Origin of the sequence: Ensifer oleiphilus, from assembly GCF_013371465.1 — a bacterium.
Classification (GTDB): Bacteria; Pseudomonadota; Alphaproteobacteria; order Rhizobiales; family Rhizobiaceae; genus Ensifer; species Ensifer oleiphilus.
This window is the reverse complement of the sequence record NZ_JABWDU010000002.1, coordinates 586,930-1,037,877: the sequence shown is the minus strand read 5'-3', so window position 1 is coordinate 1,037,877 and position 450,948 is coordinate 586,930. Positions and strand designations below refer to the sequence as shown.

Annotated in this window: 427 protein-coding genes, 1 tRNA gene, 2 other RNA genes, 1 pseudogene and 2 riboswitches (2 of these 433 cut by a window edge); of the genes and pseudogenes, 227 read left to right on the top strand and 204 right to left on the bottom strand. The window is 62.9% G+C overall.

From position 1 onward, the window contains the following. Window positions 1-114, top strand: the 3' portion of a protein-coding gene (locus HT585_RS11740) for a dienelactone hydrolase family protein (protein WP_176353047.1). The gene continues 888 nt to the left of window position 1, outside the view; the window shows 114 of its 1,002 coding nt (coding positions 889-1,002); the start codon falls outside the window, past its left edge; its stop codon occupies window positions 112-114. 132 nt (window positions 115-246) lie between these two features. Here the strand turns inward: HT585_RS11740 and HT585_RS11735 are convergent, their stop codons facing one another. From HT585_RS11735 to HT585_RS11720, 4 genes are all read right to left on the bottom strand, one after another. After that, window positions 247-1,383, bottom strand: a complete 1,137-nt coding sequence (locus tag HT585_RS11735; protein ID WP_176353046.1) for an alpha-hydroxy acid oxidase — start codon at window positions 1,381-1,383, stop codon at window positions 247-249. A gap of 169 nt (window positions 1,384-1,552) precedes the next feature. Then, window positions 1,553-2,869: a guanine deaminase gene (gene guaD, locus HT585_RS11730; RefSeq protein ID WP_176353045.1), complete on the bottom strand. Its 1,317-nt coding sequence runs from the start codon at window positions 2,867-2,869 to the stop codon at window positions 1,553-1,555. Beyond that, complete coding sequence (gene puuD, locus HT585_RS11725; protein ID WP_176353044.1) at window positions 2,866-4,104, bottom strand: urate hydroxylase PuuD; 1,239 nt, start codon at window positions 4,102-4,104, stop codon at window positions 2,866-2,868. The genes guaD and puuD overlap by 4 nt, the downstream gene beginning before the upstream one ends. A 158-nt stretch (window positions 4,105-4,262) precedes the next feature. Continuing rightward, entirely contained in the window at window positions 4,263-5,204 is a 942-nt protein-coding gene (locus HT585_RS11720; RefSeq protein ID WP_176353043.1) for a LysR substrate-binding domain-containing protein, read from the bottom strand. Window positions 5,205-5,306: 102 nt separating this feature from the next. On the opposite strand from HT585_RS11720, the gene HT585_RS11715 reads away from it, so the two are divergent. After that, on the top strand, window positions 5,307-5,555 hold the full coding sequence (locus HT585_RS11715; RefSeq protein ID WP_176353042.1) for a hypothetical protein: 249 nt from the start codon (window positions 5,307-5,309) through the stop codon (window positions 5,553-5,555). A gap of 54 nt (window positions 5,556-5,609) precedes the next feature. Here the strand turns inward: HT585_RS11715 and xdhB are convergent, their stop codons facing one another. The 3 genes from xdhB to HT585_RS11700 form a co-directional block, all read right to left on the bottom strand. Then, window positions 5,610-7,949, bottom strand: coding sequence for a xanthine dehydrogenase molybdopterin binding subunit (gene xdhB, locus HT585_RS11710; protein ID WP_176353041.1), 2,340 nt, complete (start codon window positions 7,947-7,949; stop codon window positions 5,610-5,612). A 163-nt stretch (window positions 7,950-8,112) separates the two neighbouring features. Further along, window positions 8,113-9,597: a xanthine dehydrogenase small subunit gene (xdhA, locus tag HT585_RS11705; RefSeq protein ID WP_176353040.1), complete on the bottom strand. Its 1,485-nt coding sequence runs from the start codon at window positions 9,595-9,597 to the stop codon at window positions 8,113-8,115. Between the two features lie 119 nt (window positions 9,598-9,716). Next, window positions 9,717-10,493, bottom strand: coding sequence for a 3-hydroxybutyrate dehydrogenase (locus tag HT585_RS11700; RefSeq protein ID WP_176353039.1), 777 nt, complete (start codon window positions 10,491-10,493; stop codon window positions 9,717-9,719). A 264-nt stretch (window positions 10,494-10,757) separates the two neighbouring features. Between HT585_RS11700 and glpK the strand changes: the two genes are divergently transcribed. The 5 genes from glpK to sbmA all read left to right on the top strand — a co-directional run bounded on the left by glpK (window position 10,758) and on the right by sbmA (window position 16,977). Next, on the top strand, window positions 10,758-12,251 hold the full coding sequence (glpK, locus tag HT585_RS11695) for a glycerol kinase GlpK (protein WP_176353038.1): 1,494 nt from the start codon (window positions 10,758-10,760) through the stop codon (window positions 12,249-12,251). A 109-nt stretch (window positions 12,252-12,360) separates the two neighbouring features. After that, window positions 12,361-13,419, top strand: a complete 1,059-nt coding sequence (locus HT585_RS11690) for an LLM class flavin-dependent oxidoreductase (protein WP_176353037.1) — start codon at window positions 12,361-12,363, stop codon at window positions 13,417-13,419. A gap of 87 nt (window positions 13,420-13,506) precedes the next feature. Further along, window positions 13,507-14,259 carry a type I methionyl aminopeptidase gene (gene map, locus HT585_RS11685; protein WP_176353036.1) on the top strand — a complete coding sequence of 251 codons (753 nt, stop codon included), beginning with the start codon at window positions 13,507-13,509 and terminating at the stop codon, window positions 14,257-14,259. A gap of 79 nt (window positions 14,260-14,338) precedes the next feature. Next, complete coding sequence (locus HT585_RS11680) at window positions 14,339-15,538, top strand: MFS transporter (RefSeq protein WP_176353035.1); 1,200 nt, start codon at window positions 14,339-14,341, stop codon at window positions 15,536-15,538. A gap of 179 nt (window positions 15,539-15,717) precedes the next feature. Continuing rightward, the gene (gene sbmA, locus HT585_RS11675; RefSeq protein WP_176353034.1) at window positions 15,718-16,977 is read left to right on the top strand and encodes a peptide antibiotic transporter SbmA; all 1,260 of its coding nucleotides are present in this window, start codon (window positions 15,718-15,720) and stop codon (window positions 16,975-16,977) included. Between the two features lie 21 nt (window positions 16,978-16,998). On the opposite strand, the gene HT585_RS11670 is transcribed toward sbmA, so the two are convergent. Further along, the gene (locus HT585_RS11670; RefSeq protein WP_176353033.1) at window positions 16,999-18,018 is read right to left on the bottom strand and encodes a polysaccharide deacetylase family protein; all 1,020 of its coding nucleotides are present in this window, start codon (window positions 18,016-18,018) and stop codon (window positions 16,999-17,001) included. A gap of 132 nt (window positions 18,019-18,150) precedes the next feature. Here HT585_RS11670 and HT585_RS11665 point away from each other — a divergent pair, with 132 nt between their 5' ends. The 3 genes from HT585_RS11665 to der all read left to right on the top strand — a co-directional run bounded on the left by HT585_RS11665 (window position 18,151) and on the right by der (window position 21,048). After that, window positions 18,151-18,738, top strand: a complete 588-nt coding sequence (locus tag HT585_RS11665) for an NnrU family protein (protein ID WP_176353032.1) — start codon at window positions 18,151-18,153, stop codon at window positions 18,736-18,738. A 93-nt stretch (window positions 18,739-18,831) separates the two neighbouring features. Continuing rightward, a complete protein-coding gene (locus tag HT585_RS11660) occupies window positions 18,832-19,500 on the top strand; it encodes a tetratricopeptide repeat protein (protein WP_176353031.1) in 669 nt (222 codons plus the stop codon). A 117-nt stretch (window positions 19,501-19,617) separates the two neighbouring features. Continuing rightward, on the top strand, window positions 19,618-21,048 hold the full coding sequence (der, locus tag HT585_RS11655) for a ribosome biogenesis GTPase Der (protein WP_176353030.1): 1,431 nt from the start codon (window positions 19,618-19,620) through the stop codon (window positions 21,046-21,048). A gap of 10 nt (window positions 21,049-21,058) precedes the next feature. On the opposite strand, the gene HT585_RS32175 is transcribed toward der, so the two are convergent. From HT585_RS32175 to HT585_RS11640, 3 genes are all read right to left on the bottom strand, one after another. Then, window positions 21,059-21,862, bottom strand: coding sequence for a helix-turn-helix domain-containing protein (locus HT585_RS32175; protein ID WP_176353029.1), 804 nt, complete (start codon window positions 21,860-21,862; stop codon window positions 21,059-21,061). Between the two features lie 104 nt (window positions 21,863-21,966). Beyond that, window positions 21,967-22,512, bottom strand: coding sequence for a YbhB/YbcL family Raf kinase inhibitor-like protein (locus HT585_RS11645; protein ID WP_210270373.1), 546 nt, complete (start codon window positions 22,510-22,512; stop codon window positions 21,967-21,969). A 127-nt stretch (window positions 22,513-22,639) separates the two neighbouring features. Next, window positions 22,640-23,554 carry a sugar kinase gene (locus HT585_RS11640; protein ID WP_176353028.1) on the bottom strand — a complete coding sequence of 305 codons (915 nt, stop codon included), beginning with the start codon at window positions 23,552-23,554 and terminating at the stop codon, window positions 22,640-22,642. Between the two features lie 178 nt (window positions 23,555-23,732). On the opposite strand from HT585_RS11640, the gene bglA reads away from it, so the two are divergent. Together bglA and aac(6') are read left to right on the top strand one after the other, a co-directional pair. Further along, entirely contained in the window at window positions 23,733-25,370 is a 1,638-nt protein-coding gene (bglA, locus tag HT585_RS11635; protein WP_176353027.1) for a beta-galactosidase BglA, read from the top strand. Beyond that, window positions 25,370-25,834, top strand: a complete 465-nt coding sequence (gene aac(6') / locus HT585_RS11630) for an aminoglycoside 6'-N-acetyltransferase (RefSeq protein ID WP_176353026.1) — start codon at window positions 25,370-25,372, stop codon at window positions 25,832-25,834. Before bglA ends, aac(6') begins: the two co-directional genes overlap by 1 nt. Before the next feature lie 15 nt (window positions 25,835-25,849). On the opposite strand, the gene ade is transcribed toward aac(6'), so the two are convergent. Beyond that, the gene (ade, locus tag HT585_RS11625) at window positions 25,850-27,547 is read right to left on the bottom strand and encodes an adenine deaminase (protein ID WP_176353025.1); all 1,698 of its coding nucleotides are present in this window, start codon (window positions 27,545-27,547) and stop codon (window positions 25,850-25,852) included. 85 nt (window positions 27,548-27,632) lie between these two features. Next, window positions 27,633-28,961, bottom strand: a complete 1,329-nt coding sequence (gene aptA, locus HT585_RS11620) for an omega-aminotransferase AptA (RefSeq protein ID WP_176353024.1) — start codon at window positions 28,959-28,961, stop codon at window positions 27,633-27,635. Between the two features lie 378 nt (window positions 28,962-29,339). Between aptA and HT585_RS11615 the strand changes: the two genes are divergently transcribed. Together HT585_RS11615 and HT585_RS11610 are read left to right on the top strand one after the other, a co-directional pair. Next, a complete protein-coding gene (locus tag HT585_RS11615; protein ID WP_246707626.1) occupies window positions 29,340-31,568 on the top strand; it encodes a glycoside hydrolase family 9 protein in 2,229 nt (742 codons plus the stop codon). Between the two features lie 12 nt (window positions 31,569-31,580). Beyond that, window positions 31,581-32,717: a Gfo/Idh/MocA family protein gene (locus HT585_RS11610; protein ID WP_176353022.1), complete on the top strand. Its 1,137-nt coding sequence runs from the start codon at window positions 31,581-31,583 to the stop codon at window positions 32,715-32,717. Here HT585_RS11610 and HT585_RS11605 read toward each other — a convergent pair. The 6 genes from HT585_RS11605 to HT585_RS11580 all read right to left on the bottom strand — a co-directional run bounded on the left by HT585_RS11605 (window position 32,712) and on the right by HT585_RS11580 (window position 38,329). Beyond that, window positions 32,712-33,758, bottom strand: coding sequence for a Gfo/Idh/MocA family protein (locus tag HT585_RS11605; protein ID WP_176353021.1), 1,047 nt, complete (start codon window positions 33,756-33,758; stop codon window positions 32,712-32,714). The two genes, HT585_RS11610 and HT585_RS11605, sit on opposite strands and share 6 nt — an antisense overlap. Before the next feature lie 343 nt (window positions 33,759-34,101). Beyond that, window positions 34,102-34,446 (bottom strand): ArsR/SmtB family transcription factor, encoded by a 345-nt coding sequence (locus tag HT585_RS11600; RefSeq protein WP_173420857.1) that lies wholly within the window; start codon window positions 34,444-34,446, stop codon window positions 34,102-34,104. Window positions 34,447-34,565: 119 nt separating this feature from the next. Further along, complete coding sequence (locus tag HT585_RS11595) at window positions 34,566-35,309, bottom strand: HugZ family pyridoxamine 5'-phosphate oxidase (protein WP_176353020.1); 744 nt, start codon at window positions 35,307-35,309, stop codon at window positions 34,566-34,568. An 88-nt stretch (window positions 35,310-35,397) separates the two neighbouring features. Next, window positions 35,398-36,447: a choline ABC transporter ATP-binding protein gene (choV, locus tag HT585_RS11590; RefSeq protein WP_176353019.1), complete on the bottom strand. Its 1,050-nt coding sequence runs from the start codon at window positions 36,445-36,447 to the stop codon at window positions 35,398-35,400. Then, window positions 36,444-37,289 carry a choline ABC transporter permease subunit gene (gene choW, locus HT585_RS11585; protein ID WP_176353018.1) on the bottom strand — a complete coding sequence of 282 codons (846 nt, stop codon included), beginning with the start codon at window positions 37,287-37,289 and terminating at the stop codon, window positions 36,444-36,446. Before choW ends, choV begins: the two co-directional genes overlap by 4 nt. Window positions 37,290-37,372: 83 nt before the next feature. Then, window positions 37,373-38,329 (bottom strand): choline ABC transporter substrate-binding protein, encoded by a 957-nt coding sequence (locus HT585_RS11580; RefSeq protein WP_176353017.1) that lies wholly within the window; start codon window positions 38,327-38,329, stop codon window positions 37,373-37,375. A gap of 269 nt (window positions 38,330-38,598) precedes the next feature. Here HT585_RS11580 and HT585_RS11575 point away from each other — a divergent pair, with 269 nt between their 5' ends. The 9 genes from HT585_RS11575 (at window position 38,599) to HT585_RS11535 (ending at window position 49,101) form a co-directional block, all read left to right on the top strand. Beyond that, on the top strand, window positions 38,599-39,192 hold the full coding sequence (locus HT585_RS11575) for a thymidine kinase (protein ID WP_176353016.1): 594 nt from the start codon (window positions 38,599-38,601) through the stop codon (window positions 39,190-39,192). Between the two features lie 169 nt (window positions 39,193-39,361). Further along, window positions 39,362-39,748 (top strand): c-type cytochrome, encoded by a 387-nt coding sequence (locus tag HT585_RS11570; RefSeq protein WP_176353015.1) that lies wholly within the window; start codon window positions 39,362-39,364, stop codon window positions 39,746-39,748. A 165-nt stretch (window positions 39,749-39,913) separates the two neighbouring features. Next, window positions 39,914-41,002 (top strand): hypothetical protein, encoded by a 1,089-nt coding sequence (locus HT585_RS11565; protein WP_176353014.1) that lies wholly within the window; start codon window positions 39,914-39,916, stop codon window positions 41,000-41,002. A 72-nt stretch (window positions 41,003-41,074) separates the two neighbouring features. Next, window positions 41,075-42,223: a hypothetical protein gene (locus HT585_RS11560; protein WP_176353013.1), complete on the top strand. Its 1,149-nt coding sequence runs from the start codon at window positions 41,075-41,077 to the stop codon at window positions 42,221-42,223. 2 nt (window positions 42,224-42,225) lie between these two features. Further along, a complete protein-coding gene (locus HT585_RS11555) occupies window positions 42,226-44,142 on the top strand; it encodes an AAA family ATPase (RefSeq protein WP_176353012.1) in 1,917 nt (638 codons plus the stop codon). Window positions 44,143-44,257: 115 nt separating this feature from the next. Further along, entirely contained in the window at window positions 44,258-44,665 is a 408-nt protein-coding gene (locus HT585_RS11550; protein WP_176353011.1) for an endonuclease domain-containing protein, read from the top strand. A 132-nt stretch (window positions 44,666-44,797) separates the two neighbouring features. Further along, complete coding sequence (locus tag HT585_RS11545) at window positions 44,798-46,087, top strand: DUF6638 family protein (RefSeq protein ID WP_176353010.1); 1,290 nt, start codon at window positions 44,798-44,800, stop codon at window positions 46,085-46,087. A gap of 3 nt (window positions 46,088-46,090) precedes the next feature. Next, window positions 46,091-47,314 (top strand): DUF2333 family protein, encoded by a 1,224-nt coding sequence (locus HT585_RS11540; RefSeq protein ID WP_176353009.1) that lies wholly within the window; start codon window positions 46,091-46,093, stop codon window positions 47,312-47,314. Between the two features lie 107 nt (window positions 47,315-47,421). Then, entirely contained in the window at window positions 47,422-49,101 is a 1,680-nt protein-coding gene (locus HT585_RS11535; protein ID WP_176353008.1) for a formate--tetrahydrofolate ligase, read from the top strand. 82 nt (window positions 49,102-49,183) lie between these two features. Here HT585_RS11535 and HT585_RS11530 read toward each other — a convergent pair whose 3' ends face one another. After that, window positions 49,184-49,690, bottom strand: a complete 507-nt coding sequence (locus HT585_RS11530; RefSeq protein WP_176353007.1) for a DUF1993 domain-containing protein — start codon at window positions 49,688-49,690, stop codon at window positions 49,184-49,186. A 230-nt stretch (window positions 49,691-49,920) separates the two neighbouring features. On the opposite strand from HT585_RS11530, the gene HT585_RS11525 reads away from it, so the two are divergent. Next, complete coding sequence (locus tag HT585_RS11525) at window positions 49,921-50,373, top strand: thioesterase domain-containing protein (protein ID WP_176353006.1); 453 nt, start codon at window positions 49,921-49,923, stop codon at window positions 50,371-50,373. Here HT585_RS11525 and HT585_RS11520 read toward each other — a convergent pair. Continuing rightward, window positions 50,370-51,308: an extensin-like domain-containing protein gene (locus HT585_RS11520; RefSeq protein ID WP_176353005.1), complete on the bottom strand. Its 939-nt coding sequence runs from the start codon at window positions 51,306-51,308 to the stop codon at window positions 50,370-50,372. The two genes, HT585_RS11525 and HT585_RS11520, sit on opposite strands and share 4 nt — an antisense overlap. A gap of 293 nt (window positions 51,309-51,601) precedes the next feature. Between HT585_RS11520 and HT585_RS11515 the strand changes: the two genes are divergently transcribed. From HT585_RS11515 to HT585_RS11510, 3 genes are all read left to right on the top strand, one after another. Continuing rightward, window positions 51,602-53,707 (top strand): TonB-dependent receptor domain-containing protein, encoded by a 2,106-nt coding sequence (locus HT585_RS11515; RefSeq protein ID WP_176353004.1) that lies wholly within the window; start codon window positions 51,602-51,604, stop codon window positions 53,705-53,707. 119 nt (window positions 53,708-53,826) lie between these two features. Next, window positions 53,827-53,871, top strand: coding sequence for a trpE operon leader peptide TrpLE (trpLE, locus tag HT585_RS31585; RefSeq protein WP_178385073.1), 45 nt, complete (start codon window positions 53,827-53,829; stop codon window positions 53,869-53,871). A gap of 113 nt (window positions 53,872-53,984) precedes the next feature. Next, a complete protein-coding gene (locus HT585_RS11510) occupies window positions 53,985-56,174 on the top strand; it encodes an anthranilate synthase (protein WP_176353003.1) in 2,190 nt (729 codons plus the stop codon). Between the two features lie 76 nt (window positions 56,175-56,250). Here the strand turns inward: HT585_RS11510 and HT585_RS11505 are convergent, their stop codons facing one another. Beyond that, window positions 56,251-57,174 (bottom strand): LysR family transcriptional regulator, encoded by a 924-nt coding sequence (locus HT585_RS11505; RefSeq protein ID WP_176353002.1) that lies wholly within the window; start codon window positions 57,172-57,174, stop codon window positions 56,251-56,253. Window positions 57,175-57,356: 182 nt separating this feature from the next. Between HT585_RS11505 and HT585_RS11500 the strand changes: the two genes are divergently transcribed. The 3 genes from HT585_RS11500 (at window position 57,357) to queF (ending at window position 60,440) form a co-directional block, all read left to right on the top strand. Beyond that, the gene (locus tag HT585_RS11500; RefSeq protein WP_176353001.1) at window positions 57,357-58,907 is read left to right on the top strand and encodes an MFS transporter; all 1,551 of its coding nucleotides are present in this window, start codon (window positions 57,357-57,359) and stop codon (window positions 58,905-58,907) included. Between the two features lie 154 nt (window positions 58,908-59,061). Beyond that, window positions 59,062-59,979, top strand: a complete 918-nt coding sequence (locus HT585_RS11495; protein ID WP_176353000.1) for a cation diffusion facilitator family transporter — start codon at window positions 59,062-59,064, stop codon at window positions 59,977-59,979. After that, the gene (queF, locus tag HT585_RS11490; RefSeq protein ID WP_176352999.1) at window positions 59,976-60,440 is read left to right on the top strand and encodes a preQ(1) synthase; all 465 of its coding nucleotides are present in this window, start codon (window positions 59,976-59,978) and stop codon (window positions 60,438-60,440) included. Before HT585_RS11495 ends, queF begins: the two co-directional genes overlap by 4 nt. 50 nt (window positions 60,441-60,490) lie before the next feature. Here queF and HT585_RS11485 read toward each other — a convergent pair whose 3' ends face one another. Further along, window positions 60,491-61,069 carry a HupE/UreJ family protein gene (locus HT585_RS11485; RefSeq protein ID WP_176352998.1) on the bottom strand — a complete coding sequence of 193 codons (579 nt, stop codon included), beginning with the start codon at window positions 61,067-61,069 and terminating at the stop codon, window positions 60,491-60,493. Window positions 61,070-61,309: 240 nt separating this feature from the next. On the opposite strand from HT585_RS11485, the gene HT585_RS11480 reads away from it, so the two are divergent. After that, a complete protein-coding gene (locus HT585_RS11480; protein WP_176352997.1) occupies window positions 61,310-61,888 on the top strand; it encodes an ATP-dependent Clp protease proteolytic subunit in 579 nt (192 codons plus the stop codon). Window positions 61,889-62,342: 454 nt separating this feature from the next. Then, window positions 62,343-64,052: a 2-isopropylmalate synthase gene (gene leuA, locus HT585_RS11475; RefSeq protein WP_176352996.1), complete on the top strand. Its 1,710-nt coding sequence runs from the start codon at window positions 62,343-62,345 to the stop codon at window positions 64,050-64,052. Between the two features lie 118 nt (window positions 64,053-64,170). Here the strand turns inward: leuA and HT585_RS11470 are convergent, their stop codons facing one another. The 5 genes from HT585_RS11470 to HT585_RS11450 form a co-directional block, all read right to left on the bottom strand. Continuing rightward, the gene (locus tag HT585_RS11470) at window positions 64,171-64,551 is read right to left on the bottom strand and encodes a DUF6481 family protein (protein WP_176352995.1); all 381 of its coding nucleotides are present in this window, start codon (window positions 64,549-64,551) and stop codon (window positions 64,171-64,173) included. A 37-nt stretch (window positions 64,552-64,588) separates the two neighbouring features. After that, window positions 64,589-64,813, bottom strand: coding sequence for a hypothetical protein (locus HT585_RS11465; RefSeq protein WP_077503415.1), 225 nt, complete (start codon window positions 64,811-64,813; stop codon window positions 64,589-64,591). A gap of 239 nt (window positions 64,814-65,052) precedes the next feature. Beyond that, complete coding sequence (locus HT585_RS11460) at window positions 65,053-65,262, bottom strand: cold-shock protein (protein WP_077503416.1); 210 nt, start codon at window positions 65,260-65,262, stop codon at window positions 65,053-65,055. 456 nt (window positions 65,263-65,718) lie between these two features. Further along, on the bottom strand, window positions 65,719-66,546 hold the full coding sequence (locus tag HT585_RS11455; protein ID WP_176352994.1) for an anti-sigma factor family protein: 828 nt from the start codon (window positions 66,544-66,546) through the stop codon (window positions 65,719-65,721). A gap of 3 nt (window positions 66,547-66,549) precedes the next feature. Then, a complete protein-coding gene (locus tag HT585_RS11450; RefSeq protein ID WP_176352993.1) occupies window positions 66,550-67,068 on the bottom strand; it encodes an RNA polymerase sigma factor in 519 nt (172 codons plus the stop codon). A 289-nt stretch (window positions 67,069-67,357) separates the two neighbouring features. Between HT585_RS11450 and HT585_RS11445 the strand changes: the two genes are divergently transcribed. Further along, a complete protein-coding gene (locus HT585_RS11445) occupies window positions 67,358-68,257 on the top strand; it encodes a DUF3313 domain-containing protein (protein WP_176352992.1) in 900 nt (299 codons plus the stop codon). A 63-nt stretch (window positions 68,258-68,320) separates the two neighbouring features. On the opposite strand, the gene HT585_RS11440 is transcribed toward HT585_RS11445, so the two are convergent. Then, the gene (locus HT585_RS11440) at window positions 68,321-68,869 is read right to left on the bottom strand and encodes a tetratricopeptide repeat protein (RefSeq protein ID WP_176353283.1); all 549 of its coding nucleotides are present in this window, start codon (window positions 68,867-68,869) and stop codon (window positions 68,321-68,323) included. 182 nt (window positions 68,870-69,051) lie between these two features. Further along, window positions 69,052-69,954 (bottom strand): metallophosphoesterase family protein, encoded by a 903-nt coding sequence (locus HT585_RS11435; protein WP_173420828.1) that lies wholly within the window; start codon window positions 69,952-69,954, stop codon window positions 69,052-69,054. A 137-nt stretch (window positions 69,955-70,091) separates the two neighbouring features. Here HT585_RS11435 and HT585_RS11430 point away from each other — a divergent pair, with 137 nt between their 5' ends. After that, window positions 70,092-70,532, top strand: coding sequence for an NUDIX domain-containing protein (locus tag HT585_RS11430; protein WP_176353282.1), 441 nt, complete (start codon window positions 70,092-70,094; stop codon window positions 70,530-70,532). Between the two features lie 50 nt (window positions 70,533-70,582). Here the strand turns inward: HT585_RS11430 and HT585_RS11425 are convergent, their stop codons facing one another. Beyond that, on the bottom strand, window positions 70,583-71,560 hold the full coding sequence (locus HT585_RS11425; RefSeq protein WP_176352991.1) for a glutathione S-transferase family protein: 978 nt from the start codon (window positions 71,558-71,560) through the stop codon (window positions 70,583-70,585). A 257-nt stretch (window positions 71,561-71,817) separates the two neighbouring features. Here HT585_RS11425 and HT585_RS11420 point away from each other — a divergent pair, with 257 nt between their 5' ends. After that, window positions 71,818-72,375, top strand: coding sequence for a GNAT family N-acetyltransferase (locus tag HT585_RS11420; protein WP_176352990.1), 558 nt, complete (start codon window positions 71,818-71,820; stop codon window positions 72,373-72,375). Between the two features lie 9 nt (window positions 72,376-72,384). On the opposite strand, the gene HT585_RS11415 is transcribed toward HT585_RS11420, so the two are convergent. The 7 genes from HT585_RS11415 to HT585_RS11385 are packed head-to-tail and all read right to left on the bottom strand — an operon-like array spanning window position 72,385 to window position 81,348. Beyond that, the gene (locus tag HT585_RS11415; RefSeq protein WP_176352989.1) at window positions 72,385-72,801 is read right to left on the bottom strand and encodes a GNAT family N-acetyltransferase; all 417 of its coding nucleotides are present in this window, start codon (window positions 72,799-72,801) and stop codon (window positions 72,385-72,387) included. Window positions 72,802-72,809: 8 nt separating this feature from the next. Further along, a complete protein-coding gene (locus tag HT585_RS11410; RefSeq protein ID WP_176352988.1) occupies window positions 72,810-74,003 on the bottom strand; it encodes a glycoside hydrolase family 5 protein in 1,194 nt (397 codons plus the stop codon). Window positions 74,004-74,056: 53 nt separating this feature from the next. Then, the gene (locus HT585_RS11405) at window positions 74,057-74,530 is read right to left on the bottom strand and encodes a GNAT family N-acetyltransferase (protein ID WP_246707624.1); all 474 of its coding nucleotides are present in this window, start codon (window positions 74,528-74,530) and stop codon (window positions 74,057-74,059) included. Further along, window positions 74,527-76,596: a hypothetical protein gene (locus tag HT585_RS11400; protein ID WP_176352987.1), complete on the bottom strand. Its 2,070-nt coding sequence runs from the start codon at window positions 76,594-76,596 to the stop codon at window positions 74,527-74,529. Before HT585_RS11400 ends, HT585_RS11405 begins: the two co-directional genes overlap by 4 nt. A 10-nt stretch (window positions 76,597-76,606) precedes the next feature. After that, entirely contained in the window at window positions 76,607-79,414 is a 2,808-nt protein-coding gene (locus HT585_RS11395; protein ID WP_176352986.1) for a DUF4159 domain-containing protein, read from the bottom strand. Beyond that, window positions 79,411-80,331 carry a DUF58 domain-containing protein gene (locus tag HT585_RS11390; protein WP_173420820.1) on the bottom strand — a complete coding sequence of 307 codons (921 nt, stop codon included), beginning with the start codon at window positions 80,329-80,331 and terminating at the stop codon, window positions 79,411-79,413. The genes HT585_RS11395 and HT585_RS11390 overlap by 4 nt, the downstream gene beginning before the upstream one ends. 3 nt (window positions 80,332-80,334) lie before the next feature. Then, window positions 80,335-81,348 carry an AAA family ATPase gene (locus tag HT585_RS11385; protein ID WP_176352985.1) on the bottom strand — a complete coding sequence of 338 codons (1,014 nt, stop codon included), beginning with the start codon at window positions 81,346-81,348 and terminating at the stop codon, window positions 80,335-80,337. Window positions 81,349-81,543: 195 nt separating this feature from the next. On the opposite strand from HT585_RS11385, the gene HT585_RS11380 reads away from it, so the two are divergent. The 3 genes from HT585_RS11380 to HT585_RS11370 are packed head-to-tail and all read left to right on the top strand — an operon-like array spanning window position 81,544 to window position 84,052. Next, window positions 81,544-82,167 carry a DUF1285 domain-containing protein gene (locus HT585_RS11380; RefSeq protein WP_176352984.1) on the top strand — a complete coding sequence of 208 codons (624 nt, stop codon included), beginning with the start codon at window positions 81,544-81,546 and terminating at the stop codon, window positions 82,165-82,167. Continuing rightward, on the top strand, window positions 82,164-82,796 hold the full coding sequence (locus tag HT585_RS11375; protein ID WP_176352983.1) for a CoA pyrophosphatase: 633 nt from the start codon (window positions 82,164-82,166) through the stop codon (window positions 82,794-82,796). The genes HT585_RS11380 and HT585_RS11375 overlap by 4 nt, the downstream gene beginning before the upstream one ends. Continuing rightward, the gene (locus tag HT585_RS11370; RefSeq protein ID WP_176352982.1) at window positions 82,793-84,052 is read left to right on the top strand and encodes a CCA tRNA nucleotidyltransferase; all 1,260 of its coding nucleotides are present in this window, start codon (window positions 82,793-82,795) and stop codon (window positions 84,050-84,052) included. Before HT585_RS11375 ends, HT585_RS11370 begins: the two co-directional genes overlap by 4 nt. A 148-nt stretch (window positions 84,053-84,200) precedes the next feature. On the opposite strand, the gene HT585_RS11365 is transcribed toward HT585_RS11370, so the two are convergent. Together HT585_RS11365 and HT585_RS11360 are read right to left on the bottom strand one after the other, a co-directional pair. Next, window positions 84,201-84,506, bottom strand: coding sequence for a hypothetical protein (locus tag HT585_RS11365; RefSeq protein ID WP_176352981.1), 306 nt, complete (start codon window positions 84,504-84,506; stop codon window positions 84,201-84,203). Window positions 84,507-84,880: 374 nt separating this feature from the next. After that, window positions 84,881-85,066: a DUF1059 domain-containing protein gene (locus tag HT585_RS11360; protein WP_173420814.1), complete on the bottom strand. Its 186-nt coding sequence runs from the start codon at window positions 85,064-85,066 to the stop codon at window positions 84,881-84,883. A 203-nt stretch (window positions 85,067-85,269) separates the two neighbouring features. Between HT585_RS11360 and HT585_RS11355 the strand changes: the two genes are divergently transcribed. Next, on the top strand, window positions 85,270-85,815 hold the full coding sequence (locus HT585_RS11355) for an adenine phosphoribosyltransferase (RefSeq protein ID WP_176352980.1): 546 nt from the start codon (window positions 85,270-85,272) through the stop codon (window positions 85,813-85,815). Between the two features lie 12 nt (window positions 85,816-85,827). Here HT585_RS11355 and HT585_RS11350 read toward each other — a convergent pair whose 3' ends face one another. From HT585_RS11350 to HT585_RS11340, 3 genes are all read right to left on the bottom strand, one after another. Then, window positions 85,828-86,040, bottom strand: a complete 213-nt coding sequence (locus HT585_RS11350; RefSeq protein WP_025427942.1) for a hypothetical protein — start codon at window positions 86,038-86,040, stop codon at window positions 85,828-85,830. A gap of 224 nt (window positions 86,041-86,264) precedes the next feature. Next, the gene (locus HT585_RS11345) at window positions 86,265-86,735 is read right to left on the bottom strand and encodes a MaoC family dehydratase (RefSeq protein WP_176352979.1); all 471 of its coding nucleotides are present in this window, start codon (window positions 86,733-86,735) and stop codon (window positions 86,265-86,267) included. Beyond that, window positions 86,735-87,187 (bottom strand): MaoC family dehydratase, encoded by a 453-nt coding sequence (locus HT585_RS11340; RefSeq protein ID WP_176352978.1) that lies wholly within the window; start codon window positions 87,185-87,187, stop codon window positions 86,735-86,737. The genes HT585_RS11345 and HT585_RS11340 overlap by 1 nt, the downstream gene beginning before the upstream one ends. 201 nt (window positions 87,188-87,388) lie before the next feature. Between HT585_RS11340 and HT585_RS11335 the strand changes: the two genes are divergently transcribed. Then, window positions 87,389-88,495 carry a hypothetical protein gene (locus HT585_RS11335; RefSeq protein ID WP_176352977.1) on the top strand — a complete coding sequence of 369 codons (1,107 nt, stop codon included), beginning with the start codon at window positions 87,389-87,391 and terminating at the stop codon, window positions 88,493-88,495. Between the two features lie 52 nt (window positions 88,496-88,547). Here HT585_RS11335 and ychF read toward each other — a convergent pair whose 3' ends face one another. Beyond that, the gene (gene ychF / locus HT585_RS11330; RefSeq protein WP_077503441.1) at window positions 88,548-89,651 is read right to left on the bottom strand and encodes a redox-regulated ATPase YchF; all 1,104 of its coding nucleotides are present in this window, start codon (window positions 89,649-89,651) and stop codon (window positions 88,548-88,550) included. A 202-nt stretch (window positions 89,652-89,853) separates the two neighbouring features. Here ychF and clpS point away from each other — a divergent pair, with 202 nt between their 5' ends. After that, a complete protein-coding gene (clpS, locus tag HT585_RS11325; RefSeq protein WP_176352976.1) occupies window positions 89,854-90,165 on the top strand; it encodes an ATP-dependent Clp protease adapter ClpS in 312 nt (103 codons plus the stop codon). Between the two features lie 16 nt (window positions 90,166-90,181). Here the strand turns inward: clpS and HT585_RS11320 are convergent, their stop codons facing one another. The 6 genes from HT585_RS11320 to HT585_RS11295 all read right to left on the bottom strand — a co-directional run bounded on the left by HT585_RS11320 (window position 90,182) and on the right by HT585_RS11295 (window position 96,821). Next, window positions 90,182-90,634, bottom strand: a complete 453-nt coding sequence (locus HT585_RS11320; RefSeq protein WP_343213956.1) for a GNAT family N-acetyltransferase — start codon at window positions 90,632-90,634, stop codon at window positions 90,182-90,184. Between the two features lie 3 nt (window positions 90,635-90,637). Next, window positions 90,638-91,357, bottom strand: coding sequence for an aminoacyl-tRNA hydrolase (gene pth, locus HT585_RS11315; RefSeq protein WP_176352975.1), 720 nt, complete (start codon window positions 91,355-91,357; stop codon window positions 90,638-90,640). A gap of 62 nt (window positions 91,358-91,419) precedes the next feature. Beyond that, complete coding sequence (locus HT585_RS11310; RefSeq protein WP_176352974.1) at window positions 91,420-92,154, bottom strand: transporter substrate-binding domain-containing protein; 735 nt, start codon at window positions 92,152-92,154, stop codon at window positions 91,420-91,422. Between the two features lie 30 nt (window positions 92,155-92,184). Beyond that, window positions 92,185-94,557 carry a putative bifunctional diguanylate cyclase/phosphodiesterase gene (locus HT585_RS11305; protein ID WP_176352973.1) on the bottom strand — a complete coding sequence of 791 codons (2,373 nt, stop codon included), beginning with the start codon at window positions 94,555-94,557 and terminating at the stop codon, window positions 92,185-92,187. A 276-nt stretch (window positions 94,558-94,833) separates the two neighbouring features. Next, entirely contained in the window at window positions 94,834-95,439 is a 606-nt protein-coding gene (locus tag HT585_RS11300) for a 50S ribosomal protein L25/general stress protein Ctc (protein ID WP_176352972.1), read from the bottom strand. A gap of 200 nt (window positions 95,440-95,639) precedes the next feature. Further along, complete coding sequence (locus HT585_RS11295; protein ID WP_176352971.1) at window positions 95,640-96,821, bottom strand: benzoate/H(+) symporter BenE family transporter; 1,182 nt, start codon at window positions 96,819-96,821, stop codon at window positions 95,640-95,642. 250 nt (window positions 96,822-97,071) lie between these two features. On the opposite strand from HT585_RS11295, the gene HT585_RS11290 reads away from it, so the two are divergent. The 3 genes from HT585_RS11290 to HT585_RS11280 all read left to right on the top strand — a co-directional run bounded on the left by HT585_RS11290 (window position 97,072) and on the right by HT585_RS11280 (window position 100,469). After that, window positions 97,072-98,028, top strand: a complete 957-nt coding sequence (locus tag HT585_RS11290; protein WP_176352970.1) for a helix-turn-helix domain-containing protein — start codon at window positions 97,072-97,074, stop codon at window positions 98,026-98,028. A gap of 361 nt (window positions 98,029-98,389) precedes the next feature. After that, the gene (gene adh / locus HT585_RS11285; RefSeq protein ID WP_176352969.1) at window positions 98,390-99,898 is read left to right on the top strand and encodes an aldehyde dehydrogenase; all 1,509 of its coding nucleotides are present in this window, start codon (window positions 98,390-98,392) and stop codon (window positions 99,896-99,898) included. A 184-nt stretch (window positions 99,899-100,082) separates the two neighbouring features. After that, the gene (locus tag HT585_RS11280) at window positions 100,083-100,469 is read left to right on the top strand and encodes a DUF779 domain-containing protein (RefSeq protein WP_176352968.1); all 387 of its coding nucleotides are present in this window, start codon (window positions 100,083-100,085) and stop codon (window positions 100,467-100,469) included. An 84-nt stretch (window positions 100,470-100,553) separates the two neighbouring features. Here HT585_RS11280 and HT585_RS11275 read toward each other — a convergent pair whose 3' ends face one another. The 8 genes from HT585_RS11275 to lgt form a co-directional block, all read right to left on the bottom strand. Then, window positions 100,554-100,907, bottom strand: coding sequence for an EF-hand domain-containing protein (locus HT585_RS11275; RefSeq protein ID WP_176353279.1), 354 nt, complete (start codon window positions 100,905-100,907; stop codon window positions 100,554-100,556). Window positions 100,908-100,924: 17 nt separating this feature from the next. Beyond that, entirely contained in the window at window positions 100,925-101,164 is a 240-nt protein-coding gene (locus HT585_RS11270) for a hypothetical protein (RefSeq protein ID WP_173420798.1), read from the bottom strand. Window positions 101,165-101,679: 515 nt separating this feature from the next. Further along, the gene (locus HT585_RS11265) at window positions 101,680-102,612 is read right to left on the bottom strand and encodes a ribose-phosphate pyrophosphokinase (protein ID WP_025427925.1); all 933 of its coding nucleotides are present in this window, start codon (window positions 102,610-102,612) and stop codon (window positions 101,680-101,682) included. A 207-nt stretch (window positions 102,613-102,819) separates the two neighbouring features. Continuing rightward, entirely contained in the window at window positions 102,820-103,644 is an 825-nt protein-coding gene (locus HT585_RS11260; protein WP_176352967.1) for a hypothetical protein, read from the bottom strand. Between the two features lie 89 nt (window positions 103,645-103,733). Then, the gene (locus tag HT585_RS11255) at window positions 103,734-104,885 is read right to left on the bottom strand and encodes a M24 family metallopeptidase (protein ID WP_176352966.1); all 1,152 of its coding nucleotides are present in this window, start codon (window positions 104,883-104,885) and stop codon (window positions 103,734-103,736) included. A gap of 1 nt (window position 104,886) precedes the next feature. Next, window positions 104,887-105,681 carry a peptidoglycan editing factor PgeF gene (pgeF, locus tag HT585_RS11250; RefSeq protein ID WP_176352965.1) on the bottom strand — a complete coding sequence of 265 codons (795 nt, stop codon included), beginning with the start codon at window positions 105,679-105,681 and terminating at the stop codon, window positions 104,887-104,889. 253 nt (window positions 105,682-105,934) lie between these two features. Further along, window positions 105,935-107,038 (bottom strand): class I SAM-dependent methyltransferase, encoded by a 1,104-nt coding sequence (locus HT585_RS11245; protein ID WP_176352964.1) that lies wholly within the window; start codon window positions 107,036-107,038, stop codon window positions 105,935-105,937. 12 nt (window positions 107,039-107,050) lie between these two features. Beyond that, window positions 107,051-107,896 (bottom strand): prolipoprotein diacylglyceryl transferase, encoded by an 846-nt coding sequence (gene lgt / locus HT585_RS11240; protein WP_176352963.1) that lies wholly within the window; start codon window positions 107,894-107,896, stop codon window positions 107,051-107,053. Between the two features lie 191 nt (window positions 107,897-108,087). On the opposite strand from lgt, the gene HT585_RS11235 reads away from it, so the two are divergent. From HT585_RS11235 to HT585_RS11215, 5 genes are all read left to right on the top strand, one after another. Further along, window positions 108,088-108,348: an accessory factor UbiK family protein gene (locus tag HT585_RS11235; RefSeq protein ID WP_176352962.1), complete on the top strand. Its 261-nt coding sequence runs from the start codon at window positions 108,088-108,090 to the stop codon at window positions 108,346-108,348. A gap of 446 nt (window positions 108,349-108,794) precedes the next feature. Then, window positions 108,795-109,295 carry a type III secretion system chaperone family protein gene (locus HT585_RS11230; protein WP_025427918.1) on the top strand — a complete coding sequence of 167 codons (501 nt, stop codon included), beginning with the start codon at window positions 108,795-108,797 and terminating at the stop codon, window positions 109,293-109,295. A 1-nt stretch (window position 109,296) separates the two neighbouring features. Continuing rightward, entirely contained in the window at window positions 109,297-110,115 is an 819-nt protein-coding gene (proC, locus tag HT585_RS11225; RefSeq protein ID WP_176352961.1) for a pyrroline-5-carboxylate reductase, read from the top strand. Between the two features lie 16 nt (window positions 110,116-110,131). Then, entirely contained in the window at window positions 110,132-110,473 is a 342-nt protein-coding gene (locus HT585_RS11220; protein ID WP_176352960.1) for a tRNA-binding protein, read from the top strand. A 4-nt stretch (window positions 110,474-110,477) separates the two neighbouring features. After that, window positions 110,478-111,041 (top strand): dual specificity protein phosphatase family protein, encoded by a 564-nt coding sequence (locus HT585_RS11215; protein WP_176352959.1) that lies wholly within the window; start codon window positions 110,478-110,480, stop codon window positions 111,039-111,041. Window positions 111,042-111,051: 10 nt separating this feature from the next. Here HT585_RS11215 and HT585_RS11210 read toward each other — a convergent pair whose 3' ends face one another. The 4 genes from HT585_RS11210 to HT585_RS11195 form a co-directional block, all read right to left on the bottom strand. Beyond that, window positions 111,052-111,564 (bottom strand): tetratricopeptide repeat protein, encoded by a 513-nt coding sequence (locus tag HT585_RS11210; RefSeq protein WP_176352958.1) that lies wholly within the window; start codon window positions 111,562-111,564, stop codon window positions 111,052-111,054. A gap of 60 nt (window positions 111,565-111,624) precedes the next feature. Beyond that, window positions 111,625-113,007, bottom strand: a complete 1,383-nt coding sequence (locus tag HT585_RS11205) for an ATP-binding protein (protein ID WP_176352957.1) — start codon at window positions 113,005-113,007, stop codon at window positions 111,625-111,627. Between the two features lie 113 nt (window positions 113,008-113,120). Continuing rightward, window positions 113,121-113,822, bottom strand: coding sequence for a response regulator (locus tag HT585_RS11200; RefSeq protein WP_065786378.1), 702 nt, complete (start codon window positions 113,820-113,822; stop codon window positions 113,121-113,123). Between the two features lie 45 nt (window positions 113,823-113,867). After that, complete coding sequence (locus HT585_RS11195; RefSeq protein WP_176352956.1) at window positions 113,868-114,350, bottom strand: MarR family transcriptional regulator; 483 nt, start codon at window positions 114,348-114,350, stop codon at window positions 113,868-113,870. A gap of 271 nt (window positions 114,351-114,621) precedes the next feature. On the opposite strand from HT585_RS11195, the gene HT585_RS11190 reads away from it, so the two are divergent. Continuing rightward, a complete protein-coding gene (locus HT585_RS11190) occupies window positions 114,622-115,512 on the top strand; it encodes a branched-chain amino acid aminotransferase (protein WP_176352955.1) in 891 nt (296 codons plus the stop codon). A 75-nt stretch (window positions 115,513-115,587) separates the two neighbouring features. On the opposite strand, the gene HT585_RS11185 is transcribed toward HT585_RS11190, so the two are convergent. Further along, entirely contained in the window at window positions 115,588-115,854 is a 267-nt protein-coding gene (locus tag HT585_RS11185) for a hypothetical protein (protein WP_025427909.1), read from the bottom strand. 334 nt (window positions 115,855-116,188) lie between these two features. Further along, window positions 116,189-116,809 carry a DUF1236 domain-containing protein gene (locus HT585_RS11180; protein WP_176352954.1) on the bottom strand — a complete coding sequence of 207 codons (621 nt, stop codon included), beginning with the start codon at window positions 116,807-116,809 and terminating at the stop codon, window positions 116,189-116,191. 243 nt (window positions 116,810-117,052) lie between these two features. Here HT585_RS11180 and HT585_RS11175 point away from each other — a divergent pair, with 243 nt between their 5' ends. Together HT585_RS11175 and HT585_RS11170 are read left to right on the top strand one after the other, a co-directional pair. After that, window positions 117,053-117,217: a hypothetical protein gene (locus HT585_RS11175; RefSeq protein ID WP_176352953.1), complete on the top strand. Its 165-nt coding sequence runs from the start codon at window positions 117,053-117,055 to the stop codon at window positions 117,215-117,217. Between the two features lie 69 nt (window positions 117,218-117,286). Then, window positions 117,287-117,928 (top strand): MBL fold metallo-hydrolase, encoded by a 642-nt coding sequence (locus tag HT585_RS11170; protein ID WP_176353278.1) that lies wholly within the window; start codon window positions 117,287-117,289, stop codon window positions 117,926-117,928. Between the two features lie 109 nt (window positions 117,929-118,037). On the opposite strand, the gene HT585_RS11165 is transcribed toward HT585_RS11170, so the two are convergent. From HT585_RS11165 to HT585_RS11155, 3 genes are all read right to left on the bottom strand, one after another. Next, window positions 118,038-118,475, bottom strand: coding sequence for a BA14K family protein (locus tag HT585_RS11165; RefSeq protein WP_176352952.1), 438 nt, complete (start codon window positions 118,473-118,475; stop codon window positions 118,038-118,040). A gap of 142 nt (window positions 118,476-118,617) precedes the next feature. Further along, window positions 118,618-118,833 (bottom strand): cold-shock protein, encoded by a 216-nt coding sequence (locus tag HT585_RS11160; RefSeq protein ID WP_025427905.1) that lies wholly within the window; start codon window positions 118,831-118,833, stop codon window positions 118,618-118,620. Between the two features lie 704 nt (window positions 118,834-119,537). Further along, on the bottom strand, window positions 119,538-120,434 hold the full coding sequence (locus HT585_RS11155; protein ID WP_176352951.1) for a DMT family transporter: 897 nt from the start codon (window positions 120,432-120,434) through the stop codon (window positions 119,538-119,540). A gap of 120 nt (window positions 120,435-120,554) precedes the next feature. Between HT585_RS11155 and HT585_RS11150 the strand changes: the two genes are divergently transcribed. Then, window positions 120,555-120,983 (top strand): hypothetical protein, encoded by a 429-nt coding sequence (locus HT585_RS11150; protein ID WP_176352950.1) that lies wholly within the window; start codon window positions 120,555-120,557, stop codon window positions 120,981-120,983. An 11-nt stretch (window positions 120,984-120,994) separates the two neighbouring features. Here HT585_RS11150 and HT585_RS11145 read toward each other — a convergent pair whose 3' ends face one another. The 3 genes from HT585_RS11145 to HT585_RS11135 form a co-directional block, all read right to left on the bottom strand. Beyond that, window positions 120,995-122,137 (bottom strand): PQQ-dependent sugar dehydrogenase, encoded by a 1,143-nt coding sequence (locus HT585_RS11145; RefSeq protein WP_246707623.1) that lies wholly within the window; start codon window positions 122,135-122,137, stop codon window positions 120,995-120,997. 136 nt (window positions 122,138-122,273) lie between these two features. Further along, complete coding sequence (locus HT585_RS11140; protein ID WP_176352948.1) at window positions 122,274-122,942, bottom strand: class GN sortase; 669 nt, start codon at window positions 122,940-122,942, stop codon at window positions 122,274-122,276. After that, on the bottom strand, window positions 122,932-125,277 hold the full coding sequence (locus tag HT585_RS11135) for a marine proteobacterial sortase target protein (protein WP_176352947.1): 2,346 nt from the start codon (window positions 125,275-125,277) through the stop codon (window positions 122,932-122,934). Before HT585_RS11135 ends, HT585_RS11140 begins: the two co-directional genes overlap by 11 nt. Before the next feature lie 480 nt (window positions 125,278-125,757). Between HT585_RS11135 and HT585_RS11130 the strand changes: the two genes are divergently transcribed. Further along, the gene (locus HT585_RS11130; protein ID WP_176352946.1) at window positions 125,758-126,960 is read left to right on the top strand and encodes a pyridoxal phosphate-dependent aminotransferase; all 1,203 of its coding nucleotides are present in this window, start codon (window positions 125,758-125,760) and stop codon (window positions 126,958-126,960) included. Window positions 126,961-127,098: 138 nt separating this feature from the next. Here the strand turns inward: HT585_RS11130 and HT585_RS11125 are convergent, their stop codons facing one another. The 3 genes from HT585_RS11125 to HT585_RS11115 all read right to left on the bottom strand — a co-directional run bounded on the left by HT585_RS11125 (window position 127,099) and on the right by HT585_RS11115 (window position 129,228). Beyond that, window positions 127,099-127,404: an XRE family transcriptional regulator gene (locus HT585_RS11125; RefSeq protein ID WP_176352945.1), complete on the bottom strand. Its 306-nt coding sequence runs from the start codon at window positions 127,402-127,404 to the stop codon at window positions 127,099-127,101. 171 nt (window positions 127,405-127,575) lie between these two features. Next, window positions 127,576-128,442 carry an NAD(P)-dependent oxidoreductase gene (locus HT585_RS11120; protein WP_176352944.1) on the bottom strand — a complete coding sequence of 289 codons (867 nt, stop codon included), beginning with the start codon at window positions 128,440-128,442 and terminating at the stop codon, window positions 127,576-127,578. Window positions 128,443-128,466: 24 nt separating this feature from the next. Beyond that, a complete protein-coding gene (locus HT585_RS11115) occupies window positions 128,467-129,228 on the bottom strand; it encodes an SDR family oxidoreductase (RefSeq protein ID WP_176352943.1) in 762 nt (253 codons plus the stop codon). Between the two features lie 115 nt (window positions 129,229-129,343). Between HT585_RS11115 and HT585_RS11110 the strand changes: the two genes are divergently transcribed. Then, window positions 129,344-130,234 (top strand): LysR substrate-binding domain-containing protein, encoded by an 891-nt coding sequence (locus tag HT585_RS11110; protein WP_176352942.1) that lies wholly within the window; start codon window positions 129,344-129,346, stop codon window positions 130,232-130,234. A gap of 81 nt (window positions 130,235-130,315) precedes the next feature. Here the strand turns inward: HT585_RS11110 and carA are convergent, their stop codons facing one another. Continuing rightward, window positions 130,316-131,521 (bottom strand): glutamine-hydrolyzing carbamoyl-phosphate synthase small subunit, encoded by a 1,206-nt coding sequence (gene carA, locus HT585_RS11105; protein ID WP_176352941.1) that lies wholly within the window; start codon window positions 131,519-131,521, stop codon window positions 130,316-130,318. A 326-nt stretch (window positions 131,522-131,847) separates the two neighbouring features. Between carA and HT585_RS11100 the strand changes: the two genes are divergently transcribed. Beyond that, complete coding sequence (locus HT585_RS11100; RefSeq protein ID WP_176352940.1) at window positions 131,848-132,297, top strand: GatB/YqeY domain-containing protein; 450 nt, start codon at window positions 131,848-131,850, stop codon at window positions 132,295-132,297. Here the strand turns inward: HT585_RS11100 and HT585_RS11095 are convergent. Next, a complete protein-coding gene (locus HT585_RS11095) occupies window positions 132,278-133,195 on the bottom strand; it encodes a hypothetical protein (protein ID WP_176352939.1) in 918 nt (305 codons plus the stop codon). The genes HT585_RS11100 and HT585_RS11095 overlap by 20 nt on opposite strands. Before the next feature lie 236 nt (window positions 133,196-133,431). Between HT585_RS11095 and dnaG the strand changes: the two genes are divergently transcribed. Then, window positions 133,432-135,450 carry a DNA primase gene (gene dnaG / locus HT585_RS11090; protein ID WP_176352938.1) on the top strand — a complete coding sequence of 673 codons (2,019 nt, stop codon included), beginning with the start codon at window positions 133,432-133,434 and terminating at the stop codon, window positions 135,448-135,450. A gap of 57 nt (window positions 135,451-135,507) precedes the next feature. On the opposite strand, the gene HT585_RS11085 is transcribed toward dnaG, so the two are convergent. Further along, window positions 135,508-136,347, bottom strand: a complete 840-nt coding sequence (locus tag HT585_RS11085) for a glycosyl transferase (protein ID WP_210270372.1) — start codon at window positions 136,345-136,347, stop codon at window positions 135,508-135,510. Between the two features lie 199 nt (window positions 136,348-136,546). Here HT585_RS11085 and recQ point away from each other — a divergent pair, with 199 nt between their 5' ends. The 3 genes from recQ (at window position 136,547) to tdh (ending at window position 140,981) form a co-directional block, all read left to right on the top strand. Further along, a complete protein-coding gene (gene recQ, locus HT585_RS11080; RefSeq protein WP_176352937.1) occupies window positions 136,547-138,424 on the top strand; it encodes a DNA helicase RecQ in 1,878 nt (625 codons plus the stop codon). A gap of 323 nt (window positions 138,425-138,747) precedes the next feature. Further along, complete coding sequence (locus tag HT585_RS11075; protein WP_176352936.1) at window positions 138,748-139,935, top strand: glycine C-acetyltransferase; 1,188 nt, start codon at window positions 138,748-138,750, stop codon at window positions 139,933-139,935. 11 nt (window positions 139,936-139,946) lie between these two features. Beyond that, window positions 139,947-140,981, top strand: coding sequence for an L-threonine 3-dehydrogenase (gene tdh, locus HT585_RS11070; RefSeq protein ID WP_115419638.1), 1,035 nt, complete (start codon window positions 139,947-139,949; stop codon window positions 140,979-140,981). A gap of 81 nt (window positions 140,982-141,062) precedes the next feature. On the opposite strand, the gene HT585_RS11065 is transcribed toward tdh, so the two are convergent. Next, window positions 141,063-141,521 carry a GyrI-like domain-containing protein gene (locus HT585_RS11065; protein WP_176352935.1) on the bottom strand — a complete coding sequence of 153 codons (459 nt, stop codon included), beginning with the start codon at window positions 141,519-141,521 and terminating at the stop codon, window positions 141,063-141,065. A 229-nt stretch (window positions 141,522-141,750) separates the two neighbouring features. Here HT585_RS11065 and HT585_RS11060 point away from each other — a divergent pair, with 229 nt between their 5' ends. From HT585_RS11060 to HT585_RS11050, 3 genes are all read left to right on the top strand, one after another. Continuing rightward, window positions 141,751-142,095, top strand: a complete 345-nt coding sequence (locus HT585_RS11060) for a GFA family protein (RefSeq protein WP_176352934.1) — start codon at window positions 141,751-141,753, stop codon at window positions 142,093-142,095. A 460-nt stretch (window positions 142,096-142,555) separates the two neighbouring features. Next, window positions 142,556-144,616 (top strand): RNA polymerase sigma factor RpoD, encoded by a 2,061-nt coding sequence (rpoD, locus tag HT585_RS11055; RefSeq protein ID WP_176352933.1) that lies wholly within the window; start codon window positions 142,556-142,558, stop codon window positions 144,614-144,616. 230 nt (window positions 144,617-144,846) lie between these two features. Then, window positions 144,847-145,140, top strand: a complete 294-nt coding sequence (locus HT585_RS11050; RefSeq protein WP_077499587.1) for a GYD domain-containing protein — start codon at window positions 144,847-144,849, stop codon at window positions 145,138-145,140. A gap of 44 nt (window positions 145,141-145,184) precedes the next feature. Here HT585_RS11050 and HT585_RS11045 read toward each other — a convergent pair whose 3' ends face one another. Then, window positions 145,185-146,042 (bottom strand): DUF2066 domain-containing protein, encoded by an 858-nt coding sequence (locus HT585_RS11045; protein WP_176352932.1) that lies wholly within the window; start codon window positions 146,040-146,042, stop codon window positions 145,185-145,187. Next, the gene (locus HT585_RS11040; RefSeq protein WP_246707622.1) at window positions 146,018-146,431 is read right to left on the bottom strand and encodes a lysozyme inhibitor LprI family protein; all 414 of its coding nucleotides are present in this window, start codon (window positions 146,429-146,431) and stop codon (window positions 146,018-146,020) included. Before HT585_RS11040 ends, HT585_RS11045 begins: the two co-directional genes overlap by 25 nt. A 353-nt stretch (window positions 146,432-146,784) precedes the next feature. Here HT585_RS11040 and HT585_RS11035 point away from each other — a divergent pair, with 353 nt between their 5' ends. Further along, window positions 146,785-147,354 carry a transglycosylase SLT domain-containing protein gene (locus HT585_RS11035; RefSeq protein ID WP_077499593.1) on the top strand — a complete coding sequence of 190 codons (570 nt, stop codon included), beginning with the start codon at window positions 146,785-146,787 and terminating at the stop codon, window positions 147,352-147,354. Between the two features lie 111 nt (window positions 147,355-147,465). Here HT585_RS11035 and HT585_RS11030 read toward each other — a convergent pair whose 3' ends face one another. Next, the gene (locus HT585_RS11030) at window positions 147,466-147,918 is read right to left on the bottom strand and encodes a VOC family protein (RefSeq protein WP_176352931.1); all 453 of its coding nucleotides are present in this window, start codon (window positions 147,916-147,918) and stop codon (window positions 147,466-147,468) included. A 217-nt stretch (window positions 147,919-148,135) separates the two neighbouring features. On the opposite strand from HT585_RS11030, the gene HT585_RS11025 reads away from it, so the two are divergent. From HT585_RS11025 to HT585_RS11010, 4 genes are all read left to right on the top strand, one after another. Beyond that, window positions 148,136-148,489 carry a DUF1428 domain-containing protein gene (locus HT585_RS11025; protein ID WP_176353275.1) on the top strand — a complete coding sequence of 118 codons (354 nt, stop codon included), beginning with the start codon at window positions 148,136-148,138 and terminating at the stop codon, window positions 148,487-148,489. 141 nt (window positions 148,490-148,630) lie between these two features. Then, window positions 148,631-149,053 carry a secondary thiamine-phosphate synthase enzyme YjbQ gene (locus tag HT585_RS11020; RefSeq protein WP_176352930.1) on the top strand — a complete coding sequence of 141 codons (423 nt, stop codon included), beginning with the start codon at window positions 148,631-148,633 and terminating at the stop codon, window positions 149,051-149,053. Window positions 149,054-149,217: 164 nt separating this feature from the next. After that, window positions 149,218-149,622, top strand: coding sequence for a ketosteroid isomerase-related protein (locus tag HT585_RS11015; RefSeq protein ID WP_176352929.1), 405 nt, complete (start codon window positions 149,218-149,220; stop codon window positions 149,620-149,622). A gap of 335 nt (window positions 149,623-149,957) precedes the next feature. Continuing rightward, window positions 149,958-150,356: a hypothetical protein gene (locus HT585_RS11010; protein WP_077499599.1), complete on the top strand. Its 399-nt coding sequence runs from the start codon at window positions 149,958-149,960 to the stop codon at window positions 150,354-150,356. A 259-nt stretch (window positions 150,357-150,615) separates the two neighbouring features. On the opposite strand, the gene HT585_RS11005 is transcribed toward HT585_RS11010, so the two are convergent. Beyond that, window positions 150,616-151,365: an SIMPL domain-containing protein gene (locus tag HT585_RS11005; protein WP_077499601.1), complete on the bottom strand. Its 750-nt coding sequence runs from the start codon at window positions 151,363-151,365 to the stop codon at window positions 150,616-150,618. A gap of 159 nt (window positions 151,366-151,524) precedes the next feature. Between HT585_RS11005 and HT585_RS11000 the strand changes: the two genes are divergently transcribed. Then, window positions 151,525-151,600, top strand: a tRNA-Ile gene (locus HT585_RS11000). A gap of 192 nt (window positions 151,601-151,792) precedes the next feature. Here the strand turns inward: HT585_RS11000 and HT585_RS10995 are convergent. Next, window positions 151,793-152,140: a hypothetical protein gene (locus tag HT585_RS10995; protein ID WP_176352928.1), complete on the bottom strand. Its 348-nt coding sequence runs from the start codon at window positions 152,138-152,140 to the stop codon at window positions 151,793-151,795. Beyond that, complete coding sequence (locus tag HT585_RS10990; protein WP_176352927.1) at window positions 152,137-152,643, bottom strand: hypothetical protein; 507 nt, start codon at window positions 152,641-152,643, stop codon at window positions 152,137-152,139. The genes HT585_RS10995 and HT585_RS10990 overlap by 4 nt, the downstream gene beginning before the upstream one ends. Here HT585_RS10990 and HT585_RS10985 point away from each other — a divergent pair. The 3 genes from HT585_RS10985 to HT585_RS10975 all read left to right on the top strand — a co-directional run bounded on the left by HT585_RS10985 (window position 152,632) and on the right by HT585_RS10975 (window position 154,978). After that, entirely contained in the window at window positions 152,632-153,621 is a 990-nt protein-coding gene (locus tag HT585_RS10985; protein ID WP_176352926.1) for a transposase domain-containing protein, read from the top strand. The two genes, HT585_RS10990 and HT585_RS10985, sit on opposite strands and share 12 nt — an antisense overlap. A gap of 77 nt (window positions 153,622-153,698) precedes the next feature. Continuing rightward, window positions 153,699-154,721 (top strand): AAA family ATPase, encoded by a 1,023-nt coding sequence (locus HT585_RS10980; protein ID WP_176352925.1) that lies wholly within the window; start codon window positions 153,699-153,701, stop codon window positions 154,719-154,721. Further along, the gene (locus HT585_RS10975) at window positions 154,721-154,978 is read left to right on the top strand and encodes a hypothetical protein (protein WP_176352924.1); all 258 of its coding nucleotides are present in this window, start codon (window positions 154,721-154,723) and stop codon (window positions 154,976-154,978) included. The genes HT585_RS10980 and HT585_RS10975 overlap by 1 nt, the downstream gene beginning before the upstream one ends. 173 nt (window positions 154,979-155,151) lie before the next feature. Here the strand turns inward: HT585_RS10975 and HT585_RS10970 are convergent, their stop codons facing one another. From HT585_RS10970 to HT585_RS10960, 3 genes are read right to left on the bottom strand one after another with little or no spacing between them, the layout of a single operon-like run. Next, entirely contained in the window at window positions 155,152-155,610 is a 459-nt protein-coding gene (locus tag HT585_RS10970) for a hypothetical protein (protein WP_176352923.1), read from the bottom strand. Next, a complete protein-coding gene (locus HT585_RS10965; RefSeq protein ID WP_176352922.1) occupies window positions 155,607-156,443 on the bottom strand; it encodes a ParB N-terminal domain-containing protein in 837 nt (278 codons plus the stop codon). The genes HT585_RS10970 and HT585_RS10965 overlap by 4 nt, the downstream gene beginning before the upstream one ends. A 3-nt stretch (window positions 156,444-156,446) precedes the next feature. Continuing rightward, window positions 156,447-156,803, bottom strand: a complete 357-nt coding sequence (locus tag HT585_RS10960) for a hypothetical protein (RefSeq protein ID WP_065786536.1) — start codon at window positions 156,801-156,803, stop codon at window positions 156,447-156,449. Between the two features lie 108 nt (window positions 156,804-156,911). Between HT585_RS10960 and HT585_RS10955 the strand changes: the two genes are divergently transcribed. Further along, the gene (locus tag HT585_RS10955; RefSeq protein WP_176352921.1) at window positions 156,912-157,616 is read left to right on the top strand and encodes a hypothetical protein; all 705 of its coding nucleotides are present in this window, start codon (window positions 156,912-156,914) and stop codon (window positions 157,614-157,616) included. Between the two features lie 63 nt (window positions 157,617-157,679). Here the strand turns inward: HT585_RS10955 and HT585_RS10950 are convergent, their stop codons facing one another. Next, a complete protein-coding gene (locus tag HT585_RS10950; RefSeq protein WP_176352920.1) occupies window positions 157,680-158,003 on the bottom strand; it encodes a helix-turn-helix domain-containing protein in 324 nt (107 codons plus the stop codon). Between the two features lie 129 nt (window positions 158,004-158,132). On the opposite strand from HT585_RS10950, the gene HT585_RS10945 reads away from it, so the two are divergent. From HT585_RS10945 to HT585_RS10930, 4 genes are all read left to right on the top strand, one after another. After that, entirely contained in the window at window positions 158,133-158,654 is a 522-nt protein-coding gene (locus HT585_RS10945) for a helix-turn-helix domain-containing protein (protein WP_176352919.1), read from the top strand. 1,460 nt (window positions 158,655-160,114) lie between these two features. Continuing rightward, the gene (locus HT585_RS10940; RefSeq protein WP_176352918.1) at window positions 160,115-161,821 is read left to right on the top strand and encodes an arylsulfatase; all 1,707 of its coding nucleotides are present in this window, start codon (window positions 160,115-160,117) and stop codon (window positions 161,819-161,821) included. Window positions 161,822-162,583: 762 nt separating this feature from the next. Next, a complete protein-coding gene (locus HT585_RS10935) occupies window positions 162,584-162,895 on the top strand; it encodes a hypothetical protein (RefSeq protein ID WP_176352917.1) in 312 nt (103 codons plus the stop codon). Window positions 162,896-163,077: 182 nt separating this feature from the next. Continuing rightward, the gene (locus HT585_RS10930; protein ID WP_176352916.1) at window positions 163,078-164,100 is read left to right on the top strand and encodes a glycoside hydrolase family 26 protein; all 1,023 of its coding nucleotides are present in this window, start codon (window positions 163,078-163,080) and stop codon (window positions 164,098-164,100) included. Between the two features lie 50 nt (window positions 164,101-164,150). Here the strand turns inward: HT585_RS10930 and HT585_RS10925 are convergent, their stop codons facing one another. The 3 genes from HT585_RS10925 to HT585_RS10915 form a co-directional block, all read right to left on the bottom strand. Beyond that, entirely contained in the window at window positions 164,151-164,390 is a 240-nt protein-coding gene (locus tag HT585_RS10925) for a DUF982 domain-containing protein (protein ID WP_176352915.1), read from the bottom strand. Window positions 164,391-164,632: 242 nt separating this feature from the next. Then, on the bottom strand, window positions 164,633-165,343 hold the full coding sequence (locus HT585_RS10920) for a GntR family transcriptional regulator (RefSeq protein ID WP_176352914.1): 711 nt from the start codon (window positions 165,341-165,343) through the stop codon (window positions 164,633-164,635). A gap of 92 nt (window positions 165,344-165,435) precedes the next feature. Further along, the gene (locus HT585_RS10915) at window positions 165,436-166,230 is read right to left on the bottom strand and encodes a DUF1194 domain-containing protein (protein WP_176352913.1); all 795 of its coding nucleotides are present in this window, start codon (window positions 166,228-166,230) and stop codon (window positions 165,436-165,438) included. A 160-nt stretch (window positions 166,231-166,390) separates the two neighbouring features. Between HT585_RS10915 and HT585_RS10910 the strand changes: the two genes are divergently transcribed. Then, window positions 166,391-167,701: a glucoamylase family protein gene (locus HT585_RS10910; RefSeq protein ID WP_176352912.1), complete on the top strand. Its 1,311-nt coding sequence runs from the start codon at window positions 166,391-166,393 to the stop codon at window positions 167,699-167,701. Further along, window positions 167,698-168,564 (top strand): (2Fe-2S)-binding protein, encoded by an 867-nt coding sequence (locus HT585_RS10905; protein ID WP_246707621.1) that lies wholly within the window; start codon window positions 167,698-167,700, stop codon window positions 168,562-168,564. Before HT585_RS10910 ends, HT585_RS10905 begins: the two co-directional genes overlap by 4 nt. Window positions 168,565-168,634: 70 nt before the next feature. Here the strand turns inward: HT585_RS10905 and HT585_RS10900 are convergent, their stop codons facing one another. The 3 genes from HT585_RS10900 to HT585_RS10890 all read right to left on the bottom strand — a co-directional run bounded on the left by HT585_RS10900 (window position 168,635) and on the right by HT585_RS10890 (window position 170,807). Continuing rightward, window positions 168,635-169,429 (bottom strand): CbtA family protein, encoded by a 795-nt coding sequence (locus HT585_RS10900; protein ID WP_176352911.1) that lies wholly within the window; start codon window positions 169,427-169,429, stop codon window positions 168,635-168,637. 196 nt (window positions 169,430-169,625) lie between these two features. Beyond that, complete coding sequence (locus HT585_RS10895; RefSeq protein ID WP_025427862.1) at window positions 169,626-169,802, bottom strand: CbtB domain-containing protein; 177 nt, start codon at window positions 169,800-169,802, stop codon at window positions 169,626-169,628. A gap of 43 nt (window positions 169,803-169,845) precedes the next feature. Further along, a riboswitch (cobalamin riboswitch) is annotated at window positions 169,846-170,115 on the bottom strand. Further along, entirely contained in the window at window positions 170,115-170,807 is a 693-nt protein-coding gene (locus HT585_RS10890) for a TetR/AcrR family transcriptional regulator (protein ID WP_176352910.1), read from the bottom strand. Its footprint overlaps the riboswitch before it by 1 nt. Before the next feature lie 103 nt (window positions 170,808-170,910). On the opposite strand from HT585_RS10890, the gene HT585_RS10885 reads away from it, so the two are divergent. Together HT585_RS10885 and HT585_RS10880 are read left to right on the top strand one after the other, a co-directional pair. Next, window positions 170,911-171,741: an NAD(P)H-binding protein gene (locus tag HT585_RS10885; protein ID WP_176352909.1), complete on the top strand. Its 831-nt coding sequence runs from the start codon at window positions 170,911-170,913 to the stop codon at window positions 171,739-171,741. Then, window positions 171,738-172,217, top strand: a complete 480-nt coding sequence (locus tag HT585_RS10880) for an anthrone oxygenase family protein (protein ID WP_176352908.1) — start codon at window positions 171,738-171,740, stop codon at window positions 172,215-172,217. Before HT585_RS10885 ends, HT585_RS10880 begins: the two co-directional genes overlap by 4 nt. Before the next feature lie 48 nt (window positions 172,218-172,265). On the opposite strand, the gene HT585_RS10875 is transcribed toward HT585_RS10880, so the two are convergent. The 4 genes from HT585_RS10875 to HT585_RS10860 all read right to left on the bottom strand — a co-directional run bounded on the left by HT585_RS10875 (window position 172,266) and on the right by HT585_RS10860 (window position 174,979). Continuing rightward, on the bottom strand, window positions 172,266-173,063 hold the full coding sequence (locus HT585_RS10875) for an SDR family NAD(P)-dependent oxidoreductase (RefSeq protein WP_176352907.1): 798 nt from the start codon (window positions 173,061-173,063) through the stop codon (window positions 172,266-172,268). Between the two features lie 112 nt (window positions 173,064-173,175). Further along, window positions 173,176-173,736 carry an SRPBCC family protein gene (locus tag HT585_RS10870; RefSeq protein WP_176352906.1) on the bottom strand — a complete coding sequence of 187 codons (561 nt, stop codon included), beginning with the start codon at window positions 173,734-173,736 and terminating at the stop codon, window positions 173,176-173,178. Beyond that, a complete protein-coding gene (locus HT585_RS10865; RefSeq protein ID WP_176352905.1) occupies window positions 173,733-174,113 on the bottom strand; it encodes an ArsR/SmtB family transcription factor in 381 nt (126 codons plus the stop codon). Before HT585_RS10865 ends, HT585_RS10870 begins: the two co-directional genes overlap by 4 nt. A gap of 50 nt (window positions 174,114-174,163) precedes the next feature. Further along, entirely contained in the window at window positions 174,164-174,979 is an 816-nt protein-coding gene (locus HT585_RS10860) for a crotonase/enoyl-CoA hydratase family protein (protein ID WP_176352904.1), read from the bottom strand. Window positions 174,980-175,061: 82 nt separating this feature from the next. Between HT585_RS10860 and HT585_RS10855 the strand changes: the two genes are divergently transcribed. Next, the gene (locus HT585_RS10855; protein WP_176352903.1) at window positions 175,062-175,643 is read left to right on the top strand and encodes a TetR/AcrR family transcriptional regulator; all 582 of its coding nucleotides are present in this window, start codon (window positions 175,062-175,064) and stop codon (window positions 175,641-175,643) included. Here HT585_RS10855 and HT585_RS10850 read toward each other — a convergent pair whose 3' ends face one another. Further along, window positions 175,644-176,033 (bottom strand): hypothetical protein, encoded by a 390-nt coding sequence (locus HT585_RS10850; RefSeq protein WP_176352902.1) that lies wholly within the window; start codon window positions 176,031-176,033, stop codon window positions 175,644-175,646. A 90-nt stretch (window positions 176,034-176,123) separates the two neighbouring features. Here HT585_RS10850 and HT585_RS10845 point away from each other — a divergent pair, with 90 nt between their 5' ends. Beyond that, entirely contained in the window at window positions 176,124-177,071 is a 948-nt protein-coding gene (locus HT585_RS10845) for a LysR family transcriptional regulator (protein WP_176352901.1), read from the top strand. Window positions 177,072-177,179: 108 nt separating this feature from the next. Further along, window positions 177,180-177,530: a VOC family protein gene (locus HT585_RS10840; protein ID WP_176352900.1), complete on the top strand. Its 351-nt coding sequence runs from the start codon at window positions 177,180-177,182 to the stop codon at window positions 177,528-177,530. Between the two features lie 41 nt (window positions 177,531-177,571). Here HT585_RS10840 and HT585_RS10835 read toward each other — a convergent pair whose 3' ends face one another. Continuing rightward, window positions 177,572-178,855, bottom strand: coding sequence for a cystathionine gamma-synthase family protein (locus HT585_RS10835; protein WP_176352899.1), 1,284 nt, complete (start codon window positions 178,853-178,855; stop codon window positions 177,572-177,574). A gap of 124 nt (window positions 178,856-178,979) precedes the next feature. Here HT585_RS10835 and HT585_RS10830 point away from each other — a divergent pair, with 124 nt between their 5' ends. The 3 genes from HT585_RS10830 (at window position 178,980) to HT585_RS10820 (ending at window position 182,028) form a co-directional block, all read left to right on the top strand. Then, window positions 178,980-179,438 (top strand): Lrp/AsnC family transcriptional regulator, encoded by a 459-nt coding sequence (locus HT585_RS10830; RefSeq protein WP_176352898.1) that lies wholly within the window; start codon window positions 178,980-178,982, stop codon window positions 179,436-179,438. Window positions 179,439-179,605: 167 nt separating this feature from the next. Continuing rightward, window positions 179,606-180,238: a LysE family translocator gene (locus HT585_RS10825; protein WP_176352897.1), complete on the top strand. Its 633-nt coding sequence runs from the start codon at window positions 179,606-179,608 to the stop codon at window positions 180,236-180,238. Window positions 180,239-180,336: 98 nt separating this feature from the next. Beyond that, the gene (locus HT585_RS10820) at window positions 180,337-182,028 is read left to right on the top strand and encodes an alpha/beta-hydrolase family protein (protein ID WP_176352896.1); all 1,692 of its coding nucleotides are present in this window, start codon (window positions 180,337-180,339) and stop codon (window positions 182,026-182,028) included. 30 nt (window positions 182,029-182,058) lie between these two features. Here HT585_RS10820 and HT585_RS10815 read toward each other — a convergent pair whose 3' ends face one another. After that, window positions 182,059-182,949 carry a LysR substrate-binding domain-containing protein gene (locus HT585_RS10815; RefSeq protein WP_176352895.1) on the bottom strand — a complete coding sequence of 297 codons (891 nt, stop codon included), beginning with the start codon at window positions 182,947-182,949 and terminating at the stop codon, window positions 182,059-182,061. 149 nt (window positions 182,950-183,098) lie between these two features. On the opposite strand from HT585_RS10815, the gene HT585_RS10810 reads away from it, so the two are divergent. From HT585_RS10810 to HT585_RS10795, 4 genes are all read left to right on the top strand, one after another. Next, on the top strand, window positions 183,099-183,764 hold the full coding sequence (locus HT585_RS10810) for a cysteine hydrolase family protein (protein WP_176352894.1): 666 nt from the start codon (window positions 183,099-183,101) through the stop codon (window positions 183,762-183,764). 61 nt (window positions 183,765-183,825) lie between these two features. Further along, window positions 183,826-184,125, top strand: a complete 300-nt coding sequence (locus HT585_RS10805) for a GYD domain-containing protein (RefSeq protein WP_112810378.1) — start codon at window positions 183,826-183,828, stop codon at window positions 184,123-184,125. Window positions 184,126-184,140: 15 nt separating this feature from the next. Beyond that, entirely contained in the window at window positions 184,141-184,956 is an 816-nt protein-coding gene (locus HT585_RS10800) for a transporter substrate-binding domain-containing protein (protein ID WP_176352893.1), read from the top strand. Between the two features lie 84 nt (window positions 184,957-185,040). Then, a complete protein-coding gene (locus HT585_RS10795) occupies window positions 185,041-185,712 on the top strand; it encodes an amino acid ABC transporter permease (protein ID WP_246707620.1) in 672 nt (223 codons plus the stop codon). Here the strand turns inward: HT585_RS10795 and HT585_RS10790 are convergent. Continuing rightward, a complete protein-coding gene (locus HT585_RS10790; protein WP_176352892.1) occupies window positions 185,709-186,581 on the bottom strand; it encodes a LysR family transcriptional regulator in 873 nt (290 codons plus the stop codon). The genes HT585_RS10795 and HT585_RS10790 overlap by 4 nt on opposite strands. Window positions 186,582-186,709: 128 nt before the next feature. On the opposite strand from HT585_RS10790, the gene HT585_RS10785 reads away from it, so the two are divergent. From HT585_RS10785 to HT585_RS10775, 3 genes are all read left to right on the top strand, one after another. Next, window positions 186,710-189,157 (top strand): GcvT family protein, encoded by a 2,448-nt coding sequence (locus tag HT585_RS10785; protein ID WP_176352891.1) that lies wholly within the window; start codon window positions 186,710-186,712, stop codon window positions 189,155-189,157. Next, window positions 189,154-191,601, top strand: coding sequence for a GcvT family protein (locus tag HT585_RS10780; RefSeq protein ID WP_176352890.1), 2,448 nt, complete (start codon window positions 189,154-189,156; stop codon window positions 191,599-191,601). The genes HT585_RS10785 and HT585_RS10780 overlap by 4 nt, the downstream gene beginning before the upstream one ends. Before the next feature lie 268 nt (window positions 191,602-191,869). Continuing rightward, the gene (locus HT585_RS10775; RefSeq protein ID WP_176352889.1) at window positions 191,870-193,153 is read left to right on the top strand and encodes an aromatic ring-hydroxylating oxygenase subunit alpha; all 1,284 of its coding nucleotides are present in this window, start codon (window positions 191,870-191,872) and stop codon (window positions 193,151-193,153) included. A gap of 159 nt (window positions 193,154-193,312) precedes the next feature. On the opposite strand, the gene HT585_RS10770 is transcribed toward HT585_RS10775, so the two are convergent. Next, window positions 193,313-193,807, bottom strand: coding sequence for an Lrp/AsnC family transcriptional regulator (locus HT585_RS10770; protein WP_176352888.1), 495 nt, complete (start codon window positions 193,805-193,807; stop codon window positions 193,313-193,315). Window positions 193,808-193,870: 63 nt separating this feature from the next. Between HT585_RS10770 and HT585_RS10765 the strand changes: the two genes are divergently transcribed. Beyond that, window positions 193,871-194,455 carry a cysteine hydrolase family protein gene (locus HT585_RS10765; RefSeq protein ID WP_176352887.1) on the top strand — a complete coding sequence of 195 codons (585 nt, stop codon included), beginning with the start codon at window positions 193,871-193,873 and terminating at the stop codon, window positions 194,453-194,455. Window positions 194,456-194,479: 24 nt separating this feature from the next. Here HT585_RS10765 and HT585_RS10760 read toward each other — a convergent pair whose 3' ends face one another. The 10 genes from HT585_RS10760 to HT585_RS10715 all read right to left on the bottom strand — a co-directional run bounded on the left by HT585_RS10760 (window position 194,480) and on the right by HT585_RS10715 (window position 204,659). Further along, window positions 194,480-195,001, bottom strand: coding sequence for a hypothetical protein (locus HT585_RS10760; protein ID WP_176352886.1), 522 nt, complete (start codon window positions 194,999-195,001; stop codon window positions 194,480-194,482). A gap of 159 nt (window positions 195,002-195,160) precedes the next feature. Next, a complete protein-coding gene (locus HT585_RS10755) occupies window positions 195,161-196,315 on the bottom strand; it encodes an ABC transporter substrate-binding protein (RefSeq protein WP_425513736.1) in 1,155 nt (384 codons plus the stop codon). Further along, the gene (gene fhuF / locus HT585_RS10750; protein WP_176352884.1) at window positions 196,308-197,060 is read right to left on the bottom strand and encodes a siderophore-iron reductase FhuF; all 753 of its coding nucleotides are present in this window, start codon (window positions 197,058-197,060) and stop codon (window positions 196,308-196,310) included. The genes HT585_RS10755 and fhuF overlap by 8 nt, the downstream gene beginning before the upstream one ends. A 278-nt stretch (window positions 197,061-197,338) precedes the next feature. Beyond that, window positions 197,339-197,833: an ester cyclase gene (locus HT585_RS10745; protein ID WP_246707619.1), complete on the bottom strand. Its 495-nt coding sequence runs from the start codon at window positions 197,831-197,833 to the stop codon at window positions 197,339-197,341. 72 nt (window positions 197,834-197,905) lie between these two features. Next, a complete protein-coding gene (locus tag HT585_RS10740; RefSeq protein WP_176352883.1) occupies window positions 197,906-199,333 on the bottom strand; it encodes a gamma-aminobutyraldehyde dehydrogenase in 1,428 nt (475 codons plus the stop codon). A 25-nt stretch (window positions 199,334-199,358) separates the two neighbouring features. After that, complete coding sequence (locus HT585_RS10735) at window positions 199,359-200,174, bottom strand: ABC transporter permease (RefSeq protein WP_176352882.1); 816 nt, start codon at window positions 200,172-200,174, stop codon at window positions 199,359-199,361. Then, window positions 200,164-201,114, bottom strand: a complete 951-nt coding sequence (locus HT585_RS10730) for an ABC transporter permease (RefSeq protein WP_176352881.1) — start codon at window positions 201,112-201,114, stop codon at window positions 200,164-200,166. The genes HT585_RS10735 and HT585_RS10730 overlap by 11 nt, the downstream gene beginning before the upstream one ends. Next, window positions 201,111-202,106: an ABC transporter ATP-binding protein gene (locus HT585_RS10725; protein WP_176352880.1), complete on the bottom strand. Its 996-nt coding sequence runs from the start codon at window positions 202,104-202,106 to the stop codon at window positions 201,111-201,113. The genes HT585_RS10730 and HT585_RS10725 overlap by 4 nt, the downstream gene beginning before the upstream one ends. A gap of 280 nt (window positions 202,107-202,386) precedes the next feature. After that, the gene (locus HT585_RS10720) at window positions 202,387-203,547 is read right to left on the bottom strand and encodes an ABC transporter substrate-binding protein (RefSeq protein ID WP_176352879.1); all 1,161 of its coding nucleotides are present in this window, start codon (window positions 203,545-203,547) and stop codon (window positions 202,387-202,389) included. A 203-nt stretch (window positions 203,548-203,750) separates the two neighbouring features. After that, a complete protein-coding gene (locus HT585_RS10715; RefSeq protein WP_176352878.1) occupies window positions 203,751-204,659 on the bottom strand; it encodes a LysR family transcriptional regulator in 909 nt (302 codons plus the stop codon). A gap of 160 nt (window positions 204,660-204,819) precedes the next feature. Between HT585_RS10715 and HT585_RS10710 the strand changes: the two genes are divergently transcribed. Beyond that, complete coding sequence (locus tag HT585_RS10710; RefSeq protein WP_425513732.1) at window positions 204,820-205,743, top strand: alpha/beta hydrolase; 924 nt, start codon at window positions 204,820-204,822, stop codon at window positions 205,741-205,743. Window positions 205,744-205,806: 63 nt separating this feature from the next. Here HT585_RS10710 and msrA read toward each other — a convergent pair whose 3' ends face one another. Next, a complete protein-coding gene (gene msrA, locus HT585_RS10705) occupies window positions 205,807-206,544 on the bottom strand; it encodes a peptide-methionine (S)-S-oxide reductase MsrA (protein WP_176352877.1) in 738 nt (245 codons plus the stop codon). Between the two features lie 178 nt (window positions 206,545-206,722). Between msrA and HT585_RS10700 the strand changes: the two genes are divergently transcribed. Then, window positions 206,723-207,124 carry an ACT domain-containing protein gene (locus HT585_RS10700; RefSeq protein ID WP_176352876.1) on the top strand — a complete coding sequence of 134 codons (402 nt, stop codon included), beginning with the start codon at window positions 206,723-206,725 and terminating at the stop codon, window positions 207,122-207,124. Between the two features lie 56 nt (window positions 207,125-207,180). On the opposite strand, the gene HT585_RS10695 is transcribed toward HT585_RS10700, so the two are convergent. From HT585_RS10695 to HT585_RS10665, 7 genes are all read right to left on the bottom strand, one after another. After that, a complete protein-coding gene (locus HT585_RS10695) occupies window positions 207,181-207,600 on the bottom strand; it encodes a GFA family protein (RefSeq protein WP_176352875.1) in 420 nt (139 codons plus the stop codon). Between the two features lie 123 nt (window positions 207,601-207,723). Next, entirely contained in the window at window positions 207,724-209,319 is a 1,596-nt protein-coding gene (locus HT585_RS10690) for an MFS transporter (RefSeq protein ID WP_176352874.1), read from the bottom strand. Further along, entirely contained in the window at window positions 209,312-209,779 is a 468-nt protein-coding gene (locus tag HT585_RS10685) for an SRPBCC domain-containing protein (protein ID WP_425513731.1), read from the bottom strand. The genes HT585_RS10690 and HT585_RS10685 overlap by 8 nt, the downstream gene beginning before the upstream one ends. Window positions 209,780-209,912: 133 nt before the next feature. Further along, entirely contained in the window at window positions 209,913-210,479 is a 567-nt protein-coding gene (locus tag HT585_RS10680; protein ID WP_176352873.1) for a TetR/AcrR family transcriptional regulator, read from the bottom strand. Then, window positions 210,476-210,970 (bottom strand): HPP family protein, encoded by a 495-nt coding sequence (locus tag HT585_RS10675; RefSeq protein WP_176352872.1) that lies wholly within the window; start codon window positions 210,968-210,970, stop codon window positions 210,476-210,478. The genes HT585_RS10680 and HT585_RS10675 overlap by 4 nt, the downstream gene beginning before the upstream one ends. A 66-nt stretch (window positions 210,971-211,036) precedes the next feature. Then, the gene (locus tag HT585_RS10670; RefSeq protein ID WP_176352871.1) at window positions 211,037-213,031 is read right to left on the bottom strand and encodes a CocE/NonD family hydrolase; all 1,995 of its coding nucleotides are present in this window, start codon (window positions 213,029-213,031) and stop codon (window positions 211,037-211,039) included. Window positions 213,032-213,133: 102 nt separating this feature from the next. Further along, entirely contained in the window at window positions 213,134-214,723 is a 1,590-nt protein-coding gene (locus HT585_RS10665; RefSeq protein WP_176352870.1) for an ABC transporter substrate-binding protein, read from the bottom strand. Window positions 214,724-214,851: 128 nt separating this feature from the next. Here HT585_RS10665 and HT585_RS10660 point away from each other — a divergent pair, with 128 nt between their 5' ends. Further along, a complete protein-coding gene (locus HT585_RS10660; protein WP_176352869.1) occupies window positions 214,852-215,646 on the top strand; it encodes a helix-turn-helix domain-containing protein in 795 nt (264 codons plus the stop codon). 71 nt (window positions 215,647-215,717) lie between these two features. Next, complete coding sequence (locus tag HT585_RS10655) at window positions 215,718-216,059, top strand: PAAR domain-containing protein (RefSeq protein ID WP_176352868.1); 342 nt, start codon at window positions 215,718-215,720, stop codon at window positions 216,057-216,059. Between the two features lie 83 nt (window positions 216,060-216,142). Here the strand turns inward: HT585_RS10655 and HT585_RS10650 are convergent, their stop codons facing one another. The 9 genes from HT585_RS10650 to bcoG form a co-directional block, all read right to left on the bottom strand. Then, window positions 216,143-217,774, bottom strand: coding sequence for an ABC transporter ATP-binding protein (locus HT585_RS10650; protein WP_176352867.1), 1,632 nt, complete (start codon window positions 217,772-217,774; stop codon window positions 216,143-216,145). Further along, the gene (locus HT585_RS10645; RefSeq protein WP_176352866.1) at window positions 217,767-218,594 is read right to left on the bottom strand and encodes an ABC transporter permease; all 828 of its coding nucleotides are present in this window, start codon (window positions 218,592-218,594) and stop codon (window positions 217,767-217,769) included. The genes HT585_RS10650 and HT585_RS10645 overlap by 8 nt, the downstream gene beginning before the upstream one ends. Further along, a complete protein-coding gene (locus tag HT585_RS10640) occupies window positions 218,591-219,706 on the bottom strand; it encodes an ABC transporter permease (RefSeq protein WP_176352865.1) in 1,116 nt (371 codons plus the stop codon). Before HT585_RS10640 ends, HT585_RS10645 begins: the two co-directional genes overlap by 4 nt. Then, window positions 219,706-221,295, bottom strand: a complete 1,590-nt coding sequence (locus HT585_RS10635) for an ABC transporter substrate-binding protein (protein WP_176352864.1) — start codon at window positions 221,293-221,295, stop codon at window positions 219,706-219,708. Before HT585_RS10635 ends, HT585_RS10640 begins: the two co-directional genes overlap by 1 nt. A gap of 337 nt (window positions 221,296-221,632) precedes the next feature. Continuing rightward, window positions 221,633-222,415, bottom strand: coding sequence for a carnitinyl-CoA dehydratase (locus HT585_RS10630; RefSeq protein ID WP_176352863.1), 783 nt, complete (start codon window positions 222,413-222,415; stop codon window positions 221,633-221,635). A 4-nt stretch (window positions 222,416-222,419) separates the two neighbouring features. Then, window positions 222,420-224,489, bottom strand: coding sequence for an acetate--CoA ligase family protein (locus HT585_RS10625; RefSeq protein ID WP_176352862.1), 2,070 nt, complete (start codon window positions 224,487-224,489; stop codon window positions 222,420-222,422). A 195-nt stretch (window positions 224,490-224,684) separates the two neighbouring features. After that, on the bottom strand, window positions 224,685-225,845 hold the full coding sequence (locus HT585_RS10620) for an acyl-CoA dehydrogenase family protein (protein ID WP_176352861.1): 1,161 nt from the start codon (window positions 225,843-225,845) through the stop codon (window positions 224,685-224,687). A gap of 267 nt (window positions 225,846-226,112) precedes the next feature. Next, window positions 226,113-227,603 carry a carnitine 3-dehydrogenase gene (locus tag HT585_RS10615; RefSeq protein WP_176352860.1) on the bottom strand — a complete coding sequence of 497 codons (1,491 nt, stop codon included), beginning with the start codon at window positions 227,601-227,603 and terminating at the stop codon, window positions 226,113-226,115. Window positions 227,604-227,614: 11 nt separating this feature from the next. Continuing rightward, window positions 227,615-228,517, bottom strand: a complete 903-nt coding sequence (gene bcoG, locus HT585_RS10610; protein ID WP_176352859.1) for a 3-dehydrocarnitine:acetyl-CoA trimethylamine transferase BcoG — start codon at window positions 228,515-228,517, stop codon at window positions 227,615-227,617. Between the two features lie 108 nt (window positions 228,518-228,625). Here bcoG and HT585_RS10605 point away from each other — a divergent pair, with 108 nt between their 5' ends. Beyond that, entirely contained in the window at window positions 228,626-229,663 is a 1,038-nt protein-coding gene (locus tag HT585_RS10605) for a GlxA family transcriptional regulator (protein ID WP_176352858.1), read from the top strand. A 132-nt stretch (window positions 229,664-229,795) separates the two neighbouring features. Here HT585_RS10605 and HT585_RS10600 read toward each other — a convergent pair whose 3' ends face one another. Beyond that, the gene (locus tag HT585_RS10600) at window positions 229,796-230,992 is read right to left on the bottom strand and encodes a LysR family transcriptional regulator (protein ID WP_176352857.1); all 1,197 of its coding nucleotides are present in this window, start codon (window positions 230,990-230,992) and stop codon (window positions 229,796-229,798) included. Window positions 230,993-231,201: 209 nt separating this feature from the next. On the opposite strand from HT585_RS10600, the gene HT585_RS10595 reads away from it, so the two are divergent. The 6 genes from HT585_RS10595 (at window position 231,202) to HT585_RS10570 (ending at window position 238,767) form a co-directional block, all read left to right on the top strand. Beyond that, window positions 231,202-232,740 carry an aromatic amino acid lyase gene (locus HT585_RS10595; protein ID WP_176352856.1) on the top strand — a complete coding sequence of 513 codons (1,539 nt, stop codon included), beginning with the start codon at window positions 231,202-231,204 and terminating at the stop codon, window positions 232,738-232,740. A 42-nt stretch (window positions 232,741-232,782) separates the two neighbouring features. Continuing rightward, window positions 232,783-234,162 carry a dihydroorotase gene (locus HT585_RS10590; protein ID WP_176352855.1) on the top strand — a complete coding sequence of 460 codons (1,380 nt, stop codon included), beginning with the start codon at window positions 232,783-232,785 and terminating at the stop codon, window positions 234,160-234,162. Continuing rightward, on the top strand, window positions 234,159-235,430 hold the full coding sequence (locus HT585_RS10585) for a Zn-dependent hydrolase (RefSeq protein WP_176352854.1): 1,272 nt from the start codon (window positions 234,159-234,161) through the stop codon (window positions 235,428-235,430). The genes HT585_RS10590 and HT585_RS10585 overlap by 4 nt, the downstream gene beginning before the upstream one ends. Window position 235,431: 1 nt before the next feature. After that, window positions 235,432-236,526 carry a thiohydantoin desulfurase gene (locus HT585_RS10580; RefSeq protein ID WP_176352853.1) on the top strand — a complete coding sequence of 365 codons (1,095 nt, stop codon included), beginning with the start codon at window positions 235,432-235,434 and terminating at the stop codon, window positions 236,524-236,526. A 15-nt stretch (window positions 236,527-236,541) separates the two neighbouring features. Further along, the gene (locus HT585_RS10575) at window positions 236,542-236,871 is read left to right on the top strand and encodes a TfoX/Sxy family protein (protein WP_176352852.1); all 330 of its coding nucleotides are present in this window, start codon (window positions 236,542-236,544) and stop codon (window positions 236,869-236,871) included. A 234-nt stretch (window positions 236,872-237,105) separates the two neighbouring features. Continuing rightward, on the top strand, window positions 237,106-238,767 hold the full coding sequence (locus tag HT585_RS10570; RefSeq protein ID WP_176352851.1) for a thiourocanate hydratase: 1,662 nt from the start codon (window positions 237,106-237,108) through the stop codon (window positions 238,765-238,767). Here HT585_RS10570 and HT585_RS10565 read toward each other — a convergent pair whose 3' ends face one another. The 5 genes from HT585_RS10565 to HT585_RS10545 all read right to left on the bottom strand — a co-directional run bounded on the left by HT585_RS10565 (window position 238,768) and on the right by HT585_RS10545 (window position 243,803). Next, window positions 238,768-239,529 carry an SDR family NAD(P)-dependent oxidoreductase gene (locus HT585_RS10565; protein WP_176352850.1) on the bottom strand — a complete coding sequence of 254 codons (762 nt, stop codon included), beginning with the start codon at window positions 239,527-239,529 and terminating at the stop codon, window positions 238,768-238,770. A gap of 4 nt (window positions 239,530-239,533) precedes the next feature. Beyond that, window positions 239,534-240,352, bottom strand: coding sequence for an ABC transporter permease (locus HT585_RS10560; protein WP_176352849.1), 819 nt, complete (start codon window positions 240,350-240,352; stop codon window positions 239,534-239,536). Next, complete coding sequence (locus tag HT585_RS10555; protein ID WP_176352848.1) at window positions 240,352-241,218, bottom strand: ABC transporter permease; 867 nt, start codon at window positions 241,216-241,218, stop codon at window positions 240,352-240,354. The genes HT585_RS10560 and HT585_RS10555 overlap by 1 nt, the downstream gene beginning before the upstream one ends. Before the next feature lie 283 nt (window positions 241,219-241,501). Then, window positions 241,502-242,662, bottom strand: a complete 1,161-nt coding sequence (locus tag HT585_RS10550; protein ID WP_176352847.1) for a polyamine ABC transporter substrate-binding protein — start codon at window positions 242,660-242,662, stop codon at window positions 241,502-241,504. A 52-nt stretch (window positions 242,663-242,714) separates the two neighbouring features. Further along, window positions 242,715-243,803 (bottom strand): polyamine ABC transporter ATP-binding protein, encoded by a 1,089-nt coding sequence (locus tag HT585_RS10545; RefSeq protein ID WP_176352846.1) that lies wholly within the window; start codon window positions 243,801-243,803, stop codon window positions 242,715-242,717. A gap of 186 nt (window positions 243,804-243,989) precedes the next feature. On the opposite strand from HT585_RS10545, the gene HT585_RS10540 reads away from it, so the two are divergent. The 18 genes from HT585_RS10540 to HT585_RS10455 all read left to right on the top strand — a co-directional run bounded on the left by HT585_RS10540 (window position 243,990) and on the right by HT585_RS10455 (window position 263,775). Continuing rightward, a complete protein-coding gene (locus HT585_RS10540) occupies window positions 243,990-244,793 on the top strand; it encodes a helix-turn-helix transcriptional regulator (protein WP_176352845.1) in 804 nt (267 codons plus the stop codon). Window positions 244,794-245,124: 331 nt separating this feature from the next. After that, entirely contained in the window at window positions 245,125-246,093 is a 969-nt protein-coding gene (locus HT585_RS10535; protein WP_176352844.1) for a sugar-binding transcriptional regulator, read from the top strand. 127 nt (window positions 246,094-246,220) lie between these two features. Then, a complete protein-coding gene (locus HT585_RS10530) occupies window positions 246,221-247,666 on the top strand; it encodes an ABC transporter substrate-binding protein (RefSeq protein WP_176352843.1) in 1,446 nt (481 codons plus the stop codon). Window positions 247,667-247,861: 195 nt separating this feature from the next. Next, on the top strand, window positions 247,862-248,785 hold the full coding sequence (locus tag HT585_RS10525) for a carbohydrate ABC transporter permease (protein WP_176352842.1): 924 nt from the start codon (window positions 247,862-247,864) through the stop codon (window positions 248,783-248,785). 10 nt (window positions 248,786-248,795) lie between these two features. Then, window positions 248,796-249,653, top strand: coding sequence for a carbohydrate ABC transporter permease (locus HT585_RS10520; protein WP_176352841.1), 858 nt, complete (start codon window positions 248,796-248,798; stop codon window positions 249,651-249,653). A 3-nt stretch (window positions 249,654-249,656) separates the two neighbouring features. Then, window positions 249,657-250,775: an ABC transporter ATP-binding protein gene (locus tag HT585_RS10515; RefSeq protein WP_176352840.1), complete on the top strand. Its 1,119-nt coding sequence runs from the start codon at window positions 249,657-249,659 to the stop codon at window positions 250,773-250,775. Beyond that, on the top strand, window positions 250,772-251,896 hold the full coding sequence (locus HT585_RS10510) for an ABC transporter ATP-binding protein (protein ID WP_176352839.1): 1,125 nt from the start codon (window positions 250,772-250,774) through the stop codon (window positions 251,894-251,896). The genes HT585_RS10515 and HT585_RS10510 overlap by 4 nt, the downstream gene beginning before the upstream one ends. Continuing rightward, a complete protein-coding gene (locus tag HT585_RS10505; RefSeq protein ID WP_176352838.1) occupies window positions 251,896-253,473 on the top strand; it encodes an FGGY-family carbohydrate kinase in 1,578 nt (525 codons plus the stop codon). Before HT585_RS10510 ends, HT585_RS10505 begins: the two co-directional genes overlap by 1 nt. Beyond that, window positions 253,470-254,507, top strand: coding sequence for a 2-hydroxyacid dehydrogenase (locus tag HT585_RS10500; RefSeq protein WP_176352837.1), 1,038 nt, complete (start codon window positions 253,470-253,472; stop codon window positions 254,505-254,507). The genes HT585_RS10505 and HT585_RS10500 overlap by 4 nt, the downstream gene beginning before the upstream one ends. Further along, window positions 254,507-256,039 carry a glycerol-3-phosphate dehydrogenase gene (locus HT585_RS10495; RefSeq protein ID WP_176353269.1) on the top strand — a complete coding sequence of 511 codons (1,533 nt, stop codon included), beginning with the start codon at window positions 254,507-254,509 and terminating at the stop codon, window positions 256,037-256,039. Before HT585_RS10500 ends, HT585_RS10495 begins: the two co-directional genes overlap by 1 nt. A 12-nt stretch (window positions 256,040-256,051) precedes the next feature. Then, window positions 256,052-257,104 carry a class II aldolase/adducin family protein gene (locus HT585_RS10490; RefSeq protein WP_176352836.1) on the top strand — a complete coding sequence of 351 codons (1,053 nt, stop codon included), beginning with the start codon at window positions 256,052-256,054 and terminating at the stop codon, window positions 257,102-257,104. Further along, window positions 257,101-258,387 carry an FGGY-family carbohydrate kinase gene (locus HT585_RS10485; RefSeq protein ID WP_176352835.1) on the top strand — a complete coding sequence of 429 codons (1,287 nt, stop codon included), beginning with the start codon at window positions 257,101-257,103 and terminating at the stop codon, window positions 258,385-258,387. Before HT585_RS10490 ends, HT585_RS10485 begins: the two co-directional genes overlap by 4 nt. Further along, complete coding sequence (locus HT585_RS10480; protein WP_176352834.1) at window positions 258,384-259,223, top strand: TIGR01459 family HAD-type hydrolase; 840 nt, start codon at window positions 258,384-258,386, stop codon at window positions 259,221-259,223. The genes HT585_RS10485 and HT585_RS10480 overlap by 4 nt, the downstream gene beginning before the upstream one ends. Before the next feature lie 14 nt (window positions 259,224-259,237). After that, window positions 259,238-260,176 (top strand): sugar phosphate isomerase/epimerase family protein, encoded by a 939-nt coding sequence (locus HT585_RS10475; protein ID WP_176352833.1) that lies wholly within the window; start codon window positions 259,238-259,240, stop codon window positions 260,174-260,176. A 103-nt stretch (window positions 260,177-260,279) separates the two neighbouring features. After that, window positions 260,280-261,065: a DeoR/GlpR family DNA-binding transcription regulator gene (locus HT585_RS10470; RefSeq protein ID WP_176353268.1), complete on the top strand. Its 786-nt coding sequence runs from the start codon at window positions 260,280-260,282 to the stop codon at window positions 261,063-261,065. Then, window positions 261,062-261,829: a triose-phosphate isomerase gene (locus HT585_RS10465; protein WP_176352832.1), complete on the top strand. Its 768-nt coding sequence runs from the start codon at window positions 261,062-261,064 to the stop codon at window positions 261,827-261,829. The genes HT585_RS10470 and HT585_RS10465 overlap by 4 nt, the downstream gene beginning before the upstream one ends. Before the next feature lie 40 nt (window positions 261,830-261,869). Beyond that, complete coding sequence (gene derI, locus HT585_RS10460; protein ID WP_176352831.1) at window positions 261,870-262,307, top strand: D-erythrulose-4-phosphate isomerase; 438 nt, start codon at window positions 261,870-261,872, stop codon at window positions 262,305-262,307. 190 nt (window positions 262,308-262,497) lie between these two features. After that, a complete protein-coding gene (locus HT585_RS10455) occupies window positions 262,498-263,775 on the top strand; it encodes a low temperature requirement protein A (protein ID WP_176352830.1) in 1,278 nt (425 codons plus the stop codon). 354 nt (window positions 263,776-264,129) lie between these two features. Here the strand turns inward: HT585_RS10455 and HT585_RS10450 are convergent, their stop codons facing one another. From HT585_RS10450 to HT585_RS10425, 6 genes are all read right to left on the bottom strand, one after another. Then, complete coding sequence (locus tag HT585_RS10450; RefSeq protein WP_176352829.1) at window positions 264,130-264,603, bottom strand: 6,7-dimethyl-8-ribityllumazine synthase; 474 nt, start codon at window positions 264,601-264,603, stop codon at window positions 264,130-264,132. Window positions 264,604-264,694: 91 nt separating this feature from the next. Continuing rightward, window positions 264,695-264,944: riboswitch (FMN riboswitch) on the bottom strand. 136 nt (window positions 264,945-265,080) lie between these two features. Continuing rightward, a complete protein-coding gene (locus tag HT585_RS10445) occupies window positions 265,081-266,142 on the bottom strand; it encodes an ABC transporter ATP-binding protein (RefSeq protein WP_176352828.1) in 1,062 nt (353 codons plus the stop codon). Between the two features lie 12 nt (window positions 266,143-266,154). Beyond that, window positions 266,155-266,937 carry an ABC transporter permease gene (locus HT585_RS10440; RefSeq protein WP_115419716.1) on the bottom strand — a complete coding sequence of 261 codons (783 nt, stop codon included), beginning with the start codon at window positions 266,935-266,937 and terminating at the stop codon, window positions 266,155-266,157. Further along, entirely contained in the window at window positions 266,934-267,815 is an 882-nt protein-coding gene (locus tag HT585_RS10435) for an ABC transporter permease (RefSeq protein WP_176352827.1), read from the bottom strand. Before HT585_RS10435 ends, HT585_RS10440 begins: the two co-directional genes overlap by 4 nt. 113 nt (window positions 267,816-267,928) lie before the next feature. Further along, window positions 267,929-269,035 carry an ABC transporter substrate-binding protein gene (locus tag HT585_RS10430; protein ID WP_173420647.1) on the bottom strand — a complete coding sequence of 369 codons (1,107 nt, stop codon included), beginning with the start codon at window positions 269,033-269,035 and terminating at the stop codon, window positions 267,929-267,931. A gap of 187 nt (window positions 269,036-269,222) precedes the next feature. Next, window positions 269,223-270,101 carry a MurR/RpiR family transcriptional regulator gene (locus HT585_RS10425; protein WP_176352826.1) on the bottom strand — a complete coding sequence of 293 codons (879 nt, stop codon included), beginning with the start codon at window positions 270,099-270,101 and terminating at the stop codon, window positions 269,223-269,225. A 175-nt stretch (window positions 270,102-270,276) separates the two neighbouring features. Between HT585_RS10425 and HT585_RS10420 the strand changes: the two genes are divergently transcribed. The 7 genes from HT585_RS10420 to HT585_RS10390 all read left to right on the top strand — a co-directional run bounded on the left by HT585_RS10420 (window position 270,277) and on the right by HT585_RS10390 (window position 279,653). Next, a complete protein-coding gene (locus tag HT585_RS10420) occupies window positions 270,277-271,050 on the top strand; it encodes an N-formylglutamate amidohydrolase (RefSeq protein ID WP_173421056.1) in 774 nt (257 codons plus the stop codon). A 112-nt stretch (window positions 271,051-271,162) separates the two neighbouring features. Next, complete coding sequence (locus HT585_RS10415; protein WP_176352825.1) at window positions 271,163-272,710, top strand: amino acid permease; 1,548 nt, start codon at window positions 271,163-271,165, stop codon at window positions 272,708-272,710. 94 nt (window positions 272,711-272,804) lie between these two features. Next, entirely contained in the window at window positions 272,805-274,169 is a 1,365-nt protein-coding gene (locus HT585_RS10410) for a glutamine synthetase family protein (RefSeq protein WP_176352824.1), read from the top strand. Between the two features lie 205 nt (window positions 274,170-274,374). Further along, a complete protein-coding gene (locus tag HT585_RS10405; protein ID WP_176352823.1) occupies window positions 274,375-275,760 on the top strand; it encodes an aldehyde dehydrogenase family protein in 1,386 nt (461 codons plus the stop codon). Further along, on the top strand, window positions 275,757-276,902 hold the full coding sequence (locus HT585_RS10400) for an iron-containing alcohol dehydrogenase (protein WP_176352822.1): 1,146 nt from the start codon (window positions 275,757-275,759) through the stop codon (window positions 276,900-276,902). The genes HT585_RS10405 and HT585_RS10400 overlap by 4 nt, the downstream gene beginning before the upstream one ends. Window positions 276,903-277,136: 234 nt before the next feature. Beyond that, complete coding sequence (locus tag HT585_RS10395) at window positions 277,137-277,856, top strand: ParA family protein (RefSeq protein ID WP_176352821.1); 720 nt, start codon at window positions 277,137-277,139, stop codon at window positions 277,854-277,856. Between the two features lie 276 nt (window positions 277,857-278,132). Further along, complete coding sequence (locus tag HT585_RS10390; RefSeq protein ID WP_176352820.1) at window positions 278,133-279,653, top strand: globin-coupled sensor protein; 1,521 nt, start codon at window positions 278,133-278,135, stop codon at window positions 279,651-279,653. Window positions 279,654-280,107: 454 nt separating this feature from the next. Here HT585_RS10390 and HT585_RS10385 read toward each other — a convergent pair whose 3' ends face one another. After that, window positions 280,108-281,397 (bottom strand): NAD(P)/FAD-dependent oxidoreductase, encoded by a 1,290-nt coding sequence (locus tag HT585_RS10385; protein ID WP_176352819.1) that lies wholly within the window; start codon window positions 281,395-281,397, stop codon window positions 280,108-280,110. A 776-nt stretch (window positions 281,398-282,173) separates the two neighbouring features. Further along, window positions 282,174-283,601: a L,D-transpeptidase family protein gene (locus HT585_RS10380; RefSeq protein ID WP_176352818.1), complete on the bottom strand. Its 1,428-nt coding sequence runs from the start codon at window positions 283,599-283,601 to the stop codon at window positions 282,174-282,176. Window positions 283,602-283,768: 167 nt separating this feature from the next. On the opposite strand from HT585_RS10380, the gene HT585_RS10375 reads away from it, so the two are divergent. The 3 genes from HT585_RS10375 (at window position 283,769) to HT585_RS10365 (ending at window position 285,505) form a co-directional block, all read left to right on the top strand. Next, on the top strand, window positions 283,769-284,608 hold the full coding sequence (locus HT585_RS10375) for a DUF4432 family protein (protein WP_176352817.1): 840 nt from the start codon (window positions 283,769-283,771) through the stop codon (window positions 284,606-284,608). Window positions 284,609-284,687: 79 nt separating this feature from the next. Continuing rightward, window positions 284,688-285,026, top strand: coding sequence for a protein tyrosine phosphatase family protein (locus tag HT585_RS10370; protein WP_176352816.1), 339 nt, complete (start codon window positions 284,688-284,690; stop codon window positions 285,024-285,026). Between the two features lie 125 nt (window positions 285,027-285,151). Beyond that, entirely contained in the window at window positions 285,152-285,505 is a 354-nt protein-coding gene (locus tag HT585_RS10365) for a cupin domain-containing protein (protein ID WP_176352815.1), read from the top strand. A gap of 194 nt (window positions 285,506-285,699) precedes the next feature. Here the strand turns inward: HT585_RS10365 and HT585_RS10360 are convergent, their stop codons facing one another. Genes HT585_RS10360 through HT585_RS10350 form a run of 3 tightly spaced genes read right to left on the bottom strand, consistent with a single transcriptional unit; the run spans window position 285,700 to window position 289,336 of the window. Beyond that, window positions 285,700-287,346: a thiamine pyrophosphate-binding protein gene (locus tag HT585_RS10360; protein WP_176352814.1), complete on the bottom strand. Its 1,647-nt coding sequence runs from the start codon at window positions 287,344-287,346 to the stop codon at window positions 285,700-285,702. Between the two features lie 43 nt (window positions 287,347-287,389). Continuing rightward, the gene (locus tag HT585_RS10355) at window positions 287,390-288,343 is read right to left on the bottom strand and encodes a DMT family transporter (RefSeq protein ID WP_176352813.1); all 954 of its coding nucleotides are present in this window, start codon (window positions 288,341-288,343) and stop codon (window positions 287,390-287,392) included. 12 nt (window positions 288,344-288,355) lie between these two features. Next, window positions 288,356-289,336 carry an alpha/beta fold hydrolase gene (locus HT585_RS10350; RefSeq protein ID WP_176353267.1) on the bottom strand — a complete coding sequence of 327 codons (981 nt, stop codon included), beginning with the start codon at window positions 289,334-289,336 and terminating at the stop codon, window positions 288,356-288,358. Window positions 289,337-289,551: 215 nt separating this feature from the next. Here HT585_RS10350 and HT585_RS10345 point away from each other — a divergent pair, with 215 nt between their 5' ends. After that, window positions 289,552-290,298 (top strand): ribonuclease T2, encoded by a 747-nt coding sequence (locus HT585_RS10345; protein ID WP_176352812.1) that lies wholly within the window; start codon window positions 289,552-289,554, stop codon window positions 290,296-290,298. Window positions 290,299-290,416: 118 nt separating this feature from the next. After that, entirely contained in the window at window positions 290,417-292,066 is a 1,650-nt protein-coding gene (gene ettA, locus HT585_RS10340) for an energy-dependent translational throttle protein EttA (RefSeq protein ID WP_176352811.1), read from the top strand. 342 nt (window positions 292,067-292,408) lie between these two features. Here the strand turns inward: ettA and HT585_RS10335 are convergent, their stop codons facing one another. Then, window positions 292,409-293,341, bottom strand: a complete 933-nt coding sequence (locus HT585_RS10335) for a ribose-phosphate pyrophosphokinase (protein ID WP_210270371.1) — start codon at window positions 293,339-293,341, stop codon at window positions 292,409-292,411. Window positions 293,342-293,839: 498 nt separating this feature from the next. On the opposite strand from HT585_RS10335, the gene HT585_RS10330 reads away from it, so the two are divergent. Continuing rightward, entirely contained in the window at window positions 293,840-294,859 is a 1,020-nt protein-coding gene (locus tag HT585_RS10330; protein WP_176352810.1) for an ArsR/SmtB family transcription factor, read from the top strand. Between the two features lie 2 nt (window positions 294,860-294,861). Then, window positions 294,862-295,803, top strand: coding sequence for a methylenetetrahydrofolate reductase [NAD(P)H] (metF, locus tag HT585_RS10325; RefSeq protein ID WP_176352809.1), 942 nt, complete (start codon window positions 294,862-294,864; stop codon window positions 295,801-295,803). A gap of 574 nt (window positions 295,804-296,377) precedes the next feature. Here metF and HT585_RS10320 read toward each other — a convergent pair. From HT585_RS10320 to HT585_RS10300, 5 genes and pseudogenes are all read right to left on the bottom strand, one after another. Then, on the bottom strand, window positions 296,378-297,316 hold the full coding sequence (locus tag HT585_RS10320; RefSeq protein ID WP_176352808.1) for a DMT family transporter: 939 nt from the start codon (window positions 297,314-297,316) through the stop codon (window positions 296,378-296,380). 384 nt (window positions 297,317-297,700) lie between these two features. Further along, window positions 297,701-298,897, bottom strand: coding sequence for a lytic murein transglycosylase (locus tag HT585_RS10315; RefSeq protein WP_176352807.1), 1,197 nt, complete (start codon window positions 298,895-298,897; stop codon window positions 297,701-297,703). 153 nt (window positions 298,898-299,050) lie between these two features. Further along, window positions 299,051-299,836, bottom strand: coding sequence for a glycoside hydrolase family 25 protein (locus tag HT585_RS10310; RefSeq protein ID WP_176352806.1), 786 nt, complete (start codon window positions 299,834-299,836; stop codon window positions 299,051-299,053). 186 nt (window positions 299,837-300,022) lie between these two features. Continuing rightward, window positions 300,023-300,691 (bottom strand): annotated as a pseudogene (locus HT585_RS10305) (class I SAM-dependent methyltransferase); the annotation flags it as partial. Continuing rightward, complete coding sequence (locus tag HT585_RS10300) at window positions 300,688-301,938, bottom strand: BtaA family protein (RefSeq protein ID WP_176352804.1); 1,251 nt, start codon at window positions 301,936-301,938, stop codon at window positions 300,688-300,690. The pseudogene HT585_RS10305 and the gene HT585_RS10300, both read right to left, overlap by 4 nt. Before the next feature lie 178 nt (window positions 301,939-302,116). Between HT585_RS10300 and HT585_RS10295 the strand changes: the two genes are divergently transcribed. Together HT585_RS10295 and HT585_RS10290 are read left to right on the top strand one after the other, a co-directional pair. After that, window positions 302,117-303,679, top strand: a complete 1,563-nt coding sequence (locus HT585_RS10295; RefSeq protein WP_176352803.1) for an EAL domain-containing protein — start codon at window positions 302,117-302,119, stop codon at window positions 303,677-303,679. A gap of 82 nt (window positions 303,680-303,761) precedes the next feature. Beyond that, window positions 303,762-305,114 (top strand): serine hydrolase domain-containing protein, encoded by a 1,353-nt coding sequence (locus tag HT585_RS10290; protein ID WP_176352802.1) that lies wholly within the window; start codon window positions 303,762-303,764, stop codon window positions 305,112-305,114. Between the two features lie 38 nt (window positions 305,115-305,152). Here the strand turns inward: HT585_RS10290 and HT585_RS10285 are convergent, their stop codons facing one another. The 3 genes from HT585_RS10285 to HT585_RS10275 form a co-directional block, all read right to left on the bottom strand. Then, window positions 305,153-306,145 (bottom strand): lytic transglycosylase domain-containing protein, encoded by a 993-nt coding sequence (locus HT585_RS10285; RefSeq protein ID WP_176352801.1) that lies wholly within the window; start codon window positions 306,143-306,145, stop codon window positions 305,153-305,155. 116 nt (window positions 306,146-306,261) lie between these two features. Then, window positions 306,262-306,897, bottom strand: a complete 636-nt coding sequence (locus HT585_RS10280) for a LysE family translocator (RefSeq protein ID WP_176352800.1) — start codon at window positions 306,895-306,897, stop codon at window positions 306,262-306,264. A 143-nt stretch (window positions 306,898-307,040) separates the two neighbouring features. Continuing rightward, the gene (locus HT585_RS10275; protein WP_176352799.1) at window positions 307,041-308,255 is read right to left on the bottom strand and encodes a pyrophosphate--fructose-6-phosphate 1-phosphotransferase; all 1,215 of its coding nucleotides are present in this window, start codon (window positions 308,253-308,255) and stop codon (window positions 307,041-307,043) included. A 407-nt stretch (window positions 308,256-308,662) separates the two neighbouring features. On the opposite strand from HT585_RS10275, the gene HT585_RS10270 reads away from it, so the two are divergent. The 18 genes from HT585_RS10270 (at window position 308,663) to HT585_RS10185 (ending at window position 328,158) form a co-directional block, all read left to right on the top strand. After that, window positions 308,663-309,370 (top strand): J domain-containing protein, encoded by a 708-nt coding sequence (locus HT585_RS10270; RefSeq protein WP_077499940.1) that lies wholly within the window; start codon window positions 308,663-308,665, stop codon window positions 309,368-309,370. Continuing rightward, window positions 309,367-310,131 carry an N-acetylmuramoyl-L-alanine amidase gene (locus HT585_RS10265; protein WP_176352798.1) on the top strand — a complete coding sequence of 255 codons (765 nt, stop codon included), beginning with the start codon at window positions 309,367-309,369 and terminating at the stop codon, window positions 310,129-310,131. The genes HT585_RS10270 and HT585_RS10265 overlap by 4 nt, the downstream gene beginning before the upstream one ends. A 226-nt stretch (window positions 310,132-310,357) precedes the next feature. Further along, on the top strand, window positions 310,358-310,885 hold the full coding sequence (locus HT585_RS10260) for a lytic transglycosylase domain-containing protein (protein ID WP_176352797.1): 528 nt from the start codon (window positions 310,358-310,360) through the stop codon (window positions 310,883-310,885). 314 nt (window positions 310,886-311,199) lie between these two features. Further along, window positions 311,200-312,390 (top strand): NAD(P)/FAD-dependent oxidoreductase, encoded by a 1,191-nt coding sequence (locus tag HT585_RS10255; protein ID WP_176352796.1) that lies wholly within the window; start codon window positions 311,200-311,202, stop codon window positions 312,388-312,390. 89 nt (window positions 312,391-312,479) lie between these two features. Further along, an RNA gene (rnpB, locus tag HT585_RS10250) (RNase P RNA component class A) lies at window positions 312,480-312,879 on the top strand. Window positions 312,880-313,369: 490 nt separating this feature from the next. After that, entirely contained in the window at window positions 313,370-313,810 is a 441-nt protein-coding gene (mraZ, locus tag HT585_RS10245) for a division/cell wall cluster transcriptional repressor MraZ (RefSeq protein ID WP_025427736.1), read from the top strand. A gap of 14 nt (window positions 313,811-313,824) precedes the next feature. After that, entirely contained in the window at window positions 313,825-314,850 is a 1,026-nt protein-coding gene (rsmH, locus tag HT585_RS10240; protein WP_176352795.1) for a 16S rRNA (cytosine(1402)-N(4))-methyltransferase RsmH, read from the top strand. Between the two features lie 7 nt (window positions 314,851-314,857). Beyond that, window positions 314,858-315,241: a cell division protein FtsL gene (ftsL, locus tag HT585_RS10235; protein WP_173420613.1), complete on the top strand. Its 384-nt coding sequence runs from the start codon at window positions 314,858-314,860 to the stop codon at window positions 315,239-315,241. Further along, window positions 315,241-316,989 carry a peptidoglycan D,D-transpeptidase FtsI family protein gene (locus tag HT585_RS10230; protein ID WP_176352794.1) on the top strand — a complete coding sequence of 583 codons (1,749 nt, stop codon included), beginning with the start codon at window positions 315,241-315,243 and terminating at the stop codon, window positions 316,987-316,989. The genes ftsL and HT585_RS10230 overlap by 1 nt, the downstream gene beginning before the upstream one ends. 68 nt (window positions 316,990-317,057) lie before the next feature. Next, window positions 317,058-318,521 (top strand): UDP-N-acetylmuramoyl-L-alanyl-D-glutamate--2,6-diaminopimelate ligase, encoded by a 1,464-nt coding sequence (locus HT585_RS10225; protein ID WP_176352793.1) that lies wholly within the window; start codon window positions 317,058-317,060, stop codon window positions 318,519-318,521. A gap of 1 nt (window position 318,522) precedes the next feature. Next, the gene (locus HT585_RS10220) at window positions 318,523-319,962 is read left to right on the top strand and encodes a UDP-N-acetylmuramoylalanyl-D-glutamyl-2,6-diaminopimelate--D-alanyl-D-alanine ligase (protein ID WP_176352792.1); all 1,440 of its coding nucleotides are present in this window, start codon (window positions 318,523-318,525) and stop codon (window positions 319,960-319,962) included. 238 nt (window positions 319,963-320,200) lie between these two features. Beyond that, complete coding sequence (gene mraY / locus HT585_RS10215; protein ID WP_176352791.1) at window positions 320,201-321,301, top strand: phospho-N-acetylmuramoyl-pentapeptide-transferase; 1,101 nt, start codon at window positions 320,201-320,203, stop codon at window positions 321,299-321,301. A gap of 7 nt (window positions 321,302-321,308) precedes the next feature. Beyond that, window positions 321,309-322,700, top strand: coding sequence for a UDP-N-acetylmuramoyl-L-alanine--D-glutamate ligase (gene murD, locus HT585_RS10210; protein ID WP_176352790.1), 1,392 nt, complete (start codon window positions 321,309-321,311; stop codon window positions 322,698-322,700). Window positions 322,701-322,800: 100 nt separating this feature from the next. Further along, entirely contained in the window at window positions 322,801-323,955 is a 1,155-nt protein-coding gene (gene ftsW / locus HT585_RS10205; protein WP_112810274.1) for a putative lipid II flippase FtsW, read from the top strand. A gap of 3 nt (window positions 323,956-323,958) precedes the next feature. Continuing rightward, a complete protein-coding gene (gene murG, locus HT585_RS10200; RefSeq protein WP_176352789.1) occupies window positions 323,959-325,083 on the top strand; it encodes an undecaprenyldiphospho-muramoylpentapeptide beta-N-acetylglucosaminyltransferase in 1,125 nt (374 codons plus the stop codon). Next, on the top strand, window positions 325,080-326,489 hold the full coding sequence (gene murC / locus HT585_RS10195) for a UDP-N-acetylmuramate--L-alanine ligase (RefSeq protein WP_176352788.1): 1,410 nt from the start codon (window positions 325,080-325,082) through the stop codon (window positions 326,487-326,489). Before murG ends, murC begins: the two co-directional genes overlap by 4 nt. A gap of 2 nt (window positions 326,490-326,491) precedes the next feature. Then, window positions 326,492-327,466 (top strand): UDP-N-acetylmuramate dehydrogenase, encoded by a 975-nt coding sequence (murB, locus tag HT585_RS10190; protein WP_176352787.1) that lies wholly within the window; start codon window positions 326,492-326,494, stop codon window positions 327,464-327,466. A 149-nt stretch (window positions 327,467-327,615) separates the two neighbouring features. Then, entirely contained in the window at window positions 327,616-328,158 is a 543-nt protein-coding gene (locus tag HT585_RS10185; RefSeq protein ID WP_343213955.1) for a hypothetical protein, read from the top strand. A gap of 162 nt (window positions 328,159-328,320) precedes the next feature. Here the strand turns inward: HT585_RS10185 and HT585_RS10180 are convergent, their stop codons facing one another. Next, window positions 328,321-329,631: an MFS transporter gene (locus HT585_RS10180; RefSeq protein ID WP_176352786.1), complete on the bottom strand. Its 1,311-nt coding sequence runs from the start codon at window positions 329,629-329,631 to the stop codon at window positions 328,321-328,323. Between the two features lie 324 nt (window positions 329,632-329,955). Between HT585_RS10180 and aqpZ the strand changes: the two genes are divergently transcribed. The 10 genes from aqpZ (at window position 329,956) to ligA (ending at window position 343,374) form a co-directional block, all read left to right on the top strand. Continuing rightward, window positions 329,956-330,642 (top strand): aquaporin Z, encoded by a 687-nt coding sequence (gene aqpZ, locus HT585_RS10175; protein ID WP_176352785.1) that lies wholly within the window; start codon window positions 329,956-329,958, stop codon window positions 330,640-330,642. A gap of 354 nt (window positions 330,643-330,996) precedes the next feature. Then, window positions 330,997-331,923: a D-alanine--D-alanine ligase gene (locus tag HT585_RS10170; protein ID WP_176352784.1), complete on the top strand. Its 927-nt coding sequence runs from the start codon at window positions 330,997-330,999 to the stop codon at window positions 331,921-331,923. Window positions 331,924-331,955: 32 nt separating this feature from the next. Then, window positions 331,956-332,861 carry a cell division protein FtsQ gene (ftsQ, locus tag HT585_RS10165; RefSeq protein ID WP_234941881.1) on the top strand — a complete coding sequence of 302 codons (906 nt, stop codon included), beginning with the start codon at window positions 331,956-331,958 and terminating at the stop codon, window positions 332,859-332,861. Next, window positions 332,858-334,189 carry a cell division protein FtsA gene (ftsA, locus tag HT585_RS10160; RefSeq protein ID WP_173420600.1) on the top strand — a complete coding sequence of 444 codons (1,332 nt, stop codon included), beginning with the start codon at window positions 332,858-332,860 and terminating at the stop codon, window positions 334,187-334,189. Before ftsQ ends, ftsA begins: the two co-directional genes overlap by 4 nt. A 105-nt stretch (window positions 334,190-334,294) precedes the next feature. Beyond that, window positions 334,295-336,064: a cell division protein FtsZ gene (gene ftsZ / locus HT585_RS10155; protein ID WP_176352782.1), complete on the top strand. Its 1,770-nt coding sequence runs from the start codon at window positions 334,295-334,297 to the stop codon at window positions 336,062-336,064. A gap of 338 nt (window positions 336,065-336,402) precedes the next feature. Beyond that, complete coding sequence (lpxC, locus tag HT585_RS10150; RefSeq protein ID WP_176352781.1) at window positions 336,403-337,356, top strand: UDP-3-O-acyl-N-acetylglucosamine deacetylase; 954 nt, start codon at window positions 336,403-336,405, stop codon at window positions 337,354-337,356. A gap of 172 nt (window positions 337,357-337,528) precedes the next feature. Continuing rightward, window positions 337,529-338,395, top strand: coding sequence for an outer membrane protein assembly factor BamD (locus HT585_RS10145; protein ID WP_176352780.1), 867 nt, complete (start codon window positions 337,529-337,531; stop codon window positions 338,393-338,395). A gap of 20 nt (window positions 338,396-338,415) precedes the next feature. After that, window positions 338,416-340,089 (top strand): DNA repair protein RecN, encoded by a 1,674-nt coding sequence (gene recN / locus HT585_RS10140; protein ID WP_176352779.1) that lies wholly within the window; start codon window positions 338,416-338,418, stop codon window positions 340,087-340,089. Between the two features lie 87 nt (window positions 340,090-340,176). After that, complete coding sequence (locus tag HT585_RS10135; RefSeq protein ID WP_176352778.1) at window positions 340,177-341,139, top strand: hypothetical protein; 963 nt, start codon at window positions 340,177-340,179, stop codon at window positions 341,137-341,139. Window positions 341,140-341,220: 81 nt separating this feature from the next. After that, the gene (gene ligA / locus HT585_RS10130) at window positions 341,221-343,374 is read left to right on the top strand and encodes an NAD-dependent DNA ligase LigA (protein ID WP_176352777.1); all 2,154 of its coding nucleotides are present in this window, start codon (window positions 341,221-341,223) and stop codon (window positions 343,372-343,374) included. A gap of 88 nt (window positions 343,375-343,462) precedes the next feature. On the opposite strand, the gene HT585_RS10125 is transcribed toward ligA, so the two are convergent. The 3 genes from HT585_RS10125 to HT585_RS10115 form a co-directional block, all read right to left on the bottom strand. Beyond that, window positions 343,463-344,116 (bottom strand): CatB-related O-acetyltransferase, encoded by a 654-nt coding sequence (locus HT585_RS10125; protein WP_176352776.1) that lies wholly within the window; start codon window positions 344,114-344,116, stop codon window positions 343,463-343,465. 207 nt (window positions 344,117-344,323) lie between these two features. Next, a complete protein-coding gene (locus HT585_RS10120; RefSeq protein WP_176352775.1) occupies window positions 344,324-344,731 on the bottom strand; it encodes a VOC family protein in 408 nt (135 codons plus the stop codon). Between the two features lie 151 nt (window positions 344,732-344,882). Next, the gene (locus HT585_RS10115) at window positions 344,883-345,812 is read right to left on the bottom strand and encodes a LysR family transcriptional regulator (RefSeq protein WP_176352774.1); all 930 of its coding nucleotides are present in this window, start codon (window positions 345,810-345,812) and stop codon (window positions 344,883-344,885) included. A gap of 109 nt (window positions 345,813-345,921) precedes the next feature. On the opposite strand from HT585_RS10115, the gene HT585_RS10110 reads away from it, so the two are divergent. The 7 genes from HT585_RS10110 (at window position 345,922) to HT585_RS10080 (ending at window position 351,441) form a co-directional block, all read left to right on the top strand. Further along, a complete protein-coding gene (locus HT585_RS10110; protein WP_176352773.1) occupies window positions 345,922-346,674 on the top strand; it encodes a 3-oxoacyl-ACP reductase family protein in 753 nt (250 codons plus the stop codon). 130 nt (window positions 346,675-346,804) lie between these two features. After that, window positions 346,805-347,404 carry an NADPH-dependent F420 reductase gene (locus tag HT585_RS10105; protein ID WP_176352772.1) on the top strand — a complete coding sequence of 200 codons (600 nt, stop codon included), beginning with the start codon at window positions 346,805-346,807 and terminating at the stop codon, window positions 347,402-347,404. Window positions 347,405-347,641: 237 nt separating this feature from the next. Further along, the gene (locus tag HT585_RS10100) at window positions 347,642-348,028 is read left to right on the top strand and encodes a VOC family protein (protein ID WP_176352771.1); all 387 of its coding nucleotides are present in this window, start codon (window positions 347,642-347,644) and stop codon (window positions 348,026-348,028) included. A gap of 246 nt (window positions 348,029-348,274) precedes the next feature. After that, the gene (gene panC / locus HT585_RS10095; protein WP_176352770.1) at window positions 348,275-349,150 is read left to right on the top strand and encodes a pantoate--beta-alanine ligase; all 876 of its coding nucleotides are present in this window, start codon (window positions 348,275-348,277) and stop codon (window positions 349,148-349,150) included. A 2-nt stretch (window positions 349,151-349,152) separates the two neighbouring features. Next, window positions 349,153-349,974 carry a 3-methyl-2-oxobutanoate hydroxymethyltransferase gene (gene panB / locus HT585_RS10090; RefSeq protein ID WP_176352769.1) on the top strand — a complete coding sequence of 274 codons (822 nt, stop codon included), beginning with the start codon at window positions 349,153-349,155 and terminating at the stop codon, window positions 349,972-349,974. 429 nt (window positions 349,975-350,403) lie between these two features. Beyond that, complete coding sequence (locus tag HT585_RS10085) at window positions 350,404-351,123, top strand: AzlC family ABC transporter permease (protein ID WP_176352768.1); 720 nt, start codon at window positions 350,404-350,406, stop codon at window positions 351,121-351,123. 3 nt (window positions 351,124-351,126) lie between these two features. Beyond that, window positions 351,127-351,441: an AzlD family protein gene (locus HT585_RS10080; protein ID WP_077500059.1), complete on the top strand. Its 315-nt coding sequence runs from the start codon at window positions 351,127-351,129 to the stop codon at window positions 351,439-351,441. Between the two features lie 84 nt (window positions 351,442-351,525). Here the strand turns inward: HT585_RS10080 and HT585_RS10075 are convergent, their stop codons facing one another. Beyond that, window positions 351,526-353,361, bottom strand: coding sequence for an aminopeptidase P family protein (locus tag HT585_RS10075; RefSeq protein ID WP_176352767.1), 1,836 nt, complete (start codon window positions 353,359-353,361; stop codon window positions 351,526-351,528). Window positions 353,362-354,005: 644 nt separating this feature from the next. Between HT585_RS10075 and HT585_RS10070 the strand changes: the two genes are divergently transcribed. Further along, window positions 354,006-354,461 carry a hypothetical protein gene (locus HT585_RS10070; protein ID WP_176352766.1) on the top strand — a complete coding sequence of 152 codons (456 nt, stop codon included), beginning with the start codon at window positions 354,006-354,008 and terminating at the stop codon, window positions 354,459-354,461. A 55-nt stretch (window positions 354,462-354,516) separates the two neighbouring features. Here the strand turns inward: HT585_RS10070 and HT585_RS10065 are convergent, their stop codons facing one another. The 3 genes from HT585_RS10065 to HT585_RS10055 form a co-directional block, all read right to left on the bottom strand. Continuing rightward, window positions 354,517-355,392: a 50S ribosomal protein L11 methyltransferase gene (locus HT585_RS10065; RefSeq protein ID WP_176352765.1), complete on the bottom strand. Its 876-nt coding sequence runs from the start codon at window positions 355,390-355,392 to the stop codon at window positions 354,517-354,519. A 155-nt stretch (window positions 355,393-355,547) separates the two neighbouring features. Then, the gene (locus HT585_RS10060) at window positions 355,548-356,147 is read right to left on the bottom strand and encodes an SCO family protein (protein WP_176352764.1); all 600 of its coding nucleotides are present in this window, start codon (window positions 356,145-356,147) and stop codon (window positions 355,548-355,550) included. 131 nt (window positions 356,148-356,278) lie between these two features. After that, on the bottom strand, window positions 356,279-356,437 hold the full coding sequence (locus tag HT585_RS10055) for a hypothetical protein (protein WP_176352763.1): 159 nt from the start codon (window positions 356,435-356,437) through the stop codon (window positions 356,279-356,281). Between the two features lie 243 nt (window positions 356,438-356,680). Between HT585_RS10055 and HT585_RS10050 the strand changes: the two genes are divergently transcribed. From HT585_RS10050 to HT585_RS10040, 3 genes are all read left to right on the top strand, one after another. Beyond that, a complete protein-coding gene (locus HT585_RS10050) occupies window positions 356,681-358,801 on the top strand; it encodes a methyl-accepting chemotaxis protein (protein WP_246707618.1) in 2,121 nt (706 codons plus the stop codon). A 2-nt stretch (window positions 358,802-358,803) separates the two neighbouring features. Beyond that, window positions 358,804-359,268 carry a chemotaxis protein CheW gene (locus HT585_RS10045; protein WP_018326507.1) on the top strand — a complete coding sequence of 155 codons (465 nt, stop codon included), beginning with the start codon at window positions 358,804-358,806 and terminating at the stop codon, window positions 359,266-359,268. Between the two features lie 391 nt (window positions 359,269-359,659). Then, a complete protein-coding gene (locus HT585_RS10040) occupies window positions 359,660-359,962 on the top strand; it encodes a hypothetical protein (protein ID WP_176352762.1) in 303 nt (100 codons plus the stop codon). A gap of 118 nt (window positions 359,963-360,080) precedes the next feature. Here the strand turns inward: HT585_RS10040 and HT585_RS10035 are convergent, their stop codons facing one another. Both HT585_RS10035 and HT585_RS10030 read right to left on the bottom strand, forming a co-directional pair. Then, a complete protein-coding gene (locus HT585_RS10035; protein WP_425513735.1) occupies window positions 360,081-360,557 on the bottom strand; it encodes a CreA family protein in 477 nt (158 codons plus the stop codon). Window positions 360,558-360,689: 132 nt separating this feature from the next. Beyond that, window positions 360,690-361,934: a GGDEF domain-containing protein gene (locus HT585_RS10030; protein WP_176352760.1), complete on the bottom strand. Its 1,245-nt coding sequence runs from the start codon at window positions 361,932-361,934 to the stop codon at window positions 360,690-360,692. Between the two features lie 247 nt (window positions 361,935-362,181). On the opposite strand from HT585_RS10030, the gene HT585_RS10025 reads away from it, so the two are divergent. The 3 genes from HT585_RS10025 to HT585_RS10015 all read left to right on the top strand — a co-directional run bounded on the left by HT585_RS10025 (window position 362,182) and on the right by HT585_RS10015 (window position 364,076). Further along, window positions 362,182-362,856 (top strand): phosphoribosyltransferase, encoded by a 675-nt coding sequence (locus HT585_RS10025; RefSeq protein WP_176352759.1) that lies wholly within the window; start codon window positions 362,182-362,184, stop codon window positions 362,854-362,856. A gap of 273 nt (window positions 362,857-363,129) precedes the next feature. Then, complete coding sequence (locus tag HT585_RS10020) at window positions 363,130-363,591, top strand: GNAT family N-acetyltransferase (protein WP_176352758.1); 462 nt, start codon at window positions 363,130-363,132, stop codon at window positions 363,589-363,591. A gap of 38 nt (window positions 363,592-363,629) precedes the next feature. Then, complete coding sequence (locus HT585_RS10015) at window positions 363,630-364,076, top strand: DUF488 domain-containing protein (protein ID WP_176352757.1); 447 nt, start codon at window positions 363,630-363,632, stop codon at window positions 364,074-364,076. Window positions 364,077-364,154: 78 nt separating this feature from the next. On the opposite strand, the gene HT585_RS10010 is transcribed toward HT585_RS10015, so the two are convergent. The 4 genes from HT585_RS10010 to HT585_RS09995 form a co-directional block, all read right to left on the bottom strand. Continuing rightward, window positions 364,155-364,679, bottom strand: coding sequence for an STM3941 family protein (locus HT585_RS10010; protein WP_176352756.1), 525 nt, complete (start codon window positions 364,677-364,679; stop codon window positions 364,155-364,157). Window positions 364,680-364,793: 114 nt separating this feature from the next. Further along, window positions 364,794-367,241 carry an ATP-dependent helicase gene (locus tag HT585_RS10005; RefSeq protein WP_176353263.1) on the bottom strand — a complete coding sequence of 816 codons (2,448 nt, stop codon included), beginning with the start codon at window positions 367,239-367,241 and terminating at the stop codon, window positions 364,794-364,796. Window positions 367,242-367,374: 133 nt separating this feature from the next. Beyond that, the gene (locus HT585_RS10000; protein WP_176352755.1) at window positions 367,375-367,779 is read right to left on the bottom strand and encodes a carboxymuconolactone decarboxylase family protein; all 405 of its coding nucleotides are present in this window, start codon (window positions 367,777-367,779) and stop codon (window positions 367,375-367,377) included. A gap of 56 nt (window positions 367,780-367,835) precedes the next feature. Further along, complete coding sequence (locus HT585_RS09995; protein WP_176352754.1) at window positions 367,836-368,657, bottom strand: cyclase family protein; 822 nt, start codon at window positions 368,655-368,657, stop codon at window positions 367,836-367,838. A gap of 314 nt (window positions 368,658-368,971) precedes the next feature. On the opposite strand from HT585_RS09995, the gene HT585_RS09990 reads away from it, so the two are divergent. Further along, entirely contained in the window at window positions 368,972-370,156 is a 1,185-nt protein-coding gene (locus tag HT585_RS09990; protein ID WP_176352753.1) for an efflux RND transporter periplasmic adaptor subunit, read from the top strand. Continuing rightward, complete coding sequence (locus tag HT585_RS09985; protein WP_176352752.1) at window positions 370,153-373,290, top strand: efflux RND transporter permease subunit; 3,138 nt, start codon at window positions 370,153-370,155, stop codon at window positions 373,288-373,290. The genes HT585_RS09990 and HT585_RS09985 overlap by 4 nt, the downstream gene beginning before the upstream one ends. A gap of 99 nt (window positions 373,291-373,389) precedes the next feature. Here the strand turns inward: HT585_RS09985 and HT585_RS09980 are convergent, their stop codons facing one another. Continuing rightward, the gene (locus HT585_RS09980) at window positions 373,390-373,830 is read right to left on the bottom strand and encodes an anthrone oxygenase family protein (RefSeq protein WP_176352751.1); all 441 of its coding nucleotides are present in this window, start codon (window positions 373,828-373,830) and stop codon (window positions 373,390-373,392) included. A 380-nt stretch (window positions 373,831-374,210) separates the two neighbouring features. On the opposite strand from HT585_RS09980, the gene HT585_RS09975 reads away from it, so the two are divergent. Then, window positions 374,211-375,617 (top strand): FAD-linked oxidase C-terminal domain-containing protein, encoded by a 1,407-nt coding sequence (locus tag HT585_RS09975; protein ID WP_176352750.1) that lies wholly within the window; start codon window positions 374,211-374,213, stop codon window positions 375,615-375,617. 182 nt (window positions 375,618-375,799) lie between these two features. Next, the gene (locus HT585_RS09970) at window positions 375,800-379,555 is read left to right on the top strand and encodes an AsmA family protein (protein WP_343213954.1); all 3,756 of its coding nucleotides are present in this window, start codon (window positions 375,800-375,802) and stop codon (window positions 379,553-379,555) included. A gap of 430 nt (window positions 379,556-379,985) precedes the next feature. Here the strand turns inward: HT585_RS09970 and HT585_RS09965 are convergent, their stop codons facing one another. Further along, the gene (locus HT585_RS09965) at window positions 379,986-380,777 is read right to left on the bottom strand and encodes a hypothetical protein (protein ID WP_176352748.1); all 792 of its coding nucleotides are present in this window, start codon (window positions 380,775-380,777) and stop codon (window positions 379,986-379,988) included. A gap of 402 nt (window positions 380,778-381,179) precedes the next feature. On the opposite strand from HT585_RS09965, the gene HT585_RS09960 reads away from it, so the two are divergent. Continuing rightward, on the top strand, window positions 381,180-382,052 hold the full coding sequence (locus HT585_RS09960) for a GGDEF domain-containing protein (RefSeq protein WP_176352747.1): 873 nt from the start codon (window positions 381,180-381,182) through the stop codon (window positions 382,050-382,052). Here HT585_RS09960 and HT585_RS09955 read toward each other — a convergent pair. From HT585_RS09955 to ssrA, 4 genes are all read right to left on the bottom strand, one after another. Further along, window positions 382,032-382,268, bottom strand: a complete 237-nt coding sequence (locus tag HT585_RS09955) for a ribbon-helix-helix domain-containing protein (RefSeq protein ID WP_176352746.1) — start codon at window positions 382,266-382,268, stop codon at window positions 382,032-382,034. The genes HT585_RS09960 and HT585_RS09955 overlap by 21 nt on opposite strands. 197 nt (window positions 382,269-382,465) lie before the next feature. Further along, a complete protein-coding gene (locus HT585_RS09950; protein WP_176352745.1) occupies window positions 382,466-382,675 on the bottom strand; it encodes a DUF4169 family protein in 210 nt (69 codons plus the stop codon). Between the two features lie 20 nt (window positions 382,676-382,695). Continuing rightward, window positions 382,696-383,211: an SspB family protein gene (locus HT585_RS09945; protein WP_176352744.1), complete on the bottom strand. Its 516-nt coding sequence runs from the start codon at window positions 383,209-383,211 to the stop codon at window positions 382,696-382,698. A gap of 111 nt (window positions 383,212-383,322) precedes the next feature. Then, window positions 383,323-383,686, bottom strand: a transfer-messenger RNA (tmRNA) gene (gene ssrA / locus HT585_RS09940). 137 nt (window positions 383,687-383,823) lie between these two features. Here ssrA and HT585_RS09935 point away from each other — a divergent pair. The 10 genes from HT585_RS09935 (at window position 383,824) to HT585_RS09890 (ending at window position 392,536) form a co-directional block, all read left to right on the top strand. Beyond that, window positions 383,824-384,132, top strand: a complete 309-nt coding sequence (locus HT585_RS09935) for a DUF2853 family protein (protein WP_176352743.1) — start codon at window positions 383,824-383,826, stop codon at window positions 384,130-384,132. Window positions 384,133-384,333: 201 nt separating this feature from the next. Beyond that, window positions 384,334-385,128, top strand: coding sequence for a thymidylate synthase (locus tag HT585_RS09930; protein ID WP_176352742.1), 795 nt, complete (start codon window positions 384,334-384,336; stop codon window positions 385,126-385,128). 153 nt (window positions 385,129-385,281) lie between these two features. Continuing rightward, window positions 385,282-385,887 (top strand): glutathione S-transferase, encoded by a 606-nt coding sequence (locus HT585_RS09925; RefSeq protein WP_176352741.1) that lies wholly within the window; start codon window positions 385,282-385,284, stop codon window positions 385,885-385,887. Beyond that, window positions 385,880-386,416 (top strand): dihydrofolate reductase, encoded by a 537-nt coding sequence (locus tag HT585_RS09920; protein ID WP_176352740.1) that lies wholly within the window; start codon window positions 385,880-385,882, stop codon window positions 386,414-386,416. Before HT585_RS09925 ends, HT585_RS09920 begins: the two co-directional genes overlap by 8 nt. Window positions 386,417-386,671: 255 nt before the next feature. Continuing rightward, complete coding sequence (hflK, locus tag HT585_RS09915) at window positions 386,672-387,772, top strand: FtsH protease activity modulator HflK (RefSeq protein ID WP_176352739.1); 1,101 nt, start codon at window positions 386,672-386,674, stop codon at window positions 387,770-387,772. Next, complete coding sequence (gene hflC / locus HT585_RS09910; RefSeq protein ID WP_173420556.1) at window positions 387,769-388,692, top strand: protease modulator HflC; 924 nt, start codon at window positions 387,769-387,771, stop codon at window positions 388,690-388,692. Before hflK ends, hflC begins: the two co-directional genes overlap by 4 nt. Before the next feature lie 7 nt (window positions 388,693-388,699). Continuing rightward, on the top strand, window positions 388,700-388,885 hold the full coding sequence (locus tag HT585_RS09905; protein WP_025427670.1) for a DUF2065 domain-containing protein: 186 nt from the start codon (window positions 388,700-388,702) through the stop codon (window positions 388,883-388,885). Between the two features lie 6 nt (window positions 388,886-388,891). Beyond that, window positions 388,892-389,278, top strand: coding sequence for an ACT domain-containing protein (locus HT585_RS09900; RefSeq protein WP_025427669.1), 387 nt, complete (start codon window positions 388,892-388,894; stop codon window positions 389,276-389,278). A 293-nt stretch (window positions 389,279-389,571) separates the two neighbouring features. Next, a complete protein-coding gene (locus tag HT585_RS09895; protein WP_425513730.1) occupies window positions 389,572-391,080 on the top strand; it encodes a DegQ family serine endoprotease in 1,509 nt (502 codons plus the stop codon). A gap of 553 nt (window positions 391,081-391,633) precedes the next feature. Continuing rightward, the gene (locus HT585_RS09890; RefSeq protein WP_176352738.1) at window positions 391,634-392,536 is read left to right on the top strand and encodes a LysR substrate-binding domain-containing protein; all 903 of its coding nucleotides are present in this window, start codon (window positions 391,634-391,636) and stop codon (window positions 392,534-392,536) included. A gap of 97 nt (window positions 392,537-392,633) precedes the next feature. Here the strand turns inward: HT585_RS09890 and HT585_RS09885 are convergent, their stop codons facing one another. Then, window positions 392,634-393,203, bottom strand: a complete 570-nt coding sequence (locus HT585_RS09885; RefSeq protein ID WP_176352737.1) for a GNAT family N-acetyltransferase — start codon at window positions 393,201-393,203, stop codon at window positions 392,634-392,636. Next, entirely contained in the window at window positions 393,200-394,087 is an 888-nt protein-coding gene (serB, locus tag HT585_RS09880) for a phosphoserine phosphatase SerB (RefSeq protein WP_176352736.1), read from the bottom strand. The genes HT585_RS09885 and serB overlap by 4 nt, the downstream gene beginning before the upstream one ends. Here serB and miaA point away from each other — a divergent pair. Further along, window positions 394,086-394,997, top strand: coding sequence for a tRNA (adenosine(37)-N6)-dimethylallyltransferase MiaA (gene miaA / locus HT585_RS09875; protein ID WP_176352735.1), 912 nt, complete (start codon window positions 394,086-394,088; stop codon window positions 394,995-394,997). The genes serB and miaA overlap by 2 nt on opposite strands. A gap of 283 nt (window positions 394,998-395,280) precedes the next feature. Here miaA and HT585_RS09870 read toward each other — a convergent pair whose 3' ends face one another. After that, window positions 395,281-396,834 carry an arylsulfatase gene (locus tag HT585_RS09870; protein ID WP_246707657.1) on the bottom strand — a complete coding sequence of 518 codons (1,554 nt, stop codon included), beginning with the start codon at window positions 396,832-396,834 and terminating at the stop codon, window positions 395,281-395,283. Between the two features lie 573 nt (window positions 396,835-397,407). Here HT585_RS09870 and HT585_RS09865 point away from each other — a divergent pair. Beyond that, entirely contained in the window at window positions 397,408-397,749 is a 342-nt protein-coding gene (locus HT585_RS09865) for a potassium channel family protein (protein ID WP_176352733.1), read from the top strand. A 63-nt stretch (window positions 397,750-397,812) separates the two neighbouring features. Next, window positions 397,813-398,913 carry a calcium/proton exchanger gene (gene cax / locus HT585_RS09860; protein ID WP_176352732.1) on the top strand — a complete coding sequence of 367 codons (1,101 nt, stop codon included), beginning with the start codon at window positions 397,813-397,815 and terminating at the stop codon, window positions 398,911-398,913. 63 nt (window positions 398,914-398,976) lie between these two features. On the opposite strand, the gene HT585_RS09855 is transcribed toward cax, so the two are convergent. Both HT585_RS09855 and HT585_RS09850 read right to left on the bottom strand, forming a co-directional pair. Beyond that, window positions 398,977-399,777, bottom strand: a complete 801-nt coding sequence (locus tag HT585_RS09855) for a transporter (protein WP_210270369.1) — start codon at window positions 399,775-399,777, stop codon at window positions 398,977-398,979. Between the two features lie 298 nt (window positions 399,778-400,075). Continuing rightward, window positions 400,076-402,124: an ATP-binding protein gene (locus tag HT585_RS09850; protein ID WP_176352731.1), complete on the bottom strand. Its 2,049-nt coding sequence runs from the start codon at window positions 402,122-402,124 to the stop codon at window positions 400,076-400,078. 171 nt (window positions 402,125-402,295) lie between these two features. Here HT585_RS09850 and HT585_RS09845 point away from each other — a divergent pair, with 171 nt between their 5' ends. The 7 genes from HT585_RS09845 (at window position 402,296) to HT585_RS09815 (ending at window position 411,451) form a co-directional block, all read left to right on the top strand. Then, window positions 402,296-404,719 (top strand): arylsulfatase, encoded by a 2,424-nt coding sequence (locus HT585_RS09845; RefSeq protein ID WP_176352730.1) that lies wholly within the window; start codon window positions 402,296-402,298, stop codon window positions 404,717-404,719. 62 nt (window positions 404,720-404,781) lie between these two features. Continuing rightward, window positions 404,782-405,144 (top strand): hypothetical protein, encoded by a 363-nt coding sequence (locus HT585_RS09840; RefSeq protein WP_246707617.1) that lies wholly within the window; start codon window positions 404,782-404,784, stop codon window positions 405,142-405,144. Between the two features lie 492 nt (window positions 405,145-405,636). After that, window positions 405,637-406,170, top strand: coding sequence for an SRPBCC family protein (locus tag HT585_RS09835; RefSeq protein ID WP_176352729.1), 534 nt, complete (start codon window positions 405,637-405,639; stop codon window positions 406,168-406,170). Between the two features lie 236 nt (window positions 406,171-406,406). Continuing rightward, window positions 406,407-407,624: an MFS transporter gene (locus tag HT585_RS09830; RefSeq protein WP_176352728.1), complete on the top strand. Its 1,218-nt coding sequence runs from the start codon at window positions 406,407-406,409 to the stop codon at window positions 407,622-407,624. A gap of 593 nt (window positions 407,625-408,217) precedes the next feature. Beyond that, window positions 408,218-409,996: an acetolactate synthase 3 large subunit gene (locus HT585_RS09825; RefSeq protein ID WP_176352727.1), complete on the top strand. Its 1,779-nt coding sequence runs from the start codon at window positions 408,218-408,220 to the stop codon at window positions 409,994-409,996. A gap of 22 nt (window positions 409,997-410,018) precedes the next feature. Then, window positions 410,019-410,591, top strand: a complete 573-nt coding sequence (ilvN, locus tag HT585_RS09820; protein WP_176352726.1) for an acetolactate synthase small subunit — start codon at window positions 410,019-410,021, stop codon at window positions 410,589-410,591. A 365-nt stretch (window positions 410,592-410,956) separates the two neighbouring features. Beyond that, a complete protein-coding gene (locus HT585_RS09815; protein WP_176352725.1) occupies window positions 410,957-411,451 on the top strand; it encodes a nucleoside deaminase in 495 nt (164 codons plus the stop codon). A 146-nt stretch (window positions 411,452-411,597) separates the two neighbouring features. On the opposite strand, the gene HT585_RS09810 is transcribed toward HT585_RS09815, so the two are convergent. Next, window positions 411,598-412,443, bottom strand: a complete 846-nt coding sequence (locus tag HT585_RS09810) for an aldo/keto reductase (RefSeq protein WP_176352724.1) — start codon at window positions 412,441-412,443, stop codon at window positions 411,598-411,600. Window positions 412,444-412,558: 115 nt separating this feature from the next. Continuing rightward, window positions 412,559-413,467, bottom strand: coding sequence for a LysR family transcriptional regulator (locus HT585_RS09805; protein WP_176352723.1), 909 nt, complete (start codon window positions 413,465-413,467; stop codon window positions 412,559-412,561). Between the two features lie 131 nt (window positions 413,468-413,598). On the opposite strand from HT585_RS09805, the gene HT585_RS09800 reads away from it, so the two are divergent. Further along, window positions 413,599-414,501, top strand: coding sequence for an MBL fold metallo-hydrolase (locus HT585_RS09800; RefSeq protein WP_176353259.1), 903 nt, complete (start codon window positions 413,599-413,601; stop codon window positions 414,499-414,501). Between the two features lie 110 nt (window positions 414,502-414,611). Here the strand turns inward: HT585_RS09800 and HT585_RS09795 are convergent, their stop codons facing one another. Further along, window positions 414,612-415,010 carry a GFA family protein gene (locus HT585_RS09795; RefSeq protein ID WP_176352722.1) on the bottom strand — a complete coding sequence of 133 codons (399 nt, stop codon included), beginning with the start codon at window positions 415,008-415,010 and terminating at the stop codon, window positions 414,612-414,614. A gap of 185 nt (window positions 415,011-415,195) precedes the next feature. Here HT585_RS09795 and HT585_RS09790 point away from each other — a divergent pair, with 185 nt between their 5' ends. Continuing rightward, entirely contained in the window at window positions 415,196-415,789 is a 594-nt protein-coding gene (locus HT585_RS09790) for a LysE family translocator (RefSeq protein WP_176352721.1), read from the top strand. On the opposite strand, the gene HT585_RS09785 is transcribed toward HT585_RS09790, so the two are convergent. Both HT585_RS09785 and HT585_RS09780 read right to left on the bottom strand, forming a co-directional pair. Next, window positions 415,781-416,260: a DUF2269 family protein gene (locus HT585_RS09785; protein WP_425513729.1), complete on the bottom strand. Its 480-nt coding sequence runs from the start codon at window positions 416,258-416,260 to the stop codon at window positions 415,781-415,783. The genes HT585_RS09790 and HT585_RS09785 overlap by 9 nt on opposite strands. Next, window positions 416,260-417,540: an SDR family oxidoreductase gene (locus HT585_RS09780; RefSeq protein ID WP_176352720.1), complete on the bottom strand. Its 1,281-nt coding sequence runs from the start codon at window positions 417,538-417,540 to the stop codon at window positions 416,260-416,262. Before HT585_RS09780 ends, HT585_RS09785 begins: the two co-directional genes overlap by 1 nt. Window positions 417,541-418,084: 544 nt before the next feature. On the opposite strand from HT585_RS09780, the gene nthA reads away from it, so the two are divergent. The 5 genes from nthA (at window position 418,085) to HT585_RS09755 (ending at window position 421,240) form a co-directional block, all read left to right on the top strand. Beyond that, on the top strand, window positions 418,085-418,729 hold the full coding sequence (gene nthA, locus HT585_RS09775) for a nitrile hydratase subunit alpha (protein ID WP_176352719.1): 645 nt from the start codon (window positions 418,085-418,087) through the stop codon (window positions 418,727-418,729). After that, a complete protein-coding gene (gene nthB / locus HT585_RS09770) occupies window positions 418,726-419,385 on the top strand; it encodes a nitrile hydratase subunit beta (protein WP_176352718.1) in 660 nt (219 codons plus the stop codon). The genes nthA and nthB overlap by 4 nt, the downstream gene beginning before the upstream one ends. Continuing rightward, the gene (locus tag HT585_RS09765; RefSeq protein WP_425513728.1) at window positions 419,372-419,743 is read left to right on the top strand and encodes a nitrile hydratase accessory protein; all 372 of its coding nucleotides are present in this window, start codon (window positions 419,372-419,374) and stop codon (window positions 419,741-419,743) included. Before nthB ends, HT585_RS09765 begins: the two co-directional genes overlap by 14 nt. Window positions 419,744-420,266: 523 nt before the next feature. Continuing rightward, window positions 420,267-420,974 (top strand): DUF2092 domain-containing protein, encoded by a 708-nt coding sequence (locus tag HT585_RS09760; RefSeq protein ID WP_246707616.1) that lies wholly within the window; start codon window positions 420,267-420,269, stop codon window positions 420,972-420,974. Next, window positions 420,971-421,240 carry a hypothetical protein gene (locus HT585_RS09755; protein WP_176352715.1) on the top strand — a complete coding sequence of 90 codons (270 nt, stop codon included), beginning with the start codon at window positions 420,971-420,973 and terminating at the stop codon, window positions 421,238-421,240. The genes HT585_RS09760 and HT585_RS09755 overlap by 4 nt, the downstream gene beginning before the upstream one ends. Before the next feature lie 194 nt (window positions 421,241-421,434). On the opposite strand, the gene HT585_RS09750 is transcribed toward HT585_RS09755, so the two are convergent. The 4 genes from HT585_RS09750 to HT585_RS09735 all read right to left on the bottom strand — a co-directional run bounded on the left by HT585_RS09750 (window position 421,435) and on the right by HT585_RS09735 (window position 424,378). Next, window positions 421,435-422,253 (bottom strand): anti-sigma factor family protein, encoded by an 819-nt coding sequence (locus HT585_RS09750; RefSeq protein ID WP_176352714.1) that lies wholly within the window; start codon window positions 422,251-422,253, stop codon window positions 421,435-421,437. Beyond that, window positions 422,250-422,804, bottom strand: a complete 555-nt coding sequence (locus HT585_RS09745; RefSeq protein WP_176352713.1) for an RNA polymerase sigma factor — start codon at window positions 422,802-422,804, stop codon at window positions 422,250-422,252. The genes HT585_RS09750 and HT585_RS09745 overlap by 4 nt, the downstream gene beginning before the upstream one ends. Beyond that, window positions 422,788-423,159, bottom strand: a complete 372-nt coding sequence (locus HT585_RS09740) for a COG4315 family predicted lipoprotein (RefSeq protein ID WP_176352712.1) — start codon at window positions 423,157-423,159, stop codon at window positions 422,788-422,790. The genes HT585_RS09745 and HT585_RS09740 overlap by 17 nt, the downstream gene beginning before the upstream one ends. A gap of 136 nt (window positions 423,160-423,295) precedes the next feature. Then, window positions 423,296-424,378: an AbrB family transcriptional regulator gene (locus HT585_RS09735; protein ID WP_176352711.1), complete on the bottom strand. Its 1,083-nt coding sequence runs from the start codon at window positions 424,376-424,378 to the stop codon at window positions 423,296-423,298. Window positions 424,379-424,763: 385 nt separating this feature from the next. On the opposite strand from HT585_RS09735, the gene HT585_RS09730 reads away from it, so the two are divergent. Both HT585_RS09730 and HT585_RS09725 read left to right on the top strand, forming a co-directional pair. After that, window positions 424,764-425,891, top strand: coding sequence for an ATP-dependent DNA helicase (locus HT585_RS09730; protein WP_077500164.1), 1,128 nt, complete (start codon window positions 424,764-424,766; stop codon window positions 425,889-425,891). Between the two features lie 42 nt (window positions 425,892-425,933). Then, window positions 425,934-426,293: a VOC family protein gene (locus tag HT585_RS09725; RefSeq protein WP_176352710.1), complete on the top strand. Its 360-nt coding sequence runs from the start codon at window positions 425,934-425,936 to the stop codon at window positions 426,291-426,293. A gap of 44 nt (window positions 426,294-426,337) precedes the next feature. Here HT585_RS09725 and HT585_RS09720 read toward each other — a convergent pair whose 3' ends face one another. From HT585_RS09720 to HT585_RS09710, 3 genes are all read right to left on the bottom strand, one after another. Next, on the bottom strand, window positions 426,338-427,012 hold the full coding sequence (locus HT585_RS09720) for a spermine/spermidine synthase domain-containing protein (protein WP_176352709.1): 675 nt from the start codon (window positions 427,010-427,012) through the stop codon (window positions 426,338-426,340). 206 nt (window positions 427,013-427,218) lie between these two features. Continuing rightward, window positions 427,219-427,899, bottom strand: a complete 681-nt coding sequence (locus HT585_RS09715; protein WP_176352708.1) for a MerR family transcriptional regulator — start codon at window positions 427,897-427,899, stop codon at window positions 427,219-427,221. A 416-nt stretch (window positions 427,900-428,315) separates the two neighbouring features. Next, window positions 428,316-429,428, bottom strand: coding sequence for a hypothetical protein (locus HT585_RS09710; RefSeq protein ID WP_176352707.1), 1,113 nt, complete (start codon window positions 429,426-429,428; stop codon window positions 428,316-428,318). 461 nt (window positions 429,429-429,889) lie between these two features. On the opposite strand from HT585_RS09710, the gene HT585_RS09705 reads away from it, so the two are divergent. The 3 genes from HT585_RS09705 (at window position 429,890) to HT585_RS09695 (ending at window position 432,674) form a co-directional block, all read left to right on the top strand. After that, the gene (locus HT585_RS09705) at window positions 429,890-430,642 is read left to right on the top strand and encodes a pyridoxine 5'-phosphate synthase (protein WP_176352706.1); all 753 of its coding nucleotides are present in this window, start codon (window positions 429,890-429,892) and stop codon (window positions 430,640-430,642) included. A 101-nt stretch (window positions 430,643-430,743) separates the two neighbouring features. Then, window positions 430,744-431,367: a histidine phosphatase family protein gene (locus tag HT585_RS09700; protein ID WP_176352705.1), complete on the top strand. Its 624-nt coding sequence runs from the start codon at window positions 430,744-430,746 to the stop codon at window positions 431,365-431,367. A 92-nt stretch (window positions 431,368-431,459) separates the two neighbouring features. After that, entirely contained in the window at window positions 431,460-432,674 is a 1,215-nt protein-coding gene (locus tag HT585_RS09695; RefSeq protein WP_176352704.1) for a multidrug effflux MFS transporter, read from the top strand. A gap of 206 nt (window positions 432,675-432,880) precedes the next feature. On the opposite strand, the gene HT585_RS09690 is transcribed toward HT585_RS09695, so the two are convergent. Both HT585_RS09690 and HT585_RS09685 read right to left on the bottom strand, forming a co-directional pair. After that, window positions 432,881-433,264, bottom strand: a complete 384-nt coding sequence (locus tag HT585_RS09690) for a VOC family protein (RefSeq protein ID WP_176352703.1) — start codon at window positions 433,262-433,264, stop codon at window positions 432,881-432,883. Window positions 433,265-433,476: 212 nt separating this feature from the next. Next, window positions 433,477-434,364: an SDR family oxidoreductase gene (locus HT585_RS09685; RefSeq protein WP_176352702.1), complete on the bottom strand. Its 888-nt coding sequence runs from the start codon at window positions 434,362-434,364 to the stop codon at window positions 433,477-433,479. A 162-nt stretch (window positions 434,365-434,526) separates the two neighbouring features. On the opposite strand from HT585_RS09685, the gene HT585_RS09680 reads away from it, so the two are divergent. From HT585_RS09680 to HT585_RS09670, 3 genes are all read left to right on the top strand, one after another. Then, window positions 434,527-434,931: a winged helix-turn-helix transcriptional regulator gene (locus HT585_RS09680; RefSeq protein ID WP_176352701.1), complete on the top strand. Its 405-nt coding sequence runs from the start codon at window positions 434,527-434,529 to the stop codon at window positions 434,929-434,931. Window positions 434,932-435,322: 391 nt separating this feature from the next. Continuing rightward, complete coding sequence (locus HT585_RS09675) at window positions 435,323-436,603, top strand: FAD-dependent oxidoreductase (protein ID WP_176352700.1); 1,281 nt, start codon at window positions 435,323-435,325, stop codon at window positions 436,601-436,603. Between the two features lie 205 nt (window positions 436,604-436,808). Beyond that, complete coding sequence (locus tag HT585_RS09670; protein WP_176352699.1) at window positions 436,809-437,183, top strand: VOC family protein; 375 nt, start codon at window positions 436,809-436,811, stop codon at window positions 437,181-437,183. A gap of 74 nt (window positions 437,184-437,257) precedes the next feature. Here HT585_RS09670 and HT585_RS09665 read toward each other — a convergent pair whose 3' ends face one another. Together HT585_RS09665 and HT585_RS09660 are read right to left on the bottom strand one after the other, a co-directional pair. Next, entirely contained in the window at window positions 437,258-438,631 is a 1,374-nt protein-coding gene (locus tag HT585_RS09665; RefSeq protein ID WP_176352698.1) for an HD-GYP domain-containing protein, read from the bottom strand. 112 nt (window positions 438,632-438,743) lie between these two features. Next, window positions 438,744-439,463 carry an aspartate/glutamate racemase family protein gene (locus tag HT585_RS09660; protein ID WP_176352697.1) on the bottom strand — a complete coding sequence of 240 codons (720 nt, stop codon included), beginning with the start codon at window positions 439,461-439,463 and terminating at the stop codon, window positions 438,744-438,746. Window positions 439,464-439,663: 200 nt separating this feature from the next. On the opposite strand from HT585_RS09660, the gene HT585_RS09655 reads away from it, so the two are divergent. Next, window positions 439,664-440,128 (top strand): winged helix-turn-helix transcriptional regulator, encoded by a 465-nt coding sequence (locus HT585_RS09655; protein WP_176353257.1) that lies wholly within the window; start codon window positions 439,664-439,666, stop codon window positions 440,126-440,128. 26 nt (window positions 440,129-440,154) lie between these two features. Here HT585_RS09655 and HT585_RS09650 read toward each other — a convergent pair whose 3' ends face one another. Both HT585_RS09650 and HT585_RS09645 read right to left on the bottom strand, forming a co-directional pair. After that, complete coding sequence (locus HT585_RS09650; protein ID WP_176352696.1) at window positions 440,155-440,418, bottom strand: hypothetical protein; 264 nt, start codon at window positions 440,416-440,418, stop codon at window positions 440,155-440,157. A 446-nt stretch (window positions 440,419-440,864) separates the two neighbouring features. Next, window positions 440,865-441,260, bottom strand: a complete 396-nt coding sequence (locus tag HT585_RS09645) for an Ohr family peroxiredoxin (RefSeq protein ID WP_176352695.1) — start codon at window positions 441,258-441,260, stop codon at window positions 440,865-440,867. Between the two features lie 154 nt (window positions 441,261-441,414). Here HT585_RS09645 and HT585_RS09640 point away from each other — a divergent pair, with 154 nt between their 5' ends. After that, a complete protein-coding gene (locus HT585_RS09640) occupies window positions 441,415-441,921 on the top strand; it encodes a MarR family winged helix-turn-helix transcriptional regulator (RefSeq protein ID WP_176352694.1) in 507 nt (168 codons plus the stop codon). Between the two features lie 419 nt (window positions 441,922-442,340). On the opposite strand, the gene HT585_RS09635 is transcribed toward HT585_RS09640, so the two are convergent. From HT585_RS09635 to HT585_RS09625, 3 genes are all read right to left on the bottom strand, one after another. Next, window positions 442,341-443,369 (bottom strand): DUF3095 family protein, encoded by a 1,029-nt coding sequence (locus tag HT585_RS09635; RefSeq protein WP_176352693.1) that lies wholly within the window; start codon window positions 443,367-443,369, stop codon window positions 442,341-442,343. Between the two features lie 69 nt (window positions 443,370-443,438). Continuing rightward, window positions 443,439-443,834: an Ohr family peroxiredoxin gene (locus HT585_RS09630; RefSeq protein WP_176352692.1), complete on the bottom strand. Its 396-nt coding sequence runs from the start codon at window positions 443,832-443,834 to the stop codon at window positions 443,439-443,441. Between the two features lie 380 nt (window positions 443,835-444,214). Continuing rightward, entirely contained in the window at window positions 444,215-445,564 is a 1,350-nt protein-coding gene (locus HT585_RS09625) for a sensor histidine kinase (protein WP_176352691.1), read from the bottom strand. A 339-nt stretch (window positions 445,565-445,903) separates the two neighbouring features. On the opposite strand from HT585_RS09625, the gene HT585_RS09620 reads away from it, so the two are divergent. The 3 genes from HT585_RS09620 to HT585_RS09610 all read left to right on the top strand — a co-directional run bounded on the left by HT585_RS09620 (window position 445,904) and on the right by HT585_RS09610 (window position 449,223). Then, window positions 445,904-447,172 (top strand): NAD(P)/FAD-dependent oxidoreductase, encoded by a 1,269-nt coding sequence (locus tag HT585_RS09620; protein ID WP_176352690.1) that lies wholly within the window; start codon window positions 445,904-445,906, stop codon window positions 447,170-447,172. Window positions 447,173-447,522: 350 nt separating this feature from the next. Then, window positions 447,523-447,987 carry a hypothetical protein gene (locus tag HT585_RS09615; protein WP_176352689.1) on the top strand — a complete coding sequence of 155 codons (465 nt, stop codon included), beginning with the start codon at window positions 447,523-447,525 and terminating at the stop codon, window positions 447,985-447,987. Between the two features lie 3 nt (window positions 447,988-447,990). Then, window positions 447,991-449,223 carry an HlyD family secretion protein gene (locus HT585_RS09610; protein ID WP_176352688.1) on the top strand — a complete coding sequence of 411 codons (1,233 nt, stop codon included), beginning with the start codon at window positions 447,991-447,993 and terminating at the stop codon, window positions 449,221-449,223. 114 nt (window positions 449,224-449,337) lie between these two features. Here the strand turns inward: HT585_RS09610 and HT585_RS09605 are convergent, their stop codons facing one another. From HT585_RS09605 to HT585_RS09595, 3 genes are all read right to left on the bottom strand, one after another. After that, complete coding sequence (locus HT585_RS09605; RefSeq protein WP_176352687.1) at window positions 449,338-449,760, bottom strand: DUF1801 domain-containing protein; 423 nt, start codon at window positions 449,758-449,760, stop codon at window positions 449,338-449,340. Window positions 449,761-450,027: 267 nt separating this feature from the next. Beyond that, window positions 450,028-450,504 carry a GNAT family N-acetyltransferase gene (locus HT585_RS09600; protein WP_176352686.1) on the bottom strand — a complete coding sequence of 159 codons (477 nt, stop codon included), beginning with the start codon at window positions 450,502-450,504 and terminating at the stop codon, window positions 450,028-450,030. 110 nt (window positions 450,505-450,614) lie between these two features. Continuing rightward, on the bottom strand, window positions 450,615-450,948 hold the 3' portion of the coding sequence (locus HT585_RS09595; protein WP_176352685.1) for a rhodanese-like domain-containing protein. The gene runs 98 nt beyond the window's last position; 334 of the gene's 432 nt are visible here — the last part of the coding sequence; its start codon lies off the right edge, out of view; the stop codon is at window positions 450,615-450,617.

Below are 450,948 nucleotides of genomic sequence, written 5' to 3'. Positions count from 1 at the left end.
ATGCCAGCGCTGTGCACCGATCCTCCGGGGATCGATCGGGCAGCACTTCATCGCGTCATCAATGCCGACATCGCAACCTTTTTCACCAAGACCCTGGACGTGCAGGTTCGGTAAGCAATCTCCGTTGCGAACACCGTTCGCCCGACGCCGAGCTTCAAGGCGGCAAACCGGGCAGATCGGATTGAGAGAAGACCCTGAAGCCTTCCCTCAATCCGGGCGATAAATGCAGATTGCTTGGGCTGGCGATCAATCCGCAAGGATGTCGCGGTTGACATTGTTGATATCGCGCTTGCCGCAGAGCGCCATGGTGATGTCCATCTCCTTACGGATGATTTCCAGCGTCTTGGTCACGCCTTCCTTGCCCATGGCGCCGAGGCCATAGAGGAAGGGGCGGCCGATATAGGTGCCTTTGGCGCCCATGGCCACAGCCTTCAGCACGTCCTGGCCGGAGCGGATGCCGCCGTCGATGTGCACCTCGATCTGGTGGCCGACCGCATCGACGATGCGCGGCAGCATGCTGATCGAGGAATGGGCGCCGTCGAGCTGGCGGCCGCCGTGGTTGGAGACGATGATCGCGTCGGCGCCGGTCGCAGCCGCCATCTTGGCGTCTTCCGCATCGAGAATGCCCTTGAGGATCAGCGGACCGCCCCAGCGCTCCTTGATCCACTCGACGTCCTTCCAGGAAAGCTGCGGATCGAACTGTTCGGCCGTCCAGGCGCCGAGCGAGGAGAGGTCGGTGACGCTTTTGGCGTGGCCCACGATGTTGCGGAAGGTGCGGCGATTGGTGCCGAGCATCTTCATGCACCAGCCGGGACGCGTCGCCATCTGCCAGAGATGCTTGGGGGTCAGCTTCGGCGGGGCCGACAGGCTGTTGCGCAGGTCCTTGTGGCGCTGGCCGAGGATCTGCAGGTCGAGCGTCAGCACCAGCGCCGAGCACTTGGCCGCCTTGGCGCGGTCGATCAGGTTGAGCACGAATTCGCGCTCGCGCATGACGTAGAGCTGGAACCAGAAGGGCTTGGTCGTGACCGAGGCGACATCCTCGATCGAGCAGATGCTCATGGTCGACAGCGTGAAGGGAACGCCGAAGGCTTCCGCCGCCTGGGCTGCCAGCATCTCGCCGTCGGCGTGTTGCATGCCGGTCAGACCCGTCGGCGCCAACGCCACAGGCATTGACACCTTCTGGCCGATCATCGTCGTTTCGAGCGAGCGGTTGGTCATGTCGACCAGCACCCGCTGGCGCAGCTTCACTTTTGCAAAATCTGCCTCGTTGGCGCGATAGGTGCCCTCGGTCCAGGCGCCGCTGTCGGCATAATCGAAGAAGAGCTTCGGGACGCGGCGCTTGGCGAGCGCCTTGAGGTCGCTGATTTCGAGGATTTGCGTCATGGAAACGGCCTTCATCTGAAACTCAGGGGTCAGAGCAGGTCGTCGATAAAAACCGCGCATGCCTGCTCCAGGACTGACTTCACAGCCCTTACCATGTTTGCCGAAGGCTTGTTAATAGCGCTGGAGCAAAGAGGTCAATTTTTTTTACCTCTTTTGTTTTGCCCGGAAATCAGGCGGCGGCGAGCGCCGACTTGGCCGGTTTTCCCGCGACATAAGTCTCGACGATAGAACGGTCGTCGCCCATGGTCTGCAAGAGGAAAAGCTCGTCGGCAAGCGAGGTGACCACTTCGGCGCGTAGCGCCATTGCCGGCGTTGCCGCCATGTCGAGCACGATGAAATCGGCATCGGTGCCGGCCTCGAGCGTGCCGATCTTGTCGACAAGGGAGAGCGCCTCGGCATTGCCGCGGGTCATCATGAAGAAGCTGTCGAATGGGTTCAGCCGCTCGCCCTGCAGCTGCAGGATCTTGTAGGCCTCGTCGAGCGTCTTCAGCATGGAATAGCTGGTGCCGCCGCCGATATCGGAGGCGACCGAAGTGCGCACCGGCTTGTCGCGCCGGTTGAGCGCCCGCAACGGGAAGAGGCCGGAGCCGAGGAAAAGATTGGACGTTGGGCAGAAGACCGCGACCGAGCCGGTCTCGCTCATCGCATCTGCCTCGCGCTCGGACAGATGAATGCAATGGCCGAACAGGCTTTTGGGGCCGAGCAGGCCATAACGGGCGTAGACATCGGTGTAGTCGACGGCTTCCGGGTAGAGTTCGCAGGTGAAGGCGATCTCGTCGCGGTTTTCGGAAAGATGCGTCTGGACGTGCAGGTCGGGGAACTCGTGCACCAGCGACCTGGCAACGTCCATCTGCTCGGGCGTCGAGGTAATGGCAAAACGCGGGGTGATGGCCACATGGTTGCGGCCCTTTCCGTGCCACTCCCGGATCACCGCGCGGGTCTCGTCATAGCTCATCTCAGGCGTGTCGAGCAGGCCTTGCGGGGCATTGCGGTCCATCATCACCTTGCCGGCGATCATGCGCATGTCGCGGCGCAGTGCTTCGGCGAAGAAGGCATCGACCGATGCCTTGTGGACCGAGCAATAGGCTGCCGCCGTGGTCGTGCCGTGGCGAACCATCTCGTCGAAGAAGCGGCTGGCAATCCGCTCGGCATGGGCGGTCTCGACGAAGCGGCATTCCTCCGGGAAGGTGTAGGTGTTCAGCCATTCCAGGAGGTTGGCGGCATAGGAGGCCATCACCTGCATCTGCGGGAAATGCAGGTGCGTGTCGATGAAACCGGGCACGATCAGATGCGGACGGTGATCGATCTCGACGACATCATCCGCAGCCCCGGCCTTGATGGCCGCATAGGTACCCGACGCCACGATCACGCCGTTCTCGACCAGCAATGCGCCATCCGTCTCATAAGCATAGGCGGCGCTGTCGTCGATGGCGAAGGGCGCGCGATGAAAGCTCAGGAGGCGGCCGCGGATGAGCGTCGATGTCATTGTGTCTTGCCTTCCTCGACGGCGCTTTCGAACCAGGCTGCCAGCAGCTGGCGCTCGTCCGTCGTCATGTCTGTTATGTTGCCGGGCGGCATGGCATGGCTGCGCCCCGCCTGGATATAGATTTCTCGCGCGTGGGCGGCAATCTCCTGATCGCTTTCCAGCACCACGCCCTTTGGGGCACGCACGATGCCTTCATAGACCGGCTCGGCCGCATGGCACATGGAGCATCGGGTCGAGATCGCGTCCTTGACGGCGGGGAAGTGCGCATTCTGCGCAAACCGGGCAAAGACCGGTGCGACCTCGGCCTTCTCCTCGCCGGTCAGCACCTTCGGCACCGTCGACAGCCACATGATCAGGATGAAGATCAGCACGGTGGCGAGCCAGGTCCAGGTGGGCCTGCCCTTGCGCGCATGGGTGGTGTTGAACCAGTGGCGGATGGTGACGCCCATCAGGAAGACGAGTGCTGCGATGATCCAGTTGAAGGCGGTGGCAAAGGCCAGCGGATAGTGGTTCGACAGCATGAAGAAGATGACCGGCAGGGTCAGGTAGTTGTTGTGCAGCGAGCGCTGCTTGGCCTGGGCGCCGAGCTTCGGGTCCGGCGTGCGGCCGGCGATCAGGTCGGCAACGACGATCTTCTGGTTGGGGATGATGAGGAAGAAGACGTTGGCCGACATCATCGTGGCCGTGAAGGCGCCCAGATGCAGGAAGGCGGCGCGGCCGGTGAAGACCTGCGTATAGCCCCAGGCCATGATCACCAGCGCCACGTAGAGAAGCGCCATCAGGCCCCAGGTGTTCTTGCCGAGCGGCGACTTGCACAGCAGGTCATAGAAGATCCAGCCGATGCCGAGCGAGGCGAGCGAGATCAGGATTGCCGTAGTCGCGGAGATGTCGAGCACATGGCGGTCGATCAGGAAAAGATCGGCGCCGCCGTAATAGACCAGACAGAGCATGGCGAAGCCCGACAGCCACGTGACGTAGGATTCCCATTTGAACCAGGTGAGATGCTCCGGCATCGACGCGGGGGCCACCAGATATTTCCGGATGTGGTAGAAACCGCCGCCATGCACCTGCCATTCCTCGCCATAGGCGCCAACGGGCAGATGATCACGCTTGACCAGGCCGAGGTCGAGCGCGATGAAATAGAACGATGAGCCGATCCAGGCGATGGCGGTGATGACGTGCAACCAGCGCACGGCAAAGGCCAGCCATTCCCAGGCGATGGCGAACTCGTACATTCGGGGTCCCCTTTATTCTCTCCGTCGGCGCACCTTGCGCAAAAACCGGGAGTTGGGAAAGGGGGAGCATGCACCTGTGGGCGTGTTTTGCAGGGATCGGGACGATTTCGCGATGAAATCTGCCTGATGATAAACCTGATGGATTCTAAGGGGTTACGTCAGCTCGCGGAAGCCGCCTTGCGCTCTTTGACCCAATCAGCCCCGAACTGAACCGACGGGCAGAGTTCGCCGAGGATCCAGTCGCGGAAAATGCGGATCTTCGGCGTGTTGCGGCGCGCATGCGGGTATGCCAGCCAGTAGTCGCAGCCGTCGCTGCAACGCAGGTCGAAAGGCTGGTAGAGCCGGCCAAGCGCCACGTCGTCGCCGTAGAATTCCGGTGTCAGGATCGCCACGCCCTGGCCGGCAATGGCCGCGCGCGCCTCGAAGGATTGTGCGCCGAGCCGGCTCGTCGGGCGGCCTTCGAGATCCGGATCTTTGACGCCGGCTGCGGAAAACCAGAGCCGCCACCAGGGGTCGCCGGCATCGATGATCCTGAGCTTGAGGAGATCGCGCGGCTCGCGGATGCCGCCGATGGTTTCGGCGAGCGCCGGGCTCAGCATCGGGCTGAACTCGACGCGCATCAGCGGATGCGTGTCGAGACCGGGCCAGACGCCGGCGCCGGAGCGGATGGCGAGATCCGTCGATTCCTTGGCAAAATCGACGAGGTTGTCGTTGGTGTCCAGGCGCACGGCGATGGTGGGGTGGGCGAGCTGAAACGAGCCGATGTTGCGGGCGAGCCACTGCGAGGCGAAGGTCGGGGTCGAGCTGATCAGCAGCGTGCTGTCGATATCGCCGCGTGCCGAGGAGACGGCCTCCTGCAGCATCTCGAAGGCTTCGGTGACCCGTGGCGCCAGCCGCTGGCCGACATCGGTGAGAGCGATCTGGCGTGGGCGGCGCAGGAACAGGGGCTCGCCGACGCTCTCCTCGATCAGCTTGACCTGGTAGCTGACGGCGGTCTGGGTCATGCCCAGCTCTTCGCCGGCCCTGGTAAAACTGCCGAGCCGGGCCACGGCTTCGAAGACCCGGAGCGCATTCAGCGGAAACTGCTTGGACATCTTCATGGATAAGTTCTCTTGATGCATGCAGACGGATGTTCGATTGGATTTCAATCCTCCTCCACGTCATTCTGCAAGTCAACTTCCCAAGACGAACAGGTGATCAAAATGACTTGCGACGTTATCGAACATACTGAAAGAAAACAGGTTCTTTCGCTGGATGCGGTCGTGCGGTTCACGTCCTCCCTGTTTCGCGGCACTGTCGCCGCCAAGCCGGTGCTCGACGTCAATGCGCTGTCCGACTACATCAAAAGAGACATGGGTTTCATGGATGGCAGGGGTCCCTACGGGGACGATGCCGAGGCGCAGAAGGATGCGCACCGTGTCTTCAACAGCGCTGACTTGCCCCGGTTCTGACCGGAGTTCCAGAAAGCGCCGCGCGTCGAACAGGATGCGCGGCGCTATCATTTTTTAACGGGTTTGGCGCAGGCGCTCGACGGCCATCAGCACACGCTCCGGCGTCGCCGGCGCATCAAGGCGCGGGCATTCGCGATAATCGGCGACGCTTGCAACCGCCATCGACAGGGCCTCGAGCACCGAGATCGGCAGCATGAAGGGCGGTTCGCCCACCGCCTTCGACCGGCCGATGGTTTTTTCCGCATTTTCCGCCCACTCGGCCAGTTTGACGTTGAAGATCTTCGGTCGGTCGGAGGCGAGCGGGATCTTGTAGGTCGAAGGCGCATGGGTGCGCAGCCGGCCCTTGTCGTCCCACCACAGTTCCTCCGTCGTCAGCCACCCCATGCCCTGCACGAAGCCGCCTTCGATCTGGCCAAGGTCGATTGCCGGATTGAGCGAGCGGCCGACATCGTGCAGCACGTCGACCCGGTCGACCATGTATTCGCCGGTCAGCGTGTCGATCGAGACTTCCGATACCGAGGCACCGTAGGCGAAGTAATAGAACGGCGTTCCGCGGCCGGTAGCGCGATCCCAATGGATCTTCGGCGTCTTGTAGAAGCCGGCGGCAGACAGCTGCACACGCGCCATATAGGCAAGCTTGATGAATTCCGGGAAGGCCACCCGTTCCTCGCCGATCTTCACGTGATCGGGAACGAAGCTGACGTTTTCCGCCGTCGTCTGCCACCGTTCGCAGGCAAAGGCGACGAGCCGCTCCTTGATCTGGCGCGCGGCATCGAAGGCGGCCATGCCGTTCAGATCCGTGCCGGAGGAGGCGGCGGTCGCCGACGTGTTCGGAACCTTGCCTGTCGTGGTTGCGGTGATGCGCACGCGGTCGAGATCGACTTGGAAGCTGTCGGCAATGACCTGGGCGACCTTCACGTAGAGGCCCTGGCCCATCTCGGTGCCGCCATGGTTCAGATGGATCGACCCGTCCTGATAGACATGCACCAGCGCGCCCGCCTGGTTGAAGGCGGTAAGCGTGAAGGAGATGCCGAACTTCACCGGGGTCAGCGCGATGCCCTTGCGGATGACCCGGCTCGTGCGGTTGAAGTCGATGATCGCCTTGCGGCGCGCCTGATAGTCGGCATCGGCTTCAAGCTCGGCGACGACGCGGGCGATGATGTTGTCTTCGACGTGCTGGTGGTAGGGCGTGATATCCCGGCCCGAACCAGTCTCGCCATAGAAGTTGAGCTTGCGGATTTCGAGCGGATCTTTGCCGAGCGCGTAGGCGATCTCCTCGATCATGCGCTCGCCGCCGACCATGCCTTGAGGCCCGCCGAAGCCGCGATAGGCGGTGTTGGAGACGGTGTTGGTCTTCAGCGGTTGCGACGTCAGTTTCACATGCGGATAGAAATAGGAGCTGTCGGCATGGAACAGGGCGCGATCGGTGACGGGGCCCGAGAGATCCGATGAGTAGCCGCAGCGCGCCGCGTAGTTGGCGTGCACCGCGTGGATGCGGCCATCATCGTCGAAGCCGACGTCATAGTCGACGAGGAAGTCGTGGCGCTTGCCCGTGGCGGTCATGTCCTCGTCGCGGTCGGGGCGGAACTTGACGGCGCGATTGAGCTTCTTCGCCGCAACGGCCGCGAGCGCCGCGAACTGGTTGCCCTGCGTTTCCTTGCCGCCGAAGCCACCGCCCATGCGGCGCACATTGACGGTCACCGCATTGGAGGGAACGCCGAGCACATGCGAGACCATGTGCTGGATTTCACTCGGGTGCTGGGTCGACGACCAGACGGTGACCTCGTCGTCCTCACCGGGAATGGCTAGAGCGATATGGCCCTCGAGGTAGAAATGCTCCTGGCCGCCGATGCGCATCTGGCCCCGCAGCCGGCGTGGTGCCTTTTCCAGTTCGGCTTCGGCATCGCCGCGCTGCAGGGTCAGCGGCTGTGTCACGAGCTGCCCACCGTGGGCGACGGCGTCGGTGATATCGGTGAAATGCGGCAGGTCGCGATAGCTGATCTTTGCCAGCCGGGCGGCGCGGCGGGCGATGTCGCGTGTCTCGGCGATGACGGCAAAGGCCGGCTGGCCATGGAACTGCACGATGCCGTCGGCAAGCACCGGCTCGTCATGCAGGTGGCTGGGGCTGATGTCGTTGGAATGTGGCATGTCGCGCGCCGTCAGCACGCAGATCACGCCGGGCGCCGCGATGACGGCCGAGAGATCCATCTCGGTGATTTCGGCGTGGGCGCGATCGGTCATTCCCAATGCGCCATGCAGGGTGCCCGCCGGCTCAGGCATGTCGTCGATATAGTCGGCGGTGCCGGCGACGTGCTTGTGGGCGCTGTCGTGGCGCTGGCGCGAATGCATCTGGCCGTTGATCGCCTTGCGTTCCTCGAAGGTCGACTTATCCATCTTACTCAATCCTTTCGAAGGACATGCCCCTCATCCGGCCTGCCGGCTGCCTTCTCCCCCCTCACAACGGGGAGGAGGGGCATCGCCGCGACCTGTGCGTTCCCTCTCCCCGCCTGCGGGGAGAGGGCTAGGGTCAGGGGCAGGCCCCAATCGCTGCTCGCTCTCATATCGCCGGCTCGAAGCGGTGGAGTTGTGCCGCCTCGCCGCTGCTTTCGAGGAAGAAGCGTATCAGCAGGTTCTTCGCCGCCAGCATGCGATAGGTGCTGGTGGCGCGCCAGTCGCTCAAGGGCTGATAGTCGGTCTCGAAGGCACCTTGAGCGGTGCGCACGGTTTCTTCGGTCCAGGGCTTGCCTATGAGGGCAGCTTCCACGCTTGCGGCGCGCTTTGGCGTACCGGCCATGCCGCCGAAAGCGATGCGGGCGGACCTTACCCTGCCGTCTTCAATCGAAATGCGGAAGGCTCCGAGCAATGCGGAAATGTCCTCGTCGCGGCGCTTGGAAATCTTGTAGGCGGCAAAGAGGTCATCTGCCGGCAGTTTCGGCACGAAGATGCTCTCGACGAATTCGCCTGTCTTTCGGTCCTGCTTGCCATAGGCGATGAAGAAATCTTCGAGCGGCAGGGTGCGGGTTCCTTCCGTCGATCGCAGCGTCAAAGTTGCCCCAAGCACGATCAGCGGCGGTGGGCTGTCACCGATCGGCGAGCCGTTGGCGATGTTGCCGCCGATCGTGCCCATGTTGCGCACCTGCTCGCCGCCGATGCGGTCGATCAGCCGGCCGAAGGCCGGATAGGCCTTGCTGAGGGCTGCGAAGGCCGCTGAATAGCTGACGCCGGCGCCAATGGTCAGGCCGGTTTCGCTTTCCGTGATCTGTTGAAGTTCGGCGATGCCGTTGATGAAGATGACCGGATTGATCGGCCGCATCTGCTTGGTGACCCAGAGGCCGACATCGGTGGAGCCGGCGACCACCGTTGCGCCCTCGTGTTCGGCAAGGGCCGTCGCGAGGCCGGGGGTATCCGCCGGCACGATCAGACAGTGTTCGCCATGGCGGATGGTGATCGTCTTTGCCGGCTGAAGCGCCCTGAGGCGGGCGATCGTTTCATCGCGCACAGCTGTGATCGGATCGAAGATGGCGGAGGGCCGCGCGCTGGCGGCGGCTTCGGCCGCCTTGACAATCGGCTCGTAGCCGGTGCAGCGACAGAGATTGCCTTGCAGCGCCTTTTCGATGTCGGCGCGGCTGGGATCGTCGTTCGACAGCCACAGGCCGTAAAGCGACATGACGAAGCCGGGAGTACAGAAGCCGCATTGCGAACCGTGGAAATCGACCATGGCCTGCTGCACGGGATGCAGCGTTCCGTCGCGGGCGGCCAGATGTTCGACGGTTACCACATGGGTCGCATGCAGCGATCCGACGAAACGGATGCAGGCGTTGATGCTTTCATAGACAAGCTTTTCGCCGGCAAGCCTGCCGACGAGCACGGTGCAGGCGCCGCAATCGCCCTCGGCGCAGCCTTCCTTGGTGCCCGTCAGTCGGCACTCAAGCCGGAGATAATCGAGCAGCGTGGCGGTCGGCGCAACGTCGGAAAGCGCCACCTCGCTGTCGTTGAGGATGAAGCGAATGCTGTCGTCCTTGCGTTCCCTGACCTGCGGCATACCATCCATTCCTGCTGATGCGGGGCCGCGAAAGCCTGACACGGTTCCGGCGGCTGACCCTTGCGCATATTGATAAAGTTAGGGCGTCGTCCGCCTCGTCTCAATGGAGGGACGGCGCTCTATTGCGCCGTCCAGCCGCCGTCCATGGAAACATGGGTGCCGGTGATCTGTGCCGCGTCGTCGCCGGCAAGGTAGACGGCGAGCGATGCCACCTGTTCGACGGTGATGAATTTCTTGGTCGGCTGCCCCTTGAGCATCACGTCGTTGATCACCTGCTGTTCGGTGATGCCGCGGGTGCGGGCCTGGTCGGGGATCTGCTTTTCAACCAGCGGCGTCAGCACATAGCCCGGGCAGATCGAATTGGCGGTGATGCCATCCTCGGCGACTTCGAGTGCTACGGTCTTCGTCAACCCCATGACGCCATGCTTGGCGGCGACATAGGCCGATTTGAACGGCGATGCGACGAGCCCGTGCGCCGAGGCGATGTTGATGATGCGGCCCCAACCCTTGGCCTTCATGCCGGGCAGGGCGGCGCGAACTGTGTGGAAGGAGGAGGAGAGATTGATGGCGATGATCCGGTCCCATTGCTCGACCGGGAAGTCCTCGACCTTTTCGACATATTGAACGCCGGCATTGTTGACGAGAATGTCGACGCTGCCGAAGCGCTTTTCAGCCGTTGCCATCAGGTCCGTGATCTCGTCCGGCTTCGTCATGTCGGCCGGGTGGTAGATGACAGTTCCGGTGGCAAGTGCGGCGACTTCCTCCGTCGCAGCCTTGATATCGTCCGGCGCGCCGAAACCGTTGAGCACGATGTTGGCGCCGCCCTTGGCGAAAGCCTTGGCAATGGCAAGGCCGATGCCGCTTGTCGAACCGGTGATGACCGCAGTTCTCGTCATTCCTCAACTCTCCCTTTGCAGCGTCGCCCAATCTTGCCGGTTTTTGCGACGCAACAGCGCCAACCTACGCGTAAAACCGCTGAGGTGACAATTGTGTTTTTCAGGCCGCCGACGCAGAGTTGCGGCGGGAAACTTCGTCACGGTTTCTTGCGTTTTGTTTTCGTTTGACATTCGTTTTGCCATCGTATTGAAGTTTTTCGAAATGGACGCCGCGTGCTTGAGGAAGTGCGTGGAAATACGTGATGTGAGGCCGGGGAGGGGCATATGGGCGGATATATTCTCGCGATCGATCAGGGCACGACATCGAGCCGGGCGATCGTCTTCGACGGCAAGCAGCAGGTGGCGGGCGTCGGCCAGAAGGAATTCAAGCAGCATTTTCCGAAATCCGGCTGGGTCGAGCACGATCCGGAGGAAATCTGGGAGACGGTCCTCTTCACCGTCAACGAGGCGATCAAGAAGGCGGGGATCTCGGCCAGCGATCTCGCCGGCATCGGCATCACCAACCAGCGCGAAACCGTCGTCGTCTGGGATCGGCAGACCGGCAAGCCGATCCATAATGCCATCGTCTGGCAGGACCGCCGCACCGCTGCCTATTGCGACAAGCTGAAGAAGCAGGGTCTGGAAAAGACCTTCACCAAGAAAACCGGGCTGCTGCTCGACCCGTATTTCTCCGGCACCAAGCTTCAGTGGTTGCTGTCGAACGTAAAGGGCGCCCATGCGCGCGCCGCCAAGGGCGAACTTTGTTTCGGCACCATCGATACGTTTCTCATTTGGCGGCTGACGGGCGGAAAGTCCTTCGTCACCGATGCGACCAACGCCTCGCGCACCCTGATCTACAACATTGCCGACAATGCCTGGGACGACGAGCTGCTTGACATCCTGCGCGTGCCCCGCGCCATGCTGCCGGAGGTCAAGGACTGCGCCGCCGATTTCGGCGTCACCGACAAAGCGCTGTTCGGTGCCGCGATCCCAATCCTCGGCGTTGCCGGCGACCAGCAGGCAGCGACCATCGGCCAGGCCTGCTTCAAGCCGGGCATGCTGAAATCGACCTATGGCACCGGTTGCTTCGCGCTGCTCAACACCGGCAAGGACATGGTGCGCTCGAAGAACCGGCTGCTCACCACAATTGCCTATCGGCTGGATGGCGAAACCACCTATGCGCTCGAAGGCTCGATCTTCGTTGCCGGTGCTGCCGTGCAATGGCTGCGTGATGGCCTGAAGGTGATCAAGGCGGCGCCCGACACCGGCACGCTCGCCGAAAGCGCCGACCCGTCGCAGGAGGTCTATCTGGTTCCTGCCTTCACCGGTCTCGGCGCGCCGCACTGGGATCCCGATGCTCGCGGCGCGATCTTCGGCATGACCCGCAACACCGGGCCGGCCGAGTTTGCCCGTGCCGCACTCGAGGCCGTCTGCTACCAGACGCGCGATCTGCTCGAGGCCATGCACAAGGACTGGCGCAGCCACGGCAAGGAAACGGTGCTGCGCGTCGATGGCGGCATGGTCGCCTCCGACTGGACGATGCAGCGGCTCTCCGACCTTCTCGACGCGCCCGTCGATCGGCCGACCATCCTCGAGACGACCGCGCTTGGCGTTGCCTGGCTTGCCGGCAGCCGCGCCGGCGTCTGGCCGAAGCAGGATGACTTTGCCAAGTCCTGGGCGCGCGACCGCCGCTTCGAGCCCGTCATGGACGAGGCGACGCGCAAGGCGAAGCTCAAGGGCTGGCGCAATGCGGTCAGGCGCACGCTGACCCAGGTCTGATCAAAGCGCCGTTTGGATCCATCCGGGAAACACAGTGTTTCCCGGATGCGCATTTGCCGCTTGTCCCCGCGCCAACTATCTGTCGGTAAACAAGGACAGGATGGGCATCATGGAACTCGGGCTCTACACATTTGCGGATGTCGATCCGAACGCGGCCGACAAGGGCCGGGAAGGCCAGCGGCGGCTTGCCAATCTATTGGAAGAGATCGAACTTGCCGATCAGGTCGGTCTCGATGTCTTCGGGCTTGGCGAACATCACCGCCCGGATTATGCGGCTTCAGCGCCGGCCGTGATCCTTGCCGCCGCCGCTGCTAGAACCAAGACAATCCGGCTGACGAGCGCTGTCACGGTTTTGAGCTCGGACGACCCGGTGCGGGTATTCCAGCAGTTTTCGACGCTCGACCTCATCTCCAACGGCCGGGCCGAAATCATGGCGGGGCGCGGCTCGTTCATCGAATCCTTCCCGCTCTTCGGCCAGTCGCTCGACGATTACGACCAGCTCTTTGCCGAAAAGCTCGACTTGCTCATGGCATTGCGCGAAACGGAAAAGGTCTCATGGTCGGGCGAGATGCGTCCTGACATCAGCGACCGCGGCGTCTATCCGCGCCCGTTGCAGGCGGTGCTGCCGCTGTGGATCGCCGTCGGCGGTACGCCGCAGTCGGTTGCCCGGGCAGGCGCCCTCGGGCTGCCGGTGGCGCTCGCCATCATCGGCGGCGAGCCGCGCCGGTTTGCGCCGCTGTTCGACCTCTATCGCGAGGCTGCCCGCCGTGCCGGCCAGGATCCGGCAAAGCTGAAGACCAGCATCAACGTCCATGGCTTCATCGCCGATACCACCGATCTTGCCGCCGACCAGTTTTATGGGCCGCAGGCCGAAGTGATGAACCGCATCGGCCGCGAGCGTGGCTGGGGGCCGACGAACCGGGCGCATTTCGACCAGGCGCGAAGCCCCGCCGGCAATCTCTTCCTCGGCGATCCCGAAACCGTCGCCGAGAAGATCGTCGAGAACTGGAAGCTCTTCCGCAACGACCGCTTCCTGTTGCAGATGGCGATCGGCCCGATGCCCCACGACCAGATCATGCGCGGCATCGAGCTCTACGGCACCAAGGTGGCACCGCTGGTGCGCAAGGCGCTCGCTGAAGAGAAGGCCGGACAGGCCGTTTCGGCCTAAGCCGCCGCAGGCCGTTCATGTCTCGACTGTCGGCGCTGGAAAATCCGGCGCCGGCAGGCTACATGTGGGCACGAAAGCGAGACACGGATGACCCTCAACAACGAAGAAGATCTGCTGCGGCTGAAGGAAATCGGCCGCATCTGCGCCAATGCGCTGCAGGCAATGGGCGAAGCGCTCGAGCCGGGCATCACCACGGCGGAACTGGATGCGATTGGCCGCAAGGTGCTGGAGGAATCGGGTGCGCGCTCAGCACCTGAGCTCTGCTACCAGTTTCCAGGCGCCACCTGCATCAGCGTCAATGAGGAAATCGCCCACGGCATTCCCGGCAGCCGCATCATCCGCGCAGGCGATCTCGTCAACATCGACGTTTCGGCGGAGAAAGACGGCATCTTCGCCGATACCGGCGCATCCTTCCCGGTGCCACCAGTCTCGGCTGCGATCGACCGGCTCTGCCGCGACGGCAAGCGGGCGATGTGGGTCGGCCTGAAACAGGTGCGTCCCGATCAGCCGCTCGCCGCGATCGGCAATGCCATCGGCGATTTCGCCCGCAAGAACCGCTATTCGCTGGTCACCAACCTTGCCAGCCACGGCATCGGCCGCTCCCTGCACGAGGAGCCGAAGGAGATTGCCACCTGGCCGGATCCGAGCGAGCGGCGGCGCATGACCGACGGCATGGTCTTTACCGTCGAGCCGTTCCTGTCGATGGGGGCGGACTGGGCCGAAAGCGGCGACAAGGACGACTGGACGCTCTACAGCGAACCGCGGGCACCGACCGTGCAGTATGAGCATACGGTCGTCGTCACGCGGGGCGGCCCGCTGGTGGTGACGCTGCCCAGCTGACGGGCATCGTTCGATTCCTTCAATAGGACATTCAATTATAGTGATTTGTGGTGGCCGTTTTGCAGTGCGATAAACTGCTATGACTACGCTCGATCGATCGCATTCGCCAAGTCTCGCCTCGACCGCTGCCGCCGGCGCCATCGCCATGGCGGTGGCCATGGGCTTCGGCCGCTTCTCCTACACGCCGATCCTGCCGGCGATGATGGCGGACCTCGGCCTGAGGCCGGCCGATGCCGGTGTCATCGCCTCGGCGAACTTCGTCGGCTATCTCGCCGGTGCCGTGCTCGGCGCCTATGGTTGGGCGCATGGGCATGAACGCCGCATCGGGCTCGCTTCGCTTTTGGCGACCACGCTGCTGCTTGCGGCGATGGGGCTGTCATCCTCTGTCGTTGTTCTGAGCCTCATCCGCTTTCTGGCCGGTCTTGCGAGCGCGTTTTCGATGATCTTCATCTCCGGCATCGTGCTTGGCCACGGGCTGCTGGCACGGTCCGAACATGTGCCGGCGGTGCATTTCGGTGGCGTCGGGCTCGGTATCGCTTTCTCCTCGCTCTGCGTCTGGGCCGCACCTCTTGCCGGTGCTGCGGGGCTTTCGGCGTCGCAAGCCGACTGGTTCACCGGGGCACTCGTCGGCCTGGTCGGCACGATCCTCGTCGCGCTCATGCTGCCGGCCGGTGCCGTCTCGGGCAACGGCGCCGTGCGCGAAAAGCCGCTTATCTGGACGCGGCCCTTGACGGTGGTGACGCTGACCTATGGCCTGTTCGGCTTCGGCTACGTGATCACCGCCACCTTCCTCGTTGCCATGGCCCGGGACGCCAGCGGCGGCCACAGCATCGAGTTCCTCGCCTGGCTGATCACGGGCCTGAGCGCTGCATTGTCAGTCTATCTCTGGCGCTTTGCCGTGCCGCGGTTCGGCCTTGCCGGGGTCTATGCGATCGGCCTCCTGGTCGAGGCGGTGGGTCTTGTGCTGACCGTCAGCCTACCGCTGCCCTATGCGCCGCTCGCTGGCGGCCTGATGCTGGGCGCCACCTTCATGATGATCACCGCCTACGGCCTGCAGATCGGCCGGCATCTCGCGCCTGAAAGCCCGCGCAAGGCACTCGCCTTGATGACGGCGGCGTTCGGCATCGGCCAGATTGTCGGCCCGGTGGTCGCAGGCTGGCTCGCACAGCGCACCGGCAGCTTTTCCGCACCGACCTTGATTGCGGCTGCCGTGCTGTTTGTCTGCGGCGGCATCATATTGGTGGAGTTGAGGCGAATTTCGGCCGCCTTGCCCCGTTGAAATGCGACCATCGATGATGGCCTCGAGGCGACGATTGAATGTCGCAAGGCATTCCCTTCCGGCATGATGAAATAACGGTAAGGTTCATATTACCGGATTGTTGAAAATGGCGGTTTGCCCTAGTTTCGGCGCTTCGGGAGGCGAGTTGTTCTCCTCCCCCGAAACGAGAGTGCCGTCCTTTGTTCCTATCCTTCTTTCCGAAGCCGAAGCTCTTTTTCACTTCCTTTGTGGTCTGGTCGCTGGTCGCCATTGCCTTCTGGTATGGCGGGGGCGAACAGTTGGGTGCCGTCTTCGGAATGCCGCCTTTGCCGGCCGATGCGCCGCCGATCACCGGCATTTCTGCCTTCTGGTCGCCTGCCTTCCTCTGGTTCTACCTGTACTTCGCGCTGGTCGTCGGGTTGTTCGCCGCATTCTGGTATGTCTACTCGCCACACCCCTGGCAGAACTGGTCGATCCTCGGATCGGCCCTCATTCTGTTCGTCACCTATTTTCAGGTGCAGGTGAGCGTCGCGATCAACAACTGGTACGGGCCGTTCTGGGATCTGATCCAGGCAATCGTATCGAAGACGAAGGTGGTGACCGCGGCGGAGTTCTATGGGGAAATTGCCGTCTTCCTCGGCATCGCCATGGTCGCAGTCGCAGTGGCGGTCATGACCCGCTTCTTCGTCAGCCACTATATCTTCCGCTGGCGCACAGCGATGAACGAATATTACATGGCCCACTGGGGCAAGCTGCGTCATATCGAAGGTGCTTCGCAGCGCGTGCAGGAAGATACGATGCGCTTTTCCACGACCGTGGAAGGCCTCGGTGTCAGCCTGATCGACAGCGTGATGACGCTGATCGCGTTTACGCCGGTGTTGATCCGGCTTTCGGCCAATGTCACCGAACTGCCGATCGTCGGCGCCATTCCGTATCCACTGGTCACGGCCGCCGTGCTTTGGTCGCTGTTCGGTACGGTGTTCCTGGCGATCGTCGGTATCAAGCTGCCGGGCCTCGAGTTCCGTAACCAGCGTGTGGAAGCTGCCTACCGCAAGGAACTGGTTTATGGCGAGGACCACGCCGATCGCGCCCAGCCGCCGACCGTCGCCGATCTCTTCGAAAACGTTCGCCGGAACTATTTCCGGCTCTATTTCCACTATCTCTACTTCAACATCGCCCGTATTTTCTATCTGCAGATCAACGGCATCTTCTCGCTGCTGATTCTGGCGCCGTCGATCATCGCCGGCAAGATCACGCTTGGTGCGTTGAATCAGATTTCGGGCGCCTTCGGACAGGTGACGTCGTCGTTCCAATACCTGGTTTCGTCCTGGCCGACCATTGTCGAGCTTTTGTCGATCTACAAGCGTCTGCGCGCCTTCGAAGCGGCAATCGACGACGAACCTCTGCCGCAAATCGAGCAGAAGTTCATCGCGGTGGGTGGCGAAGAAGAGCTGGCCTGATCCGGGCCGGATGCAAACCAATCAGAAGGCGGAGCGATCCGCCTTCTTTTTTGCCTGCTCAATCATCGGTAGCGCCTGAGCGTAGTTGACGCAGGCAACATCCGGCTTGCCGCAGACCTCGGTCAAGAGCCGGTCAAGCGCGCGCCAATAGGCGCCGCCGTTCATTTCGACGAAATGGAAGCCGAGCTGCAGCGGGATGCGGTCGCCGGCATATTCCTTGTCGAAGGCTTTCCTGTAGGCCTCGTAGGTGCGGGCTTCGAAGGTGGCGCTGTCCTTCTTGTTTTCCACACCCATGGAATGGCGCACGAACAGATTGTAGTCCATGCCAATGACCGGGCGCTTGGATGGTCCCTCGGGGATCAGCGGCAGGCCGAAGCGCGGCAGGCCGTCCTTCTCCGTCGGCCATCCCGGTCCCTTGGTCACCAGACTTGCGTCATAGGTGAAGCCGGAGGCCTTGAGCGCGGGCAACAACCCGTCGCTCAGCGAAAGGTAGGGCGCGCGGAAACCCTTGATGCCGGTGCGGGCAAATTCCGCCCAGCCTTCCGGTTCGGCGTCCGGCTTGTCAGCCTTCTTCCAGGCATCGCGCAAGGCCGCGTCGAAGGTCGTAAATTCGCTCTGCCAGTCGGCCTTCGTCCAGCCCTTTCCGTCGAAGTGGCCGCAGGCGTGGCTGGCAATGTCGTGGCCGTCGAGATGGGCCTGCCAGATATGACCGGCGCGGGTGGCGATCTCATCACGGCTCTGGGCAAAGCCGACATTGGAGCGGCCCGGTTTCATTCCTGGCGGCTTGTAGATCTCTCTGCCGTCGGCGCGCGTCATCAGGAAGGTGCAGGAAAGGAAATAGGTGAAATGCGCATTGGTGCGCTTGGCCATATCAAGGCTCTTTTCCCACAGCGCGTTGTCATGCGCTCCATCGAAGGAGACGATGACGAGCTGCTTGTCCTTGGCCGGAACAGTAGCCACGGCACTTTCGGCCGCAGGTTCGTTGGCCGAAGCGAGGGCAGGGGTAAGGGCGAGGGAAAGGGCAATAAATGTTCGGATCATGATATCTGCGACGATTTGCGTATGCCGTCCCTTTATCCAGGAATGCGGCAATCCTTTGATCTGTCTGGAAATTTCTGTGTACTCCGGCTATGTCGATAGCCGACAGAACAACAATGAAGGACGGGTGACGACATGGCGCTGCTGATATTGGGTATCGTGATCTTCCTGGGCATCCACCTCGTTCGCAGTTTTGCGCCCGGCCTGCGCGCATCTGTGATTGCACGCAGTGGTACCGGTGCCTGGCATACGATCCACGGCATCTCGGCGCTCGCCGGTCTCGGCCTGATCGCCTATGGCTTCGACCAGGCACGCGCCACCACCGGCATGCTCTACACGCCTCCAGTCTTCCTCGCTCATATCGCGCTGACGCTGATGTTGATTGCCAGCATCTGTCTCGTCGCCGCCTATCTGCCCCCGGGCAAGATCAGGACGGCCACCAAGCATCCCGCTATCCTTGCAATCAAGATCTGGGCGCTCGCCCACCTGCTTGCCAATGGCGAGACGTCGTCGGTGCTGTTGTTCGGCACCTTCCTCGTGTGGGCGGTGATCCTGCGCATCTCGATGAAGAAGCGCTGGCGCGCCGGTGAAATCACTTATCCGGCCTTCGCTTCCTATCGTTATGACCTCATTGCCATCGTGCTTGGTGCCGCCCTTTACGGCGTGATCGTCTGGAAATTGCACGAACTGGTGATCGGGGTTTCGCCCATCGTTGTCGGCTAAATAACGCGCGCCCCCTTACAACTGCCGCAAAATCGGGTAGAAGGCGCAAAATCCTATTAGCGTGCAGGGAAGGCCGAGAGGCCGGGGCAATTGATGGCGAACCAAGACGACAGCTTTATCCGCGAGGTGAATGAAGAACTGCGTTCGGACCAGATGAAGAACATCTGGGCTCGTTTCGGCGGCGTCATCGTGGCGATCGCCGTGCTGATCGTTGTGGGAACCATCGGCAAGGTCGGCTACGACTACTGGAGCGACAACGCGTCGTCGAAGTCCGGCGACGAGTTCCTGCAGGCGCTGAACCTTGCCAAGGAAAACAAGGCCGACGAGGCGCTGACCGCTCTCGACGCCCTGCAGAAGGATGGCTACGGCGCCTATCCGGTGCTGGCTCGTCTTCGTGCAGCGACGCTGCAGGCGGAAAAGGGCGAGACCGATGCCGCCGTCAAGGCCTTCTCCGAAATCGGCAAGGATACAAGCCTGCCCGAGGCGCTGCGCGATGCAGCCCGTCTGCGTGCGGCCTACCTGCTGGTCGACGCAGGCACCTATGATCAGGTTTCGGCGGAGGTCGAGCAACTCGCCGTACCGCAGAACAACATGCGCCACTCGGCGCGCGAGGCGCTCGGCCTGTCTGCCTACAAGGCCGGCGATGTCGCCAAGGCGAAGAGCTGGTTCCAACAGATCGTCGATGACGCCCAGAGCCCGCGCAATGTCGCAGGCCGGGCGCAGATGCTGCTCGACGTCATTGCCGCGAGCGGCAAAGCCTAAGCGCATATCCCTGGAGACCGGATCCGGTCTCTGGAAAGGATATGTTGATTTTCAAAGTGTTGGGGCGCTGTATGTCTTGAGGACGTGCAGCGCTTTCAGTCGGAAACGGATACGTTCATGAGTTTCACCGTCGCCATCGTCGGGCGCCCCAATGTCGGCAAGTCCACCTTGTTCAATCGTCTGGTTGGCAAGAAGCTGGCGCTCGTCGACGATACGCCGGGTGTGACCCGCGACCGCCGCCCTGGAGATGCCAAGCTCATCGACCTGCGCTTCCGCATCATCGATACCGCCGGTCTCGAACAGTCGGCGCCCGACAGCCTGCAGGGCCGGATGTGGGCGCAGACGGAAGCTGCGATCGACGAGGCAGACCTGTCGCTGTTCGTGGTCGATGCCAAGGCGGGCCTGACGCCGGCCGACGAGACGCTGGCCGAGATGCTGCGCCGGCGCGGCAAACCGGTGGTGCTCGTCGCCAACAAGTCCGAAGCGCGCGGTTCCGACGGCGGCTTTTATGATGCCTTCACGCTCGGGCTCGGTGATCCGTGCCCGATTTCGGCCGAGCATGGCCAGGGCATGCTCGATCTGCGCGACGCGATCGTCGCCGCGATCGGCGAGGAGCGGGCCTATCCGCCGGAAGACGACGTCGCCGAGACCGACATCGACCTGCGCCCGACCACCGGCGAGACGGGGGAAGAGGACGACGAGGCCGAGCCCGCCTATGACGAAACCAAGCCGCTGCGCGTGGCGATCGTCGGCCGCCCGAATGCCGGCAAATCGACGCTGATCAACCGCTTTCTCGGCGAAGACCGGCTTTTGACCGGACCGGAAGCCGGCATTACCCGCGATTCGATCTCAGTCGAATGGGACTGGCGCGGCCGCACCATCAAGATGTTCGACACGGCCGGCATGCGCCGCAAGGCCAAGGTGCAGGAGAAGCTGGAAAAGCTCTCGGTTGCCGATGCGCTGCGCGCCATCCGCTTTGCGGAAACGGTGGTCATCGTCTTCGACGCGACCATTCCGTTCGAAAAGCAGGATCTGCAGATCGTCGACCTGATCATTCGCGAAGGTCGTGCCGCCGTCATCGCCTTCAACAAGTGGGATCTGGTTGAAGACTGGCAGGCGGTGCTTGCCGACCTGCGCGAAAAGACCGAGCGGCTGCTGCCGCAGGCGCGCGGCATTCGCGCCATCCCGATATCCGGCCATACCGGCTACGGTCTCGACCGCCTGATGCAGGCGATCATCGACACCGACAGAACCTGGAACCGTCGCATTTCGACGGCGCGTCTCAACCGTTGGCTCGATTCCCAGCAGGTGCAGCATCCGCCACCGGCCGTCTCCGGCCGCCGGCTGAAGCTGAAATACATGACACAGGTGAAGGCCCGCCCGCCGGGCTTCATGATCTCGTGCACGCGCCCCGACGCGCTGCCGGAATCCTATACGCGCTACCTGATCAACGGCTTGCGCAATGATTTCGATCTGCCGGGCGTGCCGATCCGCATCCACTATCGCGCGTCGGAGAACCCCTTCGAAAACAAGCGCAAGAAGCGCTAAGCCCAAGGCGTCAGCGCCTGTGGCCGCGGATCGCGCTCGGCGGAAAGCCAAAGCGCTGGCGGAAGCGGGCGGCGAAACGCGACTGCGATTCGTAACCGACCTGCTGGGCGATATGCAGCACGGGCACGTCAGATGACTGCAGCATCTGCATGGCAGCGGACATGCGCACGTCGGTCAAGAGCTGCTGAAACGACCAGCCTTCGGCGGAAAGCTTGCGCCGCAAGGTCGCCTCGCTGACGCCGAGCCGCTTGCCAAGGGCGCTGCCCGTCCATGGCGTGCCCGGATCGCCCATGAGGTTCTGCCGAGCCCTCTCGGCAAAGCTTGTGGTGTTGACGGGACGAAAGAAGCCGCCTGAAACATTCAGCCAGATGAGCAACTCGCCGACCCGGTGTCGGGCGACAGGCAAGGGGATGCACTCGGGCTCTGCGACGGCCCTTGCCGCCGCACTGAAGGCGTCGAGAAAGGCTGGCTGCAGACCCGTGAGGAGATGCGCCTTGTCGATCGGTGTGCCGATATCCTTCGTTGGATGGAAGGCCGCGATGATCTGCGGATCGAAGGCGACCCATCGGGCGAGATAGGCGGCGTCGTTTTCTGCCGCGTTGACCACATCGAACACCTGGCCCTGTTGGAGGGCAACGGCCTCGCCGGGCGCGATCACACATTCGAAATCACCTTGGCGCAGGATCTTCGTGCCGCGTTCGACGACAATGATGACCGGCTGCTCGATGAGGATGTTCGAGTAGCGCAGCCGGTTGTACTGAACGATTTGGGCCGCAGCGCCAGCGCCTGGCCGAACGGAGATCTTGTGGTTCACGCGGCTTCATTCCCTCGGCGAGCGGCCCGGAGATCGGTGGTAGCGCGGAAACGCCGCTGCGGGCAAGCCGAGCGGCGTTCGATCACCGTGGCGGGCGGGCGGGGCTATCGGCTTCCCCTGGCGGATATCGTCGCTGAGGCGAGCGTGTTCATGTTGCTGACGAAGCCGACCAGAGCGGGCGATGCCTCTGGCGGCACCGGCAGTTTCTCGACGCTCAGCGCCTTGACGGTGATGGTGTAGTCGTGGACTTCGCCTTCTGGTGGGCAGGCGCCGCCAAAACCGCGCTGACCGGCGTCATTGGCGATCGTCACCGCACCTGCCGGCATTTTCGAGATGTCGCTGCCGGCGCCGCCATCGAGTGCGGTGACGTCGGCCGGGATGTCGATCGCCACCCAATGCCACCAGCCCGAGCCGGTCGGCGCATCCTTGTCGTAGAGGGTGACGACGAAGCTCTTGGTGCCCTCAGGCGCATTGGCCCAGGTGATCGCTGGCGACAGATTCTTGCCGATGCAGCCCATGCCCGCGGCAAACTGCGCCTGCTGCACCTGGCCCCCGGCAAAGTCTGGGCTGGTCACGGTGAAATCGGCTGCTTCCGCGGCGCCGGCGGTAAGCATCGAGGCGGCAAACGCCAGAGTGTGAAAACGGTTCATTTCCTGCATCTCCTTCAAGTAGATGCGGGAAAATTAGCGCAAACGGCGATCCCTTCGGCGCCGAACGGATCAAACTTGGCGCCGAACCGATCAATGCGTGCGGCGATGGCAACGCCGAAGCGGCGCGTCAGCCGACGAGCTTGGCCTTATCGACGAGCGCGCCGTGATGGCCGATGACGCCCGCAGCAATGCGAGCCGCAAAGGCTGCAGCCTCGCTCGGCGTGTCGCCCGTGACAAGGCGGGAAAGGAAGGCGCCGTTGAAGCTGTCGCCGGCACTTGTGGTATCGACCACGCGCTCGACAGGCGTTGCCGGGACGTGGCTTATGTCTGGTCCCTCGAAAGCCAGGGTCACACCCTTTTCCCCGTCCTTGACGACCACGTCCGCCACACCCAGCGCCTTGTAGCGCGCGATCGTGGCTGCGATCGAGGTGTCGCCGAAATGCGTGACTTCATCATCGAAGCTCGGCATCACCAGGCTGGCGGCGCGGGCGCCGTCGGTCAGCGTCCGGCGCATTCGCTCGGCATCGTCCCACAGGCGTGGGCGGATATTGGGATCGAAAACGACGCGTTTGCCCGCCGCCTTGGCGCGGCGCAGTTCGGCAAGCAGGGTTTCCACGGCGTCGGGCGAAAGGATCGCGAGCGTAATGCCGGAAAACAGGATGAGGTCGGCGCTCTCGGTGGCGCGGCGCAGATGGTCGGGGTCGTCGGCCAAGAGCCGTGCGGCTGAAGCCGAGCGCCAATAGGAGAAGCTGCGCTCGCCGTCTTTCAGGTGGATCATGTAAAGGCCTGGCGTGCGGCCCTCGATCTTGCGCACGGAGGCCGTCTCGATGCCTTTCTCGGCCATGAAGGCGAGCATTTCGTCGGAGATCGTGTCGGTGCCGACGGCAGAGCAATAGCCGACCGTCCAGTCGGTCGGCAGGAACAGGCGAGCGTAATAGGCGGCGTTGAAGGTATCGCCAGCATAGCCTTTGCGCAGCAGGCCGCCCTCGGCCTGCATCAATTCGACCATGCACTCCCCGATCGACAGCATCGTTCCGGCCAACGTCTTCTCTCCCTTTGGTTTTCCCCGTGCTGACGGGATAAGGTTCAAGGCTGGTCTCGGCAAGAGATTGTTTTTCTATGTAACGCAATTGCGCGACATTGCGCCCGCAGTCGGCGTTTACTCCCACGCCGGGCGCGGCTACATCTTGGTGTACAGATCGGTTTCACGGGGGCAGGGCATGGCGTCTCAGCAGGGTTCGGGTGACGATTGGTGGCGCGGCGCGGTGATCTATCAGGTCTATCCGCGCTCGTTTCAGGATACCGATGACGATGGCATCGGCGACCTGAAAGGCGTAACCCGGCGGCTCGGCCACATCGCCTCGCTCGGCGTCGATGCCATCTGGCTGTCGCCCTTCTTCACCTCACCTCAGGCGGACATGGGCTATGACGTCTCGGATTATTGCGATGTCGATCCGATGTTCGGCACGCTTGCCGATTTCGACGACATGCTGGCGGAAGCGCACCGGCTCGGCCTTAAGGTGATCATCGACCAGGTGATTTCGCACTCGTCCGACCGCCATCCCTGGTTTGTCGAAAGCCGCAGCAGCCGTCAGAACCCGAGGGCCGACTGGTATGTCTGGGCCGATCCGAAGCCCGATGGCACGGCACCCAACAACTGGCTTTCGATTTTCGGCGGGCCCGCCTGGGAATGGGACGGCGTGCGCAAGCAGTATTACATGCACAATTTCCTGGCTTCGCAGCCCGATCTCAACTTTCACAATCCGCAGGTTCAGGACGCGGTGCTTGACGCCGCGCGTTTCTGGCTCGACCGCGGTGTCGACGGCTTCCGGCTCGATACGGTGAACTTCTATTTCCACGATCGTCATCTCAGGGACAATCCGCCGCTGGTGCCGGACCCGAATGCGACCAGCAACGATGCGCCCGACGTCAACCCTTACGGCATGCAGGATCATCTCTACGACAAGAGCCAGCCGGAAAACGTCGCTTTCCTCCAGCGCTTCAGGGCTCTTCTCGATGGCTATGGTGGACGTACGACCGTGGGGGAAGTCGGAGACGGTGCGCGCTCGCTGAAAACCGTGGCCGCCTATACCAGCGGCGGCGACAAGCTGCACATGTGCTACACGTTCGATCTACTCGGGCCGGACTTCAGCGCCAGCCATATCCGCCGCTGCGTCGACAATTTCCAGAAGGCGGTCACCGACGGCTGGGTGTGCTGGGCCTTTTCCAACCACGACGTCATGCGCCATGTCAGCCGCTTTTCCCAAGACGAGGCGGAACGGGAGGTCGTCGCAAAGCTGGCGATCACGCTGCTTGCGACCCTGCGCGGCTCGGTGTGCCTCTATCAAGGCGAAGAGCTCGGCCTGCCGGAGGCGGACGTTGCCTTCGAGGATCTGCGCGATCCCTATGGCATCCGCTTCTGGCCATCCTTCAAGGGCAGGGACGGTTGCCGTACGCCGATGGTATGGGAGACGGCCGCAATAAATGCCGGTTTCTCTGCCGGTAAACCGTGGTTGCCGGTGCCGGCGGAACAGGCACGGCTGGCGGTGGATACGCAGGAGAGCGGCGCAGACACGGTCCTCAACCATTACCGGACCATGCTCGCCTTTCGCCGGTCGCACGCGGCCCTGCACGATGGCGATATGGCGTTCCTGGAGAGCAACCGCGATCTCCTGGCGTTCACCCGCGAGAAGGATGGTGAACGACTGCTCTTCGTCTTCAACCTGACGCAGGAGCCTCAGGAGTTCCTCGTTTCCGGCACGTCCGTCGAGACCGTTCCGCTGCCGGGCCAATCGGCTGGGGTTGTCGGTGGCGTGCTGAAGCTCGGTGGCCTCAGCGCCTATTGCGGGAAACTCTGATGCGTGTGTTGCTGATGGATAGGGAAATGGTCGGGCGCTGGCTGGAGATGCGGCTTGCCCTCTGGTCCGATACGCCGGCAGCGGTGCACCGCGAGGAGATCGACGGCTGTCTTGCGGCGGCCGAACGGCAGGCGGCGTTTCTCTGCGAGGACGATGCCGGCGTTGCAGCCGGGTTTGCCGAAGTGTCGCTGCGCAGCGATTACGTCAACGGCTGCGAGACATCGCCCGTGGCCTTCCTCGAAGGCATCTACGTGCTTCCCCGCTACCGCCGCCATGGTGTGGCGCGGGCGCTGATCACGGCTGCAGAACGCTGGGCGATCAGCCATGGTTGTCGCGAGCTGGCGTCGGACACCGACATCGACAACCTCGAGAGCCACGGCCTGCATGTGGCGCTCGGCTTCGAGGAAACCGAGCGCGTGATCTATTTCCGCAAGGAGCTTTCCGGCACGTCCGCCGATAACTGAGCGACGCTGTCCGGCTCAGCCGATCAGCATGAACTTGTCGACGTCGACAAGCCCGCGATCCGATATCTTCAGGTGCGGGATCACCGGCAGCGGCAGGAAGGCGAGCTGCAGGAAGGGTTCTTCCAGGGTCGCGCCCAGCGCAAAGGCCGCCTGGCGCAGGTGATGCAGGGTATCGCGCACGGATTCGTGCGGCTCGAGGCTCATCAGGCCGGCGACCGGCAATGCGATCTCGCCGGTGACCTTGCCATCCTCGACGACGACGAAGCCGCCCTTGATCTGACCAAGCCGATTGGCGGCGGTCGCCATGTCCTCGACGTTGACGCCGACGACGCAGATGTTGTGGCTGTCATGGCCGACCGTGGAGGCGATCGCGCCCTTTTTCAGGCCAAAACCCTGGACGAAACCGTTGGCATGGTTGCCGTTGACGCCGTGGCGCTCGATTACCGCGACCTTGATGATGTCGTGGCCAAGGTCGACGCCGGTCTCGTTGCCATCGGCCGGCAGCTTGTAGCGGCGGTGCTCGGTGATGATCTTGCCCGGCAGAACGCCGATGACGGACGTGTCGTTGTCGGAATAGGGCACGCCGAAGTCGCTGGCGTTGACATGGCCGGCCTTGACGCTGTCGAGGCCGACGGGGGCAACCGGCTTGCGGGTGGCAAACAGTGCGTCGGTGACGCGGCGGCCGCCGGAAAACACCATTTGCGGGCGGCAGCTTTCGAGGCTGTCGAGCACAACGAGATCGGCGCGCCAGCCGGGTGCGACAAGGCCACGGTCGCGCAGGCCGAAGGCGCGCGCGGCCGAAATCGAGGCGGCCCGATAGATCGCCAGCGGCTCGACGCCGGCTGAGATCGCAGTGCGGATCATGTAGTCGAGGTGGCCCTGCTCGGCGATGTCGAGCGGATTGCGGTCGTCGGTGCAGAGCGCCAGATAGGGCGAGAGCCGTTCGGTAATGATCGGCATCAGCGCGTGCAGGTCCTTGGAGACCGAGCCCTCGCGAACCAGGATGTGCATGCCCTTGCGGATCTTCTCCATCGCCTCTTCAGCCGTGGTGCATTCATGCTCCGTGCGGATGCCGGTCGAGAGATAGCCGTTCAGATCCTTGCCGCTAAGAAGCGGCGCGTGGCCGTCGATGTGGCCACCCTGGAACGCTTCCAGCTTCGCGAGGCAAACCGGATCCTTGTGGACGACGCCGGGGAAATTCATGAACTCGGCAAGGCCGATCACTTTCGGATGGTCGCGGAAGGGCAGGAGCCGTTCGATCGGCAGGTCGGCGCCTGACGTCTCCAGGTGCGTCGCCGGCACGCAGGACGACAGCTGCACGCGGATATCCATGATGGTCTCGAGGGCGGAATCGAGAAAGAACTGGATGCCCTCGGTGCCGAGCACGTTGGCGATCTCGTGCGGGTCGCAGATGGCGGTGGTGATGCCGAGCGGCAGCACACAGCGATCGAACTCATGCGGGGTGACGAGCGAGGATTCGATGTGCAGATGCGTGTCGATGAAACCGGGCACGACGATGCGGCCGGAGATGTCGATCTCTTCGCGGCCCTGATAATCGCCGTAAGTGCCGACGATACGACCACCTGAAATGGCGATGTCGGAGGCGACGAGATCGCCTGTCACCAGATCGAAGAAGCGTCCGCCCTTGAGCACGATGTCGGCCGGCTCGCGGCCGACGCCCTGGTCGATCATTCGTTCCAAAGCCTTGGACATCTCTGCACTCCTTATTTCAGTCGCTGGATACGATTGACCCTCTCCCCGTTGCCAGGGAAAGGGTCGTATTCTCGGGTCTATGGTATCAGATATTGTTGACGAGCACGTCGCGCAGCTTGTCGAACAGCTCGTCGATCTCCGCCTTGGAGATGATCAGCGGCGGCGACAGCGCGATGATGTCGCCGGTGGTGCGGATCAGCAGGCCCTTTTCATAGGCCTTGAGGAAGGCGCTGAAGGCGCGCTTGGTCGGTTCGCCGGCGATCGGCTGCAGCTCGATCGCGCCGATCAGGCCGACATTGCGGATGTCGATCACATTCGGGCAGTCCTTGAGGGAATGCAGGCCATCCTCCCAATAGGAGGCAAGCTCGGCAGCACGGGTCAGAAGACCCTCTTCCTTGTAGGTGTCGAGAGTGCCAAGCGCTGCGGCCGAGGCGATCGGATTGCCGGAATAGGTGTAGCCGTGGAAGAACTCGATCAGGTGTTCCGGGCCGTTCATGAAGGCGTCGTGGATTTCCGAGGTCACGAACACCGCGCCCATCGGGATCACGCCGTTGGTCAGACCCTTCGCCGTGGTGATGATGTCGGGCGTCACGCCAAAATACTGTGCGGCGAAAGGCGTGCCGAGGCGGCCGAAACCGGTGATGACTTCATCGAAGATCAACAGGATGCCGTGCTTGGTGCAGATATCGCGCAGCTTCTGGAGGTAGCCCTTCGGCGGGATCAGCACGCCGGTCGAGCCCGCAACCGGCTCGACGATGACGGCGGCAATCGTCGAGGCGTCGTGCAGGGTTACGATGCGCTCGAGTTCGGTCGCCAGATCGCCGCCATGCTCGGGCTCGCCGCGGGTAAAGGCGTTCTGGGCCGGCAGGTGCGTGTGCGGCATATGGTCGACGCCGGTCAAAAGCGTGCCGAACATCTTGCGGTTGGAGACGATGCCGCCGACCGAGATGCCGCCGAAATTGACGCCGTGATAGCCGCGCTCGCGGCCGATCAGGCGAAAGCGCGAGCCGTCGCCCTTGGCCCGGTGGTAGGCGAGCGCCACCTTCAGTGCTGTGTCGACCGACTCAGATCCGGAATTGGTGTAGAGAACGTGGTTCATGCCTTCAGGCGCAATATCGACCAGGCGATTTGCCAGTTCGAATGCCTTGGGGTGGCCCAGCTGGAAGGCCGGCGCATAGTCGAGTTCGCCCGCCTGTTCGCGGATCGCTTCAGTGATTTTAGGGCGACAATGGCCGGCATTGACGCACCAGAGACCGGCCGTGCCGTCGAGCACCGTGCGACCGTCATGGGTCGTGTAGTGCATGTCCTTTGCGCCGACGAACAGGCGCGGTTCCTTCTTGAATTGCCGGTTGGCGGTAAACGGCATCCAGAAGGCGCGCAGGTCGTTCGGCGTGGTGTTCAGGCGGTTCGACATTCCAGTTCTCCTCGGCATGGTCCTGTGTCGGGCGGTCGTGCCCGCTCGGATTCTTTTACCCTTTGGTCAAACTATCAGGGCACCGGTTCGGGTCAAGCCTGGAGAGCCGGCGCGAGCATTGGTTGAGGGGGCGCTCCAATTTAGTGACCGGGCATGTTCTGCCGCAAAAATCGCCTATTCATTCGAGGCGGCGCGCGGGATTTTTCGTTGCAGGCGCGGACGTTTTCTCAAGTTTAACCTGTTTGCGTCAACGCTACCGCGCCGTGTATCGCCGGATCCATGGCTCGTGCTTTTTGCCGTCATCCGGACGGTGCGATCCGGCGCCGAATGAAGCGGAGTGGCGAGACGGTGTCGAGGTTGGGGATCGCGCAGGCGGCCATGGTCGTCCTATTTCTGCCCGGCGTGGCAGCAGGCGCCGAGCTGATCGTCGACGGCCGTTTCGAGCATGGCCAGGACGGGTTCTGGGCTGGTGACGGCGTGGCGCTGGCGCGGGACGGGGGCGAGCTTTGCGCCGATGTCTCGGCGGGCGGCGATATCTGGGACAGGCTCATCGGCGTCAACGGTGTGAAACTGGAGCCGGGGCTTTACTACAGGCTTTCGCTGGCGGCCACGGTCGATACCGCTCGTGCCGTGCCGGCCCGCATCCAGCGCGCAGCCGAGCCCTGGACGGTGCAGAGCGCGTTCAGCATCGGCGGTGCGTCTGTGCGCACATCGTTTTCGGCGGACTTCATGGCGTCGGACGAGGAGGAGGCTCAGTTGATCTTCCCACTCGGCGGTTTCGATAAGCCCTCGCGTTTCTGCATCGACGATGTGTCATTGGTAGAGATTGCCGCACCTCCCGCAGCCGCCAACCGGGCGAACAGGGGCCCGGCCATCCGGGTGAACCAGCTCGGCTATTTCCCCGACGGTCCGAAGCGGGCGACGGTGATCTCGGACGCGCGCAAGGCGATTTCCTTTCAGCTGGTCGACGCCAGCGACGCGGTCGTCGGTGAGGGAACGACGCGGCCGAGCGGTTTCGATCCGTCGGCCGGGGTGCGGACGCATGTGGCGGACTTTTCCGCCTATGCCGTTCCCGGTGACGGCTATCGTCTGGTCTCCGGCGACTGGACGAGCGACCGGTTTTCGATCTCCGACAATCTCTATGGTCGCCTCACCGTCGACGCGCTCTCCTGGTTCTATCCGCAGCGCAGCGGCATTAAGATCCGCGGTGATATCGCCGGCAAGGCCTATGCGCGGCCCGCCGGCCATGTCGGCGTCGCGCCAAACGAGGGCGACAAATCGGTCGGTTGCCTGACTGGTGACCAGGCCAGGGTGCTCTACGGCGATTGGTCCTGCACCTATCGTCTCGATGTTTCCGGCGGCTGGTACGACGCCGGCGATCACGGCAAGTATGCGGTCAACGGCGCCATCTCCGCTGCGCAATTGTTGGCGACCTTCGAGCGCGCTCGCGCCTTTGGCGGGCCCCAATCGCCAGCGCTCGGCGATCGGCTTTCGCGCATTCCCGAGAGCGGTAACGGCATTCCCGATCTGCTCGACGAGGCGCGATGGGAGCTGCAGTTCCTGCTTTCGATGATGGTGCCGGATGGCGAACCGCTTGCCGGCATGGTTCATCACAAGATCCATGACACCGAGTGGACGTCGCCGCCGATGCTGCCGAGCGAGGATCCCAAGCCGCGGGCGCTACACCAACCCTCGACGGCTGCGACCTTCGACGTGGCAGCGGTTGCCGCACAGGCTTCGCGGCTCTTTGCCAACGACAATCCGACCTTTGCCGGAGAGCTGCTGGCGACCGCCCGCAAGGCATGGGTGGCGGCCAATGCCAATCCGGTCCTGCCCGCGCCGAAATCGGACGGGCACTCAGGCGGTGGCGACTACGACGACGACGACGTTTCCGACGAACTCTATTGGGCTGCGACCGAGCTTTTCCTGACCACCGGAGACGCAAAGTATCTCGACGTCTTGCGCGCATCACCGCACTGGTCTGGCGATGTGCTGCCGCCGACGGGCGCCTTCCACTGGCGCAATGTTGCCGGCTTCGCCCGGCTGCAGCTGGCGCTCTACGGTGAAGCTTTGCCCAAGGCCGATCTCGACATGGTGCGACGCTCGGTTCTGGCGGCGGCCAGGACATTCCTGCCGCTGCAGGCGGCCGAGCCGTTCGGACAAATCTATCGCCCTGCCAATCACCAGTACGACTGGGGATCGAACCAGTTGATCCTGCAGAACGTCATCGTCCTGTCGGCGGCCTTCGACCTCTCTGGCGACAAGACTTTTCTCAATGCCGCGCGTGAAAGCATGGACTATCTTCTCGGCCGTAATGCCCTGGCGATGTCCTACATTACCGGCTACGGCGCGCGCTCGCCGCAGAACCAGCATAGCCGTTGGTATGCGCATCAGGTGGATCCGACCTTGCCCAATCCGCCTGTCGGATCGCTTGCCGGCGGGCCGAATTCGACGCCTGTCGATGCGATCGCCAAGGAGCGGCTGCAGGGTTGCGCGCCCCAGACCTGCTATGTCGATGATATCGAGGCCTACGGATCCAATGAGATCACCATCAACTGGAATGCGCCGCTCGTCTATGTCGCGTCGTTCCTTGCCGACGCACGCTAGGGGGCTGCAGTGATGACCGGGATAGCCTTTGTCGGAACCGGCTTCGTCGCCGACTACTACATGACGACGCTTGCCAACCATCCGCAGTTGCGCCTTACCGGCGTATGGGACCGCGATGAAGCCCGCCTGACGGAGTTTGCCGGCTATTGGAAGGTCCACCGCTATGCAACCCTGGAGGAGGTTCTCGCTGATCCGGCGGTCACCATCGTCGTCAACCTGACGACGCCGGAAAGCCACTATACGGTAAATCGCGCAGCCCTTGTCGCCGGCAAGCATGTCTATTGCGAAAAGCCGCTGGCCATGGACGTCGATGAGGCGAGCGAACTCGTGGAACTGGCGCGAGAGCAGGCGCTGGTGCTTGGCGGCGCGCCGGCCAATGCGCTCAGCGAGGCGCACGCGCTCTGTGCCTCGCTGCTGGCGGCTGGTGCCATCGGCACGCCGCGCCTCGTCTACGCGGAAATGGAAGACGGCCCGGTGTTCAAGGCGAACTGGCGGGAATGGCGTAGCCGCTCCGGCGCTCGCTGGCCGGGCGTGCATGAGTTCGAGGTCGGCTGCACGCTCGAGCACGCCGGCTACGCCGCAAGCTGGCTCGTTTCACTTTTCGGTCCGGTTGCCGAGGTCAGTGCCGTTTCCGCCCTGACCTTCCCTGACAAGGGACCGGGTACGGAACGGTTGCACCTCGGTCCGGATTTCTCGGTCGGCTGCCTTTCCTTCCGCTCGGGCGTGACGGCGCGGGTGACCTGCGGGCTTGCGGCCCCGCGCGACCGGTCGCTGACCATCATCGGCGACAAGGGCACTATCGTCGTACGCGATCTCTGGGACAACCGCTCGCCCGTTCATCTCGAGGCTTTCGGCGCGAAGCGCTCGCTGCAACACCGCATCCTCGACTGGGTCGAGTGGAAGGTCGGTCGCAAGCTGCCTGTCCGGCTCTATGCCGGCAACAGGGTGCGCTATCCCGCCAAGGCCAAAACCGCGGCCTTGCCCGCCTATCCCTCGAAAATCGATTTTGTCGGCGGCATTGCAGCCCTGGCCGAGGCGATCACACGTGGGGAGACGCCATTCTTTTCCGGAGCCACGGCACGCCACCTGACCGAAATCGTGCTTGCGCTCAACAGCGGCCGTCAGGGCTACCGCCCACGCGATCTATGACGGAGGCAAAGCGCGGATCGTTTCGATGATTTCGATTGCCTGGACGCTGCGCGATGTCGGCATCAGGATGTGTTCGTGCCAACCTTCCAGGATTGCAGCGCTTGCCGCCTCGATCTCGAATTGCAACCCGTTGCCCGGGAACGGCAGATCGAAACGCTGAAGACCAGGCAGGGAGATGCGCCTGGCGGCGCGCGTCAGCGTCTTCGCCCACAGGCCCTGTCCTCTGGGTGCAATAACCTTGCGCACCAGGCCGTTGGTGGCGAGGAACAGCCTGCTGGCCTTCAGAAACGGCGCGTCGATGACAAGTGTGCCGCGGTCTCCATCGATGACGAACCGGTTGTCTCCATCGCGGTCGAAGCCGCAGGAAAGATGTGCGTTGAAGCCGGTATAGGCGAGGCGCATTTCGGCCGAGAGGTCGACGCCTGTCGGCGCGCTTTGCCAGCGGCCGTCAATCGCATGCGGGCGCCCGAAAAGGTTCAGACACAGCGAAAGCGGATAAATGCCGAGGTCGAGCAGCGACCCGCCGCCGAGCTTGGCGTCGAAAAAGCGGTCGGTGGGGTCGAACGGCTTTTCATAGGCAAGTTCCGCCGTCACATGCCGAATGCGCCCGAGGGCCTCACCATCGAGCAGGGCGCGTGCCTTGGCGATCGCCGGCAGGAAGCAGGTCCACAGGCCCTCCATGGCAAAGAGGCCCTTGGTTGCGGCCAAAGCCGATAGCGAACGCGCGTCGTCGAACGAGGTCGTCAGCGGCTTTTCGACCAGAACGGCCTTATCCGCCGAAAGAAAGACGATGGCGTGCTCCAGATGCACCGCGTTCGGCGAAGCGACGTAAACCGCGTCGATTTCAGGATCGGCAGCAAAGGCCTCGATGCTGGAATGGGGGGCAACGCCGCCGAGACGCTTGGCGAAGGCATCGGCCTTCTCCTGGCTTCGGGAATAGACAGCTGCCAGCACGGCGTTGCCGGCAAACTGGATGTCGGACGCGAAGCTGTTTGCGATCACGCCGGTACCGGCGATGCCCCAACGGACCTTGTCCTTCATAAACCCGATGTCCCGGCTGTCACTGCATAATTCCTTAAATCGGATCCGATTTTAAGGATAAAATTATGCAGCAGGTTTAAAGCGATACAGCGTCCTTTGCGCGTCATCGTTGACGCGCGGCGCTGTAGTGCCCGGGCGCATCCTGCCCCGGAAACCTCAATGCCGCGTAAACAACGGCGGCAAGCCCCAGGCAACCTTCAAAATGGAGGCTGCCTGGGCAGCGGGGCGCTTCTGCCGGGCAATGGCCTGCGTCGTCAGCCGATCTTCCAGAAAAGAATAAGCCCCGCGCGATTTCTCGTGTGGGGCTACTTCAGGGCTTGATCCCTGTTGCGGACTGAGAAGGTCAGGCCGAGCGGCGGACCAAGGTCTTTTCTTCCACGGCATTTGCGTCGACGCCGTAGATATCGGAGAGCGTACCCAAAATCCTCATGACGGCGTCGGACGAGCTGGAATAGTAGATCGTCTGAGCGTCACGGCGAGTGCTGACCAGATTCTGGGCTCGCAGTTTGGACAGGTGCTGGGAAAGAGCGGACTGGCTCAAGCCCACCTTATTGGCCAATGCGCCGACTGCCATCTCTTCCTTGACAAGGGAATCGAGGATGAGAAGGCGCTTAGGGTTTGCCATGGCCGAGAGGAAGCCGGCTGCTATCTCAGCTTCATCATGTTTTTCAGGCGAAAGTGGCTGCATTGCGTGCTCCATGCGAAAATTACATCACACGTAGTTATGGTTGACGAAGGACGATAATTAGTCGTGATGCATAAAAGGGCAACTACCTACTGCAAGAAATGGGGGTAGCTTGCGAGCGATTAACCGTAAAGTTCGCGTAAAAGTGGCCGTAACTCCGAGCTGTCCCGCATTGGCGCAGGAAACTCGAGCCGTTTCAATTGGTCGCCATAGGCCAGATCCAGGCCGGCGGCGTCGATGCCGACGACCTTCCAGTCGCCTTCCGGGGCATTGCAGAGCCTTTCAGCGTAAAACTTGACCGCTTCGGCGTGATCGGCGTTCATGTGCGCGATGGCGCCGGCTTCCATCGCTGCGAGCGATACGGTTGCCGCTGATTCGATCACCAGATCCTCTGCCGTGAGCACGTAAGCCCGACCAAAGCCACCGTTAAGGCTGGCACGTAACGGGTTCAGACGGAAGAAACCGAAGTCGGGGAAGTCGACATAGAGCTTCGATTTCGGGTGACGACGGACGAACCGCTCGCGGATGCGGGCATGCGCCTCCGAATCGCGTGCAACCGCTTCGGCCTCGCACTGTACCGTGAGCCTTGGATGGGCGAGGGGGTCGCCCTTGCCCGGTTCCCCCGTCAGCAGCGAAGCGCGCGTGTCGGCGAGCAGTGCCTTTGTGTGGGTCGACAATTTGGAAATCAGGATCAGCGGCACACCGTCGACGTCCATGCCGACGAGGACGCGACTGACGAAGGGGAAGCCGCCGCTCTCTGGTTCGATGGCCGCAAGCGAACCGCTGCGCGCGCCGCGCAAAAGCGTATGCGCCAGCTTGCGCGCTTCGTCATCGGTCTCGCGCAGTACATTCGGCTTGTCGGTCATTCGTCGTCCTTCCTGATCTTCGGTCCGGTTCCAGACGAAAAAGCCCGGAACAGGGTCCGGGCTTTTATTGGCTTCTTGTGCGCTTTAGTCAACTTTTGTTGCGGTGTCGCGTCAGGCCTTCGACGATGTTCTGCGCGTTGATCGTGCCGACCACGGAGCCGTTGTCGACGACGCCGACGCTGCCCGGCTGGCGGGACATGGCGTCGAGGATATCGACGAGCGGTGTCGTCGGCTTGGCGGTTGCCGTCACGCCCGCAACGGTCGCACCGCGTTGGACGCCGGTCTGCATCACGTCCTTGGCCGTCAGCATGGTGATCGGGTTCATGTGCTGGACGAAATCGGCGACATACTGGTTGGCCGGGTTTCTGACGATGTCCTGCGGCGTGCCGCACTGGATGATGCGGCCGCCTTCCATTATGGCGATGCGGTTGCCGATGCGGAACGCCTCGTCGAGGTCATGACTGACGAAGACGATGGTCTTCTTCAGTCGACGCTGGAACTCAAGCAGTTCGTCCTGAAGCCGCGTGCGGATCAGCGGGTCCAGCGCCGAGAACGGTTCGTCCATCAACAGGATCGGCGCACCGGTCGCAAAGGCGCGGGCAAGGCCGACGCGCTGCTGCATGCCGCCCGAAAGCTCGTTGACCTTGCGGCCTGCCCACTTCGTCAGATTGACGAGTTCAAGCTGTTCGCCGACGCGGGCCTTGCGTTCGGCGTCGGGCATGCCGGCCAGTTCGAGGCCGAAGCCGACATTGTCGGCGACGGTGCGCCAGGGCAGGAGCGCAAACTGCTGAAACACCATCGACACGGTGTGCATGCGGAAATCGCGCAGCGACTTGGGACTAGTGCGGTAGGGATTGAGCGGCCCGTTTGCCGTCTTCACCTCGACCTCGCCGCGAACGACTGGCGCAAGGCCGTTGACGGCGCGAAGCAGCGTCGATTTGCCCGAGCCCGAGAGCCCCATCAAGACAAGGATCTCGCCTTCTTTGATCGATAGCGTCGCACCGGCGACGCCGAGCACCAGGCCGGTGGCGGCGCCGATCTCGTCGCGGGTCTTGCCCTGATCGACCATCTGCAGTGCGGTCTGCGGGTTGTTGCCGAAGATGATGTCGACATTCTTGAAAATGACGGCGTCGGTCATGCGCCTTCTCCTTCGTCGGACGAGCGGAACAGGCGGTCGAGAATGATGGCAAGGATGACGATGCAGAGACCGGCCTCGAAACCCTTGGCGACGTTCACCGAGTTCAGCGCCCGCAGCACGGGAACGCCGAGGCCGTTGGCGCCGACGAGAGCGGCGATGACCACCATCGACAACGAGAGCATGATCGTCTGGGTCAGACCCGCCATGATCTGCGGCATGGCGAAGGGCAACTCGACCTTACGCAGCACCTGGCCGGGCGTTGCGCCGAAGGCCTGTGCTGCTTCCACCAGCGATGGCGGCGTCGAGATGATGCCGAGGCGGGTGAGGCGGATGGGCGCCGGAATGGCGAAGATCACCGTAGCGATCAGGCCGGGCACCATGCCGAGGCCGAAGAGGATTAGCGCAGGGATCAGGTAGACGAAGGTCGGGATCGTCTGCATCAGGTCGAGGATCGGCCGCATGACGGAATAGACCCAGGCCCGGCGCGCAGCGGCAATGCCGAGCGGAACGCCGACGGCCATGCTGACGACACTGGCGGCCAGAACCAGCGCCAGCGTCTCCGTCGTCTCCTTCCAGTAGCCCTGGTTGATGATCAGGAGAAGACCGAGGCCGGTGAAAAGCGTAATGCCGATCGAACGGCGGAACCACCAGGCGAGCCCAGTGATGACCGCCACCACGATCAGCGGGTGCGGCGTCTGCAGGATATAGAGCAGGATGCCGACGACGCCCGACAGGAAACGGGCAAGTTGGTCGAAGAACAGCTCGAAGTTCGTCGTCAGCCAGTCGACGAACGCCTTGGCCCAGCCGCCGATGGGAATGCGGTATTCGGTCAGAAATTCCACAGGGGTAAATCCGTCTCGTCAGATCAACAATATCGCGCGATGCGGTGAAAAAAAGGCGGGGTCTTGCCCCGCCTTGTCGTCGGTCAGAGTCCGAGCGCGGTCTTGGCCGCGGCGAGGCCTTCGCCGCCATCCTTGGTGGTGACGCCGGCGAGCCACGGTTCGATCGCCGTCGGGTTGGCCTTCAGCCATTCCGTGGCGGCGGCGTCCGGTTCCTTGCCGTCGTTGAGGATCTTGCCCATGATCTCGTTTTCCATCTGCAGCGAGAACTTGAGGTTCGTGAGCAGCTTGCCGACGTTCGGGCATTCGGTGGTGTAGCCGGCACGAACGTTGGTGAAGATGGTGGCGCCGCCGAAATTCGGGCCGAAGATATCGTCACCGCCGGAGAGATAGGTGAGCTTGAAATTGGCGTTCATCGGGTGCGGCTCCCAGCCGAGGAACACGATGGGAGCGCCGTCCTTTTCGGAGCGGGCGACCTGCGCCAGCATGCCCTGTTCGGAGGATTCGACGACTTCGAAGCCCTTGAGGCCGAACGTGTCCTTGTCGACCATGTCGATGATCAGGCGGTTGCCATCATTGCCCGGCTCGATGCCATAGATCTTGCCTTCGAGCGCGTCTTTCTGGGCGGCGATGTCCTTGAAGTCCTTGATGCCGAGTTCGGCACCCTTGGCGTTGGTCGCCAGCGTGTATTTCGCGCCTTCGAGGTTCGGGCCGAAGGATTCGACCGATTTGTCGTCGAGATAGGGGCGAACGTCGTTTTCCTGGGTCGGCATCCAGTTGCCGAGGAAGACGTCGATGTCCTTGTTCTTCAGCGAGGTGTAGGTGACCGGCACCGAGAGAACCTTGATATCCGTCTGATAGCCGAGGCCCTTGAGCACGGCGGAGACCGTGGCGGTGGTGGCTGTGATATCCGTCCATCCGACGTCGGAGAAACGGACGGTGCCACAGCTTTCAGGCTCGGCTGCCGCGGCGTTTCCCGCAACCAGGGCAGCCACCGATACGGCGCCCGCGAGCATGAATTTGAGAGAGAGTGCTTTGTTCATCGTTGTCGTTCCCCTGCCTCTATTATTGTTTTAGCCAAACACTTTGGAGTTTTAGCCAAACACCATTGGATAGCGAATTCAAGCGCTTTGATGTCGAAGGAAGTGTATTGCGTCAATACGCGGACGGGATGCACGCTGCGACGCAGAATGTCGCAATGCCCACGAAATGGTCAAGTCGGGCGAAAAACTGTGGGTCGCGCAAACAGGCTCTGGCCTTCGGGGCCAAGCCTCGTCATGTACCGGCGAGACGATTCCGGAAACGGTAGGATATGGCCAAACTCTATTTCAGCTATGCCACGATGAATGCAGGCAAGAGCACGTTGCTGCTGCAGGCGTCCTACAACTATCAGGAACGCGGCATGCGCGTCGTCATGCTGATCGCGGCATTCGACGATCGGGCTGGCACCGGGCGCATCTCGTCGCGCATCGGTCTCGATGCGGACGCCATTCCCTTCCACGGCGGCGACGATCTTTACGCGTTGATCGAAACGCTCAACACCGACGGCATGGGCAAGATTGCCTGCGTCTTCGTCGACGAAGCCCAGTTCCTCGACGAGGAGCAGGTCTGGCAACTGGCGCGGGTCGCCGACCGGATCGGGATCCCCGTCATGGCCTACGGATTGCGCACCGATTTCCAGGGCAAACTTTTTCCGGGCTCGATGGCGCTCTTGGCCATTGCCGACGAACTGCGCGAAGTGCGCACCATCTGCGACTGCGGTCGCAAGGCGACCATGGTCGTTCGCCTCGACGGGCACGGCAACGTCGTTCGCGAGGGTGCCCAGGTCGAGGTCGGCGGCAACGAGAAATATGTCTCCTATTGCCGGCGCCACTGGGAAGACAAGATGCGCTGCGACCCTGCCTGACGGCGTAAACCGGAGTCTGTTCAAGGCCTTATGCCGCGATTTTGCAGCGTCGTGACATTTCCTTCAGGCACCGATTGATGGACGGTGCCGTGGTGCGACGGCATGGCGTCTTGAGGACGATGCATGCGGGATGTCATGCTGGTCCCGTAGTTGCTCGATGAGGTCTCCGATGCCGCGTCTGTTTTCGTCTCTCCTGCTCTGTCTCTGTCTCGGGGCGGCGCCCGTCTATGCCGGCGGCGATGCCAAGACTGGGGCCGCCGTTTTCCGCAAATGCGGGGCCTGCCACACGGCAACCGAACCGAACAACCGGGTGGGCCCGAGCCTGATGGGTCTCATCGGTCGCCCAGCCGCATCCATCCCCGACTACAGCTATTCGGATGCCATGAAGGCGTTCGGCGCGGAAGGGCATGTCTGGGACGAGGCGACGCTGAGTGAATATCTCATGAGCCCCAAGGCGATGGTGGGCGGTACCAAGATGAGCTTTGTCGGACTGAAGAAGCCGCAGGACATTGCCGACGTCATTGCCTACCTCAAGGACCCATCTGCCGCCAAATAGGCAATGCCTTCGATATCTCAAGCACTTCGACGGTACGGTTGACCAAAAAAGCCGGCCAGCTAGGCTTGTTCTCTTTCGATAAACACCCTTTATATAACTGCAATCGAAGGCTGAATAATTTGGCCCGGATGGCATCTGTTGCCTCGACCGATCCAGGGGGATGATATGGCTTCTCTTCAGAATTTTGACGCGGAGATCGAGAAGACGAAAAGCGTAGTCGAGCAGATGCGCGGCAAGCTTGAGCAATCCGGCGTCGTGCTGGAGCAGTTTGCCAAGTCGGAGACCAAGCTCGGCGACGTCAATTTCGATATCGAGAACGCCCGCATTCAGGACGTGATCAACCAGCAGAAGGTGATGGAGGCCAACATCGCTGACCTGATCATCGGGCTGGAAGATGCGACGAACATCTTCGGTACCGAGTTCGAGAGCATGAAGAACTATTCCGGCTACGAGAAGTTCATCGGTATCTTTTCCAAGCAGAAGATGCAGCGTTTGCGCACCGACCGGGTGCGCAACATGTCGCTTGCCGGCAACCTGCAGGAGTTGCTGTCGAAGTCCGACACCATCGTCGGCATCCTCAAGGACCAGAAGTCGATCCTCGACCAGCGGTACAAGACCTCCGAGCAGAGCCTGATCCAGGTGATCGAGCGCCGCAAGGGCACCATGTCCAATCTGGAAACGGTGCAGAAGCGCATCGAAGAATTGAACCCGCTGCTGCTCGACATCGAGAACCGCATTGCCGCCTCGACCGAACAGAAGGTGCGCACCGAGCTTGAAGGCGAGCGCTCGGCGCTGGCGACGGAATACAACGAGAAGCAGGCGAAGGAGCAGGAGCTTCTGGCCGAGAGCCAGACACTCGAGCGCTACACCTCGATGTTCCAGACCTTCGTCGATTCGCTCAACAACCAGATCGCGGCTCAGAACACCCTGATCAACAAGCTGACCATCGATACCGAACAGCGCATAGTGCTCTACAAGGCGCTTGAGGATTCGTTGAAGACGGCCGCCCAGCAGGATGTCGCCCACAAGATCAACACGCTCGGAAGCCAGGTCGACACGGCCGCAGAAGAGACGATGGCCGGCATCGGTGCTGCCGCCCAGCGCCATATCGGCGATCTCCTGGAAATGCACGAGAAGAACATGCTGTCGACGCAGGATATCCAGCGCCGCAAGAAGCTGGCCGACGACGCCTTTGCCCGCCGCTTCCAGGCGGTCATGGACAAGCACAACACTGCCAACTACGTGAAGCAGTGATCGGCGCGAGCACACGGGCATGCGGATGAAACGGTTCGACTTTGCCTTGCGTTGCGCGCCAGGGGGAACGGCATGAAAATCGCTGCATCCCCTGCCGTTGCGCAGTATTTCGGCTCGATCCATTCGGCGCTGGCCGGGCTCGAGCTGTTTCTCGGCGACCGCAATTCGCCGCTCTATCGCAACAGTGTGGTCGGTGAGGTGATCGTTCCCTATCTCGTCCGGCTCAAGGCCTCGATCGCCTGCTGGGAGAACCGCATCGGCTTCGTCGACCAGTTCAGGATCTCGCGGGCCGAGAGCGGCTTTCCGGTTTTCCAGAATGTGCTCGAACTGGAAAACGACCGCCAGACGGCGGGCAAGCGGCTTGCGGATATTCCGCCGGCAGATGCACTGCGCGAAGAGATGGCCGATTTCATCCTGAGACAGAAGGCTTTTCCCGAGGCGCTGCAAGCGCGCATGGCGGAGCGGCTTTATCTCGAGCAGATCGGCAAGGGCGAGATTTTTTCGCCCTTCATCCTGCCGGAAACGATCCGCGTCGCCGTCAATCCGAAGACGATGAGGCCCTATTACGTGGTGAGCTGGGGCGCCTTCGACGGCACTCAGACCCTGCCGATGGTCTACATGGCGACGATCGAGGATTCTTCCGAGAAGATCGTCGAGATGCTGGTGACCGAGGACGGCAAGCTCAACCCTCAGGTGGAGATTCCTTTGCCGGTCGGCGGCCTGCTCAATCCCGAGCTTGCCAGCCGCTTCGATGACTTCGCCTCGAAGAACAGCACCTATTCGCTGACGCCGATCACGATCGCCACCAACATGGACAAGGATTTTCCCGAGCTTCACCCCAAGCAGCTGCGGCGGATCGTGCTTGGCCCGTTCTATTCGGCCGGGATCACCGAGAACAATGCGAAGATCAACGAGATCCTGTCCAAGGTGCGCAAGCCGGAAAATGCCTGGCTCCTGACATGGACCGTCCAGGAAGTGTTTTCCAAGGCCGAACGTGCCGCACAGCGCGGCTTCTGGTCGACGACGCCGGCGCAGGAAGAATTCCACATCGATACCGACAATCTGGAGGCCACGCGCATGGGCGTGTCGTCGTACGAAAAGCACGCGCTGGTGCCGCACGATGCCTATCAGGCGCTCTATGCCTCGGGCGAGGCGGCCCAGGTCTTCGGCGACTACAAAGTGCATGTCATCTCCGGAAACCAGGTCGTGAGCGAGGTTTAAGCATGACACTCAATGCCGGGCTGACGACGCTGCACGAAGACGATATCGCCAGGCACCAGGCGGTCGCGCAGGGGCTGGTGACCAAGCTGGTGATCCTCGAGCGCGACGAGGGCCCGGCCGGCGCCCCGCTCGCCGGGACCGGACGGCGGTTCGTCTCGACGGTTTCGACCGGCGGCCAGCGCCGTACCCGCGAGGTCGAGCTCACCCGCACGGTCCAGGCGGTGCGGCAGGGCGACCCGATGCTGTCGCCGGCGCAACACGCCGTGCTCTACCGGACCCGCCGCGGCATCCAGGTGGCGCTGGCTGTTGCCGACGTCTTTGCGCGCCAGACGAACCTCGAACAGCTGCAGGCGCGCAATGCGACTGCGCCGCTTGCCGGCGAGGACGCCAATCAGTTCAAGGCGCTGCTCAACGCCTCTGCCTACATCTCCGCGTTCACGCTGGCCGCCTATCTCGGCGCGACGCTCTCGGGCGAGGGCGAGCCGGTCGATGATGCCGTCGAGCCGGACTTCCTGTTCGACACGCCGCAGGATGCCTTGAAGGGGCTGATCGCAGCGCTCGACCGCAGCATTTCAGGTGCGGCCGACGACCTGGCGCTGACGGCGCGTGCCCGCGCCTTTTCGCGCGTCGCCATCGAAGGGCTGATTGCGCGCAAGGGGCGCTTTACCGGCCTGCAGAGCTTCGAGAATGTGCATATCCGGCTCGACCAGGACGACTTCACGCTCAACGGCTTCGACGTCGCACCCGGCCAGAAGCGCAAGCCGCTGGTCATGACCTTCAAGAAGCCGGAAGAGATCATCGGCAACCACATCGCCAAGTATCAGGCGCTGAAGCTTGCCAAGATGCTGATGGCCTATGATTTCGACCGGCAGGCGAACCCGTTCGTCGAGCTTGGCGGCTTCCTCTTCACCTTCATCGGCGACGGCATGCCGGGTACGGGCAAGACCATCCTGATCCAGATGCTCGCCGGCATGCTCAACGAATATTGCGAGATCGCCGGCTACGCCTTCCATTACGAAAACTTCGGCGTCGACCAGATTTCGTCCTATCAGGGCAAATCGGGGCAGAACTGCAAGGAGTTCGTCAACAACGTCATCAACCCGCGCGCCATCGGCTTCGGCACCATCGACGATGTCGACCAGGTTGCGGCCAAGCGCTCCGACGACCGGGCATCGGCCGGCCAGCACGAGGTGACGGCGGTGCTGATGGAGAGCTTCGCCGGCGCCTCGACGGTCGTTCGCGGCAACTGCACCTTCGGCATGTTCTCCAACTATCCTGAGAATGTCGATGACGCGCTCAGACAGCGCGCCGGTGCCCGCTGGCTGGTCGACGGGCCGCAGACGGAAGACGACTATATCGACATCTTCGCGCTGCTGGTCGGCAAGAACCACAAGATCCCGCTCGGCGAACACGCGCTGTTTGAGGGACAGGAGATCAAGCGCGCCGTGTCGCAATCCTACGAGGCGCATTCGCGGCCGCAGGAAGAGGGCCTCGTTTCCGTCTGGGAGCGATACCAGAAGGAGAAGGGGGCGCTTGCCACGCTTGCCGACGTCGGCGCCTATCTGCACATGATCAAGGAAGCGGAGCCGCGCTTTACCGGTCGGGCGATCAAGAACATCACCGACGCCGTCAAGCTGAGGGCCATGGACGTCGAACTGCCGGACGACTGGTTCAAGGATGCCGGCTCGTTCATGCACAAGGGTTACGACGAGAAGAAAGCGATGATCGAGGCGCTGCGCGGCCCGATCACCATCGAGATGGTGCTGCAGGAAATCAACCGCTACGCCGACAGCGAGTTCCGCTACACCGATAAATCCGACGATGCCGCCGTCACCGACATCATCCGCCGCGAGCGCCAGCGCGAAAAGGCGATCCGCGAGATCGAGGCGATGAAACGCGACGGGCGGTGGCAAGGGTGATGTCTTTTGTAAGCCACGATTCCTTTGGTCTGCTTTCTGCGCCGTGGTCGACCGCAGCGTGCGAGGTCATCCCCTCTCCCCGCGAGCGGGGAGAGGGCTAGGGTGAGGGTCCGGCATGAGAGGAGCAAACGAAAGCGCCACCGAACGTGCACGCCTTCTGCGCCGCTCGGACAACGAAGCAGAAGCAATTTTGTGGTTGGAGTTCAGAGCCCGGCGGCTCAACGGTTACAAGTTCGTGCGACAGTTTCCGATAGGTCGCTATTTTGCTGACTTCGCCTGTCGGGATCACCATCTTGTCGTCGAAGTCGATGGTCGTCAGCACGCGAATAGGAGTGGCGATTCAATTCGCGATATGTACATGGTCGCCAATGGATGGAGCGTCGTTCGCTTCTGGAATACGCAGGTATTCAAGGACCGCGAAGCAGTCCTCGACACGGTTGTCGCAATTCTGGAGAAGCGGTTGACGGGTGAAGTGAGGACATTGGATTTGACATTCATTCCAGCGGACGAATGCCATGACTGAGCAATGGCGATTTGCCCCTCACCCTAACCCTCTCCCCGCGAGCGGGGAGAGGGGACGAGGACGTCTGTTCGGCCTACACAAGCTCGATAAAGTCGAGCGACTTGGCGATATCGCCACGGGAGAGGTGCGGGCATGAAACGCCTTCTCGAAGCCGAGCTCATTTATGGACGACTGCTGGAAATTTCCGAGCCGCACCTGATCGCGCGCTACAACAAGGCGCTTGAGGGCTTTGGCCTGCGTCCGACAGCGCTCACGCGCTTCAGCATCGACATGACCGGGTTTTCGCCCGAGATTGCCGACGAACTTGGCGATCGCGACTATCTCGACCCGAACCGGGTCAACCGCCGCTTCATCATCATGACGCCGGACCAGGCGGAGCTGCCGGTGGTGCACACCAGCTTTTCCAACACGGCGGCGCTGATGCACGAGTTCTTCAACGCCAACAGCCGCGCCATCAACGCGGTGACGATCAAGGATGCGCTCTACGGCGAGATCGAGGATTCGGTTTCGATCGTCGATGATATCGACGACCTCCTCTCGATCAATGAAGTGCGCTTCCGGGTGCTTTCGGCCGAAGACATGCTGGGCAAGGCGGCCGAACTGCGCGGTCTCGTCGACCGGCTGAAGAAGGTGCCGACAGCCTGGACAGACGACGAGATGCTCAACCGCATGGTCGAGTTGGCCAAGGTGACAGGGGATATCCGCCAGAATGCGCTGGTGCCCGATCAGCTGGTCTTCCGCCATGATGCCTTCTGGGCCAATCATTTCGGCGGCGTCTATGTCTTCCTCGACGACAAGACGACGACGGTTATCTGCGATCCGTCCGTGCCCGGTTTTCGCCGGTCGCGGCCCTGGCAGGTGAGCTACATCTCGATCGACGATCACGCCCGAATCTACGATTTCCTTGCTTCGACGAAGCGGCTGCAATTGCCGCAGGCGTCGTGGGTCGAGGATTCAGGGCTCTACCAGCATCGCGCCGACATGATCGTGCGTGGGCTCATAAACGATGCCGATCCGACGACGGATCTCGCCCGGGTCGACCGGATCTGGCTGCAGACCTGGATGCATCGTAACGCCGCGCTTGTCGCGAGCGACGGTGCCTATCCATTTCTGCAGGAAATGCTGCGTGCCGTGCAGACGACCGGCAGCATCCGGATGCAGGATGTGGCCCCGGCAAACCGCTTCATGCTGGTGAGGGCATCGCCCACTCATCCCGACCAGTGGCTGGTCAACCGTTTGATCGCCCAGCTCGTTCCGCGCGACTTCGTCTCCCGCTTCGTCTTCGACAAGCAGGGGTTTTATGATGCCTACGAGCGTTACAGTGAAAAGTTCAGGGAATATGTTGTTGCGACACTGACCGGGACATATCTCAAAGACAAGGCGGCCTTCCGCCGCAAGCTTTACGGCCTCAGAGAGGAATAGGACATGTTTGATCCGATCGTTGCGTTTTTCCAGCGTGTCTTTACCGCGATCGGCCGCGGCATCGGCCTGGCCGTTGCCTGGCTGCTATGGCCGTTCGTTTTGCTTGGAAACTGGTATCGCCAGCGCAGCTGGATCATCAAGGGCCCGATCGGCATCATCCTGCTCGGCCTCATCTTCTTCTATGGCTATTTCGTCTGGCAGACCCAAGCCTGGACGAACTTCAACCCCGACTATGTCGATCGCTACAAGCTCGCCGAGCGCAAGGTGCCTGCCGGGTCGCCAGTGGCCGGTCCGGGCGCGACGACCGGACAGGCGACGCCCGGCGCGGCTGCAACCAACCAGGCTGCAGTCGCCAATCAACCGGCGGAAGTCACGCCCGAGACGCTTGCCGCCGTACAACTGCCGGCCGGCACCCAGTGCCAGACCTCGGCGATCGTCGATGTCGCGGCCGACCTCATCGATTTCAACGTCAACGAGAATGCCTGGATCTCGTCGATGCTGCTCTACAAGGTGGGCTTCTTCGGTCTCGACTGGGACGATACGCCCTGGCTCGACAACAAGGCGTCGTTCCAGCGCGGCATCAATCAGGCGGTCCGCCGCACCTCCGTCGAGCTGGTGGATTCGCTCGGTCGCGTTCGCGGCACCTCCGGAATCAACAACGATTTGCAGCGGGCGCGCGGCAACATCCAGTTCGACGAGGAGACCTGGTACTTCGGCCTCAATCCGTTCGGCCCGAAGACGCCGACGCCGAGCTTCTATCGTGCGGCCATGAAGGACCTGCGCGCCTTCAACACCACGCTTGCCAAGTGCGACGCCGTGTTTGACGGCCGCGCCGACAACCTGGTCGAATTCCTTGACCGCATCGCAAACGATCTGGGCAACACCTCGGCGATCATTCGCGAGCGCTCGGAAAACCACAATGGCGGCTGGTTCGACACCCGCGCCGACGACCGTTTCTGGTTCGCCTACGGCCAGCTCTACGGCTATTACGGCATCCTGTCGGCTGCCGGCGCCGACTTCGAGAACGTCGTCGCCCAGCGCGGCCTGACGCCAATCTGGACGGAGACGATCAAGCAATTGCGCTCGGCGCTGCGCATCCAGCCGTTCATCATTTCCAACGGCGAGGAGGCCGGCTGGATCATGCCGACGCATCTGGCGACAATGGGCTTCTACATCCTTCGGGTGCGCTCCAACATCGTCGAGATGCGCGACATTCTCGCCCGATAGACATCAATGCCTGACGATGGCGGCTCTAAGCCGGAACCGCTGAAATCGAGCTTCACCCCATAAGGGGTGCAGTAAAAGAATACGAGCTTGGGGGGAGGGGAAAACCCATGGCGGAGGTCAAGTCCGATATCGAAATCGCGCGCGCCGCGAAGAAGAAACCAATCCTGGAGATCGGTGCAAAGCTCGGCATTCCGCCGGAGCATCTGCTGCCCTACGGCCACGACAAGGCGAAGATCAGCGCCGATTTCATCGCAGCCCAGAAGGAGCGGAAAAACGGCCACCTGATCCTGGTGACGGCGATCAACCCGACACCTGCCGGCGAAGGCAAGACGACGACCACGGTCGGTCTCGGCGATGGGCTCAACCGCATCGGCAAGAAGGCGGTCGTCTGCATCCGCGAGGCGTCGCTCGGTCCCTGCTTTGGCGTCAAGGGCGGGGCTGCCGGCGGCGGCTACGCCCAGGTGGTGCCGATGGAGGACATGAACCTCCATTTCACCGGCGACTTCCATGCCATCACCTCCGCCCACAACCTGCTTGCGGCGCTGCTCGACAACCATATCTATTGGGGCAACGAGCAGAATATAGACATCCGGCGCATTTCCTGGCGTCGGGTGATGGACATGAACGACCGGGCGCTGCGCAACATCGTCGGCTCGCTTGGCGGCGTCGCCAATGGCTATCCGCGCGAAACCGGCTTCGACATCACCGTCGCCTCCGAGGTCATGGCAATCCTCTGCCTTTCGACCGATCTGAAGGACCTGGAAAAGCGCCTCGGGAATATCATCATCGGCTACCGGCGCGACAAGAGCCCGGTCTTTGCCCGCGACATCAAGGCGGATGGCGCAATGACGGTGCTTTTGAAGGATGCGATGCAGCCGAACCTGGTGCAGACACTGGAGAACAACCCCGCCTTCGTCCATGGCGGCCCGTTCGCCAACATCGCCCATGGCTGCAACTCGGTGATCGCGACGACGACGGCGCTCAAGCTTGCGGATTACGTCGTGACCGAAGCCGGCTTTGGCGCCGATCTCGGCGCCGAAAAGTTCTTCGACATCAAGTGCCGCAAGGCGGGGCTGAAGCCCGACGCCGCCGTCATCGTCGCCACCGTGCGCGCCATCAAGATGAATGGCGGTGTGAAGAAGGACGACCTCGGCAAGGAGAACCTGGAGGCGTTGCGCAAGGGCTGCGCCAATCTTGGCCGCCACGTCCAGAACGTGAAAAAATTTGGGGTGCCGGCGATCGTCGCCATCAATCACTTCACCTCCGACACCGAGGCCGAGGTGCAGGCAATCAAGGACTATGTTGCCACGCTCGGTGCCGAGGCGGTGCTCTGCCGCCACTGGGCCGAGGGCTCTGCCGGCATCGAGGAACTGGCGCGAAAGGTGGCAGATCTCGCCGAGGGCGGGCATTCGCAATTCTCGCCGCTCTATCCCGACGAGATGCCGCTCTTCCACAAGATCGAGACCATCGCCAAGGACATCTACCACGCCAGCGAAGTGATCGCCGACAAGTCGGTGCGCGAGCAACTGCGGACCTGGGAGGACCAGGGCTACGGCCACCTGCCGATCTGCATGGCCAAGACGCAGTATTCGTTTTCGACCGATCCCAACCTGCGGGGCGCGCCGACCGGTCATACCGTTCCGGTCCGCGAAGTCAGGCTTGCCGCAGGTGCGGGCTTCGTCGTCGTCATCACCGGCGAGATCATGACCATGCCGGGTCTGCCGAAGGTGCCATCCTCCGAGAAGATCTACCTCAACCAGCAGGGTTATATCGAGGGGCTGTTCTAGCCACTCCCGACCCGCCGCAACGCCTCAAAATCGAATCAATTCGAGGCGTTGCCGGCTGGTCTGAAAGCTCCACTGCGCGGCATCAGCTGAGGCTGATGAAGTCCGCCTTGCCGACCGGTACGCCCTTGTGGCGCAGGATGTCGTAGGCCGTGGTCAGGTGAAAATAGAAGTTCGGCAGAACGAACTTCAGGAGGTAATCCTCTCCACTCAGTGTCATCTTCAGCTTGGTGAAGTTCAAGGTGACCTCGCGGGTCTCGCTGCCGTCGAGATCGGCAAGCCGGACCGTTTCAAGGAAGGCAACGGTCTTTGCGATGCGCTCGCGCAGATCCGAAAACGTCTTCTCCTCGTCAGGGAAGCTCGGTACTTGCAGATCGGTCAGCCGGGCGATGGTGCCCTTCGACGTGTCGCTGGCGCGCTGGACCTGGCCGGAGAGCGGCAGCATGTCGGCGGTGAGCCGGGCGTTGACGAGGTCGTCGAGCGAAAGACCCGTTTCGTTGGCATGGGCCTCGGCCTTGTCGAGCAATTTGCCAAGGACACCGAAGCCATGGACGAAGGTGGGGACGGAGAGTCGGTACATCGTGAGTGCCATGGGTGGTTCCTCGGGCGTTGGGGGACTTCGATTTGCCTGGACTGCTATCTGGGAAACACAAGCAGATCCTACAAGGCGGCTGCACCGCCTTTATTGCCCCATGCCCCCGCGGAATGCGAAGTGAATGGTGGCGAAGTGCACGGGGCTATTGTGGGTGTCGAGGCCCTTGTGCTCATCTCGTGACCACTTGCGATTGCAACGTCTTGAGCCGAAACGGAAAAGAGCCGCCCATGACCCCGCTGGACCTTGAAGCCTATCTTCACGCGCATATTCCCCTGTCGGCTGCGATGCAGGTTCATGTCGAGGAGATGACGGAAGAGCACGTGCGGCTGTCTGCGCCGCTGGCGCCCAACATCAACCATCGCGAGACGGTGTTTGGCGGCAGCGCCTCGGCGCTGTCGATCCTTTCGGCCTGGTCCCTGCTGCACGTGCGCCTGAGCGGTGCCGGCGTTCCGGCCCGCCTCGTGATCCAGAGCAACCGGATGGAGTATCTGAAGCCTGTTGCCGGTGCATTTTCCGCGCGGTCAACCCTTGCGGACATCGGGCAATGGCCGGGTTTCCTGCGCATGTTTCACCGTCGGGGCAAAGCCCGCATCGTCGTTGCCGCGGAGTTGCTGGATGGCGGCGAGCTTGCCGGGCGTTTCGAAGGCGAGTTCGTCGCCCTCGGACACAGCGAGAGCTAGCGGCAGTAGCGGTATTCGTTCCGGCGTTCGATCACATCGAGATGCAGGTGCGTCTCATGCGCCGCATCGCTGCCGGGATCGAGCACCGTCTTGAAATAGAGGCAGGCGGAAGCAGTGATCGCCCGCTGGAAGGCGCCGGTCATGGTGCCGTCCTCGTCGCGCGGCTGGATCTCGATGGTCTTGCCGTCGCTCAAGGTAAACGAGGCGATGTCGACGGCGTTGCCGTGCGCATGCTCCGAAATCTTGCCGGTCGTCGCATTGTTGCGCAGGCGGCAGATATAGGTGGACGCCTGGTTCAGCGTCTTGACCGTTGTGCCCTTTGCAAAGGCCACGTCGGCCGCCGGCTGCACCGCTTCCTTCGTCCAGCGCGCCAGGGCGAGCGCTGCCTCGCAGCGTATCAGCCCTTTTGGCGCCAGCTTGACGTCGGGCAGCACGCTGGTGACATCGAGCGGCTTGTCGATACCGCAGCCCTTGCCATCGTCAATCCGCTTGGCTTCGGTGAAGACGGCGCCCAGGGCTTTCAGGTCCGAAACACATTTGGCGTATTCGACAGGGTTCTCGTTCTCGACCGGCGGGTAGGTGATCGGGGGCTCCTCCGCTTTTTCGTCGGCCGGCTTGTCCTTTTCGTCACCGGCGGCGTCGCTCTTCTTGCCGTCGCTTGCCTTGTCGTCGGGTTTTCCGGTGTCCTTGCCGTCAGCCGGCTTCGGATCAGGCGTCGGCGCTTCGTTGCCCTGCCCGCCGTCCGCCGATGGTTCGCGCTTTTTCTCCTCGTCCGTTTTCGCCGGCGTCTCCGGCTTCTTTTCAGGCGCGGGTATCGGTGCTTCGGCTTGCGTTTCGGTCGGCGGTTTGTCGGAGGGAAGGGGGCCGGTTTTCGGGAGGCTCGCGCCCGTGAGGATCAATGTCGACAGGAAAATCAGGGAGATATGGCAACGCATGCGTTTCCTTTCACATGTCCGTGAGGGCAGGCCCCGAGGAAGGGAACGCATGGGAGGTCATCTGGTTTCATCGGCCTTGCGCAAAGAGCGTTGCAGTTCGGCAACGCCCCGAATTGGGACGATCCCATAAATTGTGGGGGAAGCGTTTCTATGTTGACAACAATAGTCATGTTTTTTATGCGGCATAAATGAGGCGACGCAATGTCGCAACGTTTTCGACCCCACGCCCAGCCAGCCCCTTGAGTTCGCCGCTCAACCAGCAAGCCCGGCCCATGATTTCAAAGGATTGGTCCATGCTCAACCGGCACCGTCGCCTGGCACTTCTGGCTTGCACGACTACACTTGCTCTTTCCGCTGCCACCGGTGCCTTCGCGCAGACCGCGACGACCGAGCAGAAGGCAAACGAACAGAAGACCGAGGCTGCCAAGAAGGGCGAAACCTTCCTGTCGCCAATCGTCGTCAAGGGCGCGCGCACCGGCGATCCCTATGCGAAGGCCGGCCCGGTCAGCGTGGTGACGACCGACCAGATCGATCTTCAATCCGGACTTGAAACCGACGACCTGCTGCGCGGCGTTCCCGGCACGTCCACGGCAAACAACCCGCAGAACCCGGGCGTCGCCGTCAACATTCGCGGTTTCGAAGGCTCCGGCCGCGTCAACATGATGATCGACGGCGTACGACAGAACTTCCGCTTCACCGGTCACGAAGCGCAGGGCTTTGCCTATTTCGATCCGGCATTCCTGTCCGAGATCGATGTAACGCGGGGCGCGGTCAACGGTGTCGGCGGTGGCGCGCTCGCCGGTTCGGTCAACTTCCGGACCTATGACATCGAAGACCTGATCCAGGACGGCAAGAATTACGGCGGCATTGCCTCCGCCACCTACGGCACCAACGGTGCCGGCTGGTCGGAATCGCTGATCGGCGCCTATCGCTTCAACGACATCTTCTCGGTATTGGGCGGTATCAGCAAGGCCGATCCGGGCAACTACGACAATGGCAACGGCGTTCAGGTTCCCTACACCGAGGAAGACCTGCTGTCGGGCATGCTGAAGTTCGAAGTGACCCCGGACAAGGATCATACCTTCAAGTTCAGCGGCATCACCTATGACAACGACTTCTTCGCCAACTCCTACTTCCAGAACGTGAAGAACCAGACGCTGGCGGCGAGCTATTCCTATACGCCCGACAACGAGCTCATCGATTTCCGCGCCAATGCCTATTGGAACCGGCTGAAGATGAAGTACGACACCGATGTGAACGGTGCCGGTACGGCCGCCGGTCGCCGCATCACCGATACCGGCAAGGGCTTCGACATCTCCAACACCTCGCTGTTCGATCTCGGCGAAGTGGCGGTCAAGGCCAACTACGGCGTCGAGTATTTCCGTGACGACTACGACGTCATCAACAGCACGGCGCGGCCGGGCGCTGGCGTCAACGGCAGTGGCACCAATGCCACGACGGGCGTCTTCAGCAACACGACCTTCACCTATGGCATCGTCGACCTGACGGCCGGCCTGCGGTGGGACCACTACAGCCTCGACGGCTCGGGCGCTGTCGTTGCTGGCAACCCGATTGGACTTCCGGCAGGCCCTTATTCGGTCGACAAGTCCGACGGCCGCCTCAACCCGAGCGTCACGCTGGCACTCAACCCGACCGACTGGTTCCAGCCCTACGTGACCTACGCCGAGACCTCGCGCTCGCCGACCGTCAACGAAACCTTTGCCGGTGGTACACATCCGGGTCCGAGCGGTCAGTCCTTCTTCCCCAACCCGTTCCTGGAGCCTGAAACCTCCAAGGGCTGGGAAGTCGGCGCCAACTTCTCCTTCGACGGCCTGCTCGATTCCAGCGACAGCCTGCGCGTGAAGGCCAATTACTTCCACAACAGGATCGACAACTACATCACTGCAGTCCTGCTCAACGGTGGCCGACAGATCTTCTTCGCCAACAACCCTGGCACCTCGACGGTTCAGGGTTTCGAATTGCAGGCGGCCTATGATGCAGGCTTCGTGTTCGGCGACCTCGCCTATACCTATACCGACAGCAAGCTGCCATCGCAGGTCAACGGGTTTGGCGTGCAGAGCTATCTGCCGGACAACATTGTCAGCGCCACGCTCGGCGCGCGTTTCCTCGAAGATCAGCGCCTGACGGTCGGCACGCGTTTCTACGCCGTATCCAGCGCTGACGTTGGTGCGATCAACCGCACACCGCCGACCGTTCCGGGTTACGGCCTGGTCGATATCTTCGCCAACTACAAGTTCGAGAATGGCTTCGAGGTGACGGGAACGGTGACGAACCTGTTCGACAAGGCCTATACCCCGTCGTCAAGCACCATTGCCGGCAGCACGATCGACACCGGTCGCGGCCGCACCTTCCTGGTCACCGCGAAGGCCAAGTTCTGATCGATCGCGGACACGCTCCAGTCGAAAGGGCGGTCCTTGTGGCCGCCTTTTCTTTCGCCTTTGCGGTGCCGCTTTTTCCCGCTTGCGCAAGGGCGCAACCCGCGCTAACACTTTCGCCCATGACAAATGCACGCAACATTTCGATCTGGTGGTGGGCTCGCTAAGGCGGCCTTGACCAGTCATGCGTGATTGAGACACCAAGCCGCCCGGAGATTTCGAGGCGGCTTTTTTGTATTCTGGCCGCATGGGAAAACCGGGCATTTACGGAGCGAGACGAATGGCAACGGCAATTCTCGAAGACGGCGCGGAAAGCTATACCACCAGGGGCGGCATCGTCGTTACCCGCAGGCGGCGCGAGGCCTCCTATGCGGATGCGATATCCAGCTATGTCGACAGGCTGGATGAGCGCCGCGGCGCGGTGTTTTCGTCCAACTACGAATATCCCGGCCGCTACACCCGCTGGGATACCGCCGTCGTCGACCCGCCGCTCGGCATTTCCTCCTTCGGCCGCTCGCTCTGGATCGAAGCCTATAACGGTCGCGGCGAAGTGCTGCTGTCGATCATCGCAGACCATCTGAAGACGGTTGCCGACATCACGCTCGTCTCGTCGACGACAACTCGTCTCGACCTGACGATCAACGCACCCGACCGCGTCTTCACCGAGGAAGAACGCTCGAAGATGCCGACGGTCTTTACCGTGCTGCGGGCCGTCACCAATCTCTTTCATTCGGCAGAGGATGCAAATCTCGGGCTCTACGGCGCCTTCGGTTATGACCTTGCCTTCCAGTTCGATGCGATCGAGCTGAAGCTGAAGCGCCCGGACGACCAGCGCGACATGGTGCTGTTCCTGCCCGACGAAATCCTGGTCGTCGACCACTACGCCGCCAAGGCCTGGATCGACCGTTACGATTTTGCCAAGGACGGCGCTTCGACCAAAGGCAAGACGGAAGAGATCGCAAGCGAACCCTTCCAGACTGTCGACAGCATTCCGCCGCACGGCGACCATCGCCCCGGCGAATATGCCGAACTCGTCGTCAAGGCCAAGGAGAGCTTCCGCCGCGGCGACCTCTTCGAGGTTGTGCCCGGCCAGAAATTCTTCGAGCGCTGCGACAGCAAGCCGTCGGAAATCTCCAACCGGTTGAAGGCGATCAACCCGTCGCCCTATTCCTTCTTCATCAATCTGGGAAACCAGGAATATCTGGTCGGAGCCTCGCCGGAAATGTTCGTGCGCGTCTCCGGTCGCCGCATCGAGACCTGCCCGATCTCGGGCACGATCAAGCGTGGCGACGACCCGATCGCCGACAGCGAGCAGATCCTGAAGCTCCTGAACTCCAAGAAGGACGAATCCGAGCTGACCATGTGCTCGGACGTCGACCGCAACGACAAGAGCCGTGTGTGCGTGCCCGGGTCGGTCAAGGTCATCGGTCGCCGCCAGATCGAGATGTATTCGCGCCTGATCCACACGGTCGACCACATCGAGGGTCGCCTGCGCGACGACATGGACGCCTTCGACGGCTTCTTGAGCCACGCCTGGGCCGTAACGGTGACCGGCGCGCCGAAACTCTGGGCGATGCGCTTCATCGAGAGCCACGAGAAGAGCCCGCGCGCATGGTATGGTGGCGCCATCGGCATGGTCGGCTTCAACGGCGACATGAACACCGGTCTGACGCTGCGCACTATCCGCATCAAGGATGGCATTGCCGAGGTGAGGGCGGGCGCGACGCTGCTTTACGATTCAAATCCGGAAGAAGAAGAAGCCGAAACCGAACTGAAGGCCTCTGCCATGATTGCAGCCATTCGTGACGCGAAATCCGCCAATGCCGGCAAGGCCGGCCGCGACGTCGCGGCCGTCGGTGCTGGCGTCAACATCCTGCTCGTCGATCACGAAGACAGCTTCGTGCACACGCTGGCGAATTACTTCCGCCAGACGGGCGCGACGGTGACGACGGTGCGCACGCCGGTGGCCGAGGAAATCTTCGACCGGGTGAAACCGGATCTCGTCGTGCTTTCGCCAGGTCCGGGCAATCCGAAAGATTTCGATTGCAAGGCGACGATCAAGAAGGCGCGCGCCCGCGACCTGCCGATCTTCGGCGTCTGCCTCGGCCTACAGGCACTGGCCGAGGCCTATGGCGGCGACCTGCGTCAGCTGGCGATCCCGATGCACGGCAAGCCTTCGCGCATCCGCGTGCTGGAGCCCGGCATCGTCTTTTCCGGCCTCGGCAAGGAAGTGACCGTCGGTCGCTACCACTCGATCTTTGCCGATCCGTCGAGCCTGCCGCGCGATTTCATGATCACCGCCGAAAGCGAAGATGGCACGATCATGGGCATCGAGCATACCAAGGAGCCGGTTGCGGCCGTTCAGTTCCACCCGGAATCGATCATGACGCTCGGCGGCGATGCCGGCATGCGCATGATCGAAAACGTGGTGGCGCACCTGGCCAAGCGGGCGAAGGTCAAGGCTGCTTAAAGATCCATTGCAGACAGTCGGCGCCGCCTCCTTGACCAGGGGGCGGCGTTTTTCGTTTGCTATTTTGCCAGCGTCTTCACAGGACGCTTGGCGCATCAGGAATTTGACAGCGGTCGGCAAACAGCCGCTCACTGAGGAAATCGACGAAGACGCGGACCTTCGGCGACAGATGCCGGTTCGATGGCCAGAGAAGATGGAACTGGCCGGGCGCATCGAGATGGGCATCGAGCACGGTCTTGAGCGTGCCATCGCCAAGCGGTCCGCGCGCCAGAAAGTCGGGCATGCAGCCGATACCGAGGCCGCTGATCACCGCGCCACGCAGGGCCTCCATATTGTTGCAGGTCAGAACCGTCTGCATCGGCGGCAAGGTGACGGGACCCTGTATAACGATCGGCCAGTCCTGTAGCTTGCGGCTGTTGGGAAACCGGAACCGGATTGCCCGGTGGCCGTCGAGATCCCGCGGGCATTCAGGGATGCCGCGGTCGGCGAGGTAGGACGGTGCGGCACACAGCAGCAGCCGAAACGGCCTGAGCGCTCGCGACATCAGCCGGGAGTCGGGCAGGTCGCCGCTGCGAATGGCGACATCGACCTCCTCATCGATCAAGTCGACGATTCGATCGTTGAAGTCGAGGTCGAGTTCGACCTCGGGGTAACGCTCGACGAATTCAGGAAGCACTGGCAACAGCAGGTGATAGCTGACGATCGGAACGCTGACGCGCAGGCGCCCGCGCGGGGCGGCAACAGCCTGGGCGAGCGATGCCTCGGCATCGTCTAGATCGTCAAGCACCCGGCGGCAGCGCTCGTGAAACAACCGGCCTTCGTCCGTCAGCCGGAGGCTTCTGGTCGAGCGTTGAAAGAGGCGGACACCGAGCTGCTTCTCAAGTCCCGTCACCGCCTTGCCGATGGCCGAAGCAGAGAGGCCGAGCACGCGACCGGCAGCGACAAAACTGCCGAGGTCGGCGGTTCGCACAAAGGCCGTCAGTCCGCTCAAGCGATCCATCGTCTCTCCTATTCGAGCGTTCTGTTCCGCCATGCCCGGAACATCGGCGGCATTTTCCGCTCATTGTGTCCAATCTATCCTGATCAAGTCAATCGATAGTCACTGACGTAGACCATTTGGCCGGCCCACCTTGCGTGCGCAGGCAGGTCTTTCCTTTGCTCGAACACAGCGGACTGACAGATATGAGAGAAAACACCAGGAGTAGGGGTAACGCCGAACGGTTGTGCGTTCTTGTGGCGGTCTGCTGTGCCGCAGCCGCGATGCCGCTGACCTTCACCGGACCGGCCGTCGCGCTGCCCGCAATCAGCCGGACGCTGGGTGGAAGCCCGCTGGCGCTGAATTGGGTCACCAACGCCTTCATGCTGACCTTCGGCAGCACTTTAATGGCCGCAGGCGCGCTTGCCGATGCCTATGGCCGCAAGCGCATGTTCCTTGGCGGGCTTGCAGCCTTCGGGCTATTCTCGCTCGGCCTCGCCTTTGCCGGCGACATCGTCTGGTTCGATGGTCTGAGAGCCCTGCAGGGTGTCGGCGCCGCAGCCGCCTTTTCCGGCGGAATGGCATCGCTGGCGCAGGAATTTGAAGAGGGCGAGCGGCTGCGGGCGTTCAGTATCGTCGGTGCGAGTTTCGGCGTGGGCCTCGCCTTCGGCCCGATCGCGTCCGGCCTCGTGGTCGAGGCATTCGGCTGGCCGGCGATCTTTCTGCTCGTTGTTGCACTTGCGGTCTTTGCCCTTGTGCTCGGTGGCATCTTTTTGAGGGAAACACGCGATCCGAATGCCGGGGGGCTCGATTGGAAGGGGGCGGCAACATTCACACTCGCGCTGGCGTTCCTGACCTTCGGCATCCTGCAGATGCCTGAGGCCGGTTGGAGCGATCCGCTTGTCCTGGCAGTGTTGGCCGCCGCTGCCGTCTTCTTCTTCATCTTCTACCGGATCGAGCGCTCCGTGGCACAGCCGATGCTGGATCTTTCGCTGTTCAGATACCCTCGCTTTGTTGGCGTACAGTTGCTGGCCGCAGCGCCTGCCTATGGTTTCGTCGTGCTGCTTATTCTCCTGCCTGTGCGGTTTATCGGTATCGAAGGCGCAAGCGAAATCGACGGGGGGCGGATGATGATTGCGTTGTCGGCGCCGCTTCTCGTCCTGCCGATCGCCGCGGGTCTGTTGACGCGCTGGTTCGCGCCGGCAGCCATCTGCGGGACCGGCCTGCTGGTGTCGGCGGCCGGCCTTGCCTGGCTCGGCCAGTTTCCGGTGGGGACCCAGCCGGCGCTGTTGGTCGCGCCCTTGATCACCATCGGTATCGGCATCAGCCTGCCCTGGGGCCTGATGGACGGTCTTGCCGTCAGCGTCGTGCCGAAGGAGCGCGCTGGCATGGCGACAGGCATCTTCAGCACCACCCGCGTTGCCGGTGAAGGGGTCGCGCTTGCGGTGGTGACGGCGCTTCTGTCGGCCTTTACGCAGATGAACCTGGCTTCGGCGGCGGGCGCCAACGCCGCCGGTATCGCCCAAAGGCTCGTCACCGGCAACGTGGCTGCGGCCGCCAGCGTCGTGCCGTCGATCGAGCGCGTTGTCCTGTTTCAGGCCTATGGCGATGCGTTCGGCGCGTTGCTCTGGCTGTTGACGGCCATTACCGCGGCAACGGCCGTGATCGTCTTTCTGTACCTTGGCAAGGGCACGGACGTTGTGGAAAGTGCCGCCGAGGACCCTGATCTGGTGCCGAGCACAGCCATGGACCCGTAGAAGATGCGCACTGTCCGATCAAACCTTTGACAAGCCGCCATCGATGGCACATATGTCTGCCATCAACCGCCTGCGCGAAATTCGCGCGGGCGGTTTTGCGTTTCAATGGGCTTGCGTTTGCAACTCGTTTGCATCTGCATGAGGAATGATGAAGATGTCCGTATCCGATAACAGAACCGTCCTCAGGCTTGCCTTCTGGGGCATTCCGCTTGCTTTGGGCGTCATGGGCCTGAAGATGTTGGCGTGGTGGGTGACCGGCTCCGTCGCGCTTCTGTCCGACGGCCTTGAATCGACCGTCAATGTGATTGCGGCCGTCATCGCCTATGCCATGATCGGATATGCTGCCAAGCCGGCGGATGCCGGGCACCCTTTCGGCCATCACAAGGCGGAGTATATCTCCGCCGTTATCGAGGGCGTGCTGATCGTCGTTGCCGCGCTGCTGATCGTCTGGGAAGCGGTTCCCGCTATGATGGCGCCGGTCCTTCTCGATGCGCCCGTCCTCGGGCTCGCGATCAACTTTGTCGCCGGCGTCATCAATGCTATCTGGGCCTATGTGCTGATCCGCGCCGGCCGGCAATATCGCTCGCCTGCGCTCAGCGCCGACGGGCATCATATCCTGTCGGACGTCGTCACCTCGATCGGCGTGTTGATCGGCCTTGTTCTTGCCATTGCCACCGGCTACGCGATCCTCGATCCGCTGCTTGCCGTCATCGTTGCCTGCAACATTCTGTTCCAGGGCTGGATTGTCATCTCACGCTCGATCGACGGGCTGATGGACAGAGCCGTGCCGGATGAGGAAGAGGAGGCGATCAAGCAGGCGATTGCCGCCAATGCCAAGGGTTCGCTTGGCGTGCACGACTTGAAGACTCGCCAGGCTGGCGCGGTGATCTTTGTGGATTTCCATATGGTCGTGCCGGAAAAGATGGCGGTCGGAGAGGCGCATGATATCTGCGACCGCATTGAGGACGCGATCCGGGCCGTTCATCCCGGCGCCAAGATCGCCATTCATGTGGAGCCGGAAGGCGAAACGGCGCACGGTGTGCGCGTAAAGGTAAGTGGAGTACGGAAATGAGCCAGACTGACGTATCCGGCCTGTCGCAACTGGGCGCGAAGGTCGATCTGCCGCAAAGCCCCGATCAAGCGGTGCTTGAGCGGGTGCCGAGCGGCAATCGTGGCGCGGATTTCCTGGTGCGGTTCACCGCGCCGGAATTCACTTCGCTCTGCCCGATGACCGGACAGCCGGATTTTGCCCATATCGTCATCGATTACGTCCCGGATGAGTGGCTGGTGGAATCGAAGTCGCTGAAGCTTTTCCTGCATTCCTTCCGCAACCACGGCGCCTTTCACGAGGATTGCACCATCGACATCGCCAACCGGCTGGTGACGCTGTTGTCGCCGCGCTGGCTGCGCATTGGCGCCTATTGGTATCCGCGCGGCGGCATCCCGATCGACGTGTTCTGGCAGACCGGCAAGCCGCCCGAAGGGCTGTGGCTGCCCGATCAGGGCGTGCCGACCTATCGCGGACGGGGATAAGAAATGGCGGGCCTGGCCCGCCATTTTCATTTTGCCTCTCGTCGCGATCGTCAGCCGAAGATCAGGGCCGTTCCGGCCAGCGCCGTAATCCCGCCGAGCACGCGCGCCAGCGTGCCGCCGCCCGAGAGGCGGCCAAGCATCACGCCAAGGCCTATGCCGGCTGCGTGCAGGGCGGCAGTTGCGATCATGAAGCCGATGGCGAAGGAAAGGGCGCCGGCGCTGCCGAGTTCGCCGCCATGGGCATGGCCGTGGAAGAGCGCAAAGAGGCCGACGACGGTAGCTGAACCGGCCGCATCGAGGCGCACGGCCATGGCCACCAGCAGGCCCAGTGCGACGACAGAGGCGAGAATCGCGGGCTCGACGAACGGAAGGTCGATGCCGGCGGTTGCCAGCGCGAAACCGACCGCCATCATGGCGACGAAGGCTGTCGGCACCACCCACAGCGCGCGGCCGCCGATCTGGGCGGCCCAGAGCCCGACGGCGACCATGACCAGGATATGGTCGAGGCCGAAGAGCGGATGCGAGAAACCGGCGGCAAACGAGCCGTGCTCTTGCGGGTTGAGGTGTGCGAAGGCGGGTGCTGCGGATGCCATCAGCGCCGCCGCCGCAATCAGGATGCGTTTGTTCATGCTTGTCCCCATGGATCGACAGGGCCTGGGAGGTAAGCCCCGTTCTTGCTGTTCGTTGACGCGCTGATCTTATTACCGCTTGTTCGGCTGTCCATACGGCATTTGGCGGTGGCCGTGTTTACCATAGGCACATTCCGGAATGCCGCTTTGTCGCCCCTTCGGTTTGTTGCATTGTCTTCGCGGTCGAGTCGCATTATCTGACTTTGACAAAGAAATTTATTGGACGCCGGAGAATCATCGATGAGCGACGAGGAAGACAAGAACACCGAACTGCCCTTGGGCAAGGAAACGGAGGCGAACCTTTTCAAGTCGCGCTCGATTTTCATCTACGGCACGATCACCCAGGAACTGGCGCAGAAGGTGTGCTCGCAGCTCGTGGCACTTGCCTCGGCCAGCGATGACGATATCCGTCTCTTCGTCAGCTCGCCGGGCGGCCACGTCGAATCCGGCGACAGCATTCACGACATGATCAAGTTCGTGAAGCCGAAGGTCTGGACGATCGGCACCGGCTGGGTCGCTTCCGCCGGCGCGCTGATCTATGTCGGCGTTCCCAAGGAGCGTCGCCTTTGCCTGCCGAACACCCGCTTCCTGCTTCACCAACCGTCTGGTGGCACCCGCGGCATGGCGTCCGACATCGAAATCCAGGCGCGCGAAATCATCAAGATGAACGAGCGCCTGAACAAGATCTTCTCCGAAGCGACCGGCCAGACGGTCGAAAAGATCGCCAAGGACACCGAACGCGACTACTGGCTGTCGGCTGAAGAGGCCAAGAGCTACGGCCTCGTTTCGCGCATCATCACCTCGGTTTCGGATATCTGAGACCGATACTCGCCGGAAGCGGCGGGCTGAATTGGAAAAGGGCATCGGTTGTCGCGCCGGTGCCCTTTTTGTTTTGCGGGGCGGCGGATTGAAGCGCCCGTGGAGCTGCTCCATGTTTCCTGAATCCACGCCTTGCTCCGTTTCGGCAAGCCGTGTATAGGCTTTGGCATGACCAAGGCCAGGGCATATCGGATCGCTACGATCTCTGCCGCACACGATGACAATCGTGCGCCGCTGCGCGCCTTCGCCTCGCTTCTTCTTCTCGGCCTTACTCGCGGTTGCCGGGTTCGCTGAGGAGCGCCCGGCGGCCGAAAAGCCATGCCGGCAGATGCTCCTCGAATCCCATAGAGTTTTAGGACAAAGGCGCGCCCGCCGCGGCATTTGCCATCGCAATCCGATCCCCGATCGGTTATGGCAAAGCGGCCAGAGCGCTCAGTGATGAAGAGAAGCTGCAATGATCCAGAAATCCCATTCCATCAAGAACGGCATGCCGGAAGCGGCGGTCAAGTATCAGCCTTATCCGCAGGTCGCGCTGACTGATCGCACCTGGCCGTCGAAGACGATTACCAAGGCGCCGATCTGGTGCTCGGTCGACCTGCGTGACGGCAACCAGTCGCTCGTCGACCCGATGGGCCATGACCGCAAGGCGCGCATGTTCCAGCTGTTGCTCGACATGGGCTTCAAGGAAATCGAGATCGGCTTTCCTTCGGCCTCGCAGACGGACTTCGACTTTGCTCGCTGGTGCATCGAAGAGGGGAATGTGGCGCAAGACGTTTCGCTGCAGGTGCTGGTGCAGTGCCGGCCGGAGCTGATCACCCGGACTTTCGAAGCACTGCAGGGCGCTCACAAGCCGATCGTACATTTCTACAACTCCACCAGCGAGCTGCAGCGCCGTGTGGTGTTTGCCAAGGATGTTGCGGGCATCAAGCAGATCGCGACCGATGCGGCCAAGATGATCACCGACATGGCGGCCAAGGCCGGCGGCGGCTATCGTTTCGAATATTCGCCGGAGAGCTTCACCGGCACCGAGCTGGAAGTGGCGCTGGAGATCTGCAACGCCGTCACCGAAATCGTTAAGCCGACGCCTGACAACAAGCTGATCCTCAACCTGCCGTCGACGGTTGAGATGGCGACGCCGAACATCTATGCCGACCAGATCGAATGGATGTGCCGTAACCTCGACAATCGCGAGAGCCTGATCATTTCGCTGCATCCGCACAATGACCGCGGCACGGGCATCGCGGCGACGGAGCTTGGCCTGATGGCCGGCGCCGACCGCGTCGAAGGCACGCTGTTCGGCAATGGCGAGCGCACGGGCAATGTGGACGTCGTGACGCTGGCCTTGAACATGTTCACCCAGGGCGTGGACCCCAACCTGGATTGCTCCGACATCGAGCGGATCAAGGAAGTCTACGAATATTCCAACCAGATGGTGATCCCTGAGCGCCACCCTTACGTCGGCGAGCTGGTCTATACCGCGTTTTCCGGCTCGCACCAGGATGCGATCAACAAGGGCATGAAGGCGATCAAGACCGCCAACAAGCCGCAGTGGGAAGTGCCTTACCTGCCGATCGATCCGCGCGACGTCGGTCGCTCCTACGAGGCGATCATCCGCATCAACTCGCAGTCGGGCAAGGGCGGCATTGCCTACATCCTGCAGGAAGACTACGGCATCAACCTGCCGCGCAATCTGCAGGTCGAGTTCCGTGAAGATATCCAGCGCATCACCGACGAGGAAGGCAAGGAGCTGCCCTCCAAGCGGATCCATGAACGCTTTATCGAGCGTTATGTCGACCAGCCCGGCGCGCGCATAAAATTCGTCGATCACCACACCTATCCGGTCGGCGAGCACAAGGGCGTGCGCGTGGTTGCAGCCGAGATCACCGACAATGGCGAGACGAAGCGCATCGAGGGCAAGGGCACCGGTCCGATCGATGGTTTCATCAATGCGCTGTCGATCTACCTCGGTATCGACCTCTCGGTCGCCGACTATTCCGAACATTCGCTGCAGCACGGCTCGAACGCCGCCGCCATCGCCTATGTCGAGATGGAGCACCCGGGCGGAAAACTGTTCGGTGCCGGTATCAACACCAATATCGTCGCCGCTTCGCTGGAAGCGATCGTTTCAGCCGCCAACCGCGTGCTGGACATGAAAAACGCCTGATCAACAAAACGCCGCGCGTCGTGATCGATGCGCGGCGTTTTCAATTGGAATGTCATTCGCTGGCATGCGATGGACGGCCCGACCGACAGGGTCGATTTCGGGCCGAACTCCGAGCGCTTTAGCCCTGCCGGGCCTTGCGGTTGGCGTAGCGCCGGTCGCGTTCGGCCTTGCGCGCAGCTTCGTCTTCGATGACGCGTGAAATGCGGTTCTTGTCGGCTGCTTCGCGTGCTTCGGCCTCAGCCGTTGCTGCAGCGGCGATTGCCGCCTCGCGCTCGGCGGCCTCCGCCTGCGCGCGATCGCGCTCCTCGGTCTTTACCCGTTCGCGTTCGATGCGCCGTTCCTCGCGGGCGGCAGCGACAGCCTGGCGTTCGGCCTGGCGGGCGAGCTGGGTCGGCTCGGCTGCTTCCTTCGCGGCGCGATAGGCCTGGAGAAGCGCTGCCTTCGCGTCGTTGGCGGCGCTGCGACGGTCGGTGAGTTCGTTGTTTCTGATGTTTCTCAAGTCTCTATTCCAGTTGAGGTGTCACCCTGACTGAAAGTCAGGCCTTTCTGACACGTTTCGAAACGGGGGCGGCGGCCGCCGCCAGGCGATCCTGCAACTCTTTTGCCAGGCGGGCTTCCCGCAGGCGCAAGGTCTTCTCCTCGCGAGCCTGGACGATCGAGTCGAGCTCTTCGACCGCGCTGTCACGGGCAAAGAACTGCGATTGCTCCTTGGCAAAGGCGATCTCGGCGCGCTGGCGCGATTTGTTGTGTGTCTCTGTCATGGGGTTTCCCGACTTAAAAAGGGCTCGCCTGCGGTGGTGCACCTCCACATGAAGGCGCGCTACAACCGCGCTATCCCTTTGGTTCCCACATGGTTTCATCTCCGGACCGGTTCCGATCCACGGGATCATGCAGGCAACACGCAGTAATAAAAAAGGCCAGGCATAGTGCCTGACCTTGATAGGTATCATGCTCTCGACAGTGCCAGTACATCCGTGGTCAAGGGAGAGCCGATACCGATTTAAGCTGCCTGAAGGTTGCAGGCAGACATCTTGCCCGACTTGTTGTCGCGCTCCATGTCGTAGGCGACCTTCTGGCCTTCGACGATTTCGCGCATGCCAGCGCGCTCGACGGCGGAAATGTGGACGAATGCGTCCGGGCCGCCGTTGTCAGGCTGGATGAAGCCGAAGCCCTTGGTGGAATTAAACCATTTAACTGTGCCAGTGGTCATGATGAACCCTTTCATAGCATATTGAATGACCGCCGCGCGGAAGCGCTGCGGATGATGATAGCGATTTTTGAAAGGAAGGTTCGTTCAGGGCGCGGTTGCTAAATGCGCGGTAACCAAAGCTCAGCAAGCAAATATCGATTTGCAAGAGATAGAGATAAAGTATTGCAATGTCAACCTTTGGTTTTTATTTGCTGAAATTTACCAATTTTCCGGGCGTGCCGACACCATAATTCGGAGCCAGTATTTGCAGGGCGCGGCAGATGTATTTTCGGCAGCCTGAGCGGCTTTAACTCTTTGGTTATGTGAATAAATAGCTGCCGGGGGTTGGGCAGTTTTTCTTTCTGCCGCACCGGCGGCCGACCTGGATTTCACACCGACGATATCCAGTCTGACGAATGGCACGCCAGCGGACGGATCCGTCTCGACGTAGAGGCACTGCGGTGTGAAGGTGCGGGGTCAGATCGTCGTCGAGACCGCTTCGGCCAGATCGTGCAGGCCGGGATTTGCGGACGGACCGACGACGACGAAGGATGCGCCGCCGCGCTGCCAGGAAACCATGCCGAGATCGTCGCGGATGCTTTCGGAGAACCTGTCGGATTGCGGGCTGTCGCTGTCCTTGAGGAAACAGATTGCAAATACGTCTCCATCGGCATTGCGATAGACGAGCTGGGCGACGGGTCTGCCGCTTGCGACCAGCAGACGTGCGCCCTCGAAGTTCAGCCCCTTGCCGGTAAGGTTTGGGATGGTGAACGGCACGCCGACGCTGGAGGCAAGCCAGGTCTCGATAACAGGTGCTTCGGAGGCAGGAACCTCGACGAGACGTTCCTTCTGGCGTGAATAGATGCGGTGATAGTCGGCGATGTCGTCGAGCCAGTTGCGTGCTGAAGCAAGCTTCGTCGGCTCGCTAAGGCCGGTTGTCGTCCCGACGATATAGCCGGCGGTGCCGCCGAGCAGAACCAGCGCCATGGAAGCGGCCATCACGCGCGGCCAGACGCGCACGCGGCTGACATTGGCCGCCGCGATCGTTACCCGTTCCACCTTGGGATTGATACCGGAACCCTGCTTGATTTGCCGCACAAGCGCCAGTGGCACCGGGTCATGCAGGAAATCCTCGAAAGCCGTGTTGCCGAAGGCGCTACCGGCCTTCAGCTTTTCGAACAGCGCCTTTGCGTCCTCGTCGCGGGCGAGGAGCGCCTCCAGCTCAGTCTTCTCTGCGTCGCCGAGTTCGCCGTCGATGTAGGCGCACAACCGAATCTCGAGCGCGTGACCTTTCGTCTGCTGCAACGGTCATGCCCTCCTTTCGGAGTTTTCGGAAATCATGGTCGCGAGCCTGAGGCGCGCTGTCGATAGCCTGCTCATGACCGTGCCGATGGGGATGCCGAGGATATCGGCAGTCTCGCGGTAGCTGTGGCCTTCGACATTGACCAGGAGGAACGTGCTTGCCAGGCCTTCGGGCATGGAGAGGATCATCTTCTGCAATTGGTTGGCGTAGACGGCCTTTTCGGCGGAGGCCTCGACGCTGAGTTCGTCCTGGTCGGACACGTCGACCGTGCCGCTGCCGGTGCGGACTTTTCGCTTGCGGATCTCGTCGACCCAGAGATTGCGCGTCATGGCGTAGATCCAGCTTTCGAGTCGGCCTTCTCCGTTCCAGAGGTGACTGCGCGTAATCGCTCTTTCGCAAGCTTCCTGGACAAGGTCATCGGCATCATGGGCATTGCGCGTCAATGTCATTGCGAAACGGCGCAATTTGGGCAGCAGGCTGACCAAGTCGCGTCTGAAGTCCTTCGTTTCTGCCGCTGGGCGCATTGCTCTTCCAAATGAAACGTGCGGGATCGTGTCTTTATTCGCCAGGCAATATCCACGGCGAATGATATGAAACATTTGAGTATTAGTCTGCAAGGGAAGTCCCGGATCAGAAAGCGAAATCTGCTCTTTCTTGCGTCGTTATCCCAAAAACTTCGCTCGCCCTCATGTCGTTTCGCGAGGCGGTCGTTACCGTAAACTGGTAGGTCCGACCGACGTTGCGTCAAAGTTCAGCCCGAATCTGACTGGCACTCATCCGCACAACTGCAAGTCGTTGTCGGGGGAAGTGTCAATGAACAAACAAGAAATTGATCGTGCAGGCAGTCGCGGCTGGCGATCCTCTGCGCGCGTCCTGGGAGAACGGTTGCGGTCGGCGTCGCCGTACCTTCGCGTCGTGGGCTTGAGCGTCTCTCTTGCAGGCCTTGCAGCCTGCCAGAGCGCGTCGCTCAGCGAGACCGGATCGCTGTCGTCCTACAAGGATTTCGTCGCCAGCGACGGCATGGTGACCAAGACGAAGTACCGGGTCGATTCCGCCGCGACCAAGACGGTGAAGACCGTGCACCTGATCCCGACGACCTTTGCCTCCAATGCCGATGTCGGCACGCTCGGCGATCCCCAGAAGAAACTGGTGGCGACGGGCATAGATCGGTCGCTCTGCGAGGCGCTCAGCGCCCATTTTGATGTCGTGCCGGTCTCCAAGCCCGCGGATATGGCGGTGCGCTCCGTGGTGAGCAAGGTCAAGGCGACGAATGCCGTCGTCGCCGGCGTGTCGACCGTCACCTCGGCGGTGGCACCGGTGCCGGTCCCGCGCATTCCGATCGGTCTCGGCAGCCTCGCCGTCGAGGCGGAGGCTTTCGATGCAAGGGGCAAGCAGATCGCCGGGCTGACATGGGCACGGGGCGCCAATATCCTGACCAACGGCTCGCGCGCATCGACAGCGGCGGACGCCTTCGAACTGGCCGGCGACTTCTCCGAAGATTTCAGCGCATTGCTGGCAAAATCGAACGACCCGATGAAGTCGGATTTCGAATTGCCGTCGATGAAGGCCGTTTCAAACAGCGTGTCCTATGCGGTCACCGGCAAATCGACCGATCCCGATTGTGCGGTCTTCGGACGCGGCTCGGGCGTGACGGGCATCGTCGGCGGCGCGCTGGGCCTGCCGCCGGAATGGACCGAGAAGAAGCGCAACTGAGGAGGCGCTTTCAGCTTTGGTGCGGAACTGCCTTCCCGGTTGCGGGAAGGCAGCGAGCATGCATCAATAGTGCCGGATGCCGCCGAGCGACTGCAACAGCGAGCGATAGGCCCAGGTGCCTTCGCCTCCTCGGTCGCGGATCTCGACCAGTTGCACGCGGGCGTCCTCGATCTGACCCTGCTCGATCAGTGCCTGGCCCATGTAAGAGCGGGCGAGGATATAGTTTTCGTCGGCCTGGAGCGCGCGCTTGTAGTATTGCATGCCGAGTTCCATCCGGCCCGCCTTGCGATTGGCGTAACCGAGATAGTTCAGTACCCGGGCGCTCTTCTGATCTCTGACTGCGCCGAGAACCTTGATGGAATTCTCATACTGGCCGGCATAAGCGAGCTCGCGGGCGGCCTGAAAAAGGATGTCGTCGCTCAGATCGCTCTTCTTGGCGTTGACGCAGGCATTCTTCTTGGCATCCCAGATCTTGCCTTGGGTGCATTCGCTGCTCGTCTTGGTTTTCTTCGGCGGCTCGCTGGTATCCTCGCCGGCGGCCATGGCCGTCTGCGCTGCGAAGATGGCCGCGCCGGCGGCAAACAGGGTGCATAGAATGGTCTTGCGGTACATCATGCCTATCTCCCAACTGATACAATGGCGCCGAGCACGCCATCTCCGGCACAGAGAATAGATCGCTCTGCCGGTTGTGGGAACCCGAACGGGAGTGTGACGCGCAAACAGGCGTATTTATTCCCCTCGGGGATGGGATTCCGGCAAATTTCGGGCCGGCCTTTCCTATGATCGTCCCGTCCCTAGAAACGGGTGGTCTCAACCAGCGTGGCGCCCGTCGCGTCGGCGTTGAGCGCGTATCGCTCGCGGGTGAGGTGCCAGTTGCCGGCCTCGCCGGCGATGGTGAACAGGTTGTAGGCTGCCGGCGGCTTGTGGCCGCCCGGGCCCTGAGATGCCGAGGAGATGCCGACAACCGGTACCGGGCCGTTCTGCCCCTTCAGCCAATAGACGGTGTTCAAGTGCGTGTGGCCGTGGATCACCAGTTCGGCGCCGCCAGACGAGATCGTCGCTGCAAAACGACGGATGCCGAGCATGCGCTTGTGCAGCGAGGTGGCGCCGCGGATCGGCGGATGGTGGATCATCACCACGCGGAAGAGGCCGGCATCGCCCGCCTGGCGCAGCAGTTTGACGGTGGCGCGGGCCTGCCGCTGGCCGAAATAGCCGCTGGCGGCGAAGGGCGGTGTCGCCACGGCCGTCGAGCAACCGATCAGCGCCACCGGGCCGCGCACCCGCATATAGGGGAAACAGCGATGGTTCTCATGCCAATCGGCCGGGGCGCCATCGGCGCGCATGAAGGGATACCAGGCGCGCGTCGTCTTCTCATAGGCGCCCGGCACATAGGCATCGTGATTGCCCGGGACGATCGAGATGTTGGCCGGGTCTCCAGCGTCGTCGAGCCAGTCCGTAACCGCGGTGATCTCCCGCGATGAAGCGAGGTTCACCAGGTCGCCGGTGATTGCCATATGGTCCGGATCGCGCTTCTCGATGTCGGCCATCAGGCAATCGAGCGTGCCCGTGAACAGGTGTCGCCTACGGTTCCGGTGCCAGTTGACGAAGCCGGTGATGCGCTTGGAGGCGAGTTCCCTCAAGGAGAGATCGGGCAGGGGGCCGAGGTGGACATCGGAGATATGGGCAAGTTTGAACATCGTCCCCGTCTAGCGCATATTCCGGTTGAGGGGAATCATGTCGCCGGATTAATCCCGGCCAACGGCCTATTCGGAAGGATAAACACCTGGAAAAACAGCAGCCCCGGGAGGTGCGGCGCTGGTATCACCGCGTCCTGATGCGCCTGGCTCACGGCTACTACGCCTTGTCGCGCGGCATGACGATTGGCGTGCGCGCCGCCTGCTTCGACGATCAAAGCCGGGTCTTCCTGGTGCGGCACTCCTATCTGCCCGGCTGGCACCTGCCGGGTGGCGGCCTCGACCGCGACGAGACGGCGCTCGAAGGCCTGCTGCGCGAGTTGCGCGAGGAAGGTAATCTCGAGGCGACGGTCCCGCCGGCGCTGGTGCAGGTCTACTACAACAGGCGCACGAGCCGCCGCGATCACGTGGTGTTTTACCGCTGCGACCATGTTCGCCAGTCGGCGCCGAAGACGCCGGATCTGGAGATTTCGGCGAGCGGCTTTTTTGCGCTTGATGCCCTGCCTGACGATACGACGCCCGCGACGCGCCGCCGGCTTGGAGAGCTGGCGGGCGCAAGCGTTTTCGACAGCTACTGGTAGATCTGGCTGTGCGGCCCTGACCTGGCGCAAGACAGCGCCTTGTCGGGTGTTTAGATGGCGCCTCGCCCATGCGGAGCATACAGATCGAGGATCGGGCCGACGGGCACGACCCCGGTCGGATTGATCATCGTGTGGCTGCGGTAGTAGTGCTCCTTGATGTGGCGCATGTCGACCGTCTCGGCCACACCCGCCACCTGGTAGAGGTCGCGCAGGTAGCCCTGCAGGTTCTTGTAGTCGGCGATCCGGCGGATATTGCACTTGAAGTGGCCGACATAGACGGGGTCGAAGCGCACCAGCGTCGTGAACAGTCGCCAGTCTGCCTCGGTGATCGCGCCGCCGGTCAGGTAGCGTCGGGTCGCCAGCCGCTCCTCCAGTTCATCGAGCATGTCGAACAGCGGCGTGACGCCGTCCTCATAGGCTTCCTGGCTGGTGGCAAAACCCGCCTTGTAGACGCCGTTGTTGACGGCGCTATAAATGCGGCCGTTCAGTTCGTCGATTTCGGTGCGCAGCTCCTGCGGATAAAAATCCTCCTTTGAGCCGGTCAGATCGTTGAAGGCGGAATTGAACATGCGGATGATCTCCGCGGATTCGTTCGAGACAATGGTGTTTTTCTGCTTGTCCCAGAGGACCGGCACGGTTACCCGGCCGGAATAGGCCGGGTCGGCGCGGGTGTAGACCTGCCACAGCGCATCGGAGCCGAAGAGGTGGTCGACAGTGCCGCCGTCCTCGCCCTTGAATTCCCAGCCCTTCGACAGCATCAGCGGATCGACGATCGAGACCGAGATCAGGTCTTCGAGCTTCTTCAGCTTGCGGAAGATCAGCGTGCGGTGCGCCCAGGGGCAGGCAAGCGAGACGTAGAGGTGATAGCGCCCGGCCTCGGCCTTGAAGCCGCCTTCGCCCGATGGACCTGCCGATCCGTCTGACGTGATCCAGTTGCGGAACTGCGATTCGCTGCGCTTGAAGTGGCCCTTCGTCGCTGCCGTATCATACCAGACGTCCTGCCAGATGCCGTCTACAAGCCTGCCCATGGGCAATCTCCTTCGTGATTTCGTCGTTCATAGATAGCGGCTTTATCGACCTGCGGAAGGTATCGATTTCTGAACAGTGCGTTTTGGGCTTTGACATCGGGCAATTTTCTGGTATCGGCGATTTTAGAAAATTTCTCTGTGTCCGGAACGAACCGTACTCATGACCTTCTCGGGAAACCTGCGACGACGCTGATGCTGCCAACGCCCTTCGGGCGAAGCCATCCCTATGTCCGTTCGTATGCCTGGTTCCTGATCCCATGAAAAAGCACGACCTCGTCTACCTGACCGAAGACGCGTCCCATGACGCAGCCATCGAAATCATCAACGAAGAAGCCTTTGGCCCTGGCCGGTTTGCCCGGGCGGCTGCCCGCATCCGCGAGCAGGGCGCTCATGACCGGTCGCTGTCGTTTATCTGCGCCGACAATGGCGAGACCATCGCTTCCGTTCGGATGACGCCTGTGATGGCCGGTTCGATCAAGGGCCATCTGCTCGGACCACTGGCTGTGCGGCCGTCGCACAAGAACATGGGTATCGGCCGGGAACTCGTGCGTATCGCCGTCGAAGCCGCACGGCGGAAGGGTTCACACGCCGTCATCCTCGTCGGCGATCCGCCCTATTATCAGCCGCTTGGCTTCGAGAAGGTCCGGTACGCCGCACTCGAATTCCCGGGCCCGGTCGATCCGGCACGGGTGCTGGTGGTGCCGATGGCAGAGGGTGTGCATGCAGGTCTTTCCGGTGTCATCGGCTGGCGGGACGACACGGCCACCGACGAGGCGGCCGAAGTCGCCGATATCGAGCTGGCGTTGGCCGTCTGATTGCCGTTCCTAGGCGAGCCGTTTCTTCAGGAAGACACGGCTGCGGCCCGGCGGAAAATCGGGTAGCTCGCCGAAGGCCTCGTAGCCCTGGCGTTCATAAGCGCGCCGGGCCTGTGGATTGAACGTGTCGATCCAGGCGCCGTGGCAGCCGCGTCGACGCGCCTCTTCCTCGGCCGCGGCCAAGAGCTTGCCAGCAAGACCCTGTCCGCGCAAATCTTCCGGCAGCCATAGCCATTGCACGAACAGCCAGCCCCAGGCGGTGTAGCCGCTGAGGCCGCCGCGCTTTCCCTCCGCTTCGGGACCACCGACGATAACCGCCAGCGGCCGCCGTTCCGACGGGCCGACATCGGCGGCGTTGAAGGCTGTCAGCCCATTGCCGATGGCGTCGAGCGCTGCAGCAGGCGGTGCGTCGGTGACCTCGAACATGGGCGCTCCTACCTGGCCAGCCGCTTGGCGATCGGCTCGAACTCCGGCGTCGCTGAGCGCTTGACCGGATCCGGCGTGCCGGCATCGATCGCGTCCCAGTATTTCCAGTGGACCTTCTTCGATCCGAGCTCGTAGTCCATGCCGTCCCAGCTGTCTTCGCGGAAGCTGTAGAAGGCCCAGTGCAGGCTGTCCTTGTCGAGCGTCGTCAGCACGTCCTCCAGGTAGGCCTTGCAGCCGGTCCACCGGCGCATGCAGCCGAATTCGCCGGCGACGACGCGGTTGGGCGCAATACCCTTGTCTTTCGCCCATTGCACCGGCTGGTCGAGATAAGATGCAACCCGTGTCTTGTCCCAGTTTTGCTCGCCTTCGCCGAAGGGCACCTTGCCGGGATAGGCATAGGGCTTTTCGCGCTTCATGTTGGGCGCGCTGGTGGCGGCATAGGGCTCGTACATGTGGAAGCTGTAGAGCACCTTCTGGTCGCTGAGGCCCGACGGCCAATAATTGAAGGCGTCGGCTGCCGCATACCAGCCGGCGTCGGCCATGATCGGGGTCGCGGGGTCGACCTCGCGGATTGCGGCGATCACCGTTTCGTAAAAGGCGACGAGGTCGGAGGCGCTGCCCTTCTTGCTCGCATACCAGTCCTGCATCGCCTTTTCGTCGGCGTGTTCTGCAAGGCCGTTCTGCTTTTCGGGCGCCGGTTCGTTGATGATGTTGTAGGCGGCGACACCCGGATGATCCTTGAGTTCGCGAGCGAGGTCGCGCCAGAAGCTTGCGGCCTCAGCCCACCAGGCCTTGTCCTGCCAGATGCGACCGTCGAACTTGTTGCCGTTGTTCTGCGACCAGCGCATGCCGGGCAGCGACAATGGCGTGATGACGACCTTCAATCCGGCCTTGTCGGAGCGATCGAGCGTTTCCTTCAGGGTCTTCAGGTCGGCCGCCGGAATGCCCTCGTATTTGTCGGCATCGCCGATCAGATAGTCGCGCTTGGCCGGCTTCCACTTGTCGTAGGACAAGCGAACCCAGGTGGCGCCATAGCTGGAAAGTGCCTTGAAATAGGCCTCGTCCGGCGGCAGCCGGTTGAAGCTGTTGCCGCCGTGCTGGGGCTTGTCCCAGAAATCGATGAGATCGGCCGCGTGAGCAGGCCCGGTGACGATAGCGCCGGTAAGGGCGAGGGCAAGGAAGGAGGAGGCTATCAAACGCATCTACAGGGCTCCAAAGAATGTCCCTGCGATGTCGACAGTCATTGTGGCCTAAATCAGGAACGGCGCATGCTGAAAACGTCGAGCCGGCTTTCACCCACATCCTTTTCATCGAGCTGCCAACCGCAGCGCTGGTAGAAGGCGCGCTTCTGCGGCAAGGCGCAGAGATAAATGGTTTCGACGCCGGTCGCCAAGGCCGCCTCGGCTGCATGACGAACGATGCTTGCGCCGAGGCCGAGACCGCGAAATGTCGGCTCCACCCAGACGGCTGCCACCCAGGGGCCAAGCTCGGGCCGTTCCTCCAGATCGGAATCGATCACCGAGGCGGTGCCGATGAAAGTCGCGCCGCGATGGGCGACAATGGCGAAGGGAATGTGATGATCGCCGAGGTTCCCGGCAACCAGCCCGGCGATGTGATCGAGTGGAAAGCCGCGCGGTTCCCACCAGGCCCGCCAGACGCGTTCGGCGATATCGTCCGCAAAATAGGGCACATCGCGCAGGTTGCTGATGGCGATGCTCGGATCGGTCATCGACCCTCGCGGTACCAGGTTGCCGATATGAGCAGGAGCAGGGCGGCAAGGCCGAAGAGGCCGGTGAACAGGGACAGCGAGTTGATGCCTCTGAGCACCGTCTCGTCGGTCATGCGCAGCGACAGCCGCTGGTCGTCGGCGACGCGCACGGCGCCGCGCACCGGCAGGATCGACGGCAGGTCGACGGCGCCATCGGCACTTGCCAGCCGACGCACCAGACCCTTGGTCTGGTCAGCCCAGGGGCGCAGCTTGTCCTCGGTCGAGATCGCCGCCTTGAATTCCGGTGCGTCGACATTGCCGACATGGACGAGCGTGGTCAGTTCGTCGTTGGCGACTTCGAACAGGCCGGTTTCCGTGGTCTTGATCTCGGCGCTGTAGAGGCCCGGCTCGCGTTGCGTCAGCGTCAGCTCCTCGGTCTTGCCGGAGGGGTAGGTGAGGGTCGCGGGGCCGGGGTCGCCCTCGATGGTCTGGCGGGTGATTTCGAGCGTGCGGCCTGCGGCGCGGGCCGTCAGCGCTTCTTCTTCCAGCGCCGGCTCCTGCATCAGCCAATGGGCGGTGCGACGATAGAGCGAGACGTGAGGACCGCCGCCTTCGAAGCCCCGGGCCCAGAGCCAGCCCTGGTCGGACAGAAGCATGGCGACTCGTCCCTTGCCGACGCGGTTCAGCACCAGGAGCGGCTTGCCGTCGGCCGCTTCCATCACGGTCTGGCCGAGCGGCCTGTCGACGTCGACGGTACGGAACCAACGGCCCCATTGCGGCGGCTCGCTGGCGGCGCCTTCGAGGCCGCGGGTGACCGGGTGTTTCTTGCCCTCATCCGAGAGACGCGGGTAGAAGCCTTTTTCATTCATCACCCCGGTCGGGTTTGCCGGAAGCACCGCCGAAAGAGGCGTGGCGGCGATGGAATCGTTGCCGGCATGTTCGGGGCCTGCGGCGATCAAGAGCGCGCCGCCATTCTGCACATATTGCGCGATGTTGTCGTAGTAGAGGATCGGCAGGACGCCGCGGTGCTGGTAGCGGTCGAAGATGATCAGGTCGAACTCGCTGATCTTGTCGACGAACAGTTCGCGTGTCGGAAAGGCGATCAGCGACAGCTCGTTGATCGGAGTTCCGTCCTGTTTTTCCGGCGGGCGCAAGATGGTGAAATGCACGAGGTCGACGGCGGCGTCGGATTTCAGGAGATTGCGCCAGGCGCGCTCGCCCGCATGCGGCTCGCCCGAGACAAGCAGAACGCGCAGGTTCTCGCGGATGCCGTCGAGCACATGGACGGCGCGATTGTTGGTTTCGGTGACCTCGCCGGGAACGCCGTTGACCGCGAATTCGAGGATGTTGTTGCCGCCGCGCGGCACGGTGAAGCTGAAAGGCACGTCGGTGCCGGGCTCGGCGACTTCGGTGGCGATCTCGTTGCCGTTAAGCCGGATGGTGACTTCGGCGGTTCCGCCCGGCGCCTTGCCATCGTCGACCACGCGGAAGGACAGCTTCTGCTGTTCGCCGACGATGCCGAAACGGGGCGCACTGACGATCTCGATGCGGCGGTCGAATTCATCCGGCCTGCCGCTGATCAGCCCATGGATCGGCGCGTCGAAGCCGAGCTTCTGGTTGATATCGGGAACATCGTGGATCTGGCCGTCGGTGATGAAGATCGCGCCGCCAACCCGCGCCGGGGGCACATCGGCAAGCACGGAGGTCAAGGCGGAAAAGAGGCGGGTCGAAGGCGCTTCGCTTTCCGCGCTGTCAGCGGCTTCGACGATGCGGGTCTCGATCTGCGGGAAGCGGGCAAGCCGGTCCTTGAGGTCGGCGAGCGCCTTGTCGGTCTGTTCGCGCCGGCCGGCATAATCCTGGCTCTGGCTACGGTCGACGACCACGGCGACGATGGTCGACAGGGGCTCGCGCTCTTCCTGGAAGAGGATCGGATTGGCAAGCGCGAGGCAGAAGGCGGCCAGCGCTGCGGCACGCACCCAGGCGCCGCGCAAGCCGCGCCAGATGCCGAGTGTGGCCAGGATCGCAGCTGCAACGGCCAGCGCCGCCAGATAGGGCCACGGGATGAATGGCGAGAAGTCAGCGGTCATCGATCGGCCCTCATTGTCCGAGCCGTTCGAGCAGGGCCGGCACGTGCACCTGGTCGGCCTTGTAGTTGCCGGTCAGCATATACATCATGATGTTGACGCCGGAACGGAAGGCGTATTCGCGTTGCATTTCGTCCGGCGGGACCGTCGGCAGCAATGCGACGCCGTTGGCGTCCACCGCCCAGGCGCCGGCAAAATCGTTGCCGGTGATCATGATCGGCGTCACGCCATCGCCAGAGCGGGCCGGGCGATTGCTCGCCTCTTCGCGATTGTCGAGTTGCGCCTCGATCCAGAGCGGGCTGCCGGTGTAGCGGCCCGGGAAATTGGAGAGGAGGTAAAACGCCTTGGTCAGCACGTGGTCGGTCGGAACAGGCTCCAGAGGCGGGATGTCGAGATTTGCCAGGATCGCCTGCAGCCGCTCGGTGTTGGGGCTGGTTCCGCCAGACGATGCGCCGAGCGAAGAGAACTGGTCGCGGGTGTCGAACAGCACCGTGCCGCCGGCGCGCATATAGGCGTCGATGCGGCTGACGGCCTGCGGGCTCGGCATCGGCGCCGATGCGGAAACCGGCCAATAGATGATCGGGTAGAACGACAGTTCGTCCTTGGCGATATCGAGGCCGACAGGCGTGCCCGGCTCAAGTGTCGTGCGATAGGTGAGGAAGTCGGTAAGTCCCGCAAGCCCGCGCTCGGAGAGACGATCGACTTCGCCTTCGCCGGTCACCACGTAGGCCAGATGCGTGGTGTCGAGGCGCTCGAGAATGGCGGCGTCTTCCGGTCGGCTGTCGTCGGCCAGACTGTCCGGTGGCGAGACGAGGAAGGCACTTGCCGCCAGCAGAAGGATTGCGCTCATCGCCTTTGCTGCGCGCAGCCGCGAGAAGGCCCCGCCCATGAACAGCACGATCAGCGCGTCGACAAGCAACAGCAGCAGCGCCAGCGTGAACAGGGCCGGCTTCAGCGACCAGCTCTCGGACGCGGCCAGTTGCTGGGTGGTGTGAGCGCCGGCGACCGTCATGTCGATCGGCGCCAGCTCGGCATTGCGCGGCAGCAGGTTGAGCGCGGTGAAGCCATCTTCCGAGCCGTAGAGGCCGGGCGGGTTTTCCGGCGTCGCGACCGGCACCTGGCCCGGGATGACGTCGAGCGGCCGGGCGTTGCCGGTCTCGGCGACGAGCACGCCGTCGGCGTTCAGCAGCCGATAGGGCGCGAGTGTCTGCTGCTGCGCCTTGCCGTCATTGGCAACGCCACCGCCGCGCGACAGCTGGACACTGCGGCGCAGCATCTCGACGAAATCGCCTGAGATCGGCAGGTTCGACCATGTGGCCTCGGCGCTGACGTGGAAGAGGATGATCCGTCCGGCGCCGTGGGCCGAGGTCGTCACCAGCGGCGTGCCGTCGGCAAGGCTTGCCCAGGTGCGCTCGGCAAGATCGGCGGTCGGCTCGGCCAGCACCTGCCGCTTGATGAGAATGTCGGCGGGGCGCGCCATGCCGGCAAACGGACTGTTGGCTGGGTAGTCGGCGAGCGGCTGCGGCTCGGACCAGGAGAGCGCGCCACCGAGCGCCCGTTCGCCCTGGCGCAGCGTCACCGGCACCAGCGGATCGTCGGCGGGGGCCGCTGCAAGCCGCGGGCCGGCGAAGCGGATCAGCATGCCGCCATTGTCGATCCATTTCGTCAATTTCGGATAGATCTCTTCCGGCAGCCGGCCGATATCGGCCATGATCAGCACGGAGGGCTTCTGTTCCAGGAGTTCCGGAATGGCGACGGCGAGATCGGTCTCATGCGGTTCGACGAGATCGGCATAGGGAGCGAGCGCTCGGTTGATATAGTAGAGTGGCGACAGAAGCGGTTGCGACTGATCGCGGGCCTCGCCGCTCAAAAGCGCTACGCGACGACGGCGGAAACCATCATCGAGCAGGTGCACGCTGCCGGCGGTTGCCGCATTCTCGATGCCGATACGGGCAAAGTCGTTGCGCAATTCGAAGGGCGCCTCGATGCTGCCCTTGGCGACGCCTTCGCCGGCGGCAAAGGCGATCTGTCCGTCGGCGATCGCACGGCCACGCGTATCGTAGGCGACGATCGGCAGGGTGAGCGCCCCATTCTTGTTGAGGCGCGTTGCCGTTACCGACATGCCGGTCGAGCCGTTGCTGCTATCGGTCAGCGCCACGGTGCGGCCGCCATCGGCCTCGATCAGCCGCAGTTCGGCGGCTCCGACCTCGGACAGCGCCGCCATGGTTTTCTGATCGGCAGTTTCGATGCCGTCGCTGACGAAGGCCAGCGTGCCGGGTTTCGTGCCTTCGAACGCGGTTTTCAGCGCGGCAATCGCCTGGGCGCGGTCGACGGCGAGCGGTATGGGGGCTGCCGCGGCGAGCCTGTTGCGCGCCGTTGCTGCAGATCCCGGCGTGGCGTCGTGCTGGCGATCGCCGGTGAAGGCGATCGAGACGGCGAGGTCGCGTGCCTCCGCATCGTCGATCAGCGTGCTGACGGCCTCGACGCGCTGTTCCCAGTCGGTGGCCGTTGCCCAGCTGTTGTCGACGACGACGGCGAGCGGGCCGCCCGTTGCCAGCGTGTTCTGACGCGGGTTCACGACGGGGTCGGCGATGGCGAGAATGACCGCGGCGGCCAAAAGCATGCGCAAGAGCGTCAGCCACCACGGACTTTTCGACGGGGTTTCCTCGCGCTTCAGCACCGAGGCGAGAATGCGCAGCGGCGGAAACACTTCCGCGGCCGGCTTCGGCGGCGTCATGCGCAGCAGCCACCAGATCACCGGCAGGGCAATCAGAGCCGCAAGCATCGCGGGATTGGCAAACAGAAAGGGAAGGCCGGTCATAGCTGGCCTCCATGGGTGGCGCGTCCCGGCATGCCGGACAGGTACATGTGGACGGCAACCAGCGCCTCGGAGGCGGGCCTGTCGGTCCGGTGCGGGGTAAAGGTCCAGCCGAGATGGCGCAGCGTCACCCCGAGGCTTTCGCGGCGCGCGAGGTAGGCGCGCTGATAATCTTCGCGCAGGATCTCGGCGCGCCCGGCGGTCAGCTTCTGGCCGGTTTCCGGGTCGCTGAATTCGGTCCGCCCGGCATAGGGAAAGACTTCCTCCGCCGGATCGGCAACCTCGACCACATGGCCGCGCAGGCCACGGCGGGCGAGCGGACCCAGGCGCTCCATGATCCGATCGGTCGGATCGAGAAAATCGCCGATCAGCACCAGATCGCTGGCGTTGCGGATCATGCCCGTCTCCGGCAAGCCTTCGGAAAGCGGGGTCAGCATGATTGCGGTTGCCAGCCGTTCGGCGGCGTTGCGGGCCGAGATCGGCTCCATCACGCCAGGACATCCGATGCGTTCGCCGGAGCGGGCGAGGATTTCGGCGAGCGCCAGCATCAGGACCAGCGCCCGGCTTTCCTTAGACACCGATCCGAGCGTCGACTTGTACATCATCGACGGCGACAGGTCGGCCCAGAGCCAGATGGTGTGGGCGGCCTCCCATTCGCGGTCGCGCACATAGGTATGATCGTCGCGGGCGGAGCGGCGCCAGTCGATGCGCGACAGGCTTTCGCCGTCGCTATAGGGCCGGAACTGCCAGAAATTCTCGCCGATCCCGCGCTTGCGCCGCCCGTGCCAGCCAGAGATCACCGTGTTGGCGATGCGGCGGGCTTCGACGAGGCAGTCAGGAACGAGCATCGCGCGCTGCTGCGCACGGGAAAGAACCTCACCAGCGGGGGTACGCGCAACTATGTGCCCGATGGAAGCCATTCTTTATCCCTTGGCTTGTTTCACCAGCCCGGCGATGACGTCGCGCACGGTCATGCCTTCGGCACGGGCGGCGAAGGTCAGCGCCATGCGGTGCTGGAGAACGGGTTCGGCGAGCGCCAGTATATCGTCAATCGACGGCGCAAGCCGCCCATCGTAGAGCGCGCGGGCGCGGGCGCACAGCATCAGCGCCTGTCCGGCGCGCGGGCCCGGGCCCCAGGCGACGTTCTTGTCGGTGGCCGCGTTGCCGTTGCCGGGCCGGGCGGAGCGCACCAGATCGAGGATGGCATCGACCACCTTCTCGCCGACCGGCATCTGGCGGATGAGGCTCTGGATCTGCTGCAGGCGGGCGGCATCGATGACGGGACGGGCGGTCGCTTCGGCAGTGCCCGTGGTCTCAAGCAGGATCTGGCGCTCGGCGGCAAGCTCGGGATAGCCGACGTCGACCTGCATCAGGAAGCGGTCGAGCTGCGCCTCGGGCAGGGGATAGGTGCCTTCCTGCTCCAGCGGGTTCTGGGTGGCCAGCACATGGAACGGCTGCGGCAGGTCCTTGCGGGCGCCGGCAACGGTGATGTGATATTCCTGCATCGCCTGCAGCAACGCCGACTGCGTGCGCGGCGATGCGCGGTTGATCTCGTCGGCCATCAGGAGCTGCGTGAAGATCGGGCCGGGGATGAAACGGAAGGAGCGATGGCCGGCGGCATCCTGGTCCATCACTTCGGAGCCGAGAATATCCGACGGCATCAGGTCGGGCGTGAACTGGACGCGGCTGGAATCGAGCCCGAGAACGGTGCCGAGCGTTGCCACCAGCTTGGTCTTGGCAAGGCCGGGCACGCCGACGAGCAGGGCGTGGCCGCCCGACAGGACCGCAAGCAGGGTCTGCTCGACCACTGTCTCCTGGCCGAAGATGACCTTGCCGACTTCGGCGCGCACGAGCGCGATTTCCGCAAGCGCGTTTTCCGCCGCGGCAACGATCGCCTTTTCGTCGGTCGCTTCGCTTGCGCCCTTCATCACACTCATGGTCGTACTCCCCGGTCGCCCGTTGTTGAACCGAATCGCCCCGCCGGGGAATTTCAGTTGCCTTATTCCAATTTAGACCCTGGCTGACGGCTGACAAGTCGCCGCAGACGCACTATCTCGTGACATCATACACGCCGCATCTTGCGACGGCATACACGCCTCCGGTGCAAAATCGGGGCCAATCGGGACGGAACGATGGCAGAAGCCGAAATTCAGCGAACCGGAGACGCGGCCGGACTGGCGGCGCTGATATCGCGCGCGGCCGGCCAGGCGGGCGACGGCAAGCGCGGCCTGCCGCCCGTGGAGCGCTGGAATCCGCCATTCTGCGGCGAAATCGACATGGAAATCCGCGCGGACGGCACCTGGTTCTATCTCGGCACGCCGATCGGACGGCAGCCACTGGTGCGGCTGTTCTCCACAGTTTTGCGCAAGGACGAGGACGGGGTCACCTATCTGGTGACGCCTGTGGAAAAGGTGGCGATCCGGATCGTCGACGCGCCCTTCATTGCCGTCGAAATGAGCGTCACTCAGAACGACGGCGTGCAGGTGCTGACATATCGCACCAATGTCGGCGACGTCGTCGAGGCGGGGCCCGACCATGCCTTGCGTTTCGTCATTCACGGCGAGAACCGTGAGCTGAAGCCGTACCTGCATGTGCGCGGTCGTCTCGAAGCACTGGTGTCGCGGCCCGTCATGTACGATCTCGTCGAGCTCGGCGAGGTCGTGGTGGTCGATGGCGTCGAGATGTTCTGCGTGCGCTCGGGTGGCTCCGTCTTCCCGATCATGCCTGCTGCCGAGCTGGAAGCGCTGTCGCGATGAACGGGCATCCCTATTCCGCCGACGAATTTCGCCGCCGGGCGCTGACCCAGATGGGCGGGCCGGTGGAAAGCTCCTGGCGGGAGCACGGCGATTTCCTGCTCAACCCGGGCATCGTGCCGCATCTCGAGACCCTGCAGCTGAAGGATGCGGCGGTGCTGGTGCCGGTGGTCGACGACGGCGAGGATGCGTATGTCATCTTCACCCAGCGCACCGCCAGCCTGCGCAAGCATTCCGGCCAGGTGGCGTTTCCCGGCGGCGCGGTCGATCCCGATGACCGGTCGATCGAGCTTGCCGCCCTTCGCGAGGCGCAGGAGGAGATCGGTCTCGATCCACGCTTTGTGGAAACTATCGGGCGGCTGCCGCATTACATGGCGTTGTCCGGCTTCAAGATCACGCCGGTCCTGGCGGTGGTGCAGCCCGGCTTCGAACTGGTGCCGAACCCCGACGAGGTCGAAAGCGTCTTCGAAGTGCCGCTGTCTTTCCTGATGAATCCTGGCAACCATGGCCGCGGAAGCGGCCACTGGCAGGGTGAGGACCGGCATTTCTATCGCATGCCCTATGGTGACAGGAATATCTGGGGTATCACCGCCGGCATCGTCAGAATGCTTTATGAAAGGCTTTATGCATGACCTCGGTTGCCGGTGAGAGCTGGTTTTCTGCTCCATCCCTTCGCCGCGTCTTCGATCTCCTGAACGCCGAGGGCGGGGAGGCGCGCGTCGTCGGCGGTGCGGTGCGCAACAGCCTGATGGGCGTGCCGGCCGGCGATGTCGACATGGCCACAACCTGGCATCCCCAAGACGTGTCCGATCGCGCGAAGGCTGCCGGCATCAAGGTGGTGCCGACGGGTATCGACCATGGCACGGTGACGCTGGTCGTCGACGGCACGCCCTATGAGGTGACGACGCTGCGCCGTGACGTCGCGACCGACGGGCGCCGGGCAGAAGTGGCCTTCGGAACCGACTGGAAGATGGATGCCGAGCGGCGTGATTTTACCATCAACGCGCTCTATGCCAATCAAAAGGGTGAGGTCATCGACGATGTCGGCGGCCTTGCCGATATCGAGAGCCGGACCCTGCGCTTCATCGGCAATGCGGCCGAGCGGGTGGCCGAGGATTATCTGCGCATCCTGCGTTTCTTCCGCTTCTTCGCCCATTACGGCAACGGCCGGCCCGATGCCGATGGCCTTCGGGCCTGCGCGCAGGCGCGCTCGAAGCTGTCGACGCTTTCGGCTGAACGGGTGTGGGCCGAGACGAAGAAGCTGCTTTCGGCCGAGGATCCGGGGCGTGCGCTGCTCTGGATGCGCCAGGCGGGCGTGTTGACCGAGATCCTGCCCGAGACGGCAAAATGGGGCATCGACGCCATTCCGGAACTGGTTGCCGCCGAGCGCGCATTCTCGTGGGTTCCCGATCCGCTCTTGCGCCTTGCGGCAATCGTTCCACCGGACGCAGAGCGTCTCGAAGCCATGGCGGCACGGCTGCGCCTGTCTAAGGCGGAGGCCGCGTATTTTTCGCGCTTTGCCAATGCGCCGGCGATACCCGCAAAGACCGTTGATGCGGCACTCGACCGGTTGCTCTACCGCCACGGTGCCGAGGGGATCTCCGCTCGGCTTCGGCTGGCGCTTTCCTCGGCGAGACGCAAATCCGAAAACGATCCGTCCTTGCTGGCCGAAACCGCTGCCTTCCAACGTCTTTTGAAGCGAAGCGAGGCCTGGGCGCGCCCGAGCTTCCCGCTGACGGGCGCGGATGTGCTGAAGGCCGGCATCCCCGCCGGGCCGCGGGTCGGCGAAATCCTCAGCGAGTTGGAGACCTTGTGGGTCGAACGCAACTTCAGCGTCGACCGGGCGAACCTTGTCGCAAGGCTCGAGGCTTTGGTGCCGCGCGCCTGAAGCGCGCGGCGTGAGATCTAGAGTCGAGGTCCATGATGACCTGGCGGGAAAGCGCCAAGTGTAATAGACGACGGATCTCGGCTGGCACCAGATATGTGCCGTGATCGAGAAACCTGTGGGCTCCCGGAATGAGTGGGCCGAGAGGCTGCTACTTGGTCGGCCTCACCAGCGAGATGACCCGCGGCTTGGATGGCGCGTCGAGCCACTCGATCCACTTGTCCCGTTCCTCGGTCGTATCGAAGAACCGCCAGAGCTTGTACTCTTCTTCGGTGGTCTGCAGCATCTCGCCGATGGACACGAGCTCCAGGGGCAACATCACCTCATTGCCGTCGAAGCGAACGAAATAGATCCCTTCGGCAGCAAGACGAATAACCTGACCAGTGCCGTAACTCCCATCGGGATCATCGACCGTGAAGTACATGCCGGTCAAAGTGTCAAAAACTTTGTCGTTCATAGGTTCCGAGTGCCAGTTAAAGAAATGCATGACGTGAGACGTTCGCGCAGGCGGCCGGCCAACGCAAGTGATCACCACGACAGACGACGGCGAAACGCCGCGTGCTGTTCAGTTGGCTATAGAGCGTGAGGGCCGCGCGGGTCAAATCTCCTTTGCACCGGTGCCGCTCGTCCACGGGATAACAGGACGGGCGATGCAAAGGGCTCAAGGGCTGGCGGGGCGCCTCGCAACGCCCAGATCCGGCGGTCGCGATCGTTTTGCCCGACGCACTGGGTCTCCGCCACGCACCACTGTCGGGCGGGAGGGCTCACGAGACGCGTCGCGGGTCTGTATCGGTGTGAAACCCGCGCGCGTTCGGGGCATATGCAGCTTCGTCAGGCGGCCTTTGTCTCTTCGACGATGCGCGCCTTGATGTTGTCGATCATGTTTTCGCGGATCATGGTTTCGCCGTGGGCCTGGCGCATGTGGTCCACCACGCGGCGGACGATTTCGGCGTCGTTATCGGCGCGGGTGTGCCATTCGCAACCCGGGACAAGAGAACCGCATTCAAACAGGCGCATGATGTTCCTCCTTCCGATGTGAGCTCAATGCAAGGGGTTGGTCACGCGCATCTCCTGTGCGCGCCACGGATCCCAGCGTAACATCAACCCCCGGGCCGACCAAATTGTTCCAGCCTGCCGTGCGGCAAGAAACCGTTATAGACATGCGGGTCGATGGTGTTATGGGTTTGCGGTAACAAGAGACACAAAGGCCTTCTTTGCCCATGACCACCACCGTTCAATCGGAACTGATCGCCGCTATCCGCAATATTCCCGACTATCCGAAGCCGGGCGTCATGTTCCGCGACATCACCACGCTGCTCGGCAATCCGCGTGCGTTCCGTCGTGCGATCGACGAACTGGTGCATCCTTATGCCGGCACCAAGATTGACAAGATCGCCGGCATCGAGGCGCGCGGTTTCATCCTTGGCGGCGCGATCGCGCATCAGCTTTCCTCCGGTTTCGTGCCGATCCGCAAGAAGGGCAAGCTGCCGCATGACACGGTGCGCATCGCCTATAGCCTCGAATACGGCGTCGACGAGATGGAGATGCACAAGGATGCGCTCAAGCCGGGCGAGAAGGTCATTCTGGTCGACGACCTGATCGCGACCGGCGGCACGGCCGAAGCCGCCGTCAAGCTGCTGAAGCAGATGGGCGCTGATATCGTCGCGGCCTGTTTCGTCATCGACCTGCCGGAACTCGGCGGCCGCAAGAAGCTCGAGGCGCTCGGCGTCAACGTCCGCACGCTGATCGAATTCGAAGGCCACTGAGGGCCCAAGCCCTTAGGCGCGATTGATCGTCGGCAGCATCAGTTGCACCTCGCGCTGTGTTGCCGGCGTCAGTGTTTCCACTTCCTTGCGCCAGAAGGCGTCGGCTTCTGGCGGTTCGTCTTCCCAGCTTCTGATCGAGGTTTCGTTATCGTCGATGGCCACGCGTCGGTGGCCGCCGAGGCGAAGATATTCCTCCGCCAATTCGCGAACATGGGTCTTTTCCATCGATAGCCCTCCGGTACTTCCGGTCGAAGCTCCTCTGCGCCCGGGCCTGTCGGCGACGGCGTGGAGCTTGGAAGGTCCGAACGGATTTTACGCCCAAATCGTTCCTGACTTAAGGAATTAGATTGTCGCCCGCCCTTGGCACGGGCGGCAATCGGGACGATCTGGGTTCTTGGTTTTGCGCATGTCCGGGCGGGAATCCGCTTCGCACTTTTCCTGGTAGTGCTTTAAACGAACTCGATGACCTTGCTTTCGAAGCGGATGACCGCTTCGCCGTGCTGGTTTTCGCCTTCGCAGAGAATGGTGTTGATCCGCCAGCCGGGCCGCGAAGCGAGCGTGCGGCTTTCGAGGAACGTCACGGCATAGGTGACGATGTCGCCGGCATAGACCGGCTTCAGCCATTTCAGATCGCGAAAACCGGGCGAGGGGCCGAGCCTTGGGGCCTGCAGGCCTTCGGCGGCGAGCCGCCTCTGTTCATCCTTCCAGAACCGGACGAAACATTGCATCCATCCGGCCGAGGTGTGCCAGCCGGAGGCACAGAGGCCGCCGAACAGCGAATGCCGGGCCTCCTCGGCGTCGAGATGGAAGGGCTGCGGATCGAAGTCGCGGGCGAAACGAACGATATCCTCGGCGGTAAAGGTCAGGCTGCCGATGACGGTCCTGCGACCGGTGGCGTAGAATTCCTCCATCGTCATCATCAGTGTTGAACCTTGTCGCGGCAGCGGAAAAGGACCGAACATTCCGACACCGCCACCGGCTCGCCGGCCTGGTTGACGATTTCGTTGCGGAACCTGACGATGCCGAGACCCGGCTTGGACTTCGAGCGGCGCGCTTCCATCACCTGGCTGAAGCCAGTCAAGACGTCGCCGGCAAGCACCGGCTTCTTCCAGTCCATGAAATCGATTCCGGGTGAGCCCTGGGACGTGGACTGACCCATGAAGGCGTCGAGCATCATGCGCATGCCGACCGCGCTGGTATGCCAGCCGGAGGCCGACAACCCGCCGAGAATGCTGCGTTTGCCGGCTTCCTCGTCGAGATGCATCGGCTGCGGGTCGAATTCATGAGCAAAGGCGATCATATCGGAAGGCTTCATTTCGACCGGTGTGTAGTCGAAGCGTCGCCCTTCGGAAAAGTCCTCGAAATACAGCATGCTTGAGTTGTCCCGTCTGATTTGCTGACGCTCTACGTACTTCATAATTTCTCAAATCGGAATCGCTTTGAGCAAGGTTTGAAGCGTGGGCGCTCATGCCAGGTGACGGCCACAGCAAGGATTTCCAGGTTGCGCATGCCGCATGTTCATGCAACCACCTGTTTTGGAAATGCAACGATCCGCGTTTGATTGAGGATGCCCGTGACCGAACTGAACAGGGCGCTCGCAGGAGCTGCCGAAAAAGGGATCATCTCTGCCCATCAGGTGAGCGATCTCGAAGCCTATCTGGCCGATCGCGGCATCAACTTTGGGCCCGTATCAGTGGATGCTGCCGTGGATCGCGACGACGCTGCGCTGGATGCTCAGGCCGCCGAAGACAGCGAACAGCCACGGTTCGTCCGGGGATTTCACGATATCCTGATCACCATCGGTGTCGTGGTCGTCCTGATCGGTCTTTGGGGCTTGGGTGGTCCGTTCGCAACGCTGCCGGTCATACTCGTGCTTGCGGAAATTCTGGTTCGGCGTCAGCGATTGGCCTTGCCGTCCGTGGCGCTGACGGTTGCCCTCGTGCATTGGGTCGGGACGACTGCACTATGGTTCGTCGGCGAACATGAGGATGCCTGGAAGCCGCTCGTCTTTGTTCTTTCCTATCTCTCGGCGTTTCCGATCCCACTGGGCCTGTTCTACTGGCGCTATCGCGTTCCGCTGGCGCTGGCCGGGCTGATGGTGTCGGTCGCACTCATCTGCGTGGTCGCGGTCCTTCTTGGCTTGGAGAGGATCCTGGGGATCGACCTGGCCAACGACAATCACTTCGCACTTCTCGCGCTCACCGTTCTTGCCGGAGCCCTCGGCCTGTTTGCGGTCGCCATGCGCTACGACGTTTCCGACCCGCAGCGTTTGACCACGCGCTCGGACACGGCGTTCTGGCTGCATCTGGCCGCAGCCCCTGCGTTGCTTTACGCGCTGATCGGCTTGGTCTTCGTGTCGAACGGCGGCGCCACGTGGTGGGACGGGCAGGCAGGGCCTGGCCAGGCGATTGCCGCCATTCTGATCGTTGCCCTGTTCATGCTGGTCGGATTGATCATTGACCGCCGCGCCTTCGTCACCTCCGGACTTCTGTCGCTGGGCGGTGCGATCTGGACCATGCTCAACCAGACCGGCGCGTCGGTCGACAACTACGTCTTCATCGCGTTCGCGGTGGTCGGCGTCTCCGTGCTGGTCATCGGCATCTTCTGGCAGAAGCTGCGGCGCATGGTCATGCGCCTGCTGCCGGAAACGATTACGGCGCGGTTGCATGCCGCGCCGTAGTATGGGGTCGTGCGAATGGTTGCGCGATTGAAGCGCGCCTCAGCCCGTTGTCTTACGTGTTGAAGCGGAAGTGAATGACGTCGCCGTCCTGGACGACGTATTCCTTGCCTTCGTCACGGGCCTTGCCGGCTTCCTTCGCACCGACTTCGCCGCCGAGCGCAATGTAGTCGTCAAAAGCGATGGTGTTGGCGCGGATGAAACCGCGTTCGAAGTCGGTGTGGATGACGCCGGCGGCCTGCGGTGCCTTGGTGCCGCGCTGGATCGTCCAGGCGCGCGTCTCCTTGGGGCCGACTGTGAAGTAGGTGATGAGGTCGAGCAGCTTGTAGCCGGCTCGGATCAGGCGGTCGAGGCCGGCTTCTTCCAGACCGAGCGCGCTCAGGAATTCCTTGGCTTCCTCTTCGGGCAGCTGCGCCACTTCGGATTCAATCGCCGCCGAGATCACGACGCTCTCAGCGCCCTGCGCCTTGGCCATTTCGGCAACCGCGCGCGTGTGTTCGTTGCCGTCGACGGCATCGCTTTCCGCGACGTTGCAGACGTAGAGCACCGGATGCGCGGTCAGAAGGTTGAGGCCCTGCAGGATGCGCAGTTCTTCGGCGTCGAGCTTGGCAAGCAGCGTGCGCACCGGCTTGCCGTCCTGCAGCAACTTCAGCGAGGCTTCCATGATCGGCAGCTGAGCGACGGAGTCCTTGTCCTTGCCGCCGGCGCGCTTGCGGGTCTGGTCTGTCCGGCGCTCGAGGCTGTCGAGGTCGGCGAGCATCAGCTCGGTCTCGATCGTCTCGGCATCGGCGACCGGGTTAATGCGGCCTTCGACGTGGGTGATGTCGTCATCCTCGAAGCAGCGCAGAACGTGCACGACCGCATCCACTTCGCGGATGTTGGCGAGGAACTGGTTGCCGAGGCCTTCACCCTTCGACGCACCGCGCACTAGGCCGGCGATATCGACGAAGGAGATGCGCGTCGGGATGATTTCCTTCGACTTGGCGATGTCGGCCAGCTTGCGCATGCGCGGATCGGGAACCGCGACTTCGCCGGTGTTCGGCTCGATCGTGCAGAACGGATAGTTGGCCGCCTGAGCCGCCGCCGTCTTGGTGAGCGCGTTGAAGAGGGTGGACTTGCCGACGTTCGGCAGCCCGACAATACCGCATTTAAAGCCCATGGCTAAAACCTGTCGTTCTCGAATTCGTTGGGCGTGGCTATGGGATAAAGGAGCCGAACGGTCAAGCCTTCGCGCGTTTTGGCGCGGCGAAGGAGCGGGCTTTTGCTTGATTGGCGGCGTCTGGCGTAGGATATTGAATGCCAGCGTCCGGGGCCGAGTGGCCGACCGTGACCGCCTTCCTGTCATCAACGGGTGGATTCCGATGAGTGACGATGGTCTTGCTGCAAAACCGAAGCTCAAGCCGAAACCGAAACTGGAGCGGCCGAAACTCTACAAGGTCATTCTCGTCAACGACGACTACACGCCGCGTGACTTCGTCGTGATGGTGCTGAAGGCCGTGTTCCATATGAGCGAGGAGGCGGGCTATCGGGTGATGATGACGGCGCACAAGCTCGGTGTTTCCGTTGTCGTCGTGTGTGTGCGCGATATCGCCGAGACCAAGGCCAAGGAGGCGACGGATCTCGCCAAGGACGCCGGCTTCCCGCTGATGTTCATGACCGAGCCGGAAGAGTGACTGCCAGGGGCGACAGTCAGGGGCGGCGGATCTGGTAGCCCGTCTTGTCCTGCCGGAAGCCGCAATTCTCGTAAAAGCGCAGCGTCGCCGGATCCTTCGATCCCGTCAGCAGCATCACCTTATAGCAGCCGGCGGCCCAGGCTTGGGCAATTGCGTGTCTTATCAACGAGCCGGCGAAGCCCTGCCGGCGGAAAGCGGCTGAGGTGACCACGTTTTCGATGAGGGCGTAGGGCGCCCCACCCCGTGTCAGGTTCGGCACGGCGACCAGCGTAACTGAAGCAGCCGCGATTTCGCCGGCGAGGCCGATGAAAATCGTCATGCCGGGATGGGTAAGGATCGCCGCGAAGCGGTCGGTGGCCATTGCTGATTCCAGCGCCACGTCGTCCGGGTTCAGTTCGCCATAAAGCGCAAGCAGGCCAGGCAGATCGCCTGCCCGGGCGGCACGGATCGAGAAGGGCGAGGGCGACACGTCTCAGTCGCCCTTGGGGCCGAACAGTTTCTTCAGCATGTCGGCCATCGGGCCGCTTGTCGGCAGCTTCTTCGGCTGGGCCGAATTGCGCGCCTGATGGATGTGGGATTGGGCGCCCGGCTTCTTGTGGGCCTGCGGCTTGTCCTCGTCCGGCTTGCCGCCGGTCGCAAGCGCGATCTTGTTGAGGATCTGCGAATCCTCGCCGCGCACCAGCATGTCGGCATTGTCGGCGATGGCGTCGAGCAGCGGCACCAGCCAGGTCTGATCCACCTTGGCGAAATCGCCAAGCACATGGGCGTGGACGAGATCCTTGACGCCGGGGTGGCCGATGCCGAGCCGCAGGCGCCGATACTCCTTGCCGCAATGGGCGTCGATCGACTTGATGCCATTGTGGCCTCCGTGGCCGCCGCCGACCTTGATGCGGGCTTTCGCGGCCGGCAGATCCAGCTCGTCATAGATGACGGTGATGTCTTTCGGCGCAAGCTTGTAGAAGCGCATGGCCTCGCCGACCGCCTCGCCGGAGAGGTTCATGAAGGTCTGCGGCTTCATCAGCAGTACGCGCTCTCCGCCGATCTCGCCTTCGGCGATCTCGGACTTGAACTTCTTCGACCAGGAGGAAAAATTGTGGCGGCGATGGATGACGTCGACTGCCATGAAACCGATATTGTGGCGGTTTGAGGCATATTTCGAACCTGGATTGCCAAGTCCTGCGATGATCAGCATGTCGTTACGCTCCGTCGGGCTTTCCCCGCTTCACGAGCGCGAAACGCCAGCGGAGTCAATCCTTATTTCGTCGCCTGCACGCTTCCGCTCGGCCGCAGGCCGTAGCGATCGAAGATCGCATCCTGGGTGCCGTTGCCGATCAGGCGGTCCAACTCGCGCTGCATCTTCTCGACCGTTTGCTTGTCCATGTCGCGGTGGCAGGCGATTCCGTAGTACTTTCCTTCCAGCATCAGCGCCGCCTCGACGGGCTTGCCTTCGGCGCGCATGCTTTCGAAGGTCTTTTCCGATGTCATCATCAGATCGATGCGGCCGGCAATCAGCTTCTTCAGCGTCGAGTCCAGGTTGGTGGCATAGTCGATCTTCCGAAAGCCGTGTTCCATGAGGTAGGTGGCGGAGAAATCTTCCCGTTGGGTGCCGATGGTGAACCGCTTTGCCGCATCGATGGTATCGGGGGCGATGTCCGATCCCTTGCGCCGGACCATGATCATGTGGTCGACCAGCAGCGGCTGCACCCATTGAAACCGCTTCTCGCGCTCGGCGTTAAGGCCGGTGGTGAAGACGCAATGGGACGCATCGGTTTCAGCCAGCATGTAGGCGCGCGCCCAGGGCAGGACCTCGATCGTATAGGGAAGCTTGAGGGCGTCCATGATTGCCGCCACCTGCTCGACCGAGGAACCGTTGGCACCGCTCGGAGTCGAGAAGTTGTAGGGCGGGTAGTCCTCGGTGACGAATTTGATCGTCTGCGCTTCGGCGGCGGTGGAAAGGCCGAGGAAGAATGCCAGTATCAGCTCTTTCACGCCTTGCTCCTTTGCGCCGGTGTCCGGGCGCTATCCTTGAGTGTTAGCTTTGACTTCGGAGTCGCTCTCCAGCATGGCCAGCATCTTGCCGATCGGCATGGGGCGGCTGAAAAGATAACCCTGCCCACAATCCACACCAAGCTTGCGCAGGAGTTGCCATTGCTCCTGGGTCTCGATGCCTTCGGCGACGACGGTGCAGCCCATCTGGTGCGAGATCGTGCGGATGCCCTTGATCAGCATCCGGCTCTTGCGGCGGACGTCGGCCGTGCCGGAGCTGAGCGAGCGGGTGAAGGACTGGTCCACCTTGACGATATCGACCGGGAAACGGTTGAGATAGCTCAGCGACGAGTAGCCTGTTCCGAAGTCGTCAAGCGCAATCCGGCAGCCGAATTCGTTGAGCTGTTTCAGCACGCCATGCACCTCGGGATTGTCGAGCATCAGCACCGCTTCGGTGATTTCGATGACGATCCGGTTCGGCGAGATGTGATGCTTGAGCAGCAGCGCTGCGAGCTTATGCGGCAGCGTCAGCTCGAACTGCAGCGGCGAGAAATTCACTGCCAGGTAGGTGTTCTGCGTGCCGTCGAGGGCGGAGATATCAGCCAGATGGCGGATCGCCTTTTCCAGAATACAGTCGCCGATGCGGGCGATCGTTCCGGTTTCCTCGGCGATGCCGATGATCTTGCCGGGCGGCATGATGCCTTTTTCCGGATGGTTGAGGCGCATCAGTGCCTCGAAGCCGGCGATCTGTCCATCGCTGAGGCTGACGATCGGCTGCAACCAGGCTTCGAAGTGATCGTCCTTGAGCCCCGCCTCGATGCACTGTTCGATCTCGTGGCGCTCGCGCGCGGTATCGAGCATGCTGGCGTCGAACACCTGCAGGCCGTTCTTGCCGTCGTGCTTGCGAGCGTACATCGCCATGTCCGCCTTGAGCAACAGGTCGGAAGCGTTCTCGGCGTGCGCGGGGTAGACCGAGATGCCGACGCTGGCACTGACGAAAAGCTCGTTGCCGGCAATGTGCATGGGTTCGCGCAGGGCATTGACGATGCGCTCGCCGATCTCTGATGCGAGCGTTGCGACGTCGGTGTCCGAAACCAGGATCGCGAATTCGTCGCCGCCAAGGCGTGACATGATGTCGTCAGGGCGCAGGGTGGCACGGATCAGTTCGACCGTGTGGCGCAGAACCTCGTCGCCGGCGGCATGGCCGAAATTGTCGTTGATCCACTTGAAGCGGTCGAGGTCGATGAACAGGCAACCGACCTGGATGCCGGAGGCATCGGCAGTCACGATCGCTTCGTCGAGCGCCGCCTCGAAGCCCTGGCGGTTGAGAAGGCCGGTCAGGTGATCGGTGATCGCCTGCGCATGGTTGCGGCTCTCGGCCTGCTTGAGCGCGGTGACGTCGGTCATGACAGACAGTGACAGGTCGCCGTCCCCCGTCGTTTCCGTCTCCAGGATCAGCACGGTCATGAACTCGCCGTCTGCCTTGCGGAAGGGGACGGTGACCTCGCAGATGTTGTGGTCGCCGACGGCGATGGCTTTGGCATGGCTGCGATAGGTCTCGTGCCAGTGCGGATCGATGAAATCGGTGAAGTTCTCGCCGATTACCTGTTCGCGGGCATAACCGGTCGCCAGCAGCCAGTAATCGCTGACAGCGCAGAGGCGATTGTCGGTATCGAGCGAAAACAGCATGGCCGGGGTCAGGTTGTAGATGTCGGTGGCGCGCTCATGGGCGCACTTCAGCTCCGTCGATTCCCGCTCGAGCCTGTCCTGCATCTCGTTGAAATTGGCGGCAAGCGCCCCCATTTCGTCGTCCGCGATCCAGTCGACGCGGTGGCGCGAGCCCAGGCGCCGCGTTGCCTCGATCGCGGCCGTCAGGCGCATCAGGGGACGGATGACGGTGAAGCGGTTGCCGATGAGTGCGGCGGCAAAAACCGTGGCAACGGCAATAAGCAGGATGGCGAGGATCGCCAGTTCATCCTTGCTGAACTGCGACAGCAAGCCGGGTGTCGGCGCGCGCACTTCGAGACTGCCGATTTCCCTGGTGCCATCGATCGCGTCGTAGGATATGGGGGTTTTCAGCGTGCGGCTCTCGCTATCGACGCCGAGGCCGCCGGAGGGCATCTGCGCGAGGATTGAGCCGGAATTGTCGCGGATGGTGACGGCCAGAATATCCGTGTCGTTCATCAGCGAGCGGGCGATGCGCTTGATGCCGTCGCTGTCAAAATCCCAGATCGGCTTGCCGAGCGCCTCGGCGCTGGCGCCCATCAGAAGTTCGATGTTGTGCAGGCGCTCGCGGGCGACACGTTCGCTGGAGATACTGAGGAAAAGCACGAAGAGTGGGGCAACGAAAACCAGCATCGCACCGCATACAATCGCAATAAATCGGTTCTCGACGGAATGCATCATTGGACGCATCCCCCAGGCGTTGCCACTCGTGTCATTTCGTATTCTCTTTAGACGCTTGCTTACAAATTCCCCGCTGCAAGAACATCATCAAAACCTTAAATGTTGCTGAAATTGCTACATTACAATTCGTGAGGAGGCCCGATCGATTGTATGGGAGCGACAGCGCCGCAACCGGCAGGTTGAACGCAAAAGGCCCGCACCGGTTGCCGGGGCGGGCCTTTCAATGGGTATCGCAGGGGCCGGCAATTGCCGACCGCCGTTTCACCTCAAGGTGAATCAGGCTTCTGCTTCGCCTTCTTCTTCCTTCAGGCCGCCAGCCGGAGCAGCGATCGTGGCAACCGTGAAGTCGCGGTCGGTGATAACCGGGGTCGCGCCCTTCGGCAGCTTGATGTTGGAGATGTGGATCGCGTCGCCGACCTTGTGACCCGACAGGTCAACGGTCAGGAATTCCGGGATGTCGTCGGCAGCAACTGCCAGTTCGACTTCGTGGCGAACGATGTTGAGAACGCCGCCGGCCTTGAGGCCCGGGGACTTCTCTTCGTTGACGAAGTGAACCGGAACCTGAACGGTGACCTTGCTGTCCTTGGAGACGCGCAGGAAGTCAACGTGCATGGTGAAGTCGCGGACCGGATCCAGCTGGTAGTCCTTCGGCAGGACGCGGATCTTTTCGCCGTTGACGTCGATGACCGCAACGGTGGTCATGAAACCGCCGGCGTGGATCTTCATCGTCACGTCCTTGGTGGACAGCGCGATCGAGATGGGGGCCTGCTTGTCACCGTAGATGACAGCCGGGATAAGACCGTTGCGACGAAGTTCACGGGAGGACCCCTTACCAACCCGTTCGCGCGTCTCGGCCTTGAGCTCATAAGTTGCGTGGCTCATAGGTAGACCTTTCTGTGTCTAATTCTGGAGAGTTCATCCGCAATGGCAGAAGAACCGAAGCCGCAAGGGCTTCATCCGCGTTGCCTCCAAGGGTGTCTACGCGGACGGGCGGTGCATAGACGAGAAAACCCGCAAATGCAAGCTTTGCCGCGGTTTTAAGACAACGAGCGCCACGAAACCAACCGGCAAAGGCGGCGTGCTTAAGCCTTTTTGCGTGTGAAGCGCGCAAGTGCCAGCATCAACCCGCCGGCGATCAGCCCCCAGAAGGCACCGGAGATACCGCCGAAGCTGACGCCGGAGGCGGTTACCAGGAAGGTGATTGCGGCCGCCTCGCGCGTCTTTGCCTCCGTGAAGGCCGCCATGGCGGAGCCGGCAAAGGCGCCGACCAGCGCCAGACCGGCAACCGCCTCGATCAATACCGACGGCGCGAGGCTGACGAAGGTGGTGACGGCGCCGGCGAGCAGGCCGAAGATGACATAGAAGACACCGGCAATGATCGTAGACCAATAACGCCGCGCCGGATCCGGATGGCTGTCGGCGCCGGCGCCCATGGCGGCGGTGATTGCCGCAAGGTTGACGGCATGGCCGCCGAAGGGCGCACTCAGCATCGAAAACAGGCCTGTTGTCGCAAACAGCGGACCGGGCGTGGGGTCATAGCCGTTGACCTTCATGACGGCGATACCGGGAATGTTCTGCGACGCCATGGTGACGATGAACAGCGGCAGCGCGATGCTGATCATCGCCGGTGTCGTGAAGGTCGGCATCACGAACTCCGGCCGCGGCACCAGCGCCGAAGACAGCGCGCCCAAGGCATCTGCCGGCATGTCGACACCGAAGGCAATGACGAGCACGAAGGCAAACAGCGCTGCCGGCACCGCATAGAGCTTATTGACGCTGCCGACGATGGCCCAGGCCAGGAGGATGGGCAGGCCGAAGAGCGGGTTGAAGCCGATCGCCTTGACCGGGGCGAAGCAGAGGCTGAGCAGCACGCCGGCCAGCATGGCGTTGGCGAGTGCGGCCGGGATGGACGAAACCATGCGCCCCAGCGGTTTCCACAGACCGGCAATGACGATCAGCAGGCCGCAAACGAGGAAGGCGCCGACGGCGGCGTTGAAGCCGCCCTCGACCACGCCGGAGCTGACGAGAAGGGCGGCGCCGGGCGTCGACCAGGCGATGCTGATCGGCAACCGTGTGGCGGCGCTGAGGATGATGGCGCAGACGCCCATGGAGATCGACAGCGCCATCAAGCCCGATGCGGCCTGCGCTTCTGTCGCGCCAACCCCGCCAAGGCCGTGCAGAACGACGGCAAACGAGCTGGCGAAGCCGACAAAGGCGATGAGCAGACCCATGAACAGGCTCTGGATCGAGAAGTCACGAAGCATGGCTGGCAACCGGTTGTTGTGATGGCGCGTCGAAAGATGCTCGAACTCGCCTATCATATTCGGGCGGCGTGTCGATACCGCCGCCGTGATGAACGCATCAAACACGCTGATGCGGGCATGGACGGTGGACCTTCGTCTTGCTGGACCTCCCGTCCAATCGATGCCTATAGTGCGGCCAAGGCAGTTGCCGCCGTTTGGGAGATCGGCCGGGACCTGCCGTTGCCGGACGTGGCTTCCAGGGAGGAAACCGATGCCTGCCGTCAGGGATCATACGGAATACGTCTACCAGGTTGCGCACCAGTCTTCCGCGGCGGCAAGTTCGCCCGTGGCTGCATCCTGGCGTCGCTGCATGACGCTGCATGGTCTGGCGCCCGAAGAGCGGCGAACGCCGCTTCGACTGTCCGACAGCGAATTCCGATCGGCGCGGCAGCGTTCGGCCGAGTTGATCGCCGAGGCGGGCGGCGAGCTTGACCGGCTGTTTGCCACGGTCGGCAAGGCTGGCTGCTGCCTGCTTCTGACCGACGACAAGGGCGTGGCGCTGGAGCGGCGCGGCGCGGTCGGCGACGATGCGGATTTTCGCGGTGTCGGCCTCTGGTCGGCGACGGTGTGGAGCGAGGCAAGCGTCGGCACCAATGGTATCGGCACGGCGATCGCCGACGAGCGCGCCGTCATCATCCAGCGCGACCAGCATTTCCTCAGCAGCAATATCGGGCTGAGCTGCACCACGGCACCGATCCGAGACCATCTCGGCCGCCTGGCGGCGGCGATCGACATCTCCACCTGCCGCGACGATGCGTCCGAGATCACCCTCTCGCTGCTGTCGCAGGCGGTGCGGGATGCTGCAGGCCGCATCGAGGCAGGGCTTTTCCGCCGGGCCTTTGCCGGCTCGCGTATCGTGCTCGTGCCGGTCGACAGGGCAGGGCCGGCGCTGCTGGCGGTCGATCGCGGCGATCTGGTGCAGGGCGCGACGCGGGCGGCGCGGCAATGGCTCGGTCTCGACGACAAAAGCATTGCCTCGGGCATTCCGGCCTCCGATCTTCTGAAGGAAGGCACATCGGACGATGGGGCAGAGCTCCCGGACGCCGAGCGTGCGGCCCTGCGGCGCGTGCTCTCGCGCGCCAACGGCAATGTCTCGATGGCAGCCGAACTGCTCGGCATCAGCCGCGCCACGCTTTACCGCAAGATGAAGCGGCTTTCCGTCAACTGATCTTAATCAGGCATCCGTGGCTGCCCCTCACCCTAACCCTCTGCCCGCCGAGCGGGGAGAGGGGACGTGCCCGGCCATCGCGGGCCGGAGCCTGATGTGGCGCGGAGAGCGAACCGCTTGTCCCTTCTCCCCGTGATGACGGGGAGAAGGTCCCGGCAGGGGGTTGAGGGGCGTGCCTGGGTCGAAGCGATTGTCTCTGTGACGCATTGCTTGCTGCGCTGCAGCACAGTGACGCGATCCCACCTGTCTCACTTCTGAAACAGATCGCATCGCTGGCGATCGCGCCTCACTATCGCAGGCGCACGTTCGCGATCACCTTCCTCACACAGCTTTGGTTGCTGGTTCACAGGGAGGAATGAACATGTTGCATCAGAAGATCGTCGAGAACCCGTTCAAGCAGAAATACGGCAACTTCATCGGCGGCGAATGGCGCGAGCCGGTGGCCGGGCGCTACTTCGACAATACGACGCCGGTGACCGGCGGCGTGCTGTGCCAGGTTGCGCGCTCAGATGCGGCCGATATCGAGCTGGCGCTCGATGCCGCCCACGCGGTCAAGGAGAAGTGGGCGCGCACATCGGCTGCGGAGCGGTCGAACATCCTCATGAAGATTGCCAGCCGCATGGAAGACAATCTGGAGCTTCTCGCGCGCGCCGAAACCTTCGACAATGGCAAGCCGATCCGCGAAACGATGGCGGCCGATATCCCGCTGGCGATCGACCATTTCCGCTATTTCGCCGCCTGCATCCGCGCCCAGGAAGGCTCGATCGGCGAGATCGACCACGATACGGTCGCCTATCACTTCCACGAGCCGCTCGGCGTCGTCGGCCAGATCATCCCCTGGAACTTTCCGATCCTGATGGCGGCATGGAAGCTGGCGCCGGCGCTTGCCGCCGGCAACTGCGTGGTGCTGAAGCCGGCCGAGCAGACACCCGCGTCCATCCTCGTCTGGGCCGATCTCATCGGCGACCTCCTGCCGGCGGGCGTGCTCAACATCGTCAACGGCTTCGGTCTTGAGGCAGGCAAGCCGCTTGCCACCAGTCCGCGCATCGCCAAGATCGCCTTTACCGGCGAGACGACGACCGGGCGACTGATCATGCAATATGCCAGCCAGAACCTCATTCCCGTCACGCTCGAGCTCGGCGGCAAGTCGCCGAACATCTTCTTTGCCGACGTGCTGGCCGAGGACGACGACTACTTCGACAAGGCGCTCGAAGGGTTCGCGATGTTCGCGCTCAACCAGGGCGAAGTCTGCACCTGCCCGAGCCGGGCCCTGGTTCAGGAAAGCATCTATGATCGCTTCATGGAGCGGGCGCTGAAGCGTGTCGAGGCGATCCGCCAGGGCAATCCGCTCGACAGCGCCACGATGATCGGCGCGCAGGCGTCGAGCGAACAGCTCGAAAAGATCCTCTCCTATATCGACATCGGCCGGCAGGAGGGCGCCGAGGTGCTGACCGGCGGCGGCCGCAACGTGCTGGAAGGTGAGCTGGCGGAGGGCTTCTACGTCAAGCCGACCGTCTTCCGCGGGCACAACAAGATGCGCGTGTTCCAGGAGGAGATCTTCGGGCCGGTGGTGTCCGTCACCACCTTCAAGACGGAAGCCGAGGCGCTGGAGATCGCCAACGATACGCTCTACGGCCTTGGTGCCGGTGTCTGGAGCCGGGACGCCAACCGTTGCTACCGCTTCGGCCGCGAGATCCAGGCGGGCCGCGTGTGGACCAATTGCTACCATGCCTATCCGGCCCATGCGGCCTTCGGCGGCTACAAACAATCGGGCATCGGCCGCGAGACCCACAAGATGATGCTCGACCATTACCAGCAGACCAAGAACATGCTGGTGAGCTACAGCCCGAAGGCGCTCGGCTTCTTCTGAGCCGAGTTCATTCCCTCTCCGCCTTTGGCGGGGAGGGCCTCCCAGGTGCGGCCGAGGGTTCTCCTCCAGCACTCGCCCTCGGCCCCCTGAACTTGAAACCGAAAGGCGCGATACTTGATTTCGCGCATGTCATCATCGCGAAACCGCTGCTCACTTTTGTGCGACATGCGCAAGGAGGCTCGACATGACGGCCACCGAACTGCGGGTGCTTGCGACCGACGCCGCGCTCGACTTCATCGCTGAGATCAGGCGTGACCATCCGGACATTCTGTTCCATCAATCGGGGGGCTGTTGCGACGGCTCTTCGCCGATGTGTTATCCCGCCGACGACTACATCGTCGGCGACAATGACGTGAAGCTTGGCGAGATCGGCGGCGTTCCCGTCTATATCAGCGCCAGCCAGTTCGAGGTCTGGAAGCACACGCAGCTCATCATAGACGTGGTGCCGGGCAGGGGCGGCATGTTCTCGCTCGACAACGGCCGCGAGCGCCGGTTCCTGACGCGCTCTCGTCTGTTCGGCGGCGCGGAGGCTTGCCCACTTGCAGCCACGGCGACAAGCGCCGGCGCATGACCACTCCTTCCGTCAGGGGGACCTGACAGCCGTTTCCTCGGTCGGTCAGCATTCGCGACCGCTTTCGTGCGATCCGCGCGTGCTCTACTGCAGGCTGCCGTCGCCGCCACGGTCTGCCGCTTTGAAATCGGCCATCACACTGTTCAGGAACTCGCTCTGGGTGATCTTGCCGTCGCGGTTCACATTGACGGCGGCAAACTGTTGCGCGTTCAGGACAGGCGCTGCCTCCTCAGTGCTCAGGGTGCCATCCTTGTTCTTGTCCAGGCTTACGAAAGCCGTTGTCATGAAGCCCTGATACTCGGGCCGGCTGACCACGCCGTCGCCGTCGCGGTCAAGCCGATCCATTTGCCCCTGATACATCGCCGCAGGCCTATCCTGGGCGGCGACCGGAGCGAGCTGGCAAAGCACGGATGCCATCAGCAGCGCTACTTTTCGCATCTCGTAGCCTTTCGCAATCAGCGGCAAGTCAAGGCAGCACCGGCCGCACCGCCAAGCGTGGCGCCGCCGCCGACAGCCCAGAGCTGGCCGCTGCCCGCGCCGATGGCCGAGCCGGCGAACCCGCCAAGGATTGCGCCGCTGACGGTGCCGGCTAGGCAGCCGAAATCGCCTGTGCTCGTCCGAGAGGACGTAGCAGTATTGCAGCCAGACAAGGCAAGGCCGCTTGCAAGAACGAGGGTTAGCGTAAAATTACTCATCTTTTCCTCCAAATTATCCGTGCGTGATCGGCATAGATCGGTGGAGCCGCCACCGGGGTGGCGCTGCATGAAAGTGGCTTTCCGAAGATATCCTTCGAAGTATCAAGAGGTCTTCTATTCGAGAAGAACCTTATCGATGAACTATGCAGTCTGCAGAGAAAGACGTTGGCTGCAGGGGGCAAATGCTACCCCTACGGATGGAAGATGACAACTCTTAGGGTGGGTAATTAAGCGCGCCGCCGCCTGGCCAGACGCGCAAATATCACTGTAGCACTTTGATTTGTCGCACAATTTCATCCTTAAATAGTTTCCGATTTAAGGATCAAATTATGCGACAAGGCGTGCCGCACAAAAATGCACAGCCGTTTTGCGACGCCGACATACGTGAAATCAAGCCGTGGAAGCGCGTTGCATAAAGCTGTTTAGACGCAACGCGCTGGTCCGGAGCCACGGAAAATGACGGCCCAATCCCGCTTCACGACAGCGGTTACTTTTGCCGGCAGGTCGAACCGGCCTCAGTCGAAGAGGCTCGAAACCGATTCTTCCTGGCTGGTGCGATTGATCGCTTCGCCGAGCAGGGTCGCCGTCGTGATGACGCGAATGTTGTGGGCGGACTGGACGGCCGTCGTCGGCTGAATCGAGTCGGTGATGACAAGTTCCTTCAGCATCGACGAGGTGACGCGGGCAACCGCGCCGCCCGACAGCACACCATGGGTGATATAGGCGGTGACGCTGGTTGCGCCGTTCTTCAGAAGGGCTTCTGCTGCATTGCAGAGCGTGCCGCCGGAATCGACGATGTCGTCGATCAGCAGGCAGTCCTTGCCCTTGACGTCGCCGATGACGTTCATCACTTCGGATTCACCCGGGCGGTCACGGCGCTTGTCGACGATGGCCAGCAGACAGTCGAGACGCTTGGCGAGCGCACGGGCGCGCACCACGCCGCCGACGTCGGGCGAAACGACCATGACGTTCTTCAGGTCGTAGTTTTCCTTGACGTCGCGGGCGAGGATCGGGATCGCATAGAGGTTGTCGGTCGGGATATCGAAGAAGCCCTGAATCTGGCCTGCATGAAGATCGAGGGTCAGAACGCGGTCGGCGCCGGCCTCGGTGATGAGGTTGGAAACCAGCTTGGCTGAGATCGGCGTGCGCGGACCGGGCTTACGGTCCTGGCGGGCATAGCCGAAATAGGGCAGCACCGCGGTGATGCGGCGGGCCGAGGAGCGACGCACCGCATCGATCATGATGAGCAGTTCCATCAGGTGATCGTTGGTGGGGAACGAGGTCGACTGGATGATGAAGACATCCTCGCCGCGCACGTTTTCGCCGATCTCGACGAAAATCTCCTGGTCGGCAAACCGTCTTACGGTCGCTTTCCCAAGAGGCAGGTTGAGATAGTTGCAGATCGCTTCGGCCAGCAGCCGGTTCGAATTGCCTGCGAAAACCTTCATTGACGGACCGCCTTGAGCTGGCGCGGCTACCGTCCGGGTTCATCCGGGAGCGGCATTTTCCGCGCAGATTCCGAGAGCCATTCCAATCGCGGACAATCTTTGCGGGATGGCCGCCGTTCAGAGCTGATCGGCCGCTTTTTAGCGACACTGAACTTGAATGCAAGGGGAATGCTGCGCCGCGAAGCGCATTATCCTAAAAACTTTGTATCAACCGGGTCTGGATTGCCGCCATTCGAGATAGGCGTTGATGGTTTTGGTGGCGATGGCCTGCATGGTTGCGGCCGGAACGCCTTCCCAGAGGTCGGCTCCAGCTGTTGCGACCGAGTCCTGTCCCTGAATGCGGTGCAGCCGGTTGCCGCTGCCGTCGAGCACGTCCCAGACATAGACGATCGTGGTCTTGCCATTGTCCTTCAGCGCCGAGAAGTAGCCCTTGAGGATGTGTTCGCTGCTGGCGTCGGCCGATCCCTTGATCGTCAGGCCATGGCTGCGGGCCTCGGCGCCGAGCTGCTTCGAAAGCGGCGTGACGGCTGCCACCGGCGCGCCGATGATCGGCAGGAAGCGGATCGTTCCACTTGTTGCCGTGCTTGCCGACGGCACGGAGGCAACGGCCGGCTGCTGCTGTGGCTGTTCCTGAACTTTCTCGACGCTGGGCTCGGATGTTTCGACGGGTGCAGGTTCGGCGAGCATCGCCGTGTTCTGCACCGGCTCTGTCCCGGAGGCCAGCCGGTTTGCCTGTGCCTCAAGCGAGCCGGCGGGATCGGTGTAGGTGCTGTCGCCGGTCGCATATTCCGTCGGCATGCTGGCGGGCGCCGGCTGCGAGGCGAAGGCCTGGGTGCGTTGCACCGGCGAGCTTTGCACCGGAACGACGGCTGTCTGCGTCGACATCGACTCTAGATCGGACTGCGTCACCGGCGGCGAGCGGAACGTTCCGCCACCGACGTCGACCTGTGGGATCAGCGCGTCCGTGCTGTTGCAGCTCGCCAGTACGGCTGCAAGGCCGAGGCCTGCAATGGGCGTCAAAAGCTTTCGCATCGTTGAAACCGTCCGTCTTTCCTTCGCGGCAGTTCTGTGAAGTGAGCTCCTGTTGTCTGCCATTTCAGCGCGATTGTAGGCGGATTTCCCTAAGCAGAAATGAAGTCCAATCCGTAACGGGAAAGAGCGCGCGGGGTATCGGTCGTCGTGATGTAGGTCTGGCCGAGCGTCATGGCGGTGCCGCTGTCGGAATCCATGATGATCATATGCACGAACAGCGACATGTCGGGCTCGATCTCCTGGGGGTTCCCGAAATGGAACATCTGGTGCTCCATCCACGAGGGAGAAAAACGCGCGCCGAGCGAATAGCCGCAGGCGTTCAGGCGGTGCCGGGCGAGGCCGCGCTCGTCCATGATCCTGGCGTGCACGTCGAAGACGGTGCCGAAGGTGTTGCCGGGGCGCAGCACCATTTCGATCGCCTGGATTGTCTCGCGGCAGGCGCTGTAAAGCTCGCGGTGGCGGTTGGTCGGCTCGCCGATGACGACGGTGCGCATCATGGCGGCGTGGTAATGGGCGCTGACGCCGGCCCATTCGAGTGTCAGCTGATCCTGGCTGTCGAGCAGCCGACGACCGGCCTTGTAGCGGCACAGCAGCGCGTCGGCGCCGGAGCCGATGATGAACTCGTTGGCCGGATAGTCGCCGCCGCCGGCAAGGATCGCGCCCTGCATCGCGGCAAGGATGTCGGCCTCGTTGCCGCCGGGGCCGATGAGCGGCAGCGCCGCGTCGAGTGCGTCGTCGGCAAGGCTTGCGGCCTTTTCCACATGGGCAATTTCCGCCGGGCTCTTGATCAGGCGCAGGCGGCTGACGAGCAGCGAAGCATCGATCAGCTCGCCGAAGGTCGAAAGCTGATGGTCGACGAGGCGCGCGGTGAGGCCGGTCATGCCGTGCGTGTCGTACTCGACGCCGATGCGGTTGCCGAGCAGGTCCATCTCACTGAGCAGGTTCTTCAGGTCCATCGTCGGGTCGGCGTTGACGCGGTCGACCCAGATCTCGATGCGCTCGATATTGGAGGTGTGGCGGGCCTGGCGCAGGTCGGCCGAGCGCGTGAGCAGCACCATCGAGCCGTCCTTCTTGACCACCAGGGTCTGGAAGAAGCAATAACCGAAAGTGTCGTAGCCCGTCAGCCAGTACATGCTTTCCTGGGCAAAGAGCAGAACCGCGTCGAGCTTTTCTTCGCGCATCTTCGCCGTCAGCCGCTCAAGGCGGGCGGCATATTCCTCCTGGGCAAATTGCAGCGCCATGTCAGCTCTCCCGTATGCAAATTGCGGATATCTGTCGGCCGTAATCCGGCTCCTGCCGATGCGTGGTGCGGCGGTAGGAGAAGAAACGGTCCTCGTCGGAATAGGTGCAGATGTCGAGGTTTTCGGCGGTGACACCGGCGGCCGTCAGGCGCGCGATCGTCAGGCCCGGCAAGTCGAACATCGCGTGGCCATCGCGTTCCGATGGGCCGAAGAACTGGTCATAGCTGCCATCGGTCGCCAGGAACCGGTCGACGAACTCTGCACCGACCTCGTAGTTGCGCCGGCTGATCGACGGGCCGAGGCAGGCGACGATGCGCTCACGCCGCGCGCCGAGCGTCAGCATCGCCTCGATGGTGCTTTCGAGTACGCCGCCGAGCGCGCCCTTCCAGCCGGCATGGGCGGCGCCGATAACGCCGGCATCCGCGTCGGCAAACAGGATTGGCCCGCAATCGGCCGACAGCACGCCGAGCACCACACCGGGCGTTGCCGTCACCAAGGCGTCTGCATCCGGCCGGCTGCCGTTGTAGTTGGCGTCGACGACGACCGCGTCGGGAGAATGGACCTGGTGGACGGTGGCGAGACGTTCCGGATCGGCACCGAACCAGCGGCTGACGCGGGCGCGGTTTTCTCCGACCCTAGCCCTGTCGTCGTTCGAGCCGAGGCCGACATTCAGACCGCGATAGATGCCTTCGGAAACGCCGCCTTGGCGGGTGAAATAACCATGTGCGATCGCCGGACCGGCCTTGTCGCTGAAGAGCGAGCTTTGCACGGGGGAAAGCGCGGCATCGTGCTGCATCGGTGTTTTCGCCCTTTGCTTTGATGTGAGTTTCAAATGGGGTTGGGGGCACGTGCGGCCCGGTGAATGGCGGCTGATTTGCCGGCGCGATGTTGACCCGCGACGGCTGGGCTGTCAATTGCCGAACGACAGGAGTGCCGTCGGAAGGAGGCGCCTTGCCCATGGCACCAAACGTCGAACGCCCGGAGCAATGGGGGCTGCGATACCTCAAGAGGATCGGCGAATTTACCCTTGGCCGGCGCGCCTGAGGTATTCAGCCCTTGGGTTTTCGGAATGGCGGAAGCGCGATCGGCGGGCTGCTGACGGCGAGCACCTTGAAGAGTTCGCCCATCTTGCCTTCACCGGATCCGGCAAGCCGTTCGACATCCTGGCGGATACCCTCCTGGGTCACGGCATCCTTCTCGCGGCCGAGGGCTGCTGCGCGCTCCAGAAGGCCGAGCCCGATCAGGAAATCCCCCTGGTGGACAAGGCCGTTGATCTGCAGGCCGTCGTTCTTCGCGCGGCGTGCGAGCTGCTCGAAGTCGACATGGCTGGTGAGATCGGCGCGGCCAGGATTGGCGAGCGGCGGATCATATTGATGGTCGAGCAGCGCCTGCAGCGTGTCACCATAGTTGGTGGCCAGGTATCCGTAATCGATGATGACGGCGGTGCCGCCACCGATCTTCAGTCGCTCGCAAAGGGCCGCCATGACGGCGTCGCGGGCGGGGGCGATCTCGAAGATCGTGCCTTCGGCAACCGCCTGCGCCGGCGACGGCAGCAATGTAGGGTCGATGCCGGCAATCCCAGCCGCAAATGTCAGTTCATCCTCGGCATCAAGACCGACCATGCGTTCGCGAAAGCCTTGCGGTGTGCGCACGAACTGGCGGATCGGAATGGCGTCGAAAAGTTCGTTGGCCGCCAGCAGCAGAAAGCCGTCCGGCAGGGTCTCGAAACTCTCGTGCCATTCCACTTTCTCGCCATGGGCCGCCAACGTCTCCGCCTGGACCTTTCGCAAACGACCGCTTGTCTCGACCAGATGCACGCTGGCGGCTGCATAGAGCTCGGGCAAAAGGCGCCTGACGACCCGCAGGACGTCCGCCATCATCGTGCCGCGGCCGGGGCCGATTTCGACGATCACGGTTTTCGCCGGCGTGCCATGCTGTTGCCAGGCATGGACCAGAAAGATGCCGATCATCTCGCCGAAAAGCTGGCTGATTTCCGGCGCCGTCGTAAAGTCGCCCGCTTTGCCGAAGGGTTCGCGGACGCGGTAATATCCGTGCTCCGGATCCGCCAGGCACAGCGAGAAATAGTCGGTGACGCTGATCGGGCCGTTGGTCCGGATCAGCGCCTTGATCTTGTCGGCGAGTGGTGTCGTCATGCGTCCGTCCCGTTATGCGGCGGCGACGGCCGCCCGGCGCGCCCGGGCAATCGCCCAGATACCGGCAAGCCCCATCGGCAGCGAAAGCAGCATGCCCATGGTCAACCAGCCGCCGGCAAGATAGCCGATCTGCGCATCCGGTTCACGGAAGAATTCGACGAAAATGCGGCTGGCGGCATAACCGAGAACGAAGATGCCGGTGACAAGGCCCGGCGATTTCAGCGCATGGCGGCGATAGATGAACCAGGCGATGACGGCGAGCAGCACCAGGCCTTCGAGCGTTGCCTCATAAAGCTGGCTCGGATGACGGGCAAAAGGGCCGCCGGTCGGGAACACTATGGCCCAGGGCGCAGTCGACAGCCGGCCCCACAGTTCGCCGTTGATGAAGTTGGCAATGCGGCCGAAGAACAGGCCGATCGGCACCACGGCGGCGACGATATCGAACATGCTCCAGATGGCGATGCCGTTGCGGCGCGCAAAGATGATCATCGCAAGCGTCGTGCCGAGGAAGCCACCGTGGAACGACATGCCGCCGTTCCAGATCTCCAGCGCCCGGATCGGGTTTTCGACAACGGAGCCGAGATCATAGAAGAGGATGTAACCGATGCGGCCGCCGAGCACGATGCCGCCGGCAGCCCAGAGCAGGAAGTCGTCGAGCTGAGCGAGCGTCGCTGCCGGTTCGCCGTTGCGCCAGAGTGCGGTGTTCTGCACGAGACGCCGGGCGTAGTACCAGCCGATCAGGATGCCGGCGACATAGGCAAGGCCATACCAGTGCACGGCGAACGGGCCGATCTGGAAGATCACGGGGTCGATTTCAGGGAAGGGGAGAATGGCGAGGCGGGTCGCGATGGTTTCCAAAATGTCTTCTCGTTCCGGACCGGTTGTTTTGCCGGAACATGGCGATCGAATCCGGCGGGGTCAAGGCCGGTTGCGGCCGACCGGCCGCCACGGTTTGGTGATTTTTCTTGCATCCACGCGCGCCTGACCCTACCTGAAATCCAGGACCGCATCGCAATGCGAAGCGGCGGCTGAATATGGAGATCAGGACGATGAGCACAGGCGCCAACCGCATCATGGATGATTTTGCCAAGCTGATGACCGATGCTGCAGGCGCAGCCCAGGGTGTGCGCCGCGAAGTCGAGACCGCCTTTCGCGCCCAGGCCGAGCGCGCGATGAACTCGCTCGATGTCGTCAAGCGCGAGGAATTCGAGGCCGTGAAGGAAATGGCGATCAAGGCGCGCGAGGAAAACGATGCGCTTCTGGCGCGGATCGAGGCTTTGGAAGCGCGTCTCGCCGAAAGCGGCAAGTAACGCCCTCCCTGCCAAGTAACGGCTTTTCAACGTTTTTACTTCGCCCGCGGATCGATTCCGCGGGCGTTTTGCTGTCGATATGCTTGGCGGTGTGAAACGCCGCACAGGGAGGTTAATAAAACCTGAAAAGTTTTCCACCTGTGGACACTGGCAAAAAACCCTTATGCCAGAGTCGTTTAAGCATTCGGGCTGAATGGAAATGGCAACGCGTAACCGGTTGTACCCGGCTATTTTTCGGCCGGGGGGCTGGCAGCCTGACTCCGCCATTATACACTGATTTTAAATGATGATTCGAAACGGACCACACAAGCTCCAGGCAGGGTAAGTCAGCCAGGATGGATGTGAGTTCAGCAATCATAGTGTGTTCTTATTCAGTGCCAGGTTTGCAGAGTTGCGTCTTGTAAACGTGATAACGCGCGCCTGTGTCGCGCCTACTAGGGTGATGCATGAGCCTTTTGGAAATGGAAATCGAGCGTCAGTCCAACCCGGTCGATATGATCGAGTTCGTGGCCGCCACCAATGACTGGTCATTCGAGCGGTCGGGCGAGGACGAGATCGCCATGACCGTCGAAGGCAAGTGGGCGGATTACCACGTGTCCTTCTCGTGGATGGAAGAGTTCGAGGCGCTGCATCTTGCCTGCGCCTTCGACATCAAGGTTCCCGATAGCCGGGTCAACGAAGTCATACGTCTGCTGTCGCATATCAACGGTCAGGTGCTGATGGGGCATTTCGATCTTTGGCGGCAGGAAGAGGTCGTGATCTTCCGGCAGTCGCTGCTGCTCGCCGGCGGTGCCGAGCCGACCAACCAGCAGGTCGAAGTTCTGCTTTCGAGCGCACTCGATGCCTGCGAATCCTATTTCCAGGCGTTCCAGTTCGTCGTCTGGTCGGGCATGGATGCGCAACGCGCTGTCGATGCCGTCCTGTTCGAAACCGTCGGGGAGGCCTGATATGGCTGCCGTCGCTTCCGGTCCCATCGTTCTCATCGGCGCTGGCAACATGGGCGGCGCCATGCTCAGCGGCTGGCTAAAGAGCGGCGTCAAGGGCGCCGACCTTCTGGTGATCGATCCCGGCCCGCCGCCGGCGATGGCAAAGCTGATTGCCGATAATGGCGTCACACACGCGACCTCTGCCCCTGAAGGCGTCGAAGCTGCGGTGATCTTCATTGCGGTCAAGCCGCAGGTGATGGAGACGGTGCTGCCGCCGCTGAAGTCGCTCGTCGGTCCTGGCACGGTCATCGTTTCGGTCGCCGCAGGCAAGACGCTTGCCTTCATTGAAAATCATCTGGGCGCCGCTGCCACCGTGCGCGCCATGCCGAATACGCCGGCGATGATCGGCCGCGGCGTGACAGGCGCCTTTGCCAATGCCCGCGTCAGCGCGGCGCAGCGCAGCCAGGTGCACGATCTCCTGAAAGTCAGCGGTCCGGTCGAGTGGGTCGAGACCGAAGGCGATATCGATGCCGTCACCGCCGTTTCCGGCAGTGGTCCGGCCTATGTCTTCTACCTCGTCGAGTGCATGGCGGAGGCCGGGCGCAAGGCCGGTCTCAAGGCGGACCTCGCCATGCGGCTCGCGCGGGAAACCGTCGCGGGGGCTGGCGAACTGCTTCACCAGTCCCCCGACGACGCCTCGCGGCTTCGCCAGAACGTCACGTCGCCGGGCGGCACGACTGCCGCAGCCCTCGCGGTGCTGATGGCAGATGACGGGATGCAGCCGCTGTTTGACAAGGCCATCGCCGCTGCCCGCCAGCGCGCCGAGGAACTGGCCGGATAAATTTCAGAGCATTGTCATGTCGGAAACGATTACTTTCGCAGATTTCGAACGCGTCGATATTCGCGTCGGTACCATCATCGAAGCCGAAGTTTTCCCCGAGGCGCGCAAGCCGGCCTACAAGCTGAAGATCGATTTCGGCCCCGAAATCGGCGTAAAAAAGTCGTCAGCGCAGATCACCGTGCACTACCAGCCTGAGGATCTTGTCGGCCGGCAGATCATGGCAGTGGTCAATTTTCCGCCACGCCAGATCGGCCCTGTCCGCTCAGAGGTTCTGACGCTGGGCTTTGAAGACGAGGCCGGCGCGATCGTGCTGGCTGCCATCGACAAGCCGATCCCCAACGGCCGAAAGCTGATGTGACCCGATGACAATCCATGTTGATCTGATACCCGAGCGCGTAAAGGTCTCCTGCCTTTGGCGCGCATCCGACGCGGCGCGCGACTGGCGCGCCAGCCATGTCCTCTCGCTGCTCGATCCGGAATTGCCCGAGACCGACGTGCCTGTCATCGCTGACGCAAGCCACCGCGTCGTGCGCATGCGTGACCAGGAAAACGCCGTCGCGACGCAGCACTTCCCGGATCTGGTCCTCGAAGTGTTCGAGGCCATGCGGCCGGCTGCCGACGATGCGTCGAGCCGCATTCTGGTGCATTGCCACGCCGGCGTCAGCCGCTCGACCGCCTTTGCCTACGGCCTGATCGCGCACCAGCTGGGTGCGGGGCGAGAGGACGAGGCCTTCCGGGCGCTATTGACGATCACCAGAAAGCCCTGGCCGAACCGCCGGATCATCGAGATCCTCGATGCGTCGCTCGGTTGTGAAGGCCGGCTGCTTGCTCCGCTCGATGCCATGCGCGCGCGGCATCCACGGCGCATCGATGCCTGGCATCGCTTCAATGAGCGGCGTGGTCTGGTTTCTATCTACAAGCGCTAACGCAAAAGCGTCATTTGACGCTCACATCCGGCACAAGCGTTTCGGCGTAGTGCTTGAGCGAGCGATTGTAGCGCGGCAAATGCCGTGCCAGCCGGCCGAGCGCCAAGCCCGCGGCTTCTCGCGCCCGCCCGGCATCGACGAGCGACAGCGCGAGAAAGGCTGAGACAGCATCGTCGAGTTCGTCCGATGGCATCGTCCGTTCGACCTCCAGCAAGGTTATGCTCTCGTCGATCCGACCGAGATTGCGTAGTGTGCTGGCAAGCTGGATGGTGGCGCGGCGACGGCGAATGCCGGAGAGCCCGCCGGCAAGGGCCTGCCGATACAAGGGTTCGGCATCCGCCTCATGGCCGAGGGAATCCTGAGCCGAGGCCCGCTCGAAGAGGCCGACAGGATCCCTGTGGGGCAACTCCGCCGCCAGCGCGTCGAGCCGCTCGATGAACAGTCCTGCATCGATGCGGCCGAAATCGGCCCATTGCAGAGCCAGCCGCTGCTCCCATTCGTCCCAGTCTGACGGCTCGGACATATCAGGCGTCTCCTCAAGCACGCTATTTCGTTGGTCGGCCTTGCGTAGAAGCAGTCGGGGTCATGCCGGCACGCGCACGGTCGCCCTGAGACCGCCAAGCGGGCTGTCGCCAAGCGTGACGTTGCCGCCGTGGCTGCGGGCGATGTCGCGGGCGATCGCCAGGCCAAGGCCGGTTCCCGAGCTGTCGAGATTGCGGGCCTCGTCGAGACGGAAGAACGGTTTGAACACGTCCTCGCGCGAGCGTTCGGGAATGCCGGGGCCATCGTCATCGACGGTGATCGTCACCCATTTGGCGCTGTGGCGCGCGTCGATGTTGACGCGGTTGGCATAGCGATAGGCGTTGGAGGCGAGGTTGGCGACGAGACGTGTGAAGGCGTTCGGCCGCACGCGAACCTCGTCTTCGCCCTCGATGGAGGTCGTCAGCGTCTTGCCGTGCAGCTCTGCTTCGGCGGCAAGGCGGGTCATCAGGTCGCTGAGCTTCAACTGCCCGACGTCTTCCTCAGCCTCTCCACGGGCAAAGGCGAGATAGCCTTCGAGCATGTTCTGCATGTCGTCGACATCCTGGTTGAGGCTTTCGAGGTCCGGGTTGTTGCCGGCGAGAGCCAGCTGCAGCCGGAAGCGGGTGAGTATGGTTCGAAGATCATGGCTGACGCCGGTGAGCATGGCGGTGCGCTGCTCGATCTGGCGCTCGATGCGTTCGCGCATCTGGATGAAGGCGAGGCCGGCGCGGCGGATTTCCACGGCGCCGCGCGGTGCGAAGTCGTCGATCTTCTGGCCCTTGCCGAAGTTTTCCGCCGCCTTGGTCAGCGCCAGGATCGGTCGGATCTGCCCGCGCAGGAACAGGATGGCGATCGACAGAAGCACCAGAGAAGCGGCGACCATCCACACGATGAAGATGTGGGTGTTGGAAGCATAGGCCTGGTTGCGGCGGGCATAGACGCGCAGCATGCGGCCGTCGTCGAGCTTGATGCGGATTTCGACGAGATTGGAATTGCCGACCGTATCGATCCAGAAGGGACGGCGGATCTGGTTGGAAATCTCCTCGCTCAGGATCTGATCGAGGATTTCGAAGAAGGGCTTGGGTCGCGGCGGCGGCAGTTCGCCGCCCGGCTCGACCGAGATGCTGAGATCGAGCTGATCGCGGGCGATGCGGACGATTTCCGAGATGTCGCGGTCGGCAGGGAAGGTGGCGATGAGATCGACGATTGCGGCGACATCGCCGGTGACGGCGGCCGACAGGCGTTGCGTCACCAGTTGCCAGTGCCGCTCCATGAAGACGAAGGCGACGACCGACTGCAGGAGGACCATCGGGATGATGACGATGAGCAGCGAGCGGGCGTAAAGGCCCATCGGCAGCCGTCGGCGCAGCCAGCGGGTGAAGCGCTTCCACGCGTTGTCGGCCGGGTTTGCCGCCTCGCGCCGGATACTGTCAAAGCTTGCCATCGGTTTCCGCTACGCTCATCTAGGAGATCACCACCCTAAAGCGCGCCGCGACCACTGGTGGTCGCTCCTTGCGCCTTGATTTCATGTTTCCGCGTATGTTGGCGCGACATGCATTAGTCCACGCTCAACCTATAACCGATCCCGCGGACCGTCTGCAGCCAGACGGGATTGGAAGGGTCGTCCTCGATCTTGCGCCTGAGGCGATTGATCTGGACGTCGATGGTGCGCTCGCCGACCTCGGCGTCGTCGCCGATCAGTTCATGGCGCGGGATCGTCTCGCCGGCGCGTTGGGAGAACAGCGTCATGATCTCCTGCTCGCGGTCGGTCAGGCGAATATGATCGGCGCCGCGCCGAAGCTCCTTGCGCACCACCGAAAAGGTATAGGGACCGAAGATCACCTGGTCGACCTTGGGCGCCTGCGCCGGCTGGTTGCGCCTGAGGATATTGCTGATGCGCAGAACCAGTTCGCGCGGCTCGAAGGGTTTTGACAGATAATCGTCGGCGCCTGCCTCAAGGCCCTCGATGCGCGAATTCGATTCCGCCAGCGCCGTCAGCATCAGGATCGGCACGGTCTTGATCTGGCGCAGGCTCTGCGTCAGCGAAATCCCGCTTTCGCCGGGCATCATCACGTCGACGATCAACAGGTCGAAATCGAGACCGACCAGCTTGCGCCGCGCTTCATCCGCGTCGGCAGCCGTCGTCACGCGAAAACCCTGTTCGACCAGATAGCGGTTGAGCAGATCGCGGATACGCCGGTCGTCATCGACGACCAGAAGATGGGCCGCATCGTCGGAGACTGTCGCTTTTGTTGTCATGCCTAGCTTTCCCCCGTCGCCCGCCGATCGCGGGCTTTCGACATTTCAGTCCCCGGCGCCGTTCTTCATGCTGGCAAGGAAGCGTTTGACGGTTTCACGCGCGCCGGGACCCGTCTTTGCCAATGCATGGGCTATGCGGCGGGACTGTGGCTCGGCCAGAGCCCGGGCCAGCGCCTGGCCTTCCTCGGTGGTATAGAGCATGCGCTGCCGCCGATCCTCAGGCCCGGTCACCTGACGGATGTAGCCGGAATCGATCAACTGCTTGAGGACGCGGGCAAGGCTCTGCTTGGTGATCTTCAGCGTGTCGAGCAGGTCAGCCACCGTCATGCCGGGTTCCCGGTCGACGAAGTGCAGGACGCGGTGATGCGCGCGGCCAAAGCCGCCTTTTTCCAGGATCGCATCCGGGTCGGAGGTGAAGTCGCGATAGGCGAAGAAAAGCAGCTCGATGATTTCGAAGTCGATCGTATCATCGTCGTGCGCGACCGTGTCGCCCACATAACGGGTGTTTTCTTTGGATTGGCCGGCCACGCGGTCATTTCCTTTCAGCCAAGTTGCAACTTACGAAACAATCGTAAAAATATGTCAGCCTTATTGACATATTTTTACGGCGTTGGTAGCGTCCATGCTCGGTAAGCGAGACATTTGGCGGCGGTAACACCTCAGGAGGATATGCCGCGCCGCACTGATCGCAAATCCAAAATCTCGAAATTGAATTTTCCCACAATCAGTTTGGCGATAAACTGAAAGCGGGACGATAATCAACAGCAAGAATGGCGCACAAGCGCCGGAGGACGACATCATGGCAGCGGTTCCTTTCGATCAGTTGGACGGCGAAATCTGGTTCAATGGCGAGTTCGTCGCGTGGAAGGATGCCAAGATTCATGTGCTGACCCACGGGCTGCACTATGCCAGTGCGGTGTTCGAAGGCGAGCGCGCCTATGGCGGCCGGATATTCAAGCTGACGGAACACAACCAGCGTCTTCACAACTCCGCCGACATCCTGGGCTTCAAGATCCCCTATTCCGTCGACGAACTGGATGCTGCAAGCGTCGAGCTTCTCAAGCGCCAGGGCTTTTCCGAAGCCTATGTCCGGCCGATCGCCTGGCGCGGGAGCGAGATGATGGGCGTGTCTGCCCAGAGCAATCGCATCAACGTCGCTATCGCCATCTGGCAGTGGGGCAGCTATTTCAACCCGACCGAAAAGCTCAAGGGCATTCGCCTCGATATCGCCGAATGGCGCCGCCCGGACCCGAAGACGGCGCCGTCGAAATCGAAGGCTGCCGGCCTCTACATGATCTGCACCATCTCCAAGCACGCCGCAGAAGCCAAGGGCTATGCCGATGCGATGATGCTCGATTACCGCGGCCAGGTGGCCGAAGCGACCGGCGCCAACATCTTCTTCGTCAAGGACGGCGTCATCCACACGCCGGTGCCGGACTGTTTCCTCGACGGCATCACCCGTCGCACGGTGATCGAGCTTGCCAAGCGCCGCGGCTACCAGGTGATCGAACGGGCGATCATGCCGGAGGAGCTGTCCGGGTTCAGCGAATGTTTCCTTACCGGCTCTGCCGCCGAGGTGACGCCGGTCTCCGAGATCGGCCCCTATCGCTTCACGCCGGCGACCATCTGCGAAACGCTGATGAACGACTACATGAAGGAAGTCTACCCGGTTGCCGCAGCGGCCGAATAACCACTCATAACCTGAATGCAGAAAAGGCGGCCCCCGGCCGCCTTTTGTCTTGCTACGGATATCGTCCGGAAGGCGTCAGGCTTGCTTGCCGAGGAACTGACCGACGATGCCGCTCAAAACACCGCCGCCAACGAGGCCGCCAAGCGCCTGCATGGCGAGACCAGTCGCGGCCGCTTCGCCGCCGAGCATCTGGATCAGGAATCCCCCACCGAGACCGCCGATGGCGCCGACGATGGTGCGCGCGACGACACTGAATGCCCCTTGCTTCAATACTGCGCTGGCCGCGTTTCCGCCGGCCGCCCCCGCGATCAATTGGGTAATGATTGGCATTAATGCTTCCATTGATCCCTCCGTATCGAGGCCCGTCGAAGACGAGCCGCCATATGCCGATGATCCGGCAAGGACAGGTTGAAGCCGAATCTTGAAGCTTGTCAATTTGCGGAAGTCACGGGTGCCTTCAGTGAAGGCTTTGCTCGCTAAAATGTTGCGATTTCACACGGAAATTGGCGTCTTTCGCAATCCTCGACGCGAAAGATGACGGAATTACTACAGTGTTTGAGTAGAGGCGGGGCAACCGCAGCTATAGATCCAGGTGATTCGCTGCAGTGCAAACAAAAACTCCAGCGACGAGAGTCGCTGGAGCTGATTATGGTTGCCCACTGAGGGCGCGTCTTGCCTATCGATAGACGTAGACGATACGGCGCGTCGCCGGCTCAACCAGAACCGGCTGGCCGTTGATGCTGGCATAGTCGTAGGTATAGTCGGGCACGCGGCGCACTTCGACCGTTTGCGGAAGCTCGGCGCCCACCACGACCTCTCCGTCGAGGTAGACGGTATCGCCCGGATTGGTGGTGATATAGGTGCGCACGGTGTCCGGCGGCACGATCGGCTCGACGTCTTCGACAGGGCCAAGCAACTCATCGCCGGGCGCCGGCATCGGCGGGTCGCCTGCCTGCACCTCATAGGTCACCACGGGCACTGCAAGATCGGAGCGTCGATCCTGAACGACGACGGCCGATCCGCCGAGATCGGTTGTCAGATACTGGGCATAAACCCAGCCGCGAAGGCCGTTGACGTCGATACGGCACCACTTGCTGCCTTCGATGCAGCCGTCAAGCACGGCTGTGCTGCCGCGTGTGGCCAGGCCGACGGTCGGATATTGCGGGCCGGGGCCGGCGCGGACGTTGAGGTCGGTGACCGTCGTTGCGGTCATGGCCGCGAAGGCGGCCGAGCCGGCTACGAGTACGAAACCCGCAGCCGCGGCAGTTCGCAACAGGGGGCGGGTAAGGTTCTTCATCATCATGCTCCTTCTTTTTGGCTGAGGGGCAAACGCGGCGGCGGTGGGGATGTTCCCTGGGGAACGTCACGAAATGTGAAGGTGCGACATACTGAGACTGCAACGGTCAACCGGCGTTAAGACGCATGGAACCGTTTCGCGATCGAGGTGTTCTCCTGTCCATGTCGGGCGGGTGCCCGAGGGAAGCGATCAGCGATATGCCCCGCGAAAGGACCATGAGCGGAGGCAGGAGAGGGAGGTTCAATGTCGAATTCAGCTGTTAATCCGGTAAACCCCGCCGTCAACGGATTGCGCCCGGTGGTGGCGATCGTCGTTGCCGCGGAGGTATTTATTACTGCCTTGCTGCTCACCACCGTCCAACTGCCCACACCCCAATCCCCTTCAGCGGAAATTGCCAGCCTACGTTAAAGGGCACTGTGCCTTCTGTCGTTTGGCGCTATAGGTGTGGCAACGACATCTGAGCGAGGCGCTGACGGCATGCTACAGGCGGGCATCATCCCGGTTACCCATTTCCAGCAGAACTGCACGGTTCTTTTCGACGCTGAAACTAAGGAAGGCGTGATCGTCGATCCTGGCGGCGACGTCGACGTGATCCTGCAGACGATCAAGGAGAACGGCATCGCGCTCAAGGCGATCTGGCTGACACACGGCCATATCGACCATGCCGGCGGCGCCAAGGAGCTGAAGGAAGCGCTGGGGCTTCCGATCATCGGTCCGCACAAGGACGATCTGCCGCTTCTGTCGCGGCTGGAAGAGCAGGCCGAGAAATTCGGTCTGGCGATGAAGGTCGAAAACGTCGTTCCCGACCAGTGGCTGGAGGATGGCGATACAGTCTCTTTCGGCAACCATGTGTTCGAAGTGCTGCATTGCCCCGGCCACGCGCCTGGGCATGTGGTCTATTTCAACCGGGTGCAGAATTTTGCCCATGTCGGCGATGTGCTGTTCCACGGCTCGATCGGTCGCACCGATCTTCCCGGTGGCAACCACCAGCAACTGCTTGATTCGATCCGCGACAAGATTCTGCCGCTCGGCGATCAGGTCGGCTTTATCTGCGGGCATGGTCCCGGCGGACAGATCGGTGAAGAGCGGCGCACCAACCCCTATCTGCGGGGTTTATGACCTCTTGCGGCGGCGATCCTGTTTCGAGGGATCGACCGGCAGCCATGAAAAAAGCGCATGCCCGGGAAAGGCATGCGCTTTTTGATTGTCCGCTTAACGGGCTCTAAGATCAGCCGGCGTTGCAGAAGTAGCTGCGGCCATCGTAGCCCCGGAAGGTGCCGTTATCAGGGTTGAACGAGCGATAACGCTGCGAGCAGTAACGGTACCAGGACGGGGTCCAGGGCTCGAGCGAGCCGTAACCGCCGCCGTAGTTGTCAACGACTACGGGACGCGGGCGATAGACGGGGCGCGGACGGTAGACCGGGCGCGGCTCGTAGTAATCGGGTTCCGGGTCGACGTAGACGCGCTCGCTGTAGCGCGGCTGCGAGGCGATCGCACCGCCGATGATCACGCCGGTCGCCAGGCCAAGTGCGCCGAGTGCAACGGCGTCACCGTTGCCATGGTGCCGGTGGCGGTTCCAATCCCCAGCCTCAGCCGTGCGGAGGGTCGGGAGAACCGAGGCGGCGGCGATGACCGAGAGAACCGTCGCTTTGATGAACTTGTTCATGGCTTCAATCCTGTGCATGGTCCGGAGCGGTTCCGGCCTTCATGATGAGAGAAGGTTAACGCTGCCAAACTGAACGGGGCCTGAACAAAAAAACCCGGCATCACTGCCGGGCTTCAACTTGAATCTTTCAGCAGAACCGGTGTTAGCCGGAGATCTGCAGGTTGACCGCCTTCGGGCCTTTGCCGCGGCGATCCGGTTCGGTGTCGAAGCTTACCTTCTGATTTTCCGACAGGCCGTTCAGGCCGGAAGCCTGGACAGCAGAGATGTGTACGAAGATATCCGCTCCACCGTTGTCAGGCTTGATGAAACCAAAGCCCTTGTCGGTGTTGAAGAATTTTACAGTGCCAGTTTCGGCCATGCGTCAGGTCCTTTTCTCTCCACCCGTTTGACGGACGGGTAGCATTGCAGTTTGCCCGGTTGGGCGTTGGGCAGGCAGTTCTCGATATTTGAGGAAAGGTTCCTGTTACCGCAGCCAGCCATCGGAAAGGTTGCAAACATGCGTCCCCCCAGTCTGGCCACCCGGAGTTTTTGCGTCTCCGGCCCGCTTTTATTTCAAGATCTTCCCGTGCTCGTAGATTGCCCGAACAGAGTAAGATTGATGGGTTTATTTTGAATTGGCAAGCAAAACTTTTTAGAAGTGGTATAGCGTCTTGCCATTGCTCAAAAATCGGTCAGTTGCGGTTTTTTCAGGTGATATCTAGGATGCATCGCAAGCTGTTGAAATCACAGCTTTTTGAACGAATGTATCGAGAAGTTGAGTGGTTTGCGCCCAATTTTGCCGCAAGAGTCGTGGCCCTCATCGGCGCGCGATGCTCGCCATAAATTCGCAACTGACTGATATGTTTGAAGCTTCTTGCCGTAGCGCTGCCCCGACTCGAGGCTTCAGTCTTCGCTGCAGAAAACATGCAAGTATTAATGGAAAAATTCTGCGGCGCGCGGAAGCGTTTCAAAGTCAAGCAACAGCTTTCCAGGTGGGGGCAGTCACAAGTAACGCAGCAGTTCAGTACCCGTCAAATTCAACGGTTATAGTTCTGCCTACTCCCCACCAGGGCGTGGCTCGCCTCAGGCGGGAGCCTGCGCGCGCCGGTCCTTTGTCAGCTCCGGCACGATTTCCACCACCAGCATCGCTGCAAAAATGATGGCGCAGCCGACATAGCCGATGGGCGTAATGATCTCTCCAAGCAGAAGCACGCCGAACAAGGCCGCAAACAGCGCCTCGCTCGACAGGAAGATCGCTGCCTGCGGTGCCGTGGTGTAGCGCTGGCCGACGACCTGGCAAATGAAGGCGACACCACTGGAGAAGATACCGGCATAGAGGATTTCCGGCAGCGCGCCCTTCACCGCCTCCATGCTCAAGGGCTCGATCGCCATGGCGACGACGCAGCCGAGCACAGCGCAAACGGCGAACTGCACCATCGACAACAGCATCGGACGGCCGCTGCTGGGGGCGAAGATGCCGACCAGCATCATTTGCAGTGCCCAGAAGAGTGCGCACACGATGGTCAGGTAGTCACCGCCGGTCAGGCTCGACAGCGCCCCGCCGCTCAGCAGGAAGATGCCGAACAGCGCCATCAGTGCTCCAGGCCAGATGATCCAGTGCGGCTTGCGGCGGAGGAAGATCACCGTCAGCACGGGCACGAAAACGACGTAAAGGCCGGTCAGAAAACCGGAATTGGTGACACTGGTGGTCAGCAGTCCATATTGCTGGGTGACTGCGCCGGCGAAAAGCGCAAGTCCGACAAACGCGAAATTTCGCACAGTCCTGCCGGTCAAAGGCTGCGGTGCCCGCCGGGTTTCGACGATGGCAAGCGGCAGCGCGACCAGCGTCGCGATGGCAAAACGCAGTGTGATGAACCAGAGCGGGCCGATCGCCTGCATCGCCGTCGATTGAGCGACGAAACCGGCACCCCAGATGGCACCGGAAAACAGCAGGAACAGATTGGCCTGAACGCGGGTCATGATTGCATCTCCTCAGATGCATCGCCGTCTATCAGTTGCGATTTTCCCGGGCAAGGCTCATCGTCGCGGGTCGGGCACAACGAAATCCCGAAAACGCCTGCGACTGCGGGGGAGGTGGAAATGGGCGACAGCGGCTATTGCGGAACACCGCTTGTCCGCAAGCTCGGTTTGAGGGACGACCAGTCGGCGTTGTTGCTTTGCGTCCCCGATAACCTCGCCGACATTGCCGGCTTTCCCGGGTTGGCCATCTGCGACACCGCCATGGACGACCGGGCCTTGCGCAGGCACGACTACATCCATGTCTTCGCCGTGGAAAGGTCAGAACTGGAGGCCGCGGCGATGCGGCTTTCCGCAAGCCTGAAGCCGGATGGCATGATGTGGATCTCGTGGCCGAAGCGCGCATCGAAAGTGCCGACGACGCTGACGGAGGGCGTCTTGCGCGAGATCTTCCTGCCGCTCGGTCTGGTCGACACCAAGGTCTGTGCCGTCGACGCTGTCTGGTCCGGTCTGAAGTTCATGTTTCGCAAGAATGTTCGCGCCGATCTGTGATGTCGAGGCTTCTACTGCGTCGGCGCCTTGGAGACCCTGAGCAGCGCGCCATCCTCTTCGTCCGTCACCATTAACAGCGCGCCATCAGGCGCGACGACGACATCGCGGATGCGGCCGAACTCGCCGTCGAACAGTCGCTCTTCGGCGGTGACTGCGCCGTTATCGTCCCGTTCCAGCCGGGCGAGCAGCTGGTACTTCAACGCTGCGACCAGCAGGCTGCCGTCCCACTCCGGAAACATCTTGCCGCGGTAGACCGCAAGCGCGCCCGGCGCAATCGAGGGATCCCAATAGTAGAGCGGCTGGTCGAAGCCGTCCTTTGCCGTACCTTCGCCGATCTCGGCACCGGAATAGTCCTTGCCGTAGGTGATGACAGGCCAGCCGTAGTTGTGGCCAGGCTGCGGATTGTTGATCTCGTCGCCGCCGCGCGCGCCGTGCTCGGCGGTCAGAAGCGTGCCGTCTTTCGGATCGGTAGCGATCCCTTGCGGATTGCGATGTCCCTTCGACCAGATTTCCGGCAGGCCCTCGGTGCCGCCGCGATAGGGGTTGGCGGCGGGAATGCTGCCGTCCGGGTTGATGTGAAGGATGGCGCCGGCATGATCGTGTAGATCCTGGGCGCGGTCGCGCTCGCCACGGTCGCCGATACCGAAGAACAGGCTGCCATCAGGCGCGATCGCGATGCGCGAGCCGAAATGCTGGCCCTTGCGGGTCAGCTTGTTCATACGGAAGAGTTCCTTGACGTCGCTCAGGCTCTTGTCATCAGCCGCCAATGTCGCCCTTACAAGCGCCGTGCCAAAGCCGCCGTCGCCATTGGCCGCAAGCGTCAGGTAGAGTGTGCGGCTGGTGGCAAAGTCGGGGGCGAGCGCAATGTCGAGCAGTCCGCCCTGACCCTGTTCTGCCACTTCAGGCACGCCCGAGAGCGGCGCCGAGGCCTTGCCGTCGCGGATGATGCGCAGCCGGCCGGCACGCTCGCTGACGATGTAGCCGCCATCCGGCAGGACTTCGACCGACCAGGGGTGTTCGAGCCCGGCGGCCAGCGTCTCGACCAGCACGTCACCGTGCTGAGAGGGGAATTCGCGTGTTTCCTGCGCGCCGGCGGCAAATGGAGGGGCAAAGAAAGCCAGGCCAGCCAGCAGTGGCAGAACCGTCCGTTTCATCGGGGCCGTTTTCAGCCTTGATGCCTGCGCCTGCCGCATTCGATATCTCCGATCCGTTCCTGCCGTTGCTTCGTCGCGTTCTCGCAAGCTGGAGCGGTCGTGCGCTGCGTTCAAGTCACATCGGATCAAAAAGGCTTTATTTCGCGATCGAACCTGTGGTCAGCGGCACCGGATGCTGCTCGCCGACCAGTTCGGCCGTCACGATGTAGCGCATCGGCCCGGGCTCGATCGCATCGAAGGGAAAGCAGGTGGCGAGCGCCAGTTTGTGACCGCTCGCCGATGCATTGATGCCACTCTCGTCCCAGCGCGCGACCCGGCCTTCGCCGGCGCGGAACAGAAAGCGACGCCCGTCCTTGCGGGTCAATACAAGCAGATCGCCCGGTGACACATCCTTCAGCCAGCGGAAATGGGTATCGCGGTGGGCGGCAATGACGGAGGTGCCTTCTTCGCCGGGAAGAGGGGTATTGGCGAGCCAGGCCGGCCCGAAGGCAAGCGCCTGGCCGCTTGCTCCCTTCAGTACGATCGCCGAACGGTTGATACGCGGAGCCATGATTTCCGCGGTGGTTTCGAAATCGGCCCAGGGCCAGGGTTTGCCGTCGGCCTCGCCGTGCAGCTGCGCGTCGAAACTCTTCTTCAACAGCACCTGGGAGACCTCGGCCTTGGCCTTCATGTAAAACCCCTTGCCGACCAGCATCAGGCCGGCAAGGGCGATCAGGGCAATGATCGCGACGACGATGGTCTCGAACGCCGAAAGACGGGCGAGGAAGCTAGGGCGCGGCCCGGGCAGGTCGTCGTCAGCGGCCATGGCGTCGAACCCCTGCGATGACGAGGGCGGCAATCTGTCCGCGCCAGAAGACGAAGGTGCTGCCGGCAACAAGCGCGAAGGCGAGCAGCATCAGACCGATGAGGATCTGCTTGTCCGCCTCGGTCGCCGTCTGCGGCAGGTTCACCTGGTTGTTGGCTTCGGCAATCAGACCGGCCGCGCGTGCGGTCGGCGCCGCCAGCATGCGGTCGGCGGTCACCATCACCAGCTTCGTCTGGCTTTCGACTGAGGCCTCGCGCTCGTCGACTGTGCCGTTTGCATCGGGCTTCTCGCCAAAGACCTTGCCGAAGTCCCAGCCGGCCGGCAGGTTGAGCGGCATATCCGTTGCCGTCAGGTTTTCGCCGGCGGGACGCGATGGCGTCGCATCGACGGCGACCAGGCTGGTGACGCGCGAGACCAGGTGATGGGCCAGCGCCACCGTTTCGATCTGTCTGTCGAGCGATGCCGGATCGGCGATCGCCGACGCGCTTGCCTCGAGATCGTCGATCTTGCGGCGGGCCCAGAGCTTGGCGATGCCTTCGCCGGTTGCGGCCTTGGCGATGTCCATCTCGACGCGAAAGGGCTGGTCGCCCGCCTTGCCGACGATGCGCAGCTTGCCTTCCGGCGCCGTGCCGTTGAGTTCGGCCGTCAGCACGACCGGCTCGCCGCGATAGAGGTCGGGCATGGGGTTCGGGGTAATGTCGCCCTTGGCTGCGCCCTCGAAAGTCGCCGAGATGTCGGTCATGACAGGGCTTTCGAGCTTGGTGAAGAGTTCGCCCATGCGGGCGGCCACCTGGCTTTCCGAGCCGATCAGCGTGAAGGTGCCGCGACCGTATTCGGCAGCCTTGGTCATGAAGTGACTGTTGGGTGCCGAGCCGATCCCGACGGTGAAGACGCGCGCGTCGCCGCGGTTCGTCTGGATTTCCTGGAAAAGCTGGCCTTCATTACCGATGGCGCCGTCGGTGAGGAACACCACCTGGCGAAGTGCGCCGGCCGCGACCGGTCCCTGCGTGCGCAGGGCTGCTTCCAGCGCCGGCAGCATTTCGGTGCCGCCGTCTGCCGTCAGGCCGCGCACGAAGGCGATGGCGTTCTCGCGCTTGTCAGGCGTCGCCTCGACGAGCGCGGGGAAGTGCACGGTCATGGTGTCGTCGAAGCGGATGACGTTGAAACGGTCTTCCGGTTTCAGCCGCGAGATCGCCAGCGCCAGGCTTTCCTTCGCCTGCTCCATCGACGGGCCGGCCATCGAGCCGGAATTGTCGATGACGAAGACCACTTCGCGCTTCACCGGCTTGTCGGTCTCGGTCGCTGCGACCGGCGGGGTGACAAAGGACAGGAGATAGGTCTTGCCGCCGACGGTCTCGCGGAAAAGGCCGGCATAAGGGCTCTTGCCCTCGACCGCCTTCCAGCTGAGTTCGAAATCCCTGTCGGCCGGAACGCTTCCAGCTTTCAGCGTGATCTTGCGGGTCAGCTGGTCGATCGTGGCTGTATCGATCTCGTGGAAGGCCGAGGTCACCTCGGCGATCGGGAAGCCCGCCTTCAGGTTGACCGTCAGCGTAACCGGGTTGACCTTGGCGTTTTCGCGCGGGTCGAGCACCGGTGGCTCGATCTTTTCGCGATTGGGAACCGGGTCGCTGACGGCATAGCCGGAGCGGCTGTCGAGGTCGACGGTCTGGACGATCGGCTGCGGATTGTAGCGCGGCGCCACCACCATCGGGAAGCGGAAGGTGAAAGCGTCGTTCGACTGGCGCACGCCGCTTTGATATTCGATCTGCACGACCACCGTTTCACCGGGGCCGATGTTGGCGACCTGATTGGTGAAGAGGTTGGGGCGCTGCTGTTCGAGAAGGGCGGCCTTCTTGCCCTCGGCCTTGGCCTGCTCGTAGATTTCCTTGGCGGCCTGGCGTGGCTTGATCTGGCCTTCAATGAAGCGGTCGCCGATCTGCATCTTCAGGGTGTCGACGGCGGAATCATCGGGAAGCGGGAAGACATAGGTGCCTTCGACCCATCCCTTGCTCGGGTTCTGGAATCGCTGCGTGACCCGGGTGCGCATGATCGGGCCGTTGACGTCGATCTCGACATCGGTCGCAAGGCGCGGCGCCTCGACGAAGTAGCCAGGCTCCTTCGATGGAAACAGCAGGGCGCCGGTGCCCATGTCGTTGGGTCTGACATAGCCGGCCATCTGCTGCGGCGGCGGATTAACCGTCTGGGCAGACGCCTGAGTCATCAAGCCGAGGATCATCACGATGCAGGCGGCGAGCGCTGCAAGCGCCAGATACATGCCCCAGCGCGCTTCATTTTGTCGTGTTCGTGATTCAGCGATTTCGTCGTCGAGAAACATTGCATACCCCCGTGATGCGATGCGATCGGCTCATGCGAGGAAAGGCCCGGAAACCGGCTGTTGCAGGACGGAATTGCGGCGGACCGCGACAGTTGTCGTGGCTAAATTATGGCATTCTGTAAATTGCAGAATTCCGCTGATTTTTTTGAATAAATCAGGATCGCCGGACGTTCCGGATCAATGCTATCGATGCGCCTCCGAGCGCCAGCAAGAGACGAGGCGTGATCACGGGTGCCTCACGACATGCATCCCGTTGTGGTTGCCGCCAGACGCCGCTCAAGCATCCTGCGGCAATCGCCATTTCTGATCGCACTCATGAAACTTTGTCATGGTGACGCATTTTGCCCGCATTCGCGCGGTTTTTCAGGCCCCGGCGCTTGCAAGACCGGGCGTCTTTCTACATAGACCTAACCGCTATGGAGCCTGGCTTTTTCGTTCCGTAGCGCTCACCGCGTCTCGAAACGATCAGGACCTTTCATCATGGCCTTCCTTGCCGATGCTCTTTCCCGTGTAAAGCCTTCCGCCACCATCGCCGTTTCGCAGAAAGCCCGCGAGCTGAAAGCGAAGGGACGCGACGTGATCGGCCTTGGGGCAGGGGAGCCGGATTTCGATACGCCTGATAATATCAAGAAGGCGGCGATCGACGCGATCAACCGCGGCGAGACGAAGTATACGCCGGTCTCCGGCATCCCGGAACTGCGCGAAGCGATCGCCAAGAAGTTCAAGCGCGAGAACAACCTCGACTACACCGCCGCCCAGACGATCGTCGGCACCGGCGGAAAGCAGATTCTTTTCAACGCCTTCATGGCGACGCTCAACCCGGGCGATGAAGTCGTCATCCCGGCGCCCTACTGGGTTTCCTACCCGGAGATGGTGGCGCTGTGCGGCGGCACGCCCGTAACCGTTTCGGCGACGCAGGAAAACAACTTCAAGCTCCAGCCTGCCGATCTCGACAAGGCGATCACGCCGAAGACAAAGTGGTTCATCTTCAACTCGCCGTCCAATCCGTCGGGCGCTGCCTACAGCCATGCCGAACTGAAGGCGCTGACCGACGTCCTGATGAAGCACCCGCATGTCTGGGTGCTGACCGACGACATGTACGAGCACCTGACCTATGGCGACTTCAAGTTCGCGACCCCGGTCGAAGTCGAGCCAGGCCTTTACGACCGCACGCTGACCATGAACGGCGTCTCCAAGGCCTATGCCATGACCGGCTGGCGCATCGGCTACGCGGCCGGCCCGTTGTCGCTCATCAAGGCGATGGACATGATCCAGGGCCAGCAGACTTCCGGTGCGACGTCGATCGCGCAGTGGGCTGCCGTCGAGGCGCTCAACGGCACGCAGGACTTCATCCCCGAGAACAAGAAGATCTTCGAAGGTCGCCGTGATCTCGTGGTGTCGATGCTGAACCAGGCCAAGGGCATCGCATGCCCGACGCCGGAAGGCGCCTTCTACGTCTACCCGTCCTGCGCCGGCCTGATCGGCAAGACGGCGCCTTCGGGCAAGGTAATCGAGACAGACGAAGACTTCGTCTCGGAACTGCTCGAAGCCGAGGGCGTTGCCGTCGTGCACGGCTCGGCCTTTGGCCTCGGCCCGAACTTCCGCATCTCTTACGCGACGTCGGAAGCGCAGCTAGAGGAAGCCTGCCGCCGCATCCAGCGTTTCTGCGGCGCCTGCAAGTAAGCTTGAGGCTTTGCATGCAATAGAAAAAGCCCGCCGGTGACGGTGGGCTTTTTTGTTGGCAAACCGATTCAACACGCGGTCAAACTGATTCAATCCCGCCGGATAAGGCGTTGAATTCAGATTCGATCTGCCTTTTGTCTAAGCGCCCGGAACCTCGTCGTCGCCGACGACGCCGCCCTCGCTTTCGAGGATGGAGAGGCGGCGGGTCTCGGAGCGGGTGAATTTCAGGCAGACGCCGATGCCGCGTTCGCCTTCCGGAAGAAACACCGCGCCTGCATTCTCGAGCGCATGCGTCAAAGACAGGATCACCGCATCGGCGGGCTTTTCCAGTTTGCGCTCGAACTTCAGGATCGTGTCTTCATCGACGCCTGAAAAGCTTGCCAGCATCTCGCGGGAAATTTCGATCAGCGCCCGGGCGGCGCGGCACTGTGAACCTGTAATCATCGTCACCTCCAGTTGAGTGGAGGATGCGCGAGGGCCTGCGACGGGTCAACCGCAAGCAAGGCGTCCGCGACCTTTCGACCACGGACCGTTTGCCTGTATCGGTTGGAGACGCTCGGCAGGGGCAGGGTGGACCTTGCCAGATATCTCCGCCGTCCATTGAAGGTGGAAGCCTTATTTCCCCCTCATCACCTCGATGATACCGGAGACCTCGTCGGCGCCGAAGCCGCCGGCGAGACGTTTTTGCGCCAGCCGTTCCATCGGCTCCATGAACGCCGGATCGATGCCCTGGCTGCGGCTCGCGGCAACGATGTTGGTGATCGCCACCGATTGCATCGCCAGGTTCGACATCACGTCGCGGGCGTGATCGCCGCTGTCGATTCGCTCGGCATAGTCGGGCAGCGCCGTCATCATCGCGGCGAGCCAGGGCTCGACCAGGGGCAGGAACTGCTTGGCCGTGACGCCGACGCTGCCGGCAAGCGCTGTTGCATGCAGATAGCCGCCGAAGAGGCCGTACATCGCCGACAGCAAGGCGAGGTCGTTGACAGCGGCAAGCACAGGATCCTCGCCGAGATAGTGGTTCTGACCGAAGGTCGCCAGGTGCTCCGTGGCGTCCTCAAACGCTTGGGCGCTGCCGCTGTAGAGAATGAAGGCGTCCGGTGTACCGATCATCGGTGGTGTCGCCATGATGCCGCCATCAAGATAGCGCGCGCCGGATGCGCCAAGCCGGGTGGCGACCGCCCGGACTTCATCCGGGCGACCGTTGGTGAGGTTGACGACCGTCTTGCCGGCGAGCCTGGGGCCGACGTCGGCAACTGTGGTTTCGACTGCGACATAGTCGGTGAGGCACAGGATGATGGCGTCGCTTGCTGCAATGGCCTCCGTGACGGTTTCGGCCAGGCGGGCACCGCGGGCAATGAGAGCGTCAGCCCGCGCCGATGTGCGGTTCCACACGGTCGTAACGTGGCCGGCATCGAGGAGGGCGTTGGCAAGCGCCGTGCCCATCGCGCCGAGGCCGATGAGGGAGATGGTCTTCGACATCTTGTCTCTCTGTTCTGGCGCGTTTCAGGCCGCAGGCGAAAGTTGCTGGCTGAGACCGCCGTCGACCGTCAGTCTCGCACCTGTGGTGAACGTCGCGTCGAAGGCAAGGAACAGCACGGCGCGCGCCACTTCGTCGGCCGTGCCATTGCGGCCCATCGGCGTGATCGCGTCGCCCAGCGCCTTGAACTCGGCGCGCTCGGCGTCGGTGATGCCGGCAACACCCTTGGTCGGCGTGTCGATGAAGCCGGGGCTGACCGAATTGACCCTAATGCCACGCGGCAGCAGCTCGGCGGCAAAGACCGAGGCAAACGAGATCAGCGCCGCCTTGCTGCCGCTGTAGACCGCCATGCCGGGGTAACCGCCGACATCGGCGACCGAGGAGGTAAAGACGATCGAACCGCCATCGCGGACCAGCGGCGCCAGCCGCTGGACGGTGAAGAAGGCGCCCTTGGTGTTGATGGTGAACTGGCGATCGTAGGAGGCCTCCGTCACCTGATCGAAGGGTTCGAGCAGCGACGTGCCGGCATTGATGTGCAGCAGGTCGATCGAGCCCAGCTTCTGGCCGACCGTCGCTCCGAGCACGGCGATCTCGCCGAGGTCGGAAATGTCGGATTTTACCGCATGGACGCGTGGTCCGAAACGCTCCTGGATCCTGGTGAGGTTGGCCTCGTTGTTGCCGGTCAAAAGCACCTCGGCGCCACCGTCGACGAGCCGTTCGACCGTCGCCAGACCCATGCCGTGCGTGCCACCGATGACGACGGCTTTCTTGTTCTGATAGATACTCATCTTCTCTTCCTTCGATATCAGGTTTCGACGAGGAAGAGATAAATTCGTGGACGATATTGCGAAAGTCTGGCAAACGTGGATCAATCGTCCACATTTGTAGACATTGGGAGCGGCAATGCGCAACCTCAACGACTTCATCGTCTTTGCCCATGTCGTCGATCACAAGGGGTTCGCGCCGGCGGCGCGCGCACTGAACGTGCCGAAATCGACGCTGAGCAAGCGCGTGGCCGAACTGGAAAAGACGCTTGGCGTCAGGCTGATCAATCGCACGTCGCGGCGTTTCACCGTCACCGAGATCGGCGAGGATTTCTATCGCCATGCCGCGGCGATGCTGATCGAGGCGGAGGCGGCCGAAGCCGTCGTCATGGGGCGGCTCGCCGAGCCAAGCGGCACGGTCAGGATCACCGCCTCGGTGCCGACGGCGCAGATGACGCTGGCCGGTCTCCTGCCGCCGCTGGCGGCGGCCTATCCGAAAATGCGGGTGATGCTGCACGCGACCGACCGCTTCGTCGATGTGGTGCAGGAGGGGTTTGACATCGCCGTGCGCGATCACTTTGCGCCGTTGCCGGATTCCGGCATGGTGCAGCGGCGGGTGGCAACGGATGCGATCCTGCTGGTGGCAGCGCCGGCCTACCTCGAGGGTTGCGGGCACCCGCGCGAGCCCAGTGATCTCTCGCGTCACGACGGTCTTCTGGCGTCCCTGACCTCGGAGGGATGGACGATGCGCAATGACGCGGGCGTCGTCGTCCGGGTTCGCCCCGAGCCGCGCTTCGTTGCGGACGAATCCCATGTGCTGCTCGCCGCCGCCGTCTCCGGCCTCGGCATCACCGCGCTGCCGCGAAAGATCTGCCGGGCGGAAATCGAGGCGGGCATCCTGGTGCGCGTGCTGCCGGACTGGGAAGCGGGGAGCGTGACGACGACCCTTTTGATGCCGCATCGCCGCGGGCAGTTGCCGTCGGTGCGCGCGGTGGTCGATTTCATTGCCGCGCGTCTGCCTGCCGGATGAGAGGGGCCTTTTCGAACGCCTGCGCTCGAAAAGAAAAGGCCCGCACCGGGCGGGCCTTCAATGCTTGTCTGGGTGGCGGGCTCAGCGCTCGGCCAATGCCGGTTCGCCCTTTTTCTCGCGCACCAGGTTCATGAACCGGCGGAAGAGGTAGTGGCTGTCCTGCGGGCCCGGCGAGGCTTCCGGATGGTGCTGTACCGAGAATATCGGCCTGCCGGCGACGCGCAGGCCGCAATTGGTGCCGTCGAACAGCGAAATGTGAGTCTCTTCAACGCCTTCCGGCAGCGACTTCGAATCGACTGCGAAGCCATGATTCATCGAGACGATTTCGACCTTGCCAGTGGTGTGATCCTTGACCGGATGGTTGGCGCCATGGTGACCCTGGTGCATCTTCTCGGTCTTGCCGCCGAGCGCCAGCGCCAGCATCTGGTGTCCGAGGCAGATGCCGAACACCGGAATGTCGCTCTTCAGCAGGTCCTGGATGACAGGCACGGCATACTCGCCGGTTGCCGCCGGGTCGCCCGGGCCGTTGGAGAGGAAGATGCCGTCCGGCTTCTGGGCGAGCACGTCTTCGGCGCTCGTGGTTGCCGGCATCACGGTGACGCGGGCGTTGAGGCCGGTGAAGAGCCGCAGGATGTTGCGCTTGACGCCGTAGTCGAGCGCCACGACGTGGTACTCGGCCTCTTTTTCGCCGAGCGTCGAATAGCCTTCGTCCCAGACCCAGGGCTTCTCGGTCCACTGCGAAGACTGGCCTGACGTGGCGACCTTGGCGAGGTCGAGGCCTTCGAGCCCGCTCCAGGCCTTGGCTTCCTTCTTCAGCGTTTCGATGTCGAAGACGCCTTGGGGATCATGGGCGATGACGGCGTTGGGCATGCCGTTTTCGCGGATCCAGGCGGTGAGCGCACGGGTGTCGATGCCGCAAAGGCCGATGATGCCGCGGGCCTTCAGCCATGCGTCGAGGTGCTTGACGGAGCGGTAGTTCGACGGCTCGGTGATATCGGCCTTGAAGATGACGCCGACCGCGCCGTGGCGGGCTGCCGGCGTCAGGTCTTCGATGTCCTCGTCATTGGCGCCGATGTTGCCGATATGCGGGAAGGTGAAGGTGACGATCTGGCTGAGATAGGAAGGGTCCGTCAGGATTTCCTGGTAGCCGGTGAGCGCGGTGTTGAAGCAGACTTCCGCCTGCACCTTGCCGGTCGCGCCGATGCCCTTGCCTTCGATGACTGTGCCATCGGCAAGAACGAGCAAAGCGGTTGGTTTTTCAGTGGTCCATGCGGGTGTCGCGGTCATCGTTCCTATCCCGTTGTGGCGTGGAGCGCGGGGCTTGAAAGCCCGGCGGCTGATCGCCATTTCATGTGGTCAGGCATGGACGCGCGGAATCCCCGCGAAAAGTGCTCACATGCCGATGTCGTGCAGGTGCGGGAAAATAGCCAAAGCGCAAAGCCCGGTCAACCGGCCGCTGTGAATTGTCCGGAAATAAAATTCCTTATAATTCAAGCGGTTGTGTAATCCGTTTGATTGCACCTGCCACACTGGTTTAAGACGACGACAACATTGACGCATCGAACCGGTTCCGGGCAGAGCACCGCGGGCCGGCTTCGACATGGAGTAAAGACATGCGCGACCAGTTCGCTGAGGTACTGAAAGAAGCCTTGAAGGCCAAGGACACGCGCCGCACGTCGACCGTGCGGCTGATCCAGGCTGCGATCAAGGACCGTGATATCGCCAACCGTGGCCTGGGCAAGGATCCGGTCGGCGATGAAGAGATCCTGCAGATCCTCGCCAAGATGATCAAGCAGCGTGAGGAATCCGCCCGCATGTACGACCAGGGCGGCCGGCCGGAACTCGCCGAGCAGGAGCGCCAGGAAATCGTCATTATCAACCAGTTCCTGCCGGCTCAGTTGCCCGAGGAAAAGGTCAGGGAACTGTGTGCTTCGGTGATCCAGGAGACCGGGGCGCACGGCCTTCGCGACATGGGCAAGTGCATGAACGCGCTCAAGGAGCGTTATCCCGGCCAGATGGATTTCGCCAAGGCCTCCGGCCTCGTCAAGGATCTGCTGAAGTAATCGACAGCGCCCGCTCTTTTGCAGCGGGCGCCGTTGCGGCACTGAACCCTCCGGCGAGCCTGGCATAGACCTGATCGATCAGCGCGAACTTCTCCGCCTGATAATCCCAATACTCCCGGATGAAGCCCTTCGACAGCCAGAGGTTGCCCCGGCCCGGTGGGCCATCCCACCCCATACTGCCCAACTCCGCCGCCTTGCTGAAGATGCGCTTGAGATGCGTCTTCGAGATCATGAAGCGATCGCTGAGATCGCTCGACGAGACGGCGCCGATATCGGCCCGTTGGGCATTCGGGTCGAAAAGGCCAATGCGTGAGAACAGGTCGTCCATGACGACGCCGCCGGAATTGACCCAGGTGAAGAGATCGAAGGTCGGCCCCGGGCGACGAACCCGGTCGTTGCCGACAAGGGCGTGAGCGATGGCCGGCTGCAGTCGGGCAAACAAATCAGGCGCTTGCTCGATAGCGGTCGTCCTTGTGCCGCCGTCGAGGGCGTCCAAAATCGTCAGATGGGCTTGCAGCCATTTCCAGACGTAGTCGAGGGCCACCTCGGTCGGCTCCAGTGGCCGGGCTCGCTTGTCTGGCCGATCGGCGATATGGCGGGCGAAGCGATAGGCGACCATCTCCTGCGTGAACGAGGCGGCGGTGTTGCGGCTGGCGATCGCGTTTGCGACGATATAGTCAACGAACCGCCCGGAATAGAAACCGCTTGCCGGGTCCTGCGGGTCGCGCTCGTGATAGAGGGCAAGGCCCGACTGTGCCATCAGCCAGCGCTGCTGCGAGGCGAAGATCGAGGCGAGCCGCGGGTTTGCGCCATACATCTCGACCATGCCGCGCGCATAGCTGAGAACGGCGTTGAAGAAGCCGGCGCTGGATGCAAGTGCTTCGACGGAGAGGGCCATGATGCGGGATCCGAGGTCGGGAGGCGAATTCATCCTATCGGGCCGGACCGGAGTCAAGGTCGAGACACGGCCTGCGTGTAGAAATAAATTCTCGTTTAACGTGTGTTGATCGCGATGCACAGCAAGCCGGGTTTACAATTGCCATCGTCATGGCCTGTGAATTGCGGGCACGGTCTTTCAGCCCTGTGGCGTCCGGCGGTCTTGCCGCCTATATGGAGGATCGACCAGAGGTATCCATGCGCTTTTCACAGTCCTTTCTTGACGAGATACGCGACCGCGTGCCGATTTCGGACGTGATCGCCAAACGCGTCACCTGGGATCGGCGCAAGACGAATGTCTCGCGCGGCGACTACTGGGCCTGCTGCCCCTTCCACGGCGAGAAATCCCCAAGCTTCCACTGCGAGGACCGCAAGGGTCGCTACCATTGTTTCGGCTGCGGGGTTACCGGCGACCATTTCCGTTTCCTCACCGATCTCGAAGGGCTGAGCTTTCCCGAGGCGGTGCAGCAGATCGCCGATATGGCGGGTGTCGCCATGCCGCAGCCGGACCCGCAGGCAGAGAGGCGCGAGAAGGAGCGCACCAGCCTGCTCGACGTGATGGAGCTGGCGACGCAATTCTTCGAGGATCAACTGCAGCAGGCCAATGGCGCCAAGGCACGGGCCTATCTTCGCGAGCGCGGGCTGACGGGCCGCACGATCGAGACGTTCCGGTTGGGTTTTGCGCCCGACAGCCGCAATGCGCTGAAGGAATTTCTGGCCGGCAAGGGCATCGGCAAGGAGCAGATCGAGGCCTGCGGTCTGGTGGTGCATGGCCCCGACGTGCCGGTTTCCTACGACCGTTTCCGCGACCGCATCATGTTTCCGATCCTGTCGTCGCGCGAAAAGGTGATCGCCTTTGGCGGCCGCGCCATGTCGCCGGATGCGCCGGCAAAGTATCTCAATTCCAACGAGACCGAGCTCTTCCACAAGGGCAACGTGCTCTACAACTTTGCGCGGGCGCGACGGGCGATGTCTGCGGGCAGCCGTCCGGGCGACACCGGGCAGAACGAAAGCGGTGCCGCGACGATTATCGCGGTCGAAGGTTACATGGACGTGATCGCGCTGCACCAGGCGGGTGTCGAGAATGCGGTCGCTCCGCTTGGAACTGCGCTCACCGAAAACCAGCTCGACCTCTTGTGGAAGATGACGTCGCAGCCGGTGCTCTGCTTTGACGGTGACGGCGCCGGCATTCGCGCCGCCAACCGCGGCGTCGATCTGGCGCTGCCGCATCTGAAGCCCGGCCGCTCTGTGCGGTTCGCCATGCTGCCCGATGGCAAGGATCCCGACGATCTGGTGCGCCAGGAGGGCCGGGCGCCCTTCGATCAGGTGCTTGCCAATGCCCGCTCGCTTGCCGAGATGGTCTGGCAGCGCGAAATTCAGGGCGGCTCGTTCGATACGCCGGAAAAACGCGCCGAGCTGGAAGCGAGGCTAAAGCAGGTCACCGCCGTGATCGCCGACGAGAGTGTGCGGCGCCACTACGGCCAGGACATGCGCGACCGGCTGCACGCCTTCCTTCAGGCATCAAGCGGCGGTCGCGGCGGCGAGCGGCGGCAGTTCGAGCGCGGCGGCCGCCAGGGTGGCGGCCAACGGGGCGGACCTGGTGCACGCCCGCAGAACACCTCGGGGCCGACGGCCGTTTCCGATCGGCTGGCGCGCTCGTCGCTGGTCAGCGGCCAACAGGTGGTGCCTTCGCTGCGCGAAAGCGTTCTGGCGCTCACCATCGTCAATCACCCGCAGCTGCTTTTCGACGAGTACGACGAGATCTCGACCATCGAGTTCGACCATCGCGATCTGCAGCGCTGCTGGGCGGCGGTGCTGAATGCTGCTGCCGCCAACGGCCCGCGCCTGACGCGCGAGGGGCTGGTGGAGCAGCTCGACGCCGAAGGCTTTGCGCACCTGATTGCGGCCATCGACCAGCAGATCCGCTATGCCCGGCTTTGGACGGCGACGGCGGCTGCAGCACCCGAAGATGCCCGCGAGGGGTATCTCCAGGCGCTGGCGCTGCATCAGCGCTCCAAGGCGCTGCATTGGCAAAAGCGCGAACTGGAGCGGGAACTGGCGCACGCAACGGAGGAGGGAGATCTCGAAGCCGTGCCGCAGCTGCTGCGCACGCTGCAGGAGGTTCAGTTCGAAGTGACCCGGCTTGAGAACCAGGAAGCGATCATCGAAGGTTTTGGCGTGCTTTCGGGCCGGGTGAAGGGGCCGGCGGCCCGGTAACCACTGAAAAGCCGCTCAGCGAGGTCGAGGTCCTGTCCAGTGCGGGCAGGATCCCCGCTATTCGCGCCAATGTTCGGCCACCCAGGCAGACGGGTGGATGTAATGGCGGAGGTGGCTGATCGGGCTCTTTTCGCGGTGGTCGCCGGTAAACAGCCGGCGAATGTGCCCAAGCGGCGTGTCGACGCGGCCGCGCTCACCATATTGCCCGTCGATCGCGTGTTGCGGCAGCAGGTTGCGGGGGAAGAGCACGACGCGCGCATCGGCCGGCAGGCGCGGCGCCAGGAAGTAGTTCAGAGGAAAGATGTGGCGACAGTCCCGTCGAAAATGCAGCACCCAGCGTCTGGGAAAGAGCTTCACGCCACCCGGCGCATTGCGGGTGACGAAGCGCTGCTCGAAACGATATTCGTCCGCGATGGCTTGTGGGTTGGCCCTGAACTTTTCCTGAAGCGGCACGAGCTTGCCCACAGGGAAACGGAAAACTGAGGTTTGACCGAGCCGCTCGAAAGGCGTCGTCTGGTTTCTCGCCAGGACAACGTCGTCGGGTCCTTCCCTCTCGAAGAAGCAATCGAGCGATCCGACAACGACGATGTCGAGATCGAGGAAAAGGACCGGTCCCTTGAGATTGCCGAGCTTCGGCCCCCACAGTCGCGATTTCTGCCAGATGCCTGGCGTCTTCGTGGGCATGTTGGCAATGTCGAGCGGTGGCAGGTCCTCGCAGAGAATTTCGTTGCGCAGTCCGTCGCGATTGTCGGTAAAACAGGTGAAGGTGAAGGGTGGGGTGATGTTGCGCGCCACCATGGCATAGAGCCGGTTTATAAATGGAGCGCCGTATTTCGTACCCCAGTTGATGCAGATCACTTGCTTGACGCCGCCGCTTGCCGCCAGAATATTCGCCATGATGCCCTTCCGATGATATCGGCTTCCTAAAGTACCGATGCATGAATAAGGCCGCGCTGTCAAAAACACCAATCCTCGACCGAAAACACCTGCCGATCCTCCCGGATATCCAGCCTGTGTCTTCAAATAGGCTGACGCCTATGGCATTGCCGTCGCATCTGGCGATGATGGCAGTGTGTGATTCCCCGAAGGAGATGCAATGGAGTTCGTCGAACGTGCGCAGCACGACAGAAGTGCTGCCAGCCAACTCTTCGACGACGCCGGCCGAGCGCCGCTCGATGTGCTCAAGCGCGTCTACGGCTATTCGGCCTTTCGCGGCCGGCAGCAGGAAGTGGTCGAGCATGTGGCCGGCGGTGGCGATGCCGTCGTTCTGTTTCCGACCGGCGCCGGCAAGTCGCTCTGCTTCCAGATTCCGGCTCTGTGCCGTCCCGGCCTTGGTATCGTCGTTTCGCCGCTGATCGCGCTGATGCGCGATCAGGTGGAGGCGCTGAAGCAGCTCGGCGTCAATGCGGCCGCCCTCAATTCGTCGCTGACACGCGAAGAGGCGATCGCGGTGCGCCGGCAGATTGCCGACGGCACGCTGGATCTGCTTTACGTTACGCCCGAGCGCATCGTTACCGACGGCTTCGCCGACCTCATCGGCAATGCCCGCATTGCGCTTTTCGCCATCGACGAGGCCCATTGCGTTTCGCAGTGGGGCCATGATTTCCGGCCGGAATACCGCACGCTCGGCCTGCTTGCCGAGCGCTATCCCGGCGTGCCGCGCATCGCGCTGACGGCGACGGCCGATCCACATACCCGTGAAGACATTATCGAGCGTTTGTCGCTGCAGGGCGCCGAAGTCTTCACCACCAGCTTCGACCGTCCGAACATTGCCTATGAAATCGTCGAGCGCGACCAGCCGCGTCAACAACTGCTGCGCTTCCTCAGCCGCTTTCGCGGTTCCTCCGGCATCGTCTACTGTCTGTCGCGCGCCAAGGTCGAGGACACGGCCGAGTGGCTGAACGGGCAGGGGATTCGCGCGCTCCCCTACCACGCCGGCATGGACCGGACGCTGCGCGACGCCCACCAGGACGCGTTCCTGAAAGAGGAAAGTCTCTGCTTGGTTGCGACCGTCGCCTTCGGCATGGGCATCGACAAGCCTGATGTGCGCTATGTCGCCCATCTCGATCTGCCGGGTTCGATCGAGGCCTATTACCAGGAGACCGGCCGCGCCGGCCGCGATGGTCAGCCGTCCGAGGTCTGGATGGCCTATGGCATGGCCGATGTGCTGCAGCGCCGCCGGATGATCGACGAGGGTGGGGCGGGCGACGATATCAAGCGCATCGAGCGCGGCAAGCTCAACGCGCTTCTGGCGATCTGCGAGACGGCCGGCTGCCGCCGCCAGGCGATCCTCGCGCATTTCGGCGAGGCGCATCCCGGCCGCTGCGGCCATTGCGACACCTGCCTGAAGCCGGTGGAAACCTGGGATGGAACCGAGGCTGCGATCAAGGCGCTTGCCGCCGTCTATCGCACGGGCGAACGTTTCGGCACAGGCCACGTCGTCGACGTGCTGATGGGGACCGTCAACGAAAAGACCGAGCGTTTCGGCCATGTCGACATGCCGGTCTTCGGTGCCGGCAAGGATCTGCCGGCCCGGACCTGGCAATCGGTGTTTCGACAATTGCTGGCGGCCGGTCTCGTCAGTGTCGATCACACCGCCTTCGGCGCGATCAAGCTCGAGCCGGAGGCGCGCGCGGTGTTCAAGCGCGAGCGCCAGGTGCTGTTTCGCAAGGACCGCCCGCAGACGGGCAAGGGGGCACGGCAGGCGAAATCCGGCAGCCAGCGCGAACGCGCCGACCTCGCCGGCTCCGACCTCGAGCTGTTCGAACGGCTGCGCGCCGAACGCTTCACCATCGCCAAGGACCTGAACGTGCCGCCCTACGTCGTCTTCCCGGACGCAACGCTGATCGCGCTCGCCAAGGAGCGCCCGCGCAGTTTTGACGAATTGCTCGACATCCCCGGCATCGGCGAAAGCAAACGCGAGCGCTACGGCGAGGCATTTCTCGCTGTCATCGACGGGTATCTCGAGGGGTGATACTGCGCGCCAGGGGCTGCCGCGGCGTGCCCTCAATCGATCGCGCCGCCGACGCGATGCGATAGACAGTGCCCAATTTGACATGAGGTTCCAGCGTCGCTGACTGCGCCCGCAAGCCCAACTTTGACTGAAGCAATCTGTCATGCACGGCGAAGGCCACGACATAAAATGTCGCGTGGCCAGCCTCGCGATGCAATGCCCTGTCGTTTTGCCTAGGGAATGCCGCCTGGCCCTCTCAAGCCGCGGGAATTTGCTGCAACGGGAAAGCTGGCGTGGTACTCGTTTGGCACGAAACGTCCTCTTCACAGCGAAAGCGGCCAGCCATGACCTCAGCCTTTCTCTCCCACCTTCGTTCCGAACTGGACGGTCTCAAATCGTCAGGCCTTTACAAGTCGGAGCGGGTGATCGTCTCGAAGCAGGCGGGTGAGATCGAGGTTGCCTCGGGCGAGCGGGTGCTGAACTTCTGCGCCAACAACTATCTCGGGCTTGCCGACAATGCGGAACTGGCCGAAGCCGGCAAGCAGGCGCTCGACCGCTATGGCTACGGCATGGCGTCGGTGCGCTTCATCTGCGGCACGCAGGAAGAGCACAAGCAGCTCGAAGCGCGCATCTCGTCCTTCCTCGGCCTGGAAGACACGATCCTCTATTCCTCCTGCTTCGATGCCAATGGCGGCCTGTTCGAGACGCTGCTTGGCGAAGAGGATGCGATCATCTCCGACGCCTTGAACCACGCCTCGATCATCGACGGCGTGCGGCTGTCGAAAGCCAAGCGCTTCCGTTATGCCAACAACGACATGGCGGCACTGGAAGAGGAATTGAAGAAGGCCGAAGGCAGCCGCTTCAAGCTGATCGCCACCGACGGCGTGTTCTCGATGGACGGCATCATCGCCAATCTCGGCGGCGTCTGCGATCTCGCCGAGAAATACGGTGCCATGGTCATGGTCGACGACAGCCATGCGGTCGGTTTCGTGGGTAAACATGGCCGCGGCTCGGCCGAACATTGCGGCGTCGAGGGCCGGGTCGACATCATCACCGGCACGCTCGGCAAGGCGCTCGGCGGCGCTTCGGGCGGCTACACCTCGGGCAAGGCCGAAGTGGTCGAGTGGCTGCGGCAGCGGTCGCGGCCCTACCTCTTTTCCAACACGCTGGCGCCAGTGATTGCGGCTGCCTCGCTGAAAGTGTTCGACCTGATCGACAACGGCGATGCGCTGCGGGCCCGGCTTTATGCCAATGCCACCCTTTTCCGGACCGAGATGTCGAAGCTCGGCTTTACGCTGGCCGGCGAGGGCCATCCGATCATCCCGGTGATGCTCGGCGATGCGGCACTGGCGCAGGAGATGGCGGCACGCATGCTGCAAAAGGGCGTCTATGTCATCGGCTTCTCCTTCCCGGTGGTGCCGAAGGGTCAGGCCCGCATCCGCACGCAGATGTCGGCGGCCCACAGCAAACAGGACGTGTGTCGGGCGATTGCCGCCTTCGAAGAGGTCGGCCGCGACCTCGGCGTGATTTGAGGATTGGATCGATGACGAACATGATGAAGGCGCTGGTGAAGACGAAGCCCGAGGTCGGGCTGTGGATGGAGCGCGTGCCGGTGCCCGAGGTCGGGCCGAACGACGTTTTGATCAAGGTGAAGAAGTCGGCGATCTGTGGCACCGACGTGCACATCTGGAACTGGGACCAGTGGGCGCAAAAGACCATTCCGGTGCCGATGGTCGTCGGCCATGAATTCATGGGCGAGATCGCCGAGGTCGGCTCGGCGGTGACGAAGTATCATGTCGGCGAGCGGGTCTCGGGCGAGGGGCATATCGTCTGCGGCAAGTGCCGCAACTGCCGTGCCGGTCGTGGGCATCTGTGCCGCAACACGCTCGGCGTCGGCGTCAACCGACCGGGCTCGTTCGGCGAGTTCGTCTGCCTGCCGGAATACAACGTCGTGCCGATCCCGGAAGATGTTCCCGACGAGATCGCGGCGATCTTCGACCCCTTCGGCAATGCGGTGCACACTGCCCTTTCCTTCGATCTCGTCGGCGAGGACGTGTTGGTGACCGGTGCGGGCCCGATCGGCATCATGGGCGCGCTGGTTGCCAAGCGCTCGGGCGCGCGCAAGGTTGTCATCACCGACATCAACCCGACGCGGCTTGAACTTGCCCGAAACCTCGGCATCGACCATGTCGTCGACGCCTCGAAGGAGAACCTTGCCGACGTTATGAAGGCGATCGGCATGACCGAGGGCTTCGATGTCGGGCTGGAGATGTCGGGGGCGGCACCGGCGTTCCGCGACATGATCGACAAGATGAACAATGGCGGCAAGATCGCCATTCTCGGCATCGCGCCGGCCGGTTTCGAGATCGACTGGAACAAGGTGATCTTCAAGATGCTCAACCTCAAGGGCATCTACGGGCGCGAGATGTTCGAGACCTGGTACAAGATGATCGCCTTCGTCCAGGGCGGGCTCGATCTTTCGCCCGTCATCACCCACCGCATCGGTATCGACGATTTCCGCGACGGCTTCGAGGCCATGCGCTCCGGCAATTCCGGCAAGGTCGTCATGGACTGGTGAACGGGGCGTGGTGAGGCGGCGCTTCGCTAGAAAGCCGAAATCCACAAGACCGCGTATCGCCATCGATGCGCGGTCTTCTTGTCAATTGGCGAGGCCGAACTGGATCTCGATCTCGTGGTAGCGAGAGCCGGGACCTGCCCAACGGTGATAGATCTCGCGGCTCTCGCCGGAGAAATTGTGTCGGCTCATCTCGATCTTTTCGACCAGCGGCGCATAGCCCTGGGTGAAGAGGCTTCGCATCGGCCCCTGATGCAGGGTCGAGGCGACCATGATCGGCTCCAGCTCGATCATGTCGAGCATGCCGTCATAGGCTTCACCGCCTTCGACGGGGCGGCAGATGCGCCAGTCAAATGCGGACTTGGCATTTTTCGGCAGGTTCTGGGCAATGAAGATCCATGGCCCTGCGGGCTTCAGGCCCGCGCGGTCGATTTCCGCGGCGATCAACGGCGCAAGCTCGGCGCTTGCATGCCTGATGTCGGGAATAGTCAGCCTGCGTTGAATGCTGATGACGCGCATCGCGTCGGTTTCCTTGATATTCAAGAGTGCCTCCATTTTCTCGGCCGGAAGGTCAGTCGAGATTGGGTCGAGGGCAAGCGGAAAACCGGAATAATGTTGCGAACAGACGGGCGAAGTTGGGGTTTCCGGGAATTGTTTTGCGTCTTGGCACGGGTTGTTCAATCCGGCTTGTTCGCCCGTGTTCGCGCACTATCTTTGCCGACAGTCGCGGGCGGCCGCGATCAACGGTTGTGGCGGCCAAAGGAGCCAGTGCATGCGTTACGAGGGAAGTTGCCATTGCGGCAAAATCGCTTTCGAGGTCGAGGGAGACTTCGCCGAGGCGATCGATTGCAATTGTTCGATGTGCCGCCGGCGCGGCGGCTTGCTCGCCTTCGTTCCACGCGACAGTCTGAGCCTGAAGACATCGGAAGCCGATCTCTCGACTTATGAATTCAACAGGCATGTGATCAAACATCACTTCTGCAGCCATTGCGGTATCGCGCCTTTCGGCGAAGGGGCGGGTCCGAACGGACCGATGGCGGCCATCAACCTGCGCTGTCTGCCGGAGTTCGATATCGAGGCGGTGAACATCGTCAAATATGACGGGCTATCGGTATGATCGGCGGTATTGTGCATAGGTATGGTTGCGCTTGCGGATGTGACGCAATCTTGCCTTGCCGATAGGCAGTATCGACCCTTGTCTTTTTATGGGCAACGCCTACATGTTCAGCGGAAGCTGATAAACACCCGAAAACGTGAACTGAGGCGATTTTTGCCGAATCAGGCGGTTTTTCAGCGGAAATGCTTGACGGGATCGAAAATTCTGGGAATCACCATTTCCAAGCAAGAAATGGCGAAATGACACGGCGGTTAGGATATCATGCCAGTAGTGCTTCAGTGGCAGGACTGTCGAAGCTTGTCCGCTTTGCCACGATCGCTATCGTGGTTAATCAGGAATTAAACATCATCCCGTTACGTCAGGGGAAATGATTCGGTGGCGGGTGCGCGGCGCACCCGGACCTTCGAGCGGCATTTGCACCGGGCTCACGCCGGTTGCGACAAGGAAAGCGACGAACTAAATGGCAACCAAAGTCAAAGAAAACGAAGAAGCTGACGTTGAACGCGAAGGCGCTCCGGACGGCCCGCTTCTCGATCTTTCCGATGACGCTGTCAAGAAGATGATCAAGGCCGCCAAGAAGCGCGGCTATGTGACGATGGACGAGCTTAACTCCGTCCTGCCGTCCGAAGAAGTCACCTCCGAGCAGATCGAAGATACGATGGCGATGCTCTCCGACATGGGCATCAACGTCATCGAAGACGAGGAAGCTGAGGAAGCCGCCGGCGGCAGCAGCGACGACGAGAGCAGCGACGACGACAACGACGGCGAAGGCGGCGAACTGGCCACCTCCAGCGGCGGCACGGCGCTTGCGGCAACCAAGAAGAAAGAGCCGACCGACAGGACGGACGACCCGGTGCGCATGTATCTGCGCGAAATGGGTTCGGTCGAGCTTCTATCGCGCGAAGGCGAAATCGCGATTGCCAAGCGCATCGAGGCTGGCCGCGAGACGATGATCGCCGGTCTCTGTGAGAGCCCGTTGACGTTCCAGGCGCTGATCATCTGGCGCGACGAACTCAACGAAGGCCAGACGCTGCTGCGCGAGATCATCGATCTCGAAACCACCTATTCCGGTCCGGAGGCAAAGGCTGCGCCGCAGTTCCAGAGCCCTGAAAAGATCGAGGCAGACCGCAAGGCCGCCGAGGAAAAGGAAAAGACCCGCAAGGTTCGCTCCGCAAACGACGACGACATCACCAATGTCGGCGGCGATGTCATGCCGAGCGAGGAAGAAGAAGAAGACGAAGACGAGTCGAACCTCTCGCTCGCAGCCATGGAAGCGGAACTGCGCCCGCAGGTCATGGAAACGCTCGACATCATCGCCGAGACCTACAAGAAGCTGCGCAAGTTGCAGGACCAGCAGGTGGAAGCCCGCCTTGCGGCAACCGGCACGCTGTCGCCCGCCCAGGAGCGCCGTTACAAGGAGCTCAAGGACGAGTTGATCAAGGCGGTCAAGTCGCTGTCGCTCAACCAGAACCGCGTCGACAGCCTCGTCGAGCAGCTCTACGACATCTCCAAGCGCCTGATGCAGAACGAAGGCCGCCTGCTGCGGCTGGCCGAGTCCTACGGCGTTAAACGTGATTCGTTCCTCGAGCAGTACTCCGGTGCCGAGCTCGATCCGAACTGGATGAAGTCGATCAGCAACCTGGCCGGCAAGGGCTGGAAGGAATTCGCCAAGAGCGAAAACCAGACGATCCGCGACATTCGCCAGGAGATCCAGAACCTTGCGACCGAAACCGGCATCTCGATCGCCGAGTTCCGCCGCATCGTCTCGATGGTGCAGAAGGGCGAGCGGGAAGCGCGCATCGCCAAGAAGGAAATGGTCGAAGCCAACCTGCGCCTCGTCATTTCCATCGCCAAGAAGTACACCAACCGCGGCCTGCAGTTCCTCGATCTCATTCAGGAAGGCAACATCGGCCTGATGAAGGCGGTCGACAAGTTCGAATACCGTCGCGGCTACAAGTTCTCGACCTATGCGACCTGGTGGATCCGTCAGGCGATCACCCGCTCGATCGCCGACCAGGCCCGCACGATCCGCATTCCGGTGCACATGATCGAAACGATCAACAAGATCGTTCGCACGTCGCGCCAGATGCTGCACGAAATCGGTCGCGAGCCGACGCCGGAAGAACTGGCCGAGAAGCTTGCCATGCCGCTCGAAAAGGTCCGCAAGGTCCTGAAGATCGCCAAGGAGCCGATCTCGCTCGAAACCCCTGTTGGTGACGAAGAGGATTCGCATCTCGGCGATTTCATCGAGGACAAGAACGCGCTGCTGCCGATCGATGCTGCCATCCAGGCCAACCTGCGCGAAACCACGACCCGGGTTCTCGCCTCGCTGACGCCGCGCGAAGAGCGCGTGCTGCGCATGCGCTTCGGCATCGGCATGAACACCGACCACACGCTCGAAGAAGTCGGCCAGCAGTTCTCGGTCACCCGCGAACGTATCCGCCAGATCGAGGCGAAGGCGCTGCGCAAGCTGAAGCACCCGAGCCGCTCGAGGAAGCTGAGAAGCTTCCTGGACAGCTAAACAAGCCGCAAGCTGCGCTCGTTCCTCTAGAGCTAAGCGGTCGAAAATCCAACATTCAAAGGCCGGGCCATCGCCCGGCTTTTTCGTTTCTGTGCGGGCGCTCTGCCGGTTTTCTTGTGGCGGCTTGCCCGGAGGACTATACTCCCCCTTTCCGAGCAATCGGGGCACCCGGCCAAAGCGCGGGAGCAGTCGCACCGCGGGCGTGAAACGTGTCCTGTAGGAGGTGTGAAATGACCACTTATGTCGTGCTCCTCAACTGGACTGAGCAGGGCGTGAAGAATGTGCGTGAGTCTCCGAAGCGCCTCGACGCGGCCAAGAAGATGCTTGGCGACATGGGCGGCTCCTTCAAACATTTCTTTCTGACCATGGGCGAGTACGACATGGTGGCGATATGCGAGGCGCCTGACGATGCGGTGGCGGCACGTTTTGCCATGACGCTCGGCATGGGCGGCAATGTGCGCACCCGCACGCTCAAGGCATTCCCGGAAGCGGCCTACCGCGAACTGGTTGCGTCTCTCGGGTGAGATCAGCAGCATCGAGCAACAGTCGGCAAGCGCGCAACGCTCGACTAGGGCGGGCCGTTGCCGGAGAGAACGCGTGCCGCGCCCCGCATGGCGTTGCGAAATGCGTCATCGAAGCTGACGCCCTTGATCTGCCAACGATACGCCTTGCCGTTCTCGACGAGGCGCCAATCGGCGATCCAGCCACGTGCGGCGTCGGACCAGACGAGCGTGCCGGCGAGGGGGATTTCTGCGCCGATATCCGCGGCCAGCTGTTTCAGCTCAGTCGAGTTCAACCGGGATAGATGGTCGAAATCGAGCCTTGCGGCGGCAAGCGTTTCAGCGTCGGGAAGGCGGGCCATGAGAGCCAGCGGAACCGTGGCAGCGGCAAGCGATTGCGCCATATAGGGGCTTTCGCTGCCGTCGCGCGCCAGCACGAAGCGGCGCGTCTGGTCTTTGACGGCCAGCAGCACGGCGATGATCGGACGCGGCGAAAGCCACGGCTTCGACCCAAGTCTTGCCAGCAGAGGGTCAATGATCTTCGGCTCGAAACGGCAGGTGAGATCGTGCGGACGGTCGTGCGTTCCCTGCTCGTCATGGATCGGGACGCCTTCCAACCGGTCGCGATAGGAGAAGCTTGCGACGAACTCCGCCGCCCGCGCCTGCAGGGTGGGCAGCGCGGTGCTGTCGGCGAGCCTGGCATCGCCGGAAGCCTTGACCAAAACTTCGCTCAGGCATTCGCGAAAGGCGATCTGCCGGTTCTCTTCGCCGGTGCCGGTGACGATCGCATCGCTGGTGTAGAGGTTCGATCGGTCAGTTGCCTTTGCCGCGCCGCCAAGCCAGGCAGTGGCAAGGGCGACGGCGAAAACACATGTCCTCGCCGGCGTCGTCACGGCAGGCTTCAGTTGGCTGAGGGCACGGGGCAACTGAGGTCGCCTTCTTCGCAGCTCAAATAGGTCTTGAAGTCCTTGACGCGGTTCTGCGTCAAGCCATCCCGGCATTGAAGAACGATCATCGGATAGACCGAGCCTCCCGCAACGCCGGCTGCGGAAAAGTCGCATTCCGCATCACGAAAGGCGATCCAGGCTTTCTGCGCCGACACGAGCAGCCTGGTCTTGTCCGGATCGTCCTTCAGGCGCGCCTCGATCTGTTTGTAGAGCGTGTTGAGCTCGGTGTCGGAGGCCTTCAGGGCTTTGTCAGCGCATTCGTTCAGCGTTGCCTGGTCGCTGGCATTGGCGCAATCGTCGGCCCAAGCGGCCGGCGCCAAGCCCGCCAGACCGACAAGGGTGGCAAACATCAAGACAGGAAATCGCATTTCTTCGCTCTCCTCGTTTCGCGCGTGCCGCCGTCGACGCGCGCTCGCATGATCCCCGAAAGCCTCGGGATCGTGGCTTGGGTGCTCGCCTGCCGACGTCCTCCGACCCTCCGAGGATAGGTCAAAGCTGAAACTTCAGATAGCGGAATTTTAGCCGATGCACGCTGAGGCGCGCGCGTCAAACATAACGTGCAAAGGGCGCCTTGGTGATTTGAACGTGCTGCATAATTCCATCCCTGGATCGAATGCGCCCCAAGGAATCATGCGGCAGTCCCGCAATCACTCGCATTCGATTCAAAACCGATCCTTAACGTTTACGTTTTATCAATCTCTCCGAAATGAGAGGTTCGAAGATGCGTTGCGTTTTTGTCGTCGTCCTCCTGTTGCTGGCCGGTTGCGCGACGGTGCCGAGAGACACCCGAAACGCATGCGCGGTTTTCGAGCAGCGAGATGGCCTTTTCAACAACTGGCGCCGCGCCGCCTATCAGGCGGAGCGCGAATATGGCGTGCCCGTGCCGGTGCTGATGGCGACGATCTATACGGAATCCGGCTTCCGCCATAACGCCAAGCCGCCGCGCACCAAACTCTTCGGCTTCATTCCGTGGACGCGGGTTTCGTCGGCCTATGGCTATTCGCAGGCGCTCGACGGCACCTGGGCGCGCTATCAGAGCGAAACCGGCCGCTGGACGGCGCGGCGTTCCGACTTCGGCGACGCCATCCGCTTCATCGCCTGGTACCACCGCGAAAGCGGCGAGAAGAACGGCATCGCGCTCAACGACACCTATCGGCTCTACATCGCCTACTACCATGGCCACGCCGGCTACGCCCGCGGCAACTGGAGCGACACTGCCAAGACCGGCGCCAAGCGCGCCACCGGAATGGCCTCGCTCTATAGCCGCCAGTTGAAAAGCTGCGGTAGCTAGAGCACGTCGCGCAAAAATGTGCAGCGGTTCTGCGATAACGACATGCATGAAAACAAGACCTTAAAGTGCGCCAAGCTTATATGAAAGACGCAACGTGCTTTAGGACAAGGCTCAGCCGGCGGCTGCCTTTTCAAGCCCGGCGACGTCGATCTTGACCATGCCCATCATCGCCTGCTGGGCGCGGCCGGCGCGTGCCGGATCGGGATCGCTCAGGTGCCGCATCAGCGCATCGGGTATGATCTGCCAGGCCAGACCGAAGCGATCCTTCAGCCAGCCGCAGCGCTGCGGTGTGCCTCCGTCGAGCAGCCGTTCCCAGTAGTAATCGACCTCCGCCTGATCGGCGCAGCGCACGAAGAACGAGACGGCTTCGGAAAACTTGAAATGCGGGCCGCCGTTGAGCCCCATGAATGCCTGTCCCTCGAGCTCGAAGGCGGCGGTGAAGGCTCTGCCATCAGGGCCTTTCTTGACGTCGGTGATGCGGGCATTGCGGAAGATGGCGGTGTAGAACTGGATGGCGTCTTCAAGCTGGTTGTCGAACCAGAGAAAGGGCGTGATCTTCTGCATGGCGGTTGCTCCCTTGGGTGATGGTCTCAGCCAAGGACGAACGGGAAGGGGACTTGCCGACAGGCGATCATAACTTTTTCGCAAGGCCCGGCGCGGCCGCAACGGCAGCCCTTGAAGGGCGTCAAGCACGCATCGAGCGGAAAATCTGAGGCTCATGTCGGAACTTTTCGATCCCGTTCGTCCTTTGGTGGTCGAAGCAACCGAGGAGGATATCAACATGAGCTACGTGGATGGTTTCATCGTTGCGGTGCCCAGGGCCAATATCGAGGCCTACAAGGACATGGCGCGGCAAGCGGGTGAGGTGTGGATGGAGCATGGCGCGCTCTCCTATGCCGAGTGCCTTGGAGACGACGTTCCCTATGGCGAGGTGACGTCCTTTCCCCGAGCGGTACAGGCCAGGGAAGACGAGACGGTGGTTTTCTCCTGGATCACTTACAAGTCGCGTGCCGACCGGGACGCGATCGTTGCCAAGGTGATGGAGGATCCGCGACTGCAGGGCGAGGCGTGGAAAGACGTGTTCGACGGCAAGCGCATGATCTATGGCGGCTTCGAGGCCTTTCTCGAGAAATAGATCGCGCCTCGGGACGGTCCCTTGGCCGCGAGAAACTGACCCGGCAGAGGGCCTGGGCTTGACTTGGCGGCGGCTTTGCCGGACCCGTTCAAGCGGTGGTCGCACTTTGCCGCCGCCGCGCGCCAGGGGAGACAGTCAGCCATGCCGCAGACCACGATCGTCATTTCCACCCGCGGCCAGGGGCTCTACGAGTTCACCGACGAGGCGGCGGAGTTCGTCAGCGCCAATGGCCGGGGCGAGGGGCTGTTGACCCTGTTTGTCCGCCACACCTCTTGTTCGCTCCTCATCCAGGAAAACGCCGATCCGGATGTGAAGCGCGACCTCAGCGCGTTTTTTGGCCGGCTGGTGCCGCCATCCTCCGATCCGTCGATGCGCTGGGTGGTGCACACGCAGGAAGGACCTGACGATATGCCCGCGCACATCAAGGCGGCGCTGACGCAGGTCTCGATCGGTATCCCCGTCAATGCCGGCCGCATGGCGCTCGGCACCTGGCAAGGCCTCTATCTGTTCGAACACCGCGACCGGCCGCACCGTCGCGAGATCGTGCTGCATCTTGGGCGATGACATCGGCCCGATTGCCCGATCGATCGCGGCTCCGCCTTGAAGGGCGTCTCCATCCCTCCATATTCGTTGGATGATCGTACATGGAACCGATATTGGCTTTCGTCGTTTCCATGGTTGCAGTCCAAAAGACATGGACGAACCCGAAATCAGCATCCGAGGCAGATATGACCGACGCGCAGACCATCGCCAGCCGCTTCATCGACGCATTGAACGACCGCGACTTCGACGCTCTGGCGCGGATTGTCGATGAGGACGTGGCGCTCGATTCTCTGACCGGTCAGCGCACCGTCGGCGTCGAGCCGCTCAGATCCAGCATCATGACCTTCCTGCGCCATTTCGACGAAACCTATGGCGACGTCGTGCTGATGCGCGACAATTTCGGCCAGCGGATCGCCGTGGACCTGACGGCACGCGGCACTTACCGCGAGACGCTGGAGGGGTTCCCCGCCGCCTCCGGCCAGACCTATTCGATCCCGAGCGTCTTCGTGATCGAGATCGAGGATCAGTCGATCACCCGGATCAGCCACTATCGCAACATGCGCGCTTTCGAAGCCGAACTTGCCGGCTGAGCCGCGTCTTCGCATCGCAACCTCCTCAGGAAAATCGCGCTGATTTTCACGCCGCCTGTCGCGCGTGGGATGGCAAGGCCATCTGTCGATCAACCCTCTATCAATTTGATATCGCTAGAAAAAATGTGCGTAAGGTTTGCCGATCATCCATCGAGGCACCTCGCCTGGAAGTCGAACGAATCTCTGTTTCCCGCCCGTTTGCGGCATGTGCCCGCAATCTGAACCCCGCATGAATGTGCAGTTCCGCTAGCGTTCAGTTTGGCGGCGCTATTGTCCGATCAATCGCTTGGGACGGTGATTGCAGATTGAACCCTTCAAGCCCTCGGAGAAAGACCATGAAGAACATCCTCATCAACGCCGCCGCCGCCGCCGTCATCGGTTTGACCGGCCTTTTCGGTGCCGCTTCCACCGCTTCCGCAGACACCGTCGAATTCGGTTTCGGCTCGGGCGATGGCGTTCAGGTTCAGTATCGCGATTTCGACCGTGGTTACGGCGACGAGCGCGACTGGGGTCGTGATCGCCGCGGTCCGGACCGTGGCTGGGATGGCGGTGGCCGCCGCAGCCGCTGCGCCCCCTGGATGGCTGTCGACAAGGCCCGTGACCATGGCCTGCGCCGTGCCTATGTCGCCGATGTCTCGCACCGCCGCATCGTCGTCGAAGGCAGCCGCCGCGGCTACCGCCAGACAATCGCTTTCGCCAATCAGCGCGGTTGCCCGGTTATCGGCCGCTGGTAATCCAAGCCTTTTCCGTCCTGTCTCCCCCGGCCGGCGGAAATGCACCCCTCACGCCCCAGGCGTGAGGGGTTTTTCTTTGTCTGCAAGCCACAGACGGGCATGCATCGCGCTTGAGCACGACACGAAAAAGCCCCGCGCGGTTGCCACTGCGCGGGGCCTTGTCTTTTCCGGTGCTGGCCTCCCGACCCTTGGTCGGCGGCGAGCCGCAAACCGCAAAAACCCGCCAGCGCTGTTGGCGCGCGGGCTCAGGCGGCGGGCGTTACTGCTTGATCGCGAAGGTGACGTTGACCGTGACGTTGTAGCTGTTTTCGCCCGTTGCCATCGGCACGGAATCGGCCGCAAATTCCTTGGCCATGCCGGCGCGCATCATCGGCACCGGCTCCGGGCGGAAACCCTGCTCGGTGATGTTGACGACGTTGCCGAGCGAAACGCCGGCAGCTTCCGCCAGAACCTTGGCCTTCTCGATGGCATCGGCGACTGCGGCCTTGCGGGCTTCGGTGATCACGCCTTCCGGCTTGTCATTGGTGAACTGGATGCCGCCGCCCTGGTTGACGCCAAGCGTGACCGACTTGTCGATGATCTCGCCGAGCTTGGTAAGGTCGCGCACGCGTACGCTCACGCCGTTGGCCACCTGGTAGCCGATCAGCTCCGGCGGGCGGTTGCCGCCGTCATTGTTGGTCGGGAAGTTGAACTGCGGGTTGATCGAGAAGCCGCTCGTCTGCAGGTCGCGGTCGGCAATGCCGCTTGCCTTGAGGGCGGTCAGAACCTCGGCCATCGTCTTGTTGTTGGCGTCGAGCGCCTCACGCGCCGTCTTGGCATCCTTGACGACGCTCAGCTGCAGGATCGCCATATCGGGCGCAATCGACGAGCGGCCTTCGCCGGCAACCGTGATGATCGCTTCGCGGTCCCTGGCGGCATCCTGCGCGTGTGCGCCGGCAGCGGCAATACCCGCAAAGGCGGCGGCCAAGGCAGCGATGGAAAGCGTGCGGGCAGTGCGTGTGGAAGTCATGGGTCGTGTCTCTCCGGTTGTTTCTGTCCCTGCTCACTTCATGCTTATCGATTGTGTGGGCATTGCGGCAATGACTTGTCGTCAAAAAGGTTTTCGGCTAGAGCCATTGCCGTTCACGAACTGCCATTGGTTCGCTGAGTCCCGGACCTGATCCGGCGTGGGCCTGTAGCTCAATGGTTAGAGCCGGCGGCTCATAACCGCTTGGTTGGGGGTTCGAGTCCCTCCGGGCCCACCAGTTTTCGATCGCGCGCTTGAGGTAATTCTCCCCTCGAAGCGTAGCAATTTCATTCCCCGATAATAATGCGACTACACCGGTGTAGCTCGCCGCGATTTTCCGGAATTTTGACAGCGAAAACCGGAAAAACGGCAATTCCGGCTCTGGTGTCAAAAATTGCGATTTGAGTGTCTTTCAAAGACCCCTTGAACGCTACTCGCAAAAGAGCACAGGCGGCTCCTTGCTCCAGTCCACCGCCGGCACGTCTTTCTCCGCCACGAATACGCAAGCGTCATACAATGCATTATCTACGGGCGTGGCCTCGTGGAGCACGCCATGCAGATCGACGACTGAATGGGGGATGAAAAAATTGCGCCCTGCGAGCCATCCACGAACGACCCTGCCGCCGCGCGCACTAGCGAACTTCTCCGCGTTCGAATGGCAGTCGCTAGGTAGTAAGCCCAGTTCGTCGACCTCTTGGGGCGAAGCTCTTTCCCGAATGGCACGCGCTTTCCCGGCGCCGATGGCCTGTGCAATTGCGAGAATGACTTGTTGGGTCATCGCCTTCCCAGAAGTACGGGCGAGCCGCCTCCATTCTTCTTCGACGGCAACGAGCCGGTGTCAATCGCCCGCATTAAAGCGGCTGTCGGGTCTTCGGTTTGCTTCTCTTCAAGGAAGAGGCCCACACCACCGGCGGACGAGCCCGACGCCTGCTCGATCAAGCGCCTGAACCTCGACATTGCCTCTGGGCTTGCAAGCTTCCTGGCAACTGCTGGATCGCCACGGTGCCCGTGCGCTGCCGCCGTGACGATCATCATCATGCGCGTAATGCTCTGTCGATCTGCAATCGGTAGCCGCACCAATTCAAAGGCGATCACCATAAGGGCTGGACCGTTAAGGACATCTCCATCGGGTGTGCGAAGCAGCATGCTTCCAGGCTGCAACGCAGCGCGCAATACTTGCATGCGTGTAGCCGCGTCGAAGCGATTAATCGGTGGCAGGTTGTGCTCCTTGAGGAACCGTGCGGTGGCGATAATTGGGGTCGGCCTTAGATGAGCCTGCATGCCATGCTCTTCGACGAGGCGCTCAGCCGCAATCGGTTCAAGAAGATCGAAAACGAAGTCGCCGGCCTTCTGAAGACGCTCGATATCGAGCCGCATTTCACCAAGCCCTACTCCGGCCAGTCGAAGCCGATCGAGCGCGCCTGGAAAGACCTTGCCGAGGAGATTTCCAAGCACCCGGCCATGTCCGGCGCCTACACCGGCAACAAGCCCGAAAACAAGCCCGAGAACTACCGCACCTGGGCCGTCCCGCTCGACGTTCTGGAGCGGCACGTTGCCGAGCGCATCGCCGAGCACAACGCCCGCACCGGACGCAGATCCGAGACGGCAAAGGGCCGAAGCTTCGACGAAACATTCGCGGAAAGCATGCGCCATCCCGCCACCATCGTTCGGCGGGCCACGGAAGCGCAACGCTCACTCTGGATGCTCGCGGCTAAGGTCCTGAAGACACGTCCCCGCAATGGCGAGATCCACTTCCAGAAGAATGTCTATTGGGCTCCCGAACTCAACGAATGGATGGGCAAGCACCTGACCGTTCGCTTTGACCCCGACAAGTTGCACCAGCCGGTCAAGGTCTACGATCCTGAAGGCCGCTTCATTTGCGATGCGCCTTGCACCGAGAAGGCCGGTTACAACGAGCAGGCCAAGGCCGCCCGTCACGAGCGGAACCGCCGCGCCCTGGTCAAGCTCAACAAGGCGAAGGCCAAGCTGCACAAGCAGATGTCGGCCGCCCAGCTCGGCGAGCTTTATGCCGCCGATCCGCCGGAGAAGCCGGAGCCCATCCGTCCGACCATCACCCGCATCGTCACCGGCAACCTCGCGATCGAGCAGGAAACCGACGTGATGTCGCAAGACGAATACGAGGCCGGCATCGCGCGCGGTCTTTCCCTGATTTCGGGCGACAGCTCGATCATCCCATTCCCGAGAGGGGATCGGCCGGCAGGTAGTGCGTCCGGCCGTAAAAGCAGAGCCGAAACGTAGTGAGTACGGTTCCGACAAAAAACAGGGCGGGTCCACGAAACCCGCCCGTCCATAGCGCTGAATAGGAACCCTTTTGAATGCTTGATATCCTGAATGCAATACCCGCCACCTGGGACCTGCCCGAACCGGCAGCAAAATTCGTCGCGAAGCACTCCGCGGATGAAATCTCGACGTGGGAACGCCTTCGCGAGGGCGTGGCCAACCAAGCCGCCAAGAACGGTTGGACAAAGGCCGAAACCGGCCGACGCATCGGCATGGCGGAAAGTTCGTTTTCACAGTGGCTTTCCGGCACACTTCTTGGCGTCCTCGATAACCAGAACGCGCAGGCGCGCCGCTGGCTGGACGCTATCGAGGAAAGCGCGGCGGTAGAAGCCGCCATGCCGGAAGGTCCGCATTTCCTGCGGACATTGGCGGCGCGCGAAATCCACTCCACCTTGCTCCTGGCACAGACCATGACCGGTTTTGTCACCATCACGCTTGCGGCCGGACGCGGCAAGACCACCGCATGCAGAGAGTACCAGCGGGTTAAGCCGCATGTGCACATGGTCACCCTCAATCCCAAAGTGAAGACGGTTCACGGCGTCATGAGCCTGCTTTCACGCAAGCTTGGTGTCCGGGTTTTCAACCCGGCCGACCTGGTCGACATGGTCGGCGAGCGGCTGTCTTCATCGGGTGACCGCGCCCTCCTGATCATCGACGAGGCGCAGCACGCCGACCCGGAGAGCGTTAACCAGCTGCGCTATTTCTCCGACAATTACCGCGTCGGCCTGGCGCTGGTCGGGAACGAGGAGGTGCGCAAGCGGATGACGCAAGCCGCGCAGCAGACGTCCAGTCGCGACCAGATCCTGAGCCGGATCGATAAGAACCTGAAGCGCGACCCCGGCCGGGAGGCCGATGTGCGTACATTCATCGACGCCTGGGATATCCACGACGCCTCCTGCGTCAAGCTTTTGCTCGGCATCGGGCTGAAGGGTGGCGCGCTCCGGCAGATTGACCGCACGGTCAAGATGGCTTGCCTGGCCACACAGAAACCTGCCTCCGAGCTGGAGCGCAAGCACATCGAAGCCGCCTGGAACAACCGCGAAGTGGAGGAGGTGTGATGTCGTCGCGCGCACTTGCGAAGCACAGGAGCAAGCGTCTCCTCGATCGACAACACCGAACCGGCAAGCTCCCGCTTCGCCAAGGCATCCTCGGCCGTGATGATCAACGCGTGCCGCTGGTGCGCCACCTGCCGGTGTTCCTCGGTCATCGCCTCGAATGTCTTCCAGTAGAGAGCCCGGCGCCTCTCGCGCGTTTCCGCCAGGGTGGCGTCCCGCTGCGCGATCTGTGCAAGCTTCGCCTGGGCAAGGCCCGGTAGCAGCGAGACGTGATACTGCCAGGCGGGTTTCGTGCTCGTCGGAACCTGACGGGCTTGGCCCTCGCGCAGGCGCCAATTGCCATCGTTTGCCAGCCGCTTCAGGCTCGACAGGCTGGTCGGCATGCCGGGCAGGCGCAGATCGAACAGGGCATCGAGCGTGAACCAGCCGTCCATTACACTTTCCCCCGCGACTGGATGCGGATGGGGCGGGCGGTCAGGCGCTTCAGCTCGGCCGAGATCCGCTTCTGCTCCTGGCGGCAGTAGGCGATTTCCGCCAGCACCGCCTCTTCGCCGATCAGCATCGTCACGCCCTGCAGGGACGCGGCCTCGTCCCAAAGCCACAAGGCGTCGGTGGCGTGCGCCAGGGCAGCGAAGCGCGGCATAGTGATGTCGTGCGCTTTGCTTTCCGCCGTATAGGCGTCGAGCGTGGCCTTGTTGATTGACGGCAGGCCGAGATACTGCGCCATGCGCGCTGCGATGGTCGGCCGGTCATAGGGGCATTCGCGGATCGCCCGCGCCATGGCCCGCTTCAGTTTGGTGCGGTAGCGGTCGAGGTCGAGTTTCTGCGCCGGGTCGCGGACAGGGAAAACGGGCTCAAGGAAAAAGTCGAGTTGGGTATGGTTGGGCTTCATGCCGCGTCCTCCATAATCTCACGCATCAACGGATCTCCGCGATCGGAGAGGCCCATGTGCTCAAGGAATTCGTTGCGGGTTTCGTCGCTCGCCTTCTCCCAGGCTGCGATCAGCTTCTTGAGGATGGTGGCTTGGCTCTCGTCAGCAGTCGCTTTCGCCGGCTTGTCCATTGCCATGACCTTCTTCAGGTCGGGCTCGAATTTGAGGGCGGCGGCGATGCCGGTCTGCTCGGCCTCGGGCAAGCCGGCGAGCTTCAGCAGCTGTTTTTGGTCGTTTTCGTAGGGCGTGCCGCGCAGTGAGCTGCGCAGCATCGGGTGGAGCTTCTGCCCGATCTTCGTCACATTAAAATATGTGCGTTCACCGAACCCGAGGCGCTCTTGAACCCGCTGTGAAAGCTCCTTCCCTGGAGCGAAAATCAAACTGCAATCGTTGCAGTTTGATTTTTGGTCGCCACCGCGCTCAATCTTGCCGTGCTTGTCCTCATAGATTTCGCGGAACTTCATCACGAAGATGGCGCGATCGAGGGCGGACAGATCGTTGCGAAACAGGTTCTCGGAGATCTCGATCAGCTGCGCCTCGGCAGCGTCGGCCGTGACTACGACCGCCTCGATCTCCTCCCAGCCGTTCATGCGGGCCGCTTCTAGGCGGTGGCCGCCTGCAACAAGCGTGTAGGGCGTCTTGCCGCCCTGGGCGGCAGGCGTGGCGCGCACGGTGACGGGGTTGATCAGGCCGCGATCGACCATGGAGCCGGCGATTGCCGCCGCATGGTCCAGATCGACCGGACGGGCGCGGTCGGCGACCAGGATCGAGGAAATGGGTAGGGTCTTGAGCATGGGTCAGGCCGCTTCCTCTTCGGAGGCAATCATGGTCAGGAGCGAGCGCGCCTGCGTCTTGATCGTCTGGTAGTGGTTGGCAAATCGGGGATGCTTCATGCGAGCATCGACAGTGCGCAGCGCCCGGTTGATGGCCTCGCGGGACCGCTCCTCGACCTCGACGACACGTCGCTTCGGCCAGCCGCATTCGCGGATCATCAGATGCATGACGATCTGGCGGGCGAGGGCCGCATCGAACCACTGATGCGGCGGATCGAGAATGTCGGCGGCCGAAAGGTGCGGGAACCCATCCCGCACGGCGATCGTGCAGACATGCATGCAGGCTTCATAGAGCGCCTTCTGGTCGAAGCGGTTCAGCATCACAGCACCTGTCGGAGAATGGCCGCAGCTCCCGCCACGAGACCGGCCAGGGCTACGCTAAACACAAGCACCTGGTCGGCCACACGGCACACGGGAGAGGAGGACGGGATGAAGGGGTTTCGGCTGTCTATTTCGGAGCGACGTTTCGCCATTGGCGACTCGTCAGATTTCGGCTTCGATGCGCCACGAAATCCAGCAAGGAAGGGTATCTGCATGGATCTGGACACGTACGAAGACTGGGCACGCGAAGAATGCCTGTTCATCGGTTCGCTCATGGAAAAAGAGGGCGTTATGGCAATTCTCGCGAATTGCCTTCGGTACGGTGAGGAGGAAATTCGGGAGAAGGCCGGGTACTATCCGGACGTGGTCGAGCAGTTCTTCCACACGCCTCGGCGTCAACGGGCAAAGTTGCTTGGCAGCATCGGCGACACGGAAGACCTGCACGCGGTTCTAGTCGTGCTGCTGCATCAAGCGCGAAGCTCGCTAATGATGCTCGAAGCGCTGTGTAAATACGGCGTATCAGCGGGTGCGAACCCGTCGAAGAGCATGATGATTGGGCAATCCGCGGCCGCTCTTCACGCGGTCGCTGCAGGGCGCCCGCAATTGTATCCGTTTGCCGAGGATCTTCCCTTCGGGATGAGCTTAGAATGGTTCGGCCTCGAGGAAGAGCAGGCCGAGGGCCGAGGCGTGAAGCAATCTGCTCGGACGTCTCCTGCGCGTACTCGGCAACCGACGAAGCCCAAATCTCGGCAACGTCGTCCGACGTCAGGTGGTCCCGGCCAAGAGCAGTCATCGCCTTCAGATGACGTCTGAAATCGCGCCGTGCACGTGCGTGGCGCGCTGCTGCTTCCCGGTTTTCAAAGCTGATCGGCCCCATCATGCAGCCTCCGGCGCGAGCTGGCGGCGCGCATGACGATAGTTCTCCGCTGGCTGGGGCGTCATGCGCTGGCCATCCGCGTGGTAGCGGGTGCGCCACAGATATTCGGGACGCGTCTTCAGCGCAGCGGCGATAGCGCGCTCGCCTGCAAGGTGCGGTTCGTGCACCGCATTCCCGGCCGTGCCGGCGGGCAAATTGTAGGCCTTGTCGATCCCGGTGAGGGTGAGCTTGGCGAGGGTAAGGCGTCCGCGAATGCGGGCCACCTCTTCAAGGCGGCGGCGTTCGGCGCGGCTGGCCTTGTCGCTCGTGGAGGCACGATGCATAAGTAAATCCTTGATCCAGATGGGAGGCCCTGGCCGGCCTCCTTTTTTGGGGTGATGAAGTCTGCGAACACAGAAAGGGATATCACAATTTGGTATATAGTAAATACCAATTTGTGAGATCATTGATCATTGGGGAAGAAACCAAAACCGTCGAAGACGCCGCTGGGCGAGCGGCTGGTACAAACTCGGGAAAAGCTAGGGTTTTCTCAGCAGCGAGCGGCGTTCGCTGAAACCGTTGGTCTGACGGAGCCGATGCTTGGCTATTATGAGCGGGGAGACCGAACTCCCGACGCCTTGGCACTGTCCGCGTATCGCACGGAACACGGCGTAAGTCTGACTTGGCTCATCACCGGCCAAGGGGACATGTTCGAGGATACTTCGAAAGGACCGGCGCCGAGCGCGGGCGTTGATGTCGTCCTGCTTCAGCAACTGCACGACACAGTCCAGGCCGTCTTCGTCGAGTGCAAGCAGACGCCGCCGCCTCGAGCAGTAACCGCCGAGGCCGGTGAACTCTACAATCAGTTGCTGGGGATGGTCGCCGATATCAGGGACAAAGCGGTGGTGGCTGCACTGATCCCGGTCTTGCGGGATCGCTTCAAGGAACGGATCGCTAGCGCCGAGCCTGGTAGCGGGAAACGCGAGGCCTCATGATTGTGAAACCATGCTTGGCAATCCGTGAAAATGGGGCAGGGCCGAGCGGTCCCGGTCAGGTCAACCAGGTGAGATGCATCGACGATATGGTGAGAGAAGCATTCGCTTCAGAATGACTGGCGTGTGCTGCTTTATGCGATCAACTCAGGTATGCCCTCGAATGCCCATTAACCCTTGGTTAAGGCTAAGGCGCACCACCACCTAAAGGCAAGCTATGCTCGCTCCGCAAGGTAAACGCGAATATTCTCAAGTGATAATTTGCATGCGATGCCCGCCTCTATGTGCCGGCAAACGGCGCCGGAGCCGGGGGTTGAACACGCGCTTCACAGACACGCCGATGCGCTTTTAGCCGGAGCTTGGACATGGCACATCGCCCCCGGCCGAAATGGCCACGGCGAATGCGCCAGCCGCCAAGCTGCGCATGTGTTCGGCCACCGCTATGGCGGCGTGCCTATGTGAAGTCAGGGTGTTCAAGCCCATCACGGTTATAGTCACGCGGCGTAAATGCGCAAACCACATATCCACGGCAACGGATCGGGCTGAACTTTTCTTTTCGGCCGTGGTTAATCGTTAGCCCGCTGATTTTATTGCGGAAATCGCGTTCCTCGGCGAAAAAGACCAGAGTGGACTTATCTAAATTGGAGAAACGGCATCAAATCGGAGGAATTTCGCCTCCTGAGCCGAAATTCCTGAAGTCGGCTTGCTCGTTAAATATCAATCAGTTGAAGATGCCTTGAAGGGTCTTTAAGGGGTTTCAGCAGCTTCCTTGCCGTACCGGCCAGCCGCCTAGTCATCAAAGTGGGTTGAAGGCGATTTTGACAAACGTCGGTGTCAAAACCTCCCCGCGACGGATCGGCCATCCCCACCACCAACCCGTTGGTTTTCAAGCACTCTCCGCTTGTTCCATGGTCTCCCCCGATCTCCCCGGATAATTCCGGATAGAGGTGACAAACAACAACCGGTAGGACCATGTCAGCTTTTGCGCGCCATTGGCGGTCCCCAGAAAAGTCTCACAGAGCCGACGTCGGATACAATCGTAAATGCATTTCACAGACCTGTCAGTTGGTCGAATAACTCGTTAGAATTACTTTTGATCTTGTAGGCAGTTTGTCGACTGCGGCGTGTATTTTATTGAGAATTCTAGTCTTGAAATGCCTCACCTCTGCACCATAATCAAGCTCGAGCGCGAGTGGCCTCTCCACGCATTCATTGGGCATACCTTTTTTGTTTGCGCAGACACGCTTCCAATTTTCGGCATAGGCTGCTCGGGCTGATCTGCGCACTTGCTAATGACCTGGCCATCTGATTTCGCGCTGAAACGCGGACAGACAACTGCGTAGTGGCGCAGGAACCGCCGCGTCGTGATGACGGTACCGCGTCGCATTCAACTCTTCATACACATCAAATCTGGTGAGGGGCATTTTCGCCCCCCAAGTTTATCTCTGAGGGAGGGACATGAAATGTCTCATACAAGAGCGACGTGTATTGCAGCAGCGTTAGCCGCGACAAGTATTCTGGCCGGCACGCCGAGTGTCCGAGCACAGGAGCCCAAGCCCAACATTCTGTTCATCATGGGCGATGATATCGGCTGGATGCAACCCAGCATCTATCACCAGGGCCTAATGGTGGGCGAGACGCCCAACATCGATCGCATCGGCAAAGAGGGTGCGAAATTCATGACCTACTACGCCGAGCAAAGCTGCACGGCTGGTCGTACTGCCTTCCTCACCGGCATGCAGCCGGTGCGTGTTGGCATGGTCCTACCCGAAATTCCCGGAAGCCCATCCTACCTTCGGACCGGCACACCCACTCTTGCCCGCTTCCTGCGCGATCTCGGCTACAATACTGGCGAGTTCGGCAAGAATCACCTTGGCGATCACACGGAGTCTCTGCCAACCGCACATGGTTTTCAGGAGTTCTGGGGTTATCTCTATCACCTCGATGCCATGCAGGGTGTAAGTTTCCCAGACATCAACAAGACAGCGACCGAGCAGACCCTCGCGCCGCCTTGCAAGAATACACCGATACCGGGGCTTAACGAAGATCCAGCGGCAGTCGACCCGGCGACCACTACGTGTCTTACACCGCCGCGTCCGATGCTCGCGTGCACGTCCTCCGACGGGACTGCGGCCAATCAGACCTGCAAGGACGAAGGGCCGCTAACGCTCGAGCGCTCAAAGACGATTGATGAAGAGATTTCAGGGAAGGTCATCGACTTCCTGGACCGGAATGACCCCGAGAAAACCAAGAAGCCCTTTTTCGTCTGGTACAACCCCGCCCGCATGCACATCACGACCGTCTTGCCCGACAAATACCTCAACATGGTGGGGGAACCGGGCGGCAAGGACTGGGGCGTTAATGAAGCCGGCATGAAGCAGATGGACGACAATATCGGCTACGTGCTGAAGAAGCTCGAGGAAATGGGAGAGCTTGACAACACCATCGTCGTCTTCACCACGGACAACGGTGCCGAGACGATTACATTTCCGGACGGCGGCACCACCCCGTTCAAGGGCGGCAAGCTGAGCACCTGGGAAGGCGGCATGCGGGCACCGCTGGTCGTACGCTGGCCCGGCCACATCGAACCGGGAACGGTGAAAAACGATATGTTTGCCGCGCTGGACTGGCTGCCCACCTTGGTCGAAATCGCCGGCGGGCCCAAGGGCAATGAACTTAAGGCCACAATCGAGCGGGGTGAGTATCCCGGCATAGCAAAGACCACGCTCGACGGCGTCAATCAACGCGCCTACCTTGAAGGAAAATCGGACAAGTCGGCGCGCGACACGTTCCTTTACTATTCCGGCAAAGAGCCGTCGGCGGTCCGCTACAAGAACTGGAAGATGTATTTCGCGATGGTGTCTGATGACCCTGCGGGCTTCATTTCCGGCGTGCAGCCCTATTCGTGGACGCAGGTTGTCAACATCAAGCGTGACCCGTTCGAAACGTCGGTCGGTCAGCAGATCAAGACACTGTTCGGCATGGGGGGCGCGATCGCCTCTCCATCAACGGCCTATGTCTATGACTGGAACATGTTGCCGATCGGGCAGCAGCTGTGGCTGAGGCATCTTGAGAGCTACGTCAAGTTTCCGCCGATGCAAAATCCTGCAAGTTACAATCTTGAACAGGTCATGCAGCAGGTCCGGGAGATGAAGACAGGGCGCGACTGACCTTAAACGAGCGTCGCAGCGGACGCCCCTCGGGGCGTCCGCAACGCCGTCTTCACGTTTTCAGCCTTCAACCGATTTTCCGGGACGTCGCACTTTTCCGCTCATGGCACGTGTAGGTCTACGCTCACAGAGAATTTCCGCCTAAATTGATTCCCAAAAAAATGCCCGCCAGAAGCGGGCAGTTTTGGAGTGGGCGCATACGCTCAAACATGTTGCGCCTGGAAGCCAAGGTGCGTCAGAGAGGTCAACACTGTGTAAACAGCCGGCGGCCAGAAATGAGGGGGACTTTGGTCGAAGCGGCGCGCGTCGGCCTCCCGCTGAAGCGGCGAGCGTCCCGCGGGAGAACGTTTGTTCCGGCTTGACAGGGTGGCGGCGTGCACGGCTTCGATGGCGGCTGTGTCCGTCTATGCTGTGAAACGGGGGAGGTGAGGCCTCAACCGGTGCTCGTTTGAATTCGGCAGGCGCGGTCTGGCTGCCCAACCTCATGATCTCATGGTGTTTCTTCGTTGTGGTTGCGGATCTCGACCCCGCGGGCGTGCGGTTGGCGGGGCAGGGGTCGGCGCGGGCGGCGGCGGCCTGGCAGCGTTCCTGCATTCGAAAAGAATGCGCTCAGAAAGAAACTCTTAATTTTAGCTGTCAATAATAAGAAGTGGGGGTTGAACTTCACGGTCGATTCCCGCTAGGGGATTGCGAAGCGGCGCTGGCCGCTCGTTCGAAAGGATGCTTATGCGAAGCCTAACCGCCTTGGGCGGCCTCCGCCGCATGACCGTTTCGGGTTTCAAGTCTCTCGTACCTGCATCGTTTCTCGGTCTTCTGCTTGTCTCTTCCGGCTGTTCGTCGGCGGGCATGGCGGAAAATCCGCTGTTTGCGTCTGCCGGCTCGAAGGCCGTGACGGGCACGCCGAACGTTGCCCCGAAAGCGGGCAAGCTCATCAGGGTTGCGCAGGAGGACGATATCGTCGAGCCGCTGCCGGCAAGGAAGCGGACCACCGCCTATCTCGGCCGCGCGCCCTATATCTGCTCGCCGAGCGGCTTCGGCCATACGTCGCGGTGCTTCCTCAGAAGTTCGCTGTAAAGCCATTCCCATTTGGGTGATGCGCCTGAAATGCTTCGCCTTCATACAGTTTCGTCAAAGTGTTTCCGCTTGAGGGTTTGAGCTACGGGGATACTCGAGTTTCTTGTCGTCCTGCATTTTTTCGGGGGAAGCGCTCGTCGTTCTATTCCGGGAAAAGTCTCATCCTCCGTCGGAGACAGCTCTTGTCGATTGCGATGTTCAGATCGGTGTTCCTGGCCGGCCTTGTGGCGCTTTCGCCGGCGATGGATGGCGCGCGCGCCGTGGCTGCCGATCTCGGCGACACGGTCGACCGGGTGCTGACGACGGCCTCGATCGGTACGGCCGGCAAGGCCGCGGGCAAATCCGGCGGCGCGGTTGCGATCGGCGTCTACGACCCGCATGACGCGGTGACGAACAGCGATGCGCTGACGATCGAGCATGTGTTCGTCTATTGGCAGGCGCTCGACAAGGCGATGCTGAAGCGCAAGATCGCCATTGCCGAGGAGCAAGGCCGGGCGCTGATGATCTCCGTCGAGCCCTATACCCATGCGAGCGACTGGCGGGCGGGCGGCGAGCGGCTGTTTGCCGATATCGGCCGCGGCCGCTTCGATCGCGAGATCCGCGATATCTGCAAGCGCGCCGGCGCGGTGGCCGCCCCGGTCTACATGCGCTGGGGCCACGAGATGGAAGATCCCGATGGACGCTATCCCTGGGCGCGGCGCGACACGGATGGATACAGGAAGGCGTTTCGGTATTTTGTCGAAAGCTGCCGGGAGCTTGCGCCCGACGTGCGCTTCGTCTGGTCGCCCAAGGGCCATCGCAACCTGACCGGTTACTATCCCGGTGACGACGTGGTCGATGCCATCGGCATTCCCGTCTGGGGTCTGCAGAAGATGGATGTGGACTATTGGGGCCGCGAGCGCAGTTTTGGCGAAACGCTTGGCGAAAAGTACCGGCGGGTCGAAGGTTTCGGGAAGCCTGTGATGGTTGCAGAACTCGGCGTTTCCGGCTCGGCCGACTACAAGCGCGCCTGGTATGCGGAGATCTTCGATCGCAACACCTATCGCGATCGTTTCCCGCTTCTGACGGCCGTGGTGTTCTTCAACGACAAGGAACCCTACAAGTGGCCGCTTGGCTACGGCTCGCCGGACTGGCGGCTGGACAAGGCGTCGCTTGCCGCACTTGTTTCCGATGGCGGCAAAAATGTCGGCCGGCCGACGCAATAGCGGCACCGGCCGGTCGGCCGGTGCGTGAACTTCGGAAAGCTGGAGTTTTCTCAGGCGAGCAGGAGGCCCGATTCGCGGGCGGCGGCGGCAAAGCAGCGGCTTGCCCTGCTGACGCTGGTCAGCCCGTCGAGCGCATCCAGGCAGCGCTGAAGGGCGGCACGATATTCCCGTCCACGTCTGCCCGGCCATTGCCGCAGCAGCTCAAGCGCCTCCCAGACCGTCCTGATGACGGTCTGCCGCTTGGACGACAGTTTCAGGTGGATCGGCGTTGCGAAGGTCTTTTCGCTCATCTTGCATTCCTCATTCATAGTCTTTTGAGCGGGAGGGCAACGCCGGGGATTGCCGATGGTTCCCTCGGAGGATGCGCTTTTTTAACCATGATGGTGGCGGGCAGACATGGTTGGGAATAGGCGGGCAGGCGCAATGCCCGCAATCGCGGGCCTTTCGAAGCCCCGGGAACGGAATTTCCACGCCGACATTTTTCGCCGAAAATCTTCGCTGTGGCGCACGGCGGGGTTCGACCGGCGCTCTTTCAGAGGTCGAGCGCGGCCCTGAGGTCGGTCGGCTTGCGCTCCCTGAGGTCGAGATCGGCCTCGATGTGATCGATATGGCGGATCATCAGCGTTGAGGCCGTCTCGATGTCGCCGGTTTCGATCGCGGTCAGGATGTCGTCGTGTTCGTTGTGGCCGCAGCTCGAAACGGTCGATTGTCCATAGAGCGCGATGACGAGCGAGGAGCGGGCGACCAGTTCGTCCATGAAGCGCCTGAGGATGGCATTACCGGTGAGGTCGGCGAGCGCCAGGTGGAAGTCCCCGGACGCCTTGATCTCGGCGCGGCGGGCCGTACGGCCGCGCTGGGCGGTCAGGTGCTGTTCGGTGGCAAGCAGGCGGCGCAGCTCATTGATCTCGGCTTGGCCGATCCGGGCCGCAGCCGCGCGCAGGAGGCCTGGCTCGATCAGCCGGCGGGTCGCAAAAATCTGGCGGGCTTCATCGGGCGAGGGATGGGCCACGAAGGCGCCGCGGTTCTTCTCGACGGTGACCAGCCCTTCATAGGCAAGCGCCTGCAGGGCGGCGCGCACCAGCGTGCGGCTGACATTGAAGAGATCGCCGACATCGCTTTCCGACAGCTTGGTTCCCGGCGCGAGCCGACGTTCGACGATCGCATCGCGCAGCTTGTCATGGATTTGCCGGGTGCTGGTGTCGGTGGTTGCATCGGCAGGTGCCGGATGGGGGGGCAGGGGCATGAAGGAGATCGATCCGCGAATGAGTGCGGCATCTTATCGTCGCGCGCGGTGAAGGGAAACGACAATCTGGCATGGTGGTGGATCGGCGCCGGCTACTTGTCGAGTTCGGGGTACACCCGATCGAGGAAGCCTGGCCGCAGCTTTTCGCCGATCAGGCAGTCGGACGCCGGCATGGCATCGGCGAGCCTTACGCGTGGCGGCGGCGGCAGGCCGCTCACCTCCAGGATCAGCTTCTGGCGAATGGCGATGGCGAAATCTTCCGGCTCGTGCACCGGCAGCACGAAGGAGCCGGGGCCACCGACCACGCATTCGGCGTAATACTGGTCGAGCGGCCCGGTCGAGACCGACGGCCGGATCAGGATCGCCAGCCCGTTGATGATAATGCCGCGGGCAATGGCGATATCGCGGGCGGGAATGACCGGCGGGCCGATATTGTTGGGCCCGTCGCCGGAGACATCGATGACCCGGCGCATGCCGGAAAAGGCGTTGGAATCGATCAGCGCCGTGCCATAGGTGATCGCGTTTGAGATCGAGGTGCCGCGGCGGGTGCCGACGGGTCGTGCCTCGATCATCGCGGCAAAGGCGTCGGCCTCGGCCGCGTTGGAGATCACCCGCCAGGCGACGACAGAGGATTCGTTGACCGTGCCGGCCCATTCGAAATAGCCAAGCGCGATCCGGCCATATCGACCGCTGGTCACCGCATTGAGGAAGTCCGCATGGCGCAGCGCCTGCACATAGCCGGAGCGCTGAATCCGTGCTTCGTCCAGGTCCATCGAACCGGACATGTCGACGGCCAGCACCAGCTCGACGTCGACATCGGTCGGCGCAGTGCCCGATTGGGTCGGGCTGCCCGTCAGGGAAAGGATCAACGCCAGCATGCTCAACATAGCTTCAACCCGTCATTGCGAGCCGCGTTATCTGACGAAATGTAGCACAGGATTGGCTGTCGGCGACTGTCTGGGCTTGGCCGATCTTCAATAAAAGGTGATATCGACATGGGTGACAGCCGATCGATACTGTGCCAGCGGGTCCAAATGAGCCGAGAATATGCTTCAGCAGACACGGAATACGGAATGTTTTCAGGTCGATAGGCTTCAGGCCGCCGCCTTCGACTATTTCCTGCGCTACAGCGACGCCGAAACGGGGCTTGTCGCTGATACCTCGCTCGCCGATGCGCCTTCGAGCGTTGCTGCGACCGGTTTCGGGCTTTCCTGCTACCCTGTTGGCGTCGAACGCTGCTGGATCGGGCGCGGCGAGGCGGCTAGCCGGGTGCTGACGACCCTGCGGTTTCTCCAACAATGCCGGCAGGGCAGCGATGCGCGCGCCACCGGCTATCGCGGCTTTTACTATCACTTTCTCCACATGAAGACCGGCGAGCGGGTGTGGCAGTCGGAGCTTTCGACCATCGATACCGCGCTGCTGGTTGCAGGCGTCCTGACGGCTGCCGCCTATTTCGCGGGCGAGGATGCGACGGAGACGGAGATCCGCATGCTGTCGGAAGAGCTCTATGCCCGGGTGGATTGGCGCTGGGCGCTTGGGCGCGGCGAGACATTGACGATGGGTTGGCGGCCGCCGGGGCGATTTCTGAAATATCGCTGGCAGGGCTATAGCGAGGCGCTGCTGCTCTATATCCTGGCGCTTGGCGCGCCGCAGCATGCAATCGGGCCGGAGCACTACCGCGCCTTTACCGCCGCCTATGACTGGACCGCGGTCGACGGCGCGCCGCACCTGCGGGCCGGCCCGCTGTTCATCCATCTCTTTCCGCAGGCCTGGATCGACCTTCGTGGTCTTCGCGATCCGCCGATGCGCGACAAGGCGACGGACTATTTTGAAAACACCTGCCGGGCGATCGACCTGCAGCGTCAGTATGCCGAGAACAATCCCCGAGGTTTCGCCGGCTATGACAGGGATGGATGGGGCCTCAGCGCCTGTGATGGACCGAAGGGGCGGCAGCGGCTTGTCGATGGGCGTTGGCAGCGGATGCTCGGCTATGCCGCCCGCGGTGCGCCCGGCGGACCCGACGATGGCACGCTGATCCCCTGGGCGCCGGGTGCCTGCCTGCCATTCGACGCGGATGCGTCGCGCTCGGCGCTGGCCGCATTGGAAAACCGCTATCCCGACCTCCTGTGCGAAGGCCGCTTTCCCGGCGGGTTCAATCCGAGCCTGCCCGGTGCGGGCCCTGAGGGCTGGGTCGACGACCGCGTGGTCGCGCTTGACCAGGGGCTCATCGTCATGATGATCGAGAACGCCAGAAACGGTTTTGTCTGGCAGCTGACGCGCGGCATCCCGGCCATTCGGCGCGGATTGGAGCGGGCGGACTTTCGCGGCGGCTGGCTTGCGACCAGGGGGACGGCATGAGCTTCGCTCACGAGCGACAGGACGATCGCCCAGTGGAGGAGGGCATGGACATGGCGCAGCGCCGGAGCGCACTACACGTGCTCGCGCGCCTGCAGCCGTTCTTTCCCGAGGTCGGCTTTTCGCTCGATGCGGCCGGCAATGACTGTCTTTCCGAGGTGCAGTTCTGGGCTGAAGATGGTGCGGGGCTCGAAGCCGGGCTCGCCTATCAGGATTGTTTTGCCATTGGCATGGACGACAAGATCCGCGCCGCCCATCTGATCGCCTTCTATAGTAACCAGCTCGCCCTGGCGCTTGGCAGTCTCTATCTGGGTGCGGGTATCGTGGCGGGGGTAAGCGGCCTTCGCTTCGAAGAATTTTCGCGGGCCTATGGCGAACGGCTGATTGTGGCCAAGCGTTTTCATTTCAGCCTGACCTTGCCCGCCGTCAGGGATGATACCCCCGTCGGCGCGGACGTCTTCCGTGAAGCATTCGGCGCGCATCTCGCGCCAGTCATCGCCAGGCTCAAGCGCCGCACGGGGCTTTCCTCCGGGGCGCAATGGCGGCTTGCGGCGGATTCGCTGGCCGGCGGCTTCCTGGAGATCGGCCGCGCGCTCGGCAATGAAGAGGATGCGATGTCCAAGGCACTGGCGATCGTCAAGCGCGAGGGGACACCGCTCTATTCCGACAAGCTTTGCTACGAGACCATCGAGGCTGGGAAGGGTGACTACGACCTGCCGCTGTCGCGGGTTTATCGCCTGCGCGGCGGCTGCTGTCTCTATTATCGAACCGAAGGCGGTCGCTTCTGCGACAGCTGCGTGCTGCTTGCGCCCGACGAGCGTCGGGAACGATTGCAGGCGCATCTGCTGGCATCGCAGTCCGGCTGAATGTTAAACGACAGAGCCCCTGATATCGGCGATATCAGGGGCTCTGTCTTTGTCGCGATATCCGGACGGCTTACGCCTTGGCGAAACGATCGTTGATGAAGCCCGAGACGACGCCGAGCACGATCCAGAAGGCGAGCGTGGTGGCGAGCGCCACCACGGCGAACTCGGCGCCGAGCACGGCCGGAACATTGCTGGAGATGTCCGACGGCTGCGGAGCGCCATAGACGTGGGGTGCAGCGATCAGCACGAGGCCGATGATCTTGGCGACGATTTCTTCGCGCAGAACCAGCAGATAGAGGCCGACGGCCGAAAGCGCCACCGTTGCCAGCCACCAGACCTGGCGGTCGCCGAGTTCGGCGGCCGGGAACCCCGGCAGTTCCGGCGGCAGGCCGATCGCCGGCAGCATGTGCACCGCGAGCCAGCCGCAGGCGCCCCAGAGCGCGCCGTTCCTGAGCGTGATCGGGTAGCCGATGACGAGGCTGACGCCGGCCAGCAGCAGCGCGAAACCGGAGCCTGTCACCAGATTGGCGATCAGCGTGCCGGAGAAACGGCTCATGCCGAACATGATGCCGCCTTCCTCGTGTTCGCCCTCATGGGCGTAGGCGGGCGTGATCGGCGACAGCGCGTCGAGCAGGGCGCCGATCGGCGAGACCGCCTTCAGCGAAGAATGCTGCTCGTGGTTGGCGGCGGCCGGATCGGCCGTTCCCGGTTGGGCGGCGGGCTGTTCGCCGGCAGCCGGTGCCTCACCTTCGAATTCTTCTGCATGCAGGATCAGCGGTACGACGCGCAGTTCCTGGGCGCCGGTCATGAAGACACCGGCAATCAATCCAGCCACGATCGCGGCCAGAAGCGTTCTGACAATCATTTTCGATATCCCTCGATATCGGCGCGCCATACATCTGGCAGGCAGCGCCGTGTCCCATTGCAATTCCGCGAACGGCTCCGGCCGGCAGATCTTTGGTCTGCATCAGACGCAAGCAAACGCGTCCGGCTGTTCGCCGGAAGCGTTTTTGTCCGCAGCTATGTCGATGCGGAACGCATGTCGCGTCCCTCCGCATCGCTTAGTGGCAGGGGAAGCCGTAGGAGTGGCGGGTGTCGTGCGCGGTGTCGTGCAGCACGGCCGAGTTCGCCAGGCCGGCGCCGAAGACGAGGAAGCCGCCGATGAGAAGCGCGATGATACCCGCGGTCAGACGATCGCTGAGGGAGAGCGGAATGCTCGAAACAGTAGACGTAGCCATGACAACCTCCGTGATGGCATCGGGAAATTTCCCGGTTTGGGCCCTATGCCCGCATCGACTGGCAGGTTTCCTGGCTCAGGACGTCGGGTGAAATCACCCTGGATTTGCCTCGCCTTCCCAGAGCCAAGGTCCGCCCTCTCGCGGTCTCGTCTCCAGTGGCTTTTTCCGGATCGCTCCGGAACGGCGCATTCACGTCGCTCTACAGTCGCGGGGTCGGCCGTGATTTGAATGCCCAGCATGGGTCCATCCGTCACGTTCCCGTTTACTCCCGAAACGCGTTCGCGTTGCGGGAACCAATCGATCTGATGATGATTAGGATCGCACCCCGGAGATGTCAATTAAACTTGCGCCCCCGCCCGGCCCATCCGCGACAAAATCCCGAAGGATCATGCGTTTATAGGCCTCGACGATCTGGTCGCCCTGCGCCCGCTCGACCGAGACCGCGAGCCGCATGGTGCAATCGCCGAGATGCATGATCAAAAAGGCGGCGCTGTCGATCGCCGCGCGCGGCGTGTCTGGCGCAAACCGCGCCCAGACGTCGGCAAGAAGCTGGCCGCCAATGCGGCTTTGCTGGAGGTCGATCTCGCGCAGCGCCTTGTCGGCCTGCATCGCCGACCAGATGTCGCGCATCACGGGCTCGGCCAGGAACATGTCGTAATAGACGTCGAACAGCACGGCGAAGGCGTCACGCAGCTCCGCGAGTGACGTGACCTTGGCAAGCTCGGCTGCGATGCACTCGCTGCATACCGCATTGTAGCGCTCGGCCAGCGTGCGCACGATCGCTGCCTTGTCGGGAAAATACTGGTAGAGCGATCCGATCGAAATTCCAGCCTTTTCAGCGACTTCGCTCATGCGCATGGCGTCGCTGCCCTTCTCCTGAATGATCGCTGTCGCACAGGCAAGGATGTGCTCGACGCGCTCGCGACTGCGCTTCTGGCTGGGCGTGCGGCGTAGCGCCGGCTCGTCGTCGGCGGGGATTGTGGAAGGGCTTGCATCGGGAATCATGAGTAATGCTCACATTTTGACTTGACTCCTAAAATACGAGGATTTATCACATTTGCAAATGTGAGAGATACTCATGTTTGTGGATCAACCTCAGGAGGAAGCGATGACGGACAAACTCACACTGGTTCTGGGCGGTACGGGCAAGACGGGACGACGGCTCGCCGCCCGCCTTCAGGAGCGTGGTATTGCGGTGCGGATCGGCGCCCGCTCGGCCTCGCCGTCCTTCGACTGGACCAACGAAGAGACATGGGCGGCAGCCCTCGAAAATGTCGAGCGCATCTATGTCAGCTTCCAACCGGATCTGGCGGTTCCGGGCGCCGTCGAGACAATTCGCAAATTCTCGAACCTTGCCGTTCGCTCGGGCACCAAGCGCTTGGTACTGCTGTCGGGGCGTGGCGAGGATGAAGCGCAAGCCGCCGAGCGCGCGCTGCAGGCCTCCGGCGCCGACTGGACGATCCTTCGGGCCAGCTGGTTCTTCGAGAATTTCAGCGAGGATTTTCTGGCCGGCGGCGTTGCCAGCGGTTCCGTGTTCCTGCCGCCGGATAAGATCACCGAACCCTTCATCAGCTGCGACGACATTGCCGAGGTGGCGGTTGCAGCGCTTCTGGATGACGGGCATGTCGGCAAGATCTACGAGCTGACAGGTCCGCGGCTGATGACGTTTGCTCAGGCCGTGGCGGAGATCGCCGCGGCCGCCAACCGCCGGATCAGCTATCAGTCCGTGCCGGTTGCCGACTTCGCTGCGCAGTTGCAAGCCGATGGTTTGCCGGATGACTATGTCGAACTCATCCGTTATCTCTTCAGCTCGGTGCTCGACGGGCGCAATTCGCAACTGACCTCCGATGTCGAGCGCGTGCTTGGGCGCAGGCCGCGCGACTTCGCTGACTTTGCCCGGGAGGCTGCCGCAACAGGTGTCTGGAGTATTGCCGCATGATCCCCTTCATCCCCGCTCTTGCGTTCGCCGCCGCGATCGGCTCCGGCCTGATGGCGGGGCTGTTCTTCATCTTCTCGGTCTGCATCATGCAAGCCTTGGCGCGGCTGCCGGCGGAGCAGGGGATCGCGGCGATGAACGCGATCAACGTGGTGATTCAGAACCCGCTGTTCCTCAGCGTTTTCATGGGCACGGCGCTGCTGGCGCTTGCCCTGGTGATTGCCGCCTTCGTCTGGGGTGGCAATGGCAGCATGCTCCTGGCGGGCGGCGGCATCGTCTACCTCGCCGGCGTGCTGATCGTCACCATCGTGTTCAATGTGCCGATGAACGATGCGCTGGGCGCGGCTGCGCCCGGCCAGGCCGCCACCGAATTCTGGCAGCAGCGCTACCTGACCGACTGGGTCTGGTGGAACCATCTGCGCACGGTGTCTTCGATTGGGGCGCTGGCGCTGTTCATCCTGGGCTTTGCCCGTGCCTGAAGGCGTACGACCGGCGGACCTTTGCAAGGTTGCGCCGGTCGTTTTATCTCAGTCGACCAACGAGCCGCAGGTGAGATTGGCGATCACGCCCGTCATGGCGCCCGCCCGATCCGAGGCGACGAAGGCGGCATAGTCGGCGACCTCGTCGAGCCGCGGGAAGCGACCGAGCAACGTTCCGGTCTTTGCTCGCCCATCGAGCATCTCCTCAACGGTCGTGTCGAAACGGTCGGCAAAGCCTTGAAAGACGGCGCGTGCGTGCGAGACCGGCAGCGCTTCGGGTATGGCGTCCGGGCGCAGGCAGATGACGCGGATACCGTGGCTGCCGACTTCGCCGGCGAGAATGCGCGAGAAGGTCTCGATCGCCCCACAGGTGGTGCCATAGCCGAGGAAGCCGGAGCCTGAGAGCCGCGAGCCCGGCGTCGAAACCGTCAGGATCACGCCTTTGCCGCCTCTCTGCATGTGGGGCGCAACCGCCTTGGCGGTGATGAAATTGGCGCGGGTGTAGGCGGCGATCGGGCGCTCGAACTCCTCCAGCGACAGCGCGGACAGCGGCGGCCCCTGGACGTGCGTGAAGCCGACGGCGGTCAGCGCCACGTCGATCCGGCCGGCGCGATCGACGACCGATTGCGCATGCCGTTCGACGGCGGCCTGATCCAGAACGTCGACGACGTCGAACTCAGCCTTTCCGCCCGCCGCTCGAATTGTGTCGGCCGTGCGGCTCAAGGTTTCGGCTGTACGTCCGACCAGAAAGACATTCGCGCCTTCGCGGGCAAAGGCAGACGCCGCAGCGCCGCCGATTGCACCGCTGCCGCCATAAACGATCGCCACCTTGTTCTGAAGCAACATTTCAAACTCCCTTGATCCTGCCTCGTTGTTTGGACATGCGGCATGAGGCCCTTTGGATCGGCAGGGATCCAAGGCGGAAAATCACGCAGCAGTTTCGGAGGGTTAAAGAGTGCTAGGGCGGCGATAGCCGCTGGGCATATTCCAGTTCGAGCCGGGTATGCTTGTTCCAGAAGCCATGCGACATCCGGCCGGAAATGACATCGGCGAGAATGTCGAGATGGGTGTGCCATCCTGCGGCAAAGCTCGCCATCGTCTCCTGTTTCGCGATGCGCGAATGGGTGACCACCAGCAGCACGTTGGCACCCCTTTTTTCCAGATCGAACCGCACCTGCGACGGCGTCTGCGTGCCTTCACCCCAGCTATAGGCGAGCAGATGCGGCGGATCACAGGCGATGATGCGGCCATGGATGCGGCTTTCGCCGGCAAGGGCAGCGTATTTGGGCGGCGGTTCTCCGCAATCCGTGCCGAGGTCTTCATGGCGAAAGATATGTTCAACGGCTGTCCCCGTCGCGGCGCCTATGGTTCCCGATGCCATCCAGCGGCGGCGTTTGTCTTCTTCCGTCAGGTAAGCCCAGATACGTTCGATCGGCCCCGGCAACAGTCGCTCGATGCGCGCGGTATCCGGCGCGACGATCCGGGCATATCCGTCGTCGGTGCCGGTTGACGACGTCATCTCTTCTCCTCCGTCTCCGTCGTTGCCTGCGCGTCTACGCCCTTGGCCGCGTCGTCCGCCAGGAGCAATGCCTCCAGCACGTCGATGCGCTGGCGCCAGAAGGCTTCGTAGTGGCGCATCCATTCCATACCGGCATGCATTGGCTCGGCGTCGAGCCGGCAGACATGCGCCCGACCGCGCACTTCGCGCCTGACGAGGCCGGCGCCTTCGAGCACCTTTATGTGTTTCGATGCGGCGGCAAGCGAAATGGAGAAGGGGGCGGCAAGCTCGCCCACCAGCCTTTCGCCCGCCGACAGATCCTGCAGCATCGCTCGCCGCGTCGGGTCGGAGAGCGCATGGAATACGGCGTCGAGCCGATCGTTCTTATATTCAACCATGTTGTTGAATATTGCCGATGCTGTGGCTATTGTCAACCGTTTGGTTGAATTTAGTAGTAACGCACGAAGGAGTGGTCGCGCGGCGGATCATCATGAATATGCCGTCCTTTCCATGCGGCAAGCGCATCGCAGAGGTCGTCGGTCGGCACCATCTGGGCAAACTGTTCGCTTTCCACCAGCAGCCCCTCCGATATCGACATGTTGAGGCCACGGGTGACGGCGGTGATGATCGAGCGGACGGCGAGCGGGGAATAGCCCATGATGCGGGTCGCGAGATCGCGGGCAGCCGGCATCAGCTCCTCATGGGCAACGACGTGGTTGATCAGCCCCATGTCCCGGGCGCGGTCCGGCGAGAAATCCTCTCCCGTCAGCAGCAGTTCGAGCGCGCGCTTGCGGCCGGCAAGCCGTGGCAGGCGCTGCGTGCCGCCGAAGGTCGGCGGCATGCCGAGCTTGATCTCTGGCTTGGCAAAGCGCGCGCGCTCGCTGGCGATCGCGAGATGCACCGCCTCGGTGATCTCGCAGCCGCCGCCATAGGCGATGCCGTTGACGGCAGCGATGACCGGCTTCGGGAAGGACTCCAGCCGCGCGGTCAGCCGCTGGCCCCGGCGGACGAAATCGCGCACCGCCGGGTTCACGCCCTTCGCCACGCTTTCGGAAAATTCGTGAATATCGCCGCCGGCGGAGAAGGCGCGCTCGCCTGCGCCGGTGATGATGACGGCTCCGACCTTGTCGTTCACCTCGATCGCGTCCAGCAGGGCCAGCAGTCGGTCGATCAGCTCGTAGTTCAGCGCATTGAGTTTCTCTGCCCGGTTCAGCGTCAGTTGGGCAATGCCTTCGGAAATCTGCATCAGAACGGTGTTGGACATGGTTGCTCTCCGGCAAGTGTTGACACGGAGAGGTTAGGCGCGGAAGGATGTCATGTATATTCACTAGGCGGTATACATTGTGATGGTGAAAGCTCAGAAATCGACCCGGGAAACGATCGTCGCGGCCGCAGCAAAGCTGTTCTATGCGCAGGGCATCCGCGCGGTGAGCGTCGATGTGGTAGCCGAGGCTGCAGGGGTGACGAAGCGCACGCTCTACTATCACTTCGAAAGCAAGGACGACCTGATCGCCGCTTATCTCGAAGGCCGCGACCAGCCGAACCTCTTGCTTTTTCGCAAGTGGTTCGAAGCGGCCGACGGGGACCTCGCCGCAAAGGCCGAGGCGATCTTCGTCAATCTCGCCCGCGCCGCCCGGCATCCCAAGTGGAAGGGCTGCGGCTTCCTGCGCACCTCGGCTGAGCTTGCCAACATGCCCGGCCATCCCGCGATCCGCATCGGTGCCGCCCACAAGAAGAAATTCGAGGCCTGGCTGGCGCAGGTGTTTTCCGAAGCAGGCATCGCTGATGCCGGCGAACTGGCCCGACAGATGCTGCTTTTGCTCGACGGCAGTTTTGCCGTCGTCCTCCTGCACCGGGATGCAAGCTACATGGAGAGTGCCGGCAAGGCCGCGGCGACGCTGGTTCGCGCCGCGACGACTGCTCGCTGATCAAGGACTGCTGTCTTCCGCCTCGGCCTTGGTTGTGCCGCAGGGGTCGAGCACGACGCCGTTTTCGAAAGTCCCGGACACCAGCCCGCTGACATCGACCCGGTCTCCTGGCTTCAGCGCGCTGTTGTTGTATTCGAGGCAGACGACGCGGGTCTTGGTATTCGGGCAAAGCGTTGTGACGGCGATCGGATCCTGAACCTCCAGCGATACGACTTCGGCCGTCAGTTCGACATCCGGCCATTCCGGCGGCTGCTTCTGCCAGCCGGCGACCATAGGGACGATCGCCTCGCAGCTTGTCACATGCGGGCCGCCGTCTTCTGCAGTCGACGGCGTCGGCAGCAGGAGAAGAGCCAGGAAAGTAATGCGGGCGATCCGCGTCAGGTCAAACATTGAGGTCTCCTGTGTTAAGCAGGCGCTCTAGCAAGGCCTGTCATCGCTGGAAAATGATGGCTCCTCATCTCGCATTGAACGGAATTCAGCATGCTCGACTGGCGTCGGATCGACCTCAACAACCTGAAAGTGCTGCACGCGCTGATGCTGGAGCGCCATGTGGGGCGGGCGGCCGACCGGCTGGGGGTAACGGCATCCTCGATCAGCCACCGGCTCCGTCGCATGCGGGAAGACTTTGCCGACGAACTGTTTGTGCGCACGCCCACGGGTATGGCGCCGTCGCCGCGCATGGAAGAAATCGCCGTGCCGCTGAGCGAAATGATCGCCAGCATCACGCTTGCGGTTTCGTCCGGCGCACTGGAGGCGCTGCCCCAGGCGCGCCGGTTCACGCTCGTGGTGCCCGACGGTCTGCGCCAGCAACTCCTGCCGGTGCTGATACACAGCCTGGTTCAGGACCATGCGGGCCATAGCCTGGACATCCGCGTCTTCGAACGCCGCTCCTATGCCACCGAGCTGTCGCAGGGCGAGGTCGATGCGGTCATCTCGGTCGGTGGCGATCGCGACGACCGTAGTCTCGTCGAGCGGATACCGGTCGCATGCGATCGGCTCGTCTGCCTGTGCGGACCGCTCTGCCCGCTTGCCGGCACGGATGAGGTGTCGGTCGACGACTATCTCTCGGCCGCGCATCTTTATTCGCTGCCCTGGCCGGCGTCGGACAATCACTTCGACCGACTGCTGGCGCGCGACGGGCGCTCGCGCCGGATCATGCTCACCATGCCATCGCATCTGGGGATCGGCGACGCGCTGATTGCCAGCCGGCTGGTCGCCACCATCCCGTCGTCGCTTGCGCGTCATCTGACGGCGCTGCACCCTGATCTCACCATCCGCCCGCTTGCGATCGACGGCACCGAGGGAACGGTCTTTCTGGAAGCCTCGCGCCAACAGCAGCGACGGCCGGAAATCGCACGCTTCAAGGTTCTGGTGGAAACGGCGATCCGCACCGTGTTGCCCCGATCACCGGCAGCGCCGCGCACCTGACAGGACGCGGAAAGCCCACTTTATCCCTATCCCTTTGCAGCCCGTGACCGCGCTCTTGGCAAACGCGTTGTCGCGATACAGATTGCGCTCGAAAACCGGGAGAGCGACATGGCAGTCAAACGCATCGTTTCCAATCTGTACGCGCCAGATCCTAAGGCCGCGAGCGCCTTCTACGCCGACCTGCTGGGGCTTGAGCTGATGATGGATCATGGCTGGATCCTGACATTCGCGGCACAAGGCCAGACGGCGATGCCGCAGGTGGGCGTGGCGAGCGAGGGCGGAAACGGCACGCCGGTGCCGGTGCTGTCGATCGAAGTGGACGATGTCGACGCGGTCTATGCCCAAGCCAGGGAAAAGGGCGTGGAGGTCGTCTATGATATCACCGACGAGCCCTGGGGTGTCCGGCGCTTCTATCTGCGCGATCCCTTCGGCAACGTGATCAACATCCTGTCCCATTGAGGAGGCTTGCCGCCGAAGGGATCGGCGGCAAGCCCGTCAAATCAGGCGAGCGTCAGCGCGTTCGCGAGGTCTGCGACCAGATCGTCCGGGTGCTCGATGCCAATCGAAAGCCGGATCGTCGTGTCGAGAACGCCGATGCGGCGGCGCACGTCAATCGGCACGCCGGAATGGGTCATCGCCGCCGGATGGCTTGCCAGCGATTCCGTGCCGCCGAGGCTGACGGCGAGCTTGAAGATCTGCAGCGCATTGAGGAACCGGAAGGCCGCCTCCTGGCCACCCGTGATATCGAATGAGAAGGTCGAGCCGGCGCCGGTGCATTGCGCCGCATAGGCCTTGCCGAGCGGCGAGGCTTCGTCGTGGAACGGCAGGTAGTGGATGCGCTCGACCTTGGGATGGTCGCGCAGGAATTCCGCCACCACCAGGGCATTGTCGTTGGCCTTGTGCATGCGCACGGAGAGCGTTTCGAGCGAGCGGCCGAGCATCCAGCAGGAATGCGGGTCGAGCTGGGTGCCGATCGCGCCGCGCAGCGCCTTCACCTGCTTCATCACCGCCTTGGACCCGAGGGCGGCGCCGGCGATGAGGTCGGAGTGGCCGCCGACATACTTGGTCAGAGAATAGAGCGAGATATCGGCACCGTGCTCGATCGGCCGCTGGAACACCGGGCCGAGCAGGGTGTTGTCGCAGGCGATGACCGGCGTGTGGCCCTGTTTGGCGCCAATGGCGTCGGCGACGCGGCGGATCATGGCGACGTCGACGAGGCTGTTGGTCGGGTTGGCGGGCGTTTCGATGAGGATGACCGAGACGCGGCCCTTGGCCATCGCCGCTTCGGCAGCTTCAGTCACCGCCGCCTCGTTGACGCCATCGGCAAAGCCGACGGCCGAAACGCCGAGATTGAGGAAGGTTCTCGCCAGCAGCGTCTCGGTGCCGCCGTAGAGCGGCTGGCTGTGCAGCACCGCATCGCCGGGTTTCACGAAGGCAAGCAGGGTCGTCGCGATCGCCGACATGCCGGAGGAAAACAGCGCGCAGCTTTCGGTGCGCTCATAGACGGCCAGGCGATCCTCGACGATCTCGCTGTTCGGATGGTTGAAGCGCGAATAGACGAGGCCGGCACCCACACCCGCCGGCGGCTCGCGGCGGCCCGAGACGAAATCGAAGAAATCGCGGCCTTCCTCGGCGGTGCGGAAGACGAAGGTAGAGGTCAGGAACACCGGCGGCTTGACGGCCCCCTCAGACAGTTCAGGGTCGTAACCATAGTTCAGCATCAGCGTTTCGGGATGCAGCTTGTGGTTTCCGATATGGGTCTTGTAGGGGTGCGGCGCGGTCATGGCTTTCTCCTGAAGCGAAACGGGGCGACTGGCAGGCAAATTATATCAGACGCTTGGACCGATCCTTGCTATTTGCGATCACATACCCTTGAGTTGCGCAAACTATTGCCGGGATTGAAGAGATATGACGCGGAAAATTGCCGACGAGACTGACCGCCGAATCTTGAGGGAGTTGCTGGCCGACGCGCGCATCACCAACAATGACCTTGCCGAACGTGTCGGCCTGTCGGCTTCGCCCTGCCTCAGGCGGCTGCGGCGGTTGGAGGAGACCGGCGTCATCCGCGGCTATACGGCGCTGATCGACCCGGCGGTCGAGGGCTGGACGATGACGGCGATCGCCACCGTCCGCCTCAGCCGCCAACACGAGGACGAAATCGTCATGTTCGAGCAGGCGATCCGCGGTTGGGACGAAGTGCTCGAATGCCATCTCGTCACCGGCTCACGCGACTATGTGCTGAAGGTGATGAGCGCCGGGCTCGAACAATACGAGCGGTTCATCAAAGAGAAGATCGCCCGGCTCAAATGCGTGGCCTCGATCGAGACGAGCTTCGTGATGAACACGATCAAGGAACGGCGGATCTGAAAGCCGATCCGACAACGCGCCTGGAAGTTTAAGGCGGTCGCGAGACGCAGCCGGCCGCCCTGTTGCAATGCCAGCGTGCGCTGAGATCGATCTCGCCTTGCCAAGAACGCGAAGGCATTGTCTATTGCTGGCTATTCCACACGATCCGACCTGTTGGGAGCCTCTCTATGCCGTCTATGGAACTGCTTCTGGCTTTCGTCGTGACGACGGCAATTTTCGCCTATATCCCGGGTCCTGCGATGCTTTATGCGGCAGCGCAGACGATGGCGCGCGGCCGCTGGTCCGGTTTGATGGCGACGCTCGGCATTCACCTCGGCGGCTATGTGCATGTCTTTGCGGCGGCCGCCGGTCTGTCGGTGCTGTTTCATGCGGTGCCGGTGCTCTACATGATCGTCAAGTTTGCCGGTGCCGCCTACCTCGTCTGGCTCGGGATTTCGCTGTTTCGCGCCAAGGCGCAAGGGGCCGGTGAGTTGCCCGGCATCGGAGCGAAATCCGGCCGGCGCGCCTTCCTCGAAAGCATCACTGTCGAAGTGCTCAACCCGAAGACGGCGATCTTCTTCTTGGCCTTCCTGCCGCAGTTCATCGACGCATCCGCGGCGTTCCCGGTCTGGCTGCAGTTCGTCATCCTCGGCACCATCGTCAACCTGATGTTTTCGTCGGCTGATATCGTCTGCGTCATTCTGGCGGGGGTACTGATGGCCAGGCTCAAGCGCTCGAGCATGGCGCAGCGTGCGATGCAGCGCGTCGGTGGCGGCATGCTCGTCGGGCTCGGCGTGCACCTGGCCTTCCAGAAAAGCTGATCCGCGCATGCCGTGGGTAGGGGATGGCGGCTATCAATGGGTGCCGCGCCAACCCGAATGGCGCTCTTGACGAATGACTGCCAACAAGGAGCCTGCCGGTGGATCACCTTGAAGAGACGGGCCTGCGCAGGACGAGGTGGCCCGTTCCACGTTTCGTGTCCGGGCTTTGGGCGTCGTTGTCGACGACGGGGCTCATCGTCGGGGTGCTGTTCTTCGCCGCGTCTCTGACGCCGAGCCTGATCCCGCGGCCCTATGTCATTCAGGCGATGATCTCAGGCCTTTCGCTGTCTGCCGGCTATGCCATCGGCGTCTTCCTGCGCTGGCTCTGGTCCTATCTCGAACTGCCGGACGTACGGCCGAAGACTGGCCTGTTCCTCAAGCTTGCGGCGGCCCTCGGCTGCGGAATTTTTGCGCTGACCTTTCTTTGGCGGGCGGCGGAATGGCAGAATACCGTGCGCAGCCTCATGGGGCTCGATCCCGTCGAGAGCGCCGAGCCGTTCAAGCTTGGCCTCATCGCTGCTGTCGTCTTCATCCTCATCGTGTTGCTGGCACGCCTGTTCCGGCTGACATTCCGCTTTCTTGCCGGGCGCTTCGAGTATGTGCTGACGCGGCCACTGGCAAAGGTCACGGCCATTGCCGCGGCCATCGCTCTCTTCTGGTCGGCGACCGACGGGGTGATCTTCCGCTTCGCTCTGCATGTGGCCGACAGCTCGTTCCAGAGGCTCGATGCGCTGATCGACCCCGATGTGGCGCCGCCGAGCGACCCGCTGAAGACGGGCAGCGGCGCGTCGCTGATGACCTGGGACGAACTCGGCCGGCAGGGCCGCCAGTTCATCGCCTCAGGGCCGAGCGCCGGGGATATCGGCGCCGTCTTCAGTGGTGAGGTGAAGGAGCCCTTGCGCGTCTATGCCGGGCTCAATTCGGCCGAGACGGCGAAGGAGCGGGCCAAGCTGGCGCTCGAAGAACTGAAGCGTGTCGGCGGGTTCGAGCGGTCCAACCTCGTGATCGTCGTGCCGACAGGCACCGGCTGGGTCGATCCGCCGGGCATCGATTCGGTCGAGTATCTCTTGAAGGGCGACGTCGCGAGTGTCGCGGTGCAGTATTCTTATCTGGCGAGCTGGTTGTCGCTTCTGGTCGAACCGGAATATGGCGGCGAGACTGCCGACGCCTTGTTCGACGCGGTCTACGGTTACTGGACGACGTTGCCCAAGGACAAACGTCCGCGCCTCTACCTCTACGGCCTCAGCCTCGGCTCGATGAACTCGCAGGGCTCGGTCGACCCGTTCGGCATCATCAGCGACCCGTTCCAGGGCGCGCTCTGGGTCGGCACGCCGTTCCCGACGCGGACCTGGCTTTCGGTGACAGCCGGCCGAAATCCGGGCTCTCCGGAGTGGCTGCCGCTCTATCGCGACGGTTCGGTGATCCGCTTTACCGGCCAGAAGAATGCGCTGGATATCCCCGGCGCGATATGGGGAAATGTCCGCATCGTCTACCTGCAATATGCCAGCGACCCGATCACCTTCTTCGATGCGCATTCCTTCTATCGCGAGCCGGACTGGATGAAGGCGCCGCGTGGCCATGATGTCTCGCCCGACCTTAGATGGTTCCCTGTGGTAACGATGTTCCAGCTTCTGGCCGACGCGGCGACGGGTACGACCACGCCGATCGGCTACGGCCATGTCTATGCGCCGGAACATTACATCGATGCGTGGATGGCGGTCGTCGATCCGCCTGGGGTGACGACTGATGACGCGACCCGGCTGAAGGCGCTGCTCAAGGGGCGTTATTGAAAGCCGGCCGCTATTGAAAGTCGGCCCATGTCAGTCGCCGCGCAGATGGGCGGCGATCTGATGGGCAAGCGCCTGGATCAGCGGCGCCTCTGCCTTCTCCGTCGGGCAGAGAAGGTAATAGCCCGCGGACGCCGGTATCGCCGTTGCGAACGGCTGGATCAGCCGCCCTTCCTGCAGATAGGAGCGGGTGAGAACATCCGAGACCAGCGCAATGCCCTGTCCCTGCAGGGCTGATGCGACGGCGACGGCGACCGAAGGCACCCGGACGCTGCGGCTGCCTTCAAGAGATATGCGCGCGGCGGCTGCCCAGCGCGTCCATTCCCGGCCGTCGTCCTCGTGCAGCAAGGTGACGTCGCGCAGCTTCCGGTCGCGGTGCGACCCTTCCAGGCGCGGGAAAAGAAGCGGCGAGCAAATGGTCCTGAGCTTCACGTCGCTGACCACCTGCCACCACAGGCCGTTGAACGGCGGATTGTCGTAGACCACAGCCAGGTCGACATCGTCCCATTGCACGTCGCTTGCCCGGATACAGCTGCGCATGGCGAGATCGCTGACCCCGCGCGCGTCGGCGAATTGCACCAGCAGGCTCGCCATCCAGGCGATTGCCAGCGCCGGCGGCAAAGCGACCGTCAGCTTCGTCTGGTGGTTTTCGAGCTGCCGTTCGGCATTGTTTTCAACGGCAACCGCAAGATTGCCGATGGCATGGGAAACGGTCTGGGCGAAATCGCGCCCGGCGGCGGTCAGGCGAATATTGCGCCCCGATTTCTCCAGCAGCGTCAGACCCGTCGTTTCAGAAAGCCGGCGCAGTTGTAGCGATACGGCTCCGGGGCTGAGGCCGAGTTCGTCAGCCGCCTGGCGCACCGATCCAATTCGGGAAACGGCTTCGAAGACCCTGAGATAGGGCAGGAAATGCAGCGCTTTCATTTGAGCTCCGAGCCCTGATTGGCAGTCGATCGATGCGTTCGCGTCATCGATAATTGTTTAGTTAAACTAGACAATATCAAGCATAAAAAATCGCTATTCCCAATCGATTTTTACTCCTATGAATCGGATCGGAGAGAGGGAGTAAGACCATGATTGCAGCGCAACCATTTGATTTTCCTTATGACGGCAAGCTGGTTCCGTCGCAGACCGCGCTGATGGTGATCGACCTTCAGATCGACTTCTGCTCGCCCAACGGCTACTTCGCTTCCATGGGCTACGATCCGGCGCCGCTCGCGGCCATCGTGCCGGCCGTCAACCGGGTGATATCGGCCGCGCGCCAAGCCGGCTGCCTGATCATCCACACACGCCAGGGCTACCGCGCCGACCTCGCCGATATGACACCTTACGAGAAATGGCGGCGCAAGCGTTCGGGCCTGGAGAATACCCAGGTCCTCTTGCGCTCAAGCCCCGGCTTTCAGCTGTTACCGGAACTCGATGTCACCGACACCGACGTCATCATCGACAAGACCTGCAACAGCTCGTTCACCTATACAGATCTCGAGCATGTGCTGCGGGCGCGGGGCATCACCCATATGCTCTTTACCGGCTGCACCACCGATGTCTGCGTGCATACGACGCTGCGCGAGGCCTGTGACCGCAATTTCCAGTGCCTGACGATCTCGGATTGCTGCGCCAGTGGCGAGCAATGGGCGCATGAGGCGGCGATCAACATGATCTCGATCGAGAACGGCATTTTCGGCACGGTTTCGACCAGCGACGCCGTCATCGCCGGGCTGGCCAAAGCCATCAGCTAACGCCGACGGCACACTTCCATTTCAAAGCGTTCTGCCAACCGTTTCAACGGAATGATGCCCCATGCAAAGATATATCTCGCTGATGAAACTGACGGCCAAGGGACTGGCCGAACTTGCCGACAGTGGCGCGCGGCGAAAGGTGAGCGAAGATCGCGTCTCATCGCTCGGCGGCCGTTCGGTCGCCTTCTACGCCACGCTCGGAACCTATGATTTCGTCCAGGTTTTCGAGATGCCCGACAATGCGTCGATGATGCAATACGTGCTGACGGCGCGGCGCGACGGTTTCGTCGACCCGCTTATTCTTCCCGCCTTCGACAGCCAGACCTATGGCGACATCGTCGGGCGCGTTTCACCAACCTAATCGAGGGGAATAGAGATGATCAGACTGGCATCGCATGCAACCCTTCTCGCAACTATTCTGCTGTCGGCGGGGCTTGCCCATGCGGAAGTACCGGCCTTTGCCGCCGATGGCGACATCGGCGTGTGCACCACCGCCGCGTTTCCGCCGCTGACCTTCAAGGAGAGCCCGGCCGATGCAAAGCCGACCGGGATCGATATCGAGATCGTCGAGGCGCTTGCCGGTCTCTGGAACGCCAAGGTCAACTATACCGTCACGGAGTTTGCCGGGCTGCTGCCGACGCTCGGTGCCGGGCGCTGCGACGTGATCGTCAGCGGCATCTACATCAACGCCAAGCGCCGCGAGACCTATGACGGCGTCTCCTACATGAAATCGGCGACCGCAATGGTGACCAAGGCCGGTAGCGACACCATCAAGGTACCGGAGGACCTGAGCGGCAAGGTGATCGCGCTCGAAGCCGGCGCTTACTACAAGGAAGAGCGGATCGAGCCCCTGAACAAAGCGCTCGCTGCCAAGGGCCAGCCGCCGGTCGAGGTGCAGGAATATCCGACCCAGCAGGCAGCCTACCAGCAGGTGCTTGTCGGCCGCGTCGATGCGACGATGACCGAAGAGGCCGAAGGCGCCTATCGCGCCTCGCGCTCCGAGGGGACGCTGAAGCTTCCCTATACATGGGTGTCGGATTTCACCTACGGCATCTACTCGAGGCGCGAAGGTAGCGATGCCGCCCAGGTGAAGGCAGGGCTGAAGACCTTGAAGGAACAGGGCTTCTTCGGCGGTGTCGCCAAGAAATATGGCCTCGATCCGGCGCTGTTCGACGTCGATTACGACCGTTGATGCTTTGAGAGCGGGATCAGGAAAAGTGCGTGCGGTTTTCCGCCCGCATCCCGCTCCAACTTAATCCAAGGAAGCGGGCAGGGCATGAACTTCGACACCAAACTGTTTTTCGATGCCCTGACCATGCCGGTCATGCTGCAGGGTGCGGCCATCGCGATCCTGCTCTCCATCCTGGTTCAGGCCGCCTCGTTCCTGCTCTGCCTGCCGCTTGCCGTCGCGCTCAACTCGATGGCGGCGGTTCGGCGCACATTGGCCCAGATCTATGTCTGGCTGTTTCGTTCGGCCCCGCTCATCCTCGTGCTGCTGATCGTCTGGAACGGTGCTCCGCAACTCTTTCCCGGCCTGACGCGGGCGCCCTGGTACACGCCCTTTGCCGCCGCCTTCATCGCCTTTACTCTGGTCACCACCGCCTACATGGCCGAGGCGATGCGCGGTGCGCTTTCGGCGATCGGCCAGGGGCAGACGGATGCTGCCCGTGCGCTCGGCCTCAACCGGCTGCAGACCTTCTTTCTCGTCGTCCTGCCGCAGGCGCTGCGCATCGTCATGCCGGTGCTGGTCAACGAGTTCATCAACCTGATCAAGCTGACCTCGCTTGCCTATGTCATCTCGATGCGGGAGATCATGGCCGTCGTCAACGACGCGATCGCCTCGAGCTTCCGCTTCGTCGAATGGTATTCGGCAGCACTCGTCTACTATCTGGCGATCGTTTCGATCCTGATGGCCCTGCAACGCTTGATCCAGCGCCACATGGCCTAGCTTCCGGCCGCGGCGTCGCTCCCTGCGGAAAGCAGCGCCTGCATCGCGCCGATGATCTTGCGGTGCTGGTGGGCGTGGCGGGTTCGAAGGCTGGTGGCGGCATAGATCGACTGCGAGATCACCGGCGCATCGGCAACGAGCATTGCCCGGCCGGACTGGACGAGCCGATCGGCAGTTGCGGCGGTCACATAGGCGGCACCGCCGAGCGAGTGCAGGAGCACGGTAATCGCCATGTTCTGGCCGGTCGCCACCGGTGCCGCCGAGAGATGTGGCAAAGCCAGCCGGTGAGCGCGATCGAAGGCCGGCGAATAGATTGCCTGGATATAGGTCTCGACCTTGATATCGGCTAGTGAGGCGGCATCGGTGCCGACCATCACGTAATGCAGATCGCCGATCCGTTCATAGTGAAGATCGGGCAGGTAATGCGGAGTGTAGAGCAAGGCGAGGTCGAGGTCGCCGGCGCCGAGATCCCGGTTCATCTGGTTGGAATAGTCCGCCTCCATGTAGATCTCGGTGGTCGGCAGCTCCAGCCTGATGGCGGATAGCCATTCGCCGGCAAAGGCTTCCGCCAGGTCGTGCTGGATGCCGAGCCGCATCGAGCGCTCCAGCGCGCCGGCACTGGTGACCGCGCGTGTTGCCTCATGCCACTGGTTTTGCAGGGCTTTTGCGTAATCCAGAAACCGGAGGCCTGCGGCCGTCGGCACGGTCCCGCCCTTGTTGCGGGTAAAGAGCTTGCGGTTGAACTGGCCCTCCAGCGCCTTCACCCGGTGGGACACGGTGGACTGGGTGATGTTCAGCCGCTCGGCAGTGCGGTTGAAGGAACGGGTCTCCATCAGGTCCAGGAACGTCTCGATGAGATCCACTTGCATCGGCATTGCGTCCGGTTTCGAAGATCATTCCAATCTAATCGAATTCATCGATCAATAAAGCCTGTTTCCATCGCTTGATGGCGCCCCGTTTCAACGGCAAGAATTCCGGCAAAACGAGGGAACAGTGCATGTCGAATTTGCCGTCTCACGCGCGTGTCGTGATCATCGGTGGGGGAGCGATCGGCGCTTCCTCGCTTTACCATCTCGCCAAGGCCGGCTGGACCGACTGCGTGCTTCTGGAAAAGAACGAGCTGACGGCTGGATCGACCTGGCATGCGGCCGGCAACGTGCCGACCTTCTCGTCGTCCTGGTCGATCATGAACATGCAGCGCTATTCCGCCTCGCTCTATCGCGATCTCGGCGCGCTGGTCGACTACCCGATGAACTATCACGTCACCGGTTCGATCCGGCTTGGCCACTCCAGGGAGAGGCTGCAGGAGTTCAAGCGCGTCGTCGGCATGGGGCGCTACCAGGGCATGGATCTCGATATCCTGTCGCCCGACGAAATGCGCAGCCGCTATCCGTTCCTCGAAACTCACGAGCTGACCGGGGCGCTTTATGACCCCTATGACGGCGACATCGACCCGGCGCAGCTGACGCAGGCGCTCGCCAAGGGCGCGCGCGACATGGGCGCGAAAATCATCCGCTTCTGTCCCGTCACGGCGGCGCGCCGCGAAAACGACGAGTGGGTGATCACCACGCCGCAGGGCGAGATCCGCTGCGAATATGTCGTCAACGCCGCCGGCTATTATGCCCGCGAGGTCGGCAAGATGTTCGGCCGCGACGTGCCGATGATGGTGATGAGCCACCAGTATGTCCTGTTCGACGAGATCCCGGAGCTGGCCGCCTGGTCGAAGGAAGCAGGCCACAAGCTGCCGCTCTTGCGTGACGTCGACAGCTCCTACTATCTCCGCCAGGAGAAGAACGGAATGAACCTCGGGCCCTATGAGCGCAACTGTCGCGCCCACTGGACGACGCCTGACGATCCGATGCCGGAAGACTTTTCGTTCCAGCTTTTCCCCGACGATCTCGACCGGCTGGAATGGTATCTGAACGACGCCGTCGAGCGCGTGCCGATCCTCGGAACGGCGGGCCTTTCGAGGATCATCAACGGCCCGATCCCCTATGCGCCCGACGGCAACCCGCTGATCGGGCCGATGCCGGGCGTGCCCAATGCCTTCGAGGCCTGCGTTTTCACCTTTGGCATCTGCCAGGCGGGCGGTGCCGGCAAGGTGCTGGCCGAATGGATCACCGAGGGCCAGACGGAGTGGGACATGTGGTCCTGCGATCCTAGGCGTTACACCGACTACACCGACCAGGACTATTGCATCGCCAAGGGCATGGAGATCTACGGCCACGAGTACGCGATGCATTTTCCTAGGCATTATTGGGCGGCCGGCCGCGGCAAGAAGCTGTCGCCAATCCACGATCGGATCGCCGCCCTCGGCGCGCAGTTCAAGCCCTATAACGGCTGGGAACGGGCGATGTGGTACGCCAAACCGGGCGACGACATCTCCGAAGAGGCAACGCAGACCTGGGGCCGGGCGGGACCTTGGGCCAAGCGCATCGAGGAAGAGTGCATCGCCGTGCGCGATGCCGCAGGGATACTCGACCTGCCGGGCTTCTCGCGCTTCCGGGTCAAGGGCAAGGGCGCGAGCGAATGGCTGTCGGGGCTGATCACCGGCCGCGTGCCGAAGCCGGGTCGCATCGGCCTTGCCTATTTCTCCGACGACAAGGGCCGCATTGTCACCGAAATGTCGGTCATGATGCTGGACGAGGATTTCTTCTTCCTGATCACGGCGGCAACGGCGCAGTGGCACGATCTCGAGTGGCTGCAAAAACATCTGCCCACAGGTGCCGCCTTCACGCTCGACGACGTCACCACGCAGTTCAGCTGCCAGATCCTGACAGGCCCAAGATCGCGCGATATCCTGACCGAGGTCAGCGATGCGGACCTCGCCAAGGGTTGGCTCACCCACCAGACGGCGCAGATTGCCGGGCGCTATTGCCAACTGGTGCGCGTCTCCTTTGCCGGTGAACTCGGCTGGGAGATCCACACCAAGGTCGACGATACCGCTGCGATCTTCGATGCCGTCTGGGCCGCCGGTCAGAAACATGGTCTCAAACCCTTCGGCATGGAGGCGCTCGACAGCCTGCGTATAGAGAAGGGCTACCGCGCCTGGAAGGGTGACCTGTCGACCGACTACACCATCCTGCAAGGTGGGCTCGAGCGCTTCGTCGATTGGGCAAAGCCCGGCTTCAAGGGCAAGGCGGCGCTGGAGCGAGAGAAGCAGCAAGGCGTCAGCAAACGCTTCGTCACCTTGACGGTCGCCGCCGACGGCTGCGACGCGCCGTATATGTCGACGCTCTGGTCGGATGGCCAGGTGGTCGGCGAGACCACCTCGGGCAATTGGGGCTACCGCGTCGGCAAGTCGATCGCGCTCGGCATGCTCAGGGCCGATCTCGCAGTGCCCGGCAACGAGATCGAGGTCGAGATCTTCGGCGATCGCTTCAAGGCGACGGTCGAGGCCGACCAGCCACTCTGGGATCCCTCCAATGAAAGACTGCGCGCATGACGAAGCCCATTCCCTCGAAAGCCCGGGCCGTCATCATCGGCGGCGGCGTCTCCGGCTGTTCCGTCGCCTATCATCTCGCCAAGCTCGGCTGGACCGACGTGGTGCTGCTTGAGAGAAAGCAGCTGACCTCGGGCACCACGTGGCATGCGGCCGGCCTGATCGGCCAGCTGCGCGCCTCGCAGAACATGACGCGGCTGGCGAAATACTCGGCCGACCTCTACGTCAAGCTCGAGGCCGAGACCGGCATTTCCACCGGCATGCGCCAGAACGGCTCGATCACCGTGGCACTGACGGAGGAGCGAAAGGAAGAGATCTATCGCCAGGCCTCATTGGCACGCGCCTTCAACGTCGATGTGCGTGAGATCACGCCGGATGAGGTGAAGGCGATGTATCCGCATCTCAACACCTCGGACGTGAAGGCGGCGGTGCACCTGCCGCTCGACGGCCAGTGCGACCCGGCCAACATCGCCATGGCGCTCGCCAAGGGCGCGCGCCAGAATGGCGCGACGATCATCGAGGGCGTCAAGGTGACGGCCGTGCTGAAGAAGGACGGCCGGGTAACCGGCGTCACCTGCGAGCAGAACGGCGAGACCTACACGATCGAGACCGACAACGTCGTCAACTGCGCGGGCATGTGGGGTCGCGAGTTCGCGCGGCAATCCGGCGTCACCGTGCCGCTGCATGCCTGCGAGCATTTCTACATCGTCACCGAGGCGATCCCCGGCCTTACGCGTCTGCCGGTGCTGCGCGTGCCGGACGAATGCACCTACTACAAGGAGGATGCCGGCAAGATGCTGGTCGGCGCCTTCGAGCTCAAGGCCAAGCCCTGGGGCATGGACGGCATCCGCGAGGATTTTTGCTTCGACCAGTTGCCCGACGATTTCGATCATTTCTCGCCGATCCTCGAAATGGCGGTCAATCGCATGCCGATGCTGGAGACGGCGGGCATCCATACCTTCTTCAACGGGCCGGAAAGCTTTACGCCCGACGACCGCTACTATCTCGGCGAGGCGCCGGAGGTGAAAGGCTACTGGGTTGCTGCCGGCTACAACTCGATCGGCATCGTTTCGTCGGGCGGGGCGGGCATGGCGCTGGCTGAGTGGATGAACGACGGCGAGCCGCCGTTCGATCTCTGGGAGGTCGATATCCGTCGGGCGCAGCCATTCCAGAAGAACCGCGCCTACCTCAAGGATAGGGTCTCCGAGACGCTGGGGCTGCTCTATGCCGACCATTTCCCCTATCGCCAGATGGCGACGGCCCGCGGCGTGCGCCGTTCGCCGCTGCACGAACATCTGAAAGCGCGCGGCGCCGTGTTCGGAGAGGTCGCGGGTTGGGAGCGGGCCAACTGGTTTGCGAAGGAAGGCCAGGAGCGCGAATACCGCTATTCCTGGAAGCGGCAGAACTGGTTCGAAAACCAGAAGGCCGAGCACCTGGCCGTGCGCAATGGCGTCGGCCTGTTCGACATGACCTCCTTCGGCAAGATCCGGGTGGAGGGGCGCGATGCGCTTTCCTTCCTGCAGCGCCTCTGCGCCAACGAGATGAATGTCGAGGCCGGCCGCATCGTCTACACCCAGATGCTCAACGGCCGCGGCGGCATCGAAAGCGACCTGACGGTCACACGCCTTTCGGAGACCGCGTTCCTGCTGGTGGTGCCGGGTGCCACGCTTCAACGCGACCTTGCCTGGCTGCGCAAGCATGTGCGTGACGAATTCGTCGTCATCACCGATGTCGGCGCCGGGGAAAGCGTGCTCTGCGTCATGGGGCCGAAGGCGCGCGACCTGATGCAGAAGGTGAGCCCGAACGATTTTTCGAATGCGGCGCACCCCTTCGGGACGGCGCGAGAGATCGAGATCGGCATGGGGCTCGCCCGCGCGCACCGCGTCACCTATGTCGGCGAACTCGGCTGGGAGCTTTATGTCTCGACCGATCAGACGGCGCATGTGTTCGAGGCGCTGGAGGAGGCGGGACAGGATCTCGGGCTGAAGCTTTGCGGCATCCACACGCTCGACAGCTGCCGCATCGAAAAGGCCTTCCGCCATTTCGGCCACGATATCACCGACGAGGACCACGTGCTCGAAGCCGGGCTTGGCTTTGCGGTCAAGCCCGACAAGGGCGATTTCATCGGCCGCGAGGCGGTGCTTGCCAAACACAATCGCGGGCTTTCGCGGCGGCTGGTGCAGTTTCGCCTCTCCGATCCGGAACCTTTGCTCTTCCACAACGAGGCGATCGTGCGCGACGGCAAGATCGTCGGCACGATCACCTCAGGCAATTACGGCCACCACCTCGGCGGCGCCATCGGCCTCGGTTACGTGCCGTCGGAGGGCGAAAGCGATGCCGACGTGCTCGGTTCGAGCTTCGAGATCGAGATCGCCGGCACCCGGGTGAAAGCCGAGGCATCGCTGAAGGCGATGTACGATCCGCGGGCGGAGCGGGTGCGGATGTGAACTCGCGCTTGGAGTTGCCCCTCACCCTAACCCTCTCCCCGCAGGCGGGGCGAGGGGACGAGAATGCGGCACGCTTGCCATACGATGGCAGTCGTCGAAATGGCGGAGTCGCAAATGGATTTGGGGAACGAGTGGGTGCTGCGATGTCCCTTCGCCCCGCCTGCAGGGAGAAGGTGCCGGCAGGCGGATGAGGGGCCTTTCGAGGCACAACGAAAATACGCGCGCCGGAACGCGGTTCTTCCGGTCCACCTTTCGGGAGTTCAGGCCCATGTTCGCATCGGACCTTTCCAATACCACCGTCGCGGGCGACCGCATCGATCAGCTGGTCGCTGCGCATCGGCCGGGCCATGGGCTCGTCCGCGCCTTCTACCACGACGAGGATATCTACGAGCGCGATCTCGACCGGGTGTTTCGTCGCCACTGGCACTGCGTCGCGCATGAAAGCGTGATCCCGAACCCCAATGACTTCGAAGTCTTCCGCATGGCCTCCGAGCAGGTGATCGTGACCCGCACTGCCACCGGCGCGATCCATGCGATGCTGAACGTCTGCCGTCACCGCGGCGCCGAGGTCTGCACCAAGGACAAGGGCAATGCCCGCGCCTTCGTCTGTCCCTATCACGCCTGGACCTATGGCAATGACGGCGCACTGAAGGCAGCGCGACTGATGCCGAAGGATTTCAAGCGCGAGGACCACGGGCTGAAGAAGCTGCATGTGCGTGTCGTGGAGGGGCTGATCTTCATCTCCTTTGCCGATGAGCCGCTTGATTTCACCGAGGTCGAGAATCTCCTGCATGCCACCTGCGGCCAATATGGCTGGGCGGAGGCCAAGGTCGCGCACCGGCAGTCCTACCCCGTCGATGCCAACTGGAAGCTCGCGGTCGAGAACTATGTCGAGTGCTACCATTGCGGCCCGGCGCACCCGGAGTATTCCGAGACGCACGCGCTCGAACAGCCGCTGCACATGATCGAGGAGCTGAATGCGAAGATGGAGGCGCGCACCTGCGCGCTCGGCATCGAGGTCGGCTCCGGCGACCACTGGCAGTCCTCGGCAGGCGGCAAGGAAACGGTGCATGCCTTCCGCTACGCGCTCTATGACGGCGTCAAGACCGGCAGCAAGGACGGCCAGCCGCTCAGCACCCTGATGGGCCGTTTCAGCGATTTCGACGGCGGCGTCACCTCCATCCATCTCGGTGGCACCACATTCCTCGTCTGCTACCCCGATCACGGCATGATCTACCGCTTCATCCCGAAGACGGCAGGCACCTGCGAGATGGAGCTGATCTGGCTCGTCGACGGCAAGGCCGAGGAGGGGCGGGACTACGATCTCGAAAAGCTCATCTGGCTTTGGACGGTGACGACGGACGAGGACAAGGCGATCATCGAGCACACCTCCCGCGGCGTGCGCTCGCACTATTTCGTACCCGGGCCGATCGCGCCGATGGAGCAGAACGAACTGCGCTACATTAACTGGTATCTCGACGAGATCAGCCGGCCGACCATTGTTTCGTCGGCAGCTCCGCAGGGTGCGAGCGTTGCCGCTGCCGCGCTGTGAGAGACCTGCGAACACTGCGGCTTGGCGAAGCCCATAGCTGACGGCGTGGACGCGCCGTCGCTGGATTTCTGTGACGAGCACAGGAATGCAAGTATCTATGGCTCAGCGGTGGCAATGGCGCCGGAACGAAGCGCGCCGTCGGGGAGCGCCGTTGCGCTATCAGTCCCGCCGGTCGAAATGGGTGCGCAGAGCCACATGGGTCTGCACCGTGGCGACGCCCGATATCAGCGAGATCTGGCGGCGGATGGTGTCGAGGTCGCCATTCGAGGCGCATTCGATCAAGAGCATCAGATCCGTCTCGCCAGCGAGCGACCAGCAACTGACGACAGGCGGCATGCCGGCCAGATGCGGCACGATGTGGTCGCAGTTCTTGCCCGGCTGGAAGGATATGGCGATCAACGCGCGCACCACCGGCGTCTTGTCCTCGATCCCCAAGCGGATGGTGTAGCCGGCGATCACGCCCTTCGTTTCGAGCCGGCGCAGGCGTTCATGGGCAGCACTGCGCGACAGGCCGGCATGGCGCGCAAGCGCTACCAGGCTCTGGCGTGAATCCTGGCGAAGCGCGGCGACCAGCAGTCGGTCCTTCTCATCCATTTCTGTCAATGTGTCGCCCTCGAAGTCGTTAAGCCGGAAGATCGTCCGGTTCAACGTCATGATGTCCAATGAAACCGGACGATAGAGCGGCTAGCTTCCTGAGGCAACCAAGGAGCGTTAGCCATGACCAAACAGCGACTTCCCGACAATGCCGTCCTGATCCCGATCGACATGCAGCAGGCGTTCGACGCCGCCCCCTGGCCGCCGCGCTGGAACGCCGATGTTGACGACAACGGCCGTGCTTTGCTCGCCGCCTGGCGCGCCGGCCGCCGGCCGATCATCCATGTGCGTCACGACAGCGTCGCGCCGGGCTCTACGCTTGCTCGCGGCGCGCCAGGCAATGCGCCGCGTCCGGGTTTTGCGCCTGAAGGCGACGAGCCGCTTGTCAGCAAGAGCGTCAATGCCGCCTTCATCGGCACGGATCTCGACCTGCGCCTGCGCCGGCTTGGCGTCGATACGATCGTGCTCTTCGGCATTTCGACGGATATGTGCGTCTCGACGTCGGTGCGGGTCGGCGCCAATCTCGGTTATCGGGTGATCCTGGTGGAGGATGCCTGCGATTGTTTCGACCAGCCGGATGGCGCGGGCGGCACGATTGCGGCTCCGGATATCCATCGGGCGCATGTCGCGACGTTGCGGGCGGAGTTCGCAGAGGTGACGACGACAGCCGAGATCGTCTCGGCGTTACGGCCGGCATCGGCGGCTTGAAGGGACCGCAACGCGCGCCGGGCGTTATTTGCTGGCGGCGCCGCGGACTTCCAGCACCTGGTAGGTCCATTTCGGCGTCGTCAGGCTCTCGCCTTCGCGGCTCGGGAAGGTGAGGAAGGTTTCAAACGGCCTCGCCTGTCCGGCGGGCACGCGGGACAGCACAAGCGCTGTGTCGTCGCCTATCTTCGCGCAGGTGTCTTGAGGGCAGTCTTCGAGCGTCACGGACAGCCGGAAATATTCAAGCGGTGTGGCGCCGTTGTTGGTGACCGTGCCGCGCAGGCGAAAACTTCGCTCCGGCTGGCTTTGCTCGAATGTCACATCGCCGAGACTGATGTTCTTTGCTGCCGGAACAGCGGGATCTGTCGCCACCGGCTCGGGTGTCGGAGCCTTGCGCTCGCCGCGATCGCTGATCCAGACGATGAAAGCGGAGAGCAGGGCGATTGCCACTGCGACCGACAGGATGGGCTCGGCCCACCGGCGAAAGCGGCTGAAACGCGCCGCCAGATACACGATCGCCACGCCAACCAACGCTATCAACCAAAGCATGAAGCTCCTCCTCACCAACCCTTATATAGGGTGAGGAGCGGGTGGCAACATCGCCTCGCGCGCTCGAAAGTCACGCCTTCGGCATTTGCTGGTTCGAGCGGCGGGTGTTTTCGCCAACCCTTTGCGCCAATTGCAAATGTGGTGGGTTTCGAGGACCTACTAGCGCTGCGTATCGGCGGTGAGGCTGACCGTGTAGGTGCCCTCGAAGGGCACGGCGGCGAAACGCTCGTTGATTTCGGCGAGGGTCTTTTCGGGGGCGAGATCGGCAAAGATGTCAGGCCGCAGCCAATGGGCGAAGGCTTCGGCAGCGACTATGTTGAGCGGGATGGCGTTGAAGAAGTTCCAGATGCCATGCACGCGGCCGTTCTCCACTGCCGCGATACCGGAGAGGACCGGCGCCTTGACCGCAGCCGCCAGTGTCTGCTGGGCGTCATCCCCCGCAACGCCGGGACCGATGGAAAAGCCGCTATACACACCACCGGGAGAGGACGTGGCGATATAGACGTCGGGGTTTGCCGCAATGACGGGTTCGGCACTGACCGTGCCGCCGGCGCGTGGCAGCGCGCCTTCGGCGATGTTGCGGCCACCGGCGACCGTCAGGAATTCGCCGAGCCCGCCGACGCCATAGGCCCAACAGCACTGGTCGGGCTTCGGGAAGGCATCCATCAGCACGGTTGGACGTGGCTCGGGCTTGGCGGCGACACGAGAGCGGATCAACGCCAGCTTGTCCTCGTAGAACCGCGCGAAAGCTTCCGCCTGTTCGTCGCGTTCCAGGATCCGCCCGAGAAGCCGCATCATGTCGGGCGTGTCTTTCAGGGGATCGCTGTTGAAATCCACGACGATGACGGGCACGCCGATGCTCGCGAGATAGTCGATGGCGCGCTGGCCCGGCTCGTTGTCGGCCTGCCAGTTGGCAAGGATCGCGAGGTCGGCCTTCAGCGTCAGCAGTGTTTCGTAGGACAGGCCCGGTAGCGTGCCGTCATCGATCAGCGGCACGTCGGCTATCGCGGGGAATTTCCGACGGAAGCTCTCGTAGATTTCGGGGTTGGCCCCCTTCATGTCGCCGGACCAGCCCGCAAGCAGGCTGATGGGATCCGGGTGAATGAGCGACAGGGCGACGAGATTGAAGCCGCTGCCGAGCAGGATCGCCTTTGGCGGCGCTGAGATCGTCACCTCGCGCCCGGCCGCATCCTTCACTGTCATCGGCCATTTGCCCTCGGCCCGGGCGGCGATGGCAAAAAGCGGAAGGGTGATGAGGAGGGTCAGTATGATCCGGATGGCGGACCGCAAACCAAGTTGAAGCAAGCTACTGATTCCGTTGGCTGGGAAGGGCGCAAAGGCTGCCGCAGCTGCGAACGCCCGGGAGCAGGTAACGCAGGCAGCAGATCTTGCGCCGGCACACGCGTGCTCCGTCCTCTTCCTCGTGGCGCAGGCAATCGAAGAAGGGGTTGGGCGAACCGTCGGGCAGCAACTTGCTGCCGATCAGCGCTTCGGCCTGGGCATGAAGCGGTTCGACGCCGGCGGCGCGCAGGGCATAGTCAATATAGACGAGCGCGTTGTTCCACGCGAGTTTCGGCGCGATGCCGCCGGTCGATTTGAGATAACCGACGACCTCGCGAAGGTGCTCGCCCATCAGCGGTGCCAGGGTGGCAAAGACGTCGTCATTGTCGCCCGCCTGCCAGTCGCCGGCATCGGCAACGCCAAAGGCGCGGGGCAGGCCATCGTCGGATAGCGCCACTTTCATGCGGTCGAAGGAGACCGGTAACACCTGATGGTCGAGCACGCGGGCAACGAGATAGGGAATGGTGAGCGCCGAGAAATAGTAGAGCGACCACATGGAGGCGACCGCGCGGCGATCGGTGCCCCCTGATTTTTCGGCATAGGTGTCGAGCGCCCGGTCGAAGGCGCCGGAGGCGAAGAACTCCGGCAGCGCCATGCCGTCGGAAAGATCGTCCGACAGCATCATCTTCTCGTTGCACCAGGCGTGCGTGCCGGAAAAGGCAGCAGACAAAATCTTGGCGCCGCCCGTGTCCATCATCGCTTCTGCGGCGGCCGTCATGAGCGGGCATCCAGAAGAGATGCGCTATCGCTCGCACGGTGCGGGCGAGACACAGCCGGAAGCCCGGCTGAAGCAGCGATCCTTCTTGCAAGCATGCGACACACCTTCTGAGCAAGGGTCAGAAACTTATAAGGTGATCGTGTTACTCATGTTTCTTCGTCGTGCAAGCTATTTTATGCGTTTTGTCCGCATGTTTCTGTTCGCGGGCGGGCGCAAGGTTAGCCGCAAGCGCGGTCTTGCGGCTACGGGAAGGGCGGTATCGCAGGCTGGACGGCCGGCTACAGCAGGCCGAGCTGTTTGTAGAAGCCGAGCGCATCGTAGTAGTCGTTCTGTGCGGCGATCTTGCCGTCCTTGACGGTGAACACCGAGGCACCGGTGAACTTGAAGGCCTTGCCGGTTGCGGCCGTGCCATCGGCCCAGGCGCCCGAATTGGTGCCGGAAAACTCCCATTCGAAGGAGACCTTGTCGCCGCTGGCGATGGGATCGCCCTTCATGGTCCAGGCGGCATCGGGCGCCGCATTGAGGAAATTGTCGATGACACCGGTCTTGGCGGCCTCCTTGCCGGTCACGGGCTTGCCGACGGAGGCGTCGTAGTAAGTGACGTCGTCGGCGAAGTAGGATGCGGCCTTGCCCGCATCATGGGCGTTCCAGGCGGCGACATAGGCCTTGACGACATCAGGCGCCGCATCGGCGGCGAAACCTGAGGGCACCTGGAGAACGGCGCTCAGACCCAGAGCGCCTGCGGCAACGAGCAGTTGGCGGCGGTACAACATGGTATTTCCTCCCATTTGCCGTGGCCCGAGAGGCGCGGCGCTGCCCGAAAAGGCCGCGCTACGCCTGAAGGCTTAGCCGTGGTTGATCATGATGTGGCGGACCGCAGTGTAGTCCTCCAGCGCATAGACGGACATGTCCTTGCCGTAGCCAGACTGCTTGACGCCGCCATGCGGCATCTCGTTGGTCAGCATGAAGTGGGTGTTGATCCAGGTGCAGCCGTATTGCAGGCGTGACGCAGCGTTCATCGCCTTGGAGATGTCCTTGGTCCAGACCGACGAGGCGAGGCCGTAGTCGCTGTCGTTGGCCCAGGCGACGGCATCGTCCTTGCCGGTGAAGCGGGTGACGGAGACGACCGGGCCGAACACTTCGCGCCGAACGATCTCGTCTTCCTGCGTCGCGCCGGCGATCACCGTCGGCTGGAAGAAGAATCCGTCGGCGCTGCCGGCGCTGCCGCCGGTGGTGATCTCGATGTGCTTCTGGTCGGCCGCGCGCTCGACGAAGCTCGCGACGCGGTCGCGCTGGCGGCGGGAAATCAGCGGGCCGATCTCGTTTTCTGTGTCGTCGGCAAGATTGTAGCGGATGGTCGAAACAGCCGAGCTCAGGTCGGCGACGAGCTTTTCGTAGATGCCGGCCTCGGCATAGATGCGGCAAGCGGCGGTGCAGTCCTGGCCGGCATTGTAGTAGCCGAAGGTGCGGATGCCGTTGACGACCGCTTCGAGGTCGGCATCGTCATAGACGATGACCGGCGCCTTGCCGCCGAGCTCCAGATGCGTGCGCTTCACCGTCTTGGCGGCGGCCGTCAGCACCTTCTTGCCGGTGGCGACGTCGCCGGTGATCGAGACCATCGCGATCTTGGGGTGGTTGATCAGCGCGTTGCCGACGGTCTCGCCGCGGCCGGTGACGACGTTGACGACGCCTTCCGGCAGGATGTCGGCGAGCAGGCGGGCGAGCTTCAGCGCCGTCAGCGGCGTCTGCTCGGACGGCTTGAAGACGACCGTGTTGCCGCCGGCAATCGCCGGCGCCAGCTTCCATGCCATCATCATCAGCGGATAGTTCCAGGGCGCGATCGAGCCGACGATGCCGACCGGATCGCGGCGGACCATGGACGTGTGTCCCGGCAGATATTCGCCTGCCGTCGGCGCATGCAGGTTGCGGATGGCGCCGGCAAAAAAGCGCCAGCAGTCGACGATCGCCGGCAATTCGTCGTTCTTCACGGCATTGATCGGCTTGCCGCAGTTGAGCGCTTCAAGCGCGGCAAAATCGTCGGCATTCTTCTCGATCGCGTCGGCGATCTTCAGCAGGTAGCCGGAGCGCTCACCGGGCGTCGTCATCGACCAGGAGACGAAGGCGCGCTCCGCCGCGTCGACAGCCAACTCGACCTGCATGTGCGAGGCTTCGGCCAGGTCGATGATCTTTGCGCCGGTGCGCGGGTTGAGGATAAGCTCTTCGGCTTCGGTTCCGGCCTCGAAGCGCGATCCGATCAAAAGCTGGGTGTCCATGTCTGTTCTCCCTTGAAAGTCTTGTTCATTTGCCGCCGCCGGCGATCTGGTCGCCGTCGCGGGTCAGGTAGTAGGCGCCGAGGATCGGCAGGAAGGTGACCAGCACGACGATCATGGCGACCACGTTGGTCACCGGTCGCTGGCGCGGACGGATGAGCTCTTCGAGCATCCAGATCGGCAGCGTCGACTGCTGGCCGGCGGTAAAGGTGGTGACGATCACCTCGTCGAAGGACAGCGCGAAGGCGAGCATGCCGCCGGCCAGAAGCGCCGTGCCGATGTTCGGCAGGATGATGTAGCGAAAGGTCTGGAAACCATCGGCGCCGAGATCCATCGAGGCCTCGATCAGCGAGCCGGAGATGCGGCGGAAGCGCGCGACCGCATTGTTGTAAACGACGACGATGCAGAAGGTCGCGTGGCCGAGCACGATCGTCCAGAACGAAAACGGGAATTCGGCAATCGAAAAGGCCGAGCGCAGCGCGATGCCGGTGATGATGCCGGGCAGCGCGATCGGCAGGATGACGAGGAGCGAGATCGTCTCGCGGCCGAAGAACCGTGTCTGGCTGACGGCGGCGGCACAGAGCGTGCCGAGCACCAGGGCGACGGCGGTCGCGATCGAGGCGACCTTGACCGACAGCGTCAGCGCCGCCCAGACATCCGGCCTGTTCCAGGCAACGGCGAACCATTGCGTCGTCAGCCCCGGCGGCGGGAACTGGTAGCTCTTTTCCTCCGTGGTGAAGGCATAGAGGAAGATCAGCAGGATCGGCACATGCATGAAGGCAAGGCCGGCGGCAGCGGCGATCTTCAAGCCGAGGGGCGAGCGGTTGAGTCGGTCAGAGCGCATCGAAGGCTCCCATGCGTTTGGCCATATAGAGATAGGCGCCCATGATGACGATCGGCACGACGGTAAAGGCGGCGGCCAGCGGGATGTTGCCGGCCGTGCCCTGCTGGGCATAGACCGCCTGGCCGATGAACAGCCGGGAAGAGCCGATGATCTGCGGAATGATGTAATCGCCAAGCGTCAGCGAAAACGTGAAGATCGAGCCGGCAACGATGCCCGGAAGCGCCAGGGGAAACAGCACGTAGCGGAAGGTCTGGGCCGGTGTGCCGCCGAGATCGGAGGACGCCTCGATCAGGTTTCCCGGCACGCGCTCGAGTGCCGCCTGGATCGGCAGGATCATGAAGGGCAGCCAGACATAGACGAAGACGATGAAGGTGCCGGTGTAGCTGACCGAGAGCGAGTTGCCGCCGACGACGGGAAGCGAGAGCCAGGCATCGAGCAACCACTGCAGATGCACCTTGGCCAGGAACCAGGTGACGATGCCTTCCTTTGCGAGGATCAGCTTCCAGGCATAGATCTTGACGAGATAGCTCGACCAGAGCGGCAGCATGATGCCGAGGTAGAACAGCACCTTCCATTTTCCCTGCGCGTAACGCGCCGCGTAATAGGCGATCGGGAAGGCGATAAGTGCCGAGGCGACCGTCACGACGGCCGCCATCGATACCGTGCGCAGGATGATGTCGAGATTGGTTTCGCTCAGCAGCTGGCGGTAGGTGGCGAAGGTGAACTCGTAATTGATCAGGCCGGAGAAGTCGTCGATCGAGAAGAAGCTCTGCAGCAGCAGCGCAAAGAGCGAGCCGATATAGACGACGCCGAGCCACAGGAGCGGCGGCGCCAACATGACCGTGAGCAACACATGCGGGTGCTTCCAGAAGAAGTCCGACAGCCGCCCGGCCGCACCACGACGTTCCGGCAGAACGAAATTTTCAGCGACGGTTGTCATGCGTCCTCCATCGGGTGCAACTCGTGCGCCGCAAAGCTGATGGTGACGGGGCTGCCGACCGTGGGCACGACAAGCGAGGCGGGGCTTGCGACCGCAATGCGCGCGCCGTCGACATCGACGACGACGCGGTTGACGGCGCCAAGGAAACTATGGGCCGAGACTGTGCCATTTAGGCTGAGCGCGCCTTCGCCCGGTGCCGACAGCGCGATCGCCTCGGGGCGAAGGCTGGCGTAGGTGGATCTGACTCCGAGCTTCTGGCACAGCTTTGCCGGCAGCACGTTTGACGAGCCGACGAAATCGGCGACGAAGCGGGTCTTCGGCTGCTTGTAGACTTCCTCCGGGCTGCCGAGCTGCTGGATGCGGCCATCGTTGAAGACGGCGATGCGGTCGGCCATCGACAGCGCTTCGCCCTGGTCGTGGGTGACGAAGACGAAGGTGATGCCGAGCGATTTCTGCAGGCTCTTCAGTTCCTCCTGCATCTGCTCGCGCAGCTTGAGGTCGAGCGCGCCGAGCGGCTCGTCGAGCAGTAGCACCTTCGGCTTGTTGACGAGCGCGCGGGCGAGCGCCACCCGCTGGCGCTGCCCGCCGGAGAGCTGGCCGGGGCGGCGGCTGCCATAGCTCGGCAGCTTGACCATGGCGAGCGCATCCTCGGCCGCCTTGCGACGCTCCTCACGGCCGACGCCCTTGACCATCAGGCCATAGGCGACGTTGTCGAGGATCGAGAGATGCGGGAAGAGGGCATAGTCCTGAAACACGGTGTTGACGCTGCGACGATAGGGCGGCACGCCCTCTGCCGTCTCGCCGAAGATTTCGATATGGCCGCCGGTCGGCTGCTCGAAGCCGGCCATCAGGCGCAGGCAGGTGGTCTTGCCCGAGCCTGAGGGGCCGAGCATAGCGAAGAATTCGCCCTCGGCAATTTCGAGGTTCACACCATCGACTGCGCGAACGGCGCCGAAGTGGCGGGAAACATTGTCGAAAAGAACGGCGGTCATAAGAATACTCCGGAAAGTTTGGCCCCTCATCCCCGCGGTGAGGGGAAGTGCCCCTCATCCCCACGGTGAGGGGAAGTGCCCCTCATCCCCACGGTGAGGGGAAGTGCCCCTCATCCGCCCTGCCGGGCACCTTCTCCCCGCAGGCGGGGCGAAGGAGACACGTGGCGGGCGCCTTGCCTCAAGGTCACGCCCTGCGGGTTTGCCGGGGGCGTTCCCTCTCCCCGCGAGCGGGGAGAGGGTCAGGGTGAGGGGCTAATGCTTGCGATATGGTCGCGGCGGCTCAGCGGCCGCCAATGACGCCGATATAGTCGGAGACCCAGCGGTGGTAGGGCACGCATTCGCCCTGGCTTGCGCACTTCGTTACCGGCGTCTTCCAGAACTTGACCTTGTCGAAGTCCTCGTAGCCGTTGGTCTTGCAGCCAGCGTCGGTCAGAAGCTCGTTGCCCTTGCAGGCGGCACCGACCGAGGGGTTGGCGCCGAACCAGGCGGAGACATCGCCCTGGACCTTCGGCGACAGCGAGTGCTCCATCCACATATAGGCGCAGTTCGGATGGGCGCTTTCGGCGTGCAGCATGGTGGTGTCGGCCCATCCGGTCACACCTTCTTCCGGAATGGTCGAGGCGATCGGCAGCTTTTCGGCTTCCATCAGGTTGACCTGGAACGGCCAGGAGCCAGAAGCGACGACGCCTTCGTTCTTGAAGTCGTCGATCTGGATCATGGCGTCGTGCCAGTAGCGACCGACGAGCGTGCGCTGGGTGCGCAGCAGATCGAGCGCCGCCTTGTATTGGTCTTCGTTGAGTTCGTAGGGGTCCTTGATGCCAAGGTCGGGCTTGTGCTTCATCAGGTAGTTGGCAGCATCCGCCACGTGGATCGGGCCGTCATAGGCCTGGACGCGACCCTTGTTGGACTTGCCGTCGGGCAGGGTCATTTCCTCGAAGACCACGTTCCAGCTCTTCGGCGCTTCGCCCTTGAAGGCGTCCTTGTTGTACATCAGCACGTTCGGGCCCCAGACATAGGGCGTGCCGTAGTGAACGCCGTTGACCGTGTACCAGGGCGCATTCTGCATGCGCTCGTCGATGGTCTTCCAGCTGGGGATGAGATCGGTATTGATCGGCTGAACGCGCTTGCCGGCCACGAGCCGCATCGAGGCGTCGCCCGAGGCGGTGACGAGGTCGAAGCCGCCTTCGTTCATCAGCGCCACCATTTCGTCGGAGGTGGCGGCCGTCTTGACCGAGACCTTGCAGCCGGTCTGCTTCTCGAAATCGGTGACCCAGTCGTAGTTCTTGTCGGTCTCGCCGCGCTCGATGTAGCCGGCCCAGGCGACGATCGACAGTTCGCCTTCGCCCTTGCCCAGTTCCTTCAGTGGCTCCTGCGCCAAGGCCGGTGCCACGAGGCCGAGCGACAGCGTCAGCGCGGTGCAGGATTTCAGGATCTGCTTCATCTGAATTCTCCCAGTTTTGAGCCGCATTTTACGGCTTCGTTCCCAGGTTGAAGCGTGCCTTGATTTCTCCGCATTCGCAAATTCATTAATCAGAATGTCGCTATCGGTTTTTCCGATATCAATGGGCGAGCGGGCGCGAACGCCTTCATCGGCGGTGCCATAGCCCGATGATTTTCTTCGATTTTTGGAGCCGTATCGGATTTCTAGCGTGGACGGGCGCTGCGCAGCGCTTCGGCGATACCGACGAAATCGCGTGCCGATTGCGGCAGGCTGGAGCCCTTGCGCCAGACCATGCCGACCTGCACGACGGGGAGCGCGCCGGAGACGTCGCGGCTTTCGATGCGGTCGCCTTCAAGCGACCAGGGGCGATAGACGAGATCGGGCAGAAGGGCGATGCCTGCACCTGTCGCCACCAGGCTGCGCACCGCTTCGACCGAGCGGGTGCGGAAGGCGACATGAGGCCGGGCGCCGAGTGCCGACAGCAGCTTGCCGGTGTTCTCCTCGATTTCGTCGACCGTCAGCATGATCAGCGGCTCCTTGGCGATATCACTGATCGAGATGATGTCGGCGCTGACGAGAGGATGGCCGATCGGCAGCCAGAGGCGATAGGGCGAGGTTTCGAGAATCTCCGCCTGCAGCGCCATGCGGTCGCGCAGGTTGGAGATGACCATGACGGCGACGTCGAGTTCGCCGCCGATCAAGAGATGTTCGAGGTAGGAGCCGTTGTCCTCGATGGCGCTGACATCGACGCCGGGGCAGGCGCGGCGATAGCGGGCGAGCAGGTCCGACAGCACGTAGCCGGCCACCAGCGAAGTGACGCCGAGATTGAGCTTGCCGCCGGTCTCCTCGCGGTTGTCGGAAAAGCTTCGTCTTGCGTCCGAAACGTCGGAGAGGATTTTTGTCGCATGCCGCAGAAACTGGTGGCCGTTATGGGTGATCGAAAGGCCGCGTGGATGCCGGTCGAACAACTCGACGCCGAGATCGCCCTCAAGCTCCTTGATCGCCTCGGTGATCGAGGATTGCGAGATCGAGAGGCTCTGCGCCGCACGCGTGATCGAGCCCTGCTCGGCGACGGCGACGAAATACTGCAACTGTCTGAAGGTGAATGCCATGGCGTGAGTTAATCGTTGTGAAGGCGCGCATGCAAGCGCGGTCGAGAGATCGTCCCCGACAAGGCAACTGCGGCGGGATTTTCGTACCGATGTCGGTTTTCGGACAGAAGCCGAGCCGACCAATGCTAGTCTTCCGCCAGACAGTTCAGGGAGGCGGATTTTGGATCAGGCCGTATTGAAACCGATGCCGATAGAGGAAGGCATCCTCGCCTTTCACTGGCGATGCGAGGCCTTCTATCCCGCCGATGCGGTGGATGCGTCGATCGAACAGCAGCGCAAATGGTACGATGCGCTCTGCGCCGAGTTCGATGCGCCGTCGCCTGAAGGGCTGATGCGCGAGGACGCACTTGTCGAGGGCCGCATCCCGATCCGGCGCTATCGGCCGGCGACCATCTCCACCGAAACTCGAATCTATTACATTCATGGCGGCGGTTTCGTCGTCGGTTCGCTCGACAGCCATGATGCCATCTGCGCCGAGCTTGCCGATTTCGCGAAGGCCGAACTCGTCAGCGTCGATTACCGCCTCGCACCGGAACATGTATGGCCGGCTGCCTTCGAGGATTGTTACGCGGTGCTTCAGGCTCTGCTCGCGGATGGCCGTCCCGTTGTCGTTGCCGGCGACAGCGCCGGCGGAAATCTGACTGCGGGCATCGTGCTCAAGGCGCGGGCCAACGGACTGCCCGGTATCGTCGGGCAGGCATTGATCTATCCCGGTCTTGGCGGCGATCTCGTTTCCGGCTCCTATATCGAGATGTCCGAAGCGCCGGGGCTGACGACCGCCGATACGAAGTACTACCGGGACATACTGCAGGCGCCGGCCGATAATTCGTTTGCGGCGCCGCTCGCGGAGAAGGATCTTTCGGGTCTGCCGCCGACCTACATCACTGGCGCCTTCTTCGATCCGTTACGGGATGACGCCCGCATCTACGCGGCCCGGCTCGCGATGGCGGGTGTCAACGTCACCTTTCGCGAAGAGCCGCAGATGATCCATGCCTGGCTCAGGGCCCGGCACATGAGCGAGGGGGCGCGCGAAGGTTTTCGCCGTCTGGCGGACGGCATTGCCGTTCTTGTCGGAACCGGCTGAACCTTTCGGTCCTGATCGCAACGCAAATCCGGCTTCAGTGCAGCCTGGCCCTTTTGGGTCGCGCTAGCTCTTCGCCTTGAACACCAGCACCGGATTGGCGCGGAAGCTCTGCGGGAACAGTTTGCGCAGGCTCTCGATCTTCGGCATGTCGTTGTGGACGATGTAAGGGTAGGTCGGGTTGCGCGTCAGGAAATCCTGGTGGTAGGCCTCGGCTACATAGAAGCCTTTCAGCGGCGCGATCTCGGTGACAATCTCGGCCGGGAAGACGCCGGATTTGCCGAGTTCGGCGATATAGGCCTCGGCGATCTTCTTCTGCTCCGGCGTCGTGACGAACAGGGCCGAGCGATACTGCGTGCCGCGATCGGGCCCCTGGTAGTTCAGTTGCGTCGGGTTGTGTCCGACGGAAAAGAAGATCTGCAGCAGCTTGCCGTAGCTGACCTTGCTCGGGTCGTAGGTCACTTCCACCGATTCCGCGTGGCCGGTATCGCCATTGCTGACGGCTTCGTAGGACGCTGTGTCGCGGCGGCCGCCGGCATAGCCGGAGACGGCATTGCTCACGCCCTTCACATGCTGGAACACACCCTGGACACCCCAGAAGCAGCCGCCGGCAAACACCGCCGTCTCCGGACGGCTGGCCGCCTTCTCGTCCAACGACGGCGGTGGAATGGAGACAGCCGGTTCGGCGGCCCTTGCCATCGAGGCGCCGGAAAGCGTGGCGCCGAGTGCGAATGTGCGGGCAATCCACTGTAAGCGTCGGCCGGTCTTCGCAGTGCGTGGCTGACTAGAGGGTTTTGTAGACATCGGTGGGTTCCTCTGCCGCGGTCGGGCGGCGGCCGTGTTGCGCCCATGTTTTTCGCGAGACCATTCGAAAGCAAATCGCAAGAGCGTGCTTCACGGCAATGTGACGATCCGCTACCACAGTCACGAGGACACGGCGGTCCCTCGCAACGAGGATCGCGAGACATTGCGGGGAGGGATGATGGCCGGGGAAACGGATCTTGCGAAGCTGCTGGCGACGATGGCGCCGGTTTTGTTTCCGCAGACTTACGTCTATTGCACCGTGCCCCATGACGAGGCGCAGCGTTACATGACACTTGAGCCGCTTGCGACCTATCGCGAGGACGAAGGGGTTACGCTGATCCTGGAGCAACCGGCCGCCGATGCCGCCGGCCTTTCCTATGGGCCGCTTCTTCGGCGCATCACGCTCAACGTGCATTCGGCGCTTGAAGCCGTCGGGCTGACGGCGGCGGTGGCGACGGCGCTGACGCGGGAGGGCATCAGCGCCAATGTTGTCGCTGCCTATTATCACGACCACATCTTCGTGCCGGAGGCGGACGCCGAGCGTGCGCTTGAGGCACTGCGGGCACTGAGCCCCGCCTGAGCTGTTTGCGCCGTTCCCGACGGAGATCCGCGTTCCGGCTTTTCTGGCGGCGGCGATCACATGAAGCGGATGTCTGACGGCGGATTTTCGTAGTCGTCGTGACGGCCGTTCTCGTAGATGATGGGGGCCGTGCCCAGTTCTTCGTCGCCGACGCCATCGAGGGAGGCGACGTTGACGGCATAGAAATGGCCGAGGAAATCCTCGAGATAGCCGCGCGAAAACGGCCGGACGCCGCAGCGGCTGCAGAAGTAGTGATCGACGTCGCCCTCCCGCCAGTTCGAAGGCACCGCTCGATAACTCGTCAATGCCTCCTTGCCACTGATGATGGTGAACTCGTCGCGCAGCGCGAAGGATTTCTGCATGCGCGTCTTGGCGCAGAAGCTGCAATTGCAGCGGCGGATGCCCTCGGCAAAGTCGAGCTGGCATTCGAACTTGACGGCGCCGCAGTGGCAACTGCCGCGATAGAGCTTTTTCATCGGATGGGCTCCTGTCGTTGGGCAGACGTTGCCTGTCCCCGGTCTCTTGACCGGGGGGAACACGCTGCCGGGTGGACGAAAATGCGATTGATGTGATGGCGCCCGCGACGCGGGCGCTGCTCGTTATCCTGCCTTGGCGGAAGCTTCCGCCTCGTCTGCGATGACTGGATCGTTGTCGGCGCCGTCGCCGGTCGCCTTGCGCAGAAGCAGGAAGGCGAGCAGTGCCGTCAACAGCGACAGGGCGACGCAGATCGATGCGGTGAAGGCGAAGGAGTTCGTGAAGACGTCGCGGGCGGCAGAGAGCAGCCGTTCGGACTGCTCACCCGGAAGCTCTTCGGCGATAGCGACGGCACCGCCCAGCGTCTGGCGTGCGGCCGCGACGGTCTCTTCGGGAAGGCCGGTGACCACCACCGCGTCCATGCGGCTGCGATAGGCTGCCGTTAGCATGCTGCCAAGCACGGCGATGCCAAGCGCTCCGCCGAATTCGAAGCTGGTCTCCGAGATCGCCGAAGCGGCGCCGGCGCGTTCCGGCGGGGCGGAACCGACGATCAGGTCCGTCGTCAGCGTACCGACCGGGGCAAAGCCGAGGCAGAGCACCACGAGGCCTGTCGTGACAAGCAGCGGGCTGCTGGTCGTTTCGACCTGGGTACAGATGGCAAAGCCGATGGCAGTCAGGACGAAGCCGGCCGCAATCAGGTTGGAGGCGGCATAGCGGGCGGCAAGCGAGGGAACAAGGATCGAGCCGAGCACCATGGCAACCCCTGTCGGCACCGACCAGAGGCCGGCGACGAACGGCGACAGGCCAAGCACGAGCTGCAGATACTGTGCCACGAACAGGAAGGCGCCGAAGCCGACGAAAAGCCCGAGGATGTTGACGCCGAGTGCCGCGCTGAAGGTGGGGGTCCTGAACAGGGCAAGATCAATCAGCGGGTCGGCAAGCCGGCTCTGGCGCCTTGCAAAGAGGAGGGCAACAGTCAGCCCGAGCAGGATGAAGAACACGGCGTTGACGTCGAGCCCGTCCTCGGCGATGCGCTTCATGCCATAGATTACCGAGAGCACGGCGATGAGCGACTGGCCGGCGCTGACGAAATCGAGCCGGCCGGCATCGGGGTCGCGGAATTCCGGCAGCAGCATGGGGCCGAGGATCAGAAGCAGGATCATCACGGGCACGGCCAGCAGGAATACCGAGCCCCACCAGAACTGCGACAGCATCAGCCCGCCGACGACGGGGCCGATGGCGCCGCCGGCGGAGAAGCTGGCGATCCAGATGCCGATGGCGAGCGTGCGCTGCTTGTCGTCGAGAAACATGTTGCGGATCAGCGACAGCGTCGAGGGGGCGAGCGTGGCGGCGGCGACGCCGAGAATGGCGCGCGCCAGGATCAGCGTTTCTGCGCTCCAGGCGAAGGCGGCGAGCACCGAGGCGATGCCGAAGGCGATCGACCCGATCATCAGCAACCGGCGCCGGCCGATGCGGTCGCCGAGTGTGCCCATGGTAATCAGCGAGCCCGCCACCATGAAGCCGTAGATATCGACGATCCACAAAAGCTGGGAGGCTGTGGGTTTCAGCTGTTCTGTCAGCTGGGGGACCGCGAGGTTCAGGACCGTCAGGTCCATCGAATAGAGCATGCAGGGCAGGGCGAGGACGGCAAGGCCGATCCATTCCCGCCGGGTGGCCTTCGGGCCTGGTGCCGTGTGTATGGTGTCGGGTGTCTCAGACATCGGGAAGATACTCCTGCAGCCTTTCGAGGCACTCGCCCCACCCTTCCTGGTGCGAGTCGCGCTCGTCGACGCTGTCGAACGGGGTCTGGTGGAAGGTCAGGCGGGTCTTGCCGCCGACATCGACGAAGGACACGGTGATCAGCGTATCGGCTCCCGGCTTTCCTTCCTCGTCCCAGGCGAAGGTGAAGATGAGCTTTTCCGGCTCGATCACTTCGCGATAGACGCCGCCCATCCAGTAATCGCGCCCTTCAGGCGAGCGGATGCAGGCGCGCCAGGCGCCGCCGGGCCGGAAATCCATCTTTATGGAATGCGGGCTGAAATCCCGTGGCCCCCACCAGCGCAACGCATGTTCCGGGGTCGACCAGACCTTGAACACCAGGCTGCGCGGCGCGTCGAAGATCCTGGTGATTTCGAGGCTCAGTCTGTGTTCGCGCGATGCGTTTTCACTGGTCATTGCCATGAGGTTTCCTCCCGCAGCCCGCGCTGTCGCAAGGCGCGGCCGTTCTTTAACCCGAAAGTTATTTAACTTAACGGTTAATAACTGGGTGCGCAGGGAATTGTCAAGGCGGCAGCGGATTGCGATCTGATTTTTGTCAGGTTTGCGACGAGTGGCAGCGCGCCTTGAGGCGGGTAAGCACGCGACCGAACGCTTCGGCCTCACCGAGGCTGCGGGCGAGAATGAGCGCGCCCTGGATGCCGCCGATCACCTCTTCCGCCAGCGCCTGTCGCTCGCTCTCCGGGATACCCCTGCGGCCGAGCGCCTCGGCAAGAGCCGTCCGCCAATCGGCGAAATAGCGGTTGAGGTCGACCGAGAAACGATCATGGGCGCCGCTGGCGGCGATGACGCCCATCAGGCAGAGGCGGCGTCCCTGGCGAAAGTAGCTGTCGACAGCGGCAAACATGTCGTCGATTGCGGTTGCCGGTGTTTCGCCGTTGCGCAGGGGCTCGAAGATATTGGTCTGGAACCATGAGGCGATGTCGCCCAGCACCGCCTCGGCCATCTCTTCCTTCCCGCCGGGAAAGAAGTGATAGAGGCTGCCCTTGCCGAGCCCGGTCTTCTCGGTGATCAGGCTGAGGCTCGCGCCGTCATAGCCATGCTCGCGAAAGACCTCGGCAAGCGTGGCGATGACGTCCGGGCGCTCGGCGACGACGCGGCTCATGCGGGCTTCCTTTGAAGCGGATATTCGACCTTGCCGAAACGATGAAACAGCGTACCGACGGCGACCAATATCAGCGAACCGGTCAATACCGGGAAGAGCAGGAAGTCGAAGCCTGGATCGCCGGCGAAGACCACCAGCGGATTGGCGCCGGCCGGCGGATGGGTGATGCGCAGCGCTGCCATCAGCGCGATCGCAGCGCCGACGGCGATGCCGACCGCCCACCACTCATTGGGGAAAACCGCGCGCATGATCAGGCCGACCAGCGTCGCGACGAAATGCCCGCCGACGACATTGGCGGGCTGGGAGAGCGGACTGCCGGCGACCGAGAAGATCAGCACGCAGCTGGCCCCGAACGGCGCCATCAGCAGGGGTTCGCCGACGATGTTGGTGAGCGCGCCGACGGCGGCAATGGCGACAAGACCGCCGATGCCGGCGATCAGGCCACGGCCGATATGGATGGGAGGTTGGTGACGACTGAAAAAATGGCGCATGACTGTACCTATCAGTAAAATGTTTACCGATTGGTACAATCATGTCCGCGCTAAGTCAAGATGCGCTTACATCAGGTCGCGTGCGACCCGCTTGGCAAAGGTCTTTTCGAAGATCGGAGCGTCGTTCTCATAGGCGACAATCTTGGCTTCGGTGATCCAGTCGTTGGCGTCGCAGGTGAGCACCGAGGTTGAGACGGTGCGCACAGACCAGCCGTCGCGCCTGGCGATGCAGGTCCATGTGGAGGTCCCGACCATCGAATGCGGATCGTCGCGGGCGATCGACCAGGTCTCGTCGCGGATGTCCTGCGTCGAAAGACCGGTATCGGGGTGCTCGCTCAGGCCGCCATCCTCGTAGATCAGGTAGCGCGTGACGCCGTTGGTCATGTCGCGCTCGACGGTGCGGCTGGTGCTGCCGGCCGTATGCTCGATGTATTTCGGCAGCGGATCGGGGTTTTCCGGCTCCGGCACCACGACCTCGTTGTGCTGGCCGAGCAGCGGGAGAGACAACGCCAGGGTGGACGTGTCGATGGTGAGGCCGGGATCGCTCGGGGGCGGCAGGATCATCGGCCAATATGAGGTCGACAGCGACAGCCGGATGCGGTGACCGGCACGCACGCGGTAGCCGCAGGCGTCGAGCACCAGGGTGATCCGGGTCCGCCGACCTTTTTCCATCGCTCGCGGTTCGGCATTGCCGTCGCGGTGCGCCAGGTTGAGCACGCCGAAGGCAATGCGGGTGGACGTGCCATCCGGGTGCACGTCGACGATGCGGGCGACGAGGTTGGCGGTGTCTGCGGCGCAGGTGACGTCGACCGAGAGGCTTGCCTGGCCGAGATAGTCTTCCGCTTCCAGCAGCGGCCGGGTCTCGAAGGTCAGCGCGCCGGCATCGTCGATGCGCTGGTCGCCGGCCATTTCGGCATCGGGTTTCAGGGTGAAGTATTCGCCGGATGCCGTACCGGTATCGAGCGGCGATTTCAGGAAGACCTCGCCGATGCCCTTGTCCTTGGTGTCGGCGGCGAGCCTGCCGTCGAGCGTGACGCCGAGAACCTGCATCTCCGGTTTCTGCCAGACATCCTTGGCGACCCAGCGGCCGGGGTCGCTGTCGCGCCGGAGGGCCGGGCGCGGACCGTCGAGGATATAGGCCCGTACCTGCGGCCCGCCCTCGGCGCCGTTGTTCTCGTCGCGCAGAAAGCGGTTCCACCAGCGGATCGCCTCGCCGTGGAAATCGGCGCGTGGCTTCGGCCAGGCGAAATGCGGATATTTGTGCACCCAGGGGCCGATCATCGCCTTGGCCTTCGTGCCGAGGCCCTCGACGGCTTTGAGCGGCGTGTTGCGATAACCGTCGGCCCAGCCGGCGATGACGAGCGCCGGCGTCTCGAAGCTGTCGAAATCGTCTGAGATCGAGCCGTGCTGCCAGAAGGCGTCGCGGCGCTGGTGCTCCAGCCACTCCTCCATGAAATAGGGCTCGTTTTTCAGGCGCTCCAGCCACATCTCCTTCCAGCGGTCACCGACGATGGCCGGATCTGGCGAACGCGACTGGTAGGCGAGCATCGTCGCTGCCCAGGAGAGTTGCGCCGAGAGATGGCAGCCGTTCTTGTAGTGGATGTCGTCGTTGTAGCGGTCGACGGTGGAGGCGATGGAGATCACGGCTTTGAGCGCCGGCGGCTTGAGGGCTGCGACCTGCAGGCAGTTGAAGCCGCCCCAGGAGATGCCCATCATGCCGACCTTGCCGTTCGACCAGGGCTGGGCGGCGATCCATTCGATGATCTCGCAGCCGTCGGCAAGTTCGCGCGGCGTGTATTCGCCATCGATGACGCCGTCGCTTTCGCCCGAGCCTCTGATGTCGACGCGCACGCCGGCAATGCCGGCGGCGGCAAAGACCGGATAGGTCGATTCATCGCGTAGACTGGTGCCGCCGCGCTTGCGATAGGGCAGGTATTCGAGCACGGCCGGAACCGGGTCGGCCTCCGTGCCGGCGGGCATCCAGATCCGGGCGGCAAGGCGGGTGCCGTCCTTCAATCGGATCCATTCGTTCTCGATCAGGGTGAAGTCACGGTCTGACATATCGCTTGTTCCGCTCACTCTCTTTGTCTCGACGCATTTCCAGCAAAACCGCTTCAGGCGTTTGCTGGAAATGCTCGCTCTACATTCTTGCCGGCAGTGCTCTTAGCTATCGAGCCAAACGCGGCTGGCGACATAGCCGTTCGAAAGGTCGTTGCCGATGTCGTGCACAAAACCCTTCAGCGATGCCGAGGCGGCGTTCACGTAGTCGTTGAAAACGGGCAGGATCAGCCCGCCTTCGTCGCGCACCGTCATCGCCATCGTCTTGTACATCTCCTTGCGCTTGGCATCGTCGAGTTCCGAGCGGGCTTGGAGCAGGAGCTTGTCGAAGTCTTCGCGCTTGAAGCGGGTGTCGTTCCACTCGGCGCTCGAGAGGTAGGATGTGGAGTAGCGCGAATCCTGCGTTGGGCGGCCGCCCCAGTAGGAGGCGCAGAAGGGCTGGACGTTCCAGACATTGGTCCAGTAGCCGTCCTCCGGCTCGCGGCGAACCTCGAGCTCGATGCCGGCCTTCTTGGCGCTTTCCTGGAACAGGACCGCGGCATCGATGGCGCCGGGGAAGGCGGCATCCGAGGTGCGCAAGAGGATCGGCCGGTCATGGCCCGACTTCTTGAAGTGGAAGGCGGCCTTGTCGGGGTCGTAGGCGCGCTGCTCGATGCCTTCGGGCGCCAGCGCATAGTTCTCGTTGACGGGGTAGTCGTTGCCGAGCGTGCCGAAGCCGCCGACGACCCGGTCGAGGATCGCCTGACGGTCGATCGCATACTTCAGCGCAAGCCGGAGGTTGTTGTTGTCGAAGGGGGCGGTGTCGCAGTGCATCAGGAAGCTGTAGAAGCCCTTGCCGGCGGTGCGCAGGATTTCGACGTGCGGCGCGCGCTTCAAGAGCGGCACCGTCTTCGGATCGATATTATTGATGAAGTGCACCTGGCCGGAGGAGAGCGCCGCAATGCGGGCGGTCGTGTCGTTCATCACGATGATTTCGACGCTGTCGACGAAGCCACGATCCTGGCGCCAGTCATTGGCGTTCTTCTCGAAGGTCGAGCGCAGGCCGGCTTCATAGCTTGCAAGCTTGTAGGGACCGGTGCCGATGGGCGAGGCGGGGTTGTCGACGCCACCGCGCGGCTGGATGATGAGGTGATAATCGGTCAAGAGGAGCGGCAGGTCGGCATTGCCTTCGGTCAGCGTCAGCACCAGCGCGCCGGCCTTTTCCTCGATCGTCTTGATCGAGCGCATCAAGCCGAGCGCGCCCGACTTCGAGCCTTCGTCCGAGTGCCGCTTCAGCGTGGCGATGACATCGGCGATGGTCATCTTGCTGCCGTCGTGGAAGCTGACGTCGCTGCGGATCTTGAAGGTCCATTGCGACGCGTCCGCCGAGGGCTCCCAGGATTCGGCGAGTGCCGGCATTGGGGCGCCGGTCTTCGGATCGGATTCGACCAGCGTGTCGCCCCAGAGATGGCCGATGACGAAGGAGACCGAACCGCTATAGCCGGCGGGATCGAGCGTGTCGGTGGTGGCGCCGCCCTTGAGGCCGAGCTTCAGGTGGCCGCCGCGCTTGGGTTCCTCGGCGCGCGCGTCGCCAGCCAGCATCGTACCGGCAAAGCCTGCCGCCAAACCGAGGGCTGCCGTTCCCGCCAGAAAGCCACGGCGGTTGATGCCGGCCGGTACGAGAAGGCCGTCGGGGCGCTTGGTGAAATCGCTCATATGCAGGTTCCCTCTTCTGTGTTGTTTCAAGGGAAAACCTAACGGCTGCAGCAGGTCGCACAATTTCGCGACTTGACGCTGGTTTATGCGACTTTACGCTACCTGCTCCGGATCACTGGGAGCCGCTTGTGCACGACGCCGACCTGTTCGCCGCCAATCTTCGTTTTGCCTGCGCGACGCGGCGATCGATCTCGCAGATCTGCCGCGAAATCGGCATCAATCGCCAGCAGTTCAACCGCTACATCAGCGGCGAGGCGCGGCCTTCAGCGCACAATGTCGCCCGCATCGCCGGCTTTTTCGGGCTGCAGGCGCAGGATTTCTCGCTGTCGCCGAAACTGTTCGAAGCCCGCATGGTCAGGCCCGACCGCGACCGCTCTGAAGCAGGGCTGCTGCTTGAGGGCTTTCCCGGCGATCTCGCCGGGCTTCGTCGTCATATCGGCTACTATCAGACCTATCATCTGTCGCCGTCCTGGCCGGGCCGTGTCGTCTGCTCCTGCGCGCGTATTCATGAAGAGAGCGGCTCGATCCGGGTGAAATCGATCGAGCGCATTCGCGATGCCGCCAACGAAATCCAGCAGTTCTCCAAATATGTCGGCCTCGTCACCTTCTGGCGCAACCGCATCTTCATCGCCGAGCGCAGCGTCGGGCGCCAGCCGATGCTGTCGCAGACGATCCTGATGCCGTTCGAGGTGCACCAGCGCGTCTATCTGCGCGGCACCACCATGGGCGTTTCCTGGCGCAAGGAGAACCTGCCCTATGCCTCGCGCATGATCTGGCGCACGCTCGGCCAGGAGCCGGATCTGCGGCAGATGCTGTCGCGCTGCGGGGTTGTGGCCGCCGGGTCGCGGCAGTTGCCGGCGACGGTGCGAAGTTTTCTCGAAACGCCCGATGCCGACGTGCTGACGGTGCCGACCGACTATTGAGGTGGCGGCTTTCGCGTTGCCGCTCTAGATTGCGCCTTATGCACGTGGCCGCATCGTTGAAGGGGAAGCCGATGAAATCTGCTGTTGTCGCCATGACGGGACTTCTGTTCCCGTTATCGGCCCTGCCGTCTGCGGCCGACGATGCGCGTCCGCCGATCCCGGCTTGCGCGCTTTCTGGCTCCACCAGCGTCATGATCGGCGGCCAGCCGGCGCTCCGGCTGTCTGACGTCGTCAACTGCCCGCCGGAGCTTTACGAGGTGGTGCCGAGCATCACGATCGAGGGACAGCCGGTGGTGCATTTTCGTTCCGGCAGTGGTGCTACTGGAGACTGCATAGCCAAGGCGGAATCGTCGGTGACCTTCGAAGGAAAGGCCGCGCAGCGGCTCGGCGATGTCGAGTGCAAGGTGAAGTGACTGCCAGCTCCTGTTGACCAGTCGCCCCTCACCCTAGCCCTCTCCCCGCAGGCGGGGAGAGGGGTCTCTGTTGTCGCTGACCGTCAATTGCCCGCGCTTTCCATCCGCCGCGTCTTCAACACCCGCTCTAGCCAGCCGATTTCCATCTCAGGGACGGATTTCAGCAAGAGGTCGGTATAGTCGTCGAAGGGTGGCGACAGTACCTTGGACTTTGGCCCGAACCGCACGAGCTTGCCGCGGTGCATGACGGCGACGCTGTCGGCGATGGCCCGGACGATGGCGATGTCGTGGGTGATAAAGACATAGGAAACAGCGGTTTCCTCCTGCAGCTTCAGAAGCAGATTCAGGATGCCTTCGGCCACCAGCGGGTCGAGCGCCGAGGTCGGTTCGTCGCAAAGGATCAGCTCCGGTTCTGCGGCAAGCGCGCGCGCAATGGCGACCCGCTGCTTCTGGCCACCGGAAAGTTCGGCGGGATAGCGATCGAGGAACTTCGTTCCCATCTCGATCTGGTCGAGCAGTTCCTTGACCCGCGCCGTCTTCTTGGCGCCGTGCATGCCGAAGTAGAAGGACAGCGGTCGGCCGACGATGTCGCGCACCGTCTGGCGCGGGTTCATCGCGGTATCGGCCATCTGGTAGATCATCTGGATCCGGCGCAGCTCGTCATTGCTGCGGCCCTTCAAGGCGCGCGGCAGTTCCTTGCTTTCGAAGGTGATACGCCCCTCTGTCGGCGGTAGCAGGCCGGTGATGACACGCGCCAGCGTCGACTTGCCCGACCCGCTTTCGCCGACGATCGCCAGCGTCTGGCCCTTTGGCAGGTGCATCGACACATCGTGCAGAACCTTGAAGCCATTGGCGTAACCGGCACTGACATGCTCGATCTTTAGCTGCGTGCCGGTCTGATCCGGCGCCTCGTCGCGCTTGGTCTGGCGCACACTGACAAGGGCGCGGGTGTAATCTTCCCTTGGTGCCTCGATGATCTGCTGGGTCGTGCCGTACTCCACCGTCTTGCCGTGGCGCAGCACCATGATGTCGTCGGAGATCTGCGCGACCACCGCGAGATCGTGGGTGATGTAGAGCGCCGCGGTGTGCGTTTCCTCGATCGCGTGCTTGATGGCGGCAAGCACGTCGATCTGTGTCGTCACGTCGAGCGCCGTCGTCGGTTCGTCGAAGACGATCAGTTCCGGGTTGGGGCAGAGCGCCATGGCGGTCATCGCCCTCTGCAGCTGGCCGCCCGAGACCTGGTGAGGATAACGCTCGCCGAAGGTTTCCGGGTTCGGCAGGCCGAGCACGCGGAAGAGGTAGAGTGCGCGTTTCTTCGCCTCATCGCGGCTCATGATGCCGTGGCGCAGCGACGCCTCGATCACCTGATCGCCGAGCCTATGGGCCGGATTGAAGGCGGCGGCGGCCGATTGCGCGACGTAGCAGACGCGGGCACCGCGGATCGAGCGGATGCCGGTCTTGTCGAGCGTCAGGATATCCTTGCCATCGAGCAGGACCTCGCCGCCGGTGATGCGCACGCCGCCACGCCCGTAAGCCAGGGCCGACAGACCAATCGTCGACTTGCCGGCGCCGGATTCGCCGATAAGGCCCAGCACCTTGCCCTTCTGCACGGTGAAGGAGACGCCTTCGACCAGCGTCACGGTCTTCGGCGGTTCGCCCGGAGGGTAGCTGGTCGCTTCGATCTTCAGGTTCTTGACGGAAAGCATCTCAGGCATCGCCGCGTCCTCCCTTGAGGCTGGAGGTTCTCTTCATCAGCCAGTCGACCACGAGATTGACGCAGATCGCCAGCGTCGCGATCGCCGCACCCGGGATGAGGGCGGCCGAGATGCCGAAGATGATGCCGTCCTTGTTGTCCTTGACCATGCCGCCCCAGTCGGCGGCCGGCGGCTGGATGCCGAGGCCGAGGAAGGAGAGGGTGGAGAGAAACAGGATGGAAAAGGCAAAGCGCAGGCCGAACTCGGCCAAGAGCGGCGACAGCGTGTTGGGCAGGATCTCGCGGAAGATGATCCATGTGCTCCCTTCGCCGCGTAGCCGTGCCGCCTCGACGAACTCCATGACCGCGACGTCGAGCGCCACGGCACGGCCGATGCGGAAGACGCGGGTACTGTCAAGCACGGCCATGACCAGGATCAGGATCCACAGATGCTGCGGCAACACCGCCAGCACGACGAGGGCGAAGATCAAGGTCGGGATCGCCATCATCAGATCGTTGAAACGAGAGAAGAACTGGTCGACGAAGCCGCCCATGACGGCTGCGGCGAATGACAGGATCATGCCCAGCGAGAACGAGAGCACGGTTGCCGCCAGCGCCACGAAGATGGTGGTGCGGGCGCCATAGATCAGGCGCGACAGCAGGTCGCGACCGAGATTGTCGGTGCCGAGCAGGAAGTCGCCACCGGCGGGAAGCCAGACGTCGCCGACGACGTCACGTTCGCCGAAGGGGGCGATAACCGGCGCAAACAGCGCACAGAAGATCGCGATCGTTATGCCGGCAATGCCGATCCAGGCGCTCAAGGGGATGGATCTCAGGTTCATCGCGGATGCCTCAGTCTCGGGTTGGCGAGAATGGCGATGATGTCGGCCGCCATGTTGAGGAAGATGTAGAAGGCGGCAAAGATCAGGCCGCAGGCCTGAACCACCGGCATGTCGCGCACGGTCACCGCATCCACCATGTATTGCCCCATGCCGGGATAAACGAACACCACCTCGACCACGACGACGCCGACGACGAGATAGGCAAGGTTGAGGGCGATGACGTTGATGACCGGCGCCACGGCATTGGGCGCAGCGTGGCGGGCGATGATGCGGAACATGCCGAGACCCTTGAGTTCGGCCGTCTCGACATAGGCCGACGACATGACGTTGAGGATCGCAGCTCTCGTCATGCGCATCATGTGCGCGAGAACGACGAGCACGAGGGTTGCGACGGGGAGGGCGATCGCCGAGAGACGCTCCGTCAAGCTCATGCTGTCATAGACCGTCGCCGGGAAGGTGGCGACGCCGAATTTGACGGCGAAGAACATGATCAGGAGGTAACCGACGAAGAACTCGGGCAGCGAGATGGCCGCAAGCGAGACGACGTTGATGATCTTGTCGGGCAGGCGGTTGCGAAACTGCACGGCGAGCATGCCCAAGCCGACCGCAAGCGGCACGGAAACGATCGCGGCGAAGAAGGCGAGAAACAGCGAATTGCCGAGACGCTTGCCGATCTGTTCGCCGACAGAATTCTTGCTGGCCCAGGAGGTGCCGAAATCACCTTGCACGGCGCCACCGAGCCAGGAGAGATACCGCTCGCTCCAGGGCTTGTCGAGGCCGAGGTCCTTGCGGATGTTTTCGACCGCTTGCGGCGTTGCCGACTGACCGAGATAGGTGGTGGCGAAGTCGCCGGGCAGCGCCTCGATGCCGCCTGATATCATCAGCGACACGGCGAAAAGCAGGCCGACGCTCAAGCCGAGGCGCTGAAGGATCAGCGCCGCGAGCGGACGGCGAAACGTGAAGCGCCGCCAGAAGGTACCATCGATTTCGCCCTTGGCTTCGGCGGGGTTGGGTTTTGCTGGTACACCGGAAAGATCGGCAGACCGCGGATGTGCTCCATCCGCGGTCCCATCCGTCGGAACCGGACCAGTCATCGGTCCGCTTTCCATCATCAGGCGTCGAGCCAGACGCGGGTGGCGACGTAGCCGTTCGACATGTCGTTGCCGATATCGTGGACGAAGCCCTTCACCTGCTTGGTGGAGGCGTTCACGAAGTCGTTGAACATCGGCAGGATCAGGCCGCCTTCGTCACGGACCATCGTGGCCATGGTGCGGTACATGTCCTTACGCTTGGCCTCGTCCAGCTCGGCGCGTGCCTCGAGCAGGATCTTGTCGAAGTCGGGCCTGAGGAAGCGGGTGTCGTTCCAGTCGGCGGTCGACAGATAAGCCGTCGAATACATCTGGTCCTGGGTCGGACGACCGCCCCAGTAGGAGGTGGAGAAGGGCTGGACGTTCCAGACGTTGGTCCAGTAGCCGTCGCCCGGTTCGCGCTTGACCTCGATCTCGATGCCGGCCTTCTTGGCGCTCTCCTGGTAGAGAACGGCCGCGTCGACCGCACCCGGGAAGGCGACGTCGGAGGTGCGCAACAGCACCGGGCCGCTGTGGCCGGACTTCTTGTAGTGGAAGGCGGCCTTGTCGGGGTCGTAGGCGCGCTGCTCGATGCCTTCGGGGAAGAGGGCGTAGGTATCGTTGATCGGGAAGTCGTTGCCGACCTTGCCGTAGCCGCCAAGGATGCGCTCAACCATGGTTTCGCGGTCCATCGAGTACTTCAGCGCCATGCGCAGGTCGTTGTTGTCGAACGGCGCGGTGTTGCAATGCATGATGAAGACGTAGTGGCCGCGGCCTGACGTGTTCAGGATCTCGACGGTGGGCGCCTTCTTCAGGAGGTTGACGGTTTTCGGGTCGACGCGGTTGATGAAGTGGACCTGACCGGAGGACAGGGCCGCGATGCGGGCCGTGGCGTCGTTCATGGCGATCAGTTCGACCGAATCGACGAAGCCGCGATCGGTGCGCCAGTCGTCGGCGTTGCGCTCGAAAGTGGCGCGCACGCCGGGCTCAAAACTCGCGACCTTGTAGGGGCCGGTGCCGATCATGGCGTCTGGGGCGTCGAGACCGCCGTTCGGCTGGATGATCAGGTGGTAGTCGGTCAGGAGCAGCGGCAGGTCGGCATTGCCTTCCGTCAGGGTCAAGACCAGCTTGTCGCCGTCCGCCTTGATTTCCTTGATCGACTTCATCACGCCGAGCGCGCCGGACTCCGATTTTTCGTCGGTGTGTCGCTGCAGCGTCTTGATAACGTCGTCGATCGTCAGTTCCTTGCCGTCGTGGAACTTCACGCCCTTGCGGATCGCGAAGGTCCAGGTCGAGGCGTCTGCCGATGGTTCCCAGGATTCGGCGAGGGCTGGCACCGGCGCGCCTGATGTCGGATGGCTTTCGACCAGCATGTCGCCCCAGTTGCGGCCGACGACGAACATGAATTGCGAGAGTGCCTTGGCCGGGTCCTTGCTGTCCGTTGCGGCAGCGCCTTCGAGGCCAAGCTTCAGATGGCCGCCGCGCTTGGGCTCCTGGGCCTCTGCGCTCGTGGCAAACAGCGTGCCGGCGGTCGATGCGAGGATGCCGGCTGCAGCCGCGCGTCCGAGAAATTCACGCCGGTTCATCTTGCCGAGCATGACCTGTCGTGTGAGGTAATCCTTGTAATCGCTCATTCCCCTGTTCCCTTCTTTGTCGGCATTCGCCGTTCGTTGTGGTTGGTAGAGATTGCTGCGTACCGCCACCTTGCGGATGGCTTTCGGATCGGCCGTTCGGGCCATTTTTCATCTTCGATTGCCTGTAGTCTCCTTTCCCGGGCGGACGCTTTTGGCTTCAGATCGATAAGCCTAATCGCTTGGATGAACCTTGTAACGTCCTAAATTATCATTTATTTCCATAAGGCTGATTTATGGATAGCCTTCGGCTGCGCGCGAATATCCCTGCGCGTTCCGTGACGTGGTTTCGCCGAATCACCGGCACGTTTTTCAGTCCTGCGCCGCCTCTGGCAGCGTCTCAGCGCCCCTTCCAGACCGGGTCTCGCTTTTCGGCAAAAGCCTTTGCGCCCTCCAGCTGGTCCTCGCTCGAATAGAGAATGTCGACGGTCTTGAACTGCCGGCGGGTGATCTTGTTCATGGTCGTCTGGAAGGTCTCGCCCTCGGCGGCGCGCACCACTTCCTTGATTGCGGCGTAGACCAGCGGCGGGCCGCTTTCGAGCAGCCGCGCCAGTTCCCAGGCGCGCGCCATCAGCTTGTCGGCGGGCAGGATCTCGTTGACGAAGCCCCAGCGGTTGGCCTCGACGACGTCGAGCCAGCGGCCGGTCAGGAGCATGTCCATGGCGATGTGGTAGGGGATGCGCTTCGGCAGCTTGATCGAGGCGGCGTCGGCAACGGTGCCCGAGCGGATTTCCGGCAGCGCGAAGGTCGCGTGCTCGGCCGCCAGGATCAGGTCAGTCGACAGCGCGATTTCGAGGCCGCCACCGCAGCAGATGCCGTTGACGGCGGCAATGACCGGTTTGTTGAGGTCGCGCAGTTCCTGCAGGCCACCGAAGCCGCCGATGCCGTAATCGCCGTCGACCGCATCGCCGGCGGCGGCCGCCTTCAGGTCCCATCCCGGACAGAAGAATTTCTCGCCGGCACCCGTGATGATGGCGACGCGCAGGCTGTCATCGTCGCGGAAGCCGGCGAAGATTTCGCCCATCACCCGGCTGGTCTTCAGGTCGATGGCGTTCGCCTTCGGCCGGTCGATCGTCACTTCGAGAATGCCGCCTTCGCGGCGGGTCAGGATCGGTCCGGTCATGGCGTCAGTTCCTCCGGCGGATCAGGGCGTCGGCGGCGATGGCTCCATGGCCTTCCGGTAACACCATTAAAGGATTGATATCGAGTTCTTCGAGCATTGAAGCGTTTGAAACGACATAGGATGCCGCAGCGGCGACAGCCTCGGCAAGGGCTGCGAAATCGCCCTTCGGTCCGCCGCGATAGCCGTCGAGAAGCTTGCGGATCTTCAGGCCGTCGATGGCCTCGTGGATCAGCTCCGGCGTCGTCGGCAGTGTCAGGATGGCGGAATCATCGAGCAGTTCCACCAGGATGCCGCCTGCACCGATGGTCAACACCGGGCCTGCGACCGGGTCGCGCATGGCGCCGATGATCAGTTCGGCCACCGGCGTTGCCACCATCTTCTCGACGAGATATCCCGATGCCACCGAAGCCATCGCTTCCGCTGCCGCAAGCACCTCTTCGCGGCTTGCCAGATTGAGCTTGACCGCGCCGGCCTCGGTCTTGTGGGCAACGCCCAGACCCTTGAGAACGACAGGAAAGCCGAGGCTCTCGGCGGCATTGGCAGCGTCTTGCGGCGTCGTTGCGGTCTTGCCCGGCGGGATCCTCAAGCCCGAGGCGGAAAGCTCCGTCTTGGCGTCATGCTCGCTGAGCGTGATCGACGCTCCGCCACCGCCGGAAACGCCGCCATTGAGGAGCTTCGGCGGCGCAGGCTTCGCCCAGGCCGCGCCGATTCCGGCTGCGGTCTCGACCGCCGCAAGTGCTTCGTCGATGCCGAAAAAGGGGATGACGCCCGCCGCCATCAACGACAGCGCCGTCTGCTCCGGCATGTTTTCTCCGAGGCTGGCAACGATCCCGGCGCGCGCGCCGGTCGCCTTCGCCGCGTCGATCACTGCGTCGCAGGTCGTCACCCAGTCGGCCGCGTCGCAGCGGTCCTGACGGGGAAAGTCGAGCACAATGAGGTTGAGTGCATAGCCGCCCTTCATCATGGCGCTAAACGCTGTCATCTGCTTCTCGCGGTTGCCCCAGACGAAGGTGTGGTAGTCGAGCGGATTGGCGATTGTCACCATCTCGCCCAGCGCTTCCTTCAAGGGACGGCGCTGCTCGTCAAGCAGCGCCCGATAGTTCACGCGGTGGCGCACGCCGGCGTCGGCCATCAACGAGGCCTCGCCGCCCGAACAACTCATCGAGGAGATTTCGTTGCTTTCGAGCGGGCCGGCGACATGCAGCAGCTTCAACGTTTCCAGCAGCGCCGGCAGCGTATCGACACGACCGATGCCGAGGCGGGCAAGCAGCGCCGAGGATACCCGATCATTGCCGGCAAGCGAGGCGGTGTGAGAGACCGTAGCAAGCTGGGCTGCCTCCGACTTGCCGACCTTCAGTGTCACTACCGGTTTGCCGAGCTCGCGGGCGCGGGTTGCCAGCCGCTCGAGTGCAGCAATGCTGTCGAAGCCCTCGATATGCAGGCCGACGGCGGTGACGCGCGGGTCTTCGAGCACGGCGCAGGCGATGTCGGAAAGGCCTGTCTGCGCCTGGTTGCCGGCGGTCATGAGGTAGGCGAGCGGCAGGCCGCGTGTCTGCATCGAGATGTTGCAGGCGATGTTGGAGGATTGCGTCAGCACGGCAACGCCCCTGTCGACGCGCTGCATGCCGTGCTGGTCGGGCCAGAGCAGGGCGCCATCGAGCATGTTGATGAAGCCGTAGCAGTTGGGGCCGACGATCGGCATGTCGCCGGCAGCCGCGACCAGCGCCTCCTGCATGTCGTTGCCGTCGTCGAGTTCGCTTGCCGCCTCGCGGAAGCCGGAGGCGTAACAGACGGCACCGCCGGCACCGCGCGCCGAAAGGGCCGATATGATCTCGATCGTCAGCTGCCGGTTGACGCCAACAAAGGAGGCGTCAGGGGCACCAGGAAGATCGGCGACCGAGCGGTAGCACTTGCGGCCGAGGATCTGGTCCTCCCGTGGATGCACCGGCCAGATGTCGCCGGCAAAGCCCATCTTGTCGCATTGTTCGATGACCCGCCGCGCCTCCTTGCCGCCGAAGACGGCGATGGATTTCGGTCGGATCAGGCGGTCGAGGGAGCGGGGTGTGTGGGTCATGCGGACGTGCACTCCCTCATTCCTGTGCTTGTCACAGGAATCCAACCAGCTTGCGTCGGCAAGCCGATAGGAGCTTTCTTTTTCCCGGCGCCAATGCCGGTCGTGTTCTGGTCATGCGCGGCACGGACGTGCCGCTGCTGGATTCCTGTGACGAGCACGGGAATGAGGGGGGGAGCGAAAACCGTTGTCATCCCGTCACGCTCCCAGCGGCCGGAGCAGGTCGCGGCTGATGATGTGGCGCTGGATTTCGGAGGTACCGTCCCAGATGCGCTCGACGCGGGCGTCGCGCCAGAAGCGGGCGAGCGGCAGGTCGTCCATCAGGCCCATGCCGCCAAAGATCTGGATCGCCTCGTCCGTGACGCGGGCGAGCATTTCGGTGGCGAAGACCTTGGCGGACGCGATTTCGCGGTTGGAGGGCAGGCCGTTGTCAAGGCGCCAGGCAGCCGACAGCGTCAGGAGGTCGGCGGCGTCGATCTCGGTGATCATGTCGGCGAGCTTGAAGGAGACGCCCTGGTTGGCGCCGATCGGCTTGCCGAACTGCTTGCGCTCGGCGGCATAGTTCAGCGCATAGTCGAAGGCTCGGCGGGCGCGGCCGACCGAGGTCGCCGCCACCGTCAGCCGGGTTGCAAACAGCCAGTCGTTGGCGACGTCGAAGCCCTTGTGCACCTCGCCGAGGATCTGGGCGGAGGGCAGGCGGCAATCGTCGAAGGTCAGGACGCAGTTGTTGTATCCGCGATGCGAGACCGAATTGTAGCCCTTGCGGATCTCGAAGCCGGGCGTGCCGCGATCGACGAGGAAACAGGTGATCTTCTTTTTCGGCCCGCGCGGCGTGTCCTCTTCGCCGGTGGCGATGAAGACGATGACGAAGTCGGCGATGTCGGCATGACTGATGAAATGCTTGGTGCCGTTGACGATCCAGTCGTCGCCGTCCTGACGGGCAAAACACTTCATGCCGCGCACGTCGGAGCCGGCATCCGGCTCGGTCATGGCGAGTGCGTCGAACTTTTCGCCCTTGACGGCCGGCAGCAGGTATTTTTCCCGCTGCTCGTCGTTGCAGGCCATCAGGATGCCCGAAGGACGGCCGAAGAAAACGGTGAGGCCCATCGAGCCGCGGCCAAGCTCGCGCTCGACCAGCGTGAAGGACGTGTGATCCAAACCGGCGCCGCCGACTTCTTCGGGGAAATTGCAGCCGAAGAATCCAAGCGCCTTGCACTTGCGGGCAATGTCCTGGCCGAGTTCGCGGGGTACCACGCCGGTGCGCTCGACCTCGTCTTCATGCGGATAGATTTCGGTTTCGACAAAGCTCCTGACCGTGTCGACGATCATCTGCTGTTCTTCGGTCAGTGCAAAATTCATGTGTTCTCCCTCGCGTTCTGTCTGCGTGCCGGTGGCCGATCTCCCCATCGGCCGCTGGCATGCCTGTCCTGCCCCTCACCCTAACCCTCTCCCCGCAGGCGGGGAGAGGGGATGCCTCTCGAGTATCGCACCGTCTCGGCCATCAAGAACCGCTGCGACCTTTGAAGGAACGAGCGGTTGCGGCAGATCCCTTCTCCCCGTCTACGGGGAGAAGGTCGCGGCAGCGGGATGAGGGGCCGTCGCCCGACATTGCCCGCTTTGGCGCAGTCAGCGCTTCTGGCCGACGAACCGTCCGGCGCCTTCGGGCGTCGGCAGACCTGCATGCGCCTCGGTGATCGCCTTCAGCTTGTCGAGCACCTTGGCAGGTGCTGCGACCGACTTGCCGGCCTTGCTGTCGACGTGCAGCATCATCTGCTCGGCGGTGGCGACCGCTTCCTTCGTCGCGGCATTGTAGATCGTCGAGAACAGATGCAGGCGCTTTTCGTCCGAGGACAGGAGCTGGCAGGTCGAATAGAGCGCATCGCCGAGCTTGGCCTCGCCGAGATTGCGGATATGGGTCTCGACCGTATAGTAGCTGTGGCCGTCGCGGACGTATTCGAGGTCGACGCCGATCAGGCGCAACAGGCCGTCGGAAGTATCCCCGAACACCTGGAGGTAACGATGCTCGGTCATGTGGCCGTTATAATCGACCCAGGCAGCGCTGACCTTGGTGTCGAGAATGTGCAGCGGCTTGACGTCGCCCAGGTCCGCTTCAGGCTTCTTGGCATTGGCCCAGAGCTTGGCCTCGAAATCGGCGAGCAGCTTGCCAGCGCCCCAGCCTTCGCCGCCATTGCCCGATTTCAGCGCGTGCATGATGCCGACCAGGTTTTCGTCGCGGATGCGCTCAAGCTCGCGGATCGAGCGGCCAGCGGCCTGCGCATCCGACTGGGCGCCGATCTTTTCCACCAGCGCATCGTCGAGATCGACCACGTCGGTAAACTTGGTCCACGGCCATTTGAGGCACGGGCCGAACTGGGCGAGGAAGTGGCGCATGCCGGCTTCGCCGCCGGCGATGCGGTAGGTCTCGAACAGGCCCATCTGCGCCCAGCGCATGCCGAAGGAATAGCGCATGACGTTGTCGAGCGTCTCGGTATCGCAGATGTCGTCCTGGATCAGCCACAGCGCCTCGCGCCAGAGCGCTTCGAGCAGGCGGTCGCCGACGAAGGCCTCGATCTCCTTGGCGATGACGACGCCCTTCATGCCGATCTGCTCGACGCCGAGCATGGCGCGCTCGATCGTCGTCTTCGAGGTCTTCTTGCCGCCGACGAGTTCGACCAGCGGCAGAAGGTAGACAGGGTTATAGGGATGCGCCACGAACATGCGTTCGGGATGCTTCATCTCGGCCTGCAGATCGGACGGTAGCAGGCCCGAAGTCGACGAGCCAATCAGCGCGTCGGGCCGTGCCGCCGCGTCGATCTGGGTGATGACACCGCGCTTCAGCTCCAGCCGCTCGGGCACGCTTTCCTGAATCCAATCAGCGTCCTTGACGGTTTCCTCGATGCTTTTGCAGAAGATGAGTTTTCCCTTGGGCGGCAGTGGCGCCATGGTCAGCATGGCATAGGCGCGCTCGGCATTGGCCATGACTTCGCCGATGATGCGCTCGGCTTCCGGATGCGGATCGAAGATTTTTACGTCGATGCCGGCAAGCGCGAAGCGTGCCACCCAGGCGCCGCCGATAACACCGCCGCCGACGCAGGCTGCATTCTTGATCTGGCTCATGATATCCCCGCTCAGCGCTTTGTCAGCTTCAGTTTCTTGCGGACCTCATCCGGCCCGATGATCTTGGCGCCCATGCCCTCGATGACGCCGACCGCCTTTTCGACGAGCGCGCCGTTGGTCGCGAGCTGGCCCTTGCCGATGTAGAGGTTGTCTTCGAGGCCGACGCGAACGTTGCCGCCGGCAAGGACTGCTGCTGCCGGATAGGCGAGCGCATTGCGGCCGATGGAGAAGGCCGAGAAGGTCCAGTTGGCAGGCACGTTGTTGACCATGGCCATGAAGGTGTTGAGATCGTCGGGCGCGCCCCATGGGATTCCCATGCAGAGCTGGATCAGCACCGGATCCTCGATCAGGCCTTCCTCGGCGAGCTGCTTTGCGAACCAGAGATGGCCGGTGTCGAAGGCCTCGATCTCCGGGCGCACACCGAGCGCCGTCATCTGTCGCGCCATTTCGCGCAGCATCGACGGCGTGTTGGTCATGACGTAGTCGCCGAGCGAGAAGTTCATGGTGCCGCAGTCGAGCGTGCAGATCTCCGGCAGACATTCGGCCACATGGGCGACACGCTCGGTGGCGCCGGCCATGTCGGTGAATTTCTCGTTGACGGGCAAGGGGCTCTCGACATTGCCGAACACCAGGTCTCCGCCCATGCCGGCCGTCAGGTTCAAGACGATGTCGATATCGGCGGAGCGGATGCGGTCGGTGACTTCGCGGTAGAGGTCAAGCCTGCGGGAGGGGGCTCCGGTCTCCGGATCGCGAACATGGCAGTGGATCACGGCAGCGCCTGCCTTGGCCGCCTCGACCGCCGCTTCGGCGATCTGTTTCGGCGTGATCGGAACATGGCTGGACTTTGAAACGGTGTCTCCTGAGCCGGTGACGGCACAGGTGATGAATACCTCGCGGTTCATGCTGAGCGGCATTGCTGTCTCCCTTTTATTGAGGCCATTACGAGCCAAGAACGACGGCGCTGCTTTTCATAATCGGTTCCAGATTGTACATTATCGGCAACGGGGTGGAGAAGTTTGCAGATGGATCAGAACGTTTCGCAGGTGCAGCACGTCGATATCCTGGTGCTGCCGGAGACGAATCTGATCCTGGTTGCCTCGGTTATCGAGCCGATGCGCGCCGCCAACCGCATCGCCGGGAGGCCGCTCTATGACTGGACGATCTACAGCCCTGACGGCGAGCCGATCGAGACAAAAAGCGGCATTCCTATTCCCGTCTCCGGCGCCTTCCGGCCGCAACGCGAGACGGCGCCGCTGTTCATTCTCTCAAGCTACAACTGGCAGCGCAGCGCCACCTCGCAATTGAAGATGATGCTGTCGCAGACGGCGCGGCACCGCGAGCTGATGGCGGGCATCGAATCCGGCTCCTGGCTGCTGGCCGAAACCAGCCTGCTCGATACGTCCAGGGCCACCACCCACTGGGAGGATTTCGAGGATTTCACCGCCAGCTATCCGCAGGTGACCATGGTGCGCGAACGCTTCGTCATCGATGGCAAGCGCATCACGACAGGTGGATCGCTGCCGACGCTCGACCTGATGCTGGAACTGATCCGCCGGGCGCACGGCTATTCGCTGGCGCTCGAAGTGTCCCGGCTGTTCATCTACGAGCAAGAGCGCACCCGCGGCGATCTCCTGCAGATGCCGGCGATCGGCAACATGCGCATCCTCGACCCCCGCGTCGGCGCCGCCGTCAAGCTGATGGAGGAAACGGTGGAAGCGCCGTTGACGCTCGCGCGCCTCGCCCGCCGCATCGGCGTCAGCGTCCGCCATCTGCAGGACCTGTTTCGCGATACGATGGGGGTGGGGCCGCATGAACATTACCTGGCGCTGCGGCTCAACGCGGCCCGGCGCAAGGTGATCGAGACGCGCATGGAGTTTGCCGATATCGCCGCGATCTCCGGTTTCAACTCGTCATCGTCCTTCTCGCGCAGTTACCGCGCGCACTACCGCGAAAGCCCGAGCGAGACGCGTCGCCGGCTGAAGCTTGGCCATGGTGCCGAGGATCGTACACGCTCGACGGATGGAGCGATCGGCAAGGCGAAATCGAATGGCCAAGCCTGAATTGCTCGCAGGCAAGTGCGGATCCTGAGACTCGGATTCAGCAAGCTCACGGCTTGGTTCAGCAGCGCGATATTGCCGAGTCGTTTCATGGGGTGGCGGCAGATCGTGACGAAGTGATTCCGCTGGTCGTAATCACGCCGGCATGGTTGTCGTCGCTTGCGGGCCCGTCTTCATCATGCCGATCATCAGGTCGCCAACCTCGCTGGAAAAGGCGCCGCGCGGCCAGATCAGCGTCAGCGACTGGCGGTACTGGGCTCCCAGCCGGATCATCGCCGGGGGGCGATGGATGCGCGACAGCGACGTTTCCGGCAGCACTGAGAGATAGCCGTGATGGCTGACGAGGTTGATGATGACGGGGATGGAATCGACTTCGACCAGCGTCACCCGGCGGCGCTCGGCATCGCTGAGCGTGTCTTCGAGAAAGCGGGTGACCTCGCGACGAAGGCCGCTGCGGGCGCTCGGCACGGCGATGGGGCAGGTGGCGAGCAGCCGCGGGATATCGCCGCCCATCTCCGATAATGCCGGTGCCGGGCCGGCAAGTACCAGCGGCGTTTCGGTCACGAGCCGGCCGTCCAAATCAGGCGGGATGCCGGCGATATCGAGGAGGGCTGCATCGAAGCGCCGGCTCTTGAGACCGGCCAGAAGCTCATCAGCAGTGGTGCTGGAAATGAACAGGGATTGCCTGGGACGGGAGCGGTGCCAGGTGGCCGTCAATGCCGCCAGCATGCGGGCAATCTCGCTTTCCGGCCCGAGCGGCATGACGGCGCCGAGCCGCCAGGTGGTAACGTCGCGGCGGAATCGGTCGGCAGACGCGCGGGTCAGCCGGGCCCAGGTGTCGAGCAGGCGCTCGATCTCGGGGAGGATCTCAAGAGCAATCGGCGTGCAGGCGATCCCGCCATGCGACCGCTCGAACATCAGGCATTGCAGATGGCGTTCGAGGTCGGCGATCTGCCGCGTCAGTTGCGGTTGACCGAGGCCGAGAGTGCGGGCAGCGGCTCGGATGCTGCCGGCGTGCGCGATCCGTACGAACCGATCGAGCGCGACAAGGCCGACGGCCGGAATGGCGGTCGTCGGTTCCCCGCTGCTTTTGGCGAGCACCGCGCGGATGGTGGTAGCAGCCTCGGCCACATCGGCCTGACGCGCGCGGGCCTCCAGGGTCAGGGCCATGAGGCCGCCATCGCGGCGGAAAAGCGGTATCGAAACGGCCTGCTCGAAGCGGCGAACGGCGGCGCTGACGCTCGATGGCGCGCGACCGCGAGAGGTGGCAGCGCGCCGAATGCCGCCTTCATTCATCACGGCCTCGACGAGCAGGATCGTGGCGATATCCATGGCGCAAATCCTCCCGCTGCCATGGTCGTCACATTGGCGTTCAACCTTTGGCATCTCCCGTTCAGGATTTGGGATATATCACGCGAACGGGCAAACCGCATAGCATGCTGAAAGGCAATCCCTCGTCCAAAGGAGCGGATCGCATCAAGTCTTTGCATCCACGCATCGTTTCGGCGTCGAGGCGCACCGCGCGGTAGGGTATTTTCGGCATGCTGCAACAGGTCAAGTCCATCGTTCTGTGCGGGAAACCGCTCGACTTCGCGACGCTCGAGGAAATCGGCTCGGGTGTTGCGCGGCCGGTCGCGGACGAGGGCGGCATGGAGCGGGTTGCGGCTGCCCACAAGGTGATTGCCGATCGCGTCGCGCTCGGCCTGCCGGTTTACGGCTCCAACACCGGCGTCGGATCGATGAAGGACCGGCTCTGGACGGCCGACGATCTGGCCGAGTTCAACACGTCTCTGGTGCGCGCCCATCATTTCGGCACCGGCGAGTTCTTCACGGTGCCGATCGTGCGCAAGGCAATCGCCATTCGCTGCAACACCGCGATGCGCGGGCACACGGGATGCAGTCCCGAGCTGATCACGGCCTTTCTCGCGCTGATCGAACACGACATCATTCCGGCGGTGCGCCGCCATGGCTCGATGGGCTGCGCCGACATCGGGCTGATGGGGCAGATCGCCGCCGTCCTGACCGGGGTCGGCGAAGCCTATCATCGCGGCCGGCTGGTGCCGGCCGAAACGGCACTGGCCGATGCCGGACTTTCCCCCCTGGTGATGCGGCCACGCGATGCGCTGGCCGCCCTCAGCGTCAACGCGATCGCCTATTCTGCGGCGGCCGACGTGCTGCGCGAGGCCGCAGCGGCCATCCGCGTGCTGCTGGTCACGGGCGTGATGTCGTCGCAGGCGCTCGGCGCCTCGGCCGATCCGTGGCGGGTGGCCGCAACGCTGTCGACGCGCGGCGAGGCGCTGGTCGGCTCCTGGCTCTACGGCCAGTCCGGCGTTGCCGACTGGCCCTTGCCGACGGCGATCCACGATCCCTTGAGCCTGCGCATGACCGCCCAGGTGTTCGGCGCTGTCGTCGATACTCTGCTGGTGGGGGCCGGCCGGCTGGTCGAGGCGACCTATCTCTCCGACGACAATCCGGTGGTGCTCGGCGGCCAGGTGCATGCGTCGGGCGCATCGTTGCCCTTGACCACGACCCTCTATGTCGAGACGGCGCAGATCGCCTTTTCGCATGTGGCGCGCAACGTGCTCAACCGCTGCATCCTTCTGTCGAACGGCGGACGCCGCAATCTTCCGGTCAACCTGGTGGCACCGGGCGAAGTCGCGACTGGTCTTGGCCCACTGATGAAGCTTGCGGTCGAACTTTACATGCGCGTGCAGTCGATGGCCGTGCCGCTTTCAGCCCAGTCGATCGTCGTTGCCGGCGGGCTGGAGGAGGAGGCGACCTTCCTGCCCTTGATCGTCGAGCGCATGGAAACGCAGGTGCGGGACCTCCGGCAGCTGGCGGCGATCGAGGCGATCCTTTCGTCGCAGGCGATCGACCTCGTCGGCGACGCGCCGCAGGGGATCGTCAAGCTTGCGCATGAGCGCACCCGCTCGATCAGCCCGATGTACATCAAGGACCGGCCGCTTTCGAAGGAGATCGAGGCGCTGCAGCAGGCCTTTACCTGCCATGACCTCTTGCGCACCTTCGTTTCAATGGCGCCGATGCCGGAGTTCGACGACTTCTTTGCGCTGGGTAAGTGATGCAAGGCTGATCCAGCAAGCCTGATCCGAGGGGAGAGCACGATGTCCGATTTCGATCTTGTCCTGAAAGGCACCGTTGTCCTTCCGCACCGGATCGTCGAGGGCGGGCATGTGGCGGTGCGCGACGGCAAGGTCGTGCATGTCGGGCAGGGGGCCGCACCCGCAGCCCGTGAACGCCACGATCTCGGAACCGCGATGATCCTGCCCGGCGCCGTCGATGCGCAGGTGCATTCGCTGTCGCAGAAAAACCAGGAGGATTTCGTCTGGTCGACGCGGTCGGCTGCGGCCGGTGGCGTGACCACGATCGTCGACATGCCCTATGACGAGGGCAATCTGGTCTGCTCGGCCGAGGCGGTTGCCTACAAGGTGGAGCATGCGAGCCCGCAGGCGCGCGTCGACTTCGCACTCTACGGCACCGTCGATCCCGAGGAGGGACCGGCCCGCATCCTCGAAATGGTCGAGGCCGGCGTCGCAGCCTTCAAGTTCTCCACCTTCGGCACCGATCCCAAGCGCTTTCCGCGTATTCCTGCAGCCCTGCTCGAGGATTGCTTTCGCGCGATCGCGCCGACGGGACTGGCCGCAGGCGTTCACAACGAGGATGACGAGGCGGTGCGCGCCGCGATCGAAAGGGTCAAGGCTTCGGGCATTGCCGACTATCGCGCCCACGGCCTGTCCCGCCCGCCGCTGACGGAGCTGCTGGCGACCAACCAGATCTACGAGACTGGCGCTGTGACCGGATGCCCGGCGCATGTGGTGCACTGCTCGCTCGGCCGCGGCTACGAGATCGCCGCCGCCTACCGCGCCCAGGGCCACGCGGCGACGATCGAGTGCTGCATTCACTACCTGACGCTGGACGAGGAGAACGACGTGCGCCAGCTCGGCGGCAAGGCCAAGATCAACCCGCCGATCCGGCCGCGCGCCGAGGTGGAAAAGCTCTGGCGGCATGTGGCCGACGGCACGGTGACGATGGTTTCGACCGATCACGTCAGCTGGTCGGAGGATCGCAAGACCAACCCGGATATGCTCGCCAACGCCTCCGGCGTGCCGGGCCTCGAAGTGATGGTGCCGCTCTTCATCAAGGGCGCGCTGGAGCGCGGCATCCCTTTGACGCGGGCGGCCGAGCTGATGACGCTGAACCCGGCACGGCATTTCCGGCTCGACCATTGCAAGGGTGCGCTCGAAGTCGGCAAGGATGCTGACATCATCGTCATGACGCCGGAGCCCTACACTTACGATGCGGCGACTAGCGGCAACAATGTCGTCGACTGGTCGCCCTATAACGGAATCCGGCTGCCCTGGCGGGTGTCTGCCACCTATCTGCGGGGTGCGCTTGCGTTTGACGGACGGACTGTCGTTGCCAAGCCCGGCACCGGCGCATTCGTTCGCCCGCTTCAGACCCTGGCCCTGCAGGAGGCCCGATGAGCACCAGCGTCAAGACCAATTTGCCCGTAGATGCGGGCCGGATCGCCGGCATCGTCAACGGGCTTGCGGGTATCACCGAGCCGGATCGGCCCTATACGAGGCGCGCCTTCACGCCTCTGTTCCTGGAGGGCCGAGCGTTCCTCGATCGCCGCTTCCGCGCGGCCGGCCTGGAGACACGGATCGATGCCGCCGGCAATCTCATCGGCCGGCGCAAGGGGCGAAAATCGGCGCTGGGCACGCTGATGCTGGGCTCGCATTCCGACACGGTGCCGGAGGGCGGCCGCTTCGACGGCATTGCCGGTGTCGCAGCGGCCCTCGAGGTGGCGCGTGCGCTTTCGGATGCCGGCATCGAACTCGACCATGATCTGGAGATCGTCGACTTCCTGGCGGAGGAAGTGTCGATCTTCGGCGTTTCCTGCGTCGGCAGCCGCGGCATGGCCGGCATCCTGCCGGATGGCTGGCTGAGCCGGGTGCAGGGCGAATTGAGCCTGCGGCAGGGCATCGTCGAAGTCGGCGGCGATCCGTCACGGCTTTCAGCACTGAAGCGCTCCGACATCAAGGCGTTTCTGGAACTGCATATCGAGCAGGGGCCGGTGCTGGAGACGGGGCGACTGGACATTGGCGTCGTCACCGCCATTTCCGGTATCACCCGCATCGAGATCGTCGTCGAGGGCCAGGCGGATCATGCCGGCACGACGCCGATGGGCCACCGCCGCGACGCGCTTGTCGCAGCCTCGCGGCTGGTGCTCGCGATCGAACGGCTCGCGACGGAATTTTCCAGGGGCGAGGGGCATTTCACGGCGACGGTTGGCGAGTTCTCGATCGAACCGAATGCGGCCAATGTCGTTCCCTCGAAGGTGCGCCTGCTCATCGACGCCCGCGCCGAGTTGCGGTCACAGATGGAGCGGTTCCTCGCCGAGCTTCGACCGCTTTGCCTTGACATCGCCGAAGCCGCCGGCGTGACGATCGCGCCTGCCAATGTGATTTCCGACAATCCCCCAACGCCCGGCGACCCGCTTCTGCTGTTGGCACTGGAAGAAAGCTGCGACGGGATCGGCGCCAGGCACCGGCGCATGGCGTCCGGTGCCGGCCACGACACCGCCTGGATGGGGCGCATCACCCGCTCGGCGATGATCTTCATCCCGTGCCTCGGCGGGCGCTCGCATGCGCCGGAAGAATGGGCGGAAAATGACGACATTGCGCTCGGGGCTGCCGTTCTCTTCGAAGCGGTGAAGAGGCTCGACAAACGCTTGCAGGAGAAGGGATAAGATGGGCCGGATACTCAAGGAAACGGATGTCGAGGCAGCGGTCAAGGGCGGCTCCGTCTATGCCGCGGGCGGTGGCGGCTGGGCCGACCACGGCCGCATGCTCGGCTATGCCGCCGTCTCGATCGGCAAGCCGGAGCTGGTATCGATCGACGAACTGGACGCGAACGACTGGGTGGCGACGGCGGCTGCTATCGGCGCGCCCGCCTCGACCACCCCCTGGGAAATGCGCGGCGTCGACTATGTCAAGGCGGTGCAGCTTCTGCAGGAGGCGCTGGGCGAAAAGCTTTCCGGGCTGATCATCGGCCAGAACGGCAAGTCCTCGACGCTGAACGGCTGGCTGCCGTCGGCGATCCTCGGCACCAAGGTGGTCGATGCCGTCGGCGACATCCGGGCGCATCCGACCGGCGACATGGGCTCGATCGGCCTTGCCGGCTCGCCCGAACCGATGATCCAGACGGCCGTCGGCGGAAACCGCGACGAGAACCGCTATATCGAGTTGGTGGTGCGTGGTGCCACAGCCAAGGTCTCGCCGATCCTGCGCACGGCGTCGGACATGTCCGGCGGCTTCATCGCCTCCTGCCGCAATCCGGTGCGGGCCTCCTATGTCAGGGACAATGCGGCGCTCGGCGGTATCTCGTTGGCGCTGGCGCTCGGCGAGGCGATCATCGCGGCCGAGGCAAAGGGTGGCAGCGCCATAATCGATGCGATGGTCAAGACGACCAATGGCGCGCTGCTTGCCGAAGGGGTGATTACCGACAAGTCGGTGGTCTACACCAAGGAAGCCTTCGACATTGGCACCGTGACGTTGGGGAAGGGATCTGACTCAACCGTATTGCACGTGATGAACGAATACATGGCGGTTGACTCTGCGGAAGGCGAGAGGCTTGCGACCTTCCCCGACGTCATCACCACGCTGTCGCCGGAGGGCGAACCCTTGAGCGTCGGGCAATTGCAGGTGGGCATGACGATCTTCGTGCTGCATGTGCCGAAGACGGTAATTCCGCTTGCCTCCAGTGTGCTCGACCCGAGCGTTTACCCTTCGGTGGAGAAAGCGATGGGCATCGAGCTTGCGCGCTACGCGCTTGCTGGACGGTAATCACGGGAGACGATCATGGCGCGCGATGCGGGGCTGGAAGAGTTGATCCGGGAGGAGCTCGGCGATCGCGCCGGGCTCTCGGAAAAGGCGATGTTCGGGGGCTGGGCGTTTCTGCTTCATGGCAATCTGCTCCTGGGTTCGCGCGAAGGATCGCTGCTGGTCAGGCTCGGCAAAGGCAATGACGGTTGGGCGCTGGCACTGCCCGATATCGAGCTGATGGTGATGAACGGTCGGGCGATGCATGGTTGGGTGCGGGCAGGCGCCAATGCCTATGGCGACGACCGCTTACGCAAGCGGCTGTTGGATGGGGCGTTCGCCTTCGTCGAGACGCTGCCACCGAAGTGAATGAGAGGCGGGTGGGTTTGATCGGCCCTTACCGATGTGTGTGGTGAATTGCCCCTCACCCTAGCCCTCTCCCCGCAGGCGGGGAGAGGGGACGTGGCCGCTTCCATCCGCGGTGCGTGTGGCAGGCATTGCGCCGTCCCTGCCAGCGGGGAGAGGGCTAGGGTGAGGGGCCGCCCTTTTCCGTGCCACGAATGAGTGGGCACGCCCGCAGAGACAACAACGAGGAACGAGACGATGCCCAAGGCCAACCCCCGTCATCCGAATTTTCCGATCCCCGGCGGACCGGAGCTGCGCGCCAAGGGGTGGCGGCAGGAAGCCTTGCTGCGGTTGCTCGAAAATGTGCTCTCCGTCGGCGAAGACCCGGACAATCTCATCGTCTATGCCGCCCTCGGCAAGGCGGCGCGCAACTGGCCGGCGCACCGCGCCATCGTCAAGGCGCTCACCGAGATGGACGAGGACCAGACGCTGATCATCCAGTCCGGCAAGCCGGTGGGGCTCTTGAAGACCCATGCCAAGGCGCCGCTGGTGATCATGGCCAATTGCAACATCGTCGGGCAATGGGCAAAGGCCGAGGTCTTCTACGAGCTGCAGCGCAAGGGGCTGATCTGCTGGGGCGGGCTGACGGCGGGCGCCTGGCAATATATCGGCAGCCAGGGCGTGATCCAGGGCACCTACGAGATCTTCATGCGCATCGCCGAGCGCCGGTTCGGCGGCGATCTTTCAGGCCGCTTCGTGCTGACCGCGGGCCTCGGCGGCATGGGCGGGGCGCAGCCGCTTGCCGGCCGCATGGCAGGGGCTGCGATCCTCTGTGTCGACATCGATGCGGAGCGGGCGAAGAAGCGCCGGGACATCGGCTATCTCCAGGAGATCGCGCCGGATCTCGACACGGCACTGTCGATGATCGATGCGGCAGTGAAGGAAAAGCGGGCGCTTTCCGTAGGCCTCGTCGGCAATGCCGCCGAGATCTATCCCGAGATCGCAAGACGCGGCATCGTGCCCGATGTGGTGACCGACCAGACCTCGGCGCACGATCTCGTCTATGGCTACGTGCCGAAGGGCATGACGATCGATCAGGTCAAATCCCTGCGCGACGACGGCCAAGGGCAACTGATGGCCGCAAGCCGGGCCTCGATCGTCGAGCACGTCACTGCGATGCTCAACTTCCAGAAAAAGGGCGCCGAAGTCTTCGACAACGGCAACCTGATCCGCACGCAGGCGCGCGACGGCGGCGTCGCCAACGCATTCGACATCCCGATCTTTACCGAGGCCTATCTGCGCCCGCTTTTTGCCCGCGCCATCGGCCCTTTCCGCTGGATGGCACTATCGGGCGAGGAGAGCGACATCGCCCGCATCGACGACCTGCTGCTCGACATGTTCCCGGACAACAGGATCGTGACCAACTGGATCAGGCTTGCGCGCGAGCACATCCCGTTCGAAGGGTTGCCGGCGCGTATCGCCTGGCTCGGCCATGGCGAGCGGACGGCGCTGGCGCGGCGCGTCAATGAGTTGGTGGCGTCGGGCGAACTGAAAGGACCCGTCGCCTTCTCGCGCGATCATCTCGATGCCGGCGCCATGGCCCATCCCAACATCATGACCGAGCGGATGAAGGACGGATCGGACGCCATCGCCGACTGGCCCTTGCTCGATGCCATGCTGCTCTGCTCGTCGATGGCCGACCTCGTCGTCATCCATTCGGGCGGGGGAGGTTATGCCGGCTACATGACGAGTTGCGGCGTGACGGTGGTTGCCGACGGCACGCCGGATGCCGACGAGCGGCTGGATCATGCGCTCACTAACGATACGTCCCTCGGTGTTATCCGCTATGCGGACGCGGGCTATGACGAAAGTTTCGAGGAGATCGCCGCCAAGGGTATCGGGCATCTCAGGCTCGACTGATCACACCACCGTCTCGCCGCCATCCACAACCAGGATCTGACCGGTCATGTAGGACGAGCGGTCGGACACCAGAAACAGGATCGACTCGGCGATCTCCTCGACGCTGGCCCAGCGGCCGAGCGGGACCTTCTCGCGGATATAGGCTTCGATCGCGCCGCGGCCGCCCATCTGGGCGATGAAGGGGTCGTTGAAGGGGGTATCGACCCAGCCGGGGCAGAGCGCGTTGACGCGGATGCCGTGGCGGGCGTAGTCGCCGGCCATCTGCTTGGTCATGGCGATAACGGCATGCTTGGTCGTGGTGTAGGCGATCATCTCGCGGTCGTAGAGCACGCCCGACGACGATGACGTGTTGACGATGACGCCGCGGCCGGCGGCCTTCATCGACGGCATGACCAGGCGGGCGGCCATGAAATGGGCGCGCACGTTGAGGTTCCAGGACCGGTCGAAACCGGAAATCTCGACACCTTCGAGATCGCCGGCAACCTGCGCGCCGGCATGGTTGTGCAGGATATCGATGCGGCCGTGGCGGTAGAGGATGTCGGCGATGCCGTCGGCAAGGGCCGCGTCGTCGGTGACGTCGAGCGTGACAGCCTCGGCCTTGCCGCCCATGGCGCGAATGGTGTCGACGGTGAGGCTACCCGCCTCGACGCTGCGGTCGATTATGACGACGTGGGCGCCCTCGCGTGCCATGATGGCAGCACCCGCCTTTCCGATCCCGGAGCCCGCTCCGGTCACGATCGCGACCCGGTCTTTCAGGATCATCTGTTCACTCCCCGGATTTCGGTTTTTTATCCCGCATCAGGATGCGGGCGGTCAGGATCAGGAGCAGCGAGGCGACCAGCACAAGTGTCGCGATCGCGTTGATCTCGGGCGTCACGCCGCGGCGGATCGAGGCGAAGACGTAGATCGGCAAGGTCGTCTTCGAGCCGGCGACGAAGAAGGCGATGATGAAATCGTCGAAGGAGAAAGTGAAGGCGAGCAGGAAGCCGGCGAGGATCGACGGCAGGATCTGCGGCAGCACGATCAGCCGGAATGTGGTGAGCGGCGTCGCATAGAGATCGCTTGAGGCCTCGACGATATCGCGTCCGAGGCTGGCGATGCGGGCTTTCACGATCATGGTGACGAGCGCCATCGAGAAAAGGCCGTGGGCGGCAATGATCGAGCCATAGCCGAGCCCGAACTGCGGCGGCTGGTCACCCGGCCAGATCGTTGCCAGCGCCGGATTGACGAAGGAAAAGACGGCAACGAGCGCCACCAGCGTGGCGATGCCGATGACGACGCCGGGAACGACGATGGCCGCTGCAAAGAGCGCATCGAAGATCGCGCGGTTGCGCGGCGCCAGCCGCTCCATGCCGAGTGCGGCCATGGTGCCGAAGATTGCCGCGAGCGTCGCGCTGGTAAAGGCGATCATCAGGCTGTTCTGCAGCGCCGAGACCAGGAAGGTATTGCCGAGCGCCTTGCCGTACCAGGCGGTCGAAAACCCGGTGAACTCGCTGGCGCTGCGTCCGGCATTGAACGAGAACAAGACGACGAGTGCGATCGGCGCGTAAAGGAAGATGTAGACCGAGGAGATGAAGGTGCGCATCAGACGAGATCCACCTGTCTTGTGCCGGCGACCCGGAAGGCGATGCGCATAGCCACCATCAGGATCACCACGACCACGGCCACCAGCGTTACGGCGATTGCCGAGCCGAAGGGCCAGTTTCGCGATTGCAGGAAGAGATCGACCAGCGCATTGCCGATGAAGAAGACCTTGCCGCCGCCGAGAAGCTGCGGGATCAGGTATTCGCCGAGCAGCAGGATGGTGACGAGCGCCACGCCGGTCATCACGCCCGGCAGCGACAGGGGCAGGGTGACGCCGAAGAAGGTCGACACGGGTCTTGCGCCGAGGTCGGCCGAGGCTTCCAGCAGTCGGCGATCGAGCTTTTCGAGGCTGACATAGATCGGCATGATCATCAGCGGCAGGTAGCCATAGACGATGCCGAGCAGCACGGCGCCGGGCGTATTCAACAGGCGCACATCCTCAAGCCCGATCATCGACAGCAGATTGGGAATGCCGCGCGAGCCGAGAATGTACATCCAGGCGTAGGTGCGCACGAGCAGGCTCGTCCAGAAGGGCACGACCACCAGCGACACGAGGATCAGGCGGTAGCGCGGATCGGACTTGACCGCGAGATAGTAGGCGACGGGGTAGGCGACAAGCAGGCAGACGAGCGCACCGACCGGCGCCAGCACCATCGTGTTCCAGAAGGCGGCCGCGCGTGTCGGAAGTCTTGCAAACTGGGCGAAGGTAAAGGCCGCCTGATAGCCGCCTTCCGGCGCGCGCTCGCCGAAGGCGAACACCAGCATGGCGATGAACGGCAGCACGAGAAAGATCATCAGCCATGCCGCCGCCGGCGCCACCAGCGCTGCCGTCACCAGGTTTCTCTTCGTGTTCGTTGCCATAGGCATAAGGTTCATCCGTTCGAATTTCACCAGTCTTGTCTGCCCATCGGCGCGACGAGGCAGGCCCCTCATCCGGCCTGCCGGCCACCTTCTCCCCGCTTGCGGGGCGAAGGGACGTGTGGCGCCGGCCTTGCTTCCCCTTGCCCGGCCGGCGGGAGATGGGAACGGGAGCTTGCTGTTTGTCCCTTCTCCCCGTCAGAACGGGGAGAAGGTGCCGGCGGGCGGATGAGGGGCGCCTCACGACGTGGATGAGGGCGTTCCCTCTCCGCGTGGGTAGCCCCATGCCAGCTCAAGCCGACTTGAAACGTGCCATCAGTTCGGCCCGGCCCGGATCCGTCAGCGTCACCGCGGCGCCGAATTCGAGCGGCGTCAGGGAGGCTTCGTCCGGATAGACGATCTTGTTGCCGGTGACGTCGGCCGGAAGCAGCTTCAGCACACGGCTGTCGGTGGTGGGCGCGCCGTTGGCGATGTGCTCCTTGACGGCGTTTTCCGGCTTCATCAGGTAGTTGAGCAGCGCATAGCCGGCCGCCTTGTTGGCGGCGCTCTTCGGGATCGCGTAGAAGTCCGACCAGATCTCGCCGCCGTCCTTGCCGAGCACGAACTGGATTTCCGGCATGTCGCGATTGAGCTGGGCGCCGTCATTGGTCCAGCACATGGTCATCCAGGCGTCGGTGGCGCGCATCGACGGCTGGTAATCGCTGTTGATGGCGTAGAGATGCGGCTTCACCTTGATCAAGAGTTCCTCGGCCTTGGCCAGTTCTTCCGGCTTGGTGGAATTGAACGAATAGCCGAGCGAGACCAGCGCGTTGCCGATGGTGGTCAGCTGGTAGTCGTGCACCATGGCTCGGCCGTCGGCCTCGGTCATGGCGACCTCGAAGAAGTCCTTCCAGCTGGTGACGGGCGTCTTGATCTTGCTCGAGTTGAGCGCGATGCCGGTGGTGCCCCAGTTCTTCGGCACGGCATAGGTCTTGCCGTCGACGACGCCCTCGTTGGTGAAGCGCGCGGTTTCGGTCGCGGCGTCGTAGTTCGGCAGCTTGGAAAGATCGAGTTCGTCGATCAGGCCGAGCTTCACATAGGTGGAGATGGTGTAGTTGGTGGGCACGAAAAGGTCCCAGCCGGTGCCGCCGGCCTGGAGCTTGGCCAGCATCTCCTCGTTGGAGCCGAAGACGTTGACTTCGACGGCAACGCCGGTTGCAGCCTGGAACGCCTCGAAGGTGGCGGGGTCATGGTAGTTCGGCCAGGTGGCGATCGACATTTGTGTGCCGAGATCCTGCGCGAAGGCGGTCGAGCTGAACAGGCCGGGCTGGCGCGCCAGCACCGCGGTTGCAAGGCCAAGGCCGGTCACGCCGAGGAAGTGGCGGCGGCTGACCGAGCCGCGCTTCAGGCGCATCAGCTCGTCGGCAAGCTTGTCGGCGGTAATCGGGGCATTTTCTCTGTACCATTTGGTCATGACGCTGTTCCCTTTATCGTTTGACGTTCATGCATCAGCAGGTGTGGCCCAGTCAGGCCGGAAAGACGTGGAGCGCGTTGGGATCGAAGGCGAGGCCGACCCTGTCACCGGGCTCGACGAGATCGCCGTCGCCGAGCGCCCTGCGGTCGGCGGTGACGAGAAAGTCGCCGAGGCCGTCGACATCGACGGAATATTCGACCGACGATCCCAGGAAAATGCGATGGGTGACGATGCCCGAGAGGGCGGCGGTGCCAGCCGCGCCGTTGCGTTTCAGGCTGATCGCTTCGGGGCGCAGGGCGACCATGGCGGCGCCTGCGCTCGGCGTCGTGGCAACCGGAGCGGCAACCCGCGTGCCATCGGCAAACACCACCGACGCGCCGCCGGTGTCGACGGTGGCAGCGATCCGGTTGGTCTTGCCAACGAAATCGGCGACGAACAGGCTTGCCGGACGGTCGTAAATGTCCTGCGGCGGACCCACCTGGACGATGCGGCCGGCATTCATGACGCAGACGAAGTCGCTCATCGACAGCGCTTCTTCCTGGTCGTGGGTGACGAGCACGAAGGTGATGCCGAGGTCTCGTTGCAGCGTCTGCAGCTCGATCTGCATGGCGGTGCGCAGCTTCTTGTCGAGCGCTGCCAAGGGTTCGTCGAGCAGCAGCACCTTCGGCTTGTTGACGATGGCGCGGGCAAGCGCCACGCGCTGCTGCTGGCCGCCGGACATTTCGTGGATCCGGCGTTTGCCGAAGCCGCCAAGCCGCACCATCTCCAGCGCTTCCTGGGCGCGGCGCGAAATCTCAGCGCCTGATATGCGCGGCCGCATCTGCCTTAAGCCGTAGGAGACGTTCTGCTCGACATCGAGATGGGGAAACAGCGCATACTGCTGGAACACCATGTTAACAGGGCGCCTGTAGGCGGCAACGCCGTTCATCGCCTCACCGCTGATATAGACCGTGCCCTCGCTCGGCTGTTCGAAGCCGCCGATCATGCGCAGGCAGGTGGTCTTGCCACAGCCCGAAGGGCCGAGCAGCGCCATGAAGGCGCCCTTGGGCACCGCGAAGTTGATGTCCGAAACGGCGGTCACGCTGCCATAGCGTTTGGCGACCGAACGGAACTCGATGTCGTTCGTCGAAGCGGATGTCACGTCTGTTCCCTGCGGTTGTTGTCGGATACCGCCAAGGCGCTGATGCCCTGGTGCTCCACCGTCATTGACAAGCAGCCTAGTCAAAGCGCCCGGTGCCGGTATATACCCCGAGAGAGGTATTTTAACTCAGAATGGCTTGTGGGAGGAGTATACCCCTAAACAGGGCCGGATCGGCGGGAGAGCGGTTTGGGCATCGATCTCGAGGGGTTATTTCAGGTCCTGGCGCCCATGGTCGACGGGGCGGTGATGGACGACGAGGCCGTGGGCTCGGCCTATCGGCAATTGATGTCGACGCTGATGACCTTCGATTACGTGGTGGTGTTCGCCTATCGCGGCAAGGAACGGCCGATCGACCTTTACAGCACCTTCAATGCCAGGGATCACGTGCTGTTCGTCAGCCTTTATCAGGCCGGCCCCTATCTGCTCGACCCGTTTTACCATGCGGCCTGCGAGGGCAAGCCGGGTGTCTGGCGGATGCGCGAGCGGGCGCCGGACCGTTTTTTCTCCAGCGAATACTATCGGACTTACTACGTGCAGACGGGCCTGGCGGAAGAGGTCGGCTTCTTCGTGCCGATCAGCGACGAGATCACCGTCGTGTTGTCACTGATGCGACGCGAGGCGACGGGGTCTTTCAGTCCTGCGGAATTCGCCCTGTTGAAGAAGGTCGAACCGCTGGTCTCCGCACTGGTGCGCCACCATTGGGCCGATCTCGGCCGCCGGTTCGATGCGGCTTTGGCTAAGACGGGTCGCAGCCGCCGGAAATCCACACATCCACCGGCCGACGGCGTCTGGCAACATCTCAATCTGACGGAGCGTGAAGCCGCGATCATCGAACTGGTGCTGCAGGGGCATTCGTCGGAATCGATCGGTCTGAAGCTCGGCATCTCCACCGGCACGGTCAAGGTTCACCGCCGCAACGTCTACCGCAAACTCGGCATCTCCTCGCAGACGCAGCTTCTCTCGCTCTATCTGCGCAATCTCGGCCAGTAGGCCGGCCCGCTCGTAGCAGCAGTTTAACCGGCATCCCTATCGTCGATACGGATTGGTGCCGTTTTCTCCGACGACCAAAGCGGTCAAGCCTTCGGTCCGGCTTTTTGCCGTTCCCGTCTACATTTGGCATCGGCTCTTGGCCCCTGGCGCCCGCATCAAATCCACCCTTGGTCCCCATCACTCCCGCTGATCCACGAACCGTGATCACACCACGTACGTTCTTGCTTGACATTTTTTTCACGACATGAAATTTCTTTCATCAACGAGATAAAAATATCATGCGGTGCAAAATTTATCATGCGCTGCAGCATAAAAGATCCGGGTGGAAACGATGGCGATCATCGGCGGTGCAAACCTTCGCGACGACGAAACCAGCATGGCGACGCGGGCGGCCTGGCTGCACTACGCGGGCGGCCTGACCCAGGCGGAGGTGGCCAAGCGGCTGGGGCTGACGTCGCTCAAAGCGCACCGCCTGATCATGAAGGCCAACCAGGAAGGCCTGGTGAAGGTCTATATCGATGGCGAAGTGTCGGAATGCGTCGAGCTGGAGCAGAAGCTCTCGGCGCGGTATGGTCTCGACTACTGCGAGGTGGTGCCGGATTTCGATGCGGACGATCTGCCGCTGAAGGCGCTCGGCATATCGGGCGCGCAGTTCCTGAAGCGCGAGATCGAGCGCGGCGAGACCGCGCTCGTCGGTGTTGGCCACGGCCGCACGCTTGCCGCGTGCGTCGAATATCTGCCGCGAACGACCAGCAACAACACCCGGTTCGTCTCACTGCTCGGCGGGCTCACCCGCAAGTTTTCGGCCAATCCGCACGACGTGATCCACCGGCTGGCCGAGCGAACGGGTGCTGAAGCCTATGTCATGCCCGTTCCGTTCTTCGCCAACACGGTCGAAGACCGTGACGTGCTCTTCAGCCAGCGCGGCGTGCGCGAGGTCTTTGATCTCGCCAAGACCGCCGATCTGCTGATGGTCGGCATCGGGACGGCGGAGCGTGAGGCGTCGCTGGTGTCTACCGGCATGATCGAGATGAGCGAGATCGAGGAAATTCAAAGGGGAGGCGGCAAGGGCGAGTTGCTCGGCCACTTCTTCGACGATGACGGCCGGCCGATCGAGACAACGCTGTCGAACCGCACCTTCACCTTGAGCCGTGACGACCTGAGAGACCGCCGCACGGTGGCGGTTGCCGGCGGCAAGATCAAGACGCCGGCGATTCGCGCCGTGCTTGGCAGCGGCCTGTTGAGCGGGCTCATCACCGACGAAAAGACGGCCCGGGCGCTCGCCGCCGACGTCAAATGAGGAGTGTCTGACGAGATCGAGAGGCGAGGGCGAGGAGGTGTCGCTCTCAAGCCTCTGGGGGAGGAATACCGGTCGGGTAGCCGGTGATCGCATGATGCAATCATACCCGCAACGGAGGAGAAGACTTATGTACGAGAAGGAGAAAGACCTCATCAGCGCGTTTCTGCGCGGAGAGGTAGATCGTCGCGGCATGCTCAAGGGTCTCGGTGCTGCGGGCCTTGCCGCCGGCACGGCCGGTACGCTCTTCAACATGGTATCGACCCAGGCGCTCGCCGCCGACTTCGACTGGAAGGCGCATTCCGGAAAGTCGCTGAAGCTGCTTTTGAACAAGCATCCCTATGCCGATGCGATGATTGCCAACCTTCAGGCCTTCAAGGATCTGACCGGCATCGAAGTCACCTATGACGTGTTCCCGGAAGACGTCTATTTCGACAAGGTGACGGCAGCGCTGTCCTCTGGCTCTGCCGAGTACGACGCCTTCATGACCGGCGCCTACATGACCTGGACCTATGGTCCCGCAGGCTGGATCACCGATCTCAACGAATGGATCAAGGATCCGACCAAGACCAATCCGCAATATGCCTGGGACGACTTCCTGCCGGGCGTGAAGAACTCCTGCGCCTGGAACGGCCAGCCGGGCGGCGCGCTCGGGTCGGAAGACGCCAAGCAATGGTGCATTCCGTGGGGCTATGAGCAGAACAACCTCTCCTACAACCAGGAAATGTTCGATAAGGCCGGCGTCGCCGTTCCGAAGAACCTCGACGAGCTTTCCGCTGCTGCGGCGAAGCTCACCAAAGATGTCGGCGGCGGTGTCTACGGCATCGGCGTGCGTGGTTCGCGCTCCTGGGCGACGATCCATCCTGGCTTCCTGTCGGGCTACGCCAATTTCGGCCAGAAGGACCTGAACGTCTCGGCGGACGGCAAGCTTTCCGCGGCGATGAATACGGCCGAATCCAAGGCCTTCCACACCAAATGGGTATCAATGATCCAGGAAAGTGGACCGAAGGACTGGTCGACCTACACCTGGTATCAGGTCGGCACCGATCTCGGCGCCGGCGCCTCCGCGATGATCTACGATGCCGACATTCTCGGCTACTTCATGAATGGCGGCGACAATAAGATGGCCGGCAAGCTGGCCTACGCGCCGTTCGCCGCCAATCCTGCGGCCTCCGCGCCGACGCCGAACATCTGGATCTGGTCGCTTGCCATGTCCAATTTCGCCAAGGACAAGGACGCGACCTGGTACTTCCTGCAATGGGCTAGCGGCCTCGAGCATGCCATCTTCGGCGCGACCAAGATGGACTTCGTCAACCCGGTTCGCGCGTCGGTCTGGAAGGACGAGATATTCCGCGAGCGGCTGAACAAGAGCTATCCGGGCTATGTGGAGATGCACGATATTTCCGCACCGGGCGCGAAGATCCACTTCACCGCGCAGCCGCTGTTCTTCGACGTCACCACCGAGTGGGCGGCGACGCTGCAGAAGATGGTCGCCAAGCAGGTGCCGGTCGATGAAGGTCTCGACCAGCTCGTCGAAAGCATCGATCGCCAGCTGAAGGAAGCTGGTCTCGGCTGATAGGCCTCCCAAGCGATGCCCGGCGACTTGAGAGCCGCGCGTTCAGGCGAACGCAAAAAGGCACTTGAGCGCCGGGCGTCCCGCAAGTTCGGCTTACAGCCGTTAAAACAACCTGAGATGCCGATGGACTGGCGCGGGCGCGAGACGCCTCGCGTGCCGCGTGCTTTCTTCAAGAATTAGAGAACGGAGCTCGACATGGCTTCAACAGCAACCCTCCGCAAACCGGCGTCAGGCTTCAGGATCAGCAGGAAGATGCTTCCCTATGTGCTGAGCCTGCCGGCGCTTCTGGTGTGCATCGGCATTCTCATCCCCTTCTTCACGGCGGTTATCTACTCGTTCCAGCGCTACCGGCTGAGCCAGCCCTGGGCGCGCCAGTTCAACTGGGGCGAAAACTACCTGAACTTCGTCACCGACCCGGCCTTCTGGAACACGCTGAAGGTGTCGCTGCTTTATGCCGGCATCACCGTGACGCTGGAACTGCTGCTCGGCCTCGGCATCGCTCTGCTCCTGCAGCGCCGCTCCACCATCAACAACTTCATTTCGATCATGCTGCTGCTGCCGCTGATGATCGCGCCGGCGCTGGCCGCGCTGATGTGGAAGCTGATGACCAATCCGAGCTTCGGTATCCTGAGCTACCTCGCAAGCCTCGTCGGCCTGCATGATTTTCGCTGGGCCTCATCACCGGATACGGCACTTCTGACCGTGGTCCTGGTTGATATCTGGGTCTACACGCCCTTCATCATGATCCTGCTTCTGGCCGGCCTCCGGTCGCTGCCGACCCAACCGTTCGAGGCGGCGGCGCTTGACGGCGTGCCGAGAAGCTTCGTGTTCTTCCGCATCACCCTGCCGATGCTGACGCCCTATATCCTGACGGCGACCCTGTTCCGATTGCTCGACAGCATCCAGCAGTTCGACATCATCTATGCGATGACCCAGGGGGGACCCGGCAACACGCTGACCGTCTTCCAGGTCGAGGCCTATCTCAACTTCTTCCAGTCGACCAATGTCGGCCGTTCGGCGGCGCTTCTGATCATCCTGTGGGCGATCACCTACACGCTCTCCAACGTCTTCATCAAAAACTGGCTGCGCCTGCGCGAACGCGCTCGCGGCGAAGCGTAAGGAGGTTCCAATGGATACCACGTCTCCCCTCGAACGGATCCTGCGCGCTGTCGCCCTGACGCTCGTCGTGGTCTTTTTCATGTTCCCGATCTTCTGGATTTTCCTGATGTCGTTCCAGACGAACGAGACGATCCTGTCGATCCCGCCGTCGATCGTGTTTTCGCCGACGCTGTCGAACTATGCGGCGTTGATCACCGGCAAGCTGCAGACAGCCGCCGGCACCCTCGACATCGCCTTCATGCGCAACCTCGGCAACTCGATCTTCCTGTCGGTGACCTCTGTTGCCGTGGCGCTGGTGCTCGGTGTTCCCGCGGCCTATGCCTTTGCCCGGCACAAGTTCAAGGGATCGGAGGACATCGCGTTCACGCTTCTGTCCTTCCGCTTTGCGCCGCCGCTCCTGGTGCTCTTGCCGCTGACCCAGTATTTCCAGTGGCTCGGTCTCTCCAACACGTACTTCGGCCTGATCTGGGTCTACCAGCTCATCTGCCTGCCGCTCATCCTGTGGATCGTGCGCGGCTACTTCGAGGATATCTCGGCCGACGTCGAATATGCCTATCGCATCGCCGGCCATTCCTGGTTTGCGACCTTCCGCAAGATCGCCCTGCCGCTTGCCGGTCCGGGGATCGCTGCCGCCGGCCTGCTCGCCTTCATCTTTGCCTGGAACAATTTCGTCTTTGCACTGGTGCTGGCGTCCGCCGACAAGCAGCCGGTGACCGTGGGCGCTCTTGCCTTCATCACTTCTTCAGGCATCCAATATGGGCAGATCGCCTCGGCCATCGTTCTCTCGGTCACGCCGACGCTGGCGCTCGCACTCTACGCTCAGCGCTACCTGGTCGAAGGCCTGTCGCTTGGCGCGGTGAAAGGGTAAGACATGACGACGCTTCACTTGAAAAACATCGTCAAGCGCTACAAGAGCCACACGGTTCTCGACGACCTGTCGCTCGACGTCGCCGATGGCGAACGCCTGGTGCTCTTCGGTCCGTCCGGTTCCGGCAAGACGGTGCTTCTGCGCCTCGTCGCCGGCGTCATCGAGCCGGACGAGGGCAGGGTGCTAATCGGCGGCGAGGACATGACCGATGTCGATGCCGAACATCGCGGTGTCGGCATGGCCTTCCAGAACTTCGCGCTCTTCCCGCATATGAGCGCCTTCGACAATATCGCGAGCCCGCTGACGGCGACGCGGTCGTCGAAGGATGCGATTGCGGCGGGCGTGCAGAAGGTCGCCAAGCTCCTGAAGATCGACCATGTGCTGAGCCATCACCCCAAGGCGCTCTCCAACGGCCAGAAGCAGCGCACGGCCCTTGCCCGCGCGCTCGTCGGCTCGCCGCCGCTGCTGCTTCTTGACGACCCGTTGCGCAATGTCGACGCCAAGCTGCGCTTCGAGATGCGGCTGGAACTGCCGCGCCTGTTGGCCGCGCAAGGCGCAACCGTCGTCTACGTCACCCAGGACTACAAGGAGGCCATGGCGCTCGGCGACCGGATCGCCGTGATGTCGCAGGGCCGCATCCGCCAGATCGGCACGCCGCAGCAGATCTACAACGCGCCCGCCGATATCGAGATTGCCCGTCTCTTCGGCGATCCGACGATCAATCTTCTCGACGTGACGCCGCAAAAGGGCGGTGAGGGCGTCTTCGTCGAGCTTTCCAATGTCCGGGTGCGGCTTGCCGACTATGACGGCGATGTCTCCGGCAAGTCGTGTGTTCTCGGTCTTCGCCCGGAAACCATCGTCTTTGTCGACGCATCGGCGCCGGGTGCCATTCCCGTGACGGTCGAGGCGGAAACGCCTCTCAACGAAAAGACCGTGACTTTGGCGATGACCGCGCGCGGCCGGGAAATCCTGGTTTCGCGCCCGGCCGGAACGCCGGGGCCGGTGGCAGGGCCTGCCCATATCGCCGTCAACGGCGCCCAGGCCTTCCTCTTCGACAAGGCGAGCGGCCGGCTTCTGCCGCGCGTCGACAGAGAATCCAAGCGCAATGGAGAAGCGGCATGAACGACACCGCTCTTTTGATCCGGGACGTCGACAAGTTCTATGGCCCCGTCGATTACGGCGTGCACGCCGTCAAGAAGCTCAACATGGATGTCGGAAAGGGCGAGATCATCGCGCTTCTCGGCTCGTCCGGTTGCGGCAAGACCTCGACATTGCGCATGATCGCCGGCTTCGAGGCGGTGTCGCGCGGCACGATCTCGCTGGGCGGACGCGAGGTGCAGACCCTCGCGCCGGTGCGCCGCAACGTTGCCATGGCTTTCGAGGGCTATTCGCTCTACCCGCCGCTGACTGTGCGCGAGAACATCGCCTTTGCGCTCAAGGCGTCGAAGCTGTCGCAGAGTGTCGTCGACGACAAGGTGGCCGGTATCGCCAAGCTCTTGGAAATCGAAGACATTCTCGGACGCTATCCGAGCTCGATTTCCGGCGGCCAGCAGCAGCGCGCCTCGCTCGGCCGAGCCCTGATCCGCGACGCCAGCCTGCACCTGCTTGACGAGCCGATGGGCCAGCTCGAGCCGCAGCTGCGCGCCGTGCTGCGCGGCCGCATCAAGCACTACATCAAGGAGCGCGGGCTGACGGCGATCCTCGTCACCCACGACCAGACGGAGGCGAACGCGCTTGCCGACCGCATCGCCGTCATGGAGGGCGGGGTGCTGCAGCAGTTCGACACGCCGCAGAAGATCAAGGAGCGCCCGGCCAACCTCTTCACCGGCACCTTTGTCGGCGAGCCGCCGATGAACGTGTTCGAGGCAAGCATCGCCGGTTCCGAGAACAAGGTCTCGTTCGGCCTCAAGGATGGCGTCAGGCTCGACTATGCGGCATCGGATTTCTCCCATGCGGTGCGTGACGCGCTGATGAAACGGCAGAAGGTGGTGCTCGGGATAAGGCCATACGCGGTGCGCCGCAGCGCCGACGGGGTTTCCGGCCGGGTGGCGGTCAACCAGTGGCTGGGCGACCAGACCCATATCGCTGCCGACTTTGCCGGCGGTACCATGGTGCTGGTCGAGCACGACCGCACCGAGCTTGCCGTCGGCCAGCCGATCGGCATCCGGCTCGACCCGTCGAGCCTGCACGTTTTCGACGGTGACAGCGGCAAGGCGATCAGCCATGGCGTGGAGCTCGCCTGATGCGCGATATCCTCATCGGCATCGATGCGGGAACGTCGGTCATCAAGTCGGTGGCCTTCGACCTTGGCGGGCGGCAGCTTGCCATGGCCGCGGTGTCGAATTCCTATGAAGCCGTCGGCAGGACCGGAAGCGTCCAGGATCTCAACCGCACCTGGGCCGATACGGTCACCACCCTGAAGGAGCTGTCGGCCAAGATCGAGAACCTCCCGGGCCGCGTTGCCGCCATTGCGGTGACCGGCCAGGGCGATGGCACCTGGATGATCGACAAGGCGGGTGAGCCGATCGGCAAGGGCTGGCTCTGGCTCGACGCGCGCGCCGGCGATACGGTCGAGCGCCTGCGCGGCGACAGCGGCGATGTCGAGCGCTTTGCCAGCACAGGCTCCGGCCTTGCCGCCTGCCAGCAGGGCGCGCAACTGCGCTGGATGAGCGACAACGCGCCGGAAATGCTGTCGGGTGTCGCGACCACGTTCCACTGCAAGGACTGGCTCTATTTCAAGTTGACGCAGGTGCGTGCGACGGATCCGTCCGAAGCCAATTTCACCTTCGGCAACTTCCGCACCCGCAGCTACAACGACGACGTCATCCGTTTTCTCGGCCTGCAAAAGCTCAAGCATTTCCTGCCGGAGATCGTCGACGGGGCGATATCGCATCATCTGCTCTCGACGGATGCGGCTGCTGCCACCGGCCTTCCCACGGGCACACCGGTGGTGCTCGGCTATGTCGACGTGGTGTGCACGGCCCTTGGCGCCGGGCTCTACGATCCCGGCACCGACACCGGCTGCTCGATCATCGGCTCGACAGGCATGCACATGCGGCTTGCGACCAGCGCCGACGACGTGCGGCTCAACCGCGATCTCACCGGCTACACCATGTGCATGCCGATTGCCGACACCTACGCGCAGATGCAGTCGAACATGGCGGCAACGCTGAACATCGACTGGATCCTCTCGGTCGCGGGCGGGCTCCTGAAGGGCATGGGCGTCGAGAAGACCAAGGCTGAGCTTCTGTCCCACGTCGACGGCTGGCTGGCTGAGGCCAAGGATAGCTCGCTCATGTTCCAGCCCTATATCTCGGAAGCCGGCGAGCGCGGGCCCTTCGTCGACGCTTCGGCGCGCGCCTCCTTCGTCGGGCTTTCGATCACCCATGGTTTCGGCGACATGGTGAAGGCGGTGTTCGACGGGCTCGCCATGGCCGCGCGCGATTGCTACGCCGAGATGGGGCCGCTTCCCGGCCGGATTCGGCTGACCGGCGGGGCTGCACGCAGCGCCTCGCTTCGGCGCATTCTCGGTGGTGCTCTCGGCGCCAGCGTCCAGACCAGCGAACGCGAGGAGGCGGGGGCGGCGGGTGCTGCCATGATCGCCGCCGTGTCACTCGGCATCTATCCCTCGATGGCCGACTGCGTGCGTGACTGGGTGTCGCCGCACCAGCGTGCCGCCGAGCCGGCCGACGAGGCGCTGGCGCGCCGTTACGACGGCCTTTTCCCCTCCTACCAGCAGTCGCGCATTGCGCTTCGCCCCGTGTGGCACGCCCTTTCGGAAGGGGCTGCCTCGGGACCACAACAGGAAAAACTGAAATGAAGAAGATAGCCATCATCGGCGACCGGTTCATGCTGCCGGACGTGTTTCGCGACAAGATCGTCGAAGCAAGCGGCGACGGCCACGACATCCGCACTCTCGAACTGCCCTGGCCGGATGTGCCGATGGAGCACGGTTATGCCGTCGAAGGCATGGACGGCCTGAAGGAGTATCTGGGCAAGGCCGACGATATCATCGAGTTCATCGGCGACGCCGAAATCCTGGTGACGCAGCTCGCGCCCTTGTCGCGCGGCATGCTGACCGCGCTTCCCGGGCTGAAGCTCGTCGCCGTCTCGCGCGGCGGGCCTGTCAATATCGATATGGCGGCTGCGCGCGACGCCGGTATCAGCGTCGTCAACACGCCCGGCCGCAATGCCAGCGCCGTTGCCGAATTTACGCTCGGCGCGATCCTCGCCGAGACGCGGCTGATCCGCACCGGCCACGAGGCGCTGCGCAAGGGCGAGTGGCGCGGCGATCTCTACCGCGCAGACCGCACCGGCCGCGAACTCTCGGAATTGACCGTCGGCGTCATCGGCTATGGCAATATCGGCACCAAGGTCGTCCGGCTGCTCAGGGCCTTCGGCACGAAGGTGCTGGTGCACGACCCCTATGTGCAGCTTTCCGCCGACGACCTCAACGCCGGCGTTGAGCAGGTGTCGCTCGACAGACTCCTGTCGCGCTCCGACGTCGTGACGCTGCATCCGCGCGTCACCGAGGAAACGCGCAACATGATGAATGCCGAGACCTTCGCGAAGATGAAACCCGGAGCCATCTTCGTCAACACGGCGCGCGGGCCGCTTTGCGACTATGACGCGCTCTACGAAAACCTGGTGAGCGGCCACCTGTCGGCGGCAATGCTCGAGACCTTTTCGGTGGAGCCGGTGCCGGAGGACTGGCCGCTGCTGCAGCTTCAGAACGTGACGCTGACGCCGCACATCGCCGGCGCGTCGGTACGCACCGTTACGTTTGCCGCCGAGATGGCTGCCGAAGAGGTGCGCCGCTACATTGCCGGCCTGCCGCCGGTCAATCCGTGCTGATGACGGGAGGCAAGACCGTGGGTTCCGAGACCGGACTATATGATCTTTTCGTGGTCGGCGGCGGCGTCAACGGTGCCGGTATTGCGCGCGATGCCGCCGGGCGGGGGCTCTCGGTGCTTTTGTGCGAGAAGGACGATCTGGCGCAGGGCACGAGCTCGCGCTCGGGCAAGCTGGTGCATGGCGGCTTGCGCTATCTCGAATATTACGAGTTCCGGCTGGTGCGCGAGGCGCTGATCGAGCGCGAGGTGCTGCTCTCGTCCGCCCCGCACATCATCTGGCCGATGCGTTTCGTGCTGCCGCACAATCCGGCCGACAGGCCCGCCTGGCTCGTGCGACTCGGGCTCTTCCTCTACGATCATCTTGGCGGCCGCAAGCGCCTGCCGGGCACGCGCAGCCTTGATCTCAGGACTGCGCCCGAGGGCGCGCCGATCAAGCGGGACTATCGCAAGGCCTTCGAATATTCCGACTGTTGGGTGGATGACGCCCGGCTCGTCGTGCTCAACGCGCTCGATGCGCAGAAGAAGGGCGCGCGGGTGCTGACCCGGACGGCCTGCAGCGCCATTCGCCGGATCGACGGCCTCTGGCACGTGGAGATGACGGACCTGCGCACCGGCGTGAGGTCCGAGGTCAGGGCGCGCTCGGTCGTCAACACGGCCGGGCCATGGGTCAACGACATCATTGGCAGGGTCGCCGGGCTCAACTCCAGCCGCAGCGTGCGGCTGGTCAAGGGCAGCCATATCGTCGTGCCGAAATTCTGGGAGGGGCGGCAGGCCTACCTGGTGCAGAACCCGGACAAGCGGGTGATCTTCATCAATCCCTACCAGAACGATCTGGCGCTGATCGGCACGACCGACATTCCCTACGAGGGACGTCCCGAGGATGTATCTGCCGATAGCAACGAGATCGCCTATCTCTTGAAATCGGTGAACCGCTATTTCAAGCAGCAGCTGACCGAGGACGATATCGTGCATTCCTTCTCGGGCGTGCGCCCGCTCTATGACGACAATGCCGAGAACCCCTCGGCGGTGACGCGCGACTATATCTTCGAGGTCGATGCCGCCAATGGGCAGGCGCCGCTGCTCTCAGTCTTCGGCGGCAAGATCACGACGTTTCGCAAACTGTCCGAGCATGCGCTGGAGCGGCTGAAGCCGTTCTTCCCTCAGATGGGTGCGGCCTGGACGGCAAAAGCACATCTGCCCGGCGGCGACATGGCCAATGCCGATTTCGAGCAATTCCTTGGGGATCTGAGGGCCCGCTATCGCTGGCTGACGGCGGATCTCGCCAAGCACTATGCGCGGCTCTACGGTACGCGTACGCATGATCTGATCGGCAATGCCACGTCGCTCGACGACCTCGGCGCCGTCTTCAGTCCGCTGTTTCGCGAGCGCGAGGCGCGCTTCCTGATGGAGAACGAATGGGCCATGACCGCGGACGATCTCCTGGAGCGTCGGACGAAACATGGCCTGCACATGACGCCGGCCGAACGGCAGGCTTTCACCGGCTGGCTGGAACGCCAGCAAGTGGCGGCCTGAGGGAGAGTGGGAATGCGCAGTCTGGAATTCGAGGCCTTGCTGGATATCTCGGCGCGTGTCGGCGCCGATCCGCTGCTGGTGCAGGGGGCGGGCGGCAACACGTCGATCAAGGAACTCGGCACGCTCTGGATCAAGGCCTCCGGCCTCTGGCTTGCGCATGCCCGGCAGCGCGACGTCATGGTGCCGGTGGCGCTCGACCCGTTGCTCGACGCGCTGGAGCGTAACGATCCTGCTACCGAGAAGGCGCAGGACTACGTCATATCAGAGATGAACCCGTCCGGCCTCCGGCCGTCGATCGAGACGACAGTGCATGCGCTGATGCCGCAGAAGGTGGTGATCCACGTTCATTGCGTTGAAACCATCGCGACAGCGGTCCAGACAAACGGTGCCGCCATTGCCGCCGAGCGTCTCGCCGGCATCCCGCATGTCTTCGTGCCCTACGCGCGCCCCGGCCTGCCGCTAGCCCGAGCGATTGCCGAGCGAATGCAGGAGAAGACCTCCGTGCTGATCCTCGGCAATCACGGCCTTGCCGTTGCCGCCGAGACGGTCGCCGATGCGGCGATCCTCCTGACCGATGTCTCCCGCCGGTTGACGACGCAGCGACGGTCGGCGCCATCAGCCGATCTTGCGGCGTTGTCGCGGCTTGCGGTCGACAGTGGCTATTGCCTGCCCGACGATATCAGGCTGCATGCGGTTGCAACCGATCTGGAAAGCTGCCGGATGGCGGCCGGCGGCAGCCTCTATCCCGACCATGTCATCTTCCTCGGCAAGGGGTCCGTCATCGCGGCACCGGGCGAGACGGCCGCTTCGATCGAGACCACCCGGAGAGAGCGGGGCGAAAGCCTGCCGCCGCTTCTGCTCTTTCCCGGAAAGGGCGTGCTGGTCGAGAAGGGCATTTCCGCCGGTGCGCTCGCCATGGCCCGCTGCCTTGCCGACGTTACGGCCCGCATCCCGGCGAGCGGGCGGCTGCGCTACCTGAGCGCCGCCGAAAATGCGGAGCTGCTCGGTTGGGACGCGGAGAAATATCGCCAGAAACTCAACCGGGCAGGGCAGGCGCTGCAATGAACGCAAGAAACGACGCTCTCGTGGTCGGTATCGATATCGGCACCTCGGGTGCGCGCGCCGTCGCGATGGCATCCGATGGCGCGATTGCCGCCTCTGGCGCCGCCAGGCTTTCTGCCTTCTCGGACGATCACCGCGATCCTATCGGTTGGTGGAAGGCGGTGCAGGCTGCACTTGGCGACGTGCTCGCCGCGGTCGATCGCGGTGTGATCCGGGCGATCAGCATCGACGGCACCTCGGGAACGATGCTGCCGGTGGCCGCCGACGGTGCGCCGCTTGCTCGCCCGATGATGTACAACGATCCGGTTGTCGACGATGCAATCCTTGCGGCGATTGCCGCCCATGCGCCGAAGGAAAGTGCCGCCCATGGCGCGACCTCCGGGCTTGCCAAGATGCTGACATTCCAATCGGTGCCGGGTGCCTTCCGCGTCATCCACCAGGCCGATTGGCTGGCCGGGCATTTTACCGGGCTTTACGATGTGTCCGACGAGAACAATGCCTTGAAGACCGGTTACGATCCGATTGCGCGATGCTGGCCCGATTGGATCGAAAAGACCGGGGCGCGCACCGGGCTGTTGCCGGAGGTGCTGCCGGCCGGCGAGCCAGTCGCGACGATCTCGCCGGCTGCTGCGGAGGCCTTCGGGCTTTCGCGCGAGGTGGTCGTCATTGCCGGCACTACCGATGGCTGCGCTTCGTTCCTGGCGACCGGTGCAGATCGCCCGGGCGATGGTGTGACCGCGCTTGGCACGACCTTGACAGTGAAGGTGCTTTCCGACCGACCGCTGTTTGCGCCGGAATACGGGCTCTACAGCCATCGCATCGGCGATATGTGGCTGGCCGGCGGAGCGTCGAACACGGGTGGCGTCGTTCTCGCCGCCCATTTCTCCAGCGAGCAAATCGACGCGCTATCGGTCCGCATCGATCCGGCCAGCGATACCGGACTCGACTATTATCCGTTGACCAAACCGGGCGAGCGTTTTCCCATCGCTGATCCGAATTTCGAGCCGCGTATGACACCGCGGCCTGAGGATGATGCCGTGTTTCTGAAGGCGATCTTCGAGGGCATCGCCGGCGTCGAAAGCCTTGCCTATGACAGGCTGACGGCGCTTGGCGGGCCGAAGCTTGGCTCCATCCGCAGCGTTGGTGGTGGCGCCAGAAACGCCGTGTGGTCGGCGATCCGCGCGCGCAAGCTCTGCGTGCCGTTCCTGACGGTGCGCTCCGAAGAGGCCGCAGCCGGCACGGCGCGGCTGGCGCTCATGGGTGCAAGACAGGCAGGTGTATTATGACAACCGACATCGCCGGTCTCGCCGATATAGCCGATCGCTACGACGCCTTCCTGATCGACCAGTTCGGCGTGCTGCGCGATGGTCGCGGACCCTATCCCGGCGCCGCCGAGACGCTGGTGCGGCTGAAAGATCAGGGCAAGCGCATCATCATTCTCTCCAACTCCGGCAAGCGCTCGGCGGAAAACGATCGCCGCCTGGTCGATCTCGGATTCGTTGCCGGCAGTTGGGACTGGTTCCTGACGTCGGGGGAGGTTGCCTGGCAGATCCTGAAGCGCGAGGGCAGGCAGGCAAGCGGGCTGCCCCGCAAGTGCCTTTTGGTCAGCCGTGACGACGACCTCTCGGCGCTGAAAGGGCTCGATCTTGAGCGCACCCAATGGGGTGAAGAGGCGGACTTTGTGCTGCTGGCAGCAAGCGAAGGCGATGTCCTGCCGCTGTCGCACTACGAGGCGTTGCTGGCGCCGGCGGCGCGGCGCGGCGTGCCGTGCCTCTGCACCAACCCCGACAAGGTCATGTTGACGAAGACCGGAACGGCCTTCGGCGCCGGGCGGATCGCCGAGCTTTACGAGGACATCGGCGGCAAGGTCCGCTGGATCGGCAAGCCCTTCACCGACATCTACGACTTCGCGCTCGACTATCTCGATCATCCCGACCCGTCGCGCGTCTGCGCCATCGGCGACAGCATCGAGCACGATATCGCCGGGGCGGCGGGTGCGGGCCTCGGCTCCGTGCTGGTGACCACCGGGATACTGGAGCATGCCTCCGACGCGGAGCGGCAAATGCTCTTTGCCGAGCATGGCACTACTCCCGATTTCATCCTCCCGAAATTTCTCTGGTAGTCAGGAGCAAGGCCTTGGCTTTCACGCTGTCGCTCAACACAAATCCGCTGGTCAACCGCTTTGCCGAGCCCGACGACCTGATCGAGACCATCGGCGAAGAGATCCGCATCGGCCACGTGCAGCTGACGCACGAGTTCGTCAATCCGGGCTGGCCGGCGGCGACGATCTCCAAGACCATCCGCCAGTTCAAGGCAGCGCTTGGCCGCACCGGCGTGAAGATCACCTCGGGCATGACCGGGCCCTATGGCAGGCTCAATCATTTCGGCCACCCGGATCCGGACGTGCGGCGCTACTATGTCGACTGGTTCAAGACGTTTGCCGATATCTCCGCCGAGCTTGGCGCCTCCGGCATGGGCACGCAGTTCGCGATCTTCACGCTGAAGGATTTTGACGATCCGGCGCGGCGCGAGGAGCTGATGAAGATCGCCATCGACTGCTGGCGCGAGGTGGCGGAGCACGGCAAGGCGGCCGGTCTCTCCTATGTCTTTTGGGAGCCGATGTCGGTCGGCCGCGAGTTCGGCCACACGATCGCCGAGTGCCGCGCGCTCGACCGGCGGCTCGCCGAGGCGGGATTGCCGATCCCGATGAAGATGATGGTGGATATCGACCATGGCGACGTTACATCCGACAATCCTGCCGACATCGACCCCTACGCTTGGGCGGGTGCCTTTCCCGAGCGTTCGCCGATCATCCACATCAAGCAGTCGTCGATGAACAAGGGCGGGCACTGGCCGTTCACCGCCGCCTACAACAAGGATGGCCGCATCACGCCAGAAAAGCTGATCGACGCGGTCAAGGCCGGCGGCGGCACCGACAACGAGATCTGCCTGGAGCTGTCCTTCCGCGAGCGGGAGCCGACGGATCACAACGTCGTCGAGATGATCCGGGAATCCGTGGAGTTCTGGGAGCCCTATATCGACACCGGCTTCAATCGATCATTAATATCACATTAAAATATCACAAAGTATCATCATTGATATTGAAATATAACATTCTGATGTTATCTTCCAGGAAGTGGTGACGCGCCCTTGCGCCATCGGATCGAGGCGGATGGCGATGAAGCCGGAAGACAGGCGACAGGCGATCATGGATGTTCTGATGGAAGCCGGCACGGCATCCGTCGAGGATCTCTCGCTGCGTTTCGGCGTCAGCAAGATGACCGTGCATCGCGACCTCGACGACCTCGAGCAGGCCGGTCTGTTGCGCAAGGTCCATGGCGGCGCCTCGATCCAATCGAGCCCGCAGTTCGAAAGCGACTTCCGTTATCGCGAGAAGATTGCCGCCGCCGAGAAGAACCGGATCGCCGAATATGCGGTCGGTCTGATCGAGCCGGGGCAGAGCATCCTCATCGACGACAGCTCGACGGCAGGTGCCATCGCCGCCTGCATCAGGGACATTCGGCCGCTCACCGTCATCACCAACAATCTCGGCGTCATCGCCAGCCTGTCCGGCGCGCCCGGCATCAACGTCATCGCGCTCGGTGGCCAGTACAGCAAGAAGTTCAACGGCTTCTTCGGTATCGTGACGGAAGAGGCGCTACGCTCGCTGCGCGTCGATATCGCCTTCCTTTCCAGTTCGGCAGTCGCGGGAGCGGCCGCCTTCCACCAGGACCAGGAGGTCGTGCAGGCCAAGCGCCTGATGGTGAAGTCGGCCACGCGCAAATATCTGCTTGTGGATCACGACAAGTTTGGGCGTTCCGCCCTGCATTTCCTGACCGGGCTCGACGCCTTCGACGCGGTTCTGACCGGTGCCGAGGTGGCGGACGAGCATGCCGACGCGCTGAGCGACGCCGGCATCCGCCTGGTCAAGGTCGACACACGAAAAGTATCGGAGACAGCATGAACAAGCCGCAGCTCTGGGTGGGCACAAGCTGGAAGATGAACAAGACGCTGGTCGAGGCCATGGTCTTTGCCGATGGGCTGGCAGCAGCCGACGGAGCGCGCGACGAGCGCATCCAGCGTTTCGTCATTCCGCCGTTCACCGCCGTTCGCCAGGTCAAGGACCGGCTGGCTCAGACCAGCGTCAAGGTCGGCGCGCAGAACATGCACTGGGACGATGCCGGCGCCTGGACCGGCGAGGTTTCGCCGGTGATGCTTCGGGATTGTAACCTCGACGTCGTCGAACTCGGCCACAGCGAACGACGCGAGCATTTCGGCGAGACCGACCGGACCGTCGGCCTGAAGACGGCGGCGGCCGTGCGCCATGGCCTCGTGCCGCTGATCTGCATCGGCGAGACGCTTGCCGAGCGCGAGGCGGGCGTGGCGGATACCGTGTTGAAGCGACAGGTGGAAGGCGCGCTGGAATTGCTGGAAGGCGATGCCCGCAAGGCGACGATCCTGCTTGCCTACGAGCCGGTCTGGGCGATCGGCGTCAATGGCATCCCGGCAACGTCAGATTATGCCGACGAGCGCCACAAGCGCATCGCCGATGTGGCGGAAGCCGCGCTCGGCCTGCGCGTTCCCGTGCTTTACGGCGGCAGCGTCAACCCTGGCAATTGTGAGGAACTGATCGCCCAGAAGCATATCGACGGCCTGTTCATCGGCCGCTCCGCCTGGGACGTCAACGGCTATCTCGACATTCTGAAGCGTGTCTCCGGGGCGATCTGAGCCTCCGCACGCCAACCAACAACGACGGAAAGGAACCATCATGAAGATCGCAATCGGAGCAGACAGCGCCGGCAAACCCTTGCTCGACGTCATCGCCCCTCACCTGAAGGGCAAGGCCGACCTCGAAGTCAGCGACCTCAGCCAGTCCGGCTTCTATGCCGACCTGTCGCAGAAGCTGGCGCAGACCATCGTCGATGGCGAGAACGAGCGCGGCATCCTGTTTTGCGGCACCGGCATCGGCGTCTGCATCTCGGCCAACAAGGTGCCGGGCATCCGCGCCGCGCTGACCCACGACACCTATTCCGCCGAGCGTGCGGCCAAGTCGAACAACGCCCAGATCATCACCATGGGCGCGCGGGTCATCGGGCCGGAGCTGGCCAAGTCGATCGTCGACGCCTGGCTTGCCTCCGAGTTCGACCCCAACGGCCCGTCTGCCGGCAATGTCGACGCGATCGATCGCCTCGACGCGGCGAAGTAATCGCCCCGACAAGAATTACCGCGTTGCACGTTGATCCTCCCTCGCGCATCGCGGCGAGACGCCCGGCAGAGATGCCGGGCGTTTTCATTTCCAACCAATGCTGGGTGATCCGGTACTCCCCGCTTGACGAGACTTCTGCAAAGATTTGAATATGCTTGCATATTGTCCCGCCAGCGAGGAATGCCGCCCCATGTCCGACGCCACAACGACACCGCCCCATGCCGCACGTCACCGCCTGGCGCGCATGAGCGGACGCGACACGCAGGAACACCACCGCACCGCGACGACGCTCGAGCTGTTGTTCGACCTGACGTTCGTCATTGCCTTCAGCCTTGCGGCATCGCAGCTTGCGCATCTGATGGCAGAAGGACATTTCAAGGCGGGGCTGATCGGCTTCACCCTGGCGATCTTTGCCATCTGCTGGGCCTGGATCAATTTCACCTGGTTTGCGTCCGCCTACGACACCGACGACTGGGTGTTCCGCTGCGTGACCATGGTGCAGATGGTCGGCGTGCTGATTCTGGCGATCGGCCTTCCCGCCATGTTCCACTCGATCGACGTCGGGGGGCATCTCGACAATGGCGTGATGGTGCTCGGCTATGTCGTCATGCGCGTGGCGATGATTTTCCAGTGGCTGCGCGCCACCCGCCAGGATCCGGTGCGGCGTGACGCCTGCATGACCTATGTGATCGCCATCGGCATCGCCCAGCTCGGCTGGATCGTGCTGATCTTCTTCGACTTCTCGCTCGCCGTGTCGATTGCCATGGTCGCAGTGCTGACGGCGATCGAAATGCTCGGGCCCTATATCGCCGAGACGCGGCATGGCGGCACGCCCTGGCATGCGCATCACATCGCCGAACGCTACGGGCTTCTGGCGATCATCGCGCTTGGCGAAGGTGTGGTCGGCACGGTCGCCTCGATCAGTGCCGTCGTCGACGGGGAGGGGTGGACCCTCGACGTGGCACTCGTCTGCCTGGCCGGCACCGGGCTCACCTTCGGCATGTGGTGGATCTATTTTCTGCTGCCGAGTGGCGAGGTGCTGCATGCGCACCGCAGGCGCTCCTTCGTCTGGGGCTATGGCCACATGTTCATCTTCGCTGCCATCGTCGCGACTGGTGCCGGACTGCATGTCGCCGCCTACTATATCGAGCACAAGGTACATATCAGCTCGCTGGCAACGGTGCTGACAGTGGTGGTTCCGGTCGGCGCCTATATCGGCCTGGTCTACGGCATGTACGCCTATCTGCTGCGGCAGAGCGAGGCGCTGCATGCCTGGCTGCTTGCCGGAACGGTGCTTGTGCTGGCAGCGTCGATCGCGGCGGCGATGGCGGGCGTCGACATGGCGATCTGCCTTGTTGTCGTGATGTTTGCACCGTTCGTCACCGTCGTCGGTTTTGAGGCGGCCGGCCATCGCCACCGGATGGCGGCGCTGCAGCGGTGCCTGGATGAGGCAGAGCCGGCGCATTGAGTGCCGGGAATTGCCGAGTCGAAACAGCGGTTTGGCGGCCGGTTCTGACGGTCTGATTCAGGCGGTTCAGAGGTTGATTCAAGAAGGGCGAGGGCGCTTCTTTCGCGCGGGTTTGGCCTTCAGCTGTTGTGCTTGGGGCTGCCCCTCACCCTAACCCTCTCCCCGCAGGCGGGGAGAGGGGACGTGACCAATTACTGGCCGCCGATTGCTGTGTGACGGTGGTGTCTTCTGCTGCAAGTGGGGGCGTTTGGGCGCTGAGCGTCCCACACGTGTCCTTCTCCCCGCCAAGCGGGGAGAAGGTGGCCGGTAGGCCGGATGAGGGGCAGCCGGCTACGGTGTGTAACCGTCGTCAGATCAGGCGTTGACCAGCGCCAGCTTGGCGCGGGCGTCGAGGATCTGGGCGCAGGCGTTGGCGGCTTCTTCGCCCTTGGCGACGAAGTGTTCGCGGAAGAAGGCGATCAGCGGCGCGCTTTCCTGGAAATTGTGCGGGGTCAGCACGGCGGAAAGCACCGGCACGTCGGTGTCGAGCTGAACGCGCATCATGCCGTCGAGCACCGTGCCGGCGACGAAGTCATGCCGGTAGATGCCGCCGTCGACGACGAAGGCGGTGCCGAGGATCGCCGCATAACGGCCGGTCTTGGCAAGCTTCTGTGCGTGCAGCGGGATTTCGAGTGCGCCCGGCACGTCGAAGATCTCGACGTCTGCTGCCGAGCCGCCGAGCTTCGCCCATTGCGCGACGAAGGCGTCGACGCAGCGGTCGACGATGTCGGCATGCCAGCGGGCACGAACGATCGCGATCTTTGCGGTGGGGTGAGAAAGAATAGTCATGGTCTCAAGCCTTCCAGGGTTTGGCGTTTCCAATTTTCCCGTCGGGCGAACATGCATGCGCGCGAAACCCCGAGTTGGGGGCCACGTTCCTGCTTGCTCTCTTCCATCCGGACTTTAACCGTCGGCTCCGGAATCTGACCGGATCTGCTGACCCCTGGAGCTTAAGCTCCAAGGCGCTCGCGGGCTTCGATCCCTGCATGTGTCCTTAAATCTTACCGATTTAAGGACAAAACATGCAGCACGTTAAAGTTCTACAGCGACCTTTGCGCGTCTGTAAGACGCGCGGCGCTGTAGCGATCGCTACCGCCGGTGGGGAGTTTCACCCCGCCCTGAGAACAGGGCCGACTATATAGATCGGCCACGCGTGGTCAAACGCGTGGCGCGACGAAAATCCTGGAAATTACGACAGATTTTTCCAAGGTCGGCCGCTGCCGGGCGAAATGATTCCGGCAGGGCTCGGCCTTCTGAGGCGCGGCGTTACTCTCGGATGACCAGCAGATCCTTTGCGGCAAAGCGCAGCGTGACGTTGTCGCCGAACGTGGGCGGCGTCAGGCCGGGGTCGTTGAACATGTCGAAAGAGATGACGTCGCTACCGATGCGCAGCTTGGTGCGGATAACCGAGCCGAGGAAGCTGGTTGAAACCACCTCTCCGGTCAGCGCGGTGTCGCCCTTGGCGCTGTCGGCGATCGAGCCTGCCTCCGGGCGTAGCGCCAGCGAAATCGGGTCGCCGCCCTTCATGCCGGCAATCTGCTCCTTCAGCGAAACCTGCTGGTTGCCAATGGCGACGGCGCCCGTGGCGGGGTCTGCGACCTTGGCCTCGATGATGTTGAGCGTGCCGACGAAGGAGGCGACGAAGCGTGTCGCAGGCGTGTTGTAGATCTCGAACGGCGTGCCGATCTGGTCGGCGCGGCCGCCATTCATCACGACGATGCGATCCGAGATCGACAGCGCCTCTTCCTGGTCATGGGTGACGAAGACGGTGGTGATGCCGAGCTGCTGCTGAATCTGGCGGATTTCCTCGCGCAGCGACACGCGGATCTTGGCGTCGAGCGCCGATAGCGGCTCGTCGAGCAGAAGCACCTGCGGCTTGACGGCGAGCGCGCGGGCGAGTGCCACGCGCTGCTGCTGGCCGCCGGAGAGCTGGTAGGGGAAACGATCCGCCAGGTGCTCGAGCTTGATCAGGCTCAGCATCTGCTTGACGCGGGTGTCGGTCTCCGACTTTGGCGACCCGGCGACCTTCAGGCCGAAGGCGACGTTGTCGTGTACGTTCATGTTCGGGAACAACGCATAGGCCTGGAACACCATGCCGATGTTGCGCTGATTCGGCTTCAGCGTGCCCTGGTCCTTGCCGTCGATGACGATCGATCCGCTGGAGGGCGTCTCGAAGCCGGCGATCATGCGCAGGACGGTCGTCTTGCCGCAGCCCGAGGGCCCAAGGAAAGAGACGAATTCGCCCTTTTCGATCGCCATGTCGAAGCCATGCACGACCTGCACGGGGCCGAAGGATTTCTGGATGTTGGTCAGTGTCAGGAAACTCATGGGAACCGATCCTCAGGCCTTGGGAGGCGCGCTTTTTTGGAAGCGCGAGACGAGCTGGATGAGGCCGAGGCAGCCCCAGGTGATGCCGAACGCGATGACGGCGAGGGCGGCTGGCTCATAGGCGCGGTTGGCGCCCAGAAGCTGCATATACGGACCGAAGGCCGGCCTGTTCAAAAGCGCTGCCATGGTGAATTCGCCGATGACGATGGCAAACGTCAGGAAGGCGCCCGAGAGCACGGCGACCAGAACATTGGGCAGGATAATCCGTCCGAGGATGGTCGCCCATCCCGCGCCGAGGCTTTGGGCGGCCTCGGTCAAAGTGGCGATGTCTATCGTCCGAAGCCCCGTGTCCACCGCCCGGTACATGTAGGGAAGGGCGAGGATGGCATAACCGAACATCAGAAGCACGTTGGTGCCGGCGATCGATCCGGTCAGCGGCAGCCAACTCGAGGTGTTGTAGAGACGGATATAGCCGAAGACGATGACGATTGCCGGAATGACGAGCGGCAGCAGCGTGATGAACTCGATGTAGGGCCGCAAGCCGGGCAGCTTCAGGCGAACCCAGTAGGCCGTCGGCACCACAAGCAGCACGCCGAAGGCGATGGTGAACAGCGCCTGCATGATGGAGTAGGTGAAGGTCTCCTGGAAGCGCGGGTCGCTGAAGACCTTCGCATAGGCGTCGAAGGAATACTCGCCGCGGCGCATCTTCAGCGAGAAGTTCGTCATGCCGATGAGCGGCAGGGTGAAATAGAGGAGGCCGAAAATCAGGGCCCCCCAGGCCCATATCTTCTTCATTTCAGCCACCTCTCGCTGCGGGCGCGAAGCCAGATGTAGATCGCGTTGGCGATGCCCGTGACGACGATCATGCCGAAGGCGAGCGCGTAGCCGAGGTGCGGGTTGCCGAGAACGTCGCCGCGGATCTGGGCGAAGAGCAGGATGGGCACGATCGACAGCGACGAGCCGGTGAGCGCGATCGCGGTCGCGACGGCTCCGAAGGCGTTGGCGAAGAGGAGCGCGAGGGTGCCGAGAAGCGAGGGCAGCAGGATCGGGAAGGCGACCATGCGCCAGTATTGCAAGCCCGTCGCACCGAGAATTTCGGCGGCCTCGCGCCACTCGCGCTTCAACCCGTCGAGAGCCGGGGTGATGATGAGGATCATCAGCGGGATCTGGAAGAACAGATAGGTGACGGTGAGCCCCCAGAAGGACAGGAGGTTGAAACCGAGCAGCCTGAGGTCGAGACCGAAATTCGAGCGCAGGAAGACGGTGAGGATGCCGACGGGGCCGAGCGTCGCCAGAAAGGCAAAGGCGAGCGGCACGCCGGCGAAGTTCGAGGCGACACCGGAAAAGGTCAGAAGCGGCCCGCGGATCCATTTCGGCAATCCGCCGAAGACGACCGCGGACGCGATCGCAAAGCCGATCAGGCAGCCGAGAAGCGCCGAGGCGATGCTGATCTTGATGGAGATCCAGTAGGCCGACAATATCGAGGGTGTGAACAGGCCAATGACGTTGTCGAACGTAAAGCTGCCCTCAGGCGTCTGGAAGGCGCCAACCACGATCTTCATCGTCGGCAGAATCAGAAAAAGGAACACGAACGCTGCAAAGGGCAGGACGCCGAGCCAGTGAAGCGGAAGACGGCGCGCAGGTGGCCTGGCGCCGGTGTGAGCAGATGACATTCCGTTCGCCCCGAGAAGCCGCGTTACGGACGCGGTCGTTCATTGAATTTCTTATGGTTATAGCATCTGCCCCGGTCGGAAAACCGGCCGGGGCAGCATGATTGTGGAAACGCTTACTGAACGTTGGCGCCGACCACGGAATCCCAGGCGCCGGTAACCGCTGCCTTGTTGGCATCGACTTCTTCGAGCGTCGGGAAGTAGGCCTTTTCGTAGGCTGCTGCCGGCGGCAGGGCGTCGATCAGTTCCTGCGGAACCTTGCCGGCCTTGACCATGGCGTTGAAGCGCGTCGGGTGGCAGAAGCCCTTCAGCCAGCCGAGCTGACCTTCGTCGGAATAGAGGTGCTCCATCCACAGCTTGGCAGCGTTCGGGTGCGGCGCATAGGCCGAGATGCCCTGAACGTAGACGCCGGCGAGAACGCCGCTGGCAGGAACGACGACTTCGGTCGGCGGGTTGCCGTTGAGCGTCTTCGCCCAGCCGAGGGCGTTGTAGTCCCAAGCAACGACGATCGGGGTCGAGCCCTGGGCGAGCGTGCCGGACTTGCCGATAACCGGAACGAAGTTGCCGGCCTTGTTCAGCTCGGCGAAGTAGGCGAGACCGGCTTCACCGGCTTCCTTGCCGGACTTTGCGCCCTTGGCGAGGCCAGCGGCGAGAACGCCGAGGATCGCCTGGTTGGAGGCGCGCGGGTCGCCGGCAAGCGCTACCTGGCCAGCATATTCCGGCTTCAAGAGGTCGGCCCAGTCCTTCGGCGCGTTGGCGACGAGGTCCTTGTTTACCAGGAAGGACATCACGCCGTAGTAGTCGCCGTACCAGTAGCCTTCGGCATCCTTGACGCTGTCAGGGATTTCGTCCCAGGTCGATACCTTGTAGGGCTGCAGCAGGCCTTCGGCCTTCATCTGCGGACCGAAGGCAAGGCCGACGTCGACAACGTCAGGCGCCTGCGGGCCCTTGTTGTCCTTGTTGGCCTTGACCGCCTCGACTTCGTCCGCAGAGCCGGCGTCGGGGTTCAATTCGTTGACCTGGATTTCCGGATACTTGGCCTTGAAGGCGGCGATGACGTCGCCATAACCGCACCAGTCGTGGGGCAGGGCGACGGTGGTCAGCATGCCTTCCTTCTTGGCGGCTTCGATGAGCTCGGCGCTCGGCTCGGCAGCGGCAATAGCCGTCGTTGCCAAGAGAATGGCGGTTGAAAGCGAGAGCAGGCGTTGAGTCGTTGAAATCACTGGCGTTCTCCTTATGGGTTTTCAGTCAATTTCGGCGATGCTGTTAAAGAGATGCTATGAAACTTATGTGACAGCGATCTGTCTGTTGGCGCCGCGCATGTCGTTGGAAGAACAAATCTTTTTCCGACACGGCGCTTTCACTGAAACACAGGTGCATAAAACTTCGTGAACGTTCCGGCTGTCCCTCCTAAACCGGTTTGCGAAAGATGCGGGTCGAATCGAACAGCCCCTCGAGCGTCTTCATCCGGTCGCGGGTCGCGTCCCAGTTGGAGCTCTGAACGGCTTCGATCAGGGCTTCGACGAGGAAAAGGATCACTACCGAACTGTCCCAGGCGGATGGCACCTCGATCTGGGAGCGGAAGACCTTGGAGGCGGATTTGGCGACCGGCGAACTCCAGCGATCGGTGAAGAGCACGATCTCGACGCCCCGGTCGAGGGCGGATTTCGCGAGTGTCTCCATCTCCTGCTCGTAGCGGCGGATGTCGAAGAGAATCAGTACGTCGCCATGGCGCATGTCGAGCACGTAGTGCGGCCAGGCGCTGGCATTGGAGGCAATTTCGGTGACACCAGGGCGGATGACCTGCAGGTGGGTGAAGAGATAATCAGCAACGGCGCGGGTGATACGGCCGCCCAGCAGATAGACGCTGCGTTTGCGATCGGCGACAAGCGCCACCGCATCGTCGAATTCCTGCGGCTCGATCTGCGAGAGCGTCTCGCGCATGTTGTTCATGGCGGCATCGGCAAAGCGGTTGAGCGTGTGGGTGCCCGGCGCGCTCGCGGCCCAGCGGTCATGCTTGGTGATCGGGTTGGAAATCGTCGCTTCCAGCTCCTGGTGCAGCCGCGACTGAAAGTCGGGAAAGCCTTTGAAACCAAGCTTTTGCACCATGCGGGCGACTGTTGGCGTCGACACGCCGGCGTTCTCGGCGACCGTGGTGATCGAGCCGAGTCCCGAGACCGGATAATTGTCGAGAAGTGTCTCCGCCAACTGCTTTTCCGCGCGGGTCAGCGCGGTGAAGTGGGCATTGATCACATCCAACACCGTCGTGGATGTCGCCTTGCTGTTCAAATCGGTTCCCCTGAACTGGTCTAATGCCAGTTTGTGACAGATTAAACATCGCTGTCACAATTGGAGTCAATCGCAATTTTGAAGAGATCGTTTCAGATTTCGATTGACACTGGCTAATCTCTGAACAAATCTTTTCATTAATGAACGTCTAACGGGGCAAGAGGGGATGCCGGTGTTGACGCGACTTTTGACCGATACAGACGGCGATCCGGTTGCAATCGAGAATGCGGCCGGCAGAGGCGAAATCGTTCTCGTTTGCGAGCACGCGTCGCGCCGGGTGCCCGAGCGGCTGGGTTCGCTCGGCCTCTCGCAGCAGGCGCTCGAAAGCCACATTGCCTGGGATCCGGGGGCGCTCGCCGTTGCCGAGCTCCTGTCGCGCAAGCTCGATGCGGCGCTGATCTACCAGCGCTTCTCGCGCCTCGCCTATGATTGCAACCGTCCACCGGAGGCCGACGGCGCCATGCCTGCCGTCAGCGAAGTCTTCGAGGTTCCCGGTAACCGCGATTTGGCGGAGGACGAGCGGCAGGCGCGTGTCGACGAGATCTACCTGCCGTTTCACGATGCCGTCAGCCGGTTCGTCACCGAGCGCAAGGCCAAGGGCAAGCCGCCCGTGGTCGTCACCATGCACTCGTTCACACCCGTCTATTTCGGCAAGCCGCGTTCCGTCGAGGTCGGCATATTGCATGACGCCGACAGCCGGCTCGCCGACCAGATGCTGACCTTCGCAACCAAGGGCAAGGTTGCCTATGACATCCGCCGCAACGAGCCTTACGGGCCGGCCGATGGTGTCACGCATAGCCTGATCGAATACGGCGTCCACAACGGATTGCCGAATGTGATGATCGAGATCCGTAACGATCTCATTCGAAACGAGATCGGCCAGAGGGTCATGGCCGATTATCTGGAAGGGCTGCTCAGCCAAGGCGTGGCAGCACTTTCAGCACAATAAAAGACCCTGGGGAGCGGCTTTGCCGCGGTCCCGTTCCGGCTTGCCGGGGCGGGTAGTGATGGGATCCTGCCGCAATGGGGCGGCCGGGTCTGAAGAAATCAGGGGAAGAACAATGTCAGACTACAGTGATCTCGACAAAAAGCAGGACATGCAGGTCCTGCATTCGATGGGCTATGCCCAGGAGCTCGAGCGGCGCATGAGCCGGTTCTCGAACTTCGCGGTCTCGTTCTCGATCATCTGCATTCTCTCCGGCGGCATCAATTCGCTGGCCCAGGCAACGTCGGGTGCGGGTGGGGCCGCAATCGGCATCGGCTGGCCGCTCGGCTGCTTCATCTCGCTCGTCTTTGCCGTTGCCATGGCACAGATCAGCTCGGCCTATCCGACCGCCGGCGGGCTCTATCACTGGGGTTCGATCCTCGGCAACCGATTCACCGGCTGGCTGACCGCCTGGTTCAACCTGCTCGGTCTCGTTACTGTGCTCGGCGCCATCAATGTCGGCACCTACTACTTCTTCATGGGCTCGTTCGGCACGCCGTATTTCGGCCTTGCGGATACGACGCTCACGCGGATCATCTTCCTGGCTGTCATCACCGGCGCCCAAGCGCTGGTAAACCACATGGGCATCGGCTTGACGGCCAAGCTCACCGACTTCTCGGGCTACCTGATCTTTGCGACGTCGATCCTGCTTGCGGGCGTGTGCCTTGCCGTGGCCGACAGCTACGACATCGCCCGCCTCTTCACCTTCTCCAACTATTCCGGGGAGACGGGTGGCAACGTGTGGCCCGCGACCTCGGGCACCTGGGTCTTCCTGCTCGGCCTGCTGCTGCCGATCTATACGATCACCGGCTACGACGCATCGGCGCACACCTCGGAAGAAACCGTGAAAGCGGCAGAATCCGTGCCGCGCGGCATGGTTTCGTCGGTGCTGTGGTCGGCGCTGTTCGGCTACATTATGCTGTGCTCGTTCGTACTGATGATCCCGAACATGGACGAAGCCGCCAAGCAGGGCTGGAACGTGTTCTTCTGGGCGATGGACGCACAGGTCCACCCTGTGATGAAGGACGTGCTCTACCTCGCCATCCTCGTCAGCCAGTGGCTGTGCGGCCTGGCAACCGTGACCTCGGTCTCGCGCATGATCTTCGCCTTCTCGCGTGACGGCGGTCTGCCGGCCTCCAAGGCGCTTGCCAAGGTAAGCCCGACCTACCGCACGCCGGTGGCAGCAATCTGGACCGGTTCGATCCTCGCCGTGCTCTTCGTCTGGGGTTCGTCGCTGGTCGCGATCGGCGAGACGCCCGTTTACACGATCGTCGTGTCGTGCACGGTCATCTTCCTGTTCTTCTCCTTCGCGATCCCGATCACGCTCGGCCTCTTCGCCTGGGGCACGTCGAAGTGGGACAAGATGGGCCCGTGGAACCTGGGCGAGGGTATGTTCAAGATCTTTGCCGTGCTCTCGATTATCGCCATGGCGCTGATCTTCGTTCTCGGCATCCAGCCGCCGAACGACTGGGCGCTCTACATCACCGTCGGCTTCCTGGTGCTGACCGCGATCATCTGGTTCGGTCTGGAAAACCGCCGCTTCCGCGGCCCGCCGATCGGCGACGAAGTGGCCCGCCGCCAGGCGGAAATCGCCGCAGCCGAAAAGGCAGTCGGCCAAGTCTAAGCAATAATAAAATGGGCGGGAGCGCATCTGCAGCTTCCGCCTTTCTTTTTGCGGCCACGGGAACGGCTGCTTGCCGAAACATGGGATGAATTTGATGAGCTATTCGTTTGAGCAATTGAAAGAGGATGTCGCCGCCGGCCGCATCGATACGGTTCTCGCCTGCCAGGTCGACATGCAGGGCCGGCTGATGGGCAAGCGCTTCCACGCGCAATATTTCGTCGACAGCGCCTGGCAGGAAACGCATAGCTGCAACTACCTGCTGGCAACCGACATGGAGATGGAAACCGTCTCGGGCTACAAGGCGACGAGCTGGGATAAAGGTTACGGCGACTATACGATGAAGCCTGATCTTTCGACGCTCCGGCGCATTCCGTGGCTCGAAGGCACGGCCCTTGTGCTGTGCGACATGTTGGACCATCACACCCACGCGGAAGTGCCGCATTCGCCGCGCGCCATCCTGAAGAGGCAGATCGCGCGGCTGGAGGCCATGGGCCTCAAGGCCTTCATGGCGAGCGAACTCGAATTCTTCCTCTTCGATCAGACCTATGACGACGCGCGCCAGTCCGGCTACCGCGACCTGCAACTCGTCAGCGGCTACAACGAGGACTACCACATCTTCCAGACCACCAAGGAAGAAGATGTGATGCGGGCGATCCGCAACGGCCTGCAAGGCGCCGACATTCCGGTCGAGAATTCCAAGGGCGAGGCGTCCGCCGGCCAGGAAGAAATCAACGTGCGTTACGCCGACGCGCTAACGATGGCCGACCGGCACGCCATCATCAAGAACGGCTGCAAGGAAATCGCCTGGTCGCGGGGCAAGGCGATCACCTTCCTTGCCAAGTGGAATTATCAGGCTGCCGGCTCTTCCTCGCATATCCACCAATCGCTGTGGAGCGCCGACGGCAAGACGCCGAAATTCTTCGACAAGGACGGCAAATACGGCATGTCGGAGCAGATGCGCCAATATGTGGCCGGTCTCTTGAGCCACGCCAGCGAAATCACCTATTTCCTCGCGCCCTACATCAATTCCTACAAGCGCTTCATGGCCGGCACCTTCGCCCCGACCAAGGCCGTCTGGAGCAAGGACAACCGCACCGCCGGTTACCGCCTGTGCGGCGAGGACACCAAGGGGATCCGCATCGAGTGCCGCGTCGGCGGCTCCGACCTCAACCCCTATCTCGCTTTCGCGGCTTTGCTCGCCGCCGGCATTTCCGGTATCGAAGGCAAGATGGAGCTGGAAGCGCCCTTCGTCGGCGATGCCTATGGCGGCAAGGACGTGCGCGAGATTCCGCGTACCTTGCGGGCGGCGACCGAAGCGCTGACCGGCTCCAAGATGCTGCGTGAAGCCTTCGGTGACGAGGTCATCGACCACTATGTGCGCGCGGCCGAGTGGGAACAGGAAGAGTACGACCGCCGCGTCACCGATTGGGAGGTCGCACGCGGCTTTGAAAGAGCGTAAGGAGGGCGCGGAATTTGCCCCTCACCCTAACCCTCTCCCCGCCTGCGGGGAGAGGGGACCTGCCCTGCGAATCGGGCTTGGGTGGGAGCAACGGCGCGGCATATTTCCTTCGCCCCGCTTGCGGGGAGAAGGTGGCCGGCAGGCCGGATGAGGGGCGGCCGCAGCACCGAACGAGAAATCCGATGGAACAAACAGGAAGACGATCATGAGCATGATCAAGTGCATTTCGCCCGTGAATGGCGAGGTCTACGCGGAACGCCCGGCGCTGCCGCTGGATATGGCCAAGCAGGTGGTTTCGCGTGCCCGTCAGGCGCAGAAGGCTTGGGCCCGCCGTCCGCTGGACGAGCGCGTCAATCTGGTGCTGGCCGGTGTCGCCCGTCTCAACGAGATGGTCGACGAGGTCGTGCCGGAACTGGCCTGGCAGATGGGCCGGCCGGTGCGCTACGGCGGCGAGTTCAAGGGCTTCAACGAGCGCTCGAACTATGTCGCGTCGATTGCCGCCGACGCGCTGCAGCCGATCCTGGTCGAAGACAGCGACCGCTTCGGCCGTCGCATCGAGCGCGAGCCGCATGGCGTCGTCTTCGTCATCGCGCCGTGGAACTATCCTTACATGACCGCGATCAACACGGTCGCGCCGGCGCTGATGGCCGGCAACACCGTCATCATCAAGCATGCCAGCCAGACGATCCTCGTCGGCGAGCGCATGGTGCGCGCCTTCGTCGAGGCGGGCGTTCCGGCCGACGTGTTCCAGAACGTCTTCCTCGACCACGAGACGACGGCGGCGCTGATTGCGGCGAAAAGTTTCGACTTCATCAACTTCACCGGTTCGGTCGAAGGTGGCCGGTCGATCGAGCGCGCGGCTGCCGGCACCTTCACCGGCCTTGGCCTTGAACTCGGCGGCAAGGATCCGGGCTATGTCATGGAAGACGCCGATCTCGATGCGGCGGTCGACACCCTGATGGATGGCGCAACTTTCAACTCCGGCCAGTGCTGCTGCGGCATCGAGCGCATCTATGTGCATGAATCGCTCTACGACGCCTTCGTCGAGAAGTCGGTCGCCTGGGTATCGAACTACAAGCTCGGCAATCCGCTTGATCCGGAAACGACGCTTGGCCCGATGGCGCACAAGCGGTTTGCCGCGACCGTTCGCGAGCAGATCGCCGATGCGTTGGCCAAGGGCGCCAAGGCGTTGGTCGATCCGAAACTGTTCCCGCAGGACGATGGCGGCGCTTATCTCGCGCCGCAGGTGCTGGTCGACGTCGACCACTCCATGGCCTTCATGCGCGAGGAAACGTTCGGGCCTGCCGTCGGCATCATGAAGGTGAAGAGCGACAGCCAGGCGATCGAGCTGATGAACGATTGCCAGTACGGGCTGACGGTGTCGCTGTGGACCAAGGATGCGGACCGCGCCTCGCGCATCGGCCGTGACCTTGAGACCGGCACCGTGTTCATGAACCGCGCCGACTATCTCGATCCGGCGCTCTGCTGGACCGGCGTCAAGGAAACCGGCCGCGGCGGCTCGCTTTCGGTCATCGGCTTCCAGAACCTTACCCGCCCGAAATCCTACCATCTGAAGAAAGTCACAGCATGACGATCACCGCGAACTGGAGCTATCCGACCGCCATCAAGTTTGGCGCCGGCCGGATCAAGGAGCTTGCCGACCACTGCAAGGCGGCCGGCATGAAGAAGCCGCTTTTGATCACCGACCGTGGCCTGGCGCCGATGGCGATCACGCAGAATGCGCTCGATATCCTCGAGGCCAACGGCCTTGGCCGGGCGATCTTCGCCGACGTCGATCCGAACCCGAACGACGTCAACCTGGCCGCCGGCGTCAAGGCCTTCAAGGATGGCGGCCATGACGGCGTCGTCGCCTTCGGCGGTGGCTCCGGCCTCGACCTTGGCAAATGCGTGGCCTTCATGGCCGGGCAGACGCGGCCGGTCTGGGACTTCGAGGATGTCGGCGACTGGTGGACGCGTGCCAGCGTCGAGGGCATCGCGCCGATCGTCGCTGTGCCGACGACGGCGGGCACCGGCTCGGAAGTCGGCCGCGCCAGCGTCATCACCAATTCGGCCAGCCACGTCAAGAAAGTGATCTTCCATCCGAAGTTCCTGCCCGCCGTCACCATCTGCGATCCGGAACTGACGGTCGGCATGCCCAGAGTGATCACCGCTGGCACCGGCATGGACGCCTTTGCCCATTGCCTGGAAGCCTATTCCTCGCCGTTCTACCACCCGATGTCGGCCGGCATCGCGCTCGAGGGCATGCGGCTGGTCAAGGAATACCTGCCGCGCGCCTACAAGGACGGCACCGATATCGAAGCCCGCGCCAACATGATGAGTGCGGCGGCCATGGGGGCTGTGGCCTTCCAGAAGGGGCTCGGCGCCATCCACTCGCTCTCCCATCCGGTCGGCGCGATCTACAACACCCATCACGGCATGACGAACGCCGTGGTGATGCCGCCGGTGCTGCGCTTCAACCGCTCGGCGATCGAGGACAAGATCGTGCGGGCGGCGGCCTATCTCGGCATCTCAGGCGGCTTCGACGGCTTCTACGATTATGTCTTGAAGCTGCGCGAGGAACTCGGCGTTCCCGACAAGCTTTCCGCACTCGGCGTCGGCACCGACCGTATCGACGAGATGTCGGAAATGGCGATCGTCGATCCGACCGCCGGCGGCAACCCGGTCGAGCTGACGCTCGATGCGGCCAAGAAACTGTTCAGGGAATGCATCTGAGCACGGGTGCATTGCCCAGAAGCCTCTGAGTGTTAATTTTCTTCGAGCCCGGAAACCCCCAGTTTCCGGGCTTTTTCGTGTCCTGCCCGCGGATTGGGCAGGGTGGTGTTAATCTTTGCCAGCGAAAATTTCCAATTCGTTAACCATGTTCTGAAAGGTTCTATTAAGCGGCAATGGCCGGCCGAACGCTCGGTCGGGCAGGGCGCGGGAACACAGGATAGAATGAGGAATAAGATGGCGGTCATCACTTTCGCCAATGCAAAGGGCGGCGCGGGCAAGACGACGGCGGCGCTGATCCTGTCGACGGAACTGGCAAGACAGGGACACCGCGTCGTGGTTCTCGATGCTGATCCGCAGCGTTGGATCACCAGCTGGGCGGAAGTCTCCGGCCAGATCGCCAATCTCTCTGTCATCTCCCATATCACCCCGGCATCGCTGGAATGTCATATTCGGGAAATGAAGGAAGAGGCCGATTACATCATCATCGACCTCGCCGGCGCCAAGGACCAGATCGTCGCGCTGGCGCTGGCCCTTTCCGACCAGGTGCTGATCCCGGTTCAGGGCTGTGCCATGGACGCGCGCGGTGCCGTGCAGATCCTCGAACTTATCCGCCAGATCGAGGAGAGGGCCCGGGTTCGCATCAACCATTCGGTCGTGCTCACCCGCGTCAATTCGCTGGTGACGACGCGGGCGCTGCAGACCATCAAGACGCTGCTTGCCTCTCGCGGTGTCTCGGTGCTCGACACGCCGATCGTCGAACGCGTTGCCTATCGCGAAATCTTCGACTGTGGTGGAACGCTGCAGTCGATGGACGAGACCCGCGTCAGCAACCTCGACAAGGCGCGCGAAAATGCGATTGCCCTTGCCAAGGAAGTGCAGGCCCTGACGCCGATCAAGGCGCGGCGCTCCTGGGCTTCGCGTGCGCCATCCTGGGCTTCGCGACGCGCGGCCTGACCAAGCACCACCCGTTCTGAAAACTATCACAACCGGAATTGATGTTCGTCAATTCCGGTTGAATCGCGTGGCGACCACTCGAATTGGCTGTTTCCCGTAAGGCTTCCTTTACCATGGGCTTATACGTGTACTGATGGAAAGTGATTGTACCTGATGGCGGTTTGCCGAGGTGCAGGTAGCCGCCATGATTGCGGTAAGGATTGTGGATGTGACCTCGTTCGCCCGGTCTCCCGTCCCGCTTCCATGATCCAGCAAGAGCATGCAGGGAAGTCGCGCATGAAAACGGAACACGTCGCTGCCGGCAAGGAAGACATTGCCGGTCGTCTTAATTTCATGGCGCTTGATGATGCGGCCAAGGCGAGCCTGAAGACCCTGAAGCCGATCCTGGATAAGGAAATGGCGCCGGCGCTCGACAAGTTCTACGCCCGGGTGAAGAAGACACCGGAAACGAACCGCTTCTTCTCGTCGGACGCGCATATCAACCGCGCCAAGGGCGCGCAGGTCGGCCACTGGGCTAATATCGCCGACGGCAATTTCAACGACGAATACGGTGCGAAGGTGCGCACCATCGGCCAGGTGCATGCCCGCATTGGGCTTGAGCCGCGCTGGTATATCGGCGGCTACGCGCTGATCGCCGAGCATCTGATCACCGAGATCGTCAAGGCGCATTGGCCGAAGGGCGGCCTGTTCTCGCGCCAGGCGACTTCGGCGGAAGAGATGAGCGCGATGCTGTCGAGCCTCGTCAAGGGCATGTTCCTCGACATGGACCTGTCGATCTCGGTTTACATGGACGCTTCCGACGTCACCAAGCAGCGCGCGGTTCAGGAAGAGGTGCTGGCAACCGAACGCAAGCTCGTCAGCGAGACCTTCGGTGTTGCGCTGAAGAAGATCTCCGACGGCGACCTGACGGCGCGCATCGCCGCGGACCTGCCTGTTGCCTACGAAGAACTCGGCGAACACTTCAACCACGCGATCAGCGAGCTTGCCCGCGCGATCGGCGGCATCGAGGCCGGCGCCAGCCAGATCCATCTCAGCGCCAAGGAGATTGCGGCAGCCGCCGACGATCTCGCCAAGCGCACCGAACGGCAGGCGGCAAACCTTGAAGAAACCGCCGCTGCCGTGGAGCAGGTGACACGGACGGTCAAGCAGACGGCCGAAGGCGCCGATCAGGCGAACTCGACGGTGATTGCCGCCCGCGCCAACGCCGAGCGGAGCGGCGAGGTCGTCACGCATGCGATCGAGGTGATGCAGGAAATCCAGACGTCGTCGGCAAGTATTGCCCGCATCGTAGACGTGATTGACGAAATCGCCTTCCAGACCAACCTTCTGGCGCTCAACGCCGGCATCGAGGCAGCACGCGCCGGCGAAGCGGGCAGGGGCTTTGCCGTTGTCGCCTCCGAAGTGCGGGCGCTCGCCCAGCGCTGCGCCGATGCGGCCAAGGACATCCAGGGGCTGATTGCCAAGTCGCGCGGCCAGGTGGATGACGGCGTCAACTCGGTCAACCAGGTTGCCCAGTCGCTGCAGCAGATCGTCTCGCAGGTGGTCGAGGTCAGTTCGGTCTTCGGCAACATCCGCGCCAGCACGGCAGAACAGGCAACCGGCCTGCAGGCGGTCAACACGGCCATCGGCCAGATGGACCAGATCACCCAGCAGAACGCTGCCATGGTCGAAGAGGCCAATGCCGCAAGCCAGGCGCTGACGGTGGAATCCGAACAGATCGCGCTAAAGCTGAAGGCGTTCAAGACGTCCACCCAGGTTCATGTCGGCAGCCCGTCCGGCTATCGGCGCGCGGCCTGACGCCGCATATTTCAGTCTGACCGACAGCGCCTCGAATCATTACGATCCGGGGCGCTGTCTGTTGTTGCGAAGCCTCACGGGTGCCCCGGGATTGCCGACCGTGCGCAATGTGCCTCTCGATGTCGACGTTCGTTGCGCTCGACGCCGCCCGCTCCGCTCGTCACCGCCGAGAGGGTTCACCGAGTGGAATCGCAACGTTAGAGTTTGCCGATGGGCACGGGTCTCGTGGCACCGACCTCCCAACGCGTCATCCTCGGGCTTGACCCGAGGTTCAAGCTCTTCGGTTCTTCGACGACACATCATTCTGCGCGTGGCGCGGCATGGATCCTCGGGTCAAGCCCGAGGATGACAAGGAGAGTGGGTGCCTCCCTGCGGCACAGCCGCGGCGGCATGGAACCTGTCTTTGAGATGGTGCTTGCGATGACACAGATCGCGCCGTACGGAACGAAACCGCTCAGAACCGCCGATCGACCAGATGCTTCGCCTGCGCGCCGGCATGGTAGAAGGCGGACTTGACGGTGCGCCAGGTGTCGGGGGTGATGGGGGTCTCGGCAAGCGGGATCGCCGAGGTCTCACCCGTGACGTGGTTGGCGAGTGCCTTGCCGAAGACGGTGCCCGGCGCGATGCCGCGGCCGTTGTAGCCGCTGACGGAAAATACGTTCGGCGCCAACGTGTGCATGGCCGGCAGGTTGTTGGTGGTCATGCCGATGCGGCCGTCCCACCAGTATTCGAAGCGGAAATCGCCGATGTAAGGGAAGAGCTTGCGCACGGAACGGGCGGCAAAGGCACGGTGCGTGCCTTCGGCCATCGCATCGAGACGTCCGATCGAACCGAAGATCAGGCGGTTCTGCTGGTCCATGCGGAAAGAGGTCATGACGAGGCCGGTATCCCAGGTGCCCTGACGCTCCGGCAGGATGCGGTTTGCGACCTTCTCCGGCAGCGGATTGGTGGCGAACTGGAAATAGGGCAGGATCGTCAGTTCATGCGTGTGCTGCTGCCAGGGTGCCTCGGCGAACATGCCGCCATAGGCATTGGTGGCGAGGATCACCTGCTTGGCTTTGACGGTATTCGCACCCGCCTTCAGCACCCAGGTCTCGCCCTGGCGCTCGGCGCCTGTGAGCGGCGTGTCGGTATAGATCTCGGCACCGGCGGCAAGCGCAGCGCGGGCAAGGCCGCGCGCATAGGCAAGCGGCTGGATCGTGCCGGCGCGGCGATCGAGCAGCGCGCCGGAAAAGCCTTTCGCACCGGAAAGCGTTGCTGCCCGCTCGGCCGAGAGAACCTCGACCGGCGCGCCGCGCTTCTTCCACTGGGCTTCGCGGTCGCTGATATCCTTCAGACCCTCGGCACCGACGGCCATGTGCAGGGTGCCGTTGCGAACGGCTTCGCAGGACATGCCGTGCTTTTCGACAAGGGCATAGACCATTGCCGGGCCGTCGCCGAGTTCGCCGAGCAGGCGATTGCCGGCTTCGGGTCCGAGCGTCGCGATCAGGTCGTCGGGCTTCACCCACATGCCGGCATTAACGAGGCCGACATTGCGGCCGGAACCACCGAAGCCGATCATCTTTGCCTCGATGACTGTCGCCTTCACGCCTTTTTCGGCGAGGTGCAGCGCTGCGGAAAGACCGGTGAAGCCGCCGCCGATGATGGCGACATCGGTCGTGATGTCGCGGCCGAGCGGCCGGGTCTCCGGCGCTGCCGGCGCCGTCGCATGCCAGAGGTTGGGCAGGGTGCGCTCGGTCGCCATGACGGACATTCCTTCGGTAAGGGTCTGAAGTTTAGAGGTGGCTAAGTGATAGGGCCATCGCCTTCAAATTTCTCATGACAATGTTTCATGAGGTCATGATGGGTTTCATGAGGTTGTGATGGGTTTCATCAGGCCGTGACGACCGGGCGCCTTGGAGCATGGTGCCGGGTGGCCCCTGCAAAAAAAGTGACCGCAGCCGGTTCGTGGGCGGCCGCGGTCTGGGTCGTGTCGGTGGAGTAGTCGGGTGTAAATGTCTTTGCCGGGACGGTGGTCCGCCGCACCGGCCCTATGGGTTCCGATGAAAATAGCCTGACCAAGACGTCCTTGAGCAGACAGGGCCATTTTCAACGCGGGCATGTCGGTGTCACTCCCCCAATTGGGTGAAGGCGCAAGCAAAAAGCTGCGATTTCAACGGACTCGGGAGGAATTCTGTGGCTTCGCGATGATCCCTGCCGCAATGGTTGGGACGAGCAACCATCCCCTATGTATCGAGCCTTTGGATGCAGCTCTTCTTGTCGCCGGCAAATCGCCTTGTATGCTCGGCGACGGCCATGAGCGTCATTCCTGTGCCTGTCACAGGAATCTCTTGCAGGTCCGCAGGAACTGCGGACCATTCCAGTCTTTGGGATGAAAAGTGTTTCGACCTGACGGATGTCAGGTCGCTGGATTCCGGCCCAAGGCCAGAATGAGGGACCAGGGGAAGCCTCTTTCTCCAGGTATTTTGACGTCGTCGATTAGAAGGCGCGCGCTTACGCTTAGGCGCCCAGACTGACGTCTCAGTCGACGAACTCGACCGTGACGCCGACGCTCACCATCTTGGCGAGTTCGGTCGCGTCCCAATTGGTCAGGCGAACGCAGCCGTGGCTCTGGGTCTTGCCGATCTTCGACGGCTCCGGTGTGCCATGAATGCCGTAGGTCGGCTTCGAGAGTGCGATCCAGACCGTGCCGACCGGGCCGTTCGGGCCTGGCTGCAACGTCAGGATCTTGTCGTTGTTGCCCTGCTTGAAGTTGATCTTCGGGTTATAGGTGTAACCGGGATTGAGCGCGATGCGCTCGACATTGACGGTGCCCGAGGGCGAAGGCGTGTCGGAGGAGCCGATCGTTGCCGGATAGGCGGCGACGAGCTTGTCGGCGGCGTCATAGGCCAGCACCTGCTTGCGGGCCTTGTCGGCGACGATGCGCGCGACCTTTTCCTTGCGGTTTTCACCGGGGTTGATGACCTTGATGATCGTGCCGGGAATGGTGAAGTCGACGCCCGGGTTGAGTTCGCGCAGATAGGTCTCGTCCATGTGGAACTTCTCGCCGAGCATTTCCGTCGTCGAGGTGAAGGACATGTGCGGCAGCATCGCCTTGTGGGCGTAGTCGTCAGGGATCGAGGCGACGTAGGGGCCGGAGGCGTCTGCGGCCGTGATGGTGTAGCTGGTGATCGGCAGGCCGCCGCTCATGCGTAGCCGCTCGAGGATGTCCTCGGTGTTGTTGGGATCGAGCGTTTCGCCGGTTGCCTGCTGCCAGGCCTCGATCGCCTTGGTGACGTTCGAGCCCATCTTGCCGTCGATAACGCCGGGCGAGAAGCCTTCGCGGTCGAGGAACACCTGCAACGCGGTGATCTCGGCGCGCGACTTGGATTTGACAGAGATGGCCGGCGGCATGGTCTGCCGGAGCGGCTGGTCGTATTGCGGGTCGATCGCCGCCTGTTCGTCGCCGTCGATCAGGCCGGGCAGGCTGTTGGGCAGATCGTTGCGCTCGACGGAGGGCGGGACAACGTCGCGATAGTCAGGGTCGCGATAATCCGGAATGGAGCCGGTGACGTCGCCGGGTTCCGAATAGCCATAGCCGCGATCGCGGCTACGACTGTTGGAGTAGACGTCCGTTTCTTGCTGGCGGCGATAGGCACCATACCCTTCTGACGGCACCACGGTCGCGACCACATTGCCCCAGTTGTCGACCAGCACGGTACGGCCGCGGCGGTCGCGCATTGTGCGCACTTCGTCGGCCCCCGGCATGTAGTCGAGAATCTCGCCTTCCGGCGTCACCAGCATCACATCGCCATTGCCAGGCCGATTGCGGCCGTAGCCTTCCTGAGCAAAGGCGGATGCAAGATCCACGGCGAGGAAGCCGGCTGCGGCGAGGAGCGAGAGGCCGGTGCGGGTCGCTGACGTCACGATAAAACCTGTTCTCATGGTGGTTGATGTGGCGCGGTACATTCCGATTTCGACGTTAATGTGAAAAAAATGAATTCATCATGAATAAGCGGTTAAATTCTATCTAGGCCGCGTCTTAGCAGCTTTCAACCGATGAGAAACAGCCCCAATCGGCTATCATGTCTTTGTGATCGCTGTGATTCCCGTGGGTTGGGCTGGAGGGCCGGTGCATGCGAACGAGATTTGATGCACCTGATGACGCGCAGGAGAACCACATCCTGTTCGATCGGTTGTCGGCACTCGACATCGCTGCCTTCGTCGTCGATGGCGGCGACCTTTCTCCGGGGGCGGCGATTCCCTCCGACGGCGATCCGCGTATCGACCGGGCGCTTGCCGGCTTTCTCTTCACCTGCGGTCCGGAGCACATCCGCCATCCAGAGCCGATTGCAGCCGGCGAGGAGGGCGCGCGCTATCCCCTTCACGGCTCGCTTGCCGGCACGCCGGTCAAGCATACGCACATGTCTGCCGACGCCACGCTTTGCATCGCCACGGTCGAGGTCAACCTTGCCGATGGCGGCCACGCGCTTTTGGAGCGGCGCTGGCACGTGGACGCCGACCGGGACGAGGTGATGCTGGAAGACCGGCTGACCAACACCGGCGCTGACGCCTTTCCACCGATGATGATGTACCACCTCAACATTGCCGGCAGGTTGGTTAGCGACGATACGCGCATCATCAGCCCGTCCTTTGCCGCGGGGGAGCGCGGTTGGCGGTTCGGCGAGGGTGAGAGCGCGCATTTCTGCATTCCGGGCGAAGTCGGGGCGGATGGGTGGTCAGACGTGGCGCTTTCGCCGCTTACCGGCGGCAAGCGGCTGACGGTGCGCTTTCGCGCCGACACACTGCCTTATCTCCAGATGTGGCGCTGTCAGCGCGGCAACGCCGACGTCATCAGCATCGAGCCTGCGTCGCATCGGTTGGCCAAACGGCCGGAGCTCGGTGCTGCCGGCGAGCTGCAACTGCTCGAGCCCGGGCAAACACAGACCTATGCGATTGCCTTCGCCGTCTCCTGACTCAAGCGTTTGGAATTGACGACGACGGGTACCGCGCCTACATCAATCGCCTCAGGTTTTTTGCAAGGGTAAAGCTGCCATGGACATTCGCCCGATCAACGATGAATACTCGGTTTCCGGCCAGATCACGGTCGAGGACCTCGACCAGATCAAGGCGCTTGGCTTCAAGTCCATCGTCTGCCACCGCCCCGATTTCGAGGCGCCGGACCAGCCGACGTTCGATTCCATCGCAGCGCGCGCGCAGGAACTGGGCATCGAGACCATGCACATTCCCGTCGGCCCGATGGGCGTGACCGCGGATGCGGTCAAGAAGATGGTCGACGCGCTCGACGAATTCCAGCGCCCGATGCTCGGCTATTGCCGCTCGGGCGCCCGCTCGACGGCGGTGTTTCAGCAGACACAGCATATTCGCGGCTGAGCCGGTTCAGCGCAGCAGTGCACGGGCGTCACTGCGCCCAGAAATGCCTTGCGCCCAAGGGTGCCAGGCATACCGACATGCCGGCTCGCCCGTGATTCGAACAATCGAATGGCGGAGGATGCTGGATGACGGGCCTACATCTGATCGAACGCGAGCAATGGGCTGAAAAGCCCGATGTCTGGCAGGGCGAATTTCAGGGTGGCGCCTATGGCACCGACGTCTCGGTGATGTTCTTTACTACCGACAGGATCGGCGGCGGGCCGAAGCTGCATCGCCATCCCTATCCCGAGACCTTCATCATCCGGACTGGCAGGGCGTTGTTTACCGTCGGCGATCGAAAGATCGAGGCTGAAGCCGGGCAGATCGTCGTGGCGCCGGCTAACGTGCCGCACAAGTTCGAAAATCTTGGGCCGGGGCGCCTCGAGACGACCGACCTGCATGCGACCGGGGCGTTTGCGACGGAGTGGCTGGAGGAGTAGAGCGCGCTGCGGGGCCGCATGTCTCAACAGTCACGCCGATCGCTGTTCGATCACCCGATACCATCGACGCTTTCGAGTGATGTCGTTGAGATCGTTTTCGCTCTCAAACGGATTCACGGAAACGATCCATCTCCTTGTTTTTATACGTATCGTTGTCCCGAAGTCGCGGCGCGCTTTCGGGACAACGATAGACATCAACCCTTCCTGATCTCGCTCAGCGTGCGCGTCGGGGTGATCGCTTCCGGATCGAGCTTGATTTCGATGATCGCCGGCTTGCTGCTGGCGCGGGCGCGCAGGAACGCATCGGCAAACTCTTCCGTCTTTTCCACCGTCTCGCCGTGGCCGCCATAGGCGCGGGCGAGTGCTGCAAAGTCTGGGTTGGTCAGGTCCGTGGCGCTGACGCGGCCGGGGTAGTCGCGCTCCTGGTGCATGCGGATCGTGCCGTAGATGCCGTTGTTGACGACGACGGTGATGATCGGCAGGCGGTAGCGCACCGCGGTTGCGAACTCCTGGCCGTGCATCAGGAAGCAGCCGTCGCCGGCAAAGCAGATGACTTCACGGTCCGGGTGCAGATGCTTGGCGGCAACGGCGGCAGGCAGGCCGTAGCCCATCGAGCCCGAGGCGGGGGCTGCCTGTGTCGCGTACCGACGGAAGCGGTGGAAGCGATGCACCCAGGTGGCGTAGTTGCCCGCACCGTTGGTGAAGATCGTGTCTTCCGGCGTGTTCGCCTCGATCCAGTTCATGATCGGGCCCATGCGCACGTCGCCGGGGCCGGTTTCCGGCGGTGTCGACCATTTGAGATAGGCTTCGTGCATCGCCCTTGTGCGTGCCGACCAGACTGGCTCGGCCGCGGGCGCAAGGCTCCCGAGGGCCGCAACGAAGTCGCGCGGGCTGGCGGCGATCGGCAATTCCGGGCGGTAGACGCGGCCGAGTTCGGAGGCATCCGGGTGCACATGCACCAGCGTCTGGCGCGGGTAGGGGCTATCCATCAGGGTGTAGCCCGACGAGGGCATTTCGGAGAAGCGTCCGCCGATCAGAAGCACGAGATCGGCTTCCTTGATTTCCTTGGCGAGCGCCGGGTTGATGCCGATACCGACATCGCCGGCATAGTTGGGGTGCAGATGGTCGTACAGCATCTGGCGACGGAAGGAGCAGCCGACCGGCAAGCTCCAGCGTTCGGCGAAGCGCTGGAATTCGGCGACGCTGTCAGCCGTCCAGCGGGTGCCGCCGAGAATGGCGATCGGGCGCTTGGCGTTTTCGAGCAACGCGCCGAGCTTCTTGATCTGGGAGGGGCCGGGATGGCCCTCGACCGGCTGGTAGGCCTTTGCGGCTGGCGCATCGGCGCTGCGCGTCAGCATGTCTTCGGGAAGTGTCAACACGACCGGGCCAGGTCGGCCGGAGGTTGCGACCGCAAAGGCGCGGGTGACGAATTCCGGGATGCGAGCGGGGTCGTCGATCTCGCCGACCCATTTGGCGACCTCGGTGAAGGCGCGGCGATATTCGATCTCCTGGAAGGCTTCGCGCTCGCGCGCCTCGCTCTGCACCTGGCCGATGAAGAGGATCATCGGGATGGAGTCCTGTTTGGCAACATGGAGGCCGGCCGAGGCATTGGTGGCGCCGGGGCCGCGGGTCACCATGCAGATGCCGGGCTCGCCGCTGAGGCGGCCCCAGGCATCGGCCATCATCGCAGCGCCCCCCTCCTGGCGGCAGACGACGACATCGATGTCGGTGTCGTAGAGCGCGTCCAGCACCGCCAGATAGCTTTCGCCGGGTACGCAGGCGATGCGCTTGACGCCGTTGGCGACGAGCGCGTCGACGACGAGTTGACCTCCAGTTTTCATGCTTTCCTCCCGATAGTCATTCTTTTGTTGTCAGATGCTTATTTCAGATTGCGGGCGAGACCGGAGCGATACTCGCGGTCTTGTCGACCCGGCGCTCCCGCCAGATGATGTAGAGGCCGGAGCCGATGATGATGGAAATGCCCAGCCATTTCAGCGCGTCGGGCAGGTGGCCGAAGACGAGCCAGCCGAAGATCGTCGCCGAGACGATTTCGAGATATTGCAGCGGCGCCAGTACGGAAGCCGGAGCCGAGCGATAGGCATAGACCCCGAGCACGCCCGAAATGGTGGCGGTGACGCCGACGCCGAGCAGGTAGAGCCAGGCGTTGCCGGCGGGCCAGACCGGATCGAAGACGTCAGATCCGCTGCCTTCGCCGAGCCACAGAAGAACGAGACAGAAAAGCCCGCCCCAGATGCCGGCATGGAACTGCATCGACCACGGGTCTTCGTTCTGCGCCACCATGCGCGTCACCAGCAGGAACACGGCAAGGCCGAAGGCCGCGACGATCGGCAAGAGCGCGATGAGGCCGACCTCCTGCATGCTCGGCTGGATGACCAGCAGCGCGCCGAGGAAGCCGACGGCGCAGGCGGTGTAGCGCCGCCAGCCGATGGTTTCCTTCAGGAAAATGCTGCCAAGGATGGTGAGGATGATCGGCTCGACGAAGAAGATGGCGATGGCGTCGGCCACCTCCATCACCTTCAGCGTCGTGATGAAGGAAAGCATGGTGACGACAAGCAGGCCGCCGCGCAGCGCATGCAGTCCGGTCTTGCGCCAGGTGAGGTCGAACAGGCTGCCGCGCACCAGCACGATCGGCAGGATGAAGACCACCTGCAGGATGAAACGCACGGCGGTAATCTGCGCCGAGGGAACGGTGGCGATCGCCAGCTTGGCGAAGATGTCGATCAGCGGCGACAGGAGCACCGAAAGGACCATCAGCGTCAGGCCGAAGGAGATTCGGTCATTGGCATTGGCGGTCTTGGGGAGGGACATGTCTGCCATGGTGATTTCGGGTCAGGACCTCTTGCCGACGGCAACCTTGCCGGCCGTAGCCTTTGCGCCATCAGCCTTGCTGACGGCAGATTGGCACCAGGTCGCAAAGTCCGCGGTCGCCTTTTCGCGGCCGATTTCGTTGAGCGTCTCGTGCCGCATGCCCTCGTGGATCGTCACGGACACGCCCGTCATGCCGCGCGCCTTCATTTGGCTGCCGAGCCAACGGATCGCGGCGCCGTTTTCGGTCGAGGGATCGGCGCTGCCGCCGACGAGATGGACGGGAAGGTTTGCCGGCAGGCGTGCCAACCGATCTGCCCGCGCGCCGGCAAAGGCGAGCCGCATCAGATCCAGCCAGAGGGAGACTGTCGCATCGAAACCGCAAAGCGGGTCGGCGATATATTTCGCCACTTCCGCCTCGTCCCGCGATAGCCAGTCGGAATCGGTCTTGCGATCCTTGATCGCCTGGCCCCAGGCGCCGAAGGTGAGCTTGGACAAGAGCGGGCTCGGCACATCAGAGCCCTTGAGCGCCTTTTCGATCTTCAGGATCAACTGGCCGCCGCGCCCGGCAAGGCCGGGGCGGAAATTCGAGTTCCAGACGGCGAGCGCGTCATAGAGATCAGGATCGGTCTCGGCGGCGTTGAGCGTGATCAGTCCGCCCATGGAATGGCCGAAGAGAATGACCGGCAGACCCGGATGGGCCGCGACGGCAAGCGCGCGCATCGCCTTGATGTCGGCAAATACCTTGTCGAGCCCGTTCCGGTTCGAGAACATCGCCAGCGGCGCATCCGGCGCGCGGGTCGCACCGTGGCCGCGATGGTCATGGGCGTAGACGTGGAAGCCGTGGGCGGCCATCACTTCCGCGAAACGGGCATAGCGGCCGGAATGTTCGGCGAGCCCATGGCTGACGAGAAGAATGCCGCGCGCGTCGATCGTTGCCGGAAAGTGGCGCCAGCTTAATGTCGCGCCTGTCGGGCTTTGATGTGTCCTCACCTGCCCGAACATGCCTTCCCCCGGACCAATCCTCAGCTTTGCCGATATCAAATCGATTTGCATGGGAAAGGCAATCGCTGCTTGGTGATCTCTACGCATGAGGTCACAAGCGATTTCCTGCATCTGTAATTACCAGTTGCAATTTTCCCGTTTTGAGCGATATTTGTTCCCGTTTTGTTTTTCGGGAGAGTGTCATGGCATGTTGGAGTAAAGCAATATCAAGTCCAATGACAATTGTTGCGATGGCGCTGGCGATGCTGCTTGCCCCGTCGTGCTTTGCCTTGGCGCAGGAGAAGGTCGACTCTGGGGCGGAAAGTGGCTCGTCGCGAACGGACTACGTGCTTGCCGTCAGCTGGCAGCCCGGCTTCTGCGAGACGCGGCCTGAGCGCAAGGAATGCGCCAGCCAGACGGCGGAACGGTTCGATGCCACCAACCTGTCGCTGCATGGGCTCTGGCCCTTGCGCAAGAGCTATTGCGGGGTGGCGGCCGAGATGCGCAGCCAGGATCGCAAGGGCGACTGGCTCGATCTGCCGAAGCTTGCCATGGCCGACGATACAGCTGCGCGGCTGCTGGTCGCAATGCCCGGTGTGCAGTCGGGGCTTGACCGACATCAATGGTTGCGCAGCGGCACCTGCCAAAGCGGCACCGTCGACGAGTATTTCGCCGTGCAACTTCGCATGCTCGAGGAGCTCAACCGTTCGGCCGTCGGCGCGCTCTTTAGAGGACGCATTGGCTCAGAACTCGACGAGACGGCGATCAAACAGGCGTTCGACCAGAGCTTTGGCCAAGGTGCCGGCGACCGGGTGCGCATGCGCTGCCAGACTGTCTCGGGGCGCAGTGTCATCACCGGCCTGACGATCGGGCTGACCGGGGATGTCTCGGGCAAATCCGGGCTCGCGCCGCTGATCCAGGCCGCGGGGCCGACGGAGTTCAAATGCGCCAAGGGCATTGCCGATGCGGCAGGCCGCGGATAGCGGCTGACAAGCCCCACTGGCATGGGATAGGCGGGGGCAAGCGCCTTTGGCGATTGCCCCTTTGCACTAATTCGCCTACATAGCGGGCAAATTTCCTTCCCATGCGGAGCTTTCCTTTATGGCACGTCAATTCATCTATCACATGGCCGGGCTCAACAAGTCCTACGGCGCAAAGAAGGTCCTGGACAACGTTCATCTGTCGTTCTACCCGGACGCGAAGATCGGTATCCTCGGCCCGAACGGTGCCGGTAAGTCGACCGTGCTGCGCATCATGGCTGGTCTCGACAAGGAATACACCGGCGAAGCCTGGATCGCCGAAGGTGCCACCATCGGCTACCTGCCGCAGGAACCGCAGCTCGACCCGACCAAGACCGTGCTCGAAAACGCCATGGAAGGTGTTGCCGCCAAGACCGCGATCGTCGAGCGCTACAACGAGCTGATGATGAACTATTCCGACGAGACGGCGGAAGAGGGCGCAAAGCTTCAGGACATCATCGACAGCCAGAACCTGTGGGATCTGGAAAGCCAGGTCGAAATGGCGATGGAAGCGCTGCGCTGCCCGCCGGGTGATGCCGATGTCACCAGCCTTTCGGGCGGTGAAAAGCGTCGTATCGCGCTTTGCAAGCTGCTTCTGTCGCAGCCTGACCTGCTGTTGCTCGACGAACCGACTAACCACCTCGACGCCGAGACGATCGCCTGGCTCGAAAAGCACCTGCGTGAATATCCGGGCGCCGTGTTGATGATCACCCACGACCGCTACTTCCTCGACAACGTCACCGGCTGGATCCTCGAGCTCGACCGCGGTCGCAGCATTCCCTACGAAGGCAACTACTCGGCTTACCTCATCGCCAAGGCCAAGCGCATGCAGCAGGAAGGCCGCGAAGAGGCTTCCCGCCAGAAGGCGATTGCCCGCGAACAGGAATGGATCGCATCCAGCCCGAAGGCCCGTCAGGCCAAGTCCAAGGCGCGTATCCGCTCCTATGACGAACTGGTCGATGCCGCAGAAAACCAGCGTCCGGGCGATGCACAGATCATCATCCCGGTCGGCGAACGTCTCGGCCAGGTGGTCATCGAGATGGATGGCGTCACCAAGGGCTATGGCGATCGCCTCCTGATCGACGGCCTGTCGCTGAAGCTGCCGCCGGGCGGCATCGTCGGCATCATCGGCCCGAACGGCGCCGGCAAGACGACGCTGTTCCGGATGATCACCGGCCAGGAGCAGCCGGACGGTGGCTCGATCCGCATCGGCGAGACGGTGCATCTGGGCTATGTCGACCAGAGCCGCGACGCGCTCGACGGCAACAAGACCGTCTGGGAAGAAATTTCCGGCGGTGCCGAAGTCATCAAGCTCGGCAAGTACGAGATGAACTCGCGCGCCTACTGCTCGACCTTCAACTTCAAGGGTGGCGACCAGCAGCAGAAGGTCGGCAATCTCTCGGGTGGTCAGCGCAACCGCGTTCACCTCGCCAAGATGCTGAAGAATGGCGGCAACGTGCTGCTGCTCGACGAACCGACCAACGACCTCGACACCGAGACGCTGGCAGCTCTTGAAATCGCGCTCGAAAACTTTGCCGGCTGCGCCGTTATCATCAGCCACGATCGCATGTTCCTCGACCGCCTGGCGACCCACATCCTCGCCTTTGAAGGCGATAGCCAGGTCGAATGGTTCGAAGGCAACTTCGAAGACTACGAGAAGGACAAGATCCGTCGCCTCGGCCCGGATTCGGTCAACCCGAAGCGCGTCACCTACAAGCGCCTGACGCGCTGACGTTTAGTGCGTCGCGTGAGACCGGTCTTGCGCGACGCACCCATGTTTTGCGGCATGGGCAGGGCGGCAGCCGGCATGCTGTCCGGACCGCGACGCCTGGGGGCCCCCGCGTCCGGAAGAACGCAACGGGGTCGCACTCGCACTCTGATTTTGGAAGGCCTTATCGGCCTTTGGTGGTTCCACTTGAAAGCGGGATGTTCCGGAGCGTTTCCGGTTCAAACGGACGCTCACAAACGCTCCAAAGCCTGTCGCGCAGAAGTTTTTCACGGTCTTGCGATAACGACATGCGTTAAAACAACAACTTAAGACGCGCCAAGCGAATCTGAAAGAGCGCGACGTGCTCTAGTTGAAAAGGCTTGAAACGCTTTGCTCTCTCGCCGTCCGGACGAGGGCCTCGCCTATCAGCGGCGCGATGGTGATCCGTCTGATATTGGGGGTCTGACGCTGAGCTGCGGTTTCGTGGATGGAGTCGGTCACGACCAGCTCCTTGAGTCTGCTGGCACCAATGCGTTGACATGCGCCTTCGGAAAGAACGCCATGGGTGATATAGGCCGAGACCTCCCTGGCGCCAGATGTCAGCAACGCTTGCGCCGCGTTGATCAGCGTGCCGCCACTATCGACGATGTCGTCGATCAGAAGACAGCTTTTTCCGGACACATCGCCAATGATGTTCATGACTTCCGACACTCCTACGCCGGATCGCCGTTTGTCGATGATCGCGAGATCGGTACCAAGTCGCTTGGCGATGGCGCGAGCGCGCGCCACGCCGCCCACGTCGGGCGAAACGATGATTGAACCCTTTGTGTCATAGTGCTCCCGAATGTCGCGGCTCGTTACGGGCGCTGAATAGAGATTGTCAGTCGGAATATCGAAAAACCCCTCGATCTGATCGGTATGGAGATCAACCGTTATGACGCGGTGGACACCTGCGGCAGCAATCATATTGGCTACGAGCTTCGCCGAGATCGGTGTGCGGCCAACGGCGCGGCGATCCTGACGGGCATAGCCGAAGTAGGGCATCACGGCGGTGATACGGCGAACTGATGAGCGCCGCAGCGTATCGGCCAGGATAAGCAGTTCCATCAGATGGCCGTCTGCCGGCGCGCTTGTCGATTGGAGAATATAGACGTCCTCACCGCGGACATTCTCGTGAAGTTGAACGTGGACTTCCTGGTCGGCGAAGCGCTTGACCGCGCAGTCTAGCAGGGGAAGATCTAAGTGATGGGCAACGGCTTCGGCAAGGGCGCGGTTGGAGTTGCCGGTCACCAGCTTCATTGGCGCGATCCTGTTTCAAGGAGCCTTCGGGAGCAGAAGTTTGCGTCTTCGGCACCCTTAGAGTCTTGCGTGTGGAATCACAACCAATCGCCTCGCATTTCCTGCGAGATGGTCGGTTTGGTTTGACTCCGGCCCTGGCCCGATTGCCGCGTGCAGACGACGACCCCGGTTACGCCGTCGGGTCCAGATCAATCGGATGCAATCCGCGGGCGGAAGGCTCGAAGGCGTTTGACCTCGAAATGCCGATGGGAGAAGCGGCAGGCGCGCGCAGTTGCGCTGCAACGCGTTGACGTTACACCTGATTTCCTTCAATCGCATTCGTTTCAAGGTTACGGCTGCCCCTTGGCGCCGTGCGAAGGCAAGCTTCGCCCGGTGGCCTGACGGAACGGTGGAAAGTCCTGTTCCTTGAGCGGCATAGTTTGCTCTGTCAGCGCAAATCCGCTTGCGCTACATCCTTAAATCACATAAACATATCTTTATGTGTTGATGGGGATTGGTATGGCGGATCAGAGAGAGCTTGGTCTCGACGCGCTGGTGGATGTGCTGAAGGCTGCGGGTGAGCCCACCCGCATGCGCCTGCTCGCGCTGCTTGGCGCGGGGGATCTCACCGTCACCGATCTTACCGAAATTCTCGGACAATCGCAGCCCCGCATTTCGAGGCACCTGAAGTTGCTGGCCGAGGTCGAGCTCGTCGACCGCTACCAGGAAGGCGCATGGGCTTACTTCCGCCTTCGCCAGGAGGGCGCCCGCGTGTCGCTGGTGCGCGCGATGCTTGGGTCTGCCACATCGGACGACGCGGTTCTGTCGCGCGATGCCTCAAGGCTCGTCACCTTGAAGAAGGCTCGGGCCGAAAAGGCGCAGGCCTATTTCAGCCGCAACGCGGCTGGTTGGGACGAGCTGCGGCGGCTGCATGTCAGCGAGCGGGACGTGGAGACGGCGCTGCGCGACATGGTTGGCGACGAGCCGGTCGAAAGCCTGTTGGATCTGGGCACCGGCACGGGACGTATTCTGCAACTGTTCGAAGGCCTCTACCGACGCGGCATCGGCATCGATGCCAGCCGCGACATGCTGGCCGTTGCGCGCTCCAATCTCGATCGTGCCGGCATCACCAAGGCGTCGATCCGCCACGGCGATATCTTCAACTTGCCGCTCGATGGCCAGGTGTTCGATCTCGTCACCATTCATCAGGTGCTGCATTTCCTCGATCAGCCGGAAGCGGCAATCGCTGAGGCCGCCCGGATGCTGACTCCGGGCGGACGGCTGGTGATCATCGATTTTGCGCCGCACGGGCTGGAGCATTTGCGCGACGAACATGCCCATGCGCGGCTCGGCTTCTCGCATCAGGCCATGACCGATTGGCTGGCGAAGGCCGGGCTCCAACTGGAAAAGACGACCGATCTGTCGCCGGAAGGCACGGACGGAGGAAAACTGACGGTGACAATCTGGCTGGCGCGCGATCAGCGCGCCGTCGAGGAGAGCGAAGCGCCACATCAGCGCATGCAAGCAGGGGGACTTTGAGAATGACGGCACAGACGCTTTATCCTGCCGAGCGCGGCAATCTGCGGCTTTCCTTCGAATACTTCCCCCCTAAAACCGATGAGATGGAAGCGCAGCTCTTCCAGACGGCCGAAGATCTCTCTGTCTTTTGTCCCGCCTTCGTGACCGTCACCTATGGTGCGGGCGGTTCGACCAAGACGCGGTCGCTGACGACAGTCAAGCGGATGATCGAGGAGAAGGGCTTTGCCAACACGGCAGCGCACCTGACCTGCGTCGGCGCGCCCAAGTCGGAGGTGGACACGGTTATCGACGAGTTTCTCTCGTTCGGCGTTCGTCACTTCGTGGCGCTGCGCGGCGATCCGCAGGGCGGAATCGGCAGCACCTACGCGCCCTTTCCGGGTGGTTATGAGAGCAGTTCCGATCTCGTGCGGGCGCTTCGCGATCGCGGCGATGTCGAGATCTCGGTGTCGTCTTATCCGGAAAAGCACCCGGAAAGCCCTGACGTGGATGCCGACATCGACATGCTGAAGCGCAAGGTGGATGCAGGTGCTACGCGGGCGCTCACCCAGTTCTTCTTCGACAACGACGATTTCGAGCGCTACCTTGAGCGCGTGCGCCGGGCGGGCATCGACATCCCGATCGTGCCGGGCATCCTGCCGATCAACAACCTCGCCCAAGTGCAGAAGTTTGCCGGCCTTTGCGGCGCCAGCGTGCCGGAGGTGATCGTCACCCGTCTTGCACATCTGGAGGACCAGCCGACCGAGCGCTTCAAGGAGGCGACCCATATTGCCGCCGAGCAGATCGTCGATCTCGCCCGCCGTGGCGTCAGGGACTTTCACCTCTATACGATGAACCGTTCGCCGCTGATCACGGCTGTCTGCGACCTCGTCGGCTTCGAGCGCGCCGACGAGATGGCGCAAAGCGAGCATGTTGCGCTGAAGGCGGTTGCCGGCGCGGCGGCGTAAAGCCCCGCAGTTTCGCCTGCAAATGTGGGAGCTGTTGATTTCCCAGGGGCAGCACGAATGTCCCGGCGGAAAGCCGTTCTGAAAAAGCGAAAGCGCATGAAGGTGTCCTTCATGCGCCTTCTTTTTTCCTGCAGCGTCGAGGCAGATTGCTGTGTTGGCCTACCTCAAAAATCTCTGCTGCAAATTGGATTCCCGGAAAGTTAAAGTCCTATTTCGGTCTGGACTCTCAGCGGCCTGACTTCAGATGAAGAGCATTGTGGCCACGAATACGAACGCTGCACTAATCATGAGGACATTCAACGAATGTGTAAGTCCCATCGAAGACCCTCCTTGCGCTGACGGTTAAAACATAGGGCGAAATAGCGGCGCTTAAAAGGGAAACTTGTGCTGCAGTGCAAAAACGCGTGATCACAACCGCCTTATCAACAGGGCTAGTCGATTGAAATTAAAACGTATTTTAACGTGCCACATTTTTTTCACAATCACTGTCGGAAGGTTAATGTAAACCGATGTAACCGAGCGTGAGTGGCCCGGAAGGGCACGTTTGCCGGCTGTCCCGCCTGTTCGATTCCGCTTATGCGGCGCGTTTCATCCTGAGAATCCGGCCGTCGAGTACGGCAAGGCCGGCGGCAATCAACGCCATGCCGCCGACATCCGCCGGCTGCAGCGTTTCACCGAGAAAGAGATAGCCGAGAAGGATTGCGCTCGGCGGAACAAGAAGCGTGACCAGCGACGCGTTTGTGGCGCCGGCTTCGCTCATGATGCGGAAGAACAGGATGTAGCCATAGGCGGTGGAGACGAGCGCGAGCGCCAGAATGGCCAGCGTTGCCTCGATCGGCGGCATCGGCAGGGCCCAGGGCGTGTCGACGAGGGCCGCGACCGGCAGCATCATCAGCGACGAGGCGGTCAATTGGCCGGCCGCAGTGACCGGCGGAGCAAGGCCGCGAAAGCGCTTGCCGTAGGTCGCCGCCAGGCCATAGCTGACGGCGGCGAGCACCGGCAGCATCAGCGCCCAGAGCGGCACGCTGCTGGCTTTGCCGAAAAGCCCGCCAATCGCGCTCGGCCCGATCAGCACCACCGTGCCGGCGAGGCCGAGCAGGCAGCCGCCGATCTTGGCAGTGCTAAGTTTTTCGTCGTCGGTTGCCATGTTGGCGATGATCACGGTCCAGACGGGTGTGGTTGCGTTCAGGATCGCCGCAAGGCCGGCGCCGATATGGGTTTGCCCGAGGAAGATGAAGGCATGCGGAATGGCGTTGTTGATCAGGCCCATCAGCAGGAATTCGCGCCAGCGGCTGGCGAGCGCCTGATAGATGCCGAAGCGCCCGCGGATATAGAGGTGCAGCGCCAGCGCGGCGAGGCCGAGCCGCAGGAACACCAGCGTGAAAGGCGGCACATGCGCGACGGCGACGCGGGCAAAGAAGAAGGATCCGCCCCAGATAAGCCCGAGCAAGGCGAGAAGCGCCCAGGTCCGCATGGTCATCTGCTGGCTGGCTGCCTGTGATGGTGCATTCATGGTGCTGCTCGCGCTTTATGCGCGGCCGCTGCCGATCTATTCGACCAGTCGGGATGCGCAACGGAAATAGATCGCGTCTCCACCGGTGTGCCGATAGCGGTTTACCGGCCCAGTGGATAGGCATCACACAGATCTAGCGCGGCAAGATGCGGGACACCACCCGCTTCTTGCGCGGGGAGGCCCATAAGCGCTCTCGGTTTCTATCGCTGACCAGGGAGGCAGGCACCTGGCTGCTTCGGCCCGTTGCGACCGGGGGAGCAGGGAGAAATGTTGCCCGGCCAGATCCGGGCCGGGCAGATGTGCATTCGGTTCAGGCGGAAATGCAGAAGCGCTCGAAATGATTGTCTACGGGCATTTGCCGCGCTGCTGTTCTTCCGGGCATGATCAGAGCGAATTCAGCAACTCGAGCGTCGCCCAGCCATCGGCGGGGCGGCCGAGACGCAGCTGTTCTTTCTGCAGCGCCGCACGTGTGCCCGAACCGAGAATGCCGTCGACCTTGCCGACGTCATGGCCGAGCGTCTGAAGCTTGGTCTGCAGCGCCTTCATGCCGGTGTCGTCGAGGCCCTGTTCAGGATTGCCGCCCTCGTAGGTCGGTGCGCCGCCGAGGCGGGTTGCGAAATAGGCGGCCGAGGTCGTGTAGATGAACGACTGGTTCCACTCGAGATAGACGTTGAAATTGGGGTAGGTCAGGAAGGCGACGCCCTTGCGGCCCTGCGGCAGCACCAGCGAGGCTTCGAGATTGCCGAAGGCGGTGTCGCCGTTGCGCGGCTTGACGCCGAGCGCGAACCAGTCGCTCGCCTTCATGCCCGGCTGCAGGCCGGTCTTTTCCCAGGGCAGCTGTTCGGGAACGCTGACTTCCTGGATCGCCGGCTGGCCGGCCTTGAAGCCGAGGCTCTGGATGAACTTGGCGGCGGTCAGGATCGCGTCCGGCGAGCTCTTCTTCAGGTTGACGTGGCCGTCGCCGTCGCCATCGACGCCATAGGCGATTATGTCTTCCGGCAGCATCTGCACCTGGCCGATTTCGCCGGCCCAGGCGCCAGTGGTCGTTGCCGGATCGAGGTCGCCGTGCTGGACCATTTCGATGGCGGCGATCAACTGCGGGCGGAACATTTCCGGACGGCGGCAGTCATGGGCAAGCGTCACCAGTGCATCACGGGTGTTGAAGTCGCCCTGAACGGCGCCGAAGTCGGTTTCCATTGCCCAGAAGGCGGTGATCACAGGGGCGGGAACGCCGAATTCCTTCTCGGCGCGGGCGAAGACATCGGCATATTCCTTCATCTTCTGGGCGCCGATGTCGAGGCGCGACTTGCTGACGGTGCGCTTGGAAAACTCGGTGAAGGTCTGCTTGAACACGCCCTGGGCGCGGTCGCGGCTCAGCACCTTCTCATTGATGGCGGCACCCGCAAGCGCACGGTCGACCACATCGGCCGGAACGCCCTTGGCGACTGCCTCTGCCTTGACGCCTTGCAGGAACGCGCCGAGATCGCCGCCGCAGGCCGGTGCCTGCTGCGCGAAAACCGGGGAGGCTGTCAGCGCGAGAAGCGCAACGGATGCAAGTGCATGCCGGGCCTTGAGGATCATGATAATTCCTTTCTGTCGCCGCACGGCGCGATGCGCCGCCGCTGGCGGTCAATGTACCAAAGATGCAATCTGTTGCTCGTCTCTCAGAGCATTATGACGGAAAGAAGAAAATGGGTCGGTTTGCCGCGCTTCTGCACAGAACCGTGGCCGTCGTCATTTCGGCTTGGAGACGGCCGCAACCCAATTCTTCCAGTTCTTCGCCGAGCCGGCAAAGGCGTTGATGTCGGTGGCGCCGTCGATGCCCGGTATCACGCCGGTGCTGGTATATTGCCAGAAGGCCCAGCGGCGTTCGACATAGACTTCGCCCGGATGCTTGGCGACGGAGCGGACCCAGAAGTGGTATTCCTTGAACTGGTCCACGAGATTGTCGCGGTGGAAGTCGACCGAGGTGTAGATGATCGGTCGCTTGCCGTAATGGGCTTCGAGCCGGTCCATGAAGCGCTTCATCGCGACGCGGACCTCGTCCGGCGAGGGGCGGGTGCGGCAGGTCTTGGACTCGCCGTTCCACTCGACGTCGAGAACCGGCGGCAGGTAGACGGCGCTCTTCGGCACGTTGGCGATGAACCAGTCGGCCTGGGCGTCTGCCGTCGAGCAGAAATAGTAGAAGTGGTAGGGCGCATAGGGAATGCCGGCGGCGCGGGCGCGCTGCCAATATTCGTTGAAGCGCGTGTCGACCCGGTCCTTGCCCTCCGTCGCCTTGATGAAGGCGAAGGAGACGCCGGAATTCTTCACCTTCATCCAGTCGATATCGCCGTTCCACTTGGAGACGTCGATGCCGTGGATATTGTGGTGGTGCGGCGTGCGGCCCCCGAAATCCTGCGGGTCGGTATCGTTGAAGCGCGGCGGGATCGATGCGGTCTGCATCAGATCGTAGTCGGTCGACGAACAGGCGGAAAGGAGGGTGGCAATAGGCAGCAGTGCCAGGAGAAGCCGGCGCATGGAGGTCCTGTTTCGAAACGAACGACGAGCCTGCCTCACACGATGGCTTCCATGACGGTGATGTTCCCCAGCGAGGCGTGAACCTCATTTTCACCATATCATCGTAAAAATTGAGTTAGCTCAAGCGGGAATCGTCGCAGCCCCCTGATCGCCCCGCAGTGCGGCGGCCGGATTTGCCCGCGAGGATGGCGCGGCAGATGGGCGGTGGTAGACCGCAAGCCAGGCATAACCCCGTCCGATGGCCCGGCGCTCGAGCTGTGCGCCGTTGCGCCTGGCGCGCTCGGCCAGGACGTCGAACAGCGCTTCACGCGGCGTTACATGGAAGCGCTTGAGCCAGCCGCGCAGCAGGCGGCGGAAGGCTGCCGGCAGCCGTTCCTGCTGGCCGAAATCGGCAACGTGCAGCGAGCCACCCGGGTTGAGCGCGGCAATTGCCGCGTCGATCGCGCCCTGCCAGTCCGGTATCATCGACAGGGAATAGGAGATGACGATCCGGTCGAAGCCGACCTCACCGAACGACCGGGGCTCGAAGCTGGTCGCGTCGGCGACACGCAGCATGGCGGGGGATCTGCTGCGGCGGCTGAGCTTGGCTGCAGCGGAGGCGAGCATCTCGGCGGAGATGTCGAGACCGAAGAGCCGGGCTCTCGGAAAGCATTCGCCGATGAGCGCGAGGTTGCGTCCCGTGCCGCACCCGACTTCGAGAACGGAGGCGCCGGGCTCCACGTTCAGTTCGCGGATCAGCGTGTCGCGGCCGAAGAGATAGTATTTGCGCGTCAGATCGTAGACGTGCCTCTGGTAGCGGTACATGTGGTCCATGCGCCGCTGATGGCTGATCTCGGTCTGGTGCACTTCGCTCATGCCTTCTTCCTGTAGATGTGGAAGCCGCCATAGATGGCCGAGCGATCGGCGTTGCCGAGCCTCAGCGATGTCTCGGCATCATAGTGCCACTGTTCCATCAGCGCGGGAGAGAGGCGGCCGGTCAGGATGCTGTCTTCAGCGGCGGTGCGGAAGATGACGGTTGCGCCCGCATCGGCAGTGCGGGTGATCTCGGTCCACAGGTCGTTCAACTGCTGCTCGTTCATCCAGTCCTGCGCGTCGAGCAGCACGTAGCGGTCGACCGATGCGGCCGGCTTCTTCGCCAGAAGCTCGGTGAAGCTGGCATGATGGACCTGGACGTTTTCGGCGCGGTTGCGGATCGTCTCATAGTTATCGGCGTGCAGGTAGGCCGGAAGTTCGCCCTCGTGCGGCAGGGGATAGCGTCTGGCGAAGGCCTGCCAGGCGAAGTAGTTTTCCCTGAGCGGGAAATGGCACGTCAGCTTTTCCAGGCGGTGGCGAAGCACTGCGGCCAGCGACTTGTCGGCGCTGAGGCTTGCCAATTCGTCGAACTGTTGCGGCGGGATGCCGAGGCCGAACAGCGAACTCTTCTGGCTGGTGATCCAGCGAATGAACGGGCGCTCGAACAAGGGCGCCAGGCGCGTATCGAAGAACTGGCGCTGCTCGCGCATGGAGCGCGCCTGGACGAACTCTTCCGGGTTGACGCCGTGCAGCCGTGCCAGGATGTGGCTGGCAGCGATGAAGCGGCCGAGCAGGCCGGTTCGATAAATGTTGCGACCGAAGACGCCGATGCGCCGGCGCCCGGTGACGCTGCGGCCGTTCCAGTAGCTGCGGGTCGCCTGATCGACCTTCGGGGCGATGAACAGATCGAAGGCCTGGACGTTTGATTGGGTACCCTGGGTTGCCAGGAACCGCGTGACGTCCTTGTGGCCAGGCAGGTGGCGGAAGGCGGCAAGCTTCAATCGGTTGAGCGCGATGTGGTGTGGATTGAGATCGACCACGTCGATGCGGCTGGGGCCGGCCGAGAGATAGGTCAGCATGTTGCAGCCGCCGGAGCCTATGGTGACGATGCGGTGCCCCGGGCGAAGCTGCATGGCTTCCATGTCGACGATAGGGTCTTCCCAGATCTGCGGATAGACGAGGCCGGAAAAGAGCAGGCCGAACAGGCGCTCGGAGAGGCCGGCAAGCGAGAAGGTCTTGTGTTGCAGGAGGGCGTTTTTTAGCTTCGGATTGTTTCTGCCAAAGCCGACATCAGGAGCAAGTTCGGTCATCTCTGCCGCTCATCCAGTTGAAACTTAGCCGCTTCTAAAGTGACTCCGCTACACTTTGATGACGGGTTTTTTCACAGCTCCCGCACTGCACAAAAAATGGCCGACTACGATTTTTCACCCATAAGAATTCATTAAACCCTGGCGTGCTAGCTCCTTCTTATATTCGGGGGGCGTCGACATGATGTTAAGAACGTTTCTGCCGAAGCCCGAGCAGCGATTTGCAGCTGCCGGCACGGCACTGGGGGCTTTGTTTCCTGCAATCTGGCTGACCACGGAAACGCTGTTCACGGATGGATCCTTTGCACACTGGAACGTTTCCGGAGCGCTTGCGGCGGGCGTTATGCCCTTCGTCGCCGGCGCCTCGTTCTATCGCTGGTCCTACTCGCGACGACTGGAGCGCGAGCTCAAGGCAGCGCGCCGCGCCGAGCGCCGGCTGCGCAACGAGGTTCATCGCGACCGGTTGACCGGGCTTGAAAACCGTTCCGCACTGGAGGCGGACGTGCTGCGCGCGCTACGCTCGGATGGTGCGCCGTTCGAGCGCCGGCCGCTGCTGCTGATCGATCTCGACCGGTTCAAGGCGATCAATGACACCATGGGTCACGATGCCGGCGACCGGCTGCTGAACGGCATCGGCACGCGGCTAAGGCGGGCCTTTGCCGGCGAGGCGACGGTCTATCGCCTCGGTGGCGACGAATTCGTGCTGCTCGGTCCGGGGTCTCCCTCGGATGGCGAGGTCGCGACCCTTGCCGGCCGGGTGAAGGCGCTGTTCGACGCGCCTTTCGATCTGGTCGATGGTCAGGCGGCTTCTGGCTGCAGCATCGGTGTCACGTTCCTGGAACAGGGCGATCTGTCGACCGGTGCGGTCTTGAAGCGCGCGGACCTGGCGCTCTACGAAGCCAAGGAAATGCGCGGCAACAGCCATGTCTTCTATGCGCCGCATCTCGCGCAAGCCGCCAAAATGCGCGCCGAGGCCGAGCGCGACCTTGCCCGTGCCGTCGCCCAGCGGGAGTTCTTTTTGGAATATGTCCCGATCGCCGGTGCTGCGAGCAACGTCATCCGCGGTTTCGAAGTCCTGCTGCGCTGGCTGCATCCGATCCGCGGCGTTATCGGCACCGAGGCGTTTGCGGAGCCGTTGGATCAAGGAGCCCTTGCGCTGACGGTCGGCAACTGGGCGTTGCGCCAGTCTTGTCGTCAGGCGGCAAGCTGGCCGTCTCCAGTGGGCCTGACGGTGGCACCCTTCGCGCTGCAACTGCGAGATCGCGATTTCCTCAGCCATGTGAAGACGTGCCTGGAGGAGGCCGATCTGGCGCCCGGCCGGCTGACGATCGAGGTGTCGGAAGCGCTGTCGACCGCTGACATGGCGTTGATGTGCGAAAACCTGCATGGTCTGCGCGCGCTCGGGGTGCGCGTTGCGCTGAGCGGCGGCGCAGCCGCCTCGCTGCCGCTCAACCTTGTCGGCGAGCTACAACCGGATCAGTTGACTGTGGACCTGCCGGCGATCCGCGACGTCCATGGCAGCGAGCGCAGCGTCGCCCTGCTCGCCTGTCTCGTCAAGACGGGGCAGGTGCTGCGATTGCCGATGGCGGTGCGCGGCATCGCCAGGGAAAGCGAAATGGATTGCGCCCGCACCGCAGGTGCGGTGGAGGTCTGGGGGCCATGGATATCGCCAGCCTTGCCGGCACGGGATCTTCCAGCCCTGTTGGATAATTCTGGCGACGGGGACGCTCGCCGGCTGGCATAGCCTGCAATCCGAAGCACGACGCAAGGGCTTTTCCTTTCGGTCAAATGCTGCTTCTCTCTCTCGCGTCAGACGGGAGGATGCGATGGCACGCCTATTGAAGACTGTCGGGGCCGCGGTTGTCGTCGCCACTGCCGGCGTCGGCGGATGGCTGGCCTTAGCGCCGCCGGAGTTGCTGAAGGTCGGCGATGGATACGCGGCCAAGATCGTCTGCTCGAATGTCTTCATCGCCGGGCGTGACGGACGGGAGGTGCTGGCCGACGACGTGCAGGCGCCGGGCCATCCGCTGCTGAAATTCATCACCGTCTCGGTGGACCGCGACAAGCGGCTGGTTTCGGCCCGCATCTTTGGCTTTGCCGCACCGGCTTATGCCGCTTACCGCCCGGGGCTTGGCTGCGCCAACGTCGCCGACGATCTCGCCGCACAGGTGCCGGCGGTGGAACCGACGACACCCGAGCTCACGAGATCGGCGGATGTGGCCTGGCCGGACGGGGACAAGGCGGAAATCGACCCGTCCGTTCAGGCACTGATCGAGGATGCGAGCCTTGCCGGCCCGGGCGTGCGGGCGGTCGCGGTGGTGCGCGATGGACATCTGATTGCCGAGACCTACGCCACCGGCTTCGATCGCTCGACGCCGCTTCTCGGCTGGTCGATGACCAAATCGGTGACAGCAGCCCTGATCGGCATGCGGGTCGCCGAGGGGCGTATGGAGGTGACGCGCGCGGGCCTTCTGCCGGAGTGGAGCGGCGATGTGCGCGCGAAGATCAGGCTTGCCGATCTGATGGGCATGGAGAGCGGTCTGGAATTCAACGAGGGCTATGGCAATGTCAGCGATGTGACGCGCATGCTCTACCTCGAACGGGACATGGCAGGCTTTGCCGCGTCAAAGCCTGCGACATCCGAGCCGGGCTCGACCTTCCGCTATTCGAGCGGCACCAGCACGCTGTTGTCGCGGCTGTGGATGCGCAGCTTCGACGATCCTGCCGCTGCACTTGCCTATCCGCACGAAGCCCTGTTCCTGCCGCTCGGGATGACGAGCGCGGTGATGGAAACCGATGCAAGCGGCACCTTCGTCGGTTCATCCTACATGTATGCGACGGCGCGCGACTGGGCGCGCTTTGGGCAGTTCCTGCTTCAGGACGGTAGCTGGAAGGGGAGGGCGTTCCTGCCGAAGGATTATGTGACCTTCATGCGCACGCCGACAAAAGCCTCTGGCGGCGAATACGGCGCCGGCCAGGTCTGGCTGCAGGAAAACGGGGTTCGCGCCGGTACCGGTGTCTTTCCAGCGGATACCTTCTGGATGCTCGGGCATGACGGGCAGGCGATCATGCTGGTGCCGTCGCTCAAGCTTGCGGTCGTGCGCCTGGGGCTGACGCCATCGCGTGGTGGCTATGACGTGCAAAAGCTCAACGCCAAAATAATAGAGGCGCTCGATTGAGCGCCTCGTGAACTTTCTGGCGAAATGATCGGCTGTGCCTATTTCATGCCGAGGTCGTCGAGCAGACCTTTGCGCTTGGCGTGGTAGTAGTAGCCGCTGGCATAGAGCTTGACCGCGCCGTCGTGCTTGTTGTCGGCAACCATCCAGGCGCCGTGCAGGTACTTCGTCGCATACATCAGGTTGGTTTCCGCGTCGAACAGGCCCTCAGCCGGGCCTTCGTAGCCTAGACCCTTGGCGGTATTGTAGCGGATCTGCATCAGGCCGTAATTGCCCTTGCTGTAGGCGCGCGGGTTGTAGTTGCTCTCGCGCTTGACGACGCGGTGCACGAGCTCGACCGGAATGCCGTTGAGATCGGCGTAGTGCTTGATAAGCTTGTCCAGGTCCGGACGCGAGCTGGACGGCGCATTTGTCAGCTTCAGCGATTCTGGAATGACGCTCGCAACGGCGGCGACGCTCGAACCGATCACACCCATCTTCGGCTTTTCGGTCGGAACGATCATGCGGTTGGCAACGAGCGTTTCGAGGCCGACCGGTTCGCCGGTGTCGAAGTCCGATTCCATCGCGGCGGCAACAGCAAGCGTGGAAACGGGAAGATCCTGAACGCGGCTCGTCTTCGGCGAGACGAGGGCAGATGCGGTTTCCGGGAGTGCAGCGGCATTGGCCGACGCCGCTACCGGTGCCGCCATGGCGACAGCCTGGGCTTCACCCGGCTTGCCACCGGGAACGGCGACAACAGTCGGTGCCGGGCCGGCGGCCTGCGCGAGGTCGGTGCCGATAGGCAAGGTTGTGGCCATTCCGGCTGTCTGTGCCGACAGGGCAGCGGATGCTGCCGTTGCCGCGCCATCCGGTGTCGGCAGGGCATAGGCCGTCATTTCTGTGCCGGGTTTTGCAAGCGGGGTGACCGTCTGCACGGCCGTAAGCTCTTCCACCGAGGTATGCTCGACAGTGGAGCACCCCGAGACGAGTGTCGCCGACAGAATAGCTGCCACGCCAAACGTCTGTTTTGAAAGGGAAATACGGAATTTCGCCATGCTGTCACTTTCGTGCTTCTGGGCCCCGCAGCCCCTGCAAATCAGCGGCCGTCAGCCGCCATGCGTGAATCTCCATTAACCCATGGGGCGGCCGGCAGCAAGCGCGCGAGCGAATTTCAGGCCGATGCCCGCTTCATGGTTGCCGTCAGAAGCCCGGCGCCGACGAGCAGCGAGCCACCTGTGCGGTTGACGATCCGCCGGATGTTCGGCTTTGAAATCGTGCTTTTGGCGGCGGTCGCGAGTGCGGCATAGAGGCTTGCATTGACGATGGCGAGCGTCAGGAACGCCACCTCGAAAATCGCCATCTGAGTAAAGAGCGGCTGCGACAGATCGAGGAACTGCGGCAGGAAGGCGACGAAGAAGACGATGCTCTTGGGGTTCAGCGCGGTGACAGCGTAGGCATGCAGGAAGATGCGCAGCGGCCGCTCCCTGGCGGGCGCCTCACCGTTCGCGCCGTCAAAGCCGGCGACCGGTGCCCGCCAGAGCTGGATGCCGAGCCAGATGAGGTAGGCAGCCCCCACCCACTTCAACACGGTGAAGATCGCGGCCGAGGTGGCAAGCAGCGCGCCGAGCCCGAGCATCGACGCGGTCATGGCGGTAAAATCGCCGAGCGCCACGCCGGCAACGGTTGCCCCCGCGGTTCTGCGGCCATGGCCGAGCGCATAGGAGATGACGAGCAATATGGTCGGGCCGGGGATGGCGAGCAGCACGGCCGAGGCCGCGGCAAAGGCAAACCAGTGTTCGAACGACATGAAAAAGGCTCCGCGCTTGAGGGCTCTCCAAGACTTATCTCTGGAGGGAGCCACCAAGGCGCGGAGCCGTCAACTGCGAATAGAAAGCTGCGGCTTGAAAAACGTTGCACCCGAAACCGATGTTCAGTTTCAGGTGCTCCGTCTCAGTCTTCCGGCTGCCACTTCTGGCCGATGACGTCCATGACGTCGCCAAACCACTTGGTCGAGGTATCGAAGTGCTTGCCGCCCTTGATGCGCGGGAATTCGATGGTTCTGAGCTTGCCCGCCTGGTCCTCGTCGTGACCCGTGACGCCGGAGACCTTGTTGAGCGCGCTTTCGACGGCGAGATCGACCATGCTCTGGATCAGGCGCAGGTCGTCGCCGTTTGCCGGTGCGGAGCGGGCGTAATAGCCCGACTTCTGCACCATCGAGCGTTCGGCACCGAGAAGGGCCGCAAACTGCTTGGTGAACCAGTTGCCGACATTGATGGTGTCGATCTTCACGTGGCCGAAGGCATCGCGCTTGACGGTTTCGCCGGCGGCTTCCCGCTCGGCGACGATCGCGTCGAGGCAGGCGCCTTCGCTGACGAACAGCGTGACGAAACCCGAGCGGTTCATGACGCCACGCAGGCGCTCTGCCTCGGCCTCGAGGTCGAACTTGATCTCGGGCAAATAGAGGCCGTCGATGTTCTTCAGCTGCTTGTTCATCATGAAGCCGTCGACGAACTGCTTGTCCTCGGTCATCTGGACGTAGGAGCGCGCGGTTGCCGCCGTCAGCCAGCCGCAGTGGCGGCCCATGACTTCGTGAACCACGAGCGTGCGCGGGGCGGCACTCTGCTCGTTGCTGACGTGATCGAAGAAGCGGGCGCCGTACTCAGCCGCCGTCCAGGCGCCAAGCGTCTGGCGGATCGGCACGACGTCGTTGTCGACGGTCTTCGGCAGGCCGACGACCGTCAGGTTGTAGCCATTGGCGCCGAGATAGGCGGCAAGATCTGCCGCCGTGGTGTTGGTGTCGTCACCGCCGATCGTGTGCAGGATCGAGATGCCGTCGGCGGCGAGCCGTTCGGCCGCCACGCGCAGCGGGTTTTCACCTTCCTTGACCAGGCCACGCTTGACGCAGTCGGCAGCATTGGTGAGCTTGACGCGGCTGTTGCCGATCGGCGAGCCGCCGTGGCGGTGGAGGATGTGCGCGTTCTCGCGCATGTCCCTGGTGATCTCGATGCGGTCGCCAAGCAGGACGCCCTGGTAGCCGGAGCGGTAGGCCACCAGCTCATACTCGGGCGCAATGTCGGTGTAGCGCTCGATCAGGCCGCCAACGGCGGATGACAGGCAGGGCGCCAGCCCGCCGGCCGTCAGCATTGCGACTTTCTTCTTGGCCATGTTTCCTCCTCGGGATTCGGCACGCAATTGGTGGGGCCTCTCTAGCGCAAAACGGATGGAAGTTAAATGACGGCTCTGTGGATGTCCTGTCGGCAAGCGCGCAGGTTTCGTCGCATTCGTCTCTATTGTTGCCGTGGACATGATGTCGCGCAAGGGAAGGTGGCGGCGGAACGTCGTCGGCGTCAATGCGATGCGGGGCAGGGGCTCGAGCGTTTTCCCAAGGGCGCGGGCGTGTTCCCCAGGGAACAGGCGGGAACCCTTGCGCCGGCGCAACGTTACTCAAACGGATTGACAATAGTGAGGGGCCATCACAAATTCGTCATTCCCGGGGTTCGCCGCAGGCCACCGCTTGCAATTTGCCACCACAATAGTCCATGCTATAGGCTGGAGAGACAGGAAAATCGTGCATGTCATTCTGGGATAGCCTCCTCAAGATCGTCACCGCCACGGGCAACGCGCTTGCCGGTGTGGTGGAGGCCGTGCGCACCCTGTTCGAAGGCGATCCCGAAACGCGGCGCAAGGTGGCTTTCTCCGTGGCGATGATCGCGCTTTCGGCCAAGATGGCCAAGGCCGACGGCGTGGTGACGGAAGCCGAGGTTTCTGCCTTCCGCGATATCTTCGAGTTTCCCGCCGATCAGGCGCAGAACGTCGCCCGTCTCTATAACCTCGCGCGCCAGGACGTTGCCGGCTATGAGGCGTATGCGGAGAAGATGGCCTCCCTCTGCTCGTCATGCGAAAGCAATTGCCCGATCTTGGAAGACATCATCGACGGTCTGTTCCACATCGCCAAGTCGGACGGCGCCGTGCATGAGAAGGAACTGGCGTTCCTGATGCGGGTCGCCGAAATCTTCAAGATGGACGAGGCGCACTTCGAACAGATCATGGCACGGCATGTCCATAGCGACGGCCGGGACCCCTATCTCGTTCTCGGCGTTTCGCCCAAGGACGATTTCGCCAAGATCCGCAAGCATTACCGTGTGCTCGTGTCGGAGAACCATCCCGACAGGCTGGTTGCGCGCGGTGTGCCACAAGAGTTCCACGCGATCGCCAATGATCGCATGGCTGCGCTCAATGCCGCCTATGAGGCGATCGAGAGAGAACGCCGCGCCGCATGACGTCGAAATACTGCGACTACTCGGGTGCGCGCTTCATGCCGTCGCCCAATTTCGGCGACCGTGCGGACGGCCGGATTCCCGATATCATTGTGCTTCATTATACCGGCATGCCGACGGCGAAATCTGCACTCGAATGGCTATGTCGCGAGGAAAGCCAGGTTTCCAGCCACTATTTCGTTCATGAGGACGGCCGTGTCGACCAGCTGGTGCCGGAGGCGCTGAGGGCCTGGCACGCGGGGAAAAGCGTCTGGAAGGGCGAGACGGACATCAATTCCAGCTCGATCGGCATCGAGATCGCCAATGCCGGTCATCCCGGCGGCCTTCCCGAATTCCCCGAAAAACAGATCGCGGCGGTCGTCGAATTGTGTCGGGACTGTGGCGAACGGTGGTCGATTGCCCCTGAGCGGGTGCTGGCACACAGCGATATCGCCCCGATTCGCAAGGTCGACCCGGGCGAAAAATTTCCGTGGCATCGGCTGCACCGCGAAGGCGTCGGTCACTGGGTGGAGCCGGCGCCGATCGGCGGCGGTCGATTTTTCCAGCGCGGCGACCGTGGCCAGCCGGTCGAGGCGATCCAGTCGATGCTGTCGCTCTACGGTTACGGCATTGAAGTCACTGGCGATTTCTGTGAGAAAACCGAGGGCATCGTTGCCGCGTTCCAGCGGCATTTTCGCCAGCAGCGGGTCGACGGCATCGCCGATATCTCGACGCTCGATACGTTGCACCGGCTGCTTGCGGCTCTACCTCAGTTTGGTGCCTGAGACGCAAAATTTTTGCGTGCTAAATTAGCTTTTTCGACCATTTCCGCACAAATTTGCTGCGTTGCCACATGTTTACCATGATGCGGCATTCATTTGCCGCTCATTGAAACTGCAGGAAACGCAAGGGCAAGACGCTCCTTCCTGTCAATGAAACGATCGGGAAGTGAGACGTGAACGGCGGGGTGCGCCGGGCTGTCCATTCCCCAGACCGGAGACTTCAAGCTACATGAGAATATCGTCTGTTGCTGCGGTGGCGGCATGCTTTGGCATGTTCTTCGCCGGGATTGGTACGTCGTATGCGGGGAACGTCGACAAGACCATCAAGACCTCATCCCTCAAGTCAGTTACACGGACGACAGGCTACCCGAGCCCACAGCTCGCACAGGGCACGCAGTACACCATCCTGATCCAGTCCTATGCCAAGCAGTACGGCGTTCCGATCGATCTGGCCCATGCGATCGTCAAGGTCGAAAGCAACTTCAATCCGAAGGCTCGTGGCAGCGCCGGTGAAATCGGCCTGATGCAGATCAAGCCGGCAACGGCACGCATGATGGGCTATGCCGGTTCCTCCAAGGGTCTCTACGATCCCGAAACGAACATCAAGTTCGGCATGAAATATCTCGCCATGGCGCATGAGCTTTCCGGCGGCACCACCTGCGGCACCGTTCTCAAGTACAATGCCGGCCATGGCGCCAAGCGCATGAACCCGGTTTCCAAGCGTTACTGCGGCAAGGTCCAGAGCATCATCGACTGATCGATGCCGATCGTAGGGCGCGCCAGACCATGCGCGCAAAGCACGCTTCATCGGTTGGAGCGTGCGGCTTCATCGGTTGAAGCGTGCAGCATGACCTCCTCGCATCGGCCGATGCCGACTTGAGGAAGTGCCCCGGTTCAGGGGCATTGTTTCCATCGAATACCGAGCATCAGCCGCCTGCTGTCTTCAAGCGGTGGCGGGTGCTCCAGCCGGACAGGTCTCGCGTTCCGGCGACCTTCAAAACGTGATGCAACCGCAGTGTCATATCTGCGCCGACATGCTATCCCGACCTGATCGAAATGGTGAGGACGGACATGTCGGAAAGCTTTGATTTCATCGTTGTCGGCAAGGGCATGATGGGGGCGGCGGCAGCGCGGCACCTGGCGCTCTCGGGCGCAAGGGTGGCTCTCGTCGGGCCGGACGAGCCCGGAGACTGGGCCAATCACGGCGGTGTCTTTTCCAGCCACTACGACAATGCCCGCATCACCCGCACGATCGACGACGATCCGGTCTGGGCGCGGCTCGCCAAGCGCTCCATCGATCGCTACGACGAGATTGCCGCACAAAGCGGCGTCGACTTCTATGCGGAAGTCGGCTGCCTGATCGCCGGGCCGGCGCCGGGCGGCGCTTACGACTATATCGAGAAAGTTGCCAGGGCGCGCGACGCGCTTGGCGTCGAGGCGCCGCTCCTCGATGAGGATGCCATTTCCGAACGCTTTCCCTGGTTCCGTTTTCCCGAAGGCTTTGCCGGCATTCACGAGGCGCAAGGGGCCGGCTACATCAATCCTCGCGCGCTGGTGCTGGCGCAGACGATCTCAGCGGGAAAGGCCGGCGCGCGGATCGTGCGCAGCGAAGTGGCCTCGGTATCGGAGGCCGGCGACCGCGTCGTCGTCACGACGGTCGACGGCGCCACGCTCGATGCCGGACGGGTGATCGTTGCCGCCGGCGGGTTCTCTCTTTCCGACACGCTTCTTCCCCGGCCGATCGACCTTGTGGTCAAGGCGCGCACCGTGTTCTTCGCCGAGGTCGCCGACGGCGATCTGCCAAACTACGAGCATATGCCGTCGCTGATCGGCGCAGCACCGGAGCAGGCGAAGAGCTACTATCTGCTGCCGCCGGTCGCTTACGCCGACGGCAAGCACTATATCAAGATCGGCGGCGACCCGACCGATCGCGTGCTCGACAGCGAGCCCGAAGTGCGCGCCTGGTTCCGCGGCGGCGCCGGTGCCGGGGCGGCCGAACATATGGGCGGGCTGCTGGCCCAGGTGATGCCCGGCTTCAGGCCGGCTTCGACGCATTTCAGACCCTGCGTGACGTCTTTCACCCGCCATGGCTTTCCCTATATCGGCTTTGCCGGCAGCGACCGTATTGCGGTGGTGACGGGGGGCAACGGCCAGGCGGCGAAAAGCTCCGACGAGATCGGCCGGCTCGCCGCCGCGCTGGTGATAGACGGCCGCATCGACGACCCGGCCTATGAGACGGATTTCGCCGTCGCGTTCCGCTGAACCTGAAAGCGCGGGCGGGCGAGCGAGGAAACGCCGGGCCTGCCGTTTTTCTCTGGCGCTCGGCTTCCCGGTCGTTTAAGGACCGCCTGCCAGTTGGCCGGGCAGCCGCGCTCCGCAAGTGCCGAAAGGCCGCGGGGGGAGGAAAGTCCGGGCTCCACGGAAGTACGGTGCCGGATAACGTCCGGCGAGGGCGACCTCAGGGAAAGTGCCACAGAAAGCAAACCGCTCCGCTTGCGGAGTAAGGGTGAAAGGGTGGGGTAAGAGCCCACCGCGGACATGGCGACATGGACGGCACGGCAAACCCCACCGGGAGCAAGACCGAATAGGGATGACGCGGACGCGCAAGCGTCCAGCCTGTTTCCGGGCCAGTCATCCGGGTGGGTTGCAAGAGGCTGCGTGCAAACGTAGTCCCAGATGAATGGCTGCCACGTTCTGCTGTCTTCGGGCAGCGGGGCCATACAGAACCCGGCTTACAGGCCAACTGGCGATTTTCCTTTTCCCAGCGGCGTCGCGCGCTTCGAAGCGCGCGGGTGCAACGCATGTCCAGGCGGGTATCATTTCGATGCCGGACCGGATCAAGCGATCAGAAATCGCGCGAGGAAGTCCTGCTTCCCCACTTTGCTGCATTCTTTCTCACATTCTGATTTCCCAACGATTTGAAGCCTTTTGACCGTCGCATTCCAGGGCAGCGGGGGTCGCTTCGTAACGCTTCGTTAAACTTAACAACCTATCAATATTTGATCAGCTACCCGGCTGTTCAAGAGCCAATCCCATTGACGCCCATATGGTCCCATGATATCCCATAATGGTACTGCGCAAGGGCCGCGTCGTGGCCCATCATCGCAAAATTCCAGGGTCTCCCGGCTTCGGGAGATGGGCGGACATGTTGGTGTCCGGCAGGGGTGTTTTGTGAGTGCGGTCGAGTGTTCTCGCGGGTCGATGATTATGGCCCGTCAGTCTTGGGCGGCCGTTTCGCGTCATGAACCGCTTCTTGTCAAATGCCACCAATCGGATCGATGCAAAGGGGCGGGTGTCCGTGCCTTCGGCGTTTCGTTCCGTTCTGTCGGATGGGGGCGTCCGGGAGCTATACTGTTTTCAGGATTTCGTCTTTCCGGCGATCAGCGTCGGCGGGCCGGAGCTCCTGGATCGGTTCGAGAGGCAGATGGCGGCCGAGGATCCATTTTCTCCGGCAGCCAACGAGATGTCGCTGCTCGTTCATGGGGGCGGGGTCTTCGTGAAGCTCGATCCGGAAGGCCGGTTGATGGTGACGGATTTCATCCGCGACTTCACCGGTATCTCGACCGACGTGATGTTCGTCGGGCGGGGCGATTATTTTCAGCTCTGGGAGCCGCAGGCCTTTGCAAAGGCGCAGGCGGCAGCCCGGGAAGGGCGCAAGTCACGGGGGCTGCGTCCGGAATAGAATGGAGAGGCGGAATGGTGACGGAACAAGGCGGAGGAGCTTCTGAAGCCGACGGCGGACCGGTCCGTCACATTCCCGTCCTCCTGAACGAGGTTCTCGCAGCACTCGAGCCGGCCGCCGGCAAGGTCATTCTCGACGGCACGTTCGGTGCCGGTGGTTATGCCTCCGCCATCCTCAATGCCGGCGCCGATGTGATCGCGCTCGATCGCGACCCCTCGGCGATCGCTGCGGGCCAGCCGATGGTCGCGGCCTCCGGCGGCAGGCTCAAGCTCATTCATTCCCGCTTTTCCGAACTTGCAGAGCATGCGCCGGCCGGCAGCCTCGACGGCGTTGTGCTCGACATCGGCGTGTCGTCGATGCAGATCGACGAGCCCGAGCGCGGCTTCTCCTTCCAGAGGAAGGGGCCGCTCGACATGCGCATGTCGGCAGCCGGCGTTTCCGCCGCCGACGTTGTCAACCGCGCCAAGGTTTCCGATCTCATCCGCATCTTCGGTTTTCTCGGTGAGGAAAAGCAGTCGGGCCGCATCGCCCGCGCCATCGAGAAACGCCGAGCCGAAACGCCGTTCGAAACCACCCGCGATCTTGCCGGGCTGATCGAAATCGTCACGCCGCGCAAGGCCAAGGACAAGATCCATCCTGCAACGCGCGTCTTCCAGGCGCTGCGCATCTTCGTCAACGACGAACTCGGTGAGCTCGCCCAGGCGCTCTTTGCCGCCGAGCGGGCGCTGAAGCCTGGCGGCCGCCTTGTCGTCGTCACCTTCCATTCGCTCGAAGACCGGATCGTCAAGGCCTTCTTCCAGGATCGTTCGGGCAAGGCCGCCGGGTCGCGGCACCTGCCGCTGGTGACCGCGCGGCCGGCAACCTTCACACCAGTTGGCAAGCCTATGGTGGCGGCCAGCGAGGAAGAAGCGTCCCTCAATCCGCGCGCCCGGTCTGCCAAGCTCAGAGCCGGTATCCGCACGGAAGCGCCATCGCCGGGAAACGATCTGTCCATTTTCAATCTGCCGGAACTGGCGAGCCTTGCACGGTTGGGGGGCTGAGAGAGATATGCTGCGAACACTCGACATAGTCCTGATCGTCGTCATGACGGCCGCCGCTACGGTCACCTACACGATCAAGCACCAGGCTGAAAACAAGCTGGAACAGGTGCGCAAGCTCGACGCCGCCATCAAGCTGGAAGAAGACACGATCGACCTGCTGCGCGCCGACTGGGCGCTGCTGACGCAGCCGAACCGACTGGAACGTCTTGTCGGCGCCTTCGGTGCCGACCTGCAGCTGGCGCCGACGCCGTCGACGCAGCTCGTCCGCCCGCAGGAGCTTCCGATGCTGAAGGCCGACGTGCCGCCGACGGAAGAAGAAAAGAAGCTCGCCGCCGCCAAGGCAGCGGAGCAGACGACCGATAATATCGAAACAGGTTCGGTGGCGCGCTGATGTCGTTTCTCTCCCGCATCATGGTTTTGAAGAGCAAGGCGCATTTCTCCGCAGGCGGCAATAACCTGCCCGCCGAGGCCAAGCTCAACGTCACTTTCCAGGGCACGCGCAAGAAGACCACCAATCAGGCGAAGAACCGTGTGGCGATCATCATCGCCAGCTTCGGCATCGTCTATGCGGTCATCGGCGGCCGACTGGTGCAGTATGGCATGGCGCAGCCGGAGACGGTTTCGAGCATTGGCCGCGCCGACAACCTGATGGCCTCGCGCCCGGATATTCTCGATCGCAACGGCGAGATCCTCGCCACCGACATCCGCACGGTCTCGCTTTATGCCGAGCCGCACAAGATCGTCGACGCGGATGAGGCGGTCGAGCGCCTGGCAACGGTTCTGCCTGACATCAATGCCCGCGAGATCTACAACAAGCTGAAGTCGAAATCGCGCTTCCAGTGGCTGCGCCGCCAGCTGACGCCGAAGCAGCAGAGCGAGATTCTGGCGCTGGGCATTCCCGGCGTCGGCTTCCGGCCGGAAAAGCGCCGCTTCTATCCCGGCGGCCCGACTGCCGCCCACATCCTCGGCCACGTCAACATCGACAACCGCGGCGTTGCCGGCATGGAGCGCTACATCGACGGCCAGGGGCTCGCCGATCTCGCCGCTATCGGCATGACCAGCGATGCCAAGCTCGAGCCGGTCAAGCTGTCGATCGACGTTCGGGTGCAGAACATCGTGCGCGACGTTATCGATTCCGGCATGAAGAACTACCAGGCGCTGGCCGCCGGCGCCGTCGTGCTCGACGTACATACCGGCGAAGTTCTGGCGATGGCGTCCGTTCCCGACTACGATCCGAACAAGCCGGCCGAAGGGGCCGAAGAGGGCTGGATGAACCGCATGTCGAACGGCACGTTCGAGATGGGCTCCACCTTCAAGACCTTCACCATCGCCATGGGTCTCGATTCCGGCAAGGTGACGCTCAACGACAGTTTCGACGCCACGGCGCCGATCCGCATCGGCGGCTTCACCATCAAGGACTTCCACGGCAAGCGCCGTGTGTTGACCGTTCCGGAAATCTTCCAGTACTCGTCGAACATCGGCACGGCCAAGATCGCCGACCTCATCGGCATTCCCGGCCACAAGGAATTCTTGACCCGCATCGGCCTGCTCTCGAAGCTGCCGACCGAACTGCCGGAGGTCAAATCCCCGAGCCAGCCGCGTGAATGGAAGAAGATCAACTCGATCACCATTTCCTTCGGCCACGGCGTTTCGACGACGCCGCTGCAGACGGCCGTTGCCGGTGCAGCACTCGTCAACGGCGGCAAGCTCATTCCGCCGACCTTCCTGCCGCGCTCGGAAGCGCAGGCCGACGAACTGGCGACCGCGGTCGTCAAGAAGAGCACCAGCGACGACATGCGTTTCCTCTTGCGCTGGAACGGCATCGCCGGTTCGGGCAAGCGCGCGCAGGTTCCGGGCTTTAACGTCGGCGGCAAGACTGGCACGGCCGACAAGGTCGTCAACGGCCGCTACGCCAGCGACCAGAACTTCAACGCCTTTCTCGCTGCCTTTCCGATCGACAATCCCAAGTACATCGTGCTGACTTTCATCGACGCGCCGAAGACCGGCGAAGGCGGCGGACGGACCGCCGGCTCGAATGCCGCGCCCATGGTTCGCGACATCATCAGCCGCTCCGCACCGCTTCTCGGCGTCGAACCGAAGTTCGGAGAAGATGGTTCTGCCATGCTTGTGTCTTATTAGGCATGAAATGAGAATGCGGGACGATTCGCGATTCCGGCGGATCGAGAGCGATGTGAGACGTGCGGTTCATGAAGATAAAAGACCTGGCGGGAACGAGCTTCCCTGAACTTTCTGCGCAACTGGATGGCGGTTCCTCTCAGATCGAGGTTGCCGGCATCACGGCCGACAGTCGGCAGGTGCAGCCAGGGGATCTTTTCGTTGCCGTGTCCGGCACCAAGGCAAACGGTACCAGCTACATCGCCGACGCACTTGCGCGCGGCGCCGTCGCCGTGGTTGCCGAAAGCAATGCCAAGCCGGATGGCGCTTCTGCGCCGGTTCTCTCGCTTGCCAATCCGCGCGCCTTTCTCGCGCGTGCCGCGGCGGCGTTCTACGGCCGCCAGCCCGAGACGATGGTGGCGGTGACAGGCACTGCCGGCAAGACCTCGGTCGCCTCCTTTACCCGGCAGATCTGGGCGCATTCGGGCCTCGCGGCCGCAATGATCGGCACGACAGGCGTTGTCGCGCCCGGCCGCAACGATTATGGCTCGCTGACGACGCCCGACCCGGTCTCCCTGCACAAGCTTCTGGCCGAGCTCGCCGACGCCGGCGTTACCCATGCGGCGATGGAGGCTTCGAGCCACGGCCTCGACCAGAGCCGCCTCGACGGCGTCAAGCTTTCGGCCGCCGCCTTCACCAATCTCGGCCGCGACCACATGGACTACCATCCGACGGTCGAGCACTACATGGCCTCGAAGATGCGGCTGTTCGATGCGCTGTTGCCGAAGGGGGCTCCGGCGGTGATCTTTGCCGACGACCAGTGGTCGGAGCAGGCGATCGCGGCTGCCCGCAAGGCGAAGCTCGACGTGCGCACCGTCGGTCGCAAGGGCGATTTCATCTCGCTGAAGCGGGTCGAGCATTTCCGCCACAAGCAATCGGCCGAAGTGCATGTCGGCGACGACATCTTCGAAATCCACATTCCGCTGGCTGGCGATTTCCAGGTGGCCAATGCGCTTGTCGCCGCTGGCCTGGCGATCTCCACCGGCATCAGCGCCAAGGCGGCCTTCTCCGCGCTTGAAAAGCTGCAGGGTGCATCCGGCCGCCTCGAACTGGTTGGCCAGACACGCGATGGCGCGCTTGCCTATGTCGACTATGCCCATAAGCCTGACGCACTCGAAAACGTGCTCGCCTCGGTACGACCGTTCACGACGGGTCGCGTCATCGTGGTCTTCGGCTGCGGCGGCGACCGCGACAAGGGCAAGCGGCCGATCATGGGCGAGATCGCCACGCGGCTTGCCGATGTGGTGATCGTCACCGACGACAATCCGCGCTCGGAAGTTCCTGAGGTTATCCGCTCCGAAATCATGGCTGCCGCCCCGGGCGCGACCGAAATCGGCGACCGCGCCGAAGCGATCCGGGCTGCCGTCGGCATGCTTCAAAGCGGCGACACGCTGATCGTCGCCGGCAAGGGACACGAGGAGGGCCAGACGGTCGGTTCCGTCACGCTGCCATTCTCGGATCATGCGGAAGTCCGCAAGGCACTGGGAGGTCTGTGATTTGAACTGGCTCTGGACAAGCAGCGATCTTCTGGCCGCAATGAACGGCCGTCCGGTTGGTAATCTGCCCGAAGGAGTAAGCGGCATATCGATCGACAGCCGCTCGGTCGGAAAGGGCGAGGCCTTCTTCGCGATCAAGGGCGACCGGGTCGACGGCCACGACTATGCGGGCCTCGCGCTCGCCAATGGCGCCGCACTTCTGGTGGTCAGCGAAGGCAAGCTGCCGGCGCTCGGCCGCCTCAGCGCGCCGATGATCGTCGTCGATGACGTGCTTGAAGCGATGATCCGGCTCGGATGTGCCGCGCGCGACCGCAGCGCCGCCAAGATCATCGCCGTCACCGGTTCGGTCGGAAAGACCACTACCAAGGAGATGCTGCGGCATGTACTGGTGCCGCAAGGGCGCGTGCACGCCTCCGTCGCCTCGTTCAACAATCATTGGGGCGTGCCGCTGACGCTGGCGCGCATGCCTGAGGCCACCGATTTCGGCGTCTTCGAAATCGGCATGAACCACCCGGACGAGATCCGGCCGCTGACGAAGATGGTCCGCCCGCATGTGGCAATCGTCACCAGTATCGCGGCCGCCCATCTCGGCAACTTCGAAAGCCTCGACCAGATCGCCGAGGCCAAGGCCGAGATCTTCGAAGGCGTCGTCAATGGCGGCCACGCTGTGATCAATCACGACAGCGCCCAGTACAGGCTGCTCGAAAAGGCGGCCGGTGCCGCCGGCGTCAGCTACATCCACTCTTTCGGCGTCAACCCGAAGGCGGAGTTCCGCCTCGTGGAGTTCGCCGGTGCCGCCGACGGATCGGTGCTTTGGGCGGCCCTTGGCGGCCGGACGATGGAAATCACCATCGGCGCGCCTGGCCGTCACATCGCTGAAAACGCGCTGGCGGTGCTCGCAGCCGTGAAGCTCGTCGGCGCCGATGTCGATTACGCCGCCTCCTCGCTTGCGACCATGCAGGCCGAAACCGGCCGGGGACGCAGACACCAGTTGTTGGTCGGTCCCGGTACGCTGACGCTGATCGACGAAAGCTACAACGCCAACCCGACATCGATGCGCGCGGCGATCTCGCTGCTTAAGGATTCGACACCGGCGCCGGGCGGACGCCGCATCGCCGTGCTCGGCGACATGCTGGAGATGGGCGACCATGCCGTCGAGGTCCACGCCGCGCTCGCCGGGCCCCTGGTCGAGGCCGGGATTACCGATATATGGCTCGCAGGGCCGCTGATGGCCAATCTGCGCGACGCGCTGCCACCGGAAGTCTCCGTGGTTTACCGCGAGAGCGTGGAAGAACTGAAGACCTACGCACTCGGTGCTGTTGCGGCCGGCGATGTGGTGATGATCAAGTCGTCGAAGGGCACGGGCTGCGTCAAGATCGTGCACGCGCTGATCGAAGCCTATCCGGAACCTGCGGCTGAGGAGAGCGAACCGACGGCATGATTGCCCCGGCCGCAAGCGGTCGACGGGCAATGACGCGACCGAAGACATGATGACAGCGACCGTCGCGCGCCTCACGGCGCGCGCAGCGTTGTGAGGGTCGCCGCAGATGCCTGTGACGGTGGATACAGCTTTGGGTTAGGCAGCGCGACCTAACACTTTTGTATACAAGCGCGTATCGTTTTTCAGATGATTCTGTTGGACGGTGTCCGATTTTAAACCTTTGGGGAAAGGTCCCTTAATGCTCATCTGGCTCGTGGAACTGGCGGACCACTTTCAATTTTTCAATCTCTTTCGCTACATCACGTTCCGTACCGGTGCAGCGCTTTTCACGTCGGCTTTGATCGTTTTCCTTTTCGGTCCGCGCATGATCGACTCGCTCCGCATCCGTCAGGGCAAGGGCCAGCCCATCCGCGCCGACGGACCCCAGACGCATTTCAAGAAGGCCGGCACGCCGACGATGGGCGGATTGATGATCCTCGCCGGCATCGTCGTTTCGTCCCTGCTCTGGGCCGACCTTTCTAGCGTCTACGTGGTCTCGACGCTGCTCGTCACGCTCGGCTTTGGCGCCATTGGCTTCTATGACGACTATCTCAAGGTCACCAAGCAGTCCGACAAGGGCTTTTCCGGCAAGGCGCGTCTCGGTTTCGAGTTCCTCATCGCCGCCATCGCCGTGTTCTTCATGATGCAGGCATCGCTTTCGGGCGGCACCGCCGGCTCGACCTTCGGCTCCTCGGTCACGTTCCCGTTCTTCAAGGATCTGGTGATCAATCTCGGCTATTTCTTCGTGCTGTTCGGCGGCTTCGTCATCGTCGGCGCCGGCAATGCGGTGAACCTGACGGATGGTCTAGACGGGCTTGCTATCGTGCCTGTGATGATTGCCGCGGCCGCCTTCGGCCTGATTGCCTATCTCGCCGGTAACGCGGTTTTCGCCAACTACCTGCAGATCCATTTCGTGCCCGGCACGGGCGAGCTTGCCGTCATCCTTGGCGCTGTTATCGGCGCCGGCCTCGGCTTCCTCTGGTTCAACGCGCCTCCGGCCGCCATCTTCATGGGCGACACCGGTTCGCTGGCGCTCGGCGGCCTGATCGGCACCGTTGCCGTTGCCGTCAAGCACGAGTTTGTCATGATCATCATCGGCGGCCTGTTCGTCATGGAAACGCTGTCGGTGATCATCCAGGTGTTTTGGTTCAAGCGCACCGGCCGTCGCGTCTTCCTGATGGCGCCGATCCACCACCACTTCGAAAAGAAGGGCTGGACGGAAAGCCAGGTCGTGATCCGCTTCTGGATCATCGCGGTCATCCTGGCGATGATCGGTCTTTCCACCCTCAAGCTGCGGTGATCGGACGATGATCGCGGTCAGCACATTCAAGGGCAAGAAGGTCGCTCTCTTCGGGCTTGGCGGCTCGGGGCTGGCGACCGCCCAGGCGCTGGTTGCCGGCGGGGCCGAGGTGACGGCCTGGGACGACAATCCCGACAGCGTCGCCAAGGCCGGCGAGGCAGGCGTGCCGACAGCGAATCTGCACGGCATCGACTGGCGGGCTTTTTCCGCCTTCGTGCTTTCGCCCGGCGTGCCGCTTACCCATCCGAAGCCGCACTGGACCGTCGATCTCGCCCATGCTGCCGGCGTCGAGATCATTGGTGATGTCGAGCTTTTCGTGCGCGAGCGCCGGGCGCAGGCGCCCGATTGCCCGTTCATCGCCATCACCGGCACCAACGGCAAATCGACGACGACGGCGCTGATCGCCCATATCCTGAAGGAGAGCGGCCGCGACACGCAGCTCGGCGGCAATATCGGTACCGCCGTGCTGACGCTCGACCCTCCGAAAGCCGGCCGCTTCTATGTGGTCGAATGCTCGTCCTACCAGATCGATCTTGCGCCGACGCTCAACCCGACAGCCGGCATCCTGCTCAACCTCACGCCCGATCATCTCGATCGCCATGGCACCATGCAGCACTACGCCGACATCAAGGAGCGGTTGGTGGCCGGCAGCGGCACGGCGATCGTCGGCGTCGACGACAGTTTCTCAGCGCTGATCGCCGACCGCGTCGAGCGGGCAGGCACCAAGGTGGTGCGCATCTCGCGCCGGCATGTGCTGGCAGACGGCATCCATGCCGATGGCTCGCGCATTCTTGAGGCGCACGGCGGAACGTCACGCCTCTTTGTCGATCTCGATGGCATCCAGACGCTGCGCGGCGGCCACAATGCCCAGAACGCGGCGGCCGCAATTGCCGCCTGCCTTGCCGTCGGCGTCAGCGAAGACGAGATCAGTGAGGGGCTGAAGAGCTTCCCCGGGTTGAAGCACCGCATGCAGCCGGTCGGCCGCAAGGGCGCCGTCGTATTCGTCAACGACAGCAAGGCGACCAATGCGGATGCGGCGGCCCCGGCATTGTCGAGCTACGAGCGCATCTACTGGATTGCCGGCGGACTGCCGAAGGAGGGCGGCATCACCTCGCTGTCGCCGTTCTTCCCGAAGATCGTCAAGGCCTACCTGATCGGCGAGGCGGCACCCGCCTTTGCAGCGACGCTCGGCGAGGCGGTGCCCTACGAGATTTCGGGCACACTCGAAAAGGCCGTAGCGCATGCGGCGGCAGATGCGGAAGGCGACGGCAAGGGCGCATCGGCAGTGATGCTGTCCCCGGCTTGCGCAAGTTTCGACCAGTATAAGAACTTTGAAATACGCGGCGATGCCTTCGTGACCCACGTCAAGGCATTGCAGGGCGTAACGATGCTGATCTGACGCCATCCGTCGGCGCGCTCCCGTAGCGCGCGGCAGGTGGCGGTGATGCCGGGGTTTCGGACGTTTGGCGCAAGCGCGCCTGATAAAGGGGACTGACAAGATGGTAAGCCGAGCCGAACGTGGCCCTGTGGCCGACTGGTTCTGGACGATCGACAGGTTCTTCCTGGCGACCTTCATCCTGTTGATGGGCGTCGGCTTCATGCTGTCCTTTGCGGCAAGCCCGGCGGTTGCCGAGCGCATCGGCCTCGACAGCTTCCACTTCGTCAAGCGCCACGCCGTGTTCCTGCTGCCGTCACTGGTGGTGATGGTGGCGATCTCTTTCCTGTCTCCCCGTCAGGTGCGCCGAGCGGCGATCATCCTGCTCGGCGTGTCGCTCTCGATGATGGTGCTGGTGCTGTTCATCGGACAAGAGGTCAAGGGCTCGATGCGCTGGATCTCGATTGCCGGCATTTCCATCCAGCCCTCCGAATTCATGAAGCCGGCCTTCGTGGTCGTCTGCGCCTGGCTGTTTTCCGAACACGCGCGCCAGCCGGAAATCCCCGGAAACCTCTTTGCGATCCTGCTCTTCGGCATTGTCGGCGCGCTGCTCGTCGCCCAGCCCGACCTTGGCCAGACGATCCTGACGACCGCGGTCTGGGGCGGCATGTTCTTCATGGCCGGCATGCCGTGGTTGTGGATCATTGTACTCGCGGGTGCAGCCTTCGGCGGCTTCTTCGTCGCCTATACCATGCTGCCGCACGTGGCCGGTCGTATCGACAAGTTTCTGACCGGGGAGGGCGACACCTTCCAGATGGATACGGCGCGCGAGGCGATCATCCGCGGCGACTGGTTCGGTCGCGGTCCCGGTGAAGGCATCGTCAAGCGCATCATCCCGGATAGCCACACCGACTTCGTGTTCTCGGTTGCCGCCGAGGAATTCGGCATTGTCTTCTGTATGCTGATCGTGATGATCTTTGCCTTCCTGGTGCTGCGTGGCCTCAATCACGCCTTCCGCGAGCGCAACGACTTCAACCGTTTTGCCGTTGCCGGCCTCGTGCTGCAGATCGGCATCCAGTCGATGATCAATATCGGCGTGAACCTCGAACTGCTTCCGGCCAAGGGCATGACCCTGCCGCTGATCTCCTATGGCGGTTCGTCCATGGTGGCGATCTGCGTCACCGCCGGCTTCATCCTGGCGCTCACGCGCCATCGTCCGGAGAAGCGCGCCGTGGAGCGCAGCCTGTTTCGGTCCGGCATCGGCGTGCCGGCGGAGTAAAGAATGACAAAAGGTATCATCCTTCTTGCCGCCGGGGGTACCGGCGGCCATCTGTTTCCAGCCGAGGCGCTGGCCCACGAGCTGAAGGCCAACGGCTATTCGGTGCATCTGGTGACGGACAGCCGGGCGGAGCGTTTCGCCGGCAAGTTTCCCGCCGACGAGGTGCATGTGGTGCCCTCGGCGACCATCGGCTCGAAGAACCCCATTCATGTCGTGCGCTCGTTGTGGACGCTGTGGACCGGCATGCGCGCCGCGCGCCGGCTGATCGCCCGCCTGCGGCCGAAGGCCGTCGTCGGCTTTGGCGGTTACCCGACCGTGCCGCCGCTTTTGGCGGCGACCGGCATGGGCGTGCCGTCGATGATCCACGAACAGAACGCCGTCATGGGCCGCGCCAACAAGGCGCTCGCCTCGCGCGTCAAGGCGATTGCCGGCGGGTTCCTGCCGGAAGGCACCGGCGCCTTTGCCGCAAAGACGGTGACGACGGGCAATCCGGTGCGCCCGGCCGTGCTCGAGGCCGCCAAGGTGCCATACGGTGCGGCAATCGGCGATGCGCCGTTTCATCTCGTCGTCTTTGGCGGCAGCCAGGGCGCCCAGTATTTTTCAAAGGCGGTCCCACAGGCAATCTGCCGCCTCGACGATGCCCTTCGCCAGCGCCTGAAGGTGACGCAGCAGGCGCGCCCGGAAGATCGCGACGGCGTCATCGCCACCTATGAGAAGCTCGGCGTTCCCGCCGACGTCTCGCCGTTCTTCACCGACATGGCCGAGCGCATCGCCGATGCCCAGTTGGTCATCTGCCGCTCGGGCGCCTCGACGGTTTCGGAGCTTGCCGTCATCGGCCGGCCGGCGATCCTCGTTCCCTATCCCTATGCGCTCGACCACGACCAGGCGGCCAATGCGGCTGCGATTGCCGCCAAGGGCGGTGCCAAGGTGATCGTCCAGGCGGAGCTGACCGCCGAGCGTCTTGCCGGCATTCTCACCGATGCCATGGCCAATCCGCAGTCGCTGGCGCAGATGGCCGCCCACGCGCGCGAAACCGGCAAGCCGGACGCCGCGCGCTTGCTTGCGAGCATGGTAGAGGCTATTGCCAGCGGCTCGACAGTCGCCACATTCAAGGAAAAACGCTCATGAAAATGCCGAAAACGATCGGTCTGGTCCATTTTATCGGTATCGGCGGTATCGGCATGAGCGGTATTGCCGAGGTGCTGCACAATCTCGGCCATCGGGTGCAGGGCTCCGACCAGTCCGATAGCGCCAATGTCCAGCGCCTGCGTGAAAAGGGCATCGAGGTGTTCGTGGGCCACAAGGCCGAGAATATCGGCGATGCCGAAGTCGTGGTGGTTTCCACCGCGATCAAGAAGGACAATCCCGAACTGATCGCTGCGCGCGAGAAGCTTCTGCCGGTCGTGCGCCGCGCCGAGATGCTGGCCGAGCTGATGCGCTTCCGCAATGCGATTGCCATCGGCGGCACGCATGGCAAGACGACCACGACCTCGATGGTCGCCGCGCTTCTCGATGCCGGCGAGCTCGACCCGACCGTTATCAACGGCGGCATCATCAATGCCTACGGCACCAATGCCCGCATGGGCGAGGGCGAGTGGATGGTGGTGGAGGCCGATGAGTCCGACGGCACGTTCCTGAAGCTTCCGGCCGATGTTGCCATCGTCACCAATATCGACCCTGAGCATCTCGACCACTACGGCAATTTCGACGCCGTGCGCGCCGCCTTCCGCCAGTTTGTCGAGAACGTGCCGTTCTACGGCTTTGGCGTGCTCTGCCTCGACCACCCCGAAGTGCAGACCATGGTCAGCAAGATCGAGGACCGCAAGGTCGTCACCTACGGCGAGAACCCGCAGGCCGACGTGCGCTTCCACAATATCCGCATGGATGGCGCCACCTCCGTCTTCGACGTCGAGATCCGTCGTCGCCGCACCGGCCAGGTGATCACGATGAAAGACCTGCGCCTGCCGATGCCCGGCCGCCACAATGTCTCGAACGCAACGGCCGCGATCGCGGTCGCCCAGCGCCTCGGCGTCAGCCCGGAGGCGATTGCCAAGGGGCTTGCCTCCTTCGGCGGCGTCAAGCGCCGCTTCACCTTTACCGGCGACTGGAATGGTGTGCGCGTCTATGACGACTACGGCCACCATCCGGTCGAGATCAAGGCCGTGCTGAAGGCTGCGCGCGAGGCGTGCCAGGGCCGAATCATCGCCGTGCACCAGCCGCACCGCTATTCTCGTCTTGCGAGCCTGTTCGAAGATTTTTCCGCCTGCTTCAACGACGCCGACACGGTCCTGATCGCGCCTGTCTATGCGGCGGGTGAAGATGCCATCGACGGCATCAACGCCGAAGAGCTCGTCAATCGCATCAAGGCCGGCGGTCATCGCGACGCCCGGTATGTGGTCGGCCCCGAAACAATCGCGCCGGTTGTCAGCAAGATTGCGCAGCCGGGTGATTTTGTGGTTCTCTTGGGGGCTGGCAGCATTACCTACTGGGCTGCAGCCTTGCCACGGGAACTCGCAGACATTTCAGGAAATTGAGTATGAAACAGGTCAACGGTCAGAAACTACTCGAAGCACTCGGAAGCGGGGTCAGCGCCGTTCGCGGTCGCATCACGCCCGACGCGCCGATGGATCGCGTGACCTGGTTCCGCGCCGGCGGTCTTGCCGAGCTGATGTTCCAGCCGCACGACACCGACGATCTCGTCACCTTCCTGAAACTGGTTCCGGCGGACGTGCCCGTCATGGTCATGGGCGTCGGCTCGAACCTGCTTGTTCGTGACGGCGGCATTCCCGGCGTGGTCATCCGGCTGTCGGCCAAGGGCTTCGGCGATCTCGAACTCGTCGGCGAGAACCGCATCAAGGCCGGCGCTATCTGCCCGGACAAGAACATCGCGGCGATGGCGCTCGATAACGGCATTGGCGGTTTCTACTTCTACTACGGCATTCCCGGCACGATCGGCGGCGCTTTGCGCATGAACGCCGGCGCCAACGGGGCTGAAACCCGCGAGCGCGTCGTCGAGGTGCATGCGGTCGATCGCCAGGGCAACGCGCACGTGCTGTCGAATGCCGACATGGGCTACGGCTATCGCCATTCCGCAGCGGCGAAGGACCTGATCTTCACGCACGCGATCTTCGAAGGTTATCCCGAGGACAAGAACAAGATCCGCACCGACATGGACGCCGTGCGCCAGCACCGCGAAACCGTGCAGCCGATCCGCGAAAAGACGGGGGGGTCGACCTTCAAGAATCCGGAAGGTCACTCTGCCTGGAAGCTGATCGACGAGGCGGGTTGCCGCGGCATGATGATCGGCGGCGCGCAGATGTCGCCGCTGCACTGCAACTTCATGATCAACACCGGACAGGCGACCGGCTACGAACTCGAATATCTCGGCGAGACCGTGCGCAACCGCGTGCTCGAACATTCCGGCGTTCGGCTCGAATGGGAGATCAAGCGCATCGGCACCTTCATGCCTGGCTACGAAATCAAGGAATTCCTCGGCCGCGGCATCGCCTGAGGCCGGTTGGGGATAGCCGAGAAGATGAGGCCGCAGCGGTGACGCTGCGGCTCTTTGTTTATCTGGTGAGCGGTAGAGCCGTACAACTCTGTTTCGTGGAAGAACGCTGATTCCCAGCTCAACAATGACGGTCCTGGAGGCAAGCCCGAGTGAGTCGCCTGCAAAAACTGCCTCGCGTGAGGTCATTCTTTTTCCACGTCGTGTTGGCCAGTTTCGGGCTCGTTTCGCCGGCCAAGGCCATGGATGAGGCGCGCCTGCGCGCTGCTGTGGCTTCGCTGGGCGACGGTGCTGAAGCGCAACGCCTCGAAGCCAAGGTTGCCGACTTCGTCAAATCGGGCGACCAGGCCGGGCTTACACAACTGGCCGAGCAGATCGAACTGAAGGATGGCGATTTCCTGGCCGGTCTGGATACGCTCCCCAATTTGCAGAAAATCGGGCTGTCTATGGGACCATGCCATCACGCCAACATCGCCATCAGGCTCATTGCGATGTTGATCTCCGACGGCACGCAACCCGTCATTCGAGGCGGCGTGATCATGATCGACGGCACGGAAATCGACAGCACTTTCGCTGAAACGATGCACCGCTGTGAACTGATTGCCCGGCTTCCCAAGCCGGCTCGGCAGATCGGCTCAAGCTGCGCAATGACCGGCGACTGCGGCGGCGATCCGGACCTCACAACACCACAGTGACGAAGATTGAGGTTTCCTGACGACGAAGTTGGAAACGCGCGCAGGTCAGGCCGACCGCCGGAGACCTCGCCGGCAGAGCCAGCCAAAAAGAAGGGCCGCAGCGGCGACGCTGAGGCCCTTCTTTTTGGTATCCCTGATGCGCCGAAGCGCAACGGGTCTGGCTCAGGCCGAGACTTCTTCCTCGGTCGACAGCACCAGGCACACCAGCGTGATCGCGGCGGCTGCCAGCAGGTAGTAGCCGACGTAATCGAGGCTGTAGTTGGTGGCAAGCCAGGTGGCGATATAGGGCGCCAGCGAGGCGCCGAAGATGCCGGCGAGGTTGAAGGTCATCGACGCGCCGGTATAGCGCACCGAGGTCGGGAACGGGGCGGCAAGTGCTGCGCCGATCGGACCATAGGTGAGCCCCATCAGGCCGAGGCCGAGGATGGAGAACAGGAAGGCGCCGCCAAGACCACCCGCCATGAGCGGGGCCATGACGAGGCCGAAGGCGCCGATGGCGATGGTGGTGACGATCAGCACCAGGCGGCGGCCGTAACGGTCCGACAGGATGCCCGAAACCGGGATCATCAGGCCGAAGAACACGACGCCGGTCATCTGCACCACGAGGAACTGCTCACGGGAATAGCCGAGCTTGGCCGTGCCCCAGGACAGCGAGAACACCGTCATCAGGTAGAACAGCACGAAGGTGGCGAGTGCCACGAAGGTGCCGAGCACGAGGCTGCGCTTGTGGAAGCGGAAGATTTGCGCGATCGGAACCTGGACGCGCTCGTGCTTGTCGATCGTCTTCTGGAATTCCGGCGTCTCGGTGATCTTCAGGCGCACGTAAAGCCCGACGATGACCAGCAGGATGCTGGCGACGAAGGGCACGCGCCATCCCCAGGCGAGGAAGGCCTCGTCGGTCATGACTTCGCCGAGGATGAGGAAGGTGCCGGCCGACAGGATGAAGCCGATCGGCGCGCCGAGCTGCGGGAACATGGCATACCATGTGCGCTTGCCTTCGGGCGCGTTCTCGGTTGCGAGCAGCACGGCGCCGCCCCATTCGCCGCCCAGGCCAAGACCCTGGCCGAAACGGCAAAGGGCAAGCAACAAGGGGGCTGCGACGCCGATCGACGCGTAGGTCGGCAACAGGCCGATGACGACGGTGGAAATGCCCATGGTCATCAGTGCTGCGACCAGCGTTACCTTGCGGCCGACCTTGTCGCCATAATGGCCGAAGATCACCGCGCCGAACGGGCGGGCGAAGAAGGCGATGGAGAAGGTGGCAAAGGATTGCAGCATCGCCGATGTCGGATCGGACGTCGGGAAGAAGAGGTGCGGGAAGACCAGCACGGCTGCGGTGGCGTAAACGTAGAAGTCGAAGAATTCGATGGTGGTGCCGACGAGGCTGGCGAACAGCACCCGGGCAGGGGAGTTCACTGCCGGCGTCTGCAACGCGCTATCCTTCGGCGACAGGGAGGGTGTCGCGTCTGTCATTGTTGTCGTTCCTGATATGGATTGTCATGCCGTCTTGGGAGGCGGTCGGCGCGTCTTAACGCAAGTTTCCGCACGTTGAAACCCTAAATTCGTAAGAAATGCGAACGAAACCGCGAGGTGGCGCAGCATTATTCCCTGGCTGCATGGCTTGCGCGGGCCACAAACGCCACTGCTGTCAAAAGAGGCAGATCAGCAAAGGCTCGACGTGCGATTTCGTGTTTAACTGGCGGTGAGATCCCTGTCGCAACCGGGGTTGACCGGAATCAAAATGTGGCAAACTCTGGGCACCTGAAGCGATCGGCTTCGTCTTTCAGGAGCGAATGCATGTTCAAGAAGCTTTCTGCGGAATTTCTCGGTACATTCTGGCTCGTTTTCGGCGGTTGCGGCAGTGCGGTGCTGGCGGCGGCGTTTCCGGCTGTCGGCATCGGCCTGCTCGGCGTCTCCTTCGCTTTTGGTCTGACCGTTCTTACCATGGCCTATGCCGTCGGCGGCATTTCCGGCGGTCATTTCAATCCGGCCGTTTCCGTCGGCCTGACGGTCGCCGGGAAGTTCCCCGCCTCCAGCCTCGTCGGCTACATCATCGCCCAGGTGCTGGGGGCGATCGTCGCTGCAGCGGTGCTCTACGTCATTGCCAGCGGTAAGGCGGACTTCCAGCTCGGCGGCTTTGCGGCCAATGGTTATGGCGAGCATTCGCCGGGAGGCTATTCGCTGACGGCGGCGCTGGTCATCGAAGTGGTGATGACCTTCTTCTTCCTGTTCATCATTCTGGGCGCCACACACGGCCGCGTGCCCTCGGGCTTTGCCCCGATCGCCATCGGCCTGGCGCTGACGCTGATCCACCTGGTGTCGATCCCCGTCACCAACACGTCGGTCAATCCGGCCCGCTCGACCGGACAGGCGCTGTTCGTCGGAGACTGGGCACTTTCGCAGCTTTGGCTCTTCTGGCTGGCGCCGATCGTCGGCGCGGCGATCGCCGGAATCGTCTGGAAGATCGTCGGGGAAGACGATTGATCGCTTCGGTGAGGACGGCTGATCGCCTCAGTGAAAATGAATAACCGATAAGCCGCAGAGGCGGCCAATCCGTGAGGCCCCGCACCAAATTGGAGCGGGGCCTTCATTTTTTAGCGGTTTGCGTGTCGCGTAAACAGGTCGCGCCAACGCGCTGATTTCGCGCCAGAAAGCGTTGTATTCGCAGTGTTTTCGATCGCCGCTGCCGATCGTTTCCCGACTAAGGTTAACAAAAGTAAACGGTTCATTAACTATAATGCCGTTCTAGTGCCCCCAATGGCCACCGGCGACTCGCGATGTCGGAACAAGCCAGACGCAAGCAAGCGCTGCGATAGTGGCGTATTTTCGGGGGTATGAATGAACGGCAAGCATGTAGCTGTCCTTATGGGCGGATTTTCTTCGGAGCGACCGGTTAGCCTGTCGTCCGGGGCTGCGTGCGCCGATGCTCTGGAAGCGGAAGGTTTCCGCGTTACGCGTGTAGACGTCGCGCGCGACGTCGCTTCGGTTCTGGCCGACCTGCGCCCGGATGTCGCCTTCAATGCGCTGCACGGCCCCTTCGGCGAGGACGGCACGATCCAGGGCATTCTCGAATATCTGGAAATTCCCTACACCCATTCCGGCGTGCTGGCTTCCGCACTCGCCATGGACAAAGCGCAGGCAAAGCACGTTGCGGCTGCGTCCGGTATCCCGGTTGCCGAAGCGCTGGTTATGGACCGTCGGGCTTTTGGGCCGACGCATCCGATGAAGCCGCCTTACGTCGTCAAGCCGGTCTGCGAAGGTTCGAGCTTCGGCGTCGTCATCGTCAAGGAAGATCAGTCGCACCCGCCGCAGGTCGTGACCTCCAGCGAGTGGCGCTATGGCGACCGAATCATGGTCGAGCGTTATGTCGCCGGCCGCGAACTCACCTGTGGCGTCATGGGCGACAAGGCGCTTGGCGTCACCGAAATCATCCCGCAGGGCCATGCCTTCTACGATTACGATTCCAAGTACGTAAAAGGTGGCTCGCAACACGTCATTCCGGCACAGATTTCACCAAATATTTACCAAAAAATACAAACACTCGCATTGAAGGCGCATCAGGCAATCGGTTGCCGCGGCGTCAGCCGATCCGACTTTCGCTTCGACGACCGTGGCTCCGATGAAGGCGAACTGATCTGGCTGGAAATCAACACCCAGCCCGGCATGACCCCGACCTCCCTGGTGCCTGAAATGGCTCAGCATGCGGGCCTGGGCTTTGGCGAGTTTCTGACTTGGATGGTGGAGGACGCTTCGTGCTTGCGGTAAGGGGCAAAAGGGGCAAGAGAGTTCGTGATCCGCTGGGCGCAGTTGCAGCCGAGGCGGATGGCGCGCGCGTTCTGCCGCGCCCGCTTCGCAAAGCCGTTCGCTTCCTGGTCAGTCTCGGCAGCGGCCGGGTCCGCTTTCCCGCCCACACCGGCACGATCGCCGCCATCGCCTTTTTTGCCGCCACCGGCTTTTACGGCATGTCGCTTGGCGGCCACACGCAGAACGTCGCGCAGGCATCGACGACAGCGGCCGGCTTTGCCATCGAAGACGTTCGCGTCTCCGGCAACGAGCAGACCTCCGAGATCGACATCCTGCAGCAGTTGGGCCTTGACGGTACGACGTCGCTGGTGGCGCTCGACATCATCGAAGCGCGCAAGCTGATCGCCGAACTGCCCTGGGTTCAGGGCGTGACCGTCCGCAAGGTCTATCCCAGCACGATCGAAGTGACGCTCACCGAGCGCAAGGCCTTCGGTATCTGGCAGCACGGCTCCGACCTGTCGCTGATCGAGCGGAGCGGCAGCGCGATTGCGCCGCTGCGCGACAACAAGTTTGCGGCCCTGCCGCTGTTCGTCGGCCGTGATGCCGAGACGGCTGCGGCCGATTTCTACGACGAGTTTTCCCGCTGGCCGGAAATCCGCTCGCGGGTGAAGGCCTTCGTGCGCGTTGCCGGCCGTCGCTGGGACCTGCGTCTCGACAACGGCATCGTCGTCAAGCTGCCGGAGCATGATGTCGCCCGCGCGATGCAGGTTCTGTCCGATATGGAAAGCCAGCATCAGCTGCTCGAACGCGACATCGCAGCCGTCGATCTCAGGCTGGAAGATCGAACCACAGTTCAATTGACGCCGGGTGCGGTCAGCCGGCGCGAAGTTGCCTTGAAGGCGAGGGACAAGATGTTGAAGGCGCAGGAGACGGAGAAGAAGAAAGAGGGGCGGATATGAGTTTGTTCGGTTCCTCCAGCTTTGGCCTGCCGCGCCTGAAGCCGCTTTCCTCGAAGCGGTCTCATGTCGTCTCGGTGCTGGATATCGGCTCGACCAAGATCGTGTGCATGATCGGCCGGCTGACGCCGCGCGCCGAGAGCCAGATCCTGCCGAACCGCACGCATAGCGTCGAGATCATCGGCATCGGTCACCAAAAATCCCGCGGCGTGAAGAACGGCGTCGTCGCCGATCTCGATGCGGTCGAAAGCGTCGTGCGTCTCGCCGTCGATGCGGCCGAGCGCATGGCCGGCCTGACGATCGACAGCCTGATCGTCAACATTTCCGCCGGCCGTCTGCAGAGCGACGTCTATACCGCGACCATCGACCTCGGTGGCCAGGAAGTGGATGCAAGCGATCTGAAGCGGGTGCTCTCGGCTGCCGGACAGCAGTCGCTGCGCTCCGACCGCGCCATCCTGCATTCGTTGCCGACCGGCTTCTCGCTCGACGGCGAGCGCGGCATCCGCGATCCGCTTGCCATGTTCGGCGACGTCCTCGGCGTCGACATGCATGTGCTGACCGCCGAGCGGGCCGCACTGAAGAATCTCGAACTTTGCGTCAACCGAGCGCATCTCTCGGTCGAAGGCATCGTTGCGACGCCCTATGCCAGCGGTCTGGCGGCTCTCGTCGACGATGAAGTCGAACTCGGCTGCGCCGCGATCGACATGGGTGGCGGCACGACGACGATCTCGGTCTTTGCCGACGGCAAGCTGGTTCATGCCGATGCGGTCAACCTTGGCGGCCACCATGTGACGACGGATCTCGCGCGCGGTCTTTCGACCCGCATCGAAGACGCCGAGCGGCTGAAGGTCGTGCACGGCTCGGCGCTGCCCAACAGCGCCGACGAACGCGACATCGTCTCGGTCCCGCCGATCGGCGAGGACGACCGCGATCAGCCGACCCACGTGCCGCGCGCGCTCGTGTCGCGGATCGTGCGCGCCCGCATCGAGGAAACGCTGGAACTCATCCGCGATCGCATCCAGCGCTCGGGCTTCAGCCCGATCGTCGGCAAGCGCATCGTTCTGACCGGTGGCGCCAGCCAGCTGACCGGCCTGCCGGAAGCGGCACGCCGTATCCTGGCACGCAACGTTCGCATCGGCCGTCCGCTCGGGGTTTCCGGGCTGCCGGCGGCTGCCAAGGGACCGGCGTTCTCCACGGCCGTCGGTCTGATGATCTATCCGCAGGTCGCCGACCTCGAAACACATGCGACCCATGGCGGCATGTTTTCGTCGATCGGCAACGGCAACGGCCGCATCGCCCGCATGGGCCAGTGGCTGAAGGAAAGTTTTTGAGTGGTGCCGGCACCGAACAGGGACGGCGCCGGTGAAGACAAAGTTGGAATTTCAAGGATTTGGTCGGCTCGGCAAGGCGGCCAGAAAACAGAAGGAACGGGTACTATGACTATCAACTTGCAGAAGCCGGATATCACGGAGCTGAAGCCCCGCATCACCGTCTTTGGTGTTGGCGGCGGCGGCGGCAATGCAGTCAACAACATGATTACCGCGGGTCTTGAGGGCGTCGACTTCGTCGTTGCCAACACCGACGCGCAGGCACTGACCATGACCAAGGCAGAACGGGTCATCCAGATGGGTGTCGCCGTGACCGAGGGTCTCGGCGCAGGCTCGCAGCCGGAAGTCGGCCGCGCGGCTGCCGAAGAGTGCATCGACGAGATCATCGATCACCTGCAGGGCACCCACATGTGCTTCGTCACCGCCGGCATGGGCGGCGGCACCGGTACCGGTGCAGCCCCGATCGTCGCGCAGGCCGCACGCAACAAGGGCATCCTGACCGTCGGCGTCGTTACCAAACCCTTCCACTTCGAAGGCCAGCGCCGCATGCGGCTCGCCGACCAGGGCATTGCCGAACTGCAGAAGTCGGTCGACACTCTGATCGTCATCCCGAACCAGAACCTCTTCCGCATCGCCAATGACCGCACGACGTTTGCGGACGCGTTCGCGATGGCCGACCAGGTACTCTATTCGGGCGTTGCCTGCATCACCGACCTCATGGTCAAGGAAGGCCTCATCAACCTCGACTTCGCCGACGTCCGCTCGGTGATGCGTGAAATGGGCCGCGCCATGATGGGCACCGGCGAAGCCTCGGGCGAGGGCCGCGCAATGGCCGCCGCCGAAGCCGCGATCGCAAACCCGCTGCTCGACGAAACCTCGATGAAGGGCGCGCAGGGCCTCTTGATCTCGATCACCGGCGGTCGCGACCTGACGCTGTTTGAACTCGACGAAGCAGCGACCCGCATCCGCGAAGAAGTCGATCCGGACGCCAACATCATCCTCGGCGCGACGTTCGACGAAGAACTCGAAGGCCTGATCCGCGTATCGGTCGTTGCGACCGGTATCGATCGCACCGCCGCGGAGGTGGCCGGTCGTTCGGCTGACTTTCGTTCGGTAGCAGCCCAGAAGCCGATCATCCGCCCGTCCGCAGCCATTCCGGCCCAGCAGCCGGCCGTTGCCCACCACCAGCCCGCTCCGGTTCAGCAGCCGGTTGCCCAGCCGGTGCAGCAGCAGAGCTCCGTCGACCAGATCGCGCTTGCGATCCGCGAAGCGGAAATGGAACGCGAACTCGACATCGCGACCCGTGCCGCCACCCAGGCACCAGCGCCGATGCAGCAGGCTCACGACGACTTCCGTCCCCAGAGCAAACTTTTTGCCGGTGCTGCACCGGTAGAAGCCGCTCCGGTCATGCGCCAGCCGGCTCCGGTCCAGCGTCCGGTCGAAATGCCGGTTCACGCACAGGTCCAGCCGCAGCCGGTTCAGCGCCAGGAGCCGATCGCTCCGGTCATCCGCCAGCAGGCCGAGCCGGTTCGCATGCCGAAGGTCGAAGACTTTCCGCCCGTCGTAAAGGCCGAGATGGACCAGCGCGCCCAGCCGGCGCCGCAGATGCAGGAAGAGCGCGGTCCGATGGGCCTCTTGAACCGCATCACCAGCTCGCTCGGCCTGCGCGAAAAGGAAAGCCACAGCGTTTCCGCCGACATGACCGCCGGTGCGCCGGCCGCCGCTTCGCAGCAGCGCCGTCCGCTGTCGCCAGAAGCCAGCCTCTATGCGCCGCGTCGCGGCCAGCTTGACGATCACGGTCGCGCCGCACCGCAGGCGCGCTCGCACGAAGATGATCAGCTCGAGATCCCGGCGTTCCTGCGCCGTCAATCGAACTGATTTTGAAGGCCCGTTCCTTCACCTTGCCGAGTGCCCGGGCTAACGCCCGGGCATTTTTGCATTTCGTTCCTTGTTTCAATAGGTTGCCTGGCGCCGTCCGCCCGTTGCAAATGCGTAACAAAGCGAAACGAACAGTGATTTGGAATGGTGCCTCAGAACCTCTATTTTCAGACTCGGAATTGGGGATGCATGCGATTCGATCACGCGCTGTCTGTTCGAAACGCAGAGTTCCGGCCTTTGTGCCGAAACTCTCGGGCGCCTTTCTTGTGCCCTGAAAACCGCTGCATCCGCCTGATGTTTGGGCCTTCGGGCCATAAGTATTGAAAGTGACGACGAGAATGGGAATCGAACTGCTCGGGTTTCAGACCACGATCGCCAGCCCGGTAACGCTCAAGGGAATTGGCGTTCATTCCGGCGCAGAGGTGGAAATCACCTTCCATCCGGCCGAAGCCGATGCGGGCATCGTTTTCCAGCGCGTTCTCGCCAACGGTCGTCTGAGCGAGTTCAAGGCGGTATCATCGCAGGTCGGCAATACCGATCTCTGCACCGTTCTCGGCATGTCGCCGTCCACCTCGATCGCGACGATCGAGCATGTGATGGCCGCCATCTACGCGCTCGGCCTCGACAACCTCACCATCGAGGTTCACGGCGCCGAGATGCCGATCATGGACGGCAGTTCCGAACCCTTCATCGACGCGATCGAGCAGGTCGGCGTCCGCGCGCTTGCGGTCAAGCGTCGCTACATCCGCGTGATCAAGCCGGTCAGAATCGAATCGGGTGCGTCCTGGTCGGAGTTCACGCCCTATGACGGCATGCGCTTCGAAGTCGAGATCGATTTCGATTGCCCGCTGATCGGCCGCCAGGCCTGGAAGGGCGACATGACGCCTTCGGTGTTCAAGCGCGAACTGTCGCGCGCCCGCACCTTCGGCTTCATGCGCGACGTCGAGCGCCTCTGGGCGGCCGGCTACGCGCTGGGCTCTTCGCTGGAAAATTCCGTCGTGATTTCCGACGACAATTCGGTCATCAACGTCGAAGGCCTTCGCTACACCGACGAATTCGTGCGCCACAAGACGCTCGACGCCGTTGGCGATCTGTCGCTTGCCGGCGCGCCGTTCATCGGCTGCTACCGTTCCTACCGCGGCGGTCACAAGATGAACGCAAATGCGCTCAAGGCTCTGCTTAGTGATCCCTCGGCCTACGAGGTCGTCGAAACCGCCACGCCACGCCAGCGCACCCGTGCGCGCGACATGGTTGCGGTTGCAGTTCCGGGCTTCGCGCCCTGGTCCGCATAACAACAAAAGGACACTCTCCTCCAGTCGCCGGCCGAAAGGCCGGCATTTTCATGTCGGCGCCGCCACAAATTTGCATGAATCACCGATCATGACGTTGCGGTCTTGAGGCAACTTGCTCTAAAAGCGCATGTCTGGCGGGGTCCATGCCCGCAGAATGGAACGGGAATATCCGATGGTTCTTGCAGTTTCTGTTGATTTGAAGAAGTCAGCGCGTGTGTTCGCCGTGGTTGTCGCGGCCGTTGCCGGCAGCGCCCTGATTACCGCCTGCCAGAACGATCCCGATATCGACATCACCAAGCTGACGGCCGAGACCGATCCGCCGGAAGTGCTGTACAACCAGGGTCTTGCCAACCTCAATGCCGGCAAGACCGGTGAGGCGGCGCGCAAGTTCGAAGCGCTCGACAGGCAGCACCCGTTCTCCGAATACGCCCGCAAGGCGCTGGTGATGAACGCTTTCGTTTCCTACCGCAACGGTCAGTACCAGGAGGCGATCAACGCCACCGGTCGCTACCTCAACCTTTATCCGCAGTCCGAAGATGCTGCCTATGCGCAGTACATCCAGGGTCTTGCCTATACCAAGCAGATCCCGGCCGTGACGCAGGATCAGAAGCCGGCCTTGAAGGCGATCGAGGCGATGCAGGCCGTCGTCGACAAGTATCCGGACTCGCAATATGTCGAGGATGCGCAGTCGAAGATCCGCTTTGCCCGCGACCAGCTCGCCGGCAAGGAAATGCAGGTCGGCCGCTACTATCTCGAGCGCAAGGAATACCTCGCCGCCGTGTCGCGCTTCCGCACCGTCGTCGAGCAGTATCCCAATACCAACCAGGTCGAGGAAGCTCTGGCCCGTCTGGTCGAATCCTACTACGCCATGGGCGTGACCTCCGAAGCGCAGACCGCTGCCGCCGTTCTCGGACACAACTATCCTGACAGCCAGTGGTATAATGATTCGTTCAAGCTGCTGCAGTCGGGTGGTCTCGAACCGCGCGAAAGCGGAGGTTCCTGGATTGCGCGCGCAGGCAAGAAGCTGATCGGCGCCTGATACGGAAGATTTGACCCCGGATGCTCGCCCAGATTTCGATCCGCGATATCGTCCTGATTGAACGGCTTGATCTGGCGTTCGAGGCCGGACTGTCCGTGCTGACCGGTGAGACCGGCGCGGGGAAATCCATCCTTCTCGACAGCCTGTCGCTGGCCCTTGGCGGGCGCGGCGACGGTTCGCTCGTGCGCCACGGCTCCGACAAGGGGCAGGTGACGGCCGTCTTCGACGTGCCGATGGGGCACTCGGCGCGGCTGATGCTGCGCGACAACGGCATCGACGACGACGGCGACCTGATCTTCCGTCGGGTGCAATCGGCCGATGGCCGCACCAAGGCGTTCGTCAATGACCAGCCGGTCAGCGTGCAGCTGATGCGGCAGCTCGGCCAGACTCTGGTCGAAATCCACGGACAGCATGACGATCGGGCGCTGGTCGATATCGACGCCCACCGAACGCTGCTCGATGCCTTCGGCGGCACGGCCGATGAGGCCGAGCAGGTCTCCGGTCTCTATCGTGCATGGAAGGACGCCGAACGCGGGCTGAAGAAGCACCGCGAGCGCGTCGAGGCCGCAGCCCGCGAGGCCGACTATCTGCGCGCCTCGGTCGAAGAACTGGAAAAGCTCAGCCCGCGCGATGGCGAAGAGGATGAGCTGGCCGAAAAGCGCGCCCGGATGATGAAGTCCGAGCGCATTGCGGGCGACATCAACGAAGCCTCCGAATTCCTGAACGGCAACGGTTCGCCGGTTCCGCTGATTGCCTCGCTCGTGCGCCGGCTCGAGCGCAAGAGCCATGAGGCGCCCGGCCTGCTTGAAGAAACCGTCGAGCTGCTCGACGGGGCGCTCAACCAGCTTTCCGACGCGCAGATGGCTGTCGAGCGGGCGTTGCGCAACACCGAATTCGACCCGAAGGAACTGGAGCGGGTGGAGGAGCGCCTGTTTGCGCTTCGTGGCGCCAGCCGCAAATATTCCGTGCCGGTCTCCGAGCTTCCAGCGCTGGCCGTGCGGATGATTTCCGATCTCGCCGACCTCGACGCCGGCGAAGAGAAACTGAAACAGCTGGATGCGCAGGTCGCCGCCGCACGCACGGCCTTCGACGCTGCTGCCCGCACCTTGTCCGTCAAGCGACAGAATACCGCGTCGGCGTTGTCTGATGCTGTCATGGCCGAGTTGCCGGCGCTGAAGCTCGAGCGTGCCCGCTTCATGGTCGAAGTGCAGAGTGATCCAGGCCAGCCGACCGCAGACGGCATCGATCTCGTCGAGTTCCATGTCCAGACCAACCCGGGCACCCGGCCGGGGCCGATCATGAAGGTGGCGTCTGGCGGCGAGCTCTCGCGCTTCCTGCTGGCGCTGAAGGTGGCGCTTGCCGACCGCGGCTCGGCGCCGACACTCGTCTTCGACGAAATCGATACCGGCGTCGGTGGCGCCGTGGCTGATGCCATCGGCCAGCGGCTGAAGCGGCTTTCCGGCACGGTGCAGGTGCTTTCCGTCACCCACGCACCGCAGGTGGCCGCACGCGCGGCAACGCACCTCCTGATCTCCAAGGGGCCGTCGAGCGAGAAGGCCGAGATGATCTCGACCCGGGTCGCCCGCATGGACGACAAGGCCCGCACGGAAGAAATCGCCCGCATGCTTGCCGGCGCCTCGATCACCGAAGAGGCGAGGGCGGCGGCCGCAAGGTTGCTGTCCGGCAACGGTTAGGACCTCCTACGCCTTCTCGCCAAGTTGCCGGGCCCTCCGCGTCCGTGTTTTTATTCGTCTTTGGCGGATTAGCGGGCGGCATAGGGCATGTGGGAGAGACTACAGCAGCGGCTTCAGCTTCGGCTGGAGCAGATGCGCAAGCATCCAGAACTGATCGTGATCTATTCGCTCGCCTTCGTCGGTTACATCCTGACGATAAAGGAAGCGGACAAGCAGCTTGGAGCGCTTGGTATCCTGACAGTGGTCGGCGCGACCGCGGTCCTTCCTTTTGTGGTCGCGCGGCTTTCAGGTCTGCGCAGCGTCGAACTCCCAGAGGAAAGCGACGGCTGGATCGAGTCGCCCGGCCTTCTGCGTTCCAGCATGGAGGACGAGCGTCCGTATCTGGTTCGTATCCCGCCTTCGACCGCAGTTGCCTATGATGTGATCCGCAAGGCGCAGGATGTCTTCCAGAGCGACGCGATCGACCCGGAAGAGGATATGAAGGCCTTCTTCTCCGATCCCTACAGCCTGATCTGCCTGCAGGACTCGGACGACCATATCTTCGGTTTCACCGACTACTACGTCTTCGAGAAGAACCATTTCAAGCTGTTCCTGCAAGGCGACTACGGATTCGACGATCTGCTTGCCAATGGGCTCCTCGCCCATCCGAAGGCGCGCAAGGCCAAGGTGGTCTATCTCGCCACCATCCTCAATCTGAGCTACCTGCTTGATTCCATGCGCAGCGAACGCCGACGGCAAAACGGCATTCTCGTCTGGGCGACGGTGTCTGCGATCCTGGAGTACCAGGAGTTTCCGCCTGAAGGTATCGACCTCTACGGCATCGGCTGGGACAAGGGCGGCGCCGCCATCCTGAAGATGTTCGGGCTGGAGCCGGTCGGTCGCGTCATGCGGGGCCTTGCCGAAGGCAAATGGATCTACACTCGGCGCGGCATTCACCGGCAGGATCTGGAGGTGATACGCGCCCGCTATCAGAAGCGATACGAACGCTGGTGCGAACTGGAGATCCGCCGCTGCGCCGATGTCGCGCCAGGTGTCGTTTCCGCCGGATGATCAGGGGAGCTTGCTCGCGGTCGCTCTTTTCTTTCCCGGCAGTTGCTCTAAAAAACGACTCCCAATCCGGAGTCGTCGCGCATGTCCAGTGAACTGAAACCCGTCGAGAACCTCAACGAAACGGAAGCCGCCGAGGAACTGGCCTTTCTCGCCACCGAGCTTGCCCGTCACGATGCGCTCTATCACGGCAACGACGCGCCGGAGATCACGGACGCGGATTATGACGCGCTGAAGCGGCGCAACGATGCGATCGAGGCGCGGTTCCCGGCACTCATTCGCGAGGACAGCCCGTCGAAGAAAGTGGGGGCGACACCTTCGGTCACCTTCCAACCGGTCGTTCATGCCCGGCCGATGCTGTCGCTCGACAACACGTTTTCCGACGAGGACGCGCGTGATTTCGTCGCTTCAGTCTACCGATTCCTCGGCCAACTGCCGGACAATTCGATCGCCTTTACCGCCGAGCCGAAGATCGACGGCCTGTCGATGTCGCTTCGCTACGAGAACCGCCGGCTGGTGACGGCCGCGACCCGCGGCGACGGCACGACAGGGGAAAACGTCACCGCCAATATCCGCACCATCGGCATGATCCCGCCGACGCTGCCATCAGGCGCACCCGATATCGTCGAGGTGCGCGGCGAAATCTACATGGGCAAGTCGGACTTTGCCGCCCTCAACGCCGAGATGGCAGCACTCGGCAAGCCGCTTTACGTCAATCCGCGCAACACCGCTTCCGGGTCGCTGCGCCAGCTCGACGCCAAGGTGACGGCCAGCCGCAAGCTGCGCTTCTTTGCCTATGCCTGGGGCGAGATGTCGGAAATGCCCGCCGATACCCAGTTCGGCATGGTGGAAGCGTTCAAGGCCTGGGGTTTCCCGGTCAACCCGCTGATGCAGCGGATCTCGTCTGCCGACGAGTTGCTGGCGCACTACCACCATATCGAGCGTGAACGGCCGGATCTCGATTACGATATCGACGGCGTGGTCTACAAGGTCGACCGGCTCGACCTGCAGGCTAGGCTAGGCTTCCGCTCGCGCTCGCCGCGCTGGGCGACGGCGCACAAGTTCCCGGCCGAGCAGGCGTTTACGCGGCTGACGGCCATCGACATCCAGGTGGGGCGCACCGGCGCGCTGACGCCGGTGGCGCGCCTCGAGCCGATCACCGTCGGCGGCGTCGTCGTCACCAACGCCACGCTGCACAACGAGGATTACATCAAGGGCCTCGGCAATTCAGGCGAGCCGATCCGCGAGGGCCGCGACATCCGCATCGGCGACATGGTGATCGTCCAGCGCGCCGGCGATGTCATCCCGCAAATCGTCGACGTGGTGATGGACGAGCGCAAGGAGGGCAGCGAGCCCTATCGCTTCCCGACCACATGCCCGGTCTGCGGCAGCCATGCAGTGCGCGACATCAACGAGAAGTCCGGCAAGGTCGACGCCGTGCGCCGCTGCACCGGCGGCTTCGTCTGCCGGGCGCAGGCGGTCGAGCATCTCAAGCACTTCGTCTCTCGCAATGCCTACGACATCGAGGGTCTCGGTTCCAAGCAGATCGAGTTCTTCTTCGAAAGCGAGGATCCGACGCTGTCGATCCGCACGGCGGCCGACATCTTCACGCTGGAGAAACGCCAGGAGGCGTCGCTGACGAAGCTCGAGAACATCGACGGCTTCGGTCGCGTCAGCGTGCGCAAGCTCTATGATGCGATCAACACGCGGCGCTCGATCGCGCTCAACCGCTTCATCTACGCGCTCGGCATCCGCCATGTCGGCGAGACCACGGCCAAGCTGCTGGCGCGCTCCTACGGCACCTACGAGGCTTTCGGCGCGGCCATGAGCGAGGCCGGCACCTTTGCCGGCGATGCCTGGAACGAGCTCAACAGCATCGACGGCATCGGCGAAGTGGTCGCACGCGCCATCGTCGAGTTCTACAAGGAGCCACGCAATCTGGAAGTGGTGACGCGGCTGCTTGCCGAAGTCACGCCCGAAGACGCGGAAAAGCCGGTTGCAAGCGACAGCCCGGTCGCCGGAAAGACCGTCGTCTTCACCGGTTCGCTCGAAAAGATGACGCGCGACGAGGCCAAGGCCAAGGCGGAAAGCCTCGGCGCCAAGGTGGCAGGATCGGTGTCGAAGAAGACCGACATCGTCGTCGCAGGCCCGGGGGCGGGCTCCAAGCTCGACAAGGCACGCGAGCTTGGTGTGCAGACGATGGACGAGGACGAGTGGCTGGCGCTGATCGCGGGCTAGAGCATTTCCAGGAAAAGTGCGAAGCGGTTTTCCGTCAAGACATGCGTAAAAAAGAATTCCCGCGATCAGGCGCGATCGGCAGGCGTGGTTACGCCTGCTCTCTATCGTAGGCTTCGGATGCGGCTTTCAACGCGGCAATGTCGTCGGCGCAGATGAAGCGCCGTAGCGCGTCGAATTTCGACTTCTCCCATTGGTAGATGCCGAGGCCGAGCAAAGTCTCGATGTCGGCGTCGGGGAAGCGCTGGCGAACCGGGCGGGCTGGATTGCCGGCAACGATGGAATAGGGCGCCACGTCCTTGGTGACGATTGCGCCCGACGCGACGACCGCACCTTCACCCAGCGTGACGCCCGGCATGATCATGGCGCGCAGGCCGATCCAGGCGCCGTCGCCGATCACGGTGTCGCCCTTGCCGATATAGGCCTCGCCGATCACGTCGAGGAAGGGGTAGAGGCTCACCCAATCGGTGCGGTGGGTGTGGTTGCCGCCCATCAGGATCACCGCCTCGGCACCAATTGCGACATAGTCGCCGATGCGCAGCTGGTCGATCGGCCATTGCGGCTCCCAGGCCTTCAGGCTGTAGTCGTCGCCATAGAGGTAGCGCACGACGCTCTCTTCGAAGGAACCGGTCCAGGCATTGCTGTAGTAGCTGTTGGTGCCGCGCACATGGATGTTCGGGTTGCGCACGGTCTCGTGCAAAAGCTCGACCTTGGACCAATGCTTGGCCTCGACATTCGTGGACATGGGGTTTCCTTATTCTGCAGGCTTGCAAGCTGTGGCTATCGTTCGCTTGCCGTTCGTATCCGCTCTCCAACTATCGGATTTCCTGCGCAATTTCTTGCATAATGGGCCGCCAAGCGACGGCTTCGGCCGGGTGCTGCGGCCATTCGGTCACACAAAAACGCCCGCCGCTTTTGGCGGCGGGCGCAGGTCAAGGGGCATCGCGTGGGATCAGGAGGCCTGCTGCTGGGCCGCCATGTCCATCCACATGTATTCCCAGACGTGGCCGTCGAGATCCTGGAAACTGATGCCGTACATGAAGCCGTAGTCGATGGCCGGCTTCCAGGGCTTGGCGCCTGCGGCGAGCGCCTTGGCGAGAAGGTCGTCGCATTCGGCACGGCTTGAGGCCGACAGCGCCGTGATGACTTCGGTGCCCTTTGACGTGTCGCTGATCTCGCCGGTGATGAAGTTGCGGAACTTCGGTTCGGTCAAAAGCATGACGAAAATATTGTCCGAGATCACCGTGCAGGCGGCCGTGTCGTCGGAGAACTGCTCGTTGAAGGTATAGCCGAGTGCCGCGAAAAAGGTCCGCGACGCCTTCAGGTCCTTGACGGGCAGGTTCACAAAAATCATGCGCATGGAATGCTCCTCATAAGGGATTTTCTTGGTTGGACATCTCTAGGACGTATGGCGGGACACGCAGCCGACAGCCGGTCAGACATTTTTTTGAGGGATGCGATGTGTCCCTCGTGATGTGGTGTGCAATTAGGGGTTTTCAAGAATCTGCGGCTCACCCGAGGCTGCCGGCAAACCGCTCGGCAAGCCGGTGGCGCTTGAAATGCTCGGCGACGAAATCGACGAAGACACGGGTCTTTGCCGGCAGCAGCGTCCGGCTGCCAAAGTAGATCGAGATCGGACCGGCATCGGCATACCATTTCGGCGCCAGCCGCACGAGGGCGCCGCTTTCGAGATGGGCGAGCACATCGGGCACGGCAATCAGCGTGACGCCGAGGCCGAGCAGGGCCGCCCGGCACATGGCGCTCGGGTCGTTGAGGACGATGGTTTCGCGCGGCATCGCGCTCATCTCCTCGCCGCTCGCGTTGCGCATCGTCCAGTGGCGGATGCGGCCGGTGCGGGTGGCGCGCATGACGATGCCGTCGAGGTTGGCGAGGCCGGAGGGGGCAACGGGCAGGGAGCGGTCCTTCAGGTAGGCGGGCGAGGCGACGGCGATGATATGCACCGGCGCGATTGGCCGCGAGATGATGCCGGCCGAAAGCTCGAAACCGCCGCCGATCGCCGCGTCGAAACCTTCGGCCACCAGATCCACCTGCCGGTTGTCGAATTGCCAGTCGAGGCGAACGGCCGGATAGGCCTCAAGAAACGCCGGCACCAACGGCAGGATGTGGTCCATCCCGAAGGTGGGACTGAGGCTGACCTTGAGCAGGCCAGCCGGCGCGCCGCCTTCACCGGCCATGCCGGCGATCGCGCTTTGCAGGCCCTCGAGATTGTCGCGGATGGCTGAGAGGAAGCGCTCGCCTTCCTCGGTTAGCGTTAGTTTGCGGGTAGACCGATGAAACAGCCGCACGCCGAGGTTCCGCTCCAACATCGCGACGTTGCGGCTGACCGCAGCCGGCGTCAGCCCCAGTTTTCGCGCAGCACCCGAAAAGCCGCCGAGTTCGGCGCTGCGCACGAAGGATTCGAGATTGGCGAGCGTTTCCATGGTTATATATTCAAGTAATCGTTGAAGATTATAAAAGCCATTAGCGGCTTATATTAGCGGAATGAAATGGCAATATCCACTCCATCGAAACATTGAAGGAGTTGATGTCATGACCGAGAATAAAAAGCCCCTCGAAGGCAAGGTGGCCTTGGTGACCGGTGGTTCGCGCTCGATCGGCGCCGCCGTCGCAAAGCGCCTCGCAACCGACGGTGCGGCGGTCGCCATTACCTATCACGGCTCGCCGGACAAGGCGGCCGCGGTGGTCGAGGCAATTGAGGCTGCGGGCGGCCGCGCCGTCGCCATCAGGGCGGATGCCGGCGATGCCGGTGCGGTGCGTGTTGCCGTCAACGAGACTGCGGAGACGCTGGGCACTGTCGATATCCTCGTCAACAATGCCGGCATTGCGCTTGGCGGGCCGATCGACGAGATCACCGACGCCGACTACAACCGCATGATCGCCGTCAACGTCACCGGCGTCTTCGTCGCCACCCAGGAAGCGGTGCGCAAGATGAAGCCGGGCGGTCGCGTCATTCATATCGGCTCGTCGATGGTGCGTTACGCCGCCTTTCCGACCGCCTCGCTCTATACGCTGACCAAGGGTGCGGTTGCCGGTTTCAACCGCAGCCTGGTGCGCGATCTCGGCCCGCGCGGCATCACCGTCAACACGGTGCATCCCGGCCCCACGGACACCGACATGAACCCGGACGGCGGCCCTGTCTCCAAGATCGTCGGCCCCGGCATGGCGATCGGCCGCTATGGCAAGCCGGAGGAGATCGCCAGCGTCGTCTCTTACCTCGCCAGCCCGGAGGCGGCCTTCGTCACCGGCGCGGATATCGTTGCCGACGGCGGCTTTACCGCCTGAGCGGTCCACATCGACGAGAAGCGGGTGCGCCGACCGGCGCTCCGTCAACACGCCCCAACACGCATCAGCGTCGCTGCAGCCCCAAGAGATCGGCTGCTTCCATGATCGGCGCGCAACAAGGAGAATACTCATGTCCATCGGTATCATCGGATCCGGCAATATCGGTTCGGCCTTCGCCCGGGCGCTGGCCAAAGCATCGATCCCCGCAACCATCGCCAACAGCCGCGGGCCGGAAAGCCTGAAAGAGCTCACAGGCGAACTCGCGCCCTTCATCACCGCCGGCACGCGTGAGGAGGCGGCAAGCGCCGATATCGTGCTGGTTGCCGTCAACTGGTCGAAGCTGCCGACGGCACTTGCCGGACTGCCCAACTGGAACGGCCGCATCGTCATCGACGCGAACAACCCTATCGAGGCGCCGCTGTTCAAGCCGGCCGAGCTTAACGGCCGACTGTCGAGCGAGATCTTCGCCGACCTCGTGCCCGGTGCCCGCGTCGTCAAGGCGTTCAATCACCTGTTCGCGCAACTGGTGGAGAGCGATCCAAAGGCAGAGGGCGGCAGCCGCGTGCTCTTTTTCTCCGGTGACGACGAGGGCGCCAAGGCCGAGGTCGCACGGCTGATCGACCGCCTCGGCTTCTTCGGCATCGACTTGGGATCGCTGGCAGTTGGGGCCAAGCTCGCACAGTTCCCGGGTGGTCCGCTGCCGGCGCTGAACCTCGTCATGTTCGGCTAAGGCGCGCCGGAGCCGATCTCTGCCAATCCCGCAGATGTGCCGCGCCGATTGCATTCGGCGCGGCACATTGATCTTTGCCGATCGGTTGCGCAGTCCTTCAGATCAACAGTTTCCGGCGGGTCGGTTATCGGTTGCCCCGCGAATGTTTCTGACGGATGTTCCGTGGTCTCCGGAGCCTGCTCAGGGGGCTGCGAGATATGAGGATCAAGGCCGCGGGCCTGTGACATGAGGAATATCATGCGCTTGAACCAGGTAACGGTGACCATGCCCGATCTCGATGCCGGGTGGGAATTCTATCGGAAACTCGGCCTGAAGCCGATCGTCGACGCAAGGCCGCATTACGTGCGTTTTGTCTGTCCGGATGGCGGCAGTTCGTTTTCGCTGCATCAGGGAGAGGCGGGCGGCGGAGGGACCACCGTCTATTTCGAGTGCGATGATCTGGATCTGACCGTCAGCCGGCTGATCGAGGCCGGCATCCTGTTTGCCAGCAGTCCCGCCGACAAGAACTGGCTCTGGCGGGAAGCCGAAGTGTTTGATCCCGCCGGCAACCGCATCGTTCTCTATTTCGCCGGAGCCAACAGGCTCGATCCGCCTTGGCGGGTACCAGCGTCCGCGGCGAAGTGAGCCTGCGCGTGCCAAGGGGCTCAAGTCCATAGGAGCGGTGCCGCACTCTCGCACCTGTGCGATGCGTCGCCGATAACCGGGTTGTTCCCATTTGCAGCGGCACCATTTCCGTTTGTCTTTTTGCGCTGCACAAGATAGAGGTTTGCAGCCAAATTTTGTGCAATTGCCTTTTTGCGGAGCGGGCCAAGCGCCAGATGCCGCGGGGCGGGGCGCGATCGGCGCCTTCGCGGATTGGAGGGTCCGGATTTGAAGACCATCACCACCATTGCCGAGCTGCGCGCAGCCCTTTCCGAGCACCGCCGTGCGGGCAGGACGGTCGGGCTCGTGCCGACCATGGGCTATCTTCATGTCGGCCATATTGAACTTATGCGACGCGCGCGTGAAGATAACGACGTTGTCGTTGCCAGCATCTTCGTCAATCCGCTGCAGTTCGGCCCCAACGAAGACCTCAGCAAATATCCGCGCGATCTCGCCCGCGACCAGGCGATGCTGGAGGAGGGCGGCGTCGACTTCCTGTTTTCGCCTGACGTGTCCGACATGTATCCACGCCCGATGGAAACGGTCGTCGACGTGCCGAAGCTCGGTTCCGAGCTCGAAGGCTCGGTCCGCCCTGGCCATTTCGCCGGCGTTTCCACCGTCGTCACCAAGCTGTTCAACATCGTGCAGCCGGACCGTGCCTATTTCGGCGAGAAGGATTTCCAGCAGTTGCAGATCATTCGCCGCATGGTCGAAGATCTCGCTCAGCCGGTTTCCGTCATCGGCGTGCCGACGGTGCGCGAGGCCGACGGGCTCGCCTGTTCGTCGCGCAACGTCTATCTGACGGCGGAAGAACGCCAGGCGGCGGCCATCGTGCCGAAGGCGCTCGCCGAGGCCGAGCGATTGGTGGCGTCCGGCATCACCGACGCTGCCGAAGTGGAAAAGGCGGTTACCGCATTTCTCTCGACCGAGCCGCTCGCCCGGCCCGAAGTCGTGGCGCTGCGCGACCCCGACACGCTCGAAACCATTCACGAGGTCGGCGACAAGCCCGTCCTCCTGTTGCTCTTCGTCCGCTTCGGCACGACGAAGCTGCTCGATAACCGCGTGATTGCCTCCAAATCCGCACGTTTTGCAAAGGTTGCCTGAGAATGAGCGTACAATCCACCAAACGCCGCCTGAGCCCCGCCAGCATCGAAGCCCTGAAGGGCGAACGCCCGATCGTCAGCCTGACGGCCTATACGACGCCGATCGCCCGGCTGCTCGATCCGCATGTCGATTTCCTGCTGGTGGGCGATTCGCTCGGCATGGTCCTCTACGGTCTCGACACCACCGTCGGCGTCACGCTCGACATGATGATCGCCCATGGCCAGGCGGTCATGCGCGGTTCGGAACGCTCCTGCATCGTCATCGACCTGCCGTTCGGCTCCTATCAGGAATCGAAGGAACAGGCCTTCCGCAGTGCCGCCCGCATCCTGAAGGAAACCGGCTGTAGCGGGGTGAAGCTCGAAGGTGGCGCCGAGATGGCCGAGACCGTCGATTTCCTCGTCAGCCGCGGCATTCCGGTCCTCGGCCATGTCGGCCTGATGCCGCAGCTCGTCAACACCACCGGCGGCTATCGCTCGGTCGGTCGCAACGAGAAGGAAGTGGCGAAGATCCGCCGCGACGCGAAGGCGATCGACGATGCCGGTGCGTTTGCAATCGTCGTTGAAGGCACCGTCGAGCCGGTTGCCCGCGAAATCACCGGCGAATTGCGCTCGCCGACCATCGGCATCGGCGCGTCGCCGGCCTGCGATGGCCAGATCCTCGTCTCCGACGACATGCTGGGCCTCTTCAACGACTTCAAGCCGCGCTTCGTCAAACATTTCGCCGAGCTGGCTCCCGCGATTTCCAAGGCGGCCGAGGAATATGCGGCCGAGGTGAAGGCGCGCAGCTTCCCGGGCATCGAGCATACTTTCCAGGTCAAGCGCTAAGGCGTTCCGCCTTCACGCGACTTGGCCGCGCCGACTGAAGGCACGGCGCTTGTGACTTGGGGGTGCAGGCCCATGCGGCCTGCGCTCATCCCACCGGGGGTATCTCCGGAAGGGGCTCGGATTGACCTGGCGACTGTCGGGAAAATGGATATCGGCGGTGACGAATCGCCCGCGCTTGCCGGCCTCGTGCGCATTTCATTCAAGCCTGCGGCAGCCAGGCATCATAAAATTCAATCATTGTATAAGCGCAATTGAATTGTTGGGCAGGGGCGAAGCGCCTATCTGTCCGGCACAGGACGACAGCCGTGCACGCCTTGAGGCGCGCGACGACCGTTACATCAAGTTTGAAATGCTGCATGTCGCCTTGATCGAGCTCGATCGAAGGCCGCATGCCGCGGGCGCCAAGACCCGGCGCCGCGGGAGGAACCCATGAGAAAAGACGAATTCTGGGAGGGCGTGCGCGGCGGCTTCCCGATCATGCTGGCTGCTTCGCCGTTCGGTGCGCTGTTTGGCGCGCTTGCGGTCGACAACGGTTTTACCATCGCCGATACCGTGTTCATGAGCGCGACGGTTTATGCCGGCGCCAGCCAGATGGTCGGCATCGAGCTGTTCGGCAACCATGTCCAGCCCTGGCTGGTGGTGCTTTCGGTCTTTGCGGTCAACTTCCGGCACGTGCTCTATTCCGCCTCGATCGCCAAATACATCCGGCATTTCACGCCCATCCAGAAGTTTTTCGCCTTCTTCCTGCTGGTCGACCCGCAATATGCCGAAACGGAAAAGCGCGGCGAGCGCGGGCTGCCGGTGACCTTTCCCTGGTATCTCGGCTTCGGGCTGGTGATCTATTTCCCGTGGATCTTCAACACGTTGCTCGGCGCGATCTTCGGCCAGATGATCGGTGACCCCAAGGCGATCGGCCTCGACGTGCTCTTGCCGATCTATTTCCTTGGCCTCGTCATGGGGTTCCGCAAGCGCGACCGCTTCCTGCCGATCGTCGCCGTTTCGGCCATCGCATCCGTTGCCGGCATGCATTTCGTCGGCTCGCCCTGGCATGTCAGCATCGGGGCGCTGGCGGGCGTGCTGCTCGCCGCCTGCCTGCCGCCGACCGGGACCGTGGCGGCACCGCCCGTCGCCATCGAGAAGGAGGCCTGAGCCATGGATCCGCAACACCTCAACCTCATCTACCTCATCATCGCGGCTGCCGTTGCCACCTTCGTCACCCGCATCGGCGGCTATGTGCTGATCACCCAGATGAAGCAGATCCCACCGCGGCTGGAGGCGGCGCTGAACGCCGTGCCGGCGGCAGTCTTGACGACGCTGGTGGCGCCTGCCTTCGTCTATGGCGGCTTCGACGTCGCGGTCTCGATGTTCGTCGCCTTCGCCATCGCGCTCGGCCTCAACCTTTCCACCCTGCGCATGCTGGTCATCGGCTGGGTGGTGGTGATGCTGCTGCGTCATCTCGTGCTGTAGGCGGGCAATTCCGCATCCAAAACGAAAACGCCGCGGTTCTGATGAGCCGCGGCGTTTTCTTTTTGTCGCTAATCGTGTTCCGGCTTAACGGCCGAGCGCCTCGGTCGCGGCCTTCAGCCAGTTTCGGGTCTCGTCGTTGACCAAAAGCGGCATCAGCTTTTCGCGGGTCTCGGCGTGGTAGGCGTTGAACCAGGCCAGTTCCTCGTCGGTCAGGAGCGCCGGCAGCACCAGGCGACGGTCGATCGGGCAATAGGTGATCGTGTCGAAGCCGAGCATGGCGAGGTCGCCGCCGGCGATCTCTTCGGCAGGCTCGACGACGATGAGGTTTTCGATGCGAATGCCGAAGGCGCCGGGGCGATAGTAACCTGGCTCATTCGACAGGATCATGCCGGGGAGCAGCTCCTGGGTGGAAAGCCGGGCGATGCGCTGCGGACCTTCATGCACCGAGAGGTAGGAGCCGACGCCGTGGCCGGTGCCATGCGCGTAGTCGGCGCCCGCCTTCCAGAGCGCGATGCGGGCCAAGGGGTCGAGATCGACGCCGCGCGTGCCCTTGGGGAAGCGGGCGGTGCTGATGGCGATCATGCCCTTCAGCACCAGGGTGAAGAAGCGCTTCTGCTCTTCCGGCACCGCGCCGACCGCTACCGTGCGGGTGATGTCGGTGGTGCCGTTGATGTACTGCGCGCCGGAATCGATCAGGAACATGGTTCCGGCTTCGATGGCGCGGTCGGTGTCGGTCGTCACGCGGTAGTGCATGATCGCCGCATGCGAACCGGCGCCGGAGATGGTGTCGAAGGAAATGTCTTTCAGCGGGTTCTGCATGCGCTCGCCGACCGTGGCGCGCGCCGCTTCCAGCTGGTTGGCGGCGCCGATCTCGGTGACGGTGCCGGGTTCGGCCTTGTCGAGCCAGGCGAGGAACTCGACCATGGCGGCGCCGTCCTGCAGATGTGCGCGCGTCGAGCCCTCGATCTCTGCCTTGTTCTTCTGCGCGCGGGGCAGGCGCGCCGGGTCGACGGCCTCGACCACCTTGCCGCCGTTGCCGCGGATCAGCTCGGAGATGGCAAAGGAAGCGAGATCCGGGTCGAGCATGACGGAAGCGCCGGCAGCACCGAGCGCCTTCAGGCGTTCGTCGAAGGTCGAGGGAACTGCGATCTCGGCGATCTGGGTGAGATAGGCTTCCTGCTCGATGCCGGTCTTGCGCTTGTCGAGGAAGATCTCGGCGCGACCATCGGCATGGATGATGGCGCGGGCGAGCGGATGCGGGGTGTGCGGCACGTCCGTGCCGCGGATGTTGAAGGTCCAGGCGACGGAGGAGGGGTCGGTCAAGACGACGGCGCTGGCACCAGCCTTGCCAAGGCCGGCTGCGATGGTGGCAATCTTGTCCTTGGCCAGTTCGCCGGCCTGCTCGATCGGCTGAATGGAGACGCGGCCGAGCGGGGCAGCCGGGCGTCCGGCCCAGATGCGATCGAGCGGGTTGTGGTCGAGGAAGACCAGCGAACCGCCGAGGGTGGCCAGCGCCTTTTCCAGCCGGCGCACTTCGGCGCCGGTGTGCAGCCACGGGTCGATCCCGAGCTTGAAGCCCTTGGTGCCGTTGTTTTCCAGCCAGAGATGCGGCGGTTCGCCGATGAGATCGCCGCCGGTAAAGACGCTGCCGTCAACCTGTTCCTTCAACTGGGTGACGTAGCGTCCATCGACGAACACGACGGCCTGACTCTGCGTAATGAGGGCGATACCGGCCGAGCCGGTGAAGCCGGTCAGCCAGGAAAGCCGCTCCGACGAGGCCGGCACATACTCGCCCTGGAACTCGTCGGCGCGCGGCACGAGAAAGCCGTCGATGCCGAGGCTCGCGAAGGACGCGCGCAACGCTTCGGTGCGCTCCTTGCCGAACTGCGGCGTGGAGGTGACTTCAAAGGACTGAAACATGAGGGATTTCCGGTAGATTGGGCGGAGAGCCGCGGGAAAGATGGGCGATCTTAGCGGAAATGACCCTTGTGAGGAAAGAGGCGACTTCCTGCCGGGCAAGTGTGCCGCATGGCGTGCACAGCTTCGAAGGGCAATTGCTCATTTACCATACATATGCGCTTTGTGCATGGCTCCTATGCCAAGAAGCCGCTATCTCTATCGGAATAATAGTTTATAAGCCGCCCCAACGAACACGGACGAACATCCGGTGGTTCAAAAGCCTGCAGTTCCGAGAATAGTTGATCATTCTGTTCTCCTCCTCCCTCAAGGGTGGTCAACTTCGGAACGGTAGACGCCCGCTCGAGCGCTCCTCCTCCTCAGGCTCGCGGGCATGGTTCGGTCTCAAGCCGAACCAGCAGGCGATGCCCCTGGCATCGCCTTTGTTTCGAAGGGCCGCCCGTCATGATGGACGTGGCGGCCTTTTCGTTTTTCCGGGTTGGTTGGTCACGGCGAGAAGAGGCGGAGCATCGCCGAAAGGCCCTTCGTTGGGCTGCTCCGTCTACGCTTCATGATCGAAACCTTTCGCAAATGACAAGGCATGCATCTGCTCGCACTCCGAGTGGTATCATTCCGGCCGAATCGAAACGGTCGTAAGGGTAGTTCGCTTGCCAAGCTTGAGCTTCATACAACTCAACGCCGACTGGAACGCTGATCCGAATGTTCCCGCGGTGCAGGTCCGCGCGGCAGGAAGTGGAATCCAGCTTTGCTTTCGGCTGGATCCTTGGGGGCATCCGGCACGCGAGGATGAGATCGGTTATCTTACGTTCAACGGATGCCAAGCTTGGCGGCTCGGGGCGACCAATGATGAGGGTTGGTTTCGCGGCCAGTGTCGTTACAGCAAGGTCGCCCCGAAATGGGGTGAGTTTTACGAGCTGCTGGGCGACGATCCTCTGCGCGACCAAGTATCGGACTGGCGTCCGGCACCGATGCCAGAGCCGGCGGACAGGCATTTCCTGTTCTATCTTCGCGACGACACCTTCGAGTGCCTGGCGCGGGATTGGTCGTTCGAGCGTGATACGCCGACGATGTTGATTCAGGATGTCGTCGCGGTTCAGGATTAACAACCGCGCCGGCGGGATTGGTTCTCGTCTGCGGCGCAAGTCTAGCGCCGGCGCCTTACTTCTCCAGGTGGATCGTCACCCAGCCGTTGCGCCAGATGGTGCGCACGTGGCGCAGGTGCTGGCCGTTGTAGTGGGCGAGCACCTTCCAGCGCTGTTCGGCGAGAATGCCCGACAGGATCACCGAGCCGCCGGGGGCAAGGTTGGCCGTCAGCTGCGGCGCCATCTTCATCAGCGGGCGTGCCAGGATGTTGGCGATGATCAGGTCGAAGGGGCCGTTGCCGCTGAAGGCTGTCGAGTGAAAGCCGGGAGCGGTCGCAAAGGTCATGCCGGTGACGACGCCGTTGCGGCGGGCGTTGTCCTCGGCGACGCGGGTTGCGATCGGATCGATATCGGTGGCGAGCACCGGCACATGCAGGAGCTTCCAGGCGGCAATCGCCAAGACGCCGCTGCCGGTGCCAAGGTCGAGCACGTTGCGCACCGTGCGGGTGCGCGCCACGGTCGCCAGCACTTCGAGGCAGCCGGCGGTGGTGCCGTGGTGGCCGGTGCCAAAGGCCTGGCCCGCCTCGATCTCGATGGCGATTTCGCCCGTGCGGACCTTGTCGCGGTCGTGGGAGCCGTGCACGACGAAGCGCCCGGCACGCACAGGCGCCAAGCCTTCGAGCGATTTTGCAATCCAGTCGATATCCGGCAGCACTTCGCGTTCGATGGCAAGATGGGTAAAGCCGTCGGCCAGTGCCTCGGTCAAGCGCTCGCTCACGCCTTCCTCGTCAGCCCTCATCATGTAGATCGAGGCTTCCCAGACGTCGCGCTTTTCGTCGACTTCCGTCGTGCCGATGGCAAAATCCTCTTCGCCGAAAACCTCGCTCAAGCGGTCGAGCACGGCTTCCGCCTGCCTCTCGGTGGTGGTGACGAAAAGTCTGATCTCGCTCAAGGCCCTGTCCTTCGGCTGACACTGCATAATCTTCGCGCGCCCGTTCTGGCGCGCGACGCTGCAAGTTCCCGCCGCTAGCACGAATGCCGCGCAAACGCAAAGCGCCGGGCGATGCCGGCGCTTGCAAAAGCATTCGATTGAGGCTGGAGCCGTCCTCACCCCTTGGCGAGGTTCTCGAGCTTCTTGATCGCCGTCTCGGGGTTCTCCTCGTAGGCGATGGTGCCGGAGAATTTGCCGTCGGCGTCGAGCAGGAACACCGAGGCCGTATGGTCCATGGTGTAGTCTCCGTCAGGCTGCTTCTCATCGAGCGGCACCTTCTTGGCGTAGACGCGGTAGCCCTTGACCATATCCAGCACCTTGTCGGCCGGGCCGGAAATGCCGGTGATGCGCTTGGAGACGTTGGAGACGTACTGGCCGAGAATGTCCGGCGTGTCGCGCTCCGGGTCGACGGTGATGAAATAGGCCTGCAGCTTGTTGCCTTCCGGATCGACCTTTTCGAGCCAGCCGTTCAGCTCGAACAACGTGGTCGGGCAAACCTCCGGGCAATGGGTGAAGCCGAAGAAAAGCGCAGTCGGCTTGCCGGTGAAGGCCTTTTCGGTGATTTCCTTGCCGTCCTGCGCCACCAGCGTGAAGGGCACGCCGAAGGGGCCGGAGGCGGCCTGCTGCTTCGACTGGGTCATCTCGTAGGTCAGCCAGCCGAGAACGCCGGCCATGACGACGACAGCGGCCCAAAGGGCGATGCGAATGGTTTTCATGCGTGCTACCGATTTGTTGGGGCCTGAGCCGGCCCTATCAGGTTGTTCGGCTTTTGATACCGTCTCCATCGCGACCACGCAAATGGGAGAATTGCCGCAGGCAAGGGGCGGCAACTAGCGAGCGCATCTGCTCACAAGCACCAGGCAAGGCCGGACTGGGCAAGCGCCAGGAACATGTCGGCGCCGTTCGCCATCCAGCCGCGGAATGCAAGAACCGACACGATGGCCAGCGTCATCGCCAAAGCTGCAAGCAGCGGGAGCCGGATCGATCGGTGCGGTGTCGTGTTCATGGCCCCATCATAACATCTGAAACCGTGCGGGGAAGGGGTGGTGAACGCTCCTTGTCCCCAGACTTGCGTGCCCGTCTTAGCGAATGCTTAAGGTCTGTTTGCCAGTGTTTCGACAACGCGGGTGAAGTGCTTCACCTCTACATGACATGACGTCATCCGGTTTGATCGAGCCCGGCTTTCCGCATCGATTTTAACGGAGGACTTCGCCTGGCTTTGGGCAGGTCCGTGACCATGGACTGCTCTATGACCGCAACGTCTGCTCCTTTCAAGAAGAACCTCTCCGTCAGCCAGCGGCTCGCAACGCTTGCCGGTGCCGCTTTCGTCGGCTTCGGCTCTGTGCTCGGCGTCGGCTGGTACGAAGACATGCGCTCGAACGAGGCGCTGAACGGCGCGATCACCGCGCAGCGCGGCCTGACCACCGTCGACGAGATGCGGCTCGCCACCACCAACCTGGTGCTCAATGCCATGGATACGATCGTCGACCGCGACGAAGGCGTCGTCCATCCGGAGCGTGCCGCCGGCATTGCAACCACGCTCGGGCTGTTGGAGGCGAGCAAGGACGATATCAGGACGCTGGCGACCCTGCTTGGCCGCGGCGATGCGCTCTCGACCTTCGATGCGGATCTGGCCGAACTTCGCCAGGCGATCGGCGTCGACCTGAAGGCGCTGGTCGAAGGCAAGGCTTCGACGGAAGAATTCGGCAAGATCGACGACGCGATCGACGGGGCCGGCGAACGGCTTGGCGCTGCGCTGGCACAACTCTCGGAAGCGGCGACCCAGCTTGTTCAGACGCGGGTCGATGAAGCGCGCGCCGTTTCGGCCGATGCGCTTCTGCTGCAGACTGCCGCCGGCCTGCTCGCCATGGCGACCTTGCTTGGACTGCTCTGGTTCCACGGCGCAACGCTGCGCCGCGGCATCCTTGGGCTTCGCGACAGCATGCAGCGTATCCAGAAAGGCGAGCTTGGCTCCAAGGTCGAGGCGCTCGATCGCGGTGACGAGATCGGCGTCATGGCCCGCTCGGTCGATCTTTTCCGCGTCTCGGCCATCGAAAAACAATCGCTCGAGCAAAATGCCGCGGCCAGCCGCCGCGAGATCGAGAAGGAGCGCGAGCAGCAGCAGGGCGAGCGCGACGAAGCGGTGCGCCGCATCCAGGCGGCTGTCGACAGCCTCGGCCTGGCGCTGACGCAGCTTGCCGACGGCGATCTCGCCGTCACCATCGACCGGCCGTTCGACGGCAATCTCGACACGCTGCGCCGCAACTTCAACCAGACGGTCGAGCGTCTGCGCGACGTGCTCTTCAACGTCAAGGAAAACGCCCTTTCGATCGAATCGAACGGGCGCCAGATGCGCAGCGCCGCCGACGACCTGGCGCGCCGCACCGAAAAGCAGGCCGCCTCGCTGGAGCAGACGTCCGCCGCACTCGACGAGATCACGGTGACCGTGCGCACGGCGACGCAGCGCGCCGAAGAGGCAAGCCGCATGGTCGACGATACCCGCACCAATGCGCAGGAATCCGGCCGCATCGTCGGCGAAGCCATTGATGCCATGGCCCGCATCGAGGATGCGTCGAGAGAGATCGGCAAGATCATCAACGTCATCGACGAGATCGCCTTCCAGACCAACCTTCTGGCGCTGAACGCCGGCGTCGAGGCGGCAAGGGCAGGGGAAGCCGGCAAGGGTTTTGCGGTCGTTGCGCAGGAAGTGCGCGAACTGGCGCAGCGCGCCGCCGGTGCCGCCAAGGACATCAAGACGCTCGTCAGCCGATCCGGCAACGAGGTCGGCACCGGCGTTCGGCTGGTGCAGGCGACGGGCGAGGCGCTCGGTCGCATCGGTGTCGATGTCGCACGCATCAACGAACACATGAGTTCCATCGTCATGGCGGCGCGCGAGCAATCGACCGGACTCAACGAAATCAGCACGGCCGTCGGCCAGCTCGACCAGATGACCCAGCAGAACGCCGCGATGGTCGAGCAGACCAACGCCTCCAGCCACACGCTGGCGCAGGACGCAGAAAAGCTGACGCAGCTCGTGGGACAGTTCCACGAGGGGCGCGCCGTTAACGCGTCGATGCGCTCCAGCGCGCCATCGCAGGCGGCCCCTGGCGTGAAGCCGGCAACGCCGCCACCTGTCCAGACGAAGACGACAGCGTCGCCGGCATCGACGACGCCGGTATCAGCGAGGCTGGTGCCCAGGGGCACCGACAGGGCCGTGCCCCTGCGCAACCTTGCCTCGGCAAAATCGACCTCTCGTCCAGCTCCATCCCCCGCCAAGGCCCTCATGGGCAAGCTTGCGGGCGCATTCGGCAACCAACCGGGCTCCGTGCCATCGACTTCGGCCTCCGGTGAGAATTGGGAAGAATTCTGATCATGTCCAACGCAATCAAGCAGTCCGGTGCCTACCTCGAAATCGTTTCGTTCCATCTGGGCGACCAGGAATTCTGCATCGACATCATGGCGATCCGCGAAATTCGCGGCTGGGCGCCGGTGACGCCGATGCCGCACACGCCGCCCTACGTGCTCGGCCTCATCAACCTGCGCGGCGCGGTGATCCCGGTCATCGACATGGCCTGCCGTCTCGGCATGAAGATGACCGAACCGTCGGAGCGTTCGGCGATCATCGTCACCGATATCGCCGGCAAGCTGGTCGGCCTGCTGGTCGAGCAGGTGTCCGACATGATGACCATCAAGAGCGAAGACCTGCAGCCGGCGCCGGAGATCATTCCGGAAGCGCAGCGTGCCTTCTGCCGCGGCATCGTCGCCTTGGAAAAGACCATGGTCTGCTTCCTCAATCTCGACACCGTGATTGCCGACGAACTGGCCCAGGCGGCCTGATCGCAGCCAGTCGCTTCGTTCTGCGCCCGGCCCGGAGCTTTGCTTCGGGCCGTTTTCATTTTATTTTTCCGGGAACCTTCGAGGACGGCGAGCAGTTTCCCTGCCGATAGCCGATCATGCCGGCGACATCGGTCGTGTCGCCCCGCGTCCGCGCGCCGTTCCGGCTGCGAAAAATTCTACTCTTTCATATGCTTGCCATCCTGACCCGCTCCGCCCGCGTTTGGCGACCCGTCCGGTCAAGTTACAGTTGCGTAATGTCCATCACGGTTGCACGAGATTATGTGAGCGAAACGTCAACTACATCAGCGGAACAAGTGGGTGTATGGTACGTTCCTGCGCGTACCCGAACGGAGGCCGGGTCGTGCAAGGACAACGACATAGGAGTTATGTCATGAAAACGTCTCTGAGAAACTCACTTGCTGTACTGGTTCTTTCGACGGCGGTCGCCGGCATCGCAGCTCCGGCATTTGCCGACAGCTACTACCAGGGTATCGACGCCCATGCCATCAAGCCGCGCACGACGACGGCGCAGCCGAGAATGATGTATGACAACGGATCCGTTGACCGCATGTCGACCGGCAGCATCTACAGAACCGCTCCGCCGCGTGTCATCTACCAGCAGCCGAGTTTTGAAAGCTATCAAGGTGGCGACGGCGAATACTATCAGGGTATCGTCCCTCCTTCCTCCTACTGAACATTGAAGATTCCGGCCGGTTGTGGGGACCGGCCAGTGACAAAGCCCCCCGGAACGTGGTTTCGGGGGGCTCTTTTTCAACCTATCTCGTCTGAAGGATAGTCGGCGGGACGCGCGATCAGGGCGCAGGCTTGCCTTCCTGCCAATTGACGGTCTGTCCGTAGAGCGGGATCGTCGTGATCGACATCTTGGCCGAGCCGTCGGTCAGTTCGCGCGAGTGGGCGAGATAGATCAGCGTGTCGTTCTTCCGGTCGTAGATCCGGGTGACGAGCAGGTCTTTCCAGATCAGCGACAGGCCGGAGCGGAAGACTTCCTCGCCTTCCTTTGACAACTCGATGTCGCCGATCTCGATCGGGCCTGTCTGCCGGCAGGCGATCGAGTTGTTGGAAGGGTCTTCGAACCAGTTGCCGTTCTTCAGCCGATCGATCACGCCGCGATCGAAATAGGTGACGTGGCAGGTGACGCCCTTGACCTTGGGGTCGCTGACCGCGTCGACGATGATGTCGTTGCCGAGCCAGTCGACCCCGACTTCGCCGACGGTTTCGGCGTGGGCGGGAGCGAGTGAAGTCACGAGGGCGGCAAGGCCGGCAAGCATCGAGATGCGGAACGAACGGGACATGGATTTCCTCCGGTGGATTGCACCGTTCACATAGGTTCTGACGCTCTCAATGCAAGAAGGGCGATGCAAGGCGGAAAGCGCAAGGCCGATTGGTCGCGCTGGCTCTCATCAGCCGGTATCGCGCAGCAACTGCGGCGTGAGCGAATAGTCTTCGGCGGCACGAAGCTGCGCCGCGGCCGCGGCCAGCACGCGGGCGCTCGCATCCGGCTGCAGCCGGCCTGCGATGGTGCAGCGGTCGCGACCGTCGGCCTTGGAAGCGTAGAGTGCCATGTCGGCCCGGACCATCACGTCGGTCATGGTGTCGCCGGTGCCTGCACTGGCAACGCCGATGCTGACCGTTAATCGGATCGGTTGGCCAAAGCGGCCGACCGGCGTCTCGCGTACCGTGCGCCCGATCTCCTCGGCCAGCAGAAAGGCTTCGCCTTCGGTATGATCGGACAGGACGATGCCGAATTCCTCTCCGCCGATGCGCCCGAACGTGCCGCGCCCGGCAAGGCAGGCGGCGACGATACCGGCGAAGTGACCAAGCGCCGCATCGCCGGCGGCATGGCCGTAACGGTCGTTGATCTGCTTGAAATAATCGAGGTCGAGCAGCAGGAACGCGGCCGGGCGGGTACGGGCGATGCACGATGCGAGCAGGCGCTCGCCGAGATCGATGAAGGCGCGCCGCGACAGCGCTCCCGTCAGCTCGTCGCGGGCGATCGTGGTCTTGAGATCGGCGATGACGCGATCATGCGCCATCAGGATGACGCCGAGATACAGGATCGGCATGTAGAGCAGCCACATGGCCGCCAGCGCGAAATTCCAGGCAACCTCCGTGACCGGGCCTGTCTGCTCGACGGTGGCAGCCGGCAAATATGCAGCGATATGCAGAAGCGTCACACCGGCAACCGCGCTGCCGATGACGATCGCTTGGCGTGCCGTCGCGTCGCTGGCGGTCCGCAGTCTCAGGACGGAGATGGAGGCGATCACGAACACGGCGGCAGCGATACCGAGTGCAATGAGCGCCCGAGCCGCGAAACTCTGCGGCCCCGACACGGTCAGAACCGATAGGGTGGCAGCCAAGCTTGTGCCGAGCGACAGGATTGCCGGCCACCAGTTGGGCAGCGCGAAGAACGCCCGGAAGCCGGCGAGCACGAAAAGACAGGCGACGGCAAGACATGCATGGCCGACCAGTGCCAGCGGCCGGAGCGAAGGAAGCCCGGATACCATCACCAGCGCCATGGCCACAGCCGTCGCCACACAGCCCGAAGCGAACTCCGCAGCCCCCGGCGTCGAGGCTTTGCGCAGCGACAGCAGCACCGGCAGCATCACCAGCAGGGAGATGATCGATAAGGCAGGAAGAAAGCTCATTTCGAAACGGCCTGTCGTGCTAAAATCGAGGAAGGCGGCTTGCGGCAAAGTCAAATATGCAGGCTCAATTGGTAGCTTTGGCGCCTTAACGAAATCCGGCGAAATTCGCTGCAATTTTAGCGATTGCCGTGATTGGTACGGTTGTCCACCGACGCCGTGTGACAACTGGCAGACGGTGGGGCGTTTTGCCGGCCACGACCCTGCGCCGGGCGGTTCAAGCGGCCTTCTGCCGGCCGGGAGAGGCGACATGTTCACGGGACCGGTGTTCTTCGAAGACAGGGCTGATGCCGGTCGCCGGTTGGCGCCGGCGGTGGCGGCCGTGGCCCCGCCGGCTCCCATGGTGATGGCGTTGCCGCGTGGCGGCGTGCCGGTTGCCTTCGAGATCGCCAGGCACCTCAACGCGCCGCTCGAAGTGCTGATCGTGCGCAAGATCGGCGCGCCCGGACACCAGGAGTTCGGCCTAGGCGCGCTGGTCGACGGCGAGGAGGCGGAGCTGGTTCTGAACCCCGAGGCGGTGCGCCTGGTCAGGCCGGCAAGCGGCTACATCGCCGCCGAAGCCGAGCGGCAACGTGCCGAAATCGCACGGCGGCGGGTGCTCTATCTCGGCGACCGCGAGCCACTGTCGCCAAAGGGGCGCAACGTGGTGCTCGTCGATGATGGGATCGCCACAGGCGGCACGATCCGCGCGGCGATCCAGGCGCTGCGCCGCGCCGGTGTGCGCAGCCTGCTCGTGGCGGTTCCGGTCGCGTCAGCGAGCGCGATCGCAAGCCTGCGCCCGTTGGTCGAGGGGATCGTCTGCCTTTCGACACCCGCTTTCTTCCGCGCCGTCGGCCTGCACTATCGCGACTTCGAGCAGACCTCGGATGCCGAAGTCATGGCCTTGCTGCGCAAGGCGAGGCACGGCGAAGGCGAGGGCGCTTGAGGCGGCGACGTGCCGCTTGATCGTCGGGACAGGCGGTTCGCAACAACATCACTCGCGGCTAAAGCGCGTCGCGATCTTTCAGTTTCGCCTGGCGCGCTTTAAGTTCTTGTTTTTGCGCATGTCGTTATCGCCAAGCCGCGGTACACTTTTGCGCGACATGCCTTAATGGTTTCAATTTTCGGGGGAAAAGTCAGTCTCAACGATGCGTTGCGCCGACAATTCGCAGATGCTGTCGGGCAAAGACCCATGTGCCGCCAAAAAACAGGAACCGATATGACCGACGCACTTCGCATCCGCCCGCTTGCCCGTGATGATTACGAGCAATGGCTGCCGCTATGGGATGGCTACAACGCCTTTTATGGCCGCTCCGGCGCAACGGCTCTGGACCCGGCGATTACCGCGATGACCTGGTCGCGCTTCTTCGATGGCTATGAGCCGGTGCATGCGCTGGTGGCGACAAGTGAAGGGCGGCTCGTCGGGTTGACGCATTACCTCTTCCACCGCAGCACGACGGCCATCGGGCCGAACTGCTATCTCCAGGATCTCTTCACCAGCGCCGAGGCGCGGGGCAAGGGCGTCGGCGCGGCGCTGATCGAAGGCGTCTACGAGGCTGCACGAAAGGCTGGCGCGGCGCGCGTCTATTGGCAGACGCACGAGACCAACGAGACGGCGATGAAGCTTTATGACAAGGTGGCTGAGAAGTCGGGCTTTCTCGTCTACCGCAAGCTGGTCTAGGCTTCAGCCGGGCTGGGGTCGCGGACAGGGGGAGCGCCATGGGCAACGTGCAGGTTTCGACGATCGGCTTCACGAAATCGTCGGCCGAAGATTTCTTCGATCGGCTGCAGAAGGCCGGCGTCAAGACGATCGTCGATGTCAGGCTGCACAACACCTCGCAGCTCGCCGGCTTTGCCAAGGCCGCTGATCTTGCCTTCTTCCTGAAGCGGATCGGCGGCATCGACTATGTGCACCAGCCGCTTTTCGCGCCGACCGAGGCGATCATGAAGGCCTACAAGACCGACAAGGGCGACTGGAAGACTTTTTCGCGAGATTTCCTGGACCTGATGGCTGAGCGCAAGATCGAGCAGCAGGTGAAGCCTGAGGCGCTGAGAGGCGCCTGCCTGCTCTGCGCCGAGGACAAACCGCACCGCTGCCACCGCACGCTCGTCTGCGAATACCTCAACGACCGCTGGGGTGGGCGTCTGCACGTCGAGCATCTGTAGGCGGTGGCAGTTGTGCTGTCGCCTTCGACCGTTACGCTCTTTGATGAACGCGCCTGAGCCCGCAGGCTGCTTCTGAAATCAGGCTTTTGGACCATGGTCGCGATGATAGGCCAGGACCAGTGACTGCAGCTCGGCAAAAGTAATGGCAAGGCCGCGCGAGATCACAATAAGTCCTTTGGGTGCTCCAAACATGCCACTTCGACGAGACTTTGCGCCAATTTTCTTATGCAGGCCGCCGATCGCGTTCGGATCGAGTGTCAACACAATCATTTTTTGTTTGTGATACTCGATCGGGTTGAGACCGGTAATTGCAGACCAGGGGATCATGCTCGGAGCTAGACGAGCATCGCTAAGGCCCTGAGGGGACAACACGATAACGTTGCGTCTCATCGGAACGTAGAGGATGAGGACACCCAGGAATGCGGCAGTCCAAACTATCGAGCCGAGATACCCGGCCAACAACATGCGACCAGAACCTGTTTCAGCACTCCAATTCAATACAACGTACACGGACACCGCCGACAGGACTGCGGCGAGGGCGAGGATTCCTATCAATTGGGGCCAGGATTTTTTGACTTCGACGGTGCGGGCGGTGTCAATCATGTTCGTTGAGAGGCTTGGTTTCGGCTGGGTGAACTCACATCAGTTTCGGCAAACTAAATCATCCCTTTGCCAACTACATTCATCTGATGCTCGACTCTGGCGGCGTAGTTTCGCTCACACCTTCTCGACAAACCCATCCAGCACGCGCTTTTGCCCGGCCTTGTCGAAGTCGATCGTCAGCTTGTTGCCCTCGATCGCGGAAATGTTGCCATTGCCGAACTTCATGTGGAAGACGCGGTCGCCGACGGTGAAGCGCGAGGGCTCGGTGCTGGTGGATTTCGCCACCAGTTCGCCGTCGATGGTGCGGCTGCGTGGGCCGCTTTCGCCGTAGCCGATGCGCTCGACGGCGTGGCCGGAGCGTGAGCCCCAGTTGTCGCGCGTTGCGTCCGAGCGGTTCTGCTGGGCGCGCTTCCAGCCGGGGGTGGAGTAGGTGTTCTGGAACGGATCGGCCTTGTCGAAGCGCGACTGGCCGTAGCCGCCGCGGCCGTAACCGCCATAGGATTGCTCGCTCTCGGCGACATCGACATGGGTGATCGGCAGCTCGTCGAGGAAGCGCGAGGGCAGGGTGGATTGCCACAGGCCGTGGATGCGGCGGTTGGAGACGAACCAGATGTGGCAGCGGTGTTTTGCCCGGGTGATGCCGACATAGGCGAGGCGTCGTTCCTCCTCGAGGCCGGAGCGCCCGCCCTCGTCCAGCGCGCGCTGGTGCGGAAACAAGCCTTCCTCCCAGCCGGGCAGGAACACCGTGTCGAACTCCAGCCCCTTGGCCGAGTGCAGCGTCATGATCGAGACGGCATCGAGGTTTTCGTTCTGCTCGGCGTCCATTACCAACGAGACGTGTTCGAGGAAGCCGCGAAGGCTCTCGAAGGCTTCCATCGAGCGGATGAGTTCCTTCAGGTTTTCAAGCCGCCCCGGCGCTTCCGCCGATTTGTCGTTCTGCCACATCGCGGTGTAGCCGCTCTCGTCGAGGATCTGCTCGGCAAGTTCGGTATGCACAGTGGTTTCGAGCAGGCCCTGCCAGCGGCGGAAATCGGCGACGACGTCGAACAGCCCCTTGCGGGCCTTCGGCTTCAGCTCGTCGGTCTCGATGATGTCGGTGGCAGCCGCCAGCATCGGGATGTCGCGGGCGCGGGCATAGTCGTGCAGGGTGCGAATGGTGGTGTCGCCAAGGCCGCGCTTCGGCGTGTTGACGATGCGCTCGAAGGCGAGATCGTCGGCCGGCTGGCAGACGAGCCGGAAATAGGCCATGGCATCGCGGATCTCAAGCCGCTCGTAGAAGCGCGGACCGCCGATGACGCGGTAGTTGAGGCCGAGCGTGACGAAGCGGTCTTCGAACTCGCGCATCTGGAACGAGGCGCGCACCAGGATCGCCATGTCGTTGAGCTTGTGGCTCTTGCGCTGCAGCTGCTCGATTTCCTCGCCGACGGCACGGGCTTCCTCTTCGGAGTCCCAGGCGGCGTGAACCTGTACCTTCTCGTCATCCGGGTCGGTGCGTTCGGTGAACAGCGTCTTGCCGAGCCGCCCCTCGTTATGGGCGATCAGATGGGCGGCGGCGCCGAGAATATGCTCGGTCGAGCGGTAATTGCGCTCGAGCTTGATCACCTTGGCGCCGGGGAAATCCTTCTCGAAGCGCAGGATGTTGTCCACTTCCGCGCCGCGCCAGCCGTAGATCGACTGGTCGTCGTCGCCGACGCAGCAGACGTTCTGCGGTACGCCCTTGGGGCGCTGCGCCAGGAGACGCAGCCACATGTACTGTGCGGTGTTGGTGTCCTGATACTCGTCGACGAGGATGTAGCGGAACTTGTCGTGATATTCCTTCAGCACATCCGGATTGCTGCGGAACATGCGGATCGGGTGCAGCAGCAGGTCGCCGAAGTCGCAGGCGTTCAGGGTGCGCAGGCGGTTCTGGTAGGCGGCGTAAAGCTCGCGACCCTTGCCGTTGGCAAAGGCGCGGGCATCGCCCTCGGGGATCTGCGCCGGGTCGAGCCCCTTGTTCTTCCAGCCGTCGATCATGCCGGCGAACTGCTTGGCCGGCCAGCGCTTATCGTCGAGACCCTCGGCCTGGATGATCTGCTTGATCAACCTGATGACGTCGTCGGTGTCTAGAATGGTGAAATCGGAGCGCAGGCCGACGAGCTCGGCGTGGCGGCGCAGAAGCTTGACGCCGATCGAGTGGAAGGTGCCGAGCCAGGGCATGCCCTCGACCGCATGGCCGACGAGCACGCCGATGCGCTCCTTCATCTCGCGCGCGGCCTTGTTGGTGAAGGTCACCGACAGGATCTGCGAGGGGAAGGCGCGGCCGGTGGAGAGAATATGGGCGATGCGGGTGGTGAGCACACGGGTCTTGCCGGTGCCGGCGCCTGCGAGAACAAGCACCGGGCCATCGAGCGATTCCACCGCTTCGGCCTGCTCCGGGTTGAGGCCGGAGAGATAGTCCGGGCGCTGCTGCCGGTCGCGCGCCGCCATGGCGCGTGCGGCAATGCCGCCCGTCGCCGGCGGCTGCTGTTTGCGCGGGGCCGGCTCTTCGTCGAAGAAGGGAATGTCGTCGAAACCACTCATCATGCGGCTCAATGTAGTGATTCGGAGGCGAAAGGCCAGAAAGGATGTTCTTCTTTTATTCCGTTTTCTGCACCAGCCGCACCAAGCCTGTGGAAAGACAGGCGATTTCGAAGCCGCTTATTCTCACCGACTGCCGTCAGGAAGTCCTGTCGAAGGCGGCGTCCACCGGCACCTGCAAGGCGGTGGCCAGCTGGTTGGTTCTGGCGGCAAGCGAGATCACGCGCAGGAGATCGGCATGTTCGGCATCTGTCATGCCCTTGGCTCGCGCTGCCGCCGTGTGGGAATGGGCGCAGTAGCCGCAGCCATTGCTGACGGAAACGGCGATGTAGAGCATTTCCTTGACCAGCGGATCGAGGGCCGAAGGTGTTGCCATCACCGTCTTCACGTCGCGCCAGGTCTGCTCCAGCAGATCCGGATCGAAGGCGAGCCACAGCCACATATTGTTGATGAAGTCCGACTTGCGCGTGGCGCGGATGTCGTCGAACACGGCTTTGACGCGCGGATCGGCTTCCGGGTTGGCGGGTGGGGTGATGGTGCTCATGACGTCTCCAAGTGGGTCGTCCGGCGACGCGGGTCGCCGGATCGGTAGGAAAAGGATCAGACCAGTGCGAACACGCGCGCCGGGCCGCCGGTGCCGCCGCGGTGCTTCGGCGCGCCGAGCACCAGGGTTGCGCCCTTTGCCGGCACCTTGTCGAGATTGGCGGCTGCCTCCAGCCCCCAGCGGCCTTCGGGCAGCCAGGCATAGTGCGTGGCGAAATCGGGCGAGGGGCCGTGGTCGAGCGACAGCGTGTCGACGGCGATGCCGGCGGCCTTGGTCTCTTCCAGCAGATACTTCGCTGCTTCGACATGGAAACCGGGGAAGTGCAGCTTGCCGTTTGCATCGACGTTGCGGAACTTGTCGGTGCCGAGATGGGCGCTCCAGCCGGAGAGCATGGCGATGCAGGCGTTTTCCGGAATGTCGCCATTGGCGGCGACCCAAGCCTTGATATCGTCCGGGGTGACCTGCGCGTCGGCATCGGCCGAAGCCTTCTGGCGGATGTCGATGACCGCGAGCGGCACGACCAGTTTTTCGACCGGCAGCTCGGCCACCGACAGGCCATCGGCGGAGAAATGCAGCGGCGCGTCGACATGGGTGCCGGTGTGCTCGTTCACCCTGAGCTCGAACATGTTGAACTTGTCCTTGGCGTAGTTGAACTTTTCCTCGCGGAAGAACTGCTGCTGGCCGAAGAAGGTCGGGAACTCCTCGTAGAGTTCGTGAGTGAGGTCGGTAACGCCAGTATGTCCCTGGGCCAGCGCCGGCGGGGCGATGCCCGCACTTGCGGCCGCGATCCCGGCCGTCCCGACGGCTGCGGCCTTAAAGAAGCTGCGGCGGGACAGCATCTTCTGCTTTACGGATTCCATGACGCACGCATCGCACATGTATTTTCCCCTCTCAAGAACCGGTCGAAACCTGATGGCAATGGCTGCCGGCGGTTGCAGGATACCTCAGTCGGCGTGACTGTAAACGGTGATTGTCTACTGTTTTTCTAGGGAATGGCGCCGATATCGGTCGGCCGGCGCGAGGATGATCCCGATGACATCATGCCGCCAACAAATTCGCTTTTATTACAATTGCGTAATGATGGCATTCCGTCGTTGCCCCCAAAGGTCCGAACAACGATACTTGGGGCAAATCGGAACGTTCCGCCGGCGCCTGCCGCGCAGGAGCGCGTTTTGTGTATTTGGAGACATGAATGCGGGTTTGGAAACAGCTGGCGATCAGCGCCGTTGTGCTTTTGGTGGGTGCCGGCGTCTGGGTGCGGTTCGTGCCCGGGGCAGGTGAAACGCTGGCGGCGATCGGTGTTTCGCACCCGTTGATCGATGCTCTCTCCAAGCAGGACGGCGGTGCGGGCGGCGAGGGCGGCCAGGGTGGCGGTGCGCGCAGGCAGGGCGGCAACGACGCCGTTCTCGTCATGGTGCGTCCATCGGCAACGGCCGTTGTCAACGATCGGCTGAACGCCATCGGCAATGGCGAGGCTATCCACTCCGTCACCGTGACGCCAACGGCCACCGGCAACCTCACCGAGATTCTCGTGCGTTCCGGCGACAGGGTGGCTGAGGGCCAGGTGATCGCCAAGCTCGACAGTGACGACCAGAAGATCGCCGCCGATCAGGCGCGGCTGACACGCGACAGCGCAAAGGAAAAGGTGGAGCGTTATCGCAACCTCAGCACTGCGCGCGCGGTGACGGCCGTCGAAGTGCGCGATGCCGAAATCGCCATGCAGACCGCCGAACTGGCACTCAAGACCGCCGAGCTCGACCTCAAGCGCCGCGATATCGTCGCGCCGTCGAAGGGCGTCGTCGGCATCATCACCGTCAATGTCGGCGACTACGTCACCACGACGACACCGATCGCCGTGGTCGACGACCGCTCGGAAATCCTCGTCGATTTCTGGGTGCCGGAGCGCTTTGCCAACAAGATTGTCGTCGGCCAGCCGGTGACGGCCCAAGCGATCGCCCAGCCGGGCAGCCAGCTCGACGGCGTCATCCACGCCATCGACAACCGGCTGGATCAGGCGAGCCGCACATTGCGGGTGCGGGCGCGGCTCGAAAATCCTGACGACACGCTGCGGGCCGGCATGTCCTTCTCCGTGACCATGGCGTTTGACGGCGACACCTATCCGACCGTCGATCCGCTCGCCATCCAGTGGAGCTCCGACGGTTCCTATGTCTGGCGCGTGAGCGCCGACAAGAGCGAGCGTGTTCCGGTCAAGATCATCCAGCGCAACCCGGACAAGGTGCTGGTCGATGCGGCCTTGAGCGAAGGCGATGAAGTCGTCACCGAAGGCGTGCAGCGGTTGCGCGACGGCGGCGAGGTTCGCATTGCCGGGCGTGAACGCCGCGATGCCGCGCAGAAGGTCGCGGAGGACGTGAAGTGAGCGGCGCCAGGGAACCCGGCCACCAGACCGCGCGCGAGGCCGGCAAGACCGGTTTTACAGCGCTTTTCATCCGCAGGCCGATCTTCGCGCTCGTGGTCAATACGCTGATCGTCGTTGCCGGCCTTGCGGCCTGGAACGGCATCGAGATCCGTGAGCTGCCGCAGGTCGACCAGCCGGTGATATCGGTGACGACGACGCTCGACGGCGCTGCCCCCGAAACCATGGACCGCGAAGTGACCTCGGTGGTCGAGGGCGCTGTCTCGCGCGTCCAGGGCATCAAAGACATTTCCTCCACATCCAACTTCGGCCGCAGCCGGGTGACGCTGCAATTCTCCGACACGACTGATATCGGCCAGGCGGCCAACGATATTCGCGACGCGCTCGGTCGCGTACGCAACCAGCTGCCGGAGGATGTCGACGAGCCGAGCATCGTCAAGGCGGATGCCGACAGCCAGCCGATTATGCGTCTGGCGCTGACCTCGGACACCATGTCGATGGAAGACATGACGCTGCTGGTCGAAAACGAGATCAGCGATCGGCTCGCCGCCGTCGAGGGGGTCGCCGACGTCGCCATCTACGGCGACCAGGAAAAGATCTTCCGCATCGACCTCGACCAGGCGAAGCTCGCCGGGCGCGGGGTGACGGTCGCAAACCTCAGGACCGCGCTTGCAAACGCCTCCTACGACGTGCCGGCCGGCAAGCTGACCAGCGCCAGCCAGGACATTTCCGTGCGCGCGACCGCCGACCTGCAGACGCCGGAGCAGTTTGAAAACCTGATCCTCGTCAACAATGTCCGGCTGCGCGACATCGGCACGGTGACGCTCGGGCCGGATTCAGGCACGACGGCGCTGCGCTCGAACGGTCGCCAGGGCATCGGCCTCGGCATCATCCGCCAGGCGCAATCCAACACCGTCGATATTTCCGAGGGCGTGCGCAAGGTCGTCGAGACCATCCAGACGCAGATCCTTCCCGAGGGCACGCAGCTCCGGATCACCAGCGACGACGCGGTCTTCATCAATGGCGCCATCCACGAGGTGGAGATCGCACTCGGCGTGGCGATCTTCATCGTCACGCTCGTCATTTACATGTTCCTGCTCGACTGGCGGGCGACGCTGATCCCGACCATCACCATGCCGATCGCGCTGATCGGCACCGTGGCGGCGATCTACATGGCCGGGTTCTCGATCAACATCCTGACGCTGCTCGCCATTGTGCTTGCGACCGGGCTCGTGGTCGACGACGCGATCGTCGTTCTGGAAAACATCGTGCGACGACGGGCCGAAGGGCTTGGGCCGCGGGCCGCTGCCGTGCATGGCACGCTCGAAGTGTTCTTCGCGGTTCTGGCGACCACCGCGACGCTTGCGGCCGTGTTCATTCCGCTGTCGTTCCTGCCGGGACAGACCGGCGGTCTTTTCCGCGAGTTCGGCTTCGTGCTTGCCTTCTCGATCCTGCTTTCGTCCTTCGTGTCGCTGACGCTCTGCCCGATGCTGGCATCGCGCATGCTGACGCAGGAGAACCATTCCAAGCCCGGGCCGATGCGCCGGTTCGGCGCGCGCGCATCCGAATTCTATCGCGTCACGCTGCGCGGCTGCCTCAATGCGCCTGTGATCGTCTTCGTCGTTGCCGCCTTCTTCACGGCGATGGGCGGCATCGGCTTCATGACGCTGAAATCGGAGCTGACGCCGAGCGAGGACCGCTCGCAGGTGATGATGCGCATCAACGCGCCGCAGGGCGTGTCGCTCGAATACGCGCAGGCGCAGATGCGCCGGATCGAGGACGGGCTGCAGCCGCTGGTCAAATCCGGCGAGATCGACAACATCTTCTCGATTTCCGGCCAGGGCGGCTCGGCCAACAGCGGCTTCATGGTGCTGACGCTTGCCCCTTGGGACAAGCGCGAGCGCAGCCAGCAGCAGATCGTCTCCGAGATCAACAAGGTGACGGCACGCATCCCCTCGGTGCGGGTGTTTGCGATGCAGCCCAACAGCCTGGGCATTCGCGGTGCCGGCAGCGGCCTGCAGGTGGCGCTGGTCGGCAACGACTACACCAAGCTCGGCGATGCCGCGGCCAAGCTCGTGCGCCAGATGGAAGACAGCGGACGCTTCGAGAATGTGCGGCTGAACTATGAGGCCAACCAGGCGCAGCTTTCGATCACCATCGACCGCGAGCGCGCATCCGACATGGGTGTCGATATCGGTGGTCTCGCCTGGGCGCTGCAGGCGATGCTCGACGGCAACAGCGTCGTCGACGTCTTCGTCGATGGCGAATCTTACCCGGTCAAGCTGCTGTCCTCGACCAATCCCGTCAATGACCCGACCGACCTGCAGAACATCTTCCTGAAGGCCGGCGACGGCAAGATCGTGCCGATGTCGACCATTGCCAGCGTCGAGGAAACGGCCGTGGCGCCACAGCTGTCGCGGGAATCGCAGCTGCGCGCCGTGTCGCTGTCGGCCGGGCTCAAATCCGATCTGGCGCTCGGCGAAGCCCTGACCATGGTTGAGCAGATGGCCGAGCCGCTGCTGCCGCCGGGCTCGCGCATCATGCCGCTCGCGGAAGCCGCGACCCTCAACGAGAATGCCAACGGCCTCATCGTCACCTTCGGCTTTGCGCTCGTCATCATCTTCCTGGTGCTGGCCGCACAGTTCGAAAGCTTCGTCAGCGGCCTGATCATCATGGCGACGGTACCGCTGGGGCTTGCCTGCGCGGTCTTTGCGATGATTTTGACGGGCAATACGCTCAACATCTACAGCCAGATCGGCCTGGTGATGCTGGTCGGCATCATGGCGAAAAACGGAATCCTGATCGTCGAATTCGCCAACCAGCTGCGTGATCGCGGCCAGGATGTGCGCACCGCGATCGAGAACGCCGCCAACATTCGGCTTCGTCCTGTCATGATGACGATGATCGCCACCATCGTCGGCGCGGTGCCGCTGGTGATGGCAAGCGGCGCGGGTGCGGAAGCACGCATCGCGCTTGGCTGGGTGCTGGTCGGCGGTCTCGGCCTTGCCGTGGTCGTAACGCTTTATCTGACGCCGGTTGCCTATCTCGTCATTGCCGGGCTCACCAAGCCGCATGCGGACGAGGAGCGCAAGCTGCACGAGGAAATGGAGGCCGCCGCCGCGCTGGAAGTGAAGTAGCGCCGGTGCGCGCGGCGCTGCCGGGTCAAGGCTGCATCAACCCTTCGGCTATGGAGCAGCTTGTCGGCCTGCCGTGGTTCCGCTTGAAAGCGGGATGCGCTAGCCCCGAAGCTCCAGCCAGACGGCGACGAGGAAGATCACCGTGGCGATGGCGCCGAACGCGCTCCTGACGGCGTGAAGCCTGCCCCAGTGAACGAGAAGCCCGCGGGTTTCCTCGTTCACCTCTTCCGGTCGCGTTGCCTCCAGACGCCGGTTGATCGGCATGATCCGGAGAATCGTAAAGGGCCAGTTCAGGAGAATGACCGCTGCCCCGAAACCCCAGAGCGCATTGCCGCTCTGCCACCAGGCGGCAAGACCAAGCAGGCCCGAGAGGATCGCGAGCGAGGCTTGCATCTGGAAACCGCGACGGTAGGCCGGCACCCATTGTGCAAGAGCTGTCCTATTGTCGAGGCAAAGCCTTGCGGGCTGTTCAGCCACGTTGATGTAGATGGCGGCGCCGAAGAATACGGCTGAGGTAAGCAACGCGAGTAGTCCGAGCATGTGACCTTTTCCTCTTGCCCCAAGGGTCGCCAAACGACCGGCGTCTTCTCGTCGATTCCATCTGTCCGCGGAAGACGCGGCGAGCGTCGTCTTGTCAGGATCTTGTGACAGGCCGGTGTCGTCGGCGCAACATCGACGGCAAAGGTTCCAACTCCAGGGTCGATCCCGGCAGGGCGTTTTGATCGGCGTTTTCCGTCACAAGACGAAAGCTTTGTGACACTCAGGTCTCACCGCCGGCGTTTTCACGCGATAGTCTGCCAGAGACTGCGTCAACGTCTGGACAAAGTGATTCCGATTTGCACAGTAGCGCCTTGAAATGAAAGCGCTTCCCCAATGTCGGAACGGGGCGGTGCGGATGGCATGAAGAAGGGACGTTTTCCGTGGCATTGAAGGCGATCAGAGCTGGCTCGAGAAACGAAACCGGGATCGATACCGCAAAGGCGCAGCTTGCCGCCCGATTCGGCGACCGGTTCCAGACGGGCGAAGCGATCCGTGCCCAGCATGCCCACACCACCACCTATATCCCGGCGCAGCTTCCCGATGGCGTCGTCTTCCCCGAAAGTGCCGACGAGGTGCGCGAGATCGTCGCGATCGCCGCTGCCAACACCGTGCCGCTCATTCCGTTCGGGACCGGCTCGTCGCTCGAGGGCCATGTCAACGCGCCGAACGGCGGCATCTCCGTCGACATGATGCGCATGAACCGCGTGTTCGAAGTCAACGCGGAAGATCTGGACTGCCGTGTCGAGCCCGGCATCACCCGCGAGGAACTCAACACCTATCTGCGCGACACCGGCCTGTTCTTCCCGATCGATCCCGGCGCCAATGCCTCGATCGGCGGCATGGCCTCGACGCGCGCGTCCGGCACCAATGCGGTGCGCTACGGCACCATGAAGGACAATGTGTTGGCGCTGACGGTGGTGACGGCGGATGGGCGCGAGGTGCGCACGGCGCATCGGGCGCGCAAGTCGTCGGCGGGCTACGACCTGACGCGCCTCTTCGTCGGTGCCGAGGGCACGCTCGGTATCATCACCTCGATCACGCTCCGGCTCCAGGGCATTCCCGAAGTCATCTCCGGCGGCGTCTGCCCGTTCCCGACGATTGCCGATGCCTGCAATGCGGTGATCCTGACGATCCAGTCCGGCATTCCGGTTGCGCGCATCGAGCTCCTGGACGCGCTGCAGATGAAGGCCTGCAACAACTATTCCGGCCTTTCCTATGAGCAGACGCCGACGCTGTTCGTCGAATTCCACGGCAACAGCGAAAGTGTGGAAATGCAGTCGCGACACTTCGACGAAATTGCGGCCGACTTCGGCTCCAGCGGTTTCATCTGGACGACCAATCCGGAGGAACGGGCACGGCTGTGGAAGGCGCGGCATAATGCCTACTGGGCCCAGAAGAGCCTGATCCCGGGTGCTGCCATTCTATCCACCGATGTGTGCGTGCCGATCTCGCGGCTTGCCGATTGCGTTGCGGCAACCCATGAGGATATCGCAGCACACGGCCTGACGGCCCCGATCGTCGGGCATGCCGGCGACGGGAATTTCCACGTCGGGCTGCTGTTCGACGACAAGGATGCCGCCGACGTGGCGCGGGCAGAGGCTTTCGTCGAACGGCTGAATGCGCGGGCGCTGTCGATGGACGGGACCTGCACTGGCGAACACGGCATCGGCCAGGGCAAGATGCCGTTTCTCGAAGCTGAACTTGGCGATGCGCTGGATCTGATGCGGCAGGTCAAGCGTTCCCTCGATCCGCAGGGTATCTTCAACCCCGGCAAGATCTTCGCTTGACGCGAATGGTCGGGCGAGGGGAGAGCGGTGCTGCAGCCGCCCTGTGGGGCGGCAGGCAACGCCGACGCAATGGATAAGGACGAAGACGTCCAAATGTAATGGACGAAGACGTCCCTTTGGCGTTCATATGGACGCAGACGGCGCCGACGGGCGCCCGAGAACTTGATGGGAATGTAGGCACGGTGCTTTCGCGAATTCTGGTTGCCATCGGCGGTCTTGTGGTCGTTGCGCTTTTTGCGGCGCTGATCGCCCCGTGGTTCATCGACTGGACCGGTTTCCGCAAGGAATTCGAGCGCGAGGCAAGCCGCATCATGGGCAAGCCCGTCGTCGTCCACGGCAGTGTGGATGCGAGGCTGATCCCGTTCCCGACGGTGACGCTCAACGATGTGCGCGTCGGCGGCAGCGACAAGGGCGAGCCGCTGATCCAGGTCGCGCAATTCTCGATGAGCGCGGAGCTGGCGCCGTTCCTGAGCGGCGAAGCACTGATCTTCGACATGCGCCTCGACCGGCCGAAGGCCAAGGTCAGGCTTCTCCCGGACGGCACGCTCGACTGGGCGCGCGGCACGCGCACGGCAATCCCGGCCAAGACGGTGGTGCTCGAAAATGTCGAGATCACCCACGGCGAGATCGAATTCATCGATGAGCAAACCGGCCGCACCCGACGCGTCACTGACCTTTCCGCCGATCTTTCCGCCCGCACCCTGGCTGGCCCCTGGAAGGTGGAGGGGCGGGCTGCGCTTGATGGCGAGGCCGGCAGTTTTGCCTTTTCCAGCAATGAGGTGGACGAGACGGGTGCGCTCAGCCTGAAGGCGCGCGTGACGCCGGACAAGCGTCCCTTCGGCGTCGAACTCGACGGCGCCCTGAAGATCGTCGACTTCAAGCCTGTTTACGGCGGTCGCTTCACGCTGACTGAAAACCGCCCGCAGGGCGAGGCAAAGGATGCGGACGGCCATGCGCCGCTGCGCATCAACGGTGATTTCCAGCTGACCAACGAAAGCATCCGCGTGCCGGAATACCGCTTCGAGGTCGGCCCTGCTGATGATCCATATGTGGTGACCGGCGAGGCGACGCTCGATACCGGCAAGGACCAGAAGTTCCTGCTGATCGCCGACGGCCAGCAGATCGACGTCAGCCGCATCGGCAATTCCGGCAGCAACGGCAAGACCGGGCGCGACCCGGCGATCTCCATGCGCCAGCGGCTGGAGGCGATGCTGGCGATTGCCGCCGATATCCCCATTCCGCAGGTGCCGGGACGGGCCAGCCTGAAACTGCCGGCGATCGTCATCGGCGATACGACCGTGCGCGACGTGCGCATCGACGTGCAGCCGGATGGTGCCGGCTGGGTGATCGACAATGTCGTCGCCCTTCTGCCCGGGCGCACTCAGCTGGAGGCCAAGGGGCGGCTCAACCTCAAGGGCCAGCGCTCGTTCCGTGGCGACCTGCTTCTCGCGTCCAACCAGCCTTCGGGCCTGGCGAGTTGGTTGGCGGGTTCCGTCGACCCGGCGATCCGCAAGCTGAAGACCGCGGGCTTTTCGGCCACGGTCAACCTGACCGATACGCTGCAGCAGTTCGAAAACCTCGAAGTGGCCGCCGGCGAGGCCAGCCTCAAGGGGCGGCTCCAGCGTCAGTCCTTCGCCGAGCAGCAGCCGAACCTGTCGCTGCAGCTGAACGGCAATCGCATCGACCTCGAAGCGCTGCAGGCGCTGGCGGGGCTGGTTGCCGGCGATGCCTCGGCTTCCACCCTGATGCAGCATGCGATTGCGGCCGACCTTTCCGCCGACGAGTTCTCCGCTTTCGGCGAGGAGGCGCGCGACGTCCAGGCGGTGGTGACATTCAAGAATGGCCAGCTTCAGGCCGAGCGCGTGGCGATCGGCTCGCTTGCCGGCGCCCAGCTCGCCTTTTCCGGTCGCGCCAGCGGCGATCTCGAAAAGCCGGTAATTTCCGCCAAGATGAAGCTGGCGGCCAAGGACCTGACACCGTTCCTGGACATGATCGGCCGGCACGCCGTCGATCATCCCGCCCTTCGCCGCCTGACCAGGGCCGGACCCTTCTATACGGACGCCGCCTTCGACGTGACGCTGACGGCCGGCAACAAGGAAGGCAATGCGCCTGCGACCTTCGGCATTTTCGGCACCGCCAACGGCACCAAGATTGCCGCAAGCTATCAGGCGCCCGACATGGCGCAGGCCCTTGCCGGCAAGGGCATGCTGCTCGAAGCGACGCTCGAAAACCCGCAGACGCTGCTGCTGCTCGGCCAGGCCGGGTTCGACCCGCTGCCTTTCGATGCCGACGCCAACGGCATCCTCTCCATCAAGCTGCAGAGCACCGATGGCTCCAACGCCAATGGCACGGTGACCTTTACCACCGAGAAGACGTCGCTTGCCGCCAAGGGCAGTTTCGATCTCTCGCGAGACCATTTCCTCGAGGGTCAGGCCAAACTGACACTCCAGACCGAAGACCTCGAGCCCTACCTGCTGCAGCAGGGCATCGCATTGCCGCAGACGGGCACCGGCCTGCCGATTTCGGTGTCGGCCGACGTGGCGACGACACCGGAGGCGATCGCCTTCACGACCGTCGAAGGCAAGGCCGACAACAACGGCTTTGCGGGCGCGCTGACGATCGACCGCAAGGTGCCGGGCAAGGCCGACGGCCAGATCAGCGTTGCCACGCTCGATCTCGCCTGGCTGGCCGAGGGCATCCTTGGCCACGTTCAGGACATGTCGAGCGGAGCGCTGTCGAAAACATCAGTGGCGCAAGCCGCCTGGACCGGTTTCAACGTGGCGCTCGATGTGCAGGCCGCCAACTTCTGGCCGGGGTTCTACGGCGCCATCGGCAATTTTGCCGGAAAGCTGGAGTGGAAGGGCGATGAGATCGCTTTCACCGATGCGACTGGCGACTGGCTCGGCGGCAAGCTCGAAGGCCGGTTGCAGCTCGGCAATGCCAATGGCTCCGGCTTCCTGCGCTCGCGGCTCGACGTCAAGGGCGGGGATCTGGCGCAGGCTGGGTGGATGCGTGCGGGCGCCCCGGTCGCCACCGGCACCTTCGACCTCTCGGTTGCGCTCGAGGCATCGGGCGCGAACGCGCAAGCCATGGCCCATTCGGCAAGCGGTTCGGGCACTGCTACCTTCAATGGCGTGACCCTCAACGGCATCAACAGCGCGGTGCTGCCGCAACTGATGGCAACTGCCGACGCCATGAAGACGGAGATTTCGCCCGATGCAATCCGCCAGGCAGCTGAGGCGGCCGTGTTTTCCGGCCAGTCGGTCGTCGGTGTGGTCAAGGTCCCCTTCAGCATTGCCGGTGGCGTGCTCAGGGCGCAGAACGTCACGGCTGCCGACGGCAACGCAGCCTTTGCCGGTGAAGCATCGCTGGATCTGGCGGCTGCGCGTCTCGACGCGAACATTGACATGACCTTCCGGCCGGGCGACGAGGCGCTGGCGGGGGCCGAGCCGCGGGTGCGGCTGAGTTATGCCGGCCTGCTTTCGTCCCCGGGCGTGAACCTCGATGTTGCCGATCTCTCGAATTTCCTGTCGCTTCGGGCGTTTGAGCGCGAGCGCCGACGTGTCGAGACGCTGCAGGCCAACGTGCTTGAGAAGCAACGGCTGCGTCGCGAGGTGCAGCTTTACAAGGCAAAGGCGCAGCAGCGTGAAGTCGAGCGCCTGCGGGCGGTTGCCGAAGAGCGGCGGCGTGCGGCGGCAGCAGTTGAGGCGGAACGGGTGAAGGCGGATCTGGCGGCCCGCGCGGAGGCGGAACGAAAGGCGGCGGAAGAGGCCGCGCGCAAGGCAGCGGAAGAAGCCGCGCGCGTCGAGCGTGAACGCCAGCAGCAACAGCAACTGGGCGCCCCGTCGCAGGTGCCGCCGGGAACGGTCGAAGACCAACAGAAATCTAACGGGCAGGGGCTGAATTTCGACGTTCTGCCCGGTGTCACGGTGCAATAGGCATTGATACCCGGTTTCGAGCATCGAAACCTGCTGGACCTGCCGGATCGCGTTTTCCGGCGAGGAGAGGCTTGGGAGGGCGAGGCTTGCGCATCGGTCCTCGACGGCGCGCTTCAAGGAATCCTATTCCGTTTGCGGACAAAACAGCCGGCAATTCAGCGTGCTATAACGGCCTTGTTCATCTAACAAGGCCGCCAAGGCTGCGTTCAAATTTTACATCGGCGCGCATCGTACGTGACGCCAAGCACGTTTCAACGCTTTAGATCTGCTGCATAATTCTTCGCTTAAATCGATTCCGATTCAAGGAATATGCAGTAGACATTCGGACGACCGGACACCACCTCAGATCGGGTGCGATTTGAGGAGAAATGCTGCAGCAAGCTGGCAGTCCCGTCGATCGCTCGTCTGAGACCGCCGGAGGCGCGTCGGATCAGAAGCGGATGGCGACCCCCAGGATCGGTCCGTGCTGCACGGTGTCGTACTCGAAACCGTCGTGGCTGTAGTCGACGCCAAGGGCGCGATAGCCGGCGACAGCGGAAATCGTATCGCTGAACCGGTAACCCAGGCCGAGTGCTGCATCCCAGTCGAGATCCGCACCGCCGCCGCCGACCAGCCCCCAACCAGTCAGATAAAACTCGGGCGTGAAGTTATAGGTGCCGCGCAGGCCGGCGACCGCATCGACCCAGGTGGCGCCATCATCCCGGCTGACACCATCCAGCAGGCCGCCAGAGAACGAAAGCGTGGTGTCGACCGACCAGACCCTCAGTCCGCCGACGATGTCGAGATTGGCCGACTGGTCTTCGTAAATGGCATAGCCGACGCCCAGCAGCGCGGAGAAAGACGTCGAGTCCACATCCACGCTATTGGCGAGGATACCGTTCGGCGTGCTGCCGCTGGCCGATAGCTTCGTGTAGATGACGTCGCCGAAGATGCTGTAGGGGCCATTGCGCGCCTCGCCCATCGCCATGAAGGCAAAATCGAGCTTGTCCCAGATGTCGCTGAAGCTGGCATCGACGTGCACGGGTGGTAGGCCGAACTGGCCGACATCGCCCGTCAGGCCCGCAACCCAGAAGTAGGGTGCGATGGTGAACTTCCATCCGCTCTTCGTCTCCTGCGGCTGCGCCGTCGGTGCAAGGAGTGGTGCGATGTCGGCTGCGCTGGCAATCGTGGCCGACGATAGGGTCAAGCACGTGGCCAAACCGATCCGGGCATAGAGCTGCATGGTGTTCTCCCTCTCAGAACTCACGAGCGCCAGAGGCCGCGGCCGCTGGCAGCCGTTGAATTGTTTGAAATTAGGGTGTTCTAAACAAGTGAATTTGCGTCAGATCCGGTGTCGGCGCATGCGGAATTGCGCGACCTGTTGCTCAAGGCACACAGAGGGCAAGAAGTGGGCCCCAGTTGCAATCAAAAGTCTATGTTTTGACGGGTAGAGACTGAGCATTTCCTCCGGATGGGCGTGACCTTGATCCGGCCAGGCCCTGCGTTCAGTCCCGATGCCGGCCTGATTCGGTTGCGCGCGCCTGTTTTGCCAGCCAAGAAGTACGTGACCCCTAAAATTCTAATGGAATGTTTGATCGCTCGTTAGCTTCCCGGCATCACAGTGCGGTTTGCAACGGGGGGTGGCATGACGTCACTGAAACAGGGCCTTGATCGCCGCGCGATCATCTGGATCATCAACTGGACATTCTCGGGTGCGGTTGGTTGCACTGCCGTTGCGGTTCTCATCACCTATCACTACATCGCCCCGTTCGGGGCGGAGGTGATGGCGACGTCGATGCGCCTTGCCCTGTTCATTCCGCTGCTTCTGGCCATCCCGCTTTTCGCCTTCATCGGCATCAAGCTTCAGCAGCTTGCATGCGCCAACGATCTGCTGACGCTGGCGAGCCGCTATGACGGCCTGACCGGCTGTCTCAACAGGGCTGCGTTCACGTCGGATGTCACGGCGTTCGTTGCCGAACAGGATCTCAAGCCTTTTCCCACGACGTCGGCGCTGATGGTGCTGGACGCCGACCACTTCAAGCGCATCAACGATCGCCATGGCCATCTCGCCGGTGATGATGCGTTGGTGGCGATAGCGACCGCGGTCCGCCTGGCTGTGGGCGATGGCGGCCTGATCGGCCGTCTCGGCGGCGAGGAATTCGGCGTCTTCATTCACCATGCCCATCCCGCAACGGTCGGGGCGATGGCCGAGCGCATTCGTCTGGCGGTGGCTGAGCACGGGCAGGCGATTGCACCGGATGCCGATCCCGTGACGGTCAGCATCGGCGTGGCGCTGTTTACCTATCCGGTGCAGTACGAGGACATTTTCAAGATCGCGGACGATCAGCTCTACCTCGCCAAGAACACGGGGCGCAACCGGGTGTGTCTCATCGAGTTTTCACGGCTGCCGGGCGGGATCAGGGCTATGGCGACCCAGCTGCGCGCCGGCCTCGCCGACGCCCTGACGGACAGTTTCGCAAACCATGCCGACGAGCCGTCACGTGTCGCCGGCCGCTGAGCGCGGCACGTTCGACTTGATCCAGTCGAGAACGTAGACCCGAAGTGCCGAGGAGAGGTTGCTGTCACTGCTGCGCGCGTCGTCGATCTCGACGATCAATTGCGCGATCGGCATGGCGCGGGCGGCCGCGATCGTCTTCAGCTCAAGCCAGAACGGGTCCTCCAGCGAAAAACTGGTGCGGTGTCCGTGCAGGGTGGCGGAGTGTTTTCGGATCATCGCCGGAGCTCGCAAATTGATTCAAGTCGTTGGCGGTTTGATTCGGGACGCTGCTGCAAGTCCTTGACGCAGAATCACTTTTGCCGAACCAAGCGCCGGCTTTGATGCTCTAGCAACGCATTCAGGCGTGAGACGTTCCGCACAATCTGTTTCGACGATGATTTGAAGAAGACGCAGCCGTTTACGCGTCCTGTGCTTCAGTCCTCGGCCTCATCGGGTCGATCGGCTGTGGGCTCGCGGCGCCCCTGGTCGAGGGCTTTTGCCGCTTTCGCGTTCAAGGCGTCGGTCAGCGATTTCTCGGCTTTGGTGCGGCCGAACGAAATACGGTTCTGTTCGGCCTGCTTCTCTTTTTCGGCGCGGGCATTGCGCTTGCGGAATTGGCGTAGATTGACGACGTCACCACTCATGCCGCGCCCTTTCAGCTGCCTCAGTTTTTCTTGCGGAAGGAATCGAGCGAAACGACCGAGCCGCCGCCATTCTTGGCTTCGCTGGATTTGTCCGCGTCCTTGGGCGGCACTTCGCCGTCGGTTTCAGGCACGGGGTAGGCGGTGATCTCCGCCGATTCGAGTTCTTCCTCCTCGGCCGCGGCCACGTCGAACTCGAGTTCGAAGTTGACCGAGGGGTCGTAGAAGCCGCGAATGGCATTGAATGGAATGACGAGCCGCTCCGGCGTATCGGAGAAGGAAAGGCCGATCTCGAAGCCGATATCGGAGACCTTGAGTTCCCAGAACTGGTGCTGGACGACGATGGTCATCTGCTCGGGATACTTGGATTTCAGGTGCTGCGAGATGCGAACACCCGGCGCCCCGGTCAGGAAGGTGATGAAGAAATGGTGCTCGCCAGGCAGGTGGCCGGTGGCCGCAACCTCGGTCAGCACTTTGCGGATGACGCCGCGAAGCGCGTCCTGCGCCAGAATGTCGTAGCGAATGTGGTCCTGGCCCATGGGATTCCCGTCTTTCTCGAACTCAATTCTACTGTCGGCTTTCCATTGCCCGTCAGAATATGACGAGTCAATTATCCAAGCATCTATAGACCATTTCGAAGCGGGGGAGAAGGTGAAGGCTTCTGTTGCCAGGTGCCTTCGGACCCCGCCTTACGGTGCTACCCGGAAGGACTTGATTTGAAGTGTCGCACCGCCGTTAGGCAGCGAGACGTGCTTCAGCATAGTTGTCGTTTGCAACTATAAGTTTAGCCCGATAACGGTGGTACAATGCCGAGCAAAAAGTCGATCTTTACGCCCTTGTCGATCCTATTTCGCCCCCATCAAAAGCCGGTCATCGACGTGTCGACCGGTTTTTGGTGGAGGCGCCGGGTACCGCCCCCGGGTCCAATGGGTTTATTTCACCGCCCGTTTATTGCCATAGCCGCCCTAAGACGGCATCTGTCATATAGGTCTTTCCAGCGCCCAAGAAAAGGGGAGGGTGCGGATAAATCGCTGCTTTTCCAAAACGCTTGACTTGATCGGCAGCCATGAAAAACTCCGGCTGCTGCAGGCGGGCCGCCCGGGCATGCGGGACAGGCTGCCGTTTTTCGGGTAATCCAATGTGGAGGCATCATGACCGGCTATCTCGCAGATGTGCAGAAGTATGACGGCGGCGCCGACGAGGCTGTCGTGAACAAGATCGTGCGCCATCTCGGCATTGCGCTGCGCAACAAGGATTCCTCGCTCGTGTCGGCCACCGACCCCAAGGAACTCGATCGCGTCCGGGAAAAGTGGTGCGAGAAGAAGCTCGGCGTCGTCGGCGCGGACGCGGATGCGGCCATCTCGGCCACGGCGAAGGCGATGTCTGAGGACCGCTCCAAGTCCCGCGTGACCTTCTACTATCTGGTGGCCAAGAACCTCGGCAAGCTGCAGACGCTTTAGGTCGCGGCAAACTCGGGCTGGATCGGGCCGAATTGATCAACGTGACAGATACCCGGAGTCGGGATGCCGGCGGAAACGCGCAAGCTTTCCTCAAGATCCCGGTTTGAACGGCTAAATTTGCGGGATAAATACCCACGAGACATTGGTTTGCCGCCGGCTTCACCCTAAATTTGGGACAACACGAATCGGCGGCGCCAGACCATGCAGCAATATCTCGACTTCCTCGACCATGTGATGACCAGCGGAACCGACCGGGGCGACCGGACGGGGACGGGCACGCGCTCGGTCTTCGGCTACCAGATGCGTTTCGACCTGTCGGAAGGCTTCCCGGTACTGACAACCAAGAAGCTGCACCTGCGCTCGATCATCCACGAACTGCTCTGGTTCCTGAAGGGCGAGACCAACATCGCCTACCTCAAGGACAACGGCGTCAGCATCTGGGACGAGTGGGCGGACGAAAACGGCGATCTCGGCCCTGTCTACGGCTACCAGTGGCGTTCCTGGCCGGCGCCGGACGGACGCCACATCGACCAGATCGCGGGGCTCGTCGAAAGCCTGAAGACCAATCCGAATTCGCGCCGGCACATCGTTTCGGCCTGGAACCCGGCGCTGGTCGACGAGATGGCGCTGCCACCGTGCCATTGCCTGTTCCAGTTCTACGTCGCCGACGGCAAGCTTTCCTGCCAGCTCTACCAGCGCTCAGCCGACATCTTTCTCGGCGTGCCATTCAACATCGCCTCCTACGCCCTTCTGACGATGATGGTGGCGCAGGTGACCGGGCTGAAGCCGGGCGATTTCGTGCATACCTTTGGCGATGCGCACATCTACCACAACCATTTCGACCAGGCGCGGCTGCAGCTTGCCCGCACGCCGAAGACATTGCCGAGCATGCAGATCAATCCTGATGTCAAGGATCTGTTTTCGTTCCGTTTTGAAGACTTTACCCTTGTCGGCTACGAAGCCGATTCAACCATCAAGGCGCCGATCGCCGTCTGACATGTCGCCGCCGCGCGGGGCGCGGGCAGGGGGATCTATACGGGCATTCGCGTGACGGCGGCAGGCTGGGAGGGTCTTCCGCCTCTGGCGTAATTCAGGCGTTGCAGCGGCCTTTGCGTGTTCTGTTCGACGCGGCGCTGTCGGGAGGTTTCGATGCTGACGCTCATCCACGCACCGCAGTCGCGCTCCTCGCGCATCGTCTGGCTGCTCGAGGAGATCGGTGCGGAATACGAGATCCGTTATGTCTCGATCCGGCGCTGGGATGGCTCGGGCGCGCCCGACGATGACAATCCGCACCCGCACAAACAGGTGCCGGCGCTTTTGCACAGGGGCGCGCTGATCTGGGAATCGTCCGCCGTGGTGCAGTACCTGACCGACCTTCACCCCGAATGCAGTCTCGGCCGGGCGCCGGGCCATCCCGAGCGCGGCGCCTATCTCTCCTGGCTTGCCTATTATGCCGGCGTGATCGAGCCGACGGCGCTGGCGCACATCACCGGGGCGACGATCAACAATCCGGCGCAGGCGCGGCTCTACAGCGAAATGTGCGGGCATGTGATCGACGTGCTCAGCCGGCAGGCCTATCTGCTCGGCGCGACGATGAGTGCCGCCGATCTGCTTTTGGCCAGTGCGCTGCAATGGATGCGCAAGATCCTGCCCGAGAGCGAGGTCGTCGACCGCTACATAAGGGTGGTGACGGACCGCCCGGCCCTTGTCAGGGCAAGTGAAATCGACAGCAAACCGAATGGGTTCCATGACTGATTCCAGCACCAACGAACCGAAAGTCTCCCTCATTGCAGCGGTTGCCGCCAACGGCGTGATCGGCCGCGAGGGTGATCTGCCCTGGCGGCTTCCGACCGACCTCAAGCGCTTCAAGGCGCTGACGATCGGCAAGCCCGTGATCATGGGGCGCAAGACCTGGGCCTCGATCGGGCGTCCGCTGCCGGGCCGGGCGAACATCGTCATCAGCCGCAGCGCTGATTACTCCGCCGAGGGCGCGATCGTCGTGCATTCGCTGGAAGAAGCGCTCGCCGCGGCGCGGCGAGAAGCTGAGGCAACCGGTGCGGACGAGGTCTGCGTCGTCGGCGGCGGCGAGATCTATCGCCAGGCGATCGGTGCGGCGGATACCCTTCATATCACCGAGGTTCCGGCCGAAGTCGAAGGCGATGCGCGCTTTCCCGAAATCGATCCCGCCGTCTTCGACAAGGTGTTCGAAGAGGATCTGCCGCAGAGCGAGAAGGACAGCCATGCCATGCATTTCGTGACCTGGCGCCGGCGTAGCGTAGGTTGATCTGGGATCATTGATCGGCGCCGGCCGACGGCGAAGGTGCCGGTGCACGTTCGAGGTGTCACAGCGCTTGGTGCGGCAGATGCGACGCGCGACGCTGGAATGGTTTATTCGTCAACTATTTTGAACCATTTACGGTGAACTCTGGCCTATCGCGTTGAAAGCGATGCATGTCATACCTATAACGGGTTCACATCGTGGACGTCCGTGCATTCGCGCGGCAGTTCATCGTGAGCAGTATTCAAAAGAGAGGTTTTGATGCCCTGGAGCAATCAGAATGGCGGCGGCGGCCCTTGGGGTGGCGGCGGCGGCGGAGGCAATCAGGGGCCATGGGGCCAGGGGCCGAACCGCCCGCGTGGCGGCGGCGGCAAAGGCGGCCCGCCGGATCTGGAAGAGATCATTCGCCGTGGCCAGGATCAGCTGAAGAACGTCGTTCCCGGTGGTTTCAACGGCGGCGTCTTTGCCATCGTCGGCCTGCTGATCGTCGGCTTCATCCTGATCAACTCGATCTACACCGTCCAGCCGGATGAACGGGGCGTCGAAATGCGCTTCGGCAAGCCGAAGGACGAGATCTCGATGCCGGGCCTGCACTATCATTTCTGGCCGCTCGAAACCGTCGAGTTCGTCAAGATTACCGAGCAGCAGCAGAACATCGGCGGTCGCAACAGCGGTCAGTCGAATGCCGGCCTGATGCTGACCGGCGACCAGAACATCGTCAACGTTCAGTTCTCGGTGCTGTATTCCGTCACCGATCCGAAGGCCTATCTCTTCAACGTCGAAAATCCCTCCGACACGCTGCAGCAGGTTGCCGAAAGCGCCATGCGCGAAGTGGTCGGCCGTCGTCCGGCCCAGGACATTTTCCGCGATAACCGTCAGGCGATCGCCGCCGACGTGAAGAGCACGATCCAGGCGACGATGGACAGCTACGGTGCCGGCATCTCGGTCAATACCGTGGCGATCGAGGATGCGGCTCCGCCGCGCGAAGTCGCCGACGCGTTCGACGAAGTGCAGCGCGCCGAGCAGGACGAAGATCGCTTCGTCGAAGAAGCCAACCAGTATGCCAACCAGATCCTCGGCAAGGCCCGCGGTCAGGGCGCGCAGATCCGCGAAGAGGCAGCCGCCTACAAGGATCGCATCGTCAAGGAAGCGGACGGTGAAGCCCAGCGCTTCATCTCGGTCTATGACGAATATTCCAAGGCGCCCGACGTGACCCGCAAGCGTCTCTATCTCGAAACGATGCAGGGCGTGCTCGGCAAGTCGAAGAAGGTCATCATCGACGAGAAGAACGGGCAGGGCGTCGTGCCCTATCTGCCGCTGAATGAAATCGGTCGGCCGGCACAGACGGGAGCCGCACAGTGATCAACAATCGTACTTCAATCATCCTGATCCTGCTCGCGGTCGTCTTCGTCGGTCTCTACTCGTCGGTCTTCGTGGTCAACGAGCGCCAGCAGGCGGTCGTCGTCCGCTTCGGTCAGATCCAGGACGTCAAGACCGAGCCGGGCCTCTACTTCAAGCTGCCGTTCGCCTTCATGGATGCCGATCGCGTCCAGTATGTCGAGGACCAGGCCCTGCGCTTCGATCTCGACAACATCCGCGTCCAGGTCTCGGGCGGCAAGTTCTATGAAGTCGACGCCTTCGTCGTCTACAAGATCGCCGACCCCCGCCGCTTCCGCGAAACCGTTTCGGGCGACCGTGACTCGGCCGAGGCGCGTCTGCGCACCCGTCTCGACGCATCGCTGCGTCGCGTCTACGGTCTGCGCGGCTTCGAGGCCGCGCTGTCCGACGAGCGTGCATCGATGATGCGCGAAGTTCGTGCCGACCTCCAGGCCGATGCCGAAACGCTCGGCCTCAGGATCGAGGACGTTCGCATCCGTCGCACGGACCTGACGCAGGAAGTCTCGCAGCAGACCTTCGACCGCATGAAGGCCGAGCGTCTGGCGGAAGCCGAACTGATCCGCGCCCGGGGTAACGAAGCCGGCCAGCGTCGCCGCGCCATCGCCGACCGTCAGGTCGTCGAGATTGTCGCCGACGCCCAGCGCGAATCGGAAATCCTGCGCGGTGAAGGCGAAGCCGCACGGACGAAGACCTTTGCCGACGCATTTGCACGCGATCCGAAGTTCTTCGAATTCTACCGTTCGATGACCGCCTATACGGAGTCGATCGGCAGCTCGGACACGACGCTCGTGCTGTCGCCGCATTCGGAGTTCTTCCGTTATTTCAATGACTCGGAAGGCAACCCGCCGGCTGCGACAACGACGCAACCGGCGACCGGGAACTAAGCGGACTATGTCCGACTTTCTGACCGGGATCGCTTTCTTCCTGATCATCGAGGGGCTGGTGTACGCACTGGCCCCTTTGGTTTTAGTGGAATTGGCGAAGCGTTTGCCGTATGTCCCGGAGCATCAGCTTCGACTGGCCGGGGTATTTTCCGTTGCCGCCGGTGTCGGACTTGTCTGGTTGCTTCGAGGATAATGCGAAATGCCACATAAACTGCTGATCCGGCTGGTCGACGCCGAATATGCGATCACCCGTCTCAATGTCGGTTCCCAGATGCCGGAATGGCTGCCGGGGCCGGGTTTCTGGACCGTGTCTAGCTCGCGAGAGGAAATGACCCTCGTCTGCCGCGCCGCGCGCGTTCCTTCCAGCACCCAGAGTTCGCTCGGCTGGCGCTGCTTCCGCATCGAACAGCATTTCAGCGTTGACGTGCCGGGCGTGCTTTCTTCCGTGCTCAGGCCGCTTTCGGCCGCAGGCATCGGCGTCTTTGCCAATTCGACCTTCAGCACCGACTACATCTTCGTGCCCGGTTCCGATCTCGACAAGGCGGTGCAGGCGCTGAAAGAACATGGGCACGAGATCACCATCTGATCGTCGGTCCGTATCCGCTCTTTCGGGCGGATCAGAAAATCGTGTCTGGACGCTTCTGAATTCCGCCGTATCTTCACAGGAAGATCGGGCGGAACGGGATCCCCGGATCGCGTCGCTGTCACCATCTGCATACCGCCTGCGACCGGGTCGGTCGAAGGATTGGGGTATGCTGGAAATCAAGGTCGCTGCAGCGCTCCTTGCGCCTCTTTTGGCGCATGGGGCTGCAGAGTATCGCATGACGCGCTATCCTTTGAGGTATCGCACCGCCGAGACAATGTGAGGAGCTCCGCGAATTGTCCACTCGATCGAAATCCTTCGGCGCCCTGGCGCTGGTCGCCTCGCTGCTTCTGTCCAACGTGGCGATGGGGCAGACGGCTGCCGTTCGCCCGCCGAGCAATGGCCCCGCATCCGTCGCCGACCTTGCCGCCGGCCTGCTTGATGCGGTCGTGAACATCTCGACGTCGCAGCGCGTCAAGAATGACGACGATGCGCCGACGCCGCAGGTGCCGGAGGGCTCGCCCTACCAGGACTTCTTCGACGAGTTCTTCAAGGGGCAGGCAGACAAGGGCGGCAACCGCCAGCGTACCGTCAATTCGCTCGGCTCCGGCTTCGTCATCGATCCCGCCGGCGTGATCGTCACCAACAATCACGTGATCGAGGGTGCCGACGATATCGAAGTGATCTTCGCCAATGGCAGCAAGCTGAAGGCCAAACTCGTCGGCAAGGATACCAAGACGGATCTCGCGGTGCTCAAGGTCGAGCCGAAAGCGCCGCTGAAGGCGGTACCTTTCGGCGATTCCCGCAAGATGCGGATTGGCGACTGGGTCATGGCGATCGGCAATCCGTTCGGCTTCGGCGGCTCGGTATCCGTCGGCATCATCTCGGCACGCGGTCGTAACATCAATGCCGGCCCCTACGACAATTTCATCCAGACGGACGCCGCCATCAACCGCGGCAATTCCGGCGGCCCGCTGTTCAACATGCAGGGCGAGGTAATCGGCATCAACACCGCGATCATTTCGCCGACGGGCGGCTCGATCGGCATCGGCTTCTCGGTGCCGACAGAGCTTGCCGCCAATGTGGTGCTGCAGCTGAAGGATTTCGGCGAGACGCGGCGCGGCTGGCTTGGCGTGCGCATCCAGCCGGTGACGGACGATATCGCCGAAAGCCTGAAGTTGGCCGCGCCGCGCGGCGCGCTGGTCTCGGGTATCATCGAGGGCGGGCCGATCACCAAGGGTGAGATCAAGGCCGGCGACGTCATCATCAAGTTCGACGGCAAGGATGTCTCGGAGATGCGCGACCTGCAGCGGGCAGTCGCCGAGAGCGGCGTCGGCAAGGCCGTGGACGTCGCGATCATCCGCGACGGCAAGGAACAGACCGTCAAGGTCACGCTCGGCCGGCTGGAGGATGGCGAGGACGTCGCCAATGCCTCGGCAACCACAAGCGACGAAGGCGTTGACGAAAAGAAGACCGACCAGCCGCCAGCCGCCGAGATGCCCGCCTCGGACACGGTGCTTGGCATGAAGCTGACCACGCTCAATGCCGAAAGCCGCAAGAAGTTCGGCATTGCCGACGATGTCGAAGGCGTCGTGATCGCCGAGGTGCAGGCAGGGTCGGCCGCAGCCGAGCGCCGGGTCGAGCCGGGTGACGTGATCGTCGAGGTCGGTCAGGAGGCGATGGATACGCCGGATGACGTCTCCGACCGTGTCGAGGAGCTGAAGTCCGACGGTCGGCGCAACGCGCTGCTGATGCTCGCCAACAAAACGGGCGAGCTGCGCTTCGTTACCGTGCGCATGGAATAGCACGGCGCGGCGCGATGGCATTTTCCTGAATCCTTTCAGGTCTGTCGCGCCGCTCCCTCATAGTCCGATTCGGATTTCTGAAATTTTGATTCAAGGCGGCCGGTGACGTCGAATGCCATCGATTGAGAGCGATCGCACGGCAGGTCACTACACGAATTGGAGCGCGCCTCGACGCCTTTTGAGTGTCGACGGCGCTGCGTAGCCTCGGCGTGCGCCATTGCTTTTGCGAGTGTCCGTGAACGGTGCGAAGCGATTCTGCCAAAAACCGTGGTGATGAGCCAAACCCGCTACTCCGCTTTCGGCGGAAATGATCGCCGACGGTGGCGACCATCATTCTGCGTAACAGCGCACGCCAGCATCCTCCATCTCTCCCGTCCGGGTGTGGTGTATGTGGCGCCTTGGCGGTTGAAAGGTCATCAGACGCAGCGCGTCGATCAGGGTCTCGAGGATGGCAGACATGGCCGGATCCTCCTTTCTGTTTCCTCATTTCAACGCACTTGCCGCCAGGGCTCAAACGAGTTTACAGTCGTCTTCAGATGACTTGAGGTTATGCATGAAGCGCGGCCGGCTGCCCCTGACAGCGTTGCGGAGTTTCGAGGCGGCGGGCCGGCTCGAAAGCTTCACCCTGGCTGCGGGCGAGCTGTTCGTCTCGCAGGCGGCGATCAGCCGGCAGATCCGTGAACTGGAGGACCTCGTCGGTCGGCCGCTGTTCGAACGGCGGCATCGCAGCGTCCGCCTGACCGCGGAGGGGCGGTCGCTGCTGTCGGTGCTGACAGCGGCTTTCGACATGGTGGGAGACAGTCTGGAGGCGCTTTCGGGGCGCAAGGCAAGCCAGATATTGAAGGTCAGCGCCGAGCCATCCTTTGCCGGCTGCTGGCTTGTGCCGCATCTGGCAGAGTTCCAGCGCGAGCATCCAGAGATCGACCTGGTGATCGACGCCGATCCCCGGCTGGTGGGGTTTCGCAGCGGCGACGCCGATATCGCCATCCGCCACAGCTTGAACCTCTCGTCCTGGCCGCGCGTCGAGGCGCGAAGACTTGCTCAGGTGGAGATGATCCCGGTGATTGCGCCGGAGCTTTCGCGGTCGGGCCGGCTGTTGTCGACGCCTGCCGATTTCCTCCAGCATGCGCTCCTGCACGAGGACAACCGTGAGGCATGGCAGCAATGGTTCGCCGCTGCCGGGGCAGGGCCGGTTGGCATCGAGCGCGGCGCGATCTTTGCCGATGGCGCCATGGTCCTGCAGGCGGCGCTGCGCGGCAACGGCGTCGGGCTGATCGACCGCGATCATGTGCGTGACGAACTCAAGACCGGACGACTGCTGCAACCGTTCGATATCTCGGTGCCCTATGGCGCCTTTTTTCTAGTGGCGCGGCGGTTCGATGCGCTGTCGGAGGCGGCGCAGTCGTTTGTGACCTGGGTCGAGCGGGCGTATCCCGGGGCAGGGTGCGGGAACTGAAGCTTCGAACATGGGCGGCGGATGAGGGGCCATATCGTGCGCGACTGACCGGCTCGCGAACAGCCGCAAGCCGCCACTACGGGCGCGGCGGGCGCGATCACGTCCTTGCCCGCTGCGCCTGCCAGTCCGCCCGTGTCATCGCATAGAGCACGTGACGAACGAGTTGTGGTTTGTCGGCGGGGATGCGTGGGTGGTTGAAGTCGCGGGTGGGGTCGCGGTGCATGCCGAGGCGGACCATCACTGCCGTCGAGCGGGTGTTTTCGGGAATGGCGAACGAGACGATCTCGCGCAGGCCCTTCTCCTCGAAGCCGAAGCGCAGAAGGTCGAACGCGGCCTCGGTGATATAGCCCTTGCCCCAGAAGGGGACGGCAAGCCGCCAGCCGATCTCGACCGTGCCTTTCGGCAGGTAGGGGGCGAGGTCGGTGTAAGCCAGACCGCAGAAGCCGATCGGCCGATCGTCGTCTTTCAGTGCCACTGCGAAGAAGCCGAGGCCGGTCTCTGTGATGCCGCGACCGACGCGGTCGAACAGTGCGTCGGACTCCTCGCGGCTGCGGCGATGGGGGAAGAATTCCATCACCTTGGGATCGTTGTTGATCTCGAAAAAGAGATCGCGGTCGGTCTCCTTCCAGGCGCGGATTCGCAGCCGCTGGGTCTCAGAAACGATCATTGGACGAAATCGGTCTTGCGATAGCCCTGCAGATAGAGGAGGGCTGTGAGGTCACCATGGTCGATGCGCACCTTCGCCTGTTCGGCAACCACGGGCTTTGCATGCAGCGCAACGCCGGTGCCGGCAAGCTGCAGCATGCCGAGATCGTTGGCGCCGTCGCCGACGGCAAGCGCCTCGTCGGTCGAAATGCCGAGGCGGCCTGATATGTCGAGCAGCGCATCGACCTTGGCCTGCTTGCCGAGGATCGGCTCGGCGACCTCACCGGTCAGCGTGCCGTCCTTTTCGATCAGCGTGTTGGCACGGTTTTCCTGGAAGCCAAGCATGTCGGCGACCGGGCCGGTAAAGACGGTGAAGCCGCCGGAAACGAGCGCGGTGTAATAGCCTTTGGCCTTCATGGTGGCGATCAGCTCGGGGCCTCCAGGCGTCAACGTGATGCGCCTGGCGATGACATCGCCGACGACGCTGGACGGCAGGCCCTTCAAAAGCGCGACGCGCTCGATCAAAGCCGGCTCGAAGGCGATCTCGCCGTTCATGGCGCGGGCAGTGATGGCGGCGACCTTGTCCTTGAGCCCCACTTCGGCGGCAAGCTCGTCGATGCATTCCTGGCCGATCATGGTCGAATCCATGTCGGCGATCAAAAGCTTCTTGCGCCTTGTGTCGGCGTCCTGGACGGCGACGTCGATGGCCACGCCGTTGAGCACGCCGCGCAGCGCCGCCTCGGCGGCGAAGGGGTCTGTGCCGTCCCTAAGCGCGAGGTCGCAGGCGATGCCGTCGGCAAGCCAGTAGAGACCGGATGCCTTGACGGCGTCAGCGGCGGCTTCCGCGAGCGCTGGCGTCAGAACAGGATTTGACGGATTGGCGATAAGCGTGGCAACGAGAGCCATGGACAATAACCTTGAAACCGATACGGACGCGATCCTGATAACCGGGCCGACCGCCAGCGGCAAGTCCGCGCTTGCGGTCGAATTGGCGCGCCGCCACGGCGGCGTGGTGATCAACGCCGACAGCATGCAGGTCTACGACACCTTGCGGGTGCTGACCGCGCGTCCCGACGAAGCCGACATGGGCGGCGTCGAGCACTGTCTTTACGGCCATGTGCCGGCCGGTGAAGCCTATTCGAGCGGCGCCTGGTTGCGCGAGGCGGAGGCGCTCGTCGCTGCACTGCGCAAGGACGGCCGGTTGCCCGTCTTCGTCGGCGGCACCGGGCTCTATTTCAAGGCGCTGACCGGCGGGCTTGCCGATATGCCGGAAATTCCCGCCTCGATCCGCGAGCAGTTGCGTGAGCGGCTGAGGCAGGAGGGGCCGGAAGGGCTGCATGCCGAGCTTGCCGCGCGCGATCCGCGAACGGCGGACGCGCTGAAGCCCGGTGACGGCCAGCGCATCGTGCGCGCGCTCGAAGTGATGGAGGCGACCGGCCAGTCGATCCGTGTCTACCAGCAGAAAAAAGGCCCTGAGATCATCGATCCGCAACGGGCGCGCAAGCTGGTGGTGCTGCCGGATCGCCAGGTGCTGCACGATCGTATCAACCGCCGCTTCGGCTTGATGCTGGCAGGTGGGGCGGTCGACGAGGTGCGTGCGCTCATGGCGCTCAATCTCGACCAGGCCATGCCGGTTATGAAGGCGATCGGCGTCAGCCAGATTGCCGCGCTGTTGCGCGGCGAGATCGACGAGGCAGAGGTGATCGAGACCGGCTCGGCGGCAACCCGGCAATATGCCAAGCGGCAGATGACCTGGTTTCGCAACCAGCTCGACGACAGCTGGCAGCGCATCGAGAGTGCTTCCGAGGCGGCGTGAATTTCTGGCGGGTGATCGCGCCCCTGGCAACGTTCGGGTTTGGAATTGTGATCAGAAATTCAGCCTTGCGGTAAAAAGCCGCCGTCCTCGGCGGCTTTGTCGCTTGGTGCGGGGTGTCGTCTGGTCGCCCACACAAAGACCCGCTTTCGTTCTTCTTCAGGCCACATCGGGAGATGTGACGAGAGCGCGTCGCGATCGTTCAGATTCGGTTGGCGCGCTTCAAGGTCTTGTTTTCACGCGTGTCGTTGTCGCAAAACCGCGGAACACTTTTACGCGACATGCCTTAGTTGCCTGTTGGCAGCGAGATCTTGAAACCGTCCTTTGACAACTCTTCGCGTAGCCACTGGAACTGTTGGTACTTCGAGATCTCGAGCGGACCGGTGTAGGTTTCGCTCTGCAGCTTGCGCGGCGGATACTTCACATAGGTCTGCATCAGCTGCTTGATCGCGTCGCTGATGGTGACCATCGTCCAGGTGCGCTCGGTATAGTTGTTCATGAAGATGTCGTAGCGCTCCTGCGGATCCTGCCAGAGATCGAAGACCTGCGGGACGGTTGCGACATATTTGGATGCACCTTTCCAGCCAAGGTTCGAATCGACCGCCAGCCCACCCGTCTCTTGACCATCATCGCCGCGCAGGTTGAACACGGCCTTGTAGTTGCCGACGCGGGCAGCGCCGGGCGAGAGCTCGTTCTCAGTGAAGTAGAACCAGGAGGTGCGTTCCGACTTGCCCGTACCCAGCAGGATGGGCGACATGTCATAGCTGTCGAAGATGATCGGTTGGCCCTCGCGGTCCTTGTCGGGCAGGGCGACGCCCGCGACGGCGGCGAAGGTTGCCATCAGATCGAGCCCGCCGACGATATCGTGGTTCTTGCTGTTGGGCTTGATCTTGCCTGGCCACACAGCGATAGCGGGAACGCGATTGCCGCCTTCGCGGACGGTGCCCTTGGTGCCGCGGAATGGCGTGTAGCCGGCGTCAGGATACACATCCTGCCAGGCGCCATTATCGGTGGTGTAAAACACCAGGGTATTTCTGTCCAAGCCGGTTTCATGGAGTTTATCCATGATGCGGCCAATGCGGGTGTCCAGTTCCACGATGCTGTCGGCATACTTCGATTTCGACATCGACTTATGCTCGAACTCCGGTGCCGGCATGTTCGGCTGATGCACCTTCATGAAGTTGACGCTGATAAAGAAGGGCTTGCCGGACTTGGATGCGTCGTCAAGGAAGCCGACTGCGGCCTTCTCGACGTAGCTGTCGAAGAACGGAATACCGACAACGCCGGGTGCGCCATTGATCGTTGGGGTGTCGACGTACTGGCCGTTGATCTTGAACTCCTCGACTGCCTTTTCACCCGTTTTGCCTGACAGGGCGCCTTTTGTTACCCGCTGGAACATCGCCCGCAACTTCGGGTCCATGTCCGGGAACCAGGTCGGATCGGCGTAGGTGTAGGCGTTCAGGTGGTAGAGCCCGCAATATCTCATCACGTCGAAGCCCTGGGCGTTCGGCAGCGCGTAGTCAGCCTCCCCAAGGTGCCACTTGCCAGTGAAGTAGGTATCGTAGCCGCCAAGCTTGAGAACGGACGCAAGGGTCCATTCGGCTGCAGGCAGGCCACCGCCCTGGCCCTGAAACGCGACGGTCGTCATGCCGCTGCGATTGGGAATTCGCCCCGTGATCATCGCTGCACGGCCGGGCGTACAACTCGGCTGGGCGTAGAAGTCAAAGAACGTCATTCCATTGTCTGCCAACCTGTCGATGTTGGGGGTCGGCATTCCGCGGCCCTCGCCGCCGCCATACGGCCCGAGGTCGCCGAAGCCCGTATCATCGGAAACAATCATGAGAATGTTGGGTTTGGCAGATTGCGTTGTCTGGGCTGCCGCCGATCCCCAGGGGACGGCGACCAACGTAAGCGCCGCAGCGACTGTTGCGAGGAACTTGGTTCGGGCTTCGAGGCCCAACCGGCGGCTTGTCAATGAATGTGGTCGATCAGCTTGGTCTATCATGATCAGTGTCCTCATCTGTTGTTTGGATGTGACTGCGAACGAGATAGGCGGGAATAGGCGCAGCCCGGCCGGATAAGCCGTGCCGCAAGAACCCCGATTGCTGTCCTGGCATTCTGTGCACCTTTGCGGCGCGGGGCGCAGTTTCGTCTTTTTTAGAATTTGCGCAAGTATGTTGCGGCAACCTAGGCTTCCATCGTCGGTTGAGCACACGATGCCCCAGTGTGAGGCAGCCTGAGAGAATTCAGGTTCCCTCCATCGTTACCGTTACAGAGTTGACATTCATCCACATTAGATCACCCTAAATTGCAGCCTGGACTGCAGGAGCAGTCCGGTTATCGGCGACATCCCGAACAAGCGTTCAGGCGGTCATCATGGGGGTGTCAGGGGTTTCTTTTTCGAGTGGGTCCGATGGGGTCTAAGCACACGAGACGGATCTTCTTCATTGCGTTCTATCGCCAGCTTGGCGTTGTCTGGCCAATCCTGTCCGCCATTCTTTGCATCATGGTTGGCGGCGGCCTGGTGATCGGGCGAATAGAGGAGTGGCGGGTGATCGACGCCCTGTATTTCACCTTTGTCACCGGTCTCACCATCGGTTACGGCGATCTGACGCCGAGCCATACGTCTTCGCGGGTGCTGTCCATGGTGGTCGGCTTTTCCGGGATTGTGCTCACCGGCCTCGTTGCAGCGGTCAGTGTCCAGGCGCTGCAGGCGACCGCCGATGAACACAACGACCGAAAGCCGCCGGACTGAACCTCGTTCATGGTCGCCTTCAGCGGTGCGGTCAGGAAACGTCAATGCTTTCCGGAGGGTATCATGAGCCAGCTTTGGCACGAAATTCGGCACACTCCGCTTCTCTGGCTGCTGGTCTTGGCGCCGCTGGTGCTGGTGGCGCATAGCGCAGTGCCTGATGCACATACGCTGCTGTTTCTGCTCTCGGTCCTGGCGATCATTCCATTGGCAACCTTGCTCAGCCACGCCACCGAAGCCGTCGCTGCGAGAACGGGCGACACGGTCGGCAGTCTGCTGAACGCGACGCTCGGCAATCTGACCGAACTCATCATCGCACTCGCCGCATTGCGGCTTGGTCAATACACGCTGGTGAAAGCTTCGCTGGCTGGCGCCATTGTCTGCAACACGCTCTTCATGCTGGGGGCGTCATTCCTGCTCGGCGGACTGAAATACCACGTTCAGGATTACAACCGCGTCAGCGCCCGCCTGCAGACGAGCCTTCTTTTCCTGGCAACAATCGCACTGATCGTACCCTCGGCAATGGCCGATGCCGATAGTGTCGCTGCGGCGCCGGATTTCATGCAGGATCTGAGCTTCGGTCTGGCGATCGTTCTGATCATCGCCTACGGGTTGGGGCTGTTCTTCTCTTTGAAGAGCCATCGCGAATTCTTCGGCAGCGCCGAGCACGCCTCCGCCTCGGATGAGGCTCCCTGGCCGTTGAGTGTAGCACTTGCGACGCTTGCCGCCGTGACGATCATGGTCGCTCTGGTCAGCGAGGTGTTCGTGGAATCGGTTCAGCAGGCGGCAGAGACGTTCGGAATGACGCCCGCCTTCGTGGGCTTTATCGTGGTCGCACTCGTCGGCGCGGCGGCAGAAATGACTTCGGCATTTTCCGGTGCGCGCAAGAACCGGCTGGACCTGAGCGTCGGCATTGCGCTCGGCAGTGCGGCCCAGATTGCGCTTTTCGTTGCTCCGGTGCTTGTGCTCCTGAGTTACGTCATCGGCCCGACGCCGATGGACCTGCAGTTCTGGCCGGGTGCAGTGATCATGGTGTTGGTGGCCACCATGACCGCCATCATCGTCACCAACAGCGGTCGCGCCGCGTGGTTTGTGGGCGTGCTGATGCTGATGGTCTATCTGATCTTCGCCATGACGCTGTATCTGCTGCCGCCCAAACTGTTGTGAGTTCACGCGCGGGCAGGCATGCCGATGACAGGCGCGGCACTGCGGAGCGCCCGATCCTGGGCGTTACTTCGGGAAAAGGAATGTCATCGTCAGCCGGACGCCGAGGCCCTCCGGGCCATTGTCGGGTGCTGCCGCCCAATAGCGCACGCCGGCGCCAAGGCTGATCGGCTGCTTGTCGATGGTGATCAGCTTGGAGATGTTGAAGTTGATCGGGACGCTCCACTCTTCCGCCTTCCAGTCATAGGTGGATTCGGTGTTGAGCGTGAAAGTCCAGGCATCGTGCGTCGTGTAGGACAGGAACGGCTGCAGGAAGGTGGAGCTGATGTCGTTGCGCTCGTCGCTGCCGGCAAAAGACCAGATGTGGTTGGCAAGTACGCCGTAGGTCCATTCTCTTTCCTGCTTGAGCACGACGACGGTCGGGCCGGCGCCCCATTTTTCGCCGCCGAGCAGATCGTCGGTCGCGGTCGGGATAAGAAATGCCGGGCCGACGCCCCAGATGATCCCGCTTTCCGTGGGTTTTGCGGGCGAGAAGAAGAGGCTCTGCAGCGTGTCACCGAGGCCGAACTGCGAGCCGCTCGGACCTGCAATGTCGTTCTGCGAGGTTACCGGCAGAATGGTTCGCGAAATGACGTTCCAGTCGGCGTTCAGCGAGAACGGAATGACCGGCTGGATGTTGAGCGTCGACTTGTTGCCGTCATCAGGCCCGTAGCCGCTGTCGTAGTTGAACTGGAAGGGAACACTGATCAGCGAGGCGATGGGGTTTGAAAGCTTCTTGGCGAGATCCGCATTCGAATCCTGCGCCTGCGCCGTCGTCGCGAACATGGCGAACAAGGCTGTGGCGTATTTCAACCTGGCGTATCGCATGAGTGATCCCCTCTGTCGGCCCTCATGCATCAACCCCGTGCACCCGGCCGTGATTCCTGCTTGGATTTGAGTGTGGCGACATAGCCGCAATTTAGCAACAGCAAGAAAACGCGGGGGGAACCAGAAGGAGAGTGACGGCACGGCAGGCCTGTCTGATCAAGTCGATTGGCTCGCTGGAGACGCCGAAGCGATCCTTGATCGGCATGCCTTGTCCCGATGGCCGAGAGCACGACGGAGAAGCCGGGAGCCGCCTTCACGGTTGTGGCGAAGGCCACGACCTGCCGAGGCGCGCCTGGTATCAGGGCTTGCGGATGATGCTACCGAGCGGGCGCCTGAGAAGGCTGTCGCGCAGCGAGCCTTCGCGGCGCGGCTCCACCGCCGGACGGGCGGCGTGGGGATCGGCCGGTGACAGCGGGCGATAACCGGCCGTCGTCTCGGGAGGTTCCGTCAGAAGCTGCTGGCGAATCTGGTTGAAACGCTCGAGCTGCGGATTGCCGGGTTCCGGCGCGCGCGGCAGCATATCGGGGCGGTAGGGCTCGATTTCGTCCGGTGTTTCCTTGAAGCCGGTCTCCTCCGGCTCGTCATGGGCCTCCGGTCCGAGTTCGGCGGCCCAGAGCCGCTCTTCCTGTTCACCGGGGTCGGTGGCCGCCAGATAGCTCTGCTGGAAACTGGAGATGTTCGGGCCGGTGATCGCCCGCATGCGGTTGACGATAGAACGAATGTCGACCGTCGGCGGTTGATCTTCGTCAATCCGGTCGGTGATCCCGTGGGCGCGCGGCAGCCGCTCTTCCTTGACGCGATCAAAGCGCATGCGCATGGGCACCGCAACTGCCTCGCCGAAGGCGATGGCTTCACCGTTGCCGATCGAGGAGATGAAGCTGGTGGTCGAGATCGACGAGTTGGGAATGGCCGAGCGGATGATGTCCTGGTCGCGGTCGTTGGCAAGCCGCATGGCAAAGACCGTCGAGCACTGCGACAGGATCGTCGGGTCGAGTTCGCCCGGGCGCTGGGTGATGATGCCGAGCGACACCCCGTATTTGCGGCCTTCCTTGGCGATGCGGGCAATCGCCTGGCGCGTCGGCAGGAAACCGAGCGAGGGATCGGCGGGCACGTAGCGATGGGCCTCTTCGCACACGACCAGCATGTGGATGCCGCCATTGCTCCAAAGACCGATTTCGAACGCCATGCGGCAGAGAACGGAGGCGACGGAGTTGACGACTTCGGAGGGAATACCGGCAAGCTGGAAGGTGGCGATCGGCCGGCCATCGCCGGGAATGCGGAAGACCTTGGCGATCGTATCCTGGATCGTGTCGGAGATCGTGTTCGACGAGAACATGAAATGGTAGCGCGGGTCGTTGATCGCCGAGACAATGCGGACTTTGAGCGAGCGCAGGTGTGGCTTGTCGTTTCGCCCTTCAAGCCGGCCGATGCGCTCCTCGATCAGCGCCAGCAGATCGGCGATGCGATAGGGCACGGGGGTATCGGCGGTGACAGAGCTCTTTTCCGTCTGGCGCCGCATCAGGCCGGATTCGGCACTGCCCTTGAAGGCCTTCTTCGCGTCCGGGATGACGTCGCGCAGGATATCGAGCTCTTCGGGCACCGCCGGCCGGCCACGGAAGATAACCTCGGCGAACTCTTCCAGCCGGAAGAACCAGAAGGGCAGGTCGAGTGTTTCGGGGTCGATGACGACGGAAAGCTCCGGGAAGGCGGCGGCGAACTCGTTGTGCGGATCGAGGATCAAGACGCGCAGCTTCGGATCGGCTGATATCGCCTTGTTGAGAAGCAGCGTCACGGCGGTCGACTTGCCGACGCCGGTCGTGCCGACGATGGCGAAATGTTTTGCCAGCATCGACGGCACGTGGATCGTCGCGTCGAGGCTTTCGTCCTGCGTCAGCTTGCCGATGATGCAGCAATCATCCTGGCCGGAATCGTAGATGCGGGCGAGATCTGCGGCGCGGATGCGGTGGGCGACGGCCCCGAGATAGGGATAGACGCTGATGCCGGCGGAAAACTCCTCGCGGCCGCTTGGCCCCGGATGAACTTCGCCCATCAACTCCACTTCGATGCGGAACGTGTTGTTGGCGTCTTCGCCCCATTCGGTGCCGACGGTCTGCATGGAGTAGACGAGCGCGACGACGCGGTTCCTGCCGACCGTGATCGAAATCAGCCGGCCGACCGACCAGAGTTCCGTCAGCGACGTTTCGCCCTGTTCGGCGACGGCGGCGATGGTTGCGCGCGAACCGCTGCACGCAACGACGCGGCCGAGGAAGCGATTGCCGGGCTTCAAACCGTCGCGGCGATCCTGCTCTCCGGCACGTATCGAGGAATGAAGATCATTGTTCAGCAACGCAAAACCCCGGCACAACGGTCCTTCATGTTAGCGCTTGGGATTTAACAACTGGTTTCGACGGTGGCTGCGAGCGACGCAGGACCGATCTGGTGCATTGCTGGGATCAATTTATGCGCGTACTCTAATGTATTGAATTAAAAAATCTGCATGCCACGGGAGGTTTCCATCATGAAAATTCGTGACAGCATGCTTTTGGGCGCAGGTTTTCTCGCCATGAGTTGCATCTCCTGTTTTGCGCAGGAGGTCAAAGGCGTCCTCGGTTCTCCGACGGCCACAACCACGATTGACGGCAAACAGCTTCCCCAATCGGATCCGAGCTTCGGCGGCGTGATCAAGCAAAAGGCCACGGAGTCGCAGCCCTGGTGGGCCCCGCGCATCGTACCGCCGCAGGGTGCTCCAAACGTGCTGCTCATCATGACGGACGATGTTGGGTTTGGTGCGCCCGGCACCTTTGGTGGCGTCGTCCCGACGCCTGCGCTTGATCGCATCGCCAACGAGGGTCTGCGTTTCACCAATTTTCACTCCACATCGCTGTGCTCACCGTCACGCGCGGCACTGATTACCGGCCGCAATCATCACGTCGCCGGCTTCGGTGTCGTTGGTGAGATGGCGACGGGGTACCCAGGCTACGACTCGATCATCCGCAAGGAGAACGGCACCATCGGCACCGTTCTCAGGGACCATGGCTACGCAACCTCATGGTTCGGCAAGAACCACAACACACCCTTCTACCAGTCGAGCCAGGCGGGCCCGTTCGACCAGTGGCCGAGCGGGATGGGCTTCGACTATTTCTACGGCTTCGTCGGCGGCGACGCGAGCCAGTGGCAACCGAACCTGTTTCGCAACACCACGGCCATCTACCCGTTTGAAGGCAAGCCCGAGTGGAACCTGACCACGGCAATGGCCGACGATGCCATACAGTACATGAAGCAGCTGAAGGAGATCGCGCCGGACAAGCCGTTCTTCGTCTATTACGTGCCCGGCGGCACCCACGCGCCGCATCACCCCACGCCGGAATGGATCAAGAAGATCAGCGACATGCACCTCTTCGACGAGGGCTGGAACAAGCTTCGCGAGACCATCTTTGCCAACCAGAAGCGGCTGGGCATCATGCCCGAGAATGCCAAGCTGACACCTTGGCCGAAGCAACTGCCGGAATGGGATACGCTCAATATCGAACAGAAGAAGCTCTTCATAAAGCAAGCGGACGTTTATGGAGCCTATCTCGCCTATACCGACAACGAGATCGGCAGGGTCATCCAGGCGGTCGACGATCTGGGCGAACAAGACAACACGCTGATCATCTACATCAGCGGCGACAACGGTGCGAGCGCGGAAGGCACGCTCAACGGCACGCCGAACGAATTCACGACATTCAACGGGGTCCCAGTGCCGGTGAAGGACCAGTATCTCTGGTACGAATTCTGGGGCTCGGACCGCACGTTCCCGCATTTTTCCGCCGGTTGGGCGTGGGCGTTGGGCACGCCGTTCAAGTGGATGAAGCAGGTGCCGTCGCACTTCGGCGGCACGGCCCAGGGCATGGCGATGTCGTGGCCGGGACACATTGCTGACGCGGGAGGTATCCGCCGTCAGTTCCACCATTTCATCGACATCGTGCCGACGATCCTTGAGGCAACCGGTATCAAGGCGCCAGATACGATCAACGGCGTCCAGCAACGCCCCTTCGACGGCGTGAGCATGGTGTATACGTGGGACAAGGCCAATGCCGAGGCGCCATCCACGCGCAAGACGCAATATTTCGAGATGCTCGGCAATCGCGCCATCTATCACGAGGGCTGGGTGGCGGCGACGACGCCAGCGACCCTGCCGTGGGAGCTCAGCTCCAAGACGCCTCCCGATGTGATCTCCGGATACGAATGGGAGCTCTACAACGTCAAGGACGACCCCACCCAGTTCGACGACCTTGCCGCCAAGATGCCGGACAAGCTCAAGGAAATGCAGACGCTGTTTTATTCGGAGGCCGCAAAGCATGACGTGCTGCCGCTGGATAACTCCACGCTCGCCCGCTGGAACGCGCCCCGTCCGAGCCTGACGGCGGGACGAACGGAATTCACCTATTCGGGCGAACTCAGCGGCGTGCCAGCCAATGCCGCGCCGAGAATACTGGACAAGTCCTACACAATCACGGCCGAAGTCGAGATACCCGAAGGTGGGGCGGAAGGCATGATCGTCACCGAAGGTGGGCGGTTCGGCGGTTACGGACTGTTCCTGAGCAAGGGAGAGCTCGGTATCGGCGGCGGAAAGGTCGTCTTCCTCTATAATCTGCTCGATCTCAAAAGGACCACATGGGAAGGGCCGGCACTGGGTGTTGGAAAGCACACCATTGTATTCGACTTCAAGTCGGACGGGCCAGCGTTGGGACAAGGTGGCATGGGTATCCTGACAGTGGACGGCAAGGAAGTGGCCAGGAATTCGATGGATCACACCACGCCGATTACGTTTCCGGAAGACGAAGCTTTCGACGTCGGGCTGGATACGCGCTCCGGCGTCGCCATGATCGAGTATCGCTACGATCCACCTTTCAGGTTCACGGGCAAGATCGACAGGCTGACGTTCAGATTGAACGAGTAACCGACCATGAATGCGCAAGGTCGTTCGTGCCGCGGTGATGCACGTGGTTGTAGGAAGGGTCGATGCCGGTGAGTTCGACGAAAACGGTTCTGATGGTGGCCGCCGTCTGCGAGGCGGCCACGGGGATGGCGCTGCTCATCGGTCCGTCGTTTGTGGGGGAGCTGTTGTTCGGTGAGCCTCTCGTCGGCGCAGGGGCGGCGGCCGCTCGCGTGGCCGGGATCGCCCTGATCGCATTGGGGCTTGCCTGCTGGCGGCATTCGCCCCTGGTCGGCATGCTCACCTATAATGTGGGCGTGACGCTGTATCTTGCCTATCTCGCCGTCGCCGGTGAGCTGACCGGTGTCCTCCTGTGGCCGGTCGTCGCGCTGCATGCCATCTTTTCCATCCTCCTATCGCGTGCATGGCTCACCGCTCCGCAGCGTTGAACGAAGATCCTGGTTCATTGCGCGGGGACCTCGGAGCGACAAGCCGATCGATGGCCAGGGGGCCAACCTGTTGGCAACGGTGAGAAAACCGATGCTGAAGAGGAGGGGATCGCCTGCCGCGCAGCCAACCGCTCGGGGATCCATGCGTCCTGTCGCAACTGTAATTCAACCAATTGGTTGACTATCTGGTCGATCGCGCGTACATTCAACCAAATGGTTGAATTATAGGTGCCGGAGATGCTGTTCGTCTTTCACCCTGACCACCAGCCGAATGCCCAAGAACGCTTCTGGATCGCCCGTCTCGACAGGCTCGAGACGGTGCTGCGCCAGCGCGGGCCTCCATCGGCAGAAGGCCATGGCCTTACCGGCCGTGGAGAGGTCAACACCCGTTCAATCGAACCTCACCCGACGGACACCGGCCCGATCTATTCAGGCCCGGTGGACCCAAGCCAGAAAAACCGAAGCACGACAAACCCAAGAAGGAGACGGCAGATGAATGATCTTGCGACCCTCGACGCCTATGGCGTGCTGAGCGAACCCGACACCTTGAAGATGACGCGGCTCTTGCCGGGCCCGATCGAGCGGGTCTGGGCCTATCTGACCGACAGCGACCTGCGCAGGCAGTGGCTGGCTTCGGGTGAGATGGAGATGAAGGTCGGCGCGCCGGTCGAGCTTGTCTGGCGCAACGACGAACTGACAAACCCGCCCGGCGAGCGCCCGGACGGCTTTCCCGACGAGCACCGGATGGCAAGCCGGATCACCGAACTCGATCCGCCGCGAAAACTCTCGATCAGCTGGACGGGCAGCGGCGACGTTTCCTTCGAGTTGGAGCCGGTGGGCAACAAGGTGCTGCTGACAGTTACCCATCGCAGCATTGCCGACCGCGCCACCATGCTGATGTTCGGTGCCGGCTGGCACATGCATCTCGATATCCTGGCTGCCCGCGCGACAGGCGCCGAGCCTATGTCCTTCTGGGACGGCTGGAGCCGGCTGATGAAGGACTACGACCAGCGCCTCCCTGCCTGACCGGGCGCAGCAGGCGTGTGGCGCTGTCGGGGTTCACTCTCCCGGAGCCGCACGCCGGCTTTCCTGCCGAAATTCCTTCGGGCAAAATAAGTGAGGCGACGAGTCGGATGTCCGGGCGCGGAAACGTCCTTGTGCCGAGGGGCGACGTGAGCGCCTTGCGCGGAGGTGCCGCGCGCGGCGGGCGCAAGCCGGGCCACCAACAACAGCAGTCGAGGCGAGGTACGAGGAGATACCACATGCGTGATTCCCGATATCGCTGGGTGATCGTCGCGGCGGGCGGCCTTTTGGGCTGTATCGCCATCGGCGCAATGTTCTCTCTACCAGTGTTTCTTCGGCCGATCTCTCAGGATACCGGCTGGTCGGTCACCGGCGTCTCCAGCGCAATGACGGTTGGATTTGTTTCCATGGCGGTGGCAAGCATCGCCTGGGGCAGCCTGTCGGATCGGTTGGGAGCACGGCTGATCGTGCTGATCGGATCGGTCATTCTTGCCGGAAGTCTGTTTCTGGCGAGCCGGGCGACATCGCTCATCGAGTTTCAGATCGTCTTCGGCCTCCTCGTCGGCGCAGCGACGGCTGCGGTCTTCGCGCCGATGATGGCCTGCGTCACTGGCTGGTTCGATACCCATCGCAGCCTGGCGGTATCGCTGGTTTCTGCCGGCATGGGCATGGCGCCGATGACCATGTCGCCGCTGGCAGCATGGCTCGTCTCCCTCTACGACTGGCGAACGGCACTGCAGATCATCGCGGTCATCGTTGCCGTCGTGATGATACCGACGACGCTGCTGGTGCGCCGCCCGCCGGTTCAAGACCATGAAAACATCGCTTCAGCCAGGGATAGCGGACCGCAATCGTCAATGTCGGTCGGCCAGGCCGTCCGGTCGCCGCAGTTCATTGTGCTTCTGTTGACGAACTTCTTTTGCTGCGCCACCCATTCGGGTCCGATCTTCCATACGGTGAGTTACGCAGTCACCTGCGGCATCCCGATGATAGCCGCCGTGTCAATCTATAGCGTCGAAGGGCTCGCGGGCATGGGTGGCCGCGTCGCCTTCGGCTTGCTCGGCGACCGGTTCGGAGCCAAGCGCATCCTGGTATCGGGACTGCTGATCCAGGCATTCGGCGCGCTTGCCTATGTCTTCGCCAGCGGGCTGGGAGCGTTCTATGCGGTGGCGGCCCTGTTCGGCTTCATCTATGCGGGTATCATGCCGCTTTATGCGGTGCTGGCGCGCGAGAATTTTCCGCAGCGGATGATGGGCACGGTGATCGGCGGCACGGCCATGGCAGGGAGCCTCGGGATGGCGACCGGTCCCTTGGCCGGTGGGCTGATCTACGACGCCTTCGCCAGCTACGCCTGGCTCTACATCGGTGCCTGGGGCATCGGCATCGGCGCCTTCCTGATCGCCTTGACCTTCAGGCCATTCCCAAAAGCCGTGCTGGCGCCTGCACCTGCGCAGTGAGCGCGCGCGATTAAGCGGTCAACGCATGACGTCGGCAGAAGCTTCGGCGGCGATCAAAGGTGTATTGACCACAAATGGCCCGGGCCGGCTCTGTCGCAACCGCTCTATTCGTGGGAGTTCATGTCGAAGACGACCCAGCGGAAGAACAGGTAGATTGCGGCCGCGCTGATGACCAGCGGCGAGAGGACGGAAAGATCAAGCATATCATTGCCTTGTTTTTTAGAACTGCATCATGCAGCAGGGGCATCTTTCCTCAGGCCCCTTAAATTTAAGTGGAACAATATGGTAAATGGATTTGATTGATGGTCGCGGTGCGAGGCCGCGTCATCGTTGTTGGCCGCTGCCGTGCCGGCCCGCGACAGGGCGATCGGATATCTCCTGGAAAAAGCGTTGACGCTTTAGCGCTTTGTGTTTATCAAATCGTCCCATGATAAATTTTGCGATTATTCTTGTGGTGGGACGGCGCATGGGCAGGATGGTGTAACCATCCGGCGGTAGCCACCCATGCGCTAAACGAGGCTCCTGACGGGGCCTTTTTTTATGCCTTCAAACAAGCTAAGCACCCAACTGGGAAAAGGGACGGAAGCAAGTCAATGAGCGGTACAGAGAACCAGATGACAGGCGCGGAGATCGTTCTCCAGGCTCTGAAGGACAATGGCGTCGAGCATATCTTCGGCTATCCCGGTGGCGCCGTGCTTCCGATCTACGACGAAATCCACCAGCAGGAGGATATCCAGCACATCCTCGTTCGCCATGAGCAGGGCGCCGGCCACATGGCCGAAGGCTATGCCCGCTCGACCGGCAAGGTCGGCGTCATGCTGGTCACCTCCGGTCCGGGTGCGACCAATGCCGTCACGCCGCTGCAGGATGCGCTGATGGATTCCATCCCGCTCGTCTGCATCTCTGGCCAGGTTCCGACCTCGCTGATCGGCTCCGACGCCTTCCAGGAATGCGACACGATCGGCATCACCCGGCCGTGCACCAAGCACAACTGGCTGGTTCGCGACGTCAACGATCTCGCCCGCATCATCCATGAGGCCTTCCGCATCGCCCAATCCGGCCGTCCGGGCCCTGTCGTCGTCGACATCCCAAAGGACGTGCAGTTTGCGACCGGCACCTACACGCCGCCGTCGGCCGTTCCGGCGCAGAAGAGCTACCAGCCGAAGACGCAGGGCGACCTGAAGAAGATCGAAGAAGCCGTCGAGCTGATGAAGACGGCCCGCCGTCCGATCATCTATTCCGGTGGCGGCGTCGTCAATTCCGGCCCGCAGGCCTCGACGCTCTTGCGCGAACTGGTCGAGCTCACCGACTTCCCGATCACCTCGACGCTGATGGGGCTCGGCGCCTATCCGGCTTCGGGAAAGAACTGGCTCGGCATGCTGGGCATGCACGGCACATACGAAGCCAACATGGCGATGCATGACTGCGACGTCATGGTCTGCATCGGTGCACGCTTCGACGACCGCATCACTGGCCGCCTCAACGCGTTTTCACCCAATTCCAAGAAGATCCACATCGACATCGATCCGTCGTCGATCAACAAGAACGTGCGCGTCGACGTACCGATCCTCGGCGATGTCGGCTCGGTTCTGGAAGACATGGTTCGCCTGTGGCGCGCGGCCAAGAAGGCCGACGACAAGGCGCGGCTCGCAGACTGGTGGGAAGGCATCGTCAAGTGGCGCGCGCGCAACTCGCTGGCCTATGCGGCCAACGACGACGTGATCATGCCGCAGTACGCGATCCAGCGCCTCTACGAGCTGAGCAAGGGCCGCGACACCTACATCACCACGGAAGTTGGCCAGCACCAGATGTGGGCCGCCCAGTTCTTCGGCTTCGAACAGCCGAACCGCTGGATGACCTCGGGCGGTCTCGGCACCATGGGCTACGGCTTCCCGGCCGCCATCGGCGTCCAGGTCGCGCATCCGAACAGCCTCGTCGTCGATATCGCCGGCGACGCCTCGATCCAGATGTGCATCCAGGAAATGTCCTGCGCCGTCCAGTACGGCCTGCCGGTCAAGATCTTCATCCTCAACAACCAGTACATGGGCATGGTGCGCCAGTGGCAGCAGCTGCTTCATGGCAACCGCCTGTCGCACTCCTACACCGAGGCGATGCCCGACTTCGTCAAGCTGGCCGAAGCCTATGGTGGCGTCGGCATCCGCTGCGACAAGCCGAGCGAACTCGATGCTGCGATCCGCAAGATGATCGACACGCCAGCGCCTGTTATCTTCGATTGCCGCGTTGCCAATCTCGCCAACTGCTTCCCGATGATCCCATCGGGCAAGGCGCACAACGAGATGCTGTTGCCGGATGAGGCCACGGACGAAGCGGTCGCCAACGCGATCGACGCCAAGGGCCGCCAGCTGGTTTGAGATAGGGACAGGAAACAACAAAATGAGCGCACACCTTCAACCGACCGGTTCCGCCTATTTCATCGCCAAGGAAACCGAAGTCGCCGAAACGCACACGCTTTCGGTTCTCGTCGACAATGAGCCGGGCGTTCTTGCCCGGGTCATCGGCCTGTTCTCCGGCCGCGGCTACAACATCGAGAGCCTCACCGTTTCGGAAACGGAACATGCGGCGCATCTCTCGCGCATCACCATCGTCACGCGCGGCACGCCGCACGTGCTCGACCAGATCAAGAACCAGCTGGAAAGGCTGGTTCCGGTCCACCGCGTCGTCGATCTGACCGTGCGCGCCGCCACGCTCGGTCATGACCGTCCGGTCGAGCGCGAACTGGCGCTGGTCAAGGTGCACGGCTCGGGGGATCAGCGCGTCGAGGCCCTGCGGCTCGCCGACGCCTTCCGCGCCTCGGTCATCGACGCCAACATCGATCACTTCGTGTTCGAGATCACCGGCAAGCCAGCCAAGATCGAACAGTTCATCGCCATCATGAAGCCGCTCGGCCTCATCGAAGTCTGCCGCACCGGTATCGCCGCGATGAACCGCGGCCCGCAAGGCATGTGATTGCTGGTTGAAGGGGCGCGCGCTGTTGGCGCGTGCCCCGTGCCTGATGGGGAGGCTGCCCCTCACCCTAACCCTTTCCCCGCAGGCGGGGAGAGGGGCGCAACCTCGAGTTCGCGCAATTAGGTGGTAACTGCCACCAATTCCCGGATGTTTCCCTGACGGGCTTGCACCATCGGACGGTCTTGCTGTGAACGTCAAAAGGGGTCAAGATTCATTTTTGACGCCTGTTGACCGGGTAAATGTCAGACAGCCGGGCGCTGCGCTGCTGGCAACATTCCACTCGGCCGCGAACACAAATTGCCCGCTCCGTTGCCGGCAAACATGGATGCTGAAGGAACTCTCGATAATTCTCAGGAGCGCACAAAATGCCAAGCACCAAGCGGCCCTATGATGAGTCACTCTTGCGCAGGGCCTTCGATGTGGCGCGGCGTTCGCGCGAAGGTGGGGATCACCCATTCGGTTCCATTCTCGCCGACCGTGATGGCAATGTCTTGCTGGAACAGGGCAACGGCTACAGTTCGGAAGGGGGAGACCGCACGGCCCACGCGGAGCGGCTTTTGGCCACGCGCGCCGGAAAAGCCTATGATCTGGGTTTCCTTGCCGAATGCACGATGTACACATCCGCGGAACCATGCGCCATGTGCTCGGGCGCGATCTATTGGGCAGGCATAGGGCGCGTCGTGTTTGGCCAGTCCGAGAAAGAGATGAAAGAGCAGATCGGCGAGAGCGAGGAAAATCCGACGCTCGATCTCCCCTGCCACATCGTGTTCGCCGCCGGTCAGCGCCCGACGGAAGTCGTCGGCCCGATGCTTGCGGCGGAAGCCGCGAAACTGCACGAAGAATACTGGTCTGGCCGTTAACGGCCGTTCTGCGGTTGGCAACGGCAGCCCAAGATGGCCGCTTTCACGCGTGGGACTGGCCACCCGGATCAAGCTGCCCTCCATCACCGAACACGCCGCCGGCTTGAGGCGCCTCAACCCGGCCGCGCCGTGAGACCAAAAAGCCGTTAGATCATCTCCAGCGACTTTTTCCGCTTCGGTGGCGGGAATGCGCTGTCGAGGGCGGCGAGGTTTTCAGAGGTCAGGTGAATGTCCATTGCGTCGCGGTTTTCGCGGGCGCGTGTCGGCGAGCCGGTCTTGGGGATCGAGATCACGCCGGGCCGCGTCTTGAGGAAGGCGAGGGCGATCTGTGCCGGGGTTGCCTGGTGCGCCTTGGCGATATGGACGAGATCGGGATTGCGCAGCAATCGACCCTCGTCGAGTGGCGAATAGGCCATGACGGCGACGCCGTGGCTCTGGCACCAGGGCAACAGATCGTATTCGATGCCGCGGCGAGAGAGGTTGTAGAGCACCTGGTTGGCCGCGACGTTGTTGCCGCCCGGAACTGCAAGCAACTCCTCCATGTCGTCGACATCGAAATTGGACACGCCCCAGGCGCCGATCTTGCCGGCTTTCTTCAGGGCTTCGAAGGCGGCCACGGTCTCGGCAAGCGGATAGCCGCCGCGCCAGTGCAAGAGATAGAGATCGATATGGTCGATGCCGAGATGCTTCAGGCTGCGCTCGCAGGCGGCTTCGGTTCCATCACGGCTGGCGTTCGACGGTAGCACCTTGCTGACGATGAAGGCGTCATCGCACCTTCCCTTGACCGCCTGGCCGACGATGCGCTCGGAGGCGCCGTTGCCGTACATTTCGGCGGTGTCGATCAGCGTCAAGCCGAGGTCGAGGCCGGCCTGCAGGCTCTTCACTTCATCTGCAGCGCGCGAGCGCTCGTCGCCCATGCGCCAGGTGCCCTGGCCGAGAACCGGAACGCTGCTGCCGTCGATAAGAGTGGTGGTGGGGATCGGATCGTGCATGCGGTTTCCTCGTTGGCGGCCGCGACGGGTCAGGCCGGGGCCGGCGCTTCTCGCATGGCAATCTAGCGCAATCGCGCGGTCTTTCGAGATGTCATTTGCCGGCAACGCATCGGGCTCACGCAGCCGACCGGCCACGTTCCTTTTCCAGCCTCTGCAGGATATCGACGAAGGCGCGCACGCGGGCGGGGCGATAATGCGACGGCGGGTAGACCACATGAATGCCGCCCGACGGCAGCGACCAGTCGGCAAGGACACGGACGAGACGACCTTCCGTCAGATCGCTACGAACCTGATAATCCGGCAGCACGGCAAGCCCGATGCCGGCAAGGGCGCAGCAATAGGCGGCATCCGTGCTGTCGACGGCAACGACGCCGCTGCCGGCGACCGGCGCCTGTTCGCCGCTGGCGTGGGAGAAGGTCCAATGGAGCGGTGCCTTCAGCGCACCATTGGCGATCCAGCTTGCCAGTGCCAGTGCCTGCGGATGCTCCACCGTGCCGAGGCGGGCGGCGTATGCAGGGGATGCCACGAGATATTGCTCGAAGGTGCCGATGCGCCGCGCCCGCTCGCTGGAATCCACCAGCCAGCCGGCGCGGATGGCGATATCCAGGCGTTTCTCGATCATGTCGAAGACGATGTCGTTGAACGACAGGTTCACCTGCATGGCCGGGTAGCGCGCGACATAAAGGGCGACAGCATCGACGACGACGCGCATGCCATAGTCGAGTGGCGCCGTCAGCGTCAGCGTGCCGCTTGGAACCTCCGCTTCCTCGGAGACGGCGCCGACCGCCTCGTCGGCATCGCGCAGGATCAGCACGCAGCGCTCGTAGAACCTGAGGCCGCTATCGGTCGGCCGCAGCCGACGCGTCGTGCGGATCAGAAGCGTGGTGCCGAGCTCTCTTTCGAGTTGCGCCACCTGGTGGCTGACGGCGGCCTTGGCGAGGCCGAGCTTTTCCGCAGCGGCGGTAAACGACCCGGCTTCGACGACGGCAACGAAATGGGAAAGCCGGTTCAGGTTGACGGTCAATCGGTTTTCCTCGCGATTGTCTGAAATAATCAGACAATCTGTTCAAGCTGGCGGGGTTTTTCAAGAGGGTTTCGGTGGGCATTGTCGCGCAATCGACCATTGGCACTTGAGAAGGAGACCCCATGCAAATCCTGATGACGCGGCGCGCCGCACTGAAGACGGCCGTTGCCGCTGGCGCCGTTGCCCTGCTGCAGCCGGTCGGCAGCCGTTTGGCGCATGCCGCATCGAAGCTCGACTGGACATATTTTCAGGCGAACGAAGCCGGCTTCAGCCGTACGCCGGTGCTTCTGACCGGCGAGAAGGAGGCAATCCTGATCGATGGCGGCTTCACGCTCTCGGACGGCAAGGCGGTTGCAGACGCCATCAAGGCGACGGGCAAAAGGCTGACGACGATCTATGTCAGCTGCAGCGATCCGGACTTCTATTTCAGTCTGCGTCCCGTCGTCGAGGCGTTTCCGGACGCCAAGGTTCTGGCCGCGCCGGCAACGGTTGCGGCGATCAACGCCAATGTCCAGACCAAGCTCGATACCTGGAGCCCGCAGCTCGGCGACAACGGGCCGAAGGTGCTTGCCGATGTCGTTATCCCCGAGGCGTCGGAGCTTTCTTCGTTGACGCTCGAAGGCAACGCGATCGACATCGTCACCATCGAAGGCCTGAAGGATCGCCGCTACCTGCATGTGCCCACGCTCAATGCCATCTTCGGCGGCGTGCTCGTCTATTCCGGCGCGCATGTCTGGGTTGCCGACGAACCGACGACTGAGGGCCGACAGAAATGGATCGAGGCGCTTAACGCCATGGCGGCGCGCAAGCCTGATATCGTCGTGCCGGCGCACAAGGGCTCAGGCGGGCCTGAGGGCATCGAGGCGATCCTGTTTACCCGCGATTATCTCATCGCCTTCAACGCGGCGGAAGCAAAGGCCACGGACAGCGCCGAGCTGATCGCTGTCATGACCAAGCTCTACCCGGATTTCACCGACGTTTCCTCGCTCGAGCTTGGCGCCAAGGTGGCCAAGGGCGAGATGAAGTGGGGCTGATCCCACCTGGCGCTACAGCGCTGCGCGCCTGACCGGGCGCGCAGCGCTGTAGCACCTCGCATCGTTATATACTTCATTGTCGGATCGCCTGGATCTAGCCGGCTGCCCGCCTACGCCTCAGTCTCAAAGCGGCTCGTGTCGTCACGATCGCGCTCGTATCGCCTCATGAGCGGGAACGGCGGTAGCCAGGATTCGCGCCGGATTGTCCAGAGTTCATAGGTCGGCGTCAGTTGGTCCGGCGCATCCAGGGATCCGAGGTTCACTTCGATCTCGTCTGCCGTGCGCGAGAAAACGGGCGAGCCACAGCGGGGACAGAAAAACCGCCCGGCGTAGTCGCGCGTTTCGCCGTCGATCGTCACGGCGTCTTCGGGAAAGATCGCCGAAGCGTGAAAAAGGGCGCCGTGATGCTTGCGGCAGTCGAGGCAGTGGCAAAGGCCCACGCGATAAGGGCTACCCGACGCCACGATCCGCACGTTGCCGCACTGGCAACCGCCCGTGAACCGGTCCATGCTGCATCTCCTCCAAAATCAAGCGGGCGGAATGGTTATAGCGAACAGCGCTGCCATTGCAATTTCCGGCCGCAATCAGGCTTGCATCGCATAAGCCATCGCTCGATCTTGTCACCGTGACAACTATCCGGCTTTGCGCCGAAATTAGGTCAGCTATGTTGACCTAATTCAACGGGAGGAAGATCATGCAGGCCGATACGCTTCTGGCGCTGTTTCTGTTCGCATTCACGACGTCGATCACGCCGGGTCCGAACAACATGATGCTGTTTGCCTCGGGCGTGAACTTCGGCTTCGTGCGCACCATTCCGCATATGCTGGGCATCGGCGCCGGCTTCTTCTCGCTGCTCATCGCCGTCGGCCTCGGTCTTGGTGCGCTTCTACATTCGGTGCCACTGCTCTACACGGTCCTGAAATTCGCCGGCGGCGCCTACCTCGTCTGGATCGCCTGGAAGATCGGCACCTCGCGCTCCCTTGGCGAAGGCAAGGCCGGTGCCGCGCCGATGAGCTTCCTGGCCGCTGCGGCCTTCCAGTGGGTCAATCCCAAGGCCTGGGTCATGGCCGTTTCGGCGATGGCCACCTATACCGGCGGCGCGAACTATTTCATGAGCGTGCTGGTCGTCGGCCTCGTCTTTGCGCTGGTCAACGTGCCGAGCGTCTCCACCTGGGCGGGCTTCGGCTCGGCGCTCCGGCAGTGGCTGTCTGAACCGTCCCGGCTCAAATGGTTCAACATCACCATGGCGGTGCTGCTCGTCGTCAGCCTGTGGCCGATGCTAAAATAGCTGGAACTGCGGCTTTGCCAGCATCAGCCAAAAAATGCCGATCACGGCAAAGAAGGCCGGGAAGCCGCAGGCAAACCAGATGGCATAGAGGCGATCGAAGGCCGCCGGCAGCGGAGTGCTCTCTGCCACGGCCAGCCGCGCGAGATTGCGCAACCGGATCTGGATCCACACCACTGGAAGCCAGAATAGGCCGGTGAGCACATAGAGGATCAGCGACAGCGCGATCCAGCCTTCACCGAGCGACCAGCCGATGCCTGTCGCCAGCAGATAGCCGGTGATCGGCTGGAAGGCCACGGCGGTGGCGGTGAAGATCGTATCGGCAATCACCACCGTTCCCGCCACATGGGCGATCAGCCGCGCATCGCGCGTGCGCCGCGCCATCACCATGAAAAAAGCAATGCCCGCACCGGTGCCCAAGAGCACGGCAGCACCGATGACATGGGCAAGGCGCAGAAGTTCGTCCGGCAGCATCAGCGTTCATCCAGAATGGCAAGGGTCGCGAGCGTCAGCAGGATCGACGGCAGAACCTTGACGAGCGGCCCCAGTGGGTCGGCCCAGAGTTCGGGCTCGGCAAAGGTGGCCGAGACGAGATAGGCGGAGGTCAGCGCAAGCATGCCGACGAGCGCTCGTTTGGCGTAAGGGCGAACCAGCACGGCGATGCCGAGCACGATATCGGCAAGGCAGGTAAGGAGCGTCACCGCTGTCGCCGGTCCTTCGCCCATGAAGCGCAGGAAGTGCTGCCGGGCGGCATCGAGATCGAGTAGCGGGATCAGCCCCGACAGCAGCCAGAATGCCGAAAGCCCGACGATCATCAGCGGCTTGAGGAAATAAAGCCGGGCGAACCAGAGATCCTGCACGCCGGATGGCACTATCGAAAGGCTTTGGCGGGCGGACAGAAACGGCACCGGGGCATGAGCGCCATCCCCGGCAGAGACGCCGCCCGCCATCACCGAGAGCGCAGTCGAGCGCAGCGGCGAACGCCAGCCGAACCGCCCGGCGAGATCGGCAAGGAGCCCGACAGGCGCAGCAACCGGGGCCGGCAGCGAGATGACCCGGGCAGGCGGCAGGCCAAGCCATTGGCGGTGCAGCGCGACAAGTTCGGCAAGGGTGGGGCGCTCCGGGTGACCGAGCACGAGGTCGCTTCGATCGGGCATGAGATTGGCGACGGCGGCGCTGACGGCCTCGGCAACATCGCCCAGGGCAACCGTTTCGACGCGGCTTTGCGCGTGGACGAGCGGAATGGCGAAGGGCAGGGCGGCAAGCGCCCTGATGAGGGCCGAGCCGCCATGGGCGTTGCGGCCGAGCACGAGTGTCGGACGCAGGATGACATGTGCCACGCCGCTTGCGGCAAGCGCGTCGTCGGCGCGAAACTTGGTGGCGAGGAAAGCGCTGTCGCCGCCGGTGCCGCCGCGCGGCGCGGAGATCTGGACGATGCGGATCGAGGAGGACTTTGCCGCCGCATAGAGTGCCAGCATTGCCGTTTCCTGCGTCGCAGCGACATCGTCCGCCAAGCCATCCTGCAGCGCGCCGGCGCAGTTGACGATCACGTCATGGCTCTCGACCAGAGGCCGCCAGTCGCCGGCGTCGCGCATTTCGGCGAGGTCGGCTGTAAGCCATAACGTGTCCGGCCGCTGCTGCTGGGCGCGGGCGACATTGCGGCCAAGCCCGGTCACCGCATGTCCGTCGCTTGCCAGTCGATCGAGGAGGGCCGAGCCGATGAAGCCGGTGGCGCCGAGAATCAGAACGTTCATGGCGCTACACTACAGAGTTGCTGGCCAAAGATGGCGGGCAAAGATTATCGCGCAATGAAAGTCGGCTGGACGACTTGGCGCCCTGGATCGAGCCGGCGTCACGCAGCAGCAAAAGCTGCTGCAGATACCGGGACAAGCTTGCGATTGCCGGGTGCAACGACCGGCGCGGCAGGGCGAAAACCTATCACCAGGACTGGTCGAGAGCGGACAAGGCGGCGAGCAGGCGCCTTTGCCTTCCGCCCGAGGCGTTGAGGCGTCTGATCACCCCGCTTGCGAAGAGCTAGCGCAACCTTGGACTTCTTCCGGAAACGATTTGCAATCATGCCTTCGTCGCTTTCCTGATGATTGCGCGTGGTCAAACGGGGCGGGTTGGCAGACGTGGCAGAACCATGTCGAACCGGACTTGTTACGGTGACAATTCTGGCCCACGGCCGCAGGTAAAATCGATTTCGAAATCGGCGTTTATTCGCTACGACTATTGCCTCAGGGAGGCAGCGGCGCCATCGGCGTGGCCGCGGGGCGCCGTGCTGCGAGGAGCCAGGCAATGTCCAAACACCATCATGGTCACGATCACCATGATCACGACCACCACCACGACAACCATTTCACCGATATGGAAGCGCGCGTGAAAGCGCTGGAAACGGTGCTGACGGAAAAAGGGCTGATCGATCCGGCGGCGATCGATGCCATCGTCGAGACCTACGAGACCAAGATCGGCCCGCGCAACGGTGCCCGTGTCGTTGCCAAGGCCTGGGTCGATCCTGAATTCGCCGACTTGCTGAAGCGCGACGCGACGGCGGCCATCGCCAGCCTCGGCTACACGGGACGGCAGGGCGAGCATATGCGCGCCGTCTTCAACACGGCCGACACCCACAATCTCGTCGTCTGCACGCTCTGCTCCTGTTACCCCTGGTCGGTGCTCGGCCTGCCGCCGGTCTGGTACAAGGCGCCGCCCTATCGCTCGCGCGCGGTCATCGACCCGCGTGGCGTGCTTGCGGAATTCGGGTTGACGCTTTCCGACGAAACCCGCATCCGCGTCTGGGATTCGACGGCGGAGCTTCGCTATCTCGTGGTGCCGGAGCGGCCTGCGGGGACCGACGGCCTTGGCGAGGAACAGCTTGCCGACCTCGTGACCCGTGACGCGATGATCGGCACCGGGCTTGCGCTTTCCGTCGAGGCGCTGCGATGAACGGCCCGCACGATCTGGGCGGGCAGCATGGCATGGGTCCGGTCGCGCCCGAGCCGAACGAACCCTATTTTCACGCCGAATGGGAAAAGCGGGCGCTTGGCGTGACGCTTTCCTGCGGCGCATTCGGCGCCTGGACGATCGACGAGAGCCGGCATGCGCGCGAAAATCTGCCGCCGGCGACCTATTTGTCGGCGAGCTATTACGAGATCTGGACGCGGGCGCTGGAAACGCTGCTGAAGCGGCACGGTTTCGTCACCCAGGCCGAACTCGATGGCGGCCATATGCTCGAAAAAGGTGCTGCGCCCAAGCGGGTGCTGAAGGCCGACATGGTGCCAGGCGTCCTTGCCAAGGGCGGCCCCTGCGACCGTCCGGTCGACGTGCATCCGCGCTTCGTCGTCGGCGAACGGGTGCGCACGAAGAATTTCAATCCGACAACCCATACGCGGCTGCCGCGTTATGCGCGCGCCAAGGTCGGCACGATCGAGGCGGTGCAGGGGTCCTTCGTCTTTCCCGACGACAATGCCCATGGTCGCGGCGAGAGCGCGCAGTGGCTCTATACCGTGGTGTTCGACGGGGGCGAGATCTGGGGCGAGGGCGCCGACCCGACGCTGACGGTCTCGATCGATGCCTGGGAGAGCTATCTTGAACACGTGTAAGGTTGCGTCCCCACTGGTTGCTTCCGCAGAGCTGCCGAAATCGCCGGAGGGCGATCCTGTTTTTGCCGAACCCTGGCAGGCCTCTGCCTTCGCCATGACCGTGCGACTGCATGAAAAGGGCGTGTTCTCGTGGCCGGAGTGGGCCGAGGCGCTTTCGGCTGAGCTCTACAAGCCCGGCCGCAAGGCGGATGCCAGCGACTATTTCGATTGCTGGGTGGCGGCGCTGTCGCGGCTCGTCACCGAGCTTTCGATCGTATCCGGTGGCGAGTTGGAGCATCTGACAGAGCGCTGGCAACGCGCGGCGGAAGCGACGCCGCACGGGCATCCGATCCTCATCGAGAACGATCCGCTGCGGTAAGGGCCGGGGTGCCCGTGCCGGCGCGCTAGCGTCCGATCCAGGCAGGCGGTCACAGGTGGTACGTGTCCCTGTCAGCGCGGCCAGCAGGCGAGGGCTGATCGGCGGGCTCGTTCATCGTCCCGGGTCGTTGTTGCAGCCAGATGGGTTGCCGAGGGCTCGAAGCCGGTAGCGCGTCATCGATGGTTGCAACGTCAAGTGCGACTGCGCAGCCCTGATAATGCGGCCAGTCGCCCGTGCCGATGGAAAAAAGAAACCAATGCAATCCGGCGCTTGAACGATGGCACGGAAAAGATGTTGGCGAACGCGGTTTTGTCAACGATGATCAATCGCGGGGATGAGGTTGCAGGCTGCTCGCATCCCCTTGAATTGCGCGATCAGACGCCGGCCGTCCTGACATCGCTCCCGACCGGCACACTGCTCAAGACATCTCTGCAAAGTCCCAGCGATCGAGTCCATTCAGGCCGTATCAATGGCGGAGGAAACCATGAGAGCCGAAAGTCGACTAGCCACAGGAATACTCGCCTTGGCACTGTTCGTGCCTGCAGCGCATGCGGAGGATGATGCCCGCGCCATTCTGAAATCCATGTCGGATTACCTGGCGAAGCAGCAGGCCTTCACCGCAACCTTCAATTCCGACATCGAGGTTGTGACGCCCGAAATGCAGAAGGTTCAGTTCGCGAGCTCGGGTCAGGTGTCCGTCAGCCGGCCGGACAAGGTGCATGCCGCGCGCACGGGCGGTTTCACCGATATCGAGATGTTCTTCGACGGCAAGAAAATGACCATCCACGCGAAGGACGCCAAGGTGTTCATGCAGGCCGATGCACCGGGGACGATCGACAATCTTGTTTCGAAGCTTGAAGCAGACGGTTACTCGTTGCCTGGAGCCGACCTGCTCCTGTCGAACGTCTATGATGCGCTCAATGCCGGTGTGATCGATGCCAAGCATATAGGCACCGGCGTGATCGGTGGCGTGGAGTGCGAGCACCTCGCCTTCCGCAACGCCGATACTGACTGGCAGTTGTGGGTGCGCACCGGGCCGGAACCAGTCCCTTGCAAATATGTCATCACATCAAAGGCCGTTGGCGCTTCGCCGCAGTACACACTCGTCATCAATTCCTGGAGTGCGGGGGCGAAGGACGACTTTGCGTTCGCTCCGCCGGCCGGCAGCAAGCAGGTGGATGCGAAGGCGATGCCCCATATCGATGAAGTTCCTGAAGGAGCGAGCCAATGACCCGCCGCACAAGAATAGCCGCCGTGGCAGCCGGTATTGCCCTGATGCTGTTGGGCGACCTTCCCACCAATGAAACCGGCTATTTCATCTCCGAAGCCCAGGCCCGTGTCGGGCGTCCGCTGACGCCGGTAAGCTACGCCGGAGTGGCGCGCCGGACGACGCGCCGGACCGTGGCAGCGGGAGCTGCCGTGGGCGCAACGGTCTACGCGCCCGGCTGCGTGCAGGCTGTCGATGCCTACGGGCGGATTTATTACCGGTGTCCCTGAAGGCGCAAGCCGCTGACCGCACACGCCGTGCGTCGAAGCTGTGCCCTCAGCGCCGCCGCCAGATATGCCATGCAGAGGGATGCCGGCGAAGCACCTAAAGTCGATCTTTAAGATTCGCTTTGCGCGCTTTAAGCTCTTGTTTTCACGCATGTCGCGCAAAAGCGCTGCGCAATTTTGCGCGACGTGCTTTAACTTCAAGAAGCAGCCGGCTTCTCGAACTGGCGGTAGCATTCGTCGGCGACCTTCTGCAGAACCGCGCGCGGCACTTCGCCGGTGACGGCGTAGCCGATCGGGCCGTCGATCCAGTAGAAGGTCTCGACGCCACCGCTGCTGTCGATGCGGAAGCTCGTTTCCCGGTTGTCGGGATTGCGGCCGAGCAGCACCGTCAGCCGCTGTCCGCTTGCGTCCTCATACATGAACAGCGCGCCCGCCTTGCCGTTGACCGGCAGCAGCCGGCCGCCGACGAGCGAAAAGCCGAGGCTCGACAGGTCGGGAATGTTGAGCGGATGATCGAGCCGCTTGCCGAGCCAGTTGGCGAGATGGGTCTGCTGGTCCGGCCCGACCTCGACGGCGTGGCGCACTTCGCTCGCATAGATGAGAAATGCCGATTGCGCCTGGCGCGGCAGGCTTTCCGCCAACTGGGCAACGTGCTCGGACCGCTCGGGCGCAAGGATATGCGGGGCATAGAGCCCGGTGAGGGCGCCCGCGGCAAACAGCAGGAGACCGGCGGCAATACGGCTGCCAAGGCGTTCTGTCCAGCGATCGCCCGAAGTGGCAGCCGCCCGGGCATTCGTGGCTGACAAAAGCGTGCGGTCGCGCTCGTCGCTGCGGGCATAGGGGGAGAACATGGCGCGAAGCTCGGTCGCCTGGGCCTGCCATTGGCGAACGTCTTCGGCGCGCGCCGGATTGCGCTCGAGCCATTGCTCGACCCGCGCCCGGTCCGCCTCGCTCAGGAAGCCGTCGACATAGGCGTTGAGGTCGTCTTCGGAGACGGTGTTCAAATCTTCCGTCATTTCGGTCTCCGCATGCTGATCACGTTATCGTCCTTCATCGCTTCGGCAAGCTGGTGACGCGCCCGCGACAGGCGCGACATCACCGTGCCGATCGGAATGGCCAGCATGTCGGCCACATCCTGGTATCGGTATCCCTCGATCACCACGAGCATCAGCACGGAGCGGCTTTCCGCCGAAAGCCCGTTGAGCGCGCGCTCCAGCCGCGAGCGTTCGAGCGGGTCGCTTTCATGGGTTTCTGCCTGCAGGCCGAGCGTTTCGTCCAGTTCGACCTGCGGGTGGAGCGCCGTGTGCCGGTGCCGGTTGCGGCTGAGATTGGTCATGATGGTGAAGGCCCAGGCGCGCAGGTTGACCCCGCGCCACTGGGCGCGGCGCGCCAGAACCTTCTCGACACAATCCTGCAGCAGGTCTTCACCATCCGGATCCGAGCGCACGAGGCTGCGCGAATAGCGCCTGAGGGCCGGCATCAGCGCCAGCACGTCCTCCTCGAAGCGGTCGGGCGCGGCGGCATTCGCCTCCACACCCTCGCTCATGCGGTCACGGCTTGACGACATCCCAGACGCCCTTTACGCCGTCGCCGGTCGCGTCACCCATCTTCTTGTCCTTGATCCAGAAATACAGCGGCATGCCGTCTTTCGCCCATTGCTTTGCCCCGTCCTTGCGCTCGACGATCGTAAAGGCTCCCTCGGCCTTGGCATCGCCTTCGACCATGAATGGCGGCCAGTTGGTGGCGCAGGAATCGTAGCAGTTCGATTCACCCTTCTTGTCGTTCTTGAACGTATAAAGCGTCATGCCGTTGGCGGCGGCGAGCACATTGCCCTTTGCCGTTTCGACCGTCTTGACCGGAGGGGCCGCAAAGGCGACGCCGGCGACAAGGCAAATAGCAATCGCTAGGGGTAACGGTCTCATGGGAGCTTTCCTTCCTCAAGTTGTTTCTAACGGAGCGCGTGGGATGCGTATCCGAAGAAGAGACACGAGGAGGGCGGTAATTATTCCCGGCCTTGTTGCACCGTGGCGAAATTCTCACGCGCGGGCGTGAAAGCGCTCACGCGCGGTCGGCGACGAAACGCGCGAGCGCGGGGCCGATCATGGTGATGATCATCAGGCGGGCGGACTGCAGTGCCATGACGAAGGAGAGGTCGACATTGCTGGATGCCGCGATCACCGCGATGGAATCGAGGCCGCCCGGGCTGGTGGCGAGATAGGCGGTCAACGGATCGATGCCCGCGACCTTGATGAGCAAGAGAGCGAGCAGGCCGGAAAACGAGATCAAGACGACGATCGAGATCACCGTCGGCACCAGGGCGCGGCGGGCATGGGCAAGGATCGAGCGGGTGAAGCCGAGGCCGATGTTCCAGCCGAGCAGGCCATAACAGAGCGCCAGCAGCCATTGCGGCAGCTCCGTGGTCATGACGCCGCTGACATTGAGCACGGCCCCGACGAGGAACGGCATCAGGAAAGCGCCGGCCGGCACGCGCAGCATCCGGCCGGCAAAGGCGGCGCCGAGCCCGACAGCAAGCGTTGCCAGGAATGGCAGGATCGAGACCGGCTCGAACCAGACGATCGCGGTTTCGGCCTCGGTGCCGGTTACCCAGAGATGGGCGACCATGGTCGCGGTGCTCGCGACGAAGATGACGCGCAGATACTGCATGAAGGCGACGAGGCGGGCATCCGCGCCATAAGCGTCCGCCATCATCAGCATGGTCGAGGCAGCACCCGCCGACGAGCCCCAGATCGCGGTCGTGCCCGGTAGGATGCGCATGCGGGTGATCACCCAGCCGCAAAGCGTGCTGACGGCGATGACGGAAAGAATGACGCTGAGGAACAGCGGCCAGTTGCCGGAAAAGGTGCCGAGCATGCCCGGCGTCATCGCGCCGGCAATCATCATCGCCAGAATGAACTGCACGCAGAAATATACCTGCTTGGGCAGGCGGATGGTGCTGCCGTTCATGCCGAAGAGGACGGCCGCGAACATCGGCCCGATCAGCAGGCCGGCGGGGATGCCGATCAGTTCGAGGACCACCGTAAAGACCAGGGAGACCAGCGCGAGAAGCAGCCACTGCAGCGCCGAAGCGAGACGGCCGATGCCGACAGGTGCCGAAGGGGTGGAGGGCTGATCGGGCTTCAAGGGCATTCTCCGGCATTGCCTCAGGCGGTTCGTGCCCGCCTGATCAGTTTGGCGCGGACAGGCCCGTAGATAGGGCGATATGCCGCGCAACCGCTCGTTAGCAGCATTGCGCGCGGGCATTCAAGCCGCAGGCAAGCCACAGGGCAAGAATTGGCCACAGCCGACACGAGGGGAGATCGAGATCATTGGTCGAACGGTGCTGGAGCAGTCCCCGTGCCTTGCGCCGCTGAGATGCGCCGTTGGGCGTCTCGACGGCTGATCGATCCGCGATATCCGGAATTTCCGGTGCAGGATTTGGCGATACGGCCCGTTCCGAGCGCGGCCGCCGGCTGTCGGGCGGAAATCCGGGCTTGCTTGTGCACCCCGAATCCTGACACTTCGCGTCATGCAATTTGCTCCGCAACAGGACGAGGCCCTCAAGGCCGTTTCGCAATGGCTGAAGGAAGGCCGCTCGCCGCTCTTCCGGCTGTTCGGTTACGCCGGCACCGGCAAGACGACGCTTGCGCGCCATTTCGCCGAGCATGTGGACGGCGACGTGCTGTTTGCTGCCTTTACCGGCAAGGCGGCCCAGGTCTTGCGCTCCAAGGGGGCGAGCAACGCCAAGACCATCCACTCGCTGATCTACCGGCCGCGCGGCGAGGAGGAGGTTTCCGACGAGGAAACCGGCAAGACCTCGATCGCGCCGATGTTTTCCATCAACCGCCAGAGCCCGGTCGCCAAGGCGGCGCTGATCATCGTCGACGAATGCTCCATGGTCGACGAGGCGCTCGGCAAGGACCTGATGAGCTTCGGCACGCCGATCCTGGTGCTCGGCGATCCCGGCCAGCTGCCACCGGTGACCGGCGGCGGTTATTTCACCAATCAGGATCCGGATTACCTGCTCACGGACATTCATCGCCAGGCGCGGGACAACCCGATCATTCGCCTCGCGATGCAGGTGCGCGAAGGCAACGAGATCATGCATGGCGACTACGGCACCACGCAGGTGATCGGTCGCGGGCAGGTCAACCAGGAGCTGGTTCTGGAGGCAGACCAGGTGCTGGTCGGTACCAACAAGACCCGGCGGCGCTACAACCAGCGTCTTCGCGAGCTCAAGGGTTTTACCAGCGAATATCCGCAATCGGGCGACAAGCTGGTGTGCCTCAGGAACGACCCGGCCAAGGGCCTGCTCAACGGCTCGCTCTGGCAGGTGATGAGCTCGTCGAAGGAAACGGTGAAGCCGGGCATCAACCTGATGATCCGCCCCGAAGACGACGACATGGATCGTGGCGCCGCCAAGATCAAGCTGTTGAAGGCGGCCTTCGAGGAGGTCGAGGGCGAAATCCCCTGGACGACCCGCAAGCGCTACGACGAGTTCGATTTCGGCTATGCGCTGACGGTGCACAAGGCGCAGGGCTCGCAATGGAATAATGTCGTGCTGTTCGACGAGAGCTGGGCCTTCCGCGACACGCGCGAGCGCTGGCTCTATACCGCGATCACCCGTGCGGCCGAACGGCTGACGATCGTTCGCTAACTTCGAGCGGTCGCCGAGGCTTCTTCGAGCGAGGAGACCCCTGTGCCGATCAACCGGATCATCCTTTACGCCCATGATGTGGAAGCGACCGTTCGTTTCTACGAAAAGCACTTCGGGTTTCAGGCGTTGCGCGAGCCGGGCGACCGGATCGTCGAGCTGATCCCGGGGGATGGCGGCGCCAGCCTGATGGTCCACCCGGCGGCCAAGGGGCAGCGGCGCGGCCAGTCTCTGGTCAAACTGGTGTTCGATATCGGGGATGTCGAAGCATTTTGCGCGCGCTGCGCCGCCGAAGGGCTGATGTTCGGCGCCATCCATTCGGCCGACGGCTATGTCTTTGCCAATGCGAAGGATCCGAGCGACAATCCGATCTCCGTCTCAAGCCGGGCCTTTCTCAACGGGTAACTGCCACCTTGACGGTGGAACCGATGCCCGGCTAACCGGAATTTCTACCGTTTGGTCGCCATCCAGAGCACATGGCGTGCGCCGCCGCGTTTGCCATTTGCGCGCACATTGACCTCGTCGGTGGCAAAGCCGACTTCGCGCAATCGGCGGGTAAAAGCGCTATCCGGCGCTGAAGACCAGACGGCAAGCACGCCGTTGGCGCGCAACGCAGCCTTGGCGGCACGCAGACCGGTGTGGTTGTAGAGGCTGTCGTTGGAAGGGCGCGTCAAACCGTCGGGGCCGTTGTCGACATCGAGCAGGATGGCATCGTAGGCGGTTGATTTCGAACGGATCAGCCCACCGACGTCACCGATATGGATCTCGACCCTGGGATCGTCGAGTGTGCCCTTGTGCAGCTCCGCCATCGGCCCGCGCGCCCACTCGACGACGGCGGGCACAAGCTCTGCAACCACCACGCGGGCGTCGTCCGGCAGGACGCCGAGGGCGGCGCGCAGGGTAAAGCCCATGCCGAGCCCGCCGATCAGCATGCAGGCATTCTTGCGGCCGGCGATCCGCTCGTAGGCCAGCGTCGCAAGCGCCTCTTCCGAACCGCTCAGCCGGCTGTTCATCAGTTCCGTCGAGCCGAGCATGATGGAAAACTCGCTGCCGCGGCTCTTCAGACGCAATTCGTCGCCGTCACCGGGAATTGTCGCGCGGTCTAGCTGGATCCAGGGAAGCATCGGGGTCGTCTCTCACTTGCGTCGTTTGCGCGCCTCGTAACACGGGCGTGGCACTGAAGACATCACATTGTCGGTGATCCCGAGAGAATTGCCCCTCACGGGTGCCATTCGGGCCACGGGAATCTCGGTGCCGCGATGGTTCATTCCCGCGATGCGCGCGGGATCAGGGCGAGATGCGCCCGATGGCGCGAACCATCGCGCTACAGCTACTCCGCGGCGATCATGCCCGACAGCACCGCCTTGGCAATGGCCTGGAAGCGGTTGTGAGCGTTGAACTTGCGAATGATGCCGGCTTCGAGCGTGAGGGCCGCGGCCAGATCCATCTCCATCAGCCGGGCGATACGCGAGGCAGGATAGCCTTCGGCCAGGAAGGTCAGGCATTCGCTTTCGATCGGCGAGAGGTGCACGTGCGCGGCGTCATCGGGTGAGGGCTCGCCATTCTCGGCGTCGCTTTCCAGCAGTTCGGCGATGCGTTGCATCTGTCGGCGCAGGTTGGATTGCTGGGCGGCCAGCTCCCGCCGCCGCGACAGCAGCGCCTCCTTGAAAAGCCGGTCGGCCTCGGTCTGGTCATCGGCACCGGCGAGGCTCGAAAGCAGCTCCTGGATGGCGGCGATCGGCATGTCGATTTCGCGGCAGGCGTTGATGACGGCCATGCGCCGGATATGGTCGGCTCCATAGACCCGCATCGGCCCCATGCGGGCGGCGATCAGCAGGCCCTTCTCCTCATAGAAATGCAGGGTGCGGTGGGTGACGCCGAAGGCATCGGCCATATCGGCGATTGCAAGCGGGCTTGAAGGATCGTGGTGGGGCAGCGGCAGTTTGGGCAGGTAGCCGACACGTTCGGGCGCCGCCAGAACGCCCTCGTATTTCCAGTGGTCTCGCGGCATATCGATTGTCCCCGGTTGACGGCGCCGCGCGCCCTTTCAAGGGAGGGCAAGTCGCCGTAACGCTTCGATTTGCTGCATAATTGGTCCCGATATCGCTGCCGACTTACGGAATTATGCCGCAGGCATCAGGACGCCGCCACGACCGTCCGTGACCGGGAGCGGAATGGATCCACGCTCCGAAGCCACCGTCGATCATCGACGATAGCGCCTGCTGCTCGGCTGGGGCACACCGCGCCCACGGCGCGATTACTGCTGACAATTGTGCTTGCCTGACGAGCAACCAGGCACCAATTCCCAACGCATGACCACACCGTATACGCGAATCGCATATATGAATAGTCCTTAATATTGCAGGGGAAATGCTGGTTTGAGCCGTGGCGGCCGAGCCCTCCCGGCGCTCGGAACCATGGCTTTCGTCAGTGACCGACGACCTTTAGCGGGCTCTTGGCGCTGAGGATGAAGAGAGGCTCATCGCCGCGCAGCGGCGCCAGCTGCTGCTGGCAGGACCAGGCCTTTTCGAAGCTGTCGCGGGTCAGGAGCTTGCGGTACTGCGCAGTCGCGGTCATGCAATCCATCAGCGGGCTCTGGATCTGTTCCTCGCTGGCGTGGGTGTAGATCTCGCCATCCAGAGAGAACAGTTCCGATGCCAGCGACATGCTTTCGAACAAAAGGTCCGGTTCGCTCTTCAAACGCTCGCTGGTGATGAAATCCTGCCGGAGCGGCACGCCTTCGCCGTCATGCTTCAAGGTCACGCGCACACCGGCTGCGGGCGCATCGTACCAGGTCAGGTCGAGCGAAAACGACAGCGCGGCATTGCGCGACACTGGCCGCCCGGTGTCGCCATCGGTGGCGCGCGCCAATGTCTTGTGGCGCTGGGCGGCGGTGCGCAGAGCGGTGGCGAAGGCTTTGATATCGCCGTTCTGGTCGCCTGAAACAATGACGTTCACCGACGGCAGCACACGCTCGGTCGCGTAGCGGCCGTTGAAGAGCTTCGCCTGTGCGTCGATATCCAGAGTCATCTCCGGCGAGGGCAGGGGCGCAAACAGCAGCAGCGGCAACACGGAGAGAACGGCGAGCGGCGACGACAAAGGTGCCGGCGGCCAAGCCGACTTCTGGCCGGGAAGGCGCTTCCTCGTCAGCTTCGGCTGGCGGGCATGTGGCTCGGCGACACTGGCCGCATCGATCCTTTGACGGCTGTATTCCGGCACATAGGTGCCCTTGGGAATGACCAGATGCCATTCGTCTCTAGCGCCGTCGGTCTCGTAGTAGGCCTTGAGCAATTTGCGCAGCTTGCCCGCATGCACCCGCACCAGCGGGTCGCTGTCGGCATTGAACGCCTGGGGGCGATCGAAGACGTCGATGGCGATCGAATAGCCCTTCAGCTGCGGACCTTCGCCGATCATCTCCTTATCGACAACATAGGCGAGAAAAGCGCGCAGGCGTTCGGAACGTGCAAAAGCCTTGCTCTCGAGGATGCCGCGCAGAATCTGCCGGATCGTCTCGTTGCAGGGTCTTTCGACCGTCGTCATCGGTTGTTGCTCCAGATTCATTCGCTGCGAAACTTTATGAAGGTGATCGAAGGGCAGACTATGGCCATTCGATGTGATTCGGAAATTATGCTCAAAAAAGGCTGTTGTCAGGAGTGCCAGGCGCCAAACTTGAGTTTTATCTGAAATAAAAGCAAGAATTGCGACCATCTCCCTGTGGCACAACGTAGCGGTACTATATTTGCGGCCCGGCATCGCCGGGAACCATACCGGTTGAGTGCCTTGACCGACGAACCCCATGGGTCTGGCTGCATGTTAGGACCTACTAATGTCAAGGTTTCGTCAAGACATGGCCGGCATTCAAGCGACGCCGGGAGCCGCGTTTCGTCGGCGGACGTACTCTTTGGAATTGCTGCATAATCTTGACCTCAAACCGTTTTCGGTTTTTGCAATTATGCAGTAGAAGATTGCGTTGACATTGCCCGCCTCTGGAAAGTTCCGACATGCCCGCAAAACTGTCCGTGAATCTGAATGCCGTTGCCATGCTGCGCAACCGGCGCGATCTTCCCTGGCCGTCCGTTACTGCGCTCGGCCGCATTGCTCTTGAAGCCGGCGCAAGCGGGCTGACGGTGCATCCGCGCCCCGACCAGCGCCATGTGCGCTTTTCCGACCTACAGCCGATCCGCGATCTCATCGACGACGAGTTTTCCGAGACCGAGTTCAACATGGAAGGCTACCCGAACGAGGAGTTTCTGCGCCTCGTCGAGACCCATGAGCCGGAACAGGTGACGCTGGTGCCAGACGATCCGGCGCAGGCGACTTCCGACCATGGTTGGGACTTCCGCAAGAACCACAACCTGCTCGGCAGCGTCGTCGGCAGGCTGAAGAAGAAGGGATTCCGCGTTTCGCTGTTTGCCGATGGCGACGAGGACACGGAAGCGCTGCGCATCGCCAAGGAAACCGGTGCCGACCGCATCGAGCTTTACACCGGCCCCTATGGCGGCTGCTATGACGACCCGGAAAAGGCGGAGACGATTGCCGCCGCACTTGGGCGAACGGCAGAAATCGCCGCCAGCCTCGGGCTCGAGGTCAATGCCGGCCACGACCTGACGGTCGCCAACCTGCCGCTGCTCGCCAAACACATCCCGAACCTTGCCGAAGTGTCTATCGGCCACGGGCTGACGGCCGATGCGCTGGAATACGGCATGGCCGAGAGCGTACGTCGGTTCCGCCGCGCCTGCGGGCAGACGGTGTAAGCAAAACACAGCGGCGCGACGCCCGGCGCGGCTGTTGAACGCGGCGCCGGTTCGTGTGCGGCCGGCACCCTTTGCGTGCCAACCTTCACGAAAGTGCCGGCATGAAAGACATTTTCGTCGTTACCCACACGCAATCCATCCATCACGAAGAGGATAGGGTGGGAGGCTGGTACGACACCGACCTGACGGCGCGGGGCCAAGAGGATGCGGCGGCGACGGCCGAGCGGCTGCTGGCTCTCGTCGGCGGCAAAGAGGTGGAGATCCACAGCTCGGATCTTCGTCGGGCTTCGCAGACGGCGGCTGCAATTGGAAAACGGTTCCAACGGCCGGTGGCCGAGACGGCCGATCTTCGGGAAATCAGCTATGGCGTGGCGGGCGGAAAACCCCAGGCGTGGCTTGACGCACGCTATATCCCGGCGCCGGACGACAACCGGCTCGATTTTTCCTGCGGGATCGATGGCGCGGAAACCCGGCGCCAGGTGGCAGCCCGCGTCTACCCTTGCATCAGCGCGATCATCGAGCGGCCGTGTGAGACGCAGATCATCGTTACCCATGGCTTCACGCTGACGCTGGTGCTGGCCGCCTGGATGAAGGTGCCGATCGATGCCTGCGGTTTCCTGAGCTTTCCGGCAAAATCGGGAAGCATCACGCATCTGCGCCAGGACGACTTCTTCCGCAATCGGGCGGTACTCTGCCTGGCGGATGCTGCACACCTGACGTGCTGACGTTTCTCTGAATTTTCACGAGAATTTCCACCGCAGACATTCGCGTCAAGACTGCTATAGGTTGAGCCAATCTTTTCCAACATGTGCTGCCAATGACATCTCAGACCAGTTTCCGTGAGCGCATCGCGCTCTATGCCCTTCTGACCTCGCTCACCTCCATCAGCATCGATGCGCTGTTGCCGGGCTTGCGCCAGATCGGCGCCGATGTCGGCGTCGCGCCGCCGCTTTCCACCCAGCACATCATTTCGCTCTTCATCCTCGGCATGGCGTTCGGGGAGTTGCTGCTGGGGCCGCTCTCCGACGCTATGGGGCGAAAGAAGGCGCTCGTTCTCGGCCTTGGCGTCTACGCGCTCGGAACGATCATCGCCATGGTGGCGGGCTCTCTCGAGATGGTCATTCTTGGCCGGTTGCTGCAGGGGGTCGGTGTTTCCGGGCCGAAGATCGCCACGCGCGCCATGATCCGCGACCAATTCGAGGGCGATGCGATGGCCCGCGTCATGTCGTTCATGTTCACGCTCTTCATTCTCGTGCCGATGCTGGCTCCGGCTTTGGCGCAGGGCATCATCGCCGTCGGCGGCTGGCGCAGTGTCTTTGCCGTCTATCTCGCTGTGGCAGGCCTTCTCGGGCTGTGGCTGGTGCTGCGGCAGCCGGAAACGCTGCCGCCAGCCAAACGCATTCCCTTTCGTCCGAGGCTTCTCCTGCTGAACGGGCGGCGCATCCTGTCGAACCGGCGTGTGACGCTGCTGATCGTGGCGACCGGGCTCGTCTTCGGGGCGCAGCTCCTCTATCTCAGCACCGCCGCCGACCTGTTCTTCGATGCCTATGGCATCGGCCAGACCTTCCCGTTGTACTTCGCGATGCTCGCCACGGGCGTCGGGCTTGCCTCGTTCCTCAACGCGAAGCTCGTGCAGCGCTTTGGGGCTGAGACGATGGCGCGCTATGGCTTTCTCGGCTTGGCGGCAGCCGGGCTGGTCATGCTGGCGGTATCCGCTTCCTGGGGCGGACGGCCGCCCCTGGCTGTGCTGATGGTGCTCGGCTTTGCGGCGTTCTTTGCGATCGGGGTGCTCTTCGGAAACTTGAACGCCATGGCCATGCGCTCGCTTGGCCAGGTCGCGGGGCTGGGCGCATCGTTGATCGCCTCCGGCTCCAGCCTTGTGGCGACCCTGTTCGCGATCGCGATGGGCGCCTTCTACGACGGTACGACGCTGAACCTGTCGGCCGGCTTCTTCGTTGCCGGCATCAGCGCACTTGCCCTGGCCGAGATCGCGGTGCGGGGAGACGTGGCACCGGTCGAGGCCGCACGATAGCTGACGAGGCAAGCTCCGCAGGCCCGACGGAACGTTGCGGTCGTTTCGCACCGTCTGCCTCAAGCGTGCCGCATCACGGTTTTCGGACGTTTCGCGAACCGGGTGACACCAAAGCATGTCGCGCAAAAGTGTTCCGCGGTTTTGCGGGACATGCGTGAAAACAAGGACTTAAAGCGCCAAGCGAAACTGACAGATCGCGACGCGCTTTAATCGTTGTGGACGACGGAGATCTTGTTTCCCGAGGGGTCGCGCATGTAGGCGGCGTACCACGTAGGCCCGTAATGTGGGCGCGCGGCAGGGGCGCCTTCATCCGTTCCCCCATGGGCCATGGCCGCTTCGTAGAAGGCATCCACCTCTCCACGGGATTTGACCATGAAGCCGACCATGGCGCCATTTCCGGCACTTGCCGGTTCGCCGTTGAAGGGTTTGCAGACCCAAAGGACAGGACCTATGCCTGCTCCCCCTTCGGAGTAAGCGCGCCAGCCGGGAAAATCCGTGTGCTTGCTCCAGCCGATGGTCGCCAAGGCTGCGTCATAGAAGCAATTGGACTTGTCGGAATCCAATGCGCCAACGGTCATGTAAACGGTCATGATCTCCCCATTTTCCGGTTGCGGAACTGTGGGGATCTATATCGCGTTCTCGTGAACATAACAAGAACATAAAGGAAGACATTATTCCCGGTTCAAGATCCCGACCGGTCGTTGGCAGGGCGGGCAGACCTGAAACACTCGTTTGCGGACTTCGCCGCAAACAATGAACCCGGCGCGTTCGGCCGGGCCCACTTCGGTTTTATGGGTGCCAATCAGCCGGCAAGCCTTGCCCTGCTGGCGTCGAGGAAAGCGGTGAGCGGCAGTGGCGTGGTGCCGGTCAGGGCCGTCACGTCGCTTGTCACCATGTCGATATGGCCCTCGCGGGTGTTGGCGTCGAAGGAGACGACGATCGGGATGAGGAAGTCGGGCAGGCCCGCGCCCTTCAAGCCGCCAGCCAGCGCGTCGTCGGAAATGTGCACGACGTCGAGCGGCTTGCCTGCGGTCTTGGAGACGAGCGCGGCGATCTCGTCGGTCGAGCGCAGCTCCGGGCCGGTCAAGGTGAAGGTGCGGCTTTCGATGCCGGCGGAAAGGAGTGCCGCAGCTGCGGCCTTTGCCGCGTCGGCGCGGGCGAGGTGGGCGAGGCGGCCCTGGCCCGAGGACGAGTACCACTGTCCGGTTTCAAGCGCATGCGGCAGCGCCATGAACAGGTTCTCCATGTACCAGCCGTTGCGCAGGATCGTGTAGGGGATGCCGGTTGCCTTGATGGCGTTCTCGGTGCCGAGATGATCGGGCGCAAACGGGATGACCGACGTTTCCGGGTTCGGCATCGAGGTGTAGAGGATGTGCTTGGCGCCGGCTTTCTTCGCGGCCTCGACGGCGGCCAGGTGTTGACGCAGGCGCTTGCCCGGCTGGTCGAGCGCGTCGGTGGAGATGATCAGGATGCGGTCGGCGCCGGCAAAGGCCTTGTCGAGGGAGCCCGGATCGTCGAAGTCGGCAACGCGTGCCTGTACGCCCTTGCCGATATAGTCGGACAGCTTGGCCGTGTCGCGGCTGGTGGCTATGATGTTGGCCGGCTCGACCTTGCCGGATGCGATCAGCGCATCGAGCACGAGCTTGCCGAGCTGGCCGGTGGCTCCGGTCACGAGCAGTGTATCGGACATGGTTTTTCCTTTTTCTCTGTGGTGCCAGCCGATCGGCTTCGGGAGGGAAAGCGGGTCTGCCGGCGTTGGTCTCTTTTTGAGAGTTGCTCTAATCTAGTAATCTGGTAAGAGCTGTAAAGGAGGCAGTTTTTCCTGCTGTGGTTACAAAAAGGGTACCGTCACATGAACAAGCTGACCGGTGATGTGAAGGGCAAACGCGTGGCGATGGTCTGCGGCGTGCCGATGGATGTCGAAAACTGCCCGGTGCGCGATGTCATGGACAATATAGGCGGCAAGTGGAATTCGCTGATGATCCTGTCGCTCGCTGACGGCGCCTTGCGGTTTTCGGAACTGCGAAGGCTGATCCCCGATATTTCACAGCGCATGCTGACGCAGACGCTACGCGACCTGCAGCGCGACGGCTATATCAGCCGCACGGTGTTCCCGACGCAGCCGCCGAGCGTGGAATATGCGCTGACCGATCTCGGGCGCTCGCTGCTGGGACTGCTGAAGCATTTTGTCGACTGGTCGCTTGCCAACCATGGGGCCATCCGTTCGGCCCGCGAGGTATATGACGCGGCGTCGTGAGGGCGCGTTGAACTGGTCTGCGTGAGGGGCCGTTTTACCGTCCAAGCTTAGGGTGTGGCCTGCCCCTCACCCTAACCCTAACCCTCTCCCCGCAGGCGGGGAGAGGGGACGAGCGATACGGTGGCACCGTCGCTCGCATCAATCGTCAAGGAGCGGTGTCACCGAGGTACGCTGTCGTGGGGCGAAAGCATGCCGCGATGGTCCTTCTCCCCGTCAGGCGGGGAGAAGGTGCCGGCAGGCGGATGAGGGGCGGTTGCGTCCCGCAGCGTTGGCCGCGCCACGCGCGACGCCATGCCTCGGCGCAGCGATCTTGCCGTAGCGCTATGATTTTCCTTATAGTTTGCCGAGAAGACAGACGCAGCGCTTCGATCGCGCACCATTCCGAGGGATCATGAAGACACTGACTATCGGCATTGCGGGTGCCGGCCCGGCGGGGCTTGCGGCGGCGCTGATGCTGTCGCGGCAAGGCCATCGGGTGGAGATCCTCGAGCGTTTCGGTGAGGCGTCACCGGTTGGTTCCGGATTGATGCTCCAGCCGACCGGCCTGACGGTCTTGAGTGCGCTTGATCTGTTGCAGCCGATACTGTCGCTCGGCAGCCGGATCGACCGGCTTTATGGCGCGGACGCGAAATCCGGCCGGACCGTCCTCGATGTGCGTTACGATGCGCTTGCCGGCGGCCGCTTCGGGCTGGCCGTGCAGCGGGCGGCCTTGTTCGGCGTGTTGCACGATGCCGTCGTTGCGGCGGGTATTCCCATCCGCACGCGGGTGACGCTGACCGCGGCGACCACCTCGGGGCAAAAGGCGTTGCTGCTGGATGTCGCCGGCCAGGAGGTAGGACGCTATGACCTCGTCATCGATGCGACCGGCGCGCGCTCGACCATAGCGGCCGGGGCAGCGACGGCGCCGGGCGTGCGCGAACTTGCCTATGGCGCCTTCTGGGCGACGCTCGACAGCGACGGTCTCGCCCATGATGCAAACGCGCTGACGCAGCGCTATGACCGCGCCAAGGTGATGATCGGCATCCTGCCGGCGGGGCGGGCGCGGCCTGCGGAACGCGACCGCGTCGCCTTCTTCTGGAGCGTCAAGGTCGGCGATGCCGACGCCGTCAAGCGCGCGGGCCTCGACAGGTGGAAGGCAAGCATTCGCGGTTACTGGCCTGAGTGTGCGCCCTTGCTCGACCAGATCGACGATTGGGAGCAGTTGACGCTGGCGCGCTATGCCCACCGCACCATGCGCCCGCCGGCATCGGGCCGCGTCGCCTTTGTCGGCGACAGCGCGCATTCGACCAGCCCGCAACTGGGGCAGGGCGCCAACATGGCGTTGATCGATGCGGCGACGCTTGCCCATGCTCTGTCGCGCACCGATGACATCGACGCAGCCCTTGCCGCCTATGGCCGGGCACGGCGCAACCATATGGCGCTATTCCAGATGCTGTCTCTCGCCTTCACCCCCTTCTACCAGTCGGATTCGACAGCCCTTGCCTGGCTGCGCGACCGGCTGGTGGCGACGATCGCCCGCATCCCGCCGGCGCCGGCGCTGCTGGCATCGATCGTGTCGGGCACACTGATCGATCCCTTCGCGGCCGCGGGGCTGAAGGAGTGCGACTGGGCGCGTGTTAAGGACGAAGGTCATCGGTCGAGCGTGGCAGCGGCGGTGCCGGTGCGGGCCTGACGCACCCCGCCTCAGGCCACATTCACGAGGGCGCCTGTCTGGCACGTCTGCTTGCCTCCCTTGTCCTTCGCCTTACCCATGTCCTTGCCCGGAGAGGTTGGGCAGTGTCGGCTGAAATGCTTTGGGGGCGGCGCATCCAGGCTGTATAAGGCCGCCTCTTTCGACGAGGCCGTACGGCTCGATTCGCCCCATGACGAGGATGCCCATGACTGTATTCGTGTCTGCCGTTCTGGTGCATGTCGCCGATGTGGAGGCGGGGCTTTCCTGGTACCAGCGTGCCTTCCCGAGCGCCGAACGGCGCCGGCTGGAGGCTTTCGATTTCGACTATCTGAAGATTGGCTCGACCCATCTGGAAATCGTGCCGGCGGATGAGAAGGTGGCAAGCGGCGCGGCCGGTACGGTCGTCTATTGGCAGGTCGAGGATTTCGACCGGGCGCTTGCCCATTTCAACGATCTGGGCGCACCGCTCTATCGCGGTCCGCTGGCGATCGAGGACGAGTTTTGGATGTGTCAGGTCCGCGACCCCTGGGGCAATTGCATCGGCCTTCGCGGGCGTCGCAGCGGGGTACAAAGCCTCTAAGGGTCAAGGTCCGCCGTTCGCAAAGTGAGTCGCGAAGGCGTCGTAGCGCTTTGTTTTTGCATATGTTCGTGGCGCTAGGCGGCCTTGGCTTCCAGGCCCTGCAGAGCGCGCGTCAAGGCGTCGTAACAGGCGGGGTCGAGGCCGACCCCGACATCGGCTGCCATGATCGCCAGCGCCTTTGAGGCCGGCATGGCGGCGCGGTAGGGCCGGTCGGCCGTCAGGGCGTCGAAGATATCGGCGACCGTGACGATGCGCGTTTCGAGGTCGAGTTCGCCGCCCGACAGGCCCTGTGGGTAGCCGCTGCCGTCGAGCTTCTCATGATGATTGCGGGCGATTGTCGCGAGCCTTCGAAAGGCGTCGATCCGCTCCAGGATGCCCGCGCCGAGGTCGGGGTGGCTCTTCATCGCCGCCCATTCCTGCGGGTCGAGCTTGGCGGGCTTGTCCAGGACCTCGTTGGAAACGCCGAGCTTGCCGATGTCGTGCAGCAATGCGCCGCGCACCAGCCAGCGTTTGCGTGCGCGGCTGAAGCCGAGTTCCGTCGCGATCAGATCGGCAAAGAGCGCCACGCGCTTGCTGTGGCCGCTGGTAAACGGGCTCTTGGCGTCGATGACCTGGGCGAAGCCGTCGGCGATGTCGTCGAGCAGGTCCTCGTCCACAGCCTGCGAAAACCCGGCGGGCTCGAGCGCAAAGACGCGGCTATCGAGCTGTGGATCCTGCAGCGCCGACCAGAGATCGGGGTCAGCCGCGATGTCTTCGAAGACCGAAGCCAGATGCGGATCGAACCATTTTCCGGCGCGACGGCGAACTTCGCGACAGGCGGCCTTGCGGCCGGAGGTGATGTAGAAGACATCGACGACCTGGGCCAGAAGCGCAATGCGCGCCAGCGGCGAGATCTCCGCGCCCTTGCGCCCGAGCGGCTGGCCGCGACCGTCCCAATGCTCGTCGAGATCGAGGATGGCTTTGGCGACCGGCTCGGAAAAGCGCATGCGGCGCGCGATCTCGGCGCCGCGTTCGCAGCGGGTTTCAATCAGCTCCCGGTCGATCTTGCCGCCGCTCATCGCCAGGCTCAGCACCGTGCGCAGCTTGACCGCCAAGCCCGAGCGCACGGCGGTATTGGCGGCGATGAAGCCGAGAACCTGGGTGAAGCTGTTGTCGATCAGCTTGGCGTTGCGTTTGAAATCATGGTCGCTGGTGGCAAACAGCTTGCAGATGCGGGCCGCGTTGCTGCTGCAGCCGAGGTCCTTCAACAACAGGGTGTAGTAGAGATCATGCTTCTCGGCGTCGGAAAGGCCAAGCCTTTCGCCAAGATGCATGCCGATCCAGCAGCAGCGCACGCTGTGGCCCGCCGGCTGGCCGTCCGTCAGGTCGAGCGCGTAGCTGAGTGCGCTGACGATTTCCGCAAGCCGCAAAGTCTGCGGCTGACGCTGCAACCCCGATATCCCCGCCATGCTACACGCAATCCCCAATCCCTGCAGCTTTTCCTTAGCTGCAAAGGGATTAAGGCGGGCTTAGCACAGGAGAATGGCATCGGTGGGCGGGCAAACGCGCCCGGTGCCAACCTTATGCCGCGCGACGCAAATCCTCTTGGCCGAGGGCGAATTCGACGGCTGCGTCCGCATGGATTGCGGTGGAATCGAAGCCCGGCAGCGGCAGGGCCTTCGGGTCGAGGATCAGGCAGATCTCGGTGCAGCCGAGGATGACGGCATCAGCCCCATCGGCCTCGGCCTTGTCGATCAACTCGACCAGCGCCCTGCGCGAGGTGCCGAGCACCTTGCCGGCGCAAAGCTCGTCGAAGATGACGTTGTGCGTCAGCGTGCGGCCGGCAGCGTCGGGCACCATGACCTCGATGCCGTGGCTCTTCATGCGCTCGGCGTAAAAGCCGTGCTCCATGGTGTAGCGGGTAGCAAGCAGCAACGGCTTGCGGATGCCGGCGGCCTTGAGGCGGGCTGCAGTCTCGTCGATGATGTTGATCAGCGGGATGTCGACGGCCGCCTGAACAGCGTCTGCAATCAGGTGCATGGTGTTGGTGCAGATCAGCACGCAGTCGGCACCGGCGGCCTTCAGCCCGCGGGCAACATCGGCGAGCCTTCCTGCGGCGTCGTCCCAGCGGCCGGCCTTTTGCAGGTCGACGATCGACTGGAAATCGACGGAGTGCAGCAGCACCTCCGCCGAATGCAATGCACCCAGCCGCTCGCGAACGGCCTCGTTGACCATGCGGTAGTAGACCACCGAGCTTTCGAAGCTCATGCCGCCGATAAGGCCGATCTTGCGCATTTCCATCATCGCTTTCCCTGTGCCTGTCGCCACGCGCATTGGTGCTTTGCGGCTGTCGTTCGATTGAGGGAAATATGCCGGATCTTCATCCGCAATGGTTTGCTTTTTAGGCGCGATAATGGCATTTTGGCGCGAACGAATTGCGCCCTTCGGGCGGATTGTGCAAACATGCCGCGTGCATGTGAATTGAAGTGGGAGTGATGAGCGTGATTGACGAGAGGGACCGGAAGCTTTTGGCGCTGTTGCAGCAGGATGGCAGCATGGCGGTCGGCGAACTTGCCGACCGGGTGAACCTTTCGCTTTCCGCCTGTTCGCGCCGCATCCAGCGGCTGGAGGAGGCGGGCTATATCGCCAAGCGCATCGTCGTTCTCGACCGCGAGCGCATGGGCGTGCCGACCACCGTGTTCGCGATGATCAAGACCGCGCATCACTCCGACGAGTGGATCGAAGCCTTCCGCAGGGCGATCAGCGACATTCCCGAAATCGTCGAGGCGCATCGGCTGACCGGAAACTACGACTATATCGTCAAGGTGGTGCTGCCGCGGGTCGAGCATTACGACGTGGTCTACAAGCAGATCGTGCGCAAGGTCGAGCTGTTCGACGTTTCCGCGTCGATCTCGATGGAAATCCTGAAAAGCGGCACGGCGGTGCCGGTCGACTATGCGGAGTGACCGCGCGGACGCAACAGCTTCTGCCGCTACGATTGGACCAGGAATACCAGCGTTTCAGGCAACACGCCGTCATGCGCCATCGCATCGGCCGCCGGTTTGGTCTGCATGAAGGCGTCCAGCTTTTCCATGTCGGCGACGTCCATGACCAGGCCGACGCGGTTGGACGCCTTGATGTCGACGAATGTGCGGATATTGGTCACGCCGATCGGTTCGAATACCTGCTTGCGCAGAGGGGATGCGAGCCAGTGTTTGGTGTCCTTGACATCGTGATAGACCATGACTGTAGGCATGATGGCCTCCCTTCGGGGCTGGACGTGAAATCCAAGCGCACTGCTGCGATGTGTGCCTTCCCTTAAACGACAAGACGAGTGTGGCTGTTTTCGGCCAGTCATCCCAAAGATATCTCTGCCATCCCTTCGGATTAGCTCGGACACGATGCGGCCGCGGGCACGGCGATGATCCCGCCGGGCGTGATGGCGCTCCATTCGACGTCGCCAAAAAATGACGGACCCGAACCATGATCGCTGGTTCCAAGGGTCCGTCACGCAGAATGGGTGAATTTGATAGACCCTGACCTCGGGGCGGGTCTCGGGCGACCCCGGTCGGGGCCGCCTGTGCTGGCATGCAGGCTGTCGTGTGGTTTAAAGCGACAGGCCTGATGCGTTGTCCTTCGAGTGTTCCGGCTCATTCACATGTCGGTGCCGGCCGTGTCGGCCTTCAGGGCAGGCTGTTTGTTTCAGACGAGGTTGGTCTCGACGTCGATGTTGCCGTGCGTTGCCTTGGAATAGGGGCAGATGGCGTGGGCCGCATGGATCAGCTCGTGGGCGACGTCGCGGTCCAGTTCCGGCAGGGTGACATTGAGCCGTGCGCGCAGGAAATAGGAACCGTCATTGACGTTCAGGTCGATCTCGGTGTCGACAGCGAGACCAGCCGGAAGCTTGATCTTTCTCTGCAGGGCGGCAACCTCGATCGCACCGATGTAGCAGGCGGACCATGCGGCGCCGAAGAGGTTTTCAGCAGCCGGGTGCGGCTGTGCCAGCTTGAGTTCGAGCATGCCGTCGCTGCTCTTTGTGCCGCCGTTGCGGCCGCCGGTGTTGTGGGTCTTGCCGGTGAAAAGAAGCTTCTCGGTCATGGTGGTATCCTTTCTGATTAAGTTGAATCGCATCCGCTTCAATCGGATGCGAGATAAGTACGTCAACTGAAGCCGGATGTCAACACCGTTGCGATTTAATCGGATCCGATTTATATAGAGGTGGCCAAAGAGGACAATGGAACAGGATAGACCCATGCCGACATCCCCGACAGAAAAAGCTGCGCAGACAGCTCAGCCTTCCGCAGCGCAGGCCGACAGCGGCGGCAGGAAACTGTCCAACTTTCTGTGCTTTGCGATCTATTCGGCCAACCTCGCCTTCGGCCGCGCCTATAAGCCGATCCTCGACAAGCTCGGGCTGACCTATACGCAGTACGTGGCAATGGTGGCTCTATCAGAGGAAGACGACCAGACGGTCGGAACGCTCGGCGAAAAGCTGTTTCTGGAGTCGAACACGCTGACGCCCATCCTCAAGAAGCTCGAGTCCGAGGGCTATCTGCAGCGCCGGCGCGATCCAGCGGATGAACGGCAGGTGCGCGTGACGCTGACACCGGCTGGACGCAAGCTGGTCGAAATGGAGCCAGGTGCCGCGCTGACGGATGCAATCGGTCTTGGAGACGACTTTCCGGTCGTGCAGCAAACGGTTGTGACGTTGCGCGACAACCTGCTGCGTGCGACGCAAGGCAACTCCGGGAAAGGATAGCGGATGGCGCCTCGACGGGCCGCTTTGACGCGGCCTGGCCCGCCAGAGATGGCCGAGGGGCGGCAGAGCCGCTTCAGTCGTGCGGTGTGTGCGTCGTCACGCATCGATGAAGAGAGCGGGTTTGCGCCCTTGCGCGAACCTTGAAGGCGGGGCCAAACAGGTGAGATCTTAGCCCGGTCGGGAGAAAAGCCCTGGCGAGGAGATCAGTTGGGGCTCCGAGAGGAACAGAGGGGCTTCTCTCGCCCTCCCAGCATCAAGCCGGCTCCATTGTGCATGGCCGGGTTGATGACTTGGGAAACGCACGACCCGACACGAACAGTATGCAATCGCACTACCATTGTTCAACGCATCGCAAGGCATTCTGCGCCTGCCTCAATGTGCCGGTGGCTGCGCGTTCACGCGTCCTCTTCCTGGCATCACTACGCCGCAGCAAGCTTGGCTGGCGCCAGCATCTCGGCGGCTTTGGCGTAACCGCCGTCCATTCCATCCAGGAAATGCAGATGCGAATCCGGCTTGGCCGAGGGAACCAGGCAGGTCATCAGCGCGTGAGACTGGCGATGCAGTCCGAAATTTACCTCGCCGCGGTGTTTGGCAGCGACAAGAAGGGTCTCGACACGATCGATCTGTTCGCGCGTGCAGTCGACAGTCAGGCGCAAGCCATCATCGTATTTGCGGAAATCCGAACTGGCCGCGACCGCCGACCAGCGCTTTTTATCGACCTGCGTGCGCTCGTCCTTGGGCGCGCCGATGGTCTCCGGCACCGGATTGGATTGCCGCGGCCCGGCCTCGAGTACGGATAGAACGTGTCTCGCCAATGCGGCGAAGTCGTCAGCGCCTGTCTGCGCTGTCGGCTCGACCAGCAGGGATAGAATTTCGCCGCGCTGGCTTGCAAACGGCTTCCACTCGCACCTGAGGCCGGTCAGGTTCGGCGGCACCATATCCGTGTGCGGCTTTACCAGATAGCGCCCTTGTTTGATCTCATGCTCCGCCCACTTCAAGCCGCCACCGGCAAACATGGTGTAGGTGGCGTCTTGCGATGCCGCGTAGCGGGCTATCGTCACGTCGCGCCTATTCGCGCGGACTTCGCGCACGGTCAGCAGCCCCGCTCGAAGCGTCAGGCCAAGGCTGCCCTTGGCGAAGGCGGCCACCTGCCGCAACGCCGATGTCGCGGTTGTGGCCGCCTCCGGCGGCAACGCGAATGCCGCCCCATCGCCGCGAAAGACGAAGGGAAAATCGAACGTGCCCCAGGCATTGCCGAAGGCGGCGATTGCCGAGGCGCCGGCAAAGTTGACGTCCTCGTAGCGACCCGACCGTGTCGCCGAGGTCGAGTCGACGACATCCGTGATGGCGATGAGCCAATCATCGGGCAATGGCTCATAGATGGCCGGGTCGAGCACATCGGAGAATTTGCTGTGGGTCTGCGGCTGATGAGCGTGGTCGCTGTGCATCATGTTCTCCACGTCGACATGAAGGAGGTCAGGTCTGCGGGGCATCCGGCAGACCTGACCGGATCGCGTTCAGACCAGATTGGTGGCGACATCGATGTTGCCGTTCGTCGCCTTGGAGTAGGGACAGATCGCGTGTGCCGCATGGATCAGTTGCTGGGCGATATCACGGTCCAAGCCCGGCAGGCTGACATTGAGCCTGGCGCGCAGGAAGTAATTGCCGTCATCGACGTTGAGATCGATCTCGGCGTCGACCTCGGCTCCGGCGGGAAGCGTGATGTTTCGTTCGGACGCGGCGACCTGAACCGCGCCGATGTAACAGGCCGACCAGGCGGCGCCGAACAGGCGTTCTGCGGCCGGATGCGGCGCGGACAGACGGATGTCCAACTGGCCGTCGCTGCTGCGGGTGCCGCCGCTGCGGCCGCCGGTGTTGTAGGTCTTGCCCGTGAAAAGAAGCTTCTCAGTCATAGCTGTATCCCGTATCTGGATTAAGTCATGTCCGATTAACTCGGATGCGATGTAAATACAGAAATGGATCGGGCGTGTCAATCAAATTGCGATTTAATCGGATGCGATTTGTTTTTTGAGCCAAATGCAGTGACGCGGATGCGCGAACGGATGTTCGGTCTCCACGCCTGGGATATGGGCGCTTCCAGCGGCGCAATCGTTGTTTCGGAGGGGGAGGCGTGACGCGCTCAACAGAGCAGGGCGCGCGCCCTGAAGGCGTTTAAGCTTCGCGTCGACGGCTTTGGCCGGCGACGATCCGGCCCGGACGAAGAGAGCCAGGAATGACGCGCATTCGGACCGGAGCGGTCGCTTGGGATGGCATGCCGACGGACCCTTTTTGTTCAAGCCGCCTGATCGGCAAAGGCCAGCCGGAAGCATGCCCCGCCGCTTGGCGAGGTCAGGATGCGGATTTGCGCGCCGTGGCGCTGAACGATCTGCAGAACAAGGTTCAGGCCGAGACCGGCGCCGCGATCGCGCGGCTTCAGCCGATGAAACGGCTCGAATACGCGCTCCCGTTCGGCTTCCGGTATGCCGGGCCCGTCATCGGAGATTTCGATCACCCGGTCGCATGCCACCCGGACGACGATCGATCCCTGGTTCCCGGCATGCTCGATGGCATTCTGGATCAGATTGGTGATGGCGCGTGACAGCGAAGCCGGGTCACCCTGGATCGGCGACCGCTCCACCTCGGGCTCGAAGGAAAGCTCATAGCCCTGGTCGATCGCGAGCGGCGCGAGGTCGGCGGCGACGTCGCGGCACAATTCGACCAGATCGACCGGCGTCAGCGGCTTGGCATTGGCTTCAAGCCGCTGCAGATCGAGCAATTGTTCGGCGAGCGCCGAGATCCTCTCGCAGTCTGCGATCAGCCGATCGCGATCGGGCCCAGCCGCCAGCGAATCGAGCCGCGCCTGCAGGATCGCGACAGGGGTGCGCAGTTCGTGTGCTGCATCGAGGATGAAGCGCTGGTGGCGATCATAGGCCACATCAAGGCGGTGAAGCGCGCCCTTGATGCCCTGAACGAGGGGGCGGACTTCGCTCGGAATTGCCGTTTCCGTCAGCCGGTAACTGCGCCGGGCAATATCGATCCCGTCGGTTTCGGCCGCGAGCTGCGAAATTCCCTTGATGGCGCGATTGACGATCCAGGGAACGCCGATCACCGTGACGAGCGCGAGCAGCAAAAGCATCGGAGCGAGCGACACGCGTGAAAAGGTGAGGATGAGGGATCGTTCGCTGATGAGTTCGCCCTGTCCGAAGACCGTGAAATCGCCAGCCGGGCTCGATCGGCGCCTGAGGACCGCAAGATAGGGCGAGGGATCGCCGACATCGCGAATATCCGAATAGGTCATCCTGTCGAGTGTCTGGCTGATGCCCTTGTAGATCTCGGGTACTTCGCCAATCTGCAGGATCTCGCCCCGGTCGCTGCGGGCGATGAACCAGAATTTGGGATGTTTGGCGAGCAGATCCGCCAGCTTGTCGGTTTTGGCGAAGGCAAGCTTGCCGGCCGGCCCTCTCTCGATCGCCGCGAACGCCGTCTCCACCGGCGCCGGGCCGATGAGCACGCCGCCTTCGTCGGCGACAACAAGCAGAGTGACGAAGGAGAGACCGAAGACGAGCAGGATCGTCAATTGCAAGACCAGAAGCTGCGCGATCAGACGCTGCTTGAGGGACCGGGGCCAGAGCTTTCTCACCATCTGCACCCTATTGTTAGACAGGCAACGCGGTGCATCGAGCGCTTGCGGCCGATGCAGTTTTTATCGCATAGCGACGTTTGCAAACACTGGATTGCACGGACATTGCACGGATATTTTCGACCGTGTTTTGCCGCGCAAGGTCGTATGGATACTGTGAGGAACTGGGAATGTTGGGCGAAGGCGCGCCATGCGCAGGCGCACTGCACAGTAGCCCATCACCCTATTGCAGTGTCCGGGCGCGCGCCATGACCGATTTTGCAAGGGTGACATCCAAAGCCGGCGGTTGTGCTGGTGCGCGCGTGCTCCACATTTGAGAAAAGTCAAATCAGGATCAAGGCCATGCAGGACAGGCATCATGTCGTCGTCGTCGGTGGAGGGTTTGGCGGGCTGCAGCTCGTCAACGGGCTTGCGGGCGCGCCGGTGCGCATCACGCTGATCGACCGGCGAAACCACCATCTGTTCCAGCCGCTGCTCTACCAGGTCGCCACCACACTGATCGCCACCTCCGAGATCGCCTGGCCGATCCGCAACCTCTATCGCGACCGGCCGGAGGTGACGACGCTGCTCGGCGAAGTGACCGGTGTCGACGCCGGCTCCATGACCGTAACGCTCAAGGGCGGGCAGGCGATCGGCTACGATACGCTGGTGCTCGCGACCGGTGCGACCCACGCCTATTTCGGCCACGACGAATGGGAGCCGGTGGCGCCGGGGCTGAAGACGCTCGAGGATGCAACCACGATCCGCCGCCGCGTGCTGCTTGCCTTCGAGCAAGCGGAACTTGAAGAAGACCCTGTCATCCGCGAGGCGCTTCTGACTTTCACCGTCATCGGTGCCGGGCCGACGGGCGTCGAGCTTGCCGGCATTATCGCCGAAATGGCGCACAGCACGCTGCCTTCCGAGTTTCGCCGCATCGATACGCGCCAGGCCCGCGTCATCCTCGTGGAGGCGGGGCCGCGCATTCTGGCCGCCTTCAGCGAGGACCTGTCGGACTACGCGCGGCGCGAACTGGAGAGGCTCGGCGTGGAGGTTCGCATCGGAACGCCAGTGACGGCTTGCACGGCTGAAGGCGTGACGATCGGCGAAACCTTCGTCGCCAGCCGCACGCTGATGTGGGCTGCCGGCGTCCAGGCGTCGCCCGCCGCCCGCTGGCTCGGCATTGCCGAGGACCGCGCGGGCCGCGCGATCGTCGGAGCCAATCTCCAGGCGCCCGGCCATGACGATATCTTCGTCATCGGCGACACGGCCAGCGTCACTTATGACGGCGGCAAGCCGGTGCCGGGCATCGCGCCCGCCGCCAAGCAGCAGGGCGCCTATGTCGCCAAGGTTATCCGCGCCCGCCTTGCCGGGGCCAAACTGCCCGGTGACTTTCGTTATCGCCACCAGGGGAGCCTCGCCACGATCGGCCGGCGGGCGGCGATCATCGATTTCGGTCGCTTCAAGCTCAAGGGCGCGCTTGCCTGGTGGATCTGGGGCATTGCCCACATCTACTTCCTGATCGGCACGCGCAGCCGCTTTGCCGTCGCCTGGAGCTGGTTCTGGACCTATCTCAGCGGCCAGCACAGCGCCCGCCTGATTACCCAGAAGGAGACCTTGCGCGACGGGCAATAGCGCCGGGACAAGGGCCGGCGGGTTGCGCGTTGGCGGCGGCTGCTATCGGCGGCCAAGTTTCCTTGCAGGCTTGCGGCGGAGCGATTGTCGACAGGTACTGGCGGGCGGAACGACGCGCCCGCGTGATATCAACCGTGATCGTGGATGCTGCAAGAAAGTCTTTGCTTTACAAGCATCAATTGTATGCTAACTGTCTGATATTATGAATGCCCGTCCGACTGTGCGCAGCGGCTCGGGATGGCGACATGCATAGACTTGCATACGGACAATGGCCTTGGCCATGCCGCGTGAATCCATTCATCGGCGATGGGCTCGAGGGTTGAAATCCGATCTGCGTTGGGGAGACGGAGATGGACGCAACAGTGCATCCGAAAGCGATCGAGCATCTGCCGATGTTCATCACCGCGCCTGGACAGCCCGACATTCTCTTCAATGTCGTCCTGGTTTTCCTGCTGCTGGCGATCTTCCTGATCGGTACGTTCTACCTGCGCCTGCATGCTCTGCCCGAGCAAATGGCGCATGGGGCGAGCAAGGCGAAGTTCGAGGTCGTGGCGGTGCTGGCGCTGATCGCGCTGTTCACCCACAATCATCTCTTCTGGATCGCGGGGCTGATACTGGCGCTGGTCGATCTGCCTGACTTCTGGTCGCCGCTGAGATCGATCGCCCGCTCGCTGGAGAAGATGTCTGGGCGAGAACCGGAGCCGGAGCTGGACGCCCACGGACACGTCATTGTCGCCCCCCAGGCCGGTGCCGCGCCGGCGACACCGGTCGCGGAAACCACTGTTGTTTCGACCGTAACCGACGGGAGGGCATGACCCATGTTCGAGTTCCTGCTCTGCTCCATGCTCACCATCCTTCCCGACTATCTCTTTCGCCGTTACGTCCAGGACAGAAGGTTCGGCCGGGAGATCACACTCTATTCCGTCTGGTATGAGCTCCGCTACGGCATCACCGCCTGCGTGATGTTGACGCTGACCTTGATCACGCTGGTGTTCTATTTCCATCCGTCGACGAAGAACGTCACCTCGCTTTTCCGCACCGTTGCAATCCTGCCTGAGACGGGCGGGCGTGTGGCCGAGATCTTCGTCAACCTCAATCAGGAGGTCAAGGCAGGCACACCGCTGTTCCGGCTCGACAGCACCGAGCAGGAAGCGGCCGTCGAGCTGGCGCGTCGGCAGATCGCCGAGGTGGAAGCCGAGACGACTGTGGCGCAGACCGAGCTTGCTGCGGCCGACGGCGTGATCGTGCAGGCCGAAGCCGCTGTGAGGCAGGCTCAGGACGAGTACGACACGCAGGTCGAATTGAACCGGCTCAATCCCAACGTGGTTGCACGACGCGAGATCGAACGCCGGCAGGTCGCGCTTGAAGGGCGCAAGGGCGCGCTTACGGCTGCCCTTTCCAGCAGGCAGACGCTGGAGACGAAGATTGCGTCGCTGTTGCCCTCGCAGAAGGCGAGCGCAGAGGCAGCGCTGAAGCAGGCCACCGCCGAACTCGAAAAGACCACGGTGCGCGCCGGCATCTCGGGCACGCTACAGCAGTTCACCCTGCGTGTCGGGGAAGTCGTCAACCCGATGCTGCGTCCGGCCGGCGTCCTGGTGCCGACCGAGGCTGGCAAGGTGGCGCTGATCGCCGGTTTCGGCCAGATCGAAGCACAGGTGCTGAAGGTCGGCATGATTGCCGAGGCCACCTGCGTCGGCAAGCCCTTCACCATCATTCCGATGGTGGTGACGCAGGTGCAGGACGTGATCGCCGGCGGGCAGCTGAGAGCCAGCGACCAGCTGGTCGACGTGACGCAACTGGCGAGACCCGGAACGCTCACCGTCTTCCTGGAGCCACTCTATGCCGATGGCCTCGCGGGCATTCCGCCCGGCAGCAGCTGCATTGCCAACGCCTATACCAACAGCCATGACGAGTTGGAATCGCCCGATATCAGCTCGCTGCGCTGGGTCTATCTGCACGTGGTCGATACGGTCGGCCTTGTGCACGCGATGATCCTGCGCATGCAGGCGGTGATGCTGCCGGTACAGACGCTGGTGCTGGGCGGGCACTGACGGCGCTTCCCAGGTCGGGGAGGTGGGCTCACTTGCCCGAAGCAATCACACGCGCCGTCGAGAGACGGGGTGGCACGCCGGGGGGCCGAGTGGCATCGTCAGCCGCCATGCGCCTCAGTCGTCCTTGCTTTGGGTCGCCTTTGCCCGACTGCTAACAGGGGCCTTCTTCTTCTTCGCCTTGGCTTGATTGTAATCGATCGCGGCGCGGATGAGGTTCTGGAACGCAGGCTCGTCGATCTCATCGCCCTCGAACAGATCGATCGCCCGCCAGACCTTGCCGTTCAAGCCGTTGTTGAACAGATTTTCAGGGTCCGGCAGGCTGGCGCCGTGGGAAAAGGTCAGCTTCACCTTGTCCTTGTGGGCATTGCCGACGGCGATGATGCCGTCACGCGACCACACGGGGCTTCCCATCCACTTCCATTCCTCGATGATCTCCTTGTCGGCCCCAAGGATGAGCCTGCGCAGACTGGCGAGTGTCTTGCCGCGCCAGTCGTCGGTGTCGGCGATCAACTGGTCGATATGCTCGGATGCATTCATTGGGGCTCGATCCTCCGGTTCCCGGCGTTTCTTTCGGCCGCGTTGACGTTGCCTGGCCTGGCCGTCGACGGACCGTCGTCTCAGTCGGCTAATCCAGGGGCGGCGCAGCTGCCACCGCACAATGCCTCAAATCGGAATCGATTCAAGATGTTGTGCGGCCGGATTAATGCGTTGGAGCCGGGCGCGGCACTGTCGTTCCATCGTGCCGAACGCGGCCGGTTGCGCATGTTCCGGTTCGCACCGCGGTAGGCTGCAGGCCTATCGGCTTCAGTTCTCGTCGCTCGCTGGCACGGCCAACGTCCACGGCTCCCAGACGTCATCGGGGGCGCCGCCCTGGCGGCGGTAGAAGCGCTTTGCCGGCTCGTTGCCGGCAAGCACGGTCCAGTTGACGCGGGGCGCGCCGATGGCGGTGGCGTGGCGTTTCAGGGCGGCGACGAGGGCCGCCCCCGCGCCCGAGGAGCGGGCACCTTCCTCGACGAACAATTCCTTCAAAATGACGGTCGGTTTCAGGTCGTAGGTCCAGGGAACGACATAGTGCACGGCGATGCCGACGACGCGACCTTCGAGGTCGGCGACGAGGACGCCGAAGCGCGGGGTTTCCCCAAGGCCGTGGTCGATGAGGTCCTTTTCCGTCACGGCGAACTTGTCGATGTAACCTTCGAAGACGGCCAGGCCGCGCATCAGCGCCAGTACGGCGGGCACGTCGCCTTGCGTGAACGGGCGGATGGAAAGAGTGTTCGTCATCGGGTTCCTTTGCACGGCTCAGCAACCGCGTCGATCCTGCCGCCAGCTTGGCGTGTTTGTGCTGCTCCGCCAAGGCCGCCGTTTGGCGGCCATCCGTCTCGCCGCTACCCTCAAGCAGCCAGCAGGCGCTTCGGCTCGCCGGGGGCTGCACCCGAAGCGAAGGCGAAGCCCTCGTCTTCCCAGCCGGTGATGCCGCCGATCATGATCTTTACCGGCCGTCCGAGCCGGGCGATCTTCAGCGCCGCCTGGTCGGCGCCGTTGCAATGCGGCCCGGCACAATAGGCGACGAACAGGGTGTCATCAGGCCATTCCGCCATGCGCTCTGCGGTGATCTCCCGGTGGGGGAGATGGATCGCGCCCGGCACATGGCGGCGGGCGTATGCAGCCTCGGTGCCGACGGCGTGGAGCAGCACGAAATCCTGCTCGCCGCTCTTCAGGGCATGG

Coding starts and splice junctions, on each gene's coding strand:
- HT585_RS10375 (WP_176352817.1), top strand. CDS start 283,769: ATGCGAACGAGATTTGATGCACCTGATGACGCGCAGGAGAACCACATC.
- HT585_RS10720 (WP_176352879.1), bottom strand. CDS start 203,547: ATGAAGCAGATCCTGAAATCCTGCACCGCGCTGACGCTGTCGCTCGGC.
- HT585_RS11230 (WP_025427918.1), top strand. CDS start 108,795: ATGAGCCTTTTGGAAATGGAAATCGAGCGTCAGTCCAACCCGGTCGAT.
- HT585_RS10885 (WP_176352909.1), top strand. CDS start 170,911: ATGACGGACAAACTCACACTGGTTCTGGGCGGTACGGGCAAGACGGGA.
- HT585_RS10365 (WP_176352815.1), top strand. CDS start 285,152: ATGACGGGCCTACATCTGATCGAACGCGAGCAATGGGCTGAAAAGCCC.
- rsmH (WP_176352795.1), top strand. CDS start 313,825: ATGGTGACGGAACAAGGCGGAGGAGCTTCTGAAGCCGACGGCGGACCG.
- HT585_RS10555 (WP_176352848.1), bottom strand. CDS start 241,218: ATGCCTATGGCAACGAACACGAAGAGAAACCTGGTGACGGCAGCGCTG.
- carA (WP_176352941.1), bottom strand. CDS start 131,521: ATGACCGCGACACCCGCATGGACCACTGAAAAACCAACCGCTTTGCTC.
- ftsZ (WP_176352782.1), top strand. CDS start 334,295: ATGACTATCAACTTGCAGAAGCCGGATATCACGGAGCTGAAGCCCCGC.
- HT585_RS09660 (WP_176352697.1), bottom strand. CDS start 439,463: ATGGAAATGCGCAAGATCGGCCTTATCGGCGGCATGAGCTTCGAAAGC.
- HT585_RS10980 (WP_176352925.1), top strand. CDS start 153,699: ATGCTTGATATCCTGAATGCAATACCCGCCACCTGGGACCTGCCCGAA.
- HT585_RS10400 (WP_176352822.1), top strand. CDS start 275,757: ATGACGATCACCGCGAACTGGAGCTATCCGACCGCCATCAAGTTTGGC.
- HT585_RS10600 (WP_176352857.1), bottom strand. CDS start 230,992: ATGGATATCGCCACGATCCTGCTCGTCGAGGCCGTGATGAATGAAGGC.
- HT585_RS11295 (WP_176352971.1), bottom strand. CDS start 96,821: ATGCTTCGTGACTTCTCGATCCAGAGCCTGTTCATGGGTCTGCTCATC.
- HT585_RS10645 (WP_176352866.1), bottom strand. CDS start 218,594: ATGAACCTGAGATCCATCCCCTTGAGCGCCTGGATCGGCATTGCCGGC.
- HT585_RS09615 (WP_176352689.1), top strand. CDS start 447,523: ATGGACGCAACAGTGCATCCGAAAGCGATCGAGCATCTGCCGATGTTC.
- HT585_RS11120 (WP_176352944.1), bottom strand. CDS start 128,442: ATGTCGAAGACCATCTCCCTCATCGGCCTCGGCGCGATGGGCACGGCG.
- rpoD (WP_176352933.1), top strand. CDS start 142,556: ATGGCAACCAAAGTCAAAGAAAACGAAGAAGCTGACGTTGAACGCGAA.
- HT585_RS09730 (WP_077500164.1), top strand. CDS start 424,764: ATGCAATTTGCTCCGCAACAGGACGAGGCCCTCAAGGCCGTTTCGCAA.
- HT585_RS10895 (WP_025427862.1), bottom strand. CDS start 169,802: ATGGCTACGTCTACTGTTTCGAGCATTCCGCTCTCCCTCAGCGATCGT.
- HT585_RS10910 (WP_176352912.1), top strand. CDS start 166,391: ATGCTTCAGCAGACACGGAATACGGAATGTTTTCAGGTCGATAGGCTT.
- HT585_RS11415 (WP_176352989.1), bottom strand. CDS start 72,801: ATGTTCGAGGTCACCGACGCACCGCCTGCTGCAGCGCTCGACGCCATC.
- HT585_RS11450 (WP_176352993.1), bottom strand. CDS start 67,068: ATGCGCCCAGCGGCAGAAACGAAGGACTTCAGACGCGACTTGGTCAGC.
- HT585_RS10585 (WP_176352854.1), top strand. CDS start 234,159: ATGAGCACCAGCGTCAAGACCAATTTGCCCGTAGATGCGGGCCGGATC.
- HT585_RS11510 (WP_176353003.1), top strand. CDS start 53,985: ATGGCAACGGCAATTCTCGAAGACGGCGCGGAAAGCTATACCACCAGG.
- HT585_RS10675 (WP_176352872.1), bottom strand. CDS start 210,970: ATGCGCCATTTTTTCAGTCGTCACCAACCTCCCATCCATATCGGCCGT.
- HT585_RS10880 (WP_176352908.1), top strand. CDS start 171,738: ATGATCCCCTTCATCCCCGCTCTTGCGTTCGCCGCCGCGATCGGCTCC.
- HT585_RS10255 (WP_176352796.1), top strand. CDS start 311,200: ATGTCGGAAAGCTTTGATTTCATCGTTGTCGGCAAGGGCATGATGGGG.
- HT585_RS10310 (WP_176352806.1), bottom strand. CDS start 299,836: ATGCGCCGGCTTCTCCTGGCACTGCTGCCTATTGCCACCCTCCTTTCC.
- HT585_RS10855 (WP_176352903.1), top strand. CDS start 175,062: ATGGTGAAAGCTCAGAAATCGACCCGGGAAACGATCGTCGCGGCCGCA.
- HT585_RS09995 (WP_176352754.1), bottom strand. CDS start 368,657: ATGTGCGATGCGTGCGTCATGGAATCCGTAAAGCAGAAGATGCTGTCC.
- HT585_RS09710 (WP_176352707.1), bottom strand. CDS start 429,428: ATGACGACGGTCGAAAGACCCTGCAACGAGACGATCCGGCAGATTCTG.
- HT585_RS10590 (WP_176352855.1), top strand. CDS start 232,783: ATGTCCGATTTCGATCTTGTCCTGAAAGGCACCGTTGTCCTTCCGCAC.
- HT585_RS11150 (WP_176352950.1), top strand. CDS start 120,555: ATGGGCGACAGCGGCTATTGCGGAACACCGCTTGTCCGCAAGCTCGGT.
- nthB (WP_176352718.1), top strand. CDS start 418,726: ATGAACGGCCCGCACGATCTGGGCGGGCAGCATGGCATGGGTCCGGTC.
- HT585_RS10760 (WP_176352886.1), bottom strand. CDS start 195,001: ATGCTTTGGTTGATAGCGTTGGTTGGCGTGGCGATCGTGTATCTGGCG.
- HT585_RS11660 (WP_176353031.1), top strand. CDS start 18,832: ATGGCGAACCAAGACGACAGCTTTATCCGCGAGGTGAATGAAGAACTG.
- HT585_RS10080 (WP_077500059.1), top strand. CDS start 351,127: ATGGATCCGCAACACCTCAACCTCATCTACCTCATCATCGCGGCTGCC.
- HT585_RS10075 (WP_176352767.1), bottom strand. CDS start 353,361: ATGTTTCAGTCCTTTGAAGTCACCTCCACGCCGCAGTTCGGCAAGGAG.
- HT585_RS09720 (WP_176352709.1), bottom strand. CDS start 427,012: ATGCTTCCCTGGATCCAGCTAGACCGCGCGACAATTCCCGGTGACGGC.
- HT585_RS10995 (WP_176352928.1), bottom strand. CDS start 152,140: ATGACCCAACAAGTCATTCTCGCAATTGCACAGGCCATCGGCGCCGGG.
- HT585_RS10785 (WP_176352891.1), top strand. CDS start 186,710: ATGTCGAATTTGCCGTCTCACGCGCGTGTCGTGATCATCGGTGGGGGA.
- HT585_RS10850 (WP_176352902.1), bottom strand. CDS start 176,033: ATGTTTGACCTGACGCGGATCGCCCGCATTACTTTCCTGGCTCTTCTC.
- HT585_RS10690 (WP_176352874.1), bottom strand. CDS start 209,319: ATGTCTGAGACACCCGACACCATACACACGGCACCAGGCCCGAAGGCC.
- HT585_RS11525 (WP_176353006.1), top strand. CDS start 49,921: ATGACCCCGCTGGACCTTGAAGCCTATCTTCACGCGCATATTCCCCTG.
- HT585_RS11435 (WP_173420828.1), bottom strand. CDS start 69,954: ATGTTCAAACTTGCCCATATCTCCGATGTCCACCTCGGCCCCCTGCCC.
- HT585_RS11350 (WP_025427942.1), bottom strand. CDS start 86,040: ATGGAAAAGACCCATGTTCGCGAATTGGCGGAGGAATATCTTCGCCTC.
- HT585_RS11175 (WP_176352953.1), top strand. CDS start 117,053: ATGTCGAATTCAGCTGTTAATCCGGTAAACCCCGCCGTCAACGGATTG.
- HT585_RS11610 (WP_176353022.1), top strand. CDS start 31,581: ATGACCGGGATAGCCTTTGTCGGAACCGGCTTCGTCGCCGACTACTAC.
- recN (WP_176352779.1), top strand. CDS start 338,416: ATGCTCGCCCAGATTTCGATCCGCGATATCGTCCTGATTGAACGGCTT.
- HT585_RS11540 (WP_176353009.1), top strand. CDS start 46,091: ATGTTTGATCCGATCGTTGCGTTTTTCCAGCGTGTCTTTACCGCGATC.
- mraZ (WP_025427736.1), top strand. CDS start 313,370: ATGAACCGCTTCTTGTCAAATGCCACCAATCGGATCGATGCAAAGGGG.
- HT585_RS11485 (WP_176352998.1), bottom strand. CDS start 61,069: ATGAACAAACGCATCCTGATTGCGGCGGCGGCGCTGATGGCATCCGCA.
- recQ (WP_176352937.1), top strand. CDS start 136,547: ATGGAGTTCGTCGAACGTGCGCAGCACGACAGAAGTGCTGCCAGCCAA.
- HT585_RS11405 (WP_246707624.1), bottom strand. CDS start 74,530: ATGACCGATCCGAGCATCGCCATCAGCAACCTGCGCGATGTGCCCTAT.
- HT585_RS10715 (WP_176352878.1), bottom strand. CDS start 204,659: ATGGCATTCACCTTCAGACAGTTGCAGTATTTCGTCGCCGTCGCCGAG.
- HT585_RS11735 (WP_176353046.1), bottom strand. CDS start 1,383: ATGACGCAAATCCTCGAAATCAGCGACCTCAAGGCGCTCGCCAAGCGC.
- HT585_RS09900 (WP_025427669.1), top strand. CDS start 388,892: ATGCCACATAAACTGCTGATCCGGCTGGTCGACGCCGAATATGCGATC.
- HT585_RS10385 (WP_176352819.1), bottom strand. CDS start 281,397: ATGGCGACCGAGCGCACCCTGCCCAACCTCTGGCATGCGACGGCGCCG.
- ftsW (WP_112810274.1), top strand. CDS start 322,801: ATGGTAAGCCGAGCCGAACGTGGCCCTGTGGCCGACTGGTTCTGGACG.
- HT585_RS09690 (WP_176352703.1), bottom strand. CDS start 433,264: ATGACCGTTTACATGACCGTTGGCGCATTGGATTCCGACAAGTCCAAT.
- HT585_RS10860 (WP_176352904.1), bottom strand. CDS start 174,979: ATGTCCAACACCGTTCTGATGCAGATTTCCGAAGGCATTGCCCAACTG.
- HT585_RS11145 (WP_246707623.1), bottom strand. CDS start 122,137: ATGAAACGGACGGTTCTGCCACTGCTGGCTGGCCTGGCTTTCTTTGCC.
- HT585_RS11530 (WP_176353007.1), bottom strand. CDS start 49,690: ATGGCACTCACGATGTACCGACTCTCCGTCCCCACCTTCGTCCATGGC.
- HT585_RS10795 (WP_246707620.1), top strand. CDS start 185,041: ATGAACTTCGACACCAAACTGTTTTTCGATGCCCTGACCATGCCGGTC.
- HT585_RS10580 (WP_176352853.1), top strand. CDS start 235,432: ATGGGCCGGATACTCAAGGAAACGGATGTCGAGGCAGCGGTCAAGGGC.
- HT585_RS10485 (WP_176352835.1), top strand. CDS start 257,101: ATGAACGCAAGAAACGACGCTCTCGTGGTCGGTATCGATATCGGCACC.
- HT585_RS11140 (WP_176352948.1), bottom strand. CDS start 122,942: ATGGCCGCTGACGACGACCTGCCCGGGCCGCGCCCTAGCTTCCTCGCC.
- HT585_RS09700 (WP_176352705.1), top strand. CDS start 430,744: ATGAAAGACATTTTCGTCGTTACCCACACGCAATCCATCCATCACGAA.
- HT585_RS11110 (WP_176352942.1), top strand. CDS start 129,344: ATGCGCAACCTCAACGACTTCATCGTCTTTGCCCATGTCGTCGATCAC.
- HT585_RS11345 (WP_176352979.1), bottom strand. CDS start 86,735: ATGATGACGATGGAGGAATTCTACGCCACCGGTCGCAGGACCGTCATC.
- HT585_RS11270 (WP_173420798.1), bottom strand. CDS start 101,164: ATGAGTAATTTTACGCTAACCCTCGTTCTTGCAAGCGGCCTTGCCTTG.
- HT585_RS09835 (WP_176352729.1), top strand. CDS start 405,637: ATGAATGATCTTGCGACCCTCGACGCCTATGGCGTGCTGAGCGAACCC.
- HT585_RS11235 (WP_176352962.1), top strand. CDS start 108,088: ATGAGCACAGGCGCCAACCGCATCATGGATGATTTTGCCAAGCTGATG.
- HT585_RS09960 (WP_176352747.1), top strand. CDS start 381,180: ATGACGTCACTGAAACAGGGCCTTGATCGCCGCGCGATCATCTGGATC.
- HT585_RS10535 (WP_176352844.1), top strand. CDS start 245,125: ATGGCGATCATCGGCGGTGCAAACCTTCGCGACGACGAAACCAGCATG.
- bglA (WP_176353027.1), top strand. CDS start 23,733: ATGGCGTCTCAGCAGGGTTCGGGTGACGATTGGTGGCGCGGCGCGGTG.
- HT585_RS09890 (WP_176352738.1), top strand. CDS start 391,634: ATGAAGCGCGGCCGGCTGCCCCTGACAGCGTTGCGGAGTTTCGAGGCG.
- HT585_RS09810 (WP_176352724.1), bottom strand. CDS start 412,443: ATGCACGATCCGATCCCCACCACCACTCTTATCGACGGCAGCAGCGTT.
- HT585_RS11370 (WP_176352982.1), top strand. CDS start 82,793: ATGACCTCGGTTGCCGGTGAGAGCTGGTTTTCTGCTCCATCCCTTCGC.
- HT585_RS11500 (WP_176353001.1), top strand. CDS start 57,357: ATGAGAGAAAACACCAGGAGTAGGGGTAACGCCGAACGGTTGTGCGTT.
- HT585_RS11600 (WP_173420857.1), bottom strand. CDS start 34,446: ATGCAGCCACTTTCGCCTGAAAAACATGATGAAGCTGAGATAGCAGCC.
- HT585_RS09670 (WP_176352699.1), top strand. CDS start 436,809: ATGACTGTATTCGTGTCTGCCGTTCTGGTGCATGTCGCCGATGTGGAG.
- HT585_RS09605 (WP_176352687.1), bottom strand. CDS start 449,760: ATGAATGCATCCGAGCATATCGACCAGTTGATCGCCGACACCGACGAC.
- HT585_RS11430 (WP_176353282.1), top strand. CDS start 70,092: ATGCGCCTGGCTCACGGCTACTACGCCTTGTCGCGCGGCATGACGATT.
- glpK (WP_176353038.1), top strand. CDS start 10,758: ATGGGCGGATATATTCTCGCGATCGATCAGGGCACGACATCGAGCCGG.
- HT585_RS10810 (WP_176352894.1), top strand. CDS start 183,099: ATGATTGCAGCGCAACCATTTGATTTTCCTTATGACGGCAAGCTGGTT.
- HT585_RS11460 (WP_077503416.1), bottom strand. CDS start 65,262: ATGACCACTGGCACAGTTAAATGGTTTAATTCCACCAAGGGCTTCGGC.
- HT585_RS09640 (WP_176352694.1), top strand. CDS start 441,415: ATGCCGACATCCCCGACAGAAAAAGCTGCGCAGACAGCTCAGCCTTCC.
- der (WP_176353030.1), top strand. CDS start 19,618: ATGAGTTTCACCGTCGCCATCGTCGGGCGCCCCAATGTCGGCAAGTCC.
- HT585_RS10350 (WP_176353267.1), bottom strand. CDS start 289,336: ATGTTCGGGCAGGTGAGGACACATCAAAGCCCGACAGGCGCGACATTA.
- HT585_RS10015 (WP_176352757.1), top strand. CDS start 363,630: ATGGGCAACGTGCAGGTTTCGACGATCGGCTTCACGAAATCGTCGGCC.
- HT585_RS11720 (WP_176353043.1), bottom strand. CDS start 5,204: ATGAAGATGTCCAAGCAGTTTCCGCTGAATGCGCTCCGGGTCTTCGAA.
- HT585_RS10985 (WP_176352926.1), top strand. CDS start 152,632: ATGAGCCTGCATGCCATGCTCTTCGACGAGGCGCTCAGCCGCAATCGG.
- HT585_RS09685 (WP_176352702.1), bottom strand. CDS start 434,364: ATGTCCGATACACTGCTCGTGACCGGAGCCACCGGCCAGCTCGGCAAG.
- bcoG (WP_176352859.1), bottom strand. CDS start 228,517: ATGCCGCTCAGCATGAACCGCGAGGTATTCATCACCTGTGCCGTCACC.
- HT585_RS09780 (WP_176352720.1), bottom strand. CDS start 417,540: ATGAACGTTCTGATTCTCGGCGCCACCGGCTTCATCGGCTCGGCCCTC.
- HT585_RS10230 (WP_176352794.1), top strand. CDS start 315,241: ATGTCGTTTCTCTCCCGCATCATGGTTTTGAAGAGCAAGGCGCATTTC.
- HT585_RS10695 (WP_176352875.1), bottom strand. CDS start 207,600: ATGAAAAAGCTCTATCGCGGCAGTTGCCACTGCGGCGCCGTCAAGTTC.
- HT585_RS11010 (WP_077499599.1), top strand. CDS start 149,958: ATGAAGAACATCCTCATCAACGCCGCCGCCGCCGCCGTCATCGGTTTG.
- adh (WP_176352969.1), top strand. CDS start 98,390: ATGTTGCATCAGAAGATCGTCGAGAACCCGTTCAAGCAGAAATACGGC.
- HT585_RS09925 (WP_176352741.1), top strand. CDS start 385,282: ATGCTGACGCTCATCCACGCACCGCAGTCGCGCTCCTCGCGCATCGTC.
- HT585_RS10495 (WP_176353269.1), top strand. CDS start 254,507: ATGACGGGAGGCAAGACCGTGGGTTCCGAGACCGGACTATATGATCTT.
- cax (WP_176352732.1), top strand. CDS start 397,813: ATGAGCCAGCTTTGGCACGAAATTCGGCACACTCCGCTTCTCTGGCTG.
- HT585_RS10960 (WP_065786536.1), bottom strand. CDS start 156,803: ATGCTGAACCGCTTCGACCAGAAGGCGCTCTATGAAGCCTGCATGCAT.
- HT585_RS09625 (WP_176352691.1), bottom strand. CDS start 445,564: ATGGTGAGAAAGCTCTGGCCCCGGTCCCTCAAGCAGCGTCTGATCGCG.
- HT585_RS10295 (WP_176352803.1), top strand. CDS start 302,117: ATGATGTTAAGAACGTTTCTGCCGAAGCCCGAGCAGCGATTTGCAGCT.
- HT585_RS11520 (WP_176353005.1), bottom strand. CDS start 51,308: ATGCGTTGCCATATCTCCCTGATTTTCCTGTCGACATTGATCCTCACG.
- HT585_RS10565 (WP_176352850.1), bottom strand. CDS start 239,529: ATGATCCTGAAAGACCGGGTCGCGATCGTGACCGGAGCGGGCTCCGGG.
- HT585_RS09715 (WP_176352708.1), bottom strand. CDS start 427,899: ATGCCGCGAGACCACTGGAAATACGAGGGCGTTCTGGCGGCGCCCGAA.
- HT585_RS09705 (WP_176352706.1), top strand. CDS start 429,890: ATGCCCGCAAAACTGTCCGTGAATCTGAATGCCGTTGCCATGCTGCGC.
- HT585_RS11305 (WP_176352973.1), bottom strand. CDS start 94,557: ATGATGCATTCCGTCGAGAACCGATTTATTGCGATTGTATGCGGTGCG.
- HT585_RS10265 (WP_176352798.1), top strand. CDS start 309,367: ATGACGTCGAAATACTGCGACTACTCGGGTGCGCGCTTCATGCCGTCG.
- HT585_RS10285 (WP_176352801.1), bottom strand. CDS start 306,145: ATGGCGAAATTCCGTATTTCCCTTTCAAAACAGACGTTTGGCGTGGCA.
- HT585_RS10905 (WP_246707621.1), top strand. CDS start 167,698: ATGAGCTTCGCTCACGAGCGACAGGACGATCGCCCAGTGGAGGAGGGC.
- HT585_RS10805 (WP_112810378.1), top strand. CDS start 183,826: ATGCAAAGATATATCTCGCTGATGAAACTGACGGCCAAGGGACTGGCC.
- HT585_RS09665 (WP_176352698.1), bottom strand. CDS start 438,631: ATGGCGGGGATATCGGGGTTGCAGCGTCAGCCGCAGACTTTGCGGCTT.
- HT585_RS09830 (WP_176352728.1), top strand. CDS start 406,407: ATGCGTGATTCCCGATATCGCTGGGTGATCGTCGCGGCGGGCGGCCTT.
- HT585_RS10445 (WP_176352828.1), bottom strand. CDS start 266,142: ATGAGTTTCCTGACACTGACCAACATCCAGAAATCCTTCGGCCCCGTG.
- HT585_RS11060 (WP_176352934.1), top strand. CDS start 141,751: ATGCGTTACGAGGGAAGTTGCCATTGCGGCAAAATCGCTTTCGAGGTC.
- lpxC (WP_176352781.1), top strand. CDS start 336,403: ATGGGAATCGAACTGCTCGGGTTTCAGACCACGATCGCCAGCCCGGTA.
- ligA (WP_176352777.1), top strand. CDS start 341,221: ATGTCCAGTGAACTGAAACCCGTCGAGAACCTCAACGAAACGGAAGCC.
- HT585_RS11505 (WP_176353002.1), bottom strand. CDS start 57,174: ATGGATCGCTTGAGCGGACTGACGGCCTTTGTGCGAACCGCCGACCTC.
- HT585_RS10355 (WP_176352813.1), bottom strand. CDS start 288,343: ATGGCAGACATGTCCCTCCCCAAGACCGCCAATGCCAATGACCGAATC.
- HT585_RS11465 (WP_077503415.1), bottom strand. CDS start 64,813: ATGACAGAGACACACAACAAATCGCGCCAGCGCGCCGAGATCGCCTTT.
- HT585_RS10415 (WP_176352825.1), top strand. CDS start 271,163: ATGTCAGACTACAGTGATCTCGACAAAAAGCAGGACATGCAGGTCCTG.
- HT585_RS10745 (WP_246707619.1), bottom strand. CDS start 197,833: ATGTTGTACCGCCGCCAACTGCTCGTTGCCGCAGGCGCTCTGGGTCTG.
- HT585_RS09870 (WP_246707657.1), bottom strand. CDS start 396,834: ATGATTGTTTCCGATGATACGGGCTTCGGCGACCTCGGGCCGTATGGC.
- HT585_RS11400 (WP_176352987.1), bottom strand. CDS start 76,596: ATGACCGCTGACTTCTCGCCATTCATCCCGTGGCCCTATCTGGCGGCG.
- HT585_RS11670 (WP_176353033.1), bottom strand. CDS start 18,018: ATGATCCGAACATTTATTGCCCTTTCCCTCGCCCTTACCCCTGCCCTC.
- HT585_RS10725 (WP_176352880.1), bottom strand. CDS start 202,106: ATGACCGCCGTTCTTTTCGACAATGTTTCCCGCCACTTCGGCGCCGTT.
- HT585_RS10085 (WP_176352768.1), top strand. CDS start 350,404: ATGAGAAAAGACGAATTCTGGGAGGGCGTGCGCGGCGGCTTCCCGATC.
- HT585_RS11570 (WP_176353015.1), top strand. CDS start 39,362: ATGCCGCGTCTGTTTTCGTCTCTCCTGCTCTGTCTCTGTCTCGGGGCG.
- HT585_RS11015 (WP_176352929.1), top strand. CDS start 149,218: ATGACCGACGCGCAGACCATCGCCAGCCGCTTCATCGACGCATTGAAC.
- leuA (WP_176352996.1), top strand. CDS start 62,343: ATGATCCAGAAATCCCATTCCATCAAGAACGGCATGCCGGAAGCGGCG.
- pth (WP_176352975.1), bottom strand. CDS start 91,357: ATGCTGATCATCGCAGGACTTGGCAATCCAGGTTCGAAATATGCCTCA.
- HT585_RS11215 (WP_176352959.1), top strand. CDS start 110,478: ATGACAATCCATGTTGATCTGATACCCGAGCGCGTAAAGGTCTCCTGC.
- HT585_RS10020 (WP_176352758.1), top strand. CDS start 363,130: ATGACCGACGCACTTCGCATCCGCCCGCTTGCCCGTGATGATTACGAG.
- HT585_RS11355 (WP_176352980.1), top strand. CDS start 85,270: ATGACCACCACCGTTCAATCGGAACTGATCGCCGCTATCCGCAATATT.
- HT585_RS10970 (WP_176352923.1), bottom strand. CDS start 155,610: ATGAAGCCCAACCATACCCAACTCGACTTTTTCCTTGAGCCCGTTTTC.
- HT585_RS11565 (WP_176353014.1), top strand. CDS start 39,914: ATGGCTTCTCTTCAGAATTTTGACGCGGAGATCGAGAAGACGAAAAGC.
- HT585_RS10845 (WP_176352901.1), top strand. CDS start 176,124: ATGCTCGACTGGCGTCGGATCGACCTCAACAACCTGAAAGTGCTGCAC.
- HT585_RS10395 (WP_176352821.1), top strand. CDS start 277,137: ATGGCGGTCATCACTTTCGCCAATGCAAAGGGCGGCGCGGGCAAGACG.
- HT585_RS11395 (WP_176352986.1), bottom strand. CDS start 79,414: ATGACCGGCCTTCCCTTTCTGTTTGCCAATCCCGCGATGCTTGCGGCT.
- HT585_RS09840 (WP_246707617.1), top strand. CDS start 404,782: ATGCCGGTGAGTTCGACGAAAACGGTTCTGATGGTGGCCGCCGTCTGC.
- HT585_RS11440 (WP_176353283.1), bottom strand. CDS start 68,869: ATGTACCGCAAGACCATTCTATGCACCCTGTTTGCCGCCGGCGCGGCC.
- HT585_RS10640 (WP_176352865.1), bottom strand. CDS start 219,706: ATGATGGAAAGCGGACCGATGACTGGTCCGGTTCCGACGGATGGGACC.
- HT585_RS09905 (WP_025427670.1), top strand. CDS start 388,700: ATGTCCGACTTTCTGACCGGGATCGCTTTCTTCCTGATCATCGAGGGG.
- HT585_RS10890 (WP_176352910.1), bottom strand. CDS start 170,807: ATGATTCCCGATGCAAGCCCTTCCACAATCCCCGCCGACGACGAGCCG.
- HT585_RS10115 (WP_176352774.1), bottom strand. CDS start 345,812: ATGGAAACGCTCGCCAATCTCGAATCCTTCGTGCGCAGCGCCGAACTC.
- HT585_RS09885 (WP_176352737.1), bottom strand. CDS start 393,203: ATGATCGTTTCTGAGACCCAGCGGCTGCGAATCCGCGCCTGGAAGGAG.
- HT585_RS09635 (WP_176352693.1), bottom strand. CDS start 443,369: ATGCACAGCGACCACGCTCATCAGCCGCAGACCCACAGCAAATTCTCC.
- HT585_RS10915 (WP_176352913.1), bottom strand. CDS start 166,230: ATGTTGAGCATGCTGGCGTTGATCCTTTCCCTGACGGGCAGCCCGACC.
- ettA (WP_176352811.1), top strand. CDS start 290,417: ATGGCACGTCAATTCATCTATCACATGGCCGGGCTCAACAAGTCCTAC.
- HT585_RS10315 (WP_176352807.1), bottom strand. CDS start 298,897: ATGATCCTCAAGGCCCGGCATGCACTTGCATCCGTTGCGCTTCTCGCG.
- HT585_RS09680 (WP_176352701.1), top strand. CDS start 434,527: ATGAACAAGCTGACCGGTGATGTGAAGGGCAAACGCGTGGCGATGGTC.
- clpS (WP_176352976.1), top strand. CDS start 89,854: ATGAGTGACGATGGTCTTGCTGCAAAACCGAAGCTCAAGCCGAAACCG.
- HT585_RS11545 (WP_176353010.1), top strand. CDS start 44,798: ATGAAACGCCTTCTCGAAGCCGAGCTCATTTATGGACGACTGCTGGAA.
- HT585_RS11645 (WP_210270373.1), bottom strand. CDS start 22,512: ATGAACCGTTTTCACACTCTGGCGTTTGCCGCCTCGATGCTTACCGCC.
- HT585_RS09955 (WP_176352746.1), bottom strand. CDS start 382,268: ATGATCCGAAAACACTCCGCCACCCTGCACGGACACCGCACCAGTTTT.
- HT585_RS11030 (WP_176352931.1), bottom strand. CDS start 147,918: ATGCAGAAGATCACGCCCTTTCTCTGGTTCGACAACCAGCTTGAAGAC.
- HT585_RS10650 (WP_176352867.1), bottom strand. CDS start 217,774: ATGCCTGAGATGCTTTCCGTCAAGAACCTGAAGATCGAAGCGACCAGC.
- puuD (WP_176353044.1), bottom strand. CDS start 4,104: ATGTACGAGTTCGCCATCGCCTGGGAATGGCTGGCCTTTGCCGTGCGC.
- HT585_RS10280 (WP_176352800.1), bottom strand. CDS start 306,897: ATGTCGTTCGAACACTGGTTTGCCTTTGCCGCGGCCTCGGCCGTGCTG.
- ftsA (WP_173420600.1), top strand. CDS start 332,858: ATGAGTTTGTTCGGTTCCTCCAGCTTTGGCCTGCCGCGCCTGAAGCCG.
- guaD (WP_176353045.1), bottom strand. CDS start 2,869: ATGACATCGACGCTCATCCGCGGCCGCCTCCTGAGCTTTCATCGCGCG.
- HT585_RS10625 (WP_176352862.1), bottom strand. CDS start 224,489: ATGACCCACACACCCCGCTCCCTCGACCGCCTGATCCGACCGAAATCC.
- HT585_RS09750 (WP_176352714.1), bottom strand. CDS start 422,253: ATGACGGAAGATTTGAACACCGTCTCCGAAGACGACCTCAACGCCTAT.
- HT585_RS10515 (WP_176352840.1), top strand. CDS start 249,657: ATGACGACGCTTCACTTGAAAAACATCGTCAAGCGCTACAAGAGCCAC.
- HT585_RS11290 (WP_176352970.1), top strand. CDS start 97,072: ATGCCTGCCGTCAGGGATCATACGGAATACGTCTACCAGGTTGCGCAC.
- HT585_RS09645 (WP_176352695.1), bottom strand. CDS start 441,260: ATGACCGAGAAGCTTCTTTTCACCGGCAAGACCCACAACACCGGCGGC.
- HT585_RS09755 (WP_176352715.1), top strand. CDS start 420,971: ATGACCCGCCGCACAAGAATAGCCGCCGTGGCAGCCGGTATTGCCCTG.
- HT585_RS09965 (WP_176352748.1), bottom strand. CDS start 380,777: ATGCAGCTCTATGCCCGGATCGGTTTGGCCACGTGCTTGACCCTATCG.
- HT585_RS10055 (WP_176352763.1), bottom strand. CDS start 356,437: ATGAACACGACACCGCACCGATCGATCCGGCTCCCGCTGCTTGCAGCT.
- HT585_RS10380 (WP_176352818.1), bottom strand. CDS start 283,601: ATGTACCGCGCCACATCAACCACCATGAGAACAGGTTTTATCGTGACG.
- HT585_RS11025 (WP_176353275.1), top strand. CDS start 148,136: ATGAGCTACGTGGATGGTTTCATCGTTGCGGTGCCCAGGGCCAATATC.
- HT585_RS09630 (WP_176352692.1), bottom strand. CDS start 443,834: ATGACTGAGAAGCTTCTTTTCACGGGCAAGACCTACAACACCGGCGGC.
- HT585_RS11535 (WP_176353008.1), top strand. CDS start 47,422: ATGGCGGAGGTCAAGTCCGATATCGAAATCGCGCGCGCCGCGAAGAAG.
- HT585_RS11410 (WP_176352988.1), bottom strand. CDS start 74,003: ATGCGTTTGATAGCCTCCTCCTTCCTTGCCCTCGCCCTTACCGGCGCT.
- HT585_RS10410 (WP_176352824.1), top strand. CDS start 272,805: ATGAGCTATTCGTTTGAGCAATTGAAAGAGGATGTCGCCGCCGGCCGC.
- HT585_RS10120 (WP_176352775.1), bottom strand. CDS start 344,731: ATGCGCATGATTTTTGTGAACCTGCCCGTCAAGGACCTGAAGGCGTCG.
- HT585_RS10975 (WP_176352924.1), top strand. CDS start 154,721: ATGTCGTCGCGCGCACTTGCGAAGCACAGGAGCAAGCGTCTCCTCGAT.
- derI (WP_176352831.1), top strand. CDS start 261,870: ATGAAGATCGCAATCGGAGCAGACAGCGCCGGCAAACCCTTGCTCGAC.
- HT585_RS10040 (WP_176352762.1), top strand. CDS start 359,660: ATGAAAACGTCTCTGAGAAACTCACTTGCTGTACTGGTTCTTTCGACG.
- HT585_RS11005 (WP_077499601.1), bottom strand. CDS start 151,365: ATGACTTCCACACGCACTGCCCGCACGCTTTCCATCGCTGCCTTGGCC.
- murG (WP_176352789.1), top strand. CDS start 323,959: ATGACAAAAGGTATCATCCTTCTTGCCGCCGGGGGTACCGGCGGCCAT.
- HT585_RS11340 (WP_176352978.1), bottom strand. CDS start 87,187: ATGCTGTATTTCGAGGACTTTTCCGAAGGGCGACGCTTCGACTACACA.
- HT585_RS10900 (WP_176352911.1), bottom strand. CDS start 169,429: ATGATTGTCAGAACGCTTCTGGCCGCGATCGTGGCTGGATTGATTGCC.
- HT585_RS11095 (WP_176352939.1), bottom strand. CDS start 133,195: ATGGCCCTCTCCGTCGAAGCACTTGCATCCAGCGCCGGCTTCTTCAAC.
- HT585_RS10530 (WP_176352843.1), top strand. CDS start 246,221: ATGTACGAGAAGGAGAAAGACCTCATCAGCGCGTTTCTGCGCGGAGAG.
- HT585_RS09980 (WP_176352751.1), bottom strand. CDS start 373,830: ATGCTCGGACTACTCGCGTTGCTTACCTCAGCCGTATTCTTCGGCGCC.
- HT585_RS10620 (WP_176352861.1), bottom strand. CDS start 225,845: ATGAATTTTGCACTGACCGAAGAACAGCAGATGATCGTCGACACGGTC.
- HT585_RS10465 (WP_176352832.1), top strand. CDS start 261,062: ATGAACAAGCCGCAGCTCTGGGTGGGCACAAGCTGGAAGATGAACAAG.
- HT585_RS10735 (WP_176352882.1), bottom strand. CDS start 200,174: ATGCGCTCTGACCGACTCAACCGCTCGCCCCTCGGCTTGAAGATCGCC.
- HT585_RS11130 (WP_176352946.1), top strand. CDS start 125,758: ATGGCCTTCCTTGCCGATGCTCTTTCCCGTGTAAAGCCTTCCGCCACC.
- HT585_RS11035 (WP_077499593.1), top strand. CDS start 146,785: ATGCGTTGCGTTTTTGTCGTCGTCCTCCTGTTGCTGGCCGGTTGCGCG.
- HT585_RS10275 (WP_176352799.1), bottom strand. CDS start 308,255: ATGGCCAAGAAGAAAGTCGCAATGCTGACGGCCGGCGGGCTGGCGCCC.
- nthA (WP_176352719.1), top strand. CDS start 418,085: ATGTCCAAACACCATCATGGTCACGATCACCATGATCACGACCACCAC.
- HT585_RS10335 (WP_210270371.1), bottom strand. CDS start 293,341: ATGAAGCTGGTGACCGGCAACTCCAACCGCGCCCTTGCCGAAGCCGTT.
- HT585_RS11425 (WP_176352991.1), bottom strand. CDS start 71,560: ATGGGCAGGCTTGTAGACGGCATCTGGCAGGACGTCTGGTATGATACG.
- HT585_RS09650 (WP_176352696.1), bottom strand. CDS start 440,418: ATGCCTACAGTCATGGTCTATCACGATGTCAAGGACACCAAACACTGG.
- HT585_RS10030 (WP_176352760.1), bottom strand. CDS start 361,934: ATGAGCTTTCTTCCTGCCTTATCGATCATCTCCCTGCTGGTGATGCTG.
- HT585_RS10570 (WP_176352851.1), top strand. CDS start 237,106: ATGCCCAAGGCCAACCCCCGTCATCCGAATTTTCCGATCCCCGGCGGA.
- queF (WP_176352999.1), top strand. CDS start 59,976: ATGAGCCAGACTGACGTATCCGGCCTGTCGCAACTGGGCGCGAAGGTC.
- HT585_RS10345 (WP_176352812.1), top strand. CDS start 289,552: ATGACAATTGTTGCGATGGCGCTGGCGATGCTGCTTGCCCCGTCGTGC.
- HT585_RS11100 (WP_176352940.1), top strand. CDS start 131,848: ATGCGCGACCAGTTCGCTGAGGTACTGAAAGAAGCCTTGAAGGCCAAG.
- HT585_RS10780 (WP_176352890.1), top strand. CDS start 189,154: ATGACGAAGCCCATTCCCTCGAAAGCCCGGGCCGTCATCATCGGCGGC.
- HT585_RS09990 (WP_176352753.1), top strand. CDS start 368,972: ATGCGGGTTTGGAAACAGCTGGCGATCAGCGCCGTTGTGCTTTTGGTG.
- HT585_RS10840 (WP_176352900.1), top strand. CDS start 177,180: ATGGCAGTCAAACGCATCGTTTCCAATCTGTACGCGCCAGATCCTAAG.
- HT585_RS11515 (WP_176353004.1), top strand. CDS start 51,602: ATGCTCAACCGGCACCGTCGCCTGGCACTTCTGGCTTGCACGACTACA.
- HT585_RS09855 (WP_210270369.1), bottom strand. CDS start 399,777: ATGCGATACGCCAGGTTGAAATACGCCACAGCCTTGTTCGCCATGTTC.
- HT585_RS11205 (WP_176352957.1), bottom strand. CDS start 113,007: ATGGCAAGCTTTGACAGTATCCGGCGCGAGGCGGCAAACCCGGCCGAC.
- ychF (WP_077503441.1), bottom strand. CDS start 89,651: ATGGGCTTTAAATGCGGTATTGTCGGGCTGCCGAACGTCGGCAAGTCC.
- HT585_RS10060 (WP_176352764.1), bottom strand. CDS start 356,147: ATGAAAACCATTCGCATCGCCCTTTGGGCCGCTGTCGTCGTCATGGCC.
- HT585_RS11190 (WP_176352955.1), top strand. CDS start 114,622: ATGGCAGCGGTTCCTTTCGATCAGTTGGACGGCGAAATCTGGTTCAAT.
- HT585_RS11085 (WP_210270372.1), bottom strand. CDS start 136,347: ATGGCGAATATTCTGGCGGCAAGCGGCGGCGTCAAGCAAGTGATCTGC.
- tdh (WP_115419638.1), top strand. CDS start 139,947: ATGACGAACATGATGAAGGCGCTGGTGAAGACGAAGCCCGAGGTCGGG.
- murC (WP_176352788.1), top strand. CDS start 325,080: ATGAAAATGCCGAAAACGATCGGTCTGGTCCATTTTATCGGTATCGGC.
- HT585_RS09935 (WP_176352743.1), top strand. CDS start 383,824: ATGACCGGCTATCTCGCAGATGTGCAGAAGTATGACGGCGGCGCCGAC.
- HT585_RS09675 (WP_176352700.1), top strand. CDS start 435,323: ATGAAGACACTGACTATCGGCATTGCGGGTGCCGGCCCGGCGGGGCTT.
- HT585_RS09600 (WP_176352686.1), bottom strand. CDS start 450,504: ATGACGAACACTCTTTCCATCCGCCCGTTCACGCAAGGCGACGTGCCC.
- HT585_RS10050 (WP_246707618.1), top strand. CDS start 356,681: ATGACCGCAACGTCTGCTCCTTTCAAGAAGAACCTCTCCGTCAGCCAG.
- HT585_RS10595 (WP_176352856.1), top strand. CDS start 231,202: ATGCTGCAACAGGTCAAGTCCATCGTTCTGTGCGGGAAACCGCTCGAC.
- HT585_RS11365 (WP_176352981.1), bottom strand. CDS start 84,506: ATGAACGACAAAGTTTTTGACACTTTGACCGGCATGTACTTCACGGTC.
- HT585_RS10525 (WP_176352842.1), top strand. CDS start 247,862: ATGGCTTCAACAGCAACCCTCCGCAAACCGGCGTCAGGCTTCAGGATC.
- HT585_RS10505 (WP_176352838.1), top strand. CDS start 251,896: ATGCGCGATATCCTCATCGGCATCGATGCGGGAACGTCGGTCATCAAG.
- HT585_RS10765 (WP_176352887.1), top strand. CDS start 193,871: ATGACCAAACAGCGACTTCCCGACAATGCCGTCCTGATCCCGATCGAC.
- HT585_RS10010 (WP_176352756.1), bottom strand. CDS start 364,679: ATGATTGACACCGCCCGCACCGTCGAAGTCAAAAAATCCTGGCCCCAA.
- HT585_RS11040 (WP_246707622.1), bottom strand. CDS start 146,431: ATGCGATTTCCTGTCTTGATGTTTGCCACCCTTGTCGGTCTGGCGGGC.
- HT585_RS11690 (WP_176353037.1), top strand. CDS start 12,361: ATGGAACTCGGGCTCTACACATTTGCGGATGTCGATCCGAACGCGGCC.
- HT585_RS09930 (WP_176352742.1), top strand. CDS start 384,334: ATGCAGCAATATCTCGACTTCCTCGACCATGTGATGACCAGCGGAACC.
- HT585_RS11020 (WP_176352930.1), top strand. CDS start 148,631: ATGCCGCAGACCACGATCGTCATTTCCACCCGCGGCCAGGGGCTCTAC.
- HT585_RS10105 (WP_176352772.1), top strand. CDS start 346,805: ATGTCCATCGGTATCATCGGATCCGGCAATATCGGTTCGGCCTTCGCC.
- ftsL (WP_173420613.1), top strand. CDS start 314,858: ATGCTGCGAACACTCGACATAGTCCTGATCGTCGTCATGACGGCCGCC.
- HT585_RS11480 (WP_176352997.1), top strand. CDS start 61,310: ATGAGCGACGAGGAAGACAAGAACACCGAACTGCCCTTGGGCAAGGAA.
- HT585_RS09865 (WP_176352733.1), top strand. CDS start 397,408: ATGGGGTCTAAGCACACGAGACGGATCTTCTTCATTGCGTTCTATCGC.
- HT585_RS10435 (WP_176352827.1), bottom strand. CDS start 267,815: ATGTCATCTGCTCACACCGGCGCCAGGCCACCTGCGCGCCGTCTTCCG.
- HT585_RS11180 (WP_176352954.1), bottom strand. CDS start 116,809: ATGAAGAACCTTACCCGCCCCCTGTTGCGAACTGCCGCGGCTGCGGGT.
- choV (WP_176353019.1), bottom strand. CDS start 36,447: ATGACCGACGCCGTCATTTTCAAGAATGTCGACATCATCTTCGGCAAC.
- HT585_RS09790 (WP_176352721.1), top strand. CDS start 415,196: ATGCAGGCCGATACGCTTCTGGCGCTGTTTCTGTTCGCATTCACGACG.
- HT585_RS10830 (WP_176352898.1), top strand. CDS start 178,980: ATGACGCGGAAAATTGCCGACGAGACTGACCGCCGAATCTTGAGGGAG.
- HT585_RS09610 (WP_176352688.1), top strand. CDS start 447,991: ATGTTCGAGTTCCTGCTCTGCTCCATGCTCACCATCCTTCCCGACTAT.
- HT585_RS10180 (WP_176352786.1), bottom strand. CDS start 329,631: ATGACAGACGCGACACCCTCCCTGTCGCCGAAGGATAGCGCGTTGCAG.
- HT585_RS11115 (WP_176352943.1), bottom strand. CDS start 129,228: ATGAGTATCTATCAGAACAAGAAAGCCGTCGTCATCGGTGGCACGCAC.
- HT585_RS10925 (WP_176352915.1), bottom strand. CDS start 164,390: ATGAGCGAAAAGACCTTCGCAACGCCGATCCACCTGAAACTGTCGTCC.
- HT585_RS10470 (WP_176353268.1), top strand. CDS start 260,280: ATGAAGCCGGAAGACAGGCGACAGGCGATCATGGATGTTCTGATGGAA.
- HT585_RS10605 (WP_176352858.1), top strand. CDS start 228,626: ATGGATCAGAACGTTTCGCAGGTGCAGCACGTCGATATCCTGGTGCTG.
- HT585_RS09795 (WP_176352722.1), bottom strand. CDS start 415,010: ATGGACCGGTTCACGGGCGGTTGCCAGTGCGGCAACGTGCGGATCGTG.
- HT585_RS11445 (WP_176352992.1), top strand. CDS start 67,358: ATGAACAAACAAGAAATTGATCGTGCAGGCAGTCGCGGCTGGCGATCC.
- HT585_RS09815 (WP_176352725.1), top strand. CDS start 410,957: ATGCCAAGCACCAAGCGGCCCTATGATGAGTCACTCTTGCGCAGGGCC.
- HT585_RS11255 (WP_176352966.1), bottom strand. CDS start 104,885: ATGGCGCTGCAATTTGCCCAGGAGGAATATGCCGCCCGCCTTGAGCGG.
- HT585_RS11560 (WP_176353013.1), top strand. CDS start 41,075: ATGAAAATCGCTGCATCCCCTGCCGTTGCGCAGTATTTCGGCTCGATC.
- HT585_RS11700 (WP_176353039.1), bottom strand. CDS start 10,493: ATGACGAGAACTGCGGTCATCACCGGTTCGACAAGCGGCATCGGCCTT.
- HT585_RS09785 (WP_425513729.1), bottom strand. CDS start 416,260: ATGCTGCCGGACGAACTTCTGCGCCTTGCCCATGTCATCGGTGCTGCC.
- HT585_RS10480 (WP_176352834.1), top strand. CDS start 258,384: ATGACAACCGACATCGCCGGTCTCGCCGATATAGCCGATCGCTACGAC.
- HT585_RS10000 (WP_176352755.1), bottom strand. CDS start 367,779: ATGAGCACCATCACCCCACCCGCCAACCCGGAAGCCGATCCGCGCGTC.
- HT585_RS11680 (WP_176353035.1), top strand. CDS start 14,339: ATGACTACGCTCGATCGATCGCATTCGCCAAGTCTCGCCTCGACCGCT.
- HT585_RS10965 (WP_176352922.1), bottom strand. CDS start 156,443: ATGCTCAAGACCCTACCCATTTCCTCGATCCTGGTCGCCGACCGCGCC.
- murD (WP_176352790.1), top strand. CDS start 321,309: ATGATCGCGGTCAGCACATTCAAGGGCAAGAAGGTCGCTCTCTTCGGG.
- HT585_RS10100 (WP_176352771.1), top strand. CDS start 347,642: ATGCGCTTGAACCAGGTAACGGTGACCATGCCCGATCTCGATGCCGGG.
- HT585_RS11125 (WP_176352945.1), bottom strand. CDS start 127,404: ATGATTACAGGTTCACAGTGCCGCGCCGCCCGGGCGCTGATCGAAATT.
- pgeF (WP_176352965.1), bottom strand. CDS start 105,681: ATGCAGCACGATGCCGCGCTTTCCCCCGTGCAAAGCTCGCTCTTCAGC.
- HT585_RS10790 (WP_176352892.1), bottom strand. CDS start 186,581: ATGCAAGTGGATCTCATCGAGACGTTCCTGGACCTGATGGAGACCCGT.
- HT585_RS10940 (WP_176352918.1), top strand. CDS start 160,115: ATGTCTCATACAAGAGCGACGTGTATTGCAGCAGCGTTAGCCGCGACA.
- HT585_RS09950 (WP_176352745.1), bottom strand. CDS start 382,675: ATGAGTGGTGACGTCGTCAATCTACGCCAATTCCGCAAGCGCAATGCC.
- HT585_RS11550 (WP_176353011.1), top strand. CDS start 44,258: ATGAGAGGAGCAAACGAAAGCGCCACCGAACGTGCACGCCTTCTGCGC.
- HT585_RS09740 (WP_176352712.1), bottom strand. CDS start 423,159: ATGAGACCGTTACCCCTAGCGATTGCTATTTGCCTTGTCGCCGGCGTC.
- HT585_RS10770 (WP_176352888.1), bottom strand. CDS start 193,807: ATGACGTTGAACCGGACGATCTTCCGGCTTAACGACTTCGAGGGCGAC.
- HT585_RS09945 (WP_176352744.1), bottom strand. CDS start 383,211: ATGGGCCAGGACCACATTCGCTACGACATTCTGGCGCAGGACGCGCTT.
- HT585_RS11380 (WP_176352984.1), top strand. CDS start 81,544: ATGGCAGAAGCCGAAATTCAGCGAACCGGAGACGCGGCCGGACTGGCG.
- xdhB (WP_176353041.1), bottom strand. CDS start 7,949: ATGGATAAGTCGACCTTCGAGGAACGCAAGGCGATCAACGGCCAGATG.
- proC (WP_176352961.1), top strand. CDS start 109,297: ATGGCTGCCGTCGCTTCCGGTCCCATCGTTCTCATCGGCGCTGGCAAC.
- metF (WP_176352809.1), top strand. CDS start 294,862: ATGACGGCACAGACGCTTTATCCTGCCGAGCGCGGCAATCTGCGGCTT.
- HT585_RS10450 (WP_176352829.1), bottom strand. CDS start 264,603: ATGACTATTCTTTCTCACCCCACCGCAAAGATCGCGATCGTTCGTGCC.
- HT585_RS10490 (WP_176352836.1), top strand. CDS start 256,052: ATGCGCAGTCTGGAATTCGAGGCCTTGCTGGATATCTCGGCGCGTGTC.
- ade (WP_176353025.1), bottom strand. CDS start 27,547: ATGTCCAAGGCTTTGGAACGAATGATCGACCAGGGCGTCGGCCGCGAG.
- HT585_RS10405 (WP_176352823.1), top strand. CDS start 274,375: ATGAGCATGATCAAGTGCATTTCGCCCGTGAATGGCGAGGTCTACGCG.
- HT585_RS10680 (WP_176352873.1), bottom strand. CDS start 210,479: ATGAGCCGCGTCGTCGCCGAGCGCCCGGACGTCATCGCCACGCTTGCC.
- HT585_RS10455 (WP_176352830.1), top strand. CDS start 262,498: ATGTCCGACGCCACAACGACACCGCCCCATGCCGCACGTCACCGCCTG.
- HT585_RS10870 (WP_176352906.1), bottom strand. CDS start 173,736: ATGACGTCGTCAACCGGCACCGACGACGGATATGCCCGGATCGTCGCG.
- HT585_RS10615 (WP_176352860.1), bottom strand. CDS start 227,603: ATGAGCCAGATCAAGAATGCAGCCTGCGTCGGCGGCGGTGTTATCGGC.
- HT585_RS11185 (WP_025427909.1), bottom strand. CDS start 115,854: ATGGAAGCATTAATGCCAATCATTACCCAATTGATCGCGGGGGCGGCC.
- HT585_RS10360 (WP_176352814.1), bottom strand. CDS start 287,346: ATGAAAACTGGAGGTCAACTCGTCGTCGACGCGCTCGTCGCCAACGGC.
- HT585_RS10775 (WP_176352889.1), top strand. CDS start 191,870: ATGTTCGCATCGGACCTTTCCAATACCACCGTCGCGGGCGACCGCATC.
- HT585_RS11665 (WP_176353032.1), top strand. CDS start 18,151: ATGGCGCTGCTGATATTGGGTATCGTGATCTTCCTGGGCATCCACCTC.
- HT585_RS11420 (WP_176352990.1), top strand. CDS start 71,818: ATGAAAAAGCACGACCTCGTCTACCTGACCGAAGACGCGTCCCATGAC.
- HT585_RS11280 (WP_176352968.1), top strand. CDS start 100,083: ATGACGGCCACCGAACTGCGGGTGCTTGCGACCGACGCCGCGCTCGAC.
- HT585_RS10330 (WP_176352810.1), top strand. CDS start 293,840: ATGGCGGATCAGAGAGAGCTTGGTCTCGACGCGCTGGTGGATGTGCTG.
- HT585_RS11075 (WP_176352936.1), top strand. CDS start 138,748: ATGACCTCAGCCTTTCTCTCCCACCTTCGTTCCGAACTGGACGGTCTC.
- map (WP_176353036.1), top strand. CDS start 13,507: ATGACCCTCAACAACGAAGAAGATCTGCTGCGGCTGAAGGAAATCGGC.
- HT585_RS10320 (WP_176352808.1), bottom strand. CDS start 297,316: ATGAATGCACCATCACAGGCAGCCAGCCAGCAGATGACCATGCGGACC.
- HT585_RS10730 (WP_176352881.1), bottom strand. CDS start 201,114: ATGACAACCGTCGCTGAAAATTTCGTTCTGCCGGAACGTCGTGGTGCG.
- HT585_RS11220 (WP_176352960.1), top strand. CDS start 110,132: ATGTCGGAAACGATTACTTTCGCAGATTTCGAACGCGTCGATATTCGC.
- HT585_RS11135 (WP_176352947.1), bottom strand. CDS start 125,277: ATGTTTCTCGACGACGAAATCGCTGAATCACGAACACGACAAAATGAA.
- hflK (WP_176352739.1), top strand. CDS start 386,672: ATGCCCTGGAGCAATCAGAATGGCGGCGGCGGCCCTTGGGGTGGCGGC.
- HT585_RS11580 (WP_176353017.1), bottom strand. CDS start 38,329: ATGAACAAAGCACTCTCTCTCAAATTCATGCTCGCGGGCGCCGTATCG.
- HT585_RS09920 (WP_176352740.1), top strand. CDS start 385,880: ATGACTGATTCCAGCACCAACGAACCGAAAGTCTCCCTCATTGCAGCG.
- HT585_RS11170 (WP_176353278.1), top strand. CDS start 117,287: ATGCTACAGGCGGGCATCATCCCGGTTACCCATTTCCAGCAGAACTGC.
- HT585_RS09745 (WP_176352713.1), bottom strand. CDS start 422,804: ATGTCGTCAAGCCGTGACCGCATGAGCGAGGGTGTGGAGGCGAATGCC.
- HT585_RS10520 (WP_176352841.1), top strand. CDS start 248,796: ATGGATACCACGTCTCCCCTCGAACGGATCCTGCGCGCTGTCGCCCTG.
- HT585_RS10110 (WP_176352773.1), top strand. CDS start 345,922: ATGACCGAGAATAAAAAGCCCCTCGAAGGCAAGGTGGCCTTGGTGACC.
- HT585_RS10135 (WP_176352778.1), top strand. CDS start 340,177: ATGTGGGAGAGACTACAGCAGCGGCTTCAGCTTCGGCTGGAGCAGATG.
- HT585_RS10170 (WP_176352784.1), top strand. CDS start 330,997: ATGAACGGCAAGCATGTAGCTGTCCTTATGGGCGGATTTTCTTCGGAG.
- fhuF (WP_176352884.1), bottom strand. CDS start 197,060: ATGACGGCCGCCGCAGAAGCGATGATGGACACGGGCGGCGCCAAGATT.
- HT585_RS10560 (WP_176352849.1), bottom strand. CDS start 240,352: ATGCGCACCTTCATCTCCTCGGTCTACATCTTCCTTTACGCGCCGATC.
- aqpZ (WP_176352785.1), top strand. CDS start 329,956: ATGTTCAAGAAGCTTTCTGCGGAATTTCTCGGTACATTCTGGCTCGTT.
- HT585_RS09845 (WP_176352730.1), top strand. CDS start 402,296: ATGAAAATTCGTGACAGCATGCTTTTGGGCGCAGGTTTTCTCGCCATG.
- HT585_RS10045 (WP_018326507.1), top strand. CDS start 358,804: ATGTCCAACGCAATCAAGCAGTCCGGTGCCTACCTCGAAATCGTTTCG.
- xdhA (WP_176353040.1), bottom strand. CDS start 9,597: ATGCCGCAGGTCAGGGAACGCAAGGACGACAGCATTCGCTTCATCCTC.
- HT585_RS10670 (WP_176352871.1), bottom strand. CDS start 213,031: ATGTCAGACCGTGACTTCACCCTGATCGAGAACGAATGGATCCGATTG.
- HT585_RS10950 (WP_176352920.1), bottom strand. CDS start 158,003: ATGCATCGTGCCTCCACGAGCGACAAGGCCAGCCGCGCCGAACGCCGC.
- HT585_RS10390 (WP_176352820.1), top strand. CDS start 278,133: ATGAAAACGGAACACGTCGCTGCCGGCAAGGAAGACATTGCCGGTCGT.
- HT585_RS10865 (WP_176352905.1), bottom strand. CDS start 174,113: ATGGTTGAATATAAGAACGATCGGCTCGACGCCGTATTCCATGCGCTC.
- HT585_RS10550 (WP_176352847.1), bottom strand. CDS start 242,662: ATGACCAAATGGTACAGAGAAAATGCCCCGATTACCGCCGACAAGCTT.
- murB (WP_176352787.1), top strand. CDS start 326,492: ATGAAACAGGTCAACGGTCAGAAACTACTCGAAGCACTCGGAAGCGGG.
- HT585_RS10825 (WP_176352897.1), top strand. CDS start 179,606: ATGCCGTCTATGGAACTGCTTCTGGCTTTCGTCGTGACGACGGCAATT.
- HT585_RS11575 (WP_176353016.1), top strand. CDS start 38,599: ATGGCCAAACTCTATTTCAGCTATGCCACGATGAATGCAGGCAAGAGC.
- HT585_RS11260 (WP_176352967.1), bottom strand. CDS start 103,644: ATGCGAAAGCTTTTGACGCCCATTGCAGGCCTCGGCCTTGCAGCCGTA.
- miaA (WP_176352735.1), top strand. CDS start 394,086: ATGGACAATAACCTTGAAACCGATACGGACGCGATCCTGATAACCGGG.
- HT585_RS10875 (WP_176352907.1), bottom strand. CDS start 173,063: ATGTTGCTTCAGAACAAGGTGGCGATCGTTTATGGCGGCAGCGGTGCA.
- HT585_RS10440 (WP_115419716.1), bottom strand. CDS start 266,937: ATGAAGAAGATATGGGCCTGGGGGGCCCTGATTTTCGGCCTCCTCTAT.
- HT585_RS11155 (WP_176352951.1), bottom strand. CDS start 120,434: ATGACCCGCGTTCAGGCCAATCTGTTCCTGCTGTTTTCCGGTGCCATC.
- HT585_RS09825 (WP_176352727.1), top strand. CDS start 408,218: ATGAGCGGTACAGAGAACCAGATGACAGGCGCGGAGATCGTTCTCCAG.
- HT585_RS10655 (WP_176352868.1), top strand. CDS start 215,718: ATGAAATCTGCTGTTGTCGCCATGACGGGACTTCTGTTCCCGTTATCG.
- HT585_RS10005 (WP_176353263.1), bottom strand. CDS start 367,241: ATGATGAGTGGTTTCGACGACATTCCCTTCTTCGACGAAGAGCCGGCC.
- HT585_RS11275 (WP_176353279.1), bottom strand. CDS start 100,907: ATGCGAAAAGTAGCGCTGCTGATGGCATCCGTGCTTTGCCAGCTCGCT.
- aptA (WP_176353024.1), bottom strand. CDS start 28,961: ATGTCGAACCGCCTGAACACCACGCCGAACGACCTGCGCGCCTTCTGG.
- panB (WP_176352769.1), top strand. CDS start 349,153: ATGAGCGTACAATCCACCAAACGCCGCCTGAGCCCCGCCAGCATCGAA.
- HT585_RS10035 (WP_425513735.1), bottom strand. CDS start 360,557: ATGCTTGCCGGCCTTGCCGCCCTCGTGACTTCACTCGCTCCCGCCCAC.
- HT585_RS10145 (WP_176352780.1), top strand. CDS start 337,529: ATGGTTCTTGCAGTTTCTGTTGATTTGAAGAAGTCAGCGCGTGTGTTC.
- HT585_RS11555 (WP_176353012.1), top strand. CDS start 42,226: ATGACACTCAATGCCGGGCTGACGACGCTGCACGAAGACGATATCGCC.
- HT585_RS11300 (WP_176352972.1), bottom strand. CDS start 95,439: ATGAGCCACGCAACTTATGAGCTCAAGGCCGAGACGCGCGAACGGGTT.
- HT585_RS10740 (WP_176352883.1), bottom strand. CDS start 199,333: ATGGACACCCAGCTTTTGATCGGATCGCGCTTCGAGGCCGGAACCGAA.
- HT585_RS10260 (WP_176352797.1), top strand. CDS start 310,358: ATGAGAATATCGTCTGTTGCTGCGGTGGCGGCATGCTTTGGCATGTTC.
- HT585_RS10800 (WP_176352893.1), top strand. CDS start 184,141: ATGATCAGACTGGCATCGCATGCAACCCTTCTCGCAACTATTCTGCTG.
- HT585_RS11165 (WP_176352952.1), bottom strand. CDS start 118,475: ATGAACAAGTTCATCAAAGCGACGGTTCTCTCGGTCATCGCCGCCGCC.
- HT585_RS11390 (WP_173420820.1), bottom strand. CDS start 80,331: ATGGCTTCCATCGGGCACATAGTTGCGCGTACCCCCGCTGGTGAGGTT.
- HT585_RS10510 (WP_176352839.1), top strand. CDS start 250,772: ATGAACGACACCGCTCTTTTGATCCGGGACGTCGACAAGTTCTATGGC.
- HT585_RS10685 (WP_425513731.1), bottom strand. CDS start 209,779: ATGGCAATGACCAGTGAAAACGCATCGCGCGAACACAGACTGAGCCTC.
- HT585_RS10990 (WP_176352927.1), bottom strand. CDS start 152,643: ATGCAGGCTCATCTAAGGCCGACCCCAATTATCGCCACCGCACGGTTC.
- HT585_RS11605 (WP_176353021.1), bottom strand. CDS start 33,758: ATGAAGGACAAGGTCCGTTGGGGCATCGCCGGTACCGGCGTGATCGCA.
- HT585_RS10815 (WP_176352895.1), bottom strand. CDS start 182,949: ATGAAAGCGCTGCATTTCCTGCCCTATCTCAGGGTCTTCGAAGCCGTT.
- HT585_RS10025 (WP_176352759.1), top strand. CDS start 362,182: ATGTTCACGGGACCGGTGTTCTTCGAAGACAGGGCTGATGCCGGTCGC.
- dnaG (WP_176352938.1), top strand. CDS start 133,432: ATGCGCTTTTCACAGTCCTTTCTTGACGAGATACGCGACCGCGTGCCG.
- serB (WP_176352736.1), bottom strand. CDS start 394,087: ATGGCTCTCGTTGCCACGCTTATCGCCAATCCGTCAAATCCTGTTCTG.
- HT585_RS10300 (WP_176352804.1), bottom strand. CDS start 301,938: ATGACCGAACTTGCTCCTGATGTCGGCTTTGGCAGAAACAATCCGAAG.
- HT585_RS10500 (WP_176352837.1), top strand. CDS start 253,470: ATGAAGAAGATAGCCATCATCGGCGACCGGTTCATGCTGCCGGACGTG.
- HT585_RS11385 (WP_176352985.1), bottom strand. CDS start 81,348: ATGAGTGTGATGAAGGGCGCAAGCGAAGCGACCGACGAAAAGGCGATC.
- HT585_RS11360 (WP_173420814.1), bottom strand. CDS start 85,066: ATGCGCCTGTTTGAATGCGGTTCTCTTGTCCCGGGTTGCGAATGGCAC.
- mraY (WP_176352791.1), top strand. CDS start 320,201: ATGCTCATCTGGCTCGTGGAACTGGCGGACCACTTTCAATTTTTCAAT.
- HT585_RS11160 (WP_025427905.1), bottom strand. CDS start 118,833: ATGGCCGAAACTGGCACTGTAAAATTCTTCAACACCGACAAGGGCTTT.
- HT585_RS10920 (WP_176352914.1), bottom strand. CDS start 165,343: ATGCCCCTGCCCCCCCATCCGGCACCTGCCGATGCAACCACCGACACC.
- HT585_RS10270 (WP_077499940.1), top strand. CDS start 308,663: ATGTCATTCTGGGATAGCCTCCTCAAGATCGTCACCGCCACGGGCAAC.
- HT585_RS10700 (WP_176352876.1), top strand. CDS start 206,723: ATGGCCGGGGAAACGGATCTTGCGAAGCTGCTGGCGACGATGGCGCCG.
- HT585_RS10935 (WP_176352917.1), top strand. CDS start 162,584: ATGACCGTTTCGGGTTTCAAGTCTCTCGTACCTGCATCGTTTCTCGGT.
- HT585_RS09695 (WP_176352704.1), top strand. CDS start 431,460: ATGACATCTCAGACCAGTTTCCGTGAGCGCATCGCGCTCTATGCCCTT.
- HT585_RS10835 (WP_176352899.1), bottom strand. CDS start 178,855: ATGACCGCGCCGCACCCCTACAAGACCCATATCGGAAACCACAAGCTG.
- msrA (WP_176352877.1), bottom strand. CDS start 206,544: ATGTCTACAAAACCCTCTAGTCAGCCACGCACTGCGAAGACCGGCCGA.
- HT585_RS10225 (WP_176352793.1), top strand. CDS start 317,058: ATGAAGATAAAAGACCTGGCGGGAACGAGCTTCCCTGAACTTTCTGCG.
- HT585_RS11200 (WP_065786378.1), bottom strand. CDS start 113,822: ATGACAACAAAAGCGACAGTCTCCGACGATGCGGCCCATCTTCTGGTC.
- HT585_RS10575 (WP_176352852.1), top strand. CDS start 236,542: ATGGCGCGCGATGCGGGGCTGGAAGAGTTGATCCGGGAGGAGCTCGGC.
- HT585_RS11210 (WP_176352958.1), bottom strand. CDS start 111,564: ATGTCCGAGCCGTCAGACTGGGACGAATGGGAGCAGCGGCTGGCTCTG.
- HT585_RS11715 (WP_176353042.1), top strand. CDS start 5,307: ATGACTTGCGACGTTATCGAACATACTGAAAGAAAACAGGTTCTTTCG.
- HT585_RS11595 (WP_176353020.1), bottom strand. CDS start 35,309: ATGACCGACAAGCCGAATGTACTGCGCGAGACCGATGACGAAGCGCGC.
- HT585_RS10290 (WP_176352802.1), top strand. CDS start 303,762: ATGGCACGCCTATTGAAGACTGTCGGGGCCGCGGTTGTCGTCGCCACT.
- HT585_RS11495 (WP_176353000.1), top strand. CDS start 59,062: ATGTCCGTATCCGATAACAGAACCGTCCTCAGGCTTGCCTTCTGGGGC.
- HT585_RS11245 (WP_176352964.1), bottom strand. CDS start 107,038: ATGACGACACCACTCGCCGACAAGATCAAGGCGCTGATCCGGACCAAC.
- HT585_RS10635 (WP_176352864.1), bottom strand. CDS start 221,295: ATGAGCGATTACAAGGATTACCTCACACGACAGGTCATGCTCGGCAAG.
- HT585_RS10665 (WP_176352870.1), bottom strand. CDS start 214,723: ATGAGCGATTTCACCAAGCGCCCCGACGGCCTTCTCGTACCGGCCGGC.
- HT585_RS10630 (WP_176352863.1), bottom strand. CDS start 222,415: ATGACCGGACCGATCCTGACCCGCCGCGAAGGCGGCATTCTCGAAGTG.
- HT585_RS10370 (WP_176352816.1), top strand. CDS start 284,688: ATGGACATTCGCCCGATCAACGATGAATACTCGGTTTCCGGCCAGATC.
- HT585_RS10125 (WP_176352776.1), bottom strand. CDS start 344,116: ATGTCCACGAATGTCGAGGCCAAGCATTGGTCCAAGGTCGAGCTTTTG.
- HT585_RS11615 (WP_246707626.1), top strand. CDS start 29,340: ATGGTCGTCCTATTTCTGCCCGGCGTGGCAGCAGGCGCCGAGCTGATC.
- ilvN (WP_176352726.1), top strand. CDS start 410,019: ATGAGCGCACACCTTCAACCGACCGGTTCCGCCTATTTCATCGCCAAG.
- HT585_RS11265 (WP_025427925.1), bottom strand. CDS start 102,612: ATGAAGGTTTTCGCAGGCAATTCGAACCGGCTGCTGGCCGAAGCGATC.
- HT585_RS11375 (WP_176352983.1), top strand. CDS start 82,164: ATGAACGGGCATCCCTATTCCGCCGACGAATTTCGCCGCCGGGCGCTG.
- HT585_RS09620 (WP_176352690.1), top strand. CDS start 445,904: ATGCAGGACAGGCATCATGTCGTCGTCGTCGGTGGAGGGTTTGGCGGG.
- HT585_RS10955 (WP_176352921.1), top strand. CDS start 156,912: ATGAAGGGGTTTCGGCTGTCTATTTCGGAGCGACGTTTCGCCATTGGC.
- HT585_RS11050 (WP_077499587.1), top strand. CDS start 144,847: ATGACCACTTATGTCGTGCTCCTCAACTGGACTGAGCAGGGCGTGAAG.